Source organism: Nocardia farcinica, from assembly GCF_001182745.1.
Lineage (GTDB): Bacteria > Actinomycetota > Actinomycetes > Mycobacteriales > Mycobacteriaceae > Nocardia > Nocardia farcinica.
In genome coordinates, this window is record NZ_LN868938.1 from 219,485 (window position 1) to 670,102 (window position 450,618).

450 protein-coding genes, 1 tRNA gene and 5 pseudogenes (2 of these 456 only partly in view) are annotated in these 450,618 nt (G+C 70.7%); 262 read left to right on the plus strand and 194 right to left on the minus strand.

Going from position 1 to position 450,618, the window contains the following annotated elements; genetic code table 11:
* The 30 genes from AMO33_RS31260 to AMO33_RS30085 form a co-directional block, all read right to left on the minus strand.
* Window positions 1-106, minus strand: partial view of a hypothetical protein gene (locus AMO33_RS31260; protein ID WP_159005558.1) — the 5' portion only. The gene continues 38 nt to the left of window position 1, outside the view; 106 of the gene's 144 nt are visible here — the first part of the coding sequence; it begins with the start codon at window positions 104-106; its stop codon lies off the left edge, out of view.
* Between the two features lie 81 nt (window positions 107-187).
* A complete protein-coding gene (locus AMO33_RS01185; protein ID WP_060589916.1) occupies window positions 188-481 on the minus strand; it encodes a hypothetical protein in 294 nt (97 codons plus the stop codon).
* A 35-nt stretch (window positions 482-516) separates the two neighbouring features.
* Window positions 517-1,011 (minus strand): hypothetical protein, encoded by a 495-nt coding sequence (locus AMO33_RS01190; protein WP_139337540.1) that lies wholly within the window; start codon window positions 1,009-1,011, stop codon window positions 517-519.
* Window positions 1,012-1,094: 83 nt separating this feature from the next.
* Entirely contained in the window at window positions 1,095-1,295 is a 201-nt protein-coding gene (locus AMO33_RS01195; protein ID WP_060589921.1) for a hypothetical protein, read from the minus strand.
* 81 nt (window positions 1,296-1,376) lie between these two features.
* A complete protein-coding gene (locus AMO33_RS01200; protein WP_060589922.1) occupies window positions 1,377-2,966 on the minus strand; it encodes a hypothetical protein in 1,590 nt (529 codons plus the stop codon).
* A gap of 7 nt (window positions 2,967-2,973) precedes the next feature.
* On the minus strand, window positions 2,974-3,357 hold the full coding sequence (locus tag AMO33_RS01205; protein WP_159005556.1) for a helix-turn-helix domain-containing protein: 384 nt from the start codon (window positions 3,355-3,357) through the stop codon (window positions 2,974-2,976).
* A gap of 83 nt (window positions 3,358-3,440) precedes the next feature.
* Window positions 3,441-3,782: a hypothetical protein gene (locus AMO33_RS01210; RefSeq protein ID WP_060589926.1), complete on the minus strand. Its 342-nt coding sequence runs from the start codon at window positions 3,780-3,782 to the stop codon at window positions 3,441-3,443.
* A gap of 139 nt (window positions 3,783-3,921) precedes the next feature.
* Window positions 3,922-4,143, minus strand: coding sequence for a hypothetical protein (locus AMO33_RS01215; protein WP_060589928.1), 222 nt, complete (start codon window positions 4,141-4,143; stop codon window positions 3,922-3,924).
* Between the two features lie 166 nt (window positions 4,144-4,309).
* Window positions 4,310-4,570 carry a hypothetical protein gene (locus AMO33_RS01220; protein ID WP_060589929.1) on the minus strand — a complete coding sequence of 87 codons (261 nt, stop codon included), beginning with the start codon at window positions 4,568-4,570 and terminating at the stop codon, window positions 4,310-4,312.
* 378 nt (window positions 4,571-4,948) lie between these two features.
* Window positions 4,949-5,497, minus strand: coding sequence for a hypothetical protein (locus AMO33_RS01225; RefSeq protein ID WP_139337539.1), 549 nt, complete (start codon window positions 5,495-5,497; stop codon window positions 4,949-4,951).
* Window positions 5,442-5,831: a hypothetical protein gene (locus AMO33_RS01230; RefSeq protein ID WP_060589933.1), complete on the minus strand. Its 390-nt coding sequence runs from the start codon at window positions 5,829-5,831 to the stop codon at window positions 5,442-5,444. The genes AMO33_RS01225 and AMO33_RS01230 overlap by 56 nt, the downstream gene beginning before the upstream one ends.
* Window positions 5,828-5,992, minus strand: coding sequence for a hypothetical protein (locus AMO33_RS31265; RefSeq protein ID WP_159005554.1), 165 nt, complete (start codon window positions 5,990-5,992; stop codon window positions 5,828-5,830). Before AMO33_RS31265 ends, AMO33_RS01230 begins: the two co-directional genes overlap by 4 nt.
* A gap of 21 nt (window positions 5,993-6,013) precedes the next feature.
* Window positions 6,014-6,256 carry a hypothetical protein gene (locus tag AMO33_RS01235; protein ID WP_139337538.1) on the minus strand — a complete coding sequence of 81 codons (243 nt, stop codon included), beginning with the start codon at window positions 6,254-6,256 and terminating at the stop codon, window positions 6,014-6,016.
* A gap of 104 nt (window positions 6,257-6,360) precedes the next feature.
* Window positions 6,361-6,972: a metallophosphoesterase family protein gene (locus tag AMO33_RS32415; protein ID WP_060589937.1), complete on the minus strand. Its 612-nt coding sequence runs from the start codon at window positions 6,970-6,972 to the stop codon at window positions 6,361-6,363.
* On the minus strand, window positions 6,969-7,262 hold the full coding sequence (locus AMO33_RS32420; RefSeq protein WP_060589938.1) for a WDGH domain-containing protein: 294 nt from the start codon (window positions 7,260-7,262) through the stop codon (window positions 6,969-6,971). Before AMO33_RS32420 ends, AMO33_RS32415 begins: the two co-directional genes overlap by 4 nt.
* Before the next feature lie 24 nt (window positions 7,263-7,286).
* The gene (locus tag AMO33_RS32425; RefSeq protein WP_060589940.1) at window positions 7,287-7,754 is read right to left on the minus strand and encodes a hypothetical protein; all 468 of its coding nucleotides are present in this window, start codon (window positions 7,752-7,754) and stop codon (window positions 7,287-7,289) included.
* Entirely contained in the window at window positions 7,751-8,209 is a 459-nt protein-coding gene (locus AMO33_RS01255) for an RNA methyltransferase (protein ID WP_060589942.1), read from the minus strand. Before AMO33_RS01255 ends, AMO33_RS32425 begins: the two co-directional genes overlap by 4 nt.
* The gene (locus AMO33_RS01260) at window positions 8,206-8,394 is read right to left on the minus strand and encodes a hypothetical protein (protein WP_060589944.1); all 189 of its coding nucleotides are present in this window, start codon (window positions 8,392-8,394) and stop codon (window positions 8,206-8,208) included. The genes AMO33_RS01255 and AMO33_RS01260 overlap by 4 nt, the downstream gene beginning before the upstream one ends.
* Window positions 8,391-8,762: a hypothetical protein gene (locus AMO33_RS01265; RefSeq protein WP_060589946.1), complete on the minus strand. Its 372-nt coding sequence runs from the start codon at window positions 8,760-8,762 to the stop codon at window positions 8,391-8,393. Before AMO33_RS01265 ends, AMO33_RS01260 begins: the two co-directional genes overlap by 4 nt.
* A 110-nt stretch (window positions 8,763-8,872) precedes the next feature.
* Complete coding sequence (locus AMO33_RS31270; protein WP_060589947.1) at window positions 8,873-9,163, minus strand: hypothetical protein; 291 nt, start codon at window positions 9,161-9,163, stop codon at window positions 8,873-8,875.
* Between the two features lie 221 nt (window positions 9,164-9,384).
* The gene (locus tag AMO33_RS01275; RefSeq protein WP_060589949.1) at window positions 9,385-10,143 is read right to left on the minus strand and encodes a helix-turn-helix transcriptional regulator; all 759 of its coding nucleotides are present in this window, start codon (window positions 10,141-10,143) and stop codon (window positions 9,385-9,387) included.
* Complete coding sequence (locus AMO33_RS01280) at window positions 10,140-10,634, minus strand: hypothetical protein (RefSeq protein ID WP_060589951.1); 495 nt, start codon at window positions 10,632-10,634, stop codon at window positions 10,140-10,142. The genes AMO33_RS01275 and AMO33_RS01280 overlap by 4 nt, the downstream gene beginning before the upstream one ends.
* Before the next feature lie 20 nt (window positions 10,635-10,654).
* Window positions 10,655-11,680, minus strand: a complete 1,026-nt coding sequence (locus AMO33_RS01285; RefSeq protein ID WP_060589953.1) for a helix-turn-helix domain-containing protein — start codon at window positions 11,678-11,680, stop codon at window positions 10,655-10,657.
* Between the two features lie 107 nt (window positions 11,681-11,787).
* Window positions 11,788-12,603 carry an HNH endonuclease gene (locus AMO33_RS01290; protein WP_060589955.1) on the minus strand — a complete coding sequence of 272 codons (816 nt, stop codon included), beginning with the start codon at window positions 12,601-12,603 and terminating at the stop codon, window positions 11,788-11,790.
* A complete protein-coding gene (locus tag AMO33_RS01295) occupies window positions 12,597-12,962 on the minus strand; it encodes a hypothetical protein (RefSeq protein ID WP_060589957.1) in 366 nt (121 codons plus the stop codon). The genes AMO33_RS01290 and AMO33_RS01295 overlap by 7 nt, the downstream gene beginning before the upstream one ends.
* A complete protein-coding gene (locus tag AMO33_RS01300; protein WP_060589959.1) occupies window positions 12,955-13,635 on the minus strand; it encodes an ERF family protein in 681 nt (226 codons plus the stop codon). The genes AMO33_RS01295 and AMO33_RS01300 overlap by 8 nt, the downstream gene beginning before the upstream one ends.
* Entirely contained in the window at window positions 13,628-14,170 is a 543-nt protein-coding gene (locus tag AMO33_RS01305; protein WP_060589961.1) for a hypothetical protein, read from the minus strand. Before AMO33_RS01305 ends, AMO33_RS01300 begins: the two co-directional genes overlap by 8 nt.
* A gap of 14 nt (window positions 14,171-14,184) precedes the next feature.
* Entirely contained in the window at window positions 14,185-14,895 is a 711-nt protein-coding gene (locus AMO33_RS32160; RefSeq protein WP_174520480.1) for a BRO family protein, read from the minus strand.
* Window positions 14,892-15,125, minus strand: coding sequence for a helix-turn-helix domain-containing protein (locus AMO33_RS01315; protein WP_060589962.1), 234 nt, complete (start codon window positions 15,123-15,125; stop codon window positions 14,892-14,894). Before AMO33_RS01315 ends, AMO33_RS32160 begins: the two co-directional genes overlap by 4 nt.
* On the minus strand, window positions 15,115-15,366 hold the full coding sequence (locus AMO33_RS30085; RefSeq protein ID WP_076573859.1) for a helix-turn-helix domain-containing protein: 252 nt from the start codon (window positions 15,364-15,366) through the stop codon (window positions 15,115-15,117). Before AMO33_RS30085 ends, AMO33_RS01315 begins: the two co-directional genes overlap by 11 nt.
* A 164-nt stretch (window positions 15,367-15,530) precedes the next feature.
* Between AMO33_RS30085 and AMO33_RS32920 the strand changes: the two genes are divergently transcribed.
* Window positions 15,531-15,809 (plus strand): helix-turn-helix domain-containing protein, encoded by a 279-nt coding sequence (locus AMO33_RS32920; RefSeq protein WP_082668546.1) that lies wholly within the window; start codon window positions 15,531-15,533, stop codon window positions 15,807-15,809.
* Here the strand turns inward: AMO33_RS32920 and AMO33_RS32005 are convergent.
* Window positions 15,720-15,968, minus strand: coding sequence for a hypothetical protein (locus tag AMO33_RS32005; protein ID WP_162492695.1), 249 nt, complete (start codon window positions 15,966-15,968; stop codon window positions 15,720-15,722). The genes AMO33_RS32920 and AMO33_RS32005 overlap by 90 nt on opposite strands.
* Before the next feature lie 294 nt (window positions 15,969-16,262).
* Entirely contained in the window at window positions 16,263-17,642 is a 1,380-nt protein-coding gene (locus tag AMO33_RS01325) for a tyrosine-type recombinase/integrase (protein ID WP_062954205.1), read from the minus strand.
* Between the two features lie 100 nt (window positions 17,643-17,742).
* Between AMO33_RS01325 and AMO33_RS01330 the strand changes: the two genes are divergently transcribed.
* The 4 genes from AMO33_RS01330 to AMO33_RS01345 all read left to right on the plus strand — a co-directional run bounded on the left by AMO33_RS01330 (window position 17,743) and on the right by AMO33_RS01345 (window position 20,928).
* Window positions 17,743-17,818, plus strand: a tRNA-Val gene (locus AMO33_RS01330).
* 535 nt (window positions 17,819-18,353) lie between these two features.
* Complete coding sequence (locus AMO33_RS01335; protein ID WP_060593227.1) at window positions 18,354-19,775, plus strand: UbiD family decarboxylase; 1,422 nt, start codon at window positions 18,354-18,356, stop codon at window positions 19,773-19,775.
* A gap of 8 nt (window positions 19,776-19,783) precedes the next feature.
* Window positions 19,784-20,281: a hypothetical protein gene (locus AMO33_RS01340; protein WP_060589967.1), complete on the plus strand. Its 498-nt coding sequence runs from the start codon at window positions 19,784-19,786 to the stop codon at window positions 20,279-20,281.
* Window positions 20,278-20,928: a non-oxidative hydroxyarylic acid decarboxylases subunit B gene (locus AMO33_RS01345; RefSeq protein ID WP_060589969.1), complete on the plus strand. Its 651-nt coding sequence runs from the start codon at window positions 20,278-20,280 to the stop codon at window positions 20,926-20,928. The genes AMO33_RS01340 and AMO33_RS01345 overlap by 4 nt, the downstream gene beginning before the upstream one ends.
* Here AMO33_RS01345 and AMO33_RS01350 read toward each other — a convergent pair.
* The 6 genes from AMO33_RS01350 to AMO33_RS01375 are packed head-to-tail and all read right to left on the minus strand — an operon-like array spanning window position 20,906 to window position 26,623.
* Window positions 20,906-21,802, minus strand: a complete 897-nt coding sequence (locus tag AMO33_RS01350; protein WP_060589971.1) for a LysR family transcriptional regulator — start codon at window positions 21,800-21,802, stop codon at window positions 20,906-20,908. The two genes, AMO33_RS01345 and AMO33_RS01350, sit on opposite strands and share 23 nt — an antisense overlap.
* A gap of 1 nt (window position 21,803) precedes the next feature.
* Window positions 21,804-23,495: an asparaginase domain-containing protein gene (locus AMO33_RS01355; protein ID WP_060589973.1), complete on the minus strand. Its 1,692-nt coding sequence runs from the start codon at window positions 23,493-23,495 to the stop codon at window positions 21,804-21,806.
* The gene (gene hcaB / locus AMO33_RS01360) at window positions 23,492-24,313 is read right to left on the minus strand and encodes a 3-(cis-5,6-dihydroxycyclohexa-1,3-dien-1-yl)propanoate dehydrogenase (RefSeq protein WP_082668547.1); all 822 of its coding nucleotides are present in this window, start codon (window positions 24,311-24,313) and stop codon (window positions 23,492-23,494) included. The genes AMO33_RS01355 and hcaB overlap by 4 nt, the downstream gene beginning before the upstream one ends.
* 23 nt (window positions 24,314-24,336) lie before the next feature.
* Window positions 24,337-24,540 carry a hypothetical protein gene (locus AMO33_RS01365; protein ID WP_060589977.1) on the minus strand — a complete coding sequence of 68 codons (204 nt, stop codon included), beginning with the start codon at window positions 24,538-24,540 and terminating at the stop codon, window positions 24,337-24,339.
* Window positions 24,537-25,055 (minus strand): aromatic-ring-hydroxylating dioxygenase subunit beta, encoded by a 519-nt coding sequence (locus AMO33_RS01370; protein WP_060589979.1) that lies wholly within the window; start codon window positions 25,053-25,055, stop codon window positions 24,537-24,539. Before AMO33_RS01370 ends, AMO33_RS01365 begins: the two co-directional genes overlap by 4 nt.
* Window positions 25,052-26,623 carry an aromatic ring-hydroxylating oxygenase subunit alpha gene (locus AMO33_RS01375; RefSeq protein ID WP_244558091.1) on the minus strand — a complete coding sequence of 524 codons (1,572 nt, stop codon included), beginning with the start codon at window positions 26,621-26,623 and terminating at the stop codon, window positions 25,052-25,054. Before AMO33_RS01375 ends, AMO33_RS01370 begins: the two co-directional genes overlap by 4 nt.
* Here AMO33_RS01375 and AMO33_RS01380 point away from each other — a divergent pair.
* Window positions 26,545-28,959, plus strand: coding sequence for an ATP-binding protein (locus tag AMO33_RS01380; RefSeq protein WP_240327373.1), 2,415 nt, complete (start codon window positions 26,545-26,547; stop codon window positions 28,957-28,959). The two genes, AMO33_RS01375 and AMO33_RS01380, sit on opposite strands and share 79 nt — an antisense overlap.
* A gap of 99 nt (window positions 28,960-29,058) precedes the next feature.
* Here AMO33_RS01380 and AMO33_RS01385 read toward each other — a convergent pair whose 3' ends face one another.
* From AMO33_RS01385 to AMO33_RS01400, 4 genes are all read right to left on the minus strand, one after another.
* Window positions 29,059-30,138 (minus strand): oxidoreductase, encoded by a 1,080-nt coding sequence (locus AMO33_RS01385; RefSeq protein ID WP_240327375.1) that lies wholly within the window; start codon window positions 30,136-30,138, stop codon window positions 29,059-29,061.
* A gap of 117 nt (window positions 30,139-30,255) precedes the next feature.
* Entirely contained in the window at window positions 30,256-30,948 is a 693-nt protein-coding gene (locus AMO33_RS01390; protein ID WP_060589985.1) for a DUF2848 domain-containing protein, read from the minus strand.
* A gap of 40 nt (window positions 30,949-30,988) precedes the next feature.
* The gene (locus AMO33_RS01395) at window positions 30,989-31,843 is read right to left on the minus strand and encodes an IclR family transcriptional regulator (RefSeq protein WP_240327376.1); all 855 of its coding nucleotides are present in this window, start codon (window positions 31,841-31,843) and stop codon (window positions 30,989-30,991) included.
* Between the two features lie 319 nt (window positions 31,844-32,162).
* Window positions 32,163-32,978 carry a 2-keto-4-pentenoate hydratase gene (locus AMO33_RS01400; protein WP_197657717.1) on the minus strand — a complete coding sequence of 272 codons (816 nt, stop codon included), beginning with the start codon at window positions 32,976-32,978 and terminating at the stop codon, window positions 32,163-32,165.
* Between the two features lie 217 nt (window positions 32,979-33,195).
* Here AMO33_RS01400 and AMO33_RS01405 point away from each other — a divergent pair, with 217 nt between their 5' ends.
* The 12 genes and pseudogenes from AMO33_RS01405 to AMO33_RS01455 all read left to right on the plus strand — a co-directional run bounded on the left by AMO33_RS01405 (window position 33,196) and on the right by AMO33_RS01455 (window position 42,835).
* Window positions 33,196-33,957 (plus strand): alpha/beta fold hydrolase, encoded by a 762-nt coding sequence (locus AMO33_RS01405; protein ID WP_060589989.1) that lies wholly within the window; start codon window positions 33,196-33,198, stop codon window positions 33,955-33,957.
* Complete coding sequence (locus AMO33_RS01410) at window positions 33,954-34,595, plus strand: pyroglutamyl-peptidase I family protein (RefSeq protein WP_060589990.1); 642 nt, start codon at window positions 33,954-33,956, stop codon at window positions 34,593-34,595. The genes AMO33_RS01405 and AMO33_RS01410 overlap by 4 nt, the downstream gene beginning before the upstream one ends.
* Before the next feature lie 16 nt (window positions 34,596-34,611).
* The gene (locus tag AMO33_RS01415) at window positions 34,612-35,505 is read left to right on the plus strand and encodes an alpha/beta fold hydrolase (protein ID WP_082668548.1); all 894 of its coding nucleotides are present in this window, start codon (window positions 34,612-34,614) and stop codon (window positions 35,503-35,505) included.
* A gap of 80 nt (window positions 35,506-35,585) precedes the next feature.
* Window positions 35,586-36,452, plus strand: coding sequence for a VOC family protein (locus AMO33_RS01420; RefSeq protein ID WP_060589992.1), 867 nt, complete (start codon window positions 35,586-35,588; stop codon window positions 36,450-36,452).
* Between the two features lie 51 nt (window positions 36,453-36,503).
* Window positions 36,504-37,745 (plus strand): NAD(P)/FAD-dependent oxidoreductase, encoded by a 1,242-nt coding sequence (locus tag AMO33_RS01425; RefSeq protein ID WP_060589994.1) that lies wholly within the window; start codon window positions 36,504-36,506, stop codon window positions 37,743-37,745.
* 55 nt (window positions 37,746-37,800) lie between these two features.
* The gene (locus AMO33_RS01430) at window positions 37,801-38,097 is read left to right on the plus strand and encodes a non-heme iron oxygenase ferredoxin subunit (protein WP_229434708.1); all 297 of its coding nucleotides are present in this window, start codon (window positions 37,801-37,803) and stop codon (window positions 38,095-38,097) included.
* Window positions 38,098-38,199: 102 nt separating this feature from the next.
* Window positions 38,200-39,528: an aromatic ring-hydroxylating oxygenase subunit alpha gene (locus AMO33_RS01435; RefSeq protein WP_060589997.1), complete on the plus strand. Its 1,329-nt coding sequence runs from the start codon at window positions 38,200-38,202 to the stop codon at window positions 39,526-39,528.
* A gap of 47 nt (window positions 39,529-39,575) precedes the next feature.
* A pseudogene (locus AMO33_RS32430) lies at window positions 39,576-39,851 on the plus strand (aromatic-ring-hydroxylating dioxygenase subunit beta); the annotation flags it as partial.
* On the plus strand, window positions 39,845-40,093 hold the full coding sequence (locus AMO33_RS32435) for an aromatic-ring-hydroxylating dioxygenase subunit beta (protein WP_253260019.1): 249 nt from the start codon (window positions 39,845-39,847) through the stop codon (window positions 40,091-40,093). The pseudogene AMO33_RS32430 and the gene AMO33_RS32435, both read left to right, overlap by 7 nt.
* A gap of 26 nt (window positions 40,094-40,119) precedes the next feature.
* A complete protein-coding gene (locus tag AMO33_RS01445; protein ID WP_060589999.1) occupies window positions 40,120-41,292 on the plus strand; it encodes an acyl-CoA dehydrogenase family protein in 1,173 nt (390 codons plus the stop codon).
* A gap of 50 nt (window positions 41,293-41,342) precedes the next feature.
* Window positions 41,343-42,233, plus strand: coding sequence for a VOC family protein (locus AMO33_RS01450; protein WP_060590002.1), 891 nt, complete (start codon window positions 41,343-41,345; stop codon window positions 42,231-42,233).
* Between the two features lie 5 nt (window positions 42,234-42,238).
* Window positions 42,239-42,835, plus strand: a complete 597-nt coding sequence (locus AMO33_RS01455) for an NADPH-dependent FMN reductase (protein ID WP_060590004.1) — start codon at window positions 42,239-42,241, stop codon at window positions 42,833-42,835.
* A gap of 61 nt (window positions 42,836-42,896) precedes the next feature.
* Here the strand turns inward: AMO33_RS01455 and AMO33_RS01460 are convergent, their stop codons facing one another.
* Window positions 42,897-43,787, minus strand: coding sequence for an SDR family NAD(P)-dependent oxidoreductase (locus AMO33_RS01460; RefSeq protein WP_228821955.1), 891 nt, complete (start codon window positions 43,785-43,787; stop codon window positions 42,897-42,899).
* Between the two features lie 122 nt (window positions 43,788-43,909).
* On the opposite strand from AMO33_RS01460, the gene AMO33_RS01465 reads away from it, so the two are divergent.
* From AMO33_RS01465 to AMO33_RS01535, 15 genes are all read left to right on the plus strand, one after another.
* On the plus strand, window positions 43,910-45,088 hold the full coding sequence (locus AMO33_RS01465) for an aromatic ring-hydroxylating oxygenase subunit alpha (RefSeq protein ID WP_098086976.1): 1,179 nt from the start codon (window positions 43,910-43,912) through the stop codon (window positions 45,086-45,088).
* On the plus strand, window positions 45,078-45,560 hold the full coding sequence (locus tag AMO33_RS01470) for an aromatic-ring-hydroxylating dioxygenase subunit beta (protein WP_060590009.1): 483 nt from the start codon (window positions 45,078-45,080) through the stop codon (window positions 45,558-45,560). The genes AMO33_RS01465 and AMO33_RS01470 overlap by 11 nt, the downstream gene beginning before the upstream one ends.
* 462 nt (window positions 45,561-46,022) lie before the next feature.
* Window positions 46,023-46,754, plus strand: coding sequence for a hypothetical protein (locus AMO33_RS01475; protein ID WP_060593230.1), 732 nt, complete (start codon window positions 46,023-46,025; stop codon window positions 46,752-46,754).
* 47 nt (window positions 46,755-46,801) lie between these two features.
* A complete protein-coding gene (locus AMO33_RS01480; RefSeq protein WP_060590011.1) occupies window positions 46,802-48,298 on the plus strand; it encodes a YHS domain-containing protein in 1,497 nt (498 codons plus the stop codon).
* Window positions 48,299-48,324: 26 nt separating this feature from the next.
* Window positions 48,325-48,585 carry a toluene-4-monooxygenase system B family protein gene (locus tag AMO33_RS01485; protein WP_060590012.1) on the plus strand — a complete coding sequence of 87 codons (261 nt, stop codon included), beginning with the start codon at window positions 48,325-48,327 and terminating at the stop codon, window positions 48,583-48,585.
* Window positions 48,586-48,927, plus strand: a complete 342-nt coding sequence (locus AMO33_RS01490) for an MmoB/DmpM family protein (protein WP_060590014.1) — start codon at window positions 48,586-48,588, stop codon at window positions 48,925-48,927.
* Complete coding sequence (locus AMO33_RS01495) at window positions 48,924-49,910, plus strand: ferritin family protein (RefSeq protein WP_060590016.1); 987 nt, start codon at window positions 48,924-48,926, stop codon at window positions 49,908-49,910. Before AMO33_RS01490 ends, AMO33_RS01495 begins: the two co-directional genes overlap by 4 nt.
* Before the next feature lies 1 nt (window position 49,911).
* Entirely contained in the window at window positions 49,912-50,985 is a 1,074-nt protein-coding gene (locus AMO33_RS01500) for a 2Fe-2S iron-sulfur cluster-binding protein (protein ID WP_082668549.1), read from the plus strand.
* Window positions 50,986-51,011: 26 nt separating this feature from the next.
* Window positions 51,012-51,347 carry a Rieske 2Fe-2S domain-containing protein gene (locus tag AMO33_RS01505; protein WP_060590018.1) on the plus strand — a complete coding sequence of 112 codons (336 nt, stop codon included), beginning with the start codon at window positions 51,012-51,014 and terminating at the stop codon, window positions 51,345-51,347.
* A gap of 28 nt (window positions 51,348-51,375) precedes the next feature.
* Window positions 51,376-51,585 (plus strand): tautomerase family protein, encoded by a 210-nt coding sequence (locus AMO33_RS01510; protein ID WP_060590020.1) that lies wholly within the window; start codon window positions 51,376-51,378, stop codon window positions 51,583-51,585.
* 46 nt (window positions 51,586-51,631) lie between these two features.
* Entirely contained in the window at window positions 51,632-52,348 is a 717-nt protein-coding gene (locus tag AMO33_RS01515; protein ID WP_060590022.1) for a 5-oxoprolinase subunit PxpA, read from the plus strand.
* Window positions 52,349-52,387: 39 nt separating this feature from the next.
* Window positions 52,388-52,633 (plus strand): acetyl-CoA carboxylase, encoded by a 246-nt coding sequence (locus tag AMO33_RS01520; protein WP_060590024.1) that lies wholly within the window; start codon window positions 52,388-52,390, stop codon window positions 52,631-52,633.
* Between the two features lie 6 nt (window positions 52,634-52,639).
* Complete coding sequence (locus AMO33_RS01525) at window positions 52,640-54,013, plus strand: acetyl-CoA carboxylase biotin carboxylase subunit (protein ID WP_060590026.1); 1,374 nt, start codon at window positions 52,640-52,642, stop codon at window positions 54,011-54,013.
* Window positions 54,006-54,884, plus strand: coding sequence for a 5-oxoprolinase subunit B family protein (locus AMO33_RS01530; RefSeq protein WP_060590027.1), 879 nt, complete (start codon window positions 54,006-54,008; stop codon window positions 54,882-54,884). The genes AMO33_RS01525 and AMO33_RS01530 overlap by 8 nt, the downstream gene beginning before the upstream one ends.
* A complete protein-coding gene (locus AMO33_RS01535; RefSeq protein WP_060590029.1) occupies window positions 54,874-55,842 on the plus strand; it encodes a 5-oxoprolinase subunit C family protein in 969 nt (322 codons plus the stop codon). The genes AMO33_RS01530 and AMO33_RS01535 overlap by 11 nt, the downstream gene beginning before the upstream one ends.
* A gap of 42 nt (window positions 55,843-55,884) precedes the next feature.
* Here the strand turns inward: AMO33_RS01535 and AMO33_RS01540 are convergent, their stop codons facing one another.
* Window positions 55,885-56,877 (minus strand): acetyl-CoA carboxylase biotin carboxylase subunit family protein, encoded by a 993-nt coding sequence (locus AMO33_RS01540; RefSeq protein ID WP_060590032.1) that lies wholly within the window; start codon window positions 56,875-56,877, stop codon window positions 55,885-55,887.
* The gene (locus tag AMO33_RS01545) at window positions 56,874-57,875 is read right to left on the minus strand and encodes a 5-oxoprolinase subunit B family protein (protein ID WP_060590033.1); all 1,002 of its coding nucleotides are present in this window, start codon (window positions 57,873-57,875) and stop codon (window positions 56,874-56,876) included. Before AMO33_RS01545 ends, AMO33_RS01540 begins: the two co-directional genes overlap by 4 nt.
* Window positions 57,876-58,345: 470 nt before the next feature.
* Here AMO33_RS01545 and AMO33_RS01550 point away from each other — a divergent pair, with 470 nt between their 5' ends.
* Window positions 58,346-59,197, plus strand: coding sequence for a PucR family transcriptional regulator (locus AMO33_RS01550; protein ID WP_060590036.1), 852 nt, complete (start codon window positions 58,346-58,348; stop codon window positions 59,195-59,197).
* Window positions 59,198-59,210: 13 nt separating this feature from the next.
* Here the strand turns inward: AMO33_RS01550 and AMO33_RS01555 are convergent, their stop codons facing one another.
* Window positions 59,211-59,600, minus strand: coding sequence for an SRPBCC family protein (locus AMO33_RS01555; RefSeq protein ID WP_060590037.1), 390 nt, complete (start codon window positions 59,598-59,600; stop codon window positions 59,211-59,213).
* A 230-nt stretch (window positions 59,601-59,830) separates the two neighbouring features.
* On the opposite strand from AMO33_RS01555, the gene AMO33_RS01560 reads away from it, so the two are divergent.
* The gene (locus AMO33_RS01560; protein ID WP_060593232.1) at window positions 59,831-61,282 is read left to right on the plus strand and encodes an NAD-dependent succinate-semialdehyde dehydrogenase; all 1,452 of its coding nucleotides are present in this window, start codon (window positions 59,831-59,833) and stop codon (window positions 61,280-61,282) included.
* Entirely contained in the window at window positions 61,279-62,136 is an 858-nt protein-coding gene (locus tag AMO33_RS01565; RefSeq protein ID WP_060590039.1) for an HpcH/HpaI aldolase/citrate lyase family protein, read from the plus strand. The genes AMO33_RS01560 and AMO33_RS01565 overlap by 4 nt, the downstream gene beginning before the upstream one ends.
* Here AMO33_RS01565 and sigJ read toward each other — a convergent pair.
* Entirely contained in the window at window positions 62,120-63,040 is a 921-nt protein-coding gene (gene sigJ, locus AMO33_RS01570; RefSeq protein ID WP_240327378.1) for an RNA polymerase sigma factor SigJ, read from the minus strand. The genes AMO33_RS01565 and sigJ overlap by 17 nt on opposite strands.
* 143 nt (window positions 63,041-63,183) lie before the next feature.
* On the opposite strand from sigJ, the gene AMO33_RS01575 reads away from it, so the two are divergent.
* The 3 genes from AMO33_RS01575 to AMO33_RS01585 are packed head-to-tail and all read left to right on the plus strand — an operon-like array spanning window position 63,184 to window position 65,346.
* Window positions 63,184-63,495, plus strand: coding sequence for a putative quinol monooxygenase (locus AMO33_RS01575; protein ID WP_060590041.1), 312 nt, complete (start codon window positions 63,184-63,186; stop codon window positions 63,493-63,495).
* Window positions 63,492-65,138: a cytochrome bc1 complex cytochrome b subunit gene (gene qcrB, locus AMO33_RS01580; protein ID WP_060590043.1), complete on the plus strand. Its 1,647-nt coding sequence runs from the start codon at window positions 63,492-63,494 to the stop codon at window positions 65,136-65,138. The genes AMO33_RS01575 and qcrB overlap by 4 nt, the downstream gene beginning before the upstream one ends.
* 13 nt (window positions 65,139-65,151) lie before the next feature.
* Window positions 65,152-65,346, plus strand: coding sequence for a hypothetical protein (locus tag AMO33_RS01585; RefSeq protein WP_060590044.1), 195 nt, complete (start codon window positions 65,152-65,154; stop codon window positions 65,344-65,346).
* A gap of 15 nt (window positions 65,347-65,361) precedes the next feature.
* On the opposite strand, the gene AMO33_RS32440 is transcribed toward AMO33_RS01585, so the two are convergent.
* Entirely contained in the window at window positions 65,362-65,493 is a 132-nt protein-coding gene (locus tag AMO33_RS32440; protein ID WP_255266237.1) for a hypothetical protein, read from the minus strand.
* Window positions 65,490-66,854 carry a 4-aminobutyrate--2-oxoglutarate transaminase gene (gene gabT / locus AMO33_RS01590; RefSeq protein WP_060590046.1) on the minus strand — a complete coding sequence of 455 codons (1,365 nt, stop codon included), beginning with the start codon at window positions 66,852-66,854 and terminating at the stop codon, window positions 65,490-65,492. The genes AMO33_RS32440 and gabT overlap by 4 nt, the downstream gene beginning before the upstream one ends.
* Before the next feature lie 132 nt (window positions 66,855-66,986).
* Here gabT and AMO33_RS01595 point away from each other — a divergent pair, with 132 nt between their 5' ends.
* From AMO33_RS01595 to AMO33_RS01665, 14 genes are all read left to right on the plus strand, one after another.
* Window positions 66,987-68,510, plus strand: coding sequence for a PucR family transcriptional regulator (locus tag AMO33_RS01595; protein ID WP_060593234.1), 1,524 nt, complete (start codon window positions 66,987-66,989; stop codon window positions 68,508-68,510).
* Between the two features lie 853 nt (window positions 68,511-69,363).
* Window positions 69,364-71,610 (plus strand): SulP family inorganic anion transporter, encoded by a 2,247-nt coding sequence (locus AMO33_RS01605; RefSeq protein ID WP_060590050.1) that lies wholly within the window; start codon window positions 69,364-69,366, stop codon window positions 71,608-71,610.
* Window positions 71,611-71,666: 56 nt separating this feature from the next.
* Window positions 71,667-72,062 (plus strand): TIGR02611 family protein, encoded by a 396-nt coding sequence (locus AMO33_RS01610; RefSeq protein WP_082668703.1) that lies wholly within the window; start codon window positions 71,667-71,669, stop codon window positions 72,060-72,062.
* Window positions 72,059-72,781 carry a (2Fe-2S)-binding protein gene (locus AMO33_RS01615; RefSeq protein ID WP_060590053.1) on the plus strand — a complete coding sequence of 241 codons (723 nt, stop codon included), beginning with the start codon at window positions 72,059-72,061 and terminating at the stop codon, window positions 72,779-72,781. The genes AMO33_RS01610 and AMO33_RS01615 overlap by 4 nt, the downstream gene beginning before the upstream one ends.
* Before the next feature lie 175 nt (window positions 72,782-72,956).
* Complete coding sequence (thrS, locus tag AMO33_RS01620) at window positions 72,957-75,017, plus strand: threonine--tRNA ligase (RefSeq protein WP_060593235.1); 2,061 nt, start codon at window positions 72,957-72,959, stop codon at window positions 75,015-75,017.
* Window positions 75,018-75,590, plus strand: coding sequence for an HIT family protein (locus AMO33_RS01625; protein ID WP_011210244.1), 573 nt, complete (start codon window positions 75,018-75,020; stop codon window positions 75,588-75,590).
* Window positions 75,591-76,256, plus strand: a complete 666-nt coding sequence (gene pgsA / locus AMO33_RS01630) for a phosphatidylinositol phosphate synthase (protein ID WP_060590056.1) — start codon at window positions 75,591-75,593, stop codon at window positions 76,254-76,256.
* 25 nt (window positions 76,257-76,281) lie between these two features.
* Window positions 76,282-77,241 (plus strand): phosphatidylinositol mannoside acyltransferase, encoded by a 960-nt coding sequence (locus tag AMO33_RS01635; protein WP_041560248.1) that lies wholly within the window; start codon window positions 76,282-76,284, stop codon window positions 77,239-77,241.
* Window positions 77,238-78,362: a glycosyltransferase family 4 protein gene (locus AMO33_RS01640; protein WP_011210241.1), complete on the plus strand. Its 1,125-nt coding sequence runs from the start codon at window positions 77,238-77,240 to the stop codon at window positions 78,360-78,362. Before AMO33_RS01635 ends, AMO33_RS01640 begins: the two co-directional genes overlap by 4 nt.
* Window positions 78,362-79,405: an NUDIX hydrolase gene (locus AMO33_RS01645; RefSeq protein ID WP_060593236.1), complete on the plus strand. Its 1,044-nt coding sequence runs from the start codon at window positions 78,362-78,364 to the stop codon at window positions 79,403-79,405. Before AMO33_RS01640 ends, AMO33_RS01645 begins: the two co-directional genes overlap by 1 nt.
* A gap of 397 nt (window positions 79,406-79,802) precedes the next feature.
* Complete coding sequence (gene pdxS / locus AMO33_RS01650; RefSeq protein ID WP_011210238.1) at window positions 79,803-80,723, plus strand: pyridoxal 5'-phosphate synthase lyase subunit PdxS; 921 nt, start codon at window positions 79,803-79,805, stop codon at window positions 80,721-80,723.
* 50 nt (window positions 80,724-80,773) lie between these two features.
* Window positions 80,774-81,592, plus strand: coding sequence for an acyl-CoA thioesterase (locus AMO33_RS01655; RefSeq protein ID WP_011210237.1), 819 nt, complete (start codon window positions 80,774-80,776; stop codon window positions 81,590-81,592).
* Window positions 81,593-81,639: 47 nt separating this feature from the next.
* Window positions 81,640-82,335 carry a pyridoxal 5'-phosphate synthase glutaminase subunit PdxT gene (gene pdxT, locus AMO33_RS01660; protein WP_081433216.1) on the plus strand — a complete coding sequence of 232 codons (696 nt, stop codon included), beginning with the start codon at window positions 81,640-81,642 and terminating at the stop codon, window positions 82,333-82,335.
* Window positions 82,336-82,348: 13 nt separating this feature from the next.
* Entirely contained in the window at window positions 82,349-83,101 is a 753-nt protein-coding gene (locus AMO33_RS01665; protein ID WP_060590058.1) for a YebC/PmpR family DNA-binding transcriptional regulator, read from the plus strand.
* Window positions 83,102-83,259: 158 nt separating this feature from the next.
* On the opposite strand, the gene AMO33_RS01670 is transcribed toward AMO33_RS01665, so the two are convergent.
* On the minus strand, window positions 83,260-83,766 hold the full coding sequence (locus AMO33_RS01670; RefSeq protein ID WP_060590059.1) for an SRPBCC family protein: 507 nt from the start codon (window positions 83,764-83,766) through the stop codon (window positions 83,260-83,262).
* A complete protein-coding gene (locus AMO33_RS01675; RefSeq protein ID WP_060590061.1) occupies window positions 83,763-84,125 on the minus strand; it encodes a metalloregulator ArsR/SmtB family transcription factor in 363 nt (120 codons plus the stop codon). The genes AMO33_RS01670 and AMO33_RS01675 overlap by 4 nt, the downstream gene beginning before the upstream one ends.
* A 69-nt stretch (window positions 84,126-84,194) precedes the next feature.
* On the opposite strand from AMO33_RS01675, the gene AMO33_RS01680 reads away from it, so the two are divergent.
* Window positions 84,195-84,698 (plus strand): O-acetyl-ADP-ribose deacetylase, encoded by a 504-nt coding sequence (locus AMO33_RS01680; RefSeq protein WP_060593237.1) that lies wholly within the window; start codon window positions 84,195-84,197, stop codon window positions 84,696-84,698.
* On the opposite strand, the gene AMO33_RS01685 is transcribed toward AMO33_RS01680, so the two are convergent.
* Window positions 84,695-85,144, minus strand: a complete 450-nt coding sequence (locus tag AMO33_RS01685) for a VOC family protein (RefSeq protein ID WP_060590064.1) — start codon at window positions 85,142-85,144, stop codon at window positions 84,695-84,697. The two genes, AMO33_RS01680 and AMO33_RS01685, sit on opposite strands and share 4 nt — an antisense overlap.
* A gap of 94 nt (window positions 85,145-85,238) precedes the next feature.
* Between AMO33_RS01685 and AMO33_RS01690 the strand changes: the two genes are divergently transcribed.
* The 5 genes from AMO33_RS01690 (at window position 85,239) to AMO33_RS01710 (ending at window position 89,099) form a co-directional block, all read left to right on the plus strand.
* Window positions 85,239-86,207, plus strand: coding sequence for a helix-turn-helix transcriptional regulator (locus tag AMO33_RS01690; RefSeq protein ID WP_060590066.1), 969 nt, complete (start codon window positions 85,239-85,241; stop codon window positions 86,205-86,207).
* Between the two features lie 77 nt (window positions 86,208-86,284).
* Window positions 86,285-86,854, plus strand: a complete 570-nt coding sequence (gene ruvC, locus AMO33_RS01695; RefSeq protein WP_011210230.1) for a crossover junction endodeoxyribonuclease RuvC — start codon at window positions 86,285-86,287, stop codon at window positions 86,852-86,854.
* A complete protein-coding gene (ruvA, locus tag AMO33_RS01700) occupies window positions 86,851-87,456 on the plus strand; it encodes a Holliday junction branch migration protein RuvA (RefSeq protein ID WP_011210229.1) in 606 nt (201 codons plus the stop codon). Before ruvC ends, ruvA begins: the two co-directional genes overlap by 4 nt.
* Before the next feature lie 6 nt (window positions 87,457-87,462).
* A complete protein-coding gene (gene ruvB / locus AMO33_RS01705) occupies window positions 87,463-88,536 on the plus strand; it encodes a Holliday junction branch migration DNA helicase RuvB (RefSeq protein WP_060590067.1) in 1,074 nt (357 codons plus the stop codon).
* A gap of 47 nt (window positions 88,537-88,583) precedes the next feature.
* On the plus strand, window positions 88,584-89,099 hold the full coding sequence (locus tag AMO33_RS01710; protein WP_011210227.1) for a GtrA family protein: 516 nt from the start codon (window positions 88,584-88,586) through the stop codon (window positions 89,097-89,099).
* A gap of 5 nt (window positions 89,100-89,104) precedes the next feature.
* On the opposite strand, the gene AMO33_RS32805 is transcribed toward AMO33_RS01710, so the two are convergent.
* Window positions 89,105-89,668: a DivIVA domain-containing protein gene (locus AMO33_RS32805; protein WP_060593238.1), complete on the minus strand. Its 564-nt coding sequence runs from the start codon at window positions 89,666-89,668 to the stop codon at window positions 89,105-89,107.
* Window positions 89,669-89,989: 321 nt separating this feature from the next.
* Between AMO33_RS32805 and yajC the strand changes: the two genes are divergently transcribed.
* The 8 genes and pseudogenes from yajC to AMO33_RS01755 all read left to right on the plus strand — a co-directional run bounded on the left by yajC (window position 89,990) and on the right by AMO33_RS01755 (window position 99,509).
* Complete coding sequence (gene yajC, locus AMO33_RS01720; protein ID WP_011210225.1) at window positions 89,990-90,343, plus strand: preprotein translocase subunit YajC; 354 nt, start codon at window positions 89,990-89,992, stop codon at window positions 90,341-90,343.
* Window positions 90,344-90,441: 98 nt separating this feature from the next.
* A pseudogene (gene secD, locus AMO33_RS01725) lies at window positions 90,442-92,126 on the plus strand (protein translocase subunit SecD).
* Entirely contained in the window at window positions 92,123-93,367 is a 1,245-nt protein-coding gene (secF, locus tag AMO33_RS01730) for a protein translocase subunit SecF (RefSeq protein WP_011210223.1), read from the plus strand. Before secD ends, secF begins: the two are co-directional and overlap by 4 nt.
* Window positions 93,368-93,404: 37 nt before the next feature.
* Window positions 93,405-95,120, plus strand: coding sequence for an ABC transporter substrate-binding protein (locus AMO33_RS01735; protein ID WP_060590070.1), 1,716 nt, complete (start codon window positions 93,405-93,407; stop codon window positions 95,118-95,120).
* A 47-nt stretch (window positions 95,121-95,167) separates the two neighbouring features.
* Window positions 95,168-95,743, plus strand: coding sequence for an adenine phosphoribosyltransferase (locus AMO33_RS01740; protein WP_011210221.1), 576 nt, complete (start codon window positions 95,168-95,170; stop codon window positions 95,741-95,743).
* A gap of 160 nt (window positions 95,744-95,903) precedes the next feature.
* Window positions 95,904-97,502: an ABC-F family ATP-binding cassette domain-containing protein gene (locus AMO33_RS01745; protein ID WP_060590072.1), complete on the plus strand. Its 1,599-nt coding sequence runs from the start codon at window positions 95,904-95,906 to the stop codon at window positions 97,500-97,502.
* Between the two features lie 38 nt (window positions 97,503-97,540).
* Window positions 97,541-97,999 (plus strand): RrF2 family transcriptional regulator, encoded by a 459-nt coding sequence (locus AMO33_RS01750; RefSeq protein ID WP_011210219.1) that lies wholly within the window; start codon window positions 97,541-97,543, stop codon window positions 97,997-97,999.
* A 274-nt stretch (window positions 98,000-98,273) separates the two neighbouring features.
* The gene (locus AMO33_RS01755; protein WP_060590074.1) at window positions 98,274-99,509 is read left to right on the plus strand and encodes a globin domain-containing protein; all 1,236 of its coding nucleotides are present in this window, start codon (window positions 98,274-98,276) and stop codon (window positions 99,507-99,509) included.
* Window positions 99,510-99,605: 96 nt separating this feature from the next.
* On the opposite strand, the gene AMO33_RS01760 is transcribed toward AMO33_RS01755, so the two are convergent.
* Complete coding sequence (locus AMO33_RS01760) at window positions 99,606-102,002, minus strand: RelA/SpoT family protein (protein WP_060590076.1); 2,397 nt, start codon at window positions 102,000-102,002, stop codon at window positions 99,606-99,608.
* 216 nt (window positions 102,003-102,218) lie between these two features.
* Between AMO33_RS01760 and AMO33_RS01765 the strand changes: the two genes are divergently transcribed.
* The 17 genes from AMO33_RS01765 to AMO33_RS01845 all read left to right on the plus strand — a co-directional run bounded on the left by AMO33_RS01765 (window position 102,219) and on the right by AMO33_RS01845 (window position 119,183).
* Window positions 102,219-102,554 (plus strand): YnfA family protein, encoded by a 336-nt coding sequence (locus AMO33_RS01765; RefSeq protein ID WP_060590082.1) that lies wholly within the window; start codon window positions 102,219-102,221, stop codon window positions 102,552-102,554.
* Window positions 102,555-102,844: 290 nt separating this feature from the next.
* Window positions 102,845-104,461, plus strand: coding sequence for a cutinase family protein (locus tag AMO33_RS01770; RefSeq protein WP_060590084.1), 1,617 nt, complete (start codon window positions 102,845-102,847; stop codon window positions 104,459-104,461).
* A gap of 56 nt (window positions 104,462-104,517) precedes the next feature.
* Window positions 104,518-105,453 carry a hypothetical protein gene (locus AMO33_RS01775; protein WP_060590086.1) on the plus strand — a complete coding sequence of 312 codons (936 nt, stop codon included), beginning with the start codon at window positions 104,518-104,520 and terminating at the stop codon, window positions 105,451-105,453.
* A 15-nt stretch (window positions 105,454-105,468) separates the two neighbouring features.
* Window positions 105,469-106,344: a MinD/ParA family ATP-binding protein gene (locus tag AMO33_RS01780; protein ID WP_011210213.1), complete on the plus strand. Its 876-nt coding sequence runs from the start codon at window positions 105,469-105,471 to the stop codon at window positions 106,342-106,344.
* On the plus strand, window positions 106,341-107,012 hold the full coding sequence (locus AMO33_RS01785; protein WP_011210212.1) for a hypothetical protein: 672 nt from the start codon (window positions 106,341-106,343) through the stop codon (window positions 107,010-107,012). The genes AMO33_RS01780 and AMO33_RS01785 overlap by 4 nt, the downstream gene beginning before the upstream one ends.
* Window positions 107,009-107,305, plus strand: a complete 297-nt coding sequence (locus AMO33_RS01790) for a hypothetical protein (protein ID WP_011210211.1) — start codon at window positions 107,009-107,011, stop codon at window positions 107,303-107,305. The genes AMO33_RS01785 and AMO33_RS01790 overlap by 4 nt, the downstream gene beginning before the upstream one ends.
* A gap of 10 nt (window positions 107,306-107,315) precedes the next feature.
* Window positions 107,316-107,588 carry a hypothetical protein gene (locus tag AMO33_RS01795; protein ID WP_011210210.1) on the plus strand — a complete coding sequence of 91 codons (273 nt, stop codon included), beginning with the start codon at window positions 107,316-107,318 and terminating at the stop codon, window positions 107,586-107,588.
* A gap of 14 nt (window positions 107,589-107,602) precedes the next feature.
* Window positions 107,603-108,202 carry a hypothetical protein gene (locus AMO33_RS01800; protein WP_076573849.1) on the plus strand — a complete coding sequence of 200 codons (600 nt, stop codon included), beginning with the start codon at window positions 107,603-107,605 and terminating at the stop codon, window positions 108,200-108,202.
* The gene (locus AMO33_RS01805) at window positions 108,199-109,011 is read left to right on the plus strand and encodes a hypothetical protein (RefSeq protein WP_060590091.1); all 813 of its coding nucleotides are present in this window, start codon (window positions 108,199-108,201) and stop codon (window positions 109,009-109,011) included. The genes AMO33_RS01800 and AMO33_RS01805 overlap by 4 nt, the downstream gene beginning before the upstream one ends.
* 35 nt (window positions 109,012-109,046) lie before the next feature.
* Window positions 109,047-110,516, plus strand: a complete 1,470-nt coding sequence (locus AMO33_RS01810; RefSeq protein ID WP_041561160.1) for a hypothetical protein — start codon at window positions 109,047-109,049, stop codon at window positions 110,514-110,516.
* Complete coding sequence (locus tag AMO33_RS01815; protein ID WP_011210206.1) at window positions 110,513-112,003, plus strand: SCO6880 family protein; 1,491 nt, start codon at window positions 110,513-110,515, stop codon at window positions 112,001-112,003. Before AMO33_RS01810 ends, AMO33_RS01815 begins: the two co-directional genes overlap by 4 nt.
* Window positions 112,004-112,010: 7 nt before the next feature.
* Entirely contained in the window at window positions 112,011-114,164 is a 2,154-nt protein-coding gene (locus tag AMO33_RS01820) for a hypothetical protein (RefSeq protein WP_082668550.1), read from the plus strand.
* A 22-nt stretch (window positions 114,165-114,186) separates the two neighbouring features.
* A complete protein-coding gene (locus AMO33_RS01825; RefSeq protein WP_011210204.1) occupies window positions 114,187-114,495 on the plus strand; it encodes a transposase in 309 nt (102 codons plus the stop codon).
* A gap of 49 nt (window positions 114,496-114,544) precedes the next feature.
* A complete protein-coding gene (locus tag AMO33_RS01830) occupies window positions 114,545-116,203 on the plus strand; it encodes a peptidoglycan DD-metalloendopeptidase family protein (RefSeq protein WP_060593239.1) in 1,659 nt (552 codons plus the stop codon).
* Between the two features lie 95 nt (window positions 116,204-116,298).
* Complete coding sequence (locus tag AMO33_RS01835; protein WP_231857879.1) at window positions 116,299-116,817, plus strand: hypothetical protein; 519 nt, start codon at window positions 116,299-116,301, stop codon at window positions 116,815-116,817.
* A 40-nt stretch (window positions 116,818-116,857) separates the two neighbouring features.
* Entirely contained in the window at window positions 116,858-118,711 is a 1,854-nt protein-coding gene (locus tag AMO33_RS01840) for a type IV secretory system conjugative DNA transfer family protein (protein WP_011210201.1), read from the plus strand.
* Window positions 118,712-118,769: 58 nt separating this feature from the next.
* The gene (locus AMO33_RS01845; RefSeq protein WP_011210200.1) at window positions 118,770-119,183 is read left to right on the plus strand and encodes a DUF4913 domain-containing protein; all 414 of its coding nucleotides are present in this window, start codon (window positions 118,770-118,772) and stop codon (window positions 119,181-119,183) included.
* 63 nt (window positions 119,184-119,246) lie between these two features.
* On the opposite strand, the gene AMO33_RS01850 is transcribed toward AMO33_RS01845, so the two are convergent.
* Both AMO33_RS01850 and AMO33_RS01855 read right to left on the minus strand, forming a co-directional pair.
* Window positions 119,247-119,822: a hypothetical protein gene (locus AMO33_RS01850; protein WP_011210199.1), complete on the minus strand. Its 576-nt coding sequence runs from the start codon at window positions 119,820-119,822 to the stop codon at window positions 119,247-119,249.
* A 138-nt stretch (window positions 119,823-119,960) separates the two neighbouring features.
* Window positions 119,961-120,833 carry a peptidylprolyl isomerase gene (locus AMO33_RS01855; RefSeq protein WP_041560247.1) on the minus strand — a complete coding sequence of 291 codons (873 nt, stop codon included), beginning with the start codon at window positions 120,831-120,833 and terminating at the stop codon, window positions 119,961-119,963.
* A 131-nt stretch (window positions 120,834-120,964) separates the two neighbouring features.
* Between AMO33_RS01855 and hisS the strand changes: the two genes are divergently transcribed.
* From hisS to AMO33_RS01870, 3 genes are all read left to right on the plus strand, one after another.
* Entirely contained in the window at window positions 120,965-122,233 is a 1,269-nt protein-coding gene (gene hisS, locus AMO33_RS01860) for a histidine--tRNA ligase (RefSeq protein WP_060593240.1), read from the plus strand.
* Window positions 122,234-122,383: 150 nt separating this feature from the next.
* A complete protein-coding gene (locus AMO33_RS01865; RefSeq protein ID WP_229434705.1) occupies window positions 122,384-123,031 on the plus strand; it encodes a hypothetical protein in 648 nt (215 codons plus the stop codon).
* A gap of 109 nt (window positions 123,032-123,140) precedes the next feature.
* Window positions 123,141-124,145, plus strand: coding sequence for a malate dehydrogenase (locus tag AMO33_RS01870; RefSeq protein ID WP_060590093.1), 1,005 nt, complete (start codon window positions 123,141-123,143; stop codon window positions 124,143-124,145).
* A 6-nt stretch (window positions 124,146-124,151) separates the two neighbouring features.
* On the opposite strand, the gene AMO33_RS01875 is transcribed toward AMO33_RS01870, so the two are convergent.
* The 4 genes from AMO33_RS01875 to AMO33_RS01890 all read right to left on the minus strand — a co-directional run bounded on the left by AMO33_RS01875 (window position 124,152) and on the right by AMO33_RS01890 (window position 129,407).
* A complete protein-coding gene (locus AMO33_RS01875; protein ID WP_060590094.1) occupies window positions 124,152-125,231 on the minus strand; it encodes a 2-oxoacid:ferredoxin oxidoreductase subunit beta in 1,080 nt (359 codons plus the stop codon).
* Window positions 125,228-127,216, minus strand: coding sequence for a 2-oxoacid:acceptor oxidoreductase subunit alpha (locus tag AMO33_RS01880; RefSeq protein ID WP_228802884.1), 1,989 nt, complete (start codon window positions 127,214-127,216; stop codon window positions 125,228-125,230). Before AMO33_RS01880 ends, AMO33_RS01875 begins: the two co-directional genes overlap by 4 nt.
* A gap of 114 nt (window positions 127,217-127,330) precedes the next feature.
* Complete coding sequence (locus AMO33_RS01885; RefSeq protein WP_060590098.1) at window positions 127,331-128,371, minus strand: Rv2578c family radical SAM protein; 1,041 nt, start codon at window positions 128,369-128,371, stop codon at window positions 127,331-127,333.
* A gap of 31 nt (window positions 128,372-128,402) precedes the next feature.
* A complete protein-coding gene (locus AMO33_RS01890) occupies window positions 128,403-129,407 on the minus strand; it encodes an NAD-dependent epimerase/dehydratase family protein (RefSeq protein ID WP_060590100.1) in 1,005 nt (334 codons plus the stop codon).
* A 296-nt stretch (window positions 129,408-129,703) separates the two neighbouring features.
* On the opposite strand from AMO33_RS01890, the gene AMO33_RS01895 reads away from it, so the two are divergent.
* The 6 genes from AMO33_RS01895 to AMO33_RS01910 all read left to right on the plus strand — a co-directional run bounded on the left by AMO33_RS01895 (window position 129,704) and on the right by AMO33_RS01910 (window position 135,104).
* Window positions 129,704-130,006, plus strand: a complete 303-nt coding sequence (locus AMO33_RS01895; protein ID WP_314825904.1) for an ESX-1 secretion-associated protein — start codon at window positions 129,704-129,706, stop codon at window positions 130,004-130,006.
* Between the two features lie 7 nt (window positions 130,007-130,013).
* Window positions 130,014-131,711, plus strand: a complete 1,698-nt coding sequence (locus tag AMO33_RS01900; RefSeq protein ID WP_060590102.1) for a hypothetical protein — start codon at window positions 130,014-130,016, stop codon at window positions 131,709-131,711.
* A 183-nt stretch (window positions 131,712-131,894) separates the two neighbouring features.
* Window positions 131,895-132,437 (plus strand): DUF3558 domain-containing protein, encoded by a 543-nt coding sequence (locus AMO33_RS30095; protein ID WP_240327382.1) that lies wholly within the window; start codon window positions 131,895-131,897, stop codon window positions 132,435-132,437.
* A gap of 38 nt (window positions 132,438-132,475) precedes the next feature.
* On the plus strand, window positions 132,476-133,024 hold the full coding sequence (locus tag AMO33_RS30100; protein ID WP_076573847.1) for a hypothetical protein: 549 nt from the start codon (window positions 132,476-132,478) through the stop codon (window positions 133,022-133,024).
* Between the two features lie 5 nt (window positions 133,025-133,029).
* Complete coding sequence (locus AMO33_RS01905) at window positions 133,030-134,229, plus strand: WXG100 family type VII secretion target (RefSeq protein ID WP_060593243.1); 1,200 nt, start codon at window positions 133,030-133,032, stop codon at window positions 134,227-134,229.
* Window positions 134,230-134,333: 104 nt separating this feature from the next.
* Complete coding sequence (locus tag AMO33_RS01910) at window positions 134,334-135,104, plus strand: ESX secretion-associated protein EspG (RefSeq protein ID WP_060590104.1); 771 nt, start codon at window positions 134,334-134,336, stop codon at window positions 135,102-135,104.
* Window positions 135,105-135,187: 83 nt separating this feature from the next.
* On the opposite strand, the gene AMO33_RS01915 is transcribed toward AMO33_RS01910, so the two are convergent.
* Together AMO33_RS01915 and ypfJ are read right to left on the minus strand one after the other, a co-directional pair.
* Window positions 135,188-135,700 carry a hypothetical protein gene (locus AMO33_RS01915; protein ID WP_060590106.1) on the minus strand — a complete coding sequence of 171 codons (513 nt, stop codon included), beginning with the start codon at window positions 135,698-135,700 and terminating at the stop codon, window positions 135,188-135,190.
* 111 nt (window positions 135,701-135,811) lie between these two features.
* A complete protein-coding gene (gene ypfJ, locus AMO33_RS01920) occupies window positions 135,812-136,738 on the minus strand; it encodes a KPN_02809 family neutral zinc metallopeptidase (protein WP_011210183.1) in 927 nt (308 codons plus the stop codon).
* Window positions 136,739-136,925: 187 nt separating this feature from the next.
* On the opposite strand from ypfJ, the gene aspS reads away from it, so the two are divergent.
* Window positions 136,926-138,719: an aspartate--tRNA ligase gene (aspS, locus tag AMO33_RS01925; protein WP_060590108.1), complete on the plus strand. Its 1,794-nt coding sequence runs from the start codon at window positions 136,926-136,928 to the stop codon at window positions 138,717-138,719.
* A gap of 72 nt (window positions 138,720-138,791) precedes the next feature.
* Here the strand turns inward: aspS and AMO33_RS01930 are convergent, their stop codons facing one another.
* Entirely contained in the window at window positions 138,792-139,610 is an 819-nt protein-coding gene (locus AMO33_RS01930; RefSeq protein WP_060590110.1) for a DUF2189 domain-containing protein, read from the minus strand.
* Window positions 139,611-139,816: 206 nt separating this feature from the next.
* Between AMO33_RS01930 and AMO33_RS01935 the strand changes: the two genes are divergently transcribed.
* Window positions 139,817-140,986, plus strand: coding sequence for a phosphotransferase family protein (locus AMO33_RS01935; protein WP_041560243.1), 1,170 nt, complete (start codon window positions 139,817-139,819; stop codon window positions 140,984-140,986).
* A 3-nt stretch (window positions 140,987-140,989) separates the two neighbouring features.
* On the opposite strand, the gene AMO33_RS01940 is transcribed toward AMO33_RS01935, so the two are convergent.
* Window positions 140,990-142,621: an alkaline phosphatase D family protein gene (locus AMO33_RS01940; protein WP_076573845.1), complete on the minus strand. Its 1,632-nt coding sequence runs from the start codon at window positions 142,619-142,621 to the stop codon at window positions 140,990-140,992.
* A 99-nt stretch (window positions 142,622-142,720) separates the two neighbouring features.
* Here AMO33_RS01940 and AMO33_RS01945 point away from each other — a divergent pair, with 99 nt between their 5' ends.
* The 6 genes from AMO33_RS01945 to AMO33_RS01970 all read left to right on the plus strand — a co-directional run bounded on the left by AMO33_RS01945 (window position 142,721) and on the right by AMO33_RS01970 (window position 150,387).
* The gene (locus tag AMO33_RS01945) at window positions 142,721-144,076 is read left to right on the plus strand and encodes a replication-associated recombination protein A (RefSeq protein WP_011210178.1); all 1,356 of its coding nucleotides are present in this window, start codon (window positions 142,721-142,723) and stop codon (window positions 144,074-144,076) included.
* Between the two features lie 76 nt (window positions 144,077-144,152).
* Window positions 144,153-146,819 (plus strand): alanine--tRNA ligase, encoded by a 2,667-nt coding sequence (alaS, locus tag AMO33_RS01950; protein WP_060590112.1) that lies wholly within the window; start codon window positions 144,153-144,155, stop codon window positions 146,817-146,819.
* The gene (gene ruvX / locus AMO33_RS01955; protein WP_060590114.1) at window positions 146,819-147,361 is read left to right on the plus strand and encodes a Holliday junction resolvase RuvX; all 543 of its coding nucleotides are present in this window, start codon (window positions 146,819-146,821) and stop codon (window positions 147,359-147,361) included. The genes alaS and ruvX overlap by 1 nt, the downstream gene beginning before the upstream one ends.
* The gene (mltG, locus tag AMO33_RS01960; protein WP_060590116.1) at window positions 147,358-149,040 is read left to right on the plus strand and encodes an endolytic transglycosylase MltG; all 1,683 of its coding nucleotides are present in this window, start codon (window positions 147,358-147,360) and stop codon (window positions 149,038-149,040) included. Before ruvX ends, mltG begins: the two co-directional genes overlap by 4 nt.
* The gene (locus AMO33_RS01965) at window positions 149,030-149,851 is read left to right on the plus strand and encodes a shikimate dehydrogenase (protein ID WP_060590118.1); all 822 of its coding nucleotides are present in this window, start codon (window positions 149,030-149,032) and stop codon (window positions 149,849-149,851) included. Before mltG ends, AMO33_RS01965 begins: the two co-directional genes overlap by 11 nt.
* A 65-nt stretch (window positions 149,852-149,916) precedes the next feature.
* Entirely contained in the window at window positions 149,917-150,387 is a 471-nt protein-coding gene (locus AMO33_RS01970; protein WP_228799820.1) for a B-4DMT family transporter, read from the plus strand.
* A gap of 18 nt (window positions 150,388-150,405) precedes the next feature.
* Here AMO33_RS01970 and AMO33_RS01975 read toward each other — a convergent pair whose 3' ends face one another.
* Window positions 150,406-150,978, minus strand: coding sequence for a TetR/AcrR family transcriptional regulator (locus AMO33_RS01975; protein WP_060590121.1), 573 nt, complete (start codon window positions 150,976-150,978; stop codon window positions 150,406-150,408).
* Window positions 150,979-151,080: 102 nt separating this feature from the next.
* Here AMO33_RS01975 and AMO33_RS01980 point away from each other — a divergent pair, with 102 nt between their 5' ends.
* On the plus strand, window positions 151,081-152,364 hold the full coding sequence (locus AMO33_RS01980) for an FAD-dependent monooxygenase (RefSeq protein ID WP_240327383.1): 1,284 nt from the start codon (window positions 151,081-151,083) through the stop codon (window positions 152,362-152,364).
* On the opposite strand, the gene aroB is transcribed toward AMO33_RS01980, so the two are convergent.
* From aroB to AMO33_RS02000, 4 genes and pseudogenes are all read right to left on the minus strand, one after another.
* On the minus strand, window positions 152,310-153,431 hold the full coding sequence (gene aroB / locus AMO33_RS01985; protein ID WP_011210170.1) for a 3-dehydroquinate synthase: 1,122 nt from the start codon (window positions 153,429-153,431) through the stop codon (window positions 152,310-152,312). The genes AMO33_RS01980 and aroB overlap by 55 nt on opposite strands.
* Window positions 153,432-154,381: 950 nt before the next feature.
* Window positions 154,382-154,900 (minus strand): annotated as a pseudogene (locus tag AMO33_RS01990) (shikimate kinase); the annotation flags it as partial.
* Window positions 154,897-156,114 carry a chorismate synthase gene (gene aroC / locus AMO33_RS01995; protein ID WP_011210168.1) on the minus strand — a complete coding sequence of 406 codons (1,218 nt, stop codon included), beginning with the start codon at window positions 156,112-156,114 and terminating at the stop codon, window positions 154,897-154,899. The pseudogene AMO33_RS01990 and the gene aroC, both read right to left, overlap by 4 nt.
* Before the next feature lie 120 nt (window positions 156,115-156,234).
* Window positions 156,235-156,651: a prepilin peptidase gene (locus AMO33_RS02000; protein ID WP_261307336.1), complete on the minus strand. Its 417-nt coding sequence runs from the start codon at window positions 156,649-156,651 to the stop codon at window positions 156,235-156,237.
* A gap of 269 nt (window positions 156,652-156,920) precedes the next feature.
* Here AMO33_RS02000 and AMO33_RS02005 point away from each other — a divergent pair, with 269 nt between their 5' ends.
* The 4 genes from AMO33_RS02005 (at window position 156,921) to AMO33_RS02020 (ending at window position 159,500) form a co-directional block, all read left to right on the plus strand.
* Window positions 156,921-158,048: a M24 family metallopeptidase gene (locus AMO33_RS02005; protein WP_060590123.1), complete on the plus strand. Its 1,128-nt coding sequence runs from the start codon at window positions 156,921-156,923 to the stop codon at window positions 158,046-158,048.
* Window positions 158,049-158,081: 33 nt separating this feature from the next.
* Entirely contained in the window at window positions 158,082-158,645 is a 564-nt protein-coding gene (efp, locus tag AMO33_RS02010) for an elongation factor P (RefSeq protein ID WP_011210165.1), read from the plus strand.
* An 85-nt stretch (window positions 158,646-158,730) separates the two neighbouring features.
* Complete coding sequence (gene nusB, locus AMO33_RS02015; protein ID WP_011210164.1) at window positions 158,731-159,240, plus strand: transcription antitermination factor NusB; 510 nt, start codon at window positions 158,731-158,733, stop codon at window positions 159,238-159,240.
* Window positions 159,237-159,500, plus strand: coding sequence for a YciI family protein (locus tag AMO33_RS02020; RefSeq protein WP_011210163.1), 264 nt, complete (start codon window positions 159,237-159,239; stop codon window positions 159,498-159,500). Before nusB ends, AMO33_RS02020 begins: the two co-directional genes overlap by 4 nt.
* A gap of 310 nt (window positions 159,501-159,810) precedes the next feature.
* On the opposite strand, the gene AMO33_RS32465 is transcribed toward AMO33_RS02020, so the two are convergent.
* Both AMO33_RS32465 and AMO33_RS32810 read right to left on the minus strand, forming a co-directional pair.
* On the minus strand, window positions 159,811-160,293 hold the full coding sequence (locus AMO33_RS32465; protein WP_314826567.1) for a zinc-binding dehydrogenase: 483 nt from the start codon (window positions 160,291-160,293) through the stop codon (window positions 159,811-159,813).
* A gap of 229 nt (window positions 160,294-160,522) precedes the next feature.
* A pseudogene (locus AMO33_RS32810) lies at window positions 160,523-160,807 on the minus strand (alcohol dehydrogenase catalytic domain-containing protein); the annotation flags it as partial.
* 75 nt (window positions 160,808-160,882) lie between these two features.
* On the opposite strand from AMO33_RS32810, the gene AMO33_RS02030 reads away from it, so the two are divergent.
* The gene (locus AMO33_RS02030; RefSeq protein ID WP_060590125.1) at window positions 160,883-161,458 is read left to right on the plus strand and encodes a TetR/AcrR family transcriptional regulator; all 576 of its coding nucleotides are present in this window, start codon (window positions 160,883-160,885) and stop codon (window positions 161,456-161,458) included.
* A 92-nt stretch (window positions 161,459-161,550) separates the two neighbouring features.
* Here AMO33_RS02030 and AMO33_RS02035 read toward each other — a convergent pair whose 3' ends face one another.
* Together AMO33_RS02035 and AMO33_RS02040 are read right to left on the minus strand one after the other, a co-directional pair.
* The gene (locus tag AMO33_RS02035) at window positions 161,551-162,000 is read right to left on the minus strand and encodes an SgcJ/EcaC family oxidoreductase (RefSeq protein ID WP_060590127.1); all 450 of its coding nucleotides are present in this window, start codon (window positions 161,998-162,000) and stop codon (window positions 161,551-161,553) included.
* A 43-nt stretch (window positions 162,001-162,043) separates the two neighbouring features.
* Complete coding sequence (locus tag AMO33_RS02040) at window positions 162,044-162,670, minus strand: alpha-ketoglutarate-dependent dioxygenase AlkB (RefSeq protein WP_060593245.1); 627 nt, start codon at window positions 162,668-162,670, stop codon at window positions 162,044-162,046.
* A 134-nt stretch (window positions 162,671-162,804) separates the two neighbouring features.
* Between AMO33_RS02040 and AMO33_RS02045 the strand changes: the two genes are divergently transcribed.
* The 20 genes from AMO33_RS02045 (at window position 162,805) to AMO33_RS02140 (ending at window position 185,197) form a co-directional block, all read left to right on the plus strand.
* Entirely contained in the window at window positions 162,805-163,650 is an 846-nt protein-coding gene (locus AMO33_RS02045) for a class I SAM-dependent methyltransferase (protein WP_060590129.1), read from the plus strand.
* Between the two features lie 140 nt (window positions 163,651-163,790).
* Entirely contained in the window at window positions 163,791-164,417 is a 627-nt protein-coding gene (pyrR, locus tag AMO33_RS02050; protein ID WP_060590131.1) for a bifunctional pyr operon transcriptional regulator/uracil phosphoribosyltransferase PyrR, read from the plus strand.
* Window positions 164,418-164,420: 3 nt separating this feature from the next.
* Window positions 164,421-165,380, plus strand: coding sequence for an aspartate carbamoyltransferase catalytic subunit (locus AMO33_RS02055; RefSeq protein WP_011210156.1), 960 nt, complete (start codon window positions 164,421-164,423; stop codon window positions 165,378-165,380).
* Between the two features lie 31 nt (window positions 165,381-165,411).
* Entirely contained in the window at window positions 165,412-166,725 is a 1,314-nt protein-coding gene (locus AMO33_RS02060; protein ID WP_011210155.1) for a dihydroorotase, read from the plus strand.
* Window positions 166,725-167,222 (plus strand): PH-like domain-containing protein, encoded by a 498-nt coding sequence (locus AMO33_RS02065; RefSeq protein ID WP_041560241.1) that lies wholly within the window; start codon window positions 166,725-166,727, stop codon window positions 167,220-167,222. Before AMO33_RS02060 ends, AMO33_RS02065 begins: the two co-directional genes overlap by 1 nt.
* Window positions 167,219-168,337, plus strand: coding sequence for a glutamine-hydrolyzing carbamoyl-phosphate synthase small subunit (gene carA, locus AMO33_RS02070; protein WP_011210153.1), 1,119 nt, complete (start codon window positions 167,219-167,221; stop codon window positions 168,335-168,337). The genes AMO33_RS02065 and carA overlap by 4 nt, the downstream gene beginning before the upstream one ends.
* Window positions 168,337-171,669, plus strand: a complete 3,333-nt coding sequence (gene carB, locus AMO33_RS02075) for a carbamoyl-phosphate synthase large subunit (protein ID WP_060590133.1) — start codon at window positions 168,337-168,339, stop codon at window positions 171,667-171,669. The genes carA and carB overlap by 1 nt, the downstream gene beginning before the upstream one ends.
* Before the next feature lie 17 nt (window positions 171,670-171,686).
* A complete protein-coding gene (gene pyrF / locus AMO33_RS02080) occupies window positions 171,687-172,511 on the plus strand; it encodes an orotidine-5'-phosphate decarboxylase (protein ID WP_060590135.1) in 825 nt (274 codons plus the stop codon).
* Window positions 172,512-173,103: 592 nt separating this feature from the next.
* On the plus strand, window positions 173,104-173,424 hold the full coding sequence (gene mihF / locus AMO33_RS02085) for an integration host factor, actinobacterial type (RefSeq protein WP_011210150.1): 321 nt from the start codon (window positions 173,104-173,106) through the stop codon (window positions 173,422-173,424).
* 8 nt (window positions 173,425-173,432) lie between these two features.
* Window positions 173,433-174,014: a guanylate kinase gene (gene gmk / locus AMO33_RS02090; protein ID WP_011210149.1), complete on the plus strand. Its 582-nt coding sequence runs from the start codon at window positions 173,433-173,435 to the stop codon at window positions 174,012-174,014.
* A gap of 120 nt (window positions 174,015-174,134) precedes the next feature.
* Window positions 174,135-174,410, plus strand: a complete 276-nt coding sequence (gene rpoZ, locus AMO33_RS02095; protein WP_011210148.1) for a DNA-directed RNA polymerase subunit omega — start codon at window positions 174,135-174,137, stop codon at window positions 174,408-174,410.
* A 46-nt stretch (window positions 174,411-174,456) separates the two neighbouring features.
* Window positions 174,457-175,683 carry a bifunctional phosphopantothenoylcysteine decarboxylase/phosphopantothenate--cysteine ligase CoaBC gene (gene coaBC / locus AMO33_RS02100; RefSeq protein ID WP_011210147.1) on the plus strand — a complete coding sequence of 409 codons (1,227 nt, stop codon included), beginning with the start codon at window positions 174,457-174,459 and terminating at the stop codon, window positions 175,681-175,683.
* A 216-nt stretch (window positions 175,684-175,899) separates the two neighbouring features.
* Window positions 175,900-177,114 (plus strand): methionine adenosyltransferase, encoded by a 1,215-nt coding sequence (gene metK, locus AMO33_RS02105; protein WP_011210146.1) that lies wholly within the window; start codon window positions 175,900-175,902, stop codon window positions 177,112-177,114.
* Window positions 177,115-177,243: 129 nt separating this feature from the next.
* Complete coding sequence (locus AMO33_RS02110) at window positions 177,244-179,340, plus strand: primosomal protein N' (protein WP_076573877.1); 2,097 nt, start codon at window positions 177,244-177,246, stop codon at window positions 179,338-179,340.
* Between the two features lie 259 nt (window positions 179,341-179,599).
* Window positions 179,600-180,238, plus strand: a complete 639-nt coding sequence (locus AMO33_RS02115; protein ID WP_011210144.1) for a PadR family transcriptional regulator — start codon at window positions 179,600-179,602, stop codon at window positions 180,236-180,238.
* A 68-nt stretch (window positions 180,239-180,306) separates the two neighbouring features.
* Window positions 180,307-181,311: an esterase/lipase family protein gene (locus tag AMO33_RS02120; RefSeq protein ID WP_060590138.1), complete on the plus strand. Its 1,005-nt coding sequence runs from the start codon at window positions 180,307-180,309 to the stop codon at window positions 181,309-181,311.
* Between the two features lie 103 nt (window positions 181,312-181,414).
* A complete protein-coding gene (gene def / locus AMO33_RS02125) occupies window positions 181,415-181,972 on the plus strand; it encodes a peptide deformylase (protein ID WP_011210142.1) in 558 nt (185 codons plus the stop codon).
* The gene (gene fmt / locus AMO33_RS02130; RefSeq protein ID WP_060590141.1) at window positions 181,972-182,895 is read left to right on the plus strand and encodes a methionyl-tRNA formyltransferase; all 924 of its coding nucleotides are present in this window, start codon (window positions 181,972-181,974) and stop codon (window positions 182,893-182,895) included. The genes def and fmt overlap by 1 nt, the downstream gene beginning before the upstream one ends.
* 323 nt (window positions 182,896-183,218) lie before the next feature.
* Window positions 183,219-184,784, plus strand: a complete 1,566-nt coding sequence (locus AMO33_RS02135) for an RsmB/NOP family class I SAM-dependent RNA methyltransferase (protein ID WP_076573874.1) — start codon at window positions 183,219-183,221, stop codon at window positions 184,782-184,784.
* A 56-nt stretch (window positions 184,785-184,840) separates the two neighbouring features.
* Window positions 184,841-185,197 carry an MmcQ/YjbR family DNA-binding protein gene (locus AMO33_RS02140; protein ID WP_060590143.1) on the plus strand — a complete coding sequence of 119 codons (357 nt, stop codon included), beginning with the start codon at window positions 184,841-184,843 and terminating at the stop codon, window positions 185,195-185,197.
* A gap of 22 nt (window positions 185,198-185,219) precedes the next feature.
* Here AMO33_RS02140 and AMO33_RS02145 read toward each other — a convergent pair whose 3' ends face one another.
* Both AMO33_RS02145 and AMO33_RS02150 read right to left on the minus strand, forming a co-directional pair.
* The gene (locus AMO33_RS02145) at window positions 185,220-186,008 is read right to left on the minus strand and encodes an RNA polymerase sigma factor SigF (protein WP_060593247.1); all 789 of its coding nucleotides are present in this window, start codon (window positions 186,006-186,008) and stop codon (window positions 185,220-185,222) included.
* A gap of 158 nt (window positions 186,009-186,166) precedes the next feature.
* Window positions 186,167-186,589 (minus strand): ATP-binding protein, encoded by a 423-nt coding sequence (locus AMO33_RS02150; RefSeq protein WP_011210137.1) that lies wholly within the window; start codon window positions 186,587-186,589, stop codon window positions 186,167-186,169.
* Window positions 186,590-186,686: 97 nt separating this feature from the next.
* On the opposite strand from AMO33_RS02150, the gene rpe reads away from it, so the two are divergent.
* Window positions 186,687-187,340 (plus strand): ribulose-phosphate 3-epimerase, encoded by a 654-nt coding sequence (gene rpe / locus AMO33_RS02155; protein WP_041560239.1) that lies wholly within the window; start codon window positions 186,687-186,689, stop codon window positions 187,338-187,340.
* Window positions 187,341-187,352: 12 nt separating this feature from the next.
* Here rpe and AMO33_RS02160 read toward each other — a convergent pair whose 3' ends face one another.
* Window positions 187,353-187,877: a hypothetical protein gene (locus AMO33_RS02160; RefSeq protein ID WP_228802879.1), complete on the minus strand. Its 525-nt coding sequence runs from the start codon at window positions 187,875-187,877 to the stop codon at window positions 187,353-187,355.
* 345 nt (window positions 187,878-188,222) lie between these two features.
* Here AMO33_RS02160 and AMO33_RS02165 point away from each other — a divergent pair, with 345 nt between their 5' ends.
* From AMO33_RS02165 to AMO33_RS02180, 4 genes are all read left to right on the plus strand, one after another.
* Window positions 188,223-188,846, plus strand: a complete 624-nt coding sequence (locus tag AMO33_RS02165) for a riboflavin synthase (protein WP_060590145.1) — start codon at window positions 188,223-188,225, stop codon at window positions 188,844-188,846.
* 167 nt (window positions 188,847-189,013) lie between these two features.
* Window positions 189,014-190,258 (plus strand): bifunctional 3,4-dihydroxy-2-butanone-4-phosphate synthase/GTP cyclohydrolase II, encoded by a 1,245-nt coding sequence (locus AMO33_RS02170; protein WP_011210133.1) that lies wholly within the window; start codon window positions 189,014-189,016, stop codon window positions 190,256-190,258.
* A 28-nt stretch (window positions 190,259-190,286) separates the two neighbouring features.
* Window positions 190,287-190,766, plus strand: coding sequence for a 6,7-dimethyl-8-ribityllumazine synthase (ribH, locus tag AMO33_RS02175; protein WP_011210132.1), 480 nt, complete (start codon window positions 190,287-190,289; stop codon window positions 190,764-190,766).
* Between the two features lie 3 nt (window positions 190,767-190,769).
* Window positions 190,770-191,282, plus strand: a complete 513-nt coding sequence (locus AMO33_RS02180; protein WP_011210131.1) for a PH domain-containing protein — start codon at window positions 190,770-190,772, stop codon at window positions 191,280-191,282.
* Here the strand turns inward: AMO33_RS02180 and ggt are convergent, their stop codons facing one another.
* Both ggt and AMO33_RS02190 read right to left on the minus strand, forming a co-directional pair.
* Complete coding sequence (ggt, locus tag AMO33_RS02185; RefSeq protein ID WP_060590147.1) at window positions 191,283-193,226, minus strand: gamma-glutamyltransferase; 1,944 nt, start codon at window positions 193,224-193,226, stop codon at window positions 191,283-191,285.
* Between the two features lie 119 nt (window positions 193,227-193,345).
* Window positions 193,346-194,650 (minus strand): bifunctional o-acetylhomoserine/o-acetylserine sulfhydrylase, encoded by a 1,305-nt coding sequence (locus AMO33_RS02190; RefSeq protein ID WP_011210129.1) that lies wholly within the window; start codon window positions 194,648-194,650, stop codon window positions 193,346-193,348.
* A gap of 129 nt (window positions 194,651-194,779) precedes the next feature.
* On the opposite strand from AMO33_RS02190, the gene AMO33_RS02195 reads away from it, so the two are divergent.
* The 5 genes from AMO33_RS02195 to whiA all read left to right on the plus strand — a co-directional run bounded on the left by AMO33_RS02195 (window position 194,780) and on the right by whiA (window position 200,666).
* A complete protein-coding gene (locus AMO33_RS02195; RefSeq protein WP_060590149.1) occupies window positions 194,780-195,475 on the plus strand; it encodes an HAD family hydrolase in 696 nt (231 codons plus the stop codon).
* Window positions 195,476-195,519: 44 nt separating this feature from the next.
* The gene (gene uvrC / locus AMO33_RS02200) at window positions 195,520-197,541 is read left to right on the plus strand and encodes an excinuclease ABC subunit UvrC (protein WP_060590152.1); all 2,022 of its coding nucleotides are present in this window, start codon (window positions 195,520-195,522) and stop codon (window positions 197,539-197,541) included.
* A 157-nt stretch (window positions 197,542-197,698) separates the two neighbouring features.
* Window positions 197,699-198,649 carry an RNase adapter RapZ gene (rapZ, locus tag AMO33_RS02205; RefSeq protein ID WP_011210126.1) on the plus strand — a complete coding sequence of 317 codons (951 nt, stop codon included), beginning with the start codon at window positions 197,699-197,701 and terminating at the stop codon, window positions 198,647-198,649.
* A complete protein-coding gene (locus AMO33_RS02210; protein WP_060590153.1) occupies window positions 198,646-199,692 on the plus strand; it encodes a gluconeogenesis factor YvcK family protein in 1,047 nt (348 codons plus the stop codon). Before rapZ ends, AMO33_RS02210 begins: the two co-directional genes overlap by 4 nt.
* Complete coding sequence (gene whiA, locus AMO33_RS02215) at window positions 199,689-200,666, plus strand: DNA-binding protein WhiA (RefSeq protein WP_011210124.1); 978 nt, start codon at window positions 199,689-199,691, stop codon at window positions 200,664-200,666. Before AMO33_RS02210 ends, whiA begins: the two co-directional genes overlap by 4 nt.
* A 255-nt stretch (window positions 200,667-200,921) precedes the next feature.
* On the opposite strand, the gene AMO33_RS02220 is transcribed toward whiA, so the two are convergent.
* Window positions 200,922-201,548 (minus strand): GNAT family N-acetyltransferase, encoded by a 627-nt coding sequence (locus tag AMO33_RS02220; RefSeq protein ID WP_011210123.1) that lies wholly within the window; start codon window positions 201,546-201,548, stop codon window positions 200,922-200,924.
* A 162-nt stretch (window positions 201,549-201,710) separates the two neighbouring features.
* On the opposite strand from AMO33_RS02220, the gene gap reads away from it, so the two are divergent.
* From gap to tpiA, 3 genes are read left to right on the plus strand one after another with little or no spacing between them, the layout of a single operon-like run.
* Window positions 201,711-202,730: a type I glyceraldehyde-3-phosphate dehydrogenase gene (gene gap / locus AMO33_RS02225; RefSeq protein ID WP_011210122.1), complete on the plus strand. Its 1,020-nt coding sequence runs from the start codon at window positions 201,711-201,713 to the stop codon at window positions 202,728-202,730.
* A gap of 4 nt (window positions 202,731-202,734) precedes the next feature.
* Window positions 202,735-203,967 (plus strand): phosphoglycerate kinase, encoded by a 1,233-nt coding sequence (locus tag AMO33_RS02230; RefSeq protein WP_011210121.1) that lies wholly within the window; start codon window positions 202,735-202,737, stop codon window positions 203,965-203,967.
* Window positions 203,968-204,753: a triose-phosphate isomerase gene (tpiA, locus tag AMO33_RS02235; RefSeq protein WP_060590155.1), complete on the plus strand. Its 786-nt coding sequence runs from the start codon at window positions 203,968-203,970 to the stop codon at window positions 204,751-204,753.
* A 117-nt stretch (window positions 204,754-204,870) separates the two neighbouring features.
* Here the strand turns inward: tpiA and AMO33_RS02240 are convergent, their stop codons facing one another.
* On the minus strand, window positions 204,871-205,341 hold the full coding sequence (locus AMO33_RS02240; RefSeq protein WP_011210119.1) for an META domain-containing protein: 471 nt from the start codon (window positions 205,339-205,341) through the stop codon (window positions 204,871-204,873).
* Window positions 205,342-205,362: 21 nt separating this feature from the next.
* On the opposite strand from AMO33_RS02240, the gene AMO33_RS02245 reads away from it, so the two are divergent.
* Window positions 205,363-206,979, plus strand: a complete 1,617-nt coding sequence (locus AMO33_RS02245; RefSeq protein WP_086841820.1) for an MFS transporter — start codon at window positions 205,363-205,365, stop codon at window positions 206,977-206,979.
* Window positions 206,980-207,033: 54 nt separating this feature from the next.
* A complete protein-coding gene (secG, locus tag AMO33_RS02250; protein WP_011210117.1) occupies window positions 207,034-207,267 on the plus strand; it encodes a preprotein translocase subunit SecG in 234 nt (77 codons plus the stop codon).
* Here secG and AMO33_RS02255 read toward each other — a convergent pair.
* The gene (locus tag AMO33_RS02255; protein WP_076573843.1) at window positions 207,254-207,802 is read right to left on the minus strand and encodes a GNAT family N-acetyltransferase; all 549 of its coding nucleotides are present in this window, start codon (window positions 207,800-207,802) and stop codon (window positions 207,254-207,256) included. The two genes, secG and AMO33_RS02255, sit on opposite strands and share 14 nt — an antisense overlap.
* A gap of 74 nt (window positions 207,803-207,876) precedes the next feature.
* Window positions 207,877-208,722, minus strand: coding sequence for an SDR family NAD(P)-dependent oxidoreductase (locus tag AMO33_RS02260; protein ID WP_060590157.1), 846 nt, complete (start codon window positions 208,720-208,722; stop codon window positions 207,877-207,879).
* A gap of 53 nt (window positions 208,723-208,775) precedes the next feature.
* Between AMO33_RS02260 and AMO33_RS02265 the strand changes: the two genes are divergently transcribed.
* Window positions 208,776-209,753, plus strand: coding sequence for an alpha/beta fold hydrolase (locus AMO33_RS02265; protein WP_060590159.1), 978 nt, complete (start codon window positions 208,776-208,778; stop codon window positions 209,751-209,753).
* Entirely contained in the window at window positions 209,750-211,312 is a 1,563-nt protein-coding gene (locus tag AMO33_RS02270; RefSeq protein WP_060590160.1) for an MFS transporter, read from the plus strand. Before AMO33_RS02265 ends, AMO33_RS02270 begins: the two co-directional genes overlap by 4 nt.
* Before the next feature lie 302 nt (window positions 211,313-211,614).
* On the opposite strand, the gene AMO33_RS02275 is transcribed toward AMO33_RS02270, so the two are convergent.
* The 7 genes from AMO33_RS02275 to tkt all read right to left on the minus strand — a co-directional run bounded on the left by AMO33_RS02275 (window position 211,615) and on the right by tkt (window position 221,080).
* On the minus strand, window positions 211,615-212,094 hold the full coding sequence (locus AMO33_RS02275) for an SRPBCC family protein (protein WP_060590162.1): 480 nt from the start codon (window positions 212,092-212,094) through the stop codon (window positions 211,615-211,617).
* Window positions 212,095-212,186: 92 nt separating this feature from the next.
* Window positions 212,187-214,388, minus strand: coding sequence for a thiamine pyrophosphate-dependent enzyme (locus AMO33_RS02280; protein WP_082668554.1), 2,202 nt, complete (start codon window positions 214,386-214,388; stop codon window positions 212,187-212,189).
* 143 nt (window positions 214,389-214,531) lie between these two features.
* The gene (gene pgl, locus AMO33_RS02285; protein ID WP_082668555.1) at window positions 214,532-215,320 is read right to left on the minus strand and encodes a 6-phosphogluconolactonase; all 789 of its coding nucleotides are present in this window, start codon (window positions 215,318-215,320) and stop codon (window positions 214,532-214,534) included.
* On the minus strand, window positions 215,313-216,221 hold the full coding sequence (opcA, locus tag AMO33_RS02290; protein ID WP_174520481.1) for a glucose-6-phosphate dehydrogenase assembly protein OpcA: 909 nt from the start codon (window positions 216,219-216,221) through the stop codon (window positions 215,313-215,315). Before opcA ends, pgl begins: the two co-directional genes overlap by 8 nt.
* Window positions 216,218-217,786, minus strand: coding sequence for a glucose-6-phosphate dehydrogenase (gene zwf, locus AMO33_RS02295; protein ID WP_060590167.1), 1,569 nt, complete (start codon window positions 217,784-217,786; stop codon window positions 216,218-216,220). Before zwf ends, opcA begins: the two co-directional genes overlap by 4 nt.
* 3 nt (window positions 217,787-217,789) lie before the next feature.
* Window positions 217,790-218,932 carry a transaldolase gene (gene tal, locus AMO33_RS02300; RefSeq protein ID WP_060590169.1) on the minus strand — a complete coding sequence of 381 codons (1,143 nt, stop codon included), beginning with the start codon at window positions 218,930-218,932 and terminating at the stop codon, window positions 217,790-217,792.
* A gap of 6 nt (window positions 218,933-218,938) precedes the next feature.
* Window positions 218,939-221,080 carry a transketolase gene (gene tkt, locus AMO33_RS02305; RefSeq protein ID WP_060590171.1) on the minus strand — a complete coding sequence of 714 codons (2,142 nt, stop codon included), beginning with the start codon at window positions 221,078-221,080 and terminating at the stop codon, window positions 218,939-218,941.
* Window positions 221,081-221,425: 345 nt separating this feature from the next.
* Here tkt and AMO33_RS02310 point away from each other — a divergent pair, with 345 nt between their 5' ends.
* Window positions 221,426-222,415 carry a heme o synthase gene (locus AMO33_RS02310; RefSeq protein ID WP_041560235.1) on the plus strand — a complete coding sequence of 330 codons (990 nt, stop codon included), beginning with the start codon at window positions 221,426-221,428 and terminating at the stop codon, window positions 222,413-222,415.
* A gap of 58 nt (window positions 222,416-222,473) precedes the next feature.
* On the opposite strand, the gene AMO33_RS02315 is transcribed toward AMO33_RS02310, so the two are convergent.
* Window positions 222,474-223,439, minus strand: coding sequence for a quinone oxidoreductase family protein (locus AMO33_RS02315; RefSeq protein ID WP_060590173.1), 966 nt, complete (start codon window positions 223,437-223,439; stop codon window positions 222,474-222,476).
* An 84-nt stretch (window positions 223,440-223,523) separates the two neighbouring features.
* Here AMO33_RS02315 and AMO33_RS02320 point away from each other — a divergent pair, with 84 nt between their 5' ends.
* Window positions 223,524-223,874 carry a hypothetical protein gene (locus AMO33_RS02320; RefSeq protein ID WP_011210103.1) on the plus strand — a complete coding sequence of 117 codons (351 nt, stop codon included), beginning with the start codon at window positions 223,524-223,526 and terminating at the stop codon, window positions 223,872-223,874.
* A 6-nt stretch (window positions 223,875-223,880) separates the two neighbouring features.
* On the opposite strand, the gene AMO33_RS02325 is transcribed toward AMO33_RS02320, so the two are convergent.
* Window positions 223,881-224,771, minus strand: coding sequence for a universal stress protein (locus AMO33_RS02325; RefSeq protein WP_060590174.1), 891 nt, complete (start codon window positions 224,769-224,771; stop codon window positions 223,881-223,883).
* 196 nt (window positions 224,772-224,967) lie between these two features.
* Between AMO33_RS02325 and AMO33_RS02330 the strand changes: the two genes are divergently transcribed.
* Window positions 224,968-225,402, plus strand: a complete 435-nt coding sequence (locus AMO33_RS02330; RefSeq protein WP_050768093.1) for a hypothetical protein — start codon at window positions 224,968-224,970, stop codon at window positions 225,400-225,402.
* Here the strand turns inward: AMO33_RS02330 and AMO33_RS02335 are convergent.
* The 4 genes from AMO33_RS02335 to mptB form a co-directional block, all read right to left on the minus strand.
* The gene (locus tag AMO33_RS02335; RefSeq protein WP_060590177.1) at window positions 225,381-226,355 is read right to left on the minus strand and encodes a COX15/CtaA family protein; all 975 of its coding nucleotides are present in this window, start codon (window positions 226,353-226,355) and stop codon (window positions 225,381-225,383) included. The genes AMO33_RS02330 and AMO33_RS02335 overlap by 22 nt on opposite strands.
* Window positions 226,356-226,416: 61 nt before the next feature.
* Window positions 226,417-227,208 (minus strand): ABC transporter permease, encoded by a 792-nt coding sequence (locus tag AMO33_RS02340; protein WP_011210099.1) that lies wholly within the window; start codon window positions 227,206-227,208, stop codon window positions 226,417-226,419.
* A complete protein-coding gene (locus AMO33_RS02345; protein WP_011210098.1) occupies window positions 227,205-228,137 on the minus strand; it encodes an ABC transporter ATP-binding protein in 933 nt (310 codons plus the stop codon). Before AMO33_RS02345 ends, AMO33_RS02340 begins: the two co-directional genes overlap by 4 nt.
* Window positions 228,134-229,858 (minus strand): polyprenol phosphomannose-dependent alpha 1,6 mannosyltransferase MptB, encoded by a 1,725-nt coding sequence (gene mptB / locus AMO33_RS02350; RefSeq protein ID WP_373862080.1) that lies wholly within the window; start codon window positions 229,856-229,858, stop codon window positions 228,134-228,136. The genes AMO33_RS02345 and mptB overlap by 4 nt, the downstream gene beginning before the upstream one ends.
* On the opposite strand from mptB, the gene AMO33_RS02355 reads away from it, so the two are divergent.
* The 11 genes from AMO33_RS02355 to AMO33_RS02405 all read left to right on the plus strand — a co-directional run bounded on the left by AMO33_RS02355 (window position 229,857) and on the right by AMO33_RS02405 (window position 239,169).
* Window positions 229,857-230,486, plus strand: coding sequence for a TetR/AcrR family transcriptional regulator (locus tag AMO33_RS02355; RefSeq protein WP_060590181.1), 630 nt, complete (start codon window positions 229,857-229,859; stop codon window positions 230,484-230,486). The two genes, mptB and AMO33_RS02355, sit on opposite strands and share 2 nt — an antisense overlap.
* 81 nt (window positions 230,487-230,567) lie before the next feature.
* Entirely contained in the window at window positions 230,568-231,587 is a 1,020-nt protein-coding gene (locus AMO33_RS02360) for an alcohol dehydrogenase catalytic domain-containing protein (RefSeq protein ID WP_060590183.1), read from the plus strand.
* Window positions 231,588-231,711: 124 nt separating this feature from the next.
* Entirely contained in the window at window positions 231,712-232,548 is an 837-nt protein-coding gene (locus tag AMO33_RS02365; RefSeq protein ID WP_011210094.1) for a helix-turn-helix transcriptional regulator, read from the plus strand.
* Complete coding sequence (gene sufB, locus AMO33_RS02370; protein ID WP_011210093.1) at window positions 232,545-234,002, plus strand: Fe-S cluster assembly protein SufB; 1,458 nt, start codon at window positions 232,545-232,547, stop codon at window positions 234,000-234,002. The genes AMO33_RS02365 and sufB overlap by 4 nt, the downstream gene beginning before the upstream one ends.
* Complete coding sequence (sufD, locus tag AMO33_RS02375; protein ID WP_060590185.1) at window positions 234,002-235,201, plus strand: Fe-S cluster assembly protein SufD; 1,200 nt, start codon at window positions 234,002-234,004, stop codon at window positions 235,199-235,201. Before sufB ends, sufD begins: the two co-directional genes overlap by 1 nt.
* A 34-nt stretch (window positions 235,202-235,235) precedes the next feature.
* A complete protein-coding gene (gene sufC, locus AMO33_RS02380; RefSeq protein WP_011210091.1) occupies window positions 235,236-236,012 on the plus strand; it encodes a Fe-S cluster assembly ATPase SufC in 777 nt (258 codons plus the stop codon).
* 1 nt (window position 236,013) lies between these two features.
* Window positions 236,014-237,276, plus strand: a complete 1,263-nt coding sequence (locus AMO33_RS02385; RefSeq protein WP_011210090.1) for a cysteine desulfurase — start codon at window positions 236,014-236,016, stop codon at window positions 237,274-237,276.
* Between the two features lie 3 nt (window positions 237,277-237,279).
* Complete coding sequence (gene sufU, locus AMO33_RS02390) at window positions 237,280-237,762, plus strand: Fe-S cluster assembly sulfur transfer protein SufU (RefSeq protein WP_060590187.1); 483 nt, start codon at window positions 237,280-237,282, stop codon at window positions 237,760-237,762.
* The gene (locus AMO33_RS02395; protein ID WP_011210088.1) at window positions 237,755-238,129 is read left to right on the plus strand and encodes a metal-sulfur cluster assembly factor; all 375 of its coding nucleotides are present in this window, start codon (window positions 237,755-237,757) and stop codon (window positions 238,127-238,129) included. Before sufU ends, AMO33_RS02395 begins: the two co-directional genes overlap by 8 nt.
* Before the next feature lie 98 nt (window positions 238,130-238,227).
* Window positions 238,228-238,650, plus strand: a complete 423-nt coding sequence (locus tag AMO33_RS02400; protein WP_240327579.1) for a DUF4189 domain-containing protein — start codon at window positions 238,228-238,230, stop codon at window positions 238,648-238,650.
* Window positions 238,651-238,701: 51 nt separating this feature from the next.
* Window positions 238,702-239,169 (plus strand): GNAT family N-acetyltransferase, encoded by a 468-nt coding sequence (locus tag AMO33_RS02405; protein ID WP_011210086.1) that lies wholly within the window; start codon window positions 238,702-238,704, stop codon window positions 239,167-239,169.
* A gap of 1 nt (window position 239,170) precedes the next feature.
* On the opposite strand, the gene AMO33_RS02410 is transcribed toward AMO33_RS02405, so the two are convergent.
* From AMO33_RS02410 to AMO33_RS02425, 4 genes are all read right to left on the minus strand, one after another.
* Window positions 239,171-239,704 carry an SRPBCC family protein gene (locus AMO33_RS02410; protein WP_060590191.1) on the minus strand — a complete coding sequence of 178 codons (534 nt, stop codon included), beginning with the start codon at window positions 239,702-239,704 and terminating at the stop codon, window positions 239,171-239,173.
* The gene (locus AMO33_RS02415; RefSeq protein WP_011210083.1) at window positions 239,701-240,039 is read right to left on the minus strand and encodes an ArsR/SmtB family transcription factor; all 339 of its coding nucleotides are present in this window, start codon (window positions 240,037-240,039) and stop codon (window positions 239,701-239,703) included. The genes AMO33_RS02410 and AMO33_RS02415 overlap by 4 nt, the downstream gene beginning before the upstream one ends.
* A 57-nt stretch (window positions 240,040-240,096) precedes the next feature.
* Window positions 240,097-240,684: an Rv1733c family protein gene (locus tag AMO33_RS02420; protein WP_060590193.1), complete on the minus strand. Its 588-nt coding sequence runs from the start codon at window positions 240,682-240,684 to the stop codon at window positions 240,097-240,099.
* A 263-nt stretch (window positions 240,685-240,947) separates the two neighbouring features.
* Window positions 240,948-242,090 carry an acyl-CoA dehydrogenase family protein gene (locus tag AMO33_RS02425; RefSeq protein ID WP_060590195.1) on the minus strand — a complete coding sequence of 381 codons (1,143 nt, stop codon included), beginning with the start codon at window positions 242,088-242,090 and terminating at the stop codon, window positions 240,948-240,950.
* A 100-nt stretch (window positions 242,091-242,190) separates the two neighbouring features.
* Here AMO33_RS02425 and AMO33_RS02430 point away from each other — a divergent pair, with 100 nt between their 5' ends.
* The gene (locus tag AMO33_RS02430) at window positions 242,191-242,775 is read left to right on the plus strand and encodes a TetR/AcrR family transcriptional regulator (RefSeq protein WP_060590197.1); all 585 of its coding nucleotides are present in this window, start codon (window positions 242,191-242,193) and stop codon (window positions 242,773-242,775) included.
* A gap of 12 nt (window positions 242,776-242,787) precedes the next feature.
* On the opposite strand, the gene AMO33_RS02435 is transcribed toward AMO33_RS02430, so the two are convergent.
* A complete protein-coding gene (locus tag AMO33_RS02435) occupies window positions 242,788-244,203 on the minus strand; it encodes a glutamate decarboxylase (protein WP_060590199.1) in 1,416 nt (471 codons plus the stop codon).
* A gap of 329 nt (window positions 244,204-244,532) precedes the next feature.
* Here AMO33_RS02435 and AMO33_RS02440 point away from each other — a divergent pair.
* Window positions 244,533-246,130 (plus strand): annotated as a pseudogene (locus AMO33_RS02440) (ABC-F family ATP-binding cassette domain-containing protein).
* 12 nt (window positions 246,131-246,142) lie between these two features.
* Here the strand turns inward: AMO33_RS02440 and AMO33_RS02445 are convergent.
* From AMO33_RS02445 to AMO33_RS02475, 7 genes are all read right to left on the minus strand, one after another.
* Window positions 246,143-247,564 (minus strand): rifampin monooxygenase Rox, encoded by a 1,422-nt coding sequence (locus tag AMO33_RS02445; RefSeq protein WP_011210071.1) that lies wholly within the window; start codon window positions 247,562-247,564, stop codon window positions 246,143-246,145.
* A gap of 206 nt (window positions 247,565-247,770) precedes the next feature.
* Window positions 247,771-248,103 (minus strand): hypothetical protein, encoded by a 333-nt coding sequence (locus tag AMO33_RS02450; RefSeq protein ID WP_240327385.1) that lies wholly within the window; start codon window positions 248,101-248,103, stop codon window positions 247,771-247,773.
* Between the two features lie 75 nt (window positions 248,104-248,178).
* Window positions 248,179-248,520, minus strand: a complete 342-nt coding sequence (locus AMO33_RS02455; RefSeq protein WP_011210069.1) for a DUF3140 domain-containing protein — start codon at window positions 248,518-248,520, stop codon at window positions 248,179-248,181.
* Window positions 248,521-248,596: 76 nt separating this feature from the next.
* A complete protein-coding gene (locus AMO33_RS02460) occupies window positions 248,597-248,884 on the minus strand; it encodes a hypothetical protein (protein ID WP_011210068.1) in 288 nt (95 codons plus the stop codon).
* A gap of 110 nt (window positions 248,885-248,994) precedes the next feature.
* Complete coding sequence (locus tag AMO33_RS02465) at window positions 248,995-249,549, minus strand: hypothetical protein (RefSeq protein ID WP_060593252.1); 555 nt, start codon at window positions 249,547-249,549, stop codon at window positions 248,995-248,997.
* 5 nt (window positions 249,550-249,554) lie between these two features.
* Window positions 249,555-249,830 (minus strand): helix-turn-helix transcriptional regulator, encoded by a 276-nt coding sequence (locus AMO33_RS02470; protein WP_011210066.1) that lies wholly within the window; start codon window positions 249,828-249,830, stop codon window positions 249,555-249,557.
* A 68-nt stretch (window positions 249,831-249,898) separates the two neighbouring features.
* On the minus strand, window positions 249,899-250,630 hold the full coding sequence (locus AMO33_RS02475) for a GntR family transcriptional regulator (protein WP_011210065.1): 732 nt from the start codon (window positions 250,628-250,630) through the stop codon (window positions 249,899-249,901).
* A gap of 153 nt (window positions 250,631-250,783) precedes the next feature.
* On the opposite strand from AMO33_RS02475, the gene AMO33_RS02480 reads away from it, so the two are divergent.
* The 7 genes from AMO33_RS02480 (at window position 250,784) to AMO33_RS02510 (ending at window position 257,983) form a co-directional block, all read left to right on the plus strand.
* Window positions 250,784-251,461 (plus strand): phosphonatase-like hydrolase, encoded by a 678-nt coding sequence (locus tag AMO33_RS02480; protein WP_011210064.1) that lies wholly within the window; start codon window positions 250,784-250,786, stop codon window positions 251,459-251,461.
* Window positions 251,462-251,488: 27 nt separating this feature from the next.
* Window positions 251,489-252,454 carry a phosphate/phosphite/phosphonate ABC transporter substrate-binding protein gene (locus AMO33_RS02485; protein WP_060590203.1) on the plus strand — a complete coding sequence of 322 codons (966 nt, stop codon included), beginning with the start codon at window positions 251,489-251,491 and terminating at the stop codon, window positions 252,452-252,454.
* Between the two features lie 5 nt (window positions 252,455-252,459).
* Entirely contained in the window at window positions 252,460-253,266 is an 807-nt protein-coding gene (gene phnC / locus AMO33_RS02490; protein WP_373368874.1) for a phosphonate ABC transporter ATP-binding protein, read from the plus strand.
* A complete protein-coding gene (gene phnE / locus AMO33_RS02495) occupies window positions 253,263-254,861 on the plus strand; it encodes a phosphonate ABC transporter, permease protein PhnE (protein ID WP_107103078.1) in 1,599 nt (532 codons plus the stop codon). Before phnC ends, phnE begins: the two co-directional genes overlap by 4 nt.
* Complete coding sequence (locus AMO33_RS02500) at window positions 254,837-255,853, plus strand: zinc-binding dehydrogenase (RefSeq protein WP_060590205.1); 1,017 nt, start codon at window positions 254,837-254,839, stop codon at window positions 255,851-255,853. Before phnE ends, AMO33_RS02500 begins: the two co-directional genes overlap by 25 nt.
* Window positions 255,854-255,978: 125 nt before the next feature.
* Window positions 255,979-257,100, plus strand: a complete 1,122-nt coding sequence (locus tag AMO33_RS02505; protein WP_060590207.1) for a TIGR03364 family FAD-dependent oxidoreductase — start codon at window positions 255,979-255,981, stop codon at window positions 257,098-257,100.
* 70 nt (window positions 257,101-257,170) lie between these two features.
* Window positions 257,171-257,983: an IclR family transcriptional regulator domain-containing protein gene (locus tag AMO33_RS02510; protein ID WP_060590209.1), complete on the plus strand. Its 813-nt coding sequence runs from the start codon at window positions 257,171-257,173 to the stop codon at window positions 257,981-257,983.
* A gap of 60 nt (window positions 257,984-258,043) precedes the next feature.
* Here AMO33_RS02510 and AMO33_RS02515 read toward each other — a convergent pair whose 3' ends face one another.
* The 5 genes from AMO33_RS02515 to AMO33_RS02535 form a co-directional block, all read right to left on the minus strand.
* Window positions 258,044-258,850: an alpha/beta fold hydrolase gene (locus tag AMO33_RS02515; protein WP_060590211.1), complete on the minus strand. Its 807-nt coding sequence runs from the start codon at window positions 258,848-258,850 to the stop codon at window positions 258,044-258,046.
* 2 nt (window positions 258,851-258,852) lie between these two features.
* Window positions 258,853-259,137 (minus strand): muconolactone Delta-isomerase, encoded by a 285-nt coding sequence (gene catC, locus AMO33_RS02520; protein WP_011210056.1) that lies wholly within the window; start codon window positions 259,135-259,137, stop codon window positions 258,853-258,855.
* Window positions 259,138-259,200: 63 nt separating this feature from the next.
* Window positions 259,201-260,058, minus strand: a complete 858-nt coding sequence (gene catA, locus AMO33_RS02525; RefSeq protein WP_060590213.1) for a catechol 1,2-dioxygenase — start codon at window positions 260,056-260,058, stop codon at window positions 259,201-259,203.
* Between the two features lie 47 nt (window positions 260,059-260,105).
* Complete coding sequence (locus AMO33_RS02530) at window positions 260,106-261,209, minus strand: mandelate racemase/muconate lactonizing enzyme family protein (protein WP_060590214.1); 1,104 nt, start codon at window positions 261,207-261,209, stop codon at window positions 260,106-260,108.
* Complete coding sequence (locus AMO33_RS02535) at window positions 261,206-262,114, minus strand: LysR substrate-binding domain-containing protein (RefSeq protein ID WP_011210053.1); 909 nt, start codon at window positions 262,112-262,114, stop codon at window positions 261,206-261,208. The genes AMO33_RS02530 and AMO33_RS02535 overlap by 4 nt, the downstream gene beginning before the upstream one ends.
* Before the next feature lie 191 nt (window positions 262,115-262,305).
* On the opposite strand from AMO33_RS02535, the gene AMO33_RS02540 reads away from it, so the two are divergent.
* From AMO33_RS02540 to AMO33_RS02550, 3 genes are read left to right on the plus strand one after another with little or no spacing between them, the layout of a single operon-like run.
* Window positions 262,306-263,133, plus strand: a complete 828-nt coding sequence (locus AMO33_RS02540; RefSeq protein ID WP_060590219.1) for a CoA transferase subunit A — start codon at window positions 262,306-262,308, stop codon at window positions 263,131-263,133.
* Window positions 263,130-263,909: a CoA-transferase subunit beta gene (locus AMO33_RS02545; RefSeq protein ID WP_060590220.1), complete on the plus strand. Its 780-nt coding sequence runs from the start codon at window positions 263,130-263,132 to the stop codon at window positions 263,907-263,909. The genes AMO33_RS02540 and AMO33_RS02545 overlap by 4 nt, the downstream gene beginning before the upstream one ends.
* Window positions 263,906-265,084 carry a thiolase family protein gene (locus AMO33_RS02550; protein WP_060590222.1) on the plus strand — a complete coding sequence of 393 codons (1,179 nt, stop codon included), beginning with the start codon at window positions 263,906-263,908 and terminating at the stop codon, window positions 265,082-265,084. The genes AMO33_RS02545 and AMO33_RS02550 overlap by 4 nt, the downstream gene beginning before the upstream one ends.
* Window positions 265,085-265,102: 18 nt before the next feature.
* On the opposite strand, the gene AMO33_RS02555 is transcribed toward AMO33_RS02550, so the two are convergent.
* Entirely contained in the window at window positions 265,103-266,650 is a 1,548-nt protein-coding gene (locus AMO33_RS02555; RefSeq protein ID WP_060590224.1) for an AMP-binding protein, read from the minus strand.
* 142 nt (window positions 266,651-266,792) lie between these two features.
* On the opposite strand from AMO33_RS02555, the gene AMO33_RS02560 reads away from it, so the two are divergent.
* Window positions 266,793-267,437: a TetR/AcrR family transcriptional regulator gene (locus tag AMO33_RS02560; protein ID WP_060590226.1), complete on the plus strand. Its 645-nt coding sequence runs from the start codon at window positions 266,793-266,795 to the stop codon at window positions 267,435-267,437.
* Between the two features lie 43 nt (window positions 267,438-267,480).
* On the plus strand, window positions 267,481-268,530 hold the full coding sequence (locus tag AMO33_RS02565; protein WP_060590227.1) for a glucose 1-dehydrogenase: 1,050 nt from the start codon (window positions 267,481-267,483) through the stop codon (window positions 268,528-268,530).
* 72 nt (window positions 268,531-268,602) lie between these two features.
* Here the strand turns inward: AMO33_RS02565 and AMO33_RS02570 are convergent, their stop codons facing one another.
* Window positions 268,603-269,049, minus strand: coding sequence for a hypothetical protein (locus AMO33_RS02570; RefSeq protein WP_060590229.1), 447 nt, complete (start codon window positions 269,047-269,049; stop codon window positions 268,603-268,605).
* A 157-nt stretch (window positions 269,050-269,206) separates the two neighbouring features.
* A complete protein-coding gene (locus tag AMO33_RS02575) occupies window positions 269,207-269,800 on the minus strand; it encodes a TIGR03086 family metal-binding protein (protein ID WP_060590231.1) in 594 nt (197 codons plus the stop codon).
* Window positions 269,801-269,905: 105 nt separating this feature from the next.
* Here AMO33_RS02575 and AMO33_RS02580 point away from each other — a divergent pair, with 105 nt between their 5' ends.
* Window positions 269,906-270,913: an RNA polymerase subunit sigma-70 gene (locus AMO33_RS02580; RefSeq protein ID WP_060590233.1), complete on the plus strand. Its 1,008-nt coding sequence runs from the start codon at window positions 269,906-269,908 to the stop codon at window positions 270,911-270,913.
* 67 nt (window positions 270,914-270,980) lie between these two features.
* Here the strand turns inward: AMO33_RS02580 and AMO33_RS02585 are convergent, their stop codons facing one another.
* The 7 genes from AMO33_RS02585 to AMO33_RS02615 all read right to left on the minus strand — a co-directional run bounded on the left by AMO33_RS02585 (window position 270,981) and on the right by AMO33_RS02615 (window position 279,248).
* A complete protein-coding gene (locus tag AMO33_RS02585; protein WP_060590234.1) occupies window positions 270,981-272,228 on the minus strand; it encodes an RNA polymerase sigma factor in 1,248 nt (415 codons plus the stop codon).
* Window positions 272,225-272,617, minus strand: a complete 393-nt coding sequence (locus AMO33_RS02590; protein WP_041561131.1) for a YciI family protein — start codon at window positions 272,615-272,617, stop codon at window positions 272,225-272,227. Before AMO33_RS02590 ends, AMO33_RS02585 begins: the two co-directional genes overlap by 4 nt.
* Window positions 272,618-272,701: 84 nt before the next feature.
* Entirely contained in the window at window positions 272,702-273,742 is a 1,041-nt protein-coding gene (locus AMO33_RS02595; protein WP_060590236.1) for an NAD(P)-dependent alcohol dehydrogenase, read from the minus strand.
* Window positions 273,743-273,987: 245 nt separating this feature from the next.
* Complete coding sequence (locus AMO33_RS02600; RefSeq protein WP_082668559.1) at window positions 273,988-275,451, minus strand: ATP-binding cassette domain-containing protein; 1,464 nt, start codon at window positions 275,449-275,451, stop codon at window positions 273,988-273,990.
* Between the two features lie 4 nt (window positions 275,452-275,455).
* The gene (gene gudD / locus AMO33_RS02605) at window positions 275,456-276,766 is read right to left on the minus strand and encodes a glucarate dehydratase (RefSeq protein ID WP_060590238.1); all 1,311 of its coding nucleotides are present in this window, start codon (window positions 276,764-276,766) and stop codon (window positions 275,456-275,458) included.
* Between the two features lie 31 nt (window positions 276,767-276,797).
* Complete coding sequence (locus AMO33_RS02610; RefSeq protein WP_060590239.1) at window positions 276,798-278,195, minus strand: MFS transporter; 1,398 nt, start codon at window positions 278,193-278,195, stop codon at window positions 276,798-276,800.
* A gap of 126 nt (window positions 278,196-278,321) precedes the next feature.
* Window positions 278,322-279,248 (minus strand): LysR substrate-binding domain-containing protein, encoded by a 927-nt coding sequence (locus AMO33_RS02615; protein WP_060590241.1) that lies wholly within the window; start codon window positions 279,246-279,248, stop codon window positions 278,322-278,324.
* Between the two features lie 104 nt (window positions 279,249-279,352).
* Here AMO33_RS02615 and kdgD point away from each other — a divergent pair, with 104 nt between their 5' ends.
* A complete protein-coding gene (gene kdgD / locus AMO33_RS02620) occupies window positions 279,353-280,267 on the plus strand; it encodes a 5-dehydro-4-deoxyglucarate dehydratase (protein WP_011210037.1) in 915 nt (304 codons plus the stop codon).
* Window positions 280,267-281,862: an aldehyde dehydrogenase (NADP(+)) gene (locus tag AMO33_RS02625; RefSeq protein WP_060590243.1), complete on the plus strand. Its 1,596-nt coding sequence runs from the start codon at window positions 280,267-280,269 to the stop codon at window positions 281,860-281,862. The genes kdgD and AMO33_RS02625 overlap by 1 nt, the downstream gene beginning before the upstream one ends.
* 171 nt (window positions 281,863-282,033) lie before the next feature.
* Here AMO33_RS02625 and AMO33_RS02630 read toward each other — a convergent pair whose 3' ends face one another.
* Window positions 282,034-282,909, minus strand: coding sequence for a MarR family transcriptional regulator (locus AMO33_RS02630; protein WP_060590245.1), 876 nt, complete (start codon window positions 282,907-282,909; stop codon window positions 282,034-282,036).
* Between the two features lie 70 nt (window positions 282,910-282,979).
* Here AMO33_RS02630 and AMO33_RS02635 point away from each other — a divergent pair, with 70 nt between their 5' ends.
* Entirely contained in the window at window positions 282,980-284,173 is a 1,194-nt protein-coding gene (locus tag AMO33_RS02635; RefSeq protein ID WP_060590247.1) for a cytochrome P450, read from the plus strand.
* Window positions 284,174-284,177: 4 nt separating this feature from the next.
* On the opposite strand, the gene AMO33_RS02640 is transcribed toward AMO33_RS02635, so the two are convergent.
* Window positions 284,178-284,534: a nitroreductase/quinone reductase family protein gene (locus AMO33_RS02640; protein ID WP_060590249.1), complete on the minus strand. Its 357-nt coding sequence runs from the start codon at window positions 284,532-284,534 to the stop codon at window positions 284,178-284,180.
* Window positions 284,535-284,729: 195 nt separating this feature from the next.
* Between AMO33_RS02640 and AMO33_RS02645 the strand changes: the two genes are divergently transcribed.
* The 3 genes from AMO33_RS02645 to AMO33_RS02655 all read left to right on the plus strand — a co-directional run bounded on the left by AMO33_RS02645 (window position 284,730) and on the right by AMO33_RS02655 (window position 289,219).
* Window positions 284,730-285,695 (plus strand): NAD(P)H-dependent flavin oxidoreductase, encoded by a 966-nt coding sequence (locus tag AMO33_RS02645; RefSeq protein WP_060590251.1) that lies wholly within the window; start codon window positions 284,730-284,732, stop codon window positions 285,693-285,695.
* Window positions 285,696-285,886: 191 nt separating this feature from the next.
* Window positions 285,887-287,173, plus strand: a complete 1,287-nt coding sequence (locus AMO33_RS02650) for an ATP-grasp domain-containing protein (protein ID WP_041560231.1) — start codon at window positions 285,887-285,889, stop codon at window positions 287,171-287,173.
* Window positions 287,174-289,219, plus strand: a complete 2,046-nt coding sequence (locus AMO33_RS02655; protein WP_060590253.1) for a CocE/NonD family hydrolase — start codon at window positions 287,174-287,176, stop codon at window positions 289,217-289,219.
* A 25-nt stretch (window positions 289,220-289,244) separates the two neighbouring features.
* Here AMO33_RS02655 and AMO33_RS02660 read toward each other — a convergent pair whose 3' ends face one another.
* From AMO33_RS02660 to AMO33_RS02685, 6 genes are all read right to left on the minus strand, one after another.
* Window positions 289,245-290,816 (minus strand): polyamine aminopropyltransferase, encoded by a 1,572-nt coding sequence (locus tag AMO33_RS02660; protein WP_060590255.1) that lies wholly within the window; start codon window positions 290,814-290,816, stop codon window positions 289,245-289,247.
* Window positions 290,816-291,241, minus strand: coding sequence for a DUF350 domain-containing protein (locus tag AMO33_RS02665; RefSeq protein WP_011210026.1), 426 nt, complete (start codon window positions 291,239-291,241; stop codon window positions 290,816-290,818). Before AMO33_RS02665 ends, AMO33_RS02660 begins: the two co-directional genes overlap by 1 nt.
* Before the next feature lie 21 nt (window positions 291,242-291,262).
* Window positions 291,263-291,652: a DUF4247 domain-containing protein gene (locus tag AMO33_RS02670; protein ID WP_159005386.1), complete on the minus strand. Its 390-nt coding sequence runs from the start codon at window positions 291,650-291,652 to the stop codon at window positions 291,263-291,265.
* A 116-nt stretch (window positions 291,653-291,768) separates the two neighbouring features.
* A complete protein-coding gene (gene ku / locus AMO33_RS02675; protein WP_060590260.1) occupies window positions 291,769-292,695 on the minus strand; it encodes a non-homologous end joining protein Ku in 927 nt (308 codons plus the stop codon).
* Entirely contained in the window at window positions 292,695-293,804 is a 1,110-nt protein-coding gene (locus AMO33_RS02680) for a lycopene cyclase family protein (protein WP_060590262.1), read from the minus strand. The genes ku and AMO33_RS02680 overlap by 1 nt, the downstream gene beginning before the upstream one ends.
* An 88-nt stretch (window positions 293,805-293,892) precedes the next feature.
* The gene (locus tag AMO33_RS02685; RefSeq protein WP_011210022.1) at window positions 293,893-294,657 is read right to left on the minus strand and encodes an SDR family oxidoreductase; all 765 of its coding nucleotides are present in this window, start codon (window positions 294,655-294,657) and stop codon (window positions 293,893-293,895) included.
* A 244-nt stretch (window positions 294,658-294,901) separates the two neighbouring features.
* On the opposite strand from AMO33_RS02685, the gene AMO33_RS02690 reads away from it, so the two are divergent.
* Window positions 294,902-296,533, plus strand: a complete 1,632-nt coding sequence (locus AMO33_RS02690; protein WP_011210021.1) for an ABC-F family ATP-binding cassette domain-containing protein — start codon at window positions 294,902-294,904, stop codon at window positions 296,531-296,533.
* 83 nt (window positions 296,534-296,616) lie between these two features.
* Window positions 296,617-296,856 (plus strand): helix-turn-helix domain-containing protein, encoded by a 240-nt coding sequence (locus AMO33_RS02695; protein ID WP_011210020.1) that lies wholly within the window; start codon window positions 296,617-296,619, stop codon window positions 296,854-296,856.
* Window positions 296,857-296,907: 51 nt separating this feature from the next.
* Here AMO33_RS02695 and AMO33_RS02700 read toward each other — a convergent pair whose 3' ends face one another.
* From AMO33_RS02700 to acnA, 4 genes are all read right to left on the minus strand, one after another.
* A complete protein-coding gene (locus AMO33_RS02700; protein WP_060590263.1) occupies window positions 296,908-297,843 on the minus strand; it encodes a hypothetical protein in 936 nt (311 codons plus the stop codon).
* A gap of 263 nt (window positions 297,844-298,106) precedes the next feature.
* Entirely contained in the window at window positions 298,107-298,388 is a 282-nt protein-coding gene (locus tag AMO33_RS02705; protein ID WP_062954111.1) for a thioesterase family protein, read from the minus strand.
* A gap of 19 nt (window positions 298,389-298,407) precedes the next feature.
* Window positions 298,408-298,974: a TetR/AcrR family transcriptional regulator gene (locus AMO33_RS02710; protein WP_011210017.1), complete on the minus strand. Its 567-nt coding sequence runs from the start codon at window positions 298,972-298,974 to the stop codon at window positions 298,408-298,410.
* 118 nt (window positions 298,975-299,092) lie between these two features.
* Window positions 299,093-301,894 (minus strand): aconitate hydratase AcnA, encoded by a 2,802-nt coding sequence (acnA, locus tag AMO33_RS02715; protein WP_060590267.1) that lies wholly within the window; start codon window positions 301,892-301,894, stop codon window positions 299,093-299,095.
* A gap of 260 nt (window positions 301,895-302,154) precedes the next feature.
* Here acnA and AMO33_RS02720 point away from each other — a divergent pair, with 260 nt between their 5' ends.
* The 8 genes from AMO33_RS02720 to AMO33_RS02755 all read left to right on the plus strand — a co-directional run bounded on the left by AMO33_RS02720 (window position 302,155) and on the right by AMO33_RS02755 (window position 310,541).
* Complete coding sequence (locus tag AMO33_RS02720) at window positions 302,155-302,721, plus strand: Rv1476 family membrane protein (RefSeq protein ID WP_050768295.1); 567 nt, start codon at window positions 302,155-302,157, stop codon at window positions 302,719-302,721.
* Window positions 302,722-302,997: 276 nt separating this feature from the next.
* Window positions 302,998-304,425 carry an Nfa34810 family invasin gene (locus AMO33_RS02725; RefSeq protein WP_060590268.1) on the plus strand — a complete coding sequence of 476 codons (1,428 nt, stop codon included), beginning with the start codon at window positions 302,998-303,000 and terminating at the stop codon, window positions 304,423-304,425.
* A 101-nt stretch (window positions 304,426-304,526) separates the two neighbouring features.
* Window positions 304,527-305,759, plus strand: coding sequence for an AAA family ATPase (locus AMO33_RS02730; RefSeq protein WP_060590270.1), 1,233 nt, complete (start codon window positions 304,527-304,529; stop codon window positions 305,757-305,759).
* Between the two features lie 62 nt (window positions 305,760-305,821).
* The gene (locus AMO33_RS02735; RefSeq protein WP_060593255.1) at window positions 305,822-306,772 is read left to right on the plus strand and encodes a DUF58 domain-containing protein; all 951 of its coding nucleotides are present in this window, start codon (window positions 305,822-305,824) and stop codon (window positions 306,770-306,772) included.
* Window positions 306,769-307,776, plus strand: coding sequence for a VWA domain-containing protein (locus AMO33_RS02740; protein ID WP_011210011.1), 1,008 nt, complete (start codon window positions 306,769-306,771; stop codon window positions 307,774-307,776). Before AMO33_RS02735 ends, AMO33_RS02740 begins: the two co-directional genes overlap by 4 nt.
* 78 nt (window positions 307,777-307,854) lie before the next feature.
* Window positions 307,855-308,577, plus strand: coding sequence for a 3-oxoacyl-ACP reductase FabG1 (gene fabG1 / locus AMO33_RS02745; RefSeq protein WP_011210010.1), 723 nt, complete (start codon window positions 307,855-307,857; stop codon window positions 308,575-308,577).
* 54 nt (window positions 308,578-308,631) lie between these two features.
* Window positions 308,632-309,468 carry an NADH-dependent enoyl-ACP reductase InhA gene (gene inhA, locus AMO33_RS02750; RefSeq protein ID WP_011210009.1) on the plus strand — a complete coding sequence of 279 codons (837 nt, stop codon included), beginning with the start codon at window positions 308,632-308,634 and terminating at the stop codon, window positions 309,466-309,468.
* A 74-nt stretch (window positions 309,469-309,542) separates the two neighbouring features.
* Window positions 309,543-310,541, plus strand: coding sequence for a ferrochelatase (locus AMO33_RS02755; protein ID WP_228790190.1), 999 nt, complete (start codon window positions 309,543-309,545; stop codon window positions 310,539-310,541).
* Window positions 310,542-310,560: 19 nt separating this feature from the next.
* On the opposite strand, the gene AMO33_RS02760 is transcribed toward AMO33_RS02755, so the two are convergent.
* Together AMO33_RS02760 and AMO33_RS02765 are read right to left on the minus strand one after the other, a co-directional pair.
* Window positions 310,561-311,370 carry a hypothetical protein gene (locus AMO33_RS02760; protein ID WP_060590274.1) on the minus strand — a complete coding sequence of 270 codons (810 nt, stop codon included), beginning with the start codon at window positions 311,368-311,370 and terminating at the stop codon, window positions 310,561-310,563.
* A 47-nt stretch (window positions 311,371-311,417) separates the two neighbouring features.
* Window positions 311,418-312,230, minus strand: a complete 813-nt coding sequence (locus AMO33_RS02765; protein ID WP_060593256.1) for a DUF3097 domain-containing protein — start codon at window positions 312,228-312,230, stop codon at window positions 311,418-311,420.
* A gap of 156 nt (window positions 312,231-312,386) precedes the next feature.
* Between AMO33_RS02765 and AMO33_RS02770 the strand changes: the two genes are divergently transcribed.
* The 4 genes from AMO33_RS02770 to AMO33_RS02785 all read left to right on the plus strand — a co-directional run bounded on the left by AMO33_RS02770 (window position 312,387) and on the right by AMO33_RS02785 (window position 315,929).
* Window positions 312,387-312,818 carry an NfeD family protein gene (locus AMO33_RS02770; RefSeq protein ID WP_011210005.1) on the plus strand — a complete coding sequence of 144 codons (432 nt, stop codon included), beginning with the start codon at window positions 312,387-312,389 and terminating at the stop codon, window positions 312,816-312,818.
* Window positions 312,818-314,047: an SPFH domain-containing protein gene (locus AMO33_RS02775; RefSeq protein WP_011210004.1), complete on the plus strand. Its 1,230-nt coding sequence runs from the start codon at window positions 312,818-312,820 to the stop codon at window positions 314,045-314,047. The genes AMO33_RS02770 and AMO33_RS02775 overlap by 1 nt, the downstream gene beginning before the upstream one ends.
* A gap of 138 nt (window positions 314,048-314,185) precedes the next feature.
* Window positions 314,186-314,548 (plus strand): hypothetical protein, encoded by a 363-nt coding sequence (locus tag AMO33_RS02780; protein WP_228790109.1) that lies wholly within the window; start codon window positions 314,186-314,188, stop codon window positions 314,546-314,548.
* A gap of 448 nt (window positions 314,549-314,996) precedes the next feature.
* The gene (locus tag AMO33_RS02785; protein ID WP_060590277.1) at window positions 314,997-315,929 is read left to right on the plus strand and encodes a CorA family divalent cation transporter; all 933 of its coding nucleotides are present in this window, start codon (window positions 314,997-314,999) and stop codon (window positions 315,927-315,929) included.
* On the opposite strand, the gene AMO33_RS02790 is transcribed toward AMO33_RS02785, so the two are convergent.
* A complete protein-coding gene (locus AMO33_RS02790) occupies window positions 315,926-316,612 on the minus strand; it encodes a TVP38/TMEM64 family protein (protein ID WP_011210001.1) in 687 nt (228 codons plus the stop codon). The genes AMO33_RS02785 and AMO33_RS02790 overlap by 4 nt on opposite strands.
* 184 nt (window positions 316,613-316,796) lie before the next feature.
* Here AMO33_RS02790 and AMO33_RS02795 point away from each other — a divergent pair, with 184 nt between their 5' ends.
* The 3 genes from AMO33_RS02795 to meaB are packed head-to-tail and all read left to right on the plus strand — an operon-like array spanning window position 316,797 to window position 321,990.
* On the plus strand, window positions 316,797-318,662 hold the full coding sequence (locus AMO33_RS02795; protein ID WP_060590279.1) for a methylmalonyl-CoA mutase family protein: 1,866 nt from the start codon (window positions 316,797-316,799) through the stop codon (window positions 318,660-318,662).
* The gene (gene scpA / locus AMO33_RS02800; RefSeq protein ID WP_060590281.1) at window positions 318,662-320,944 is read left to right on the plus strand and encodes a methylmalonyl-CoA mutase; all 2,283 of its coding nucleotides are present in this window, start codon (window positions 318,662-318,664) and stop codon (window positions 320,942-320,944) included. Before AMO33_RS02795 ends, scpA begins: the two co-directional genes overlap by 1 nt.
* Window positions 320,941-321,990 carry a methylmalonyl Co-A mutase-associated GTPase MeaB gene (gene meaB, locus AMO33_RS02805; RefSeq protein ID WP_060590283.1) on the plus strand — a complete coding sequence of 350 codons (1,050 nt, stop codon included), beginning with the start codon at window positions 320,941-320,943 and terminating at the stop codon, window positions 321,988-321,990. The genes scpA and meaB overlap by 4 nt, the downstream gene beginning before the upstream one ends.
* 264 nt (window positions 321,991-322,254) lie before the next feature.
* Here the strand turns inward: meaB and AMO33_RS02810 are convergent, their stop codons facing one another.
* Window positions 322,255-322,728, minus strand: a complete 474-nt coding sequence (locus AMO33_RS02810) for an NUDIX domain-containing protein (RefSeq protein WP_060590285.1) — start codon at window positions 322,726-322,728, stop codon at window positions 322,255-322,257.
* The gene (locus AMO33_RS02815; protein ID WP_060590286.1) at window positions 322,712-323,476 is read right to left on the minus strand and encodes a helix-turn-helix domain-containing protein; all 765 of its coding nucleotides are present in this window, start codon (window positions 323,474-323,476) and stop codon (window positions 322,712-322,714) included. Before AMO33_RS02815 ends, AMO33_RS02810 begins: the two co-directional genes overlap by 17 nt.
* A gap of 338 nt (window positions 323,477-323,814) precedes the next feature.
* Here AMO33_RS02815 and AMO33_RS31275 point away from each other — a divergent pair, with 338 nt between their 5' ends.
* Window positions 323,815-324,105: a hypothetical protein gene (locus AMO33_RS31275; RefSeq protein WP_139337537.1), complete on the plus strand. Its 291-nt coding sequence runs from the start codon at window positions 323,815-323,817 to the stop codon at window positions 324,103-324,105.
* Window positions 324,081-324,731: a hypothetical protein gene (locus AMO33_RS02820; protein ID WP_060590288.1), complete on the plus strand. Its 651-nt coding sequence runs from the start codon at window positions 324,081-324,083 to the stop codon at window positions 324,729-324,731. Before AMO33_RS31275 ends, AMO33_RS02820 begins: the two co-directional genes overlap by 25 nt.
* Window positions 324,732-324,978: 247 nt before the next feature.
* Here AMO33_RS02820 and AMO33_RS02825 read toward each other — a convergent pair whose 3' ends face one another.
* The 9 genes from AMO33_RS02825 to AMO33_RS02865 all read right to left on the minus strand — a co-directional run bounded on the left by AMO33_RS02825 (window position 324,979) and on the right by AMO33_RS02865 (window position 333,679).
* Window positions 324,979-325,341, minus strand: coding sequence for a hypothetical protein (locus tag AMO33_RS02825; RefSeq protein ID WP_137353129.1), 363 nt, complete (start codon window positions 325,339-325,341; stop codon window positions 324,979-324,981).
* An 83-nt stretch (window positions 325,342-325,424) separates the two neighbouring features.
* The gene (locus tag AMO33_RS02830) at window positions 325,425-326,195 is read right to left on the minus strand and encodes an MHYT domain-containing protein (protein ID WP_011209993.1); all 771 of its coding nucleotides are present in this window, start codon (window positions 326,193-326,195) and stop codon (window positions 325,425-325,427) included.
* A gap of 271 nt (window positions 326,196-326,466) precedes the next feature.
* Window positions 326,467-327,648, minus strand: a complete 1,182-nt coding sequence (locus AMO33_RS02835) for a peptide synthetase (RefSeq protein WP_060590292.1) — start codon at window positions 327,646-327,648, stop codon at window positions 326,467-326,469.
* Between the two features lie 16 nt (window positions 327,649-327,664).
* Entirely contained in the window at window positions 327,665-328,708 is a 1,044-nt protein-coding gene (locus AMO33_RS02840) for an NAD-dependent epimerase/dehydratase family protein (RefSeq protein ID WP_060593258.1), read from the minus strand.
* Complete coding sequence (locus AMO33_RS32025; RefSeq protein WP_060590294.1) at window positions 328,705-328,989, minus strand: hypothetical protein; 285 nt, start codon at window positions 328,987-328,989, stop codon at window positions 328,705-328,707. The genes AMO33_RS02840 and AMO33_RS32025 overlap by 4 nt, the downstream gene beginning before the upstream one ends.
* On the minus strand, window positions 328,986-330,686 hold the full coding sequence (locus AMO33_RS02850) for a fatty acid CoA ligase family protein (RefSeq protein WP_060590296.1): 1,701 nt from the start codon (window positions 330,684-330,686) through the stop codon (window positions 328,986-328,988). Before AMO33_RS02850 ends, AMO33_RS32025 begins: the two co-directional genes overlap by 4 nt.
* A complete protein-coding gene (locus tag AMO33_RS02855; RefSeq protein ID WP_060590297.1) occupies window positions 330,683-331,591 on the minus strand; it encodes a beta-ketoacyl-[acyl-carrier-protein] synthase family protein in 909 nt (302 codons plus the stop codon). Before AMO33_RS02855 ends, AMO33_RS02850 begins: the two co-directional genes overlap by 4 nt.
* A 9-nt stretch (window positions 331,592-331,600) precedes the next feature.
* Entirely contained in the window at window positions 331,601-332,650 is a 1,050-nt protein-coding gene (locus AMO33_RS02860) for a 3-oxoacyl-ACP synthase III family protein (RefSeq protein WP_167547504.1), read from the minus strand.
* Window positions 332,651-332,986: 336 nt separating this feature from the next.
* A complete protein-coding gene (locus AMO33_RS02865; protein WP_011209987.1) occupies window positions 332,987-333,679 on the minus strand; it encodes a TetR/AcrR family transcriptional regulator in 693 nt (230 codons plus the stop codon).
* Window positions 333,680-333,791: 112 nt separating this feature from the next.
* Between AMO33_RS02865 and AMO33_RS02870 the strand changes: the two genes are divergently transcribed.
* Genes AMO33_RS02870 through AMO33_RS02885 form a run of 4 tightly spaced genes read left to right on the plus strand, consistent with a single transcriptional unit; the run spans window position 333,792 to window position 338,171 of the window.
* Window positions 333,792-334,667, plus strand: a complete 876-nt coding sequence (locus tag AMO33_RS02870; protein WP_011209986.1) for a metal-dependent hydrolase — start codon at window positions 333,792-333,794, stop codon at window positions 334,665-334,667.
* Window positions 334,664-335,722 carry a PDR/VanB family oxidoreductase gene (locus AMO33_RS02875; RefSeq protein WP_060590301.1) on the plus strand — a complete coding sequence of 353 codons (1,059 nt, stop codon included), beginning with the start codon at window positions 334,664-334,666 and terminating at the stop codon, window positions 335,720-335,722. Before AMO33_RS02870 ends, AMO33_RS02875 begins: the two co-directional genes overlap by 4 nt.
* 32 nt (window positions 335,723-335,754) lie before the next feature.
* A complete protein-coding gene (locus tag AMO33_RS02880) occupies window positions 335,755-337,227 on the plus strand; it encodes a flavin-containing monooxygenase (RefSeq protein WP_060593259.1) in 1,473 nt (490 codons plus the stop codon).
* Entirely contained in the window at window positions 337,224-338,171 is a 948-nt protein-coding gene (locus tag AMO33_RS02885) for a short-chain dehydrogenase/reductase (protein ID WP_060590303.1), read from the plus strand. Before AMO33_RS02880 ends, AMO33_RS02885 begins: the two co-directional genes overlap by 4 nt.
* Window positions 338,172-338,509: 338 nt before the next feature.
* Here AMO33_RS02885 and AMO33_RS02890 read toward each other — a convergent pair whose 3' ends face one another.
* Complete coding sequence (locus tag AMO33_RS02890) at window positions 338,510-340,708, minus strand: acyl-CoA dehydrogenase (protein WP_076573865.1); 2,199 nt, start codon at window positions 340,706-340,708, stop codon at window positions 338,510-338,512.
* 141 nt (window positions 340,709-340,849) lie between these two features.
* On the opposite strand from AMO33_RS02890, the gene AMO33_RS02895 reads away from it, so the two are divergent.
* On the plus strand, window positions 340,850-341,794 hold the full coding sequence (locus AMO33_RS02895; protein WP_060590307.1) for an ATP-binding cassette domain-containing protein: 945 nt from the start codon (window positions 340,850-340,852) through the stop codon (window positions 341,792-341,794).
* Complete coding sequence (locus tag AMO33_RS02900; RefSeq protein WP_060590309.1) at window positions 341,791-342,552, plus strand: ABC transporter permease; 762 nt, start codon at window positions 341,791-341,793, stop codon at window positions 342,550-342,552. Before AMO33_RS02895 ends, AMO33_RS02900 begins: the two co-directional genes overlap by 4 nt.
* On the opposite strand, the gene AMO33_RS02905 is transcribed toward AMO33_RS02900, so the two are convergent.
* On the minus strand, window positions 342,536-345,685 hold the full coding sequence (locus AMO33_RS02905) for a BTAD domain-containing putative transcriptional regulator (RefSeq protein WP_060590312.1): 3,150 nt from the start codon (window positions 345,683-345,685) through the stop codon (window positions 342,536-342,538). The genes AMO33_RS02900 and AMO33_RS02905 overlap by 17 nt on opposite strands.
* 167 nt (window positions 345,686-345,852) lie before the next feature.
* Between AMO33_RS02905 and AMO33_RS02910 the strand changes: the two genes are divergently transcribed.
* Window positions 345,853-346,494, plus strand: a complete 642-nt coding sequence (locus AMO33_RS02910) for a DUF4097 family beta strand repeat-containing protein (RefSeq protein ID WP_060590314.1) — start codon at window positions 345,853-345,855, stop codon at window positions 346,492-346,494.
* Window positions 346,495-346,568: 74 nt separating this feature from the next.
* Here AMO33_RS02910 and AMO33_RS02915 read toward each other — a convergent pair whose 3' ends face one another.
* From AMO33_RS02915 to mftA, 4 genes are all read right to left on the minus strand, one after another.
* Window positions 346,569-347,447: an SCO6745 family protein gene (locus tag AMO33_RS02915; RefSeq protein ID WP_060590316.1), complete on the minus strand. Its 879-nt coding sequence runs from the start codon at window positions 347,445-347,447 to the stop codon at window positions 346,569-346,571.
* Window positions 347,448-347,526: 79 nt separating this feature from the next.
* Window positions 347,527-348,720 carry a mycofactocin radical SAM maturase gene (gene mftC / locus AMO33_RS02920; protein ID WP_060590317.1) on the minus strand — a complete coding sequence of 398 codons (1,194 nt, stop codon included), beginning with the start codon at window positions 348,718-348,720 and terminating at the stop codon, window positions 347,527-347,529.
* A gap of 2 nt (window positions 348,721-348,722) precedes the next feature.
* Entirely contained in the window at window positions 348,723-349,022 is a 300-nt protein-coding gene (gene mftB / locus AMO33_RS02925) for a mycofactocin biosynthesis chaperone MftB (protein WP_011209975.1), read from the minus strand.
* Window positions 349,012-349,095: a mycofactocin precursor MftA gene (gene mftA, locus AMO33_RS30905; protein ID WP_371392058.1), complete on the minus strand. Its 84-nt coding sequence runs from the start codon at window positions 349,093-349,095 to the stop codon at window positions 349,012-349,014. The genes mftB and mftA overlap by 11 nt, the downstream gene beginning before the upstream one ends.
* Window positions 349,096-349,442: 347 nt before the next feature.
* Here mftA and AMO33_RS02930 point away from each other — a divergent pair, with 347 nt between their 5' ends.
* Complete coding sequence (locus AMO33_RS02930) at window positions 349,443-349,646, plus strand: cold-shock protein (protein ID WP_060590319.1); 204 nt, start codon at window positions 349,443-349,445, stop codon at window positions 349,644-349,646.
* Window positions 349,647-349,745: 99 nt separating this feature from the next.
* Here AMO33_RS02930 and AMO33_RS02935 read toward each other — a convergent pair whose 3' ends face one another.
* Entirely contained in the window at window positions 349,746-350,423 is a 678-nt protein-coding gene (locus AMO33_RS02935; RefSeq protein WP_060590321.1) for a TetR/AcrR family transcriptional regulator, read from the minus strand.
* Window positions 350,424-350,569: 146 nt separating this feature from the next.
* Here AMO33_RS02935 and AMO33_RS02940 point away from each other — a divergent pair, with 146 nt between their 5' ends.
* Both AMO33_RS02940 and AMO33_RS02945 read left to right on the plus strand, forming a co-directional pair.
* Entirely contained in the window at window positions 350,570-352,141 is a 1,572-nt protein-coding gene (locus tag AMO33_RS02940) for a succinic semialdehyde dehydrogenase (protein WP_060590323.1), read from the plus strand.
* Between the two features lie 11 nt (window positions 352,142-352,152).
* Window positions 352,153-352,983 carry an SDR family oxidoreductase gene (locus tag AMO33_RS02945; protein ID WP_060590325.1) on the plus strand — a complete coding sequence of 277 codons (831 nt, stop codon included), beginning with the start codon at window positions 352,153-352,155 and terminating at the stop codon, window positions 352,981-352,983.
* A 3-nt stretch (window positions 352,984-352,986) separates the two neighbouring features.
* On the opposite strand, the gene AMO33_RS02950 is transcribed toward AMO33_RS02945, so the two are convergent.
* The gene (locus AMO33_RS02950) at window positions 352,987-353,778 is read right to left on the minus strand and encodes a putative protein N(5)-glutamine methyltransferase (protein ID WP_060590327.1); all 792 of its coding nucleotides are present in this window, start codon (window positions 353,776-353,778) and stop codon (window positions 352,987-352,989) included.
* Between the two features lie 204 nt (window positions 353,779-353,982).
* On the opposite strand from AMO33_RS02950, the gene AMO33_RS02955 reads away from it, so the two are divergent.
* Window positions 353,983-354,624 carry a hypothetical protein gene (locus AMO33_RS02955; RefSeq protein WP_060590329.1) on the plus strand — a complete coding sequence of 214 codons (642 nt, stop codon included), beginning with the start codon at window positions 353,983-353,985 and terminating at the stop codon, window positions 354,622-354,624.
* Between the two features lie 51 nt (window positions 354,625-354,675).
* Here the strand turns inward: AMO33_RS02955 and AMO33_RS02960 are convergent, their stop codons facing one another.
* Window positions 354,676-355,548 carry an ElyC/SanA/YdcF family protein gene (locus AMO33_RS02960; RefSeq protein ID WP_082668564.1) on the minus strand — a complete coding sequence of 291 codons (873 nt, stop codon included), beginning with the start codon at window positions 355,546-355,548 and terminating at the stop codon, window positions 354,676-354,678.
* Window positions 355,549-355,732: 184 nt separating this feature from the next.
* Here AMO33_RS02960 and AMO33_RS02965 point away from each other — a divergent pair, with 184 nt between their 5' ends.
* The gene (locus tag AMO33_RS02965; RefSeq protein ID WP_060590331.1) at window positions 355,733-356,584 is read left to right on the plus strand and encodes a bifunctional 5,10-methylenetetrahydrofolate dehydrogenase/5,10-methenyltetrahydrofolate cyclohydrolase; all 852 of its coding nucleotides are present in this window, start codon (window positions 355,733-355,735) and stop codon (window positions 356,582-356,584) included.
* A 4-nt stretch (window positions 356,585-356,588) separates the two neighbouring features.
* On the opposite strand, the gene AMO33_RS02970 is transcribed toward AMO33_RS02965, so the two are convergent.
* The gene (locus tag AMO33_RS02970; protein ID WP_139337575.1) at window positions 356,589-357,272 is read right to left on the minus strand and encodes a hypothetical protein; all 684 of its coding nucleotides are present in this window, start codon (window positions 357,270-357,272) and stop codon (window positions 356,589-356,591) included.
* Window positions 357,273-357,379: 107 nt separating this feature from the next.
* Window positions 357,380-358,132, minus strand: coding sequence for a L,D-transpeptidase (locus AMO33_RS02975; RefSeq protein WP_041561114.1), 753 nt, complete (start codon window positions 358,130-358,132; stop codon window positions 357,380-357,382).
* Between the two features lie 153 nt (window positions 358,133-358,285).
* Between AMO33_RS02975 and AMO33_RS02980 the strand changes: the two genes are divergently transcribed.
* Window positions 358,286-359,365 carry a DNA topoisomerase IB gene (locus tag AMO33_RS02980; protein ID WP_060590336.1) on the plus strand — a complete coding sequence of 360 codons (1,080 nt, stop codon included), beginning with the start codon at window positions 358,286-358,288 and terminating at the stop codon, window positions 359,363-359,365.
* A gap of 3 nt (window positions 359,366-359,368) precedes the next feature.
* Here the strand turns inward: AMO33_RS02980 and AMO33_RS02985 are convergent, their stop codons facing one another.
* Window positions 359,369-360,253 (minus strand): hypothetical protein, encoded by an 885-nt coding sequence (locus AMO33_RS02985; protein WP_011209959.1) that lies wholly within the window; start codon window positions 360,251-360,253, stop codon window positions 359,369-359,371.
* Between the two features lie 158 nt (window positions 360,254-360,411).
* Entirely contained in the window at window positions 360,412-361,101 is a 690-nt protein-coding gene (locus AMO33_RS02990) for a cyclodeaminase/cyclohydrolase family protein (protein WP_011209958.1), read from the minus strand.
* Between the two features lie 127 nt (window positions 361,102-361,228).
* Between AMO33_RS02990 and AMO33_RS02995 the strand changes: the two genes are divergently transcribed.
* Window positions 361,229-362,266: an LLM class F420-dependent oxidoreductase gene (locus tag AMO33_RS02995; protein ID WP_060590338.1), complete on the plus strand. Its 1,038-nt coding sequence runs from the start codon at window positions 361,229-361,231 to the stop codon at window positions 362,264-362,266.
* Between the two features lie 68 nt (window positions 362,267-362,334).
* On the opposite strand, the gene AMO33_RS03000 is transcribed toward AMO33_RS02995, so the two are convergent.
* Entirely contained in the window at window positions 362,335-362,673 is a 339-nt protein-coding gene (locus tag AMO33_RS03000) for an STAS domain-containing protein (protein ID WP_011209956.1), read from the minus strand.
* Between the two features lie 684 nt (window positions 362,674-363,357).
* Window positions 363,358-363,762, minus strand: coding sequence for a MarR family winged helix-turn-helix transcriptional regulator (locus AMO33_RS03005; RefSeq protein WP_197657723.1), 405 nt, complete (start codon window positions 363,760-363,762; stop codon window positions 363,358-363,360).
* Window positions 363,763-363,851: 89 nt separating this feature from the next.
* Between AMO33_RS03005 and AMO33_RS03010 the strand changes: the two genes are divergently transcribed.
* Window positions 363,852-364,577 (plus strand): glucose 1-dehydrogenase, encoded by a 726-nt coding sequence (locus tag AMO33_RS03010; RefSeq protein ID WP_060590340.1) that lies wholly within the window; start codon window positions 363,852-363,854, stop codon window positions 364,575-364,577.
* Between the two features lie 472 nt (window positions 364,578-365,049).
* Here AMO33_RS03010 and AMO33_RS03015 read toward each other — a convergent pair whose 3' ends face one another.
* The 7 genes from AMO33_RS03015 to AMO33_RS03045 all read right to left on the minus strand — a co-directional run bounded on the left by AMO33_RS03015 (window position 365,050) and on the right by AMO33_RS03045 (window position 371,904).
* Window positions 365,050-365,466: a type II toxin-antitoxin system VapC family toxin gene (locus tag AMO33_RS03015; RefSeq protein ID WP_060590342.1), complete on the minus strand. Its 417-nt coding sequence runs from the start codon at window positions 365,464-365,466 to the stop codon at window positions 365,050-365,052.
* Window positions 365,463-365,720: a FitA-like ribbon-helix-helix domain-containing protein gene (locus AMO33_RS03020; protein WP_060590344.1), complete on the minus strand. Its 258-nt coding sequence runs from the start codon at window positions 365,718-365,720 to the stop codon at window positions 365,463-365,465. The genes AMO33_RS03015 and AMO33_RS03020 overlap by 4 nt, the downstream gene beginning before the upstream one ends.
* Before the next feature lie 530 nt (window positions 365,721-366,250).
* A complete protein-coding gene (locus AMO33_RS03025) occupies window positions 366,251-366,892 on the minus strand; it encodes a LysE family translocator (RefSeq protein ID WP_060590346.1) in 642 nt (213 codons plus the stop codon).
* Between the two features lie 276 nt (window positions 366,893-367,168).
* The gene (locus AMO33_RS03030; protein ID WP_011209949.1) at window positions 367,169-367,705 is read right to left on the minus strand and encodes a hypothetical protein; all 537 of its coding nucleotides are present in this window, start codon (window positions 367,703-367,705) and stop codon (window positions 367,169-367,171) included.
* Window positions 367,706-367,748: 43 nt separating this feature from the next.
* Complete coding sequence (locus tag AMO33_RS03035; RefSeq protein WP_011209948.1) at window positions 367,749-369,137, minus strand: MFS transporter; 1,389 nt, start codon at window positions 369,135-369,137, stop codon at window positions 367,749-367,751.
* A 2-nt stretch (window positions 369,138-369,139) separates the two neighbouring features.
* Window positions 369,140-370,981 (minus strand): glycoside hydrolase family 15 protein, encoded by a 1,842-nt coding sequence (locus AMO33_RS03040; protein WP_060590348.1) that lies wholly within the window; start codon window positions 370,979-370,981, stop codon window positions 369,140-369,142.
* A gap of 329 nt (window positions 370,982-371,310) precedes the next feature.
* Window positions 371,311-371,904, minus strand: coding sequence for a TetR/AcrR family transcriptional regulator (locus AMO33_RS03045; protein WP_060590351.1), 594 nt, complete (start codon window positions 371,902-371,904; stop codon window positions 371,311-371,313).
* A gap of 152 nt (window positions 371,905-372,056) precedes the next feature.
* Between AMO33_RS03045 and AMO33_RS03050 the strand changes: the two genes are divergently transcribed.
* The 6 genes from AMO33_RS03050 to AMO33_RS03075 are packed head-to-tail and all read left to right on the plus strand — an operon-like array spanning window position 372,057 to window position 377,516.
* Window positions 372,057-373,277, plus strand: coding sequence for an acetyl-CoA C-acetyltransferase (locus AMO33_RS03050; protein WP_060590353.1), 1,221 nt, complete (start codon window positions 372,057-372,059; stop codon window positions 373,275-373,277).
* Window positions 373,274-374,029 (plus strand): SDR family oxidoreductase, encoded by a 756-nt coding sequence (locus AMO33_RS03055; protein WP_011209944.1) that lies wholly within the window; start codon window positions 373,274-373,276, stop codon window positions 374,027-374,029. Before AMO33_RS03050 ends, AMO33_RS03055 begins: the two co-directional genes overlap by 4 nt.
* Before the next feature lie 28 nt (window positions 374,030-374,057).
* The gene (gene fabG, locus AMO33_RS03060; RefSeq protein WP_060590355.1) at window positions 374,058-374,816 is read left to right on the plus strand and encodes a 3-oxoacyl-ACP reductase FabG; all 759 of its coding nucleotides are present in this window, start codon (window positions 374,058-374,060) and stop codon (window positions 374,814-374,816) included.
* Window positions 374,813-375,268: a MaoC family dehydratase gene (locus AMO33_RS03065; RefSeq protein ID WP_060590357.1), complete on the plus strand. Its 456-nt coding sequence runs from the start codon at window positions 374,813-374,815 to the stop codon at window positions 375,266-375,268. The genes fabG and AMO33_RS03065 overlap by 4 nt, the downstream gene beginning before the upstream one ends.
* Window positions 375,265-376,293 (plus strand): phosphotransferase family protein, encoded by a 1,029-nt coding sequence (locus AMO33_RS03070; RefSeq protein WP_060590359.1) that lies wholly within the window; start codon window positions 375,265-375,267, stop codon window positions 376,291-376,293. The genes AMO33_RS03065 and AMO33_RS03070 overlap by 4 nt, the downstream gene beginning before the upstream one ends.
* A complete protein-coding gene (locus tag AMO33_RS03075) occupies window positions 376,293-377,516 on the plus strand; it encodes an acyl-CoA dehydrogenase family protein (RefSeq protein ID WP_060590360.1) in 1,224 nt (407 codons plus the stop codon). The genes AMO33_RS03070 and AMO33_RS03075 overlap by 1 nt, the downstream gene beginning before the upstream one ends.
* Before the next feature lie 40 nt (window positions 377,517-377,556).
* Here AMO33_RS03075 and AMO33_RS03080 read toward each other — a convergent pair whose 3' ends face one another.
* Entirely contained in the window at window positions 377,557-379,212 is a 1,656-nt protein-coding gene (locus tag AMO33_RS03080) for a flavin-containing monooxygenase (RefSeq protein WP_060590362.1), read from the minus strand.
* Between the two features lie 130 nt (window positions 379,213-379,342).
* A complete protein-coding gene (locus AMO33_RS03085) occupies window positions 379,343-380,341 on the minus strand; it encodes an alpha/beta hydrolase (protein ID WP_060590364.1) in 999 nt (332 codons plus the stop codon).
* A gap of 156 nt (window positions 380,342-380,497) precedes the next feature.
* Here AMO33_RS03085 and AMO33_RS03090 point away from each other — a divergent pair, with 156 nt between their 5' ends.
* From AMO33_RS03090 to AMO33_RS03100, 3 genes are read left to right on the plus strand one after another with little or no spacing between them, the layout of a single operon-like run.
* Entirely contained in the window at window positions 380,498-381,160 is a 663-nt protein-coding gene (locus AMO33_RS03090) for a hypothetical protein (protein WP_060590366.1), read from the plus strand.
* A complete protein-coding gene (locus tag AMO33_RS03095) occupies window positions 381,153-382,508 on the plus strand; it encodes a glutamine synthetase family protein (protein ID WP_060590368.1) in 1,356 nt (451 codons plus the stop codon). The genes AMO33_RS03090 and AMO33_RS03095 overlap by 8 nt, the downstream gene beginning before the upstream one ends.
* A gap of 56 nt (window positions 382,509-382,564) precedes the next feature.
* Window positions 382,565-383,269: a gamma-glutamyl-gamma-aminobutyrate hydrolase family protein gene (locus tag AMO33_RS03100; RefSeq protein WP_228791224.1), complete on the plus strand. Its 705-nt coding sequence runs from the start codon at window positions 382,565-382,567 to the stop codon at window positions 383,267-383,269.
* A 75-nt stretch (window positions 383,270-383,344) separates the two neighbouring features.
* On the opposite strand, the gene AMO33_RS03105 is transcribed toward AMO33_RS03100, so the two are convergent.
* Complete coding sequence (locus tag AMO33_RS03105; protein WP_060590372.1) at window positions 383,345-384,028, minus strand: TetR/AcrR family transcriptional regulator; 684 nt, start codon at window positions 384,026-384,028, stop codon at window positions 383,345-383,347.
* A 297-nt stretch (window positions 384,029-384,325) separates the two neighbouring features.
* Between AMO33_RS03105 and AMO33_RS03110 the strand changes: the two genes are divergently transcribed.
* The 10 genes from AMO33_RS03110 (at window position 384,326) to AMO33_RS03155 (ending at window position 396,226) form a co-directional block, all read left to right on the plus strand.
* Window positions 384,326-385,933 carry a class I adenylate-forming enzyme family protein gene (locus tag AMO33_RS03110; protein ID WP_060590375.1) on the plus strand — a complete coding sequence of 536 codons (1,608 nt, stop codon included), beginning with the start codon at window positions 384,326-384,328 and terminating at the stop codon, window positions 385,931-385,933.
* Between the two features lie 10 nt (window positions 385,934-385,943).
* Window positions 385,944-386,741, plus strand: coding sequence for an enoyl-CoA hydratase/isomerase family protein (locus tag AMO33_RS03115; protein ID WP_060590377.1), 798 nt, complete (start codon window positions 385,944-385,946; stop codon window positions 386,739-386,741).
* Window positions 386,738-387,832 carry a Zn-dependent alcohol dehydrogenase gene (locus tag AMO33_RS03120; protein WP_060590379.1) on the plus strand — a complete coding sequence of 365 codons (1,095 nt, stop codon included), beginning with the start codon at window positions 386,738-386,740 and terminating at the stop codon, window positions 387,830-387,832. Before AMO33_RS03115 ends, AMO33_RS03120 begins: the two co-directional genes overlap by 4 nt.
* A gap of 32 nt (window positions 387,833-387,864) precedes the next feature.
* Complete coding sequence (locus AMO33_RS03125; protein ID WP_060590381.1) at window positions 387,865-389,322, plus strand: aldehyde dehydrogenase family protein; 1,458 nt, start codon at window positions 387,865-387,867, stop codon at window positions 389,320-389,322.
* Window positions 389,323-389,432: 110 nt separating this feature from the next.
* Complete coding sequence (locus AMO33_RS03130) at window positions 389,433-391,091, plus strand: flavin-containing monooxygenase (RefSeq protein WP_060590383.1); 1,659 nt, start codon at window positions 389,433-389,435, stop codon at window positions 391,089-391,091.
* Window positions 391,088-391,462 (plus strand): 3-aminobutyryl-CoA ammonia lyase, encoded by a 375-nt coding sequence (gene kal, locus AMO33_RS03135; RefSeq protein WP_060590385.1) that lies wholly within the window; start codon window positions 391,088-391,090, stop codon window positions 391,460-391,462. The genes AMO33_RS03130 and kal overlap by 4 nt, the downstream gene beginning before the upstream one ends.
* 5 nt (window positions 391,463-391,467) lie before the next feature.
* Window positions 391,468-392,763 (plus strand): NAD(P)/FAD-dependent oxidoreductase, encoded by a 1,296-nt coding sequence (locus AMO33_RS03140; protein WP_060590387.1) that lies wholly within the window; start codon window positions 391,468-391,470, stop codon window positions 392,761-392,763.
* 50 nt (window positions 392,764-392,813) lie between these two features.
* Window positions 392,814-393,794 carry an NAD(P)H-dependent flavin oxidoreductase gene (locus AMO33_RS03145; protein WP_060590389.1) on the plus strand — a complete coding sequence of 327 codons (981 nt, stop codon included), beginning with the start codon at window positions 392,814-392,816 and terminating at the stop codon, window positions 393,792-393,794.
* A 340-nt stretch (window positions 393,795-394,134) separates the two neighbouring features.
* On the plus strand, window positions 394,135-394,830 hold the full coding sequence (locus AMO33_RS03150) for a hypothetical protein (RefSeq protein ID WP_060590391.1): 696 nt from the start codon (window positions 394,135-394,137) through the stop codon (window positions 394,828-394,830).
* Window positions 394,831-394,873: 43 nt separating this feature from the next.
* Complete coding sequence (locus AMO33_RS03155) at window positions 394,874-396,226, plus strand: flavin monoamine oxidase family protein (protein ID WP_060590392.1); 1,353 nt, start codon at window positions 394,874-394,876, stop codon at window positions 396,224-396,226.
* A gap of 162 nt (window positions 396,227-396,388) precedes the next feature.
* Here AMO33_RS03155 and AMO33_RS03160 read toward each other — a convergent pair whose 3' ends face one another.
* Window positions 396,389-397,366 carry a LacI family DNA-binding transcriptional regulator gene (locus AMO33_RS03160; protein WP_240327388.1) on the minus strand — a complete coding sequence of 326 codons (978 nt, stop codon included), beginning with the start codon at window positions 397,364-397,366 and terminating at the stop codon, window positions 396,389-396,391.
* Between the two features lie 269 nt (window positions 397,367-397,635).
* On the opposite strand from AMO33_RS03160, the gene AMO33_RS03165 reads away from it, so the two are divergent.
* A complete protein-coding gene (locus AMO33_RS03165; protein ID WP_060590396.1) occupies window positions 397,636-398,352 on the plus strand; it encodes a hypothetical protein in 717 nt (238 codons plus the stop codon).
* Window positions 398,353-398,384: 32 nt separating this feature from the next.
* Complete coding sequence (locus tag AMO33_RS03170) at window positions 398,385-399,131, plus strand: hypothetical protein (protein ID WP_060590398.1); 747 nt, start codon at window positions 398,385-398,387, stop codon at window positions 399,129-399,131.
* A gap of 57 nt (window positions 399,132-399,188) precedes the next feature.
* Here AMO33_RS03170 and AMO33_RS03175 read toward each other — a convergent pair whose 3' ends face one another.
* Genes AMO33_RS03175 through AMO33_RS03185 form a run of 3 tightly spaced genes read right to left on the minus strand, consistent with a single transcriptional unit; the run spans window position 399,189 to window position 405,579 of the window.
* Window positions 399,189-401,669 carry a glycoside hydrolase family 78 protein gene (locus AMO33_RS03175; RefSeq protein WP_240327395.1) on the minus strand — a complete coding sequence of 827 codons (2,481 nt, stop codon included), beginning with the start codon at window positions 401,667-401,669 and terminating at the stop codon, window positions 399,189-399,191.
* A gap of 5 nt (window positions 401,670-401,674) precedes the next feature.
* A complete protein-coding gene (locus AMO33_RS03180) occupies window positions 401,675-403,189 on the minus strand; it encodes an MFS transporter (protein WP_060593263.1) in 1,515 nt (504 codons plus the stop codon).
* Complete coding sequence (locus AMO33_RS03185; RefSeq protein ID WP_060590400.1) at window positions 403,186-405,579, minus strand: glycoside hydrolase family 3 C-terminal domain-containing protein; 2,394 nt, start codon at window positions 405,577-405,579, stop codon at window positions 403,186-403,188. Before AMO33_RS03185 ends, AMO33_RS03180 begins: the two co-directional genes overlap by 4 nt.
* Window positions 405,580-405,890: 311 nt before the next feature.
* Here AMO33_RS03185 and AMO33_RS03190 point away from each other — a divergent pair, with 311 nt between their 5' ends.
* Genes AMO33_RS03190 through AMO33_RS03210 form a run of 5 tightly spaced genes read left to right on the plus strand, consistent with a single transcriptional unit; the run spans window position 405,891 to window position 410,663 of the window.
* Window positions 405,891-406,838: an SMP-30/gluconolactonase/LRE family protein gene (locus tag AMO33_RS03190; protein WP_060590402.1), complete on the plus strand. Its 948-nt coding sequence runs from the start codon at window positions 405,891-405,893 to the stop codon at window positions 406,836-406,838.
* A gap of 37 nt (window positions 406,839-406,875) precedes the next feature.
* On the plus strand, window positions 406,876-407,781 hold the full coding sequence (locus AMO33_RS03195; RefSeq protein WP_011209921.1) for an SDR family NAD(P)-dependent oxidoreductase: 906 nt from the start codon (window positions 406,876-406,878) through the stop codon (window positions 407,779-407,781).
* A gap of 35 nt (window positions 407,782-407,816) precedes the next feature.
* Window positions 407,817-409,046 carry a cytochrome P450 gene (locus AMO33_RS03200; protein WP_060590405.1) on the plus strand — a complete coding sequence of 410 codons (1,230 nt, stop codon included), beginning with the start codon at window positions 407,817-407,819 and terminating at the stop codon, window positions 409,044-409,046.
* Between the two features lie 9 nt (window positions 409,047-409,055).
* Entirely contained in the window at window positions 409,056-409,379 is a 324-nt protein-coding gene (locus AMO33_RS03205) for a 2Fe-2S iron-sulfur cluster-binding protein (protein WP_011209919.1), read from the plus strand.
* Between the two features lie 3 nt (window positions 409,380-409,382).
* Window positions 409,383-410,663, plus strand: a complete 1,281-nt coding sequence (locus AMO33_RS03210) for an NAD(P)/FAD-dependent oxidoreductase (protein WP_060590408.1) — start codon at window positions 409,383-409,385, stop codon at window positions 410,661-410,663.
* Window positions 410,664-410,678: 15 nt separating this feature from the next.
* On the opposite strand, the gene AMO33_RS03215 is transcribed toward AMO33_RS03210, so the two are convergent.
* Genes AMO33_RS03215 through AMO33_RS03240 form a run of 6 tightly spaced genes read right to left on the minus strand, consistent with a single transcriptional unit; the run spans window position 410,679 to window position 416,648 of the window.
* The gene (locus AMO33_RS03215; RefSeq protein WP_060590410.1) at window positions 410,679-411,650 is read right to left on the minus strand and encodes an alpha/beta hydrolase; all 972 of its coding nucleotides are present in this window, start codon (window positions 411,648-411,650) and stop codon (window positions 410,679-410,681) included.
* A 4-nt stretch (window positions 411,651-411,654) separates the two neighbouring features.
* A complete protein-coding gene (locus tag AMO33_RS03220) occupies window positions 411,655-412,383 on the minus strand; it encodes a GntR family transcriptional regulator (RefSeq protein ID WP_011209916.1) in 729 nt (242 codons plus the stop codon).
* Window positions 412,380-413,636, minus strand: coding sequence for a CaiB/BaiF CoA transferase family protein (locus AMO33_RS03225; RefSeq protein WP_060590412.1), 1,257 nt, complete (start codon window positions 413,634-413,636; stop codon window positions 412,380-412,382). The genes AMO33_RS03220 and AMO33_RS03225 overlap by 4 nt, the downstream gene beginning before the upstream one ends.
* Window positions 413,633-414,703 (minus strand): acyl-CoA dehydrogenase family protein, encoded by a 1,071-nt coding sequence (locus tag AMO33_RS03230; RefSeq protein ID WP_060590414.1) that lies wholly within the window; start codon window positions 414,701-414,703, stop codon window positions 413,633-413,635. Before AMO33_RS03230 ends, AMO33_RS03225 begins: the two co-directional genes overlap by 4 nt.
* Window positions 414,700-415,851, minus strand: coding sequence for an acyl-CoA dehydrogenase family protein (locus AMO33_RS03235; RefSeq protein WP_060590417.1), 1,152 nt, complete (start codon window positions 415,849-415,851; stop codon window positions 414,700-414,702). Before AMO33_RS03235 ends, AMO33_RS03230 begins: the two co-directional genes overlap by 4 nt.
* A complete protein-coding gene (locus AMO33_RS03240; RefSeq protein ID WP_060590419.1) occupies window positions 415,848-416,648 on the minus strand; it encodes an enoyl-CoA hydratase-related protein in 801 nt (266 codons plus the stop codon). Before AMO33_RS03240 ends, AMO33_RS03235 begins: the two co-directional genes overlap by 4 nt.
* A gap of 134 nt (window positions 416,649-416,782) precedes the next feature.
* Here AMO33_RS03240 and AMO33_RS03245 point away from each other — a divergent pair, with 134 nt between their 5' ends.
* The 4 genes from AMO33_RS03245 (at window position 416,783) to AMO33_RS03260 (ending at window position 419,867) form a co-directional block, all read left to right on the plus strand.
* Window positions 416,783-417,541 (plus strand): SDR family NAD(P)-dependent oxidoreductase, encoded by a 759-nt coding sequence (locus AMO33_RS03245; RefSeq protein WP_060590421.1) that lies wholly within the window; start codon window positions 416,783-416,785, stop codon window positions 417,539-417,541.
* Entirely contained in the window at window positions 417,538-417,921 is a 384-nt protein-coding gene (locus AMO33_RS03250; protein WP_060590422.1) for a VOC family protein, read from the plus strand. The genes AMO33_RS03245 and AMO33_RS03250 overlap by 4 nt, the downstream gene beginning before the upstream one ends.
* A 130-nt stretch (window positions 417,922-418,051) precedes the next feature.
* Window positions 418,052-418,879, plus strand: a complete 828-nt coding sequence (locus AMO33_RS03255; RefSeq protein ID WP_060590424.1) for an SDR family NAD(P)-dependent oxidoreductase — start codon at window positions 418,052-418,054, stop codon at window positions 418,877-418,879.
* Window positions 418,880-418,901: 22 nt separating this feature from the next.
* Window positions 418,902-419,867, plus strand: coding sequence for an alpha/beta hydrolase (locus tag AMO33_RS03260; protein WP_060590426.1), 966 nt, complete (start codon window positions 418,902-418,904; stop codon window positions 419,865-419,867).
* Window positions 419,868-419,904: 37 nt separating this feature from the next.
* On the opposite strand, the gene AMO33_RS03265 is transcribed toward AMO33_RS03260, so the two are convergent.
* Window positions 419,905-420,705, minus strand: coding sequence for an IclR family transcriptional regulator (locus tag AMO33_RS03265; RefSeq protein WP_060590427.1), 801 nt, complete (start codon window positions 420,703-420,705; stop codon window positions 419,905-419,907).
* A gap of 395 nt (window positions 420,706-421,100) precedes the next feature.
* Between AMO33_RS03265 and AMO33_RS03270 the strand changes: the two genes are divergently transcribed.
* The 7 genes from AMO33_RS03270 (at window position 421,101) to AMO33_RS03300 (ending at window position 428,820) form a co-directional block, all read left to right on the plus strand.
* The gene (locus AMO33_RS03270) at window positions 421,101-422,279 is read left to right on the plus strand and encodes a Rieske 2Fe-2S domain-containing protein (protein ID WP_373862104.1); all 1,179 of its coding nucleotides are present in this window, start codon (window positions 421,101-421,103) and stop codon (window positions 422,277-422,279) included.
* A gap of 52 nt (window positions 422,280-422,331) precedes the next feature.
* On the plus strand, window positions 422,332-423,516 hold the full coding sequence (locus AMO33_RS03275; RefSeq protein WP_060590429.1) for an acyl-CoA dehydrogenase family protein: 1,185 nt from the start codon (window positions 422,332-422,334) through the stop codon (window positions 423,514-423,516).
* Between the two features lie 67 nt (window positions 423,517-423,583).
* Entirely contained in the window at window positions 423,584-424,471 is an 888-nt protein-coding gene (locus AMO33_RS03280) for an SDR family NAD(P)-dependent oxidoreductase (RefSeq protein ID WP_011209904.1), read from the plus strand.
* Window positions 424,471-425,355: an SDR family NAD(P)-dependent oxidoreductase gene (locus tag AMO33_RS03285; protein ID WP_060590431.1), complete on the plus strand. Its 885-nt coding sequence runs from the start codon at window positions 424,471-424,473 to the stop codon at window positions 425,353-425,355. Before AMO33_RS03280 ends, AMO33_RS03285 begins: the two co-directional genes overlap by 1 nt.
* On the plus strand, window positions 425,352-427,304 hold the full coding sequence (locus tag AMO33_RS03290; RefSeq protein WP_060590432.1) for a flavin-containing monooxygenase: 1,953 nt from the start codon (window positions 425,352-425,354) through the stop codon (window positions 427,302-427,304). The genes AMO33_RS03285 and AMO33_RS03290 overlap by 4 nt, the downstream gene beginning before the upstream one ends.
* A gap of 11 nt (window positions 427,305-427,315) precedes the next feature.
* Complete coding sequence (locus AMO33_RS03295) at window positions 427,316-428,563, plus strand: NADH:flavin oxidoreductase (RefSeq protein ID WP_060590434.1); 1,248 nt, start codon at window positions 427,316-427,318, stop codon at window positions 428,561-428,563.
* Window positions 428,560-428,820, plus strand: coding sequence for a hypothetical protein (locus AMO33_RS03300; RefSeq protein ID WP_011209900.1), 261 nt, complete (start codon window positions 428,560-428,562; stop codon window positions 428,818-428,820). Before AMO33_RS03295 ends, AMO33_RS03300 begins: the two co-directional genes overlap by 4 nt.
* Window positions 428,821-428,842: 22 nt before the next feature.
* Here AMO33_RS03300 and AMO33_RS03305 read toward each other — a convergent pair whose 3' ends face one another.
* Entirely contained in the window at window positions 428,843-429,532 is a 690-nt protein-coding gene (locus tag AMO33_RS03305; protein WP_060590436.1) for a Dabb family protein, read from the minus strand.
* 216 nt (window positions 429,533-429,748) lie between these two features.
* On the opposite strand from AMO33_RS03305, the gene AMO33_RS03310 reads away from it, so the two are divergent.
* Window positions 429,749-430,342 carry a PadR family transcriptional regulator gene (locus tag AMO33_RS03310; protein WP_081433315.1) on the plus strand — a complete coding sequence of 198 codons (594 nt, stop codon included), beginning with the start codon at window positions 429,749-429,751 and terminating at the stop codon, window positions 430,340-430,342.
* A 29-nt stretch (window positions 430,343-430,371) separates the two neighbouring features.
* On the opposite strand, the gene AMO33_RS03315 is transcribed toward AMO33_RS03310, so the two are convergent.
* Entirely contained in the window at window positions 430,372-431,142 is a 771-nt protein-coding gene (locus AMO33_RS03315) for an IclR family transcriptional regulator (RefSeq protein ID WP_060590438.1), read from the minus strand.
* Window positions 431,143-431,376: 234 nt separating this feature from the next.
* Between AMO33_RS03315 and AMO33_RS03320 the strand changes: the two genes are divergently transcribed.
* From AMO33_RS03320 to AMO33_RS03335, 4 genes are all read left to right on the plus strand, one after another.
* On the plus strand, window positions 431,377-431,982 hold the full coding sequence (locus tag AMO33_RS03320; RefSeq protein WP_060590440.1) for a PaaI family thioesterase: 606 nt from the start codon (window positions 431,377-431,379) through the stop codon (window positions 431,980-431,982).
* 160 nt (window positions 431,983-432,142) lie between these two features.
* Entirely contained in the window at window positions 432,143-433,384 is a 1,242-nt protein-coding gene (locus AMO33_RS03325; RefSeq protein ID WP_011209895.1) for an ABC transporter substrate-binding protein, read from the plus strand.
* Window positions 433,385-433,421: 37 nt separating this feature from the next.
* Window positions 433,422-436,202, plus strand: a complete 2,781-nt coding sequence (locus AMO33_RS03330) for a branched-chain amino acid ABC transporter permease/ATP-binding protein (protein WP_060590442.1) — start codon at window positions 433,422-433,424, stop codon at window positions 436,200-436,202.
* Window positions 436,199-436,930: an ABC transporter ATP-binding protein gene (locus AMO33_RS03335; protein ID WP_060590444.1), complete on the plus strand. Its 732-nt coding sequence runs from the start codon at window positions 436,199-436,201 to the stop codon at window positions 436,928-436,930. Before AMO33_RS03330 ends, AMO33_RS03335 begins: the two co-directional genes overlap by 4 nt.
* A gap of 63 nt (window positions 436,931-436,993) precedes the next feature.
* Here AMO33_RS03335 and AMO33_RS03340 read toward each other — a convergent pair whose 3' ends face one another.
* A complete protein-coding gene (locus tag AMO33_RS03340) occupies window positions 436,994-437,500 on the minus strand; it encodes a nuclear transport factor 2 family protein (RefSeq protein WP_011209892.1) in 507 nt (168 codons plus the stop codon).
* A gap of 167 nt (window positions 437,501-437,667) precedes the next feature.
* Between AMO33_RS03340 and hsaA the strand changes: the two genes are divergently transcribed.
* Both hsaA and AMO33_RS03350 read left to right on the plus strand, forming a co-directional pair.
* The gene (gene hsaA, locus AMO33_RS03345; protein ID WP_060590446.1) at window positions 437,668-438,831 is read left to right on the plus strand and encodes a 3-hydroxy-9,10-secoandrosta-1,3,5(10)-triene-9,17-dione monooxygenase oxygenase subunit; all 1,164 of its coding nucleotides are present in this window, start codon (window positions 437,668-437,670) and stop codon (window positions 438,829-438,831) included.
* Window positions 438,832-438,834: 3 nt separating this feature from the next.
* The gene (locus AMO33_RS03350; protein WP_060590448.1) at window positions 438,835-439,326 is read left to right on the plus strand and encodes a VOC family protein; all 492 of its coding nucleotides are present in this window, start codon (window positions 438,835-438,837) and stop codon (window positions 439,324-439,326) included.
* Between the two features lie 63 nt (window positions 439,327-439,389).
* Here AMO33_RS03350 and AMO33_RS03355 read toward each other — a convergent pair whose 3' ends face one another.
* The gene (locus AMO33_RS03355; RefSeq protein ID WP_011209889.1) at window positions 439,390-439,671 is read right to left on the minus strand and encodes a hypothetical protein; all 282 of its coding nucleotides are present in this window, start codon (window positions 439,669-439,671) and stop codon (window positions 439,390-439,392) included.
* On the minus strand, window positions 439,671-440,819 hold the full coding sequence (locus tag AMO33_RS03360; protein ID WP_011209888.1) for a Rieske 2Fe-2S domain-containing protein: 1,149 nt from the start codon (window positions 440,817-440,819) through the stop codon (window positions 439,671-439,673). The genes AMO33_RS03355 and AMO33_RS03360 overlap by 1 nt, the downstream gene beginning before the upstream one ends.
* Before the next feature lie 268 nt (window positions 440,820-441,087).
* Here AMO33_RS03360 and AMO33_RS03365 point away from each other — a divergent pair, with 268 nt between their 5' ends.
* The gene (locus AMO33_RS03365; RefSeq protein ID WP_240327397.1) at window positions 441,088-441,786 is read left to right on the plus strand and encodes an SDR family NAD(P)-dependent oxidoreductase; all 699 of its coding nucleotides are present in this window, start codon (window positions 441,088-441,090) and stop codon (window positions 441,784-441,786) included.
* A gap of 40 nt (window positions 441,787-441,826) precedes the next feature.
* Here AMO33_RS03365 and AMO33_RS03370 read toward each other — a convergent pair whose 3' ends face one another.
* The 5 genes from AMO33_RS03370 to AMO33_RS03390 form a co-directional block, all read right to left on the minus strand.
* Window positions 441,827-442,438 carry a TetR/AcrR family transcriptional regulator gene (locus AMO33_RS03370; protein ID WP_011209886.1) on the minus strand — a complete coding sequence of 204 codons (612 nt, stop codon included), beginning with the start codon at window positions 442,436-442,438 and terminating at the stop codon, window positions 441,827-441,829.
* A gap of 192 nt (window positions 442,439-442,630) precedes the next feature.
* Window positions 442,631-443,986: an MFS transporter gene (locus AMO33_RS03375; protein ID WP_082668567.1), complete on the minus strand. Its 1,356-nt coding sequence runs from the start codon at window positions 443,984-443,986 to the stop codon at window positions 442,631-442,633.
* Between the two features lie 79 nt (window positions 443,987-444,065).
* Window positions 444,066-445,064 carry a TIGR03621 family F420-dependent LLM class oxidoreductase gene (locus AMO33_RS03380; protein ID WP_060590453.1) on the minus strand — a complete coding sequence of 333 codons (999 nt, stop codon included), beginning with the start codon at window positions 445,062-445,064 and terminating at the stop codon, window positions 444,066-444,068.
* Complete coding sequence (locus AMO33_RS03385) at window positions 445,061-446,278, minus strand: cytochrome P450 (RefSeq protein ID WP_011209883.1); 1,218 nt, start codon at window positions 446,276-446,278, stop codon at window positions 445,061-445,063. Before AMO33_RS03385 ends, AMO33_RS03380 begins: the two co-directional genes overlap by 4 nt.
* A gap of 19 nt (window positions 446,279-446,297) precedes the next feature.
* Window positions 446,298-447,518, minus strand: a complete 1,221-nt coding sequence (locus AMO33_RS03390) for a DegT/DnrJ/EryC1/StrS family aminotransferase (protein ID WP_060590454.1) — start codon at window positions 447,516-447,518, stop codon at window positions 446,298-446,300.
* 282 nt (window positions 447,519-447,800) lie between these two features.
* Here AMO33_RS03390 and AMO33_RS03395 point away from each other — a divergent pair, with 282 nt between their 5' ends.
* From AMO33_RS03395 to AMO33_RS03410, 4 genes are all read left to right on the plus strand, one after another.
* Window positions 447,801-448,610 carry an IclR family transcriptional regulator gene (locus AMO33_RS03395; RefSeq protein ID WP_011209881.1) on the plus strand — a complete coding sequence of 270 codons (810 nt, stop codon included), beginning with the start codon at window positions 447,801-447,803 and terminating at the stop codon, window positions 448,608-448,610.
* 115 nt (window positions 448,611-448,725) lie between these two features.
* Window positions 448,726-449,505, plus strand: coding sequence for a hypothetical protein (locus AMO33_RS03400; RefSeq protein ID WP_060590456.1), 780 nt, complete (start codon window positions 448,726-448,728; stop codon window positions 449,503-449,505).
* Between the two features lie 20 nt (window positions 449,506-449,525).
* Entirely contained in the window at window positions 449,526-450,038 is a 513-nt protein-coding gene (locus AMO33_RS03405; protein ID WP_041561102.1) for a nuclear transport factor 2 family protein, read from the plus strand.
* Between the two features lie 10 nt (window positions 450,039-450,048).
* Window positions 450,049-450,618, plus strand: the 5' portion of a protein-coding gene (locus AMO33_RS03410; RefSeq protein ID WP_011209878.1) for an SDR family NAD(P)-dependent oxidoreductase. Its footprint extends 243 nt past the window's final position; the window shows 570 of its 813 coding nt (coding positions 1-570); it begins with the start codon at window positions 450,049-450,051; the stop codon falls past the right edge of the window.

Genomic DNA, 450,618 nt, shown 5'->3' on the forward strand with positions numbered 1-450,618 from the left:
CGGTGACCCGCTCGCCGGTGCGGGTGTCGCGCCAGGTGGTGCACTCCTCGTGCCCGCAGGTGGGGCGGGGGTCGGTGGTGAGGGTGGGGGTCCACTGGTCGGTCATGTCCGGCTCCTTCCGGGTGGGTGAGGGCTTGTCCCTCTGACATCACTAACTATACACACACACGCGCAGTCGTGCAAGGGGTTATTCCAGATCCCCCCGAGCCAGCAGTCCGGTCACCTGCGACGCCGCCAACGCCAGCCCCGGCGCCCACCACCACGGCACGCCGGCCGCCCACGCTGCGGGCAGCGCCAGCGCGGCGGCGACCCACACCGACATGCACCACGGGCAGAACATCAGGAACGTCACCGCCGACTCACCGCCGCGCCGGGCGAGCACGGCATCCCGCAGCGGGGCGGTGAGCTTGTCGGTGGTGATCAGGCGGGTGAGGCGGGCGACGGTGAGGGTGTAGACGACGAGAGCGACGACAGTGAGCATGGCGCGGACGGTAGAGACCGCCCGCGCAGCCCGAGTCAGCGTCGGCCCCAGCGGGCCATCTCCAGCAGCTCGACGTAGCGGGCCGCCGACACGGTGACCTCCACCGGCGTCGCGCCCCGGTAGGTGATCCGCTCGTCGCCGTCGCCGAGCGCGGCGATGGTCGCGGCCGCGTCGACGGCATCGGGCGAGGGCCGGTGTTCGAGGCAGTCGCAGGCGCTCACTGCGCAGGCGGCCGGGGCGGCACGGTGCCACGTCTCGGTGGTGATGTGGCCGCAGTCGCTGCACAGCTCGACGCGCTCGCCGGTGGGGGTGACCTCGCTGCGGTAGGCGGTGATCTCGATTTCCTGGCAGTCGCGGCGGATGAGCCGGAGCTTGGCGAGGTCGAGGCTCGGGGTCACGACGTACTCGTAACCGCGCCGCAGCGGGTCGCTGCCGGAGTAGGTGACGATGTCGCCGACGTGCAGCAGCTTGCCGGTGCGGCGCGGGCGCAGACGCTGGTTCATCAGCTCGGACAAGGGGATGGAAAGCATGTCCGGTCCTTCCGGTGGGTGGTGACGGCGTAGTCCGTCGTGCAAGGGAGGGGCCGCCCGGCGGGGGCGGCCCCTGGGTGGAATCAGGCGGCGGGGGCGATGAGGACCAGGCCGATCCCCTTGCTTCCGTAGTACGCGGCCAGCTCCTCGGCCTCGACGGCGTCGAAAGTCATGATGTCGTCGCGGCCGTCGAAGAAACGGAGGGTCCAGGCGGCGGTGGTCTCGATCGCGAGCGCGGCCAGCACGGCGTCGTCGCTGGCGGGGGTGATGGTGGTGTCGTTCATGTCCGGCTCCTCCGGTTCGGTGAGGGCTTCTCCCTCTGACACCTCTAACGATACACACACACGTGCAGGCGCGCAAGTGGTTCAGGAACCCAATCCGGACGGCATCTCACCCCAGCTACCGGTCCCGTCCGCCAACGTGACACCTCCACCGCCGGACAGCACGTCATAGGCGATCGTCGCGGCAGCCACCCGGTCGGGCTGGTGCTGACCCTCCTGCCAGCGGATCGCGTGCGCCTCCATCGTCGCCAGCCGGTGCCCGACCACCCGGCACCCGCCGGTGCCCACCGCGTGCCGCAGCCCTGCCGACCGCACCAGCGCGTTCCCGCTGGCGGTCCACGGCGTCACCAGGAACGGCGGCGCCGCGGGCACCCGCACCCCCTCGACGTGCCCCCCGCTGGCGGCGGCCTCCACCACCAGATCCTCGTACGCGCGGGCGATCATGGCCGCGTACGTCGTCGGCGCGCTGTATGCCTCGAACACCACCTCCGTCGCGCCGTAGGCCAGCGCCAGCAGGCACGCGCGCCGCGGCCACTGCACAGACGACATCTGCCCCGACGCGTCCTCGGACAGGACCACCGTGCCGTCCCCCGCGAGCCCGGCCGCGATGAGGCCGGCCTCATCGCCCTTGCCGGTCTCGGCCGGGTCGATCGCGACCAGGCGCCGGTACAAGGCCGGCTCAGCGGCGAGCCGGTAGGTGTCGAACCAGGCTTGGGAGAACAACGCGCCGCCGAGCGGGTACGGGCTGCCGAGATACAGGGCACTCCACACGCGCGGACCCACGGCGCGTTCGATGCGCCGCCAGTCCTCGACGGTGCGCCCGCGCGCGGACACCAGCGGCTCGCCCTCGGGCCGGCCGAGCGCGTCGGGCACACCGCGGGTCGCGACGGCGGGGATGTTGATGTGCGTCCATTCCCGCTCGGCGGGGGGGAGCTTGGCGTCCTCGGCGAGCAGGAACCCCGCCAGGTCGTTTTCGTGCCAGCGGGTTTGGATCAGGATGATCGGCGCGCCCGGCGCGAGGCGGGTGGTGAGGTCACCTTGGAATCCGGCGATCACCTTGGCGCGCTCGGTGGGGGAGTCGGCGGCGGCCATGCCCTTGAGCGGGTCGTCGATGACGAGCATGTCGCAGGGGCGGCCGGTGATCGTGCCGCCCATGCCGACCGCGACGACACCGCCCCGGTGGCCCCTGATCTGCCAGTTGCCCGCGGCGAACCGGTCGCTGGCCAGCGCCAGGCCGAGGCGGTCGGGAAGCGGTACCCCGGTCAGGGGGTCGCGGGCGCCGGTGCCGTAGGCGGTGATGATGTTGCGGGCGGTCTGGGCCGCTTGCCGTGCCAGGTCTTCGGAGTAGGAGGCGAGCAGGATACGGGTGTCGGGGTTGCGCTGGAGCTGGCGCAGCACCGTCCACACCGAAACGAGTGTGCTCTTGCCCTCCTGCGGCGGGCACGTGATCAGCAGCCGCGCACCGCGGGTTGTGGTGGCCTGCTCGAGGTGTTCGGCGATCAGCTCGATCGCGGGGGTGATGTTGTATCCGGGGTCTATCTGCCGCGCGAGTTCGGCCGGGTTCGCGCACGCGGTCAGCGCGGCGCGCCGGGTCATGGCCTGTCGGGCCCAGGCGGTGAACGCCGCCCGCTGCTGCTCAGGTAGGCGGGCGGCGCGCTCCCAGATATCGGTCACCGGGCACCTACTCGATGTCTTCCGGGTAACGCGGCACGATGTTGCCGGCGGCGCGGCGGGCGGCGGCGACGATGCTCAGCCACAGGCCGGGCAGCGGTTCGGTGTCGGATGGTCCGCGCCAGACGCGCACGATGTGGGGGCCGGCGACGGTGGCTGCTTCCTCGGCGAGCTTCTGCACGCGGTCATCGAACTCGCTGCGTAGGCGGTCTACGTCGTTCCATACGCCATCGGGGATCGCGTCGCGGCCATTCTCCCACCGCTGGTAGGAGGTGACTTTGACCCTGAGCACGGCGGCCATTTCCTCGCGGCTGAGCCCGAGCTCGGTTCGGGCGAGCAGCATTTCCGCGCCGCGGCCGTACTCGTACGCCATATCGTCCCTTTCGGCCAGCACCCCCGCCAGGGTTGGGGGGTGGTGGCCCCAATGGTGGCACGCGGGAGCGCGCCGCCACTGGGGCAGGGACGCCGCTGGGGCGGTCATGCCGCCACGTGGTGGACGTAGAGCAGCCAGTACGGGGACACGCGGACGGTCATGTCCTCGGTGAGGTCGGCGGCGGTGGACTGGCGCACCACCTCGACGGCGTCGGCGGCGCAGTCGCCGCACACCATCTGCTCGGTCTGGCCGTCCTCGGTGTCGACCCAGGTGACCGACGCGGCAGCGGGGTGGGTGCAGCCGTCGTGCTCGCACCACGAGCCGGTGAAGTAGTCGCCGGTCTCGACGGTGATGGTGACGTCGGCGGCGGCCAGCTCGGAGAGGTTGAGGGCGGCGACGATGGTGGCGCGGGCGGGGGCGGTGCTGCGGGCGGTGTAGGTGGTCATGTCCGGCTCCTTCCGGGTGGGTGAGGGCTTCTCCCTCTGACACCCACAACTATACACACACACGTGCAGGCGCGCAAGGGGGTGCCCGCGCCAATGTGTAGCGGGCCGGGGTGCAACACCCCGGCCCGCCCGCGACCAGCTAGAACGGCCCCCAGTGCACGCCGCGATCCCACGCCGCCGACACCTGGTCCTCGGTGGCACCGGCCGCGCGAGCGGCCTGCTCGGCGGCGGCCTGCTCGGCGCTCGGCTCGCCGGTGTGGTCGCCGTCCTCGTAGGCGGCGCGCCACCGCGCGGCCACCCGCTGCACCTGCGACAGCGCCACCGCCAGCGCGACGGGATCGACATGGGTCAGGGTCTGCATGTCCGGCTCCTTCCGGGTGCGGCGAGGGCTCAATCCCTCGCCGGGGTGATCGGTTACAGCAGGGCCAGCGCCACCGCGCCAGCCGCGACGAGCAGCACCCACGCCACCCACACCACCAGCCCGGACCGGGGCGACAGCGGGGGAGGGGTTGCGCGGTGGCGGCCCGTCATGCGATCGAGGGATCGAGGCGGCGCGTCAGCTCGGCGATGTCGTCGGCCAGCCGCGCCCTGATCTCCGGGGTCAACGGGAAGTGCAGGTAGTAGTGCGCGGGAATGCGCGGCTGCCTGCGCTCCAGGTCTCGCGCCGTGTCGTGGGCTTCGACCTCCAGGGCGAAGGGGATAAAGACCAGCGGCTGGCGGGGCGGGATCACGATCCACCGCCAGTCCTTCCCGGTGCGGATGGGGGCGACGATCGACTTCGGTTTCACACCCCCACCCCCGTGGTGAGCACCCAGCCAAGCGGCCAGATCGCGAGCATCGTGAGGGAGGGCAGCAGCAAGGCGGCAGCAAAGCTGTCGGTGGCCCGACGTAGGGTTTTCAATTCCGGCTCCTTCCGGGTGGGTGAGGGCGCAATCCCTCGAACACCCCCTACTGTACACACACATGCATGGCTGGTCAACGGTATCGCTCCATCCCCGGCAGAACCGGCGTCGCCTCGTCTCGCTGCTGACGGCAGCTCACGCACAGCCGGTCACGCGGCACCGGAAAACCGGGGTCGAACGGGGCGCGGCAGACGCGGCAGTCCATCAGCACCCGCGGCCCATACCGGCCGACCCGGTACCGCGACGGGATCGGACGCCGGCCGGTCACGGCGGGCTGTCCTCGGTCGCCACCACCTCACCGTCAACCACATCACCCGGCGCGACGGCGGGCGGGTCTTGCATCAGCGCGGTGAACTCGGCCTTGAGCTGGTCGAGGGTGGCGGCGTCACCGGTGTTGAACTGCTGGTTCACGGTGATGCCCGGTCCGGCCAAGCCGTGGATGGTCAGCATGCGGCCGTAGGCGCGGTCAGCGACGCGGGCGCCCTTCTCGAATTGGTCGAGGTCGCCGACGCTGCGGCCCTCCAGCATCATCGCGATCCCGTGCCGCCACATCAGCTCGGCGCGGGCGGCCAGGCGGGGGCGCAGGTGCTCGGCCGACTCGGTGGCCGCGCGTTTGAACGCCGCGTTGACCGCGTATCGGGCCGCCGACCCGGACCCGTAGCCCAGCCGCTCGGCGATCTCGGCGTAGCTGAAGCCCTGCACCGACAGGTCCATCGCGGCCTGGTGGCGTGCCATCGTCGCCGGTGAGGTCACCGAGTTACCCGCGGACTTGCCCCGGCGCTTCTTCGCGCCCGGCTTCTTCGGTGTCGGCATCAGACGGCCCCGCCCCGGTAGCTGGTGTGGTTGCCCATGCGGGCAGGGTGCCAACCTGGGGTGAAGCCAGCACGTAGGCGATGAGCGCCGCGAACGCGGGAGCCTGCTCGGCGCGGCGCCGGTGCTCGGCCGTGGCCAGGTGCGCGGGGTCGGTCCGCGCGCAACGCCATTCCCGCGAGGGCATCAACACGCATTCGTCCTCGGCCAGCAGCTTCCAGTGCTCGCGGACGCGCAGTCCGCCCGCGAGGTACCGCCGCGCCGCCGACCGCTTCCAGGCGCGGAACTTCATGCGGGGGAAGTAGTACGGGGTGCGGGGCGTCTGTCCCCGGCTCACGATGCCCTCACTTCCTCGAGCAGGAGCCTGGACCGCGCGCCGGTCCAGGCCAGCCGGTCGGAGAAATCGGCCGAGCAGTACTTGCAGTTGCAACCGACCTCGTGCGTGCGCGGGTACGCGCCGCGGTCGGTGCACTCCTGGTACTTGTCCCACCACGCCACCGGGCTACACCTCCCGGGTGTTCACCGCGACCACCGCCACAGCAGCGCGCCGAGACCAGCGCCCCCGGCCACGATGCACGCGAACGCGGTTGCGACGGAGCCGATCAGCGGCGGCAGCACCGCCCACACCACCATCCACAGCACGGCCCCGGCGGTGATGCCGGCGAGCACGCACACGGGCAGCAGGGCGGCGAGCAGGAACGTGGTGGGCAGGGCGCGGCGGCGTGCCTGCGGGGGGTGGATGCGGGTGGGGGCGGCGGTCACCACGTCCACACCTCGAGCGGGGTGGTGTATCGGGGCGTGGGCTGTTCGAGGGTGCGGATGGGGTAGTGCATCAGCAGCTCGAGGAGGGCGAGCAGAGACATGGGTCAGTCCTTCTGGGGGTGGTTGGGATCAGCGGAAGTCGCGGGCCGGACGTGGTTTTCGATCCACGCCAGTGGGACGGGGCGCAGGCCGTGGGCGTCGACGCCGACGTGGATCTGACGGCCGCGGATCGGCAGGGGTGAGTGGGTGTGCCCGTGCAGAAGCCATTGCCCGGTGTCGGGCATCCGCCATTCGGGGTAGCGGATTTCGGGGGTGTGGTCGCCGTCCGGGTCGTCGCGGAATGGGAAGTGCGACAGCAGTACCCGGTGGCCGTTGATGCGGCGCACCGCGGTCTGCTGCACGCTGGCGAACGCCTCGAGGTACACGCGCTGTTCGCGGTGTGCTTCTCGGTGCATGGGGTGGCAGCCGTCGTGGTTGCCGGTGACCAGGTGCTTGATGCCGGGTCGGCCGAGGATCCATTGCAGGGCGGCGGCTTCGGCGCGGTGGCCGCCGAGGGAGATGTCGCCGAGCACCCACACCTGATCGCGGGGGCCGATGAGGCGGTCCCAGGACTCGGCCAACGCTTGGTCGTGGTCGGCGACGTCACGGAACGCGCGCGACCGCGCGACGTTGGTGTGGCCGATGTGCAGGTCGCTGGTGAACCACACCGCGCTCACGGCCGGGCTCCGCTGGGGTGCGGGTGCTCTGCGAGCAGGCGGGTCGCTTCGTCCAGGCGCTGGTATTTCTCGGCCGTGGTGTGCCCGTCCCACGTGTTGGTGGCGTGGGGGACGTGCGCGAACAGGTCCATGTCGTGTTCGGCGATGTGCCAGCAGGCTTGGCCGGTGGCGAGTTCGATGGTGACGACGGGCCAGTCCGGGGCCAGCGGGTCGGTGGAGATGGTGGCCGGGTAGATGGCGGCCAGGTGCGCGATGAGGTGAGCGCGTTCGCGGTACAGCTCGATGCTCATGCGGTGCGCTCCGCTTCGATCGTGTCAGACAACGGCATTCCCTTCTGGTGTGGTGATCGGGACGGTCGGCACGCGCAGGTAGCGGGCGCCGGTGGTGCGGGCGATGTGCTGGACGAGGTCGACCAGCGGGCCGGTGGGGTCGGTGTCGTCGCGGGCGTCGTTCCAGGCGCAGCGCACGGCCCCGGAGGCGTCGGCGGTGATCGCGACCGTCCGCGGTGTGGGGGAGGCGATTTCGGCGCGCAGGGTGTAGGCGACGATCGGGCCGCTGCGGCGGGGCGCGTGGTGGTGGTCGAGCGCGGCGGCGACGGCGTGCTCGAGGACGGTCGGCCATTCGTCGGCGGGGCAGTCGAGGCCGATGGAGAACGCCGTCGCGAGGGTGTGTCCGTCGAACTCCCAGCCGACGAGCCGACCACGGTGGTCGGGGCCGGCGTCGAGGACCGCGCGGTTGAGCTGGTCGAGGCTGTCGGCGCGGGTTGCGGTCGGGGTGGTCACGCTGCCTCGCTCGCGGTCTTGATGTAGCGGTCGTGCAGGACGAGCGACCCGGCGACGGCGACGTTGAGCGACCACGGGACCGGCGCGGGGATCTGCACCAGGTGGTGGCACTGGTCGAGGATGTCGGCGGGGATGCCGCGGTCCTCGGCGCCGAGGAGGTACAGGGCTCGGTCGGGGTGCCGGAATCGGGTGAGTGGTGTGGCTCGCTCGTCCAGCTCGACGCCGACCAGCTCGCACCCGTAGGGCAGGTGGTCGAGCAAGTCGGGCATGTCGTGGAACTTGATCAGCGGCATGCTGTTGTGTGTCTTGCTGGTGTCGCTGGACTGGTACTCGTAGCGGCGTGGGCCGACCGTGGCGATGAGGGTCGCGCGGTAGGCGGTGGCGCTGCGCCAGAGGGTGCCGACGTTGGCGCTGGTCTTGGGGTGGTAGACGGCGACGCCGAAGAACCCTGTCATTTGTCGCCCTCGCGGGGCGTGCGGGCGGCGAGGACGCTGCCGATGACGGCGAGGGCCTGGCGCTCGGTGAAACCGGCCTGGGTCAGCGCGGTGAAGACGTCGAACGTGGTGGTGGCGAACTGGCGGGCGTTCGCGCTGGGTTCGATGTTGCGGGCGTCGCCGGGTCGGAAGTGGTCGGGGTTCATAAGGTTTCCCTTCGGGTCGGGGATGGAGTACTCGGGTGCGGTGCAGTGCTCGGCGGGTTCTTGGTCAGGTGCCAGTGCCCGCACGGGCACAGGTAGGCGCGGGAGGGGAGGCGGGAGCCGGGGCGGCCGCGCTGCCAGATGGTCGAGAGGCTGGTTTCGGCCGCTTCGCGGGTGCGGAACTTGCGTTTGCCCTTGGACGGGCAGGCGGGGCGGGGTGGGGCGGTCGCGTGGGCGATGTGCCGCTCCACGCCCCTGACGGCGTGCTTGCGTTTCCGCACGGACATGGTCTCGAACCCGCACGCGCACTTGCCGATGAACACCCCGCCGAACGGGCGGCGGACCTCGGCGAGTTCGTGTGTGTCGGGCATTGGTCAGTAGTCGTCTTCGGTGGGGAATTCGCCGCGCTCGTCGCACCAGCGGCAGCCGTTGCCGTTGCAGAACTGGCACAGCGCCCAACGCAGGCGATGGAGGCGGCGGGTCACTGAGTGGCCTCGTGGTGGCACTCGCAGCGGTGGCCGCCGGGGCAGGCGGACAGCACCGGCGTCGCGGCGATGGCGTCGAGAGCGGCGGCCACGGCGGCGGCGTGGACGACGGTCACCACGTCGGCGACGACCCAATCGGCCGAGAGCATTTCGCCGATGGCCGCGGCCACCTGGTCGGCGGCCGCGTACCGGTGCGGGTCGTGGGGGATGACGAGCGTGCGCGTGGTGTCGTCGGCGCATCGGCGCACGGTGACGATGAACTGTGCGGGGGTGAGGGGTTGCGACAAATTCCGGCTCCTTCCGGGTTGCGGTGAGGGCTCAATCCCTCGTGCTCAAGTCATACGATACACACCTAACTGACGTAGCGCAACGCGCTACAGGCATCGCCGCAAGGAGTCCGCGATCCCCCGAAGGACCGTTCCTAATCAGCGATTACGCGGGAAAACGGGTTCGTGCTCCGGGCAGCTCATCGGCAGCAGAGATACCGGACGGTACACACACATACGTCCTACTCGGCGGCCTGTCGTAGCTCTGCCTTGATCCGCTCCACGGTCCGCGTCGTCACCCCCAGCTGGTCGGCGATCTCCTGGGTGGACAGTCCGCGGGCGTCGAGCTCGGCGCATCGGAAACGCCTTTCGGCGGCGACCTGGGCGCGGGTCGGCGGCGCGGGCGGGCCCGACGCTGCGACCGTCACGCGCGGGTCGTCGATGTCGTAGCCCTCCCAATCCAGAGGCGCGGGTGTGCCGCTCTCGACGGCACGATTGCGTCGGCGAACGTCGGGGCCTGGCGTTGCCGACAGCTGTTCGTAAACGTCCCGGACCGCCGCCCACACTGTGTAGGAGATCGACAGGGTGTTTCTGTACGCGATGCTCCACAGCGATTTCGCCGGTACGCCGGTCTGTATCGCCAGCTGCGCCAGCGGCCAGCCCAGGGCCTGCAACGCGCACAGCCTGCGGGTCGCGCCGATCGCGAGGACGCGGCCCTGTCGCGGGTTCGGCGTGTGGCTGACCTCGAGCAGTGCCACAGCGAAGCGGGTCCGCATCGTCGTGCTTTCCCCGGCGAGGATCTGGCGTACCGATTCCTCGTGCATGCCGGCGTCGGCGGCGATGGAGCGCAGGGAGAGTCCCCAACCGTTGAGCTGCCGGAGGTGGGCGACGACGGGGGTGGTGTCGGTGTAGCCGGGTTGGCCCGGGTAGAGCATGGCGAGGGTGTAACGAGCCTTCTTCTGGCCGAGCGGCTTCCACTGGCTGCGGACCTTGTCGCTCATTTGCCACCATCCAGGGGGAACAGGGGGAGGGTGGAATCGGTGGGCCGGGCGCGGCGGGGGCGGCTGGTGGGGTGCATGACGATGACGGTGGGCGGGCACTCGACCCGGCGCGCCGCCGCGAGTTCCTCGATCAGCTGGCCGCGGGATTCCTTGAGCCGGTCGATTTCGGCGAGCAGGCGGGCGTGTTCGTGAGGGGTGATGTGCCCGGCGCGGGCGCGGCTCGTTGCCCGGGCGGCGTCGGCCTCCGTGGCGAGCAGGCGGGTGGTGAGCACAGCGACCGGTTCGGCGCGCACCATCTGCACGGTGCGGCGCGAGCAGCCCAGCCACGCGGCGATGGTGTCGGTGGTGACGCCGCGGTGGGTCAGGTGCGCGACCAGCCACGCTCGATCATGGGGCGTGAGGTGGCTGTGGTGGACCCGCCCGGCTATGGCGGCCTCCACCAGGTTCTCGTCAGGCTCCCAGTGGGGGGTGTGCAGCGGGACGACGGACACTCGGTCACCTCCTGGATCGGTCACGACGTGACTCCCGGTATCGGCGCAGGCACGGGGGTCGGGACAGCGGGACGGCGGCGGCGCCACCGGGACGTGCGGTTGTGGCGGCTGGACTTGGCGGCGAGTTCGGCGCGGATCGCGGACATGGCGGCGAGCCGGGCGGTTTCGCTGCGGTGGTCGCACTCGCGGCCATCGGGGCGGCGGCCCAGGTCGTCGCACTCGCGGCAGGCGGTGATGGCGTCGAGGTGGCGTTGCTGCTCCTGCGCGGCGCGCTCGGCCGCGAGCTGGCGCGCGGCTTCCTCCTGGCGGGCCTGCTCGGCGGCGGCCTGCTCGGCGTCGAACGCCTCCCGCTGGCGGCGGTACCAGCCGCACGGCCCGCACGGCTCCGGTGTGCCGTGCGGGTGGGCGGGGCAAACACTGGGGGGTGCCGAGCCGTCACCGCCCGCGACGGGCGCGCTCGTGGTGACCGGCTCTCTGGTTCCCTCCTTCTCTCGATAGCTCTCGATCAACACCCGGACCCCCTCGTCACCGGTGACGAGGGGGGTGGCCGTGTCGGTGCTGGTGGCCGCCGCTGTCGTGGCCACGGGCGGCGCGGTCTCCACGGTCTGCGCGGTGGTGGTCCCCGTCGTCTCCTGTGACGAGGGCCCCTCGTCGTTGATGACGAGGGGGGTGGGGGTGTCGATGCTGGTCAGCAGCTCCGGCAGCGGCTGCCACAGCAACAGGTACTCGTTGGAGGATTGGCCGCCGTCCGCGCGGCGCCGGGGCCGCGACACCAGCGCGCCCAGCCGCCGCAACTCCCGCAACGCGCGGTCCACGGCGGACAACGACATGCCGATCAGCGCCGCGATGGTCCGGCGTTTCGGGAACCCCCGCCGGGTTCTGCTGTTGATGTGGCGGGCGATGGCCGCCCACACCTTCATCGCGGTCGCGGATATGCCGGCGTCGAGTAGCCAGGTCGGCACCTGCGCGAAGCGGGTGCCCTTGGGCCGCGCGCTGGCGGCTTCCCACAGGTGATCCGGCAGGTGGCCGGGCACAGGATCGGTCATGGGGTGCTCCGTTCCGGGACGGTCCCGGTGTAGTGACGGCTGGTCCGTCGTGCGGGTGGGGATGAGGGTGGCGCGCGACGAGGGGGCCGCGCGGTGCGGCCCCCTCGTCATGCGGCCTCTACTTCGTGGATGTGGCCGTTGTCGTCCAGCTGGACCCAGCGGCCCCATAGCCAGACAGGTGTAGCGGCAGACTGCTCACCGTGGCGTAGCCAGAACCCGAGCATGTGCGCCGCCCCGGGGTTGGCCTCGACCCAACCATGACAGGAACCGCACAGGTGCAACAGGTTGCTCAGGCTGTTGTCCACGCCCTGCGAGCGGTGGCGCCGATGATGAATCTCGCCGTGGTCCCACACCAGCGAGGAACCGCAGCGCTCGCAACGCATGTGGGACCGGGCGTGCACGGCCTGGCGGGTGGACTGCGAAGGATCACTCCTGCTGCTGTTGTTGCGCGGCCGCATTCGGGTGCCGACCTGTCGGAGTCGGCGGCTGACCCCGGATGCGTCGATGCCGTACCGCTTGCCGATCTCCACCGTCGACATGCCAGCTTCGTACAGCTCGCGCATCTCCCTGCTGACCGCCGCACGCGCGGCCCTGCGGGCCGCTGCGCGTTCCGCCTTCTCCATCGCCTCGCGTGAGCGGTACGGCCCGTACGAGCGCGTGGCGTGCTCGCCGTGGTGCTTGGCGTGCTCGTGCTTGGTCATCGGTTGAAGGTTCTCGGGCCGGTTGTCGTCCTTGACGCCGTTGACGTGGTGCACTTCCTCGGCGTCTGTGACCACGCCATCCACCACGCGATGCTCGTACACCTCGACGTACTGGTTCGTGCCGATCCTCCAGCGCAGGCGGATGTAGCCCCGCTGGTGCGGGTACCGCGCCGGTTCCCCGTCCGGCACCCGCTCACCAGATTTCAGCTGCCGAATCACCATTCCCCCCTGCCCGCGACCGCGTACTGAGATCGCACGGACGCGCCGACCGATTGCAGCGCGCGTAGTTCGGCCTCCCGCGCCTTGGCGCGCCGGTCGGCGTACTTGTAGGCGGCATCGGCCACGTCGCGCTGCTCGCGCTCGGTGTAGGTCGCCAGCTCTGCGGCGTACTTCTTTTCGTGCGATGGCCCCTTGTGCTCCATGTACGCGCGGGCAAACGCTCGGTCGTAATCCCGGTCCGCGCGTAGGAACGTCGCGTAGGCGTCGGCGCACTCGGTCACCGACTTGGCGATGTCGTTCGCCGCGTCACGGATGGCGCGTTCGACCTGCACCGGGTTGAACGCTTCGGTGCTCCTACTCACCGGCGGGCCCCTCGCTGCCGTCGTGGGCGCTGCTCGTGGTGCGGTACTGCTCGGCCAGCGCGCGGATCGGGCCCGGGTCGGTGGCGTCGCGGATGTGAATCCTGTGCTGGGCGAAGAAGTCGGCACCGGCCTTGTGGCGGTCGATGCCGAGCTGGTCACACAGCTCGGCCAGTTCCTCGCGGGCGGCGTCGGCCTCCGGGTTGCGCGCGACGCGCTCGTGGCTGGCCGCGTCGGGGTCGGGCTGGCGGGTGGGGATCGTCAATCCCTGGAGCAGGAACGTGCGGTAGGCGACGGACTGGGCTTTCGGGGTGGCCTTGTCGCCGGAGTCGGCGGCCTCCCCGTACGCGCCGCCCACGAGCGTGTCCCCGGCCGGGCCGATCACCGTGTACTCCATGTGCACGATCACGTTGCGCATGGCGGTGCCCCGCGTGGTGACGTAGCGCTCGGTCTGGATCGACAGCGGGCGCGGGATGATCACAACCCCGTGGCGGCGCAGCACCGGCCCGACCCTGTTCAGTACGGCGTCGATGCCCCGGAAGTCGAATCCCTGATCGGCGTTGCGGTCTCGCTTCTCGATGACCTGCACCTCACCCATCACCCGCGAAAATGCCTCGTACACGCCGACCTTCGGCGGGTCGGGCAGCGGTTCGGTGGTTTCGATGGCCTCACTCACCGGCAGCCTCCAGCTCTGCGAGGGCGGGGATGGCGGCCAGCAGCTCCGCGACCACCGCGCGGGCGTGCCCGGTGGGCCGCACCTGCAAGGTGGGGCGCGGCATGTACCGCTCGGTGCCGGGCACGTCCTCGACGGCGGCCCGGTCCAGCGCCCTTTCCTGAATCTCGACCGGCACGGACCGGTGCACGGTCAGCAGGTGCGGGGCGTGCTCGGCGAGCACGGCCGCGACCTCGGCCGGGTCGCCGAACTCCGGCCAGGTCTCCACCTGGTCGGGGTAGTTCAGGCGGCACCACCGCTCGAACGCCTCCCGGTCCACCACCTGCGCCTGCGGTCTCGGGTTCGTCATCGACACCGTGCCCAGCGTGCGGGTGGTGTCGCGCGGGTCGAACGCGGTCAGCTTGGAGCCGCGCGACAGCCGCCGGTTCAGCTCGGCCCGGTAGGTCTTGGCCTGCTCACCGACCGACTTCTCCGCAGCGGCGAGCACAGCGGCCCGCATCACCAGTGAGTCGGTGTCGATGTCATCGAGTGCGGACATGGTTTCTCCTCGGGTCATAGGGGTTGGGGGCCGGTGTCGCGGCCGTCGAATGCCAGCTCCCACACCCACGCCGGATACGAATTGACCTCGCCGAAAAGGGCGTGCTGCACCTTGACGGGCTTGATCCCGCGTGTCTTGGCGATGGCGGATGCTTGGCGGCCGACGCTGTTGAGGAACCTGGTCGAGGTGTTCTCGATGCGGTGCAGGCGTGCGTAGCCGAGCGCGGTGAACCAGTCGTGGCGTCCCTCGATCGAGTCCAGGCGCGCATCGGTCTTGGCCGCGATCGCCTTGGCTTCCTCGGCGGTACGCTGCGCGGCCTCGAGCTGGTCGATCTGCGCGCGCATCAGGTCGAACATCGACGCGTCGCGTGCGACCTCGGCGGCGCGGGTCTGGGTCGCGAAATAGGCCTGCGCGGCGGCGACCTCGGGCTTGTTCGGGTCGCCGTTCATCGCCACCAGGTAGGCGGCGAAACGGGACAGCTCGACGTCGAACTGTGCCGGGCCGCGCCCCCGCGAAACTTTGCGGGATCCCGCAAAGTGGCTGGTCACGTCGTGGCCTTGGTTCACCGCGGATTGCTTGGCCCGCTCCAATGGCACGAGGAAGTTCCGCCACGACGAGTAGCCCATGAGCGGCATCAGGTCACGCGCCGACCAGAACTCGACGCCACCGGCGCGGGTCCGGCGGATGGCGTCGAACGGCGACCCGGCCAGGGCGGGGGAGCTCACGCGGTCCTCCGATTGGCGGCGCACTCCCGCTCGACCTGCCGCTCGGACGGCAGCGACCGGAAGAACTGCGCCAGCGACTCGGGATCGATGAGGATCTGCGAGCCGAGATACCGCGCGGCGATCTGGTTCTCGCGAACGAGTTTGCGGATGGTCCACTCGCTCATGCCCGTGGCCGCCGCCGCCTGGCGCACGTTGTAGCTGATCTGATGGGGGAGTCCGTCAGCCTGCACGGCGGTCCCCCTTCCCCTCCACCGGGAGAGATTCGAGGAAGATGTGCGGCTCCACGCCGAGCGCTGAGGCGAGCGCGAGGATTTGCCCCACCTTCGCGTCGCGCTCGCCGCGTTCCAGCCGCGCCACGGAATTGACGTGAAGTCCAGCACGTTCGGCAAGCTCTGCCTGAGTCAGCTTGCGCCGTGCCCGCGCCGCCCGAAGCTCAGCCGCGATGTGCTGAGCCGATGCTGAATTGCCCATGTCAGGGAGCCTAGCGCCCCATCTGGGGTTATCGCAACCCTGTCCAGGGGAGTAAAAACCCTAGGTGACCTGGCGATAACTCCGCTGATGCTCGGCCGATGCAGGTTCCCCGCGAGTAACGTCACGCTTGCCTACCAGCGCGCGCGGGTGCCAGACTCCCCCGTATGGGTGTCGGAAAACCCCGATCGGGGAGTGATGCTGTAGAGGCTGCCAACGCCGCCGTGGCGGCTCATCTCCGCGCGGAACGCGCACGGGCAGACATGAAGCAAACGGAGCTCGCCGAAGCGGCCCACCTCGCAGTCAATACAATCCGGCGCCTCGAAAGCGGCGAGCGGAAAATGACGCTCGAGCAATTAGTGCTGATCGCCGAAGCGCTCGGCGTGACCCCTGGCGAATTCCTCGACGCCGCTCAATCGGCGTTCCGAAAGCGCCAGGGCCAGTAGGCAGCTCGCCGGCATATCCCAGTCGGTCGCCGCGGTGATGAGTTCGGCGGCCGTGATGTCGGCCGGGCCGCGGCCGCTCAATTGCCGGGCCGCCTTGTGGAATCGGGCATGATGCGTTGAGGCGTGCGGGTGTGCTGGATGGTCGCCGCTATCGGTCATTCGCTCGAACCTCCCCCTGTCCGCGCCTGTCGTCTCGCGCCCCTGCTAGCCGATGCCACCCCATCGCTACCACCCTCTCCGCAACCAACCTGCTATCGAACATACATTCGAACGGATTCGAACGGAAGGGGAGCCCAATGGAAGTATCCGCGCAGACAGGCGGCATGGAACGCCCCAGAACCGGTCCCCCGACGACCGGCCCGTACCGAATCCCCTTGTTAACCAAGGGTTGTCACTGCCGCCGATCATAGAACCAGCTGTCCGGTTTAGAACAGGTTTTCCGGGGTATTCATCCTATTTTTCGGGCTGTGACATCTCACCAAGGTCGAGCAGCCCGTGGAGATTGCCCAGCGCTTTCCGCGCCAGCGCCAAGTCCACCCGCTGATACCCCCGCGTCGTCACCACCGACGCATGCCCCAGGATCGCCTGAATCACCCGCGCATCCACACCAGCCTCCAGCAGCAGCGTCGCCGTCGTCCCCCGCATCGCATGCACATCCACCGGCTCGCTGATCCCCGCCCGCTGCTGCGCCTTCTTCCACCCCTTCCGGTCCAGCACATCCGAAATCGGCTTCACCCCCTGCCCGCGAGCGCCCTGCGCCACCCACACCAGACCCCACGGATTCGGCTGCCACGTCTCCCGATACACCTCGAGGATCGCAGCCAGCGGCTCCGGCAACGGAATCACCCGCTGCGACGCCGAGGTCTTCGGCCGCGTCAGCGCCGCACCCCGCCACAACGGCACGTGCTCGAAACCCGCCGGGACGTCGAACCGCTTCGGGTCGTCCGGCTCGGCGCCCTTCTTCAACGGCAACCACTCCAGCTGCCACGCCAGATCCAGCGAACCATCCTCGAGAAACACCCGATCCCACTGCAACCCCAACAGCTCACCCTGCCGGCCGCCGAGCATCAGCCCCGCCGCCCACCGGGTCACCAGCGGGTCCGGCTCACGCAGCGCCGACAGCAGCACCGCGCGGGCCTGCTCGGAAGTCAACGCGCCGTGCGACTCCGACAACACCTGCGGCCGCGTCACCAACTCGGCCACGTTGCGGTGCGCCTTCCCCTCCGACACCGCATCACCCAACGCCGCCGAAAGCACGTTGTGCGCCTCCTCGACACTCCGCGTCGAGTACGGATGTTGCTGCCCATTCCTCGTATACGTCGAGGACAGGATGTGCTTGTGCATGTGCCGCACATGCTGCGGCTCCAGCTGGGACAGCTTGCGCGTCCCGATCGCCGGCACGATCCGGGTTCTGATCGCGGACCGATAGGACTTGAGCACGTGGGGGCGCACCTTCCCCGGCGCGATCTCCGTACTCCAGTGCTCCAGCCACTCGGCCACAGTCAGCTGCTGATCGAGCTGCCTCATCCCCTTGGCCAGGTCGGCTTTCAGCTGCGCGAGCTTCTTCACCACGGTGGCGCGGTCCTTGGAATACACCGGCTTGGACCGCGCCCGGCCGCCCCCTGGGGGAGGCTCGAGTTCGAGCTGTCCCACCCACATGCCATCACCGCGCTGGAAAATCGACCCCTCGCCCGGCATGCGCCGCGGCTTGGGCCGCTCCCGCTCGAGCTGTTTGAGGGTGCGTTTCACCGCGGCGACCCGCTTGGTCAGCTCGGCCTTGGTGTCGGCCTCGACCACGATCGTCTCGAACCACCGGCCCTCGCGCAGCTCCATCCCGCACCCCTCCACTGTTGCCGAGCACTGTAGCCAAGCGGCCACTGTTGCCCACTGTTGTACGCGTTGCGGGTATTTCTACCAGCGGCATCCGACCAGCGTGGCGATATGGGAGGGCGCAGGAATTCCGCCTCACACGCGGAAGGTCGCTGGTTCGATCCCAGCTGGGACCACCATCAAGAGAAGGCCCTGACCAGGAGAATCCTCGTCAGGGCCTCTTTCGTGTCCGGACCGGGTTCGAGCTGGATCCGATTGCCCCGTCAGCCGCCGTGACGCCGGAGGGCGGTTGTCGGCGCGCGGGGCCGAGTCTCTGCTCAGGTCGCCGTGACGTTGCCCACGACGGTCGCGTGGCATCGGGTGGACCTTGTCGTCCGTGGGCCGACCGGGCGGCGACATATCGGTAGTTCAAGCGCTGCCCAGGACCATCACGCCGACGGCACCGGTGATTTCCCAGGCGGACGCCGTCGCCTCCGGATGTCACCACCGAGGTGACGTACGCGCTCTGGAAGGGTCGAGCGATCCGGAAATCGGATGGGGTGCAGCAGAATTCGATATTGGACATTCGTGGGAGCGCGGCGCAGGCTCGAGAAGGCGGCGAAGAAACGGTTCGCCGCGAACTCGAATTTCCGATCGCACAAATCTGGCACCGAAAGGGGACAGGGTCGGACCTGCTGGTCGTGGCCCGATATCGTCATGACGCTTTTTCATGATCTGCGGCACTACATCGACAACCTGACCGAGAAGCTGGGACCGGACGAGGTACGGCAGATCGACGGCGCGCACTGGGATCTCGAGATCGGCGGAATAACGGAGTTGTCGGCCGAGAAGGAGGGCCCGGCGCTGCTGTTCGACAATATTCCGGGCTATCCGGCGGGGTATCGTGTGTTCACGAATTTCATGGGTACTGCGGAACGTTGTGCGGTGGCACTCGGGCTGCCCGCGGACACACCGAAGATGGACATCATCCGGGCCTGGAAAGACATCGGTAAGCGCATCGAACCGATCCAGCCCGTCGAAGTCGCCACGGGTGCGGTGCTCGAAAACGTGGTGGAGGGCGATGAGGTCGATCTGACCGCCTTTCCGGCCCCGCGTTGGCACGACGGGGACGGCGGCCGGTATATCGGGACCGCCTGCATGGTGATCACCCGCGATCCCGACACGGGCTGGGTGAATATCGGAACTTACCGCGGCTGCATCCAGGGCAGGGACCGGCTGTCGCTGTGGATGCTGGGGAACCGGCACGCGCGGGCCATCGCGGAGAAGTACTGGCAGCGCGGCCTCTCGTGCCCGATCGCTGTCGTGGTCGGATCGGATCCGATTCTGTCGACCGTGGCGGCGATCGCGGCACCGGCAGGCGTCTCCGAATACGACGTCGCGGGCGGGCTGCGGGGCAAGGGGGTCGACGTGCTCATCGCGCCCGGCAGCGATCTGCCGATTCCGGCGCACGCCGAGATCGTCATCCAGGGGGAGATGCCACCGATGGAGGAGGAGTCCGTTCTCGAGGGGCCGTTCGGGGAATGGACGGGCTATTTCACCCACGCGGGTCACGAAACCGTCGTGCGAGTGACGCGGGTGATGCACCGCGACGATCCGATCATCCTGGGCGCTCCGCCGATGATTCCGACCGTCCCCGCCGGCGACCAGGCGGTACCGCTGTACTCCGCATCGGTGACCTGGGATCACCTCGAAGCGTCGGGAGTGCAGAACATCCGCGGCGTCTGGGCTTACGCGCGTCAGTTGATGATGGTGATCTCGATCGAGCAGACCGGCGCGGGTGATGCGATGCATGCGCTGCTGGCGGCGGCGGGCCGCAAACGGACCGGCGGCATGGAACGGTACTTCGTCGTGGTGGACGAGGACATCGACATCACCGATATCAACCATGTGCTGTGGGCGATGTTCACCCGCGTCGATCCCGCCGAGTCCATTCATGTGCTCCGGACGCCGACCACGGCGATCGACCCGCGGTTGGCGCCGGCCAAGCGGGAGGCCGGCGACATGTCCATGGGAATCGTTCTGGTGGACGCGTGCAAGCCCTTCGCGTGGAAGGACTCCTACCCGCGCGCCAACCGCTTCGACGAGGCATTCCGCGCCGAGATCCGGGAACGATGGAAGTCGACGCTACCGCTGTAGGCCGCGCGATGGCACTGTCGAGCCGGATCGAACGCAGCGGTCGTGTCGTGTCGAGTGTTCCCGAGGAGGTTGCCGTGCTGGTGCGCGGCCGGCCCGAGATCGGGGCGAGGGAGCAGGCTTTTCCGTTCCTGTCGGTGGATGCCGACGGCTTCCCGCACAGCGCATTGCTGTCCCGGGCAGAACTCGAGCCGACCCCGGACGGTGCCGCGTTGCTCGCGGTGATCGCGAGTACCCGCACCCGGGCGAACGTGGTCCGGACCGGGACGGCGGCGCTGCTGGCGACGGCGGGCTCGGTCTGTCATCACCTGAAGCTCGAACTGGTCGCCGCGGTCACCGAAAAGGACCTGCTCGGTGGCGTCTTCATCACCACCGGGCACAAACGTGACGACATCGGTGTTCCGATGCTGCCCCTGTCCTTTCGCCCGACGAGCGAGCTCGCCGAGGTGGAGGACTGGCGACGCGGTGCCGCGATGTTCGCCAGGCTACGGAAGGAGGCGTTGCGATGACGGCGCCCATGCAGCGCATCATCGTCGGCATCAGTGGTGCCAGCGGCGCACCGTTCGCTGTTCGGCTGCTACAGACCTTGCACGAGATGCCAGGTGTGCAAACACATCTCGTGATGAGCAGTTGGGCGAGATCGAACATCGAGACCGAGACGCCCTATAGCGTGCGCGAGGTGGCGGAGTTGGCGGACGTCACCTACAAGCTGGGTGATCAAGGTGCCGTCATATCCTCGGGGTCCTTTCGGACAGCCGGAATGATCGTTGTCCCGTGCAGCATGCGCACGCTCGCGGCGATCCGGCACGGAATCGCGGACAATCTCCTCTGCCGGGCCGCCGACGTCGTTCTGAAGGAGCGGCGCCGGCTGGTGCTCGTGCCACGGGAGACACCACTGAGTGATCTCCATCTGGAGAACATGCTCGGGTTGAGCCGGATGGGCGCGCGCATAGTCCCGCCGATGCCCGCGTTCTACAACCGCCCCGAGACGATCGATGACCTGATCGATCACGTCGTGGCACGTGTGCTGGACCAGTTCGACCTCGATGCTCCGCAGGCGCGGCGGTGGCCGGGCCTGGCCGCGACGCGGCGGGACCGATCGGATGGCCGGACCCGGTCGGGCGTCCCGACGGCTACCCCGCGCCGGCCGGTGTGACGAGCTGGGCGATGTGCTCGACGAACGCCCGCGCGGCAGGGGCGCCGCCCCTGCCGTCGCGCCAGAGCATGCCGAGGTGCCCTCGGGGCAACCCGTCGACCTCGACGCCCACCACCCGGCCGTCGCCGACCAGCGCGGACTCCGGGACCAAGGCCAAGCCAAGCCCCTTCCCGGCCAGTGCCACCAGTACGTCCGGGTCGCTGGCTTCGAAGGCGACCTGAGCTCGCACTCCCTCGCGGGCCAGCGTCTGGTCGAGCCGACGACGAAGCCCCGATCCCTCCGGCAGGGCGATCAGCGAACGACCGCTCAACGCGGAGAGTGGTAGCCGCCGCCGACGCGCGAGCGGATCGCCGGGCGGCAACGCCGCGACCATGCGTTCGCTGCGCAGCGGACGGCTGCGCATGCCGGCCACCGGCTCGTCGGTCAGGCTGGTGAACGCGATGTCGAGGTCGTTGTCGTAGACGCGGTGGGCCAGGATGGCCGCGGTGTCTTCGACCAAGGAGATCCCCACGCCCGGATGGCGTCGATGGAAAGACGCGAGGAGTTCGGGCAGATCGATGCTGCGGGGCGAGATCGAGGTGATGGTGCCGATCGCGACGTGGCCGGTCAGCAGGCCCGACAGCGCCTCCACGGACGCGCGCCCCGCCGCGACGGCGTCGAGCACCTGCACCGCGTGGGGCAGCAGCGCCGCACCCGCGGCCGTCAATGTCACGCCGCGCGGCTTGCGCACGAAGAGTTGCTGCCCCAGTTCGCGTTCCAGCGATTTGATGTGTGTGCTGATCCCCGATTGCGCGACGTGGACCCGTTCGGCCGCGCGGGTGAAGTTCCCCTCCTCGGCGACCGCGAGGAAATAGTGCAGGTGACGCAGCTCCATCTCAATGCGTGTCGAATATCTGCTGGTAGGCCGCTACCGCGCGCTCGGTGGCAGCCCGCTCGTCCGCCGTCGGGTGTTCGGGGTCCGCGGCCACCGGCAGCGCGCCCAGTTTCAGCAACGCCGCCATGAGCAGCATGCGTGCCTTGGTGGCCGTGAGGTTGCTGCCCGCGATCACGGTCGGATCGGTGCGGTAGGCGAGACCGGCGGTGTTGCCCCGGCCCACCCGCACCACCGGCATCCCCGAGTAGATCGCGAGCGAGAGGGCGGAATTCGTCGCCGGGTCGGCGGAACCGAAGGGCGACATACCCTCGCAGACGAAACCGGCCAGCGGCGCGTTCGCCAGGTTCGCGCGCCGGCGAGCCGATACCTCGACCGCGGTGGTGTGGTCCGGTTGCGCGTCCGGACCGACCGCGACCGGCACGTAGCGGGTGAACTTGACGATAGTCACCAACGGCATCGCGCTCGGAACCAACTCGCCCGCTGCGTCTTTCACCGTGACATCGACGGTGCGGATGCGGCCGTCGGCGGCCTCGGCCACACCGGTCACCTGCTCGGGCAGGCACCCGAGACGGACGTCGGAGCGGTGGGTGTGGCGGTAGGCGGGCGTGTAGGTCACCCGCGGCGGTCCGTATCCACCCATGGTGGCGACGATGCCGCCGTGTCCACCGGTCGTCGCGTACCCGCCCGGCCTCGCGTCGACCTTGGTGACCTCGCGCGCGGAGTACACGAGCTCGTCGACGATCAGCGTGGCGCCGAGCTGGTTTCGGCCCTGCTCGTCCAGCGCGGCTGACGACAGCAGGAACTTGACCCCGTCGACGATGTTGCGCGCTCCGTCGCCGCTGACCGACTGGTGCCTGCGCTGCGCGGTGTGGCCGACGATCGGCACCGGCGTATCGATGAGCAATCCGAGCCAGTACAGCGTCTCCTCGGCGGTGGGGCTGCCCTCGAGCCACTGAGCACCGATGTAGTCGCCGGAGCCGAGCACCCGCTGGACGAGGTTGGTGGCCCGCGCCAGCGTGCGGAGATCCGGTTCGCGGTGCAGGTGGTAGGGGTAGTAGGCGAAGTAGTCCTCGCCCAGCGACTCCGCCGCCCCGTCGGCTTGGCCGCCGGTGTAGCCGGCGCTGGGCGCGGGCCGAAAGAAGTCGAAGACCGCGTGCGCGCTCAGCCCGATCGGGTGGCCGTGGTCTTCGAGCCCGAACCGCTCGATCTCCTCGTAGAGCCGCTCGGCGTCGGGGTAGAAGGTCTGTCTGCTGCGCGTGGCGGGCGCCAGCGGCGACGCGGTCGCCGCTTCCCAGGCCGAGCCGTCGGCTTGGCGAGCCATGTACGGAAGTGGGTAGAGCCCGTCTTCGGGCCGCAGCTCGACCTCGTACACCGGTGTGGCGCCGGCTGTTTCGGTGGCGTGGAGGACGCCCTCGGCGTCGAGCCAGCCGTCCGGCGGTGCGTAGAGTGCTCGTGCGTCGTACTCCAGCGGATGCGCGGAGTATGCCTCGACGAGAACGGTCACCGGTGCGGCGAGACGTTGCGGCCGGAGCAGATCGAAGCGCGGTGCGGTGCCGTCGAGGGTGGTCAGCGGCGGCAGCCCGTGGCGAACGCGCGCCTTGCCTGAGGTCACGAGGTCCGGGCTGTTACCGATGGTGGCGGTGGGCCCGGAGAAGACCGCGATCCGGGCGGGTTCGGGGGTGGGCGTGGTCATGAGATCAGCTCACCGCCCAGCGGAACGAGGCCGCGGCTGTGCAGGCCGCCGTCGGAGTGGATGACGCAGCCGGTCACCGACTTGGTGCGCTCCTTCGACGCCAGGAAGAGATAGGCCCAGGCGTGATCAGCCGGTTCGGAGGCGACATGCAGCGGATTGGTGCGGCGGATCAGCTCGGGCAGATCCGGCAGGTCGATCAGGCGTTGCCGGCCGGAGTCCATCGCTTCCACACCGCGCAGCTGCGTCACGGTGCCACCTGGCGCGACAGCATTCACCCGGATGTGCGGAGCGAGTTCGAACGACAATTGAGAGAGCAACCCGCGGACCGCGAATTTCGAGCCGGTGTAGAGCGGACCGCCACCGCCGGGAAGGTAACCCGCGTTCGAAATGGTCAGCACGACGTTGCCCTCCGCGGCGGCCAGCTCCGGTAGCGCGGCCTTGACCGCCAGCAGCGAGCCTTTGACGTTGATGTCGAACATCTCGGTGAAGGCGGCATCGATCCGGTCCTCCGGCAGGGTGTCCAGCGAGGCGAAGTAGTCGAAGATCCCCGCGACGGTCACCAGCGTGTCCAGCCGGCCGAACCGCTGGACGGCCTCGGCCACCGCTCGCTTGTGGTCCGCGAGTCGGCGGACGTCACCCTGGATCGCGGCCACGTCCGCGCCGTATGTCCGCGTCAGCTCCGCGACGGCGTCGGCGGCGCGATCGAGCACGGCGACTCGCGCGCCTTCGGCGACGAACCGCTCGACCACCGCACGGCCGATTCCGCTGCCACCTCCGGTGATGAGCGCGACCTTTCCGGCCAGCCAACCTTCTGCCACTGTTGTTCCTTTCACGTCTCTTGTCATGCCGTCGGTCCGATCGAGCCCTCGAGCATTCGGGTGAACACGTCCGGCGGCTGCCACGTCAGGGCCTCGAGCTCGACGGGATCCAGGCGCACGCACGTGCCGCGCCGCGGTGATCTGATCTCGAGTCGCTCGCCGTTGCCCTCCGTCACCACCCGCACGACGACGTCGGCGAACTCGTTGCTCAGTCGTTGGGTCGTCACAGGAACACCCCGAGGTTGGGAGTGATCAGCGTGGTGTGAGCGAGGCGCACCGTCCGTGCCGCCAGCCGGAAGCCGGCGGCGGTGTCGTGCAGGATGTCGAACCGCTCGCCGACGATCAGGTCGGACTCGACGCCGTCACCCTGAGCCCGGAAGCACAGGAAGTTGCTGCGGACGTCGTATTTGTCCGCGGCGTCGAGTGCATCGACGCGCACGTTGGTGATCAGGCGCTGGGTGCGCGACGGTGGATCCTCGGCGTACGCATGCTCGGTGGCGAGCCGCGAGACCCGCATCTTCATCGAGGCGTAGGTGTCCTTCATGTGGAAGCCGGTGGGCGAGAATTCCAGGCTGCGTGCCTCGGGCCCGCGCGTGACGCGGATGGGCATGCGGTAGACGAGATCCTCCGACAGACAATCCAGCCAGCGTTCGAACTCTCGATGGTCGAGGTACTCCGCTTCGCGGTAGAGGAAGTCGGCGCACGCCGCGGTGATATCTCGGGAAACCGTGGCGGCGGTCATCGTCGGACCTCCTGGCCGTCGACCTCGTCCGCGGTGGACACCTCGTGCAGCCAGCGCCGGTAGAAGGCGCGCTGTGGCGCTTCCCCCAGTGCGGTCGTCGTCGCGCGTCCGGGGAATGCCCACTCGGGGTCCTCGGCGTAGTCGCTCATACCGTTCAAACCGAGCTGGAAGTTGAATCGCATACCGTTCTTGCGGGCGAAGACGGATCTGCCCGCGACTGGAGCGCCGCCCCAGACCACCGTGTCGTCCTGTTCCAGGATCCCGGCCGGTCCGTGCATGCTCAGCGCCGCGACGTAGGCCTCCTCGTTGAAATCGGCGGGTGCGCTGTTCCAGCCCAACGTCCAGTTCCAGTTGACGATCGTGTCCGGGCCGGTCGGCTGCCACTGGCGCAGATAGGTGAACACCGCGGGCGGCGCGTCCGGATGCGGTGCTGCGGGTACCCGCACCAGCCCGAGGTTGGGGAAGATGAGAAATGTGGTCGCCGAGTGGTTTTCGACGAATTGTCGCTGGTCGGCCGGGAGCCGGTCCAACTGGAAGGTCTCGGCGACCTCCGGCGGGAACCCCGAGCGGTGCCAGGGCGGGGGCAGGAACCCGTCGTTGACGATCATCCCGTGGCCCTCGTCGAAGAACACGTGCCGCGAGACGCCCTGCGGCCCTGCGCCACCCGTCTCGATGCCGGGGAACATCCCGACTTCCTCGGCAGAGCGATGCAGGGAGGGGACGTGGTAGGCGTCCGCCATGAAGTTCTCTGCGCCTGACTTCCAATTCGCTGGTACCCGCCAGCGGTGTGGCTCGCCGATAGCGGACATGCCCTGCTCGTTGAGTCCGAGCAACGCGTCCAAGTACCAGCGCATCCCACCGAGGTATTCGTCGAGGGTGGGGGCACCGGGATCGAGCGAGGCGAAGATCAGGCCGTGGACCGAATCGACATGCGGCGCCGCGGCGAGGCCCCACTGCTCGGCATCGAGTTTTCGGTATGCCTTCTTCCGGTGCGGCGCTCCGCTCCAGTCGCCGTTGTTCTTGAAGACCCACGAGTGGTACGGACAACGGAAGTGGGAGCTGTTTCCTTTTTCCACCCGGCACACCGGACTGCCGCGGTGTGTGCATTTGTTGAAAAGGACGTTGATGCGTCCGTCCTCGTCGCGAACGACGATGAACTGGTCCTGCCCGATGTACCGGAGCACATAGTCACCCGGTGTCGGAATTTCCGTCTCGTGGGCGACGAAGCACCAACAGCGTGCGAATATCCGGTCCAGCTCGTACCGGTAGATGTCGGGGTCGCTGAATATCCGTGGAGAGACTATTCCCTGTTCCAGCTCGCGGTCCATCCGGCGGAAGAATTCTTCCGTCGAGCTCGGTGATTCGGTGGGCCCACCGGACGTGGGCAGGGTTTTCCGGTCGAACACGTGGCTTTCTCCTCGCGCTGCAATCACGGTATTTTCGGGTAACCTACGAGCGGCTCGAGCACCCGGCAACGGAATCGGTCCGAATGCTGGAACGGCCTTGGAACAGTCGATTTCCGGTCGGCTGCCGCGCCGACGGACTATGGTCGATAGCCGCGGATTCACTGAACGATCGAGGTGCTGTAATGGCCGATACCGCGCCCCTGCCGGGCCTGCCGGTGGAACTGACCAGCCTGGTGGGCCGCACGGTGGAGTCGGCGGAGATCCGGCGGCTGCTGGGGAACGCGCGGCTGGTCACCCTCACCGGTATGGGCGGGGTCGGCAAGACGCGATTGGCGCTGCAGGTGGCGCGGAAGGCCAGGCGCGGTTTCGCCGACGGCGCGCTCGTGGTGGAACTGGCCGAGGTCTCCGACCCGGCACTGGTTCCGCTGACGGTCGCCCAGGGACTCGGTGTGTCGACCCACCTGCCGGATGTGGTGGCGACGCTGATCGATTACCTGCGCGGCCGCGAACTGCTGCTGGTGCTGGACAACTGCGAACACCTGCTCGACGAGAGCGCGGTGCTGGTCCGGAATCTCCTGTCGGCCTGCGCCGCGCTGCGGATTCTGGTCACCAGCCGCGAACCGTTGCGGGTCGCTGGTGAACACGTCTTCGAAGTCGGGCCGCTCGGTGTCGGGCTGCCGGCCGACTGTCCCGGTGGGCCCGGCGACATCAGGCCCGACGCGGTGACGTTGTTCGTCGAGAGAGCCGCCGCGGCGGCGCCGGGCTTCCGCATCACCCCGGAGAACGCCGCCACGATCGAGGAACTGTGCCGCAGGCTGGACGGCCTACCGCTGGCGATCGAGTTGGCTGCCGGACGGATGCGGGCGCTCTCGCCCCGGGAACTGCTCGACCGGCTCGCCGACCATCACCGGCTGCTCAGTGCCGGCGACCGTTCGGCATCCCCGCGTCACCAGTCGCTACGGGCCACGCTGGACTGGAGCTACGGGTTGTGCTCACCTCAGGAACGTCGGCTCTGGGAGCGGCTGTCGGTCTTCAACGGTCCCGTGTGCCTGCAGGTCGCCGAATCGGTGTGCAGCGACCCCGGGCTGCCGTGCGAAGCCGTCGTGGACGGGATGGCGGCCCTGGTCGACAAGTCGATCGTCGTGCGACATGTGACGGGCGGGCGCGCGACCTACCGGATGTTGGAGACAGTGCGCGAATACGGGCTGCGCAAGCTGCGCGCACGCGCCGACGACGCCGCGGTGGTGGGGCGATATCGCGCCTACTATCAGCGGCTGGCGCGGGAGTTCGACGCGAGCTGGTTCGGGCCGGGCCAGGAGCGGCTGGTGGAGCGGATGCGCGGCGAGCACGCGAACCTGCGGGCGGTGCTCGATTCGCTGCTGTCCGACCCGGCGGGCGGGCCTGCCGGTCTCGGCATGGCGGCCGCACTCTTCTGGTACTGGCTGGGATGCGGACAGCAGCGCGAGGGCAGGCACTGGCTCGATCGTGCGCTGTCCTCGAACACGGCGCCCAGTTCCGAACGCGCGGCAGCGCTTTGGTCCAACGGATACCTGGCGGTGGCCGAGGGGAAGGCCGTCGTCGCGCTCGACCTGCTGCGAGCGAGCCAGGAGTTGGCGATCGAATTGGGCGACACCGTGAACCTCGCGCACGCGACGCATTTCCGTGGCGTCGCCGAACACAACCTCGGGAACACCGCCTTGGGCATGAAGCTGATCGAGGAGGGTTCGGCAATGGAGGAGGCGGGCGGTCCCGGCCTGCTGCACATTCTGGCGTTGGAGCAATTGGGCTGGGCGTACTGCCTACGTCACGAACCCGAGCGTGCGCTGGAAGTGCTCGAGCAGTGTCGCCGGGCCTTGACCGCGCGTGGTGAACGCTGGCTGCTGTCGTGGATCAACGCGTTCCTCGGGCTGGCGCACTGGATGCGCGGGGAGTATGGGCTCGCCGACAGCCACCTGCGGGAGGCGTTGACCGACAAGCGCGCCTTCCACGACGCGTTGGGAATCGCGGTGGTGATGGAGGTGCTGGCGTGGGTGGCCGCGGCCGAAGGACGGGCAGAGCATGCGGCCGGGCTGATGGGTGCGGTCCGACAGGTGTGGGAGCCGCTCGGTGAGTACCCCGGAGGTTTCGAGTTGCGCAACTGGAGTGATCGCACCGCGCGGGAATGCCGGGCGGTGCTGGGGGACAGGGTATTCGAGGCGGCTTTCGCCGACGGCCGTCGGCTCGGAACCGAGCGAGCGGTCGATTTCGCCCTGGGTGTGCCGCCGCGGGGCGACGAGCCCGGGGCGCCGCGCGCCGCGGATCCGGTGACGGCCCTGCTGACTCCGCGCGAGTTGGAAGTCGGCAGGCTGCTCGCCGAGGGAATGACCAACAAGCAGATCGCGCAGGCGTTGGTGGTCGCGCTGCGGACCGTGGACAGCCACGTCGAACACATCTTCGCGAAGCTGGGGGTGAACTCGCGCACGCAGGCGGCGTTGTTGCTGTCAGAGCGTGGACGGTGACGACGACGGCGCAGGCCGTGCTGCGGCGGGCAGGGTGAGGCACCCTGGTGACCCGGGAGCATTCCCGCCCGGACGCCGGTGCGACGTCCGGGCGGGCGCTCACGACCGGACGTCCTGGCCCGCGCGTGGGATCCAGCCCGGCCGGCTGAGCAGGTAGCGGACCATGCGGGGTGGAATCGTCAAGGCAGCCGCGATCTCGTCGTGATCGGCCGGCAACTGCGTCCGGATGCTGTGGTGTGCACCGGATTTCACCTTGTCGACCCATTCGGGGTCGATGAGCGCGGCGCGTCCGACGGCGACCAGATCCGCACCCGCCGCCATCGCGTCCTCGGCGTCGTCGAGAGTCCGTATCCCCCCGCTGGCGACCACGGCGCTCCGTCCGCCGACGGCCGCCGCGATGGCGGGAATCGGGTTGCGGGATTCCACCGCCGCTCGGGGCTTCGTCCAGTCCCGGTCCTCCGGCTGTGGGGAGTTCCTGCGAAAGTCGTCCATGGAGATGTGCACGTAGTCCACATCCTCGGCCAGGCGGTGGGCCAGGTGCGCGGCGTCGTCCAGCGTGTACCCGCCGGGTTCGGACTCGAACGGCGTGACCCGAAAACCCAGGGTGATTTCGCGCCCGATCGCCGCGCGCACCGTTCGAGCCACCGCGAGCGGAAAGCGCATGCGCTCGTCGAGCCCGCCGCCCCACTGATCGGTGCGCCGGTTGGCGCGCGGGGAGAAGAACTGGTGGATCAGATAGTGATTCGCGCCGTGGATCTCGATGCCGTCGAATCCTGCTGCCACACCGAGCGCTGCGGCGCGGCCGAATGCCTCGAGCAGTTCGGGGATCTCGTCGCCGGCCAGTTCTCTCGGCACCGTGGCATCGGGGCGCAGGGAGGGAACCGCCGACGGGCCGCGGATTCCCGCGGGGCCGACGAGATCCGGGATCGCGATGCGGCCGCCGTCGTAGATCTGCAGGATGCCGAGCCCGCCGGTGCCCCGCATCGCGCGGGCGACGGCGGTGAGACTGGTGAGATGTTCCGCGCCGGTGGCGCCGATGCCCTGCCACGCCCGGCCGTCCTCGTGTATGTACGCGCACGAGGTGATGGCGGCACCGAACTCGGTGGCGCCCCGCCGGGCCAGATAGCTCAATTCGTCGTCGGTGACCGAGCCGTCGGGATTGGAGGCGTTGGTGGTCATCGGTGCGAGGACGAATCTGTTTCGCAGTATCGCGCCGGATCGGAGGCGGAGGGGCGCCCAGGGGTCTGGGTGATCGCGCACGGTGACAACTCCTGTGGGTAGGGGACGAGACGATGGTCAGGCCAGCGGCGGTGGCGTCGGGCGGACCGCGTAGGACAGGGCGATCGATCGACCTGTCCGCGGATCGCCCAGTTCCACGCTCCAGCCGGCGCTGAACTGGTCGACCTCGGGCCGCATCGGGATGGTGCCGGACATCAGCACGGTCCCGGGTTCGAACAAGCCACGCGAACGCAGGTCCTCGATCCAGTACTGGGGCGTCAGCAACTCGGCGAGGGTCCCCTGTTGAATGACGGTCGGCTCCCCGTCGACCAGCACCGACCCCGTGAGCGTGAGCTCATCGATGTGGTCGGCGACGTCGTCGAGATGCCAGGCCGTGCGGGCGAGTACATCGGGCGCCGCCTGCTTGCTCCAGCCCACGCCATGCTGTTCCAGGAGCCGGTCGGTGTGATCGCAGGCCGCGGTGATCAGCAGGTCACCGGGTTCGTCGCCTGCCACCACCAGCGCCCATTCGGCCTCGCCGGACGTGCGCTCGTGCTGCACGGGCACCTCATCGATCTGCATCGCCAGATACGGGGCCAGGGGGAAGAAGCAGGGGGTACGGCTGGGGCCCGGCACACCGAGTTCGGCGAGCTCGGCGATGTGCGCGGCGACGTCGGCCTGGCTGCGTCCGGCATAGCCGGCGTTGAGCAGGGTCCGAACCGGGACGGTGCGCTGTCGCCCGTCGGGCAGCTCGAAGATCAAAGAAGACATGGGGTTCGAGGTTCCTTACTCTGGTGGACGATGCCGGCGGTCAGCGGGGCAGATGCCGTTGCCACCGGGCTTCCTGGGTCAGCTTGGCCACGCTCGCGGCGACCGCGCGGATGGCGGGAGCGGCATCGGCAGGCCGGAAACGGTGGACAGGACCGGAGATCGACAGGGCCGCGACCACGCCTCCCGACCAACTCCGGATCGGGGCCGCGACGCAGGTGAGCCCGGGCTTGGTCTCCTGCCGGTCGTAGGCGATGCCGGTGTGGCGGATCGCGGCGAGTTCCCGGGCCAACTGGGTCGGCGAGGCGACGCTGGAGGAGGTGGCGGGGCGCAACCGGTCAGAGGCCCTGGCCACCACCTCGTCCCCGCTGAACGCCAGCAGCGCCTTGCCGACCGCGGTGTTGGCCGCGGGCAGCCGGGCGCCCACACAGGCCGGCGAGCTGACGGCCTGGTGACCGTGGATCTGGTCGACATACCGCACGTCGTTGCCGACGAGCACGCACAGGTTCACGGTTTCGTGGGTCATCTCGTACAGATCCAGCAGATGGGGCAGCGCGATGCGGCGCAGATCTTGACTGTCGGGCTGGGCGGTGAGCGCGGCGAGTTCCGTCAACCGGGCACCCGGTGAGTACTCGGTGCCGCGTTTGGTGACCATTTCCCAGTCGACCAGCACCGCCAGCAAGCGGTGAGCGGTGGATTTGGGCAGCTGGGCGCGCCGTGCGATCTCCGAGACGCCCATGGCGGGGTGGTGTGGGGAGAAGCAGCTCAACAGCGCCAATGCTTTGGCTGCCGAGCTGGACGAGTCCGGCTCGGGCTGGTGACGGACTGCGGTCGAGGGCACGCGGGTTCCGGTGTGGGCGGCGCCTCCGGTGCGGGCCGATACGCCCGTGGTGCTCATGGTCATGGTTACCTCTCGATGACCGACGCGGGCCACGACGCGGCCCGCGGTGGGCGGAAGGGGGACCGGGGTCGTCGCCGCACGGGAGACCGCCGTGCCCGCCGGGGGCGCCGCCCGGCGGAACACGACCCACTCCGGAGTCCCGCGGGGCTGAACTGGGCTGACAGTTCACGGGAGACCGGTGCTCCGGGTGTGCGGGGTGCGGATCGCGACCCGTGCACGACGCTATCGGCCGTATGTGCCGGGTCACCACGGGAGAACTACCGAGTGACTACCTATTCACGAACAGATGAACACCGCGCGGCACGTCGGCCCGGCGTCAGCACGTCAGGCCGACCGAGCCGAGATGGGTGAAGTGGGCGCCGAGGGTGGATCCCCGTGGCGCCGCGAAGGCGTCGGTCATCCCGCCGGTCATCACGATCCAGCCCGCCTCGATGGCGTGACCCCGCTCGGCCAGGACGTTCGCGGCCATGGCCAGCGCCTCGGCCGGGTGCCCCTGGACAGCCGCACCGACTCCGGTCGCCACCACACCGCCGTCGACCTCGAGCAGGCACGCCTCCAGCGGCAGATTCAGCGCCGTCGGGTCCGCGCCGACCGCCCCCGTGACGAAGTACGCGGCCGACGCGTTGTCGGCGATCACCTCCGGCAGTGTGAATCGGAAATCGCGGTACCTGCTGTCGATGATCTCGACACTGGCGAACACACGGTCGACGGCCGCCAGCGCCGTGGCCGCCGTGACCCCCGGCCCGGCGAGCCTGCGGCCCATGACGAAGGTGATCTCGGGTTCTACGCGGGGGTGGATCAAGAGGTCCTGGGGGAGCGGCGTGCCGGTCGGTAACACCATGGCGTCGGTGAGCCAGGCGGTCAGCGGCGCGGAGACCCCCATCTGACGTTGTTTGGCCGCGGAGGTGAGTCCGAGTTTGATGCCGACGATGGATTCGCCGCGCTCGATCCGTCGACTGAGCGCCTCGTCCTGGACGCGGTAGGCCATCGCGGTGTCCAGCGCCGGGTACTCGTCGACGAGTGGACTGAGCGCGGTGCGTTCGGCCTGTGCGCGCAGCAGTCGGCTCGCCAGTGTGTCCACCGTCGACGCGGTGTCGTCGCTGCGGTCGGCGACCGCGGGTTGTCCGGTCATTGTCGGCTCCTCACGCCTGTGTTCTCGGTCGTGTTCACCCTGACCGCGCCCATGGCGCGGGAGGAACGTTCGCGGTCCGGCCTGCGGAACGGCCCGGCCGTTCGCTCGTGTGCCGGGCGGCGGTTTGCCGACCAGTGGAACGACGAGATTGCCGTGTTCGCGTCGCAGCGCCGAATGTGCTCTCCCGAGAACAGCTCGAGGGAAAGGGAATCCGTTCATGGCCACACTCACGATCGATGGTGTCGAGGTCTACTACGAGCAGCACGGGACGGGGGAGGAGGTGTTGCTGGTCCACGGCGCCGCGGCGTCCGGGCGCTGGTTCGGCGATCTGATCCCGCGACTGGCCGCGGAATACCGTGTGATCGTGCCCGATCTCCGGGGACTGGGGCGTAGTCAGCGGGTCGCGCCACTGGAACGCCCGCAGGTGTGGGTGGAGGACATGTGGCGGCTGCTCGACGAGCTGGGGCTCGACCGCGTCCACGTCTGCGGTGTCTCACTCGGGTCGCGTATCGCCGGTCGCCTGGCACTCGATCATCCGGCCCGGGTCCGAACCCTGACCGTGGATGCCCCCATCGTCGGGTTGAGCAGTAGCGGGAACGCTTCTCTCAACACGGTTTTCACCGCGGTCGACCCCGAGAGCGCGCAAGCGAGGGAATGGCGGGAACTGCACGGCGAGGATTGGCGGGCGGCCGTGGACTTCTATGCCGAGACCCGCCGCACCCCGGCCTTCCAGGATTTCTACACGTTGCGCCCCCGGTTGTCCGAGATCACCGTGCCCACCTTGGTGTGCCGTGGTGATCTCGACGACGAGATCCATCCCGTGGATGACGCCTTCGTCTGGCACAAGCAGGCGCCGCACACCCAGCTGTTCATCGCGCCCGGGCTGACACAGTCGTCGGTCATGCTCGAGCGTGCCGAACAGTTTGTCACCGAGTTCGTGGCGTTCCAACAGCGGTGCGCCGTGGATGCCGCGGCATGAGCCGGGTACTGCTCACCGGCTTCGGCGCGTACGGCGAGGAGCGCGACAACCCGAGCGGCTGGATCGCACGGCGGCTCGATGGCATCCGGGTGGACGGCGCGCGGGTCGCCGGACGTGTGCTTCCGGTCGACACCGAAGGTGTTCGGTCCGCGCTGGTCGCGGCGATCGACGAGGTGGGGCCGGAGATCGTGCTCGTGACCGGCGTCGCGCCGGGGCGCCCGAGCCCCGCGGTCGAGCGGGTGGCGATCAACGTGCGCGACTTCCCGGTGCCGGACATCAACGGACACACCCCGATCGACCTGCCTGTCGAACCCGGCGGGCCGGAGGCGTACCTGAGCACCCTGCCGATCAAGGCGATTGTGGACGGCTGGCGCGCGGCGGGCATCCCCTCCTACGTCTCGAACACGGCGGGCACCTACCTGTGCAACCAGACCTTCTACCTCGCCAGGCATCTGTGTGCCGCCCGCGCGGGCATGGTGCACATCCCCGCGACCCCGGCGCGGGCGGCCGTCGCCGGCACGCCTCCGCCGCCGTCGATGTCACCGGCCGATCTCGAGGAGGCGGTGCGGCTGGCGATCGCGATCACGGTCGGCCATCGCGGGCCGGATCTCCCGGTCGCCGGTGGTGCCATCAGTTGATCCCGAGGACACCGATATGACCATCCCGACAGAGCAATCCACCAGCCGGACAGTGGAGGTAGACGGGGCCACTGTCCACTACCACGACCTCGGGTCCGGCCCGCCGCTGGTCCTTCAGCCGGCGTTCGGGCCACTGCCCGGTACGACGGCGTGGCTCACCTACCACCGGGTGCTCCCGGCACTTGCCGCCCGGCACCGCTGCATCCTGGTGGACTATCCGAATTTCGGCCGGAGCGCGCCGCGGGAGTTCCACGAGCCGGTGCACGACCTCTACGTCCGCAACACCCTTGCGTTGCTGGACGAGCTGGCGCTGGATGCGGTGACGGTGGTCGGTGTGTCCACCGGAGGCACGGTGGCACTGGATCTGGCGATCACCGCGCCCGACCGCGTCGAGCGGCTCGTGGTCGGTGGATGCAGCGCGTCGACGGGCGGCGATCCGTTCCTGCTCACCCCGGCGCCGACAGAGGTCGGTCGACTGTTCGACGAATGTCAGACGGGACCGGCCGACCCGGACCGCATCGCGCGGCTGTTGCGCGCCATCGTCCACGACCCCGGACACATCGACGCGGCACTCGTCGAGCGGATGTACCGGTGGCGGCTGCGCGAACCCGTGCACGCGGACACGTGGGCGCGGTCGACAATCGTGCCGCGCAGCAACCTCGCCGCGCTGGCCGCGATCACCGTTCCGACGTTGATCGTGCATGGACGTTCCGACCGGATGGTTCCGCTCGAAGGGGCGCTGATGTTGTTGGGCCGGCTGTCCGACGCCGACCTCGTCGTGCTGAACAACTGCGGACATTGGCCGCCGTTCGAGCGCCCGGGAGCGTTCGTCGCCGCGGTGCGCGCGTTCCTGGGCGACGAGGCCGGCAACGTTCCGGCAGATGGATCGGCGTCGTTGTCCGGGCCGTGAACGACCGCCAAGCTGCTCACACCATTGCCGGAATCGGCATCTCGATCTCCGGTCGATTCACCAGGAAGGCAACACCGAACATGACTGAAGTTGTCGGGCTCGGCTACGTGGGCCTACGCGCGACGGACCTGGACGCGTGGCGCACCTACGGCACCGAGATCCTCGGCCTGCAGGACGTCTCCGGCGTCGAGGGAGCCGATGAGGAGACAGTGCTGCTGCGGGCCGACGAGCGCGGTTGGCGGTTCGCCATCCACCGCGGGGAGTCGGGCGGGGCGGCCTACATCGGGTGGGAGGTTCCCGATCGAAGGGCGCTGGATGCCTTGGCGGCGCGATTGGCCGCGGCGGGCGTCGCCGTCGAGGAGGACAGCCGGTGCGCCGCCGCGCGTGGGGTCGAGGGGCTGCTGCGCGGTACGGACCCCGACGGCCACCGGCTAGAGTTCTTCTACGGCGCGCGCGTGCCGAAGCGCCCGTTCCTCTCGCCGCGCGGAGTCCGCTTCGTCACCGGTGATCTCGGCCTGGGGCATGTGTTCTTCTTCGTCACCGATCTGGCCGCGGCCAAACGGTTCTATCTCGACGTGCTGGGGTTCCGTCTCAGCGACACCATCGAATTCCACGGCAGGAAGGTCCATTTCCTGCACGTCAACCCCCGTCACCACAGCCTCGCCTTCGTGGAGAACCCGGACTTCGCCCCAGCCCTGGGGCATTTCATGCTCGAGGTGGACGACATCGACGACGTCGGTCGGGCGCTGGACGAGGTGCACGCCCACGAGGTCACGCTGACCGAGACGCTCGGTCGGCACACCAACGACCTGGCGATCTCGTTCTTCATGAAGAACCCGTCCGGTTCCGAGGTCGAGTACGGATACGACGGCAGGCTCGTCGACGACGCCACCTGGCGTGTGTCCAATTACGACGCGACCAGTCTGTGGGGCCACCATCGTGATTGATCGCCACCCGCCCCGCCGCATCCCGCTCGCCACGACCTCGGAGGCGGTCCGATGACCGAAACCTATGTGGTGGTCGGCGCGAGCCTGGCCGGCGCCCGCGCCGCCGAGACGCTGCGGTCCGAGGGCTTCGACGGACGGATCGTCCTCGTCGGCGGTGAGCATCACCTGCCCTACGACCGCCCGCCGCTGTCGAAGGAGGTGCTGTTGGGCCGGAAGGAAGCGGACGACACGCGCATTCACCCCGCGGGGTTCTACTCCGAGAACGACATCGAGCTGCTGCTCGGTGTCAGGATGACACGACTCGACCCGGGGGAGCGCCGCGTCGAGTTGGACGGCGGAGCCGCGATCCGTGCCGACAAGGTGCTGCTGTGCACCGGCACGACACCGCGCCGGCCGGACATCCCTGGGCTCGAACTCGACGGCGTCCATTTCCTGCGCACCGTCGGAGATGCGCTCGCCATCCGCGAGGGGCTGCGCGTGGGTGGATCGGTCGTCGTCATCGGGGGTGGCCTGATCGGCATGGAGCTCGCCGCGTCCGCCGTGGCGATGGGCAACGAGGTGACGGTGCTGGAACGGGAGTCCGGCCTGCTGCGCCGAGTGCTCGGTGTGCGGATCGGAGATCGCCTGGCACGCTGGCACTCCGAACGGGGGGTGCACATCCGCGCCGGCGCCGAGGTGGTCGAGTTGTCCGGCCGGGACCGGGTGCGCCGGGTTCATACGTCCGACGGTGACAGCATCGCCGCCGATCTCGTCGTCATCGGCATCGGGGTGGTGCCCGCCGTCGCCGCGGTCGCCGACTCCGGCCTCCGGATCGACAACGGAATCGTCGTCGACGGGTACTGCCGGACATCGATCCCCGAGGTCTACGCCGCGGGCGATGTCGCCTGTCGGGTCGGCGAGCGTGCCGGTCGTCCGGTCCGGGTCGAGCATTGGCAGAACGCCCAGAACCAGGGCATGGCCGCCGCCCGCGCGATGCTCGGCAACCGGGAGCCCTATCACGAGGTGCCGTGGTTCTGGTCCGACCAGGGCGAGACGAACATCCAAGTCGCCGGGCACACCGACCCGGGCGACGAGGTGGTGTGGCGCGGTGACCCGGAATCGATGGAGTTCACGGCGTTCCACCTACGCGACGGCGTGCTCACCGGCGTGATCGGCGTGAATCGCCGTCGCGAGGTGCGCATGGCCATGACCCTGATCGACCAACAGGTACGCGCCGATCCGGCGTTGCTCGCCGACACGTCGGTGGACCTGCGCGGCGTCGGCGCGGCCGCGGCGCGTGCGCACGGCACGTAGCGATCGAGAGGAAAGACGAATGACAACGACAGAGCAGTCGGAGAATCTGGTCCGCGTGTGTGCGGTCGACGAGCTGGCCCCGGGGAATGTCACCCGGGTCGACACCAATCCGCCGATCGCGGTCTACAACATCGACGGCGAGTTCTACGCGACAGCGGACTGGTGCTCGCACGACAAATCATCGTTGGCGGACGAAGGTTTCATCGAGAACGGCCAGATCGAATGCGGCTGGCATTTCGCGAAATTCTGTATCAAGACCGGTGCGGTGACGGCGCCGCCGGCAACCGAGCCGCTTGCCAAATACGCTGTGCGGGTGGTCGACGGCGCGGTGTTCGTCGCCGTCACCGGCTGATCCACGTTCCGACGCACAGAACATCCGCGTCGACAGTGCGCGGACCCGCTGCTTAGCTGGATACACAAAAACTTTCGAGAATTCGAGCAAAAACGGAGGGAGATGATCGTGTCCGTCGACGCTGATTATCTGCGATCATTGGTGAATTGGGAGGAAGGCAGAATCGGTCCCGAGATCTTCGTCAGCGACGAGATCTACAAGGTGGAGCAGGAGCGAATCTTCGGTCGCAGCTGGCTGTTCCTCGCCCACGACAGCATGATTCCCGACCCACACGACTTCTTTGCGACCTACATGGGCGGCGACCCGGTCCTGGTGGTCCGGCAGCCCGACGGCAGCGTGCGCGCCTTCCTGAATGTCTGCAGGCATCGGGGCATGCGTGTGTGCCGGGCCGAGGAGGGCAACACCCGCTCGTTCATGTGTACCTACCACGGCTGGACCTACGACAGCGCGGGCAGGCTGGTGGGCGTCCCGAACCTGGAGGACGCCTACTACGACAAGCTGTCGCTGGCCGACAACGGGCTGATCCAGGTCGCGCAGGTCGACTCCTACAAGGGCCTGATCTTCGGGAACTTCGATCCGACCGCACCGCCGCTGCACGAATATCTCGGAGCCCTGAAGTTCTACATCGACGGGTGGGTCGATCACGCCGAAGGTGGAATCGAAGTGCTGCCCGGCGCCATCAAGTGGACGATCAACGCGAACTGGAAGCTGGCCGCCGAGCAGTTCGCGGGCGACACCTACCACGCCACCACGAGCCACCTGTCGTCGCTGTTGTCGTTCGGTCCCGGCTTCGACGCCAAGGACGGCGCGCACGTGTCCCTGCGTGAGGGCCACGGTGAGAGCTTCCTGTTCGAGCGGCACACCCGTTTCGCCGACGATCCCCTCGGCCAGTACAACGAGCGAAATCGCCGGATCGCACGCGAGCGGGTGGGTGACCGAGCCGACATGGTCGCCAATTTCAACGCCTTCCCGAACTTCGCCGGGCTGCCCGGCTCGGCCAACCTGCGGGTGTGGCATCCGAAGGGGCCGACCAAATTCGAGATCTGGTCGTTCACGGTGGTCGAGAAGGACGCGCCGGAGGAAGCGAAACGCGCGCAACAGATCTCGGCATCGTTCACCGAAGGCGCCGCCGGAGTCGTCGAGACCGACGACGGGGAGAACTGGGGCATGATCGGTGGCGTCCTCGAGCAGGGTTACCAGGCACGCAAGATGGCGTGGAACTACGAGATGGGACTGGGTACCGGGCGCGAGCACCCGGATTTCCCCGGCGAGTACTACGACTCGTTCTTCGGTGAAGCGGGCCAGCGTGGCTTCTATCGGCGGTGGTTGGAATTCATGACCACCGAGGCGTGGCCCGAGATTCCACCGGAGGAGCGAAGTGGCGAGACGCCCGCCACCGCCGCGGTGAACGAGGCGGGGGTGGCACGGTGACCGTCGATCAGATCCTCGCGCCGGACGCCGCCGTGGAACTCGAGAAGGTGCTGTTGCAACACCGCGTCGAGCAGTTCCTCTACCACGAGGCGCTGCTGCTGGACCGGTGGCGATGGAGCAGCTGGCTGGAACTGTTCACCGAAGACGTCCTGTACTGGATGCCGGTGCGCAAGAACCGGTTGCGCCGCCAGCGCGATCAGGACGAGGTGCCCGAAGGCATTGAAATGGCGCATTTCTACGATGATTTCGAGTCGCTGCGGATGCGGGTGAACCAGATGCACTCGGGAACCCACTGGGCCGAGGATCCGCCCTCGCGATGCCGGCACCTGGTGACCAACGTGATCGTCACCCCCGCACCGACGACGGGGCGCGGTCGGCCGCGGAGCTCGACGTCTCGTGCAACTTCGTGCTCTACCGCAACCGGCTCGAGACCGAGACCGACATCTGGGCGGGCGAGCGGCGTGACGTCCTACGCGTCGACGGAACGAGTTTCAAGATTGCCAAGCGCACGATCCTGCTGGATCAGAACGTCGTGCAGTCGAAGAACCTGAGCGTGCTGTTCTAGCGCGTCGGAGAGGGAGATGGATTGCCATGGTAGCAACCGATACGGATCGCTCCGCCGACCTGGCGCTGCATGACGTACTGATCGACCGCGCTCGCGAATTGGCACCGAGGATCCGTGAGCGGGCCGCTCGCACCGAAGCCGAACGTGCGGTCCCCCGCGAATCGATCGAGGAGATCATCACGGCCGGGCTGGGTGGTCGCATCCTGGCACCACGCCGCTACGGCGGGGACGAACTGTCGCTCGACACCATGTACGCGGTGGCCGTCGAGATCGGGCGGGCGTGCGCCTCGACCGCCTGGTGTGCGGCGTTGCTACCGCACGACGCGCATATGGTCGGTTTCTTCCCCAGGGTCGCCCAGGAAGCGGTGTGGGCGGACGGGCCCGATACCTGTATCGCCGCCTCGCTCGCGCCCGCGGCTCAGGTCCAGAAGGTGGACGGCGGGTACCGGCTCACGGGCAGGCACGGCTTCGCCAGCGGTGTCGATCACGCCTCGTGGGTGATCGTCAGCGGGCTCATCAAGGACGGCGGGCGCGCGTCGAACCATCATTTCCTGGTGCGCCCGGGCGACTACCTCGTGGAGGACGACTGGTACGCGGCAGGTATGCGGGGAACGGGCAGCAAGACGATCGTCGTCGAGGACATCTTCGTGCCCGACGGATTTGTAGTGCCCGCCGCGGCCCTGGTCGCCGGGGAAGGGCCGGGCAGCGAGATCAATCAGGGTCCGCTCTACAGTCAGCCGCTGGCGCTGCACGCCGGGCTCACCTTCCTCGGCCCGATGATGGGCACCGCCTGCGACGCCTACGAGCATTTCGTGGCCTGGGCCCGCGGCCGGGCGCAGACCGCCGGTTCGGAGGTCGTCCAAGAGGCCGTCGCGCGGTCCTCCGCGGACCTGGAACTGGCTGAGCTTGCCATCCAGCAGGTCTTGGACGCCGCTCGGGCACCCGGACGGTTGGAACTGGCCGACCGAGCCCAGATCCTGCGCGACTACAACCGCGCCGCGGAACTGCTGACGGCCTCGGTCGACCGGCTCTTCGCGCTGAGCGGGACGTCCGGGTTCAAGGACAGCAGCCCGATGCAGCAGAAGTGGCGCGACATCCACATGATGGCCAGCCACGTTTCCTTCACCCGCGCGAACTTCCAGCACTACGGCAGGATCGCGCTCGGTCTGGAGCGCGACCCGAAGCTGGTCGTCTACTGAGGACGGGCACGTCCTCGAATCACCCTTGTCTCCCGGAAAGTAGTGGATCCATGGCGGCTGTCAGCCAACTCAGTTATGTCGTCGGGACGTCCAGCGATGTCTCGGCATGGAAACAATATGCGACGGAGGTGCTCGGACTGGAGGTTTCGCGCGACAGTTCTGACAGCCTGCTCTACATCCGAGCCGATGACCGGCACCACCGACTCGGTGTTCGGGCCGGCCATGACGACGATGTCGCCTACGTGGGCTGGGACGTGGCTTCCAAGAGCGCTCTCGACGCTGCGGCGGCACGACTGGATGCCGCGGGCGTCGCGGTCACCGCGGGCTCGGCCGCTGAGGCGGCCGACCGTCGGGTGATGGAGTTCGTCTACTTCATCTGCCCCTATTCCGGGGTGCGGATGGAGCTGGTGCTCGGGCACGAGAAACTGTTCCTGCCGAAATTCCGGCCCACGCGCGACATCGCCGGGTTCAACACCGGTGACATGGGAATGGGGCACGTCGTCCTCTATGCCTCCGACATCGCTGGTGCAGCCGAATTCTATTCGCACGTACTGGGTTTCGGTGTCAGCGACTTCGCGCACATTCCCGAGGTCGGGCCGTTCGCGGTGTTCCTGCACTGCAACGCGCGGCACCACTCGCTGGCGTTCATGAACATCCCCACGGCTACCCGCCGCATCCAGCACGTGATGTTCGAGACGGTCAGCATCGACGACGTCGGGGTCAGCTACGACCTGTGCGCCGAGCGTGGCATCACCTCGACCTCGACCGGGCGTCATCAGAACGACCACGTCTTCTCGTTCTACTTCGGCAACCCCTCGGGGTGGCATTTCGAGTACGGCTGGGGACCGCGGATGGTCGACCCCGAGACGTGGACGACCGAGAACTACGTTCTCGGATCGGGTTTCGCCTGGGGTCATCACGGCCTGATGAAGATGGTGTGAGGACGATGCCGACCACCTCACCGTTCGTCGTCGGACTCGGCGGAACGTTGCGGCCGGCGTCGTCGACCGAAACCGCGCTACGCCTGGCTCTCGACGCGGCGCAGGCCAACGGCGCCCGCACCGCCGTGTTCGGCGGCGGAGCGCTCGCGCGCCTGCCGATGTACGACCCGGACCGGCCGCCGGGTGACGAGGCGCGACAGTTGATCGAGGCGTTGCGCAGGGCGGACGGAGTGATCATCGCCTCGCCCGGATACCACGGCTCGGTCTCCGGTCTCGTGAAGAACGCACTGGACTACGTCGAGGAACTGCGGGACGACGGTAAACCGTATCTGTCGGGTCGCGCGGTCGGCTGTGTCAGCACGGCGTACGGCTGGCAGGCGGCGGTGACCACACTCCAGACGTTGCGCAGCATCGTGCATGCCCTGCGCGGCTGGCCCACACCACTGGGTGCCGCGATCAATTCCGCGGCGACCCGGATCACCTACGGGCAGCCGCCGGCGGAGCCTGTCGCCTTCCAACTGCGCACGGTCGGCCGAGAGGTATGCGCCATGAGCGCCGCGTATTCGACCGCCGAAGCCGGCACGATCGGGAATCCGGAATAGCGGTCCGGCCCGGAAGATCGCCTCGGCCCCGAGAAATCGGATGCCGAGGCGAATTCTGCTGTCAGGCATCCTCGAATATCGCGAAGTGTTTTCCCGCGGTGAGCCCGCCGTCGACTGCGAGAACCGCGCCGGTGATATAACTCGCGTCGTCGGAGGCCAGGAAAACCGCCGGTCGTGCGATTTCCTCGGGTTCGGCGAAACGTCGCATGGGGCAGAGTTCGTCGATCATCGCCTCGTGGCCGGGGACCCGTTCGAGGTAGTCGCGTATGCGGGGCGTCATCGTGCTCCCGGGGCATACGGCGTTGACGCGGATACGGTCCGCCGCGTAGTCCATCGCCATGTTCTTCGTGAGCAGCAGCACCCCTCCTTTCGCCGCGCTGTAGGCCGCGCAGCGGTTCTCGGCGAGCAGGCCCGCGGTGGAGGAGATGTTGACGATGCTGCCGCCGCCGGCCCGGCGGAGCTCGGGAACGACCAGCTTGGAACAGCGATACACCGAGGTCATGTTGAGGTCGATCATCCGGTACCAATCGCTGTCGGTCATCTCGTCCACGCGCCGGGGCAGACTGCCGCCCGCCACGTTGAACAGCGCATCCACCCGCCCGAACGCGTCGAGGGCGGTGCTGAGCATCGCGGGAATCGCATCCGGATCGGTGACGTCGACGCCGACCGCGGCTGCTCGGCCACCGAGCAGGCCGACTCGCCGAGCCGTCGCCTCGGCGGCCGCCGGGTCGAGGTCCACCGCCACCACCGTGCCGCCCCGGCCCGCCCATTCGAGGGCGATCGCGCTGCCGATTCCCGCGCCCGCGGCCGTGATCAATGCGGTGCGCCCCGCCAAGGGCGAACCAGTAGTCGTGGATTTCATGTCAATCGAACCTTTCCGGCATGCGGCACAATATATTTCGGACCATTCGGGGTTGACCCGGACGGAATAGAACCATAGAATTTCCGGCATCGGCACCGAAATGTTCCGTGTGCCGGAATCATCAGGGCGGCTTCGTTCGTGGTCTCCGCACCCGACCTGCGGCGCCCGTCAGCACATCGATGTGGAGGCCACGCATGGCGCACGTCACCGAAATGGCAGAAGCAGTCGAGTACGAAAGGGTGCGTGCGGCGATCGCCGCGAAATTCACCAATCCGCTCGATCTGCCGAAAGAGATATTCTCCGACGAACTCGTCTATCGGCAGGAGTTGGAGCGGATCTTCTACGGTCCCTACTGGCACCCGGTCGCCCACCGCGCCGAACTGCCCGAGGCCAACAGCTTCAAGACGACCTGGCTCGGTGAGATACCCGTGATCGTCAGCCGCGGGGCTCAGGACCGGATCAGGGCGTTCGTGAACACGTGCACCCACCGTGGCACGCTGCTCGAGCAGCGTGCGACCGGCGTGGCGACCGAGTTCCAGTGCCCGTACCACCGGTGGCTGTTCAACAGCGACGGCGAGTTCTGCGGCGCGCCCGGCGAGCGGGAGTTCCGGTCGGATTTCGACCGGAAGGACTACGGGCTGCCGGAACTGCGGGTCGCCGAACTGGCGGGGCTGATCTTCGTGACCCGGCACCCGGACACCCCGCTGCTGGAGGCATTCCTCGGTGAGTGCGCCGAGCCGGTCCGCGACTGCCTGCTCGACGACGGCAACCTCACCCTGCTGGGGTACCAGAAGGTCGTCTACCAGGCGAACTGGAAGACCTACTTCGACAATGACTTCTACCACGCGCCGTTGTTGCACACCGGGTTCCGCATCCTCGGATGGCAGGGCGGTAAAGGCGATGTGCGGATCACCCAGCCGGTCGGACACTTCTCGGTGGGGTATCAGAGCACGCCGTACGTCGACAACGGCTACCTCGCGGATCCCAGCGTCGTGCAGTTCCGCGGCGACGACGACCGCGCCAGAGTCGTCGCGCTACGACCGGTCACGGTGATGACCAAGCACGTCGACACCATCAATGTGCGTTTCGCGCGGCCACGCGGCGTCGATCGGACCGAGGTCGACTACGCGTTCTTCGGCCATGTCGACGACACCGAGGAGTATCGCGAGCACCGGGTTCGCCAGGCTTCGAACCTCCTGGGGCCCAGCGGATTCATCACCATCGAGGATGCCGCGGTCTTCAACCGACAGCAGCGGACGGCACGTGACGGCACGCTGGCGCGTTTCGTCAAAGGCGTGGACGGCCGCCCCGAGGACGCCACCCAGAACGACGAGATCGGCAACACCGTCGGCTGGGCCTACTACCGGAAGGTGATGGGTTTTGATCACTGAGACCGACCAGGAGATCCGGGCCGTCGACGAGTTGCTCGGCCGGTACAACGACGTGCTGGACGAACAGGACTGGGAGCAGTGGCCGGACCTGTTCGCCACCGAATGCTCCTACACCGTGCACACTCTCGACAATCTGCGTCGCGGACTACCACTGGCGTATATGTACGACGACAACCGCGCTCGCGTGCTCGACCGGGTGAAGTTCATCACCGAGGTCTGGGCCGGGACGATCGAGCCGTACCGTACCCGCCACGTCACCCAGCGGACCCGGGCGATCCGCCTCGACGCCGACAGGTGGAGCGTCCGGGCGAACTTCCAGGTGAGCTATACCGAAAACGACGCTCTCGCGGGGCTGCTCGCCGCCGGCTATTACGAGGACGTCATCGATCTGTCGGCCGGCCGGGCGCTCTTCGCCGAGCGGTCGGTTCGCCTGGACAGTATGCCGGCGCGATACCTGGTCTATCCGCTGTAGGTTCCCCCCGCGATCGCGGGGTCCTCCTTCCCCGGCGGCTGCGGGGCGTTCGTCCAGCGCCCCGCAGCCGACCCCCGGAACTCCCCGTCGGCGCCGATCCGAACGCCGCTCCTTCTGCACTGATCCGACGGACGGGGGCGTCGATCCGCGCCCCGGTACGGACGGGCTCCCGTGCGACCCACCGGTACGGGTCGCAGCGGAACTCGCGACCCCGCGGCGATGTGCGCCGCGGCTTCCGTGGCCCCGCCGAGCAGGCGGTATCCGGCGTACGCCACCGCGGTCAAGCCGAGCACCGACGCGGCCGGAACCGCCGTCGCACCATCCCTCGCGGGCCTCTTGACCTGCCCTTTCGCCGACTTGTCCAAGTCGTGCAGTGAAGTTGTCCACGATGCGCACATACGGCGCAGTGGCTCGTGACACATTCTTTGCCCACCGTGATCCACCGCACAGGCAGGAATGTTCATGAACAGCGCTTCACCTGCTGGTTCGACCAGTGCTCTGCACGCTCCCCAGCTCATCGCGAACAGCCGGATGCTCTACCTGGTGTGGCTGCCGGCCGACCCGGAGGCCGTGGCGAAGCTGGTGCCCGCCGGGCTGACGCCGCGCGAGGACCGGGCCTGCTATCTCAACCAGTACGTCGTCGACGACCCGATGCAGACCTCCAACGGCGCGGCCGCGGTCGACTCCTTCGGGGCCTATTCGCTCACCTATCTCGGGGTCGACCTGGCCGATCTCGACACCGAGGCGGGTGTGCCCGCGCGCTGGTGGACGCACTACTTCAACAGTTCCGAGGCGATGAACCGCTATGCCGCCGAACGCGGCGTGCCGGCCTCGGGTGGGCACACCGAGCTGACGGTGACCGAGACGGGGGTCGTGGCCACCACCTTCCTGGACGGCACGCCGACCATTCGCACGACCGCGCGGTTCGACGCGGGTCCGACGGTCCGGTCGACGGGGCAGTTGCGCTACGTCACCCGCGATGCGGAGGGCTTCGTCAGCGGGCGGTATCCGTTCGTCGCGCAGATGATGCCCGGTTTCACCGTCGAATCGCTCGAGTTCCTCGACCCCACCCACGACGTCTACGCGTTGCGTCCGGCCGATCCGCTGACCGTGACATTCGGCTTCTACTCGCCCGACATCACCTTCTGCTACCCGGGCGGGGAAGGTCCGCTGGGTAGCAGGCACGGCCGCTGAGACCGCGAATCCGTTTCCACCCCCGAGTATTTCGAGAGGACAACCCGATGGCACTACTCGATCGCAGCGCCTGGTACGACCTGGCCAGGACCACGGAATGGACCCCGACCTACATCTCGGCCGAGGAGCTGTTCCCGCCGGAGATGAGCGGCGGTGCGGGGATTCCGGACGAGGCCTGGGCCACCTACGACGAGCCCTACAAGGTCTCCTACCGCGAGTACGTCGACGTCCAGCGGCAGAAGGACGCCGGGGCGTACTCGGTGAAGGCGGCGCTCGAGCGCAACGACCTGTACAACAAGGCCGACGCGGGCTGGATCTCCATCCTCAAAGAGCATTACGCGGCGGTCGCGCTCGTGGAATACGGTGCGGCACTCCAGGAATCGCGGTTCGTGCGCTGGTCGAAGGCGCCCGGCATGCGCAACATGGCCACCTTCGGGATGTTGGACGAGATGCGGCACGGCCAGATCCAGCTGTACTTCCCGCACGAGTACATCAACAAGGATCGCCAGTTCGACTGGTCGCACCAGACGATGTGGACCAACAACTGGGTGGCCCTGGGCGCCCGGCACTACTTCGACGACATCATGATGACCCGCGACGCGGTGGAGACCTCGATCTACGCCAACTTCGCGTTCGAGACCGGTTTCACCAACCTGCAGTTCATCGGCCTGTCCGGTGACGCGGCCAACGCGGGCGACTACACCTTCTCGAAGCTGATCCAGAGCATCCAGTCCGACGAGGCCAGGCATGCCCAGCTGGGCACGCCGCTGTTGCAGATGCTGATCGAGCACGGCCAGGTGGAGAAGGCGCAGAACCACATCGACGTCTCGTTCTGGCGGTCCTACCGACTGTTCACCATCCTGTCGGGCATCCCGATGGACTACTACGTGCCGCTGGACGTGCGCGAGAGCTCCTTCAAGGAGTTCATGCAGGAGTGGATCGTCACCCAGTTCATCAAGTCGATCGAGGATCTCGGCCTGCGTAAGCCGTGGTACTGGGACATCTTCCTGCGCGATCTCGACGAGCACCATCACGGCCAGCACCTGGGCACCTACTCGTGGCGGCCCACGCTGTGGTGGCATCCGGCCGCCGGGGTGAGCCCGGAGGAGCGAGACTGGCTGGAGGAGAAGTACCCCGGCTGGAACGACACGTTCGGCAAGGTGTGGGACGTCATGATCGACAACTTCGTCAGCGGCCGCACGGACAAGACGATTCCCGGCACGTTGCCGATCACCTGCAACGTCTCCCAGCTGCCGATCGTGGGCACCCCGGGCAAGAGCCTGCGCGACCACAGCATCGTGTACGAGGGCCGCAAGTACCACTTCGCCTCCGAGGTGGACAAGTGGATCTTCGAGCAGGACCCGAATCGCTACAAGCACCACAAGAGCCTCATCGACCGGTTCCTCGGCGGCGAGATCCAGCCCGCCACGCTCGAGGGCGTCCTGGAGTACATGGGCCTCGGGGTGGTGAGCGAGGGCGGCGAGGACGCCCACGGCTACGCCTGGCTCGACCACTACCGCACCAGCCTGCCCGCGGCCGGCTGAGCAGACCGATCGCCCAAGGAGAACCCATGGCCCTGTTTCCCATTTCCTCGAAGTTCGACGGCGATTTCGTGCTGAAGCTCGTCGCCGTGGACAGCGAGAACACCATCGACGAAGTCGCCGCGGCCGCCGCCGAGCATTCGGTGGGCATCCACGTCGCCGACCAGCCGGGCAAGGTCATCCGCGCCCGCGCCGAAGGCGCCACCGAGCCGTTTCCCCGGGACATGAAGCTGTCCGAGACCGGGCTCGAACCGACCGACACCGTCGAGTTCTACTTCAGCGAGGTTTAGATGACCACCGAATCCACCGCCGCGGGCCCCATCGCCGACCCGGTCGGCCCGGTCGTGCAGGCGGGCGAGATCGCCGAGGCCGTCGCCGAGGCCGCCCGCATCGACAACGAGGGCAAACGCGTCGACATCCGCAACCGCGGCTCGTATGTGCGGGTCGAGGTCGACGGCGGCGAGTGCGTGCTGCACCGGGCCACGATCGAGGAACAGCTCGGGCGGCCGTTCCAGATGCGTGAGCTCGAAGTGAGCATGCCGTCCTTCGTCGGACGTATCGAAACCGGCACCGAGCGGGTCCGGTTCTATCTCGCCACCCACGCCACCGCCCGCAAGGAGGAATCCGCATGACCACCTCGATGCGCCCGCTGAAGACCTGGAGCCATCTGGCCGCGCGCAGGCGGCGCCCCAGCGAATACGAGATCGTCTCCACCAAGCTGCACTGGCACCTGCGCGACAAGGAACAGCCCTGGGACGTCGCGCACGAAGGGCACATGGCCGAGTGGTACCGGCGCTACCGCAACGGCAGCCCCATCCAGCACTCGGACTGGGACGCCTTCCGCGATCCCGACGAGCTCGTCTACCGCTCCTACAACATCCTGCAGGACGGCCAGGAGAACTACGTCGAGGGTCTGCTGGACCAGCACAACAAGGAGGAACACGACAAGAGCCTCGACACCGAGTGGGTGATGTGCCTGGCCAAGCTGTACGCGCCGGGCCGGTATCTGCTGCACACGGTCCAGATGGCCAGCGCGTACCTGGTGCACATGGCCCCGGCCAGCACGATCAGCAACTGCGCGGCGTTCCAGGCCGCCGACCAGCTGCGCTGGCTCTCGCACACCGCCTACCGCACCGCCGAACTGGCCCAATCGCATCCCTCGCTCGGGCTCGGCGCCGCCGAACGGGCGCACTGGGAGGAGCTGCCCGCCTGGCAGCGGTTCCGGGAGCTGACCGAGTGCGTGCTCGCCACCCGGGACTGGGCGGAGTCGTTCGTCGCGCTCAACCTGGTCACCAAGCCCGCCATCGACGAGGCGTTCTACCGGCAGCAGGCGATCAGCGCCCGCCGCCACGGCGACACCCTGTTCGCGCTGCTGGCCGAGGCGGCGCTGCGCGACAGCGAGCGGTCCCGGCGCTGGTCGATCGAACTGGTCCGGCACATGGCCGAGAACCCGGACAACGTTCCGGTGCTGCACAAGTGGCTGGACCGGTGGGTGCCGCTCGGCGATGCCGCCATCGACGCCTTCTGCAGCGAGCTGCCGGACAACCCGGAGGCCACCGCGACCGCGATCGCCGCCTGCCGCGCCTTCCGCAACCAGCTGCCGCTCGGGGGCTGAGATGCGCTGTTCGGAGCAGACCGCGGGCGTGGCGGCCGTGCCCGGTGACGGCCTGCCCGTCACCGTGCGTACCGCCGCGGGTGCGGAGTTCCCGTGCCCGGAGGGCGACACCGTGCTGCGTGCCGCGCTCCGGGCGGGCGTCGCGGCCGGCTACGAGTGCAACAGCGGTGGCTGCGGCACCTGCAAGTTCGTGCTCCGCGACGGAGAGGTCGAGCAGCTGGACCCGAACCCGCCCGGATTGAGCGAACGCGATCGCCGCAAGGGCAAGTTGCTCGCCTGCCGGTCCGTGCCGCGCACCGACTGCGTGGTCGACCTGCCCGCTCGCGGCGACTGGCCCGCCGGGCACGCGCGGCCGCGCCGGCGCACCGTCGTGGTGACCGCGGTGCGGGAGCTGACCCACGACCTGCGCGAGATCACCTTCCTGGCCGACGATCCCGCCGATTTCCTGCCGGGGCAGTTCGCCATGCTGGCCCCGGAGACCGGTGCCGGCGCGGGAGCACCCCGGGAACGGGCCTACTCGATGTCGAATCTGCCGAATCCGCACGGGCTCTGGCAGTTCCAGATCAAGCGGGTGCCGGGCGGGCGGGTCTCGCCGCAGCTGGTGGACCGGCTCGGCGTGGGCGACCGCATCAGCCTGGACGGGCCGTACGGGCACGCGCACCTGCGGCCGACCGAGCGCGACGTGGTCTGCATCGCCGGCGGATCGGGGCTGGCGCCGATGGTGTCGATCGCGCGGGGGCTGGCCGCCCGCCCGGACGCCGCCGATCGCCGCCTGCACTTCTTCTACGGCGGGCGTCGGGAAATCGACCTGTGCGCCGGGGAATTCGTCGACGAGGTGGCCGCGCGACTGCGGCATGCCGCGCTGGCGGAGGCGATCTCCGAGGAGCCCACCGCGGGCTGGTCGGGGTCGCGGGGATTCGTCCACGAACTCGTCGCGGCCTACGACCTGCCGACCCTGGCCGAGCACGAGATCTACGTGGCGGGACCGCCGGTGATGACCGACGCGGTCGTCCGCCACCTCGTCCTGGAACGGCGGGTTCCCGCCGAACGCGTTCATTTCGATCGATTCTTCTGAGGATCGGATTCAACCGAGGATCACCGATGGCATTCGAACACGTGACGACATTCGACGATCTGTGGGAGGGCGAGATGGAGTCCTTCACGGTCGGCGACAAGGAAATCCTGCTCGCTCATCTGGCGGGCGGCGAAGTGATCGCCACCCAGGCGATCTGTCCGCATCAGCAGGTGGAGCTGGTCGAGGGCGAACTCGACGGCAACACCCTGACCTGCAAGGCGCATCTGTGGCAGTTCGATCTGCCGACCTGCAAGGGGGTGAATCCGGGCCATGCCGAGCTGGCGAAGTTCCCGGTGAAGATCGACGGCGACGACATCTACGTCGACCCGGCGGGTGACACGCCGAAAGTCGCCCACTCCTGACCCCGTCCCCGCAGCGAGGAGAAGCCCCATGCCCTTCGTCCGCATCGACTGGTTCCCCGGGCGCACCCTGGAGCAGAAACGCGAGATGGTCGCGACGCTGACGCCGGAGATCGCGCGCATCGCCAAGTGCAAGCCGGAGACCATCCAGTTCATCTTCACCGACGTGACCCGCGAGGACTGGGGCCGAAACGGCCGATTGTTCTGCGATCACTACGAATACGAAAACGACCCAGAATAACGCCGCGCCACCGTCGCGCGGGCGTCACACAGCGAAAGAGAACACCATGGTCACACTCAATTCGGATATGGGCGAGTCGTTCGGTATCCACACCTTCGGCAACGACGACCGGCTCGTCGGCCTCGTCGACACCGTCAACGTCGCCTGTGGATTCCACGCCGGTGATCCGGTCGGCATCCACGAGACCGTCGCCAAGGCGCTGGCGGGCGGCGTCACCGTCGGCGCCCATCCCGGCCTGCCCGATCTGGTCGGCTTCGGCCGCCGCGAGATGAAGCTGTTCCCCGACGAGGCCGCCGACATCGTGCGATACCAGGTCGGCGCGCTGGTCGCCTTCCTCAAGGCCGAGGGCGGCACGCTCGACCACATCAAAGCGCACGGCTCGCTGTACGGGATGTCTTCGCGTGATCCCGAACTGGCCGAGGCGATCGCCACCGTCGCCGCCGAATACGAGGTCCCGATCTTCGGCATCGCCGACAGCGAGCACGAGAAGGCCGCGCAGAAACTGGGTGTCCCGTTCGTGGCCGAGTTCTACGTCGATCTGGGCTACCGGGCCGACGGCAGCCTCATCGTCGCGCGCCGGCCGCACGCGACCCCCGTGGCCGAAGCCACCGAACGAGCTCGCAAGGCACTGGTCGACGGCATCGCGACCGCCGTGACCGGCGAAGAGTTCGCGATGCGCGTCGATTCCATCTGCGTCCACTCCGACACCCCGAACGCCGTCGAGATCGCCCAGGCCGTTCGCGATGTGCTGTCCGCTGTGTGACATTCCGGAGCCCACCGTCCCGACTCGAAAGGCACTCCCGTGAGCGAGCATCACGTCCTCTCGCCGTTGCCCGGCATCTTCTACCGTTCGCCCGCACCCGGCCAGCCCCGGTTCGTCGAGCCGGGCGCACCGGTCGAGGCCGACCAGACCGTCGGACTGGTCGAGATCATGAAGCAGTTCACCGAGATCAAGGCGGGCGCCGCGGGGGTGCTCACGTCGTTCACGGTGGAAGACAACGGAACTCTCTCGCCCGGCGATGTCATCGCCGTCATCGAAACGAAGTGACCAGCCATGCGTAAGCTACTCATCGCCAACCGCGGCGAGATCGCGGTCCGGATCGCCCGGGCGGCCCGGGAACAGGGCATCGCCACCGTGGCCGTCTACAGCGCGGCCGACAAGGACGCCGAACACGTCCGTGCCGCCGACGAGTGTGTGCTCGTCGGACCGGCGCCGGCCACGGCGAGCTACCTCAACGTGGCCGCGATCATGGACGCCGTGCGGGAAAGCGGCGCCGACGCGGTCCATCCCGGCTACGGATTTCTTTCCGAGAACGCCGATTTCGCGCAGGCCGTGCTCGACGCGGGCGCGCTGTGGGTGGGCCCGAGCCCCACCGCGATCCGGGAGATGGGCGACAAGGTCGCCGCCCGCAAGTCCGCCGAGGCGGCGGGCGTGCCCACCGTCCCCGGCTCGCCGGGCGAGGTACACGACGCGGCCGAAGCCGAGCAGATCGCCCAGCGCACCGGCTTCCCGCTGGCCATCAAGGCGGCCGCGGGCGGCGGCGGCCGCGGCATCCGCATCGTCGAACGGCAGGAGGATCTGGCCGCGGCGATCAGCACCGCCCAGGCCGAGGCACGCGCGGCCTTCGGCAGCGACGCGGTGTACGTGGAACGGTTCATCCCGCGTGCCAGGCACATCGAGGTGCAGATCTTCGGCGACGGCACGAACTTCGTCCATCTGGGCCTGCGGGACTGCTCCATGCAGCGGCGGCGGCAGAAGGTCATCGAGGAGGCCGGCGAGCTGGGGTTGCCTGCGGCGGCGAGCACGGGCATGGCCGAGTCGGCCGTGCAGCTGGCCGCCAGCGTCGGCTACACCGGTGCGGGCACCGTCGAGTTCCTCTACGACGAGATGCGCGGCGAGTTCTACTTCATCGAGATGAACACCCGCATCCAGGTCGAGCACCCGGTCACCGAGATGATCTACCAGCGCGACCTGGTCGGGGAACAGCTGCGGGTGGCCGCCGGGGCGCCGCTGTCGTTCCGGCAGGAGGAGCTGGTGCCCGCCGGGCACGCGATCGAGGTGCGGATCAACGCCGAGAACCCGGCGCAGAGCTTCCTGCCCAGTCCGGGCGCGATCACCCGCTTCGATCTGCCCGCCGGGCCGTTCGTCCGGGTGGACAGCGGTTTCAAGGCCGGGTCGGTGGTGGCGCCGTTCTACGACTCGATGCTGGCCAAGGTGATCGTCTGGGGCGAGGACCGGCCGCGCGCCCTGGCCCGCCTGGGCCGCGCACTCGACGAGCTGGTGATCGAAGGGGTCACCACCACAGCCGATTTCGTGGCCGCCGTGCTCGCCACCGACGAGTTCCGGACCGGCCGTTACCACACCACGTGGCTGGAGGGGCGGCTGACCGCGCGGGAACAGGCACGGACGGAGACCGCCGATGCCTAGCCGCTACTCCTGGGGCGCCGACGAGCACCTGGTCGTGCAGATCGCCGAGGAGATGACGCCGGCCGCGAACTTCACGGCGATGGCGATCAGCAACCGGCTGGCCGAACGTGACCTCGACGGCATCCTCGACATCTGTCCGGCGAACGCCTCGCTGCTGATCCGGTTCGACCCGGACCGGCTCGAGCCCGCGACGCTGGAAGCCGTGGTGCGCGCGATCGAGGAGGAGGTCGCGCGCCAGACCCATCCGGCCATCCGTACCCGGCTGCTCGAGATCCCGGTCTGGTACGACGATCCGATGACCCGCGAGGTCGGCGCGAAGTTCCGCGACCGACACCAGCGCCCCGAGGGCACCGATGTCGAGTACGCGATGGCCGAACTGGGCCTGGGATCGGTGGCGGAGTTCGTCGACCGTCATTCCTCGGCGCCGTGGCTGGTGTCGATGGTCGGGTTCGTGGCCGGTCTGCCGTTCATGTTCCAGATGGTCGAGCGGGAGCAGCAGATCGAGCTGCCGAAGTATCTGCGGCCGCGCACCGAGACACCGAAACTCACGGTGGGGCATGGCGGTTGCTTCGCCTGCATCTATTCGGTGAAGGGCGCGGGCGGGTACCAGATGTTCGGGGTGACCCCGCTGCCGATCTTCGACCCCGAGCAGCGCCATGCCGTCTTCCGCGAGTCGATGGTGCTGTTCCGGCCGGGTGACATCGTGAAGTTCCGGCCCGTCGACGAGGCCGAGTACCGGCGCCTGGCGGAGGCGGTGGACCGCGGCGAGAACGTCTATCGGACGGTCCCCGTCGATTTCGAGCTCAACGAATTCCTCGCCGACCCCGTCGCCTACAACAAACACCTCCTGGGAGCTCTCGATGCACGTTGAGATCATGGAGCCCGGCCTGGCCACCACCGTGCAGGACCTGGGCCGAAGCGGGGGGTACAACGTGGGGATCCCGCCGTCGGGCGCGCTCGACCAGACCTCGGCCAAGCTCGCCAACCTGCTGGTGGGCAATCCGGTGGACGCGGCCGTGCTGGAGGCGCCCTATCTCGGCCCGAAGCTGGCCTTCGACGGGCCCGGCGTCGTCGCCGTCACGGGCGGACAGGCACCGGTGTTGCTGAACGGCGTCGAGGTCGACGCCTGGGAGGCGTTCCCGGTCGTCGAGGGCGATGTGCTGTCGTTCGGCTACATCCAGCAGGGCGCGCGGCTCTACATCGCGGTCGCGGGCGGTTTCGACGTGCCCGAAGTACTCGGGTCGCGGTCGACCTACGGTCTCGGCGCACTGGGCGGGTATCAGGGCAGGCCGTTGCGCGCCGGGGACCGGCTGCCGGTCGGCGCGGCGGCGGGGCCGTTCGTACCCCGCCGCGTCCCCGAGCGGTCCCGTCCGGCCTGGTCGCGGGAGGTGGAGTTGCGGGTGGTCCTGGGGCTCTACGACTACCGGTTGACCGAGGAGGCCACGGAGGCGTTGCTCGGCACCGTCTGGACGCTGACGCCGGTCGCGGATCGCACCGGCTTCCGGTACTCGGGCGCGAAACTGACGTTCACCGACCGTACGCAACCTTTCGGTGCCGGATCGGATCCCTCGAACATCGTCGACGCGGGCTACCCCATCGGTTCGATCCAGGTGCCCAGCGGATCCGAGCCCATCATCCTGCACCGCGACGCGGTCTCCGGCGGTGGCTACGCGATGGTCGGCACCGTCATCAGCGTCGACATGGACATCGTCGGGCAGTCGGCGCCGGGCACGAACACCCGGCTGCGGGCGGTCTCGCTCGACGAGGCACTACGGGCCCGGCGGCACGCGCAGGGCCGCTTCGCCGACCTGGCCCAGGCGCTGGCCTGACCGGCTGCCCGCGCCGCGAGTCGCGGCGCGGGCAGCGCACCGTCACTGCACGCGGACCGTGCGGCGCGGGTCGACCGTGAAGTCGACCCGCTGGTTCAGCGCGAGCGCTTCCTCGTAGTCCACCTCCCGGAAGCGGATCGTGTCGCGGCCCGGCCGCATCTGTCCGACCTTCCACAGCGCGCAGTGCGGCACGGTCGCCACCACCGCGAAGCCACCGGAGGTGTTGCCGTCCATGCCGAGGATGGTGAGCACGTCGCCGTTGGCGAGCACGCCGCCCACCGGGTAGGCGTCGTCGAGCACGTTCGACGGATGCCCGCCCGCGCTGCCGCCGTCCGGGCGCGCCCAGGTGAACCGGTACGGGTTGAGCCGGGTGGCGATCCGGTCGGAGTTCAGGTCCACCCGCCACTGCCTGCCGAGCAGCTCGGCCCAGTCGTCGGGGGTGAGGTAGTCCGGGCAGGCGTGCGGACCCTGGATGATCTCGATCTCCCACTCGGTGCCGAACCGCGGCCGCATCGCCTCGGGCAGCCTGCGCCGGGGGATCGGCGCCGCGCCGTTGATCGCGAGCAGATCGCTGCGGACCAGGGCCCGGCCCTCGACCCCGCCGATGCCCGCCACCAGCGAGGTCGCCGCCGAACCGTAGACCTCGGGCACCGCGATCCCGCCGCGCACGGCCAGGTAGAGCCGGAAACCGGGGCCACCCGCGCCGATGGTGCGCAGCACGTCGCCTGCCCGCACGTCCACCGTCTCCCACGCGGCGGCGGGAACGTCGTTGAGCAGGACGGCGGCACCGTCCGGGGCGGCGACCGCGATCTGTGTGTCGATCAGGAACGCCACCGAGATCCCGATCTTGGGCACCTCCAGCGCAGGCGCCCCCGCCGGATTGCCGACGAGGACGTTGGCCGCGCGCAGCGACAGGTGATCCATGGGGCCCGCGGGGAAGTAGCCGAGCGAGGTGAGTCCCTGGCGTCCCGGCCACGCCTGCACGGTGGTCTGCAGGCCGGGGTCGATGATCTCGAGCGCGGTGCGGGCGCTCACGGCACCGTCACCCGGCTCGCGGCCGCCCTGCGCTCGGCGGCGACGGCGGCGGCCGCTCCGGCCAGCCGCCCGACCTGGTCGAGATAGTCCGCGACCACGAATTCGTCCTCCTCGATCCGGTATTCGTAAGTGCCTTCGAACACCCGCAGGCGCTCGGTGAGCAGTTCCTTCTCGGTGACCCGCGTGAACGTCACCCGGTCGCCCACCTGGAACAGATTCGACCGGGCCGCGACCGTGGCCGGTGCGGAATCGGCGGTGCGGCAATCACTTCCGGTGAAATCGTGGTTCCACAGCGGCAGCGTCCGGCCGAACAGCTGGTACGAGCCGGGCGACTCGACCGGATACAGCACCACACAGGGCCCGCCGATCCCCACGGCGCCCTCGGCGGTCCACATCCGGGCCGGGTTGTACTTGGGCACCGAGATCTGGGTGAGCGGGTCGAGGGCGAACAGCGACGGCAGGCCGGGAAAGTAGCCGATGAAGGCGTTCCACCAGGTGGTGGCCAGGAAGCGCGCGAAGAACTCCTCCCGGTTGGTGAAGCCGTTGTAGCGCACGATGTAGTCGATGTTGTCGCCGTCGGCGACGTTGGGCGCATCGTTGCGGGTGGTGATCCGGTAGCGCTTGACCGCCTCGCGCGTCATCTCGTCGTCGAAGGCGATCGGCATGGTCAGCCGCCGGCTCGGCAGTACCAGCGAATCCAGGTCGGGCGCGGCCCGCTCGCGCGCGATCACCTCCTCGAGCAGGCGGGTCCGCGGGATCCGGGCCGGGTCGAAGGTCACCATCATCGAGCGGAAGCCTGGGGCGGTCTCGAGCACCCCGTCGACGGGGTCGTTCGCCAGCGCCTGCCGCAGCGCGTGCACGCGGAAGTTCAGGCGCAGGTCCACCTCCATCTCCCCGTACTCGACGAGGATCTGATGGTCTCCGGCTTGGCGTACCTGCACCGCGGGCCGCTCGGGTCCGGCGGGGAGCGTGTGCAGGATCGTGGGAGACGAGGGCATGGGCTGTCCGATCTGTCCGGTCGGGGGCGGGTCGCTGCCTCGAATGATGGCCGCTACCCGCCGTCGTGCAATGCTCCCCGGTGTACAACACCGGACGAGCAGCCTGCCACACCGGCCAGCACGAACCGGTGCGCCGGTGCCCCATGCTGGGAGACCCCCGAATTCGGAAAGGAGTTGCCGCCGCAGATGTCGGACTCCGCTGACGCGGTCGCCCGCGCCCACCGCGAACTGGTGCGCGCCTCGGTCGCGGCCCAGGGCACCCGAGGCATCGCCGAGCGCATCGCCGGTCTGGTCGGCGGGTGGTTGCTGGTCCTGGACGGGTCGGGCGCCCCGCTGGCTTCGATTCCGGAGGGGGCGCGCGCGCATCTGGCATTGGTGCAGACCGAACTGTCCCGGTTCACCGCGGGCGCGCGCCCGACCACGATGTCGCTGGTCATTCCCGGTGAGTCCGTCTCGATCCGGCCGGTCGGGTGGCCGGGCGCATCCGCGGGTTCATCGCCATCGGCCGCGCGAACCCGCTCGACGCGATCGAACGCTCGCTGGTCGATACCGCCACCTACCTGCTGGCCGAGGACCTGCATCGCAGCGACGAACTGCGCCGAGCCGCCCGCAACAACCGCTCGGCGGTGCTGCATCTGCTGCTCGGCGGGCACGCCGAGGTGGCCCGCAGCACCAGTGAGATCCTGCGGGTGCCGATCCCGGACGGGCCGGTGCGCGCCGCCCTGCTCGGCGTGCCCCGCCGATACGCGCTGGAACTGCTCGAAGCGGCCGAGGAGGACCAGGCGCTGCGCCGGATCGAGACGGTCATCGCGGAGCTGCGACCGGGCCGGATCGGCATCGTCCTGCCGACCGCCGAGGGTGACGTGCGCACGCTGGAGGCCATCCTGCGCCGGGTGCCGCACGGACGGGGCGCCGTCACCGATCCGGTGGAGGTGACCGACCTTCCCGCGGCCTGGCGGCGCGTGCGCGGGGTGTTCGAGGCGGCCTCGGACCAGCCCGGCAAGCTGTACATGGCCCGCGACGTCTCCGAGGCGGGCCTGCTGCGCCATCTCACCGGTCCCGACGCACGGGCCTGGGCGCAGGCGGCGCTGGCGCCGCTCACCGCACTCGACAAGGGATCCAAGGTCGATTTCGCGCAGACGTTGCGGGCGTTTCTCGCCCACAACGGGCAGGCCGACGCCTCCGCGGGATCGCTGGGCATCCACCGGCACACCTTGCGCTACCGGATGACCCGGATCGCCGATGCGCTCGGGCGCGACCTCGACGACCCGACCGTGCGCGCGGAACTCTGGTTCGCGCTGCAGCTGTACCCGGACGAGTGACCCGCCCGCGAACTCAGGACACCGCCGCCCGCAGCCCCGCAAGGCCCTCCGCACAGGCCGGGCCGAACGCGGCCGCCAGCTCCGCCGGCTCGATCTCGGTGCTGTAGACCACCAGCGAGCGATCCGCGTCCAGCGCGAGCACGTCGACCGTGCCCAGATGGGCGGTCACCGGGAGGTCGCCGCCGATCACCCGGTATTGCAGCCTGCGCAGGTCGTCGTCGAGGGTGACCACCTGCTCGTCCAGCGTGCTGCCGTCGGCCAGCGTCACCGAGCGCCGCTGCTGGTCCCCGCTGGACGCGGTGATCGCGGGGAACCAGCGGCTGATGCCGGGGACGTCGCGCACCACCTGCCACACCGTGTCGGCGCTGCGGTCGATCAGCACGTGCGAGCGAAGCGTTGCCATGGAGATTCCTTTGCTGTCGAAGGGGCGAATGCTCTCGAAGGGGCGATCCGGGGTGTCAGCCTGCCGCAGTTCCGAGGCGGCGCGAGTGCGCGAGTTGGACACCTCGGACGCGATCTTTGCGACAGAAGGGGGATGTTCCGGGCGACGCACGGCCGGGCACGCTGCTGCGAACGCGCGGCGGCGGCCTGCTGTCCGCCGCCGCGGAGCAGCGGAAGGAAGGCGGAGCGGAAGTGCGCGACAGGGATGTGCTCGACAGGGTGCCCACCGGCCTGTTCATCGGCGGCGGCTGGCGGGAGGCCGACGACGGGGCCCGGTTCCCCGTCGAGGATCCGGCCACCGGTGCGCGGTTGGCCGACGTGGCCGACGGCGGCCCGGCGGAAATGGCGGCCGCGCTGGACGCGGCCGCCGAAGCGCAGCGGTCGTGGGCGACGACCCCGCCCCGGCAGCGCTCGGACCTGCTGCGTGCCGCCTACGAGGAGGTGCTGCGGCGCCTGGACGAGTTCGCACTGCTGATCACCCTGGAGATGGGCAAGCCGCTCGCCGAGTCGCGCGGCGAGGTGCGCTACGGCGCGGAATTCCTGCGGTGGTTCGCCGAGGAAGCGGTGCGTGTCGGCGGCCGGTGGGGACGCTCGCCCGAGGGCGCCACCCGCATGCTCACCATGAAGGAGCCGGTGGGGCCGACGCTGATGATCACGCCGTGGAACTTCCCGCTGGCGATGGCCACCCGCAAGATCGCCCCCGCCGTGGCCGCCGGATGCACGATGGTGCTCAAACCGGCCGAGCAGACCCCGCTCACCGCGCTGGCCTTCGCCGAGCTGCTGCGGACCGCGGGCCTGCCCGACGGGGTGCTCAACGTCGTCACCACCACCCGTGCGCCGGAGACGATCGCGCCGCTGCTGCGCGACCAGCGACTGCGCAAACTCACCTTCACCGGGTCCACGGCGGTGGGCAAACGGCTGCTGGCACAGGCCGCCGACCAGGTGTTGCGGGTGTCGATGGAACTGGGTGGCAACGCGCCGTTCCTGGTGTTCGAGGACGCCGACCTGGACCGCGCGATCGAGGGCGCGATGGTGGCGAAGATGCGCAATGTCGGGCAGGCCTGTACCGCGGCCAACCGGCTGCTGGTGCACGAGGCGGTGGCCGAGAAGTTCGCGGCCGGTTTCGCCGCGGCGATGGCCGCGCAGAAGATCGGCCGTGGCACCGAGCCCGGCGTGCAGGTCGGGCCGCTGATCGACGCCCGGGCACGCGACAAGGTGGCGCGCCTGGTGGCCGACGCCGCCGGGGACGGTGCGCGGGTGCTCACCGGCGGTTCGGCCGTCGACGGACCGGGCTACTTCTACGCACCCACCGTGCTGACCGATATCGGTGACCACCCGGTCGCGCGGGAGGAACTGTTCGGTCCGGTGGCGCCGATCGCGACGTTCGGCTCCGTCGAGGAGGCCGTCGCGATGGCCAACGCGACCGAGTACGGCCTGGCTTCCTACGTCTTCTCGGAGAACCTCTCGCGCGTGCTGGAGGTGGTGGAGAACCTCCAGTTCGGAATGGTCGGGGTCAACCAGGGCGTGGTATCGAACGCGGCGGCGCCGTTCGGCGGGATCAAGCACTCGGGCTTCGGGCGCGAAGGCGGGATCGAGGGCATCGAGGAGTATCTGGCCACCAAGTACGTGGGGATCGCGTCGTGACGGCCGCCGGACCCGCCGCATCCGCGCGGCGGGTGCCCGCCACCCACGCACGCTCGTGGCTGCTGGTGCCCGCCGACGACGCCGACCGGTATGCCACCGCCGCCGCCTCCGCGGCCGATGCGGTGGTACTCGACCTCGAGGACGGTGTGGCCGCCGACCGGAAGGCCGATGCCAGGGCCGAGGTCGCCCGGCTGCTGCGGTCCGGACACCGGGCGTGGGTGCGGATCAACGACGCCGACTCCGTCCACTGGTCCGACGACCTCGCCGCGCTCGCCGAGCTGCCGGGTCTGGCCGGCGTGGTACTCGCCAAGACCGAGCACGGCGAGCAGGTGGACGCCACCGCCGCGAGGCTGCCGGGCGGGCTGCCGATCGTCGCGCTCGTCGAGTCCGCCGCGGGACTCGAGGCGAGCGGCGAGATCGCCGGGCGCCCGGCCACGACCCGATTGGCTTTCGGCAGTGGCGATTTCCGGCGGGACACCGGTATCGCGCGGGATCCGGCGGTGCTGGCGTATCCGCGATGCCGGTTGACCGTGGCCAGCCGGGCGGCCGGTCTGCCAGGACCCGTCGACGGTCCGACGGTGGGGGCGGACCCGGCCCTGCTCCGGTCGGAGACGGCCGACGCCGCGGCGGCGGGCATGACCGGGCGGTTGTGCCTGCGCGCCGAGCACACCGCCGTGGTGAACGACCTGCTGTCCCCGTCGCCCGACGAAATCGCCTCGGCCACCGCACTTCTCCGGCGATACCGGGCGGGCGGTCCGCGCGACGGCTCCGATGCGCCCCGGCTGGCCCGCGCCGAACAGGTCGTGGCATTGGCTCGCGTCTTCGACCGCGACGCCGTCACGGCCAGGCGGTGAGCTTGTCCGGATTGCGGACGACCCACAGGTGATCGATGCGGTCGTCGGTGATGCCGAGGGCGATGACGGCCAGGGTGGTGCCGTCGGTGTGCGCGCGCAGGCCGGGCTCGCCGTTGACCGTGGCGGGTTCGACGACGAGGCCGGGGGCGCGCCCGAACACGTCGAGGAGGAACCGGGCGACCGGCTCCGCGCCGTGCACGGGTTCCAGTGCCGCGGTGACGAGCCCGCCGCCGTCGGTGACCACGGTGGCGTCCGGGTCGAGCACCCGGAGCAGGGCGGGGAGGTCGCCGTTGGTCCAGGCGGTGCGCAGGCGCTCGGCGAGGGCGGTGCGGTGGTGGGCCGGGGTCGTGGACTGCCGGGCGGCGACGCGCCGACGCGCGGAATGGGCGAGTTGGCGGCAGGCGCCGGGGGAGCGGCCGACGATCTCGGCGATCTCGGCGAACGGGTACCGGAACACCTCGTGCAGGACGAAGGTCACGCGTTCGGCCGGCGTCATGGCCTCCAGCACGAGCAGCAGCGCCATCGTGACCGACTCGTCCACGGTGATGCGGTCCGCGGGATCGGCACCCTGTTCGTGGCCGGGGCCGGGTAGCGGTTCGGGCAACCACTGGCCGACGTAGCGTTCGCGGCGGGCGCGGGCGGAGCCCAGCATGTCCAGGCAGATTCGCCCGAGCGTCTTCAACAGCCAGGCGCGCGGCTGGTCGATCGCCGCCTGCCGGGCCGCGTCGAGCCGGTACCAGCGCACATAGGCCTCCTGCACGGCGTCCTCGGCATCGCCCGCGGTGCCGAGCATCCGGTAGGCCAGGTTCAGCAACGCGCGCCGCTCGGCGGCGACCGCGTGCAGGTCTGCCGGGAGATCCGCGTCGTCCCGCATGGTGGTGTCGCTCCCGATGTCGGTGCCCATACCCAGTAGACGACACGGCGCCGCGAAATGTCAGGACCGGCCGCTGTCACGCGGATCACCTGACATTCCGGCGTCGCCGGTCGTCCTGATCGATGAGGGCCCCGGTGCAGGACCGTGGGCCACCGACAGGAAGGAGGCCGGCCGTGACCGCCACGTTCGTCAACATCATCTCGGTCGATCCCGCCAGGCAGCAGGAGCTGATCGAGGTCCTGACCGAAGGCACCGAGCAGGTGATCCGGCACCGGCCCGGGTTCGTGTCGGTGACCCTGCTGGCCGCGGTGGACGGTTCGCGGGTGATCACCATCGCCCAGTGGGACGGTCCCGACGATGCCGAGGCCACCCTCGCCGACCCCCGCGCGCAGGAATTCGCGGCGCGGATCGCCGAACTGGGTGTGCCCGAAGCCGGTGTCTATCGGCCCGCCGGACAGTTCACGCCGCCGGCACGCACCCGATGAGTGCCGCATCGGCGGGCGGGGCCTCCCGGGTGGCGCACGCCGCGCGGGAGGCCGACGCGCGCTACCGGATGGCGGGCTTCGCCAGGAGTGCGGTCAACAAGGTCTTCCCGACGCACTGGTCGTTCCTGCTGGGCGAGATAGCCCTGTACAGCTTCGTCATCCTGTTGGTGAGCGGGGTGTATCTGACCCTGTACTTCGATCCGTCGATGAGCGAGGTCGTCTACGACGGCGCCTACCAGCCGTTGCGCGGGGTCACCATGTCGCGCGCCTACGAGTCCTCGCTGAACATCTCCTTCGAGGTCAGGGGCGGGCTGTTCGTCCGGCAGGTGCATCACTGGGCGGCACTGCTGTTCGCGGCCTCGATGATCCTGCACATGCTGCGGATCTTCTTCACCGGTGCGTTCCGCAAGCCGCGCGACGGGAACTGGATCATCGGCTCGATCCTGCTGATCCTGGCCATGTTCGAAGGATTCTTCGGCTACAGTCTGCCCGACGACCTGCTCTCCGGCACCGGCCTGCGGTCACCGTTGGGCGGCATCACGATGAGCATCCCGGTGATCGGTACCTGGCTGCACTGGCTGCTGTTCGGCGGGGAATTCCCCGGCGACATCATCATTCCGCGCCTCTACATCGCCCATGTGCTACTGCTGCCCGGGGTGATGCTGGCGCTCATCGCCGCCCACATCGCGCTGGTGTGGTACCAGAAACACACCCAGTTCCCCGGCCACGGCCGCACCGAGCAGAACGTGGTCGGCGCACGGATCGTGCCGGTCTTCGCCGTCGATCAGGGCGCGTTCTTCGCGTTCACGCTGGGCACGATCGCCGTGCTGGCCGGGCTGCTGCAGATCAACCCGGTCTGGAATCTCGGTCCCTACAACCCCGCCCAGGTGTCGGCCGGTTCCCAGCCGGACTTCTACATGATGTGGACCGATGGGCTGGCGCGATTGCTGCCCGCCTGGGAGATCTATCTGGGCGACTACACGATCCCGGCCGCGTTCTGGGTCGCGGTCGTGATGGCCCTGGTGTTGATCGTGATGGTGCTGTACCCCTCGATCGAGCGGCGTCTGACCGGCGACACCGCTGCGCACAATCTGCTGCAACGCCCGCGCGACGCGCCCGTGCGCACCGGTATCGGGGCGATGGCCATCGCCTTCTACGTGGTGCTCACCCTGTCGTGCGTCAACGACATTCTCGCCGTGCGATTCGATCTGTCGCTCAACGCGCTCACCTGGGCGGGGCGGATCGGATTGCTGATCGTTCCGCCGTCGGCCTACTTCCTGACCTACCGGTTCTGCCTCGGGCTGCAACGCAGCGACCGCGACGTGCTCGCGCACGGCATCGAGACCGGGCTGATCGTCCGGCTGCCGCACGGGGAGTACATCGAGGTGCACCAGTCGCTGGCGCCGGTGGACGACCACGGCCGTCCCGCCATCCTGGACTACGCGGGCGCGCCGGTGCCGAAGACGTTGAACGCGGTGGGCGCGGCGGGATCTCCGGGTCCGGGCTCGTTCCTGCGCCCGGACCCGCCCGAGGAGGCCGAGGCGCTGGTCCGGCACGCCCACGCGGGCGAACGCGGGCAGCGGGCGGCCCTGCAGGCCGTTCAGGACCGCCGGCTCGGGGGCCGTTCCGGTGACGTGTCGTGAAACGGAGTACGGGTTGTTGGTGCCCGCCGCGACCGTCACCGACCACGAGACGGCACAGCTGGTCCGTACGGTGCTGCGCGACAACGGCATCCGCGCCACCGCCGGACCCGCGGCGAGAGCGCGTCGCTGGGGTGGCCGGGTCGTGGTCCTGGTGTTCCCCGAAGACGCCCGCCGCGCCTACGAGGTGTTGTGCAGGCACACCCGGTGAGCCCGGCACCGCAGCTCAGGCGACGCCGAGGTACATCGTGTCCAGGAGCACCTCGCCGGTGGCGGGGCCGGGTATCGGGACGGTGGCGCCGCGGAACGCCTCGGTGGACCGGCCGCCGCGCCGCCGACCGGCGGGGACATCGATCATCGGGTCCGCTCCGCTCGGTTCCGGGCGGCGGCGCGCACGACGTCGTCGAGCACGTCGAGCGCGTCGGTGAGCAGCTCGTCGCCGATGACCAGCGGCGGCAGCAGCCGCACCACGTTGCCGTCCGTGCCGCAGGTCAACAGGATCACGCCCTGCTCGAGCGCGCCGGCGGCGACCGCGCGCGTGAGTGCGGCATCCGGCTCCGTGGTGCCGGGCACCACGAACTCCATCGCCAGCATCGCGCCGCGCCCGCGCACGTCGCCGATCGCCGGAATCTCCGCGGCCAGCGCCCGCAGGCGGCCGGTCACGATCCGCTCGATGTGCCGGGCGCGCGCGGGCAGATCCAGCTCGCGCATGGTCGCGATGGTGGCGAGCGCCGCCGCGCACGCGATCGGGTTGCCGCCGTAGGTGCCGCCCAGGCCGCCGGGATGGACGCGGTCGAGCAGCTCGGCGCGCCCGGTGATCGCCGCCAGCGGCAGCCCGCCCGCGATGCCCTTGGCCAGGGCGATGATGTCGGGCACGACCTGTTCGTGGTCGCAGGCGAACCACGCGCCGGTGCGGGCGAAGCCGGTCTGCACCTCGTCGGCGATGAACACGACGCCGTTCGCGCGCGCCCAGGCGGCCAGGGCGGGCAGGAAACCCGGTGCGGGAACGATGAATCCGCCCTCGCCCTGAATCGGTTCGAGCACGATCGCGGCGACCGCGTCGGCACCGATCTGTTTCTCGATCCGGTCGATCACCCGCTGGGCGGCCGCCGGACCGTCCAGGGCCGCGCCGTCGCGGAACGGATACGACATCGGCATCCGGTAGATCTCCGGGGCGAACGGTCCGAAGTGCGCCTTGTACGGCATGGACTTGGCGGTCAGCGCCATCGTCAGGTTGGTGCGCCCGTGGTAGGCGTGGTCGAAGACGACCACGGCGGTGCGCCCGGTGGCCAGCCGCGCCACCTTGATCGCGTTCTCCACCGCCTCGGCGCCGGAGTTGAACAGCACGGTGCGCTTGTCGTGCGTGCCGGGCGTGAGCGCCGCGAGTTCCTCGGCGACCCGCACGTACCCCTCGTACGGGGTGACCATGAAGCACGTGTGGGTGAAGTGCCCGGCCTGGGCGCGTACCGCCTCGACGACGGCGGGATGGGCCGCGCCCACCGAGGTGACCGCGATGCCCGAGCCCAGATCGACGAGCGAGTTGCCGTCGACGTCGACCACCACACCGCCGTCGGCGTCGGCGGCGTAGACCGGAAGGCTGGACCCGACACCGGCCGCGACGCTGGCGCGGCGGCGTTCGGCGATGGCCCGCGATGCCGGGCCGGGCAGGTCGGTGATCAGCTTGCGCTGCTGCGGAAGCCGGTAGTCGAGGACTGTCATCTGGTGGGACCCCTGTCGGTACTGGTCGGAGGACCCCAGTGTGGGCCGCCCGAGCCCACCGCGGACCTGCCATAGTGGAGTGGCAGGGCGGCGCCGACGCGCCGTTTCGTCGCGTGCCGGCAGGAGATGACGATGAGCGTGACCGTCGGCTGGGTGCTGGCGCAGCCGAATCTGTTCCTGCGGCTGCGCGGGGGCGCGGCCGGGCTCGACCGCGCCATCGAATTCGCCATCACCACCGAGCTGCCGGATCCCTCGCCGTGGCTCTCCGGCGGCGAACTGCTGCTCACGACCGGGCTGGGGGTTCCTGCCGGGGCGGACGGCTGCCGGGAGTACGTGCGTCGGCTGCGCGACGCGGGTGTCGCGGCCGTCGGCTTCGGTGTCGGGCTGACGCACGCGGAGGTCCCCGCGGAGCTGATCGCGGCCGCCGACGAGATCGGTCTCCCGCTGCTCGAGGTCCCGTTGCCGACCCCGTTCGCCGCGGTCACCAAACGGGTCATGGACAGCCTCGCCGAACAGCGCTACGACGCGCTGGTCCGGGCCTCGCGCGCGCAGCCGCGGATGACTCGCGCCGTGGTGCGGGGCGGCGCCCGCGCGATCGTGCGCGAGCTGGCGGTGGCGACCGGGGCGACCGCGCTGTTGTTCGACCGCCGCGGCCGGCTCCTCGAACACCATCCGGCGCGGGTCGCCGCGGCGACCCGCGTGGAGATGTCCGCGCTGATCGGGTCGGTGACCCGGGCCGCGGCGAGCATCGCCGCGCAGGCGGAGTCGGGGCAGGCGGTGACGGTGCATCGCGTCGGCCTCGGCGGCGTCGTGCACGGGTGCCTCGCCGTGGTCTCGGCCGCGCCGCTCGGCTCGGTCGATCAGGTGCTGCTCGGTCACGCCACGTCGCTGCTCGCCCTGGACTTCGCGAAACCGGCGCGCCTTCGGTCGGCGCAGAACCGGCTCAACTCGCAGGTCCTCGGACTGCTGCTCGCCGAGACCGGGGAACTCCCGTCCGCCGCCGAGCACCTGGCCCCGGCGGCCGACGACGACGGCGAGATCCGCGCGCTCGTCGCCGACTGCGGATCATCCGAGCACGCGGCGGCGGTGGCGCGGGCCGTCGAAGCTGCGGCCGATGCCGCCGCCCGCCCGCTCTACCTGCGCCGCACCGATCACCGGGTGACGGTGCTGCTGCGCGGAACCGACGACGCCGCGTTCGCGCGCGCCCTGCTCGCCGGTGCCGACGCGGCCGCACGCCGGGCGGCGCGCCTCGGCCTGAGCGAACCGCTGCCGGTCGAGCGCTTCGCGGCGGCGATCGACCGGGCGCGCCTGGCCGCCGCCGCGGCCGAGGCGGGAACGGTGCAGGAGTTCGCGGCGCTGGCCGGCCGCACCCTGCTGACCGTCGACGCCGCCCGGCAGGTGCTGCGCTCGGTGGCCGACGCCACCATCGCCCCGCTCGCCGCACACGACCGCGACCACGGCACCGACCTGGTCGCCTCGCTGCGCGCCTTCCTCGAGGCCAACGGCCACTGGGAGTCCGCGGCCCACGCCCTCGGCGTACACCGGCACACGCTGCGCAGCCGGATCGCCCGGATCGAAGCCCTGCTCGGCTGCCGCCTCGACGTCGCCCGCGTACGGGCGGAACTGCTGTTGGCCCTCATCGCCGCCGACACCTGAGCGCTCGCCTGCCGACTCGGGCGACCGTGCTCCCGATCCGGTGCTGCTGCTGTGATGGCGGGCCGCGCGCGAGGAGCGCATCCGCGAGCAGGCCGAGCACCGGCGTGAGGCGGGTGGCGGGCCGCGCGCGAGGAGCGCATCGACCACGCGGTGCTGGCGGCGGCTCGGGACCTGCTGGATCGGCACGGGTACGCGGACGTGTCGATCGGGCAGGCCGCCTCGCGCCGGTGTACCCCGGCCGGCCATTACCGGCGCCGGCCCTCGAAGCGGAATCTGGTGGTCGACGTGGTCGCCCACCTGCTCGGTACGGAACCGGCCACATATGTGACGCCCATCACATTTCCGTAGCGATTCCCGCTTCGCGTCCCGGAGGTCTTTCACTCCCCTTGGGGGAGTCTTTACTATTGAGGCGGCCCGTGGGCGAACGGGTCGCGGCTCGCCGAAGTGCCCTGGTCAATGCCTTGCGCGCACGCCACATCTCCACCGACATCCCACGCCCGTGCATGTTCCACCGATGGACCGTCCGGACCGCGCGGCTCCGGCGGCGAAGGAGAAATATGTTCACCGAGCAGAGTGAAACGCCAACGCTGCGAACATGTTCCGTGTTCGAAGTGGGCTGGGTCACCCGGTGTCGATCGTTATGACTGATCACACTTGACGTCCACTTCTCAGGTTTTACTAAGCCTTTGCCAATAGCGTTGCCTGCGTTTACTTCCCGGCCCATCGCCGTGTCGGGAACTGCTTCACCGCGAGATGCCGGTTCGCGGTCAATTGCCCTGCTGGACAAGTCGATCGTCAACCGACCTCGGCCGGCGCGTCACCTGGCGCCGGGCGAGTCGGCGAAGGAGAAATCATGGCTGTACTGAGCGATCACGCGCCCCCCTCGTCCCCGGCCCCCGCGGAAGGAGGTCCGGCGGCAGGCCGCGGAAGACTGGCTTCGATTGTGCGCCACGATCTTTCGGCCTCCATCGTGGTCTTCCTCGTCGCATTGCCGCTCTCGCTCGGCATCGCGCTGGCCTCCGGCGCCCCGGTCGCGGCCGGACTCATCGCCGCCGTCGTCGGCGGCATCGTGGTGGGCTGCCTGGGCGGCTCCGTCCTGCAGGTGAGCGGCCCCGCGGCCGGGCTCACCGTCGTCGTCGCCGAGTCGATCGCCCAATTCGGCTGGCGCGTCACCTGTTTCATCGTCGTCGCGGCCGGTGCGCTGCAGATCCTGTTCGGGCTGAGTCGGATCGCGCGCGCCGCGCTCGCCGTGGCGCCGGTGGTGGTGCACGCGATGCTGGCGGGCATCGGCGTCACGATCGCCCTGCAGCAGGTGCACGTGTTGCTCGGCGGGTCGTCACACAGTTCGGCGTGGCACAACATCACCGCGCTGCCCGGCCGGCTCACGTCGATGAACACCGGCGCCGCACTGGTGGGCGTGCTGGTCGTGGCGGTGATGCTGGGCTGGAAGTACCTGCCGGAGAAGGTCCGGGTGGTGCCCGGCCCGCTGGTGGCCGTGGTCGCGGCCACCGTGCTGTCGCTGGTGCTGCCGCTGGACGTGGAGCGGATCGTGCTGAGCAGCTCGCTGTTCGAGGCGATCGAACTGCCGCAGATCCCCGACGGCGGCTGGGCCCCGGTGGCGCTGATGGTGCTGACCATCGCGCTGATCGCCAGCGTGGAGAGCCTGCTCTCGGCGGTGGCCGTGGACAAGATGCACTCCGGGCCGCGTACGAACTTCGACCGGGAGCTGGTCGGCCAAGGCTCGGCCAACATGCTCTCGGGCATGCTCGGCGGCCTGCCGGTGACCGGTGTGATCGTGCGGAGCGCGACCAACGTGCAGGCCGGGGCGCGCAGCCGGGCCTCAGCGGTGCTGCACGGGGTGTGGTTGCTGTTGTTCTCGGTGGCGCTGGTCGGGGTGGTCGAGCAGATCCCCAAGGCCGCACTGGCCGGTCTGCTCATCGTCATCGGCATCCAGCTGGTCAAGATCGCCCACATCAAGCTCGCCAGCCGCACCGGCGATCTGCTCGTCTACGCCGTCACGATCCTCGGCGTGGTCTTCCTCAACCTGCTCGAGGGCGTGATCATCGGCCTGGTGCTGGCCTTCGCGCTGCTGCTGTGGCGGGTGGTGCGGGTGACGATCGTGGCCGAGCAGATACCGCAGTCGCAGCGCTGGCTGGTGCGCATCGACGGCTCGTGCACCTTCCTCGCCCTGCCGCGACTGTCCGGCGAACTGGCGAAGGTGCCTGCCGGCGCCGACGTGACCGTGGAGATGACCGTCGACTTCCTCGATCACGCCGCGCTCGAGGCGTTGCAGGACTGGGTGCGCCAGCAGGAAAGCGGCGGCGGCAGCGTCGAATTCGTCGAGATCGGCAGCGTGCGCATGGCCGACGCGCTGGCCGGACCGCCCGCACGCGGATTCGGCAGGGCGATGTGGGAGGAGATCCTCGGGCCCTGGCGGCGCGACGAGAAGCACCTGGACCCGGTGACCGCGGGGGTGGCGGCCTACCACCGCAGCCACGCGCACGTCGTCCGCCGCCACCTGGACGAGCTCGTCCACCGGCAGGACCCGGACTCGTTCTTCCTCACCTGCTCGGACTCGCGCATCGTCCCGAACGTCATCACCAACAGCGGACCCGGCGACCTGTTCACCGTGCGCAACGTCGGCAATCTGGTCCCCGCCACCGGCGACGCCTCGGTGGAGGCGGCGCTGGTCTTCGCCCTGGAGGAGCTGAACGTGCGCTGCGTGGTGGTGTGCGGGCACTCCAGCTGCGGAGCCATGGGCGCGCTGTACGGCGGCGGCGACGCCGCACCGGGCATCGAGTCGTGGCTGGCGCACGCGCGACCGAGCCTGGAACGCTTCCGGGCCGGGCATCCGGTGGCCGAGGCGGCGCGTGCGGCCGGATTCGGTGAGGTCGACCAGTTGAGCATGGTGAACGTCGCGGTGCAGTTGGAGACGTTGCAGCGCCATCCCGCCGTGCGGCGCGCGGTCGCCGAACGCGGGGTCACCGTCGCCGGGCTGTTCTTCGACATCGCCAGCGCGCGGGTCGTGGAGATCACCGCCGACGGGATCGTCCACATCGACGAGGCTCGCGGGCGTCGTCAGGTGCCGGAGCCGGTCTGAATCTCTAGGCTGGCGCTGTGAGCAGCGAGCTGGACCAGCAGACCGGGTCGGCGCCGATGGGCCGCCTGCGCGCCTTCCGCGCGCGGGTGGCCGCCCGGCCGACGCTGAATCTCGCCTATCGGATCGGTGTCGGTGTGGTCGGCGCGGTCGTGCTGGCCATCGGCATCATCGCCATCCCGTATCCCGGCCCGGGCTGGGCGATGGTCTTCGCCGGCCTGGGCATCCTGGCCAGCGAGTTCGCCTGGGCCCAGCGCGCGTTGCGCTGGCTGCGCGATCGCTATCGCCAGGTCATGGCGTGGTACTCGGCGCGCGGCCTCGGCATCCGGATCCTTGGGGCGGTGGGTACCGCGGCGGTCGTGGTCGCGACGCTGTGGGTGCTCGGCACCTTCGGGCTGGTCGGCGGCTGGTTCGGCCTCGAGTGGGAGTGGTTGCGCGGGCCACTGCAGCGATGAACACGGCGCCCGGCACCGCGCTCACCGACCCGGCCTGGGTGCGTGCGCACATCACCGCGCTCGGCCGCTCCTGGGGCGCCTCGACACCCCGCGCCGCGGGCACCCTCTGGTGGTCGATGGTCGCCTCCGCGCTGGTCGAGCCGCTCGTCACGGCGACGGCCGCGGGCCGGACACCGCCCGCGCTCGGCCTCGGTCGCCTCGTCTGCGTGGTGCGGCCCGACGGCGGTGTCGACCGCGTCCTCGACCAGGCCGCGACCCCCGAAACCGCGCCGCCGCCGGTCGGGGCCCGGACCGGTGTCGTATCCGGTGGTGGCGCATCGGCGGGCGACGCTGCCACCGATACCGCGTCCCCCGGGGGCGCGCCCACCGCACCCGATGACGCGACGACCGCTCTCCACGACGCCCTCGCCGCCGTCGTCCCCGTCGTGGCGGACAGCTGCGGCGCGGGCATCCCGGCCCTCTGGGCGATCGTCGCCGACGCGCTCGGCAACCGCGCCGTCGACGCGGGAGCGCCCGCGGTCGCGGTCGAGCTGGCCGCGCGCCTCGGCCCGCCCCTGCCCACCCCACGCTTCGTCGAGGTCGGTGGCCGGACCTTCGTGCACCGCGTCTCCTGCTGTCTGGTCTACGAACTGCCCGGTAGCGGGCTGTGCACCAGCTGCCCGAAACGGCCCGCCGCCGAACGGGCCGCGCTGCTCGCCGAGCACGCCGCACGCCGGTGAGCGGATTCGCCCGCGACCCGGCGGAGCAGCGGTGGCGGGGCGAGCACCGATCACCCGGTCCATCGGCGCGCCGGGGTGCCGGTGCCGATAGCATGGTCGCGCCGGAGCGGATACGCCGCCGGTGATGCCGCGCGGGAACCTGCCCGCCCACGAGAACGCCAAGGAGAGCGCCGCCGTGACGACCTCAGCCCCGATCAGTCCGTCCACCCTCGTCCGGGTGCCGGCCGGGACTACGGCGGGCGCCGCGGTACGGGAGGCGGGCCTGCCGACCAAGGGCCCCGACACCATCGTCGTCGTCCGCGACGCCGAAGGCGCCCTGCGCGACCTGTCCTGGATCCCCGACACCGACGTCGAGGTGGAGGCCGTGCCCGCCTCGACCGAAGCCGGGCGCAGCGTGATCCGCCATTCGGCCGCGCACGTGCTGGCCCAGGCCGTGCAGCAGGAGTTCCCCGAGGCCAAACTCGGCATCGGCCCGCCCATCAAGGACGGCTTCTACTACGACTTCCAGGTCGAGCGCCCCTTCACCCCGGAGGATCTGGCCCGGCTGGAATCGCGGATGAAGAAGATCATCAAAGGTGCGCAGCGCTTCTCGCGCCGGGTGGTCGAGATCGAGGAGGCCAGGGCCGAGCTGGCGAACGAGCCGTTCAAGCTCGAGCTGATCAGCGACAAGTCCGGCATCGACGACCCCGAGGTCATGGAGGTGGGCGGCAAGGAGCTGACCATCTACGACAATCTCGACCCGCGCACGGGCGAGAAGGTGTGGGGCGACCTGTGCCGCGGCCCGCACATCCCCACCACCAAGTTCATCCCCGCCTTCAAGCTCACCCGCAGCTCGGCCGCGTACTGGCGCGGTGACCAGAACCGCGAGGACCTGCAGCGCATCTACGGCACCGCCTGGGAATCGCCGGAGGCGCTGGAGGCACACCTGCACGTGCTCGCCGAGGCCGAGCGCCGTGACCACCGCAAGCTGGGCCTGGAGCTGGACCTGTTCAGCTTCCCCGACGAACTCGGTTCGGGCCTGCCGGTGTTCCATCCCAAGGGCGGCATCATCCGCAAGGAGCTCGAGGAGTACTCGCGGCGCAGGCACGTGGACGCGGGCTACGAGTTCGTCAACACCCCGCACATCACCAAGGGCCACCTGTTCGAGGTGTCCGGCCACCTGGACTGGTACCGCGACGGCATGTTCCCGGCCATGCATCTGGACGCGGAGTACAACGACGACGGCACCGTGCGCAAGCCCGGCCAGGACTACTACGTCAAGCCGATGAACTGCCCGATGCACAACCTGATCTTCCGGGCGCGCGGGCGGTCCTACCGCGAGCTGCCGCTGCGGCTGTTCGAATTCGGCTCGGTGTACCGCTACGAGAAGTCCGGCGTGGTGCACGGCCTGACCCGGGTGCGCGGCATGACCCAGGACGACGCGCACATCTACTGCACCAAGGAGCAGATGCACGCCGAGCTCACGAACACCCTGCAGTTCGTGCTCGGCCTGCTCGCCGACTACGGCCTCGACGACTTCTACCTCGAGCTGTCCACCAAGGACCCGAAGAAGTTCGTCGGCTCCGACGAGATCTGGGAGGAGGCCACCGAGACGCTGTCGAAGGTGGCCCAGGCCTCGGGTCTCGAGCTCGTGCCCGATCCGGGCGGCGCCGCGTTCTACGGCCCGAAGATCTCCGTGCAGGCCAAGGACGCGCTCGGCCGCACCTGGCAGATGTCGACCATCCAGCTCGACTTCAACCTGCCCGAGCGCTTCGGCCTGGAGTACACCGCCCCCGACGGCAGCAAGCAGCGGCCGGTGATGATCCACCGCGCGCTGTTCGGCTCCATCGAGCGGTTCTTCGGCGTGCTCACCGAGCACTACGCCGGCGCCTTCCCGGCCTGGCTGTCGCCGGTGCAGGTGGTGGGCATCCCGGTCGCGGAGGCCTTCGCCCCGCACCTGGACCGGGTCGTCGAGCTGCTGCGCGACCACGGCGTGCGCGCGCAGGTCGACCGCAGCGACGACCGGATGCAGAAGAAGATCTTCAACAACACCGCGCAGAAGGTGCCGTTCATGCTGCTGGCCGGCGAGCGCGATGTGAACGCGGGCGCGGTGAGTTTCCGGTTCCGGGACGGCACCCAGGTCAACGGGGTGCCGGTCGCGGACGCGGTGGCGACCATCGTGGCGTGGATCACCAACCGGGAGAACGCTTCTCCGACGGCGGAGGGGTTCGAGATCGTCACGGCGGGGGAGGGATAGATGAGCGCTGCGGAGGAGACGACGGACCGCGGCGGTGACATCGTGGACATCGGTGCGGGCGAACCCGATCGGCTGCAACGGCTCTGGACGCCGTACCGGATGTCCTACATCACCGAGGCGGCGGGCTCGCGGCCGACCGATGCCACCGGCCACCCGTTCACCGACATCCCCAAGATGTCCGACGAGGACGGGCTGATCATCGCCCGCGGCGAGCTGGTGTACGCCGTGCTGAATCTGTACCCGTACAACCCGGGACACATGATGGTGGTGCCCTACCGCCGCGTCGCCGATCTCGAGGACCTCACCGAGGCCGAGAGCGCCGAGCTGATGGCGTTCACCCAGCGGGCGATCCGGGTGATGAAGAGCGTGTCGCGGCCGCACGGTTTCAACGTCGGCCTGAATCTGGGCGGGGTGGCGGGCGGTTCGCTGGCCGACCACCTGCATCAGCACATCGTGCCGCGCTGGGGCGGGGACGCGAACTTCATCACCGTCGTGGGCGGGGTGAAGGTGATGCCGCAGCTGCTGCGCGAGACCAGGGCACTGCTCGCGCAGGCGTGGAAGGAATCGGAGTAGGTGCTCAGCTTCTTCGGCCGCGAGACCTTCGCCAAGGCCACCGCGCCACTGGGCAGGGCGCTCGTCGGCACCGGGCTCACCCCCGACGCCGTCACCCTGATCGGCACGGCGGCCTCGATCGCGGCCGCCGTGACCTTGTTCCCGACCGGGCATCTGTTCTGGGGCACGATGGTCATCTGGCTGTTCGTGATGTTCGACATGCTCGACGGGGCGATGGCCAGGGCACGCGGGGGCGGCACCCGTTACGGCGCGGTGCTCGACGCCACCTGCGACCGGGTGGCCGACGGCGCCATCTTCGGCGGTCTGGCCTGGTGGGCCGTCTACCACGAGAACAACAAGTGGTTGCTGGCCGCGACGCTGGTGGTGCTGGTGACCTCGCAGGTCATCTCCTATGCCAAGGCCCGCGCGGAGGCGAGCGGCCTGTCCGCCGACGGCGGCCTGATCGAGCGGCCCGACCGGCTGATCATCGTGCTCGTCGGCGCGGGCTTCACCGGGATCGGCGGCTACTGGGGGATCGAGTGGCTGACCTGGGCCGTGCACGTCGCCATGTGGATCCTGGCGGTGCTGAGCATCATCACGGTGTTCCAGCGGGTGCTCGCCGTGCGCAATTCGCCCGGCGCGCGCGAGGTGATCCCGCCCGCCCCGGCCGCCGGGGAGGCCCGATGACCGCTCGGAGCCGGGAGTGTCGCGGATGAGCGTCGGCGAACGGCTCGGCGCGCTCGGCTACGTGGCGGGGTGGCGGTTGGTGCGCGCCCTGCCCGAGCGCACCGCGCGCCGCGCCTTCGACTGGGGCGGCGCGCGCGCCGCCCGCAACGGCGGCCCGATCCAATTGCGGCGCAATCTCGCTCGTGTCCTCGGCGTGCCCCCCGACCAGGTGCCCGACGAGCTGATCCTGGCCGCCATGCGTTCCTACGCCCGCTACTGGCGCGAGGCGTTCCGCCTGCCGACCATGGATCACGCGGCGCTCGGCCGCTCGCCGCGGCTGCCCGTGCAGGGGATCCCGTACCTGGACGCCGCGCTGGAGCGGGGCCGCGGTGTGGTGTTCGTGCTGCCGCATTCGGGCAACTGGGACATGGCCGGGGTGTGGCTGGTGCAGAACTACGGCACCTTCGCCACCGTGGCCGAGCGGCTGAAACCGGAGTCGCTGTTCGAGCGGTTCGTCGCCTACCGGGAGAGCCTGGGGTTCGAGGTGTTCCCGCTCACCGGCGGTGAGCAGCCGCCCTTCGCCCAGCTGGCGCAGCGGCTGCGCGAGAACAAGATCGTGTGCCTGATGGGGGAGCGCGACCTGACCGGGCGCGGGGTGCCGGTGGAGTTCTTCGGTGAACGCACCTGGATGCCCGCGGGGGCGGCGAAGCTGGCGATCGAGACCGGCGCGGCGCTCATGCCGGTGCACGCCTGGTTCACCGTCGACGACGACGGCGTCGAAGGCTGGGGCCTGAAAACCGAAGCGCCGCTGGATGTCTCCGGCGGCGTCGCGGCGGCCACCCAGGCCCTCGCCGATCGGTTCGCGGCCAACATCGCCGAGCATCCGGCCGACTGGCACATGCTGCAGCCGCTGTGGGAGAGCGACCTGTCGCCGCAGCGGCTCGCCAGGATCGCCGAGGCGCAGGCGCGCCTGGCCGGACCGGTGGGGAGGGACGAGTCCGCGTGAAGATCGGCATGGTCTGCCCCTACTCGTTCGACGTCCCCGGCGGCGTGCAGGCCCACGTGGTCGAGCTCGCGCGGGTGTTCCTCGAGCGCGGCCACAAGGTGAGCGTGCTCGCCCCCGCCTCGGAGGGCACCCCGCTGCCGGACTTCGTGGTCTCGGCCGGGCGCGCCGTCGCCATCCCGTACAACGGCTCGGTGGCCCGGCTGTCGTTCGGGCCGATGGCCTACACCCGGATCCGGCGCTGGATCGACGGCAACGACTTCGACGTGCTGCACATCCACGAGCCGAACGCACCGAGCCTGTCGATGCTCGCGCTCAAGATCGCCGAAGGTCCCATCGTGGCGACCTTCCACACCTCCACCACCCGGTCGCTGGTGCTGAGCACCTTCCAGGGCGTGCTGCGGCCGTACCACGAGAAGATCAGCGGCCGCATCGCCGTGTCCGAGCTGGCGCGGCGCTGGCAGGTGGAGGCGCTGGGCTCGGACGCGGTGGAGATCCCCAACGGCGTGGACGTGCCCGCCTTCGCCCGGGCACCGATGCTGCCCGGCTATCCGCGGCCCGGCGGCACCGTGCTGTTCCTCGGCCGCTACGACGAGCCCCGCAAGGGCATGCAGGTGTTGCTGGCGGCGCTGCCCGAGCTGGTCGCCCGGCACCCGGACGTGGAGATCCTGGTGGTCGGCCGCGGTGACGAGCAGCGACTGCGCCGGGAGGCGGGCAGGCACGCCCGGCATCTGCGGTTCCTCGGCCAGGTCTCCGACGCGGAGAAGGCCTCGGCCATGCGCAGCGCCGACGTGTACGTCGCGCCGAATCTCGGCGGGGAGAGCTTCGGCATCATCCTCATCGAGGCGATGGCCGCGGGCACGGCGGTGGTCGCCAGCGAACTCGACGCGTTCCGCCGGGTGTTGCGCGACGGCACCGCGGGCATGCTGGTGCCGGTGGGCGACGATGTCGCGCTGGCCGGTGCGCTCGACACCCTGCTCACCGACACCGAACGGCGGGAAGCCTTGGTGCGCAGGGCGAACCAGGTGGTGGGCGAATACGACTGGCCGGTGGTGGCCGAGCAGATCCTGCGCGTCTACGAAACCGTGACGGTCGGCGACACCCGGGTACGGGCGGCCGGATGATCACCTTCTCCGCGACCACGGTTCTCGTCCTGGCGCTGATCGCGGCCGTCGTGCTGGCCGTCGGCGTGTGGGCCTACTCCACGGCCAATCGGCTCGACCGGCTGCACGTGCGCTCGGACCTGTCCTGGCAGGCGCTGGAAGCCGCGCTGGCACGGCGGGCGGTGGTGGCGCGCTCGGTGGCCATGGCGATCGCGGGACCGGTCTCCGATCCCGCCCTCGCCGATCAGGCCCGCCGACTGGCGGCCCTGGCGGACCGCGCCGAGCGTGCCGGCCGGGCCGAGCGGGAGACCGTGGAGAACCAGCTCGCCGCGGCCCTGTCGACCGTGGACATCGGATTGCTCCGCCCGCAGCTGGTCGCCGAACTCGCCGACGCGGAGGCGCGGGTGCTGATCGCGCGGCGCTTCCACAACGACGCCGTGCGCGACACGCTCGCGCTGCGCACCCGCCGCCCGGTGCGGTGGCTGCACCTGGGCGGCACCGCACCGTTGCCCACCTACTTCGAGATCGCCGAGCGCGCCACCCCCGCCGCGTCGACCGGGCTGGCCGTCGACACCATCCGCACCTCGTCGCGGGTGGTGCTGCTCGACGAACGCGACCGCGTGCTGCTCATGCGCGGCAACGACCCCAAGACCCCGGACGTCTCGTTCTGGTTCACCATCGGCGGCGGCGTGGAGCCGGGGGAGAGCCTGCGCGAGGCCGCGGTGCGGGAGCTGTGGGAGGAGACCGGCTACACCGCCGACCCGGCCGCGCTGCGCGGGCCGATCTGGCGGCGGGTGGCGGTGTTCCCCTTCGACGGCGAGCTGATCCGCGCCGAGGAACTGTTCTTCACCCTGCGGGTGCCCGCGTACGAACCGAAACCGGGCAACCTCACCGCGGTCGAGCGCCGCAGCATCACCGGACACAAGTGGTGCACGTCCGCCGACATCCTCGCCCTGGACGCCGCGGGGGAGACGGTCTACCCCTACCACCTCGACGAGCTGCTGCCCGAGGCGGCCGAAGTCGCTTCCGGCACTACGGATCCCGAGGTTCGCTCGATCCGCTGACCGCGCCCTCGCCGGTGTGATCCGGCTCACGATCTTGCTGGGTTCGGACTGGAATGCGGCACGGACGGGTAGCCCTCCCGAACGTGCCCGCGCAATCCGCGCGGGGTGCCCGCGAGGAGGCCGGGTGCTCGCGCCCGGCGAGTGTGGAGGTGGCCGTTACCCATGTCGTACCTGCTCTACGACTTCCTGTTGCCCATCGTCGGCCCGTCGATCGCCGAGTACTGGGCGCACCTGCTCGTCGTCGCACCGCTGTGAGCCGGGGCCGGGCGGCAGCGACGCCCGGCTTTCGGTAGTGGCCTGCGACACCAGGCCAGTGGTGCTCGACTGGCTATCAAGTGGCATTCCGGCCGCGCCTAGAATTGTGTCGTTTCCCGACCGAGCGACCCGATTGGCGCACATGACTCAGGAGTTTGCCGTGACCACGCCCGAGACCACCCAGACCGTCGGCACCGCCCGCGTGAAGCGCGGCATGGCCGAGATGCTCAAGGGTGGGGTGATCATGGATGTCGTCACCCCGGAGCAGGCCAAGATCGCCGAGGACGCAGGCGCGGTCGCGGTGATGGCGCTCGAGCGCGTGCCCGCCGACATCCGCGCGCAGGGCGGCGTGTCGCGGATGAGCGATCCGGACATGATCGACGGCATCATCAACGCCGTCTCGATTCCGGTCATGGCCAAGGCCCGCATCGGTCACTTCGTGGAGGCGCAGATCCTGCAGAGCCTCGGCGTCGACTACATCGACGAGTCCGAGGTGCTCACCCCCGCCGACTACACCAACCACATCGACAAGTGGCAGTTCACCGTGCCGTTCGTGTGCGGCGCCACCAACCTGGGCGAGGCGCTGCGCCGCATCACCGAGGGTGCGGCGATGATCCGCTCCAAGGGCGAGGCGGGCACCGGTGACGTCTCCAACGCCACCACCCACATGCGCAAGATCCGCCAGGAGATCCGCAAGCTGGCCGCGCTGCCCGAGGACGAGCTGTACGTGGCCGCCAAGGAGCTCCAGGCGCCCTACGAACTGGTCCGCGAGGTCGCCGAGACCGGCAAACTGCCGGTCGTGCTGTTCACCGCCGGCGGTATCGCCACCCCCGCCGACGCGGCGATGATGATGCAGCTCGGCGCCGAGGGCGTGTTCGTCGGCTCCGGCATCTTCAAGTCCGGCAACCCGGCCCAGCGCGCCGAGGCCATCGTCAAGGCCACCACCTTCTACGACGACCCGGACGTGCTCGCCAAGGTGTCGCGTGGCCTGGGCGAGGCGATGGTCGGCATCAACGTGGAGGAGATCCCGCAGCCGCACCGGCTCGCCGAGCGCGGCTGGTGATCGGGACCGGGATGAACGGGCCCGGGCATCGCACGGGCTAATCTCAGCGCATGGCGACCATCGAAGAGGCACTGGAGATCGAACGCCTCGAGCGGGACATCTTCCGTGGCGCGTCCACGAAGACGCAGCTGGAGCGAACGTTCGGCGGCCAGGTGGCGGGTCAGGCACTGGTGTCCGCGGTGCGCACCGTGGAACCCCGGTTCCAGGTGCACTCGCTGCACGGCTATTTCCTGCGCCCGGGCAATCCGCAGCAGCCCACCGTGTACCTGGTGGAACGCATCCGCGACGGGCGTTCGTTCTGCACCCGCCGGGTCACCGGTGTGCAGGACGGCGCCGCCATCTTCACCATGTCGGCCTCGTTCCACATCGGTGACACCGGCCCCGCCCACCAGGACGAGATGCCCGAGGTCGCCGCCCCCGACGACCTGCCCGACGCGCAGACCTCCATGAGTCCCGAGCGGTTGTGGGCGATGCGCGAGTGGGAGCACTGGGACATCAGGATGGTCCCGCAGGAGTCGGTGGTGCGCAGGCCGGGGGTGGTCGCCCAGCAGCAGGTGTGGTTCCGCTACCGGCAGCCGCTGCCCGACGATCCGCTGTTCCACGTCTGCACGCTGGCCTACATGAGCGACATGACGCTGCTCGGCTCGTCCAAGGTGATCCACCCCGACGAGCCGACCCAGAACGCCTCGCTCGACCACGCCATGTGGTTCCTGCGTCCGTTCCGCGCGGACGACTGGCTGCTCTACGACCAGGCCTCGCCCTCGGCGGGTTTCGGCCGCGGTTTGACCTCCGGCAAGATCTACAACCGGGCCGGTGAACTGGTCGCCGCGGTGATGCAGGAGGGCCTGATCCGCACGTTGCGCTCGTGACCGGGCGTGAGCCGGGCCACAGCGCGGCCGCTCGTAAGCTGGGCCGGGTGAACCAGACCTCGGTGTCCGCACCCGCCGCCGAGCCGCAGGCGGCCCCGTCCCGGCCCACCATCGGCGTGCTCGCCCTGCAGGGCGATGTCCGCGAACACCTCGCCGCGCTGCGCGCGTGCGGTGCCGAACCCGTGCTGGTGCGCCGGGTCGGCGAACTCGAGGCCGTGGACGGGCTGGTGCTGCCGGGCGGGGAGTCCACCGCGATCAGCAAACTGCTGCAGGTCTTCGACCTGCTCGATCCGCTGCGCGCGCGGCTGCGGGACGGTATGCCCGCCTTCGGCTCCTGTGCCGGGATGATCCTGTTGGCCTCGGAGGTGCTCGACACCCGGCCCGACGCCCAGCACCTGTCGGGCATCGATATGACGGTGCGCCGCAACGCGTTCGGACGTCAGGTCGACTCCTTCGAGACCGACCTGGATTTCGCGGGCCTCGACGACGGCCCGGTGCGCGCGGTCTTCATCCGAGCGCCGTGGGTCGAGCGCGCGGGCGACGGTGTGCAGGTGCTGGCCACCGTGCCCGACGGCCCGTCGCGGGGCCGGATCGTGGCCGTGCGCCAGGGCAACGTGCTGGCCACGTCGTTCCATCCGGAGGTCACCGGTGACCTGCGGGTACACCGGATGTTCGTCGACATCGTGCGGGCCGCCGGAGACCGAGCGGGTAACGTACACACTCCAGACGTGCAACCGACCTGAAGGAAGTAGGGGAATGAGCGGCCACTCCAAATGGGCCACCACCAAGCACAAGAAGGCCGCGATCGACGCGAAGCGGGGGAAGCTCTTCGCGAAGTTGATCAAGAACATCGAGGTGGCGGCACGTACGGGTGGCGGTGATCCCGAAGGCAACCCCACGCTGTACGACGCCATCCAGAAGGCGAAGAAGTCCTCGGTCCCCAACGACAACATCGAGCGCGCGCGCAAGCGCGGCGCCGGTGAGGAGGCGGGCGGCGCCGACTGGCAGACGATCATGTACGAGGGCTACGGCCCCAACGGCGTCGCGGTCCTCATCGAGTGCCTCACCGACAACCGCAACCGGGCGGCGGGCGAGGTGCGGGTGGCCATGACCCGCAACGGCGGCAACATGGCCGACCCGGGCTCGGTCGCCTACCTGTTCCACCGCAAGGGCATCGTCACCCTGGAGAAGAACGGCCTGTCCGAGGACGACGTGCTGATGGCCGTGCTCGACGCCGGCGCCGAGGAGGTCAACGATCTCGGCGAGTCCTTCGAGATCATCAGCGAGCCGGGCGATCTGGTCGCGGTGCGGTCGGCACTGCAGTCGGCGGGCATCGACTACGAGTCGGCCGAGTCGGGCTTCCAGCCCTCGGTCAGCGTCGCGGTGGACGCCGAGGGCGCGCGCAAGGTGTTCAAGCTGATCGATGCCCTCGAGGACAGCGACGACGTGCAGAACGTCTACACCAACGTCGACGTCTCCGACGAGGTCCTCGCCCAGCTCGACGACTGAGCGGCAGGCCGTCCCGCTCAGGCGCAGGTAGGCACCGACTGAGCGGGTCAGCGGCCGGAGTCGGCAGCGGAGCGTGACCACGGAGGCCGTCCCGCTCAGGCGCAGTAGACACCGACTGAGCTGGTGGACGGGCGCGGCGGTGGCCGCGCCCGCCGCCGTCACCGCGCCAGCTGGTCGCGGTAGTGGTCGCGCAGCGCCGGGTAGTAGTCGGCGAAGTCGGGCAGCGGCCTGCCCTCGTGCGCGGCGGTGAGCATGTCCAGGTAGTACTCCCACCCCGGCCCGGATTCCGGCGCCTGGTCGATCTCGCGCCGGGTGCGCAGGTGCTGGGTGAACCGCAGCTCGGTGCCGCCGTCGGTCTCGGTGAGCACCGCCTCGAGATACCAGGCGCCCGCCTCGTCGACGGCCGAGAGCGCCAGGTGGTGCGGCGGCTCGCAGGCGTCGATGGTCATCTCCATCCAGGGCCGGTCCTGTTCGTGCACCATCTGGACCTTGATGGTGCGGCCCGGCCCGGCCTGCCCCTCCCACGGGCCGAACCAGCGCGCGGTGCGGTCGGATTCGGTGATACTCGCCCAGACGTCCGCGGCGGGCGCCCGGAAGCGGCGGGTCAGTACGAGGTCGCGGCCTTCGTCGGCGGGCAGGATGCGCCCGGTCGGTGTGCTGCTCACGCGGTGCCTTCTCTCGGTGTCGGCCGGGATCGCGCGGTGCGGCGGTGCTCCCGGCGGGTGCGGTAGACCTCGGTCTCCAGCGCGTCGAACCGCTGTTCCCAGCCCGACGCGGTGAAGCGGGCCAGCCAGCCCGACAACTCGGTGAGCGGGCCGGTGTCGAGGACGTAGTAGCGGTGGCGCCCCTCGGTCTCGTCGCGTACCAGGCCGCTCTCCCGCAGCACCCGCAGGTGCCTGCTGATCGCGGGCCTGCTGATCGGGAACGCCGCCGCGATCTCACCGGCGGTCAGCCGCGCCCCGTGCAGCATCTGCAGGATCTCGCGCCGTACCGGATCGGCGATCGCGCCGGCCACCTCGTCCACGCCAAAAGCGTAACCACTTGGTTACGCGCTGTCGAGACCCGCGCGTGCGGGATGCGGCAGAATCCGGGCATGGTCTCGATCGAACTCGTCCGCGGGGACATCACCGAACAGCGGGTGGACGCGGTGGTCAACGCCGCCAACTCGTCGCTGTCGGGCGGCGGCGGGGTGGACGGCGCGATCCACCGTCGCGGCGGCCCGGCCATCCTCGCCGAGTGCCGGGAGCTGCGCGCCACCCGCTATCCGGACGGGCTGCCGACCGGGCAGGCCGTCGCGACCACCGCGGGTGAGCTGCCCGCGCGCTGGGTGATCCACACGGTCGGACCGGTGTGGTCGGCCCGGCAGGACCGCTCGGACCTGCTGGCCTCCTGCTATCGCGAATCCCTGCGCGTGGCAGACGAACTCGGCGCGACCACGGTGGCCTTCCCGGCGATCTCCACCGGCATCTACGGCTGGCCGATGGACGACGGCGCCCGCATCGCCGTCGAGACGGTGCGAGCGACCGCCACCGCGGTCGAGACGGTCCGGTTCGTGCTCTTCGACCGCGCCGCCTACGAGGCCTTCGCCGCCCGCTAGCCCGCGCGGTGCCCGCCCGCGGGGTCGGCCGGCGCGGGCCGGGCCGGGCCGGTCATGCCGAGGATCTCGAGATAGTGCGGGTTGGACATCAGTCCCAGGACGTTGCCGAAGGGGTCGACCACCGAGGCGGTGACGAAGCCCGAGTCGCCGCGCGGGGTGATCGGGTCGTAGGTGGTCGCGCCGAGTTCGAGCAACCGGTCCACCGTCGCCCGCAGATCGTCCACATGCCAGTGCACGATCGCGCCACCGGGCGCGTTGCGCGCGCCTGCCGGGGCGTAGGCGCGGTTCACGAGGCCGAACTCGTGCTGGTAGTCGCCGATGCGGAACTCGTAGTAGCCGCCGGGGACGTGGTAGTAGGGCTCGATGCCGAAGAACTCGGCGTACCAGTCCTTGGCCGCTTCCAGATCGTCGGCGTAGAAGATGCTCGTCGCCATTCCGCGCAACATGATGGTCTCCTTCTCTGTCGGAAATGTCGTTGTCACACCATCGTCCGAGGTGAAGTGCTCATCCACTGATCACTTTCTCCGGCAGAATCGAGGAGTGCGCGCGGACCGGTTGGTGGCGATCCTGCTGATGATGCAGAGCCGAGGGCGGGTGACGGCCGCCGAGGTGGCGGCGGAGCTGGAGACCTCGGTGGTGACGGCACGCCGGGATCTCGCGGCGCTGTCCGCCGCGGGCGTGCCGGTGTACCCGCAGCCGGGCCGAGGCGGTGGCTGGCAGCTGGTGGGTGGTGCCCGCACCGACCTGAGCGGGTTGACGGCCGGGGAGGCGCGGGCGCTGTTCCTGCTGGCCGGGCCGGCGGCGCGGGCGGCGCCGGAGGTCAAGTCCGCGCTGCGCAAGCTGGTTCGCGCCCTGCCGCAGACCTTCCGGGACGAGGCCCATGCCGCGGCCGAGGCCGTGGTGATCGACCCGGCGCGGTGGGGCGCGGCCGACCGGGAGGCGCCCCCGGTCGTATCGCTGCTGCAACGGGCGGTGGTGCAGCGCAACAGGGTTCGGCTGCGCTACACCGCCCGCACCGGCGACCGCTCCGAGCGGCTGGTCGATCCCCTGGGATTGGTGGCCAAGGACGGCATCTGGTATCTGATCGCGGGCACCGAGCGCGGGCGGCGGACCTTCCGGGTGGACCGGATCGCCGAGGCCACCTGCACCGATGAAATGGCCGACCGCCCCGACGATTTCGAGCTGCCGGCCGAGTGGACGCGGGTGGTGGAGGAGATGGAGCGGCGGCGCGCCGGCACGGCCGCGACGGTGCTCGTCTCGGAGCGGCTGCTGCCGGTCCTACAGGACCGGCAGGGGCGGCACTGCGTCGTCGACGGGCCGGTCGCCGACGGGCGGGTCCGCGTCCGGGTCACGGCTCCGACCGCCTGGATGCTCGCCGAGCAGCTGGCGGGATGGGGTGCGGCCATCGAGGTCCTCGGGCCGCCCGAGGTCCGGCGGGAGCTGGCGCGCCTGGGCGCCGAACTGGTGGACCGGTATGGGCCCATCCCCGGAGCCGGCGCCGGAGACTGACCGTGTCGCTGGTAGGGCGGGCCTGCCCCGTCCACTAGACTCTCGAACAGTTGTTCGTGTCCGGGAGAGGGGTTTTCGTGCGGGTGATGGGCGTCGACCCCGGGCTCACCAGGTGCGGACTCAGCATGGTCGAGGGCGGGCACGGGCGCACCGTCACCGCACTGGACGTCGACGTGGTGCGCACCCCGGCGGACATGGACCTGGCGCATCGGCTGATGCTGGTCGCCGACGCCGCCGAGTACTGGATGGACACCCACCGCCCGGGCGCGGTCGCCATCGAGCGCGTCTTCGCCCAGCACAACGTCCGCACGGCGATGGGCACCGCGCAGGCGGGCGGGGTGATCGCGCTGGCCGCGGCCCGTCGCGACATCCCGGTGGTGTTCCACACCCCCAGCGAGGTCAAGGCCGCCGTCACCGGCAACGGCAACGCGGACAAGGCGCAGGTGACCGCGATGGTCACCCGCATCCTCGGGTTGCAGACCGCGCCGAAACCCGCCGACGCGGCGGATGCGCTGGCCCTGGCGATCTGTCATTGTTGGCGGGCGCCGCTGCTGGCCAGGATGGCCGCGGCCGAGGCCAAGGCGGCCGAGGCCAAGCGGCGCTACACCGAACGACTGGCCGAACAACGGAAGGCGGTGCGCGGGTGATCGCGTCGGTACGCGGCGAGGTGCTCGAGATCGCGCTGGACCACGTGGTGGTGGAGGCGGCGGGCGTCGGCTACCGGCTCAACGCCACCCCGTCGACGCTGGCCACCCTCACCCGCGGCGCGGAAGCGCGGCTCTACACGGCGATGATCGTCCGCGAGGACTCGATGACCCTGTACGGCTTCGCCGACACCGAGGCGCGCGACCTGTTCGGCCTGTTGCAGACCGTCTCCGGCGTCGGGCCGCGCCTGGCGATGGCGGTGCTGGCCGTGCTCGAGCCCGAGGCGCTGCGCAAGGCCCTGGCCGAGAGCAACGTCGCGGCGCTCACCCGGGTGCCCGGCATCGGCAAACGCGGCGCCGAACGCATGGTGGTCGAGCTGCGGGACAAGGTGAACCTGGTGCCGGTGCAGGCGGGCCCGCCCGGCAGCACTCCCGCCGTCGCCGCCACCCCGGTGCGCGAGCAGGTGGTCGAAGCGCTCACCGGGCTCGGGTTCCCGCTCAAACAGGCCGAACAGGCGCTCGACACGGTGTTGGCCGAGCAGCCCGCCGCCGACACCTCCACCGCGCTGCGCGCCGCGCTGTCGCTGCTGGGCAAGAACCGGTAGGCCGCGATGGACGACCACGACGATTCCCCGGTCAGCCCGAAATTCCTGAAGTCCGACGGCGAGATCGAGGCCAGCCTGCGCCCGAAATCCCTGGACGACTTCATCGGGCAGCCGCGCGTGCGCGAACAGCTGGCGCTGGTGCTGCGCGGGGCCAAACAGCGCGGCAGCACGCCCGATCACGTGCTGCTGTCCGGGCCGCCCGGCCTCGGCAAGACCAGCATGGCGATGATCATCGCCGCCGAACTCGGCACCGCCCTGCGCATCACCTCCGGCCCGGCCCTGGAGCGGGCGGGCGACCTCGCCGCCATGCTCAGCAACCTGGTCGAGGGCGATGTGCTGTTCATCGACGAGATCCACCGCATCGCCCGGCCCGCCGAGGAGATGCTGTACCTGGCGATGGAGGACTTCCGCGTCGACGTCGTGGTCGGCAAGGGCCCCGGTGCCACCTCGATCCCGCTCGACATCGCCCCGTTCACGCTGGTCGGGGCGACCACCCGCTCCGGCGCGCTCACCGGGCCGCTGCGTGATCGCTTCGGCTTCACCGGGCACATGGACTTCTACGAGCCCGGTGAACTGCTGCGCATTCTGGAACGCTCGGCCCAGATCCTCGGCGTGCGCATCGAGACCGACGCCGCCGCCGAGATCGCCGGCCGCTCCCGGGGCACGCCGCGCATCGCCAACCGGCTGCTGCGCCGGGTCCGCGACTACGCCGAGGTGCGCGCCGACGGCATCGTCACACTGCCGGTCGCCCGGGCCGCGCTCGAGGTCTACGACGTGGACACCCTCGGCCTGGACCGCCTCGACCGCGCGGTGCTCGACGCGCTGGTGCGCGGCTTCCACGGTGGCCCGGTCGGGGTGTCCACGCTGGCGGTGGCGGTGGGGGAGGAGGCCACCACCGTCGAGGAGGTGTGCGAGCCCTTCCTGGTGCGCGCCGGGCTGGTGGCACGCACGCCTCGCGGCCGGGTGGCGACCGCGGCGGCCTGGGAACACCTCGGCCTGGTCCCACCACCGGACCTGGTGTTCGGCTCGATCGAGGTGCGCGGGAGGACATCCCAGCCCACCCTCGACCTGTTCGACTGACCCCCGCCGCGACGGCACCGGCCCGCGCGCCCGGATAGAGTCGGGACATGACGGTGGTCCAATCCGTGCTCGACCGAATGCCCGAGCCGCTGCGCAGCAAAGCGATCGAGCACCGCGAACTGCTCAAGTTCGCCACGGTCGGCGCCATCACCTGGTTCATCGATACCGGCGTGGTCTACGCGGTGAAACTGACGGTGCTGGGCGAGAAGCCGCTGACCGCGCGACTGCTCGGCGTGCTGATCGCGACCATCGCCTCCTACATCCTCAACCGCGAGTGGTCCTTCCGCACCCGCGGCGGACGGCAGCGCCACCACGAGGCCGCACTGTTCTTCGCGGTCAGCGCGCTGGCCATCGGCGTCACCATGATTCCGCAGGCGATCTCGCTCTACGTGCTGGACCTGCGGGTGCCGCACGTCGGCCCGGTCACCCAGGCGGTCGCCAACTTCGTCACCGGCCAGATCCTCGGTGTGCTGCTGGCGATGGGGTTCCGGTTCTGGGCGCTGCGCCGCTTCGTCTTCCCCGACGACCTGCACCAGGCCGAACTGCACAGCATCCAGGGCTGAGCGCGTCAGCGCCCCGCGCGCTCGAGCGCGGTGACCACGAGGTCGACGAAGGCGTCCACCTCGTCGCGCTGATAGCCGCGGGTGCCCAGCCTGGCGTCGGTGAAGCGCACCGAGCGCGCGTCGGCGACGGTGAGCGAGCCGGGGCCCTCCGGCGTGAGCGAGACGGCCACCAGGTCGAGGAAGGCGTCGACCTCCTCCTCGTGGTAGCCGCGACCGCTCACCGGCGCCTGGCTGAACCGGACCCGTTGCACGTCGTCGGGGGTCAGCGGGGCCGCGTGCGCCCCGGCGCGGCTGCCCGCCGGGGCCGGTGCGGTGCCGCGCTGGCGCAGCTCGAGCTCGGCACGCGCCCGGTCGAGGAACTCGTCGACCTGGTCGGCCTGATAGCCCCGGCCGCCGAACCGGGGTGCGGCGAAGCCGACCTGCCGGATGTCGTCGGCGGTCAGTGCGCCGTGCCCGGCCAACGTGGCCGCGACCAGATCCAGGAAGGCGTCGACCTCGTCGGCGTGATACCCGCGATGCCCGGCCGACGGCATGGCGAAATGGATCCGGCGCACGTCCTCGGGGGTCATCGTCACCCGCGACATTGTGTCAGGCCGACCGGCGCGTTCCGCTGGAATGGCGGTGATTGCCGGTGCCACCGCTGCCGGAGTCCGGTCTTTCCAGAACACGTGCGCCCCCATGCGAACGAGTGTCGGGCTGTGCGGGGGTCACTGTAGCGGCATCGGCGCCGTGACGCCGCCTGCTCGGCCCGATCCACCGCCCCGCGGACCGCCCCCAGATCGGCCGGACGTGCTTGCCGAGGGTGTGCGGGTGTGGCGCCCCGGCCCGCAGCTGGCAGACTGTGTGGGTACTTGTCCTTCCCACCCACTAGACAGGGACTGACTTCGACGATGGATTTTCTGTTTCCGCTGCTGCTGGTAGCCCTGCTCGTGCCGATGTTCCTCGGTATCCGCCGCCAGAAGCGCGAGGCCGAGAAGGTGGCCGCCATGCAGAGCGGCCTGAAGGTCGGCGACCCGGTGGTCACGACCTCGGGGCTGTGGGGAACCGTCGTCGACCTCGATGACGACACCGTGGACCTGGAGATCGCCGAGGACGTGGTCACCACCTGGCTGCGCAAGGCGATCCTCGAGGTGCGCACCGTGGACGAGTCCGCGACCGAGGCCGCCGCCGAGCCCGGCGAGGCCCCGGCCGCCGCGGTGGAGGAATCCGCCGAGCAGCCCGAGACCCGGCTGACCAAGGACTGACCTCCCTACCGCCGCCGCGGCGGGCCGGACGCGTGCGCGCCCGGCGGCCGCGGTGTGCGTCCGTTCCACCCGCGACTTCCGCCTAGGAGAGACGAACTGTGCCACCTTCCCAGGGATCGGCGCATCCGCTGCGGCTGCTCGGTGTCTACGCCGCGCTGCTGGCCGTGATCTATGCGCTGGTGTTCTTCACCGGTGACCAATCCCCGACACCCAAGCTCGGCATCGACCTGCAGGGCGGCACCCGCGTCACGCTGACCGCGCGCACCCCGGACGGCAGCAGGCCGAGCCAGGACAGTCTGCGCAAGGCACAGGAGATCATCGAGAACCGCGTCAACGGTCTCGGCGTCGGTGGCTCCGAGGTGGCGATCGAGGGTGACAACATCGTCATCACGGTGCCGGGCGACGACGGCCAGCAGGCCCGCGCCCTGGCCACCACCGCCAAGCTCTACATCCGCCCGGTGCTCGCGGCCCAGCAGGCCGGCGCGGCCGCGCAGCCCACCCCGGCGCCGGCCACCCCGCGCCCGCCGAGCCCGCGCCCGCCACCGCACCGGCACCCGCGCCCGCGGCCCCGGAGGCCGAGGCGCCGGTGGACACCGTGCCCCAGCAGCGCGTCTTCCCCGCGCAGGCGCCGCCGACCACCGACGACGACAACCTCACCCCGCAGGAACGCGCGCAGCGCGAGATCACCGCGGCCAAGCAGACCCGGCAGAGCACCGACCCGGCCGTGCAGCAGGCCGCCATGGCGGCGCTGGACTGCTCGAAGCAGGACCCGCTCGCGGGCAACGACGACCCGAATCTGCCGCTGGTCACCTGCTCGCAGGACGGCACCGAGGTGTTCCTGCTCGACAAGAGCCGCATCGACGGCCAGGAGATCAAGGACGCGGTGGCGAACCTCGACCAGCAGCAGTCGCGCTGGGTGGTCGACCTGGAGTTCAAGTCCAGCGGCAGCGACGCCTGGGCGTCGCTGACCGGTGAGTACCTGTACAAGCGGGTGGCTTTCACCCTCGACTCCGAGGTGGTGAGCGCGCCGCAGGTGCAGGCGGGCCCGCAGCTGGGCGGCCGCACCCAGATCTCCGGGCAGTTCACCGCCGCCTCGGCCAAGGAACTGGCCAACACCCTCAAGTACGGGTCGCTGCCGCTGTCGTTCCAGACCTCCGAGGCGGAGACCGTCTCGGCGACGCTCGGCCTGTCCTCGATGCGGGCCGGTCTGATCGCGGGCGCGGTCGGCCTGGCCGTGGTGTTGCTGTACTGCCTGGTCTACTACCGGATGCTCGGCCTGCTGACCGGCCTGTCGCTGGTCGCCTCCGGCCTGGCCGTCTACGGACTGATGGTCCTGCTCGGCCGCTGGATCGGCTTCACCCTCGACCTGGCGGGCATCGCCGGTCTGATCATCGGCATCGGCATGACCGCCGACTCCTTCGTGGTGTTCTTCGAACGCATCAAGGACGAGATGCGCGAGGGCCGCAGCTTCCGGTCGGCGGTGCCGCGCGGCTGGCAGCGGGCGCGACGCACGATCCTGTCCGGCAACGGCGTGAGCTTCATCGCCGCCGCGGTGCTGTACGTGCTGGCGGTGGGACAGGTCAAGGGCTTCGCCTTCACCCTCGGACTGACCACCATCCTCGACGTGGTGGTGGTGTTCCTGGTGACCGCGCCGCTGGTGCTGCTGGCCTCGCGCTCGGCGTTCTGGTCGAAACCCTCGGTGAACGGTCTGGGTGCGATCCAGGAGGTCGCCCGTGAGCGCAGGGCCGCCGAGTCGGCCGCGGAAGGCGTGAGGACGCGATGACGAACGGCAACAGCACTCCGTCGCTGCGCAAGGACGGCGGCCGCGACGAGGACCGCGCGCAGAGCGCGGTCGACGACTTCGCCTACGGCTCGGGCGCGCCCCGGCACGGTTTCTTCAACCGCCTCTACACCGGCACCGGCGCGATCGACGTGATCGGCAAGCGGCGCATGTGGTACGCGATCACCGCGCTGATCGTGCTGATCTCGCTGGCCTCGATGTTGGTGCGCGGCTTCAACTTCGGCATCGACTTCGAAGGCGGCTCGCGCATCCAGTTCCCGGCGGGGGACGCCACCACCAGCGAGGTGGAGACCGTCTATCACAACACCCTCGGCACCGATCCGGTCTCGGTGCAGACCGTCGGCAGCGGCTCCACCGCCACCATGCTGATCCGCTCCGAGGCGCTCAGCACCGAGCAGGCCGATCAGCTGGCCAGTGCGCTGTTCACGGAATTCCAGCCGCTGGGCAACGACGGACAGCCGAGCCGGGCCGCCATCAGCACCTCCGACGTCAGCGAGACCTGGGGTGACCAGATCACCCGCAAGGCGCTGATCGCGCTGCTGGTGTTCCTGGTGATCGTGTCCGTCTACATCGCCGTCCGCTTCGAACGCGACATGGCGATCGCGGCGATGGCCGCGCTGGTGTTCGACGTGGGCGTGACCGCGGGCATCTACTCGCTGGTCGGGCTGGAGGTGACCCCGGCGACGGTGATCGGCATCCTCACCATTCTCGGCTTCTCGCTCTACGACTCGGTGGTCGTGTTCGACAAGGTCGAGGAGAACACGCGCGGCATCCTGCACCTGAACCGGCGCACCTACGCCGAGCAGGCGAATCTGGCGGTCAACCAGACCCTGATGCGCTCGATCAACACCGCCCTCATCGGTATCCTGCCGATCGTCGGCTTGATCGTGATCGCGGTGTGGATGCTCGGCGTGGGCACCCTCAAGGATCTCGCGCTGGTGCAGCTGGTCGGTCTGCTGGTCGGCACCTACTCGTCGATCTTCTTCGCCACCCCGCTGCTGGTCTCGCTCAAGGAGCGGTGGGGCCCGGTCGCCGCGCACACCAGGAAGGTGCTGGCGAAGCGCTCGAACGTGGCCTCGGCGCGCGCCGCGGCCGAGGCCGACCGGCGGGTGTCGGTCGCCACGGGCCGGCCTGCCGCGCCGGGCGGCCCGGCACGACCGCGGCCGAACGCCGCGCCGCGGCCGGGCGCGCGGCCCTCGGGCAAGCGGCATCGCAGGAACTGACGGGCGGTACACACGACCAGCTAGGGGGTTTCGTTCGATGCGACAGCCACGCAGCGTCGCGGTGCGGCTGGCGGGGGCGTGCACCGCGCTCGCGCTGGCCGCGGGGCCGGCGACCGGGTGCTCCGGACAGAGCCAGGTGCCGTCGGTCGGCTACGGAGTCGACGCGGTGATCACCACCTACAACGGTGGCAGCACCCTCGGCGTGAGCAGCGGCTCGGCGGCGGTGTTCCAGCGGGTGCTGACCGGGTTCTTCTACACCGGACCGGAAGGGCAGCAGGTCGCCGACACCGATGCGGGTACCGCCAAGGAGGTGCCGGGCGAGTCGCAGACGATCCAGTACCGGCTGAACCCGGACGGGGTGTATTCCGACGGCGTGCCGACCTCCTGCGACGATCTGGTGCTCACCTGGGCCGCGCGCAGCGGCCGGTTCACCAAAGCCGGTCCGGGCGGTCAGGTGCCGATGTTCGACGCGGCGAGCACCGCGGGCTACGCCGACATCGAACGGGTCGACTGCGAGCCGGGTTCCAAGGACGCCACCGTGGTGTTCCGCCCCGGCGCACGCTACCTGCCGTGGCGCACCCTGTTCGCCGCCGGTGAGCTGATGCCCGCACACGTGGCGGCACGGGTGGCGGGCGTGCCGAACGTGGTGTCGGTGGTGCAGTCCGGCGATCCCGCCGCCATGCAGCGGCTGGCCGACTTCTGGAACACCGGCTGGAATCTCGGCACCGGTGATCTCGACCTGTCCCGGTTCCCGTCCTCGGGGCCCTACCGCATCGAATCCTTCAGTCCCCGTGACGGTTTGGTGCTGGTGGCCAACGAGCGCTGGTGGGGCAACGCGGCCGAGACCGGACGCGTGGTGGTCTACGACAAGACCGTGGACCTGAAGGCCAAGATCGCCGACAACGCCGTGAGCGTGCTCGACATCGGCGCGGGGTCGATTCCCGATCTGGACCTGGCCGGGTTCACCGCGAGTACGGTGCCCGGCCGCGGCGCCGAGCAACTCGTGCTGGCCACCGGCGGCGTGCTGGGCTCGGTGGAGGCCCGCCGGGCGTTCGCCCGGTGCGTGCCGCGTCAGGCGCTCTACAACGACCTGGGCAAGGCCGCCGAGATCCCGAGCACAGGGCTGGGCACCGGGCCGCTGAATTCGCTGATCACCCAGCAGGATTCGTTGTTCTACGGCGCGACCACCGGTGCCGCCGAGCCGTACGAGGTGACCGATGTGGCCGGGGCGCGGGCGGGCTTCGCGGGGACGCCGAACCCCACCATCCGCATCGGCTACCTGAGCCCGGACGACCGGCGCGCGCAGACCGTGGCCAGGATCGCCGAGTCGTGCAAGGCGGCGGGTATCACCGTCGTCGACGCGGGTGCCCCCGACTTCCGGCCGAACCAGCTCAGCGAGGGTGCGGTGGACGCGATCCTGGCGAGCACGGGCGCCACGCCCGGCCCGGCGGGCTCGTTGACCGGCACGGTCGCGGCGGCGGCGCTGCGCACCGGCAACGGTCTCGATTTCGGCCGCTTCGGCAACGGCCGCTACGATGCGATCACCGATCAGCTTGCCGCCGACGACGATTCGGCCACGCAGCTGAACCTGCTGACCGAGGCCGAGAACCTGCTGTGGTCGGAGATGCCGAGCATCCCGCTGTTCGCCACCCCCCGCACCATCGCCTTCGGCAACGGTCTGCACAACGGGGTGGCCGGTCCCACACAGGGTGGCACCGGCTGGAACATGGATCGCTGGGTGTTGCGGCGCTGACATGTGTGGCGGGTCGGGAGCGGGTGAGTGATCATGGAGAGGTGTCGATGAGCAAGCACGCGGCGGTGGAGTCCGACGAGCACGTGGCCGAGCGGACCGCCGAGGCGGCGCGGCAGGTCGAACGCCTCACCCGCTGGCACGACGATTTCCCGACCCCCGGTGTCCGCTTCGCCGACCTCACCCCCGTCTTCGCCGACGCCGAGGGCTTCCGCTCGGTGATCGAATCGCTGGCCGCCTGCGCCCCCGACGCCGATCTGGTCGCCGGCGTGGATGCGCGGGGGTTCCTGCTCGGCGCCGGGGTGGCGGCCACGCTGGGCACCGGTGTGCTCGCCGTCCGGAAGGGCGGCAAACTGCCGCCGCCGGTGATCAGCCGCGAGTACAGCCTGGAGTACGGCTCGGCGGCGCTGGAGATCCCCGGCAACGGGGTGGAACTGCGCGGGCGCCGGGTGTTGCTGCTCGACGACGTGCTGGCCACCGGCGGCACGCTGGCCGCCGCCGCGCACCTGTTCGTCGAGGCGGGCGCCCAGGTCGTGGCCGCCGCGGTGGTGCTGGAGCTGGAGTTCCTCGGCGGCCGCGCCCGCCAGGGCGACTACCCGCTGACCTCGATCCTCCGCCTGCCCTGACGACCGTGCGCGAATAATCGCTGGCGACTCCACCGGTCGCTGGTTACTCTGGATCCCGTCCTCGTCCCCGACGATCGGAGCCCATGGTGCTTTCCTGAGGTCTGCCTCTCGTGCGGCCCGCATTCGCGCGCCGCGTCACGACGCGACTTCGAGGACGCCCATGACCTCTCTGTCCTTTTCCGATCTCACCTTCGCCTGGCCCGACGGCACCCCCGTCTTCGACGGCCTGGACGGCGACCTCGGTCCCGGCCACGTCGGCCTGGTCGGCGCCAACGGCGCGGGAAAGTCCACCCTGCTGCGGCTGATCGCCGGTGAGCTGCGTCCGCTGCGCGGGTCGGTCACCGTGCGCGGCCGGCTCGGGTATCTGCGCCAGGACCTCGGTCTCGCCGACGCCCAGCGCATCGACCACCTCCTCGGCATCGCCGAGATCCGCGCGGCACTGCACCGCATCGAAGCGGGAGCCGCCGCCGAGGACGACTTCGACGTCGTCGGTGCCGCCTGGGACGTCGAGGAGCGGGCGGTGGCGCTGCTGGCCCGGCTCGGCCTGGCGCATCTCGCCGACTCCGTGGCCGCACTCGATCGCCGCCTCGACACCCTGTCCGGTGGCGAGACGGTGCTGCTCGGGCTGGCTGCCGAACTGCTCGCCGACCCCGAGGTGTTGCTGCTCGACGAGCCGACCAACAACCTGGATCGTGCTGCGCGCGAACGCCTCTACGACGTCGTCGAGCAGTTCTCCGGCACCGTGCTCGCGGTGAGCCACGACCGGGAGCTGCTCGAGCGCGCCGACGCCATCGCCGAGCTGCGCGACGGGGAGCTACGGCTGTTCGGCGGCAACTACACCGACTACGAACAGCAGGTCGCGGCCGAACAGCGGGCAGCCGCGGCGGCGCTGCGCGCCGCACGCAATGATGTGCGCAGGCAGTCGCGGGAACTGGTCGAGACGAGGACCAAGCTCGATCGGCGGCGGCGCTACGGCGACAAGTCCGCCGAGAACATGCCGAAAATCCTTGCGGGCGCGCGGAAACGCGCCGCGCAGGTGTCGGCGGGAAAGCTGCGCAACACCCAGATCGAGCGGCTCGATGCGGCCAACGAACAGCTGCGCCGAGCCGAGGAGTCGGTGCGCGACGACCACGAGATCCGGCTCGATCTGCCCGGCACCCGGCTGCATCCCGGCCAGGACGTCCTCGACCTCGTCGATGTCGCCCTGCCCTGGGGCGCGGCCGCCGAGCGCCGGGTGACGTTGCGCATCAGCGGCCCCGAGCGGATCGCGCTGACCGGGCGCAACGGTGCGGGCAAGACGACCCTGCTGCGGCGGATCGCCGCCGCGCCGCCGAAGGTGCCCTGGGGCCTGCTGCCGCAGCGGCTGGACGTCTTCGATCCGGACCGGACCGTGTTCGAGAACGTCGCCGCCACCGCGCCGCAGGCGCCGCCGGTCCGGATCCGTGCGCAACTGGCCCGGCTGCTGTTCCGCGGCACCGACGCCGACGTCCCGGCCGCCGTGCTGTCGGGCGGGGAGCGGCTGCGCGCGGCCCTGGCCATGCTGCTGCTGGCCGAGCCCGCGCCGAAACTGCTGCTGCTCGACGAACCGACCAACAACCTCGATCTGCCGAGCCTGCGGCACCTGACGCAGGCGCTGGCCGGGTTCGAGGGCGCGCTGGTGGTGGTCAGCCACGATCCGCGGTTCCTGGACGAGATCGGAGTCACGCGCCGACTGGAGCTGACCGACGAGGGCCTGGTGCCGGCGAACCCGGCCGGATAATTCGCTTTACGAAAGCGGAATTGAGTACGCTCGGGGCTGTGCAGCTGTCCCGGTTCACCGATCTCGGCCTGCGCGCGATGATGCGCCTGGCCGTCGGCGGCGCGGCCGAGGAACGGGTCACCGTGCGGCTGGTCGCCCGGCAGGTGAACGCCTCGGAACACTACGTCGCCAAGGCGGTCACCAAACTGGCCGAACTCGGCCTCGTGGACTCCCATCGCGGGCGCACCGGCGGGATCTTCCTGACCGACCGCGGGCGCGCCGCCACCGTCGGGCAGATCGTGCGCGGTCTCGAGGGTGCGGCCGAGGTCGTGGATTGCGCGGGCGAGCATCCCTGTCCGCTGGCGGCCGCCTGCCGTTTACGGCGCATGCTGGCCGACGCGCAGGAGATGTTCTACCGCGAACTCGACAAGTACACCCTGCGGGATCTGGTCGACGAACGGACGGTGCGGATGCTGTATCTGCCGGAAATGCCCGCGGCGAATACCGCTGTTTCCTGAGTGGTTTCGAGCGGCGCGCTTCGCGCAATTGTTTCGCTGTACTTTTTCACACCGGTGCGTGTGAATTCTAATTGTCCGCCGCCTCGCGCGCCCGTTCCGTTTGGCGATGCAGATCGCGCATAGTGGCTGGTCGATGGTGTTCTCGCCGACATATTCGGCACCGTCATGGGTAATTTACTTCACCGCCGCTCGCCTCGCTTTTTCCGAGCGGAATTGGTTACCGTCATTTCCGTGGCGTTCGTTGCCACGATGGAATCTCGACGAGGAGAACCCCATGACGATCGTTTCGCCGTCGACGCTCGGCGCCCCCGCGGAATTGGAAGCCCACCATGCCGAGGTGGTTCGCGCCACACTCCCGGTCATCGCCGCGCACATCGACGACATCACCGCGCTGTTCTACCGGAAGCTGTTCACCGCGCACCCCGAGCTGCTCGCGAATCTGTTCAACCGTGGCAACCAGGCGCAGGGCGCACAGCAGCGGGCACTGGCCGCCTCGATCGCCACCTTCGCCGCCCACCTGGTGGACCCGGCGCTGCCGCATCCGGCCGACCTGCTCGCCCGGATCGGCCACAAGCACGCCTCCCTCGGCGTCGTCGCCGAGCAGTACCCGATCGTGCACGAGCACCTGTTCGCCGCCATCGTGGCGGTGCTCGGCGCCGACACGGTGACACCCGAGGTCGCCGCCGCCTGGGATCGGGTCTACTGGCTGATGGCCGACGCGCTGATCGGTTTCGAGGGCGAGCTCTACCGGGCCGCGGGCGTGGCACCCGGCGACGTGTTCCGCGAGACCGTCGTGGTCGACCGTGTCGAGGATCCCTCGGGCGTCGTCACCTTCGTCGTCGAGTCCGCCGAGCCGGCCGCCCCGCTGCCGGATTTCCTTCCCGGTCAGTATGTCTCGGTCGGCGCGCGGCTACCCGACGGTGCCCGCCAGCTGCGCCAGTACAGCCTGGTCACCGCACCCGGCGGCGGCCGCCTCGCCTTCGCCGTCCGCCGTGTCGAGCCGACCCCGGAACAGCCCGCCGGCGAGGTCTCCACCTGGCTGCACACCCAGGTCCGTCCCGGCGACACCCTCGAGATCACCCTCCCGTTCGGCGACCTGGTCGTCGACACCGACGCCGCCACCCCGCTGGTGCTGATCTCGGCGGGCATCGGCATCACCCCCATGATCGGCATCCTGGAACACCTCGCCGCCGCGACCCCGAACCGCCGCGTCCTCGCGGTCCACGCCGACCGCACCCCCGACACCCACCCGCTGCGCGCCGTCCAGGCCGACCTGATCGCCGCCCTCCCCGCGGCCACCCTCGAACTCTGGTACGAACACCCGACGCCGGGCGCGCACGCGGGCATGCCGACCCTCGCCGACCTCACTCTGCCCCCCGACGCCGACATCTACCTCTGCGGCGGACCCGCCTTCCTCCAGTCCGCTCGGGCCCAACTCGCCGCCATCGGAATCCCCACCGCCCGTATCCATTTCGAGCTGTTCACCCCGAACGACTGGCTCCTGGACTGATCCCGGAAAGCGCCGCGCGCCCGGCCGCTGCCGCGCGCGCCGTCGGGGCGGGTGATGTCCGAACCGGACATGCCGTCAGGGTGGCGGCCGGCGCGGTCAGGCGGCGGAGGTGACGCGGTAGACGTCGTAGACGCCTTCCACGTTGCGGACCACGTTGAGCAGGTGGCCCAGGTGCTTCGGGTCGCCCATCTCGAAGGTGAACTTGCTGATGGCCACGCGGTCGCCGTGGGTGGCGACCGAGGCGGACAGGATGTTGACCTTCTCGTCGGCGAGCACCTTGGTGACGTCGGAGAGCAGGCGGGTGCGGTCGAGCGCCTCGATCTGGATGGCGACCAGGAACACCGAGGAGGGCGAGGGCGCCCATTCGACGTCGATGATGCGCTCGGACTGCCCGCGCAGCGAGGCCGCGTTGGTGCAGTCGGTGCGGTGCACGCTCACCGCGCCGCCGCGGGTGACGAAGCCCATGATCTCGTCACCCGGCACCGGCGTGCAGCATTTCGCCAGCTTGGCGACCGTGCCCGGGGCGCCAGGAATGAGGACGCCCGCGTCGCCGGTGACGCGCTGCCTGCTCGGGGTGGTCGAGGGCGTGGAGCGCTCGGCGAGCTCGTTCTCCACGTCACCGATGCCGCCGAGCTGGGCCATGAGCCGCTGCACCACGTGGTGGGCGGAGACCTGGTGCTCGCCGACGGCGGTGTAGAGGCTGGAGATGTCGGTGTAGTGCAGCTCGTGCGCGACGGCGGTCATCGCGTCCACGCTCATCAGCCGCTGCAACGGCAGCCCGACCCGGCGCACCTCCTTGGAGATCTGCTCCTTGCCGCTCTCCAGCGCTTCCTCACGGCGCTCCTTGGCGAACCACTGGCGGATCTTGGCCTTGGCGCGCGGGGACACCACGAAGTTCTGCCAGTCCCGGCTCGGCCCGGCGTTCTGCGCCTTGGAGGTGAAAACCTCGACCACTTCACCGTTTTCGAGCTGCCGCTCCAGGGCGACCAGCCGTCCGTTGACGCGCGCACCGATGCAGCGGTGTCCCACCTCGGTGTGCACCGCGTAGGCGAAGTCGACCGGGGTCGACTTCTGCGGCAGTGTGATGACGTCGCCCTTGGGCGTGAAGACGAAGATCTCCGGCGACTTCAGGTCGAAGCGCAGCGACTCCAGGAACTCGGCCGGGTCGGCGGCCTCGCGCTGCCAGTCGAGCAGCTGGCGCATCCACGCCATGTCGTCGACCTCGGCCAGATCGCCGGAGTGCTTGCCCTTGGTCTCCTTGTACCGCCAGTGCGCGGCGATGCCGAACTCCGCGGTGCGGTGCATGTCGTGGGTGCGGATCTGCACCTCGAGTGGCTTGCCGTCCGGGCCGACCACGGTGGTGTGCAGCGACTGGTAGACGCCGTAGCGGGGCTGGGCGATGTAGTCCTTGAACCGGCCCGCCATCGGCTGCCACAGCGAGTGCACCACGCCGACCGCGGCGTAGCAGTCGCGCACCTCGTCGCAGAGGATGCGGATGCCGACCAGGTCGTGGATGTCGTCGAAGTCCTTCCCCTTGACGATCATCTTCTGGTAGATCGACCAGTAGTGCTTGGGCCTGCCCTCGACCACCGCGTTGATCCGCGAGGCCGCCAGCGTGTTGACGATCTCGGCGCGGACCTTGGCCAGGTAGGTGTCGCGGGACGGCGCCCGGTCGGCGACCAGCCGCACGATCTCGTCGTACTTCTTCGGGTGCAGGATCGCGAAGGCCAGGTCCTCGAGTTCCCACTTGACCGTGGCCATACCGAGGCGGTGGGCGAGCGGGGCGATGACCTCGAGGGTCTCCTTGGCCTTCTTCGCCTGCTTCTCCGGCGGCAGGAACCGCATGGTGCGCATGTTGTGCAGCCGGTCGGCGACCTTGATGACCAGCACCCGCGGGTCGCGCGCCATCGCGATGATCATCTTGCGGATGGTCTCCGCCTCGGCCGCGGCGCCCAGGTTGACCTTGTCCAGCTTGGTGACGCCGTCGACCAGGTGGGCGACCTCGTCGCCGAATTCGGCGCGCAGCTGGTCGAGGGTGTAGCCGGTGTCCTCCACGGTGTCGTGCAGCAGGGCCGCGACCAGCGTGGTGGTGTCCATGCCCAGCTCGGCCAGGATGTTGGCGACCGCGAGCGGGTGGGTGATGTAGGGGTCGCCGGACTTGCGGAACTGGTGGGCGTGCCGCTCGTCGGCGACGTCGAAGGCCTTCTGCAGCTGCGCCAGGTTCGCCTTCGGATACAGCTCACGGTGCACGGTCGCCAGTGGCTCGAGCACCGGCTTGACCGCGGCGATGCCGCGCTGGCCGGTCATCCGGCGGGCGAGCCGGGCCCGTACCCGGCGCGAGGCCGAGGTCGGCACGGCCGCGGACGCGCCGGGCTGGCGCTGGGGGACGTTGTTCGGGGTGGGCCGCGGCGGGGTCGCGGGCGCGGCGGGCTGCGTCTTCGGGGCAGCAGCCGCCGATTGCTCGACATTCGCCTCGCCCAGATGCTGAGTCATGCCACCGCCTCTCCGTACCGCGATCGCACCACATTACCGCTCGAGACCATTCTGCCGCTGCGTCGTGGTGGACCGCTCCTCACCATTGTCTCCCGTTCCGCCGCGGTGGCGGCGGCCGGATGGCCGCTTCGGCGCTCGGGCCTGCGCTCGGGCGGTCGTTGCCGGACGGCCGCGGGCGGGGGCGGAGCCGGCGGACGGGGCGGTAGCGTGCGACCCATGACGGTCCTGCGGTCGCTGGTGTTGTTCGGGCTGGCGGCGCTCGCCGAGATCGGCGGTGCCTGGCTGGTGTGGCAGGGCTGGCGCGAGCACCGGGGGCTGTGGTGGATCGCGGCCGGGGTGATCGCGCTCGGGGCCTACGGCTTCGTGGCCACCTTCCAGCCGGACCCGGACTTCGGCCGGGTGCTGGCGGCCTACGGCGGTGTCTTCGTGGTGGGGTCGCTGGCATGGGGCGTGCTGGTCGACGGATTCCGGCCGGACCGATGGGATCTGCTCGGCGCGGGCATCTGCCTGGTGGGCGTCGCGGTGATCATGTACGCCCCGCGCGGCGGCTGAGGAGCCCGAGCCCCGCGGTGGCCGGGCAGTTGGGATGCCGAGAATTTGCTGGAGCCGCGCCGACGGTGCGGCGGGCGGTGACCGAAACCGCAACGCTCGGTTGCGTTCTCATGCATGGGTTCGGAAACTTGCCGGGCGGGATTCCCGGGCACGCCGCCGTGGATGGGGTAGTATTCGGCGTTTTGCGTAAAGTTTTCGCTGCTGTGCCAGTCATAGCCGGAATCTGTTACGGTCTATTGCGTTTCAGGGTCGAGGGTTGTTGCGGCAACGGGGACTGATTGCGAAGCGCTATGACTGGACAGGTGGCTGGGCTCGCGGGACTGGTGGTCGCAACCGCCGTCACCGTGGCTGCCGCGTATTCGGTTCCGGCGCACGCGCATGCGAATCCCGCTGCGCCGTCGACGAATCTGGCGATCGACGACTGCCCGGCCCTGTACGCGCTGGGAGTCCAGGGCACCGGCGAGTCCTCGCCCGACGCCGCCCCCACCACCGACACCGGCATGCTGTCGACGGTGTTCCGCCCGCTGCTGGCCCGCGCCGCCGAGCCCGGCCTGGTCGACCGTGCCTACGTCCCCTACGAGGCGAGCTTCGGCGGGTTCACCGACGGTGGCGCGGCGCCCTACGCGGAATCGGTCCAGGGTGGGTTGCAACGGCTGCGGACGATGGCGCGGCAGGTCGCCGACCGGTGCCCGGACACCCGCCTCGGGATCGTCGGCTACTCGCAGGGCGCCCACGTCGCCTCGATGTTCGCCCAGGAGGTCGGGCTGGGGGCGGGCGTGGTCCCGGCCGACCGGGTCGCCGCGGTGGCGCTGTTCGGCGATCCGACGCGGAACCCGAACGCCCCCCTGTTCCCCGGCTCGCCCGGCAAGCGCACTCCGGACCCGGCACCGGGCACCCACGGGCAGCGGCTGGCCGCGCTCCCCGCGCTGCCGCCTGCACCCGCGCCGGGCGGCGGCATCGGGCCCGAGCGCGACCGCGCCGCGAACTTCGCCGCCCTCACCGGACGGGTCGCGAGCTTCTGTGCCGCAGGCGATCTCGCGTGTGACGCCCCCGCCGACGCGCCGATCCTGCGCGCGGTGGCGAACATCGCGGGCCAGGCGCGGATCAGCGGCGGTGACCCGGTCACCGCGCTCGGCTCCATCGCCGAAGCGCTGGCCTTCACCTCGATCAAGACCGCCGCGGCGGTGGCCGAGCAGGACATCCAGGGCAACACCCCGGCCCAGTTGTCGCTCGCACCGGGCAAGTCGATCGCCGAGCGGATCGCCGACGCCTCCGACCCTCGCATCCCACTCGACGTCGACGGCGCGCTGCGCGGGGTGCTGCGCGTGGGCCTCATCGGCTTCAACGCCGTCGTCGCGGTGCTCCGCACGGTGCTGAACCCCGCGGCCCTGACCGAACTCGCCACCGCGGGCCTGAGCAACCCGGCCGCGGGACTCGCGCTGCTCGGCACGAAACTGGCCGGAGCGGTACCGCACCTGGTGCCGCCGACCACGGTGTCCCGGCTCGTCACACAGGCCTACGACGCGGTCGTCGCCAGCGTCACCGACCACCGCGAACTGCTGGATCTGACCACCTGGGTGCGGTATTGGGACACCGCCCGCCGCCACGGTGCCTACAGCACCGCGACGGTCGCCGCCGACGGCGCGACGCCCACCCGTTACGTCGCCGACTGGTTCGCCGCCGTGGCCCGTGACCTGGCCGAACAGGGTGCGGGCGGTGCGCGGAGCGGTGGCGCCGGAATAGCCGGGGCGCCCGACGGCGCGTCGGCTACGCCGAATGCCGGGAGTGCGGGACAATTTCCGTTCGGGACAGGAGCCGATGGCGCCTCATCCGGGGGCGTGGCCTCGATTCCGCCCACCGTGCGACCCGGTACCACCGACCACAACTACCCGTTCTCCACGAACTGATCGCCGAGAGGTCCGACGATGCGACACCACGCGCCCGGCCCCGCGGGAATGGGGGAATGTTGAAGTCGTACAAAGATCTGTCCCGGTGGTACGACCCGCTCGAACCCGACACCGCCGCGCCGAGCGGGTCGCCCGCCGATCAGGACCGCCTCGAACCGCTCGACGACGAGGGACCGGCACGGTATCCGCACTACATTCGCGACGAGGATCCCGTCGAGGCGCGGGCGATCACCGAGGTGCCCGCCGACCTGCCGACCCGGCGCGCCGAATTCACCGGCGGCTGGTCGGACTGGGTGGACGCGCCCGCCGCGGTGCGCGCGCCCGGCCCCGACGACGAGTTCCCCGAGCGCGGTGCCGACCTGGTGCGCTTCCCGTGGTCCGACGACGAGGACGACTACGACGACGATCCGTTCCCCGAGCCCGCCCCGGCTCGGTCGTTGCGCGAGCATCCGGCCTACCGCCGCGGGCGCACGGTGGTCGTGCTCGTGATCGCGGTGCTGTTGCTGATCGCGGCCGCGGTGGGCGCGATCGTGTTGCTGCGGCTGTCGGCCGACCGGCCCGCCGCCGCACCCGCCACCGCGCCGATGCGGTTCACCGCGGGCAGCGCGCAGGCGGGCATCACCACCGGCTGTCCCACCGAACGCACCGACCGCATCGTGCGCAGCGCCGCGCCGGGCGGCACCACCTCCGGGCCCGACGCCGTGCTCGGCTTCCAATACGCCTACTACGTCGAACGTTCCGGCGCGCGCGCCAGGCAGTTCGTCGCGCCCGCCGCCGCGGTGCCCGCGGCAGCGGTGATCCAGCGGGGGATCGACTCGATCCCCGCGGGCACCACGCACTGCGTGCGGATCGCCGCGCTCGGCGACACCATGTACGCGGTGGAGGTCACCGAGTACCGGCCGGGCGGCGCGCCCGCCACGTACAACAAGCAGATGGTCACCACCGAGGTGATCGACGGCCGGGTGCTCATCGCGGGCATCGCGGCCGGATAAGGAGAGCTGAGAGCGATGGGAGAGGACTGGAGCCGCTGGCTCGACGAGGCGCCCGACCGGGGCGACCCGCCGAGCCGACAAGCGCGTTCGAAGGCTCCGGTGGTGCGGCTGCGGCGGCGCGGCGGTGACGGCGAGGCCGAGGGGTTCGGGCAGCGGCCGATCCTGGTGGTCGGCGGCTGCGGCGGTGCGGGCACGACGACGACGGCGCTGGGCATCGCGGGGGAGCTGGGCTCGGCGGGTACCCCGACGGTCGCGGTCGACGCGACCGCGGCGGGCAGCGATCTGGCGCTGCGGGGCGCCGACGAGCATCTGCACCCGATCAGCCTGCAGTCGTGGCTGTACGGCCGCGGCGACGACGAACCGGCGCCGCTGAAGGAATGCCTGTCGCGGGCGACCTCCGGCATCGGCCTGCTCTGGCGCGATGCCGCCCCGCTGCGCCGCCGCGCGACCTACTCCACCGTGGCGCGCGCGGTGGCCGACGCCGGGTACACGGCGGTCTACGACGGCGGCCACCCGATCGCGAGCAGACAGCTGCGTCCGCTGCTCTACGACGCCGATATCGCGCTGGTGCTTGCCATTCCGGCCCGCCCCGATGCCGCGAACCGGCTGCGGATGACGCTCGAATGGCTCGACGACGAGTTCGGCGAGGCCGCCGAGGGGCAGGGTGGCGGCATCGTGGGAGACACCACCCTGGTGATCTCGCACCAGGCGCCCGGCGACGACTCCCGGGTCGCCGATCATCTGCGCGCGCACCTGTCGGGCTGGGTCCGCGACATCCGCGAGATCCCCTACGATCCGCACCTGGCCCGGGGCGAGCTGGTCCGCCACGCCGACCTGGCGGCCGAGACGCGCCGGGCGTACGAGCGACTCGTGGCGGGGGTGGCATCATGACCGCCGCCATGAGACTTCGCCGCAAACTCGATCCGCGACCGGCCGGGGTGGTCGCCCCGCCGGAGTCGCGCCGCGCGCCGGTGTGGGACCGCCCGGTGCCCGGGGTGGGCCGGGCACCGCTGGTGTGGCTGCTCGGCGTGCACGGCGGCGCGGGCGCGACCACCCTGGCGCACGTGCTCGCGCCCGCCGCGGACACCTCCCGGCGCTGGCCCGGGGTGTTCGACCGGGAGTCGCCGTTCGTGGTGCTGGTCGCGCGCGAGACCATCGCCGGACTCACCCGGGCCCACGACCTGTTGCGGCAGCACCACTTCGGCTTCGGCGGTCCGTCCGAGGTGCTCGGCCTGATCACCGTCGCCGCGCGGCCCGGCCGCATGCCCGCCGAGATCCGCCGCTACCGCGAGGTGGTCGGTTCGCTGGCCGGGCCGTTGTGGCAGGTGCCGTGGTACGAGGAGTGGACCCTGGTCGAGCCGGAGCAGCTGCCGATCTGGACGCCGGGCGACCCGATGCCCGAGCGCAAGCGCAAGATCGATCCGCTGGCCGAGGTGCCGGTCGAGGTTCGCGAGCTGGGCGCTGACATCGTCGACGCGGTACGTGAGAAACTCGACAGCGGAACGGAATTCGCCGACGACGACATCACCTCTCCACCTTTCGAGAAAGGGTCCCGATGAGCATGTTTCTCCTGGCCGTACAGGACACCTACGGCACCGTGCTCGCCCAGGTCGGCAACCCGACCCCGGAAGCGCCTCCCGGATCGGAGAAGATCCTCCAGCTGGTGCGGTACCTGACCTGGTTCGTGCTGCTGTCGGGTATCTGCGGAATCATCTACGCCGGTGGCAAATTCGCGTGGGAGCGGTGGACGGGCGGCGGGCTCGAGTCGCCGAAGATGGTGGCGGGCGCGATGATCGGTGGCGTGGTGGCCACCAGCGCGGGCACCATCATGAACGCTGTCATCGGTACGTAGAGGTCGGGGAATGTCCACGCTGCGAAACCACGCCGAACTGCTGGCCTACAAGCGGATGCCGGCCGAGGTGCTCGAACCGCTGATGCAGCTGCTGAACTGGCTGCTGTGGTTCGTGCTGCTGGTGTGCCTCGCCTGGATGATCCTGTCCGCGGGCAGGTTGTGGATCGCCTTCCGCAGCGACCTGGCGGCCAACGATGCCTCCCACGGGGTGATGATGAGCCTCATCGGCGCGATCGTCGCGAGCACGGCCTCGGGCATCGCGCTGGCCTTCCTGCCGGCGTGAGCGTGGGGCGGCGGATGGGAACGGTGGGAATGGTGGGTGCGGTGCTGCTCGCCACGGCGACCGGCTGCGCGGACGAGGCCGCGGACGCGGCGCCCGACCTCGGATCGGCGCCGACCGAGGTGCGCTGGCAGTCGTACCGTGGCGTGGCGCTGCCGCACACCGCGCAGGGCCCGGACAGCGAAGCGGACGGTGCGGCAACGGGTTTCGCGCAGTCACCGCCCGGCGCGGCGGTCGCGGCGATCACCCACACGGTGCGCTTGTCGCTGGCCCCGGACGGTGTCTGGCCCGCGGTGCTGGCCCGGGAAGTGGTGCCCGGGCCCGCCCGCGACGCGTGGGCGGTGGACCGGGTGCGCCTGTCGATCACCGGCCCGGCCGACCCGGCGTCGGCGCCACGGCTACTCGGGTACCGGATCACCGAGTACACGGCGCAGCGCAGCGCCGTCGACGTCTACACCACCTATGCGGACGGCTCCACCGCGGTGCACCACACCGTGGTGGAGTGGTTCGCCGGCGATTGGAGATTACGGCTGCCAGATCTGGAGACGACCGCACGCCCGACCGAGGCGGTCGCGGCACCACCCGGCGACATCGTGACATTGGAGGCACCGCAGTGAGTCAGAAGGAGCCGTACGCGCGTGACCGCGTCTCCTTCGGCGCGGTCGCGTCCGCGGCGCTGCTGGCGCTGATCGTCATCGCCGGTGTCGTCGTGTACATCACCCGCGACGACGATGCGGCCGAGGGCGCGCAGGCCGAGCTGGCCGCCACCGTCGGCGAGGGCTTCGCCACCCCCGAGGTGGACATCTTCGGCCGCCGCGTGGACATTCCGAACAACCCTGCCGGACAGCCACTCCCGCAGGATCCCACGCTGCAGCGCACCCCCGACGACGCCGACTGGCTCACGGCGCGCCCGGACGGCCTCGACCGCCCGCACGGTTGGCAGCGGGTCTACGGCGCCTCGGTGCCGTTCTCCACCTCCGACGGGCCCGCCCGGCTGGAGGAGGGGCAGGCCGTCGGTTACGCGCACACGCCACAGGGTGCGGTGCTCGCGGCCGCGCAGATCACCTACCGGCTCAACGCCCGCCCGGCCGACCGGGAGCTGTACGTGCGCCAGGTGCGGGTGTCCGCCCAGCAGCTCGCCGCCTACGACCGCGCGCTCGAGGAGGATCGGCTGCCCGAGCAGCAGCCGGAACGGATCACCAGGTACTTCGTCGCGCCGGACGCCTTCCAGGTCGAGAGCTATGCCGACGACCTGGCCGTGGTCCGGTTCGCCTCGCGCGCCCCGGCCGTCGACGGCAGACAGCTGTGGGTGGCGCTGCGGCTGGTGATGGTGTGGGAAGCGGGGGACTGGCGGCTCAAGCCCGCCACCGCCGAGGGCAGCCGGACCGAATACATCGAATCGCTTGCGGGGTGGACGACATGGTGACCACAGAGACGGCCGAGCCACGAGGGGTGCACACGATGGTGCGAAAACTCCTGACCATCCTCGCGGTGATCTTCACCGTGATGATCGCGACCCCGACGGTGGCCTACGGGCAGACCTACGGATTCGACGAGACCTGCAACGAGATCCACGACACCCTCGACGGTGTCGGCCTGCCCGGCATCTCGCTGGGCGATGCCGCCTCCGCGGTGTGCAAGGCGGGCAACGCCGCCTCCCATCCCGGCGACGCCGCCGACGCGGTGAAGGACAAGGCGTGGGATTCCACCTTCGGCAAGGTGGTCGACTCGCTGATGAACGGCCTCGGCGAGGCCATCATCCTGGCGTTGACGTTCTGGATGAAGGTGCCCAACGAGGCGGCCAGCGATTCGGGTTCGTTGTTCACCAAGATCAACGACTACACCTATCAGGTGCAGATCCTGCTGCTCATCGCCTCGGTGATCCTCACCGGCGCCCGACTGGCCGAGGCCAGACGCGGAGCCGCCGTGAGCGAGGCGGCCGAATCGTTCCGCATGTTCGCCCGGGTGGTGTTCAGCTCCTGGATGCTGGGCGCGGTGATCGTGGCGGGCACGCAGGCCTCCGACCGGTTCGCCGAGTGGATCATCAGCGACGCCACCAACGGCAACGCCAAGGACATGGCCGAGCTGATGGTGAAAACCAGCAAGCTGCAAGCGTTCTCGCCCGGCCTGGTGCTCATCATCGCGATCGTCGGACTGCTCGGCGCGCTCGCGCAGATCGTGCTGGCCATCGTCCGGCAGGGCCTGCTGATCATCGCCGCGGGTGTGTTGCCGCTGGCGGCGGCGGCCTCGGGCATGAACGTCGGCAAGCAGTCGTATCAGAAGCTGGTCGGCTGGATCATCGCGTTCATGCTCTGGAAACCGGTGGCCGCGATCGTCTACATGATCGCGTTCACCACCGCCGGGCACGTCGACGGGCTCACCTCGGCCACCTCGCTGCCCGAAGGCGAAGAGGCCCAGCGCATGCTGGTCGCGATCGTGCTGCTGTGCAGCGTGGCGTTCGTGCTGCCCGCCCTGATGCGCCTGGTCACCCCGGCGGTGGCGATCGTCGGCTCCGGCGGCTCCGGCCTCACCGCCGCGGGTGGCACCCTGGTGGCCGCGGCCGCCCTCGGTGCGATGGGCACCAAGGCGGTCGGCGTCAAGGGTGCGGCCGCCCCGGGTTCGGCCGGTTATGTATCCGGCAGCGGTGCCGGGCCGCGGCCGCCGGGTGGCGCGGGCGGCCGTGGCGGCGCGCCCCGGCCCACCCCGCCGCGCGGTGGCGGTGGTGGCGGCGCGAGCGGACAACCGCGCGCCTCCGGCACGCAGGGCTCGGCCGGAGTACCGTCCGGAGCTGCCGCCGCCGCGGGCCGGATCGGCGCCGCACGTGCCGCCACCAGCGGGATGCGCCGAGCCGACGAATCGATGGGTGACGTGGCAGGGGACCGTTGGGCGAACCGCTCGCCCGACCTCGGGAGGAGCACCATTCCGCGATGACGATCAGCGACACCTACGAGCGCCGCTCCTACGGGCTGTGGCAGAAGCCGCGCAGCGCGGGCCTGTTCGGCCTGCGCTGGGAAGAGACGGTGATCGGCTTCGTCGTCGTGATCACCGCGCTGATCTGCGCGATGGTCGGCGGATTCAAACTGGGCCTGATCGTCGGCGGTGTCGGCGTGGCGGTGATGGTTCCACTGGTGTGGCGGACGGGGGGCCGCTCGGGCTACGAGACGGGATTGATGATGTTCAACTGGATGCGTTCGCGCAGTCGCGGCGAGCACGTGTACCGGGGTGGGCGGTTCTCCCGCATCCCGGGCGGGGTCACCCGGCTGCCCGGCCTGCTCGCGCCGTCGAAGCTCTACGAGGGCATCGACGCGGGCGGCTACAGCTTCGGCATGATCCACCTGCCGCAGTTCGCGCAGTACACCGTGGTCCTGCGGGCGTGGCCGCAGGGCCACGAGGCCGTCGACCAGCCGGTGATCGACCGCTGGGTCTCGGCCTGGGGCACCTTCCTCGCCTCGGTCGGGCAGACCAGCGACATCGTCGCGGTGGTGCCGGTCATCGACACCGTGCCCGAGACCGGCAACCGGCTGCTCACCGAGGTCTCCACGATCACCCGTCCCGAGGCACCGGATCTGGCCCAGCAGGTGATGTACGAGCTGGCCACCGAACTGCCGCAGGAGCGGGTGCAGCTGCTGCCGCGGGTGGCGATCACCTTCAAGGCCACCACCGCCGAACGCCGCAAGAACCCGGCCGAGGAAGCGGTCGAGATCGGCAGGCGGTTGCCCGGCATCTGCGCCGCGCTGGCCGAAGCCGGGGTGCGGGCGCAGCCGATGTCGGCCGACGAGGTGATCGCCTTCATCCGGCGCAGCTACGATCCGGCCTCGCAGGCCGACCTCGAGGTGGCCGCCTCCGAACCCGAAGGGCACGGGCTGGATTGGGCCGACGCGGGCCCGGTCTCGCACGACGAGAAGTGGGATCACTTCATCCACGACGGCGGCCGCTCGGTGACCTGGGAGATGGACGCCGCGCCCGAGGGGGCGGTCGACGAACGGGTGCTGCAACGCCTGCTCGCGCCCAATCCGGAGGTGCCGCGCAAGCGGATCGCGATCGTCTACCGGCCGCATTCGGCCGCCGACGCCGCCGAGATCGTCGACGAGGACTTCAAGAACGCGCTGGTGGCCCAGCAGAGCGAGCGCGGCGTGGTCTCGGCCGCCGCGACGCTGCGGGTCGGCGCCACCCAGCAGGCGCGCGAGGAACAGGCCAGGGGCCACGGTGTCACCCGCTTCGGCGCGCTGGTGACCATCACCGAGCCGCTGCGCGGCGACCTGCCCCGCATCGAGGCCATCACCCGCGACCTGTCCACGCAGGCGCGGTTGAAGATCCGGCGGTGCTATCGCTACCAGGCGGCGGCCTTCGCGGCCTCGCTCGGCTGCGGTGTCATCCTGCCGGAGCACGCGACCATTCCGAAGGCATTGGCGGGGTGAGCTGGTCATGGCACGCGAACACGAACCACCGGTGCGCGAGCGGGGCAGGCGCGCGGACCCGGACGAGCGCGCACAGTGGGCGCGGCCCTACGACGAGGACGAGATGGGACCGCCGCGCCGCCGCGACGACGGTTCCCGCCCCCGCAGGCCCGCCGGTGACGCCGCACGGGTGAGCGATCGCGCGCGGGAGGCGCCGCGCCGTCCCCGCCCCGACCATGCGCCGGGCGAGCGGCCGGCGCCCGAGCGCGGCCGGGCCACCGGCGAGCGCCGCACCGAGGCGCCGCGGACCAGGAGCGCGGGCCGTCCCGCCGCCGAGCGCACCGGCCGCACCCCGCGCCCCGACGGCGCGCGCGGCGGGCGACCGGCCCGACCCAAGGCCGACCACACCGCCGACCGGGCGATGGGTGCCCCGCGCACCGACAAGGCCGCCCGCCGCGCGAAGGCCCGCGCCGACAAGCGCAAACAGTCCGGCCCGCCGCTGCTCGACGACGCGACCAGGGCGAGGCTGGAGGCCGTCAGCCGGGAGGGCGCCGGCCTGCGGGCGGCGTGGGCGAGTTTCCGCATCCGCACCGACGACATCCGCCGCCGCAACTACGCCGCACGCGCCGAGCAGACCATCGAGGACGGCTTCGACCGCAGCACCGCCCAGCTCACCGACCGCGGCTACGCGGGCCCCGGCGGTGGCCGGATGAACGTGGTCGGCCGCCCCGTCGAATACCGCGCCACCACAGCCCAGGTCGCCGGACTGTGGCCGTGGTCGGTCGGGGCGGGCGCGCCGCTGATCGGCACGCCGCTGGGCTCGCACCTGCACACCGGCGCGCCGGTCTGCTTCGACCCGATGAACTGGTTCCTGCGCGGCAGCTTCATCACCGCGCCGAGCCTGTTCGTGCTCGGCCTCAACGGTTTCGGCAAGTCCTCGCTGGTGCGCCGGATCGTGCTCGGCGGCATCGCGCAGGGCATCACCCCGCTCGTGCTGGCCGACGTCAAGCCCGACTACCGCAAGCTCGTCGAGCTGGTGGGCGGCCAGGTGATCGACCTCGGTTACGGTCACGGCAAACTCAATCCGCTGGCGGCGGGCGTGCTGGGCGCGGTGGTGCCGCGGCTGGAGGAGTTCCCGGCGTTGCAACTCCAGGTGCTGCAGGACATCCGGGCCCGCCAGGTCACCCTCATCGCGGGTCTGGTCGAGCTGGTGCGCGGCGCCCGCGTGCGCGACTACGAGGAGACGCTGATCTCCACCGCGCTGCGCATTCTGTACCAGCCGGGCAGCGGCTACACCCCGGACAAGCCGCCGATCATGGAGAACCTGCTCGAGGTGATCGTCGCGGGCGGCGAGGAACTCATGCTCGACGCCGGCGCCGACGACCCGGCGGAGTACCAGGTCGCCATCAAGGGGCTGCGCCGCTCGCTCCGCGCGCTGACCCAGGGCCCGTTCGGCGCGGTCTTCAACGGCCAGACCTCGGTGCCGATCGACACCGACTCGGTCGCGGTCTGCATCGACGTCTCGCACATCCCGACCGGCGACAAGAAACTCAAGGCCGCGGTCATGCTGGCCTGCTGGGCCGACGGTTTCGCCTCGGTGGAGGCGGCGCACGTGCTCGCCGACGCCGGACTCGGCCCGCAGCGCTATTTCCAGGTCGTGATGGACGAACTGTGGCAGGTGCTCGGCCTCGGCGACTTCATGGTCGACCGGGTCGACGAGCTGACCCGCCTGCAACGCAGCATCGCCACCGCGTTGATCATGATCAGCCACACCATCAAGGATCTGCAGGCGCTCGGCACGGAGGCCGCCATCGCCAAGGCGCTGGGCTTCCTGGAACGCGCGCGCGCGAAGATCTTCGGCGCGCTGCCCGCCGAGGAGGTCAAGCGTCTCGACAGCACGGTGCCGTTCACCGCCGCCGAGGAGGAGATGGTGACCAGCTGGTCGGCGCCGCAGGCCCTCACCGGTGAGGCGCTCAAGCCGGGCCAGGTGCGGCCCTCGCCGCCGGGTACCGGCAAGTTCCTGTTGAAGATCGGCGAGGATCGCCGCCCGGGCATACCGTTTCAGATGGAATTCACCCAGTCGGAGAAAGAGAGCGGAATTCACGAGACCAACCAGCGTTTCAGTGAATTCACCGAATCCACCACGCGCGGTGGCGAGTCCCCGAACGGAAGCGCGGCGTGAGATTCGGCGGGAGGAGTGCCGCATGATGCCGCATCGTTCGTATCGCAAGGTCTCGCCCGAGGTGCGCAAGGCGGCGGTCGAGCAGGTCGTCGCCCTGACCGGCACGCTGCGCAGCGAGACCGAGGCCTGCAAGGTGGTGGCCGAGCAGATCGGCGTGCACGCCAACTCGGTGCGCAATTGGGTGCGTGCCGCCGAGGGACCGAGTCTCGAGCGGATGGACGTCATCGCGTTGCGGCGGAAAGTGGCCCTGCTGCAACAGCAGCTGGCGGCGGCCGCGGAGATGAACCGCACCCTGGCCGACACCCTCAACGAAGCCCGTCGGCGCACGTGACCGGAGTCCTCGCGTCGGTGTCCGACGCCTGCCGCCGGAAGTGGTCGCGGTGAGCGCCCGCGGCGTGCTGTGGTTCGCGCTCGGGACCGTCGTCGGTCTCATCGCGTTGGTCCTGGTGGTGGTGTTGCCCTCGGTCGAGGACCCGTGCGAGGGTTCCTCGCTGCTGGGCGGTGGGCCGAGCGCGCTGCCGCCGCTGGGCGGCTACCCGGCGGGCGACCCGCGCGCCGCCGATCCGTCGCCCGCGCAGGCGAACCCGACCCTGACCGCCACGCCGTCACTGGCCGCAGGCGCGGGCCCGATCCGGCGCACGCTGCCGATGGCGGTCGGCACCTTCACCGTCTCCGACGTCTTCGGCTCCCGCGGCGGCGGGCACAAGGGCGTGGACATGGCCGCCGCCGACGGCACCCCGATCTTCTCGGTGTCCGACGGCCGGGTGGTCGCCGCCGGGCCCGCCTCCGGTTTCGGCAACTGGATCGTGGTGGACTCGGTCGATGTCAACGGCCGCTCGTATTCGGCGGTGTACGGGCACATGTGGGATCACGGTGTGCTGGTGCGGGCCGGTGACACGGTGCGCGCGGGACAGCAGATCGGAGCCGTCGGCTCGGCCGGGGAATCCAGCGGTCCGCATCTGCATTTCGAGATCGTGCCGGGCGGCCGCTTCACCGGCGGGCGCCAGATCGACCCGATGCCCTGGCTCGACGGCGCGCCGACACCGGATCTGGGCGGCGCGCAGTGGTACTCGGCCGACCCGCGGTGCAGCCTCGGCTTCGGCAGCCCGGGCGGCGCGCTCGCGCCCGGCAAGGTGCCGCCGGAACTCGAGGTCTGGTACCGCCGCGCCGGATCGCTGTGCCCGGAGATCACCCCGTCGCTGCTGGCGGCGCAGGGCAGGCAGGAATCCGGCTTCCGGCGCGACGCCACCTCGCCCGCGGGCGCGCAGGGCCTGGCGCAGTTCCTGCCCGGCACCGCCGCCTCCGCGAGCCCGATCGACGGCAGGCCCTACGTTCTCGACGCCGACGGCAACGGTGCGGCCAGCGTGTGGGACGACGGCGACGCCATCATGGGCCAGGGCCGGTACATGTGCTCCCTCGCCGCCAAGATCAGGCAGTGGCAGGCCGAGGGCCGGGTGCAGGGCGATGTCACCGCGCTCGCGCTCGCGGCCTACAACGCCGGTGAAGGGGCGGTGCTGGCCAGCGGCGGTATGCCGAACCAGTATGCGGCGCACTACTCCGAGACCCGGCCGTACGTGGCGAACATCCTCGCGATGGAACCGCAGTACCGCGCACCGGGCTCGCTGGGCCGGTTCACCCCGGAGGAGGGCGAGCGCGGCCCGCAGATCCTCGAGGCCGCCCACGAGTGGCTCGGCACGCCGTACGTGTGGGGCGGCGGTGGTCCGCAGGGGCCGAGCAACGGCGGGATGGACGGGCCTGGCCTGACCGCCGCGGCGGTGTTCGCGGCGTCCGGCGGCGAGGTGATGTTGCCGCGCACGGCCGAACAGCAGTGGGAGTTCGGCGAGGAGGTGTCGATGGGCAAGGCACAGCCCGGTGATCTGGTGTTCAGCGACTTCGGGCCGCGCGGGCCCGCGCGGGTCGGGGTGTACGCGGGGGAGGGGCGGATGATCCAGTCCGCGCCTGCCGGACAGGACAGCCGCGCCGGTGGGGTGAGCGAGCTCCCGGTGCCCGGCGACGCGCGGGTGCGGAGGGTGCTGTGAGCGGACACGGCAGCGCAGTGGCGGCGTCCGGGCGGCCGCGGGGCCCGTCACGGCAGTTAGCCTGGAAGCACAGGACACGCGCGAAACTGGTGGTGGTGCTGGTGCTCAGCGTGGCGGTGACGCTCGCGGCGTGCGGGCGCGGCGACGAGGACGCCGATTCCGGCGTCCCGCAGCGTGTCACGTCCACCACCCGGCTGCTCGAACAGGCGCCCGCGCCCGACCCGGTCACCCCGGAGGGCGTCGCGGTGGTCGCGTTGCGCGAGATCTACACCTGGACACCCGCCTCGGAAGCGCCCGGCGAGTCGTTGCTGCGGGCGCGTAAGTGGCTGGGCCCCAGCCTGATCCGCACGCTCGACAGCTCGCCCACGGAGACGGCAAAACCCTCACTGCAATGGGCGGACTGGGCGCGGGCGGGCGCACGGGTCGATGCGTTCACCTTCGCCTCCGGCGAGCGGGCGCCCGGCGCTACGGGCGGCGACGTCCAGCAGTTCAAGATCGGTATCGAGCAGACGGTGGCCTATCCCGACGGCCGCACCGAGGCGTTGCCGCCCGCCACCGTCATCGCCACGGTGGTGCGCACCGCCGAGGGCTGGCGGCTCGACGCGTTCGGCTGAGCACAGACATTCCCCCGCAGGGCGATTCGAGGAGGCAGACATGGCGAAGAAGAAAAAGGTCACGGATCCGGCGGTACCCGGACCCGATCTCAGCCTGTACGCCGTCTACGCCGGCTTCGCGTTGTTCGGCCTGCTGCTGATCGCCCTGCACTTGGGCAACCAGATGATGAATCCGCCGCAGCAGTTGCCGGTCAACCCGATCGAGGTGGTCGCGGGCATGGCCCGCGGCAAGTACACCTGGCCCACCGGCTCGACGGTCATCGTGCTGCTGGTGTTCGCGTGCGTGGCCGGTGTGCTGGTGCTGCGCAGGCAGATGGCCAAACGCAAGTCGGTGGGTGCGCTGCCGGTGGACGAGAAGGCGCACTACATGGGCACCGGCGGGGCGATCCGCGCGCTCACCGAGGCGGGGGTGCGGGAGAAGGCCGAGCAGCTGGGTATGAAGCTCGGTTACAACGACGCACCGGGCGTGCCGATCGGGATCAGCGTGGCCGACGGCGTGATGCTCTACGGCTCCTACGAGGATCTGCACCTCGACATCTGGGGCCCCCGCCAGGGCAAGTCCACGTCCCGGGTGATCCCGGCGATCCTGGCGGCGATCGGCCCGGTGCTGTCCACCTCGAACAAGCGCGACGTGGTCGACGCCACCCGCGACGTGCGCGAGGCCAAGGGCAGCCCCACCTTCGTGTTCGATCCGCAGGGGGTGGCCGACGAGAGCCCGAGCTGGTACTGGAATCCGCTCGACTGGGTGGACGCCCACCACGAGGGCTGCGAGATGCGGGCGCAACGCCTGGCCGGGCACTTCGCCGACGCCGACAACGGCGGGGACTCCAAGAAGGACGAGTTCTTCGACCCCGAGGCCGAAGACCTGCTCGCCGCGCTGTTCCTGGCCGCGGCGCTCGGCCGCGAACCGATCGTGAAGGTGTGGGAATGGGTCACCAACCCCGTCGACACCGAACCGATCGAGTTGCTGCGCAACGCCGGTCACGACCTGATGGCCTCCGGCCTGGCCATGCAGTACAACGCCGATCCGCGCACCCGCAGCGGCATCTTCGGCACCGCCAAGAAGATGGTGCGCTGCCTGCAACTCACCAACGTGCACAGCTGGATCCTGCCCGGCACGGACCCGCAGACCGGTCTGCCGCGCAGGCAGTTCGACGAGCTGGAGTTCATCGAGCGCAACGGCACCCTGTACTGCCTGTCGCTGGAGGGCCGCGGCTCGGCCGCGCCGCTGGTGAGCGCCCTGACCGAGGCCGTGATCGACGTGGCCATGCGCAAGGCATCCCGCTCCCGCGGCGGTCGTCTGCCGATCCCGCTGCTCGCCGTGCTCGACGAGGCCGCCAACGTGGTGCGCTGGAAGGACCTGCCCAAGCAGTACAGCCACTTCGGCTCCCGCGGCATCGTGGTGATGACGGTCCTGCAGTCCTGGGCGCAGGGCGCGCGCTGCTGGGGAGACGCGGGCATGCTCGCGCTGTGGTCGGCGGCCAACATCAAGGTGCTCGGCAGCGGCGTGGACGACATGAACTTCCTGCGCGACCGCTCGGAGGCCATCGGTGAATACGATTCGATCTCGGCGTCGGTCTCCGAATCCAAAGGCGGCAAGAGCTATTCGCGGTCGCTGTCGTCGTCGAAGACCTTCAGTGTCAACGCGCTGACCACCCTGCCGCGCGGTCGCGCCATCGTGTTCACCTCCGGCCAGCCCGCGGTGCTGGTGCGCACCGTGCCGTGGTGGGAGGGCGAGTACGCCGCCGAGGTGAAGAAGTCCATCGCGCAACACGATCCGCAGCGCAAGACCGAGATCGGCGACGTGATCGGCTCGCCCGCGCTGGTGAAGAAGGACGTCCCGCCGCCGCCCGACCTGCGCAAGGGCGATGTCGAGGAGGTCCGGCCCCTGTGAACCGACCAACGAAAGGCATGGTCTCCGTGGACGTGACGGTACTCAGTGAGGAGCGTCGATGAACCAGCACCTGCCCGGGCCGCCGCGGCCGGAGAAGACGGTCTACGACGGCGTCGTGGAGTTCGTCGAGAACTATCTGAGTCTCGTCTACCGCCGTCAGGTCACCGACATCAGCGAGACCGTCTGGTGCCCCGAATGGTGGAAGCACGCCGAAGCGGCGGTGCGGCTCGAGGCGCTCTGGCGTGCGTGGGAGCACCTGCGGATGGATCCGGCGACGGGCCTGAGCGTGTGGTTCCTCGACCACGCCGACCCGCACATGACCAAGCTGTTCGATCCGCGCGGGCCGTTCAAGTACTGCAGCGTCCGCAACGGGCACAAGGACATGCTGAACCCGCTGCCGCTGAAATCGCCGGTGCAGGGCCAGTTCGATCAGCCCGCCCCGGACGACTACGAATACCGCAACCAGGCCTGAGCGCCCACCGCGGACCGCGAAACGCCCGCTCACGATCGTGAGCGGGCGTTTCGCGGTCGGGCGCTAGTTGCGGGTGCGTTCCAGGCCGCGGCCCTCGATCTCCCGGCTGCGGCTGGTCGACCTGGCCTCGGCCGTGCGCGCCCGCACCGCCTCCTCGGCGGGCAGTCCCTGCCCCACCTCCATGAGCATGCGCACCGCGGCCAGCTCCGGTGCCACGCCCATCTTGGCCAGATGCGCCGCGATCGCCATCCGCCGCTCGGGCGAGTCGTATTTGACCATCGGCGAGCCGGCCGCGCCGGTGGCGGCCGCGGCCAGGCCACCGGAGGCCATGGCCGAACCCGCGGTCGACATCGCACCGCCGGAACGGTCCTTCTCCAGCGAAATGCCTTTGACCGACGTGCTTTTCTCGACCATCCTGGCCAGCTCCAGATTGCGCGGGTCCTTGGCCTTGGACTCGCGCGCCTCCCGGATCTGTAGCTCCTTCGCCTCTTTCATCCGCGCCTCGGTGAGCTTGGCGCGGGCCTCGGCTTCCTTCTGGCCGCGCTCCCGGGTGCGCAGCGCGACCAGGGTCGCCAACTGCAACATTGTCTTCATCACGGCGGCGGTTTCCCGGCCGATATCGTCCAGTTCCTCGGACATGGGCTGCTCCCCGATGCTGCAGTGTTCGCTGTGGACGAATGGTGGTGCGGCGGTTGGTGGTGCGGCGGGTGGTGGCGCAGAACCACCTGTGGTCGAGATTACCCGAGAAACCACCCGGGCAACCCGACGTGCGGCGGGTCAGTCCAGGCGCACCGACTGGATCGTGACCGGGCTGGTCGGCTTGCCGTCACCGGGACCGTTGCTGTCGTCCTGGCCGAGTGCGGCGATCTTGTCCAGGGTCGCCATGCTGTTCTCGTCGACCGTGCCGAAGATGGTGTACTGCGGCGGCAGCTGCGAGTCGCCGTAGACGAGGAAGAACTGGCTGCCGTTGGTACCGGGGCCGGCGTTGGCCATGGCCAGGGTGCCGCGCTTGTAGGCGATCGCCTCCATCGCCATCGGGTCGCCCTCGGCGTACTGATCGGTGGGGTACTCGTTGCCGAAGACGTAGCCGGGCCCGCCCTTGCCGGTGCCGGTGGGATCACCGCACTGCAGCACCTTCAGCGTGGCGTCGGCGGTCATCCGGTGGCAGTCGGTGCCGTCGAAGAAGCCCTGCGTGGCCAGGCTGACGAAGCTGTTCACCGTGCACGGCGACTCGGCGTTGTTCAGCGTCAGGCCCAGCGGTCCCTGGTTGGTCTCCACGCTCACGCTCACCGTCGCGTCGCCGCCGGTGGTCGGAATGCCCTCGGTCTTGGTCGGCTTCTGCACCGGCTTCGCCGCGGGCTCGGGGCTGTCGGTGTAGGTGCAGTTCACCAGCTCCGGCTTGGGCGTGGCGGCGGGCGGCGCGGCGGCCGACAGCGAGGCCTCGGGGGTCTCCGAGGCGGCGGCGGTGTCGGGCTCCTCGCCCTTGGTGAGGAGGTAGACGCCGGTGGCCGCCGCGGCGACGACCACGACGCCGAGCACGGAGCCGGCGATCGTCAGACGCTTGCGCTTGCGTGCCCGCTCGGCCCGGTTGGCCAGCTGCCGCTCCAGCTTCCGCTTGGCCGCCGCCCGTCGCTGTTCATTGCTCGGCACTACCACAATCCTCCCGTGTCGGCGTACATCGAGGTAAGAGTGTGCCATCCCTTCCTGAGAGGAGGGTCGGGTCGGCGCGATGGGGTAACCGGTTGGACTTGGCGGGCCGCGGTGGGGAAAACTGGAACATCGTGACCAAGACCAGCAGCTTCTCCGCCCCGAAGGGGGTACCGGACTACGTGCCACCCGGCTCGGCCGAGTTCGTCGCGGTGCGCGACGCGCTCCTGCGGGCCGCCCGACTGGCCGGGTACGGGCATATCGAGCTGCCGATCTTCGAGGACACCGGCCTGTTCGCGCGCGGCGTCGGCGAGTCCACCGACGTGGTGACCAAGGAGATGTACACCTTCGCCGATCGCGGCGAGCGCAGCGTCACGCTGCGGCCGGAGGGCACCGCGGGCGTGATGCGCGCGGTCATCGAGCACGGTCTCGACCGTGGCCAGCTGCCCGTCAAGCTGGTCTACTCCGGTCCCTTCTTCCGCTACGAACGCCCGCAGGCGGGCCGCTACCGGCAGTTGCAGCAGGTGGGCGTGGAGGCGATCGGCGTCGACGATCCGGCGCTGGACGCCGAGGTCATCGCCATCGCCGACGCGGGCTTCCGTTCGCTGGGCCTGGACGGGTTCCGGCTGGAGCTGACCTCGTTGGGCGACGACACCTGCCGCCCGCGCTACCGCGAGCTGCTACAGGAGTTCCTGTTCGGGCTGCCACTCGACGAGGAGACCCGCCGTCGCGCCGAGCTCAACCCGCTGCGCGTGCTCGACGACAAGCGCCCGGAGGTGCGGGAGCTGCTCGCCGACGCGCCGCTGATGATCGACCACCTCTCCGAATCGGCCAAGGCCCACTTCGAGCAGGTGCTCGGCCACCTCGACGCGCTGGGCGTGCCGTATGTGGTGAACCCGCGGATGGTGCGCGGCCTGGACTACTACACCAAGACCACCTTCGAGTTCGTGCACGACGGCCTCGGCGCGCAGTCCGGCATCGGCGGCGGCGGCCGCTACGACGGGCTGATGGCCCAGCTCGGTGGCCAGCCGCTGTCGGGCATCGGCTTCGGGCTCGGCGTCGACCGCACCATGCTGGCCTTGCAGGCCGAGGGCAAATCGGCGGGCGACCCGGCGCGCTGCGACGTCTTCGGGGTGCCGCTCGGTGAGGCCGCCAAGCAGCGAATGGTGGTGCTGGCCGCCCAGCTGCGCGCCGCCGGCGTGCGGGTCGACCTCGCCTACGGCGGTCGGGGTGTCAAGGGTGCGATGAAGGCGGCCGACCGCTCCGGCGCCCGCTACACCCTGGTGCTGGGCGACCGGGATCTGGCCGAGGACACCATCGGCGTCAAGGACATGAGCACCGGGGACCAGCGGCAGGTGCCGCTGGGCGAGGTCGTCGGCGTGCTGCGCGCCGAACTCGGATAGGTCCCGAGCGGGCGCACCCGCGGGGTACGGTTGCTGCGCACCACGCGTGCGGTGGTTGCTGCGCACCACGGGTGCGGTGGTTGCTGCGCACCACGGGTGCGGCGGCTGATGCGCACCACGGGTGCGGTGGCGTGTGCGAAGAGGTGGAACGTGGACCCCAACGCGGACCGGGCCGAGCCGGACCGGCCGGTCGGACTCGATCTCGTCGCGCCGGAGACCTACGTCCCGATGCTGCGCAAGCTCGCGCTGGCGGCGGTGGGCGTCGGCCTCGGCGCAGGCCTGCTGGCCGCCGTGCTGGTGGCGTGGCCGATCGCGCTGGCGATCGGGCTGGTCGTGGCCGTGCCGACCGTCTGCTACGCCCTCGCGCTCGGTCGTCGCCGGATCTGGCTCAGCGGCAAGACCGTGCACGCGCGGCTGCTCGTCGGGGAACGGCGCCTCGAGGTGGCCGCGGCCTCCGGCGTCGAACTGCTCGTCTTCCCCGGCCGGCTGAGCCGGGTCGCCCTGCGGCTCACCGAAGGCGGGCAGACCCAGCTCATTCCGCTGGCGATGTACACCGACGGCGGCAGCGGCCGCGAACTGCACCTGCTCGGCCTGCGCAGGCTCGCCGACGCACTCGCCGCGGGCGAGTCCGCGGCCGCCGTGGCGGTGTCGGATCTGCTGATCCGCCAGTTGCGCGCCGAGGCCCGCGACGCCGGGCTCGAGGAACGGCCGCTCTACCGGGCGGTGCGGCTGGCGCGAGCCAAGGACTACGTCTCCCCGGTCGTGCTCACCGACCGCGAGGTCGCCGAACTGACCTGAGGGCGGTAGCCGAACGACCCTGGTGTTCCGTAGCTCACCACCGCGGTTCGGCCTCGGTGAACCTCGCTAGGGTGGGCAGCGAGACGCAGTCGACCCCGAGGGAGTTCTCGTGAGCACCGCCGACCGCACCGCCCCCGTGACCGTCACCGTGACCGGTGCCGCCGGGCAGATCGCCTACGGCCTGCTGTTCCGCATCGCCTCCGGGGCCATGCTCGGCCCGCACACGCCGATCCGGCTGCGGCTGTTGGAGATTCCCGCCGCCGTCGCCTCGCTGGAGGGGGTGGCGATGGAGCTGGAGGACGGCGCGTTCCCGCTGCTGGAGGCCATCGACATCAGCGACGACCCGTGGACCGGCTTCGCCGGGGCGAACGTGGCGCTGCTGGTCGGCGCCCGGCCGCGCACCGCGGGCATGGAGCGTGCCGACCTGCTGGCCGCCAACGGCCCGATCTTCACCGACCAGGGCCAGGCGATCAACGCCGTCGCCGCCGACGACGTGAAGGTGCTCGTCGTCGGCAATCCCGCCAACACCAACGCGTTCATCGCGATGAGCAACGCACCCGACGTACCCGCCGAACGGTTCACCGCGATGACCCGCCTCGACCACAACCGCGCCATCGCGCAGCTGGCGAAGAAGACCGGCGCACCGGCGACCGAGATCCATCGGATCGCGGTGTGGGGCAACCACTCCGCCACCCAGTACCCCGACCTCACGCACGCCACGGTCGCGGGCCGCCCGGCGCGCGAGCTGGTCGACGAGCAGTGGCTGCGCGAGGACTTCATCCCCACCGTGCAGCAGCGCGGCACCGCGATCATCCAGGCGCGCGGTGCCTCCTCGGCCGCCAGCGCGGCCAGCGCCGCCATCGACCACATCCACGACTGGGTGCTCGGCACCCCGGCGGGGGAGTGGACCTCGATGGCGGTGCCCTCGGACGGGTCCTACGGTGTGCCGGACGGGCTGATCAGCTCGTTCCCGGTGACCTGCGCCGACGGTGCCTACCGGATCGTCGAGGGACTCGAGGTCGACGCGTTCTCGCGCGAGCGCATCGATGCCTCGGTCGCCGAGCTGGCCGCCGAACGCGAGGCGGTGGTGGAGCTCGGCTTCGCCAAGGGCTGAGCCCGGCTACCGCACCGTCCAGGTCTCCGGGCCGTTGAGCAGGCGTTGCAGCGAATCCGCTTGCACCGGAGCCTGTTCGGCGGCGGCGGCGTTCTGGGCACGTACCGTGTCGTCGTAGGTCGGACGCGCGACGCTGCGGAACACTCCCGTCACCACATGGGTCAGCTCCTGATCACCCAATCGGGACAGCGCGTAGGCGTACTCCGGGTCGTCGGTGTGGGCGTCGTGCACCACGATGTCGGCCTCGGCGACCTCGGCCGTGCGCGCCACCGCGAGCCCGAAACCGCTACGGACGACCGCGAATTCGCCGTCGGCGCCGAAGGTGATCGGCATGCCGTGGCGCACCGGGATCAGGTGTTGCGCGGCGTTCTCCTTGCGCAGCACGTCGAACGAGCCGTCGTTGAAGATCGGGCAGTCCTGCAGGATCTCCACGAACGAGGTGCCCCGATGGGTGGCGGCCGCCCGCAGGACCTCGGTGAGCCCCGGGCGGTCGGAGTCGAGCGCCCGCGCGGCGAAGGTGGCCTCGGCGCCCAGCGCCACCGACAGGGTGTTGAACGGGTGATCCACTGAGCCCATCGGCGTGGACTTGGTGACCTTGCCCTGCTCGGAGGTGGGCGAGTACTGGCCCTTGGTGAGCCCGTAGATCCGGTTGTTGAACAACAGGATCGTCATGTTGACGTTGCGGCGCAGGGCGTGGATGAGGTGGTTGCCGCCGATCGAGAGCGCGTCCCCGTCGCCGGTGACGACCCACACCGACAGATCCGGCCTGGTCACCGCGAGCCCGGTGGCGATGGCGGGTGCGCGGCCGTGGATGGAGTGGATGCCGTAGGCGTCCAGGTAGTACGGGAACCGGCTCGAGCAGCCGATCCCGGAGACGAACATCAGGTTCTCCCGGCGCAGGCCCAGCTCGGCCAGGAACCCGCGCACGGTCGCGAGGATGACGTAGTCGCCGCAGCCGGGACACCAGCGCACCTCCTGGTCGGAGGTGAAGTCCTTGACCTTCTGCGGGGCGTCGGCGGCGGGCACGCCGGAGACGCCGGTGAGGCCGAGGTCGGCACCGATCAGCGAGCTGTCCACGATGGTCATCGAGTGCTCCCCAGATACGTGGCCCGTGCGCGGGCGGTGAAGGCTTTGTCCTGCTCGAGTTCCTCGATCGAGCCGTCCAGCGCGGCGTCGATGACGCCGACCAGCTCGGCCGCGGAGAACGCGGTCCCGGCGATCTTGGTCCACGGTTTCACGTCCACCAGGTACTTCGCGCGCAGCAGCATCGCCAGCTGGCCGCCGTTCATCTCCGGGGCGACCACCGTGCGATACCGGCGCAGCACCTCGCCGAGATTGCCGGGCAGCGGATTGAGGTGGCGCAGGTGGGCCTGGGCCACCGGCACACCCCGCCTGCGGGCGCGGCGACAGGCCTCGCCGATCGGACCGTAGGAGCTGCCCCAGCCGATGAGCAGCAATTCCGCCCGTCCATCGGGGTCGTCCACCGCCACGTCGGGCACCGCGATGCCGTCGATCTTGGCCTGTCGCAGCCGCACCATCAGCTCGTGGTTGGCCGGATCGTAGGAGATGTCGCCGCTGCCGTCGGCCTTCTCCAGCCCACCGATGCGGTGCGCGCGGCCCGCGGTGCCCGGCACGGCCAGCGGGCGGGCCAGCGTCTCCGGGTCGCGGGCGTAGGGCTGGAAGGCGGGTGCGTCGTCGCCGGCCTCCGGCTCGAAGGCGGGGTCGATGCGGTCGAGGGACGCGACATCGGGGATGGACCACGGCTCGGAGCCGTTGGCGATGGCGCCGTCGGAGAGCAGCAGTACCGGGGTGCGGTAGGTGAGGGCGATCCGGGCCGCCTCGACCGCGGTGGCGAAGCAGTCGGCGGGCGAGCGCGGGGCCAGCACCGCGACCGGGGACTCGCCGTTGCGCCCGTGCAGTGCCTGCAACAGATCGGCCTGTTCGGTCTTGGTGGGCAGGCCGGTGGACGGACCGCCGCGCTGCACGTCGACGATCACCAGCGGCAGCTCGGTCATCACCGCCAGACCGATGGTCTCGCTCTTCAGCGCGAGCCCGGGCCCGGACGTGCTGGTCACGCCGAGCGCGCCACCCAGTGACGCGCCGAGCGCGGCGCCGATCCCGGCGATCTCGTCCTCGGCCTGGAAGGTGGTCACGCCGAAGTTCTTGTGCTTGCTCAGCTCGTGCAGGATGTCCGAGGCCGGGGTGATCGGGTAGGTGCCGAGGAAGACCGGCAGACCCGCCAGCTGCCCGGCCGTGACCAGTCCGTAGGCCAGCGCGGTGTTACCGGTGATCTGGCGGTAGGTGCCCGGCGGCAGGGCGGCCGGGGCGATCTCGTAGGTGATCGCGAACGACTCGGTGGTCTCGCCGTAGTTCCATCCCGCCCGGAAGGCCAGCACGTTGGCCTCGGCGATCTCGGGCTTGGCGGCGAACTTCTCCCGCAGGAACCGTTCGGTGCCCCCGATCGGCCTGCCGTACATCCACGAGAGCAGCCCGAGCGCGAACATGTTCTTGGCCCGCTGGCCGTCCTTCTTGCCCACGCCGGTCGGTTCGGTCGCGGCCAGCGTCAGCGAGGTCATCGGCACCTGGTGGACCACGAAGTCGGCCAGCGAGCCGTCGGTGAGCGGGTCGCCGGGATAGCCGACCTTGGCCAGCGTGCGCTTGGTGAACTCGTCGGTGTTGACGATGACGGTGCCGCCGCGTGGCAGGTCCGCGAGATTGGCCTTCAGCGCGGCCGGGTTCATCGCCACCAGCACGTCGGGCTGATCGCCCGCGGTGAGCACGTCGTAGTCGGCGATCTGGATCTGGAAGGAGGAGACGCCAGGTAGCGTGCCCTGCGGCGCGCGGATCTCGGCGGGGAAGTTGGGCTGGGTCGCCAGATCGTTGCCGAAGGCGGCGGCCTCGTGGGTGAAGCGGTCGCCGGTCAGCTGCATGCCGTCACCGGAGTCACCGGCGAAGCGGATCACGACCTTGTCCAAGGGGGTGGCGTCCGGTTTCGCCCGAGCGGCGGCGGATGTCGCTGCCGCTGCGCCACTCTCGATGCCCTGAGGCCTGCCGTTGTCCTGCGGATCCATGGGCGTTGCTTCACTTCCTCGTCGCGTGAGAAGGTGCCAGTCGCCAACCTACCCCCACGGGGCCGCCCTGGGCGGCGAAGTGGATTCTCCACACCGCCGGCGTGTACGAGCTGGTCAGGCGAACAGGGCGAGCTGGGTGTCGGCGGGCCGTGTGAGCCGGCTGCCCGCGGGCGGCGATGCCTCGTCCGCGGGTCGCGGAGCCGCCGCGGACCGCCTGGTCAGGCCGTGCCGTTCCAGCAGTGGGACGGTGCGCTCGCGCAGCCAGCTCGCGTACTCCGGCGTCACGTAGGCCCCGCGCCCGTAGAGCTGCCGGTAGCGGCGCAGCAGCGCCGGATGCGCCTCGGCCAGCCAGCCGAGGAACCAGCCGCGCGTGCTGCCGCGTAGATGCATGGGAATGGTGACCGCCGACGCCGCGCCCGACGCTGCGATCGCGCCGAACAGCTCGTCGAGATGGGCGCGGCCGTCGGTGAGATACGGAATGATCGGCGCGACCATGACATTCACCGCGAACCCGGCATCGGCCAGCGCGCGCACCAGATCCAGTCGCGCACGCGGCGCGGGGGTGCCCGGCTCGAGCTGCCGGTGCAAATCGGGATCGAGGATCGCGATCGAGACCGCCAGCCGGACGTCGACCTCGCGCGCCGCCAGACTCAGCAGCGGCAGATCCCGGCGCAACAGGGTGCCCTTGGTGAGGATGGAGAACGGCGTGCCCGCGTCGGTGAGTGCCCGGATGATGCCCGGCATCAACCGGTATCGGCCTTCCGCCCGCTGATACGGATCGGTGTTGGTGCCCAGCGCGACCGGCTCGCGGTGCCAGGAACGCCTGCCCAGCTCGCGTCGCAACACCGCGGCGACGTTGGTCTTCACCACGATCTGGGCATCGAAGTCGCGCCCGGCGTCCAGATCGAGATACTCGTGGGTGGGCCGGGCGAAGCAGTAGCGGCACGCGTGTGAGCAGCCGCGCATCGGATTCACCGTCCACCGGAACGGCACCGCCGAGTCCTCGGGCACCCGGTTCAGGGCGCTCTTGCAGAGCACCTCGTGAAAGGTGATGCCCTCGAACTCGGGGGTGCGGACGGTGCGCACGAACCCCGCCCGGCTCAGGCCGGGCAGCGCGCCGTCGTCGGCGTCCAGGGTTTGGTTCTGCCACCGCACGCACCCAGTCGAACATGCGTTCTAAGGTGTGTCAAGCGATGCGCTGCGCGCCGCCGCGTTCGAAACCGGCGGGATCGGCGAAGAAGGCGACCAGGTCGCGCACGGTGTCCTCGATCGGGCGGGGGCGATAGCCCAGCTCGCGGGTGGCCTTGCCGTGATCGACGGTGGGTGCCGAGATCAGGGCGCCGAGCGCGGCCTTGGACACGATGTCGGTGCCGAGCATCTTGCCGATCGGCTCGAGCACCGGAATGAGCCCACCGACGACCTTGGGGGAGATGGTGAACTTCGGGCCCTTCTTGCCACCGTAGGCGGCGGCCAGCCGGCACAGGTCGGTCATCGAGATCATCGATCCGCCGAGCAGGTAGTTCTCGCCGGTGCGGCCCTGTTCGCCCGCCAGGATCAGGCCCTCGGCCACGTCGCGGACGTCGACGAGGTCGAAACCGCCCCCGATCATGGCGGGCACCCGGCCCTGGGCGGCGTCGCGCAGGGTGCGGTTGATCCGGGAGAGCGGCGTGCCGTGGTCCAGCGGCCCGAAGACCCCGGTCGGGTTGCACAGCACCGCGTCCAGCCCCGCGTCGATGACCTTGCGCAACGCCACCTCGCCCGCCCACTTCGACCGGTCGTAGACCGGCAGGCCGGGATCGGTCGAGCGCACCGCGGTCTCATCGATGTGGCCGCCGCAGGTGTACTGATCGAAGGCGTGGATCGAGCTGGCGTGCACCATGCGGCGGGCGCCCACCGCGAGCGCCGCTTCGGCCACCACCCGCACCCCCTCGGTGTTGACCCGCCACGCCAGATCGTTCTTGTCCGCCAAGGTGATGACGGCCACCAGGTGGTACACCACCTCCGCGCCGTCCAGTGCGGCGCGCATCGACGCCGGATCGAGCACGTTGCCCTCGACCCAGGTCACGCCGGGGGTGTCCGATTGCGCGGGCGTCACCCGGTCGATGGCGACGACGTCGTGCCCCCGCTCGCGGAGCAGGGGGAGCAGGTTCGAACCGAGGTAGCCGGCTGCGCCGGTCACTGCGACCTTCATGCAGGAGAGAATATAGAACTTGTTCTAATTTGCAACACGTTCCAGTTTGTCGCCCGAGGTGCCGTCGACCCGGTCCGCGCGCTGTGCCGCACTCGAAACCTGTCCCGACTGTCGGCTATATTGAGCCGAACCGTAGCGGTGCAGGGCCGCGGACGGCCGAGCTGTCCGCTGGCACAGCCGCTTCGGGGAGGAACGTCCAGGCGTTCGAGGGAGCCGGGTGCGGCGGATGATCGGGCGGCCGGTGCGGAACAGGCAGTTGACGACGAATGGGGGGCAACTCGATGGAAAATCTCTCGGTGGACACCGGCGCGGTCCGGACGTTCGCCACGGAGCACGCGGGCATCGCCGGGCAGATCTCGGCGGCGGCGAACATGGACCTCGTCGGTCAGGTCTCGGCGCTCACGCCCGTCTTCGGCCTGATCGGCGCGGATTACCTGTTGAGTTTCGCGGCCGCGCAGGTGTTGCAGGCCAAGGACATCAACGATCTCGCGGCGAAATACAACGACCTGTCCTGGAAGGCGTTCTCGGCCGCCGCGCTGTTCGAGAACACCGACGGCGAGAACGCCGGCCAGCTGAACGTCCAGGCGAACGAGATCTGAGGCCGTCATGAAGCCACTCGATGTCACCGACACCGGCGTCATCGGCGCCGCCCAGCCCACCGCCGCGCCCGAGCCCGGCCTCGACCACGCGGTCGTCGGTGCGAACCAGGCGGCCGCCCCTGTCGCGTCCGCCCCCGCGAACGCCGAGATCCCCACCGATCAGGCCGTCATCGACGTGCCGCTACCGCAGCTGCCCGCCGATCTGCCGCCCATCGAGCCGCCCGAGTTCGTCCTGGCGCGCAAGATCTCCGACGACACCCCGGCCACCGGCACGGTTCCGGCCGGGCTGCCCGGCCTCGGCGGCGGTCAGCCGTCCGACCCGCAGGACATCCTCGGCGGCCTCGGCACCGAAGCCGCGGGCATCCTCGACGGGGCGAACGTCGCTCTGGGGCAGGCCGCCCAGCAGGCCCAGGAGTCCGTGCAGCACGCGCTCGGCCAAGCCGGTGCCGCCGCACAGAGCGCCGCCGCCGCGGCCACCCAGGCCGCCCAAGCCGCCGCCACCCAGCTGCCGACGCTGCCCAGCCTGCCCGCCGACCCCGTCGGCGCGCTGATGCAGGGCCTCCAGGTGCCCGCGCTGCCCGGCGTCGACGTGCTGTTCAAACCCATCCTCGACCTGTTGAGCAGCTTCGGCACCGGCGTGCTCGGCGCACTCGACCCCACCGCGATCCTGAGCCAGTCCTCGCAGATCATCGAGACCGCCATGCAGGTCGCCAAGGGCAGCATGGCCACCGTCGAACAGGTATGGGAAGGGCAGGCCGCCCGACAGGCGCAGGTCGCCGGCCAAGAGGCGAGCGCCCAGGGGCAGGAGACCAGCCAGCGCGGCTTCGACATCTCCGAGCTCACCCAGCGCGCCGCCGCCGTCGTGCAGCAGGGCAACGCCCAATTGCTCGGCATCGCAAGCTCGTTCGCCACCCAGGCCACCGCCCTGGCGCCGGTCATCCTCACCCCGCCCGGCCAGGCCACGCTGATCGCCAGCGCCACCGAACATCTCGGCAGCGCGCTCACCGTCGTCAACGCCACCCGTGGCGACCTGGCGGGCAAGACCGCCGAACTCAACGGTGTCGTCGCCCAGCTGCTCGGCCAGAGCGGGCTGCCCGCGCCCCAGGAGGTCGCCCAGGCGGCGGTGCAGAACATCGGCGAACCCCTCCTGTCCCAGGCGCAGGACGCCGCCACCCAGGCGGCGAGCGCGAGCCCCACCGCGGGCACGCCGGGCAGCTCGCTGACCCCCACCCAGCCGTCCGCACTGAACACGCAGAGTGCCAGCACCCCCAGCAGCGGCCTGCTCGGCGCCCTCGGCCGCCCCGGCGGTTCGGGCGGCTCCGGCGGTTCCGGCGGCGGCGGTGGGCGCTCGGGATCCCCCGGTATCACCGGTCTCCCGAGCACCCAGAGCCCCGGCTCCGGTTCCCCGGGCGCCGGCATCCCCGGCGTCCGCCCCGTCACCGCCACCCCCACCGGATTCCCCACCGGCACCGGCACTTCCACCACCCCCGCGGGCACCGGCAGCTCCTTCATGGGCAGCCCCGCCGCGGCCGGCGCCGGCCGCCAAGGCGAGGACGACGAGCACTCCCGCACCGTGCAGCCCTACCAGAGCCTCACCGGCAACGACGACCTCACCGGCCCGCTCGGCGAGTCCACCCCGGAAGTCATCGGCGCGACCCACACCGACGAACTCCTGGGTACCGACTACGAGCAAGACCAGTTCTGACCATCGGATGACACGCCCCACGATCATCGGCGTGGGGCATGCGGGCCGCCGTGAGCGAGCGGTCCACGGCAGCATGTGATGTCGGTAGGATCACCGGCAGTTGGCAGGGGGAGGAGAAGCCGGTCCGCCCCGCGATGCCCGAGAATCCCGGCGAGTGAGGGGTGCTGGATGGGGAGCAGGTCGGTGGTCGGGGGAGTTCTGGCGCTGGGGGTCGTGGTGGTGTTGGGGGGCTGCGATTCCGCGGTGGATGGAGATGCCGGGCCGGCCGGGAGCACTACGGCGACCGTCGCGGCGGACGTTCCGGCGGGTTTCGACCCGTGCGAGGACATCCCGCAGAGCGTGCTGGATTCGGAGAGGTTGCGGCAAAAGATCCCGGACAACTCGGCTGCATCGGGTGGAATCAAGTGGCGCGGCTGCCTCTGGGGGCAGCCAGATGGGTATGCGGTCAGCATTCAGACGACCAACATCACCGTCGAGATGGTGCGAGCGAAGGGATTCGTAGGTGCATACGAGTTTGTCGTCTCTGGTCGAGAGGCTATCGCCAGTCGTCAATCCGAAGTGGAAAAGGAAGCGTCGTGCACCGTCAACGTGGCGATGCGTGGGGGCAGTCTGTCGGTAGGGTTGACCAATCCAACCTCGGCGAAGAACACAGGACATCTCGATTCCTGTGACCTTGCTCGCCAGGTGGCGGAGAAGGTGGTTCCGGCGCTACCTGCCGGGGCGTGAATGCGGTGGAGCCGGTAGTCCTGGGGAGGGCATGAACGATGAGTGAGGACCAGTCGCCGCGGCCGATGGCGAACATGCTTACCGCCGCCCGCGAAGGCGCGCTATCCGTCGCGATGACACCAGAAGATTTCGTTTACATCGACCGGGATTGTGAGTTCTTCAAGAACACGATCCGGCAGATCCAGCGCCATGTCGCCAATATTTCAGAGCAGAGTCACTGGGGCCTAGGCGAAGACAACGCCGAACTCGTCTCTGCGCGGACAGTGGTTGAACGTTTCAGAAAGAAGGCCCGTGACGGAGACCGGGGCAACAGCGTCTGGGCGATCATGGAACAGCACTACCAGATTGTGGAAGATATCCAGGCCGTTTATCGGCTTGTGCGTGAGCGGATGATGCAGGCAGACAGCGAATTCGCGAGCGCTCTCACAACGCTGAATGAGACGCTACCGGAACGACCTCCTGAAGCCCGTACTCCTCAACAAGCGCTGGATGCTCTCGCCCACATGCCGGGCCTTGGGCCCCTGTTCGCATCGGCTCCGTCTCCCGCCGTGTCCAGTCCGTGGCCCACTACACCAACGAACGGATAAGGATCGTGAACTCACACGAGAGCCCTGCCATTCCGGGTGGCGGCGAACATCCGCCGAGTTGGAGACATCCGAAGATCATCGATGCCTTTTCACCGTTGGACACGACCGACGCAAACAACCAGGCACAGAAGTACTTCGAGATCAGCCAACTCTGGGACCAGGGCGTGCGCACCTTCGCGCGTTCGATTCAGAACTCGATCGCGCAGGCATGGTCGGGGGCGGCGGCGGAGGCGTCCAAGCAGAGCATCCAGGAGTACACCAAGAAGGCCGAGGAGCTGACGCCGGCGCTCACCGAGTTGTCGGCCAGGGTGAACGAGGCTGCCGCGGCGATCACTCGGACGAAGAACGAACTTCCGGACCCGGTCGTGATCACGTGGACGTCTTGGCTGTGGCCGCCCAACAGGTTCGAATTGCAGCGGGAGCAGTCGCAGGAGGAGCAGGCCGCCCAAGCGGCGATGGATACGCACTATGTGAAGCCGTTCCAAGGGATCGACAGTAGTATTCCCGTCCTGCCGACACCGGTGAGCCCCACCTCTTCCCCCGACATCACCGTTCCGCCCGGCCGGTTCGGCGGCGGTTCCGGTTCCGGTGACGGTTCGGGTTCGGGCAACCCGTCGTCGAACGGTCCGGGCGGGGGCGATCAGCCGGGAAGCCCGTCCGGTCAAGAGGAGCAACCGCAGCCGGGGGAGGAGACGGAACCGGCGGATCAGCAGGATGATTCGTCGACGAATCAGTCGTCGCAGGGCGATGATTCGACCGACCCGTCGAGCCAGGATCCCGCGTCGACCGATCCTGCCTCGACGAATCCGGCGGGGACGAACCCGAGTGATCCGGGGCGGACGGTGCCGAGTGGCTCGAATCCGTCGAGTCCGGGATCGGGGTCGCCGGGCAGCCCCGGGTCCGGCTCGCCGGGCAGTCCGGGTTCTGCGGCCACGCCGCAGCCGGGGCGCAGTATTCCGGGTGTGCCGGGCTCGGCGGTCGTACCGGGGCAGTCCGCCCCGGCGGCGGCCGCGGCGGCGGGCGGGGCGATGCGCGGGATGGGTGGCATGGGGATGGCCGGTGCGCCGGGGGCACGGGGCGGCGGCCAGGACGACGACACGCACCAGATTCCGGATTATCTCGTGACGCAGGAGAACACCGACGAACTGCTCGGGGAGTTGCCGCCGACGGTTCCCGGCGGTGTGATCGGCGGGGACGCCGGGTGACGGTGCGGTGGCAGTGGCGGTGACGTCGGAGATCGGGCATCGGCGCGGTGCCGGTGCGGGTGTGCACGACGGCGCGGGACGGCGCCGCCGAGAGGGGATGGGGTATGTCCGAGTGGACTTGGGACACCGATGATTTCGCGGCGCTGTGGCTCGGGGACGCCCATGACCGCATCCCGGGTCCGCTGCGGCATCTGAGCCGGTTCGCGTTCCACGACGAGGCCGCCGCGCACCGGGTCGCGGTGCGCAACCGATACGGCGCCGACGAACTTGACGAGATCGCGGCCGCCCTGCGCACCCTGGCCGCCTCCGACATCCGGATCGAGATCCTGGGTGGGAGTTGCCGGCACCGCAACAGCACGGGACGCGACGATCTGCGCGAGTATCGGGTGCTCGGTGCCCGGGCGGGTCACCGCGCGGTGGTTCTCACGCAGCACGGCACCGAGACCGAGCACGGCCCGATCCGTCTGCGCGCCTTCGATGCCGACCAGCTCCCGGCCCGCCTCACCCAGGCCGTGCCCGCGTGCCGTCCGGGAAACGAGCGGCCGGAGACGTTCCACCCGGCCGATCTCCAGCCTAGGCGGGACGGCTACCTCCAGGACAACGCGCGCAACACTCCTCGCGAACGCTACCGCCGCCTGCTCGGCAGGCAAGCCGACGGTGGTGGCACCGCCGCCCTGCTGTCCGGCCCGCTGCACTCGGCGGTGCGACCGCTCGACGTGCTGCAGTGGTACGACATCACCGACGACGGCCGCTACACCGAGCACCGCGGCGCCCACATCACCGTCCGCCCGACGACCCCGGCCGAGCTGACCCGGCACTTCACCGACTGGATCACCACCACGCTGAACCGCCTGCACGCCGACGCCGACTACTGACCGTCGCGTAGCGGCCCGAGGACGGGTGCGCACGCCGGACAGCCGATCGGTCGATGCCGCCCCCACGCGGGAGCGACTGTCCCTCAGCTGGTGCCGCGGAAGGCGTCGAGGAGTCCTCGATACAGAGCGGTGAACCGGGTGCGGGCGTCGCGCTGTTCGGCGGAGAGACCGTCGGTGGCGTCGGGAGCGTAGAGGATCAGGTGCACGTCCTCGGTGGGGTTCTCGGGCATCAGGTCGATGATCTGGCTGCCCTGGTCGGTGCCGGCGGGGACGCCGAAATCGGTGTCGGCGAGGGCGCGGATCTCGGTGAGCGCCTTGTCCAGTGCTTCGCGGGGCACCGTGCCGACGACCTCGCGGGGTTCGGTGCCGGGGTCGCGGTCGGGGGCGGTTGCGTCGGGACGGTGCACGGCGCGGCCGTCGGCGTAGACCTGCAGGTGTGGGCGCAGGTCGGTGCGCTGGCTCCAGCCCGCGGGCATGGTGGTCAGTGTGACCAGGGCGAAACCGGTTGCGGCCGGTTCGCTTTCGGCCGTGGCGACCGCGCCCGCGCTCGTCAGTGCCAGCGCCGCGACCAGCAGCGCCGACGCGATCCTTCGCATGTCATGTCCCCTTCTCGATGAGGCCCGCCCCAGGTCGGGGCGGGTGCGCGCTCGGCGCGGCATAGATCATGACAGGACCGGGGCCGCCGCGCCCGCCGCGCGGCGGGCGTGTCAGCGCAGCGCGGGCGGGTTGTTCAGGTCGCTCGCGGAGTAGGTGTCGCAGGCGTCGACCCGGCCGGTGCGGTAGCCGGTGAGGAACCACTTCTGGCGCTGGTCGGAGGAGCCGTGCGTCCAGGCCTCGGGGTTCACCCGGCCCTGGGCGGCGCGCTGGATGCGGTCGTCGCCGACGGCGGAGGCGGCGGAGAGGGCGTCGCGGATGTCGGTGTCGGTGAGCGGCCGCAAGAAGGGCTCGCTGCTGCCGGGGGCGGGTGTCTTGTCGGCGTAGTGGGCCCACAGGCCCGCGTAGCAGTCGGCCTGGAGTTCGGTGCGGACGGCGCCGGAGTCGGCCCCGCGCGGATCCTGCTGGGCGCGGCCGAGGTCGCCGAGCTGGTTCTGGATGTGGTGGCCGACCTCGTGGGCGACGACGTACTCCTGGGCCAGCGGGCCGCCGCTGGAGCCGAAGCGGTCGACGAGCTCCTGGAAGAAGCTGACGTCGAAGTAGGCGGTCTGGTCGGCGGGGCAGTAGAACGGACCCACCTCGCTGGTGGCGTTGCCGCAGCCGGTGGCGACGGCGCCGGAGAACAGGCGCAGCTTCGGCTCGGAGTAGCGCACGCCGGTCTGTTCGGGCAGCTCGCCCGCCCACACGGCGTCGAGGCTCTGCGCGGTGAGCACGACGCGGCAGTCGACGTAGCGGTTGGCGTCGGCGCCGGTGCGGCAGTGTTCGGGGGTGCCCGCGGTGCCGGGCTGGACCTGCCCGTTGTCCTGCGCGCCGGTGAACTGGCCCAGGACCGAGCCGGGGTCGCCGCCGAGCAGCAGCGTGATCACCAGCAGGATGAGGCCGCCCGCACCGCCGCCGAGCGCGAGCTTGCCGCCCATGCCGGGACCGCCGCCGGAGGACGCCCGGTCCGGGTCGATCTGCAGGCCTTCGTTGAAGGTCATCGCTGTCGCTTTCTGTTCTGCCACGCCGCTGCCCCGCGGGATACCCCGCCGGTGGGAGCCCATTCGGCTACAGCTTGACACGGGCCCGGCCGATATCGGTTTCCACTCGCCGATCGTGTCTCACTACGATGGCAAGCGCACCTGGTCGACGCCCGTACCGGTGTGAGAAATCGTCGAAAGGAATCCCGTGCTGCGCACCCACTTGGCTGGTTCGCTGCGAAGCGAGCATGCCGGTCAGACCGTCACCCTCACCGGATGGGTGGCCCGGCGGCGCGACCACGGTGGGGTGATCTTCATCGATCTGCGCGACGCCTCGGGGGTGTCGCAGGCGGTGTTCCGCGAGGGCGAGGCCGCCGAACAGGCGCATCGGCTGCGCGCGGAGTACTGCGTGCGGGTCACCGGCGTGGTCGAGCAGCGGCCCGACGGCAACGAGAACCCGGAACTGCCGACCGGGCAGATCGAGGTGAACGTCCGCGAGCTCGAGGTGCTCAACGAGAGCGCGCCGCTGCCGTTCCAGCTCGACGAGCAGCCCGGCGAGGAGGCCCGCCTCAAGCACCGCTACCTGGACCTGCGCCGCGAGGGCCCTGCCCATGCCATCCGGCTGCGCTCCAAGGTCAACGCCGCTGCCCGCGAGGTGCTGGCCCGGCACGAGTTCGTCGAGGTGGAGACCCCGACGCTGACCAAGTCCACGCCCGAGGGCGCGCGTGACTTCCTGGTGCCCGCGCGCCTGCAGCCGGGCAACTTCTACGCGCTGCCGCAGAGCCCGCAGCTGTTCAAGCAGCTGCTCATGGTGGGCGGCATCGAACGGTACTTCCAGATCGCCCGCTGCTACCGCGACGAGGACTTCCGCGCCGACCGGCAGCCGGAGTTCACCCAGCTCGACATCGAGATGAGCTTCGTGGAGCAGGCCGACGTGATCCTGCTCGCCGAGGAGATCCTGGTCGCGCTGTGGAAGCTGATCGGCTACGAGATCCCGACCCCGATCCCGCACATGACCTACGCCGAGGCGATGCGCCGCTTCGGTTCCGACAAGCCCGACCTGCGGTTCGGCGTCGAGATCACCGAGTGCACCGAGTACTTCAAGGACACCCCGTTCCGGGTGTTCCAGGCGCCCTACGTCGGCGCCGTGGTGATGCCCGGTGGGGCGAGCCAGCCGCGGCGCCAGCTCGACGCCTGGCAGGAGTGGGCCAAGCAGCGCGGGGCGAAGGGCCTGGCGTATGTGCTGGTCAACGAGGACGGCAGCCTCGGAGGTCCGGTCGCCAAGAACCTCAGCGACGCCGAACGCGAGGGGCTGGCCAAGCACGTGGGCGCGGAGCCGGGCGACTGCGTCTTCTTCGCCGCGGGCCCGGCCAAGGCGCAGCGCGCGCTGCTCGGCGCGGCGCGCGGGGAGATCGCGCGCAAGGTCGGCCTGATCGACGAGAACGCCTGGTCGTTCGTGTGGATCGTGGACGCGCCGTTGTTCGAGCCCGCCGACGACGCGACCGCCAGCGGTGACGTCGCGCTCGGGCACTCGGCGTGGACGGCCGTGCATCACGCGTTCACTTCGCCCAAGCCGGAGTCGCTGGACACCTTCGACACCGACCCGGGGTCGGCGTTGGCCTACGCCTACGACATCGTCTGCAACGGCAACGAGATCGGTGGCGGCTCGATCCGTATCCACCGCCGTGACGTGCAGGAGCGGGTGTTCAAGGTGATGGGTATCGGCGAGCAGGAGGCGCAGGAGAAGTTCGGCTTCCTGCTGGACGCCTTCGCCTACGGCGCGCCCCCGCACGGCGGCATCGCCTTCGGCTGGGACCGCATCGTCGCGCTGCTGGCGGGACTGGACTCGATCCGCGAGGTGATCGCCTTCCCGAAGACCGGCGGCGGCGTCGACCCGCTCACCGACGCGCCCGCCCCGATCACCGCGCAGCAGCGCAAGGAGGCGGGGCTGGACGCCAAGCCGGAACAGGCCGAGGCGAAGAAGGCCGAACAGGCGGGCTGAGGCCCCCACGACGGAATCGGCCGCGGCCCCGGACGGGTCGCGGCCGATTCGCGGTAGCGCGACGGAAGCGCCTCAGGCGGGAACCAGTGTGCCGCCGGTGAGACCCCGGTAGGCGTAGGTGACCGCGAGCACGCACACCGGTCCGGCGAACAGCACACCGATGCCGCAGGCCAGCAGGCCGAGCAGGGTGATCACCACGACCGACAGCGCGAGCAGCAGCACCTGCACCGGGTTGCGGGCCACGAGCATCGCGCTGGCGCGGAGGGCATCGATCGGGCCCAGATCCTGGTCGACGACGAAGTGCAGCGAGAACATGCACAGCACGCCCACAGCCAGGCCGGGCAACACGCACAGGGCGAGGCCCAGCCACGTCCCCAGGAACGCCAGCAGCGCGGTGAGCAGCACGTTGCCCGCGTTGAGGACCTGGAAGAAGGAGCCGAAAACGGGTTTGACGCCGTCTGTTTCGTGCAGCGCGCCGCGCACCATCGCCGCCTGCAACAGCCACAGCCCGACCATCACCGCCAGGAACAGCAACACCAGCGACAGCAGCGAATTCGGCTCGAAGGTCTGCACCACCAACAGGAAGGTCAGGTAGATGACCACGCCGACGGCCGTAACAGCAAGCCACGGAGCCATATTCGACCGGAACTTCTCCAGTCCGTAGCTGATCGCGTTGCCGACGTCCAACGTGGCGGGTGCGGCGAGTTGCTGATAGCCGTACACCGGCTGGTCGGCGGGCGCGGAGCCGGGCGGGCCGTACTGCGGACCCGGCGTCGGCGCCCCCTGCGGCGGCGGAAGGTTCGGCGGCGAACCGGGGTGAGGGTCGCCACCTCGCACCGAGGCGTCGCCTCCGGCCGGATCCTTCGGTGCGGAGGACGGTGTGTCGGTCACAGTCGTAGACCTTTCCGGACAACTGGTTTGCGAAGTGGCGCAGAGCAGTTCACGATGAGAAAACCGGACGCGTGCGATGGTGTCAAGGTGGACCCGACCCACTCGATCGTGTCCGCGCAGCAACACCAGGTGGACACGCCGAGCGACGCGGAAAGGTTGTGTAACCGCTCGCTAGAAGTGACCCGAAGCGAGTAGCTTGAGAGGCGATGACTGCACTATTGGCCGAACGCGCCGCCGACGTCGTGTCCGCAGCACAGCAGTTGCTCACCAAGCGAATGGGTGCTCCGGTGAAGCTGAGCGATCCGATCGAACTCAGCGGAAGTGGTAGGACGACGGTCCTACGTGTGCGTGTCGCGGAGAACGCTTTCTCGCTACCGCGGACGCTGATCGTCAAGCAGGTGCGCGGCGGTGCCCAGGACCGCACCACGGGCGGGCTGGCGCCGGGCGTGGCCAGCGTCGACTCGGCGTTCCTGCGCGAAGCGGTCTCCTACCAGTTCACCACCTCGCTCGGCCGGGACCAGCGTCCGGGCGCCTACCTGATCGCCTACAGCCTGCCCGACCGGCTGTTGATCCTGTCCGATCTCGGCGAGAACGCGGGCCTCACGGCGGTGCTGCGCTCCGGCGCCGAACCCGCCACCCGCAACGCGCTGATGGCGTTCGCGCAGGCGCTGGGCCGCATGCACGCGGCGACCGTGGGTCGCGAGGCCGACTTCGTGGCGCTGCTGCGCCGGGTGGACGTGGTGCACCGGGTCGACGGCATCGCCCAGCAGGCCGAGGCCGCCGTGGCGGAAGTGCCGCGCCTGTTGCAGCGGGAGCTGGGCTTGACGGTGCCGGTCGAGATCGCCGAGCGGATCGTCCGCGGTAACCGGCTGTTCTCGGCCGGGCGGTTCCGGGCGTTCAGCCCGTCGGACCTGTGCCCGGACAACGTGATGCTCAACAACGACGGCGCCCGGTTCCTCGACTACGAGTGGGGCGGTTTCCGCGACGCGACCCTCGACATCGCGTACGCGCTGGTGTCGTTCCCCGGGTGCCTGTGCGACGTGGAGCTGTCGCGGGAACGGGCCAGGCAGATGGTGGAGGCGTGGCGCGCCGAGGTGGTCGGGGTGTTCCCCGCGCTGGCCGACGACGCCGTGCTGGCCGAGCGGATCCTGGAGGCGCGCCTGATCTGGGTGTGGCTGACGACCTACTGGTTCCTGCCCGCCGACCACACCCGCATCGCCGCCGCGCGGGAGCACGGGTTGTCGGTGCCGCGGTCGGCGGCGCTGATCAACCGCTGGGCGGCTCTGGCCGAGGACGCGCGCTGCACCGGCGACGACGTCATAGGGGATTTCGCCGACGAGGTCTCGGCGATGCTGGAGGAACGCTGGGCCGAGTGAGGCTCAGGCGACCGGTCCCGGCTGGGGCTGGACGCGCCCTCCCGCGGGTACCGCGAACGAGGCACCGTGCCGGACCGGGGACGCCGGGTCGTCGACGTTCAGGAGGTAGAACCAGTCCATCTGGGTGCGGTCCGCGGTCACGTCGAGCACGCCGTAGCCGTGCGATTCGAGTTCGACGTAGCGCAGGTGGTGGTTGGCGGCCTTGATCGCCTCCTCCACCGGTACCGCGGCCGTGCGGGGCGGTGCCTTCAGCAGTTCGCCGATGCTCGCCGAGGTGACCGACGGCACGACGAACTCCGCGCCGGCGGTCGGGCCGCCCGGATAGTTCGCGGCATCCACGGGGAGGTCGGCGGCCCAGGAGGAGTGGATGTCGCCGGTCAGGAACACCACGTCGCCGACCCTGTTCTCGGTGATGGCCCGGAACAGCCGCTGCCGGTCGGCGGTGTAGCCGTCCCACTGGTCGGCGTTGACCGGTGCGCCCGCGCGCGGCACGCCGAGCACAGCGGTGAGTGCCTCGGTGGTGGCCGGTTCCAGCGGCGGGAACAGCAGGGGCGCGATCATCACCGAGTTGCCCACCAGCTTCCACCGCACCGGCGCGGTGGTGAGCCCCGCGGTGAGCCATTCGAGTTGCTCGCGGCCGGTGATGGTGCGTTCGGGGTCGTCCACCGAGCGCCACTGCGCGCCGGGGACGACCTCCTCGTCGCGGTAGCTGCGCAGGTCGAGCATGGACAGTTCGGCCAAATCGCCGAACCGGAGCCGGCGGTAGATCCGCACCTCGTCGCCGGTCCCGCCCGCTCGCACCGGCATCCATTCCAGATAGGCGCGGGCGGAGGCGGCGCGGCGGTCGGCCCAGTCACCCTCGGTGGCCGGGTCGTGGTTGCCGGCGCCGCCCGACCAGGAGTTGTCGGCGGATTCGTGGTCGTCCCAGGTGCAGATGAACGGCAACCGGGCGTGCAGGGCGGCCAGGTCGGGGTCGGTCTTGTACTGGCCGTGCCGGACGCGGTAGTCGGCCAGGGTGCGGATCTCGTGCGCGGGTTCGTGGGCGCGCAGCCCGGTCCCGTATTCGCCGCGGGCGTACTCGTAGAGGTAGTCGCCGAGGTGGACGATCGCGTCGAGGTCGTCGCGCGTGGCCAGGTGCCGGTAGGCGCCGAACCAGCCCGCTTCCCAGTTCGCGCACGACACGACGCCGAAACGCAGCCGCTCGGGGGAGGCGTCGGCGGCGGGGGCGGTGCGGGTGCGGCCGGTGGGGGAGTGCTGGCCGAAGGCGGTGAACCGGTAGAAGTAGTCGCGCGCGGGCGCCAGGCCGGTGACGTCGATCTTCACGGTGTGGTCGGTGTCGGCGGTCGTCACGACGGTGCCGGACGCCGCCACCTGGGTGAACCGCTCGTCGCGGGCGAGTTCCCAGTGCACGGCCGCGGGTTCCCCGGCCCCGGAACCGGGCAGCGCCTCGTCGGAGACGGTGACGCGGGTCCAGATCACGACGCCGGTGGGCAGCGGGTCGCCCGAGGCGACCCCGTGCCGGAACACCGGGCCCGCGGCCCGCGCGCCCGGGGCGATCGATACCGCGGTGACGGCGGCTGCGACCGCGCCGCCCTTGAACAGCGTGCGACGGGCGAACGATTCCTTCTCGGCCACGGCACAGATCCCAGCCGATGCCGTCCGCGCTCGCAAATCGGGCGGTGTGCGGGGAGGTTGCGCACGGTGCTGTCGGCGCGCGCCGGTACGGTCGAAAACATGAGCGACGGGCTTTTCGACGTGCCGAGCGAAGCCGCGCCGGATCCGGGAATCGACGGCGCGGGCGTCGACTTCCGCGGCCCGGGCGACCAGGCTCCGCTGGCGGTGCGGATGCGGCCGCGGTCGTTGGAGGAGGTGGTCGGTCAGCAGCATCTGCTGGGCCCGGGGTCCCCGCTGCGTCGGCTCATCGAGGGCTCGGGCGCGGCTTCGGTGCTGCTGTTCGGGCCGCCGGGCACCGGCAAGACGACGCTGGCCTCGTTGATCTCGCAGGCGACCGGGCGCCGGTTCGAGGCGCTCTCGGCGTTGTCGGCGGGGGTGAAGGAGGTGCGCGCGGTCATCGACCTGGCGCGCAGGCGGCTGACCGCGGGTGAGCGCACCGTGCTGTTCATCGACGAGGTGCACCGCTTCTCCAAGACGCAACAGGACGCGTTGCTGGCGGCGGTGGAGAACCGCATCGTGCTGCTGGTCGGTGCCACCACCGAGAACCCGTCGTTCTCGGTGGTCTCGCCGTTGCTGTCGCGGTCGCTGGTGTTGCAGCTGCGCTCGCTCACCGACGCCGACATCCGGACCGTGCTCGATCGTGCGCTGGCCGACCCGCGCGGCTTCGGCGGCGCCTATCAGGTCACCGATGCCGCGCTCGATCACATCGTGCGCATCGCGGGCGGGGACGCGCGCCGGGCGCTGACCGCGCTGGAGGCCTCGGCGGAGTCCTCGCTCGACGGCGTCGTCGACCTCGATCTGGTCGAGGCCAGCGTGGACCGGGCCGCCGTGCGCTACGACCGCGCGGGCGACCAGCACTACGACGTGGTGAGCGCGTTCATCAAGTCCATCCGCGGCTCCGACGTCGACGCCGCCCTGCACTATCTGGCCAGGATGCTCAGCGCGGGGGAGGATCCGCGCTTCATCGCCCGCCGCCTGGTGATCTCGGCCAGCGAGGACATCGGCATGGCCGATCCGAGCGCATTGCAGACGGCGGTGGCCGCCGCCCACGTGGTGCAGTTGATCGGCATGCCCGAGGCCCAGCTGACGCTGACGCACGCCACCATCCACCTGGCCACCGCGCCGAAGTCGGGCGCGGTCCCGGCCGCGCTGGGCGCCGCCATGGCCGACATCTCCGCGGGCAAGGCGGGCGCGGTGCCGCCGCACCTGCGCGACGGCCACTACGCGGGGGCGGCGAAGCTGGGCAACGCGCAGGGCTACAAGTACCCGCACGACGATCCGGACGGGGTGCTGGCCCAGCAGTACCCGCCCGACGAACTCGTCGGCGCCGACTACTACCGGCCGACCGACCACGGCTACGAGCGCGAGATCGGTACGCGGGTGGAGAAATTGCGGCGGATCGTGCGCGGCCGGTAGCGGCGCCGCGGCGGCCGTCCGCGCCCGGGCCGGGCGATGAAAAAGCAGGTGCGCGGCCCCGGTAGGCTGGATACCTGTGCAGACCCACGAGATTCGACGGCGTTTCCTGGACCATTTCGTCCGTGCCGGACACACCGAGGTACCCAGTGCCTCGCTGATCCTGGCCGACCCCAACCTGCTGTTCGTCAACGCGGGCATGGTCCAGTTCAAGCCGTACTTCCTGGGCCAGGAGGCGCCGCCGTATCCGCGCGCGACCAGCGTGCAGAAGTGCGTGCGCACCGGAGACATCGAGGAGGTCGGTGTCACCACCCGCCACAACACCTTCTTCCAGATGGCGGGCAATTTCTCCTTCGGCGACTACTTCAAGGAAGGCGCCATCACCCTCGCCTGGGAGCTGATCAGCAAGCCCCAGTCCGAAGGCGGTTTCGGCTTCGATCCCGAACGCATCTGGGTCACCGCCTACCAGGACGATCCCGAGGCCGCCGAGATCTGGCACCGCGTGGCCGGCATCCCGAAGGATCGGATCCAGTTCCGCGACGGCAAGGACAACTACTGGGACATGGGCGTGCCCGGCCCGGGTGGCCCGTGTTCGGAGATCTACTTCGACCGCGGCCCGGCCTACGGCAAGGACGGCGGCCCGGTCGCCGACGAGGACCGCTACCTGGAGATCTGGAACCTCGTCTTCATGCAGGACGTGCGCGGTGAGCTGAGCCCCAAGCAGGGCCATCCGCCGATCGGGTCGCTGCCGAAGAAGAACATCGACACCGGCATGGGCATCGAGCGTGTCGCCATGCTGCTGCAGGGCGTGGACAACGTCTACGAGACCGACCTGCTGCGCCCGATCATCGGCAAGGCCGAGGAGCTCACCGGTCGCCGGTACGGCGCCGAGCACGCCTCCGACGTGCGCTTCCGGGTGATCGCCGACCACGCCCGCACCGCGGCGATGCTGATCTCCGACGGCGTCAACCCGGGTAACGACGGGCGCGGCTACGTGTTGCGCCGCCTGCTGCGCCGTATCGTGCGCTCGGCGCGGCTGCTGGGCGCCGAGAAGCCGGTGATGGCGGAGTTCATGCAGGTCGTCAGCGACCTCATGTCGCCGTCCTACCCGGAGCTGGCCACCGATTTCGACCGGATCCGGACCGTGGCCGTCGGCGAGGAGACGGCGTTCCTCAAGACGCTGACCACCGGCTCGACGTTGTTCGACAACACCGCCGCGGCGGTGAAGGCCAAGGGCGGCACCAAGATCGCCGGCGCCGACGCGTTCACCCTGCACGACACCTACGGCTTCCCCATCGACCTCACCCTGGAGATGGCGGCCGAGGCCGGTCTCTCGGTCGACGAGGAGGGCTTCCGCTCGCTCATGGCCGAGCAGCGCCGGCGCGCCAAGGAGGACGCCGCCGCCCGCAAGCACGCCCATGCCGACCTGAGCATCTACAAGGAGCTCGTCGACCGCGGCGCCACCGAGTTCACCGGTTTCGACGAGCTCACCTCCGAAGCGCACGTGCTGGCCCTGATCGCCGACGGCGTGCGGGTGCCCACCGCCACGCAGGGCCAGGACGTCGAGGTCATCCTCGACCGGAGCCCGCTCTACGCCGAGTCCGGTGGGCAGATCGCCGACCGCGGCTCGATCACCGCGTCCGGGCTGAAGCTGCGCGTCAACGACGTGCAGAAGATCGCCAAGAAGCTGTGGGTGCACAAGACCACCGTCGAGCAGGGGCAGATCACCGAGGGCGATGTGGTGCTCGCCCAAGCCGACCCGGCCTGGCGGCGCGGCGCCACCCAGGGCCACTCCGGCACCCACATGGTGCACGCCGCGCTGCGGCAGGTGCTCGGCCCGAACGCGGTGCAGGCGGGTTCGCTCAACAAGCCCGGCTACCTGCGCTTCGACTTCAACTGGCAGGGCCAGCTCAGCGAGCAGCAGAAGGCCGACATCGAGGCGGTCTCCAACGACGCCGTCGGCGCGGACTTCCCGGTGAACACCTTCGTCACCGACCTGCCCAAGGCCAAGCAGATGGGCGCGCTGGCGCTGTTCGGCGAGAACTACGGCGACGAGGTGCGCGTCGTGGAGATCGGCGGCCCGTTCTCGATGGAGCTGTGCGGCGGCACGCACGTGCAGCACTCCTCGCAGATCGGCCCCATCACGCTGCTGGGCGAGTCGTCGGTCGGGTCCGGTGTGCGCCGCGTGGAGGCCTTCGTCGGGCTGGACTCCTACAAGTACCTGGCCAAGGAGCGCGCGCTGCTCGCCGGTGTCGCCTCGTCGCTGAAGGTGCCCTCGGAGGAGGTGCCCGCCCGCGTCGAGCAGTTGGTGGAGCGGCTCAAGGTGGCCGAGAAGGAGCTCGAACGCACCAAGATCGCCGCGGTGCTGTCGTCGGCGGGCAAGTTCGTCGAGGAGGCCGAGCGGGTCGGCCGGGTGCTGCTGGTCGCCGCCGCCGCGCCCGAAGGTGTCGCCGCGGGTGATCTGCGCACGCTGGCCACCGACATCCGCGGCCGGTTCGGCAGTGAACCCGCCGTGGTGGTGCTGCTGGGCAACGCCGACGGCAAGGTGCCGTTCGTGGTGGCGGTGAACAAGGCCGCTCAGGAGATCGGTGTCAAGGCCGGCGAGCTGGTCGGCAGCTTCGGCCCCAGCATCGCGGGCCGCGGTGGCGGCAAACCCGAGATGGCGCAGGGCGCCGGATCGGATCCGTCCGGTATTCCGGCGGGGCTGGCCGCCGTGCGCGCCCGGGTGGCCGAAATCGCCGGCTGATGGACGCGCAGGAGCGTTCCGAGCGCCCCGACCCCGCCACCGACCCGGGGCGGGGGCGACGCCTCGGCATCGATGTCGGAAGTGTCCGCATCGGGGTCGCCTCGAGCGACCCGGACGGCATCCTCGCCACCCCGGTGGAGACCGTGCCGCGCGCGAAGAAGGTTCCGCGCGGCACCGTCTCCCCCGACATCGCCAGAATTGCCGAAATTGTGCGGGAGTACGAGGCCGTCGAGGTCATTGTCGGCCTGCCCAGGACGTTACGCGGGGAGAAGGGCAGCGCCGCGACGGCGGCGATCGCGTTCGCCGAAAGATTGCGGCGCGAAATCCCCGACGTGGCGATACGCCTTTCCGACGAACGTTTGACTACGGTGTCTGCTGCACGTGCTTTGCGGGACAGTGGAGTTCGCGCGCGTGGCCAGCGGCAGGTGATCGATCAGGCGGCGGCCGTATCGATCCTGCAGGGATGGTTGGACGAACGGAGTGCGGTGATGAGGTCGGTCGGGGAAGCGGAGTCGGCGGCGTCGTCCGGAGATGATGCATGACGGACCGGTGGACACGAGCGGAGGAGCGGTACCGGCAACGGGAAGCCGACCGCAGGTACCGGCGTGACGACGCGGCGTGGGAGCGCAGCGCCCGCTCGGCGCCCGCGCACGACGAGTGGGACGACTACGACGACGACACCGCCGTCATCCCCCGCTACACCGACGACGAGCCCGCCTACGACGAGTTCCGCTCGGCCGCAGGCGAATCCGGCGCGGTCGAGCCGGCCTACGCGGACTACCCCGAGGACCCGGACCACGAGCAGCCCACCGCCCGGGGGCGCCGGTCCGCCGCGGCCGCCGGCCGGCCGGCCCGCACCGAGTCCGCCGCTCGCCCTCGGGGTTCCGGTAAGCCCCGGCCGTCCGGCCGCACAGCAGACGGGGGACGCACCCGGTCGGCGGCCGGGCGTGCTCGGGCCGAGGGCGCGGCGGGCCGCAGCCGCGGCAAGGGCGCGGCGGGCCGTCCGGAGCGATCGGGGCGCCCGCAGCCGAAGGGGAGGAAAGCCTCGCGCGCGGCCTCCCGCAAGGCCGCCGAGCGGGAACGCCGCAGGCACACCACCTGGGTGCTGGCCGCCGTCTTCGTCCTGTTGCTCGGCGGTGCGGGCACCTTCGCGGTGATGAAGCTGACCGACGACTTCGCCCCCGCCGAGGACTTCGCCGGTCCGCCCGGACCGCTGGTGGTGGTGCGGGTGCATCCCGGCGACACCGCGAGCCAGATCGCGAAATCCATGTACGACAAGGGCGTGGTGGCCAGCGCCGACGCGTTCTTCGAGGCGGCGGTGCGCAATTCCGGCATGAACGCGGTGCAGCCGGGCTACTACCAGATTCCCAGCCGCAGCCCGGCCGCCGATGCGGTCGCCGCGCTGCTCGGCAAGAATTCCCGCGTCGGCAACCTGGTGATCTCGGAGGGACGTCAACTGCACGACCAGCACGACGTGAACACCGGCGCCCGCAAGGAGGGTATCTACACCAAGATCGCCGACGCCAGCTGTGTGGGCACCGGCGCCGAACGCAAGTGCGTGACCTACGAGGAACTCGACGCCGCGGGGGCCAGTGCCGATCTGGCCGGGCTGGGCGTGCCGTCCTGGGCCGAGGCGGCCGTGCGTGCGGCACCCGACCGCCGCAGGCAGATCGAGGGCCTGATCGCGGCGGGCACCTGGGACTTCGATCCCAGCGGCAGCCCGCAGCAGATCCTGCGCGAACTGATCACCGCCAGCGCGGCCGGCTACGAATCCACCGGGCTGTTGCAGTCGGGGGCGAACACCCAGCTCAGCCCGTACGAGACGTTGATCGCGGCGTCCCTGGTGGAGCGCGAGGCCCTGCCGCAGGACATGCCCAAGGTCGCCCGGGTGATCATCAACCGGTTGAAGATCGATCAGCCGTTGCAGTTCGACTCCACGGTGAACTATTCGCTGGACCGCACCGAGGTCGCCACCACCGACAGCGACCGCGCCACGGTCACCCCCTGGAACACCTACGCGATGGCGGGGCTGCCCGCGAACCCGATCGCGGCGCCGTCGCTGAACGCCTTGCGCGCGGTCGAGAATCCCGAACCGGGCAACTGGCTGTACTTCGTCACGATCGACCAGAAGGGCACGACCCTGTTCACCGAGAGCTACGCCGAGCACCTGCGCAATATCGACAAGGCGATGGAAAGCGGGATCCTCGACAGTGGGCGCTGACGCGACGACTCCCCGGCGGGCGGCGGTGCTCGGCAAGCCCATCGGGCATTCCCGCTCACCGCAGCTGCACCTGGCCGCCTACCGCGCGCTGGGCCTGGACTGGACCTACGACCGCATCGAATGCGATGCCGCGCAGCTGCCCGGCCTGGTCGACGGGCTCGGCCCGGAATGGGTCGGCCTCTCGGTCACCATGCCCGGCAAGGAAGCCGCGCTCGGCTACGCCGACGTGCGCACCGAACGGGCGGTGCTGGTCGGCTCCGCCAACACGCTGGTGCGTACCGAGACCGGCTGGCGGGCGGACTGCACCGACGTGGACGGCGTACTCGGCGCGCTGCGCGGCGGGGGAGTGACCGGCGTCGGCTCCGGCGTGGTGCTGGGCGCGGGCGGCACCGCGCGGCCCGCCCTGCTGGCGCTGCGGGAGCTGGGTGCGCGGTCGGTGACGATCGTGGCCAGGGACGAGGGCAGGGCGCGCCCGGCCCGTGAGCTCGCCGAGAAGCTCGGTCTGACCGTGACGGTCGCCGGTTTCGACCCGGACGGTGTGCGGGCCGCGTGCGCGCAGGCCCAGGCGGTGGTCAGCACGATCCCGGCGGAAGCGGCGGCCACGATCGCGGCGGCCGTCGCCACCGCGCCGGTGGTGCTCGACGCCATTTACAACCCGTGGCCGACGCCGTTGGCCACCGCGGTGGAGGCGGCCGGGCACACCGTCGTGAGCGGTCTGCAGATGCTGCTCGAACAAGCCTATGGGCAGGTCGAGCAGTTCACCGGGCGTCCGGCGCCGCGCGCGGCGATGGCCGCGGCGCTGACCTCGTGACGCCGCGGAATTTCTGACACGGGTTCTAGTTCTGTTCGGAACGTGCTGCGGTTAAGGTGGTCCCCATGAATGCTTGGGTCGTGCGCGGGGTGCTGCTCGGTGCGCTGGTCGTGGCGCTGCGGGTGCTGCTGGGGATCGCGATGGTGAACGCGCCGACACAGGGGGTCTGGTGGCGGATGCTGTGCCTGGTCGTGCTGCTGGCCGCGATCGTCGGCTGGGGTGTGCTCGACGGGCGTCGCGACCGGGTGGCCCATCCCGATCCCGAGCGCGGCTCGGACCTGACCATCCGCTGGTTGCAGGCCGCCGTGCTGGGCGGGCTCGGCAGCAGCCTGGCCTGCTGGCTGCTGGACTTCCTGCCGGGCTTCGACCTCGGCGACAACGGCCTGCTGTTCGAACTGACCGCCTCCTCGGCGTTCATCGTGCTGCTGATCTTCGTCCCCGCCCTGGCCGGTGTCGCTATCGGCCGGTTCCTGGCCGGGCGCAAGGCCGACAAGGCCACCGCGCGCCGCGGGCAGCACGCGGCCGTCGGCGCCTGAATCCCGGCGGGGAGTGGGTCAGTTCCCGCGCAGGGCCGCGACCGCGCGGCTGAGGTCCTCGCCGTCGAGTCGGCTCGCGGTGGGCGCCGTGAGCCGGAGTACCGCGGCGCCCTGGAACAGCGTGAACAGGAGTTTGGCGAGCGCGCGGGCCTGGTCGGGGGAGAGCGCGGTGTGGGTGTCGGTGAGCGCACGGGCGAGGTCGTCGTAGGCGTGTTCGGTCGCCGCGGCCAGATACTGCCCGTCGTCGTCGGAGCGGGCGATCCGCACCAGGTTCTCCATGCTCAGCAGCATGCTTTCGTGGTGGTCGTCGAGGATGGCGCATAGGCCGTCCCAGGTGGGGCCGATGGTCTCCGCGAACGGCCGGTCGTTGTCCGCGGCGCGGATGACCTCCTCCATACGGTCGCCGACATCCTCGCCCATGCCTTCGGTCAGCGCCTCGGTGATGAGGCGGTCCTTGGATCCGAAGTGATAGCCGATGGCGGCCAGGCTCACCCCGGCGGCCGCGGCGATATCGCGGGCCGTCACCTTCGCCAGACCGCGTTCGAGGATCGCTTTCCGCGCTCCGTCCAGCAGGTCTTCACGGTTTCCCATGACCGCAGGTTAGCAGCGTCTCAGACATTTGTACTAGACGAATGTGTCACCCTCTGTTAGACATTTGTCTTACACAAACGTTCAAGCAGGGAAGTGATCGTGATGAGCAAGTTGCACGTGCTGGTCAGCGGCGGTGGCATCGCCGGGAACGCGGTGGCGCTGGCATTGATTCGCTCCGGAATCCGGACCACCGTCGTGGAGCGGGCCGCCGCGCCGCGGCCGGGCGGGCAGGCGGTGGACCTGCGCGGACCCAGCCGCGAGGTGGCCGAGCGGATGGGATTGATGCCGGGCATCACCCGCCACCGCATCGATGAGCGGGGGATGTCCTACGTGGATGGACGCGGGCGCGCCTGGGTGCGGATGCCCGTGGCGATGTTCGAGGGCAAGGGGCCGATCGCCGACATCGAGATCACCCGCGGCGATCTCAGCCGGGTACTGCTCGACGCGCTGGCCGCGGCTCCCGGCCGACTCGACTACCGCTACGGCGAGTCGATCGACACACTGCGTCCCGACGACGCCGGGGTGACGGTCGGCTTCACCTCCGGCGCCACCGGGCGCTTCGACCTGGTCATCGGCGCCGACGGCGTGCACTCGGCCACCAGGCGCCTGGCGTTCGGCCCGGAGGAGAACTACAAGACCTACCTCGGTGGCTACACCTCGTACTTCACCCTGCCCACACCCGCCGGCGTCGAACCCGGCTGGCTGGCGATGCACACGGTGCCGGGGGCGGCGCTGGGCATTCGCCCCGATGCCGAGCCGGGCACCGCGAAAGCCGTGATCATGCTGCGCACGGCGGCCGATCCGGCATTGCGCGGCGACGTGACCGCCCAGCAGCAGCTCATCCGCCGCATGTTGCACGGCGCGGGCTGGCTGACACCGACCGTGCTCGACGCGATGGACACGGCGTCCGACTTCTACTTCGACGAGCTGGCCCGCATCGATATGCCGAGCCTGTCCACCGGACGGGTCGTGCTGCTCGGCGACGCGCTACTGCGGCTCACCGCTGTCGGGCATGGGAACCGCGATGGCACTGGTCGGTGCCTACCTGCTCGCCGGGGAACTCGCGGCCGATCCGGACGATCCGATGGGCGGGCTCGCGCGCTACGAGGCGCGGGTCACGCCGTTCCTGGACAAGGCCAAGGAACTGCCGGGTGGTGGGCTGGCGATGATGGTGCCCACCACCCGTGCCGGCGTGGCGCTCACCCGCCTGGCGACCCGGGCGATGGTCGCGCGGCCCTTCCGCCCGCTGCTGCTCGCCATGATGAGCGGCACCGACGACTACGAACTGCCCTCGTACGCCACCGATTCCGCGGACCGGCGGTGAGCGCCGCTCAGAGCAGGATCGCGCCGCCGCTGGGGCTCTCCTCGCGGGCGATGGCCGAGTAGGCGGCCGCCAGCAGGGACGGATCGGGGCCCTCCAGCCGCCCCGGCTTGGCGAGCCCGTCGAGCACGACGAACCGCAGCACGCCCGAGCGGGTCTTCTTGTCGGTCTGCATCGCATCGAGCAGCTGCGGCAGCGCGTCGGCGTCATAGGTGGTGGGCAGGCCCACGGCCTCGAGGATGGTGCGGTGCCGGTCGGCGGTCGCGTCGTCGAGACGCCCGGCCAGGCGACCCAGTTCGGCGGCGAAGACCAGACCCACGGCCACCGCCGCGCCGTGGCGCCACCGGTACCGCTCGCGACGTTCGATGGCGTGGCCGAGAGTGTGGCCGTAGTTGAGGATCTCGCGCAGGCTCGATTCCTTCAGATCGGCGGCCACCACATCGGCCTTGACCTGGATCGCCCGCCGGATCAGCTCCGGCAGCACCGGACCGGCCGGGTCGAGGGCGGCCTGCGGGTCGCGTTCCACCAGCTCGAGGATCACCGGATCGGCGATGAAGCCCGCCTTGATGATCTCGGCCATGCCCGCGACGATCTCGTTGCGCGGCACCGTCTCCAGGGTCGCCAGGTCCACCAGCACGGCCGTCGGTTCGTGGAAGCAGCCGACCAGGTTCTTGCCCGCCTCGGTGTTGATGCCGGTCTTGCCGCCGACGGCGGCGTCGACCATCGCCAGCAGCGTGGTCGGCACGTGCACGATCCGCACCCCGCGCATCCAGGTGGCGGCCACGAAACCGGCCAGATCGGTGGCGGCGCCGCCACCGAGGCTGACCACCACATCGTTGCGGGTCAGCCCGATCCGGCCCAGCACCTCCCAGCAGAAACCGGCGACGGCCAGATCCTTGCCCGCTTCGGCGTCCGGGATCTCCACCCGGTGCGCGTCGATACCCGTGTCCGCCAGGGCCTTTCGCACCACTTCGGCGGTTTCGGCCAGCGGCGGTTGGTAGAAGATCGCGACGGTGCGCACGCCGGAGGTGGCGCCGGTGACCGACTCGACGAGTTCGCCGAGCAGCCCGCGGCCGATGATCACCGGGTACGGGTCGGCGGTGCGGACCTGGATACGACTCGGCTCTGTCACGACTGCTGCTCCGATTCTGTTCGTGCCTGCTTGGGTGCGCGCCCGCGAGCGCGCCGGGCGCGAGCGCGCCGGCTGCGCCCGCCGGTGGAGGTCGATCCGCCCGCACCGGAACGGGGAGCGGAAGAGGTTGCGGTACTGGGCTTCTCGTCGGTGCTCGACGGGGACCGTGGCGCGGAGAGCTCGCGCGGATCCGCCCCGTCGTGCTGCGGGATATGGGCGTCCGGACCGTCGGGACCGGGGCCGGTCGCCGCGTCGTTCGCGGGCCGGTCCGCAGGCGCGCGTGTGCTGCGGGGAGCGGCATGACGGGTGCGGTCACCGGACCGGCGTGCGCGCGGCCGGTCGGGGGAGCGGTCGGGCCGGCCGGGTGTGGACGCGGCGGTGTCGGTCGTCTCGTCGACGGGCGGGGCGTCGGAGGTCGTCGCGCGGTCTCTGCGGTCGGTCGACGTCGGATCGGTGCTGCGGCCGCGGCGCCGTCGTGGTCGTCGGCGGACGGGGGCGCGTCCCGGCGTGCTCGCGTGGTGCCGGGCATCGCGGGTCGAATCCTGGTCGGCGCCGGGAGCTTCCGTGGGCATCGCCGTTGCGGAAGCCGTGGGGTCCGGTGAGCTGCCCGGCGTCGGGGCGGCCGGTCGACCCGCGGTGGGGGACTCGGCTGCCGGTGCTGCCGCGTCCCGCGCGGCCGAGCGGGTCGTCGGCGGGGCCGGGTCCGGCGCGGTCGTGGCCGCGGGGGTGAGGCTGCCCGAACCGTCGACGACCTGCCCGGCCGCCGCCGATGACGGCGCGTCGGGGTCCGGCGTGCCGCCCTCGGCGGCGGCGCGTCGGCGGGCTGCCGCCCGGGCACGGGCGCGTCGGCGGGCGCGAGAACGACTGCCCGCTCGCGAGTTCGGCGTGGCCGGCGAGGCGGTGTTCTCGGCCGGTTCGGGCTCCGTCGCCGGGACCACCGGGTCGATGCCGAGCTTCGTCAGGATCATCCGGACCACCCGGCTGGGGCTGCGGCCGTCGGTGCGCACGCGCACCGTGGCGACCTCCCGGTAGAGCGGGCGGCGGGTGCGCATCAGCTCGCGGTACTTCGCGCCGGGGTCGTCGCCGTTGAGCAGCGGGCGCTGATTGCTCGCACCGGTGCGGCGCAGCCCCTCGGCCACGCTGATCTCCAGATACACCACGGTGCGGTTGCGCAAGAGCGCCCTGGTGTTCGCCGACAACACCGCGCCCCCGCCGAGGGAGACCACGCCGCGTTCGGCGAGGATCGCCCGGCGCACCACGCGCTCCTCGATCCGGCGGAACTCGGGCTCGCCGTCGGCGGCGAAGATCTCCGGGATGGTGCGACCGGTCTCGCGTTCGATCCCGGCGTCGGTGTCGTAGAGGTCGACGCCCAGTTCTTTCGCGAGCTTGCGGCCGATCGTGGATTTGCCCGCCCCCGGCGGTCCGACCAGCACCACACGCGGCGCGCGCGGGTCGGTCTGGACGATCATTGCGGCCGACTGTCCGCCGGGACGTGCGGGCGGGTGCTGATCCGCTTGACGTAGCTGGTGATGTTGTCGACGGTCTCGGTGAGCGAGTCGCCGCCGAACTTCTCCAGCGCGGCCTGGGCGACGACCAGCGCCACCATCGCCTCGGCCACCACACCGGCGGCGGGCACCGCGCACACGTCCGAGCGCTGGTGGATGGCCACCGCCTCCTCGCCGGTGGTCATGTCGACGGTCGCCAGCGCGCGCGGCACCGTGGAGATCGGCTTCATCGCCGCGCGCACCCGCAGCGGCTCGCCGTTGGTCATGCCGCCCTCGAGGCCGCCCGCCCGGTTGGTGGACCGCAGTACACCGTCCGGGCCGGGACGCATCTCGTCGTGCGCCTGGCTGCCGCGGCGGCGCGCGGTCTCGAAACCGTCGCCGACCTCGACGCCCTTGATCGCCTGGATGCCCATCAGCGCGGCCGCCAGGCGCGAGTCGAGACGGTTTTCCCCGCTGGTGAAGGAGCCGAGCCCGACCGGAAGGCCCTCCACGATCACCTCGACGACACCGCCGAGGGTGTCGCCGTCCTTTTTCGCGGCCTCGATCTCGGCGATCATCGCGGCCTCGGCCGCGGCGTCGAACGCGCGCACCGGACTCTCGTCGACGGTGGCGAGATCCGCCGCGGTGGGGACGACACCGGTGGTGTTGGCGGCCGTGCCGATGGCGACGACGTGCGAGACGACCTCGACACCGAGTGCCTGGCGCAGGAAGTTGCGCGCGACCGTGCCCGCCGCCACGCGGGCCGCGGTCTCGCGGGCACTGGCCCGTTCGAGCACGTTGCGCGCATCGTCGAAGTTGTACTTGAGCATGCCCGAGTAGTCGGCGTGCCCGGGGCGCGGCCGGGTGAGCGGCGCGTTGCGGGCCAGGTCGGCGAGTTCGGCCGGGTCGACCGGATCGGCGGACATGACGGTGGTCCACTTCGGCCATTCGGAGTTGGCCACCTCGATGGCGACCGGACCGCCCATGGTGCGGCCGTGCCGCACGCCGCCGACCATGGTGACCTTGTCGGCCTCGAACTTCATACGGGCGCCGCGCCCGTAACCGAGCCTGCGGCGCGCGAGCTGTGCGGAGATGTCCTCGGAGGTCACCTCGACGCCCGCGACCATCCCCTCCAGGATGGCGACGAGAGCAGGACCATGGGATTCTCCGGCAGTTATCCAGCGCAGCACGGCTTCCATCCTTTCATGTCGGCGCCGGTGTTCCGGCATCCGGTCCGCCGTGACGACGGGCACGTCGTGGGGGTGAACGAGGGGGACGTCTTGTCCATCGCGGTGCGCACCCGGGCCGTTGCCGCGCGATCACCCGGCGACGGGCAGGAGCGCGAGGAGCGTCGCCGCGCACATGGCGGGCCCGTGCGGCAACCGCCGGTCGGCGGGGGAGCCCCGGGCCGCGGGCCCGCGCGCGCCGAGCACCACCAGCCCGACCGCCGCGGTGAGCAGCGGCCCACCCAACGCCGCGGCCACCCACGCCGTCGACCCGCCCAATCCCGCCGCCGCGCCCAGCCCCACCGCGAGCTTCGCATCACCCGCGCCGCAGGCGGTCGGCGCGAGCAGGTGGACGAGCAGGTAGGGCAGTGCCAGCAGGAGCGCACCGCCGAGCGCGACACCGAGCCGCCCGGAGCCGGCGGCGTAGCCGAGTACCGCCGCGGCCCGATCCCGGTCAGCACGTTGGGCAATCGGCGGGTGCGCAGATCGATGACGGTGAGTGCCGCGCACCAGGCGGCCAGCAGGACGAACGCGAACGAGGTCATGACGACCAGCGTCGATGACCGACGGGCGTTGCGGGGCCGCGCATTCCGGAACTGTGGATGACCGAACGGATTGTGAACAGACGCCGAGCATGATTGCCGTCGGCGGGGCGCACGGGCCAGGCCAGGATCGCACCTCCCGCCGAGGTCGGCAGCCGGTCGCGGCGTCGTCCGTACCGGCGCACCGCCGCCCGTGTTGCCGTTCGCGCGTCGTGGGCCGGGCGGTAGCTTGGAGCCATGTCTGCTGATCCCGCGGGCCTGGTGCCCGACTACGCCGCGCGCCGAGGCGCGTTGCGCAGTCTGCTGGTGGAGAACGAGGTCGACGCCCTGCTGGTCACCGATCTGGTGAACATCAGGTACCTCACCGGCTTCACCGGCTCCAACGCCGCCCTGCTCGTGCACTCGTGGGACATGCGCAACGCCGAGGACCGCACGGTGCTCGGCACCGACGGCCGCTATCGCGACCAGGTCGCCGCCCAGGTGCCGGACCTGCGCGCCGAGATCGCGCGGGCCACCGCTCGGCGCATCGTCGAGCTGGCCGGGGAATGGCAGCTGGGCCGGATCGGCTTCGAGAGCCACGTCCTCACCGTCGATCAGCACCGCGGCTTCGTCGAGCAGCGCACCGGACTGGAGTTCGTCGCCACCCCCGGGCTGGTCGAACAGCTGCGCATGGTCAAGGACGCCTACGAGGTCGAACAGCTGCGCCGCGCCTGCGCGGCGGGCGACGCCGGGCTGGCTACCCTGCTCGCCCGCGGTGGCCTGCGCCCGGGCCGCACCGAACGCCAGGTCGCCCGCGACCTCGAATGGGCCATGTTCGAGCACGGCGCCGAGGCGGTCTCGTTCGAGACCATCGTCGCCACCGGCGTCAACTCCGCGATCCCGCATCACCGGCCCACCGACGCGGTGCTCGCCCCCGGCGATTTCGTGAAGATCGATTTCGGAGCCGTCGTGGACGGCTACCACTCCGACATGACCCGCACCTTCGTGCTCGGCCACGCCGCCGACTGGCAGCGCGAGGTGTACGAGCTGGTCGCCGAGGCGCAGCGGGCCGGGAGCAAGGCGCTGCGGCCCGGCGTCGCCGCGGGCGAGGTGGACGCCGCGTCCCGCTCGGTGATCGAGGCGGCGGGCCACGGCAAGCTGTTCGTGCACGGCCTCGGACACGGGGTCGGACTGCGCATCCACGAAGCGCCCGGAATCGCCAAGAACGCGCCCGGTACACTTCTCTCCGGCGTGGCGGTGACCGTCGAACCAGGTGTGTACTTTCCCGGCCGCGGCGGGGTCCGGATCGAGGACACGCTCGTGGTGCGTGAAGGGGGCCCGGAGCTGCTCACCCACACCAGCAAAGACCTGACCGTCGTCGATTGACGCCGGTAGCCGAGAACAGGAGATCCGAAGACAGTGGCGGACACCAGCGACTTCAAGAACGGCCTCGTGCTGAAGATCGACGGTCAGCTCCAGCAGATCGTCGAATTCCAGCACGTCAAGCCGGGTAAGGGCCCTGCCTTCGTGCGGACCAAGCTGAAGAACGTCGTGTCCGGCAAGATCGTCGACAAGACGTTCAACGCGGGCGTGAAGGTCGAGACCGCGACCGTGGACCGGCGCGACATGACCTACCTTTACCACGACGGCTCGGACTACGTCTTCATGGACGGCGAGACCTTCGACCAGATCTCGATCTCCGAGGCCACCATCGGCTCGAGCGCGCGTTTCCTGCTGGAGAACATGGCGGTGCAGGTCGCGATGCACGAGGGCGCGCCGCTCTACGTCGAGCTGCCGGTCTCGGTCGAGCTCGAGGTGACCCACACCGACATCGGCCTGCAGGGCGACCGGTCGACCGGCGGCACCAAGCCCGCCACCCTGGAGACCGGCGCCGAGGTGCAGGTGCCGCTGTTCATCAACACCGGCGACAAGCTGCGCATCGACTCGCGCGACGGCAGCTACCTCGGCCGGGTCAACGCCTGATCCACGACCTCCGCGGCGGTAGCCGGATTCCCCCGTGGGCGGGACCGGCTACCGCTTCCATGTGTACAGACGGGATGATGTGACTGTGGCCGAACAGCCCGCGGACAAGAAGTCCACGTTCAAGAAGCTCGGCGCCCGGCACAAGGCCCGGCGGCGCGCGGTGGATCTGTTGTTCGAGGCGGAGGCCCGCGACGTCGACGCCGCGGACCTGCTGACCGAGCGCGCCGATCTGGCCACCCGGGACCAGTCGGTCGCCCCGCTGCACGCCTACACCCGCACCCTGGTGGAGGGCGTGGCCGACGAGCTCGAGCGCGTCGACGGCACCATCGAGTCCTATCTGCAGGACTGGACGCTGTCGCGGTTGCCCGCCGTCGACCGGGCGATCCTGCGGGTGGCGGTGTGGGAGCTGTTCCACGCCACCGATGTGCCGCCGGTGGTGGCCGTCGACGAGGCGGTGGAGCTGGCCAAGGAGCTGTCCACCGACGACTCGCCGTCGTTCGTCAACGGGGTGCTCGGCCAGGTCGTGCTGGTGGCGCCGCAGGTGCGCGCCGCGGCGGCGGCGACCAGGGCGCCGCGACAGGAGCCCGAGGCGTGACCAAATATCTCGTGCTGGCGATGCGCACGCCGCGCTACACCGACGCGGTGATCGAACCGCACCGACAGTTCCTGCGCGAGCTGCTCGATGGCGGCCGGCTCGTGGAGAGCGGCAAGTTCTGCGACGGTAGCGGCGGCGCGTATGTGGTGCTCGCCGAGAGCCTGGACGACGCGCGGGCGCTGGCGTTCGCCGATCCGCTGCATGTCACGGGCGCCTCGGAGCTGACCGTGTACGAGTGGGAGATCACCGTCTCCGCCTGAGCGGCAACCGGTTCCGTCCCGTCGGCTCCCGCCGGGGGTGTACGGGACCGGCGGGAGCCCACCGTCCGCCGCTGTGGCGGACGGCGTCGGGAACCACGCCCGGCCCGGAGGGCGCCGAGCGCGACACCGATCCTGCAACCTCGACCGCACTCGAGGTCAAGCCGACGGTCGAGATCGGTCGCGATCGCTGCCGTGAGCCGGGCTCACGACCGGCCTCCCTCACCGAGGGGGTGCGGCCGGTATGTCGGCACGCGGAGTACTCGTACCGCCGATGGCTCCGCCGAACCGGACCCGGTGCGGGAGCCGCCGATCATCGGTCCGCGGTGAGGGTTTCGGGCCGCAGCAGCACACTGCCCAGCGGGCTTCGCGATTCGACCAGCCGGTGTGCGGCCGCGGCCTCGCCGAGGGGCAGGACCGTGTGGACGTGGTCGCGCGGACCGGCCACGGCCTCGGCGAGGACGCGCGGTCCCGCCGCGCCGACCCGCGCCGACCAGTGCGGGCCCGAGCAGCCGACCAGCGTCAGTCCGCGCGCGAGGACATCCGCGGCGCTGATCTGGGCCGGCGCGCCGGAGAGCAGGCCGTAGACCAGCATGCGACCGCGCAGCGGGGTCATCAGGTCGAGCAGGGTGCGGGCGGACTCGCCACCGATGGCGTCGAAGACGACGTCGAGGGTCGTCCCGTCGAGTGCGGAGCGCAGGCGTTCGGGCCAGTCCGGCTCGTTGTGATCGATCACGGTGTCCGCGCCGAGGTCGGCGGCTCGCGCCAGTTTGGCCGCGCCTCCGGCCGTGGCGATGACGCGCGGAACCTCCTGCCTTGGCGTGACGCACCAAGTGGGCGCCGATGCCCGTCGCGCCCGCCTGTACCAGCACCGTTTCGGAACCGGTGAGTGCGGCGGTGTCCAGCAGCACCGTGGCCACGCTGCCCGGCATGAGCAACGCGGCGGCGGTGTCGGTGTCCAGGCCGTCCGGGATCGGCGTGGCGGCCTCGGCCCGCGCCGCCACGTACTCCGCGTAACTGCCGGTGCCGTCGGTATGGGCGACCACCCGGGCGCCCAGCAGCGCGGGATCGGCGCCCGCGCCCACCTCGACGACGGTGCCCGCGGCCTGGAAGCCGAAGACCAGCGGCGGCGCGACCGCGGTCGGGAACTGCCCCGACCGCAGCATCAATTCCGGCCACAGCACTGGGATCGCCTCCGTCCGGACGAGGATCTGCCCCGCGCCGGCGCGCGGCGCCGGTACTTCGGTGGCGACCAGGACCTCCGGTCCGCCGGTTGCCGTCATTACGATTGCCCGCATCGAGAACTCCATAAGTTGACTGTTGGTCCAGTTGATTGTCGAACATATGGACCTGCGGTCAACTTGTCAACGGCCGAGGAGGATGTCATGGCGGAGGGCCGGGCGCGCGAACGCGCCGACGCCGCGCGCAACCGGCGGGCGATCCTGGCCGCCACCAGGGCACTGCTCGCCGAACACGGCGCCGAGGGCGTCACGATGGAACGGGTGGCCGCGGTCGCGGGGGTGGGCAAGGGCACGATCTTCCACCGGTTCGGCAGCCGGGCGGGCCTGCTCCAGGAGCTGATCGCCGAACCCGCGCTGGCGCTGCGGGAAGCGGTCGCCTCCGGACCTCCGCCGCTGGGGCCGGGCGCTCCGCCCGCGGACCGGTTGGTGGCGTTCTTCGCCGCCATGACCGAGCTGGTGGCCGACAACGTCGAACTGGTCGCCGCCTACAACGCGGTCCCGCCGCATCCACGACGCGACGAATTCCACGCGTTCTGGGCCGAGCACGTCACCGACCTGCTGCGCCAAGCGCGCCCCGACATCGACGCCGAGGCGGTCGGCACCCTGCTGTTCGCGGCGCTCGGCGCCGAGCCGGTGGCGGCGATGGTGCGGGCCGGGCAGGCCGAGCGGGTGTCGGCCGCGATGCGCGAGGTGGTGCTGTCGCTGGTCCGCGGCACCTGACCCGACGGGCCCCGCGCCGCCGCCGGATCGGGCCGCGGAACCCGACGCCCGATCGTCCGCGGCCGGGCGCCGCGACCGTGCCGCCCGGACGCTCAATCCTTGTGCGGGACAAGCGTGTTCTGACGCGCGGCGGTCCACCACCGGCCGTTCTCGCGGATCAGCACGTACAGTGCGATCATCGCGGGTTCGCGATCGATGAGCTCGCCGTCGGCGGTCGTCGCGCGGGCGACCTTGTGGGCGAGCGCGACATCGGGCCGCAGGAAGACGATGTCGGTGACGTCGTAGCGCACGTACTGGTCTTTCAGGAAGCCCGCGAGCCCGGCCCGGTTGGCCGCCAGCAGCGCCGCCCGGCCCGAGATCCGGGTGCCGACCGCGTTCACCACGGTCGCGTCCGGGGTGAAGTCGGCGGTCATCAGCTCGGCGTCGTTGGTGTTGTAGGCCGTCTCGACGCGCTCGATGATGCGGCGGATCTCGGTGATGTCGGCGGTGTGGTCGTGATCGTCGTGCTGGACGACGCGCGGCGCGGTGCTCTCGATGGTCATGCCCTCAGGCTGGTACCTGAACCGCGCTCGAGGTCAAGCGCCGTCACAGCACGCCGCGTGGACGGAACTGGACGCTGATGCGCGGGCCGACCGGTTTACGGGTCTTGGGCACCGCGTGCTCCCAGGTGCGCTGGCACGACCCGCCCATCACGAGCAGGTCGCCGTGCCCGACCTCGAAGCGCAGGCTCGTGCCCCCGCCCCGCGGTCGCAGCGCCAAGGCGCGGGGTGCGCCCAACGAGACGATCGCGACCATCGTGTCGTGGGTACCGCCGCGGCCGATGGTGTCACCGTGCCAGGCGACGCTGTCGCGACCGTCGCGGTAGAAGCACAGGCCCGCGGTGCGGAAGGGCTCGCCGAGTTCGGCCGCGTAGTGCTCGCTGAGTGCGGCACGGGCCTCGGCGAGCACCGGATCGGGCAGCTCGGCCTGTTCGGGGTAGTGGCACAGCAGGCGGGGGACATCGACGACGCGGTCGTACATCGGGCGCCGCTCGGCCTGCCACGGCACGTCCCGCACCAGTCGGTCGAAGAGGATGTCCGCGCCGGTGAGCCAGCCGGGCAGCAGGTCGATCCACGCGCCCCGGCCGAGGATCGTGCGGCGTGCGGCGGCGAGCGGGCCGAGTTCGACCTCGCCGAATCCGTCGAGCAGGGAACCCTGCAACCATGCCGTCACCTGCACGATCCTACCGCCATTCGAACATATGTGCACACGGCGCTGGTAGCGGAAATCGGTCTGTGCCGTTCCGCCGCCGCGGGCGGGATGGTTCGCCTACCGTCGAAGGGACGGCCGAACGGGGAGGGATCGCGATGACGGGTACGGCGCCGCGGGCGGGTGTGGCGATGACGGCGATCGGCGTCGCGGTCATCCGGGCGCGCGAGTCCGCCCGACCCGACCGGCTCTACGACGATCCGCTGGCCACGGTGTTCGTGGCGGCGGCCCGCGCCCAGTTCGTCGGCACTCCCGACGGTGACGACCGCTGGGCGAGCATGCTCGATCTCGCCGATGCCTTCTACGAGGGCCGCACGGTCAGCGTGCGGCTCGTCGACGACGGTGTGCGCGCCGCGAGCGCGGCGGGCTGCGCGCAGTTCGTCCTGCTCGGCGCGGGTTTGGACACCCGCGCATTCCGGATGCCGTTGCCCGCGCACGCGCGGTTCTTCGAGATCGACCTGCCGGAACTGTTCGCGTTCAAGGAATCCGTGCTGGCCCAGGCCGGTGCGCGTCCGGTGTGCGAGCGGATCGTGCTCCCCGCCGATCTGCGCGGAGACTGGGGTGACGCCTTGCGGGACAGCGGATTCCGGCCCGAGGTGCCCACGCACTGGATCGATGAGGGAGTGCTCGCCTATCTCGGTACCGATGCGGCCTGGGCGGTCGCCGACACCCTCACCGAATTGTCCGCGCCGGGCAGCACCTTCGAGGTCGGGCGTTTCGTGGTGCCCTCGGCGGAACCGAAGTACGCGGCGTTGCGGGAGCTGGTGCGCGGCGGGCGGCGGTCGTCGGGGACGCCGGGGCTCGGCCCCGACGCGGAGGCCGGCTTGGCCGAGCGCGGCTGGCGCACCAGCTTCCGGTCCTGGGACGAGCTCATCGCGCCGCTCGGCCGCGGGGAGGCCACCGGCGATCTGGCCGCGGGCCTGCTGTTGGCGGTCAAGCGCTGACGTGCACCCGCTCACACTCGCCGCGTGGGGCAGCTCACAGCGCGTGTACCTGGTGAAAGCGCTGTCCGGAGCGCTGTTAGGCTGCTTGCCGTAAGACATCCTTTAACGGACCGTCCGGTGAGGCGGGGAAGGAGGTCGGCATGGCTGTGCCCGGAGATCGGGCCGCCAAGTCCGCCGAGCAGTCGCAGCGGCACACACCCGAATGGGTGGCCGCCGGGCGGGAGCTGTTGTCGGCTTCCGATGTCGGCAGGACCGTCGCGCGGATGGCGCATCAGATCATCGAGAAGACCGCGCTGGACGCGGGCGACGCCGGCGCTCCGCGGGTGGTGCTGATCGGCATCCCGACCCGCGGCACCACGTTGGCCGCGCGGCTCACCGACAAGATCGAGGAATTCTCCGGCGTGCGCCCCGCCCTCGGCTCGCTGGACATCACCCTGTACCGCGACGATCTGCGCACCCGGCCGCACCGGCCGCTGGAACGGACCTCCGTGCCCGAGGGCGGCATCGAGGACGCGCTGGTGGTGCTGGTCGACGACGTGCTCTTCTCCGGACGCACGGTGCGCTCGGCACTGGACGGCCTGCGCGATCTGGGCAGGCCGCGCGCGGTGCAGCTGGCCGTGCTGGTCGACCGCGGCCACCGCGAGCTGCCGATCCGCGCCGACTACGTGGGCAAGAACGTGCCCACCTCCCGCAGCGAGGACATCTCGGTGCTGCTCACCGAGCACGACGGTCGCGACGGCGTCTACCTCCACCACGAGGAGGGCTAGCCGGTGCGACATCTGCTGAGCGTGACCGATCTGGATCGCACCGCCGCCACCGAACTGCTCGACGAAGCCGAACGCTTCGAACAGGCGCTGCTCGGACGCGAGGTGCACAAGCTGCCGACGCTGCGCGGACGCACCGTGATGACGGTCTTCTACGAGAACTCCACGCGCACCCGGGTGTCCTTCGAGGTGGCGGGCAAGTGGATGAGCGCCGACGTCATCAACGTCAGCGCGAGTTCGTCCTCGGTGTCCAAGGGTGAGTCGCTGCGCGACACCGCGCTCACCCTGCACGCCGCGGGCGCGGACGCGCTGATCGTGCGCCATCCCGCCTCCGGCGCCGCCCATCAGATCGCGCGGTGGATGGACGGGTGGGCGCGCGAGTCGGGCCGCTCCCACGGTCCGGCGATCGTCAACGCGGGCGACGGCATGCACGAGCACCCCACCCAGGCCCTGCTGGACGCGCTGACCCTGCGGCAGCGCCTCGGCGACATCGAGGGCAAACGGGTGGTCATCGTCGGCGACATCCTGCACAGCCGGGTCGCCCGCTCGAACGTCTTCCTGCTGCACACCCTCGGCGCGGAGGTGGTGCTGGTCGCGCCGCGCACGCTGCTGCCGGTGGGCGTACAGAGCTGGCCGGCCCGCGTCTCCCACCACCTCGACGCCGAACTGCCCGGCGCCGACGCGGTGCTGATGCTGCGGGTCCAGGCCGAACGCATGAACGGCGGGTTCTTCCCGTCGGCGCGGGAGTACTCGGTCAACTACGGCCTCTCCGAGCGCAGGCTCGCGCTGCTGGCCGAGCACGCGGTGGTGATGCACCCCGGGCCGATGCTGCGCGGCATGGAGATCGCCTCCGCGGTCGCGGATTCGCCGCAGGCCGCCGTCCTGCAGCAGGTGACCAACGGTGTGCACCTGCGGATGGCGGTGCTGTTCCGGCTGCTGGTCGGGGCGCAGGAGGCGATCGCGTGAACGGCGGGGCACACGACCGGGAGGAGCGGGCATGAGTGGACTGTTGATCAAGGGCGCCGTCCTCTACGGCGAGGGTGAGCCGGTCGACGTCTTCGTCGACGAGGGCGAGATCCGCCAGATCGGCACGGACCTGGGCGTGGTGGACGCCGAGATCGTCGAGGCGCGCGGCCAGGTGCTGCTGCCCGGCTTCGTCGATCTGCACACCCACCTGCGCGAGCCCGGCCGCGAGGACACCGAGACCATCGAGACGGGCTCGGCCGCGGCCGCGCTGGGCGGCTACACCGCGGTGTTCGCGATGGCGAACACCAACCCGGTGGCCGACTCGGTGGTCGTCACCGACCATGTGTGGCGGCGCGGTCAGGAGGTCGGCCTGGTCGACGTGCACCCGGTGGGCGCGGTGACGGTCGGACTGGCGGGCAAGCAACTGGCCGAGATGGGCACGATGGCCGCCGGGGTCGGCGGGGTGCGGATGTTCTCCGACGACGGGCACTGCGTCTACGACCCGCTGATCATGCGCCGCGCGCTGGAGTACTCGAACTCCCTCGGCGTGCTGATCGCCCAGCACGCCGAGGAGCCGCGACTGACCAAGGGCGCGGTCGCCCACGAAGGCCCGACGGCGGCGCGCCTGGGGCTCGCGGGCTGGCCGCGCGCGGCCGAGGAGTCCATCGTGGCCCGCGACGCGCTGCTGGCCCGGGACGCGGGCGCGCGTGTGCACATCTGCCACGCCTCCACCGCGGGCACCGTCGAGCTGGTGAAATGGGCCAAGGCGCAAGGTATTTCGATCACCGCCGAGGTCACCCCGCACCACCTGCTGCTGGACGACTCGCGACTGGAGACCTACGACGCGGTCAACAAGGTGAACCCGCCGCTGCGGGAGGCCTCCGACACGGCGGCACTGCGCGCGGCGCTGGCCGAGGGCATCATCGATTGCGTCGCCACCGACCACGCCCCGCATGCCGAGCAGGACAAGTGCTGCGAGTTCGCCGCCGCCCGCCCCGGCATGCTCGGTCTGGAGACCGCCCTGTCGATCGTCGTCGAGACGATGGTGCGGCCCGGGCTGCTGGACTGGCGGGGAGTGGCGCGGGTGATGAGCGAGCGGCCCGCCGAGATCGTCGGCCTCGACGACCAGGGCCGTCCGATCGCGGTCGGCGAGCCCGCCAACCTGGTGCTGGTGGATCCGGACGCGACATGGACGGTGCGCGCGAGCGAGCTGGCCAGCATCTCGAACAACACCCCGTTCGAGGAGATGACCTTCCCGGCCAGGGTGACCATGACACTGCTGCGCGGACGGATCACCGCCCGTGCCGGTCGCGCGGCGCAGCCGCAGGGCGCGGGAGGTGCGTGATGGAACGAACACTGTGGGTGCTGGGTTGCCTGGTGCTGTTCCTGCTCGGCCTGTGGCTGATGTACCGGGGGTGGCAGAACCGGGCCGCGCGCCAGGCCGAGCGCATCGGCGAACTGCCGCCGGTGCCCGCCGAGCTGGGCGCGCAGTTGCTGGAGCCGACCACCGGCCTGTACCTGGGCAGCACCATCGCACCCAGCTGGCAGGACCGGATCGCGGTCGGTGATCTCGGGTTCCGCGCCACCGCGGAACTGACGAAGTTCGAACGCGGAATTCTGCTCGAACGCAGCGGCGCCGCGGCCATCTGGATTCCGAGCGAATCCGTGACGGCCGTGCGCACCGAACGCGGACACGCGGGCAAAGTGATGACGGAAGATGGAGTGCTGGTAATTCGCTGGAAGCTGCCGACCGGAACCGAGATCGATACCGGGTTCCGCGGCGACGACAAGACGGTGTACCCGGCGTGGGCCGCGTCGATGACGGGAGAAGAGGAGAGATGAGCGCAGACACTGCAGCCGCCCTGGTGCTCGAGGACGGCCGGGTGTTCCGCGGCACGGCCTACGGAGCGGTCGGGCAGACCCTCGGTGAGGCGGTGTTCTGCACCGCGATGACCGGGTACCAGGAGACCCTGACCGACCCGAGCTACCACCGCCAGATCGTGGTGGCCACCGCGCCGCAGATCGGCAACACCGGCTGGAACGACGAGGACGACGAATCGCAGCGGATCTGGGTCGCCGGATACGCGGTGCGCGATCCCGCGCGCCGGGTCTCCAACTGGCGCGCCACCCGGTCGCTGCCCGACGAGCTGGACCGCCAGGGCATCGTCGGCATCGCCGGCATCGACACCCGTGCCCTGGTGCGCCACCTGCGCACCCGCGGCTCGATGAAGGCGGGCATCTTCTCCGGCGCCGCCCTCGCCGACGCCGAGGAACTGCTGGCCCGGGTGACCGGGCAGCCCTCGATGCTGGGCGCCGACCTGGCCGAGGAGGTCAGCACCGACGGGGTCTACACGATCGAGCCGACCGGCGATCACCGGTTCACCGTCGTCGCCGTCGACCTCGGCATCAAGACCAACACCCCGCGCATGTTCGCCCAACGCGGTATCCGGGTACACGTCGTGCCCTCGACCACCTCGCTCGACCAGGTGCTGGAGCTGAAGCCGGACGGGGTCTTCCTGTCCAACGGGCCCGGCGACCCGGCCACCCAGAACGACGCGGTCGCGATCACCCAGGGCGTGCTCGAACGCGGCGTGCCGCTGTTCGGCATCTGCTTCGGCAACCAGATCCTGGGCCGCGCGCTGGGCCGGGAGACCTACAAGATGAAGTTCGGCCACCGCGGCATCAACATCCCGGTCGTCGAGCACGAGACCGGCCGCATCTCGATCACCGCGCAGAACCACGGGTTCGCGCTGGAAGGGGAGCGGGGCGAGCAGTTCGACACCCCGTTCGGCCGCGCCGAGATCAGCCACGTGTGCGCCAACGACGGCACCGTCGAGGGGGTGCGCCTGCTCGACGGTCGCGCCTTCTCGGTGCAGTACCACCCCGAGGCCGCCGCGGGTCCGCACGATGCCGCATATCTGTTCGACCGCTTCGCCGGTCTCATGGAAGGAGCCTGATGCCACGCCGCGAGGATCTGAAGCACATCCTGGTGATCGGCTCGGGCCCGATCGTCATCGGCCAGGCCTGCGAGTTCGACTACTCCGGCACCCAGGCGTGCCGGGTGCTCAAGTCCGAGGGCCTGCGCGTGTCGCTGGTGAACTCGAACCCGGCCACGATCATGACCGATCCCGAGTTCGCCGACGCCACCTACGTCGAGCCGATCACCCCCGAATTCGTCGAGAAGGTCATCGCCAAGGAGCGCCCCGACGCGATCCTGGCGACCCTCGGCGGGCAGACCGCGCTCAACACCGCGGTCGCGCTGCACGAGCGCGGCGTGCTGGAGAAGTACGGCGTCGAACTGATCGGCGCCGACTTCGACGCCATCCAGCGCGGTGAGGACCGGCAGAAGTTCAAGGACATCGTCGCCAAGGTCGGCGGTGAGAGCGCCCGCTCGCGGGTCTGCTTCACCATGGACGAGGTCCGCGAGACCGTCGCCGAACTGGGCTTCCCGGTCGTCGTGCGGCCCTCGTTCACCATGGGCGGGCTCGGCTCGGGCATGGCCTACAACGACGAGGACCTGGACCGGATCGCCGGTGGCGGCCTGGCCGCCTCGCCGACCGCCAACGTCCTGATCGAGGAGTCCATCCTCGGCTGGAAGGAATACGAGCTCGAGCTCATGCGCGACGGCCGCGACAACGTCGTGGTGGTCTGCTCCATCGAGAACGTCGACCCGATGGGCGTGCACACCGGTGATTCGATGACCGTCGCGCCGGCGATGACCCTCACCGACCGCGAGTACCAGAAGTTGCGCGACCTGGGCATCGCCATCCTGCGCGAGGTCGGTGTCGACACCGGCGGCTGCAACATCCAGTTCGCGGTGAACCCGCGCGACGGCCGCCTGATCGTCATCGAGATGAACCCGCGCGTGTCGCGGTCCTCGGCGCTGGCCTCCAAGGCCACCGGCTTCCCGATCGCGAAGATCGCGGCCAAGCTGGCCATCGGCTACACCCTCGACGAGATCGTCAACGACATCACCAAGGAGACGCCGGCCTGCTTCGAGCCGACGCTGGACTACGTGGTGGTCAAGGCGCCGCGGTTCGCGTTCGAGAAGTTCCCGGGCGCCGATCCCACGCTGACCACCACCATGAAGTCGGTGGGCGAGGCGATGTCGCTTGGTCGCAACTTCGCCGAGGCGCTGGGCAAGGTGCTGCGGTCGCTCGAGACCAAGGCCGCCGGTTTCTGGACCCAGGACGACGGCCCGTGGGCGCCGGCCGACGGTGACGTGGCCGGGGCGATCGAGAAGATCCTCGCCGACCTGCGTGTCCCGACCGAGGGCCGGATCTACCAGGTGGAGCGGGCGCTGCGGCTCGGGGCGAGCATCGACGACGTCGCCGCCGCCTCGGGCATCGACCCGTGGTTCGTGGCCGAGGTCGCCGGGCTGGTGGAGCTGCGCCGCGAGATCCTCGACGCGCCGGTGCTGGACGAGCCGCTGCTGCGGCGGGCCAAGTACCACGGCCTGTCCGACCGGCAGCTGGCCGCGCTGCGCCCGGAGCTGGCCGGGGAGAGCGGTGTCCGCGCGCTGCGGCACCGGCTCGGGGTGCGCCCGGTGTACAAGACCGTCGACACCTGCGCCGCCGAGTTCGAGGCCAAGACGCCCTACCACTACTCGGCCTACGAGCTGGATCCGGCCGCGGAGTCGGAGGTGGCGCCGCAGCGCGAGCGCGAGAAGGTCATCATCCTGGGGTCGGGCCCGAACCGCATCGGCCAGGGCATCGAGTTCGACTACTCCTGCGTGCACGCCGCGCAGACGCTGTCGGCCGCCGGCTACGAGACGGTGATGGTCAACTGCAACCCCGAGACCGTCTCCACCGACTACGACACCGCCGACCGGCTCTACTTCGAGCCGCTCACCTTCGAGGACGTGCTCGAGGTCTACCACGCCGAATGCGAGTCGGGCACCGTCGCCGGTGTGATCGTGCAGCTCGGCGGGCAGACCCCGCTCGGCCTGGCGCAGCGGCTCACCGAAGCCGGGGTGCCGGTGGTCGGTACCAGTGCCGCCGCCATCGACCTGGCCGAGGACCGCGGCGAGTTCGGTGACGTGCTGGTCGCCGCCGGGCTGCCCGCGCCGAAGTACGGCACCGCCACCACCGTCGAGCAGGCCAAGAAGATCGCGGCCGGGATCGGGTATCCGGTGCTGGTGCGCCCGTCCTACGTGCTCGGTGGCCGCGGCATGGAGATCGTCTACGACGAGAAGTCCCTGGAGGGCTACATCTCCCGTGCCACCGAACTCAATCCCGAGCACCCGGTGCTGGTCGACCGGTTCCTCGAGGACGCGATCGAGATCGACGTGGACGCGCTGTGCGACGGGGACGAGGTCTACCTCGGCGGTGTGATGGAGCACATCGAGGAGGCCGGCATCCACTCCGGCGACTCGGCGTGCGCGCTGCCCCCGATCACCTTGGGCCGCAGCGACATCGAGGCGGTGCGCCGCTCCACCGTCGCGCTGGCCAAGGGCATCGGGGTGCGCGGCCTGCTGAACGTGCAGTACGCGCTCAAGGACGACGTGCTCTACGTGCTCGAGGCCAATCCGCGCGCCAGCCGCACGGTGCCGTTCGTCTCCAAGGCCACCGCGGTGCCGCTGGCCAAGGCCGCGGCCCGGATCATGCTCGGCGCCACCATCGCCGAGCTGCGCAAGGAGGGCATGCTGCCGGAGACCGGCGACGGCGGGCACGTGCCGCTGGAGGCGCCGGTGGCGGTGAAGGAGGCGGTGCTGCCGTTCCACCGCTTCCGTCGCGCCGACGGCAGCGGCGTGGACTCGCTGCTCTCGCCGGAGATGAAGTCGACCGGTGAGGTGATGGGCATCGACGCCGATTTCGGCACCGCCTTCGCCAAGAGCCAGACGGCCTCCTACGGCTCGCTGCCGACCGAGGGCACCGTGTTCGTCTCGATCGCCAACCGCGACAAGCGGGCGATGGTGTTCCCGGTCAAGCGGCTGCACGACCTCGGGTTCCGCATCCTGGCCACCGAGGGCACCGCGGAGATGTTGCGGCGCAACGGGATCCCGTGCGAGCGGGTGCGCAAGCACTCCGAGCCGGGCCCGGCCGACGAGCCGACGATCGTGGAGCAGATCCGCGACGGCGAGGTCGACATGGTGTTCAACACCCCGTACGGCAACTCCGGTCCGCGCGTGGACGGCTACGAGATCCGCACCGCCGCGGTGGGTGTGAACATTCCCTGCATCACCACGGTGCAGGGCGCGGCGGCCGCGGTGCAGGGCATCGAGGCCAGCATCACCGGCGGCATCGGCGTGCGGTCCCTGCAGGAACTGCACTCGGCACTGCGCGGGTGAGCGGGCACGGTGGCGGCGTGACCGGGTTCGGTACCCGGTTGCGCGCCGCGATGGACCGCTTCGGTCCGCTCTGCGTCGGCATCGACCCACATCCGCCGCTGCTGGCGGACTGGGGGCTGACCGACGACGCCGAGGGTCTGGAGCGCTTCGCCGAGATCTGCGTGGAGGCCTTCGACGGCACCGTCGCGCTGGTGAAGCCGCAGGTCGCGTTCTTCGAGGCCTACGGCTCGGCGGGCATCGCCGTGCTCGAACGCACCATCGAGGTGTTGCGTGCCTCGGGCACCCTGGTGCTCGCCGACGCCAAGCGCGGTGACATCGGCTCCACCATGGCCGCCTACGCCCGCACCTGGCTCGGCGACGGACCGCTGGGTTCGGACGCGGTGACGGTGTCGCCGTATCTCGGATTCGGGTCGCTCGACCCGGCGCTGGAGCTGGCCGCGGCGGGCGGTCGGGGGGTGTTCGTGCTGGCCGCGACCTCCAATCCGGAGGGCGCGCAGGTGCAGACCGCCGTAGGCGCCGGCGGTCGCAGCGTCGCTCAGACGATGGTCGACGAGGTCGCGGCCCGCAACGCGGGTGCGGAGTTCGGGTCGGTCGGCGTCGTGGTCGGCGCGACCCTCACCGCCGCGCCGGAGCTGGCCGGACTCAACGGCCCGATCCTGATGCCCGGCGTGGGGGCCCAGGGCGGTGGTCCCGCATCCGTGCGGGAGCTGGTGCCCGCGGACCTGCTTCCGGCGGTCGTGCCCAACGTCTCCCGCGAGGTGCTGCGGCACGGCCCGTCGGTGTCGGCCCTGCGCGAGCGGCTGGCCGCGCTTCAGGAGGACTTCGCGTTCCTGCGGAGGTGAGCAGTCCGCCCCGGGTCGGACCGGGGTTTGAAACGGCGCCGGAGTGGGTACAGGCCGTCGTGCTGCCCGCTGAACGGCGTTCTCCAGCGTCAACGCGGCTGGATCGATTCCGGGGTGCCCGGCGGCGCGTGCGCGCCGCACAGCGGCCGGCGGCCGCCGCGTCCTCCGACAGCCCCCGGGTGCCCGGCGCCCGGGGGCTGTTCGTCGTGCCCGGGCACCGTCCCGCCCCTCGAGACATGTGTTCGATGCGACACGCGGACGAAGTGTGCGACACGCGGGCGATTCGCAGAAAGTTCCTGGTCGGAGGCTGATTGGTTGCCGGGCGCGCCCGGCCTGCTGTCGCTATCTGTGGGCAAACCGGGCGGCGTCTGAGAAAAACGCTGGTAGCGGCGTTTTCGGTGAAATCGGGAGTACGATCGCGGCTGTGACCGGAGCGCGCCGCGCATCCGGCCCCGCTCGCCCTTACGGCATGCGGAATCATGCGCTGACCTGGGGGGTGGGTTCGCAATCGGCGGACGTCGTGGGTACGGTCGCTGAGACCGTCGGCTCACCGGCGGTCAGTTGAAGCAATGAACGATGAGACGGAGGAACCGTGGCCCTTCCCCAGCTGACTGACGAGCAGCGCGCCGCTGCTCTGGAGAAGGCGGCTGCCGCTCGCCGCGCTCGGGCGGAGCTCAAGGAGCGCTTGAAGCGTGGCGGCACCGACCTGAAGAGCGTCCTCGCCGATGCCGAGACCGACGAGATCCTCGGCAAGATGAAGGTGTCGGCGCTGCTGGAGGCACTGCCCAAGGTCGGCAAGGTCAAGGCGGCCGAGATCATGAGCGAGCTGGAGATCGCCCCCACCCGCCGGCTGCGCGGACTCGGTGATCGGCAGCGCAAGGCGCTGCTGGCCCGGTTCGACTTCGACGCCTGATTCCGAGGGTGGTCGAACACACGCGGAAGGGTCGGCTGGTCGTGCTGGTCGGCCCCTCGGCCGTGGGGAAATCGACGGTCGTGCGGTGCGTGCGGGAACGCCTGCCCGAACTGGTCTTCAGTGTGTCGGCGACAACCCGGGCCCCCCGGCCCGGGGAGGTCGACGGCCGGGACTACCGGTTCGTCACCCGGGCCGAGTTCGACGCCATGATCGAGGCCGGTGAACTGCTCGAATGGGCGGAGATCCACGGCGGGTTGCAGCGCTCGGGTACCCCTGCCGCCCCGGTGCGCGAGGCACTGGCGGCGGGCAAGAACGTGCTGCTCGAGGTGGATCTCGAAGGGGCGCGCTCGGTGCGCAAGGTCATGCCGGAGGCGCGGCTGGTCTTTCTGGCCCCGCCGAGCTGGGACGAACTCGTCGCCCGGCTCACCGCGCGCGGCACCGAAACACCCGAGGTGATCGCGCGCAGGCTGGAGACCGCCAGGATCGAACTCGCCGCCTGTGACGAGTTCGACAACGTCATCGTGAACGACGAGGTGACCAGCGCCTGCGAGCAGTTGGTATCGTTGTTCGTTAGCACAAATTCGAGATAGTGCCCGGTCCGGCGGCCGCCGCGTGCCGGCCGCCGACTCGGATCGCGATACCCATCCGCGATACCGACCGAGACACCCACCGAAACAAGCACCCACCGACAAGCCGCAGGAGCCTCACGAGTGAGCGACACCAAGACCGCGCCCGCGTACGACACCCCGATCGGTCTGACCAACCCCCCGATCGACGAGCTGCTCGAGCGCACGTCGTCGAAGTACGCGCTGGTCATCTACGCGGCCAAGCGGGCACGGCAGATCAACGACTACTACAACCAGCTCGGCGACGGCATCCTCGAATACGTCGGCCCGCTGGTCGAGCCCGGCCTGCAGGAGAAGCCGCTGTCGGTCGCGCTGCGCGAGATCCACGCCGACCTGCTCGAGCACTCCGAAGGCGAGTGACTCCTCCTCGGCGCCCCGCCGAGGACCGCATGAACACGGAGGCGTAGTGAGCACACGCATCGTCGTCGGCGTCGGCGGCGGGATCGCCGCCTACAAGGCCTGCGCGTTGATCCGGCGGTTCACCGAGACCGGTCATCAGGTCCGGGTGATCCCCACCGAGTCGGCGCTGCAGTTCGTCGGCAAGGCCACCTTCGAGGCGCTGTCCGGGAATCCGGTGCACACCGACGTGTTCACCGATGTACCCGAAGTGCCGCACGTCCGGCTCGGGCAGGAGGCCGACCTCGTCGTCATCGCCCCCGCCACGGCGGACCTGATGGCCCGCGCGGCACACGGCCGCGCCGACGACCTGCTCACCGCCACCCTGCTCACCGCCCGATGTCCGGTGCTGTTCGCGCCCGCGATGCACACCGAGATGTGGGAGCACCCCGCCACCCAGGCCAACGTCGAGACCCTGCGCAGGCACGGCGCCGTCGTGATGGAGCCCGCCTCCGGCAGGCTCACCGGCACCGACACCGGCCCGGGCAGGCTGCCGGAGCCGGAGGAGATCTTCGGCCTCGCGTCGCTGCTGCAGGAACGGCAGGACGCCGTGCCGCGCGACCTGGTCGGCCGCCGCCTGGTGATCACCGCGGGCGGCACCCGCGAACCGCTGGACCCGGTCCGGTTCCTGGGCAACCGCAGCTCCGGCAAACAGGGCTATGCCCTGGCCAGGGTGGCGGCCCAGCGCGGTGCGCAGGTGACCCTCATCGCGGGCAACACCATCGAGATGGCGGCGCCCGCCGCGGTCGAGCTGGTGCACATCACCACCGCCGAACAGCTCAAGACCGCGGTCGACAAGCACGCCGTCGGCGCCGACGCGGTGATCATGGCCGCGGCGGTGGCCGATTTCCGGCCGACCAACGTCGCGGCCGCCAAGATCAAGAAGGGTGCCGGCGAGCCGGACGTCATCCCGCTGACCAAGACCGACGACATTCTCGCCGGGCTGGTCCAGTCCCGCCGGGACGGCCAGCTGCCCGGCACCGCGATCGTCGGGTTCGCCGCCGAGACCGGCGACGAACACGGCGATGTGCTCACCCACGCGCGGGCCAAGCTGGCCCGCAAGGGGTGCGATCTGCTGGTGGTCAACGCCGTGGGCGAGGGCAAGGCCTTCGAGGTGGACACCAACGACGGCTGGCTGCTCGGCGCCGACGGCACCGAACAGGCGCTCGACCACGGTTCCAAGGCGCTGCTGGCCAGCCGGGTACTCGACGCGCTGGCGCCCCTGCTGCGCTCCTGAGCGGTGAAAGACGGCGGCCCCCTGGTTGTTTCGGTGAACAGCGGGTCCGCCCGGAGGTAGTGGACACGAACGTGCGGTGAATGCCGACACCGACGGCCGCACCGCGTCCATGATTTGGAATAGTCTGCAGAGGAAGGGTTGCGCGGCGGCGACTTGGCACTACTGTCGCTGTCGCGATCCGATACGACGAACCCGTTGAGGGAGAGGGAACAACTGATGCGCACGTCTGGCAGCCGCCTATTCACCAGTGAGTCCGTGACCGAGGGTCACCCGGACAAGATCTGTGACGCGATCAGCGATTCCATCCTCGACGCGTTGCTCGCCGAGGACCCGCGCAGCCGGGTCGCGGTGGAGACCCTCGTGACCACCGGTCAGGTGCACGTCGCGGGCGAGGTCACCACCTCCGCCTACGCCGACATTCCGCGGATCGTGCGGGAGAAGGTCCTCGAGATCGGATACGACTCCTCGGCAAAGGGTTTCGACGGCAACTCCTGCGGCGTGAACATCGCCATCGGCGCGCAGTCGCCCGATATCGCGCAGGGTGTGGACACCTCGCACGAGGCCCGGGTGGGCGGCACCGACGACGAGATCGCCAAGCAGGGCGCCGGTGACCAGGGCCTGATGTTCGGCTACGCCACCACCGACACCCCCGAGCTGATGCCGCTGCCGATCGCGCTGGCGCACCGCCTCTCGCGCAAGCTCACCGAGGTCCGCAAGACCGGCGTGCTGCCCTACCTGCGCCCGGACGGCAAGACCCAGGTCACCATCGAATACGACGGCGATCGCCCGGTCCGGCTGGACACCGTGGTCATCTCCACCCAGCACGCCGCCGACATCGACTTGGACAACCTGCTCGCTCCCGACATCAGGGAGAAGGTCGTCGACGCGGTGCTCGCCGACCTGGACCTGCCCAGCCCCTTGGACACCTCCGACATCCGGCTGCTGGTCAACCCCACCGGCAAGTTCGTGCTCGGCGGCCCGATGGGCGACGCCGGCCTGACCGGCCGCAAGATCATCGTCGACACCTACGGCGGCATGGCCCGCCACGGCGGCGGCGCCTTCTCGGGCAAGGACCCGTCGAAGGTCGACCGGTCGGCCGCCTACGCCATGCGCTGGGTCGCCAAGAACGTCGTGGCCGCCGGCCTGTCCGAGCGGGTCGAGGTGCAGGTCGCCTACGCGATCGGCAAGGCCGCCCCGGTCGGTCTGTTCGTCGAGACCTTCGGCACCGAGAAGGTGGATCCGGCGCGTATCGCGGCCGCGATCACCGAGGTGTTCGACCTGCGTCCCGGCGCGATCATCCGCGACCTGGACCTGCTGCGCCCGATCTACGCGCCGACCGCGGCCTACGGGCACTTCGGCCGCACCGACATCGATCTGCCCTGGGAGCACACCGATCGCGCGGACAAGCTGCGCGCGGCCGCCGGACTCTAGGTCGACCGGGTCCGCGTGAGCCGACCCACCACGGACGGCGCATCGGCAGCCCCCGCGGACACCGCGTCCGCGGGGGCGTCGGCGTCTTCGGCGCGCCGTCGCAAGCCGCGTGCCGCCCCGGCGGCCACCCTGCCGATCGCGCGGGTGCTGCCGCTGCTCACGCCCGCCCACCTCGACCGCGACTTCGACTACCTCGTCCCCGCCGAGATGGACGAGCTCGCCCGGCCCGGCGTGCGCGTGCGGGTGCGGTTCGCGGGGCGTCTGGTCGACGGGTACCTGCTGGACCGCCTCGCGCACAGCGACCACGACGGCACCCTCATCCCGCTCGAGCGCGTGGTCTCCGGCGAGCGGGTGCTCACCCCGGAAATCCTGCGATTGGTCACCGCCGTGGCGAGCCGGTACGCGGGTACCCGCGCCGACGTGCTGCGGCTGGCGATCCCGCCGCGACATGCGCGCGCCGAGAACGGGGGAGCGAAGAAGGCTGCGGGCCAAGGCGATTCGGCCGCGGGCGGGCCGGAAGCCGCCGCTGCGGACGTGCCACCCATCGATGCCGACGGGGCGGAGGCCGAGGTCTCGGGCTCGTCCGTCGCGACATCCGTTGGCCCGGAAGCTGATTCGGCCGAACGTCCCCCGGTCGACACGGCCGGGTGGGCGCGCTACCTGCACGGCGACTCCTTCGTCGCCGCACTCGCGGCGGGTCGCGGCGTGCGGGCGGCCTGGCAGGCGCTGCCGGGGGAGGACTGGGCGCGCAGGCTGGCCGAGTTGGCGGCGGTGGTGGTGCGGTCGGGACGCGGCGTGATCCTCATGGTGCCCGACCAGCGCGACCTCGATCGGGTGCTGGCGGAATGCGTTGCGCTGGTGGGGGATACGGCGGTGGGATTGTCGGCGGGGCTCGGGCCCGCGGCCAGGTACCGGCGCTGGCTGGCGGTGCTGCGCGGTCAGGCCAGGGTGGTGGTGGGGACGCGGGCGGCGGTGTTCGCTCCGGTCGCCGACCTCGGTCTCGTCGCGATCTGGGACGACGGTGACGACACCTACGCCGAGCCGCGCGCACCCTATCCGCACGCGCGGGAGGTCTCGATGCTGCGGGCGCACGAGACCGGCGCGGCGTTCGTGGCGGCCGGATTCGCGCGCACCGCCGAGGTGCAGGCGGTGGTCGATTCGGGGTGGGCCCACGATCTGGTCGCCGAACGGCCGGTGGTCCGCACGGCGGCGCCGCGGATCAGCGCGCCGGGGGACAGCGACATCGCCCTCCAGCGCGATCCGGTGGCGCGCGCGGTGCGGATTCCGGCGGTGGCGTTCGCGGCCGCCCGGGCGGCGCTGAAGGAAGGCGCCGCGGTGCTGGTGCAGGTGCCGCGGCGCGGTTACGTGCCCGCGCTGGCCTGCTCGAAATGCCGGACCCCCGCCCGCTGCCGGCGCTGCAACGGGCCACTGGCGCTGCCCGACGCGCCCGACGGCGCGGCCCACAGTCCGGCCTGCCGCTGGTGCGGCGTCGCCGAGACCGCGTTCCGCTGCCCGGTGTGCGCCTCGCGGGCGCTGCGCGCGGTGGTCATCGGCGCCACCCGCACCGCCGAAGAACTGGGCCGGGCCTTTCCCGGCGTGCCGATCCGCGGGTCGAGCGCCGGGGCGATGCTCGACAGCGTGGAACCGGGGCCGCAGGTCGTGGTGGCGACGGTCGGCGCCGAACCGGTGGTGCGCGGCGGGTACGGCGTCGCGCTGCTGCTGGACGGGTGGGCACTGCTCGGCCGCGCCGATCTGCGGGCCGGCGAGGATGCGCTGCGCCGATGGCTGAACGCCGCCGCGCTGGTGCGCTCGCACGGCCAGGTGGTCGTGATGGCCGAGCCCGCCCTGCCGACGGTGCAGGCGCTGGTGCGCTGGGATCCGGTCGGGCATGCGCGTGCGGAGGTGGCCGAGCGGTCCGAGGTCGGTTTCCCGCCCGCCGTGCGACTCGCGGCGGTCGACGGCGCGGCCGAGGCCATCCGGGATCTGCTGGCCGCCGCCACGCTGCCCGACGGGGTGGAGGTGCTCGGCCCCGTGCCGTTGCCCGAGGGCGCCCGCAAGCCGTTCGCCGGTGATTCGCCCGCCGAGGTCGAGCGGGTGTTGCTGCGCGTCGACCGGCGAGCCGGGGCGGCGCTGGCACGCGCGCTCACCGCCGCGCAGGCGGTGCGCAGCACCCACCGGTCCGACGCGCCGCTGCGGGTGCAGATCGATCCCGTCGACATCGGCTGACCCGCGCGGCGAGCCCGGGGGTTTCGGTCCGGTCAGACGGGCAACCCGAACACTGGCCGATCGCACACCCGGTGTGCTCGGCGCGCCCAGGACGGACCGCCGTCGCGTCCGCGGTCGCCATCGAGCCCGGGGGCCTGGGCACCCTCCACACCAGAACACGAACAGAACCGAGGAATGCTGTCGGCACTCCATGCGTTAGATGCATTGACGATATATCGTCGATAACATGAAGTACACACGAGAGCCTCAGGAGGCCGACATGGAACACGAACATCACCACCGCCGTCGCGGCTTCGGCCGCGGACCGCACGGCTTCGACCCGGAACGCCACCCGCATCGCCGGGGTCCGCGACACGGTTTCGGTCCGGAATTCGGACCCGGCCACGGTTTCGGACCGGGCTTCGGTCCGCACATCGGCCGGGGTCGCGGACGCGGCGGCCGTGGCCGCCGCGGCGACGTCCGCGCGGCCGTGCTGCTGCTGCTCACCGAGCGGCCGATGCACGGCTACGAACTCATCCAGCAGATCCGCGAGCGCAGCGACGACATCTGGCGGCCGAGCCCCGGATCGATCTACCCCGCTCTGGCGCAACTGGAGGACGAGGGCCTGGTCCTCATCGACAAGGTCGCCGGCCGCAAGACCGCCAAGCTGACCGAGGCGGGCACCGCCTATGTGACCGAACACCGCGACGAACTCGGCGACCCGTGGGCCGATGTCAAGAACGACGTGGGCGCCCAGGCCATCGACCTGCGGGCGTTGGTCGGTCAGCTGATGGGTGCGGTCGCCCAGGTCGCCGCCGTCGGTACCCCCGAGCAGGCGGGCAAGGCGGCCGAGGTGCTCACCGAGGCCCGCAGGTCGCTGTATCGCATCCTCGCCGAGGACGACGCACCCGAATCGTGACCGATCGGTAGTGCTCGTTCGAGATGCGCGACGGGCGCGGCCGGGGAGATCATTGTGAGGTGCGACAAATGGTCGAGCGGCGGAGTCGGGGCGGGTCACAATGGCTGCGCCGCGCCACCGCCGGTGTCTTCGCGGTGGCGGCGATCCTCGCCGCGGCCACCGTCACGGCGGCGGACCCCGGCGGCATCGGCCCGCCCGAAGTTCCCACCCAGCCCGGCCCGCCGCAGCCGGACCACCTCGCCGCCGCGCTGTACCAGAGGCAGCACCGCGACGTCACCCCGTCGGGCACCAACGATTTCGGCTGCGTTCCGGATCCGGAGCGGCCGCGGCCGGTGATCCTCGCGCACGGCACCGACTCGAGCGCCTACTCGGACTGGTCGGCGATCGGGCCTCGGCTCGCCGCGGCCGGGTTCTGCGTCTTCGCGCTCAATTACGGTGGCGCGCCGGGCGCCCAGACGTACGGCACCGAGGACCTGCTCGCCAGCGCCGCCCAGATCGGCGTCTTCGTGGACCGGGTGCGCGCGGCCACCGGCGCCGACAAGGTCGATCTGGTGGGATTCTCCCAGGGCGCCACCGTGACTCGCTACTACGTCAACAAGCTCGGCGGCGCACCGAACGTCGGCCACTGGGTCGGCTTGGCCTCGCCGACCTACGGCGGGGTCATGTACGGGCTGGTGCCGGTGGCGCAGGCGATACCCGGCCTGCTCGACGCCGTCGCCCGGGTCACCTCCCTCGCCGCGGTGCAGCAGGCGCAGGGCTCGGAGGTGATGCTCGCGGTCAACGCGGGCGGCGACACCGTCCCCGGCGTCGAGTACACCACCGTGGGCAGCCGGGTGGACGAGATGATCCAGCCCTTCGAGAACATCGCCTTGCGCGGGCCGGGCGCCCGCAATCTGGCGTTGCAGGATCTGTGCCCGCAGAACCTCACCGGCCACTTCCACATGGTGTACGACCCGTTCGTCGCCGATCTGCTGCTGACCGTGCTCGACCCCGGCCACGCACCCGAGCCGGTCTGCGAGCCGGTTCCGCTGGGTACGGGGATACCGCAGGTGATCATCGCGGGCAATTCCTGAGCGGAACCGGCTCGGACGGGGCGGGCCCCATCCGGAGCGCCGGAGGGGCGTGCCGGCTCACTAGAATGAACGGACCGTATTCGTCGTTCTGCCGGGAGCCACCGTGACCATCCAGCCCGTTCGCCTGTTCGGCGATCCCATCCTGCGCGCGCGTGCGTCGGAGGTCACCGAGTTCGATCGGGAATTGCGCCAGCTCGTCACCGACCTCACCGACACCATGCACGACGACGGCGGCGTCGGTATGGCCGCGCCGCAGATCGGTGTCGGGCTGCGGGTCTTCGTCTACGACACCGGCGACGCCGCCGGGCACCTGGTGAATCCCACCTACACCGTCGTCGGCGACGAGGAACAGGTCGGTCCCGAGGGCTGCCTGTCCATCCCCGGCCTGCGCTACGACACCCGGCGCGCGCTACGGGTGCACGTACGCGGTGTCGACATGCACGGGGCCCCCGTCGAATTCGACGCCGACGAGCTGCTGGCCCGCTGCGTGCAGCACGAGACCGACCACCTCGACGGTGTGCTGTTCATCGACCGGCTCGACCCGGCCGCCCGCAAGGAGGCGATGCGCGCCATCCGCGAGTCCGATTGGTTCGAGGCGGGCATCACCGTGCGCGAGAGTCAGGGCGTCGGCCAGTCCGGTCCGTTCGGACGGACCCGCTGATGCGCCTGGTCTTCGCGGGCACGCCCGAACCCGCCGTCCCGTCGCTGCGCCGCCTCATCGCCTCGCCGCGGCACGAGGTGGTCGCCGTGGTCACCCGGCCCGACGCGGTCGCCGGTCGCGGCCGCAAGATCACCCGATCGCCGATCGCGGCACTGGCCGACGAGCACGGCATTCCGGTGCTCTCGCCGCGCACACCCGCCGAACCCGAATTCCTGGACCGGTTGACCGAGCTGGCGCCGGACTGCTGCCCGGTCGTCGCCTACGGTGCCTTGCTGCCCCAGGCCGCCCTGGACATTCCGCGGCACGGCTGGATCAACCTACACTTCTCCCTGCTGCCCGCCTGGCGCGGCGCGGCACCCGTGCAGGCCGCCATCAACGCCGGTGAGGAGATCACCGGCGCCACCACCTTCCAGATCGAGGCCGGCCTCGACAGCGGCCCGGTCTACGGCGTCGTCACCGAGAAGATCGATGTCACCGACACCGCGGGGACGTTGCTCGAACGACTGGCCGAAACCGGCGCCCGGCTGTTGGAGGCCACGCTCGACGGCGTCGCGGACGGCACGCTGCAGGCGGTGCCGCAGCCGACCGAAGGCGTGTCCTACGCGCCGAAGGTCACCCCCGAGGACGGACGGATCCGCTGGGATCAGCCCGCGCTCGCGGTGAACCGGCGCATCCGCGCCGTCACTCCCGCGCCCGGAGCCTGGACGCTCGTCGGCGGTAACCGGCTCAAGCTCGGCCCGGTGGAGCTGGTCGAGGAGCAGCTGCCCGAGCGGGTGATCGAGGTGCGCAAGTCCGGCGTGTTCGTCGGTACCGCCACCACCGCCGTCCGCCTGGACAAGGTGCAGCCCCAGGGCAAGAAGATGATGCCCGCCCTCGACTGGGCCCGCGGCGCCCGCCTACAGCCCGGCGCGGTGGTCGAGTGAGCGCCGCCGAGCGTCCGAGAAAGGTCGACGACCGCGACATCGACGGCGGGTGGGCCCGTCGCGCCGCCCGCGAGCAGGAAGCCCGCCGGTCCGGGCGCAAGCCCGGTGACGGGGAGCCGCCGGAGTCCGGGCACCGAGCCGGTGGGGACCGTGGACGCGGTGCACCCGGCCGGTCGGAGGGACGCGGCGGGCGTGCGGGCGAGCCACGGGCGCCGCGCGCTGCCCGCGCGGACCGCGCCGGTGGTCGCGGCGCCGAGCGTGGTCGTACCGGCGGGGCGGGCGGCTCGCGGGACGAGCGGTCGCCGCGCGGAGAACGGGGCGGAATCCCGCGCCGGGAGCGGGAGTCACGCGGTGACGCGAGGCCGGACGCCGCGCGGGGGTCGTCGACCGCGAGATCCGGGCGCGCGACGCCGGGCCCGGGCTCCGGCACCCAGCACGGTGGGCGCCGTGGCCCGGACGGCGGCTCCGGAGCGGGCGGTCGCTCCCGCGCGGCCGACGCCGATCGGCGCAGCGCCGGACGACCGGGGCGCACCGGACCGAAGAACGCCGCGGGCCGGAGCATCGATCCACCGCGCGAGGTGGCGCTCGAGGTGTTGCGGGCGGTGCGCGAACGTGACGCCTACGCCAACCTCGTCCTCCCGAAGCTGTTGCGCGACAGGCGCATCGACGGGCGGGACGCCGCGCTGGCGACCGAGCTCGCCTACGGTGCCTGCCGCGCGCAGGGGCTGCTCGACGCCGTCATCGCGGCGTGCGCGGGACGGCCGGTCACGCAGATCGACGGGCCGCTGCTCGATGTGCTGCGGTTGGGGGTCTACCAGCTGCTGCGCACCCGGATCGGCGCGCACGCGGCGGTCGACACCTCGGTGGGCTTGGCGCGCGCCGAATTCGGCACGGGCAAGTCCGGATTCGTGAACGCGGTCCTGCGGCAGGCGGCGCGGCGCACGGCGCAGGAATGGGTCGAGGAACTCGCCCCGGCCGACCCGATCGGCAAGCTGGCCTTCGAGTACGCGCATCCGGTGTGGATCGCGCAAGCGTTCGCCGATGCGCTGGGCGCGCGCGCCACCGAACTGCCGGAGCTGCTCGCCGCCGACGACGCACGGCCCACCGTGCATCTGGTGGCCCGCCCCGGCGAGATCACCGCCGAGGAACTGGCGTTGGTGACCGGCGGGGAGGAAGGCCGCTGGTCCCCGTACGCGGTGTACCTGGAAGGCGGCGACCCGGGCGGGCTGGAGCCGGTGCGCGAGGGAATGGCGGCGGTACAGGACGAAGGCAGCCAGCTGGTCGCGCTCAGCCTCACCCGCGCGCCGCTGGACGGTCCCGACACCGGCCGGTGGCTCGACCTCTGCGCCGGGCCCGGCGGCAAGGCCGCGCTGCTGGGTGCGCTGGCCGCGATCGACGGCTTCGAGGTCGACGCCGTCGAACCCGCCGAACACCGCGCCGAGCTGGTGCGCACGGCGACCAGGGAGCTGCCGGTGCGGGTCCACGTGGCCGACGGCAGGGACAGCGGGCTGTCCCCCGGCTACGACCGGATTCTCGTCGACGCGCCCTGCACCGGTCTCGGCGCGTTGCGGCGCAGGCCGGAAGCCCGCTGGCGGCGCGGGCCGGAGGATCTGCGCGCCCTGGTCCGCCTGCAACGCGAATTGCTCACCGCCGCATGGGATCTGCTGCGGCCCGGCGGGGTCGTGGTGTACTCGACCTGTTCACCGCACCTGGCGGAGACGGTATCGGTGGTGGCCGATCTGGTCCGCCGGACCGACGCCGAGCAACTCGACACCAGGGACCTGCTGCCCGGCGTGTCCGACGTCGGTGACGGGCCCGCGGCGCAGCTGTGGCCGCACCGGCACGGCACCGACGCCATGTTCATGGCGGCCCTGCGCAAGCCGCGCTAGACCGGCCGTTCCATTCGTCCAAGCCGGTCCTCGCGCGGGCCGGGCACACTGGCAGCATGACGCTGACCTGGCAGGACGTGGTGACGATGGCGACCGAGCTGCCCGAGGTCGCCGAGTCGACGTGGTGGCGCTCGCCCGGGTTGAAGGTGGCGGGCAAGGGCTTCGCGCGGCTGCGGGTGGAGGCCGAGGGCGGGCTGGCGCTGCGCTGCGACCTGGCGGAAAAGCACGCGCTACTCGCCTCCGGCGACCCGGCGTTCTACGCCACCCCGCACTACGACGGCAGCCCCTATATCCTCGTCGACCTGGACCGGGTCGACGAGGGCCGGCTGCGCGAGCTGCTCGACGCCGCCTGGTGGCTCGCCGCTCCCGCCGCCGCCCGCCGCAGGCGCGAACGCGCGGCCGACACCGCCTAGCCGGGCTCGTCGGTCGGCGGCCTCACTCGCGGGCGGAGAGTTCGCGCAGCCGGGCGAGGGTCTTGGCCAGGATGCGGGAGACGTGCATCTGCGAGATGCCCATCTGCTTGGCGATCTGGGTCTGGGTCATGGATTCGAAGAAGCGCATGGTGAGGATGCGCCGTTCGCGTTCGGGCAGCCCGGCCAGCAGCGGGCGGATGGCCACGTACTCCTCGACGCGCTCGAACTGCGCCTCCTCCTCGCCGAGGGTGTCGAGCAGGGAGGCGTCGGACTCGCGGCCCAGCGCGGCGGCGTCGATGGAGCTGGGCTGGTAGGCGTTGCCGGCGATGACCGCCTGGGTCACTTCGTCGGGGTCGACACCCAGCTCGGCCGCGATCTCCTTGGCGGTGGGGGAGCGGCCCAGCGACTGGGAGAGGGTGTCGATGGCCGCGCCGATGCGCAGGTGGGTCTCCTTCACCCGTCGCGGCACCCGCATCGCCCAGGTGTGATCGCGGAAGTACCGGCGCACCTCGCCCATGATCGTGGGCACCGCGAAGGACAGGAAGTTGGAGCCGCGAGCCGGGTCGAACCGGTCCACGGCGTGCACGAGTCCCACCCGGGCCACCTGGGTGAGGTCGTCGAACGGCTCGCCGCGTCCGCTGAACTTGCGGGCGATGTGGTCGGCCAGCGGCACGCAGCGGCTGATGAGCTCGTCGCGCAGGGCGGCGTGCTCGGCGGTGCCCGGTTCGACCGCCGCCAGCCGATCGAACAGGTCGGGCAGATCGTCGTAGCCGGTCACCGACCCGGCTTCGGCGACCGCCTCGGCCGCCACCTCCGCGTCCTGCTCGGCCTCGACGTCCTCGTCGCGCTCGACGTCGACCTCGGCGGGAGTCTGCCCCGGCTCGCTCGCCCCCGACGCGGTTCCGGTGGGCGGCGTGGTCTCGATCGTCTCGTCCCGGTCCGATCCGGACCTCTTCTGCGCGCCCGTCACTACGCTTTCCCCCGGACCCGACGGAACTCCACCGTCGTCGGATATCCGGAGAGTGCCGAGTCGTAGGAATCCTGGGTGGCCTTCACCGAGTCGGTGAGGGTCCGCAGCACATGCCAGCCGAAGCTGTGCTGGTCGGGAAGGCCTTCGGTGCCGGCGAGACCGGTGACGCGCACCAGCAGCTCCCGCTCGCCGATGCTGAACCAGCAGTCGAGGCTACTGCCCGGCGCGGCGACCGCGATCAGGGTCGAGCACACCTCGTCGACGGCGAGGCGGATGTCGGCCACCTCGTCCAGGGTGAAATCGCTGAGTAGGACGAGAGTTTCGGCGAGCCCGCGCACGATGGGCAGTTGTGTGACCGATGCGGCCACCCGAATCTCCACCGGGGTGCTGTAGAGCCCCTGTTCCGCCGAAATGTTGATCACTCTGCACAGGCTACCCATTCCCGCCCCCTGACAATCGCGAAAGGGCGCTGGCCTACACTCGCGCCCTGTGTCCACGTTTTCCCGGCCCGCCGAGCCGATGATCGCCCCGTCCATCCTGTCCGCCGATTTCGCGCACCTCGCGGACGAGGCGCGCCGGGTGGAGGGGTCGGACTGGCTGCACGTCGACGTGATGGACGCGCACTTCGTGCCGAACCTGACTCTGGGGCTGCCGGTGGTGCAGAGCCTGCTGAAGGCCACCGACATCCCGCTGGACTGCCACCTGATGATCGAGGATCCGGGCCGCTGGGCGCCGCCGTACGCGGAGGCGGGTGCGCACAATGTCACCTTCCACGCCGAGGCGACCGACGATCCGGTGGCCGTCGCGCGCGACATCCGCGCCGCGGGCGCGAAGGCCGGTCTCTCGGTGAAGCCGAACACCCCGATCGAGCCCTACCTCGAGATCCTGAAGCACTTCGACACCCTGCTCGTGATGAGCGTGGAGCCGGGCTTCGGCGGTCAGTCGTTCATTCCGCACGTGCTCGACAAGGCGCGCACCGTGCGCCGGCTGGTCGACTCGGGCGAACTGCGCCTGCTGGTGGAGATCGACGGCGGCATCAACGCCGACACCATCGAACAGGCCGCCGAGGCGGGCATCGACTGCTTCGTCGCCGGGTCGGCGGTCTACAACACCGACGACCCCGGCGCGACGGTGGCGAAGCTGCGCAGGCAGGCCGCCGCGGCGCGCGGCTGATCCCGGAATCGTTTACCGGGCGGGTCTTTTCGGCGCCGTCGCCAAGGTCGCGGCCACCACGTCGTGCAGCCGGGGCAGGGCTGCGCCCGGCCGCTGGACCCAGGTGCGGTAGCCGGTGCGTTCGTCGTCGGGGGAGGGCAGCACGATCTCGCTGCCGACCGGCGCCACCGTCGCGAACAGCCGGAACAACTGCGCGGCGGCCGCGGTGTCGAGCGCCGCGGCCGGACCGGTGAGAAAGGTCCAGCGGCGCGCCCGCCGGTGCTCGACCACCGGAGCGCTGATCCCGGACTTCGACAACTGCGCGCGCACGTGCTCGCCGAGGTCGGCGGGCATGGTCACCGCGCGGTACTCGGAGCCCGCTCGCACCGTGATGTGCCGCGCGCGCTCGTCGAGCCGCGCCCGCAGGTGCTCCTCGCGGCGGTAGCGGCCGCAGCGTTCGGCCAGCGCCGCGCGACGAGGGTCCACGGCCTCGGCGGGATCGGGCCGAGCGGAATCCGTCGCGGTGCCTGGTGCGTGCTCGGACAGCAGAGCGGTCATGTCGTTCCCCCCGTGGTGTGGAGCGTGTGAGTGCTCACCGTGTCATCGACTTCCTCGGCGCGCGGCCGGTTCGTGTCTCGATGGGAATGGTGTTTCGATGGGCATGCTGGCGAAAAGAAATCGACTGCGTAACGATTCTGCATCTACTCTGGACCGGGCGCAAGGGTTGCGGTAATGAGACCCGCCGCCCCGTTTTCGGCGGTCCGGAGTCCGGGAGTCCGCGCAGCGGAAGCGCCGTGCCGCTCCGGCCGCACCCGTCGTTAGGCTGACGAGCGAACCGATACGGGGAATAGCGGCCACGGCGGCGCTGTTCCGCCAGGTAATCAGACGCGACAGGAGTCAGGGATGTTCACAGGCATCGTCGAGGAACTGGGCGAGATCGTCGCCGTGGAACGGCTGGCGGACGCCGCCCGGCTGACGATCCGGGGCAAGCTCGTGACTTCCGATGCCGGGCACGGCGATTCGATCGCGGTCAACGGCGTGTGCCTGACCGTCGTGGACGTGCTCGACGGCGACTCCTTCACCGTCGACGTGATGCAGGAGACCCTCGACCGCTCCAGCATCGGCGGCCTCGAAGCAGGCGCCCGGGTGAACCTGGAGCGGGCCGCCGCGCTGAACAGCCGCCTCGGCGGCCACCTGGTGCAGGGGCACGTCGACGGCACCGGCACGGTGCTGGCGCGCACCCCCTCGGAGAACTGGGAGGTCGTGCGGATCTCGCTGCCCGACGCGATCGCCCGCTACGTGGTGGAGAAGGGTTCGATCACCGTCGACGGCATCTCCCTCACCGTCTCCGGGCTCGGCCGCAGTGAGCAGCCCGCCAGCGACGGTAACCGTGACTGGTTCGAGGTCTCGCTGATCCCCACCACCCTCTCGCTGACCAACCTCGGCAGCGCGGCCGTCGGCACCCGGGTGAACCTGGAGGTCGACGTGATCGCCAAGTACGTCGAGCGCCTGCAACAGCGAGGCTGACCGGCGGCACCCACCGCTGGGACGGCCCGGCCGTCCCAGACCTTCCGAACGGTAGGAAGCCGGAAGCCCGTGCGTCCACCGGGCGACTCGCAGGGGGCGCGAGCCGTGCCGGCCGGGCCAACGGCAATACTGTTCAAGCACCTATTCCTAGAGGGAGCGCAGCAGACGTGACCAGGTTCGACACCATCGAGCGCGCAGTCGCCGACATCGCCGCCGGTAAGGCGGTCGTCGTCGTCGACGACGAGGACCGCGAGAACGAGGGCGACCTCATCTTCGCGGCGGAGAAGGCCACCCCCGAACTGGTCGCCTTCATGATCCGCTACACCTCCGGCTACATCTGTGTGCCGCTCACCGGTGAGGACTGCGATCGGCTCGGCCTGCCGCCGATGTATGCGACCAACCAGGACAAGCACGGCACCGCCTACACGGTCTCGGTCGACGCGCGCGAGGGCATCACCACCGGCATCTCGGCGGCCGACCGGGCCACCACCATGCGGCTGCTCGCCGACGCCGACGCGAAGGCCGACGACCTGACCCGCCCCGGCCACGTCGTGCCGTTGCGCGCCAAGGACGGCGGCGTGCTGCGCCGCCCCGGCCACACCGAGGCGGCCGTCGACCTGGCGCGGATGGCCGGGTTGCGACCGGCCGGCGTGATCTGCGAGATCGTCAGCCAGAAGGACGAGGGCCACATGGCCCGCACCGAGGAACTGCGCGTGTTCGCCGACGACCACGATCTGGCGCTGATCTCGATCGCGGACATGATCGCCTGGCGGCGCAAGCACGAGAAGCAGGTGGTGCGGGTCGCCGAGGCGCGCATCCCCACCGCGCACGGCGCGTTCACCGCGGTCGGCTACCAGAGCATCTACGACGATGTCGAACACGTCGCCCTGGTGCGCGGCGACATCGGCGACGGCGAGGACGTGCTGGTGCGCGTGCACTCCGAATGCCTCACCGGTGACGTGTTCGGTTCGCTGCGCTGCGACTGCGGGCCGCAACTGGACGCGGCCCTGGAGATGGTGGACCAGGAAGGCCGGGGCGTCGTGCTGTACATGCGCGGGCACGAGGGCCGCGGCATCGGCCTGATGCACAAGCTGCAGGCCTACCAGTTGCAGGACTCCGGCCGCGACACCGTCGACGCCAACCTGGATCTCGGTCTGCCCGCCGATGCCCGCGACTACGGCACCGGCGCCCAGATCCTGGTGGACCTGGGCATCCGGTCGATGCGCCTGCTGACCAACAACCCCGCCAAGCGGGTCGGCCTGGACGGCTACGGCCTCACCATCACCGAACGGGTGCCGATGCCCCTGCGCGCCAACGCCGAGAATCTGCGCTACCTGCGCACCAAGCGCGACCGCATGGGCCATGACCTGGTCGGGCTCGACGATCTGGATCTGGGAGAGACCGCACAGTGAGCGGCATTCGCGGGAAAGGCATTTCGGAATGAGCGGCACCGGTGTTCCCACCTTCGAGCTGGCCGACGCCAAGGACCTGCGCCTGGGCATCGTCGCGTCGCGCTGGCACACCACCATCTGCGACACCCTGGTCGCCAACGCCGAGCGCGTGGCGAAGCAGGCCGGCGTCGAGCACGTGACGGTGGTGCGCTGCGCGGGCGCGATGGAACTGCCGGTGGTGGCCCAGGAACTGGCCCGCACGCACGACGCGGTGGTCGCGCTCGGCGTGGTGATCCGCGGCGGCACCCCGCACTTCGAGTACGTGTGCGACGCGGTGACCGCCGGCCTGACCCGGGTGTCGCTGGACGCGGCCACCCCGGTCGCCAACGGTGTGCTCACCACCAACACCGAGGAGCAGGCGCTGGACCGGGCGGGGCTGCCCGGTTCGGCCGAGGACAAGGGTGAGCAGGCGTGCGCGGCGGCGCTGGACGCCGCGCTGACCCTGCGGGCGCTGCGCGGCCAGGGCTGACCCATGCCGGTGGTTCGACTGTGGCGCCGCACCGATCCGGCCGCGTCCGCCGCCGCGGGGCAGCGGTGGGAGTTCGAGGTGCGGCCGCGACGCGCGGTGCGCACCGCGTGGATCGTGGCGGTGCTGATCCTGGCCGTCTTCACCGTCGGCGGCGTGTTCCTGCGCAACGGCTCGACGGGTGTGCACTTCCGGCTCGCCGATCAGATCGCCATGATCGTGGTGGGCGCGCTGGTCGCCGGTGGTGTGCTGCTGCTGACCCGCCCGCGGGTGCGGGCGGGTGCCGAGGGCGTCGCGGTGCGCAACGTGCTGGGGGAGAACCTGTTCGGCTGGGAGCACATTCGCGGCGTGAGCTTCCCGGACCGCAAGTCGTGGGCGCGGCTGGAACTCGTCGACGACGACTACGTGCCCCTGCTGGCGATCCGCAGCAACGACAAGGAGCACGCCGCGCGGGCGATGGAGCGGCTGCGGGAGCTGGGCGGCAGGTACGCCCCCGAGACGCCGCACCCGCCGCGCTGATCAGCGGGTGTCGCCGAGTACCGCGCCCTCGCGGCGCGGGTCGGCGCCGCCGATCCAGCCGGGCTCGGCACGGCGCAGCGCGCTGAGACCACTGGTCTGCGGGGCGACCGAGACGTCGTGGCCGAGTTCGCGCAGGCGGCGCACCAGCGGGTCGTGATCGCCGTTGTCGGTGGCGTCGATCGCCGGGTGTTCACCGCCGACGCCGGTCGTGGGACTGTTGCCCGCACCGAAGGACACCGCGGACACCGCCTGCTGCGGGTCGAGGCCCCAATCCAGCATCCCGATCAGGGTTTTCACCACGAACTGGATGATCACCGCGCCGCCGGGTGACCCGGTGACGTGGGTGAGTTGCCCGCGCCCGCCGTCCGGGGCGCGGTCGAACACCAGGGTGGGCGCCATCGAGCTGCGCGGCCGCTTGCCCGGCTCCAGGCGGTTGGCCACCGGTGCGCCGTCCGGGGCCACCGGGTCGGCGGCGAAGTCGGTGAGCTGGTTGTTCAGCACGAAACCGTCCACCATGTGGAAGGATCCGAAGGCCGATTCCACGGTGGTGGTCATGGCGGCGGCGTTGCCGTAGCGGTCGACCACGCTGATGTGGCTGGTGCCGTGCTCGGGTGGCTGCGGGCCGACGCCGACCGGGACCGGGCCGAGGTCGCCGGGCTGGGCGGTGCCCATGCTGCGCTGCGGATCGATGAGTCCGGCGCGCTGCTTCAGATAGTTCCGGTCGATCAGCGATTGCGCGGAATTGCCCGGCAGCGGTACGAAGTCCGGGTCGGCGACGTACTTGTTGCGGTCGGCGTAGGCCAGACGTTCGGCCTCGGCGATCAGGTGCACCGCCTCGGCCCGCGGTGTGCCGCCGTCGCGGTCGACCTCCTGCGGGCCCAGCGCGGCCAGGTCGAAGTTCTCCAGGATGCCCAGCGTCGCCGCGACCGTGCTGCCGCCGGAGGACGGTGCCGGCATGCCGCAGACCTCGTGCGCCCGGTAGGCGGAGCACAGCGCGGTGCGCTTCTTCACCTGATACCCGGCCAGATCGGCGGTGCTCAGCAGCCCGGGCGTGCGTCCACCGGCATCGGAGGCCACCGCCGCGACGATGTTCTCGGCGAGCACACCGGTGTAGAAGGCGTCCGCGCCGTCGGTGGCGATGGTCGAGAGCGTCTTGGCCAGGGCGGGATTGGTGAGGGTGGTGCCCGCCGGCTTCCCGGTGCCGTCCGGTTGCAGGAAGTAGGCGCGGGCGGCCTCGTCGCGGGCCAGCTCCGGTGCCGATTCGGCGATCTGGGCGGCCAGCCGCGGACTGATCGCGAAACCCTGGTCCGCCAGCGCGATCGCCGGGTCGAACAGTTCCCGCCAGCCGGTCTTGCCGTGTTCGCGGTGAGCCAGCTCGAGCATCCGCAGCACGCCCGGCACACCGATGGAGCGTCCGCTGGCGCGGGTGTCGGGGCGCGGCTCGGTGCGGTCGGTGTCGCTGATCCAGCGCAGATAGTTCTCGGTGGCCGCGGCGGGCGCGGTCTCCCGCCCGTCGTAGGCCTCGATCCCGCCGGAGGCGGCGTCGTAGTAGAGCAGGAAGGCCCCGCCGCCGATGCCCGAGGCCTGCGGCTCGACCAGGCCGAGGACCAACTGGGCGGTGACCAGCGCGTCGGCCGCGGTGCCGCCGTCGCGCAACACGGCGCACGCCGCCTCGGTGGCGATCGGATTCGCGGTGGACACCGCGTAGGAGCCGGTTTCGACCGGGGTCATCCCGGTGCGGTAGCCGGAGGCGATCTCGGGATTGAGCGCGAGATTCTGCGTGGTCGCCGTCGCGGCGGCCGAGGGCTCGGCGGTGATCGCGGAGCCGTTCTCGGTGCTGGTGCAGGGTTGCGCGACCGGTTCGTCGCCGGCGGAACAGCCGGTGAGCATCCCGAGCGTGAGCAGCGCGGCAGCACCGCACCGGATTCGTCGCGTACGCACCATTCCAGGACTGTAGCGCCGAACACGGTGCCCGGCGCGGCTTTTGGCGCACCTCGGCGGGTCAGGGAACGACATCGGGGCCGTCGCTGCGCGCGACGGCCCCGATGCCGGGTGGCGGTTGGTCAGCCGTTGGCGGCGGCGAAACCGGCCTCGAGGTCGGCGAGGATGTCGTCGATGTGCTCGATGCCCACGGCCAGGCGCACCAGGCCCGGCGTGACACCCGCGTTCAGCTGCTCCTCCGGGGTGAGCTGGGAGTGCGTGGTCGAGGCCGGGTGGATCACCAGCGAGCGCACGTCACCGATGTTGGCGACGTGGCTGTGCAGGGTCAGCGCCTCCACGAACCGCTTGCCCGCGTCGACGCCGCCGGCCAGCTCGAACCCGATCACCGCGCCGGTGCCCTTCGGCGCGAGGCTGCGGCCGCGCTCGTACCACGGCGAGGACGGCAGGCCCGCGTAGAACACCTGGGTGACCTCCGAGCGGCCGGCCAGGAACTCGGCCACGGCCTGCGCGTTCTGCACGTGCCGCTCGATCCGCAGGCTCAGCGTCTCGAGGCCCTGGCTGATGAGGAAGGCGTTGAACGGCGAGACCGCCGAACCCAGGTCGCGCAGCAGCTGCACGCGCGCCTTGAGGGCGTAGGCGGGTGCGCCCAGGTCGGCGTACTTCACGCCGTGGTAGCTGGGGTCCGGCTCGGTGAAGCCGGGGAAGCGGCCCCGGGTCCAGTCGAAGGTGCCGCCGTCGACGATCGCGCCCGCGATGGCCGCGCCGTGCCCGCCGAGGTACTTGGTGGCCGAGTGCACCACGATGTCGGCGCCGTGCTCGAGCGGGCGGATCAGGTACGGGGTGGCGACGGTGTTGTCGACGATCAGCGGGATGCCCTCGCCGTGCGCGACCTCGGCGATGCCGGGGATGTCGAAGATGTGGTTCTGCGGGTTGGAGATGGTCTCGCCGTAGAACGCCTTGGTGTTCGGCCGGATCGCGGCACGCCACTGCTCGAGGTCGTCGGGATCCTCCACGAAGGAGACTTCGATGCCCAGCTTCGGCAGCGTGTAGTGGAAGAGGTTGTAGGTGCCGCCGTAGAGCCGCGGGCTCGAGACGATGTGGTCACCCGCGCCGGCGATGTTGAGGATCGCGAAGGTCTCCGCGGCCTGGCCCGAGGCCAGCAACAGCGCGGCGACGCCGCCCTCCAGTGCCGCGATGCGCTGCTCGACGGCGTCCTGGGTCGGGTTCATGATGCGGGTGTAGATGTTGCCCGGCTCGGCCAGCCCGAACAGCGCCGCCGCGTGCGCGGTGTCGCGGAAGGTGTAGGAGGTGGTCTGGTAGATGGGCAGTGCGCGGGCGTTGGTCGTGGTGTCGGGCACCTGACCCACGTGGATCTGCTTGGTCTCGAAGCTCCACTCGCGCGCCTGCTCGGCCGGATCGTTTGTCATGCCCTGAGACGTTAGGGAACCCTCAGCAACAAGACAAAGTCTTTCGCTCGCGGTGAACGGAAATGTTGCCGGATCGTGTCGCGACACGCGGGCCGCGATGCGGGCACGCCGTATCGGTAGGCTGGCCGCGTGGCGATCGAGGCGGTGTTGTTCGACTTCTCCGGCACGCTCTTCCGATTGGAGGAGGATCCCTCCTGGACCGACGAACTCGTCGACGCGGACGGCCGCGCGTTCGACGTGCACGAGAAGGCCGAGATCCTGCGCCGGATGACAGCGCCCGTGCAGCAACTCGTCGAGTTCGACGAGGCCGGTCAGTACGCCTGGGACAACCGGGATCTCGATCCGGCCCTGCACCGGCGCGCGTATCTGGAGGTGCTGCGGAAATCCGGGGTGCCCACCGAGGAGCAGGCGGCGCGGTTGTACGGGCGGCTGATCGACCCGCTGGCCTGGACCCCCTATCCCGACACCGGGACCGTGCTGGAATTCCTTGCCGGGCACGGCGTCCGGACGGCCGTGGTCAGCAACATCGCCTTCGATGTGCGCCCGGCCTTCGCGACCCGCGGCTGGGATGCCCTCCTGGACGCGGTGACGCTGTCGTTCGAGGTCGGCGCGATCAAGCCGGACCCGCGCATCTTCCGCGCCGCGCTGGACAAGCTCGGGGTGGCGCCGGAGGCGGCGCTCATGGTGGGCGACAGCGCGGTGGCCGACGGCGGCGCGAGCGCACTGGGCTGCCGGTTCGCGCTGGTGGACCCGCTGCCCACCGCCGAGCGTCCCGACGCCCTGGTCGACGCGTTGCGTGCGCACGGGCTGGCCGTCCCGCGCTGACCAGCGCGCGCCGGGCTGTCGGAGGCGGTCGATAGGCTGGTCACGTGGCAGATCCAGCGACGTACCGGCCCGCGCCGGGCACCATCCCCGTCGAGCCGGGTGTGTACAAGTTCCGGGATTCCTACGGCCGGGTCATCTACGTCGGAAAGGCCAAGAGCCTGCGCAGCAGGCTGAACTCCTACTTCGCCGACGTCGCCTCGCTGCACCCGCGCACCAAGCAGATGGTCACCACCGCGGCGAGCGTGGAGTGGACCGTCGTCTCCACCGAGGTGGAGGCGCTGCAGCTGGAATACAACTGGATCAAGGAATTCGATCCGCGGTTCAACGTGCGCTACCGCGACGACAAGTCCTATCCCGTGCTCGCGGTCACGTTGAACGAGGAGTATCCGCGGCTGTTCGTGTACCGGGGAGCGCGCAAGAAGGGCGTGCGCTACTTCGGTCCCTACGCGCACGCCTGGGCCATCCGCGAGACGCTGGACCTGCTGCTGCGGGTGTTCCCCGCGCGGACCTGCTCCACCGGAGTCTTCAAGCGGCACAACCAGATCGGCCGCCCCTGCCTGCTCGGCTACATCGACAAGTGCTCGGCGCCGTGCGTCGGGCGGGTCAGCGCCGAGGAGCACCGGGCCATCGTGGAGGACTTCTGCGACTTCCTGGCCGGGCGCACCGACAAGATGGTGCGTGAGCTGGAACGGCGTATGCACGCCGCCGCCGAGGACCTCGACTTCGAGACCGCGGCCCGGTTGCGCGACGACGTGCAGGCACTGCGCCGGGCGCTGGAGAAGCAGGCGGTGGTGCTCGGCACCGGCACCGACGCCGACGTGATCGCCTTCGCCACCGACGAACTGGAGGTGGCGGTGCAGATCTTCCACGTGCGCGACGGCCGCGTCCGCGGGCAGCGTGGCTGGGTGGTGGACAAGTCCGGCGACGCGGTGGACTCCGGCACCGGCGACGACGAGACCGGCGCGCTGGTCGAGCAGTTCCTCACCCAGTTCTACGGCGAGCAGGCCGCCTACGCCGACCAGACCCCCGACGAGCAGCCCGCCACGGTGGTGCCGCGCGAGGTGCTGGTGCCACAGCTGCCCGCGGGACACGAGCAGCTCCAGGAGTGGCTGAGCCGGTTGCGCGGCTCGGCGGTGCGCCTGCGGGTGCCCCAGCGCGGCGACAAGAAGGCGCTGGCCGAGACCGTCGAGCGCAACGCGAAGGAGGCGCTGGCCCAGCACAAGCTCAAGCGCGCCGGCGACCTCACCTCCCGCTCGGCGGCGCTGCAGGACATCCAGGACGCGCTCGACCTGGACAGCGCGCCGCTGCGCATCGAGTGCGTGGACATCAGCCACGTGCAGGGCACCGATGTGGTCGCCTCGCTGGTGGTGTTCGAGGACGGGTTGCCGCGCAAGTCCGACTACCGGCACTACGCCATCAAGGAGGCGGCGGGGGAGGGTCGCTCCGACGACGTGGGCAGCATCGCCGAGGTCACCCGTCGCCGGTTCTACCGGCTGCGCAAGGAGCGCGACGAGGCCGAGCGCGAAGAACTCGACGGCACCGCCGCGGGCGCGCCGCTGGTCGACGACGACGAAACGCCGACGTCCCGGCCCGGCATCGACCCGACCACCGGCCGCCCGCGCAAGTTCGCCTACCCACCGAATCTGTACGTCGTCGACGGCGGTGCGCCGCAGGTGGCGGCCGCCGCCGAGGTGCTCGACGAACTCGGCATCACCGACGTCGCCGTGATCGGCCTGGCCAAGCGGCTCGAGGAGGTGTGGGTGCCCGGTGAACCGGACCCGGTGATCCTGCCCCGCAACAGCGAGGCGCTGTTCCTGTTGCAGCGGGTGCGTGACGAAGCCCACCGCTTCGCCATCACCTTCCATCGCAGCAAGCGCTCGCGCCGGATGACGGCCTCGGCGCTGGACTCGGTGCGCGGTCTGGGCGCGGCCCGGCGCACCGCGCTGGTGACCCACTTCGGCTCGGTGGCCAAGCTCAAGGAGGCCACGGTCGAGGAGATCACCGAGGTGCCCGGGATCGGGGTGGCCACGGCGAAGGCGGTGCTGGCGGCCCTACACCAGGAATGACCGGCACCGGGAGTGCGCGGCGCACCGGGAACGAGCCGCTCCGACGGCACGTGACGCGCCCGCGGATCGGCCGTCGCGTAGCTTGAGTGTCGGCGCCCGATGACCGATCCGGTGCGCGATGATCGAAAGAGGCCCCCACACACGAAGCCGGTAGGACATGACACGCGTCGAATCGAACAACACCGCGAGCCAGGCCCCGCCGAGCGGCGCGGGCACGCTCGAGCAGCAGGTCGAGGTCGTCATCGTCACCGGGCTGTCCGGGGCGGGGCGCGGCACCGCGGCCAAGGTGCTCGAGGATCTGGGCTGGTACGTCGCCGACAACCTGCCGCCGGAACTGATCGGGCGGATGGTGGAGCTCGGCGCCGCCGCCGACCCGCCGATCCGGCGGCTGGCCCTGGTCATGGACGTGCGCAGCCGCTTCTTCACCGGCGATCTGTCGGTGGTGGCCGATCAGCTGCGCGCGCTCGGCCTGCGCACCCGGGTGCTGTTCCTCGAGGCCTCCGACGATGTGCTGATCCGCCGCTTCGGCTTCGCCCGGCGCAGGCATCCGTTGCAGAGCGAGAGCGCCGACGGCACCCTGTCCGCGGGCATCGCCGTCGAGCGCGTGCGGCTGGCGGGGGTCAAGGCCGCCGCCGACCTGGTGATCGACACCACCGAACTGTCGATCCATCAGCTGCACCGCAAGCTGGAGGAGGCCTACGGCGGCGGCGCCCCCGCGGCGCTGCAACTGACCGTGCAGTCCTTCGGGTTCAAGTACGGGGTTCCACTCGACGCCGACATGGTGTTGGATGTGCGTTTTCTACCCAATCCACATTGGATACCGGAACTGCGGGAACACTCGGGACAGGAGACCGTGGTCAGCGAGTACGTGCTGTCGCGCCCCGGCGCTCAGGACTATCTGCACACCTGCCACCACCTGGTCGACCTGACGACGAGCGGCTACCGCCAAGAGGGGAAGCGATACATGACCGTGGCAGTGGGCTGCACGGGGGGCAAACACCGGAGCGTGGCGATCGCCGAGGCGCTGGGGGAGCTGATCGGCGCCGACACCTCGGCGGAGTCGGCGGACGTGGTGCGGGTCGTGCACCGGGATCTGGGGCGCGAATGACGGAGTGGGAATCCGGCCCCGCGGTCGTCGCCCTCGGTGGCGGACACGGCCTCTACGCGACACTCAGCGCGGTGCGGCGGCTGACCCGGCGCATCAGCGCGGTGGTGACGGTCGCCGACGACGGCGGCTCCTCCGGCAGGCTGCGCGCGGAACTGGGTGTGTTGCCGCCCGGTGACCTGCGGATGGCGCTGGCGGCGCTGGCCGCCGACCCGGACGGCGTGTGGGCGCGCACCCTCCAGCACCGGTTCGGCGGCAGCGGTGCGCTGGCCGGGCACTCGGTGGGGAACCTGATCCTGGCCGGGCTCACCGAGGTGCTCGGCGACCCGGTCGCGGCGCTGGACGAGGTGGCCGGGCTGCTGCAGTCGACCGGGCGGGTGCTGCCCATGTCACCGATCGCGCTCGACATCGAGGCCGACGTCTCCGGCCTGGAGGCCGACCCGCGGGTCAGCCGCTGCATCCGCGGCCAGGTCGCGGTGGCCACCACGCCGGGCAAGGTGCGGCGGGTGCGGCTGATCCCTTCCGATCCGCCCGCCAGCCCCGAGGCGACCTCGGCGATCGAGCACGCCGACGTGGTGGTGCTCGGGCCGGGCTCGTGGTTCACCAGCGTCATCCCGCATGTGCTGGTCCCCGAGCTGCGCGAAGCGCTGGTCTACACCCGCGCGCGCAAGATCCTGGTGTTGAATCTGGCCGCCCAGCCCGGCGAGACCGCGGGCTTCTCCGCGGAGCGGCACCTGCACGTATTGTCGCAGCACGCACCGGAATTCACCGTCGACGAGGTGCTGGTGGACGCCGGGTCGGTACCACCGGGGCGGGAACGCGAACATGTGGCAAGGGCTGCCGAACAGTTGCGGGCGCGAGTAACCTTCTCCGAGGTCGCCGAAGCGGGCACAGATCGGCATCATCCCGGAAAGCTGGCCGCCGCCCTGGATCAGCTGATCCGGCAGCCCCGGCCGCAGCTGGCGGGGCTTCGGGTGGAGGGACGGCACATGGGCGCGGATGTGCGGTCCGGGTTGGGTGGAAAGGAGCGCGTCTCGTGGCGATGACAGCCGAGGTGAAGGACGAGCTGAGCAGGCTCACGGTGTCGCAGGTCAGCTCGCGCAAGGCGGAGTTGTCCGCCCTGCTCCGGTTCGCGGGCGGCCTGCACATCGTCGGCGGGCGGGTGATCGTCGAGGCCGAGGTGGACATGGGCTCGATCGCTCGCCGGCTACGCCGGGAGATCTTCGAGCTGTACGGCTACGGCTCCGACGTGCACGTGCTCGGGGCGGGCGGCCTGCGCAAGACCTCCCGCTATGTGGTGCGGGTGTCGAAGGAGGGCGAGGCGCTGGCCCGCCAGACCGGCCTGCTCGACGTGCGCGGCCGTCCGGTGCGCGGCCTGCCCGCCCAGGTGGTCGGCGGCAGCATCGCCGATGCCGAAGCCGCTTGGCGCGGCGCGTTTCTCGCGCACGGTTCGCTCACCGAACCGGGCCGCTCCTCGGCGCTCGAGGTGAGCTGCCCCGGCCCCGAGGCGGCGCTGGCGCTGGTCGGTGCGGCGCGCAGGCTGGGCATCACGGCCAAGGCCCGCGAGGTGCGCGGCACCGACCGGGTGGTGGTGCGCGACGGCGAGGCCATCGGCGCGCTGCTGACCAGGATGGGCGCCCAGGACACCCGGCTCACCTGGGAGGAGCGCCGGATGCGCCGCGAGGTGCGTGCGACGGCGAACCGGCTGGCCAACTTCGACGACGCCAACCTGCGGCGGTCGGCGCGCGCCGCCGTCGCCGCGGCCGCGCGGGTGGAGCGGGCGCTCGAGATCCTGGGCGAGGACGTGCCCGACCATCTGGCTGCCGCGGGCAAGCTGCGCGTGCAGCACCGGCAGGCCTCGCTCGAGGAACTCGGCCAGCTCGCCGACCCGCCGATGACCAAGGACGCGGTCGCCGGCCGGATCCGCCGCCTGCTCTCGATGGCCGACCGCCGGGCCAGGGAACTCGGCATCCCCGACACCGAGTCCGCGGTCACCGCCGAACTGCTCGACGAAGCCTGAGCGGGTCAGCGGCCGGAGGCGGTAGCGCAGCGTCACCACGCAGGCCGCCCCGCTCGGGCCGGATCGGCACTGCCTGAGCGGGTCAGCGGCCGGAGGCGGTAGCGGAGCGTCCCCACGGAGGCCGTCCCGCTCGGGCCGGATCGGCACTGCCTGAGCGGGTCAGCGGCCGGAGGCGGTAGCGGAGCGTCACCACGGAGGCCGTCCCGCTCGGGCGGAATCGGGCACTGCCTGAGCGGGTCAGCGGCCGGAGGTCGGTCAGGCGGCCGGTTCGCGCAGCATCGCCAGGGTGGTCGGGCCGTCGTCGGGGATCTCGACGGTCGCGGTGACCCGGAAGCCGAGCCGTTCGTAGAAGCGCCGGTTTCCTTCCCCGGTGGTCTCCAGGAACGCGGGTACCCCGGCGGCGTCGGCGGCGGCGATGCCCGGTGCCAGGACTGCGCGGCCCAGGCCGCGGCCCTGGTGGTCCGGGTCGACGCCGACGGTGCCGAGGAACCACACCGGTTCGGTCGGCCGGTGTGGGGCGAGCGCGGCCTCGGCGGCCTCCTGGACGGCGGCGCGGTCGCCGGCGAGTTCGGCCAGGCGCGGGCCGAGTTCGGCGAAGACGGGTCCCGCGTCGGTCTCCGGGGTGGTCCACACGGCGACGGCGGAGCAGTCGTCGGTCACCCACACCCGCCCGTGCGGCAGGCCGAGGTGGGTGAGGAAGAGTTCCTGCATGGTGAGCACCCGCCGCTCGTGGTCGCGGGCGTCGATCACGTGACGGGTCCAGGGGTAGTCGGCGAAGGCACGCCCGAGGGTGCGGGCGGCAGCGGGGACATCGGCTTCGGTGGCCGCGCGCACCAGCGGCGCGGGCGAGAACGACTGGTCGGTACTCACCGGGTCGATCATGCCCGGCCTTCGGCGAGCGGCGCCAGCCGATATCGCATCGGCCGAGCCGGCACCGGTCGCGGGCGCTCACGAATCCCAGGTGGTTGTCGGAGAGATCCGCGGCTGGGATTAGTGTGGGTACGGCATCGGAATGAATCCGCTTGAAAGCTGAGGAGCGATAACGTGACTGTCCGGGTAGGCATCAACGGCTTCGGTCGTATCGGACGTAACTTCTTCCGGGCGGTGGAGGCGCAGAAGGCGCTGGGCACCACCGACATCGAGATCGTCGCGGTCAACGACCTCACCGACAACGCGACCCTGGCCACGCTGCTGAAGTACGACTCGATCCTCGGCCGCCTGCCGAAGGACGTCTCGCTCGACGGCGACGACACCATCGTGGTCGGCGACCAGCGGATCAAGGCGCTGGCCATCAAGGAGGGCCCCGCCGCCCTGCCGTGGGGCGACCTCGGCGTCGACGTGGTCGTCGAGTCCACCGGCATCTTCACCGATGCCACCAAGGCCAAGGGCCACCTGGCCGCGGGCGCCAAGAAGGTCATCATCTCGGCCCCGGCCAAGGGCGAGGACATCACCATCGTGATGGGCGTCAACGACGACAAGTACGACGGCAGCCAGAACATCATCTCCAACGCGTCCTGCACCACCAACTGCCTGGGCCCGCTGGCGAAGGTGCTCAACGACGAGTTCGGCATCGTCAAGGGCCTGATGACCACCATCCACGCCTACACCCAGGACCAGAACCTGCAGGACGGCCCGCACAAGGACCTGCGTCGCGCCCGCGCCGCCGCGGTGAACATCGTGCCGACCAGCACCGGCGCGGCCAAGGCCATCGGCCTGGTGCTGCCCGAGCTCAACGGCAAGCTCGACGGCTACTCGCTGCGCGTGCCGATCCCCACCGGCTCGATCACCGACCTGACCGCCGACCTGGCCAAGAAGGCGACGGTCGAGGAGATCAACGCGGCGTTCAAGGCGGCCGCGGAGGGCCCGCTGAAGGGCATCCTGAAGTACAGCGTCGACCCGATCGTCTCCAGCGACATCGTCACCGACCCGCACTCCTCGATCTTCGACGCGCCGCTGACCAAGGTCATCGACGATCAGGTGAAGGTCTACTCCTGGTACGACAACGAGTGGGGCTACTCCAACCGCCTCGCCGACCTCATCGGCCTCGTCGGCAAGTCCCTCTGATCACATGGCTGTCAAGACACTCCAGGATCTCCTGAACGAGGGTGTCGAAGGTCGGGGCGTGCTGGTGCGCTCCGACCTGAACGTCCCCCTCGACGACAACGGGCAGATCACCGATCCCGGCCGCATCATCGCCTCGATCCCGACGCTGAAGGCCCTGGTCGAGGCGGGCGCCAAGGTGGTCGTCACCGCGCACCTCGGCCGTCCCAAGGGCGAGCCGGACCCGAAGTTCTCGCTCGCGCCGGTGGCGGCGAAGCTGGCCGAACTGCTCGGCCGCAACGTGCAGCTGGCCGGTGACGTGGTGGGCTACGACGCGCTCTCGCGCTCGGAGGGCCTCACCGACGGTGACGTGCTGCTGCTGGAGAACGTGCGTTTCGATCCGCGCGAGACCAGCAAGGACGAGGCCGAGCGCGGCAAGCTCGCGGCGGCCCTGGTCGAGCTGGTCGGCGAGGACGGCGCGTTCGTCTCCGACGGTTTCGGCGTGGTGCACCGCAAGCAGGCCTCGGTCTACGACGTGGCCAAGCTGCTGCCGCACTACGCGGGCACGCTGGTCGCCGCCGAGGTGGACGTGCTGGCCAAGCTCACCGACAACACCGAGCGGCCCTACGCCGTGGTGCTGGGCGGCTCGAAGGTCTCCGACAAGCTCGCCGTCATCGAGGCGCTGGCGCCCAAGGTCGACACGCTGGTGATCGGCGGCGGCATGTGCTTCACCTTCCTTGCCGCACAGGGCCTTTCGGTCGGCTCCTCGCTGCTGCAGGAGGAGATGATCGACACCTGCAAGGGGCTGCTCGAGCGGTACGCCGACGTCATCCACCTGCCGCGCGACGTGGTGGTCGCCGACTCGTTCTCCGCCGACGCGGAGTCGAAGTGCGTTCCCGCCAACGAGATTCCGGACGGCTGGATGGGTCTGGACATCGGCGCGGAGTCGGTGGACCGGTTCGCGGCGCTGCTGACCGAGGCCAAGACGGTGTTCTGGAACGGCCCGATGGGCGTGTTCGAGTTCGAGAAGTTCGCCGCGGGCACCCGCGGGGTCGCCGAGGCGATCGTGGCGGCCACCGGCAAGGGGGCGTTCACCGTCGTCGGCGGCGGCGACTCGGCCGCGGCGGTCCGCGCGCTCGGCCTGCCCGAGGACGGTTTCTCGCACATCTCCACCGGCGGCGGCGCGTCGCTGGAATACCTGGAGGGCAAGGAACTTCCCGGCATCAGTGTCCTCGAGGACACCGCTCCGGAGGGCAGCTGAATGGCACGTAAACCGCTCATCGCCGGCAACTGGAAGATGAACCTCAACCATCTCGAGGCCATCGCCCTGGTGCAGAAGATCGCCTTCGCGCTGCCGGAGAAGTACTTCGAGAAGGTCGACGTCGCGGTGATCCCGCCGTTCGTGGACATCCGCAGCGTGCAGACGCTGGTGGAGGGCGACAAGCTGCTGCTCACCTACGGCGCGCAGGACGTCTCGGTGCACGAGTCCGGCGCCTACACCGGCGAGATCAGCGCGAGCATGCTCGCCAAGCTGGGCTGCACCTTCGTGGTGGTCGGGCACTCCGAGCGGCGCCAGTACCACCACGAGGACGACGCCACCGTGCTCGGCAAGGCCAAGAAGGCTCTCGAGCACGGCCTCACCCCGATCGTGTGCATCGGTGAGGGGCTCAACGTCCGCGAGGCGGGCACGCACGTGGAATACAACCTCGAGCAGCTGCGCGGGTCGCTGAAGGGCCTGTCCGCCGAGCAGATCTCGAAGGTCGTCATCGCCTACGAGCCGGTCTGGGCCATCGGCACCGGCAAGGTGGCGAGCGCGGCCGACGCGCAGGAGGTGTGCGGCGCCATCCGCGCCGAGCTGGCCGAGCTGGCCGGACCCGAGGTGGCCGCGCAGGTGCGGGTGCTCTACGGCGGCTCGGTGAACGCCAAGAACGTCGGGGAACTGGTCGCCCAGCCCGATGTCGACGGTGCGCTGGTCGGCGGGGCCTCGCTCAAGGGTGACGAGTTCGCCACCCTGTCCGCGATCGCCGCGGGCGGCCCGCTGCCCTGATCGCGGTCCCGGCATCGAACTCCGGCCCGGTATCGCCTCCGCGATGCCGGGCCGGTTCGTTTCCGGGCCGGTTCGTTCGGGAGCCGGGCGCTCGTCGTCTGCCCGGGTGCCGAGCGCTCAGCGGGCGGCGAGGGTGAGGCCGCGGCCGTCGTCGTCGCGCAGGGTCAGCGTGTCACCCTCGATGGTGGCGCCGACATTGCCGTCCAGGACCTCGAGCACGCCGCGCTCGACCTCCATCACCGCCGGTTCGCACATCATCTTGGTGGTGGCGACCTGGAAGGTGATGCTGGATCCGCCGTGCGGCTTGTCCTGCACGGCCGCGGTGCCGACCAGCTGATTGCACCCGGCGGAGCCGGAGACGCCGCCGTCCTCGGCGATGAGTAGCGTCGGATTGGCCGCGTCGAGCACCTCCGCGGGCACGTCGACATCCTGGTCGAGCAGGGCCGTCACCACCCAGGTGGTGCCGCGCAGCGACCGGTCCGGCGGGGTGGACTCCTTCGCCGGGACCGAGTCCGCGTCGCTCGTGCATGCGGAGAGCGCGGCCGCGGCGAGCACCGCGATCGCGAGCCGAGCCAGTGGTGCCGCCATGTCCCCGATGTTACCGGCGATATGCTCGGCGGAGTGACCACCGCCGACGCCACGCAGCCGCTGTCCACCTGGGCGCCGCTGCGGTCCCCCGTCTACCGGGCACTGTGGATCGCCCAGCTGGTCTCCAACCTGGGCACCTGGATGCAGACGGTCGGCGCGCAGTGGTTGCTGGTGGACGAGCCGAACGCCGCCACCCTGGTGTCGCTGGTGCAGACCGCCATCACGTTGCCGGTGATGCTGCTGTCCATTCCCTCGGGCGTCCTGGCCGATCTGATGGACCGGCGCAGGCTGCTGCTGGGCGCGCAATCGACGATGGCGGTGCTCGCCGCGGTGCTGGCGGTCTCCACCGCCACCGGGCACACCACCCCGGGGGTGCTGCTGACGCTGCTGTTCCTGCTCGGCTGCGGACAGGCCATCACCGCACCGTCCTGGCAGGCGATCCAGCCGGAACTGGTACCGCGCCAGCAGATTCCGTCCGCGGCGGCATTGGGCAGCATGAACATCAACATCGGGCGGGCGGTGGGCCCGGCGGTCGCCGGTGTGCTGGTGGCACTGTCGGGGCCGTCGCTGGTGTTCGCCCTGAACGCGCTGTCGTTCGGCGGCATCGTCGCGGTGCTGCTGTTCTGGCGCCGCCCGGCCGCCGACCGCCGGCTGCCCAGCGAGCGGCCGCTGGCCGCGCTCCAGGCCGGGACCAGATTCATCCGCGCGGCGCCCGCGATCCGGCGGGTGCTGCTGCGTTCGATCCTCTTCGTGGGGCCGGCGAGCGCGCTGTGGGCGCTGTTGCCGGTGATCGCGCGCGCCGAACTCGGCTTGGGCTCCTCCGGCTACGGTGTGCTGCTCGGCGCGCTGGGCGTGGGCGCGGTGGCCGGTGCGGTGGGACTGTCGCGCATCCGCGCCTGGCTGACCCCCACCCAGCGGCTCACCGCGGCCTCGGTGGTGTTCGGGCTGGCCTGTGTCGGTGCGGCACTGCTGCACAGCGTGGCGGCGGTGCTGGTGCTGTTGGTGGGCGCGGGCCTGGCCTGGCTGCTGGCGTTGTCGACGATGAACGCGACGATGCAGCTGCTGCTGCCCGCCTGGGTGCGTGCCCGCGGACTGTCGGTGTACATGCTGGTGTTCATGGGCGGGCAGGCGATGGGCTCGCTGGTCTGGGGCCTGGTGGCGGGGGCGACCTCGGCGGTGACCGCGCTGCTGATCGCGGCGGCCCTGCTGGCGGGCAGCGCGGTGAGCAGTGTGTGGCTGCCGATCCGGCACAACGCCGAGGATCTCGATCTCACCCCGACCGCGTTCTGGCCGGAGCCGCAGCTGGTGGTGGAGCCCGATCCCGACGACGGCCCGGTCATGGTGTTGCGCTCCTACGACGTCCCGGCCGAGCGGGTGCCGGACTTCCTGGCCGCGATGGTCTTCGTCGGGCGGTCCCGGCAGCGCACCGGCGCGATGGAGTGGCGGCTCTACCGCGACGTGGGCGTGGTCGATCGGTATGTGGAGGCGTTCGTGGTGCGCTCGTGGGCCGAGCACATGCACCAGCACCAGGTCCGGCTCACCGCCCAGGACCGGTTGCGCGAACAGGCCGTGGCCGAGTTCGGCACCGGCGAACCCAGCATCAGTCACCTGGTGGCGGTCGACCCGCACCGGCGATGAGCGCGCCGCACGCCCGATTGGGGCGCGCGGCGGCGGACCCCATAGACTGACGGCATGCGGATGTTCCTGGATATCCTCCTGATCATCACCAGCGTGCTGCTGGTGCTGCTGGTGCTGCTGCACCGCGCCAAGGGTGGGGGTCTGTCCAGCCTGTTCGGTGGCGGCGTGCAGTCCAGCCTGTCCGGCTCCACCGTCGTCGAGAAGAACCTCGACCGCGTCACGATCTTCACCGGCATCATCTGGCTCATCGCCATCCTCGGCATCGGCCTGGAGATCAAGTTCTCCTGATCGCGGCCTCGTCCCGGCCGGTCCACGGCGCGGTGGCCTCGAAGCGCACCAGCCCGGTCGCGTCCGCTTCGGCTCGGGTGCGCACCATGTCCAGCCGTTCGGCCAGCCGCACCGATTCGCGGTTGCCCGCATCGATCTCCGCGATCACCCGGTCCAGCCCCAGGGTTCCGAAGGCGTACTTCAACACCGCGCGGCAGGCCTCGACCGCCAGGCCCTCGCCGCGGTGCCGGTCGGCCACGCTGCACACCAGCTCGATGCCGTGGTCGATCCGGCGCAATCCGCTGACGCCGAGCAGTTCGCCGGTCGCCGTCCCACGGGCGGTCAGCGTCCACAGCCCGTAGCCGTGTACCGCGAAATCGCGGTCGCTGCGTTCGATGATCGCCAGCACCAGCGGCGTCGGCACCGGCTCGTCGTCGAAGAGATAGCGCCGCACGCCCGGATCGTTCCAGTGCACGTGCAACCGCTCGGCGTCGGCGCTGCGCAGAGGACGCATCCGCAGCCGCGGGGTGACAAGGGTGAGGCCTGCGGGGGTCATCTGACGTCCTCGGAAAATCGATGTGCGCTCGTGCATCATCCACGGTCCGGGGAAGCCGTGTCCAGCTCGGTTGCTCAGTCGTTGCGGGGAACGCGTCCGTCGAGGTCGGTGAAGCCGTAGCGCTCGGCCAGATCGGCCACCCGCAGGGCGGCGCCGGTGTGGCCGCGGCGATCCGGATCGGCGGCCAGTGCCACCACCGCGCGCCCGGCGAAGTGCGGCGATTCGGCCGCGTCCAGATCGAAGGTGCCTTCCCCGGGCAGGGTGACCAGTCGCCTGCCCGCGGCGTCCGCCGGAACCAGTTGCAGCAGTTCGGTGTTCACGATGCCGGGCCACAGCGACACCACGGTGACCGCGGTGTCGGCGAGGTCGTGGGCGAGGTCGGCGGTGAGCCGGTCCAGTGCCGCCTTGGCCACGCCGTAGACGGCGTTGTGCATGTAGCGCCGGGCGCCGGGCGAGGAGATGTTGACCAGCAGGCCGCCGGATTCGATGAGCAGCGGTGCGGCGAACACCGCCGCCGCGTAATGCGAGCGCACCCCGACGTCGAAGGTCTCGTCCCAGGCGTGCGGGGGCACCTGCCAGAAGGGTTTGCCGAGCCACCGGGCGGCGGCGGGGGAGTTGTAGACGTTGTTCACCAGCACGTCGAGCCGGGCGTGTTCGGCGCGCACCCGGTCGAACAGACGGGCGACGGCGTCGTCGTCGCGGTGATCGCACACCACCGGGACGCCGGTGCCCCCGAGGTCATCGATGCGCGCGGCGGTCTCGTGGACGGTGCCGGGCAGTTTTCCCGGGGTGGTGGATCGCCCGGTCAGGTAGACCGTCGCGCCCGCCGCGCCCAGCTCCAGGGCGATGCCCTTGCCGATGCCGCGGCTGGCGCCGGTGACGACCGCGACCCGGTCGCGTAGGTCTGGTATTCCGCTCACGACTGTCGGACATTACCGTGAAACGTAGAACGTGTTCTAACTTTGGAGGCGCAGTGACGGTGACCGAGCGGCCCACGTCCCGGATCGTGACCAACGACGGCATTCGCATGCACGTCACCGAGCGCGGCGCGGGGCAGCCGGTGATCTTCTGCCACGGCTTCCCGCACACCGGGTTCATCTGGCACCGCCAGCTCGACGCCCTGGCCGCAGCCGGCTACCACGCCCTGGCACCGGATCTGCGCGGCTACGGCCGCACGGACGCACCGGCCGACCCCGAGGCGTACACCAATCGCGCGGTGATCGGTGACTTGCTGGCCCTGCTCGACGATCTCGCCGCGGAACGGGCGGTGTTCGTCGGCCTCGACTTCGGTGCCGTGCTGGTGTGGGAGCTGGCCCAGCGGGCACCCGAGCGGGTGCGCGGGGTGATCGTGCTGAACAATCCCTACGCGCCACGGCCGTCCCGCGCGCCCTCGCAGCTGTGGGCCAAGGCGGCGCAGCGCCACTTCCTGCACCTGGACTACTTCCAGCGCCCCGGTGTCGCGGATCGCGAACTCGCGGCCGCGCCACGCGATTTCCTCGCCCGCGTGTACTACGCGCTCAGCGGCGACTACCACTACCTCGACACCTGGCGCTTCCCGCCCGGCTCCGGCTACCTCGAGGTACTCCCGGACGCGCCCGCCCTGCCGTGGCCGTGGCTGTCGGCGGCGGAATTCGACGTGCTCGCCGCCGAATTCGAACGCACCGGCTTCTCCGGTGGGCTGGCCTGGTATCGCAGCCTGGACCGCAACTGGGAGCTGGGTGCCGATCTCGACCCGACGGTCCGGGTGCCCGCGTATTTCGTCTACGGCGAAAAGGACCCGGACATGGCCGGATTCAGCGGTCGCGATCCGCTGGGGGTGATGCGCGCGCACGTGCCCGACCTGCGCGGCGTCACCGAGATCCCGGGCGCCGGGCATCTGCTGCCCCTCGAACGCGGTGCCGAGGTCGATCGCCTGGTGCTGGCCCACCTCACCGACCTCGGGTCGGCGTGAGCGCGACCGCGCCGGTGCGGCTGACCGGACGCCAGTGGTGGCTGCTGGTCGTCTCCTGCCTGGGGGTGGCACTCGTCATCGCGGCGATGGCCGGGCTCTACACGGCGCTGCCGGAGATCGCGGCCGCCACCGGCGCCACCCAGCAGCAGCTGACCTGGATCGTGGACGGCTACACGCTGACCCTGGCGTGCCTGGTGCTGCCGTGCGGCGCGCTGGGCGACCGCTACGGCCGCAGGCTGGTGCTCGTGCTCGGGCTGGTGATCTTCGCGGCGTCCTCGGCGCTGCCGTTGATCGTCGACAGCCCGCACTGGCTGATCGGGGCGCGCGCGCTCACCGGTGTGGGCGCGGCACTGGTGATGCCCGCCACGCTGTCGCTGCTCACCGCGAGCTTCCCCGAGTCGCGTCGGTCGGTGGCGGTGGCCGTGTGGGCCGGTGTCGCGGGCGTGAGCGCGGTGATCGGCTTCCTCGGGTCGGGCTTGCTGCTCGCGCACTTCTCCTGGGTGTCGATCTTCCTCGGCATGGCGATCGCGGCCGCGGTGCTCGCGGTCGCGGGATGCACGGTCGGGGAGACCGTCGACGAGGATCGGCCCGGCCTCGATCCTGCCGGTGCGCTGAGTTCGGCCGCCGCGATCGGGCTGCTGGTGGTGGGCGCGATCGAGGCGCCGGTACGAGGATGGACCGATCCGGTCGTCCTCGGGTTGCTGGCCGGGGCCGTGGTCGCGGGCGTGCTGTTCGCGGTCGTCGAGCTCCGGGTGGCGGCCCGCGGGGCGCGGCCGCTGCTGGATGTGCGGCTGTTCGCCGCGCGCGGATTCGGCAGCGGGACGGTGGCGGTGGGTGTGCAGTTCCTGGCCGCGTTCGGCACCTTCCTGCTGATCGTGCAGTTCATGCAACTTTTCCTCGGCTACAGCCCACTGATGTCGGCGGTGGCGTTGGCGCCGATGGTGGGACCGATGATCGCCCTCGCCGCCGTCGCGCCGTGGCTGGCCGAGCGCTTCGGGCTGCGGCTGCCGACGGTGATCGGGGTGGGGCTGGTCGGCGTCGGTTTGATCGGTCTCTCGCGGCTCACCGCCGACAGCGGCTACGTCGATCTGCTGTGGCCGCTGCTGGTGATGAGCAGCGGGCTCGGGCTGAGTTCCCCGCCCGCGACCGCGGCGATCATCGCGAACACGCCCGTCGCCGACCACGGCGTCGCCTCCGCGGTGAACGATGCCGCCCGCGAGGTGGGGGCGGCGTTGGGCATCGCCGTCGCGGGCAGTGTGCTGGCCGCGGGGTACAGCGCCCGCATCAGTCCGGTGCTGCCGCAGTTGCCCGAGCAGGCGCGCGAGCCGGTAGGTAGTTCGCTGGCCGCGGCGCTCGAGGTGGCCGACCGCGCCGGGCCACAGGCGGCGCCGCTGGTCGATCTGGCACAGGCTGCATTCGTGCACGGCATGCAGAACGCGGCGCTGGCCCTGGGCGTGTCGAGCGTGGTGGCGGCCGTGGTCCTCGGGGCGTGGGCGCCGGGACGGGGTGCGCGGGCATCGGCCGAGGCCGGCGACGTGGCGGAGCAGGCGGTGCGCTGAGCGGGCGCGAAACGGCTCGGAAACCGGCGGGGCGGCCCCGGGAAGCTCCCCGGGGCCGCCGCCGGCCCAACCAGTCGGTGCCCGACCTGGCTCCAGACCCCGACCTCGCCAAGGATGCTGCCACACCGCGCGCCCGCCGTCACATGGAAGGCATTACCGCTGCACAGGCGGGCGAGCGTGCAGGTGTACGAACCGGGAGCACGCCTCTCACCTCGGTGGATAGGCATCGGCTCTGGGTTTCTCGATCACGGGATCAGCACGACTGTCGGCGCGTGTTACCGAAATGTTGTCCGAGAAGTCGATCACCGGTACTCGTCGGCGGGCTTCGGATAGGCCGACCAGCTGGGCAGTGGCGTGCCCTCGAGATAGGCGGTGAGCCGGTCCAGCAGGTACTGCCAGCGCGGTCCGACGGCGGGAGCGTCGGCCGGGCACAGGTGCCTGCGCACGAGCTCGAGATTGGTCAGCACGCCGACCTGCTCCAGCCGCACCTCGATCAGCTCGCCGTCCACGTGCGCGACCAGTTCGTGTGGTGCCACGCAGTGCTCCACGCGCACCGCGACCGGGCCGGGCACCGGCCCGTCGAGCGGTTCGATACCGAGGTTGCCGTTCCCGCCGGACACCGCGCCGAACCAGCGGGCGAGCTGGTCACGCGCGGTGCAGGCCGACCACACGTCGAGCACCGGCTGCTTGTAGGACCGTAGATAGTGCAGCAGTACCCGCTCGCCGCCCGCGTCGTGATCGTGCTCGGGGCGGACCTCGCCGAGGATGGACATCGTTGACATTCGCCGTGTCCTTTCGCTGCCGGGTGTTCGCCCCAGAGTATTGCCCGTCACGGCGGGTCGAATCGTGAACACGCCCACCCGCGGGCGGCCGGTCAGTCGCGGACCAGGGCCAGCGCGGCGGACTCGATCGCGGCTTCGGACAGCAGCACGGCCGCGGCCGCAGGCCCGAGGGGCACGAAGCTGTCGGCACTGGTGACCCGAGTGAGGCGGCCGCGGAATCCGGCGTCGACGAGTGCGGTGCACACCGCTTCGGACACTCCGCCGCTGCGCCGGGTCTCGTCGGCGACGAGCACCCGGCCGGTGGCTCGGGCGTGGTGCACCAGATCGTCCACCGGCAGCGGAGCCAGCCAGCGCAGGTCGAGGACACGGGTCGCCACGCCCTGCCGGGCGAGCCGGGCGGCCACCCGCAGGCTCATCGGGACGCCGTTGCCGAAGGTGACGATCGTCAGGTCGGTGCCGTCGCCGTAGGCGCGGGCGCGGCCGATCGGGACGTGCTCCGGTGCGGCGGCCGGGACGGCCCACGCACCGTCGTCCGGGTGCAGGTCGCGCGTGTGGTAGAGCGCGATCGGCTCGAGGAAGACACACACCCGGCCGTCGACGCGGGCGGCCGAGACGCAGGTGCGCAGCAGGGCGGCGGCGTCGTCGGCGCGGGCGGGCACGGCCAGCACCACGCCCGGGATGTCGCGCAGCGCGGCGACCGAGTTGTCGTTGTGGAAGTGGCCGCCGAAACCCCGCTGATAAGCCAGCCCGGCGATGCGTACCACCATCGGATTGCGGTAGCGGCCCGCGGAGAAGAAGCGCAGGGTGGCGGCCTCCCCCCGCACCTGGTCGGCGGCGTTGTGCAGGTAGGCCAGGTACTGGATCTCCGGAATCGGCACGAACCCGGCGAGCGCGGCGCCCAGCGCGGTGCCGAGGACGCTCTGCTCGTCCAACAGGGTGTCGAACACCCGACGCGGGCCGAAGCGGGCGCGCAATCCCTTGGTGACGCCATAGACGCCGCCCTTGCGGCCGACGTCCTCCCCGAAGACGAGGACGTCGGGGTCGCGCGCCAACAGCGCGGCCAGGGTGGTGTTGACCGCCTGCGCCAGCGTCACGGGCACATCCGCGCCGGGATCGCGTCCGGCCCGCACGCCCGGGTGGGCGCGGGTGGGCGAGGTCGGGGTGTCGCGCAGCACGTCGGCGCGGACCGCGGCAGGCCGACTCCGCGCGAGCGGGGCGAGAACCGCCTCGGCGGTGTCCAGTTTCGGTTCGGCGCAGACGGACTCGGCGGTGGCCGCGACGCGGTCGGCGATCGAGTCGTAGCGTGCGAGCACCGCGCCGGGGTCGGCGCCGGTGGCGACGAGCAGCCCGGCCGTGCCGAGCAGCGGGTCCCGGCGCATATCCGCGGCCAGCTCGGCGGGCCGCCGGTAGGCGCTCTCGGCGTCGGAGCCCGCGTGCCCGAGGAGCCGGACCGTGGACAGGTGCAGGAACGCGGGTCCGCGGTGGGTGCGGACCCAGTCGACGGCACGCGCGCACGTGGTGAGCGCGTCCGCCGGATCGCAGCCGTCGGCGTGCAGGTAGTGCAGTCCGGGCCGCGCGCCGTAGGCGTGCGCGATCCAGCCCGGGGGCGTGGGGACGCTGATGCCGAGGCCGTTGTCCTCGCAGACGAACAGGATCGGCATCGGCACGCCCTGGAAGGCGGTGTGCAGGGCGGCGTTGATCGCACCGGTGGCGGTGGAGTGATTGGCCGAGGCGTCCCCGAAGCTGCACAGCACGATCGCGTCGGCGGGCCACTCGGTCGGCAGGCCCAGCCGTGCGGCCCGCTCCAACGCGAAGGCCAGGCCGACCGCGCGGGGGAGTTGTGAGGCGATGGTCGAGGTCTGCGGAACGATGTGGGCGGCCTTGCTGCCGAACACCTTGTGCCTGCCGCCGGAGATCGGGTCGGCCGCCGCCGCGACCACCCCCAGCAGGACGTCCCGCACCGGATCGGAACCGCCCACCCGGCGCAGCCGGTGTACGAAGAACGCGCCCGACCGATAGTGCAGCAGCGCGGGATCGGTCGTGCGGGCCGCCGCGGCCAGCGCCGCGTTCCCCTCGTGCCCGGAGGAACCGATGCTGTAGTAGCCGCGCCGTTGCGTACCGAGCCGCCGCGCCGCGAGATCGAGCTGTCTGCTCGTGGCCTGGGCGTCGAACAACTCCCACAGCCCGGCGGCGGTGACGCCATGCGGGAGATCGCCGCGGCCGCGCTCGAGTCCCGCCAGTGCCGACCGGAACCGGCCGTCCAGCGCCACCCCCGCGGCATCGGCGGCGCTCACCGCTCGTCCCGTTGCCGGTGACCGTCGCGCCGTCGCCGGCAGTCAGCGCGTGGGAGCCGGTCGGACGCGGCAGCCACCGTGGCGGCGCTCCCGGCGACACCACAGCGTGGGCACGACACCGCGACCTCCACGTCCACCGCCGCTCACCGCAATCCGGATGCGGCCCCTTCGTCGAGCAACCAGGTGGTCGATTCCGAGCCGCGCGCCCCGGCGGCCGGAATGTCCACCGGGTCGGCCCCGTTCAGCGCGGCGGCGACCGCCTCGGCCTTGCCCGCACCGGCCACCACCAGCGCGACGTGCCGGGCGCGGCGCACCGCGGGCAGGGTCAGGGTGATGCGCACCGACGGCGGTTTCGGCGAATCCGTCACCGCGACGACGAGTTCGTGTTCCTCCCGCACCGCGTCGGTGTGCGGGAACAGCGAGTTGACGTGGCCCTCACCGCCCATGCCGAGCAGGTGCAGGTCGAAGGCGCCGTATTCGGCGAGGTGGGCGTGCACGGCCGCGGAGTACGCCGCGGCGGCCTCCACCGGGTCCGGGTACTCGCCGATGCTGCCGGCCATCGGGTGCACGCGGTGCGGGTCGAGCGGCACATGGTCCAGCAGCGCCTGCCGCGCCTGCAGCTCGTTGCGGTCGGCGTCGCCCGCGGGGACGAAACGCTCGTCACCCCAGAACACGTCGAGCCGCGACCAGTCCACGTCGCCGGGCGCCTTGCGCACCGCGGCGAGCAGATCGATGCCGGTGCCGCCGCCGGTGAGCACGACCGAGGCCGACCCGCGTGCGGCCTGCGCGGCCACGAGGACCTCGACGACGCGCCGGGCCCCGGCGGTCACCAGGGCGTCGGGGTCCGGAAACACCTGCACGGTGTTCGCGGGGAAACCGGCCGCGATGCGGCGATCCTGGTCGGCGTAGCGATCCGCGGGCGTCTCACTCATAGATCACCTTCTCGATTCCGGCGAGCGCCTCGGCGTAGATCTCGTCGGCATCGAGCCGGCGCAGTTCTTCGGCGAGGCAGTCGCGAGTTTCCCTGCGGGCCAGGGCGATCCGCTGATCCGGATCGCCGGTGCGGGTGAGGGTGGCGGTGCGCCCGGTCTGCGGGCGGGTGATGGCGATGGACACCGCGGGCCGGTGCAGCTGCACCTCCAGGGCGCCGGTGCGCCGGTACACCGGGCAGCCCAGCCGCGCGGCCAGCCAGCCGGCCAGCATGTCGAGGGCGGGTTCCTCGCGCAGGCCGGACACGGTCACCGACTCCACCGGCTCGTACGGCGGCTCGTCCAGCGAGGCGGCCAGCAGGGCGCGCCAGTAGGTGATGCGGCTCCACGCCAGATCGGTGTCGCCCGGCGCGTAGGAGTCCCGGCGCTTCTTGATGGTGGCCTGCGGATCGGGGGCGTAGGTGGCGTCGGTGATGCGCCGGGTCGCCAGCCTGCCCACCGAATCCTTCGACGGGAACTCCGGCGCGCCGCGCGGCCACCACGCCACCACCGGCGTGTCCGGCAGCAGGAACGGCACCACCACGCTGCTCTCGTGGCTGACCAGCTCGCCCTGCAACCGCAGCACGATCACCTCGGCCGCACCGGCGTCGCCGCCGACCCGGATCTGCGCGTCCAGCTTCGTCTCGGCCTCGCGGTCGCCGCGGGCCAGCACCACCACGCGGCACGGATGCTCGCGGCTGGCGTCGTTGGCCGCGTCGATCGCGTCCTCGGCCTCGGAGCTGTCGAGCGTGCACACCACCAGGGTGAGCACCCGGCCCATCGTGATGACGCCGTTGCTCTCGCGCAGCTGCACCAGGCGCTTGGTGACCGCGCCGGTGGTGGTGTCGGGCATGTCGATGATCACGGCCGCCGCCATTCCCGGCCGGTGCGGGCCAGCATCTCGTCGGCCGAGGCCGGACCCCAGGTCCCCGCCTCGTACGGTTCGGGCTTGCCGCCGGCCGCCCAGTGCTCGAGCACCGGATCGAGGATGCGCCAGGACAATTCGACCTCCGCGTTCACCGGGAACAGCGACGGCACCCCGAGCAGCACGTCGAGGATCAGGCGCTCGTAGGCCTCGGGAGAGGACTCGGTGAACGCCTCGCCGTAGCTGAAGTCCATGTTGACATCGCGCACCTCCATGCCCGAGCCGGGCACCTTGGAGCCGAAGCGCATGGTGATGCCCTCGTCCGGCTGCACCCGGATGACCAGCGCGTTCTGCCCGAGTTCCTCGGTCATGGTCTGGTCGAAGGGCAGGTGCGGCGCGCGCTTGAACACCACCGCGATCTCGGTGACCCGCCGGCCGAGGCGTTTTCCGGTGCGCAGGTAGAACGGCACCCCGGCCCAGCGCCTGGTGTCGACCTCGAGGGTGATCGCGGCGTAGGTCTCGGTGGTCGACTGCGGGTCGAAACCCTCCTCGTCGAGCAGTCCGACGACCCGTTCGCCGCCCTGCCAGCCCGCGCTGTACTGGCCGCGGGCGGTGGTCTCGTCCAGCGGCTCCACCAGCTTGGTCGCCGAGAGCACCTTGATCTTCTCGGCCTGCAACTGCTTGGGCTCGAAGCTGATCGGCTCCTCCATCGCGGTGAGCGCCAGCAGTTGCAGCAGATGGTTCTGGATGACGTCGCGGGCGGCGCCGATGCCGTCGTAGTAGCCCGCGCGCCCGCCGAGGCCGATGTCCTCGGCCATGGTGATCTGCACGTGGTCGACGTAGTTGGCGTTCCAGATCGGGTCGAACAGCTGGTTGGCGAAGCGCAGCGCCAGGATGTTCTGCACCGTCTCCTTGCCCAGGTAGTGATCGATGCGGAACACCGTCTCCTCCGGGAACACCCGGTTGACGAGCGTGTTCAGTTCCACCGCGCTGTCCAGGTCGTGCCCGAACGGCTTCTCGATCACCACCCGCCGCCACGGTGTGCGGCCGGAGGCGTCGGGGTCGACCGGCCCGGCCAGCTTGTGCTGGGAGAGCTGGTCGAGCACCACCGGGAACATGTCCGGTGGAATCGACAGGTAGAAGGCGTGATTGCCGCCGGTGCCGCGCTCCTTGTCCAGCTGGCCCAGGGTCTGGGCCAGGGTGGCGAAGGCGGCGTCGTCTTCGAAGGTGCCCTGCACGAACCGGATCCCCTCCGCCAGGTGGTCCCAGACCTCCTGGCGGAAGGGCGTGCGGGCGTGCGCCTTGACGGCCTCGAGCACGACCTGCGCGAAATCCTCGTTCGCGTAGTCGCGCCGCGCGAAGCCGACCAGGGCGAAACCGGGCGGCAGCAGCCCCCGGTTCGCCAGGTCGTAGATGGCGGGCATCAGTTTCCGGCGGGACAGGTCGCCGGTGACACCGAAGATCACCAGACTGCACGGGCCCGCGATCCGCGGTACCCGCTTGTCCCGTTCGTCACGAAGAGGGTTGCGCCAGCCTGCCGACGGTACGGAAGCCGTGCCTGCCATCGCTCAGTTGCCCTCGGACCCGGACGCGGCCGCGCGCAACTCCTCCGCGGTCGCGGACAGCAGCTCCGCCCACGACGCCTCGAACTTCTCCACGCCCTCGCGCTCGAGCACCGCGAACACGTCGTCGAGATCGATGCCGACCGCGCGCAGCCGCTCGAACACCTCGGCCGCCTCGGCCGCGGTGCCGCTCACCGTGTCGCCGCGGATCTCGCCGTGATCGGCCACCGCCTCGAGCGTCTTCTCCGGCAGCGTGTTGACCGTGTTGGGCGCGACCAGCTCGGTGACGTACATGGTGTCGGGGTAGTCCGGGTTCTTCACACCGGTCGAGGCCCACAGCGGCCGCTGCCGACGCGCGCCCGCGGCGGCCAGGTGCTGGTAGGTCGAGGTGTGCGCACCGCCGTCGAACACGTCCTGGTACTCGGCGTAGGCGAGCCGGGCGTTGGCGATGCCCGCCTTGCCGCGCAGCTCGAGCGCCTCCGGCGTGCCGACGGCCGCGAGCCGCTTGTCGATCTCGGTGTCCACGCGGGAGACGAAGAACGAGGCGACCGAGTGGATCTTGGCCAGGTCGTGCCCGGCCACCCGGGCCTTGCGCAGGCCGTCGAGGTAGGCGCCCATCACCGCGCGGTAGCGCTGCACCGAGAAGATCAGCGTGACGTTGACGCTGATGCCCTCGGCGATCACCGCGGTGATTGCGGGTAGGCCCTCCTCGGTGGCCGGGATCTTGATGAACAGGTTGGGCCGGTCCACCGTCTTCCACAGGTCCACGGCCTGGGCCACGGTCTTGTCCGCGTCGAAGGCGAAGCGCGGATCGACCTCGATGGAGACCCGCCCGTCCAGGCCGCCGGTGGCCTCGAAGACCGGGGCGAGCACGTCGCAGGCCTCGCGCACGTCGTCGGTGGTGATGGTGCGGATCGCCGCGTCGGCGTCGGCGCCCTGCGCGGCCAGTTCCTTCAGCTGCGCGTCGTAGGCGTGGCCCTTGCTCAGCGCGCCCTGGAAGATCGTCGGGTTCGTGGTGACCCCCACGACGCCGCGGGTCCGGACCAGTTCGGCGAGGTTGCCCGACCGGATGCGGTCGCGCGACAGATCGTCGAGCCAGACCGACACGCCGGCCGCGGCCAACGCCGCGATGTTCTCGTTCTGTGCCATGAGCTGCTATCCCTTCACGTTTTCCAGCGTGCGCTGCGCGGCGGCAACGACAGCTTCCTCGGTGAAGCCGAACTCGCGGAACAGGGTCTGGTAATCGGCCGAGGCGCCGAAGTGCTCGATCGACACGATCTCGCCCGCGTCGCCGACGAACCGGTGCCACGGCATCGCGATACCGGCTTCGACCACGACGCGCGCGCGGACCGCGGGCGGCAGCACCTCGTCACGGTAGGCCTTGTCCTGCGCGTCGAACCACTCCACACACGGCATCGACACCACGCGGGTTCCGATGCCCTGCGCCTCCAGCGTAGTGCGCGCGGCGACCGCCATCTGGAGCTCCGACCCGGTGGCGATCAGGATCACCTGCGGGGTCTCGGTGGAGGAGTCGGCCAGCACGTACCCGCCCTTGGCCACGCCTTCGTAGCTGGTGCCCTCCAGGATCGGCAGGTCCTGGCGGGTGAGCGCCAGCGCCGACGGGCCGTCCTGGTGCGGCGGCTCGGAGACGCGGAAATGCGAGGTGTGCTCGGCGGAGTCGCGTTCGAGGATGGTGCGCCAGGCGTAGGTGGTCTCGTTGGCGTCGCCGGGGCGCACCACGTTCAGGCCGGGGATGGCGCGCAGCGCGGCCAGGTGCTCGATCGGCTGGTGCGTCGGGCCGTCCTCGCCCAGGCCGATGGAGTCGTGGGTCCAGACGTAGACCGCGGGCACCCGCATCAGCGCGGCCAGCCGGACCGCCGGGCGCATGTAATCGCTGAACACCAGGAAGGTGCCGCCGTAGGGGCGGGTGGGCCCGTGCAGGGCGATGCCGTTGAGGATCGCGCCCATCGCGTGCTCGCGGACACCGAAGTGCAGGGTGCGGCCGTACGGCTCGGCCTTCCACATGCCGGTGGAAATGGACTCCGGGCCGAAGCTGGGCTGGCCGGGCATGGTGGTGTTGTTGGATTCGGCCAGGTCGGCCGAGCCGCCCCACAGTTCGGGCAGCACCGGCGCCAGCGCGGCCAGCACCTTGCCGGACGCCTTGCGGGTGGCCATGCCCTTCGGATCGGGCTCGTGCACCGGCAGATTCGCGGTCCAGCCCTCCGGCAGCCTGCGCTCGGCGAGCCGGTCGAACAGGGCCTTGTGCTCGGGGTTGGCCGCGGCCCAGGCGTCGAACTGCTCCTGCCAGGCGCGGTGCGCGGCCCGACCGCGCTCGACGGCCTTGCGGGTGTGCGCGATGACCTCGTCGGCCACCTGGAAGGTCTGCTCCGGGTCGAAGCCGAGCACCTTCTTGGTGGCGGCCACCTCGTCGGCGCCCAGCGCGGCGCCGTGCGCGGAGCCGGTGTTCATCTTGTTGGGGGCCGGGTAGCCGATGATGGTGCGCAGCACGATGATCGAGGGCTTGTCGAGCACCGCCTTGGCCGCCTCGATCGCCGCCTCGATGGCGACCACGTCCTCACCGCCCTGCACGGTCTGCACGTGCCAGCCGTAGGCCTCGTAGCGCGCGGCCACGTCCTCGGTGAAGGCGATGGTGGTGTCGTCCTCGATGGAGATCTTGTTGTCGTCGTAGAAGACGATCAGGTTGCCCAGCTGCTGGGTGCCCGCGATGGAGGACGCCTCGGCGGTGACGCCCTCCTGCAGGTCGCCGTCGGAGGCGATCACGTAGATGTGGTGATCGAATGGGCTCGTGCCCGGCGCGGCGTGCGGGTCGAACAGGCCGCGCTCGCGGCGGGCGGCCATCGCCATGCCGACCGCGGAGGCCAGGCCCTGGCCGAGCGGGCCGGTGGTGATCTCCACGCCGTCGGTGTGCCGGAACTCCGGGTGACCCGGGGTCAGCGAACCCCACTTGCGCAGGTTCTGCAGATCGTCGAGTTCGAGCCCGAAGCCGGCCAGGTACAGCTGGATGTACTGGGTGAGGCTGGAGTGACCGCAGGAGAGCACGAACCGGTCCCGGCCGACCCAGCTCGGGTCGCTCGGGTCGTGCCGCAGCACCCGCTGGTAGAGGGTGTAGGCCAGCGGGGCCAGGCTCATGGCCGTGCCGGGGTGGCCGTTGCCCGCCCGCTGCACGGCGTCGGCGGCCAGCACGCGGACGGTGTCGACGGCCTTGGTGTCGAGATCCGTCCAGTCGTCCGGGTAGTTCGGCTGAGTGAGGGCGCGGATGTCGTCTGTCACTGACACGACCGGGATTCTCCTGACATGTGGTCTCGTCGACGGCGGGGTGTGCTCCGGCCGCGGCTCGCCCGAGGCGGGGACGCGCGCCGGTTGCTCGAAGGTTCCGGGTGTTACGAGACCACCCTAGTTGTGCCCGCTCGGGCACATGGAAGTAACCCGGGTTACATCGCCGCGCAGGTTTCGGCGGGGGAGCGGGCGGCCGGACGGGGCTCGGGGCGGGGCGGGGTGCCCGAGGGTCTACCATCCTTTGTAGTAGTCGCGCCGCAACAGTTGTGCGTGTCCGGACCGGAAGACACGAGGGCGCTGCTTTTGTTCGGTGTCGATGCGATGCACAGCGTGCGAGGAGAGACAGTGCGGATTGGGGAACAGCCGAGTGGCAATGGTGCGCACGGCTCCTCCGCGACGGTGCTTGCCGACCGGTTCACCGGTTCGGGCCTGCCGTCCCGGCTGATGCGACGGGTGCTGGCCTACATCGCGTTGACCAAGCCGCGGGTGATCGAGCTGCTGCTGGTGGCGACCATCCCGACCATGCTGCTGGCCGATCGCGGGCACATCGACATCCGGCTGATCCTGGCCACGCTGTTCGGCGGGTGGATGGGCGCGGCGAGCGCCAACACGCTCAACTGCGTCGCCGACGCCGATATCGACAAGGTCATGAAGCGCACCGCCAAGCGGCCGCTGGCCAGGGACGCGGTGCCCACCCGCAACGCGTTCGTCTTCGGCGTGGTGCTGGGCCTGGCCTCCTTCGCCTGGCTGTGGTGGCAGGCGAACCTGCTCAGCGGCGCGCTGGTGGTCGCGACCATCCTGTTCTACGTCTTCGTCTACACCCTCGGCCTCAAGCGCCGCACCTCGCAGAACGTGGTGTGGGGCGGCGCGGCGGGCTGCATGCCCGCGCTGGTCGGTTGGTCGGCGGTGACGGGCACCATCGGCTGGCCCGCGCTGGCGCTGTTCGGCGTGATCTTCTTCTGGACGCCGCCGCACACCTGGGCGCTGGCGATGCGCTACAAGGAGGACTACCGCGCGGCCGGGGTGCCGATGCTGCCGGTGGTCGCCACCGAGCGCACCGTCACCAAGCAGATCGTGATCTACACCTGGCTGACCGTGCTCACCACGCTCGCGCTGGTGCCGGCCACCGGCGTGATCTACGCGGCGGTCGCGCTGGTCGCCGGCGCCTGGTTCCTGCTGATGGCGCACCAGCTGTACGCGGGTGTGCGCCGTGGCGAGTCGGTCAAGCCGCTGCGGTTGTTCCTGCAGTCCAACAACTACCTGGCCGTGGTGTTCTGCGGTCTGGCCGTGGACTCGGTGCTCGGCTGGGACACCATCGGCAGCTTCTTCGGCTGACCGTCTCGTCTTCCGGCCGTTGCCGGGCGGCCGCCGGAACGGCGACCGCCCGCGTGTTCTAGGGGATCAGCACGATCGAGCCGGTGGTCTTGCGGCCCTCCAGATCGCGGTGCGCGCGTTCGGCCTCGGCCAGCGGATACTGGGCGCCGACCCGGATGCGCAGCGTCCCGTCGGCCACCGCGCGGAACACGTCACCGGCCCGCCAGAGCAGTTCGGCGCGGTCGCGGGTGTAATGCGCCAGCGTCGGGCGGGTGAGGAACAGCGATCCGCCGGAGTTCAGCCGCTGCGGGTCGACCGGCGGCACCGGCCCGCTGGCCGCGCCGAACAATGCCAGCGTGCCGCGGATGCGCAGGGCGGCCAGGCTCGCGTCGAAGGTGTCCTTACCGACCCCGTCGTAGACCGCGGCCACCCCGACGCCGTCGGTGAGCGCCCGCACCCGCTCGGCCAGGTCGTCGCCGTAGCGCAGCACCTCCGCGGCGCCCGCCTCGCGCGAGAGCGCCTCCTTCTCGTCGGAGGACACCGTGGTGATCACCCGGACACCGCGCGCGACGGCCAGCTGGGTGAGGATCAGGCCGACCCCGCCGGCGCCCGCGTGCACGAGCACCGTGTCGCCGGGTTCGGGCCGGTACACCGATTCGATCAGGTAGTGCGCGGTCATGCCCTGCAGCAGCACCGAGGCGGCGATCGGGGCGCTCACCCCGTCCGGCACCGGGATCGCGACGTCGGCGGGCACGGCCACCTGCTCGGCGTAGCTGCCCGGCGCTGCCGCCCAGGCCACCCGGTCGCCGACGGCGAACTCGGTGACGCCGTCGCCGACGGCGGTCACCACACCGGTGCCCTCCGCGCCGGGGACGTAGGGCACGTCCTGCGGGTACGTGCCGGTGCGGATGTAGGTGTCGATGAAATTGATCCCGATCGCCTCGGTCTCGACCAGCAATCCGCCCGCTCCGATCGAGGGCTCGGGCAACTCGGTGTAGGTGAGGACCTCGGGTCCGCCGTGCTCGGAAACCTGAATCGCGCGCATGGGTCCAGTTCTACACCCGGGGTGACCGCCGCCACGGCACAGGCAGGGTCCCGCGGCTGCCTACCGGCCGGTAAACTCGCGCCCATGAGCGTTGAGACTGCCCCGGCCCCCGCAGAAGTGCCCGCCGCCGTGGTGAATTCGGTCAAGGGCTTCGTCGCCGAGCACGGTGGTTCCGGCACCGCCGTGCTGCAGCCGCTGGGACGCATGGGCGTGCGGGTCACCCTGGTCGGGGCCGACGGCGTGCTCGGCGACCGCGTCGTGGCCGACCTGCCGACCGCCGAGAAGCTGGTCGAGCTGGTGCCCGGTCTCACCGCGACCGAGGAGTGGGACCGCGAACTCACCTCCGTGGTCACTCCGCGCAAAGGTCACTGGGCCCGGATGGCGGGCTGGGTCGCCAAGCAGACCCGGTTCCCGGCGGCGCGCAACGAGAAGTAGCGCGTCTCACTCGAAGTCGGTGCGGCACACCACCGTCGGGCACGGCGCGTGGTGCAGCAGGTTCTGGCTCGTCGAGCCGAGCAACGTGCCGGTCACCCGGTTGCGGCCCCGGCTCCCGGTGACGATCACCTGCGCATCGGCGGCCCGCTCCAGCAGCGCCGGCGCCGTCGGGCTCTTGCGCACCTCACGGGTCACCCGCAGGTCGGGGTACTTGGTGGTCCATCCGGCCAGGCGCTCACCGAGCAGCGACTCCTCCTGCTGGGCCAGTGCCTCGTTGCTCGGCGGCACCGGCACCCAGCGCAGCAGATCGGGATCGTTCCAGGCGTGCAGGGCGACGAGTTCGACCCCGAGTCCGGCGGCCAGCGCGAACGCGTGCCCGACCGCGGCATCGCCCTCGGGGCTGCCGTCCACACCCACCAGCACCGGGCGGTCGTCGGGCAGGACGCGCGCGGGATCGCCGCGCCAGACCGCCACCGGACACCGCGACTTGTTGGCCACCTGCAACGCGGTGGAGCCGAGCAGGAAGGTGCTGATCCGGTCGTCGGCGGTGGCCGCGACGACGAGCATGCGGGCGTGTTCGCTCGCGCTCACCAGTTCGCGCGCGGGCAGTCCTTCCACCACCTGTTCGGTGATCGCCACATCCGGCCGGTCGGCGCGCACCGCGTCGGCGGCCTGTTCCACCGTGCGCCGCGCCGCCTGGCGCAGCGTCGGCATGATGTCGGCCTCGGCGAGCGCGGCCGCGGTGATCCGGAAGTCGACGGTCGCGACCACGGCGATCAACGCCAGTGGCGCCCCGAGCCGCGCGGCGAGCCCGCCCGCCCAGCGGGCCGCGGCCACCGCACCGCGGCTGCCGTCGATGCCGACGACGATGGTCTGACGATCGACCCGATCCTGCATGCTGCGCTCCCGTCTGTGCGAAGGCCAGAGTGCCTCCAGCCTGACACCGGAGCGCGTGTTCGCGGGTGATCCGCGCCGGGCGCGTGTTGCCCCGGTGAGTGAGCCTTGCACGGCGAATGACGCATTCTTTGTCGGGCGGCCACCGGCCGGGTTAGCGTCTCGTCTCGGATGGCGGGGTTCGACGATGACGCGGCATGTGAGCAGTGAATCGGTGGTGACCGGGACGACCTGTGACCGGTGCGGCGCCGTGATGCGTTGTGCGGTGCGCGAAGCCATCGTCGAGGACCGGTTGCGGTCGGAGATCGAGAGCCGCTGCCCGGCCTGCGGCAACGCCTGGGCCGCCTGCTCCGACGGCCCCGACGACTACGTCCGTGCCGCGCTGCTCGCCACCCACGGCCCGAGCCGCTTGTGGGTGGCCGACGGTCCCGCCGACGACGCCTGCCTGCTCGGGCTGCTGCGCCGCCACGAGAGCGCGGCCTTGTTCGAGGCCAAGTCGACGGTGGCCGAGATCCGCACCACCGGGCGCATCGGCACCTCGGTGGAGCTGGAACTGCTGGCCCGCACCCTGCGGGCGGCGGGGTACGCCGTGGTGCTCGAGACCCCCGGCGATCAGGCCGACGACACCGCCTGATCGGCGACCGGCGCGCCCACCTTCTCCCTGGTGTGCAGCGCGGCCCACAGCGCCGCGGTCGCCGCCGTGCACGCCGCCGCGCCGCCGACGTGGACCACGACCAGCACGGCGGGCACATCGGTGAAGTACTGCACGATCCCGACCAGCGCCTGCGCGCACACCACCGCGAGCAGTACGAACAGCCGGGTGCGCACCGCGCGGGTGATGCCGACGGCGTAGAGGCCGAAACCGAGGCCGATCAGCAGGGCGAGGTAGCCGACGAGCAACTGCGAATGCAGGTGCACCAGCGTGACGATCTCGACCTCGAGGCGCTGCACCGGGCGGTCGATGCTCTTGTCACCGGCGTGCGGCCCCGCGCCGGTGACCAGCGTGCCCGCGACCAGCACCCCGGCCAGCGCGACGCCGCTGAGCACGGTCAGCCAGCGCAGCGGCGCCGGTGCCTGCACCGTGGCGATGCCGTCGTCGGGCTGGCCGATCTTGGCGTAGAGCACCGCGGCCAGCCACACCATCACCATCGAGGCCAGCAGGTGCACCGCGACCGTCCACCACAGCAGGCCGCTGAGCACGGTGATGCCGCCGATGACCGCCTGCACGACGGTGCCGCCGGGCATCAGCCAGGCGTAGACCAGCACCTCGCGCCGGCGCCGGGCCCTGGTCACCGCGAGCACGACCAGCGCCGCGCACAGCGTGACGAGGAAGGTGAGCAGCCGGTTGCCGAACTCGACCGCCTGGTGCACCACCGCGACCTCGGACACCCCGACCGGGGTGAAGGAGCCGGGGAAGCACTGCGGCCAGGTGGGGCAGCCGAGCCCGGAGGCGGTGACGCGCACGACCGCGCCGGTGACCGAGATGCCGGCCTGCGTGAGCAGAACCGCGAGGGCGATCAGCCGCTGCACCCGCAGCGAGGGCAGCGGGAGCTTGTCGACGAGTCGCAGAAAGGCGCGATACAGCACCCAACGATGGTAGCCAGCCGCCGGAACGCGCCCGCACCCGGTCTACTACAAGCCGTCGTTACTACTCGAAACGGAACCAGCGCGCGGCCAGCGCGCCCGTGACAGCGCCCCAGGCCAGCAGCACCAGCACACCGAACACATCCACCGAGCCTGCCAGTGCGCGCTCGAGGGTCTCGGCCAGCGCACCGGAGGGCACCAGCCGCGCGATCACCGTCACCGCGGTGGGCAGATCCTCGCCGACGAACACCACGCTGGCGATGCCGAGCATCACGAACCAGAGGATGTTGGCCAGGGCCAGCACCACCTCGGCCTTGAGCGTGCCGCCCAGCAGCAGGCCCATCGCCGCGAAGGTCGCGGTGCCCAGCGCGATGATCACCGCGCCAAGCGCCAGCCCGCCGACACCGGGACGCCAGCCCAGTGCCACGCCGATGAGCCCGAGGATCAGCGCCTGCAACACCACCACGATCAGGACCGCGGCACTCTTGCCCGCGATGATGCCCCAGCGCGGTAACGCCGTGGCGCCCAGCCGTTTCAGCGCGCCGTAGCGGCGGTCGAAGCCGACGGCGATGGCCTGGCCGGTGAACGCGGTCGACATCACCGCCACCATCATCACCGCGGGCACGATGGTGTCCACCCGGGTGTCGCCCAGTTCGCCGAAGGGCAGCAGGGTGAGCCCGACCAGCAGGGTGATCGGGATGAACATCGTCAGCAGCAGCTGTTCACCGTTGCGCAGCAACAGGATCAGCTCGATCCTGGTCTGCGCGGTGAGCATGGCGGCCCGGCTGCTCGGGCGCGGGTCGGGCGCGAAGGTGCCCGGCGCGAAGCGGTTCGGCGTGAGTTCGTGCTGGGTCATCCGCGCAGATCCCGTCCGGTCAGTTCCAGGAAGACGTCCTCGAGGCGGCGCTGGTCGATCCTGATGTCGGTGGCCAGCACGTTCATCCGCGCGCACCACGCGGTGACGGTGGCCAGCACCTGCGGATCGATCTCGCCCTCCACCAGGTAGCAGCCGGGCGAGGTCTCGCGTGGCGCGAACCCCTCGGGCAGCGCGCTCTGCAACAGGGCCAGGTCCAGCCGCGGCGGCGCGGTGAATCGCAGCTGGCCCGCGGCGCCGTGCGCGGTGACCTCGGCGGGGGTGCCGGAGGCGACGACCCGGCCGTGGTCGATGATCACCAGCTGGTCGGCCAGTTGCTCGGCCTCGTCCATCATGTGCGTGGTCAGCACGACGCTCACGCCGTCGCGGCGCAGCGCGTCGACCAGCTCCCAGACGATCAGCCGGGCCTGGGCGTCCAGTCCCGCGGTCGGCTCGTCGAGGAAGACGATCTCGGGGCGGCCCACCAGCGCGCAGGCCAGCGCCAGGCGCTGTTGCTGCCCGCCGGACAGGCGCCGATAGGGCGTGCGCCGGTTGTCCTGCAGGCCGAGCGTGCGCAGCAGCCAGTCCGGATCCAACGGGTCGGCCGAGTAGGAGGCGACCAGGTCCAGCATCTCCCCGGCACGGGCGCCCGGATAGGCGCCGCCGCCCTGCAACATCACGCCGATCCGGGGCCGCAGCCGCTCGGAGTCGGCGATCGGGTCCAGGCCGAGCACCCGCACCCGGCCCGCGTCGGGCCGGACGAAGCCCTCGCACATCTGCACCGTGGTGGTCTTGCCCGCGCCGTTGGGGCCGAGCAGCGCGAGCACCTGGGCCGGCTCGACCTCGAAGCTCAGCCCGTCCACCGCGGCCGTCTCGCCGAAGTGTTTGGCGACGTCCTCGACGCGTACGGCGGGTCCGGTGGCTGCGGTCACGATGACACACCGTAGGACGTGGTGCGCTGTGACGGAGCCGACACCCCCGTCTGGGCCCGCCACGGCAGGGCGTTGCGCGTGACGACGATGAACAGCACGCACACGATCGTCGTCGCGATGGCCGCGCCGACGATCTGGAACACCTCGAGATCGGCGCCGCGCGGCATCTGCAGCACGCTGACCACCGCGGAGAAGGCCACCGCGGGCACCCGGAACACCGGCCGTGTCGCCCACGCGGCCAGCGGCACGATGGCCCACAGCAGGTACCAGGGCTGCACCACCGGGAACAGCAACACGATCGCCCCCAGCGAGACGCCGAGCGCGCCCACCGGATGCAGCCGCCCGGTGCCGGTCGCCACCAGCATGCGTACCACCACGAAGCCGGCCACCGCGCCCGCGATCGGGCGGGTGATGCTCAGCAGGGCGGTGGTGTGGTCGCCGAGGCCGAGCAGCACGCCGCCGAATCCGGTGATGATGCCCACGGCGGTGGGCAGCGACATCCAGCTGCGCACGGCGCTGGCGGTGTTGAGGGTGTGGATCCAGCCGAAGCCCAGCCCGCTGACCGAACTGATGAACAGGGTGGCGCCCAGCGCGATCGCGCCGAGCAACGCCGCCGCGACGAGGACCGCGCGCAGCGTGCCGCCCCAGCGTCTGGCCAGCGCCATCCCGACGAAACCCATCGCGATCAACGAGGTGATCTTGATCGACGAGGACAGGGCGATGAGCAGCGAGCCGCCGATCAGCAAGGTGTAGGCCCGCGCGTCGAACACCGGCGAGTCCTCGATGGCGCGCAGCGCGAACTCCACGCCCGCCAGCATCAGGCCGATCATCAGCGCGTCGTTGTGCACGCCGCCGACCAGGTGGAACAGCACCAGCGGATTGGCCGCGCCCAGCCACAGGGCGCTCACCGGGGCGACACCGCAGCGCACCGACAGTCGGGGCAGCGCCCACACGATCAGCGCCACGCCCGCCAGCGCCAGCACACGATGCACCCAGACGCCGAGAATGATGTTGTCCCCGGTCAATTCGGCGATGCCGCGGCCGACCCACAGGAACAGCGGGCCGTAGGGGGCAGGGGTGTCGCGCCAGATGGTTGGCACGTTGTTGGTCAGCACGTTGTCGATGCCGAGGCCCGCGACCGGGCCCTCCTGGTACGGGTCGATCCCGCGCGCGGCGATCTCGCTCTGCGCGAGATAGGAGTAGACGTCGTTGCTGAACAGCGGCGGGGCCACGCTGAGCGGGATGATCCACAGCAGCAGCGTGCGATCGAGCTGGGAGCGGGTGAGGCGGTGCCGCGGCGCGTCACCGAAACCGCCGATCGCGAAGCGCCCCAGCAGCAACCAGGCCAGCACCACCACGACCGCGCCGATCATGCACATCGCCAGCGAGCCGGTGTGCGCGCGGGCGAAGATGCCGAGCACCCGCATCCCCGAGGTCGGGTTCTGCTGCACCGGCTGGGCGCCGATGCCCAGCGCGCTGATCGCCATGAGCACCGTGCCGGTCGCGCCGAGCAGCCGGATCCGGTCGAGCTGGACCAGTTCCCTGCGGTCGAGTTCGGGGACCTCGATCTCGTCGCGATGCAGTACCGCAACGGTGTGGTCGGCGGCAGGCACGTCGAGTCCGAGCGCCCGGCGCCCCAGAGCTGATGTCCTGCGCCGCGCGCGCTCGAGTACCGCCACCAGAGGGAGCCTAGTGGGCGGCGCGGAGCACAATCGAACCATGGTTTCCGAGTCGAGACGCCGGATCGAGACGGCCGCGTGCGCGCTGCTGGCCAGGCACGGCTATCACGGTTTCGGTCTCAAGGCGCTCAGCGCCGCGGCCGGGCTGCCCTACGGGTCGATCTACCACCACTTCCCGGGCGGCAAGGAGGAGATCGCGGTCGCCGCGATCACCGGCACCGGGCTGATGTCGGGCCGGATCATCGCCGAGGCGCCCGGGGACGTCTTCGCGACCACGGCCACCATGTTCGACTTCATGCGGACGAAGCTGGCGGGCTCGGACTGGACCGAGGGCTGCCCGGTCGGCACCCCCGCCCTCGACGGCGGCAGCGACGTGGACGCGGTGCGGAACGCGTGCGTGGCGGCGTTCGACACGATGGAGCGCGCCTACGCCGGGTTGCTGACCGAACTCGGCCTCGACGAACGCGCGGCGGGGGAGCTGGCGACGACGGTGGTCGCGGCCTACGAGGGGGCGACCATCCTGGCGCGCGTGCGCCGCAGCGACGAACCGCTCCGGGTCGTCTCCGCGGCGATGGAACGCATGCTGCGCGGGGTGCTGGCGGCGCCGGGCGCCGAGCCGGCACCGGCGCTGCGGGGAGACGACGCGAGGCGAGGCGCCGTACCGACCTGAGCGCCGCGCGGATCCGCCCGCGTGCGGTGCCGGGGCGGATCGGGGCTTGACTGGAAAGAACGTTCTAGCGACACTCGGTCGATGAAACGTCTGATGCTCTCCGGCCCCGGCGCGCTGCACTGGGAGTCCGCCCCCGAACCCGAACTCACCGGCCCCGGCCAGGCGCTGGTCCGACCCGTCGCCCTGGCCACCTGCGACATCGATCCGGCCGTGCTGCGCGGCGCCTTTCCACTGCCCGGTCCCTATCCCTTCGGGCACGAGGGGGTGGCCGAGGTGGTCGCGGTCGGCGCCGAGGTGCGCTCGGTCGCGGTGGGGGACCGCGTGGTGGTGCCGTTCCAGATCTCGTGCGGCGCCTGCCCGGCGTGCCTGCGCGGGACGACCGGCAACTGCGCGAGTCATCCGCGGTTGTCCACCTACGGTCTTGGCTCCCTGGGCGGCCTCGGCTGGGGCGGGCTGTGGGCGGATCTGGCGCTGGTGCCGCACGCCGACGCGATGCTGGTGCCGTTGCCACCCGGCGTCGACCCGGTGGCCGTGGCCAGTGCCAGCGACAACATCCCCGACGCCTACCGTGCGGTGGCGCCGCAGCTCGCCGCCCGGCCGGATGCTCCGGTGCTGGTGCTCGGCGGGCCCGGGGCGGCCTCGATCGGCTTGTACGCGGCGGGGCTGGCCGTCGCCCTCGGCGCCGAGCGCGTCGTCTACCTCGACACCTCGGCCGAGCGCCTGGCGATCGCCGCGCGGCTCGGCGCCGAAGCCGTCGAGGGCGCGCCGGACACGCGCGTCGGGCGATTCCCGATCGTCGTCGAGGCGGCGGGCTCGGCCGCGGCACTGCGCGCGGCCGTCGCCGCCGCCGACTACGACGGCTGGTGCACCAGCGTCAGCGTGCAACTCGGCGAGGTCGCGTTGCCGTTCTTCGACATGTACACCCGCTGCTGCACCGTGCACACCGGGCGCGCCCACGTGCGGCCTGCGATCCCGCGGGTGCTGGAATTGGTGGCCGCGGGCCGCTTCGATCCGACCCCGGTCACCACCTCGACCGCGCGCTGGGACGACGCGATCGACGCGCTGCTCGAGACGCCGCTGAAACTGGTCGCGGTGCGCTGACCTGCGCGCACCGCGCACCCCGGTGACCGACTGTGGCGAATGTCGCAGCCGGTCACCCCCTTTTCTCAGGGCACCCTTATTAGATTTCGGGAACGAATTCCGCCACACTGATGTTGTGAAAACCGTGGGTTTGCGGAAGAACGACGACGGGACCGGTCGCAGGACCGGCGCCGCGTTGTCCGCTGCGCCCGCCGCGGCGGTGGCCGAAGGGCACACCCGCGCCGCGATCGTCCAGCTGTTGCTGGAGGAGGGTCCGATCACCGCGACCGCCATCGGCAACAAGCTCGGGCTCGCGCCCGCGGGCGTGCGCAGGCACCTGGACGCGCTCATCGAATCGGGCCAGGCCAGGGCCGGTCGCTCGGCGCCCTGGCAGCAGAAGGGCCGCGGCCGCCCGGCCAAGCAGTACCAGCTGACGGCCGCCGGACGCGGACAGCTCGGCCACGCCTACGATGACCTCGCCGGTGCCGCGATCCGTCAGCTCGGCGAGATCGGCGGCCCGCAGGCCATCACCGAGTTCGCCCGCAAACGAGCACGCACGATCGTGGCGGGCATCGAGCCGGTGCGCGAGCACACGCCCGAGCGGACCGAGGCCAAGGCCGAGGAACTCGCGGCGGCGTTCACCGACTCGGGGTTCGCCGCGACCACCCGCAAGGTGGGCGCCGGCGTGCAGATCTGCCAGCACCACTGCCCGGTCGCGCACGTGGCCGAGGAGTTCCCGCAGCTGTGCGAGGCCGAACTCGAAGCGGTCCGCGACCTGCTCGGCACGCACGTGCAGCGGCTGGCGACCATCGCCAACGGCGACTGCGCGTGCACCACCCACGTGCCGCTGCTCCCGCTCGCGGCGGCCGAACACAACCGCGCCACGAAAACCCCCACCGCCCCCACGAAGACAGCCTCTCCCCGAACCGTCGCACAGCCCGCGGCGGCAGGAACGAACGACTCCGGAAGGAGTGCCGAATGACGACGACCGCAGCGGCAGGCCGCGAAGCCGCCACCCAGGTACCGCCTTTGACCCAGGAAGAGACGATCGCCTCGCTGGGCAAGTACGGCTACGGCTGGGCCGATCCGGACGCGGCGGGTGCCGCCGCGCAGCGCGGCCTGTCCGAGGACGTCGTGCGCGACATCTCGGCGAAGAAGAACGAGCCCGAGTGGATGCTCGAGCAGCGGCTCAAGGCGCTGCGCATCTTCGACCGCAAGCCGATGCCGAACTGGGGTTCCAATCTCGAGGGCATCGACTTCGACAACATCAAGTACTTCGTGCGCTCGACCGAGAAGCAGGCCGCGTCCTGGGACGAGCTGCCCGAGGACATCAAGAACACCTACGACAAGCTGGGCATCCCGGAGGCGGAGAAGCAGCGGCTGGTCGCCGGTGTCGCCGCGCAGTACGAGTCCGAGGTCGTCTACCACCAGATCCGCGAGGATCTCGAGGCCCAGGGCGTGATCTTCCTCGACACCGACACCGGTCTCAAGGAGCACCCGGAGATCTTCCAGGAGTACTTCGGCTCGGTGATTCCGGCCGGTGACAACAAGTTCTCCGCGCTCAACACCGCCGTGTGGTCGGGTGGCTCGTTCATCTACGTGCCGCCGGGCGTGCACGTCGACATCCCGCTGCAGGCCTACTTCCGGATCAACACCGAGAACATGGGCCAGTTCGAGCGGACCCTGATCATCGTCGACGAGGGCGCCTACGTGCACTACGTCGAGGGCTGCACCGCGCCGATCTACAAGTCCGACTCGCTGCACTCGGCGGTCGTGGAGATCATTGTGAAGAAGGGCGGCCGCTGCCGCTACACGACCATCCAGAACTGGTCGAACAACGTCTACAACCTGGTCACCAAGCGGGCCAAGGCGGAGGCGGGCGCGACCATGGAGTGGATCGACGGCAACATCGGCTCCAAGGTCACCATGAAGTACCCGGCGGTCTGGATGACCGGTGAGCACGCCAAGGGCGAGGTGCTCTCGGTGGCCTTCGCCGGCGAGGGCCAGCACCAGGACACCGGCGCGAAGATGCTGCACCTGGCGCCGCACACCTCCTCGACCATCGTGTCGAAGTCGGTGGCGCGCGGCGGCGGCCGGGCCTCCTACCGCGGCCTGGTCCAGGTGAACAAGGGCGCCTACGGCTCCAAGTCGACGGTCAAGTGCGATGCGCTGCTGGTCGACACCATCAGCCGCTCCGACACCTACCCCTACGTCGACATCCGCGAGGACGACGTGACGATGGGGCATGAGGCCACCGTCTCCAAGGTCTCCGAGGACCAGCTGTTCTACCTGATGAGCCGCGGCCTCACCGAGGACGAGGCGATGGCGATGGTGGTGCGCGGCTTCGTCGAGCCGATCGCCAAGGAACTCCCGATGGAGTACGCGCTGGAACTCAACCGCCTGATCGAACTGCAGATGGAAGGGGCCGTCGGCTGATGACCGAGCTCGAATCGACCACCGGGGCGGCCTCCGTGGCCGAGGCGGCCGAGGCACGGACGCCTGCCATCAACAAGGGCGAGGTGTTCACCTCCTTCGACGTCGACGCCTTCGAGGTGCCCTCCGGTCGCGACGAGGCCTGGCGGTTCACGCCGCTGCGCCGCCTGCGCGGTCTGCACGACGGCACCGCCGTGCGCGACGGGCAGGCCACCGTCGAGGTGACCCCCGTCGACGGTGTGATCACCGAGACCGTGGACCGCACCGACGAGCGCCTCGGCGCCGCGGGCGTGCCCGCCGACCGGGTCGCCGCGCAGGCCTACTCCGGCTTCGAGACCGCGACCATCGTCTCGGTCGGCAAGGAGGTCGAGCTCGGCCAGCCGGTCGTCGTCACGATCACCGGTCCCGGCGCGGGCCGCACCGCCTACGGCCACCTGCAGATCCGGGTCGGCGCCTTCGCCGTCGCCACCGTGGTCATCGACCAGCGCGGCGGCGGAACCTACGCCGAGAACGTGGAATTCGTGGTCGGCGACAGCGCCAAACTCACCGTCGTCGCCGTCCAGGACTGGGACGACGACGCCGTGCACGCCACCGCGCACCACGCGCGGCTGGGCCGCGACGCCACCCTGCGCCATACCGCGGTCACCCTGGGCGGCGATCTGGTGCGGCTCACCGGCACCGTCAAGTACGACGGCCCCGGCGGCGACGCCGAACTGCTCGGCCTCTACTTCGCCGACGCGGGCCAGCACTTCGAGCAGCGGCTGCTTGTCGATCACGCGGTGCCGAACTGCAAGTCGAACGTGCTGTACAAGGGCGCGCTGCAGGGCGACCCGGCCTCGCCGAAGGGCGACGCTCGCACGGTGTGGGTCGGCGACGTGCTCATCCGCGCCGCCGCCGAGGGCACCGACACCTTCGAGCTGAACCGCAACCTGGTGCTCACCGACGGCGCCCGCGCCGACTCGGTGCCCAACCTCGAGATCGAGACCGGCGAGATCGTCGGCGCCGGGCACGCCTCGGCCACCGGCCGGTTCGACGACGAGCAGCTGTTCTACCTGCGCGCCCGCGGTATCCCCGAGGACGCGGCCCGCCGCCTGGTGGTGCGCGGCTTCTTCCACGAGATCATCCAGAAGATCACGGTGCCCCAGGTCCGGGAGCGGCTGGAGGCGGCCATCGAGGCCGAGCTCGCCGCCGTCGGCGTCTGACACATCGAAACTTCCCTCCCCGCAAAGGAACTCCATGACCACCCTGGAAATCAAGGACCTGCACGTCGAGGTCGCCAACCCCGACGAGACGGGCGAGCCGATCAAGATCCTCAAGGGCGTGAACCTGACCGTGCGCTCGGGCGAGACGCACGCCATCATGGGCCCCAACGGATCCGGCAAGTCCACCCTCTCCTACGCCATCGCCGGCCATCCCAAGTACACCGTGACCTCGGGGTCGATCACCCTCGATGGCGAGGACGTGCTGGAGATGTCGGTCGACGAGCGCGCGCGTGCGGGCCTGTTCCTGGCCATGCAGTACCCGGTCGAGGTGCCCGGCGTCTCGATGTCGAACTTCCTGCGCACCGCCGCCACCGCCGTGCGCGGGGAGGCCCCGAAGCTGCGGCACTGGGTCAAGGAGGTGAAGGAGTCGATGAGCGAGCTCGAGATCGACCCCGCCTTCGCCGAGCGCAGCGTGAACGAGGGCTTCTCCGGCGGTGAGAAGAAGCGCCACGAGATCCTGCAGCTGGGCCTGCTCAAGCCGAAGATCGCCATCCTCGACGAGACCGACTCCGGCCTGGACGTCGACGCGCTGCGCATCGTCTCCGAGGGCGTCAACCGCTACCGCGAGCGAGAGAACGGCGGCGTGCTGCTGATCACGCACTACACCCGCATCCTGCGCTACATCCAGCCCCAGTTCGTGCACGTCTTCGTCGGCGGCCGCATCGTCGCCGAGGGCGGCCCCGAGCTCGCCGAGGAACTCGACGCCAACGGCTACGTCCGCTTCACCCAGACCGCGACCGCGGGAGCCTGACATGACCGCTGCGCCTGTCACGGGCCGGACACTCGACGTCGCCCGGATCCGGGCCGACTTCCCGATCCTGAGCCGCACGGTCCGGGACGGTAAGCCGTTGGTGTACCTGGACTCCGGCGCCACCTCGCAGCGACCGCTGGCCGTGCTCGACGCCGAACGCGAATTCCTCACCGAGCGCAACTCCGCGGTGCACCGCGGCGCGCATCAGCTGGCCGAGGAGGCGACCGACGCCTACGAGGGCGCCCGCGCCGACATCGCCCGCTTCGTCGGTGTCGATGCCGGGGAGATCGTGTTCACCAAGAACGCGACCGAGTCGCTGAACCTGGTGACCTACTCCTTCGCCGACAACCGGTTCCCCTACCACGTGGGACCGGGCGACGAGATCGTGGTCACCGAACTCGAGCACCACGCGAACCTGGTGCCGTGGCAGGAGCTCGCGCGGCGTACCGGCGCCACCCTGAAGTGGTACGGCATCACCGACGACGGCCGCATCGACCTGGACTCGCTGGAGCTCTCGCCCGCCACCAAGGTCGTCGCGTTCACCCACCAGTCCAACGTGACCGGCGCGGTGTCGCCGGTCGAGGAACTGGTGCGGCGCGCGACGGCGGTGGGCGCGCTCACCGTGCTCGACGCCTGCCAGTCGGTGCCGCACATGCCGGTGGACTTCCGGGCGCTCGGCGTGGACTTCGCCGCCTTCTCCGGACACAAGATGCTCGGCCCCTCCGGTGTCGGCGTGCTCTACGGCCGCCGCGCGCTGCTCGAGGAGACCCCGCCGTTCATCACCGGCGGCTCGATGATCGAGACCGTGACGATGGAGGGCAGCACCTTCGCCCCGCCGCCGCAGCGGTTCGAGGCCGGCGTGCCGATGACCTCGCAGGTCGTCGGGCTCGGCGCGGCCGTGCGGTATCTCGAGGGCATCGGCATGGCCGCGGTCGCCGAGCACGAGCACGCGCTCACCGGTGCCGCGCTCGCGGGTCTGGGCGCCATCGACGGCGTGCGGATCGTCGGCCCCACCGAGAACGTGGACCGTGGCGGCGCGGTGTCGTTCGTGGTGGACGGCATCCACGCCCACGACGTCGGCCAGATCCTCGACGACGAGGGCGTGGCCATCCGGGTCGGGCACCACTGCGCCTGGCCGCTGATGCGCCGCCTCGGCGTGCCCGCCACCGCCCGTGCCTCCTTCGCGGTCTACAACACCCTCGACGAGGTCGAGCAGTTGGTGGCCGCGGTGCGGAAGGCTCAGCGCTTCTTCGGGGTTGCATAGACCATGCGCATGGAGCAGATGTACCAGGAAGTGATCCTGGACCACTACAAGCACCCGCATCACCGCGGTCTGCGTGAGCCCTTCGGCGCCGAGGTGCATCACGTCAACCCGACCTGCGGTGACGAGGTGACCCTGCGCGTGCAGCTGGCCGAGAACGGCGACGTCGCCGACGTCTCCTACGACGGCCAGGGCTGTTCGATCAGCCAGGCCGCCACCTCGATCCTCACCGATCAGGTGATCGGCCTGCCGGTGCAGCAGGCGCTGAAGGTCGTCGACGCCTACAACGAGATGATCTCCAGCCGCGGCACCGTGGAGGGCGACGAGGACCTGCTCGGCGACGGCATCGCCCTCGCCGGTGTGTCCAAATACCCGGCCCGGGTCAAGTGCGCGTTGCTGGGCTGGCTCGCGTTCAAGGACGCGGTGATCCGGATATCCTCCGACCGAGAGACCGACCTTGCCAGCGGAAGCGGGGAACGCCATGAGTGAGACACCGACCGATGTGACCGAGCCTGCCCAGCAGGCCGAACCCTCGGCCGAGGACGCCAAGCTCCTCGAGGACATCGAGGAGGCGATGCGCGACGTCGTCGATCCCGAACTCGGCATCAACGTGGTGGATCTGGGCCTGGTGTACGGCATGCGGGTCGAGAACGACATCGCCAAGCTGGACATGACGCTCACCTCCGCGGCCTGCCCGCTGACCGATGTCATCGAAGACCAGTCCCGCAACGCGCTGGTGCGCAGCGGCCTGGTCGAGGACATGGAGATCAACTGGGTCTGGATGCCGCCGTGGGGCCCGGACAAGATCACCGAGGACGGCCGCGAGCAGCTGCGCGCGCTGGGCTTCACCGTCTGATCCGGCCGCCCCGGAAAGCGCCTCGGCGCTGGACAATTCGATCGTGCTCGACGAAGATCTCCCCGTTGTTCCATCTCGACGGGGAGATCTCGTTGTCTGTGTTGCGTAAGTCCGCCCTCGTGGTGGCCGTGTCCGCCACCGCCGTCACGGGCGTCGTGGGCGCGGGCGCCGCGGCCGGTGCCGCGAAGTCCTACGGCACGCTGGCGTATTCGCCGAGCACCGGCCGGGCGGTGGCCGCGGTCGGTCATCCCAGCCCGGTCGCCGCCGATGCCGCCGCCATCCGTGAGTGCGGGGTCTACGACTGCGATCTGGTGCTGCGTCTGGTCGATGCCTGCGGTGCCATCGCCCGCGGTGCGGACGGCCGATTCGGTTGGGCCGCAGCGCCTTCGCGCGCCGAGGCGGAGCAGGCCGCGGTGGCTTCGCTGGGGGAGAGCGCGCCCCCGTTCCCGGATCTCGGCAGCGCCCAGCCGCGTGCGGCGCTGGTCGTGGTGGCCGACTGCACCGCCAACGCGATCGGCTGAATCGGCGTGTCGCCGGTTTGATCCCATGACCGTGTTGCCGATCATGGTGGGGTGCAGTTATCCGACGGCGTCATCAGTTTACGGCCGGCCACCGGGGCCGAGCGGTCTCCGATCGGCATCTCGCCGCCCGCGGCCGAGGCCGCCGAGGCCACCGGCGTCACCCCCGATCGGATCGCCGCGGAGGCGCCGATCGAGACCTTCGCGATCGTGCGGTCGGCCGACGAGGAGGTCGTCGGCACGCTCGGCGTCCGCGCCGAGGCGCCCTATCTGCACCGGGATCAGGCCGAATTGACCTACGCGGTGGACCCGCAGTGGCGCGGGCGCGGGCTGGCCACGCGCGCGGTGGTGCTCGGCTGCCGATATGTGGCCGCGGCGGGACTGGCCGAGGAGGTGGTCCTGCGGATCGACCCGGCGAACGCCGCCTCGGTGGCGGTCGCCCGCCGGGCCCGCTTCAAGTATCTGCGCAGCACCGACGTCGAGGGCGAGGGCCCGCTGGACTGGTACGCGCAGGCGGTGTGAGTTACTCCGCGAACCGGCGCTCGTACTCCTCCCGGAGCCGGGCGTGCTTGGGCCAGAACGCTTCCGGTTCCCGTCCCGCCAGCCGTGCGGTCAGCAGGTCGAGGTGGCTGTGCCAGCCGCCGGAGACGCTGAGCAGCGCCGAGCGGTCGGGCAACTTGGTGTGGGTGACCTCGAGCCGCACCTGATCGCCGGCAGGCTCGAGCGCGAAGGTCACCTCCGAACTCTCGTCGCCCCAGGTGTAGCGCAGCAGTCGCGGCGGCTCGCAGGCCAGGATCACGCCGCGGATCCGGTGTTCGGCCGCGTACTCGTCGGGCGCGGGATCGTCGGCGGTGGAAAGCTCGGAGTTACGGAAGATCAGCTCCACCGGGCCGCCGTCGGTCAGCTCCATCGCACCGTCGGCCAGCCACGATCGCCGCAGCTCGGCCTCGGTCAGGTAGCGCCAGACGCGCTCGATCGGGCCGGGCAGCAGGCGTTCGAGCCGCACCGTGCGCGGTTCGACCAGGGTGCCGTACTCGGAGATCTGGGGTGTGGTCATGCGTCGTCCTCGTTTCGCAGCAGGGTTTCCAGGCGGTCGAGCCGCTCGGTCCAGAAGCGCTCGTAATAGCGCATCCACTCGGCGCCGTCCCGGAGCGGCCGGGCGTCGAGGCGGCAGACATGAACCCGGCCGTGCACGGTGCGCCGCACCAGTCCCGCGCGCTCGAGCACCTGGATGTGCTTGGAAGCGCCCGCCAGCGTGATCGCATACGGCTCGGCCAGCTCGCCGACGCTGCGTTCGCCGTCGTCGGCCAGCCGTCGCAGCATCGCGCGCCGGGTCGGGTGGGACAGGGCGTGGAACAGGGCGTCCAGCGTCTCGGTGTCATGTTCAACCACATGGTTGAGTATGCACGCGCGCGGCGCAATGTTCAACCGATCGGCTGAATGTTCTGGTCAGGGATGCCGGCCCGCCGCCACCCGGGCCCACTCGGTGGCCCAGCGGTCCAGCTGGCCGGCCCGGATGCGGTGGGTCACCGCGTAGACGAGCACACCGGACACGCTGGTGACGCTCGCCCAGACCAACAGGCCGAGCAGGATCGAATCCAGCAGGATCGCCGAGCTCCCCAGCGGTGGCTGCGCCGGTCGGGCGTCGCCGTCCACCCAGATCTCGATCGTTTCGCCGCGTTGGTAACCGGCCGGGACGAAGACCTCGGCCCGGTGCGTCGCGCCGTGTTCGGACCAGCGCACCGGGGTGAGCGGCCTGCCGTCGAAGCCGTTGGGGATCGCGGCGGGTTGCTCGAGCGTCGCCTGCACCGGATGCAGGCGGGCGGCCGCTTCGGTGGCCGAGACGGTGGCGGCCTGGTGCGCATGGGCGGCCACGGTGGCCGCGACGGGAATCATCAGCGCGGCCAGCAGCAGCCCACAGCACACCAGCCACGCGATCGCCCGATCGCTGCGACGCAGCAGCGGGTGGGCGCGCCAGGGCCGCAGGTTCCAGCATCGGGCCAGCGGTCCGGGCGAGGTGCGCGAGTGGGTGTCCATGGGTCCGTTCTCGGCCGGGGGTGGAAATTCTCCTCTCCACCGATGATTCCCAGGCCGGGACGGGGACGCAAACTTCCCCCGCGTGATGGTGGTCGCTCGATCGTCACGAGGCGTGGACCAGCAGCACATCACCCTGTCCGCCCCGCCGCACGGGTGCGGCCGCGCTCGAGCGCGAGGTGCGGCACGACGCGCCCATCATGCCGATCGGGTGCCCGAGGGCGATGGCGCCGCCGGCGATGCTCCCGCGCTCGTCGAACTTCCGGTCAGCGGGTGGCGAGTGAGCGGGCGATCACCAGACGCTGGATCTGGTTGGTGCCTTCGAAGATCTGGGTGATCTTGGCCTCGCGCATGAACCGTTCGACGCGGAAGTCGCGGGTGTAGCCGTAGCCGCCGAACACCTGCACGGCGTCGGTGGTGACCTTCATGGCGGCATCGGTGGCCACCAGTTTGGCCACGGAGGCCTGGCGGGAGTAGGGGAGTCCGGCGTCGCGCCGGCGGGCGGCGTCGAGGTAGGTGGCGCGGGCCGAATCGACGGCGGCGGCCATGTCGGCGAGCAGGAAGCCCAGGCCCTGATGGTCGATGATCTTGCGGCCGAAGGCGGTCCGTTCCTGCGCGTAGGCGACCGCTTCGTCCAGGGCGGCCTGTGCCAGGCCGACGGCCACGGCCGCGATACCGAGGCGACCGGAATCCAAGGCGCTGAAGGCGATCTGCAGGCCCTGGCCCTCCGCGCCGATGCGGCGCTCGGCGGGCAGGAAGGCGTTGTCGTAGTGCGCGGAGGTGGTGGGCACCGCGGTGAGTCCCATCTTCTCCTCCGGCTTGCCGAAGGACAGCCCCTCGGTGTCCTTGTCGACCAGGAAGCAGGAGACGCCGCGCGCCCCCTCGCCGGTGCGCGCGAACAGGGTGTAGAAGTCGGCGACCCCGCCGTGGGTGATCCACGCCTTGGTGCCGTCGATCCGGTACCCGCCCTCGGCCGCCGTGGCCTTGCACGCCAGCGCCGCGGCATCCGAACCGGCCTGCGGCTCGGACAGGCTGTAGGCGCCGATGGTGCTGCCGCTCAACATCTCCGGCAGCCAGCGCTGCCGCTGCTCGTCGGTGCCGAACGCCAGCAGCGGGTGACAGGACAGGCTGTGCACGCTGACCGCCACCGCGACCGCCGCCCACCGCGCGGCGAGTTCCTCGAGCACCTGCAGGTACACCTCGTACGGCTGGCCCCCGCCGCCCCACTCGACCGGGTAGGGCAGGCTCAACAGCCCCGCCTCGCCCAGCGTCGCGAACACCCCGGCCGGATAGGTCTCGGTCTTCTCGCACTCGTCGACCTGCGGAGCGAGGACCTTGTCGGCGATGTCGCGGGTGAGCTGGATCAGCTCGCGCGCCTCCTCGGTGGGCAGCAGACGGTCGACGGCCACGATCTCTCCTCGGTGGGCAACGGGAAACAGTACTGGATTACCAATCACAGTACTATTCGCGCGACAGTACTGCAAGGCGCTCTCCAGTACCATCGACCCCATGTCAGGGCTCACCACCGCGGGTTTCGCGACCAGACGTCGCACCCAGCTGTTCGACGCGCTGGTCGACCTGTTCCTCGCCGAGGGCTTCGCCCACCTCACCCTCGACGAGATCGCCCGGCGGCTGCGCTGCTCCAAGTCGACCCTCTACACCCTCGCCGACAGCAAGGAACAGCTGGTCAAGGCCGCGACCGTGCACTTCTTCCGGCGCGCAACCGACGACGTCGAGTCCCGCATCCGGGACATCGACAGCGCCCGTGAGCAGATCACCGCCTACCTGTCCGCGGTCGGCACCACCCTGGCCGGCGCATCGGAACGGTTCATGGCCGACCTGGACACCTTTGCCCCCGCTCGTGAGGTCTACGAGCGCAACACCAGGATCGCGGCCCGCCGCGTCCGCGAACTCGTCGACGACGGCGTCGCGCGCGGCGAGTTCCGCGACGTGCACGCCGCCTTCGCCGCCGACCTCGTGGCCACCATGATGGTCCGCATCCAGCAGGGTGGGGTCCGGGCGAGCACCGGCCTCGACGACGCCCACGCCTACCGCGAACTCGCCGCCATCCTCACCGCGGGCATCAGCGCCTGAATCCCGGCCGGGTCAGTGGCCCCTCGGGGCCTGGGCGCCGTGGGCGAAGGTGGCGGTGTCCGGGCCGTGCTGGGGCCGGTCCTGGGCGCGCAGGCGGGGGAGGACGGCGGCCAGGGCGTCGAGCAGCATGTCGGCCAGGTCGTGGCTGAATCCGTTGCGGACCACGATGCGCAGGACGGCCAGGTCCTCGCGGTCGGCGGGAAAGGTGTAGGCGGGCACCAGCCAACCCTGTTCGCGCAACGCGGCGGAGACGTCGAACACCGAGTAGCCGGTTTCGCCCTCGGCGAGGGTGAACGCGAAGACCGGCAGCTGGCGGCCGTCGGTGAGCAACCGGAACGCGCCCAGGGCGGCGATCCGGTCGGCGAGGCGGGTCGCCACGTCGCGGCAGTACTGCTGGACCCGCGTGTAGCCGCTGCGACCCAGCCGCAGGAAGGTGTAGTACTGGGCGACGACCTGCGCGCCGGGGCGGGAGAAGTTCAGCGCGAAGGTGGGCATCTGGCCGCCGAGGTAGTTGACCCGGAAGATGAGATCCTCCGGCAACGCCGCGGCGTCGCGCCACACCACCCAGCCCACCCCGGGGTACACCAGCCCGTACTTGTGCCCGGAGGTGTTGACGGAGGCGACCCGCGGCAACCGGAAGTCCCACACCAGATCCGGGTCGCAGAACGGTGCGACCATCGCGCCGGAGGCGCCGTCGACGTGCACCGGGATGTCCCAGCCGCGCTGCCGTTCCAGCTCGTCGAGCGCGGCGCAGATCTCGGCGACCGGTTCGTAACTGCCGTCGAAGGTCGAGCCGAGCACCGCGACCACGCCGATGGTGTTCTCGTCGCAGTGCGGCAGCGCCGCCTCCGCGGTCAGGTGGAAGCGGTCGCCTGCCATCGGCACCAGCCTGGCTTCCACATCCCAGTAGTCGGCGAACTTCTCCCAGCAGACCTGAACATTGGCTCCCATCACCAGATTCGGGCGCTCGGTGGACAACCCGGCCGCCCGGCGCCGGTGCTGCCAGCGCCGTTTCAACGCCAGCCCGGCCAGCATGCACGCCTCGCTGGAACCGGTGGTCGAACAGCCGGTGGCGTGGGCGGGATCGGCGGCGTGCCAGAGGTCGGCGAGCATGCGCACACAGCGCTGCTCGAGGTCGGCGGTGCGCGGGTATTCGTCCTTGTCGATCATGTTCTTGTCGAAGCACTCCGCCATGAGCACCCGCGCGCTCGGCTCCATCCACGTGGTGACGAAGGTGGCCAGGTTCAGCCGGGCGTTGCCGTCGAGCATCAACTCGTCGTGCACCACCTGGTAGGCGATATCGGCGTCGAGTTCGCCCGCGGGTAGCCGATCCCGCGGCACCGACACCGGTTCGCGAGTGAAGACGGGATTGACGGCCACCTCGCTCGGCCCGGGATCCTGCGGAAAGGAGGGGTGCGACAAAGGCATGGCGACTCCTGATCGGCTCCGGCATTCCACACCGCTGACGTGTCGCTCGACCGTACCCCGGTGCCGCGCGGAACCACGGCAGGTCGGGCGGGTCGGCGCCGGATACCGGAAAATCCCGTTGCCGCGCCTCGGCCGAGCGATACAGTCGGGCGCGTGTTCACAGGCACCGCGATGACGAGGCCCTGGTCGCTCCGCTGACGGCGGCGACCCGATACCTCGATTCCCCTCAGCCGCCGTCCGGGTAGTCCCGCCGGGCGGTCTTCCGCTGTCCCGGCTCCTTCTCGAGCTGCGGAGTTCCAGTGTCTGCTTCCTCCACGGGCCGTTGCGGCCTGTCCACCTCCGATGCCCCTACCGCCACCGGCGACCCGCTACCGGCCGGCGCGGGCGCGCACCTGCGAGCCACCTCGATCCACGTCACCCTCGGGGCGCGGACCGTGCTGGCCGACGTGTCGGTCACCGTGTCCGCGCGCTCCCGGCTGGCCGTGGTCGGTGAGAACGGGCGCGGCAAGAGCACGCTGCTGCACGTGCTCGCCGGGCTGCGCGCGCCCGACAGCGGAACCGTCACCCGGGCCGGCACCGTCGGTGTCGCCCGGCAGGCGATCCCGTTCCGCGCGGGCCAGACCGTGGGCGATCTCGTCGCCGAGACCATCGCCCCGGCGCAGCGGGTGCCGACGATGCCTACGGCGCGGCGCTGGATGCCGCGACCCGGCTGGACGCCTGGGACGCGGAGCGACGCGTCGACATCGCCCTGGCCGCGCTGCGCGCCTGCACCGACCGGGCGCGGCCACTGGCGACACTGTCGGTGGGACAACGCCATCGGGTCCGGCTCGGCTGCCTGCTCGGCGCCGCCCACGACATCCTGCTGCTGGACGAGCCGACCAACCACCTGGACCGCGACGGCCTGGATTTCCTCACCGAACGCCTGCGCGCCCATCCCGGCGGGTTCGCCGTCGTCAGCCACGATCGGGCACTGCTGCGCGCGGTCGCCGAGGAATTCCTCGACCTCGACCCGAGCCGGGACGGGCGGCCGCAATTGTTCGCCGGCGGCTACGCCGGGTGGCAGGAGGGTCGCCGCCGCGCCCGCGAGCGCTGGGAACACGACCACGAGGAACAACTCGCCGAGCGGGCGCGGCTGCGCGAGGCCGTCGCCGGTGCGCGCGAGCGGCTGAGCACCGGGTGGCGGCCCGACAAAGGCCACGGCAAGCATCAGCGGCAGTCCCGCGCGCCCGGCGTGGTGCAGGCGCTGCGGCGCCGCGAGGCCGAACTGGACGCCCATGTCGTCACCGTGCCCGAACCGCCGCTGCGCCTGCGGTTCCCGGAACTGCCCGCCCGCGCGGGCACTCCGCTGCTGCGGGCCGACGAGGTCGCGGTCGCGGGGCGGACGGCCCGGCCGGTCACGCTCGCGCTCGCGGCGGGGGAGCGGTTGCTGGTGACCGGACGTAACGGCGCAGGCAAATCGACCCTGCTGGCCGTGCTCGCCGGCGAGCTGGCGCCGACCACCGGCGACGTCCGGCATCACGCGACGGCGCGGGTGGCGCTGGTCGGTCAGGAAGTGCCGGACTGGGATCCCGAGCCGACCGCGCAGGAGTTCTACGAGCGCCACGTGCGCGGTCTCGAGCTGAACGACGGCATCGCGCCCTTGCCGCTGGCCGCGACCGGTCTGCTCGAGAAAGGCGCACGGCACACCCCGGTCGGGCGGTTGTCGCAGGGGCAACAGCGTCGGCTCCACCTGGCCGTGCGGCTCGCCGCCCGGCCCAACGTGCTGCTGTTCGACGAGCCGACCAACCACCTGTCGGCGGCGCTGGTGGACGAGCTGACCGCCGCGCTGCGCGAGACCGCGGCGGCGGTGGTGGTGGCGACCCACGATCGGCAGCTGCTCGCCGATCTGGCGCGGTGGCCGCACCTTCGGCTCCCCGCGGACGGGTAGGCGCTTCCGCGGTCAGGTGGCGGCGCCGAACCAGCGGGGCAGGTGGGCGAGCAGATCGTCCTGGTCCTCGCCCACCCACGCGACGTGCCCGTCCGGGCGCAGCAGCGCCGCCGGGACGTCGAGCGCCGCGCCCGGGTCGGCGAGGTGGTCGACGCGGTCGGACCAGCCCGATACCGACAGCCGTCCGGTCCGGTCGAGCAGCAGCCCGCGGCCGCCGCGCATCCGCTCGTAGAGGCGGCCTTCGGTGAGCGGGATGTCGCGCAGCCGTCGACCGACCAGGTCGTGGCCGTCGCCGAGGTCGTAGCGGACGGCGATCGCGGTGATCTTCTCGATCAGGTGCCGGTTCACGTCGGGGAACTCGACCAGCTCCGCCATCAGTCTGCGCACCGCGCGCGGGCCGGGGTCGAGGGAGAGCAGCGTCATCTGGGCGCGGGTGTTGTCCAGCACCTCGGCGGCGACCGGATGGCGTTCGTCGTGGTAGCTGTCCAGCAGGTCCGGCGGCGCCCAGCCGCCGATCGCGGCGGCGAGCTTCCAGCCGAGGTTGAAGGCGTCCTGGATGCCCAGATTGAGGCCCTGGCCGCCGGTCGGCGGATGGATGTGGGCGGCGTCGCCCGCCAGCAGCACCCGCCCGGTGCGGTAGCGCTCGGCGAGCCGGGTGGCGTCGCCGAAGCGGGACAGCCAGCGCGGGGAGTGCACGCCGAAATCGGTGCCCGCCGTCGCGTGCAGGCATCGCTTCAGCTCGTCGAGGGTGGGTGCGGCGCGGTCCGCGGACAGGCCCTGCGCGGGCACGATCAGCCGGAAGAACCCGTCGCCGGCCGGGACGGCCCCGAATCGCAGTTGGGTCTTGCGCACCTCGGCGACCACCGCGGTCAGTGTCTCGACCGGCACGTCGATCCGCACGTCGGCCAGCAACGTCTCGACCCGGGTGGGTTCGCCGGGGAAGTCGACCCCGAGCAGACGGCGCACGGTCGAGCGTCCGCCGTCGCAGCCGACCAGGTACCGGGCGCGCAACCGCGTGCCGTCGGCCAGCTCGGCGGTCACCCCGTCCGCGTCCTGATCCAACCCGGCCACTTCGCAGCCGCGGCGGATCTCGGCGCCGAGTTCGGTGGCGTGCTCGGTGAGCAGGCGCTCGGTGACGACCTGGGGAATCGCGAGCACGTAGGAGTGCGCGGTGTCCAGGTCGGCGGGCCATTCGGCGGCCAGCCCGGCGAAGAACCCGCCGACCCGGAACTGCTCGCCGTGCGCGAGGAACCGCTCCAGCAGCCCGCGCTGGTCCATCACCTCGATGCTGCGCGCGTGCAGGCCCCGACTGCGGGAGTGCTGGTTCGGGGTGGGCTCCTTCTCCAGTACCACCGTGCGCACACCGTGCAGGCGCAGTTCGCCGGCCAGCATCAAGCCGGTCGGTCCGCCACCCGCGATGATCACATCGATCACGTCAGTCGTCCCATTTCACTCGAGGGTTTTCCGGCCGGCGACCGGTGCGCGGGTACGCGACCGGCCGGTCCTTCTGTGCCGGCGTCGGCCGCACAGTGTGCAGCACGACGGGGGCCTTGCCGCAAGGCCCCCCGTGCGCGTTATGGTGAAAGGGGAACGAACGGACGGGGTTCCGGATGTCGGGGTTCCGGATGTCGCTGCTCGGGTCAGCGCGTCTCCGGCTCGATGATCGTGTACCGGTCGGGCATCACCAGGCAGTACAGGCCACCGGTCTCGTTGGTGAGGCAGTAGACCGGCCGCGTCGCGTCGGAATTACCCGACTCGCGCTGCTCACCGACCTTCTGCACGGTGATTCGATGGGGGTCCTTCGCCGGCTGCTGCACGGTGTTCTCGTCCCACGGGTGCCAGGCGAGCAGGCCGCCGCCGAGACCGGCGACGACGATCGCGGCCGCCAGCATGCCGTGGCCGCGGGGTCGGGCCGGACCGGTGTCCGGCGACGGGGAAGAGACCTGCGGTGCAACGAAATCCGGGTCAGCCATGCGCCCCATCCAACCCGATCCGGCCCGTGCCGGGAAGGTCGATCCGGGACCCGCTCGGCGCTGTTCAGCGCGTGTTCACCCGCGTTGCAGCGGATCGTGGCCCAGTGACATCAAGCGTCGCCGCCACTCGTCGGAGCCGGCGCGGGGCTCGCCGTCGTCCTCGGCGCCGCGCGCGGCGGTGATCTCGTCGACGGCGCGGCGCATCACCTCGATGTCGTCGGCGCTCAGATCGGTGCGGCGTTTGCCGAGCACCGCCAGGATGCGCCGACCCAGCTCGGGCCCGGCGTGGTCCGGTTCGGTCTCGCTGCGCGGGCCCGCGCCCTCGGTGCGCAGCCAGTCGCCCAGTTGCCGGGAGGACATGTTGACCAGCCGGTGGAACTCGTCCCACAGTGCCTGATCCACCTCGGTCTCGGCCACGATGTGCACCCTTTCGTCTCGATCGTGCTCCGGCTCGTGTCGGCTACCCGAGCGGGAGCCGGGCAAACGAGACCGGTCACGGCCGTGGATCGATCCGCTGCCAGCCGCGCCGCTCGGAGCGGGTCGCCGCGGTGCACCGGCGGCACAGCACGACCCGCCGGTCCCCGGTGTCGGCCAGCCACAGCGCCTCACCCCAGGGCACGTGGGGGAAGCGCGCGAGCCGCGCTCGCGACAGCGGCACGCCACAGACCGTCTGGTTGGTGCCGGGGAGCCAGGCGTGGGTGTCGCCGCTCGGGTAGCGGATGCCGTCGTCGCCGGTCCACCGGCTGGACGCGGCGACCGCGGGCTGCGGGGAGCGGGGCATGTCGACGGCATGCCCGCGTCCGCGGGGGCTGAAACGCGGCAGCGGAAGTCTCGCGGACCGCGTCGATCCGTGCCGAGGCAGTCGTTCCGATGCCATGCCGCGCGGTGCGCTCAGCGCACGGCGCCGGCGATTCCGGAGTCCTCGGGGTCCGGGTCGGGGCGGTTCCACGCCAGGATCATCGCGGGCGAGCACCCGCCGATCAGCAGGGCGGTGACGATCCACAGCCCGCAGGCGTAGCCGAAGCCGGGATTCGTCTCGTTCAACGAGCTCGCCACGATGAGGACGAACGCGGGCAGCATCGCCAATGTCTGGGTGATGGTGAGCCCGATCGAGCGGGCGCTGTCGCGCTCGGCGATCTCCCGCTCGTCCAGCGCGTCGCGGGGAGCGTCGCTCTGCCTGCTCGAGACCACCTGCAGGATCGTCCAGGTCGGCAGGAAGAGCACACAGGCCACCAGCCACAGCAGCGGTCCGATCGTCATGGACGCCAGGCAGATGGCGCCGATCGCGATCAGTGCCGCGAACTCGACGGCCAGCGCGATCACGAGCGCGCGCCTGCGCGTCCTGGTGCGCCAGCCCGGCAACCAGCGGCCGGTGATCGCCTCGTTCTGCAGGAATCTCCTGGTGCGGTAGGCCTGATAGTTCTCGAGCAGGTTGGTCGCGGACATGCCGATCACCTTCCTCGGTTCTCACGGCCGTAGATCTCGGCCGACAGCGGCGTGAACTCGGTGCGGGAGAAGACCGCTTCCACCGGCAGGCCGAACACCTCGCAGATGCGCAGCGCCAGATCCAGGCTCGGATAGTGGTCGCCGCGCTCGAGCGCGCCCACCGTCTGCGGGTTCACCTCGATGAGTTCGGCCAGCGCGGCGCGGCTGAGCGACCGTTCGGCGCGCAGTACCGCGATGCGGTTGTAGATCGGGCGGGTTTCCCCCCGTCGCACTGGGCTCATATATCGAAGTGTTGTAAAAACACAACGATGTGTCAAGCCGACCGATCAGGTGCGGCGTGGTTACCGGATCAGTGGTCGCGCGTCTGGACGGCGGTGAAGGTCATCCGGTCACCGCGGTAGAGGGAGCGGCGGTGCTCGATCGGAACGCCGTCGGGATCGTAGGAGACGCGGTTGAGCAGGAACATCGGAGTGCGAGCGTCGGCGGTGAGCAGCGCGGCCTCGCGGGCGTCGGGCAGCGTCGTCTCGATGGTGTCCACCGCCCGGTCGAAAACGATGCCGCGGCGGCGGATCTCGGCGTACAGCGAGGCGGTGTGGTCGAAGGTCTCGACCAGTTCCGGGTACCGGTAGGCGGGCAGCCGGGTGGTCTCGAGGCCGACGCGCAGGTCGTCGGTGGTCAGCACGCGCTCGAGCTGGATCACCGGATCGCCCTCGGCGATGTGCAGGTCGCCGGCCAGCGCCGGGTCGGCGGTCAGCCGGGTCCAGCCGACGAGGATGCGCCCGGCCCGATGTCCTTGCGCCAGTGCGGCTTCGGTGTAGGAGCCCAACGCCAGTGGCTGGACGAACTTCGGCCCGGCGACGACGGTGGCGCGGCCGCGCCGCTGGATGCGCCCGGCCAGCAGGAGTTCGCGCAGGGCCTGGCGGACGGTCTCGCGCGCCACGTCGAAGCGCAGGGCGAGCTCGCGTTCGGAGGGTACCGGGTCACCCTCGTCGAGTTCGTCGAGGAGTTTGTCCACCTGTGCACGCACGATCTGGTGCTTGAGGACGCGTGGTTCGGCGCGGGCGGTCACTCGACCCAGCATAGCCGGATTTTGGTCTATACCAAGAGTTCACCTGCGGTTCGCTCGACCGTCGACGGATGGTCTATACCAATCGCCATCGTGGGGTGCGGCGCCGGCGGACCCGTGGCCGACCGGCGCCGAACTTCCGTTCACCCCTTACGGACTGGGACTCAGATGACCGATATCGCTCTGGCCGTGCTGGACATGGCCGGCACCACCGTCACCGACGACGGCCTCGTCACGCGCGCCTTCGAGGAAGCCGCCACGGCCGCGGGCCTGCCGCCGGAGGGCGCGGAACGCGAGAACGCGCGCCGCTACGTGCTCGACACCATGGGCCAGTCGAAGATCGCGGTGTTCCGCGCGCTGTTCGCCGACGAGGAGCGCGCCCGGCGCGCCAATGCCGCGTTCGAGGCCGCCTACGCCCGATTCGTCGAGGACGGCGGCGTGCAGGCCCTACCCGGCGCGGCGGAGACGATCGCCGCGCTGCGCGACGGGGGGCTCACCGTCGCCTTGACCACCGGTTTCAGCTCCGCCACCCAGGACCGGATCCTCGACGTCCTGGGCTGGCGCGCCCTCGCCGACTTCGCCCTCGCCCCACCGGATGCCGGTCGCGGCAGGCCCATGCCCGACCTGGTGCTGGCGGCGGTCCTGCGCGCCGGGGTCGACGACGTGCGCCGGGTCGCCGTGGCCGGTGACACCGCCGGTGACATCGAATCCGGCCGCCGCGCCGGCGCCACCATCCTGGCCGGCACGTTGACCGGCGCCCACGACGCGGACACGCTGCGCCGCGCCGGGGCCACCCACGTGCTCGACTCCGTCGCCGAACTGCCCGCCCTGTTGCTGCCCGCCTGAAACCTCTTCCACCGCAAGGAACTTCGCATGAACATCCGCCGCTCCCGCCCGCTCGTCTCGCTGCTGGCCGGATTCGCCCTCGCGCTGTCGGCCTGTTCCGGCTCCGGCGCGGACTCCCGCGCGATCAACGACAGGGGCTTCCCCGAGACCCTGACCCTGGCCGCCATCCCGGCCGAGAACTCGACCGACCTGAAGGCCAGCTACGATCCCGTCATCGCGCTGCTCGAACGCGAGACCGGCGCGAAGATCGACTTCGTGCAGGCGTCCGACTACGCGGGCGTGGTCGAGGGCATCATCGCGGGCAACGTCGACATGGCGTTCTTCGGCCCGTTCGCCTACGTCGTCGCCGGTGTCAACGGCGCGAAGATGACCCCGCTGGGTGCGGTCGTGCAGGAACCCGGGGGCAAGCCCGGCTATCAGTCCTACGGCCTGGCCCGTTCCGACAACGCCGCGATCGAGTCGTTGGCCGACTTCGCGGGCAAGAAGGTGTGTTTCGTCGATCCCAGCTCGACCTCCGGATTCCTCTATCCCACCGCGGGTCTGATCGAGCAGAAGGTCATCGCCTCCGGCGCGGAGGCCGACCTGTCCAAGGGGCTGACGCCGATCTACGCGGGCGGGCACGACGCCTCGGCGCTCTCGATCGCCGCCGGTGACTGCGACGCGGGCTTCGCCTTCGACACCATGGTCGACAAGACCCTCGTCGAGAAGGGCGACCTGGCGCCGGGCCAGTTGAAGACGGTGTGGAAGTCCGAGACCATCGCGGGCTCGGTGTTCGCCGCCGCCGACGCGCTGGGCGCGGAGACCGTCGCGAAACTGCGGACGCTGTTCACCGAGAAGGTGAACGCCGACCACCTGCGCGGCGCCGGCCTGTGCACGGGCGAGTGCCGGATCACCGACGAACGCGCCTGGGGCGTGGTGCCCGCCGCCGACAGCGACTACGACGGTGTGCGGCACGTCTGCGAGGTCACCCGCTCCGACAAGTGCGCGGGCTGAGCGACGTGTCCGCCGATTCCCGCGCCGAGGTGGTGCTGCACGCCGAGGCGGTGACCAAGCGCTTCGGTGCCATCCTGGCGCTCGATGCGGTATCGATTTCCGTGCACCGCAGTGAACTCGTCGTCCTGCTGGGTCTGTCGGGCTCGGGCAAGTCGACGCTGCTGCGTTGCTTCAACGGCCTGCACCCGGTGACCTCCGGTGCGGTGACCGTGGCGGGCACGCGGGTGGACACCGCGCCGCGGGCCACCGTGCGCGCGCTGCGGCGCGACATCGGGTTCGTCTTCCAGCAGTTCAACCTCGTCGGGCGGTTGTCGTGCCTGGACAACGTGCTGCTGGGCGGGCTGGCCCGGCTGCGTCTGCCGCGCTACGGCGCGCTGACCTACCCGAAGCGGATGCGCGCGGAGGCCGTCGCGCACCTCGACCGGGTCGGGCTGGCCGATCTGGCGCACCGGCGCACCGACACGCTCTCGGGTGGGCAGCAGCAGCGGGTGGCGATCGCGCGCACCCTCATGCAACGCCCGAAGCTGGTGCTGGCCGACGAGCCGGTCGCCTCGCTGGATCCGGAGAACGCCGGGGTGGTGATGGATCTGCTGTTCCGGATCTGCTTGGAGGACAACCTGACCGTGGTGTGCACGCTGCACCAGGTGGACCTGGCGCTGGGCTGGGCGCACCGGGTGATCGGATTGCGGGACGGCCGCAAGGTGTTCGACCGGCCCGCCGCCGGGCTGTCCCGCGACGAGGTCATGGCGATCTACCAGCGGGCCGAGGTCACCCGGTCGGCGCCCGCCGGACTGGCCGCGGGGGCGCTGTGACCGCGACGCTCACCACACCGGGGCCCGTCCTGCCCGGCTCGCCGCCGCGGGCCGAGCGGGTGCGGGCGGTGCTGCTGCGGCTGCTCGGGGTGGGCGGTCTCGTGCTGACCCTGATCTCGGCCTGGTCGATCGATTTCGCCCCGGCCACCCTGCTGGACGGTCTCGACGACATGGCCGCGCTGCTCGAGCGGATGCTGCCGCCGCGACTGGACGATCCGCCGCGGATCTGGGCGCTCGCGGTGGAGACGCTGCTGATGGCGGTGCTTGGCACCGTGCTGGCGGCACTGGCCTCGATGCCGTTGGCGTTCCTGGCGGCACGCAACACCACCCCGCACCCGGCGGTGGCGGCGATCGCGCGCGGGATCATCACCTTCTGCCGGGCCATGCCGGACCTGTTGTTCGCGGCGTTGCTGGTGCGCGCGCTCGGCATCGGTGTGCTGCCCGGCATTCTCGCGCTGGCGCTGCACTCCATCGGCATGCTCGGCAAGCTGTTCGCCGACGCGATCGAGCAGACCGATCCCGGCCCGCGCGAGGCCGCCCGGGCGGCGGGCGCCGGGTACCTGCGCGAGATGATCCACGCCGTGGTGCCGCAGACGGTCCCGTCCTGGATCGGCACGTTCGTCTATCGCGTCGACATCAACCTGCGGATCTCGGTGGTGCTCGGCTTCGTCGGCGCGGGCGGCATCGGTTTCGCGCTGCAGGATTCGTTGCGCGGGCTGGCCTATCCCCGCGCGCTGGGCATCGTGGCGGTGATCCTGGCGATCATCGCGGCGATGGAGGTGTTCGCGATCCTCGCGCGGCGGGTGCTGCTGAGTCCGGAGTCTCTCGGACCCCGGGCCGCCAGGGCGGCCCGCACGGCCTTCGGCGCGATCGCCGTGGCGGCCACGGTGGCCGCGCTGGTGGTGCTCGACGTCGATCCGGTGGAACTGCTGACCTGGCCTACCGCCGCCGTCGAGGTGTTCGGGCGGCTGCTGCCGCCGGATTTCGCCGCGCTGGGCCCGCAGTTGCTCGAGGCGGCCTGGCAGACGGTCGCGATCGCCGTGGTGGCGACCGCGATCGGGGCGGTGCTGTCGGTGCCCGTCGGAATCCTCGCCGCCCGCACGGTGACTCCGCATCCGGCGGTGTACTGGGCGGCGCGGGCCTGGATCCTGGTCGTGCGCGCGATCCCGGAGCTGATCCTGGCCGTGATCTTCGTCGCCGCACTGGGCCTCGGGCCGATCGCGGGTACCTGCGCGCTGGCCATCGGCTCGGTCGGGCTGCTCGGCAAACTCGTCGCCGACGCCGTCGAGGAGATCGACACGGGCCCGCTCGAGGCGGTCCGCGCGCTCGGCGGCGGCTGGTGGAAGACGTTGGTGGCGGCGGTGATTCCGCAGGCGGTGCCCGCGCTGGTTGGTTCGACGCTCTACCTGCTCGACGTGAACATCCGCACCTCCACGATCCTGGGGATCGTGGGCGCGGGCGGGATCGGTTACCTGTTGTTCGAGTCGATCCGCACGCTCGAGTTCGGCGTCGCCGGCGCGATCGTGCTCGTCGTCTTCGCGCTCGTCTACTTCATCGAAAGGCTCTCCGGATGGATTCGCTCCCAGGTGGTGTGACGCGCGCGGCGGTGTGGACCGGTGCCGGGGTCGCGGTCCGCGACGTGCCGGTGCCGCGCCTGGCGCCGGGCCAATCGCTGGTACGGGTCCGCCTCGCCACGGTGTGCGGCAGCGACCTGCACACCGTCGCGGGCCGGCGTGCGGCACCGTGCCCGTCGGTGCTCGGGCACGAGGCGGTCGGCGAGATCGTGGCCACCACGCCGCGGGCCGGGCACGGCGCGCCGGGACAGCGCGTCGTGTGGTCGGTGACGGCGGCGTGCGGGCGGTGCGCGCGGTGCCGCGCGGGCCGCACCGCCAAATGCCTGTCCGTGCGCAAGGTCGGGCACGAGGCCTTCGACGGCGACTGGCCGCTGTCGGGCTCCTACGCCCGCCATCTCGTCCTGCCCGCGGGCGTGCGCACGGTGGCGGTGCCCGACGCGGTGCCCGACGCGGTGGCGGCCCCGGCCGCCTGCGCGACCGCCACGGTGATGGCCGCGCTGGAGGCGGCCGGTGACCTGGCCGGGCGGCGGGTGCTCGTCTACGGGGCGGGCATGCTCGGGTTGACCGCCGCCGCGGCCTGCGCGTACCGGGGCGCGCACGTCGCGGTACGCGACGTCGTCGCCGCGCGGGCGGCGTTGGCGGCGGGCTTCGGCGGCGGGGCCGACGACGGCCTGCCGGTGGACGCCGCGTTCGACTTCTCCGGCTCGTCCGCCGCCATCGCCGATGCGCTCACCCGGTTGGACATCGGCGGGGCGCTGGTGCTGGCCGGTTCGGTGGCGCCCGGTCCGCCGGTCCCGCTGGACGCGGAGCGGGTGGTGCGCCGCTGGTTGCGCATCGCGGGCGTGCACAACTACGAGCCGCGGCACCTGACCGACGCCGTCGACTTCCTCGCGGCGACGGTGGGCACCTACCCCTGGCATGAACTGGTCGCCGAGCCGCTGCCGCTCGACGACATCGCCGCCGCCCTGACCGGTCCGCCCGCCGGACGGACCCGCTGCGCCGTCGCACCCTGACCCAAGCCGAGCAGGTTGCCGCTCAACGCCGCCACCGATGCCGCGGTACTGGTCTATACCAATTGTTCACGTGCCGTTCGCGGCGGGGACGCGCATAGGTCTAGACCATTCGGCATCCTGGCGTCATGCGAGTAACGATCATCGGTGGCGGCATTCTCGGCACCGCGCACGCGCTGGCCGCGGTGCGCCGCGGACACGAGGTGGTGCAGCTGGAACGGGAACCGGAAGCGCGCGGCGCGACCGTGCGGAACTTCGGTCTGGTGTGGGTGTCGGGTCGTGCCGAGCACGAACTCGCGTCGACCCTGCGTTCCCGGGAGCTGTGGGAGGAACTGGGCGGCAAGGTGCCCGGCATCGGATTCCGTGCCAACGGCTCGATCACGCTGGTGCGCACCCCCGAGGAACTGGCCGTCGCCGAAGCCGCCGCGGCGGGGGCCTCCGCGGACGCGCGCGGGTTCCGCCTGCTCGAGCCGGAACAGGTCCGCGCGCTCAACCCCGCGTTGCGCGGCACGTATCTGGCCGGCCTGCACTGCGCGACCGACGCCGCGGTGGAATCCCGCCAGGCGCTGCCCGCGTTGCGCGCCTACCTCACCGGCACCGGGCGCTACACCTTCCACCCCGCCACCGAGGCCAGGTCCGTGGCCGGCTCATCGGCCACGGTTCTCGACGACCACGGCCGCGTCCACGCGGGTGATCTGGTGCTGGTCTGCCCCGGCGCCACGCATTCCGGGCTGGTCCGCGAACTGGTCGGCGAGATCCCCGTGCGCCGCGTGCGCCTGCAGATGATGCAGACCGCGCCGCTGGGGGAGCCGCTGACCACCTCGATCGCCGACGGCGACAGCTTCCGCTACTACCCGGGTTTCGCCGGGCCCGCGGTCGAAGCGCTCGAGCGGGAGCAGTCCCAGGCCGCCACCGCCGCCGAGCACAAGATGCAGCTGCTGTGCGTGCAGCGCCTGCACGGCGGGCTCACCATCGGCGACACCCACGAATACACCGAGCCGTTCGCCTTCGACGTCGACGAGGCGCCCTACGAACACCTCACCGCGGTCACCGAGGAACTGCTCGGCCGCACCCTGCCGCCGGTGGTACGGCGCTGGGCCGGGGTGTACAGCCAGAGTGTCGACCCGGCGGCGATCGTCACGCGGGCGCGCGCCGATGAGCACGTGTGGGTGATCACCGGGCCGGGCGGTCGCGGCATGACCCTCGGACCCGCGCTCGGCGAGGAGACCGCCGAACTGCTCGGGCTCTGACCACCGATATCGCGCACACCTGGGCGTATCGTGAACGCCGGTCGGGGAATCGGCGGCGAGAGGATGCGGGATGGTGGCAGCACAGGACGGCGAACGGGGCGCGCACCACGTGCAGTCGCTGGATCGCGGTCTGGCCGTCATCCGCGCCTTCGACGCCGAGCATCCCGAGCTGACGCTGTCGGAGGTGGCCCGGCGGACCGGTCTGGCCAGGGCGGCGGCGCGCCGATTCCTGCTCACCCTGGCCGATCTCGGTTACGTGCGCACCGACGGCAAGAACTTCGCGCTGACGGCGCGGGTGCTCGAGCTCGGCTACGCCTACCTGTCGAGCATGGGTCTGCCGGACGTGGCGCAGCCGCACCTCGAGCAGCTCTCGCGCACGGTGGCGGAGTCGTCGTCGGTCTCGGTGCTCGACGGCGCCGACATCGTCTACGTGGCACGGGTGGCCGTCTCGCGGATCATGACGGTCCGCATCGACATCGGCACCCGCTTCCCCGCCTACGCCACGTCGATGGGTCACGTGTTGCTGGCCGGGCTGACCCCCGACGAACTCGACGCCTATCTGGCCGCGACCACGTTGGCGCCGCGCACCCCGCACACCACGGTGTCGGAGGCGGCGTTGCGTGCGGAACTGGACGCCGTTCGCGCGCAAGGGTATTCGCTGGTCGACCAGGAACTCGAGGAGGGGCTGCGCTCGGTCGCCGCCCCGATCCGCGACCGCGCGGGCACGGTGATCGCCGCGGTGAACATCTCCACCCAGGCGACCCGGCACAGCGTCGCCTCGATCCGGGCGGATCTGGTTCCGCCGCTGCTGGCGGCGGCCGCGCGGATCGAGCAGGATCTGCGCAACACGAACGGCCCCGCCCGAGGTCGGGGCGGGGCCTGAGCCCGGGCGGGCGGTAGCCGGGCCGGGTCGGGATGTGGCGGCGCGGCGCCGGTGATGGGGCTATCCGACGCGGGTGAGCGAGTCCAGGAACGCGGCGAGGGCGTCGTCGAACGCCTCGGGCCGCTCCATGTTCGGCGTGTGTCCGGCCTCGTCGATCACGGTCAGGTGGGCGTCCGGGATGGTCGCGGCGAGATCGGCGCCGAGCACGCCCCGGTCGAACTGGTCCTCGGCACCGACGATCACGAGGGCCGGCACGTCGAGTGTGCGCGCGACGCCGGTGTAGTCGCGCCGCTCGGCGCGCCCGCGCAGCGCGGCGGCGGCCCCCGCCGGATCGGCCGCGCGCATCATCGTGCGGGCCCGCTCGGCCACCGCGGGCCGCTGCGCGACGGTGCGCGGACTCAGTACCAGCGGCAGGAATTCCTCGGCGTAGTCCGCCACGCCGTCGGCCGCCAGCCGATCCGCCAACGCGAACCGGGATGCCTTGACCTCGGCGCTGTCGAGACCGGCGAACGTGTCCGACAGCACCAGCGCGCGCACCCGTCCGGGGTGGGCGGCGACGAAATCCAGCGCCACCTGCCCGCCCATCGAATACCCGGTCAGCACAACGGTGTCCACGTCGCACGCGGCCAGCACGGCGGCCAGCGCGGCGCTGTGCGCGCCCATCGGCACCGTCGCCGAGGTCGCGGTGCTCGCCCCGAACCCCACCATGTCGACCGTGATCACCCGGTATCCGCGTGCGGTGAACCGGGCGACCTGCGGCGCCCACATCCGCTTGTCGAAGAGGAAACCGTGCACGAACACCAGGGCCGGGCCGGTCCCGTCGTCGGTGTAGCCCACCGGACCGGCGGGCGTGCGCAGCACCGCCACCCTCAGACCCCCGCGACCTTGGACGGATGGGTGGCCAGCGGGGTGACGTGGATGTCCATGTAGGGGAACAGCGGCAGCCCCGAGAGCAGTTCGTGCAGTTCGTCGTTGGACTCGACGTCGAAGATCGAGAAGTTGGAGTACTCACCCACGATGCGCCACAGCTGCGGCCATTTCCCGGCCCGTTGCAACTCCTGGCTGTAGGCCTTCTCCCGCGCCACGATCTCGGCGCGGGTGTCGGCGGGCAGGTCGTGGGGGATGCGGACATCCATCCGCACATGGAACAGCATGGGTGAGTACTCCTCTGGGCAGGGCGCGGCCCGGCATCCGCGCCGCTGACGGTCGGTGAACGGTTACGGCTGCGCGGGGTCGAGCACGAACCCGTAGTCGATGGTCTGCTCGCCATCGGCGGCCGGCCGCGGGTCCAGGATCAGCTCCGGCTTCACCGCCGAGGCGATGTCGTCGTCGTTGTGCTCGTCGTCGGGGAAATACAGCTGCGCCGTGAGGGTTTCGTGTCCGGGCGCGCTCACCTTGACGTGCAGGTGGGCCGGGCGCCAGGCGTGCCAGTTGGCGGCGGCGATGAGCTTGCCGCAGGCGCCGTCGGTGGGGATCTGGTACGGCGCCGGGCGGATCGTGCGGATCTCGAAGCCGCCCTCGTCGTCGGCGACGAAGGTGCCGCGCAGGTTCCACTCCGGGATGCCGGGCGCGAACTGTGAGTAGAGGCCGTCGCTGTCGGCGTGCCAGAGCTCGATCCGGGCGCCGGGCAGCGGGCTGCCGTCCACCGAGGTGACCCGGCCCGTCCACACCAGCGGGGTGCCGTCCTCGTTCTCGCGCATCGGAATGGTCGCCTTCGCGCCCAGTTCCGGCGCGCCCGGGACGTAGTACGGGCCCTCGATGGTGCCCTTGTTGCCGCGACGGTGCGAGGTCGCGACGTCCTCGACCACGTGCTCGACCCACACGTCGAGGAACAGCGGCCATTCGCCGGTCTCGCCGACATCGATCAGCCACGCCTTGAGCGCGTTGTACTCGGCGTAGGTGACACGGTGCTTGCGGATGGTCTCGTGCACCGCCGAGAGCACCTCGCGGGCCAGCAGATCCACCCGCTCGGGCGGGGTGTCGGCGACCACGGCCTTGTCGTTCTTGAAGCGGTCGGTGGCGCTGGCGCCGGAATCGGCGGCGGTGGGCGCCGGTGCGGGATGCACGGTGGTCATCGGTGACTCCTCGTATCTCTCGGGCTGTGGGTATGTCCGGGCTGTGGTCAGCGGTCTTGGCGGTAGCGGGCGAGCTTGTCGGGGTCGATCTCGGCGCCGTGGCCCGCGCCGGGTCGCACGGTGAGCTCGCCGCCGCGGATGTCGAGCGGTTCGGTGAGCAGGTCGTCGCTCACGTCGAGGAAGTTGGACAGTTCCGCGGCACGACGGGAGGTCAGCGGGAAGGCGGCGCCGAAGGCGACCGTGCACAGCGAGCCGATCTGGCCGTCGATCTGGTTGCCCATCACCACTTCCAGGCCGAGGCCCTCGGCCAGGTGGTGTACGCGCTGGGAGCCGGTGAAGCCGGTGCGGGCGATCTTGATGCTGATCGCCGTGGCGGATCCGGCCAGGACCTCGCGGGTGACGTCGGCGGGGGTGGGCACCGACTCGTCGGCGATGAACGGCACGTCCAGCTGCGAGACCAGCCAGCGGCGGCCGAGTACGTCGTCGGCGGGGCACAACTCTTCGGCGAACAGCAGTCCCAGATCGGCCATCTCGCGCATGGCTCGCGCCGATTCGGAGGCCGTCCAGCCGCGGTTGCCGTCGACGTAGAGCTCGACCTCCTCACCGAGGCCCTCGCGCAGCGCGCGCACCACCGCGAGGTCGAGGCCGATCGGCCTGCGCCCCACCTTCACCTTGAAGGTGGTGATGCCGTGCCGTTCGCGCATGCGCTGCGCCTCGGCCACCATCGCGGCGGGGTCGTCGAAACCGAGCATGTGCGAGACGCGCAGCCGGTCGGTGTAGCCGCCGAGCAGCTCGGTCACCTGCACGTCGAGGGTGCGGCCGAGCGCGTCCCAGATGGCCATGTCCAGCGCGGCCTTGGCGGCCGGGTTGCCGACGGTGCGGGCCAGGCGGGCGGCCACCGTCTCCCGTTGCAGCAGCGTCAGTCCGACGACCTGCGGCGCGAAGAGCTTGCGGATCACCGCGACGATGCTGTCCTGGGTCTCGCCGTAGGTGAACGGACGCGGCGGCGCCTCGGCGACACCGACGACGCCGTCGTCGGTGTGCACCCGGACCAGCACGTGCTCGGCGGTGTGCACCTCCCCGGAGGCGAACCGGAGCGGCTTGCGGTAGGGGATGGCGAACGGGATCGCCTCGACCCTGGTGATTTTCATCGATCGACCTCGACGGGTGGTAGGGGGTCGGGGAGCTCGGCGGCGAGCACTCCGAGCACGGAACGGACGAGTTCGGAATCGCTGTCGCGGCGCCAGGCCAACGCCAGTTCGACCGACTCGGCATCGGGCAGGTCGCGGAACACCACCCCGGTGAGCGCGAGCGCGCGCGCCGAGGCAGGCACCACGGCGATGCCGAGCCCACCGGCCACCAGCGCGAGCAGGACGCCGGTGCTGACGCCCTCGAGCGCGGTGCGCGGGGTGTACCCGGCGGCTCGGGCGCTGCGCAGCACCGCGGCGTTGACGATGGATTCGCGGTTGGCGTAGAGCAGGAAGTCCTCGTCGCGCAGGTCCGCCATCGCTACCGCGGGTTCGTGGGCGAGCCGGTGGTCGGCGGGCACGGCCAGCACCAGCGGTTCGATCTCGAGGGTGCGCAGGCCGAGGCCGTCGCCGATCACCGGCGGGCGCAGGATGCCCAGATCCAGATCGCCGGTGCGCAGGCGCTCGCACTGGTCGGCGGTGAGCAGGTCGGAGTGGACCTCGAGCACCACGCCCGGCAGTTCGCGCCGCAGGGCCCGCGCGATGCCGGGCAGGTGCGAGAGGGTCGCGGTGCTGGTGAAGCCCAGCCGGACCTGGCCGAGCCTGCCCGCGGCGATCCGGCGCACCCCGCGCACGCTGTCGTCCAGCGTGTCGAGCACCCGCCGGGCCTCGCCCAGCAGGAACTCGCCCGCGGGGGTGAGTGCGACCTGTCGGGTGGTGCGGGTGAGCAGCGCCGCGCCGAGTTCGGCCTCGAGCTGGCGGATGGCTTGCGACAGCGCGGGCTGGGCCATGTGCAGGCGTTCGGCCGCGCGGCCGAAGTGCCGCGTCTCGGCGACGGCCGCGAAGTAGCGCAGATGGCGAAGCTCCATCGGGGCCTCCTTCCGTCCTACCGAGACTGCGGCTGTGTCCTGAGTCACGGTAGAGAGAGATATTGAGTCAGGACAAATACTATTTCCGGCCCGATTGATACGTGCGAATGATCAATTCGGGACGGTTGACGGTGCCTTGCCCAGTGTTCATAATGAGAACAAATGTTCACGATGCGAACAGGAGAGGGCTCGTGGCCTATATAGCGCCGCTGGCGGACGCGATCGCCGACCTCGTGCACGACGGCGACACCGTCGCGCTCGAGGGCTTCACCCACTTGATTCCGATGGCGGCCGGGCGGGAGATCATCCGGCAGCGCCGCCGCGACCTGACGCTGGTGCGGATGACCCCCGATCTGGTCTACGACCAGCTCATCGGCGCGGGCTGCGCGCGCAAGCTGGTGTTCTCCTGGGGCGGCAACCCCGGCGTCGGCTCGCTGCACCGGTTCCGCGACGCGGTGCAGAACGGCTGGCCGGTGCCGCTCGAGATCGAGGAGCACAGCCACGCGGGCATGGCCAACCGCTACGTCGCCGGCGCCTCCGGCCTGCCGTTCGCGGTGTTGCGCGGCTACGTCGGCACCGACCTGCCCGAGGTGACCGACACGATCAAACCGATCACCTGCCCCTTCACCGGGGAACGGCTCACCGCCGTGCCCGCGCTGAACCCGGACGTGACGATCGTGCACGCCCAGCGGGCGGATCGGCACGGCAACGTGCAGCTGTGGGGCCTGCTCGGCGTGCAGAAGGAAGCCGTGCTGGCCGCGCGCCGCAGCCTGGTCACGGTCGAGGAGATCGTGGACGAGCTGACGCCGGTGCCCGGCGCGATCGTGCTGCCCGCCTGGGCGGTCACCGCGGTCGCCGAGGTGCCCGACGGCGCGCATCCGTCCTACGCGCAGGGCTATTCCGAGCGCGACAACGCCCATTACGCCGCCTGGGACGCCATCGCCCGCGACCGGGACGGCTTCACCCGCTGGCTGGACGAGCACGTCCACGCCGCGGCCGCACAGGGGAGCCGAGCATGACCACCACCGAGACCGCCACCGCGCCCGCGGCCGAGTACACCGCCGACGAGATGATGACGATCGCCGCGGCCCGCGCCCTGCAGGGGGATCGGCGCTGCTTCGTCGGCATCGGATTGCCGTCCACCGCGGCCAATCTCGCGCGCACCACGCACGCGCCCGGCCTGGTGCTCATCTACGAATCCGGCACCCTCGGGTCGAAACCGGACCGGCTGCCCGCCTCCATCGGCGACGGCGTCCTCGCCGAGACCGCCGACGCGGTGATCAGTGTGCCGGAGGTGTTCAACTATTGGCTACAGCCGGGCCGCATCGATGTCGGCTTCCTCGGCGCCGCCCAGCTCGACCGCTTCGGGAACATCAACACCACCGTCATCGGCGGCGACTACCACCACCCGAAGGTGCGGCTGCCGGGCGCGGGTGGCGCGCCCGAGATCGCCGCCTCCTGCGGTGAGGTGTTCGTGGTCGTGCGGCAGTCGCGGCGCACCTTCGTCGACCGGGTCGACTTCGTCACCTCCTTCGGGCACGGCCGCGGCGGCGGCGAGCGTGCCCGCCTCGGCCTGCGTGGCGCCGGACCCACCCTGGTGATCACCGACCTGGGCGTGCTGCGGCCCGACGAGACCGGCGAACTGGTGCTCACCGCCGTGCACCCCGGCGTCACCGTCGAGCAGGTGCGCGCGGCGACCGGCTGGGACCTGCGCGTGGCCGACCACCCGACGGTCTCGCCCGCCCCGACCGCCGAGGAACTGGCGACCCTGCGCGCGCTGCGGGCGGCGTCGTGAGCGGCGCGTTCGTCTACGACGGTGTCCGCACGCCGTTCGGGCGATACGGGGGCGGCCTGGCCGGCACCCGTCCCGACGATCTGGCCGCCCACGTGCTGCGCGCGCTGGCCGCACGGACCGGCCTCGACCCCGCCACCGTCGACGAGGTGGTACTCGGCGCGGCCAACCAGGCCGGTGAGGACAACCGCAACGTCGCCAGGATGGCGGCGCTGCTGGCCGACTGGCCGACCGGCGTGCCCGCGACCACCGTCAACCGGCTGTGCGGGTCCGGCATGGACGCGATCATCCAGGCCTCCCGCACCATCGAGACCGGCGACGCGGAGCTGGTGGTGGCGGGCGGCGTGGAGTCGATGAGCCGGGCGCCGTGGGTACTGCCCAAGCCGGACAAGGCGTTTCCGGCCGCGAACGCGACCGCCCACTCCACCACGCTGGGCTGGCGCCTGGTGAACCCGGCCATGCCCGCCCGGTGGACGGTGTCGCTGGGGGAGAGCACCGAGATCCTCGCCGAGCGCTACGGTATCGGCCGCGCCGAACAGGACGAGTTCGCCGCCCGCAGCCATCAGCTGGCCGCGCGCGCCTGGGACAGCGGCTTCTACGACGACCACGTGGTCGCGGTGCCCGGCAGCGAACTCGTGCGCGACGAATCCCTGCGCCCCGCCACCACCGTCGAGACCCTCGCCCGGCTGAAGCCCGCCTTCCGCCCCGACGGCACGGTCACCGCGGGCAACGCCTCACCGCTCAACGACGGCGCCGCGGCGCTGCTGCTCGGCGACGAATCCGCCGCCGCCCGACTCGGCCGCGAACCGCTGGCGCGGGTGGCCGGACGTGGGGCGGCCGGGGTCGACCCCGACGTGTTCGGCATCGGCCCGGTGCGCGCGGCCGAGATCGCGTTGCGCCGCGCCGGCATCGGCTGGGGAGATCTGGCCGCGGTGGAACTCAACGAGGCCTTCGCGGCGCAGTCGCTGGCCTGCCTGGCCGACTGGCCCGAACTCGATCCCGCGATCGTCAACGTCAACGGCGGCGCCATCGCGCTCGGCCACCCGCTCGGCGCCTCCGGTGGCCGCGTCGTCACCCAGCTGATCCACCAACTGCGCCGCGCCGGCGGCCGGTGGGGACTGGCGGCCCTGTGCATCGGCGTCGGCCAGGGCCTCGCGGTGGTCGTCGAAGCGGTGTGACGCACGGCGGTCGACGGGTCAGATGGCTCGGGCGCGCCCGGACCAATGCGGTTCGCGCAGGGTACGTTTCAGGATCTTGCCGCTGGCGTTCCTGGGCAGCTCGGCGACGAATTCGACGGTCTTCGGGCATTTGTAGCCCGCCAGGTGTGAGCGGCAGTGCGCGATGACGTCCGCCGCCTCGACCGGCTCGCCCGCCACCACCACCGCGTGGACCGACTCGCCCCAGTGGTCGTCGGGCACGCCGACGACCGCGGCGTCGGCGACGGCGGGATGGGCGAGCAGCACGCGCTCGACCTCGGGTCCGTAGACGTTCTCGCCGCCGGTGATGATCATGTCCTTGAGCCGGTCCTCGACGAACACGAAGCCGCGATCGTCCACCCGGCCGATGTCACCGGTGCGCACCCAGCCGTCGGCCGTCACGGTCGCGGCGGTGGCGTCCGGACGGTTCAGGTAGCCGGTCATCCGCTGGTCGGTACGGAACCAGAGTTCCCCCTGCCCGCCGACGCCGATCTCGGTGAGGTCCACCGGATCGACCACGCGCACCTCCGCGCCGGGGACGGGTCGTCCGGCCGACAGCAACAGCGACTCGTCGCCGCGGTGGTCCTCGGGGGACAGCATGGTGACCACCCCGGACACTTCCGTCTGGCCGTAGACCTGGACGAAGGCGAGATCCGGCCAGGTGTCCAGCGCCCGGCGCAGGAGCGGGAGGGGCATCGGCGCGGCACCGTAGCCGAGGTACTTCAGGCGACCGAGCGCGGCGGTGGCCTGCTCGCCCGCATCGAGCAGGGCCGCGATCACCGGCGGGACGAAGAACGTGTGCGTGGCGCCGGCGGCGAGCGCGCCGAGCAGCGCGGCCGGGGTGGGCTCGCGGGTCATGATCGAGGGAACGCCCGCGCGAATGCCGAACAGCGCGTAGCAGATCCCGCCGACGTGGAACAGCGGCATCGCGACCAGATTGACATCTCCCGCGTCGAAGGGGAAGCCGGTGCCCGCGTTGACCGTGTGTGCCACCAGCGCCCGCTGGCTGAGCACGACGCCCTTGGGGTGGCCGGTGGTGCCGGAGCTGTAGATCACGAGCGCGTCGGCCTCGGGGCGGACCGCCGGATCGGGCTCGGCCGCTTCGGCGGTGTCCAGGAATCGCTCGTACTCGTCGTGCTCGCCGCCGACGACCACGATGCGTTCGATCCCGGTGCCTGCCGCGGCCGCCGTGGCGGCGAACTCGGCGCCGGCGAACAACAGGCGGGCGCCGCTGTCGGCGAGCACATAGCCGAGCTCGGGACCGGCCAGCCGCCAGTTGGCGATGGTGACGGCGGCACCGAGGGAGGCGGCCGCCAGGGCGATCTCGAGGCAGGCGGGATGGTTCTTGTCCAGGAACGCCACCCGGTCGCCGGGGCCGATGCCGGCCGCCCGCATGCCGCCGGCCGCCCGGGCGATCCGCGCCCGCCATTGCGACCACGTCCAGGTGCGATCGCCGTAGCGGATGGCGATCCGGTCCGGCGTGGTAGCGGCCCAGCGGTCGACGGCATCGATGAGCAGTTCGGGGGAGCGGGTGACGAGTTCGGGCAACGCTCTGCACTCCTGATCGGGAACGGCAAAAATAGTCCAAGCGGACTAGTTCATCCTGGATGTGATCCAGAGCACTGTCAAGCCCCTGGATACAGTGAAGCGGTCGCCGGTCCGGCGGCGAAGGAGTCGGTGGGAGGTGGCCATGGCGCGGCAGGCACGCGGGGAGCGGGCGCGGGCCGCGATCATCGACGCGGCCATCGCGATCCTCACCGATGCCGGCTATTCCGCGCTCACCACTCGTGCCGTGCAGGCCGCCTGCGGGCTGTCCAGGGGATCGCTGTTGTTCCAGTTCCCGACCCGGGAGGACCTGCTCGCGGCGGTCATCGACGAACTCGTCGGCCGCCGCGCGACCCGCGCGCAACGCATCATCGACGAATTCGCCGCCCGCCCACCCGCCGACCGGCTCGTCGCCGCCATCGCCGCGGTGCGCGAATTGTTCTCCGGCCCGGACTTTCTCGCCGAAATGGAGCTGTGGTCCGCCGCACGGACGAACCCGGCCCTGCACACCAGCCTGGTGCCGCTGGTCGAGAAGATCGGTGCGCGACTGCGCGAGCAGCTCACCGAGCTGTTCGGTCCCGAGATCGCTGCCCACCCGCACTATCCGCAGGTGGCGATGTTGACCGTCGAACTGGCCCGCGGGCTCGCCTTCAGCGCGCCGATCCGGCGCGGACACGGCGATCGGTCGGTGCTGGAATTCTGGCAGGCCGCGGCCGCCACCATGCTCGGGCGGTCGGCGCCCGCCGAATCCGCCGCGAGCGGGCCGCCGCAGCACCAGTTGCTGATCTGAGACCCGCGGGGTAGAGCGACGGCGGCGCGGGTAGCCGGAGGGCATGCGGGCCATCACTGTGCAGCCGGGGCGGGCGGGGTCGGTACAGGTCGAGGAACTGCCCGATCCCGTCGCGGGAACGGACGAACTGCTGGTGCGCGGGGTCGCGCTCGGCGTCTGCGGCACCGACAAGGAGATCGGTGCCGCGGAGTACGGGTGGGCGCCGCCGGGGCGGGACCGGCTGGTGCTCGGGCACGAGTCGCTGGGCCGGGTCGTGCAGGCGCCGCCGGGCTCGGGATTCGCCGAGGGCGAGCTGGTGGCCGGTGTGGTGCGCAGGCCCGATCCGGTGCCGTGCGGGGCGTGCGCGCACGGTGAGTTCGACATGTGCCGCAACGGCCGCTACCGCGAACGCGGCATCAAGGAACTCGACGGGTTCGGCAGCGAACTGTGGACGGTCGAGACCGACTACGCGGTGCGCGTCGACCCGGAGCTCGGCCACCTCGGCGTGCTGCTGGAACCGGCCAGCGTGCTGGCCAAGGCGTGGGAGCAGATCGAACGCATCGGCGGACGCAGCTGGTTCGAGCCGCGCACCGTGCTGGTGACCGGCGCGGGGCCGATCGGGCTGCTCGCCGCGCTGATGGGCGTCCAGCGCGCACTCGAGGTGCACGTGCTGGACCGGGTGACCGACGGCCCGAAACCCGCTCTGGTGCGGGGCCTGGGCGCCACCTATCACCACGGCGACGTGGCGGGGGTGATCGCCGAGACGCATCCGGACGTCGTGATCGAGGCGACCGGGGTGAGCGCCCTCGTCGTCGCCGCGATGGCGGGCACCGCGCACTACGGGATCACCTGCCTCACCGGCGTGTCCACCGGTGGGCGGCCGTTCGAGGTGGACACCGGCGGCCTCAACCGGTCCATCGTGCTGGAGAACGACGTGGTGGTCGGATCGGTGAACGCCAACCAGCGCCACTATCGCGCCGCGGCGGACGCGCTGGCGGCCGCCGACCCGGCGTGGCTGGCGGCCATGATCACCCGACGGGTGCCCCTCGAACGCGCGGTCGAGGCGTTCGGCGACACCGGCGACGAGGTGAAGGTCGTCATCGATCTGGAATGAACCGGCTCTGGAATGAGCCGCCCTGGAATGCGCCGGCCCGGAAGCGATCCGGCTCCGGGTGCTTCCGAGTGGTCAGCGGGGTCCGGCGGAGTGCCCCGCGCGGCCGTGGGTGCGCCGCGCCTCCTTGAGTTCGGCTTCGAACACGTGGGTGCGCCCGTCCAGCAACTGCTCGCGGACGGCGCGGTCGAGTTCGCGGAACAGCGCGTAGTAGCCCTCGTCGTACTCCTCGACGATCTGGAACGTCCAGCGATCGGGTAACACGTTGCGCCCGACGAGCTCGGTGGCGATGCGGTCGGCGAGTTCGGGGTGTCCGGCGTCGCGCAGCAACGCCACCGCCTCGTCGAGCAGGAAGTCGGCGCCGCCGGTCAGCTGGTGGAACGAGTACAGGTGGCCGCGGGCTCGCTCGATGGTCTCCAGCGCCTCGGAGAGCTTGCCCGCGGCTGCGACGGTCTGGTCGTCGACGCCCTCGGGACGGCGGTGCCGCAGGGCAGGGCGATCCTCGGAACGGTGCGCTGTCATGGTGTTTCGCTCTCTGTCGGGGGCGGGAGGCCCGGATCGAGCGAGCGGCCACCGAGGCGGACCGCCCGACGCGGGATGTTTGCCGCGTACCCCGCTGCCCGTCGGTAAAACGATGCGGAAACGATGCGCGATGTCAGCGCGGGCGGCCCGGTCTCGATCAGCGCACCGGGCGGCCGAGGAGGGCGGCGAGTTGCTCCACCGGTATGGCCGTGGCCGGCGCGGGCCGCGGCGGCGCGAACGGGCTGCGGTCGGCGGGGACCTCGGAGAGCGTGGCGCGAGTGAACGCGAGCGCCCGCTCTGCCGCGGCATCGGTGAACGGTGGCCGGGTGCCGAGCGCGGTCGCCAGGTCCCAGCCGTGCACCAGTTCCTCGGTCAGCCGCAGGTGCGCCGCGACGGTCCCGGGCACGGCGCCGAACGGCATGTGCACGATCCGGTCCGCCGCGCCGGGCCGCCCGAAGGCGGCGAGCAGGGCCTCGCCCGCGCTCCGGTACGCGCTCGCCGGATCCGCGCCGAGTGCGTCGACCAGCGCCGGGTCCAGTGTGCCCGCCGCCGATTCCGATGTTCCGGTCAGCGCCGCGGTGCAGAGCCGAGTGCCGAGGACGAGATGGTTCACCAGGTCGCGGGCGGTCCACGCCGGACAGGGTGTCGCCGCTTGCCAGTGGTCGGGGCCGATCGTGGCGACGAGATCGGCGACGGTGGCGATCGTGCTCGCCAGATCGTCGAGGACGGTGCGGGTGGGTGTCTCGGTCACGGGATTTCCTCCATCCGGTTCGGGGTCGGTCGTTGTGGTGACACCGCCCGTCGCCGGAACGGAACGGTCCCGGAGCGCGTCACCGCCCCGTGCGACGATGCCCCGGTGGATCCGGACATTCTCGAGCGCGCGCGAGCCGGCGACCACGACGCCTTCCGCGCCCTCACCGACCCCTACCGGCACGAGCTGCAGGTGCACTGCTACCGGATGCTCGGTTCGCTCACCGACGCCGAGGACGTGCTGCAGGAAACGCTGCTGGCGGCCTGGCGCGGGCTCGGCGGCTTCGCCGGGCGCTCCTCGCTGCGTACCTGGCTCTACCGGATCGCCACCAACCGCTGCCTGAACGCCATGCGCGACAACGCCCGTCGCCGCCCGCCCGAGCCCGACCCGCCGTTCGACCCGCCCGAACCCAGCCGCCGCAGCACGGTCACCTGGTTGGAGCCCTACCCGGACCGCCTGCTCGACCGGGTCGCCGCCCCGGCCGCAGGCCCGGAGGCCCGCTACCACGCACGCGAGTCCGTCGAGCTGGCGTTCGTCGCGGGGCTGCAACACCTACCGCCCCGCCAGTCGGCGGTGCTGCTGCTGCGTGATGTCCTCGGCTTTCCCGCCGACGAGGTCGCGGCCATGCTCGGCACCAGCGCCACCGCGGTGAAGGGCGCGCTGCAACGCGCCCGCGAGCAGCTGCGCCGCCACCGGATCGACCGCGAATCGGTCGAGCTGCCCGACAGCCCGCGGGAACGCGAGCTGACCGCCCGTTTCGCCGAAGCGTTCACCGCGGGCGACGTCGCGGCCGTCATCGCCCTGCTCACCGACGACGCCTGGCTGACCATGCCGCCCGCCCCACACGAATACCACGGCCTGCCCGCCATCGGCGCCTTCCTCACCATCTTCACCACCTGGCGCGGAGCCCGTCGCCTGCACCTGATCGAGACCCGCGCCAACACCCGGCCCGCCCTCGCCTGCTACCTGACCGATACCGACCCGCACACCGCGCACCCCGCGGGCGTGCTCGTGCTCACCGTCGGACCCACCGCCATCCACCACGTGGCCTGGTTCCTCGCCGCCGACCTCCGCACCCACTTCGCCCTGCCCGCCACCGTTCCAGTCGGTTAGCGCACGCGCCGGGAGCGCTCGCGAGGCGGACCAGCCCGGCGACCGCGGTCGAGCGGCGCTGTGCGGCCTATCCGGTGGTGGCGGCGAGCTTGCGCAGCCGGGCGTTGAGGTAGCGCTGTTCCGGAGTGCTGGTGGTGAGCTGGGCGGCGCGAGTGTAGGCGGCACGGGCGGCCTCGAGGTCGCCGTTCATCTCGAGCAGGTGGGCGTGCACGGCGTGGGTGCGGTGGTGGCGGCGCATGGCGGGGTCGGTGAGCAGGGGAGTGACGAGTTCGAGCCCGTGGCGTGGGCCGAACGCCATCGCGACGGCGACCGCGCGGTTGAGGGTGACGGCCGGTCCTGGCGCGAGCCGGTCGAGCATTCCGTAGAGCACGGCGATCTGCGCCCAGTCGGTGCTGTCCCCGCCGGGGGCCTCGGCGTGCACGGCGGCGATGGCCGCCTGGATCTGATACGGCCCGACATGGCCGCGCGGTAGCACCCGCTCGAGCAGGGCGACGCCCTCGGCGATGGCAGTCCGGTCCCAGCGGGTGCGGTCCTGGTCGGCGAGGGGGACGAGTTCGCCCGCGGCGTCGGTGCGGGCGGCGGCGCGTGCGTGGGTGAGCAGCATCAGCGCGAGCGCGCCGGCGACCTCGTCGTGGTCGGGGACGGCGCGGTGCAGGCGCCGGGTGAGGCGCAGCGCCGCGGCGGCCAGGCCGGGGTCGTGGACCGACGCGCCCGTGCTGCGGGTGTGCCCGGCGGTGAACATCAGGTGGCACACGTCGAGCACCGCGGCCACCCGCTCGGGCAACTCCTCGGCGGCGGGCAGTTCGAAGCGCGCCCCGGCCGCGCGCAGGGTGCGACGGGCTCGCGAAAGCCGTTGCGCCATCGTGCGTTCCGGGACGAGGTAGGCGGCCGCGATCTCGGCGGTCGGCAGTCCGGCCACCGCGTGCAGGGTCAGCGCCACCTGGGACGGGCGGCTCAGGCTCGGGTGGCAGCACAGCAGGAACAACCGGAGGGTGTCCTCGCCGGAGTGGTCGGTTTCGTCGGCGGGCGGGGCCAGGTCGGCGTCTGCGGGCCGGGCGACGCCGACGGTCGCCTCCCGCTCGGCCCGGGCTCGGTCGGCCCGCACCCGGTCGATCAGTTTCCGCGCGGCCACCCGCACCAACCATCCGCGCGGATTGCCGGGGATGCCGTCGCGGGGCCACTGCTCGGCCGCCGCGGCGGCGGCCTCCTGCACCGCGTCCTCGCAGTCGCCGAGATCGCCGTGCCTGCGCAGCAGGGCGAGCAGGACGTGTGGCGCCTCCCGGCGCCACACCTCCGCCACCGTCGCGCCGGTCACTGATCGTCGCCGCCCGGCCACATGACCGGGCGCAGCTCCACGGTCTCGCCGGGCCCGGCGAACACCGCGGCGATCTCCTCGGCCCGCGCGCGATCGGCCACATCGATCAGGAAGAACCCGGCCAGGTGTTCCTTGGCCTCCGAGTAGGGACCGTCGGCCGCCACCGGCCGCCCCGACTCCCACCGGTACAGCCGCGCCGCCTCGGGCGCGCCCAGCGCCTCCCCGGTGACCAGTTCGCCCTTCTCCTGCATCTCGCCGAGCAGCCGCTCGAAATCACCGGTGATGCGTTCGCGTTCCGCGGCGGGCAACGCCTGGAACTCAGGCAGGTAGTCGCCGGTCGGGTGCCCCCACGGCTGCGGGTTGGAGTGGATCAGAATGACGTACTTCATGGGTCGCTCCTCGGTCGTGGACGGGGCCGCTGCCCATCCTCACCGGGAACGTCGGAGCTGCGCGCCCGTCGTCGACATCGGGCCCTATCCGTTCGGCAGAATCACCGCGCGGCCGTTGATCTGCCCCTTGTGCAGGCGTTCGTAGGCCTCGGGGGCGTCGTCGAGCGAGTAGGTCTCCACGTGCACCTCGACCGCGCCGGCGCGGGCCAGGTCCAGCACCTCGCGCAATTCGCCCCGGCTGCCCCAGTACGGGGCGGTGACCGACACCTCGAAGGGGGTGGTGCCGAACCCGACCGGCACCGACCCGCCGCCGATGCCGACGATCGTCAGGTCGCCTTCCATCGCCACGCAGCCCGCGGCGGTCGCGGTCGTGGGCGGCACGCCGACGAAATCGAACACGGCCGTCGCGCCGCGGCCGCCGGTCAGTTCCTTGACCCGGTCGGCGGCGTGCTCGTCGGAGGTCACGGTCTTGTGTGCGCCGACCCGGCGCGCCAGTTCCAGCTTCTCCTCGCCGATGTCGAGCGCGATCACCCGCGCCGGGCTGAGCGCGCGCAGCAACTGGATGGCGACATGGCCGAGCCCGCCCGCGCCGATCACCACGGCCGTCGAGCCGGGCACCAGTTTGGGCAGCGACCGCTTGATGGCGTGGTAGGGCGTGAGCCCGGCGTCGGTGAGCGGCACGGTGCGCACCGGGTCGAGTCCGTCCAGCGATTCGAGGTGGCGGACGTCGTCGACGATCATGTATTCGGCGATGGCGCCCGGTGCGCCGAGTCCGGGCGGGAAGATGCCGAGTTCGCCCGCGCGCACGCAGTAGTTCTCCCGGCCGCCTTCGCACGGGTGGCAGGTGCCGCAGCCCCACGGACCGTAGACCGCCACCGAATCGCCCACCGCGAATCCCCGCACGCCGTCGCCGAGCGCGGCGATGGTGCCCGCGCCCTCGTGGCCGAGGGTGAGCGGCAACTCGTACGGGAACTCGCTCTCCGGCCACGACATCACCGCGATGTCGGAGTGACACACCCCCGCCGCCGACACCTTCAGCAACACCTGTCCCGGGCCGGGTTCGGGATCGGGCACCGTCACCACTTCCGGCGGGGCGCCGATCGTCCGATACTGCAGAGCCTTCATCGCGACACCTCCGAAATCGAATTGCTCGGTCGGGTCTATCGGGTCGGCGCGCTGCTCAGGGCATTCATCGACTCCGGCGCGCCGGGCTGGGCCGGTCGGCCCCGTGGCCGCGAGCGCGCTGCCGTACCGCACGATCTCGGCGGACCCGGGACGGATCGTCTCCGATCATACGGAGCGCGGGGACCGCCGAGGCGGTATCGGCGAACGGCCGGCAACCGAAGGCCGGGCCGTTCGCCGATACCGGGTCAGCGGTTCGCCGGTGGGGCGGCGTCCGGCGCGATGCGCCCGCCGGCGTCGAGTGCGATCACCGTGTCGACGCCGAGGTCGGCGAGGAATTGCTCGTCGTGACTGACCACCAGGACCGCGCCCCGGTACCCCGACAGTGCCGCCACCAGCTGTTCGACGCTGGCGATGTCGAGGTTGTTCGTCGGTTCGTCCAGGACGAGCAGCTGGGCGGGTGGGTCGGCGAACAGCAGCCGCGCCAGCGACACACGGAAGCGCTCACCGCCGGACAATGTCGACACCGGCCGGTCCACGGCGGCGCCGCGCAGCAGGAGCCGGGCCAGCTGGTTGCGCAGGGCGGCCGGTGGCAGCGAGTCGGCTACGGTCCGCAGGTTCTCCAGCGCCGACGCCCGCTCGTCCAGGTTGTCCAGGCGTTGGGGGAGGTATCCGACGCGATCGGTGAACAGGGTGCCGCCGACCCGCCCCGCCGTCGCGGCGCGCCGCCCGAGCAGGGTCTCCAGCGCCGTCGATTTCCCGGCGCCGTTGGGTCCGACCAGCGCCACCCGTTCGGGCCCCTGGATCACGACGGTGGTCGCGCCGTCACCGCTCTCCGCGATCCGCCGCCCCGCCGGCACATCCGGGTCGGGCAACTCCAGGTGGATTCGTTCCTCCCGGCGCACCCGGGCGGCGGCGGCCGCGCGGGCACGTTCGGCCGCGCGGACCTTCGCCTCCTGCGTGCCGCGCAGCGCGGCCGCGGTGTTCTGGGCCCGGCCGGCACGATTGCCCGCCACGATCCGGGGGATGCCGCCGTGCTGCTGGGTCGCCCGGGCCGTGCGTTCGCGGCGGGCGAGTTCGGTCTCGGCCTCGATGCGCTGGCGCTGCTCGGCTTTCAGCACCTGCGCGGCGGTGCGCGCGGCTTGCTCGGCGGCGGCCTGTCGCTGGTCGAGGTGCTGCCGCCACGCCGAATAGGGCCCGCCGAACAACTCCAGCCGCTCGGCGTGCAGCTCCGCGGTGTGGTCCATGCGCTCGAGCAGCGCGCGATCGTGGCTGACCACCACCAGGGTGCCGGGCCAGGTGTCGATCAGCGCGGCCAGGTCGCTGCGCGCGGCCCGGTCGAGGTTGTTGGTGGGCTCGTCGAGGACGGTGACGGGTGTCCGGCGCAGGCGCAACCCGGTGACGGCGACCAGCACCGCCTCGCCGCCGGACAGTTGGCCGACCCGGCGATCGAGATCGGCTGCGGCGAAGCCGATCTCGTGCAGCGCCTGGGCCGCGCGCGCTTCGAGATCCCAGTCCTCGCCGATCGTGTCGAAGTGTCGTTCGTCCGCGTCGCCGGACTCGATCGCGCGCAGTGCCGCGAGCGTGTCGGCGATGCCGAGCAGGTCCGTGATCGTGGCGTCGGTGTCGAGGGTCAGCGTCTGCTGCAGGTAGCCGACCGGCCCGGCGACGTCGATGCGGCCGGTGGTGGGGCGAGGTGGCCTCGCCCCCACCTGCTCAGCGCACCAGGGCGGGGCGCTTGCTGTCGAACTGCCACCCGGGGATGAGGTACTGCATCGTGGTGGCGTCGTTCCGGTCGCCGAGCCCCGCCCGCAGGTACAGCTCGTGGGCGGCGGCGACCCGTTCCTCGTCCAGTTCCACACCGAGGCCCGGGCGCCGGGGCACGGCGATCCGGCCCTCGACGATGCGGAACGGGTCGCGGGTGATGCGCTGGCCGTCCTGCCAGATCCAGTGCGTGTCGATGGCGGTGATCTCACCCGGCGCGGCCGCGGCCACGTGGGTGAACATGGCCAGCGAGACGTCGAAGTGGTTGTTGGAGTGCGAACCCCACGTCAGGCCCCACGCGTCGCACAGCTGCGCCACCCGCACCGAGCCCGCCATGGTCCAGAAGTGCGGGTCGGCCAACGGGATGTCGACCGCGCCGGTGCGGACGGTGTGGCCGAGTTCGCGCCAATCGGTGGCGATCATGTTGGTGGCGGTGGGCAGTCCGGTGGCGCGCTTGAACTCGGCCATCACCTCGCGCCCGGAGAACGAGCCCTCCGGGCCGACCGGGTCTTCGGCGTAGGCGAGCACGTCGCGCAGGTCGCGGCACAACGGCACGGCCTCGCGCAGCAGCCACCCGCCGTTGGGGTCCAGTGTGATCCTGGCGTCGGGGAACTCCTCGGCCAGCGCCCGCACCGCGGCGGCCTCCTCGGCGCCTGCGAGCACACCGCCCTTGAGCTTGAAGTCGCGGAATCCGTAGCGGGCGCGTGCGGCGCGGGCCAGCTCGACCACGCCCTCGGGGGTCATGGCCGCCTCGTGGCGCCTGCGCAGCCAGTCGTCGGCGTCGGCCGGTTCGTCCGCGGGGGAGCGGTAGGGCAGGTCGGTGCGATTGCGGTCGCCGACGAAGAACAGGTAGCCGAGGGCGGGCACGTCGGTGCGCTGCACCCCGTCGCCGAGCAGCGCGGCCATCGGCACCTCCAGGTGCTGGCCGAGCAGATCCAACAGCGCCGATTCGACGGCGGTGACGGCGTGCACGGTGACCCGCAGGTCGAAGGTCTGGTTGCCGCGGCCCGCCGCGTCCCGGGCGGCGAAGGTGCGCCGGATGTCGCCGAGCACGGCGTGGTGTTCGCCGAGGCCGCGGCCGATCACCAGGCCGCGGGCCTCCTCGAGGGTGCCGCGGATCCGTTCCCCGCCGGGCACCTCGCCGACGCCGGTGCGGCCCGCGGAATCGGTGAGGATCACCAGGTTGCGGGTGAAGTAGGGCGCGTGCGCGCCGCTGAGGTTGAGCAGCATGCTGTCGTGGCCTGCGATCGGCACGACGCGCATCTCGGTGACGCGGGGGTGCGGGCGGTGCTGGTCATGAACGGTTCTCCACGGTGGCGACGGTGGCGCCGAGGGGCGCCGGGCGGGCGGGCGTCGGGTCGGGATCGGCGGACCCGGGTTCCTCGGCGGGCGGGTGCGATGCGCCGGTCCGGCGGATCAGCGCGACCGAGGCGGCGGCGAGCACGGAGGCGGCGGCCAGGGCGTACAGGCCCCAGGTGACCTCGCCGGTCGCCGATTTGACCAGGCCGAACCCGTACGGGGCGACGAATCCGCCGAGATTGCCGATCGAATTGATGATGGCGATGGCCGGTGCGAGCACCAGCGGATGCAGCCCGCCCTGCGGGATGGACCAGAACAGCGGGCTGGCGCTCTTGAAGCCCATCGCGGCGATGCACAGGAACACCAGCGCGAGCCAGGGCGAGGTGACCGCGGCCAGGTAGGTGCCGACGGCGGCGGTGAGCAGGGCGATCACCAGCAGCGGCTTGCGGTTGCCGGTGCGGTCGCCGATCCGCGCCGAGACATACATCGCGACCACCGCGCAGATCCACGGCAGCGACGACAGCAGGCCGACGGTGATGTCGTTGGTGCCGTCGATGCGGCGCACGATGGAGGGCAGCCAGAAGGTGTTGGCGTAGATCGACAGCTGGATCGCGAAGTAGATCCAGCAGAACAGCAGCAGTTTCGGATCGGCGAGCATCCGCCAGCGCGAGCCACGGTGGGCGACACCGGAATTCGCGGCCTTGTCCTGCTCCTCGGCCTCGATGGTGTCGATCAGCGCCTTCTTCTCACCCGCGGACAGCCACCTGGCGTCCTTGATGTGGGAATCGAGGAACAAGTAGGCGACGATGCCGACGACGACCGAGAGCATGCCCTCCAGCCCGAACAGCCACTGCCAGCCGTGCAGGCCGAGCCCGCCGTCGAGTGCGAGCAGCGGCCCGGAGAGCGGGCCGGAGATCGCCGCGGCCACCGACGAGCCCGCCACGAACAGCGCGGTCGCCCGGCCACGGTGACTGTTGGGCAGCCACTTGGCCAGGTAGAAGATCACCGCCGGGAAGAACCCGGCTTCGGCGGCGCCGAGCAGGAAGCGCAGGACGTAGAACATGGTCGCGTTCTGCACGAACATCATCGCGGCCGAGATCAGCCCCCAGCTGACCATGATCCTGGTGAGCCAGATCCGCGCGCCGTAGCGCTCCATCATCACGTTGCTGGGCAATTCGAAGATCGCGTAGGCGATGAAGAACACGCCGGCGCCGAATCCGTAGGCGGCCGCGCCGATGCCGACGTCGGCTTCCAGGTATTCCCTCGCGTAGCCGATATTCGAGCGGTTGATCTGGTTGCAGATCAACATGATGATGAACAGCGGGACGACGCGTCGAAAGAACTTCGACACCGCGGATTCCAATTCCGCCGTCGGCTGTCGAGTGAACGACATCGTCCACTCCTTTCGGTCGAACCACCTGCTGGTGCGGTGCGGTGGGGAAGAGGTCTGTTCGGGGCGAGTGACTCGCCTCACAAGCAACGAATGTAAAGACCTCAGGTGATTCACGTCCAACACCGATTACGGATGGACCGATACAGGAAAGGTATCGTGCCCGGCCGCCCGGTTCACCGGTTCCGCCAGTTCGTCCAGCAATTTCGCCAGCGCGGGGTTCTCGTTCCCCTGTCGCCAGACCAGCGCCAGCTCCGCGTGCGCCGCGATGCCGGTCAGTGGCCGGAACGCCACATGCTCGAATCGCATCGCCGCCGCCGACTCCGGCACCAGTGCCGCGCCCCAGCCCAGATCCACCAGCGCCAGGATGCTGTGCACGGTGGTCATGTACTGGGTGACCACGGGCACGACTCCCGCCCGGTGCAGGACGGCGGTCACGAGTTCGTGGAAGTACCTGGCTTCGACGGGGGCGTGCATCACCAGCGGTTCGCCGTGCAGCGCGCGCACGTCCACGGTGTCGGCGCCGGCCAGCCGGTGCTCGGCGGGCAGGGCCACGACCAGGCCCTCCCGCAGGAATGGGCGCGTGGTCAGGTCCGGGCGGGTGATGGGCGGGCGGACCATGCCCAGATCCAGCGATCCCTCCGACAGTGCCTCCACCTGATCCATCGTGACCAGCTCGCGCAGCTCCAGGTCGACCTCGGGCAGGGCTGCGCGCGCGGTCGCCAGTACGCGCGGCAAGCCCGAGTGCACGCTCGCGCCGGTGAAACCGAGCCGCACCACGCCGCCGGTGCCCGCCGAGACCCGGCGGACCGCCAGCGAGGCGCGCTCGGCCTGCTGGAGCAGGCGCCGGGCGTCGACGAGGAAGGCCCGCCCGGCGCGGGTGAGCTTGACGCTGCGGTTGGAGCGGTCGAACAACTCGGCGCCCAGATCCTTCTCCAGGAGCTGGATCTGGCGGCTCAACGGCGGCTGGGTCATCCGCAGGCGTTCGGCGGCGCGCCCGAAGTGCAGTTCCTCGGCCACCGCGACGAACGCGGTGAGCTGGGCGAAGGTGAACATCGATACAGACCTTGTATTGATAGATAGGAAATCAGTGTTGGACGTGAATCATAAGCCGTTCCTAGGGTGAGGTCAGCAGGCCACCCCGAACAGGAGCGCACACCATGACCACAGCCTCTCCGCAGGACATCGCCGCACGTCTCGGCTCCGGACTCCTCTCCTTCCCGGTCACCCACCTGCGGGCTGACGGCTCCTTCGACGAGGCCGCCTACCGCGAGCACATCGCCTGGCTGGGCGGCCACGACGCGGCCGGGCTGTTCGCCGCGGGCGGCACCGGCGAGTTCTTCTCGCTGACCCCGGCCGAGGTCGAGCAGGTGGTCACCGCCGCGGTGCGGGAGGCGCCGGAGGGGCTGCCCGTCATCGCCCCGGCCGGGTACGGCACCGCCACCGCGATCGAGATGGCGCGCGCCGCCGAACGCGCCGGTGCGCACGGCATCCTGCTGTTGCCGCCCTACCTCACCGAGGCCGGGCAGCGCGGGCTCGTCGAGCACGTGCGCCAGGTCTGCGCGGCGACCGATCTCGGTGTCATCGTCTACTCGCGGGCCAACGCCGCCTACTCCGCGCCGGCGGTCGCCGAACTGGCCGACCGCTGCCCGAACCTGATCGGGTTCAAGGACGGCATCGGCAACATCGAACAGATGACCCGGATCTACGCCGAGGTCGGCGACCGGCTGTTCTATGTCGGCGGATTGCCCACCGCGGAGATGTTCGCGCTGCCCTACCTGGCGTTGGGCGTGACCACCTACTCCTCGGCGATCTTCAACTTCGTGCCGCAGTTCGCGCTCGACTTCTATCGCGCGGTGCGGCGCAACGACGCCCCGTTCGTGCTCAACGCGCTCGCGGAGTTCGTGATCCCCTACTGCGAGCTGCGCAACCGCGAGCCCGGCTACGCGGTGAGCATCATCAAGGCGGGTATGACGGTGATCGGACGTCCCGCGGGTCCGGTCCGCAGCCCGCTGACCGACCTGGACGACGCCGAACTCGCCGAACTGGCCGATCTCGTGAAGAAGGTGAGCTGATGACCGCCGCGACCACCGAACAGCTGACGGGGGCGAACCTCGTCGGTGCCGCCGACGTGCCCGGCGCCGCCGCGCCGTTCCGCGCCGTCGATCCGGCGAGCGGGCAGCGGCTCGACCCGGAATACCGGGAGGCCGACGACGCCCAGGTCGACCGCGCCGCCGAGCTGGCCTGGGCCGCCTTCGACACCTACCGGCACACCGGCCCCGACCGCCGCGCGGCGTTCCTGGAAACCGTCGCCGCCCAGCTCGACGGCCTCGGTGACGTGCTCGTGCAGCGGGTGATCGCGGAAAGCGGTCTGCCCGAGGCCAGGGTGCGCGGCGAGATCGCCCGCACCACCGGCCAATTGCGGTTGTTCGCCGAGGTCGTGCGCGAGGGCGGCTGGACCGGTGCGCGGCTGGACCGGCCCGACCCGCGGCGCACCCCGCTGCCGAAACCCGATCTGCGCCAACGCCGTATTCCGCTCGGCCCGGTCGCGGTGTTCGCCGCGAGCAACTTCCCGCTGGCGTTCTCCGTCGCGGGCGGCGACACCGCCTCCGCGTTGGCCGCCGGCGCGCCGGTGGTGGTGAAGGCGCACCCCTCCCATCCCGGCACCTCCGAGCTGGTCGGTCGCGCGGTGCGCGCCGCGGTGCGGGCGCACGACCTGCCCGAGGGCACGTTCTCGCTGGTCCACGGTGGCCGTGACACCGGTCTGGCGCTGGTGCGGCATCCGCGCATCCGCGCGGTCGGCTTCACCGGTTCCCGGCAGGCCGGGCTCGCGTTGACCGCGGCCGCCGCCGCGCGACCGGTGCCGATCCCGGTGTTCGCCGAGATGTCCAGCGTCAATCCGGTCTTCGTGTTGCCCGGTGCGCTGGCCGAGCGCGGCGCGCAGCTGGGTGCGGAGTTCGTGGCATCGCTGACCACCGGGGTCGGGCAGCTGTGCACCAGCCCGGGCTTGGTGTTCCTCGCCGACGGGCCGGGTGCCGACGAGTTCGTCGCGGCCGCCGCGGCGGCGGTGGAGGCCGCCGCGGGCGCGCCGATGCTCAACAGCGGTATCGCCTCGGCCTATGCCGAGGGGGTGCGCAGGCTCGGCGCGGGACCGCAGGTGCGTTCGGTGGCGGTCGGTGCCGCGGCGACCGCGGCCTGCGGCGGGGTGCCGCAGCTGTTCGTCACCACGGCCGAGCATTTCCGGGCCGATCCCGCGTTGCGCGAGGAGGTCTTCGGCCCGGCCTCGATCGTTGTGCGGGTGGGCGCCCCCGACCGGTTCGCCGAGCTGATCGAGGTGCTCGACGGGCAACTCACCGCCACCGTGCACGCGACCGCCGAGGACCACGAGCTGGCCCGCCGCCTGCTGCCGGAGCTGGAACTGCTCGCCGGCCGGGTGCTGTTCAACGGCTGGCCCACCGGCGTGGAGGTCGGTCACGCCGTCGTGCACGGCGGCCCGTTCCCGGCCACCAGCGCGCCCGCCACCACCTCGGTCGGCAGCTTGGCCATCGAGCGCTTCCTGCGCCCGGTCTCCTACCAGAACATCCCCGACGACCTCCTGCCCGCCGAGATCCGCGCGGCCAACCCGCTCGGCATCTGGCGCCGCATCGACGGCACCCTCACCAGGGACTGACCGATGCCGCCGCGGGACTCCACCGGGTCCCGCGGCGCGGCAGGTCCGCCCTCCGCATCGGGCGTCGAGGACGCACACGGTGTGGTGGGCGGCGATGCGCCGACGTCACTCCGGGCGAGCGTGCCGCCCCGCCGGGCGTGCCGGTGCGGTGTGGTCGCGGGCCGCTCGGTCCTACCGCGGCGGGCTGGTCCGCCCGATCGTCCGGGCGGACTCGGTCAGCGCGGCGAGGTAGTGGTCCCGGTCGGGCTTGGGGACCGACGCGCGCAAGGGCCCGATCAGCAGTTCGGCGCGGGGAGTGCCGTCCGGAGCGAGTACCGGCGCGGCGAGGTAGCTGACCGGCAGGGGGTTGTCGGCGGCGAGTGCCCGCGGGTCGTGTGCCGTGCCGCTGATGTCGAACAGCAGGGACAGGACCCGGTGCCGCAGGGCTCGGCTGCCCGGCTCGTGGGCGAGGTGTGCGACCACGTCGGCGAGCACGTCGAGGGCGCGCAGGCCCGCGGAGTCCACGCCCCAGACGGCGGCGCCGACGGCGGGGATGTCGGTGAGCAGGCGTTCGTACTCGGCGCGGCGGGCTGGCTCGGCGGCTGCCAGCCAGTGGCGGCGCAGCTCGGGCCCGGCGTGGGCGACGAGGGTGGCCGCGGCGGGCGGTATCAGAGGTAGCCGGGTGCCGACGGCGATGCCGGGCGGGATCGGGCCGTGCTCGTCGATCACCGCGTCGAAGCGGAGCTCGCCGCCGTCGAGGTGCAGCAGCGCCACGCCGCAGTCCACCGTGCGGGCCAGCGCGCGCAGTTCGGCCTCCACCGGATCCGGCATCGCGGCCCCGGCGATCCGGCGCAGGGCGGGGCCGAGTTCGTAGCTGAGGTCCGCGCGGCGTCGGACCCACGCCCGCTGGTGCAAGCCCTGCAGCACCGCGCCGACCGTCGACCGGCTCAATCCCAGTGCGTCGGCGACCTGCGCGGACGTGCGCGGTCCGTCGGCGGCGAGCATTTCCACCACCGACACGACCCGTTGCGTGGGCGGCGACACCGATTCGGTCTTGTCAGCGGCCATCCGTCCTCTTACAGTCGGCAGTACAGTTATTCGCATCCACCAGTGCGAATATTCGCATCAGGAGTTGCCGATGTCAACACCGACCAGCCTCGACGGTCTCGATTTCGCCTTCCACGACCTACCGGACCTGCATGCCACCCTCGCCGACCTGCGCCGCCGCGCACCCTGGGCGACGGTGCCGTTCGCGGGCTCGCGCGGGATCCTGCTGCTGACGCACGACCTGGTCGCGGCCGCCTTCAAGGACGAGGTCACCTTCCCCGCCGCCGTCACCTACCGGCTCACCACCGGACCCGTGCTCGGGCACACCCTGCAATGCATGCAGGGCAGGGAGCACCGCATCGCCCGCGGCATCGCCACCCCGCCGTTGCGCCGCGCCAAGGTAGCCGCACTGGTCGAGCCGCTGCTGGAGCCGCTCGCGCACGAGCTGATCGACGACTTCGCCGACCGGGGCACCGCCGATCTGGTCGCCGAATTCACCACCCGCTACCCGGTACTGGTGATCAGCAGACTGCTCGGCCTGCCGAACGCCGACGAGGCGACCGTGCACCGCTGGGCGCGCGATCTGTTCCACTTTCCGCTCGACCCCGACGCCGCACGACGCGCCTCCCGCGAATTCACCGCCTACGTCACGCCGGTCCTGGCCGAGCGCAGACGTGCCCCGGGCGACGACCTGATCTCGCTGCTGGTCACCACCTCGGCGGAGGGGGAGCACCTCACCGACGAACAGGTGCTCTCGTTCCTGCGCCTGCTGTTCCCGGCCGGTGCCGACACCACGATGCTCGGGCTCGGCAACATCCTCTCGGCGCTGCTCACCCACCCCGAGCAGCTGGCCAGGGTCGCCGCCGACCCGGACGAATGGGTGCGGTGGGCGGTCTGGGAGGGGCTGCGATGGGAGCCCCCGGTCGGCCTGCTGCCGCGCGCCTGCCCGGAAGCGGTTGAGTGGCACGGCATCTCGATCCCGGCGGGCACGCCGATGATCTTCGCGATCACCGCCGCACACCGCGATCCCGGCCACTACCCCGACCCGGATCGGTTCGACATCACCCGGCAGGCGACGGCGATGCTCTCGTTCGGGCAGGGCCCGCACAGCTGCCCCGGCAACTGGCTCGCCCTCGCGGAACTCACCACCGCGCTCGGTGCGTTGCTGGCGCGCCTGCCCGGACTCCGCCTGCGGCCCGGCGCCGCCGACCGGGCCCGGGTGACCAGTCAGGTCGGCACGGCGTTGCGCGGACCGAACGCGCTGGCCGTCGAATGGGACCGCTGAGTATTCAGCCCTGCGGCTGGAACCGCACCCGCACCGAGACGCCGCCGCGCTCGTCCTTGGTGGCGACGGCGTGCCCGCGCCGGTCGATGCCGTTGATGTGCACCGTGATCGGCGCGCCGTCCCCGAGGAAGTTGCGCCACCAGGTCTTCTTCTGCGGCATGGCGACACCGATGACGATGTCGTCGCCCACCCGCCGGTAGCCGACCGGCGTGCTGATGGTGCGCCCGGATCGGCGGCCCACGTAGGTGATCCGCGCCAGCCCCTTGCTCAGCAGCGGGGCGAGCACCGGCACGTCGAGCAGCGCGCTGAGTCCGGCGTTGAACCCGCGCAACGCGGTTCCCGCCACCTTGTTCGCATCCACGAGAGTCCTCCTGTCGTCCGCGGCCCGGATACCGCAACCCTAGGCCGTTTGCGCGCCGCGGGAGCGATGCGGTGCGTCGTCACCGCCGGGCCGCCGGCCGCGCGGGCGCCGTCGCTTGCGCGGGCCATCGGCGCAGACCGGTACAAGCGTGCGCTTATGCTCGGGCGGACTGTCCCACACCCGCGAGGAAATGTGATGAGCCTGCCACCTGTTCTGCGCGACCGACTCCGCCTGCCGGTGATCGCGTCGCCGATGTTCATCGTCTCCAACCCCGATCTGGTGATCGCGCAGTTCACGGCCGGGGTGATCGGCTCGTTTCCGTCCCTCAACGCCCGCCCGCAGTCTGAGCTGCGGGTGTGGCTGACCCGGATCACCGAGGCGCTGGCCGCCCACGACGCCGCCAACCCCGAGGCGCCGAGCGCGCCGTACGCGGTGAACCTCATCGTGCACAAGACCAACGAGCGCCTCGAAGAGGATCTGCGTGTGGTCGAGGAGTTCCGGGTGCCGGTGGTGATCACCTCGCTCGGTGCGCGCCCGGACGTCAACGAGCGCATCCACGCATACGGCGGTGTGGTGCTGCACGACGTGATCCACAACGGTTTCGCCCGCAAGGCGATCGAGAAGGGCGCCGACGGTCTCATCGCGGTGGCCGCGGGCGCGGGCGGGCACGCGGGCACCCAGTCGCCGTTCGCGCTGATCCAGGAGATCCGCACCTGGTTCGACGGTCCGCTGGCGCTGTCCGGCTCGATCGCGCACGGGCGCTCGGTGCTGGCCGCGCAGGCCGCGGGCGCGGACTTCGCCTACATCGGCTCGGCGTTCATCGCCACCGAGGAGGCCAACGCGGCGCCCGAATACAAGCAGATGATCGTGGACTCCGGCGCCGCCGACATCGTCTACACCGATCGTTTCACCGGCGTGCACGGCAACTATCTGCGGCCGAGCATCGTCGCCGCCGGGCTGGACCCCGACCGGCTCGCCGAGACGACGGCCGCCGCCATGGACTTCGGCGACGGCGAGGCGGTCGGCGCGAAGGCCTGGCGCGACATCTGGGGCGCGGGCCACGGCGTCGGCGCCGTCAGCGAGATCCGCCCGGCCGCGAAGGTCGTCGACCAGCTGGCCTCCGAGTACGCCGCGGCCCGCGAACGCCTGCTGGCGCTCTGATCCGCCTCCCTCACCCCGGCGCGGCCCGCACCTGTGCGGCCGCGTCGCGGTGCCCGGCGACCGCACCCGAATGTGTCGCGATGCACGGGTGCGGGTCGTTCCGCACGTCTGCCTGCGCCGGAGCCGACGGACAGGCGTGCGGTGGCCGCTCCGCGGGGTTTGAGGGTGGGGTAGCCGGATAGCCCTCACGGGTGACGAAGAATGTGTTCGTACCCGCCCTGACCGATCTGCAACGTGCCGAGATCGGCACCGTCGAGCTGCCCGAAGGACTCGCGCTGCACGGGCTGCTCGACTACGACACGCTGATCGCGGCACCGACCTTCGACTTCGACGACCTGCTCGACCGGTGCCGCGCCGAGCTGCGGGCCTTCGACGGCCCCGTGGACGCGATCATCGCGCACTGGGATTTCCCCACCAGTGTGCTGGTGCCCATCCTGGCCGCCGAGTACGACCTGCCCGCACCCAGCCTGGAGAGCGTGCTGCGCACCGAGCACAAGCTGTGGAGCCGGGTGCTGCAGCGCGAGGTCGTGCCCGACCACGTGCCCGCCTTCTGCGCCTTCGACCCGTTCGATCCCGAGGCGCTGGACCACATCGACCTGTCGTTCCCGTTCTGGGTGAAACCGATCAAGTCGCATTCCTCGCAGCTGGGCTTCGAAGTGTCGAACGCCGAGGAGTTCGCCGCGGCGGTGGCGCAGATCCGGGCGGAGATCGGCCGCATCGCCGACCCCTTCGACCAGGCCCTCGCCCGCGTCGAGGTGCCCGAGCAGGTGCGGGTCGCCGGCGGCCGCACGTGCCTGGCCGAGCAGATCGTCACCGGTACCCAGGCCGCGCCGGAGGGCTCGATGTTCCGTGGCGACTACCGCGTGCACGGCGTGTTCGACATGCGCAAGGACGCGGCGGGCCACAGCTTCGACCACCTCGACTACCCGGCGCGCACCGTGCCCGAGGACATCCAGCGGCAGATGATCGACGTCACCGAGCGTTACCTGCGCCACGTCGGCTACGACAACGGCTGCTTCAACTCCGAGTTCATGTGGGACGCCGACACCGGCAAGCTGTGGCTGATCGAGGTGAACACCCGCATCTCCCAGTCGCACAGCGAACTGTTCGTCAAGGTCGACGGCACCACCAACCACACCGTCGCGATCGACATCGCGCTGGGCCGCGAGCCGCGCATGCCGCACCGCAAGGGCGAGTTCGCCGTGGCAGCACAGTGTTTCGTGCCCCGGTACGAGGACGGGATCGTCACCCGGGTACCGGGCCCGGCCGAGATCGAGGCGCTGCGCGAGCGCTTCCCCGGGACCATCGTGCGGCTGGACGTGCAGGTCGGCGACCGGCTCTCCGATCTGCCCAACCAGGACGCCTACCGGTACAAGCTCGCCACCCTCTACCTCGGCGCCGGCGACGCCGACGACCTCGAGCGCCGCTACCGGGACTGCCTGGCCGCCTTGCCGTTCGAGTTCGAGGAGGTCGATTGAGTGCGTATCGTCGAGAAGTTCCCCTACGAGGTTCTCGACACCGAGAACGTCTTCATACCCATGCGCGACGGCGCGCGGCTGGCCGCCCGGATCTGGCGGCCGGTGACCGACGAGCCGGTACCCGCCGTCTTCGAATACATCCCGTACCGCAAACGCGATCTCACCCGCGCCCGTGACGCGCTCAACCATCCGTACCTGGCCGGGCACGGTTACATCAGCGTCCGGGTGGATCTGCGCGGCAGCGGCGACTCCGACGGCGTGCTCACCGACGAGTACCTGCTCACCGAACACGACGACGCCTGTGACGTGATCGCGTGGCTGGCCGACCAGCCCTGGTGCGACGGCAACGTCGGGATGATGGGCATCTCCTGGGGCGGATTCAACAGCCTGCAGGTCGCCGCCCGGCGCCCGCCCGCACTGAAGGCGATCGTCAGCGCCTCGGCCACCGAGGACCTCTACGTCGACAACATGCACTACATGGGCGGCTGCCTGCTCTCGGACAACCTGTCCGAGGCCACGGTCATGTTCGCCTTCAACAGCCTGCCCCCGGACCCGGCCATCGTGGGGGACCGGTGGCGGGACATGTGGCGCGAACGGCTCGCGGGCAGCGGGCTGTGGATCGAGCAGTGGCTCGAGCACCAGCACCGTGACGAGTACTGGAAACGCGCCTCGGTGAACGAGGACTACCGCGCCGTCGACTGCCCGGTGCTCGCGGTCGGCGGCTGGGCCGACGGCTACACCAACGCCATCTTCCGCCTGCTCGAGCACCTGGACGTGCCGCGCCGCGGGCTGATCGGGCCGTGGGGACACAAGTACCCGCACCTGGGCGTGCCCGGCCCGGCGATCGGGTTCCTGCAGGAACTGGTGCGGTGGTGGGACCACTGGCTCAAGGGCCGCGACACCGGCGTCATGGACGAGCCGATGCTGCGGGCCTGGATGCAGGACAGCATCTCCCCGCAACCGTCCTACGCCGACCGCCCCGGCCGCTGGGTGGGCGAGCCGTCCTGGCCCTCTCCGAACATCGTGCCGCGCGAATTCACACTCACCCGTTACGGATTGGCCGAGGACGCCGGTGACGTGCCCGCCCGCACCATGCGGGTGCAGTCGCCGCTGAGCGTCGGCATGTTCGCGGGCAAGTGGGCCTCCTACGCCGCGACCCCCGACCTGCCGTCGGACCAGCGCGAGGAGGACGGCGGTTCGCTGGTCTACGAGACCGAGGAACTCACCGAGACCTTCGAGGTGCTCGGCCAGCCGGAGCTGGCCCTCACCGTCGCCGCCGACCGGCCCAACGCGATGGTGGCCGCGCGGCTGTCCGACGTCGCCCCCAACGGTGAGGCGACCCGCGTCACCTACGGCCTGCTCAACCTCACCCACCGCGACGGCAGCGGCGAGCCGCGCCCCCTCGAGCCCGGCCGCACCTATCGGGTCCGCTTGGCGCTCAACGGCATGGCGCACTCGTTCCCACCGGGCCACCGCATCCGGCTGTCGATCTCCTCCTCGTACTGGCCGCTGGCCTGGCCCTCGCCGGAACCGGTGATGCTCACCGTCACCACCGGCGAATCCCTGCTCACGCTGCCGCAGCGGCCCCGGCGCGCCGAGGACGAGCGCCTGCGCCCGTTCGACGACCCCGAAGCCGCCCCGCCCGCCCCGGCCACGAACATCGAACGGGGCACACACCATTGGAAGGTCGAGCGCGACCTCGCCACCGGCGTCTCCACCCTCGAGATCGAGAACGACCAGGGCCTCATCCGGCTCGACGACACCGGCACCCTGGTGCGCCGCGCCACCACCGAGTGGTTCAGTTTCCGCGGCAACGACCCCACCTCGGTGCGCGGCGAAACCCGCACGGTCCGCGCTTTCGCCCGCGACAACTGGCGCACCGAGATCACCACGCACACCGTGTTGCGCTGCACGCCGCAGGATTTCGTGCTGGACGCCCGGCTGGACGCCTACGAACTCGGCGATCCGTCCGACGATCCACGGCCGGTGGCCACCCGGGTGTACTCGCAGAACTGGCATCGGCGGATTCCGCGCGATCTGGTGTGACCCCGGCGGTCGGCGCGACCTCGGCTCACCGCCACTCGCGCAGCTCCAGGTCCACGATCACCGGGTGCATCAGCGTCGAGACCGGTGCGCCGGGATCGCGCCGGTCCGGGGCGAACACCGCTGCCGCGCGCAGGCTTTCGGCATCGATCGAGCGCGGGGGAGCGGGCGGGTCGAGGCGCAGCACCGGCTCGACGTCCCGGGTGGCCAGCACGAACCCCCAGTCGCCGAAGCTGGGGACATCCACGTGGTAGGGCAGTACCCGCAAGCCACCGGCGCGGATCGTCGCGGCGATGCACCAGAAGGAGCGGGGCGCGAAGAACGGCGACCCCGACTGCACCGCGACGGTGCCGCCGGGGGCGAGCACCTGCGCCACCATCGCGTAGAACTCCTTGGTGTAGAGCTTGGCGATGGAGGTCTGGTCCGGATCGGGCAGGTCAACGATGATCGCGTCGAACCGGCCGGATTGCCCGCGCAGCCAGGCGAAGGCGTCCTCGTTGATCACCCGCACCCGCGGATCGTCGAAGGCGTGCCGGTTCAGCGCCAGCAGCCGCGGCTCGGTGCGGGCCAGGTGGATCATCCCCGGATCGAGTTCCACCAGTGTCACCTCCGCCACGTCGGGGTAGCGCAGGATCTCCCGCAACGCCAGCCCGTCGCCGCCGCCGAGCACCAGCACTCGCGCGCGCGGACCCGCCAGCACCGGATGCACCAGGGCCTCGTGGTAGCGGTATTCGTCCACCGAGGAGAACTGCAGGTCCCCGTTGAGGTAGAGCCGCACGTCGGGGGTGGCGAACGGGGACAGCGATTCGGTGAGCACGATGCTCTGATACCGGGTCTGCTCGTGGCGCACGATCGGATGCGCGAACAGGGCCTGCTGCGCGGTGGCCTCGAACCGGTCCGCGTAGACGTAGCTGCCGCCGAGCACGAGCGCGACCAGCGCGGTGAGGGCGGTGAACAGCAGCCGGGCCGGGCGGGTCAACCGATCGCGGTACAGGACGAACACCAGGGCCAGTCCGGCGGCGGCGTTCAGCACCCCGACCAGCAGGCTCCCGCGGATCTGACCGAACACCGGCAGCAGCAGGAAGGGGAACGCCAGCCCGCCCAGCAGGGCACCGACATAATCCGCGGCGAACAGGTCGGCCACCGCGGCGCCCGGTGCCTGGCGGCGGATCCGCTGCAACAGCTCCATCAGCAGCGGGATCTCGGCGCCCACCAGCATCCCGATGACGCTCGCCGCCGCGATCAGCGCGGTGGTGTAGAGGTTGAGCCAGGCGTAGGCGGCGTACAACAGCAGGACCGACAGCCCGCCCAGCAGCGCCAGCGCCAACTCCACCGCCACGAACGCCGCCGCGGCGTGCCCGCGCAGCGGTTTGGCGATCAGCGCGCCGATCCCCATCGCGAAGACCATGACGCTCAACGTGATCGAGGCCTGTGCGGCGGTGTCGCCGAGCAGATAGCTGCCCAGCGTCACCAACGACAGCTCGTACACCAGCCCGCAGGCCGCGCACACGAACGCGGTGAGCAGCAACGCGATCCGCGCCGTCCTGGCCCGGACCGGCGACGGCGCGACCGGGTTCCGGGTACGGGTGCCCGCGCGCACTAGGACAGGCCGGCGGCCACCACGAGGGAGACCGCCACGTGCAGTGAGGCCGTCACCCAGACGGCCGGGTGGAGAGCCTGCTCGGCGACCACCTCGCGGAACTTGCCGGGTGTCAGCAGATCCAGCAGCACGAAGGACACCGCCATCGCGGCCAGTCCGATCACCCCGTACACGGCGCAGGCCAGCAGCCCTTCCCCCAGCGCGCCGTGCGAGGTCCAGATGGCCATCGCCACGATCACGCCGACGCCGAACAGATTCGAGGCGACCAGCACCGCGGCGTTGCGATTGCGCTCCACCCAGATCTGGGCGCGTAGATTGCCCGGCGTGAGCGCGTCCACCAGCACGAAGCCGAGCACCATGAGTACCAGGCCGACACCGGTGTAGGCCAGCGCGGCGCCCGCCTCGGCCGCGAGATCTGCGAGCATGTCTGTTTCCGTCCTTCTCCGCTATTTGCCGCTGCTGCTGCGGTATTCGCTGCCCGGCGGCTGACTGGGCCACCCGAAACCCGAGACCGTCGAGTGGTGGCGCTGATACCCGTTGCGGTACTGATCGACCAGGATCAGCGCCCCGGCGCCGTGCGGAGCGACGGTGATGATGTCGTCGCGGTACTGCAGGTAGGTGCGCTCGCCCAGCGTGCGGTTGTCCAGCGGCCGGGCCGCGGCCGTGATCGCGCCGACCGCGGCGGCCGGCGCGAGGGCCGCGGTGTAGGCGCGCCCGTCGTTGGCCTGGTCGAGCGAACTCGCGCGCGTGTACTTCGCGGCGATGTAGTCGCGGGCGCTCTCGATGTCGTCACCGCAGGCGGTGAGCGAGAACAGCAGCGCGATCACGGCGATCACGCCCGCGGCTGTCCTGCCGAGGCGGTGCATGCGTCCCCCCGTCGAGCGCCGGGCCCGTGGCCCGGTAGGTGAAGCCGAGTTCCCTCCTGAACTCGATCACGCACTGTAGCAGGGGATCAGGCGCCCTTGCGGGCGGCGGTCTTCTTCGCCGCCTTCTTCGCCGCGGGCTTCTCGGCGGTCTTCTTCGCCGCCGCCTTGGTGGTCTTCTTCGCGGGCGCCTTGGCCGTCTTCTTCGCGGTGCCACCGGAACCGGCGGCGCGCCTGCCGCTGGCCTCCAGGCTGCGCTGCAACGCGGCGACCAGATCGACCACCTCGGCATCCATCTCGGCGGGCGCGGGCTCGGCGCGTTCGGGCACCTTGCCGCCGCGCTCGATCGCCTCGTCGAGCATCTTCTTCAGCTCCACCTGGTACTCGTCGGTGAACTGCGAGGGATCGAAGTCGTCGGACATGCTCTCCACGAGCGTCTCGGCCATCTTGATCTCCTGCGGCCGCGGCTCGGCGGCATCGCGCACCGAGTCGAACTCGATCGCGCGCACCTCGTCCGGCCACAGCAGCGTCTGCAACACCAGCATTCCGTCGCGTACCCGCAGCGCGGCCAGCCGCGTCTTCTGCCGCAGCGTGAAATGCACCAGCGCGGTGCGGTCGATGCGCTCGAGCGTCTTGGCCAGCAGCACGTAGGCCTTGGGGGTGTTGGAGTCGGGCTCGAGGTAGTAGCTCTTGTCGAACAGGATCGGGTCGATCTGCTCCGACGGCACGAACTGCAGGACCGGGATCTCGTGCTTCTCCGCGGCGGGCAGGCGGGCGAAGTCCTCGTCGGAGAGGATGACGGTCTCGCCCTCGGGTGACTCGTAGGCCTTGGCGATGTCCACGTAGTCGACCGGTTTGCCGTCGATCTGGCACACGCGCTGGTATTTGATCCGGCCGCCGTCCTTGGCGTGCACCTGGTGGAACTTGATGTCGTGGTCCTCGGTGGCGGTGTAGACCTTCACCGGAACGTTGACCAGCCCGAACGCAATCGAGCCCTTCCAGATAGCTCGTGCCATCACTCCATCATGGCCGAACCGGTCGGCATCTGCGACCGAAACGGGAAGCCGCAGGTCGCAGCGGCGATTCGAGTGCGGAGGCGGGGTGGCAACGCGGTGAACAGCGTCCGCATCGCGGCCGCGGTGCCCACCGGATCGGTACGGCCGGACAGATAGGCGCGCTGATGCGGGGCGGGCAGCTCGAAGAAGGTGTCGAAGAAGACCGGCAGTTCCGCGGGCGGCAGGGCGAGCAGCGCGCGCAGTCCGGCGGCGCGCAACAGGTGGGTGGCCCTGGCCCGCGCGAGTCCGGTGGGGGCACCGGCGGCCCAGTCGTCGGCGGCGCCCAGCGCGGCCGCGACGCTGTAGCCGGTGGCCGGATGCGTGAAACCACCGGCGGCGCCGAACCGCCGTCGCCCCGGCCGGGCGCCCTGCACCGGGAACCGCACCCGTTCGACCGGCTCGCCGCCGTCGAGGTCGATGCCGCGCGCCGCCAGCCGGTGGTGCAGTCGCCGCCGCAGCTCGGCAGGCTCGAGGGCGGGGCGACCGGCCAGGCAGGTCTCCTCCAGCAGTATCGCGTCGGCGCCGAGCGGCACCGCGTAGAGGAACGAGCGGGGCGCCCCGGGCTCGGCGCCGTTGTCGTCGCGCCAGTCCATGAACATCGGCTCCACGCGATCGGCGCGGTCCCCGGCCACGACGACGCCGTAGGCGGTCTGCTCGGCCCGGCGTGGGGAGCGGGACAGCCCGCGCGCATCCACCACCCGGTCCGCGCGCAGCACCCGCCCGTCGGCCAGCGTCACCGAGCGCCGGGTCAGCCCCGCGGCGCGGCCGGTCACCACCTCCGCGCCGTCGGCGGTCAGCGCGTCCTGCAACAGCCCCGTGTCGAGCACCGCGTAGTCCCGGTCCAGGACGTGCCGCCGCGACCCCCAGGCCACCGGCTGCGTCATCCGTGCCCGCACCACGGCGCGATCCAGCCAGTCCGGCAGCTCATCGGCCCACACCCCGTAGGTGGCCGACCACCGCCGCCGCGGCGCCGGGTCCACCACCGCCACCCGCAGTCCCCGGCGCAGGCAGCGGTGCGCGAGCGCCCGGCCCGCCGGGCCCAGTCCGCAGACGACGATGTCGAACGTCATCGGGCACCACCCGCGTGCACGGCCGACCCGCACCGGGTCGACTGCCTGCGTGGTGGGGGATCGTGGGGTGCGGGCACGGGACGCCGAGTCAGATTCCGCCCGTGGCGAGCAGGCCGCCGTCGACCCGCACCGTCTCGCCGGTGATCCAGGCGGCCTCGTCGGAGGCCAGGAAGCCGATCAGGCGGGCGACGTCCTCGGGGCTGCCGAGCCGCTTCATCGGGTACACGCTCGCCGCCCGTTCCTCGTCGGCCGAGTACAGCGCGTCGGCGAACTTGGTCTTGACCACGCCCGGCGCCACCGCGTTGACCCGGATCTTCGGGCCCAGCTGCCAGGCCAGCTCCTCGGTGAGCCGGATCAGGGCGGCCTTGGACGCACCGTAGGCGGCGATGACGCCGGTCGAGCGCAGACCCGCCACGCTGGCGACGTTGACGATGGCGCCGCCGTGCTCGCCCATCCACGCCTTGTACGCCTCCTGGGCGTAACCGAGCGCGGCCACGACGTTGACGTCGAAGATCTTGCGCACCGCGTCCAGGTCGGCGTCCATCAGCGCGCCGAACACCGGGTTGATGCCGGTGTTGTTGATCAGGATGTCCAGCGAACCGAACTCCGTGACCGCTCGCCCGACCGCCTCCGCGCGGGCCTGCGCGTCACCGGAGTTGCCCGCGATGGTCGCCACCTCGCCCTGATGGCCGAGGGCGCGCAGTTCGGCGGCGGCCTCGGCCAGCGGTTCGGGTTTGCGTGCCGTGATCAGCACGTTCGCCCCGCGGCGCAGCAACTCCGCCGCCACCGCCTTGCCGATACCCCGGCTGGCGCCGCTGACCAGCGCGCTCTTGCCCAACAGATCGCTACTCATGGCACCGCACGCTACCGAAGCGGCGAACGCCGCGGTCAGGTCGGTCACACCGGCGTCCTCGATGCCGGGACGGAGGGCTCGCGCGGGTAAAATGGGTGGTTCTTGTGCCTGCCCAGTTCTTACACTGCCGGTTCGGAACCACTGCCGTTCGGAACGATGCCGGTTCGTGAGGCTGCCGGTTCGTGAGACTGGGCGCGCAGAGTCCGCCCAGCATTGTCGACGCACCGCCCGGAGGAGCCAGCCTGTGATCACCGCGACCGACCTCGAGGTCCGGGCCGGAGTCCGTACCCTGCTCTCGGCGCCCGGTCCGGCGCTGCGCGTGCAGGCGGGCGACCGGATCGGCCTGGTCGGCCGCAACGGTGCGGGCAAGACCACCACCCTGCGCATCCTCGCCGGTGAAGGGGAGCCCTACGCCGGAAAGATCCTGCGTTCCACCGAGATCGGCTACCTGCCGCAGGACCCGCGCGAGGGCGACCTCGACGTGCTGGCCCGCGACCGCGTGCTGTCCGCGCGCGGGCTGGACACCCTGATCCGGGACATGGAGAAGCAGCAGGCACTCATGGCCGAAGTCGCCGACGAGGCCGAGCGCGAGAAGGCCGTGCGCAAGTACGGCAGGCTCGAGGAGCGCTTCTCGGCCCTGGGCGGCTACGTCGCCGAGAGCGAGGCCGCGCGGATCTGCCACAGCCTCGGCCTGCCCGACCGGGTGCTCGGGCAGCCGCTGCGCACGCTGTCGGGCGGCCAGCGCCGCCGGATCGAGCTGGCCCGCATCCTGTTCTCGGCCTCCGACGGCAGCGGCGGCCGCTCCGACCGCATCCTGCTGCTCGACGAGCCGACCAACCACCTCGACGCCGACTCCATCACCTGGCTGCGCGGCTTCCTGCAGAACCACGACGGCGGCCTGATCGTGATCAGCCACGACGTCGAGCTGCTCGAGGCCGTGGTGAACAAGGTGTGGTTCCTCGACGCGGTGCGCGGTGAGGTCGACGTCTACAACATGGGCTGGAAGAAGTACCTCGACGCCCGCGCCACCGACGAGCAGCGCCGCCGCCGCGAACGCGCCAACGCCGAGAAGAAGGCGTCCGCGCTCAAGGCACAGGCCGCCAAGCTCGGTGCCAAGGCGACGAAAGCCGTTGCGGCGCAGAACATGGTCAAGCGCGCCGAGCGGCTGCTCGACGAACTCGACGAGGTGCGCGTCGCCGACAAGGTGGCCCGGATCAAGTTCCCGGAGCCGGCGCCCTGCGGTAAGACGCCGCTGATGGCGGAGAACCTCACCAAGGTCTACGGCTCGCTGGAGATCTTCACCGGTGTGGACCTGGCCATCGACCGCGGTAGCCGGGTCGTGGTGCTCGGTCTCAACGGCGCGGGCAAGACCACGCTGCTGCGGCTGCTGGCCGGTGTCGAGCAGCCGACGGCGGGACAGCTGGTGCCCGGGCACGGCCTCAAGGTCGGCTACTTCGCCCAGGAGCACGACACCCTCGACGACCAGGCCACCGTCTGGGAGAACATCCGCCACGCCGCCCCGGACGCGGGTGAGCAGGACCTGCGCGGCCTGCTCGGCGCCTTCATGTTCTCCGGCCCGCAGCTCGACCAGCCCGCGGGCACGCTGTCCGGCGGTGAGAAGACCCGCCTGGCGCTGGCCGGACTGGTCTCCTCGGCGGCCAACGTGCTGTTGCTGGACGAGCCGACCAACAACCTGGACCCGATCTCGCGTGAGCAGGTGCTCGACGCGCTGCGCACCTACGCGGGCGCGGTCGTGCTGGTCACCCACGATCCGGGCGCGGCAGAGGCGCTCTCGCCGGAGCGGGTGATCCTGCTGCCGGACGGCACCGAGGACCACTGGTCGGCCGAGTACCTGGAACTGATTCAGCTCGCGTGAGTTTCATCACAACATTTCGTTGATCGTGGACTGTGGAGTGCTTAGCCTGGAATAACGCGCTGCTCGGCGACTCGGAGGAAGCCATGAGCGACAGGCCCACACAGAACAAGGCCACATTGAGCAAGGGCACACGCGTCACGGGGAAATCGCGTGACCGCCTGCAATCGCAGTTGAAGAAGCAATACGAGCAGGGGGCGAGCATCCGCTCCCTGGCCCGCGCGACCGGTCGGTCCTACGGGTTCATCCACAACGTGCTGGTGGAGTCGCATGTGCAGCTGCGCAGCCGCGGCGGTGCCAACCGGCGCAAGAATCCGGACAAGTAGGGGGCGCGGGTGCTGGGCCACCGGCGGTGACTGCCGGTGGCACAGGGCTTTTCAGTGTCCGGTGACCGGTCCGTAGTCCTCGGCGAGCAGATCGGCGACACTGCGGAACATCGGCAGCCCGGTGGCGGCCACCAGGTGCTCGAAGCGGCCGCGTGGATCGACCTCGAGGAACCAGTACTCCCCGTCGAGGCCGAGCCGCAGGTCGAGCACGCCGAAGCCGAGGCCGAGCGCGCCCATCAACGTGGCCAGTGACTTGCTCACCGACGCCGGTAGCTGGGCGACACCGAAGCCGAGGCTCGCCGCGGGCCGGTCGGCCAGCCGGTCGACCCCCGGCGGCACATCGATGCGCACCGCCCACTCCACGCCGTCCACCCACACCACCCGCAGGTCGCAGTCGGCGGGCACGTAGTCCTGGAAGGTGGCCGGGGTGCGGCGCAGGCCTGCGGCGGCGAGATCCGCGCGGTCGACCAGGCGCGGTCCTGCGCCGCCGCCGCGTTTGAAAACCACTGGGCCGGGCCGGGATTCGGCGAAACTACGGGCCTCGTCGGGATCGTTGGTGACCAACGTCTCGGGCACGCACAGCCCCGCGCGCAGGGCGGTCTCCCACTGCACGATGTGGCGGCAGGCGGTGCGGTCCGAGGCGGGATCGTTGACCCAGTGCGCCGGGATGGACCACAGCATGCCCTCGAGGAAGTTGTCGCATTCGGCCCGCCGGTGCGCCTCCGCGGCGGTGCCGCCGGCCGCGGTCGCGGGGTGGGGCGGGCGCCACCACACCGCCCGGGCGTCGTCGAGCCCCACTGACTGCGCCAGCGAGCGGGCGGTGCCGAGCCTGCCGAGCCGGAAGCTGCCGAAGTTGCGTGGATAGTCGGCCGGGTCGATCTGGATGGCGTTGAGGCCGTGAACTTCTCGCACGATCTCGGCCACCGCCGCGGCGTGCGGGTCACCGGCCGCGGCGACGATGAGGACCGACCCTCGGCGCGCGGGCATGGCCTGGACTCCGGTCAGCCCAGACCGGCGCGGACGACGCCGCCGGATGCGGGGTGCGGGATCGCGGGGGCCATGCGGTACTGCTCTCCGATCTGCTCGCGATTTGCCGGGGACGGTGCGAGCGCGTCTCGAATACTACCGGCGCGACCGCGGCCCGCGGCCGGGTTCGGCGGAATCCACGCCGTTCGACACGTCGATCACGGTGTCCGAACCCGCTTGTACCGAAAGATTTTCGGTATGCCGCGGACCGGGTCGCAGCGACCTCACAGCAACCGGTCAGGGGCGGCCACCGTGCCGTCCATCCTGCGGCTCTCCTGGCGCGGGCGAATGGTCTTGCCATCGGACCATTCGCCCGCGCAGGTCACGCGCAGCTCGTCGCCGCCGCGCAGCTCCCGGAGGTACCGGATGGTGTTCTCCGGCGTCACCGGGCCCACGCCTGAGGCGATGAGCTTGTCCTGGGCCACTCCGGCGGCGCGCAGCAGCAGCTCCCACCGCCGGGCGTGCGCGGCGTATCGCGGGTAGCGCCACACCGTCCGTGCCGGCACAGCGTCGTGGAGCGCCCGGTCAGTCCTTCCGGCGCACCGAGGCTTCGACGAGATCGAGCACCGCCGAGAGGTTCTCGTTCGTGTGACCGGAGGCGATCCGGGCGATCAGCCCGTCGAGCACCAGATCCAGATACCCGAGCAGCACATCGGTGGGCACGTCGTCACGCAGCGCGCCCGCGGCCTTGCGCCGCTCCAGGCGGGCCAACGTGGCGGCGGTCAGCTCCGCCGAGCGCTGGGTCCAGCCCGCGCGGAACTCCGGGTCGGTGCGCAACCGGCGCGCGATCTCCAAACGTGTTCCGAGCCAATTGAACTGCTCGGGATGGGCGAGCATGTCGCGCATGACCTGCACGATGCCCTGGTTGGCCGCGACGTCGGCCATCCGCTCGGCGTCCTCCTGGGCCAGCGCCAGGAACAGCGCGTCCTTGTCGCGGAAATGGTGGAAGATGGCGCCGCGCGAGAGCCCGATCGCCTCCTCGAGCCTGCGCACGGTCGCGCCGTCGTAGCCGTATTCGGCAAAGCAGCGCCGCGCCCCGTCGAGAATCTGGCTGCGCCGCGCGGCGAGGTGGTCATCGCTGACCTTGGGCATGGGCGAGCTCCTCCTCGGCGGACTGCGGTCGATGTGGCGAGGTCCGCGCACCGCCTTCCGGAGAAGCGGTGCGCGGACCTGCCGACTGGGTCGACGACATCGTCGTCGACGAGCGCACTCAGGCGCGAATCATGTTGCGCAGCACGTACTGCAGGATGCCGCCGTTGCGGTAGTAGTCGGCCTCACCGGGGGTGTCGATGCGGACCACGGCGTCGAAGGTGATCTTCTCGCCGTCGGCCTTGGTGGCGGTCACCTTCACCGTCTTCGGGGTGACCCCCTCGTTCAGCTTGGTGATGCCCTCGATGTCGAACACCTCGGTGCCGTCCAGGCCCAGCGACTTGGCCGACTCGCCCGCCGGGAACTGCAGCGGGATGACGCCCATGCCGATCAGGTTCGAGCGGTGGATGCGCTCGAAGGACTCGGTGATGACGGCCTTCACACCCAGCAGGCGGGTGCCCTTGGCGGCCCAGTCACGCGAGGAACCCGAGCCGTACTCCTTACCGCCGAGCACCACCAGCGGGATGCCCGCGGCCTGGTAGTTCTGCGCGGCGTCGTAGATGAACGCCTGCGGGGCGCCCTCCTGGGTGAAGTCGCGGGTGTAACCACCCGAGACGTCGTCGAGCAGCTGGTTGCGCAGCCGGATGTTGGCGAAGGTGCCGCGGATCATCACCTCGTGGTTGCCACGCCGCGAGCCGTAGGAGTTGTAGTCCTTGCGCTCGACACCGTTGGCCTCGAGGTACTGCGCGGCCGGGGTGCCGGGCTTGATGTTGCCCGCCGGGGAGATGTGGTCGGTGGTGACCGAGTCGCCCAGCAGCGCCAGCACCCGGGCGCCGGTGATGTCGGTGACCGGGGTCGGCTCCTGCGGCATGCCGTCGAAGTACGGCGCCTTGCGGACGTAGGTCGAGTTCTCGTCCCAGGCGAAGGTCTTGCCCTCCGGGGTGGGCAGCGAACGCCAGCGCTCGTCGCCCTTGAACACGTCCTTGTAGTCCTCGAGGAACATGTCGCGGCTGATCACCGCGTCGATGGTGTCCTGGATCTCCTTCGGCGACGGCCAGATGTCGCGCAGGAACACGTCGTTGCCCTCGGTGTCCTTGCCCAGCGGGTCGGTCTCGAAGTCGAAGTCCATGGTGCCCGCGAGCGCGTAGGCGATGACCAGCGGCGGCGAGGCCAGGTAGTTCATCTTCACGTCGGGGGAGATGCGGCCCTCGAAGTTGCGGTTGCCCGAGAGCACCGCGGTGACCGTGAGGTCGTTGTCGTTGATGGCCTGCGAGATCTCCTCCGGCAGCGGGCCGGTGTTGCCGATGCAGGTGGCGCAGCCGAACGCGACCAGGTTGAAGCCCAGCTTGTTCAGGTACGGCCACAGGCCGGCCTTCTCGTAGTAGCCGTTGACGACCTGCGAACCCGGCGCCATCGAGGTCTTGACCCAGGGCTTGCGCGCCAGGCCCTTCTCCACGGCGTTGCGGGCCAGCAGGGCGGCGCCCAGCATGACCGAGGGGTTGGAGGTGTTGGTGCAGGAGGTGATCGAGGCGACCACCACGGCGCCGTGGTCGAGCACGAAGTCGCCGTACTCCTCGCTGTGCACCTTGACCGGCTTGGTCGGGCGGCCCTCGGAGTTGTTGGCGGCGGTCGGCAGCACGGCGTCGTCGTCGGCGAAGGACAGCACGGCCGGGTCGCTGGCCGGGAAGGACTCCTCGACGGCCTCGTCCAGCTTCGAGTGCGGGGCGCCCTCGGCGTCGGAGGTGTAGTTGTGGATGTCCTTGCGGAAGGCGATCTTGCTCTCCGACAACAGGATCCGGTCCTGCGGGCGCTTCGGGCCTGCGATCGAGGGCACCACGGTGCTCAGGTCCAGCTCGAGGTACTCGGAGTACTCCGGCTCGAAGTCCGGGTTGTGCCACAGGCCCTGCTCCTTGGCGTAGGCCTCGACGAGCGCGAGCTGCTCGTCGCTGCGGCCGGTCAGGCGCAGGTAGTCGACGGTCACCTGGTCGATCGGGAAGATCGCGGCGGTGGAGCCGAACTCGGGGCTCATGTTGCCCAGGGTGGCGCGGTTGGCCAGCGGCACCTCGGCCACGCCCTTGCCGTAGAACTCGACGAACTTGCCGACCACGCCGTGCTTGCGCAGCATGTCGGTGACGGTGAGCACCACGTCGGTGGCGGTGACGCCCGGCTGGATCTCACCGGTGAGCTTGAAGCCGACCACGCGCGGGATCAGCATCGACACCGGCTGGCCGAGCATCGCGGCCTCGGCCTCGATGCCGCCGACGCCCCAGCCCAGCACGCCCAGGCCGTTGACCATGGTGGTGTGCGAGTCGGTGCCGACGCAGGTGTCGGGGTAGGCCTGGCCGTTGCGGACCATGACGACGCGGGCCAGGTGCTCGATGTTGACCTGGTGCACGATGCCGGTGCTCGGCGGGACGACCTTGAAGTCGTCGAAGGCGGTCTGGCCCCAGCGCAGGAACTGGTAGCGCTCACCGTTGCGCTGGTACTCGATGTCGACGTTGCGCTGGAAGGCGTCCTCGCGGCCGAACACGTCGATGATGACGGAGTGGTCGATGACCATCTCGGCGGGCGCCAGCGGGTTCACCTTGTCCGGGTCGCCGCCCAGGGTGGCGACGGCCTCGCGCATGGTGGCCAGGTCGACGATGCAGGGCACGCCGGTGAAGTCCTGCATGATGACGCGGGCGGGGGTGAACTGGATCTCGGTGTTCGGCTCGGCCGAGGCGTCCCAGTTCGCGATGGCACGGATGTGGTCGGCGGTGATGTTCGCGCCGTCCTCGGTGCGGAGCAGGTTCTCCGCGAGGACCTTCAGTGCGTAGGGGAGTTTCTCGGTGCCGGGCACGGCGGAGAGGCGGAAGATCTCGTAGGAGTTGCTTCCGACCTCGAGGGTGCCCTTGGCGCCGAAAGTATCGATACTTGTCGTCACGTCAGCTCCACTCGTCGGTGAGGGTGGGTCACCGGCGGGGCTGTGCCGGTGACTCGAGTCTTTGGAGGGGCTCCGGCCACTGGGAGTGCCGGTTCCTCGCGCCACGACCCTAACAGTACGCTTGTCCTGTGAAACGTGCGGGGTGCGGTCGGCGTGGCGTGGGCGAACACCCGGTGACCGCGTGACGTACTGTGCTCTGGCAGTGTTGGATGCCCGCCGCCGCGCACATCGGTGACGTGGCTGGACAGACCGGATGGAAGATGGCCCCCTCGCACACCTCGGTTTTCTCCCCGCTCGCCGCGGAACTGCCGCCCACCGTCGACGCGAACACCCTGGAGTCGATCAAGGAGGACGTCGCCGACAACCATGTGGCGGCGCCGAAGGGCAAGGACCAGTCCGGACTCGAGGCGATCGTGGCCGAAGCGCGAGCCGAGGGCATCCCGCTGAGCATCGTGGTGATTCCCGGCAATCCCGGTCACGACTCCAATCTACGGGACCTGGCCACCGAGGTCGGCAAGACCGAGCAGGGCACCGTGGTGGTCCTCAGTGACGACTGGGTGGGCACCTACAGCGATTCGATCAGCCGGGTCAAGCTCGAGTGGGCCGAGGACGCGGCCAAGAGCAAACAGGGCAACTCGGTGGAGGCCGCGCGCATCTTCGTCGACCGGCTCGAACAGCCGGAGACCTTCTCCTGGACCGCCATCACCGGTGTGCTCATCGCGGGCACCGCGCTGGCGGTGGCAGGTCTCCATCTGATCAAGGCGCGCCGCGCCGCCGCGCAGGAGCGGCCCGCCGTCGCCGAGCGGGACACCGCGACCATCGCCTGATTCTCGACCGGCGCCACGTCCGCCGGGGAGTTTTCCAGACGGTCGGTATGTTTTCCGGCAGCAAACCCGAACTCGTATCCGGCTAATGCCCGGCAACGCACGAATTACCCGGCTGTGATTCTGTTACCAGAGTTCTCACGGAGCATAAAGTGTCGTACGGTTCGAGTGATCGCCGATGGGGAACAAGTGGTAGCAGAGCTATCCGCCGACGGATGAGCTGGGAGGTCCCCGGTGGGGCTCGTGAGGCGAGGCCGGATTCGAGTCCTTGGAGGTGCGATGCGCGAGAGCCGCCGTGCGGGTCAGCGATCGAAGCTGTGGGTCGCCGTGGGGTTGCTGATCTGCACCGCATTGGTCGTGTCGGCCGGACCGGGTACCGCCGTACCGCCCCCGCCGCCGAATCCGAGTGACGGACAGATCGCCGACGCGGGCGCCCGCGTCGAGGCCGGGATCGGCGAGGTGGGTGCCCTGATCAACCAGGTCGCCGACGTCGAACACCAGCTGCGCGAACTCGACGATGCGGTCGCGGTGCGCCGCGAGGAGGTCAACAAGGCGCTGGTGGACCTGCAGAACGCGCGCGCGGCCGCCGACGCGGCCGCCGCCCGCGTCGAGACCACCCAGCGCGATCTGGCCACGGCGGGCGAGGAGGTCGCCAGGGCCCGGCACAATTTCGACGACTTCGCCACCCGCGCCTACACCCGGCCCGCGTCCGGCTCGATGGTGACCTACCTGGCCGCCGCCACCCCCACCGGCGCCATCGACCGCTCCGAGGTGCTCGGACTGGTGTCGAAGAACCAGCAGCAGGTGCTCGACGCGCTGCGCCGCGCCCAGATCGAACAGGGCAACCGCAATTCCGATGCGCGCGAAGCCAAATCGCTGGCTGATGCCGCGGCGGCGGCCGCCGAGCAGAAGAAGGCCGAGGCGGAGAGCGCGGTGGCCGCCGCCAAGGCCGCCCTCGACAGCGAGACCGTGCGCCGCGACGGCCTGCTCCGCGAACGCGACGCGGCCCAGTCCCGTCTGGACGCCGCGCGCGCGAACGTGCAAGGGCTACAGAACCAGCGCGAGGCCTATCAGGCCTGGGACGCGCAACGCCGCGCCGAGGAGGCCGAGGCGATCCGGGTCGCCGCCGCGGCCGCCGCCGCCCGCGCCGCCGCCGACCAGGCCGCCCGCGAACGCGCCGCACAGCTGGGCGAGGGCAAACGCCCGCACACCGAACTCGAGGACGCCCCCGCCCCGAAGAAGAGCACCACCCCCAAGCCCAGCTCACCGTCGGTGAGCGGCTCGGCGGCGGTGGAAGTCGTGGTGGACCGGGCACTTTCGCAGCTGGGCGTCACCTACGCCTGGGGTGGCGGCGACGAGGACGGCCCCACCCTCGGCATCCGCGACGGCGGCGTGGCCGACAGCTACGGCGACTACAACAAGGTCGGCTTCGACTGCTCGGGCCTGATGGTCTACGCCTTCGCCGGGATCGGCGTCTCGCTGCCGCACTACAGCGGCTATCAGTACAACGCGGGCACCCGGGTCCCGCTGGCCCAGAAGGCCCGCGGCGACATGCTGTTCTGGGGGCCGGGCGGCAGCCAGCACGTGGCCCTCTACCTCGGTGACGGGAAGATGGTCGAAGCGCCCCGGTCCGGCGACGTGGTGAAGGTGTCGCCGGTGCGTGAGGACGGCATCATGCCGTACGCGGTCCGCATCGTCACCTCCTGACGAGCGCCGAATTCCACCGATCGCGGAGCCGGTTGCGGCATCGCGGGCGATTACCTGGAATAGTTGGTGCCGCACGCACTAAGACCGAGGCGAAAGCGGGGATGTTGGTGACTTCGACGGACAGTGTGAGCGGGGCGAATCTGGCAAAGGACAAGCCGGAACCCGCGTCGGGCACCCTGGAGCGTGACGTCCAGACCCTCGAGAAGGCGATCTACGAGGTCAAGCGGGTCATCGTGGGCCAGGATCGGCTCGTGGAACGGCTGCTCGTCGGTGTGCTCGCCCGTGGTCACGTGCTCCTCGAAGGTGTGCCCGGCATCGCCAAGACGCTGGCGGTCGAGACCTTCGCCAGGGTTGTCGGCGGGTCCTTCTCCCGTGTGCAGTTCACCCCCGACCTGGTGCCCACCGACCTCATCGGTACCCGCATCTACCGCCAGGGCCGCGAGGAATTCGACACCGAGCTCGGTCCGGTGGTGGCGAACTTCGTGCTCGCCGACGAGATCAACCGCGCACCGGCCAAGGTGCAGTCCGCGCTGCTCGAGGTCATGGCCGAGCGGCACGTCTCGATCGGCGGCAAGACCTACCCGATGCCCGATCCGTTCCTGGTCATGGCGACCCAGAACCCGATCGAGAGCGAGGGCGTGTACCCGCTGCCGGAGGCGCAGCGCGACCGCTTCCTGTTCAAGGTCGTCGTCGACTACCCCTCGGTGGAGGAGGAGCGCGAGATCATCTACCGGATGGGCGTCACCCCGCCGGAGGCCAAGCAGATCCTCGGCCCCGAGGACCTGATCCGGCTGCAGAAGGTCGCCGCGAACACCTTCGTGCACCACGCGCTGGTCGACTACGTCGTCCGGGTCATCGCCGCGACCCGCAAGCCGCTCGACTACGGCATGGCCGACGTCGCGAACTGGATCGCCTACGGCGCCTCCCCGCGCGCGAGCCTCGGCATCATCGCCGCCGCCCGCGCGGTCGCGCTGATCCGCGGGCGCGACTACGTGGTGCCGCAGGACGTGGTCGAGGTGATCCCGGACGTGCTGCGCCACCGGTTGGTGCTGTCCTACGACGCGCTCGCCGACGAGGTGAGCCCGGAAGACGTCATCCGGCGGGTCCTGCAGACCGTCGGCCTGCCGCAGGTCGCGCCGCAGGCGGTGCCCGCAGGCGCGCAGGCCGCGCCCGCGGGTCCGCCGCAGCAGCACCAGCAGCAGATCCCGCAGCCGCCCGCCCAGCAGGGTCAGGGCCAGCAGGGTCAGGGTCAGCCGGGTCAGCAGGGTCAGGGCGCGCCGAACCAGGGCGCCCAGGCCCCGATGGCCCCGGCCGGCACCAACCAGCCCAAGTGACGTCGGCGTCGGGTGTGCCCGAGAACCCGCGCGACGCTCGACCCGAGGTTTCCCGAGTGACGATGTCATCGCATGCCCCGCCCTCGTTCCGGGCGGGCGAGCTGTCGGACGCGCGGCTGTCGGCCGCGCTGAAGACCCTGGAGCTGACCGTGCGCCGCCGCCTCGACGGCGTGCTGCACGGCGACCATCTCGGCCTGATTCCCGGCCCGGGGTCCGAGCCGGGGGAGTCGCGGCTCTACCAGCCCGGCGACGACGTGCGCCAGATGGACTGGTCGGTCACCGCCCGCACCACGCATCCGCACGTGCGGCAGATGATCGCCGACCGCGAGCTGGAGACCTGGATGGTCCTCGACCTGTCGGCCAGTCTCGACTTCGGCACCGCCGCCTGCCAGAAGCGGGATCTGGCGATCGCCGCCGCGGCCGCGATCACCTACCTCACCAGTGGTGGGGGCAACCGGATCGGCGCGGTGGTCGCCACCGGCGAACAACTGGTGCGAATTCCCGCGCGCAGCGGGCGGATCCACGCCCAGACGCTGCTGCGCTCGATCGCGACCACCCCGCACGCGCGCGACGGCGTGCGCGGTGATCTGCGCGGCGCCATCGAATCGCTGCGCCGCCCGCAGCGCAAACGCGGCCTCGCGGTGATCATCAGCGACTTCCTCGGCGAGATCGATTGGCAGCGTTCGCTGCGCGCCATCTCCGCGCGGCACGATCTGCTGGCCGTCGAGGTACTCGATCCCCGCGACCTGGAACTGCCCGACGTGGGCGATGTGGTGCTGCACGATCCCGAGACCGGCCGCACCCGCGAATTCAGCGTCACGCCCACGCTGCGCGCCGATTTCGCCGCCGCCGCGCAACGCCACCGCGACCAGGTGGCCCAGGCGCTGCGCAGCTGCGGTGCACCGGTGCTGACCTTGCAGACCGATCGCGACTGGATCGCCGACGTGGTCCGGTTCGTGTCCACCCGGCGCCACAGCTTCGGCGCCCCGACCGGGCGGGTGCCTCGCCAGTGAGTATTTCGCATTTCACCGCACTGATCTGGCTCGGCTTCCTGGCGGTGGTCGCGCTCATCGCGCTCGGCTACGTGCTGGTGCAGCGGTCCCGGCACCGGCAGATGCTGCGGTTCAGCAACATGGAGGTGCTGGAGAAGGTCGCGCCGTCGCGGCCCTCGCCGCTGCGGCACGCGCCGATCGCGCTGATGCTGGTCGGCCTGGTGTTCCTCACCATCGCCGCGGCGGGACCGACCTCGGTGCAGAAGGTGCCGCGCAATCGGGCGACGGTCGTGCTCGTCATGGACGTGTCGCTGTCGATGGAGGCCACCGACGTGCCGCCGAGCCGGCTCGAGGTGGCCCAGCAGGCGGGCAAGGAGTTCGTCGACGGCCTCACCCAGGGCATCAACCTCGGCTTCGTCACCTTCGCGGGCACGGCCTCGGTCATGCAGTCGCCGACCACCAACCGGGAGGCGGTCAAGGCCGCCATCGACAACATCAAGCTGGCCGAGCGCACCGCCACCGGCGAGGGCATCCTCACCGCGTTGCAGTCCATCGAGACGCTGGCGACCGTGCTCGGCGGTGCCGAGACCCCGCCGCCGGCGCGTATCGTGCTCATGTCCGACGGCAAACAGACCGTGCCCGACGACAAGGATGTCGACAACCCCCGGCATGCCTTCACCGCCGCCCGCCTCGCCAAGAGCAAGGGCATCCCGGTCTCGACGATCTCCTTCGGTACCGAATGGGGCTCGGTGGAGATCCCCGACCAGGACGGCCAGGGCGGCTCGCAGCGGGTCAAGGTGCCGGTGGACAACGAGTCGCTGCGCGAGATCGCCAAGCTCTCCGGCGGCGAGTTCTACACCGCCTCCAGCCTGGAGGAACTGACCGCCGTCTACGACACGCTCGAGGAGCAGATCGGCTACGAGACCACCCGCGGCGATGCCAGCCGCCCGTGGTTGCTGCTCGGCATGCTGGTCGTCGCCGCGGGCATCGTGACGGGCCTGCTCTATCGTCAACGCCTGCCGTAGCCGCACGCCGTTGTGGCATCGCACAAGGTGCGCTGCCCGCACGCGGACGCAGGAATTCGAACAGATAGGTTAACTCCCATGACCAACATCACATCGCGATCGGTCCTGGTGACCGGCGGAAACCGCGGCATCGGCCTCGCGGTCGCGCGACGCCTGCTCGCCGACGGTCACAAGGTCGCCGTCACCCATCGTGGCTCGGGCGTGCCGGACGGCCTGTTCGGTGTCAAGTGCGACGTCACCGACACCGAGTCGGTCGACCGCGCCTTCGCCGAGGTCGAGGCGCACCAGGGGCCGGTGGAGGTGCTGGTGGCCAACGCGGGCATCGTCGCCAACACCTTGCTCATGCGGATGAGCGACGAGCAGTTCACCAGCGTGATCGACGCCAACCTCACCGGCGCGTGGCGCTGCGCCAAGCGCGCCAACCGCGCGATGCTGCGGGCCAAGTTCGGCCGGATCATCTTCCTCGGCTCGGTCGTCGGCCTCGGTGGCGGTCCCGGCCAGGTCAACTACGCGGCGTCCAAGTCGGGCCTGATCGGGATGGCGCGATCGATCACCCGCGAGATCGGGTCGCGCAACATCACCGCCAACGTGGTCGCCCCCGGCTTCATCGAGACCGACATGACTCGTGACGAGGTCACCGAGGAGATGCGCGAGGTCGTGCTGAAGTACGGTGTGCCCGCGGGCCGTCCGGGTCAGCCCGAGGAGGTGGCCGCCGCGATCAGCTTCCTCGCCTCCGACGACGCCTCCTACATCAACGGCGCGGTGATCCCGGTCGACGGCGGCATGGGCATGGGCCACTAGTATCCCGCTGGCCCGCAGCAACGGACTTTCGACATCAGGAGAACCGAGAAACTCATGGGCGGACTGCTCGAAGGCAAGACCATCCTGGTCACCGGCATCATCACCGACGCCTCCATCGCGTTCCACGCGGCGGCGATGGCCCAGGAACAGGGCGCGAAGGTGATCATCACCGGTATCCCGGAGCGGCTGCGGCTCATCGACCGCATCGCCAAGCGGCTGCCGAAGGAGGTTCCGCCCGCCATCGGTCTCGACGTCACCAACGAGGAGGACCTGGCCGGACTCGCGGACAAGATCCGCGAGCTCGCGCCCGAGGGACTCGACGGTGTGCTGCACTCGATCGCCTTCGCACCGCGCACCCTGATGGGCCCGGAGGCGCTGCCGTTCCTGGAGGGCCCCGGCCCGGACGCGGCCAAGGCGTTCGAGATCTCCGCGTGGAGCTACGCCTCGCTGGCCCGCGCGGTGCTGCCGGTGATGAACGAGGGCGGCTCGCTGGTCGGCATGGACTTCGACCCGCGCACCGCCATGCCGTACTACAACTGGATGGGCGTGGCCAAGGCCGCGCTGGAGTCGGTGAACCGCTACGTCGCCCGCGAGGTCGGCACCGCCAAGAAGGTCCGCTCCAACCTGATCGCCGCGGGCCCGATCAAGACGCTGGCCGCCAAGGCCATCGCGGGCACCGCCACCGACGACGCGGCCAAGCTCAACCAGCTCAACATCTACTGGGACGGCGCCTCGCCGATCGGCTGGGATGTCGACGACCCGACCGCGGTGGCCAAGTCCATCGTGGCGCTGCTGTCGGACTGGCTGCCCGCCACCACCGGTTCGATCATCTACGTCGACGGCGGTGCCAGCCACAACACCTGGTTCCCGGAGAACTGGTCGGCCAACTGAGCGAAGGAGGACCCGTGGCCGTCGAGGCGCTGCTGCTGCTGTCCTTCGGCGGCCCGGAACGCCCCGAGGACGTGATGCCGTTCCTGGAGAACGTCACCCGGGGCCGTGGGGTGCCGCGTGCCCGCCTCGAGGAGGTCGCCCAGCACTACCTGCACTTCGGCGGCGTCTCGCCGATCAACGCGCTCAACCGCGACATCATCGCCGGTGTCGAGCGCGAACTCGACGAGGCGGGCATCGACCTGCCGGTGTATTTCGGCAACCGCAACTGGCATCCGATGGTCGAGGACACCGTCGCGGAGATGGCCCGCGACGGGGTGACCGGCGCCCTGGTCTTCCCCACCTCGGCCTGGGGCGGCTACTCCGGGTGCCGCCAGTACCACGAGGACATCGAGCGGGCCAGGGCGGCCGTCGGCCCCGCCGCCCCGCACCTGACCAAGCTGCGCCAGTACTTCGACCACCCGCTGTTGATCGAGGCGTTCGCCGACGCGATCCGCGCCGCCCTGGAACGGCTGCCCGCGGATCGGCGTGACCGTGCCCGGCTGGTGTTCACCGCGCACTCGGTGCCGGTCGCCGCCGACGCCGCCGCCGGTCCGCCCGCCGACGGCGGCGAGCTGTACAGCCGTCAGGTCGCCGATGCCGCCCGATTGTGCGCGGCGGCAACGGGTTTCGCCGATCACGACCTGGTGTGGCAGTCCCGCTCCGGGCCGCCGCAGGTGCCGTGGCTCGAGCCCGACATCGTCGATCATCTGGAGGACCTGGCGGGCCGGGGGGTGGACGCGGTCGTGGTGTGCCCGGTCGGCTTCGTCTCCGACCACCTCGAGGTCATCTGGGATCTGGACAACGAGGCGAAGGACAAGGCTGCCGAGCTCGGCATGGCGTTCGCGCGGGCGTCGACGCCGGGCACCGACCCGCGGTTCCCGCGGTTGGTGGTGGAGCTGATGCGTGAGCATCTGGACGGCCTGGCTCCGCGCAGGCTGGGTGCCGAACCGGGCTACGGGTGCACCATCGACGGGGTGCCGTGCGCGAGCGGATGCTGTGCGCCGCAACGCCGCCCGGCGGCCGCGGGCCGCTGACCGGCGCTCACCGATCGTCTCACCCGCGCGCGGCCGCGTGTACCGCGACCAGCCGGGCGGCGCGGATGGCGTCCCACAGCGGGCGCAGCAGATTCTCCTGTGCGCCGATCGCGCTGGCGGAGGTCGGCGCCGACGCCGGTTCCCGTTGCGCCACCGTGAGGATGGCCGCGACGTGGTCGGCGGTGTCGAGAATCCGCTTGGCGCGCAACGGGATCGACTCGGGGTAGTCGTGGCGGGCGTAACCGGCCAGCTCGGCTTCGATCAGTTCACGCGGGTCGGAGTCCGCGGCGCCGATGCTCGTGGTGTGCAGCTTCATCAGGGCGTCGGCGGCGTCGCGGACGGCTTCCCGCATCGTGTACTCGGCCTCGCCGAGGGAGAGGTCCGGTCCGGCCGCCGGGGGGACGGTGACGGTGTAGATCGTCCACTGCAGGGTGTCGTCGTCGGCCCACAGCGGGATCAGCCCGGTGCCCTCGGCGCCGGGCGCGCCGATCAACAGGCCCTCCTCGGCCTCGATCGCGTCGGCGGCGAACTCGGTGCCGACCGGCAGTCCGCGCACGTCGCCGGGCACCGGCAGCACCAGTCGCAGCTGCGCCTGCGGCGCGCTCATCGCCTCGCGAATGACCTTGAGCAGCGGCATGACCCCGCTACCCGCTGCCGCGCCGCGCGAGGACCACGGCAGGTCGGAGCGGCCGCCGGTGACCGGGTCACCGGCGGCGATGGTGTGCCTGGACGCCCAGGCGTGCAGCGCCTCGAGCACATCGTCGGGCGCACTGTTGCCGGCCAGCCAGGAGCCGGCCCACACCGTCAGCGTGGCACTGGGAGAGCACATAATCTTCGAGCATAAAGGGGTTCGCGCTCGCGCACCCGCGGGTGTGGCTACTCCGGTTCGGTGACGAAGTCGATGAGCCGTTCCACCGCGCCGATGAGGGGGGACTCCAGGTCGCGGAAGCTCGTCACCGCCTGGTACACCCGCCGCCAGCCGTCCTGCGGCGTTCCCCAGCCGAGCCGGTGGCAGACGCCGGTCTTCCAGTCCTCCCCGCGCGGCACCGCGGGCCACTCCCGGATGCCGAGCGCGGCCGGGCGCACCGCCTGCCACACGTCGACGTAGGGGTGGCCGGTCACCAGCACGTACGGGCCGAGACCGGTGGTGAGCTGGGTTTCCTTGGAGCCGGTGACCAGGTGGTCGACCAGCACGCCGACCCGCCTGCCCGGGCCCGGCCCGAACGCGGTGAGCCGCTCGGCGAGGTTGTCCAGCCCCTCCAGGTGCTCGACGACCACGCCCTCGACCCGCAGGTCGTGGCCCCACACCCGCTCGACCAGTGCGGCGTCGTGCACACCCTCCACCCAGATGCGACTGGCCTTGGCGACCTTCGCGCGCAGCCCCTCCACCCGGGTCGACCCCGACGCCGAGCGCGTCGGCTTCCGCGGCGCGGCGACCGCCGGGCGCACCAACGTGACCGGCTTGCCGTCGATCAGGAACGCCGCCTCGCGCATCGCGAACAGCCGGACCACCCCGCGCCCGTCCTCGAGTTTCACGAACTCGCCGTCGTAGCTGCGGTCGAATCCGACGACGGCGCCGCAGAATCCGGTCGCGGCGTCCTCCACCACGAGATCGCGTTCGGCGGGCACCGTCGGCACCGCCCGTTTCTTCGTCCTGGCATGTCCGGAGAAGATGTCGCCGGAGTAGATGTCGCCGGAGCGACTGTCACCGCCGAACCTGTCACGCGTACCCACCCGTCCGAAACTACCCGGCCACGCCGCGATTTCGGTTCTGCGACGCGGGGGTGTCGCCCGACGTTCACCGAGCACCCGCGCGATCCGGCGTCCCCGGACTACAGTGGGGGCGTGGCCGCAATCGCTTGGCTGGTCGCGGGAATCCTGCTCGCGGCCGCGGAGATGCTCGTCGGGGATCTGACCCTGCTGATGATCGGGGTGGCCGCCCTCGGCACGGCCGGGGTCAGCGCCGCCGCCGATACCTCGGTGATCGTCGACGCGGTGGTCTTCGGCGTGATCACCCTCGTGCTGCTGCTCGGGGTTCGTCCGGTGTTGCGCCGCCGGTTCGGTACGCCGCCGCCGGTGCCGACCAACGTGCACGCGCTCCCGGGCAAGACCGCGCTGGTGCTCGAGGAGGTGACCGACACCGCCGGGCTGGTGAAGCTGGCCGGCGAGGTGTGGACGGCGCGGCCGATGAATCAGGGGGACGTCTTCGAACCGGGGACGACCGTGTCCGTGATGGAGATCGACGGCGCGACGGCCGTCGTGTGGAAGGGTCCGTGATGGCTGTATTGATCGTCGCCGCGGTGCTGGTGCTGCTCATCGTGGTGGTGGCCTTCAAATCGATCGCGCTGGTGCCGCAGGCCGAGGCCGCCGTCATCGAGCGGCTCGGGCGGTATTCGCGGACGGTGTCGGGCCAGCTGACCTTCCTGGTGCCCTTCGCCGACCGCATCCGGGCCAAGGTCGACCTGCGTGAGCGGGTGGTCTCCTTTCCGCCGCAGCCGGTGATCACCCAGGACAACCTCACCCTGCAGATCGACTCGGTGGTGTATTTCCAGGTCACCAGCCCGCAGGCGGCGGTCTACGAGATCAGCAACTACATCGCCGCGGTCGAACAACTCACCGTCACCACCCTGCGCAACGTCGTGGGCGGGATGACGCTGGAGGAGACGCTGACCTCGCGCGACCAGATCAACAGCCAGCTGCGCGGCGTCCTCGACGAGGCGACCGGGCGCTGGGGCCTGCGGGTGGCCCGCGTCGAGCTCAAGGCCATCGATCCGCCGCCCTCCATCCAGGAATCGATGGAGAAGCAGATGAAGGCCGACCGCGAGAAGCGGGCGATGATCCTCACCGCGGAGGGCACCCGCGAATCGCAGATCAAGACGGCCGAGGGCGCCAAGCAGGCGCAGATCCTCGCCGCGGAAGGTGCCAAGCAGTCGGCGATCCTGGCGGCCGAGGGTGAACGCCAGAGCCGCATCCTGCGCGCGCAGGGTGAGCGGGCGGCGGCGTACCTGCAGGCGCAGGGCCAGGCCAAGGCGATCGAGAAGGTCTTCGCCGCGATCAAGGCGGGCAAGCCGACCCCGGAGTTGCTGGCCTACCAGTACATGCAGACGTTGCCGATGGTCGCCCGCGGCGATGCCAACAAGGTCTGGCTGGTGCCCAGCGATTTCGGCAAGGCGCTGGAAGGCTTCGCCAAGAGCTTCGCGAGCAAGGACGCCGACGGCGTGTTCCGCTACGAGCCGCCCGCCGACGACAGCGAACCGGTGAAGGTGGAGGACGACTCCGACGTGGCCGACTGGTTCGACATGGCGTCGGACCCGACCATCGAACGTGCCGTGCGCGCCGCCGAGGCGACCGCACGGCAGCCGGTCGAGGGGATGGCGCCGCCGGTGGGCCAGCCGGTGCGGCCGCCCGCGCCCCAGCAACCGCCCGCGCAGCAGCAGGCATGGCCGCCCGCGCCGCAGACGGATCCGCAGGACGGTGCGTGGCAGCCCCGCCCGGGCACACCGTGACCGACTGACTGAACGGAGCTGTGCGACTCCCGCCGTGCCGTTTGCTGAAAAGTTGCGGACGGTCCGGTCTCGGGTTACGGTGTGTGCCGTTCGAGAGCCGTGGGCAGGCGCCGTCATCCGACGTTCAGGGAGAATCCGATGTACGACCAGCCGTTCGCCGGTGCTTTGCCAGAATCGACGAGCGGGACCGTGCGGGCGGGACGCCGAACGATCGGCGATCCGCTGGCCACCGGCGAGTTCCGCCGCAACGGCGTGCCGGTCTGGGCGGGTATCGGTCGGCCGGTGCCGGTGGGGGAGCGCACCGGCTGGCGGTGCCGGGTGCGGGTGGAGCGCGGCTCCCGATTGGAACAGTCGCAGGTGGTGGCGCCCACCGAGCGCGAGGTGCTGCGGATGGCGCTGGAACTGGTGAGCACCCGGCTCGGGATGACCGAGGCGCAGTTCCTCGACGGCGCCCTGATCCGCTCGAACGCCTCCGGCTACCTGCTGGCCGCTGCCCGCTGACCCGCACCGCGAGCCGCCCGGGCTCGCGTTGGCGCACACCGGGATTCGGACCAAGCGGTACGACCGGTGAACGGGCGTCGAATACATTCCGCCTCGATTGACTGTGCCGCGCGCCGCCGTTCTAATGAACGATGGCGCGATTCGCGCGCCGGATTCCGACGAACGAAGCGGGGTGAGCGGCAGATGCCGGATGACAGTATCGATGCCTACTGCCGGTCATTTCCCGTGCGACGAAGCTGTCCGGTTCGTCGCTGATCCGTGCGCCGCGCCCGAATCGTCAAGGGCCACAGCGTGAACGCCGCACGGACGCCCGATCCGACGTGTCCCGACCAGCCCCTGCCTGGAGTCCCGCCGTGAGCACTGCCCGCCTCGAACCCGTGCCCGCCGCCCGCGCGGCGACCCCGTCGCGTCCGCGCATCGCCGTTCCATCGGTGCGTGGGAGGTCACGATGACGAAATCCCTACGCGCGCCCGCCGATCGGTTCGACACCGAGGTGCTCGGCATGCACTGGATCCCGCTGCCGTCCTCGGACGAGGACACCGCGGCGGTGCTGCGCGAGCGGCTCGGCGTCGATTTCACGACGCCGCGCGACGGGGTCACCGCGCAGGGTGATTTCACGTATCTGCCGGTGACGGTGAACTACTGCCGCGGCGAGCGGGTCGAGCGGGAGACCATCGTCTTCGCGCTCGGCACCGAGTTCGTCGTCACGCTGCAACCGGCCGAGCCCTTCCTGCCGTTCGAGACCGCCATCGCGGCCATGCGCCGTGACGCCACTCTCACCGGTTCCTCCTACGGTGTGACCTTCGCCCTGCTGTGGGCGCTCAACGACGCCTCCGACCGGGTGCTGCGCTGGGTGGGCCATACCGTCGAGGCGCAGCGCGACATCCTCGACGCCGCCACCGCCGAGCACGGCAACGGGCTGGGCGCCGGGCCTGCCCGCGAGGTGATCCACCGGCTCGGCGCCGCCGAACGGGTCGTCGCCCGGGTGCGCGAGACCCAGGCGCAGCTGGCCGCGGCCGCCCGCCATCTCGACGTCGACTACGCCGCACAGACCAGCGGGCTCGGCGAGCGGATCGGCTCGCTCGTGGCCGACATCGAGGGCGTGGCCCGGCGGGCCGAGCGCGAGCACGACGGCTTGCGTTTCCTGGCCCAGACCGCCACCGCCTGCCTCGGGGTGCGCCAGAGCGGCATCCTGCGGCTGCACACCGGCGTGGTCGCGGTGTTCCTGCCGCCCACCGTGCTGGCCGCCTCCTACGCGGCCGAGTTCACCTGGCTGCCGCGGCTGGACCCGATCCCGGCCCTGTTCGTCTTCGTGGTCGTGACCGCGCTGGCCGCCGCCGTTCCGCTGCACTACCTCGGCCGCGGCGAGCGGCGCACCTAGGAGCGCGGCCCCGCGGCGACGGCGACCGGTTCCGGCGCGGGGTCGACCGGCTGCCACCGGGCATCGACCACCAGGCCCACCAGGCCGATGCCGAGACACACCGCGGAGACGACGAGCATGGCCGGATGGGTGCCGCCGGTGAGCGCGTCGGCCAGGATCACCGTGGCGACGGTGCCGGGCGCCGAACCGACCACGGTCGCCAGCAGATAGGGGCGCACCCGGATCGAGGTCAGCGCACAGCAGTAGTTGACGACCGAGAACGGCGCGAAGGAGATCAGCCGCAGCGACCCCACGGCCAGCCAGCCGCGTCGGCGCAACCGGTCGTCGACCGCCCGCACGGCAGGATGGGTGAGTCGCGCGGCCACCCGGTCGCGGTCCAGCGCGCGCACCAGAAGCAGGGCGAGCACGGCGGCGACGGCGGTGGCGGACAACGCGATCGCGCTGCCCAGCAGCGAACCGAACAGCACCCCGCAGCTGATCGTCAGCACGGTGCGCGGGACCGGCGCGACCGCGACCAGCGCGTAGAACAGGAAGAACAGTGGCGGGAACCAGACACCGAGCGAGCCCGCCCAGTCCTGGATCTGCTGGGGGGTGGGCAACGGCACCAGCAGCGCGACCGCGAACAGCGCGCCGAGCCCGGCGAGGGCGACGACGATACGCGGATTCCGCAACAGCCTGGTCACTCGCGACAGGTTACCGGTTGGTAGTGGCGGCCAGGGTCAACCGCCGCATCCGCTGCCGCTAGCATCAAGGGAAACGGGACGAATGCTCGTTAACCAATGTGCTCGCTGAGCTGGGCGAATGCGAGGTATCGGGCGCACACACGAGGTGCGCGCCCCGTGGTCGAGTGGAAGAGGGACAGCAGCTATGCCGATTGCTTCAGATCCGTCTCCCGGCGCGGAGACGGTTCCGCAGTACGCCGCGTGGCGCAAGGGAGTGGCGGGCGTGCTCGCCAAGGCGCGCAAGGTGGACGTGGCCGATCTGCCCGACGAGCCGGAACAGCTGCTCACGCAGACGACCTACGACGGACTGGCCGTCGCCCCGCTCTACACGCGGCGCGACGAGCGCCCGGAGCCGCCGTTGCCCGGCGTCTTCCCGTTCGTGCGCGGCCGGGACGCCACCCTTGACGTGCACCGGGGCTGGGACGTGTGCGCGGACATCACCGAAACCGATGCCGCCGCGGCGAATCGGGAGATCCTCGCGGGGCTGGAGAACGGGCTGAGCGCCGTGCGGGTGGGCGTCGGCGAGCACGGCGTGCCCGTCGCCGAACTGCCGACCGCCCTGCGCGGTCTGTTGTTCGAGCTCGCGCCGCTCAGCCTGGCCGCGGGCGCGGCCCTGCCCGAGGCCGCCGCGCAGCTGTACGCGGTGCTCGACGACTACCGCGTCGACGACCGCGCGGCCATCCGGATCGGCCTCGGCGCCGCGCCGCTGACCAGCCGCTTCGCCGGTGCGGCCGACGTCGACTCGGACCGGGCCGTCGAGCTGGCGAAGCAGGCCGTCGCGCGCACCGAGACAGTGCGCGCGATCACCGTGGACGGCACCGTCTTCCACAACGCCGGCGCTTCCGACGCCCAGGAACTCGGCGCCGTGGTGGCCGCCGGCCTCGAGTACCTGCGCGCGCTCACCGGCGCCGGTGTCGACATCGCCGACGCGCTGGGTCAGCTGGAGTTCCGCCTCGCCGCCACCGACGACCAGTTCGCGACCATCGCGAAATTCCGCGCGGCGCGCACGGTCTGGGCGCGGGTCGCGCACGTCTGCGGCGCGCCCGACTTCGGCGGCGCCCCCCAGCACGCGGTCACCTCGGCCGCGATGATGAGCAAGCGTGATCCGTGGGTGAACATGCTGCGCACCACGCTGGCCGCGTTCGGCGCGGGCGTCGGCGGGGCCGACTCGCTGACCGTGTTGCCGTTCGACTGCGCGCTGCCGCCCGGCGAGCTCGGTGTGTCGAAGTCGTTCTCCGACCGCATGGCGCGCAACACCCAGCTGCTGCTGCTCGAGGAATCCCACCTCGGTCACGTGCAGGATCCCGGTGCGGGTTCCTGGTACATCGAGGACTACACCGCGAAGCTCGCGGCCAAGGCCTGGGAGTTCATGCAGGAGCTGGAGAAGGCGGGCGGCTACCGCGCCGCGCTGGACGCCGGCCTGCTCGGGCAGCGGATCGCCGAGACCAAGGCGACCCGCGACGCCGATGTGGCGCACCGCAGGACCGCCGTCACCGGCGTCAACGAATTCCCGAACCTGGCCGAGAAGCCGCTGTCGGAGCAGGCGCGGACGCCCGGCGAGATCGCCCGCTACGGCGCCGCCTTCGAAGCGCTGCGCGACCGCTCCGACGCCTACCTCGAGGCCAACGGCGCGCGGCCGAAGGCGCTGCTGGTGCCGCTGGGCACGGTGGCCGAGCACAACGTGCGGGTCACCTTCATCGCGAACCTGCTCGCCTCGGGCGGTATCGAGTCGGTGAATCCGGGCCCGCTCGAGGTGTCGGCCGTCGAGGCCGCCGCGAAGGAAGCGGGCGCCCCGATCGCGGTGCTGTGCGGTTCGGACGCGCGTTACGGCGCGGAGGCCGGTGCGGCGGTGGCGGCGCTGCGCGCGGCCGGAGTGGAAACGGTGCTGCTGGCCGGCGCGGAGAAGGCCGTCGCCGACCTCGACGCGGCGCAGCGCCCGGACGGCTTCCTCACCGCGAAGATCGACGCGGTGGCGCAACTGTCCGGCCTGCTGGAGAAGGTGGGAGCCTGATGACCCTCAGTCACATCGAAGAACCGGGCGACGTGGCCCACCTGGTGGGCAACTTCGCCGAGGTGCCGCTGACCGAGCACGATCCCGAGCCCGCCGCGGTGGACGCCGCGCAGGTCGAGGAGTTCGTGCGCACGGCCGCCGCGGCCAACAACTACACCCCCGACCAGCTGACCTGGTCGACCCCGGAGGGCATCGACGTGCCGCCGGTGTTCACCAAGGCCGACCGGGACGCCGTCGCCGCGGCGGGCTACCCGCTCGACAGCGTGCCGGGTGTGGCGCCGTTCGTGCGCGGCCCGTACCCGACCATGTACGTCAACCAGCCGTGGACCATCCGCCAGTACGCGGGCTTCTCCACGGCCGCCGACTCCAACGCCTTCTACCGTCGCAACCTGCAGGCGGGCCAGAAGGGTCTGTCGGTCGCCTTCGACCTGGCCACCCACCGTGGCTACGACTCCGATCACCCGCGCGTGCAGGGCGATGTCGGCATGGCCGGCGTGGCGATCGATTCGATCCTGGACATGCGCCAGCTCTTCGATCACATCCCGCTGGACCAGGTCTCGGTGTCGATGACCATGAACGGCGCGGTGCTGCCGATCCTGGCGCTGTACGTGGTGGCCGCCGAGGAGCAGGGCGTCAAGCCCGAGCAGCTGGCCGGAACGATTCAGAACGACATTCTGAAGGAGTTCATGGTCCGCAACACCTACATCTACCCGCCCAAGCCCTCGATGCGGATCATCTCCGACATCTTCGCCTACACCAGCGCGAAGATGCCGAAGTTCAACTCGATCTCCATCTCCGGCTACCACATCCAGGAGGCGGGCGCGACCGCCGACCTGGAACTCGCCTACACCCTCGCCGACGGCGTGGAGTACATCCGGGCCGGTATCGACGCGGGCATGGAGGTCGACAAGTTCGCCCCCCGGCTGTCGTTCTTCTGGGCGATCGGCATGAACTTCTTCATGGAGGTCGCGAAGCTGCGCGCGGGCCGGCTGCTGTGGAGCGAGCTGGTGTCGAAGTTCGAGCCGAAGAACTCGAAATCGCTGTCGCTGCGCACCCATTCGCAGACCTCCGGCTGGTCGCTGACCGCCCAGGACGTCTACAACAACGTGGCGCGCACCTGCATCGAGGCGATGGCCGCCACCCAGGGCCACACCCAGTCCCTGCACACCAACGCCCTGGACGAGGCGCTGGCGCTGCCGACCGACTTCTCGGCCCGCATCGCCCGCAACACCCAGCTGCTGATCCAGCAGGAGTCCAACACCACCCGGCCGATCGACCCGTGGGGCGGCTCCTACTACGTCGAATGGCTGACCCATCAGCTGGCCGAGCGTGCCCGCGCGCACATTGCCGAGATCGAGGCGCACGGCGGTATGGCGCAGGCGATCTCGGAGGGCATCCCGAAGCTGCGCATCGAGGAGGCCGCCGCCCGCACCCAGGCGCGCATCGACACCGGCCAGCAGCCGGTGATCGGCGTCAACAAGTACCAGGTCGAGGAGGACCAGGCGGTCGAGGTCCTCAAGGTCGAGAACTCCCGCGTGCGCGCCGAGCAGATCGAGAAGCTGCGCCGCCTGCGCGCCGAGCGCGACCAGGACGCGGTCGACCGTGCCCTGGCCGAGCTCACCCGCGCCGCCGCCGCCACCCAGGGCGGTATGGAGAACAACCTGCTGGCCCTGGCCATCGACGCCGCCCGCGCCAAGGCCACCGTCGGGGAGATCTCCGACGCGCTGGAGAAGGTCTACGGCCGCCACCAGGCCGAGATCCGTACCCTGTCGGGTGTGTACCGGGACGAGGCCGGAAAGGTCACCAACATCACCATCGCCGGCAAGCTGGTCGAGGAGTTCGCCGAGGCCGAGGGCAGGCGTCCGCGCATCCTCGTCGCCAAGATGGGTCAGGACGGGCACGACCGAGGCCAGAAGGTGATCGCCACCGCCTTCGCCGACCTCGGCTTCGACGTCGATGTGGGCCCGCTGTTCCAGACCCCCGAGGAGGTGGCGCAGCAGGCGGCCGACAACGACGTCCACATCGTCGGTGTCTCGTCGCTGGCCGCGGGCCATCTCACGCTGGTGCCCGCCCTGCGGCAGGCACTGGCCGATGTCGGACGCCCCGACATCATGGTCGTGGTCGGCGGCGTCATCCCGCCCGGTGACTTCGACGAGCTGTACCAGGCGGGCGCCGCGGCGATCTTCCCGCCCGGCACCGTCATCGCCGACGCCGCCATCGACCTGCTGCGCAAGCTCGCCGGCGAGCTGGGTCACGAACTGGAGGGTTCCGCGGCGGAATGAGCGACCCGGGTTCCGCCGCGCCCACCCGGGCGCGGCGGAAGATCGACGTAGACGAACTCGCCGCCGCCGTCCGGCGCAACGACCGAGCGGCCCTGGCACGGGCGATCACCCTGGTCGAATCGACCAGATCCGATCACCGGGCCCTCGCGCAACAGTTGCTGCTGCGCCTCACCCCCGAAGACGGTGATTCGGCGACCGCCGTGGTCTCCAACCGAGTCGGCATCACCGGTGTGCCCGGCGTCGGCAAGTCGACCTTCATCGACGCGCTCGGCATGTACCTGATCGGGAAGGGACACAAGGTCGCCGTGCTCGCGGTCGACCCGTCGTCCACCCGGACCGGTGGTTCGATCCTCGGCGACAAGACGCGCATGGCCCGATTGTCGGTGGAGCCCAACGCCTTCATCCGGCCGTCGCCGACCGCGGGCACCCTCGGCGGCGTCGCCAAGGCCACCCGGGAGACCATCGTCCTGCTCGAAGCCGCCGGCTACGACGTGATCCTGGTCGAGACCGTCGGTGTTGGACAGTCCGAGGTGACGGTCGCGAACATGGTCGACGTGTTCTGCTTCCTCACATTGGCGCGCACCGGCGACCAGTTGCAGGGCATCAAGAAGGGTGTGCTGGAACTGGCCGAGATCGTGGCCGTCAACAAGGCCGACGGCAAGCACGCGATCGAGGCCAAGTCGGCCGCCCGCGAACTGGCCGGCGCACTGCGCCTGATCCACCCGCGCGACGCACTCTGGCGCCCCCCGGTCCTCACCATGAGCGGCCTGGAAGGCACCGGCCTGGACGAGTTCTGGGAAACCGTGCTCAAACACCGCCGGGTACTCACCGACGCGGGCGCTTTCGACGAGAAACGCCGCAGGCAGTTGATCGACTGGACCTGGACGATGGTGCACGACCAATTGCTGCGGCGGCTGGCGGAAGCACCGGAGGTCAAGGCGATTCGCGCGGATGTGGAGCGGGAAGTGCGCGAGGGGACGCTCACCCCTGCTCTGGCGGCCGAGCGCCTACTCGACGCCTTCGATTCCTCAGCGGCGCGAGGTTAGACCCTGGCGGCCGCCGCCCACAGACGTGGACGGCGGCCGCTTCGCGTCCCGGTACCGCGCAAGCCGTGCTCGCCGCCCTGGACGCCGCAGAAGTCGATGTGAACGATTCGCGTGGTGCCGTCCCCCAAGGTCGACCCTGACGCCGCGGATCATCACCCTTCCTGTCGCCGCGCGCCGGCGTCACCGCCCAGGGCGAGCGTCCTCGATTGTCGACGAGGAGTTCCTGTTTCTACACAACAGGATTGGCAGCATACAATGTGCAATTCAACCCAGGTATGGGCTCGACCGTTGTTCGGTGTGATGTCTCAGCCGAAGTCGGACCGTCTCGTGTATGGGCAGTGCCGACAACTCCTCGAGATGCAGGAACCGCACATCCGTCGACTCCGAACTGACCGCGAGACTTCCGCCGACCACCTTGCCGTAGAAGGTGATGTTGAACTCTTGGCGAACCTCGCCGTCTGCGTAGGCAATGACGTGTTCCGGATCGGTGTAGATACCGAGGATCCCGGTGATCTCGATATCGAGACCTGTCTCCTCCTTGGTCTCCCGGACAACGCACTGCTCTAGTGTTTCGCCGATCTCCATCACCCCTCCGGGCAGAGACCAGTTTCCGGAATCGCTTCTGCGCTGCATGAGAACTGCTCCCCGGTCGTCCACGACCAGGGCGCTCCCGCCGGGGACGAGGCTGTTCGCCGCGGGTGCGTCGGGATCGCGGTAATAGTCACGCCGTGCACTCATCGGAGACTTCTCTCGTCGGGTACGGTGTGATAGCTCCCCAGATCTGTTCGAACTGATCGGCAAACGACTCGAATATGCCGTGCTGCGACAGCCGTCGTAGATGCAGAGCTGCGTGCTGATAACCCCTGGCCCGAAACAGATATGGGGTGACGATCATCTCCGAGTCGAACCGGAACACCGAGTTGTAAATGTGTGCGGAGTGAAGTCCGACCGTGCACCCAGGGGTGTCGGCCAGTGGTCCGAGCATGGACAGGGCATTTCGGATTCGACCGGGGAGCGTCCCGCCCATCTGCTCCAATGAGTCGCGCTCCATGACGTGAGCGCAGTCGGGATCGGCGAAGCCGAGGCGTACTTCGCATCCTGAATGACACTTGGCTGCGATGACAGCAGCAGCATCAGGAAGCAGTTCGAGCACGAAAGGGTACGCATATCCGATGATGTCGATCCGCTCGGTTGCACTGTGCAGCAGCGAGACCCACAGTTCAGTTGGTATGTCTGCCCGATGTGCGTAAGCGCCGACGACCTCGGCGGTCGCCGGTGCGCCGGACAGCAAGTCCGGCCGAGCGGCGGGCCACAGCGTCTCCTCTGTCTCCTGGAGTACCTCAGCGATGCGAATCCTGGTTCGACGATGCGGCACTCGCCCGCCGAGCCACCGGCTGACGGTCTTGACATCCACTCCGACGATGGCAGACAGGGCCGCCGAGTCGATCCGGGCCCTCAACATCGCGGATTCGAGCCGAGAAGTCATGACGTGATCGTCCCACGTCCCTGAGGGACGTTGGGAACGTTTCAAGTGTCCGCGAAAGTGTCCCTCGAGGAGTTCTACTGTCCGCTCCCTGTTCGTACCTTGGCAAACCACGCGGTGCTGCTGACCGCTGACGAGACCAGCCATCAGGGCAGCAGGGGAGAGGGGTGAGTGAACGCTTGAACATCGAAAACGCAGGGGCCGTGCAATTCTCATGTGAAGCGCCAACTGTTCGTGTGGGGTCGACGGCAGCGTCGAACCCGAGGACGTCAGCCGGTGCGGGCGCTGACACTCGACTGGCTCAGGGTGTCGTGGTCGCAGGGCAAAGGGAGGCGACCGCCGTGGCCGCTGACATCTCAGTATCGAAGGTGCCGCAGCGGGAGACGGCGGTGATCCCACTCCTCCGGGCCACCAGTGCTCGCGGACTCGCTGCGACGGACCGTGGGCGTCATGACAATCCGCACTGGCCCGTTCGTTCACCCGACGATGCCGCCGACGCGCTGCATCTCCACGGCGACTGCGCCTGGCACTGCGCGACCAAGGTGGCCGCGATCCGGGTCAGCGCGGACGACTTCCGCTACTTCCGCGACCGCACGGGAGGGGAGCCGTGGAAGTCGCGCTCGGGATCGTGAACAGCAGTGTCAGTGTTTCTGCCGCCGATGATCGGCAGGCGCTGATCGGGCTCGCTCGAACACGCGACTATGACCTCGCCGAAGTGTTGCTCATCGATGACGATACCTTCATGCCGACCGCGTGCATCGCGGAGTGCGCCGGCCGCGTCCGGGCCGTCGCGATTCTGGCGCCGAGCCTCGAGCATCTCGGCGTGGCGGCTCGGGCGCTGCCCCATATCTTCACGCTGGTGGTGCCCGACCGAGCCGAGACGGGGGCCGATGTTGTCGGTGCCCGGCGTCATACTGACCGCATGGGGTATGAAGCGGTGCGGGCGCATTCCCGCAGGGGGCGGATCGGCGGGAGCTACGTGAAGGGGTCCCTTCGGTTCCGGGACCGGCCCGCGCCTCGGCGCGGGCGCAACCGATCCCCGCATTTCCACGGTCATCGGAGCGCGTCGCCCATGCCGATCCTGTGGGTGCTCGGGGTGCTCGTGGGCGGGGTGCTGCTGTTGCTGGTCGTGCTGACCCTCACGCACATGGGGCCTGCGGACCGGCCGGACGAGACCGAGGTGGTGCCGGGGCCGGTCGCGCCCGCGCAGCAGGTCGCGCCGCCGCAGCCGTGCTTTCCGTTCGAAGCGAACTGCTGACCTGACTCGCCAGAGGATGTGACGGCCGCCGCCAGGTCCGTGCGCGCTGGTCTGCTGGAACGATGGAGATTGCGCCCTACGACGCGACGGTTCGCTCAGCGGAATATACTGCGAGCGAAGTCTGGAAGGTTCGATGCGCAGCGTGTGCCGCTTGGGTCCGTCGGCCGGAGGACTGTCAGGCGGGGCCGGTCGGGCTCGTGGAGTAGCGCATCCCGACCGGGCCGTCGTTCAGGTCGTGACACACGCGCTAGGAGAGCGGTCCGTCGAGTCTCCGAGCCGATCCTGTGTCGATGTTCGGGAGCGCGGCGCAGACGGCGGCGATCAGGTCGCGGAATTCGGTGACCTCCGCCGTGTGCGCCGCGAGTGCCCCGCCGACTCCGCCGGGTGTATCGGACGCCTTCTCGCGGAACAGTTCCGCCAGGGCGGCCGCGGAGTGGAGGGCGGGGTCGGCCTCGCCGAGACCCCAGTGTGGGCGCTCGGCCAGCGCGCGTGCCTGATCGTGCGCCGCGGTCAATGCCTCGAGCAATCCGGTGCAGGCGCGGTCGAGGTCGGCCAGTGCGGCGTGCTCCCATCGCAGGCGGTTCGACGACGGGGCGAGTGGATCGGGCACGGGGAACCTCCTCGGTCGGTGGGTGTCCTGGTTCTGACGCACCGACCGGAAGATCGGTTCCACGGAATCGGTTTCTCCCGAAATCACTCCCGCGTGGGCCAATACGCCTGATCCGTGGCGCGACGCGCGAAACGGCGGTCGGGGCCGTTGATGTCGGTGAGGCCGAGGTGGAAGAGCATGCCGATGGTGAGCAGGCTGACGCTGACGATCAGCGGGGTCAGCAGCTGGCTCGCGCCCGCGCCCGCGGGCGGGGTGTGGTGCTGGTGGCCGAGGTGCATGGCGAACATGCCGGTGTAGTGCATGCCCGCGACGGCCAGGCCCATCACGAGCGCGGCGCCGATGGTGGACAGGGTGCCGCGGACGTTGAGGGTGAACCACAGCGCCGCGGTGGCCGCGACGACGGCGATCACCAGCGAGAGGACCACTTTCGACCACTCGTAGCCGATTTCGACGTCGGTCTTCATCGCGTACATGCCGGAGTAGTGCATGGCCGCCACGCCGAGTCCGGTCACCACGCCGCCGACGACGAGGGCCTGCTGGCCGAGGCGCGGCTGCTGGGCCAGGCACAACCCGATCCACACCACGAGCATGGCGATGATCGCGCTCGCCAACGTGACCGGCACGTCGTACTTGATGGACGCGCCGTGGATGCGGAAGCCGAGCATGGCCACGAAGTGCATGACCCAGATGCCGGTGCCGCCGATGGCCACGGACGCGGCGATGAGCCAGCCGTCGAACGGGGACGCGGTGCGCACGCGAGTCATGCAGCGCAAGCCGAGCAACGAACCGGTGAACGACAACAGGTAGGCCACCACGGGGGTGAGCAAGCCGTGACTGAAATGGTCGATCTCCACGTGAATGGACCTCCTCGCTGGGCGGATGCCGGCCCGCTGTGCGACGGACCATCGGCATCCCGAACGACGAACATGCAGGGTGCGAATTTAGAGCATAGTGGTCGTTCAAAACTGCACTTTCGCCGGAGGTGACCCAGGACACGGCCATATCACATCGCTGGAAGTTCGCGCCAATCCGGCCGTCGGGGCCGCGTCTCGGCAGGTCCGCGCCTCGCGCAGGCAGGTCCAGCAACCGGTCGGTTCATGTCAACCGGAGCAGACGGCGGGTGCGTCAGTGCCCGGTGCCGGCCCCGGTGTGGTCGCCTTCGAGGGCGGCGGCGATCCGGTCGAGCAGCGCCTCCAGGCGCGCTTCGACTCCGGCGCCGTTGCGGCAGGAGACGGTGATCTCCAGCCCGGCCGGGGTCTCCAGGATGCCGAACAGCAGCGGCATGATCCCGCTGTGCTGGGGGAGAATCCGCATCGTGGTCGGCGTGAAGCCGGGTGCGGTGAGCGCGGCGAGGTCGACGGTGCCCATGTGGGAGACCGTGGCCGACACCAGGTTCCGTCCGGTGCGGGCACCGAGCAGGTTGCCCGCCCGCAGGGCGCCACGCACCACCGCCGGTGGGAAGGCGGTGAGCCCGCCGTTGTCCATCTCGGCCAGCTCGCGGCGGGCGGCCAGCCCGGCCCGCATGGCCGCGCTCACCCGCTGCCCGCCGTCACCCGGCGCGACGTCGACGAACAGTGGCAGGGCGAGGTTGGCGGTGGAGCGCAGCCGCGGATCGTGTCTGCGCAGATCGACCGGGATCATGATCCGCGACGGCCTGCCCGCGGCGTCGGCGAGCGCGGCGGCGATCCGCGCGACCACGCCCTTGCCGCCCGCGGCGACGGTCCGGTGCCGCAGCAGCGCGCGGCGCGCCGGGTCCTGGCGTCCGTGACCCGCGGCGCTGCGATGCACGGGCAGCAGCCGGGTGGGCGTGCCCTGCGCGCCGAGCCGGGCGACGAGGTCGGCGTCCGCGACCGGGTCGGGCGCGCCGAGCGGGTCCTCGCCGCGCAACGCCCGGAAGACGTCGTCGACCCACAGTCGCGCGCCCATCCCGTCCATCACCCCGTGGAACACGCGGAACACCACGGTCACCGGATCGGCGGTGAGCAGCAGAACCTCGCAGGTGCGGTCGGCGGTGGGTTCGATCGGGCTGCCGAGGACCGGATCGGCCTCGAGTTCCGGGTAGGTGAGCGTGTGCTCGGCGACCACGCGCACCCGCGCCGCCACGCCGCTGTCGATCCAGTGCGCGCCGTCGCGTACCAGGCGCGCACCGGGATTCGCGGCCGAGGCGAGGTCGACGGCCCGCTGCAGCCGCGCCGGGTCGATCGCGCCGCTGCCGTGCACAACCAGGTGCATCAGGAACGGCGGCGCCACCTCCCTGGCCGCGAGGTAGAGACGTTCGGTGGGCGTGATGCGACGGCGGTAGGTCAAGCTCGGCTCCGGATGCTCAGCGGACGTGGCGGGTGACGGCCTCGACGCCGCCTTCGGCGGCCAGCCAGTCGAGGAACGCGGTCAAGCCGGTGTCCCGGTCGACGATCGGCCGGTAGCCGAGGTCGCGGGCGGCGGCCGAGGTGTCGTAGGTGGCCGAACGGGTCATCAGCGCGACGACATAGCGCGACAGCGGCGGCGACCAGCGTGCGGCGATCGGCGGGATCCGCCACAGCGCCTCGATCACCGTCACCGCCGCGCGCAGCACCCGCGGGTCCGGGCGGCGGGTGGGTGGCCGGTAGCCCAGCCGTTCGGCCACCTCGGCGAGGAACCGCCACACGTTCGTCCGCTCCGCATCGGCCACGAAATAGGCTCTGCCGCCGACGGTGTCGGCGGTCATCGCCTTGACGCAGGCGTCGACGATGTTGTCCACGTGGCACAGCGAGGCGTAGACGTCGCGGCCGCCGGAGAGGTCGGGCAGGCGTCCCTGGGCGGTACGAGTCAGCAGGCGCACGATCGGCCCGGACCGGTCACCCGCACCCCAGATCGCCCGTGGCCGCAGCGCGCAGGTGGTGAAGCCGGGCGCGTTCGCGGCCAGCACCAGGCGTTCGGCGGCGGCCTTGGTCGCGCAATAGTGGTTGAGGTAGCGGCGGGGGTAGGGCACCGATTCGTCGATGTCGAGCTGGTCGCCGCCGTCGCGATCCATCAGGGCGCTCGGGCTGGAGACGAAGACGAACCGTGTCACGCCCGCCGCGCGGGCCGCGGCGAGCAGGGCCTCGGTGCCGTGCACGTTCTCCCGCTCGAATTGCGCGCGGGTGCCGCGTTCGTCCACCCGCGCCGCGCTGTGCACGACGACCTCGGCGCCCACCACCGCCGCCGCGAGTGAGGCCGGGTCGGTGAGATCGCCACGGGCCACCCGCACCCGGGCCAGCGCGTCACCGAGGCCGCCGAGATCGCTGGCGGGGCGGGCCAGCACCGTCACCTCGTGGGCCCCGGACCGCACCAGCCTGCGCACCAGCGCACCGCCGAGGAAGCCCGACGCACCGGTCACGAGCACCTTCATCGTGGCACCTCCCGCGCGCCGGGCGCGGTGCGCCACCAGGTGAGACCGAAGATCTGGGTGAGCACCGCCGTCCGCCACGCGGGACGACCGGACTCCGCGGCCGCCCGCAGTGCCGCCGGAATCTGGGCGGCGTGCACGACCACACTGAGGAACGCATCGATCCACCACAGCGTCCGCAGGATGGGGTCGCGTGGTGCGTGGCCCGAGCGGGCCAGGACCAACCCGGCGACCAGGTAGAGCCACCCGATCAGCGGAATCGACCGCAGGACGGCAACTCTCATCGCCGGATCACCTCCCGCAGGCCAGCGGGTCCGGCGGTGGACCGCCCGGCGGCCCAACGGGCGAGCTGCTCGCGACCGATCTTGGCGTTGTGCCGGATGTCGACCGGGAACCCCGGGTGGAACAGGAAGTCGTCGATCGATTCGGTGAGCGCGAACTCGGCCCCTCGGGTGCGCAGCCGTAGTTCGACGGCGAGCCGGTCGGCGCCCGGCTCGGTCTCCACACACAGCACCGGGCGTTGTGCGCCGGGCGCTCCGACGCCGACCAGAGCGGTCCGGGCAACGCCCGGCACCGCGTTGAACACCTGCTCGACCTGTACCGTGCACAGCGTCCCGGCGGCGGTCCGCACCCGCTGACTCTTGCGCCCGCAGAACCAGATCCGGCCCTGCTCGTCGAGGCGGCCGAGGTCACCGGTGCGGTGCCACACCCGCCCGTCGTCGGTGATCTTGCCGACGCGGTCGGCCTCGGCGGGCCAGTGATACCCGGTGCTGACATGTGCTCCGCTTACCACGATCTCGCCGATTCCGTCGGTGTCGGCCAGCCGGGGAGCCAGCGCCTCGGCCTCGGCCCACGTGGGGATCGGCTCGTCGGTGACGGCGACGATCCGCACCTGCACGCCGGGGGAGGGCCGCCCCAGACAGGTGCCCTCGCCGCGGTGCGCCCGGATCACCAAGCCGCCCAGCAATTCCCGCGATTCGACGGTGGAGATCGGCAGCGCTTCGGTGGCGCCGTACCCGGCGTAGACGAGCACGTCCTCGGCCAGCACGTCGCGCAGCCCGGCGATGCACCAGGCGGGCACCGGGGCGCCGCCGGAGTAGACGCTGCGCAGGGTCGGCAACGCGGCCGGGTGCGCGCGCAGATGCCGCAGCAGCGGGACGAGGACGGCGGGGGAGGCGAACATGGTGCGGACGCCGAAGCGGGTGATTGCGTCGACCACGTGCGCGGGGTCGGTCGAGCCGACCCGGCTCGGGATCAGCGGCGGCAGCACGCAGCGCGCGCCGAGCAGCAGATCGAGGACGCCGACCAGTGGCAGTGTGACCAGGGAGGTGTCCGGCGGGACGTGGTCGCGCTCGGCATCGACCGCGGCGAGCATGGCGGTCAGGTTGCCGTGCGTCAACCGCACCGCCTTCGCCGGGCCGGTGCTGCCGGTGGTGAACGCGATCAACAGCGGCTCGTCCGGGTCGGCGGCCGCACCTTCGAGCACGCCCGCGCCCGTCGGTGCCCGGCCGAACTCGGCCAGCCGGAATCCGCCCCAGCACCAGCGCCTGCCCACGGTCACCACGGTCCGCACCCCAGCGAAGTTGCGGCGGAACAGCACTCGCAGTACCTGTGCCCGGGGTATACCGATGAAAGCCGCCGCGTCCACCGCGCGCAGGCACCGCAGCATCCTGCGGATGCCCATGCCCGGGTCGATCACCACCGGTACGGCGCCGATCTTGAACAGTCCCAGCAGGATCGCGTAGAGCTCGGGGCCGGGCAACACCAGGACGATGGTTCTCGTGCCGGTATCGACGCCCGCGTCGAGCAGGCGACGCGCGATCGCCTCCGACCAGTCGTCCAGTTCCCGCCGGGTCAGCGTGCGGTACCGGGGCAGTCCGTCCCCGCCGATACCGTCCGGGTGGATCACCGCCGCCCGGTCCGGGTCCGCGCGGGCGAACTCGCGGAACCGCTCGACCGGCGCCCACCACCGCACCGTCACGGCCGCGCCCCCACGAGGGCGGGCAGCCGGTAGCGCACGGCACTCGCCGCGGGGCCCGCGCCGGCGGCCACGAACAGCACCGAGGTGTAGTCCGCCAGTGTCTGTTCCCGCACCGCGCGGTCGTAGGCCAGCGGCAGCGCGGCGGTGTGCGGGTCGCCGTCGGTGAGGTCGGGCAGCCGCACCGCGTCGGCGGGCAGGCCGAGCGCCTCGGCCAGGCGCAGCGGGAACCGCGGGCCGGGGGTGGATGCGATGAGCGCGGTGGTGGCCGGATCGTCCGAATCGTCGAGCGCCGCGCGGGCCGCGGCGAGCGCCACCGGCAGCAGCCGGTCCTCGAAGTCGGCGTCCCGCTCGACGGTCATCACCCCGCGTCCGGCTGTCCCCATCGTGGCCGTGTCCACGTAGGCCCGGGTGCCGGGATCGCCGGGCGCGGCGGCGGTGTGCACGCGGCCGAACCCGTCGGGCTCGTCGGTCCGCTCGAGCAATATCGCCACACTCGCCGTCGCATAGGGGAATGCGTCGTCGGCGACCGCGCGGGTCAGCGACGGGTGGGTGTCGCCCGCGACGATCAGCACATGCTCGACGCCGCCGGCGCCCAGGACGGCACTCGCGACGCCGATCGCGTCGACCACCCCGGCCGCGCCGTTCATCAGGTCGAAGGAGAACGTCGTCGGATCGCCCTTGTCGTACTCGAGGCCGAGGCCCGCCGCCTGCTGGATCAGCGCGGCCACCGCGGGCTCCACGGTGTTGGAGTCACGGAAGACGCCGGTGTTGATCAGCACGCCGATCTGTTCGGGCCGCACCCCGCCCCGCTGCATCGCCTGTCGCGCCGCCCGGCCGCCGTGGGTGACCACGCTGTGGGTCTCTCCCGAGCGGCTCACGCCGGTGGATGTGATTCGCACGCCCATGTCGATACCTCAGACCTTCAGGGAGGAGACGGTGGTGGACAGGAAACCGGTCACGATGCCCGAGGCGGCGGGCACCATCAGCAGCTTCGACCCCGCGGGGATGCGCTGCGCGCCGAGCTGGTCGTGCAGCACGAGGAAGTGCGAGGTGGTGGAGGTGTTGCCGTACTTGTCGATGACGTTGAGGTCGGGCGGCATCGGTGCGCCGAACTCGCGCGCCGCGAGCGCGTTCATGTGCGGCACAGCCGCGGCGCCGAACTGGTGGTGGATGACGAAATCGAAGCCCTCGTCGGCGAAGTCGCGACCGTGCCGTTCGAGGTAGCCGGCCTGGCTGTGCGGCCACAGCAGGAACCTGGCCTCGTTGTGCATCCGCCGGTTGTCGGTGTAGAGCGCCACGCCCTGGGTGCGGCCGCTGGGCATGCCCAGGCACAGGTGCGCGTGGTCGGCGGCGGTCAGCAGCTCGATGTAGTGGATGCGGTCGGCGTCGTCGACCGATTCGTCCAGCACCACCGCGCACCCGGAGTCGCCCACCGACAGCGAGGCGAACTGCAGATCGTAGGTGTCGGAGATCTCCTCGACGGCGGTCTCGGCGATCGGGGTGATCGCCTCCCCGCTGACCACCATGCCGGTGCGGGCGGCACCGGTGCGGATCATCCGGTCGAGAATGTAGGTGCCGGTGAGCATTCCGGCGCACGCGTTGGACACGTCGAAGGTCATCGCCGTGTGGGCGCCGATCTCCTTCGCGATCATGGACGCGAAGGAGGGTTCCATGTACATCCGCGTGCCGTGCCTGCTGCGTGTGATGGAGCTGGAGACGATCACATCGAGTTCGCCAGGGGCATAACGGGATCGGGACAGACAGTCCTCGGCGGCGCGCAGTGCGAGGGTGAACGAGTCCTCGGGCGCGGCCGGGTTCGTGTCGCGCATCCGGCGCTCCCGCACGCCGGTGATCCGTTCGAGATCGAACGCGGGCGGTTGCCGCAACCGCGAGATCAGCTCCTGTGTCGAGACGACCGTCGAGGGAAGGTACGCGCCGAGGGATTCGAAGCGGGAATGCGACACGGGCATCTCCTGGAAATCGCCGAGGACTGTCGGTGGCGGATCGACGCTGATCGCGCAGCGGACATTACCGGAGAGTAACTAGTCTGGGCGCCAGTGTGATTCGCGTGCGTGGCCGCGCTGGGGCGGGGGAGACCGGACGGTGTCGGCTCGGTTCACAGGTCGGTGACCGATCGGCTATGACCGCTCACAGTCGGCTACCGCACGGGAACAACCCTGCGCCCGACGGTGATTCGCCTCGCCTCTCGCGACCGACCGGCCGCCTGCCCGCCCGGCGGTGGCGATCGGCGGGCTACTCGCACCGGGACGACTGCCGGGGGCCGTGGATTGTGACTGACTTCACTGCCGGGGAGAGCGGGAATCCGCTTGTGCGGCAGCCTCGTCGGCGGAACGGACGAGCGAGAGGTTCGTCAAGGCGCGCACGGCGTGCCGGTCGAAGCGCTCGCGCGGTACTTCGAACGTGCCGTCCAGCCACGGCCGGTAGAGGTAGGCCAGCGCGCCGAAGATGGCATTGGCGTTGAGCATGCTGTCGAGATGGTCCGGCGGGGGCATGCGCTGGTCGCCGCCACCGATGGTGATCGCGATGGGTGTGGTGAACAGGGCGATGAGCTCGTCGCCGCGTTTGCTCAGTACCGGGGTCGCCTGCGATTCGACGAACATGATCCGCCCGCGCCTGCGGTCCTCGAGCAGGAAGTCGGTGAACGTCGCCACCACGTGCTCGAACATGGCGTCGCGTTCGAGCGGCGCTTCGGTCAGTGCCTCGAGGAGGCGGTCCCGCGCGGCGACCACCACGGTCTCGAGCACCGTGGTGAGCAGCGCGTCGAGGTTCGGGAAGTTCTCGTAGAAGTACCGCTCGGTGAGCCCGGCCTGCCGGCACACCCCGCGCATCGACACCTCCGAGGCGCCGACGGTGGCCATCAGTTCGGTGGCCGCCTCGATCAGCTGTGCCCGGCGCGCGGCGATCCGGTCGGCCGGGGCCAGGCCCCGCCACGTGCGCATGCCCGCGAAAGCTCCCTCGGAATCGGCGACCATGCCTCGATCCTCTCACACCGAAAAGTTGACATCACCTGATGTTGACATTGACTGATGTCAGCAAATATCGTCTAGTTCTCCGGTTTCAACGACGAGACGTGAGGACAGTCCGATGGGTACTGCCGCGTATACCGAGCAGGCGCATGCGATCCACCCCCGCGATGTCGCCTTCGACTTCTCCACCGTGCCGATGCACTACATCCCCGGCGAGGTGATGGCCACCCACATCATCAACGTGATGCATCTGGTGCTGCCCGAAGGGGAACGGGCGATGGCCGCCGCCCTGGCCGAGGCCTTGCCGCTGATCTCCGACGAACGGCTGGCCGAGGAGGTGCGTGGCTTCATCGGCCAGGAGGCCATGCACGCCAGCTCCCATGAAGAGGCACGCCGGCAGCTCGAGCGGCTCGGCCTCGAGGTCGGGCCGATGGTCGAGCTGGTCGCCTGGCTGGTCGACCGCGTGCTCGGCGACCACGGACTCACCGGCAAGGCGGCGCACGCCTGGCTGTGCGAACGGCTGGCGCTGTTCGCGGGCATGGAGCACTACACGGCCGTGATCGGGGAATGGCTGCTCACCAACGACGTGCTCGAGGACAAGGGCATGCACCCGGCCATGCTGGATCTGATCCGCTGGCACGGCGCCGAGGAAGTGGAGCATCGCAGCGTGGTCTACGACGCCTACATGCACGTCGACGGCAGCTACGCCCGCAAGGCGCGGCAGGCGCTGATCGCGAGCATGGGCCTGCTGGTGCTGTTCATCGCCTCCGGCGGCTACCTGTTCGCCAAGGATCCCTCGCCGCGCAAGGGCCGCTGGTGGCCGCTGCAGCTGGCGAGCGCGTCCCTGCGCGGCGTGGTGCCCAGCTTCACCACCTTCTTCACCGAGATTCCGCGCTACCTGCGCCCGGGCTTCCATCCCTCCCAGCTCGGCCCGATGGACAACGCGCTGCGCTACCTGGCCACCTCGCCCGCCGCCCGCGGCGGACAGTCATGACCACCGGTTACCGGCCCGGTGCCGGCATCCGGTTGATCGTCTCGGCCACCGACGCCTACAAACGGTTGTTCGTGCAGAGTCCGGCCGCGCCGTTGCTCTCCCGCCCCCAGCCGGTCCGGCGCACCGGCTACGACCTGCCGGTGGTGGTCGAGCGGATCGAGACCGTGGCCGAGGACGTCGTGGCCGTGACGCTGCGCCACCCGGCGGGCACGCAGCTGCCCGCCTGGACGCCGGGCGCGCACCTCGACGTCTTCCTGCCCTCCGGCGCGCAGCGGCAGTACTCGATCAACGGCGATCCGGCCGACCGGCGCCGCTACCGGATCGCGGTGCGCCGCATCGCCGACGGCGGCGGCGGGTCGCGCGAGATCCACGACACCGTGCGCATCGGCGACCGGTTGCGGATCCGCGGCCCGCGCAACGCCTTCGACTTCGTCGCCGCGCCCCGCTACCTGTTCCTCGCGGGCGGGATCGGCATCACCCCGATCCTGCCGATGGTGCGCGCCGCGCGGGCCGCCGGCCGCGACGCCCGCCTGGTCTACACCGGCCGCTCCCTGGCGAGCATGCCGTTCCGTGCCGAACTCGCCGCCGTGCCCGGCGCCGACATCGATATCCGGCCCGACGACGAATACGGGCAGCCCGATGTCGCCGCGATCGTGCGGACCGCGCTGCCCGGCACGGCCGTCTACGTGTGCGGTCCGCCCCCGATGCTGGCCGCCGCGGTGCGCGCGGTCGGCGACGATCCGTCCATCTCGCTGCACACCGAACGCTTCTCCCCGCCACCGGTGGCGGGCGGTGCGGAGTTCGCGATCACCTTGGCGCGCAGTGGAACCCAGGTGCGGGTCGGTGCGGAGGAGACGGCGCTGGCCGCGATCCGCCGCGTGCTGCCCGGGGTGGCCTACTCCTGCCGGCAGGGCTACTGCGGCACCTGCAAGGTGCGCGTGCTGGCCGGGCAGGTGGATCACCGCGACCGCGCGTTGTCGGCCGCCGAGCGAGCCGAGTCGATGCTCACCTGCGTCTCGCGCGCCGCCGACGGCGACCTGGTGCTGGATCTGTGAAGGGGCACCCGCCCCGGGAAGGAGTCGCCGCCGTGGCGACCGACAACACTGCCGCGCACGTCCCCGTGGTGATCATCGGGGCGGGCATCGCGGGCATCGCCCTCGGCGTCGAACTGCGCGCCGCGGGCCTCACCGACTTCGTCGTCCTGGAACGCGCCGAGGGCCTCGGCGGCACCTGGCGGGCCAACACCTATCCCGGCTGCGCCTGCGACGTGCCCTCGCAGCTGTACTCGTATTCCTTTGCGCCCAACCCGGACTGGTCACGCACCTACGGCACGCAGCCGGAGATCCTCGGCTACCTCGAGCGTGTCGCCACCGAACACGGCGTCGTGGCGCACATGCGGTTCGGCACCGAGTTGCGCGACGCGCGCTGGGACGAGGACGCCGAGGCCTGGCGCGTGTCGACCAGCCGCGGCGACTACACCGCGGGCGTGCTGATCTCCGCGGTCGGGCCGTTCAGCGAGGCCAGCATCCCCGACCTGCCGGGCCGGGCGAGCTTCGCCGGCACCCAGTTCCATTCGCTGCACTGGGATCACGAGCACGACCTGCGCGGTGAGCGGGTCGCGGTGATCGGCACCGGGGCCTCGGCGGTGCAGTTCATCCCGGAGATCCAGCCACTGGTCGGGCAGCTGACGGTGTTCCAGCGGTCGGCGCCGTGGATCGTGTCGCGGCTGGATCGCAGCACCACCGGCGTGGAGCGGGCACTGCTGCGACGCCTGCCCGCGCTCGGCAAGGCGATCCGCGGCGCCTACTACACCGGCATCGAGAGCTTCGGCCTGGTCGGTTTCGTGGACAAGCGCTTCCGTCACCCGTTCGAGACCCTGGCCAAACTGCAACTGCTGCGGCAGGTCCGCGATCCGCGGCTGCGGCGCATCCTCACCCCCGACTATGTGATCGGCTGCAAGCGGGCGATCTTCTCCGACGCCTACTATCCCGCCCTGACCCAGCCGAACGTCGAGGTCGTCACCGCGGGCATCGCCGAGATCCGGCCGCACTCCATCGTCACCGTGGACGGTGCCGATTACCCGATCGACACGTTGATCTGGGGCACCGGCTTCGGGGTGCCGCCCGCGATCTTCCAGCGGGTGCACGGCGTCGACGGACGCTCCATCGCCGACATCTACCGGGAACGGCCCAGCAGCTACCTCGGCGCGGCCATTGCCGGATTCCCGAACTTCTTCTGCACCCTCGGCCCGTTCGGCGCGGCGGGCAACCAGTCGGCCATCTTCATGATCGAGGCGCAGGCCCGCTACATCGTCGACGCGCTGAAAACCATGCGCGCCCAGCGTGTCACGCGGGTGGCGGTGCGCCCGGAGGTGCAGCGAGCCTTCCTCGACGACGTCAACGCCCGCAGTCGCGACACCGCCTGGCTGACCGGCGGGTGCCGCAGCTACTACCAGACCGCCGACGGCGCCAACTCCGGTCTGTACCCGAACTGGAGCTTCGAATACGCTCGCCGCACACGGCATTTCGACGCCGACTCGTACGAGATGAGGACCCGATGAAACTGCCAGGGCTGCGCGGGCTGCTCGCCGCCGTCCCGTTCGCCGCGGTCTCCGGCCCGCCGATCTTCGACCTTGAGGGACGGGTCGCGCTGGTCACCGGCGCGGGCACCGGCATCGGCCGGGAACTGGCCCGGCTGCTCGCCGCGCGCGGCGCCCACGTGGCCGTCGTCGACATCGACGCCGCCGCGGCCGAATCCGCGGCCCGTGATCTGCGCATCCGCGGGTACGCCCTCGCCGCCGATGTGCGCGACCGGGCGGCCATGCGCGCGGCCGTCGCCCGGGTGCGCGAACACTTCGGCCGCATCGATGTGGTGGTCGCCAACGCCGGGGTGGTGCCCGAGCCCGCCACGATCCGCACGATGGACCCCGCCGACTTCGACCGTGTCGTCGCGGTGAATCTCACCGGCGTGTTCAACACCGTGCACCCCGCGCTGGACGACATCGTCGCCACCGGCGGCCACGTGGTGGTGGTCTCCTCGGCCGCGGCGTTCGCCCCCGGCATGGCCGGCTCGCCGTACATGACCACCAAGGCCGCGGTCGAACAGTTCGGCCGGGCTCTGCGGGTGGAGCTGGCCGGGCTCGGCGCCAGCGCGGGCGTGGCCTACCTCGGCATCGTGGAGACCGCGATGACCCGGCACACCCTCGACGAGGACGAGCTCGGCCGCGAGGTGGGCGGCCTGTTGCCCTGGCCGCTGGACCAGCGCATCACCGCCCGCGAGGCCGCCGTCTCCATCGCCGACGGCATCCTGCGCCGCGCCCCCCGCACCATCGCGCCCCGCCAGTGGGAGGCGTACGCCCTGCTGCGCGGCGTCGTCAACGTGGTCCTCGACGACCGGCTGGCCCGCGACGAGCGCGTCCGGTCCCTCATCCGCCGGGTCGAGGAACGCCTCGCCGGGCGAGACGGACAGCCCGTGGACGCGCCGGTCACAAGCGCGCCGAGATAGCCGCACCGAACCCGAGCACGCCGTCGCGGCAGGCACCCTGGTCGGCACCGGGCCGGTGTGCCCACGCCCGAGCACAGCATGCTCAGATTCAGGAAGGACGCGTGTGGCATCCGCGGCGCCCAGTACCGCCAGATGCTCACCGACACCGTCGAGGCGTCCGCCTGCCACGTGCAGTTCCGGACGACACTGTCGAACGAACCGGGGCCGTCCTCCTGCGTGCCCGCGGCGAGCGGGCCGATCGAAGCGAGCGCGGCCGGCTCGTCGCAGGAGGGCATCCCGGCGTGGTCGACGTGCCGGTCCTCGACGGGGGCACCGGCCGCCGGCGCGATCACCGGCGCCTACTTGCGCGGCAGCCCCATCACCAGGGTGGCGATCGTGTTGAGCTGGATTTCCAGGGTGCCGCCGCCGATGACCCAGGTGGGGATGTCGAGTTCGTGGTGCACGACCTCCGAGCGGGCTTCGCTGAGCGCGGCGGCGGGCCCGATGAGCTCCAGTGCGGCCGCGGCGGCGTCGGTGTGCAGCATGGCGGCGGCCGCCTTGGCGATGCTGGTGCCCGGTCCGACGCCTTGGCCGTCGAGGCGGCGGATCGTCTCGCGCAGGTTCATCGCCGAGATGGCGGCGCCGCGGGCGCTGATCCGGCCGAGCGTCCGCAGCGCCTCGTCCCGGCTGCCCGCGTACTCCTCGCGCTCGATGATCTCCCTGATGCGCTGGTTGTGGCCGGGGTCGCGTACGCCGCCGATGAACAACCGCTCCTGGGCGAGGGTTTCGAGGGTCAGCGCCCAGCCCTGGCCGGGTTCGCCGAGCACCATGTCGTCGGGAACGAACGCGCCGTCGAAGAAGACCTCGTTGAATTCGGCGTCACCGCTGGACTGGGTGATCGGCCGGACGTCGACACCGGGGGCGTGCATGTCGACCAGGAACATGGTCAGCCCGCGATGCCGTTCGGCCTCCGGGTCGGTGCGAGCGAGCAGCAGGCCCCAGTCGGAGCGGTGCGCCAGCGTGGTCCAGATCTTCTGGCCGTTCAGCTGCCAGCCGCCGTCGACCTTGGTGGCGCGCAGGCTCAGTGAGGCCACGTCCGACCCGGCCTCCGGCTCGCTGAACAGCTGGCACCAGATCTCCTCGCCGCGCAGCGCCGGACCGGCCAGGCGTTCCAGCTGCGCGGGCGTGCCGCGCTGCAACACGATCGGCACCACCCACTGACCGATGCCCATCGAGGGCTGGGCGATGCCGTGCCGGTCGTACTCGTCCTGCAGGATCAGCTGTTCGAGCGGACCGGCTTCGATGCCGTACGGCCTGGGCATGGGCGGGCTGACCAGGCCGTGGTCGGCCAGCAGCGTGCGGCGCGGACCCGTGTTGACCGAGTCGTGGTCGCCGATCGTGCTCGGGTGCGGGTTGGTCAGTTCGGCCGCGGTGTCGAGGATCCCCGAAACCCATTGCCGGAAGGTGGTATCGGTCTCCGGCAGTGGAACGGTGAAGGTGCGTGGCCCGCGCAGGGCGACCTCGCCCAGCCGCCGCTCCCACCGTTCGCCCGGCCCGGCCAGACCGGCCAGCGTGATCGCGCGCCGCCAGTACAGGTGCAGGTCGTGCTCCCAGGTGAAGCCGATCGCGCCGTGCAGGGCGAGGCATTCGACGGCGGCGTGCACGGCGTTGCCGAGCGTGATCAGTGCCGCGCCCGCGACGGCGTGCGCGCGCTGATCGGGTTCGTCGTCGAGCCCGCGCACGGCGTCCCAGGCCGCCGCGGTGGCGAGTTCGCTGGTGATCAGCAGCTGGGCGGTGCGGTGCTGGACCGCCTGGAACGCGCCGATCGGTCGGCCGAACTGCTTGCGCGCCTGCACGTACTCGGTTGCCGTGTCGGAACACCAGCGGATGACACCGGCCGCCTCCACCGCCAGGAAGGCCACCGCGATGTCGGCGGCGCGGTCGCCGTCGATGCCGTCGAGTTCGGCGGCGGGCGTCACGTCCTGGAAGGCGACCCGGCCGAGATCGCGGCCGAGATCGGCGCCGTCTTCGATCTCCACGCCCACCCCCGGTGCCGACCGCTCGACCAGGAACCACCGCGAGCCTGCCGCCACCACGAACAGCTCGGCCCCGGGCGCGCCGAGCACCAGGCCGCTGCGCCCGGACAGCCGCGCCTCCCCGCCGGACACCGTGACGCCGTGCTCGGGCAGGAGCACCGCCCCGGTGCCGCCTTCGGCGAAGTGCCGCAACGCCTTCTCCGCGCCCGCCCCGGTCGCGGCGGTGGCGACGATCGCGCTGGCCACCACGCTCGGCAGCAGCGGTCCCGGCAGCAACGCGCGGCCCGCCTCGGCGACCACCACGGCGATGTCGGCGACCGCACCGCCCTGCCCGCCGACCTCCTCGGGCAGATGCACCCCGGTCAGCCCGGTGGCCACCAGCTCCGGCCAGAACGCGGGCCGCTCGCCCCGCTTCAGCTGCTCGGTGTTCCTGCGGGTGTACTCGCGGGTGGCGTGGCGCGCGGCGAATCCGCCGACGCTCTCCGCCAACGCCGCCTGATCCGCGGTCAGGGCTACAGGCACGATCACTCACTCCCGTCGAGGGACCCACCGGTCCCGGTTCGCGCAGTCCCTCTCAGATTAGAACAGGTTCTAGATCTCGTGTCAGTGGGTGTGTCAGGGCCGTATCAGGGCCGTATCAGTCCGGCCGGTGACCCTTGCTGCATGGACACCACAGCGATCGCGGCCTCCGGGCTGCGGAAAGCCTACGGGGACAAGATCGTCCTCGACGGCATCGATTTGAACATCGAGACGGGCACCGTCTTCGCGCTGCTCGGCCCGAACGGGGCGGGCAAGACGACGGCGGTGAACGTGCTCACCACCCTGCTGACCCCCGACGCGGGCACCGCGCGGGTAGCAGGGCACGACATCGCCACCGACGCCGACGCGGTGCGCTCCGCGATCGGGGTCACCGGCCAGTTCGCGGCGGTGGACGACCTGTTGACCGGCCGGGAGAACCTGCGGCTGATGGCAGACCTGCATCGGCTGCGGGGCGCGGACCGCACCCGCGTGATCGACGAGTTGCTGGAGCGGTTCGAGCTCGCCGAATCGGCCGACAAGCGAGTGGCGACCTACTCCGGCGGCATGCGCCGCAAACTGGATCTGGCGATGACGTTGGTGACCCGCCCGCAGATCGTCTTTCTCGACGAGCCGACCACGGGCCTGGACCCGCGCAGCCGCCGCATGCTGTGGGACATCGTGCGGGACCTGACGGCCGACGGGGTGACGATCTTCCTCACCACCCAGTACCTCGAGGAGGCCGATCATCTGGCCGACCGGATCGCAGTGCTCGACCAGGGCCACCTGGTCGCCGAGGGCACCGCCGACGAACTCAAACGCCGCGTGCCCGGCAGCCACATCCGGCTCCGTTTCGCCGACGCCGCCACCCTCGACGCCGCCGCGCGGGCGCTGCCCGAGGCGACCCGCGACGACGAAGCCCTCGTCCTGCGAGTCCCGGGCGACGGCGGCACGAAATCTCTGCGTGCCCTGCTGGACCGGCTCGCCGAACACTCCCTCGACGCCGAGGATCTCACCGTCCACACCCCCGACCTCGACGACGTCTTCCTCGCCCTGACCGGTCGCGCGACCACGGAGGCCACCGCATCATGAGCACCGTCACCGCATCGTTGACCGACTCTTCGATCATGCTGCGCCGCAACTTCACCCACATCACCCGCTCACCGGTCACTGTCTTCAACGCCGCGTTCATGCCGGTGCTGATGCTGGTGATCTTCGTCTACGTCTTCGGCAACGCCTTCGACGTTGGCGGCGATTACATCGACTACGCGACACCGGGCCTGATCCTGCTGGCGATCAGCTACGGGCTCTCGGGCACCGCGGTCGCGGTCAGCTCCGACATGACCAAGGGGATCATCAACCGCTTCAAAGTGATGCACGTGTCCCGGGGCGCGGTGCTCACCGGCCATGTCGTGGCCACCATGCTCACCAACGCGGTGGCCGTGGCAGCCGTGGTCGTGGTGGCGTTCCTGCTCGGCTTCCGGCCCGGGGCGTCGGCGCTCGACTGGCTCGGCGCGCTCGGCATCGTGGTGGCGACCTCGTTCGCGGCGTCCTGGCTGACGGTGGCGCTGGGCATGGCGGCCACGACGCCGGAGGCCGCGGGCATGACCGTGGTTCCGCTGATCATGCTGCCGTTCCTGAGCAGTGCGATCGTGCCCGCCGACAAGATGGGCCAGGGTGTGCGGCAGTTCGCCGAGTACCAGCCCTTCACGCCGATCATCGAGTCGATCCGCGGTTTTCTGGCCGGCACGCCATCCAGCGGTGACACGGCGACCGCGCTGGCCTGGTGCGCGGCATTCGCCCTGGTCGGCTACCTGTGGTCGCGCGCCACGTTCACGAAGCGAGCGTAGCGGCAGCCAGCTCCGGCCAGTCGGCCCGCGCACCCTCCTGCGTCGCCTCGGTGAAGCGCTGCTCACCGAGGCGGCGTCGCGCCGTCTGCTCGATGCGGACCCAGTCCGGTATCGAGCGGTCGGGCAGGCCGGCCAGTGCGGCGGCCGCCGCGAGCAACCGCACCGCCTGCTCGTCGTCCTGTTCGCGCAGTGCCTGGTCGGCGATCCCGACGAGCACGGCGGTGGTGAGCGGCGCGTAGGTCGCGACGGTGACGATCCGCAACGCCGCAGCGCGGTGGGCGCGGGCCTCGTCCGGCTCGGTCGCCAGGTAGCCGCGCAGATCGTGAATCTGCGCGGCGGCGAATTCCTGATCCGCCGCCTCGTTCAGCAGCGACTCCGCGGCCTTGATCTGCCGCTCCGCCTCCTCGGTGTCGCCGCGCCAGCGGGCGAGTTCGGCCCGGGTGAGGGCGAAGACACCGAGGGCGTTCGGCCACGCGGACCGGTCGGCGAACCGCTGCGCGTCGGCCAGCGCGGTGGCGCTCGCCTCCGCATCGCCGGTCAACCAGTACAGCTGGGCTTGCCTGGCGCGGATCAAGAAGATGTCCTCGAGCGCGCCGATCTCGGTGACGACCCGGACCGCATGATCGAGATGTTCACTGGCCTTGCCGAATTCGCCGCGGGTGGCGATGCGGTTGGCCAGCTCGGTGAGTGCGAACGACATGCCCCACCGCTCGCCGATCGTGCGGAATTCGGCGAGCGCCGTTTCGAGGTAGGCGTCCGCCTCCTGGCCCGCTCTGCCCAGCGCGATCCGCATCTTGCCCAGTTGCAGCCGGGCCAGCGCTCGTACCCACGGGTCGTCCTCGGCCAGCAGCGGTTCGAAGGCCGACAGCATCTCGTCGGGGCCCTGCCGCAGGCGTTCCAGGGCGCCGGTGAACGCCAGTAACGGGTAACGGACGCTGCTTTCCGTGGTCAACCGGTGGGCTCGCTGAATCCACGCCATCGCCTGGCCACCGTCGTTCGGGCCGGACAGCAGGAAGTGCGCCACGAGCCCGCACACGATCGCGCGGGTCTCGTCGTCCACCTCGCCGGGCAGTTCGGCCGCGGCGGTGAGCAGCTCCAGGCCCTCGGCCTTGTGCCCGCTCAGCCACCAGTACCAGCCCGCCGCCGCGGCGAGCCGGGTGGCGCCTGCCGCGTCGCCCGCCGCGAGCGCGCCCCGCATCGCGCCGACGATGTTGTCGTACTCGGCCTCCAGCCGCACGAGCCAGGTCAGCTGGTCGGCGCGGCGCAGATGGGGTTCCGCGGTGTCGGCGAGCCCGGTGAAATAGGCCAGATGCGCGCGGCGCGCGGATTCCACCTCGTCCGACTCGGCGAGCCGGTCGCGCGCGTATTGCTTGATCGTGTCGAGCATCCGATAGCGGGGTCCGGTGTCGCCGGCCACGACCAGCAGCGACTTCTCGGCGAGCGAGGTGAGCAGGTCGAGCACCTCCCAGCGCTCGACGGCGTCGGCGAATCCGGCACCGGCGCAGACGTGTTCGGCCGCGTCCAGGCTGACGTCGCCGGTGAACACCGCCAGTCGGCGCAGCACGTTCCGTTCGGTGTCGCTGAGCAGTTCCCAACTCCAGTCGACCACCGCCCGCAGCGTGCGGTGGTGCCGGAGGGCGGTGCGGCTGCCGCCGGTGAGCAGGCGGAAACGGTCGTCGAGGCGATCGGCGAGCTGGTCGAGGGTCATGGTGCGTAGCCGGGCGGCGGCCAGTTCGATCGCCAGCGGAATCCCGTCGAGCGCGCGGCACACCCGCGCCATCGTGGCCAGGGCGGCGGCATCGGAGTCGAGATCGGGTCGCACCGCACTCGCCCGATCGCGCAGCAACTGCACCGCGGGCGCGGCCTCGATGGTTGCCGGATCGGCGTCGTCTTCGGGTAGGGCCAGCGGCGCCACCTGCCACAGCGCCTCGCCGGTGATGCCGAGCGGTTCCCGGCTCGTCGCCACGATCCGCAACCGGCGACATTCCCCGAGCAACCGATGTGCGAAGGCGGCCGCGGCCTCGATGACGTGCTCGCAGTTGTCCAGGATCAGTAGCGTTTCCCGGTCGCGCAGGGCGGCGACGAGCCGGTCCATCGGTTCGACGGCCGGCGCGCCACCGAGCAGCGCGTCGCGGAGGCCGAGCGCGGCCAGCACCGTCTGCGCCGGGTCGCTGTTCTGCCCGAGCGGGGCCAGTTCCACCAGCCACGGCCCGTCCGGCAGATCGTCGAGCAGCGTGCGCGCGGTCTCCACGGCCAGCCGGGTCTTGCCGGAACCGCCGGGACCGGTGATCGTGGTGAGCCGGTGCTCGGCCACCAGGTCGCGCACGGCCGCGATGTCGGCGTGTTTACCGACGTAGCGAGTCAATTCGGCGCGCAGATTGGTGCTGCGGCCGGTGGGCTGTGCGCCGCCCTCGCCACGCAACAGCGCGACGTGCAGGGCCGACAGTTCCGGCGAGGGGTCCACGCCCAGCAGGTCGGCGAGCGATTCCCTGGCCCGCTGATACACCTGTAACGCCTCCGCGCCGCGGCCCGCGGCGCCGAGTGCCCGCATCAACGCGGCGACCAGCCGCTCACGCATCGGGTTCCGGGCGACCAGGTCGGCCAGCTCATCGGCCATCTCGGCGCCGCGGCCGAGCCGGATCTCGGCGTCGTAGTGTTCCTCCAGGGTCGCCATCCGCAGCCCCTCCAGCCGCGTGACCACCGCCTCCACGGCCTGACTGTCGCGCACCTCGACGTCCTGCATCGGCGCGCCGCGCCACAGTTCGAGCGCCGCCCGCAGCAGCTCGGCCCGCTCGCCGTCGTCGGCGCCGCGGGCCTGGTCGACCAACCGCTCGAAACGCACCGCGTCGACCGACTCGGCATCGACCGCGAGCCGGTAGCCGCCGGCCTGTCCGTCGATCAGCCCGGTGGGCAGCAGTCGCCGCAACCGGGAAACCAGCGCTTGCAGGGCGTTGACCGCGTCGGCAGGCGGCTGCTCGCCCCAGATCCAGTCCACCAGGGTGGTTTTGGGAACAGGACGCCCCGCCGCCAACGCGAGCGCGATCACCAGGGCACGCAACCGGGCGCCCGGGATCTCGATCGAACCGCCGTCCGCTGTCCGGATCTCCAGCGGCCCAAGTAACCCGATCTGCACCGATCCATTCTGCCGTGCCGGGTCCGGCATCGTTCGCCCGACGGTGACGGACCCGCTGACCTGGGCCGACACGGTGTCGGGTGTGGTGTCAGACCGGTGTCAGGCCCGTATCAGCCGAGCAGGTGACAGTTCTCCCTGATCCCCGATCCACCAGAGGAGTACCGATCATGTTCACTTTCGCGACCCCCGAGCCGATCTCCGTCGTCGTCGACGTGCTGTCCGCGCATGTCACGGTGAGGGCTACCGAACGCGCCGATACCGTGGTCCACGTCCGCCCGTCCGATGCGGCCGAGACCGCCGACATCCGAGCGGTCGAACGCACCGTCGTCGATTTCACCGCGGGCACACTCACCGTGCGGACGCCGAAGACCTGGCGCACCTATACGCCCTTCGGCGGCAACCCCTCGATCGAGCTGACGGTCGAGGTGCCCACCGGCTCCCAGGTGAAAGCGACCGCCGCGGTGGGCGATCTGACGGTCGCGGGCGAATCCGGCCGCTGCGAGCTGGAGATCTCCTCCGGCGACATCACCGTGGAGCGGCCACGCGACGCGGTCACCGCCAAGACCTCGATGGGGGCGATCCGCGTCGGCGAGGCCGTTCGCGGTGTCCTGCGGCTCGAGACCGGCATGGGCGACCTGACCGTGGGCGTCGACCCGCGCAGCGCTGTGGTCATGGACACCACCGCGCACACCGGCGACGTGCGGAACCGGCTGAACCCGGTCGAGCCGGCGGGCAAGGATGCCGTGCAGGTGATCGCGCGCACCGGCATGGGCAACGTCAGCGTGCACCATGTCGCTCGCACCCGATGACCGCCAGAGGCGACGCACGTTCGGGCAGTGGGCGGTCGAGCACGCCGACGTCTTCCGCCGACCGTGTCGTGGTCTCAGCCCTGGTTCGCGGTCTCCCGCAGGTCGACGCCGATCGGGGTGATCGACGGGATCTCCCCGGAGTCGACCACGGCCCGGGTCACCGGCCGGAGCGCGGTGAGCAACTCGTCGCGTTCGGACTCCGAGAGGACCGCGAAGGCTTCGGCGGCGAGATCGTCGGTGCGGTCCTCGATCTCGGCCTTCACCCGCTCGCCCTCGGCCGTGAGCGCGTTGTCGGCGACCAAGCCCTTGGCGGTCAACGATGCCAGACAGGCTGCCCACTCCGCGTCGTCGAACTCGCGCAGCATCGTGTACACCTCGCGCGGTGTCCCGTTGGCCACCGTTTGCAGCACATGCGATTCGCGGCCACCGATGCCCGCGGCGATGAGCAGCGCGATGTGGCCGTCACCCCGGTGCTCGCGCAACAGGGTGGCGGCGTGCCAGAGCTTGGCGAGCGGGTCGGTGGGCTCGGGTAGCGCCCGGTTGGCCGCGAACAGCGTGCGGCCCTCCAGCGGCGCCGACGCGGCCGCCCGCGCGGCCAATTCGGCCGCGCGCTCGACCTGTTCGCTGGTGGCCGCCTCGCCGAGATGACGGCGCAGTGCCGCGACCGAGCCCTGCTCACGCGCCGCCAGCGCCACCTCGGGTCCGGCGATCTGCCAGGCGCCGGGCACCTCCTTGGCGACCCGCTCGAAGGAGAAGTTGTAGAACAACGCGTGCACCACTTCGGCGCTCACCGCACCCAGCGGGGCCGACCGTCCCGCGAAGTACCCCATCCACGGCCTGCGGTATCCGGCCTCCTTCAAGGCCGTCACCGCTTCGGGGGAGAAGTAGGTCACCGCGTGGACGGGCTCGAGCAGACTCCAGGCTTTCCGTGCGAACGCACGCGTTTCACTCATCAGCCAGTTCTATCGCATGCCGGGCCGCTTCCGCGAGAGCGCCCGGTGCGGCGGCCGCTCGCCGCCGCACCGGCGCGGCCTAGCGCCGCAGCCCCGCCAGCGGGTCGGTGTCGCAGGCGCGGTCGGGGACGCTGGTGCGGACCGGGCCCAGGGAGGGGAGCCCGAGGGTGACCGACTTGCGGGCCCGTCCGGTGCGCGAGTGGTCCTTGTCCGGGGTGGGCCGCGACGCACCGACGCCGGCCAGCGCGGGTTCGGCGTTGCCGTAGACGCATTCGGGGTCGGGGCCGTCCAGCGGCAGGCCGGTGAAGAACTTCGCCGCCATGCAGCCGCCCTGGCAGGAGTCGTAGGCGGGGCAGGCGGTGCACGCGCCGCCGGTCTGCGGTTGCCGCAACCGCTCGAACAGCTCGGAGGTGTTCCACACCGACTCGAAGCCGCCGGGGTCGCGGACGTTGCCTGCCAGGAATTCGTCGTGGATGGCGAAGGGGCAGGCGTAGACGTCGCCGACCGGGTCGATCAGGCACACCACCCGGCCGGCCCCGCACAGGTTCAATCCGGGCAGGGGAGTGGAGCCCAGGGCGTTGAGGTGGAAGAACGAGTCACCGGTCAGCACCCCCTCGCCGTGGGCGACGAGCCAGTGGTAGAGCTCGAGCTGCTGCTCGGTGGTCGGATGCAGCTCGTCCCAGACGTCGGCGCCGCGGCCGGAGGGCCGCAGCCGGGTGATGCGCAGCTGGGCGCCGAAGCGGTCGGCGATGGCCTTGAACTCGTCGAGCTGGCCGACGTTGTGGCGGGTCATCACCACCGAGATCTTGAAATTCTCGAACCCGGCGTTCGCCAGGTTCTCCATCGCCCGCATCGCGGTGTCGAACGAGCCCGGCCCGCGGACCGCGTCGTTGACCTCGGCGGTGGCGCCGTCGATGGAGATCTGCACGTCCACGTAGTCGGTGGCGGCCAGCTGTTCGGCGCGGGCCGGGGTCAGCCGCACGCCGTTGGTGGAGAACTTGACGCCGACCTGATGGTCCACGGCGTAGTCGAGCAGCTCCCAGAAGTCCGACCGGACCGTCGGCTCACCGCCGCCGATGTTGACGTAGAAGACCTGCATCCGCTGCAGCTCGTCGATGACCGCCTTGGCTTCCTCGGTCGTGAGTTCGCGGGGGTCGCGTCGTCCCGAGGACGACAGGCAATGCGAGCACGCGAGATTGCACGCGTAGGTCAGCTCCCACGTCAGGCAGATCGGGGCGTCCAGACCGTACTTGAAGTGCTCCACCAATTTCATTGCTACTCCTGTCCGTCGCCGTCGGTCTCCCGGGGGCGGATCGTGCCCGCCTGGCAGAGGCTCGCGAGGGCGCGCAGATAGCCGGGGTGCTGCTCGGCCGGAACCCCGGCCGCCGCCAGCGCCGCGACAGCGGTCGGTTGGCCGGCCAGTTCTCGGACGACGGTGACCAGCTCGGGGGTCTTCAGGAACGACAGTCGCCGCGTGACGAAGTCGTACACCAGCGCGCCGAACGGTTCCGGCCGGATCGAGACCGTCGGCGCGAGGGCGTAGGCACGAGCTGGGTCGAAGGTGTCAGTAGACACCGCACATGCCGTCGATAGAGACCTCCTCGATGAGGGTTTCGTCCACCGCCGCCGAGTTGTCCACCTGATCCATCGAGCGCTCGGTCATGATCACCACTCCTTCGTCGTGTTCGGGTTGTGTGATGGAGACTATAATGTCACTCGATGACATATTGGAAGCCCCGGTTTGCCCGTGCCGGAAATGGGGCTTCGCAGGTCGAGCAGTGGGGAGGATGTGTCGGGCACCACGCCGCTGCCGGTCCGGCGTGGCTCGACGTGAGACCGCGAGCGAAGGATGCGGGAGCGGTGCGCCTATCGCTCCGTCCGGGAGCGATAGGTCACACTCTCGCCCGTCCATCGCTCCCATGTGGAAGAGTGGTCGGGGAGACCGGGTTTTCGCAGTGTTTTCCCGGCTCGCCTACAGAAAAGATCGAAATCAGCATGGCTCAAGGCAGCGTGAAGTGGTTCAACGGCGAGAAGGGCTTCGGCTTCATCGCCCAAGACGGAGGCGGTCCTGACGTCTTCGTGCATTACTCGGCCATCGGTGGCACGGGTTTCAAGACCCTCGATGAGGGGCAGCGCGTGGAGTTCGAGATCGGGCAGGGCCAGAAGGGCCCGCAGGCTCAGGATGTCCGCGCCATCTGATCGAGCGTGACGTGTTGGCTCCGCACCGGAACGGTGCGGAGCCTTTTCGTTTGTCCGGCACGATCGGTCCGGGCCTGATCGTGCGCGTCGCCGCGGTGCTCACTCGCGGGGGAAGATCCACGGCAGTTCCAGCGCGTATTCCAGGTCCGCGCGAGTTCCCAAGGTGGTCAACAGGACTCGGATCATGGTCAGTCGCGCGGGGGCGAGGACGTCCGGGTCCGGTTCCTCGCCCGGCGCGGTGGCCGCCGACAAGCGGTAGACCACGTATTCGCACAGGTGCAGGGCGGCGTCGAGGTCCAGAGGGGTGGGGACCGGCCGTCCCAGTTCGACGAACTTCTCCCGCACCGTCGTGCGGATGTCCTCCAGCGCCCGCTCCCGGTATGCCGACACCGGGGAGGCCGGGTCGTGGAGTTCGGCGAACAGCGGCCGCAGCATCGGGCCGTGGCCACGGGCCCAGCCGACGAAGGCGTCGATGAGGCGGATGCCCAGCTGCACGGGTTCGTCGGAGCCGGTGAGCGCGTCCCGGATGCCGCCGACCAGGCCCTCGTTGGAGCGGGTGAGCAGCACGTGCAGCGGTTCCTCGGCGTTGCCGAAGTAGCGGTAGAAGGTGGGCCGGGCCAGGCCGGCCTGCTCGATGATCTGGGCGACGCTCAGGCCGCGCGACCCGTTGCGGGTGAAGACGGCCGCGGTCGCGGCGACGATCCTGGCGCGTACTTCCTCGGCCTGCTCCCTGGTCTGGCGCGGGCGGCCGCGCCTCGCGGAGGTGACCTCGGACATGGTGATTCCTCACGAGACGACGGCGGTGGCAGCGGTGCGCCGCCACGGAGAGCTTGACAGGCAGCGCCTTCCAGCTATTAATCTAACACCACTGTTCAGTTAAACCTGACGCCTCCGTCTCCCGAGAACCCACGAGAGGGCCGCCGATGCCGACCGCCCCCCTGCCTGCCCTCGACTCCGCGCTGCCCGCCGACCTGGTGAAGCCGTTGCTGGACCGCGCCGTCGCGGGCGGCGCGGGCACGGTCGAGATGTTCGCGCCCGCCACCGGGCGCAAGATCGCCGATCTGCCCCAGTCCGCCACCGCCGACATCGAGCGGGCCTTCGCCACCGCGCGGGCGGCCCAGCGCGAGTGGGCCCGGCGACCGGTGCGCGAGCGGGTCGCGGTGCTGCGCCGCCTGCACGACATCGTGCTCGCCGAGCAGGACACCATCCTCGACATCGTGCAGACCGAGACCGGCAAGTCGCGGGCACACGCGTTCGACGAGGTCGCCGACGTGGCGGTGAACGCGCGGTACTACGCCTCGGTCGCCGAGCGGCTGCTGGCGCCCCGCAAGCCGCGCGGTGTCATGCCGGTGCTCACCCAGGTCGACGTGCTGCACCGGCCGAAGGGTGTGGTCGCGGTGATCTCGCCGTGGAACTACCCGCTGGCACTGGCCGCCTCCGACGCGCTGCCCGCCCTGGTCGCTGGCAACGCCGTGATCGCCCGCCCGGACAATCAGACCGCGCTCACCGCGCTGTGGGCGATCGACGCCGCCGAGCGGGCCGGACTGCCGAAGGGGCTGTGGCAGGCGGTGCTCGGCCGGGGGTCGGTGATCGGCGGCGAGGTGATCGCGCGCGCCGACTACGTCGACTACACCGGTTCCAGTGCGACCGGACGCACCATCGCCCAGCAGGCGGGGGAGCGGCTGATCGGCTACTCGCTCGAACTCGGCGGCAAGAATCCGCTGCTGGTGCTCGACGACGCCGACGTGACGCGCGCGGCCAAGATCGCGGTGCGGGCGTGCTTCGCCTCGGCGGGGCAGCTGTGCGAGTCGATCGAGCGGATCTACGTGCACGAGGCGGTGCACGACCGGTTCGTCGAGGAGTTCGTCGGCCACGTCCGGTCGATCCGGCTCGGCGGTGCCCTCGACTACAGTGCCGACATGGGGTCGTTGACCTTCCAGCGCCAGCTCGACACCGTGCGGGCCCACGTCGACGACGCGGTCGCCAAGGGCGCGACCGTGCTGGCCGGTGGGCGCGCCCGCCCGGATCTGGGCCCCTACTTCTACGAACCGACGGTGCTCACCGACGTGACCGAGGAGATGACGGTCTACCGGGAGGAGACCTTCGGACCGGTCGTCTCGATCTACCGGGTCGCCGACGAGCACGCCGCGGTCGAGGCCGCCAACGACACCCCCTACGGACTCAATGCCAGCGTGTGGACCAGGGATGCCGAGCGCGGCCGCCGCGTCGCCGCCCGCATCCGCGCCGGGTCGGTGAACGTCAACGAGGGCTTCATCGCCGCCTGGGGCAGCGCCGACGCGCCGTCGGGCGGGCTCGGTATCTCCGGCAACGGCCGCAGGCACGGCCCGGAGGGGCTGCTGAAGTACGTCGACACCCAGACCATCGCGGTGCAGCGGGTGCTGCCGATCGCGCCGCTGCCCGGCATGTCCGAGCAGTTGTGGGCCAAGACGATGACGCTCTACCTGGGCGTCATGAAGAAGCTGCGCCAGAAGTGAGAGGACGCCGTATGAAACTGGAGACGGTTGCGGGCAAGAAGGTGCTCGTCACCGGCGCCGCCATGGGCCTGGGCAAGTTGTTCGCCGAGCGCGCGGTCCGCGAGGGCGCGGCCGCGGTGGTGCTGTGGGACATCAACGAGCCGGCCCTGAAGGAGACCGCCGAGGGCATGACCGGGCGCGGCACGCAGATCCACACCCAGGTGGTCGACGTGTCCGACCGGGAGGCGATCGTGGCGGCGGCGGCCACCACCCGCGAAACCGTCGGCGACATCGACGTGCTGGTGAACAACGCGGGCATCGTGCGCGGCAACACCTACTTCTGGGAGACCGAGAACGTCGCCGACATCGAGAAGACGATGGCGATCAACTCGCTCGCCCCGATGTACGTCACGCTCGAGTTCCTGCCCGCGATGGTGCGCGGCACCGGGCAGGCCCGGGTGCTCACCATCGCGTCCTCGGCGGGTCTGGTGTCGAATCCGCGCATGAGCGTCTACGCGGCCTCGAAGTGGGCGGCGCTGGGCTGGTCGGACTCGGTGCGCCTGGAACTCGAGCAGGCGGGCCACGACCACGTGAAGGTCACCACGGTCTGCCCGACCTACATCGACACCGGGATGTTCGACGGCGCCAAGGGATTCTGGTTCACCCCGATCCTCAAGCAGGACGCGGTGGTCGACACCTCCTGGCAGGAGATGAAGAAGGGCACGCCGCTGGTGGTGCTGCCGTGGACCTCGCGCCTGAACAAGGCGCTGTCCGGCCTGCTGCCGGTGAAGCTGCGCGACCTGTTCCTGGACACGGTCGGCGTCTATCACTCGATGGATCAGTTCACCGGGCGCAAGAAGTAACGCTCAGCGCGTCCCGGTGACGACGGTGGCGTAGCGCTCGTCGGACTCGGCGCGCGCTGCGCGCAACCCGCGGGCACGCAGGAACTCGCCTGCCGCGGTTGCCTGTTCGCGGCTGCTCTCGAAGAACACGGTGCCCCCCGGAGCCAGCCAGTCGGGCGCGGCCGCGGCGACGCGGCGGAAGACGTCGAGCCCGTCGGCGCCCCCGTCGAGGGCGGCGCGCGGCTCGTGGTCGCGCGCCTCCGGCGGCATGCCGGCGATGCCCGCGGTCGGGACGTAGGGGACGTTGGCGAGCAGGATGTCGATGCGGCCGCGCAGGTCGGTGGGCAGCGCGTCGAACAGGTCGCCTTCGTGCACCGTGCCGTGACCGGCGAGGTTGCCGCGCGCACAGTGCACCGCGGTCGGATCGACGTCGGCGGCCGTGAGTTCCACGGTGCGGCCGTGGGCGCGCATCTCCGTCGCGAACGCCAGTCCGAGCGCGCCGCAGCCGCAGCAGAGGTCCACCACGCACAGCGTCCCCGGCCGCTCCCGCGCGACCGCGAGGGCGGTGTCGACGAGGAACGCGGTCCGGCGGCGCGGCACGAAGACGCCCGGTCGCACGGCCACCCGCAAGCCACGGAACTCCGCCCACCCCACCACGTACTCCAGCGGCGTGCCCGACACCCGCTGCCGCACCAGCTCCGCCAGCGGTGTGCCGGTCTCGGCGGCGGCGTCGGTGAGCAGGGCCGCCTCCTCCTCGGCGAAGACACAGCCCGCCGCCCGCAGGCGCGCCACCACCTCGGCGTCCACATGTCGCATCCGTTCATCCTGGGGTCGACCGCACCGTGCGCGCCACCGGATATGCGCGACCGCCGAACGCGGCGAGCTGTGCGGGCCGGGCGTGCCGGGGTCGATCCGGGTCGCGGGTGGGGGAGATCGCGATGGTGCTCGTCGCGCAGGCGTAGTGCGGTGCATACGGGGTAGGCGGCCTGATGAGCACCCACTTCGACGAATGGAGGCGTCATGAGAGACGTCGACGACACAGTTCCTGCCGACCGTGGCCGTCCGCTGCGCATTCCCCGGAGCCGGGGAGCTCTCGGCGGCCTCGCGGTACTGCTGCTGGGCGTCTGGGGCGCGCTGATCCCGTTCATCGGGCCGTCCTTCGATTTCGCGTTCACCCCCGACGAGCCGTGGACGTGGACGGCGGCGCGCGGCTGGCTCGAGGTACTGCCCGGTGTCGCCGCGATCATCGGCGGATTGCTCATGTTGGCCAGCCGCAACCGGCTGGTGGCGAGCTTCGGCGCGTGGCTGGCGGTCGCGGCGGGCGTGTGGTTCGTGATCGGGCCGGTCCTGGCGGAGCCGCTGGGGATCGGCTCGGCCGGTGACCCGGTGGCCGCGTCCGACGGGAAACGGGCGCTGCTGCACCTCACCTACTTCTCCGGCCTCGGCGCGCTGATCCTGTTCTTCGCCGCGACGTCGCTGGGCCGGTTGTCGGTGCGCAGCGTCCGCGACATCGCCTTCGCCCGGCGCGAGGTGGATGCCGGGGCGGTCGCCGACCGGCAGCGCCGCGTGGTCGACGCGCCGAGAACCGAGGGAACGGCCCCGTGGACCGGGCCCGCGGCGGGCCCGCGCCCGAACTACCCCGGGCTGCATCCCGGCGGGTGATCGGCGCCTTCGGCAGTCGGCCGGACGGAGCCCCGGGTCCGGCCGGCCGACTCAGCGCGAGGTGGCGAGCTGGAAGGTGCGGGTGGCGTCGAGGTAGATGCCGCGCTGGGCGTGCCGGGGCGGCGGCGGGAGCTGCGAGACCAGCTGTTCCAGCGAGGTCATCGCACCCACCACGGGAATGCCCGCCACGATGAAATCGGCGACCGCACGGCGGATGTGGTTCGGCGAGGTGACCACGACGGCGCTGCTCGCGCCGATGTCACGCAGCAGCCGGGTGCTGAACAGCGCGTTCTGCACGGTCGACCCGGCGCGGTTCTCGACGTGGATGCGGGCGGCGGGCAGGCCGCGTCCGACCAGCCAGTTGCGCATCGCCTCGGCCTCGGTGATGCCGTTCTGCGGATTCCCGCCCGTCACGACGACGGGGGAGAAGGGGGAGGCGATCGCCTGGATCCAGGCGGCGGTGAGCCGGTTGACCAGCTCGGGCCGGAGCGAGCCGTCCGGCAGCAGGCCGTAGCCGAGCACCACGATGCCGGTCTGCGGACCCACCAGGGCGGGCAGCGGATTCGGCAGGGTGCCCGCGGCGGCGCCGATCGCGTGCAGCACGTGATGTGTGCCGCCGGCCAGGCCGGGGTCGACGACCTGGAGCCGGGCCAGCGCGTCGGCCGTGGCGGGGACGTCGCCGGCGTAGTGCGACCAGATGGCCTGCAGCGAGAGTGCTTCCGCGTCGGCCGGGTCGATCGCGAGCAGCGCGCGCAGGTCGGCGCGTCCCGCCCCGTCGTTGCCGTCGGTGAAGTGGCGCTGCGCGGAGTTGTAGAGGGCGTCGGTTTCGGGGGCGGCCTGGGCGGGCGCACCCGCCAGGCCGGACAGGGTCAGGGCCGCGAAGCCGGCGGCGACCAGGGACTTCCACTGCCTCGAGATCTTCACTACGGTCGACACCTTTCCACGAGTGAACGGGTCCACGGCTGGATCGACCGGCCGGGGCCGGCGGGCGAAGCACACCCACCATACGACCGGCCGCCCCGATTGCGGCGCAATTGCGGCTGCTCGCCGCGGTCGTGTGCACCCGCAGCACCGGCGCGCCGGGACGCGAGGATTAGGCTGTCCCGACGTGGATACCGTTTCGCTGACCGGCAAGGAACTCGCCGCCGCCCTCAACGCCGACACCAAGCAGCGCGCCGAAGCGCTCACCGCGGGGGGCGTCGCCGCGCGGCTGGCGCTGATCGTGGCCAACGACGATCCGGCCAGCGCCTGGTATGTCAACTCGCTGCGCAAGGCCGCCGAACGGCTCGGAATCGCCTGTGAGCGTATCGATCTCGGCGCCGACGCGACCGCCGACGGCATCCGCGCCGAACTGCGCGAACGCAGCGCCGACCCCGACTTCGACGCCATCATGTTGCAGACCCCGCTGCCCGCGGGCGTCGCGCTCGACGACGTGAGCTCGGCGATCGCGGCCGACAAGGACGTCGACGGTGTGAGCCCGCTCTCGCTCGGCCTGCTCGCCGCCGGGCTGGCGGGCTTCGTGCCCGCCACCGCGCAGGCGGTGGTGGAGTTGCTGAAGCATCACGAGATCGCGCTGTCGGGCCGCCATGTCGCCGTCGTCGGCCGCTCGAACGTGGTCGGCAAGCCGCTGGCGCAGCTGCTGCTGGCCGAGAACGCGACGGTCACCGTCTGCCATTCCCGCACCACCGACCTGGCCGCGATCACCTCCACGGCCGATGTGGTGGTCGCCGCCGTCGGCCGCGCCGGACTGGTGACCGGCGATCACGTGCGTGCGGGCGCGGTGGTCGTCGATGTCGGCACCAACGAGGCCGAGGACGGCGGCATCGTCGGTGACGTGGACGCGGAGTCGGTGCGCGGCAAGGCCGCCGGGCTGAGCCCGGTACCTGGCGGGGTCGGGCCGGTCACGACAGCGCTGCTCATGCGGCACGTCGTCGAGGCCGCCGAGCGGCACCGCGGCTGACGGCTCAACCGTCGGCGGCGATCGCGGTGATGAGGGTGCGGTCCGCGCTGGTGGCCACGCTCACCACCTGCGGGTTGTAGCTGACCGGGGCCTGGCCCGGCCGGTATTCGGTGATCACCACGCGGTACTGGTCGACGCCTGCGCCGGGGCTGATCGTCACGCAGTGGATGGTGTCGGCCGGCACCGAATCGATGCCGCGCTGGATCTCGGCCACGGTCGGCACCGCGGCGTCGGGGGCGACCACCGCCCTGGCCAGCTCGGCCGAGCGTTGCACGTAGTAGGCGTATTGGAAGGCGAAGATCGCCGCGGGCCCGGAATCGGTGCCGCCGACGCCGTTGCCCTGGATCCGCTCACCCACCCGCTCGGCCGGGCAGCGGTCCGCGGGCGCGGGCTGCGCGGGCGCCGGCTGGTCGGTCGCGGTGTGCTGCGGATCGGGGGCGCCGCGGAAGAAGACGACCGCGGCGGCGACCAGCGCCACCGCGGCCAGCGAGCCGAGCAGCACCGGCGCCCAGCGCGCGATCGGCTTGCGCTTGGGGGTGCGGTCGATCATCCGCGCGAAGACGTCGTCCTCCGGAAAGAACGCCGGGGGCCGCACCGGTCGCGGGGTGTCGGACAACGGATCGAACGGCGGCCGTTCGCCGGAGGACGCCGGTGTGTGCGGCCGCATCCCCGAGTCCGGTCGATTCACTGTCCCCACCCTTCATCCGATCGGCGCGCGCCTGCCTCGAAACAACTCCCCGGGGCACGATACCGCCGGGGAGTGGGGAAGGGCGAAAAGCGACGCGCGGACCGCGCTCACCAGTGGATGTAGACCGGATCGCCGATGCCGACCGTGTTGTAGTACCAGGCGGCGTCGTCGGGGGAGAGGTTGATGCAGCCGTGACTGACGTTGGCGTAGCCCTGCGAGTCGACCGACCACGGCGCCGAGTGCACGAACACCCCGCCCCAGGTGAGCCGGACCGCGTACTCGCCGTCGATCAGGTAGCCCTCCGGCGAGCTCAACGGGATGCCGATGGTGCGCGAGTCGAAGACGATCGAGCGGAACTTTTCCAGCACGGGGAAGGTCCCGGTCGGGGTCTCGAAGCCCGGCTTGCCCATCGACGCGGGCATGGTGCGCACCACTTGGCCGCCGATGCTGACGGTGAAGGTGTGCGCGGACAGGTCGGCCTCGGCGTAAACGCCTGCGTTGGTGCGGAATTCGGTGCGGACATCGCCCGCCCGCACGGTGATCGTGCTGTCGGCGGGCAACGGGGCCGACGGAGTCCAGGTGAGGGTGCGGTCACCGGTCCAGGCGACGGTGCCCGGCAGCGGTGCGGCGGCCTCGACCCGGACGGCGCGCTCGACCCGCGCGCGGTCGGTGACGGGCTGGGTGAATTCGACGGTCACGGGATGGGCGATGCCCACCATCCGGCCGTCCGACGGCGTGATCGCGGCGATCGTGCCGGTGGTCGTGGTGCCGACGAGCGTCGCGGCCGCCGCGCCGGAGCCGAACACTGCCAGCGCGATGACCACGATCGCGAGGAACAGGTGGCGACGAACGCTCCTCATGGCGGCCACCCCTTTCGAGCTGGTGTGGGCCTGGGTAGACCAGTCTACGCGCGCATGATCAACAGTGCCCGGCCGTTGTGAAACACCCCTCCTCCATACCCATAGTCGGCGTGTTCGTGGGTACCCCGCCCGCACGATGTGGAAGGAGTCCCCATGCGATTGCGGCGCAGCAGACCCGACGGCCCCGGCTTCCTGCGGGTGCGGCGCGGGCGCGGCTTCTCCTACGTCACCAGCGACGGCGAAACCGTCACCGACGAGGAGACCCTCGCGCGGATCAAGGCACTGGTCATCCCGCCCGCCTGGCGGGACGTGTGGATCTGCCCCTACCCGAACGGGCACCTGCAGGCCGTCGGTGTCGACGCCGCCGGGCGCAAGCAGTACCTCTACCACGAGCAGTGGCGCCGCGAACGCGACGAAGTGAAGTTCGACCGGGTGCTGGAGATGGCGGCCCGGCTACCGGAGTTCCGCGCGCGGATCGCCGCCGATCTGGAGCTGCCCGGCCTGGAGCGGCGCCGGGTCGAGGCGGTCGCGCTCGGGCTGATCGATCGCGGCGTGTTCCGGGTGGGCGGCGAGGAGTACGCGCAGGAGAACGGCACCAGGGGCATGGCCACCCTGCTCCGCGCGCAGGTCACGGTGTCGGGCGCGGAGATGACCTTCGACTACATCGCCAAGAGCGGGATCCGCCGCCGGGTCCGCATCGAGGATCCCGCCCTGGCCAGGGCGGTGCGCGCGCTGAAACGCAGCCGCGCCGAGTCCGAGCGTCTGCTCACCTACCGCTGTCCCGACGGGGCCTACCGCGAACTGCACGCCGAGGAGATCAACGCGCGCTTCAAGGAGCTGGTCGGCGAGGAGTGCAGCGCCAAGGACCTGCGCACCTGGCAGGGCACGGTGCTGGCCGCCGTCGGGTTCGGCGCCATCGCGCTGCCGACCTCGCAGCGCGCACGCAACAAGGCGATCCGGGCGGTGATGGTGGACGTGTCCAACGCGTTGGGCAACACCCCCGCCATCGCGAAGTCCTCCTATGTGGACCCGCGGGTGGTGGCCGCGTTCGAGGAGGGCGCGACGATCGCGGCGGCGATGCGGCGGGCCGACCGCGTCACCGATCTCACCGAGCAACAGCAGATCATCGACCGGGCCGTCATCCGGCTGATCACCGCGCAGCAGAAGCGGGCGCGCCGGGCGGCGCGAGCCGTCCGGGCCGGGGTGGCCAGGCAGGCGCGCGCGGCGGCGTGAGGGTCAGAAGCGTCCCGTCACACCGGCTTTCGGTGTCTCCGGCGCCCGGGTGATCCGACCGCCGACCCGCTCCTGCACCGTGAACCCGTAGCGGCGGCACCAGGCGGCCAGCGCCGGAATCGCGGTCTCGTCGTGGAAGATCGGCACCAGCCTGCCGACGATGGTCATCCGGTGCTCGTCGGCGGCCCGGCACAGATGCAGCAGGTTCGCGCTGCCCAGACCCATCCCGCGCAGCGCCGGGGCCACCGTGATCGTGTCGAGTTCGATGGTGCTGGTGCGGATCTCGAACGACACCTCGACCGGGCCCGGCCCCGACCGGCGCAGCCCGGCCGGGTCGGCGGGGATCGGTCGCAGCGAACCGGGCAGGTGGTCGATCAGCGGGCGGCGTGCGAGGTCGTCGGGCGCCAGGCGGATCAGCGTCAACAGGTGCTGGGTCAGCTGGTGCACGCCCGAACGGTCGCCCTCGGCGGCCTGCTCGCGCACCGCCGGGCAGGCGCGCGCGACCGCCGCGAGCCCCTCGGTCCAGCGCGGCGCGACGAGCCGGTAGCGCGGGACCAGCCGGGCGATGGTCGCCTCCAGCCCGACCACGCCCTGGGTGCCGGGGGTCTCGCCGCCCGACAGCACTCCCCAGCGCCTGTCCTCCGCGCCGACACCGTGGCGCGACAGCTCCCGGCGCAGCCGGTCGAGCTTGCGTTCGGCGCGTTCGAGCTTGCCGCCGGGCAGTCGGTGCACCCAGGTCGGCCAGCCGTCGATATTGGTGCGGATGCGCAGATCGTTGAGGGCGATCCTGGCCGCGCGGAAATTGCTCCACGCTTGCTCGCGGCGTTCGAGCAGTTGCCGCGCCGGATCATGATCGCCCCCTGGCGAGGACGGCACCTCGTCACTCATGACACCCAACGGTAGATGGCCGCGGGCAACCGCGCCGCGACTACCTGTGACCTGGGGTTCGAGGTCGCTCCGACGCCGCTGGTCACCTCACATGCCAGCGGTTAGCCGGGCGATCACGCGGACGGGCGTGTCGGCGAGTCCGCGAGGACGCCGGAGCGCTAGGACGAGCGGACCGCGTGCAGCACGTCGGCGTGCAGGCCGTCGGCACGCGCGGTGATCTCCTCGATCCTGGCCAGCGTCGGCGCGAACCGATCGCCCTCGGCGGCGGGCAGCGAGGCCACGTTGATCTCGATGTTGAGCTGCGAGCTGGTCGCGGCGGCCCGGGCGGCGTCGGCGGCGGCGCCGATGTCGGTGACCACGTTCGGATTGCCGATCGGCAGCAGCTCGGCGGCCAGCGAAAGCACCTCGTCGGCCTCGTCCACCACGGCCGCCGGAACGCGTGCGGCCTCGATGAGCGCCGCGGTGATGGCCTCCTGGCGGTGCTGGGCCTCGGCGTCGGTGCCCTTGGGCAGCTTGTAGGCGTCGCCGACGGCGGTGAAGGCGGCGGCGTCGGCCTCGGCCAGCGCCAGCGAGCGCGCGCGGGCCGCGTCGGCGGCCTCGATGATCCGGTCGATCACCGGCCGGTGCTCGGCGTCCTTGGCCCGGGTGGTGTAGCGGGCCACCATCGCGACCAGCGCCGCGCCCTGGGCGGCGTGCAGCGCGGCGACGGCGCCGCCACCGGGGGCGGGCACCTTCGCCGCCAGCTCCGACAGGTACCCGGCGAGGGTGGCCGCACCGAAGGACGCGGCTTCCTGGGACGACCCGCTCGGGGACGACGTGGCCTGGGACGACGTGGTCGGCTGCGACACGGAGGGTGGCCTTTCCTGCTTCGGCGAGTGACTACGGCCTCACGCTACTCGGCGCCCGCTCGCCGTCCGCGCCCGACACCGCGAGCCGGTGCGCGCCCGCGCGATAGCCGGGGTTATGTTGAGCACTATGCGGATCGGATTGGGCATCAACTACTCGGGCGGCTTCAAAGAGGTCGCGGCCGAAGTGGCCGACCTGGAGAGAGCCGGACTCGACATCGTCTTCGTGCCCGAGGCGTACTCCTTCGACGCGGTCAGCGCGCTGGGCTACCTGGCCGCCCGAACCGAACGGGTGCAGCTGGCGTCGGGCATCCTGCAGCTCTACACCCGCACCCCCAGCCTCACCGCCATGACCGCCGCGGGCCTGGACTTCGTCTCCGACGGCCGCTTCCTGCTCGGCCTCGGCGCCTCCGGCCCGCAGGTCATCGAGGGCTTCCACGGCGTGCCCTACGACGCGCCCATCGGCCGCACCCGCGAACTGGTGGAGATCTGCCGCAAGGTGTGGCGGCGCGAACGCCTGGAATACCAGGGCAAGTACTACCAGATCCCGCTGCCCGCCGAGCGCGGCACCGGCCTGGGCAAGCCGCTCAAGCTCATCAATCACCCCGTGCGCGACCGCATCCCGGTCCTGCTGGCCGCCCTCGGCCCCAAGAACGTCGAACTGGCCGCCGAGATCGCCGAGGGCTGGCAGCCGATCTTCTTCCTGCCCGAGAAGGCCACCGAGGTCTGGGGCGAATCGCTGGCCGCGGGCCGCGCCAAGCGCGATCCCGCCCTGGGCGAGCTGGAGGTGTTCGCCGGCCCGGCGCTGGCCATCGGCGAGAACGTCACCCCGCTGCTCGAGTTCGTCAAGCCGCACCTGGCCCTCTACATCGGCGGCATGGGCGCCAAGGGCAAGAACTTCTACCACACCCTGGCCACCAAGTACGGCTACGGCGCCGAAGCCGACCGCATCCAGGAGCTCTACCTGGCCGGCAAGAAGGAGGAGGCCGCCAAGGTGGTCCCCGACGCGCTCGTCCGCGACATCTCCCTGGTCGGCCCCGCCGGTTTCGTCAAGGAACGCATCGCCGCCTTCCGCGAGGCGGGCGCCACCGTGCTGAACGTGGTGCCGATGGCAGGCACCGCCGCCGAACGGGTGAAACTGATCGAGCAGCTGCGCGAACTGCTCTGACCCCGGCAAGCGCAGAACGAACGGCGTCCCGGCTCTCCGCCGGGACGCCGTTCGTGGTTCGGGAGCGGTCAGCCCTTGCCGACCGCGGCCAGCGCCGCGTCCAGGGTCGAATACAGCGCGAACACCTGGTCCAAGCTGGTCATCTTCAACTGTCTGCTGGTGGCGGGCCCGTCCGCGACCACCGCGATCGTGGTCGCCGCACCGGCCCGCTGATGCGCGGCAACCAGCGCCGCCATCCCGGCCGAAGCCAGGAAACTGACCCGCGTGAGGTCGATGATCAGGGCCGCCGGCTTCTCGCCGAGCACCCCTTCGATCGCATTCTCCAGCGCGGGAGCGGTCGCCAGGTCCACCTCGCCGGCCACCGTCAACACGGTGGCCCCGTCGTGCACCGCGACGGAGGTGGTCATCGTGTCCGCCAGGGGATACGCGTCTCCGGAAGTGTTGGTCACGACTCCACGACACACAACTTCCGGCCAAAGCGCAAGTCAAGTGTGCACATGGACCGCTGGCTATGTGGCGACTCGATTGACCCGGACAGTTGGGCGCGGTGGGTGGCTCGACGCGTTGTGAAGCGGATTTGCCCGACGGTGCGTGAAAAGAGAGCGGTGAAGGCAAACTAGCGGCAACACGATGTCTGGTGTCGTCAGAAGGACGGTCGCCGGCGCGGTCACTCCCTGGCGGTCGCGGGTGCAGCCAACAGCATGTGCAAGCCGGCGTCGAGGCCGGCGGCGAAGGTGTCGGGGTCGGAGACCACGGTGGTGTCCAGATCGATGCCTAAGTGGCAGGTATCGACGTGCGAGACCAGGGCGGCGTTGAACGCTGTGCCAAGGGTGGGGGGAAGGCGTAGAGGCGCCGGATTTCGGCGCCGGCGAGGTGGAGCGGTACGGGCGAGCCCGGCACGTTGGCTGGACTGGGTGCAGATCGGCGGCATGGGTGGCCCAGAGATCACGGCACATCGAGCAGCACCACTCGCTGGACTCCGCTGCGCGCACTCGGCGACCAATCGGCCGTCCACACGGTTGCGAGATGGCCGACAAACTCATGAAGCTGGTCGAGGGGTGCGGATCCGGATACGGGGGCGGCTGGAGCGGTTACGGGTTGATAAGGGCGGCCAGCGGGGCGAAGCGGGTGGGGTCCGTGGCTATGAGGGTGGAGAGGCGGGTGGCGATGGCGGTGGCGAGGGTGTCGCGGATTTCCCGGCGGAGGGCGTCGCCCTCGCGGGTGAGGACGACGCGGCTGACGCGGCGGTCGGTCGGGTCGGGTTCGCGGGCGAGCAGGCCGCGGCGGGAGAGGCGGTCGACCATGCCCGTGACATTGGTCTTGTCGCAGCCGAGGCGGGCGGCGATGGTGCCGAATGAGGGCGGGTCGTTGCCGAGCAGGCACAGCAATTGCGTTTGTTGACTGGTCAATTCGTATTGGCGGGCGACCTCGGCGTAGAGCACGGCGATTTCGCGATGCAGGGACATCACCGCGGTGGTCAGGTCGTCGGGAGTCACGAAGACAGTCTAGCTCCTCGACCATTGACATCCTCCACCTAATAGTCGAGCATCTCGACTATTAGCCATCGCTACTTCAGGGAGTGCTCATGACCGTCGCCCTCGTCACCGGCGGCTCGCGGGGTATCGGCCGCGCCATCGCCACTCGTCTCGCCGCTGACGGCGCGGCCGTGGTGGTCAACTATCGCCGAAACGCCGCGGCGGCATCGCAAGTCGTCACCCAGATCGAGCGAGCGGGCGGCCGGGCGCTGGCCGTTGCCGCCGACGTGGCCGATCCCCCGCACCTGCGGGGACTATTCGAGGCCACCGAGCGAACCTTCGGCGGCCTCGACGTCCTCGTCGTCAACGCGGGCGTGGCCCACTTCGCACCCATCGCCGAAACCACCGACGCCGACTTCGACGAACTCTTCGCGGTCAACACCCGAGCCACCTTCCACGCCCTGCGCGAGGCCGCAAACCGCCTGCGCGACGGCGGCCGCATAGTAGTGATCTCCAGCGGCGCGGTCGCCACCGCCCGCCCCGGCTCGGGCGCGTACGCCGCCAGCAAGGCCGCCGTCGACCAGCTCGTCCGGACGGCCGCATCCGAACTCGGCCCGCGCGGCATCACCGTCAACAGCGTCCTCCCCGGCGCGATCCGCACCGACGCCCTCGTCACGACCCGAGACCCCGCCGCCCTCGACCAGGTAGCCGCCCAAACCCCCCTCCGCAGAATCGGCGAACCCGACGACATCGCCGCCATCGTCGCCTTCCTCACCTCCCCCGACGCCCGCTGGATCACCGGCCAACGCATCCACGCGGGCGGCGGCCTCTTCTAATACTGCAACCACACGCAGGAGGGTGGGTGGCCTCGTCGGTGATGGGACAAGCGGGCTTGCCGTGGCTTGCCTTCGCCGGCATGGGGGACGGTCCCGACCGGCTGCGACTACGAGACTTCCGGGTCCGGGCCAGGGTGCTGGGGGTGCGAGCGGAATCAACCAGCTGACGAAGCCTGCCCGGTGTGCGTCCAGGGCCGTAGTTCCCGGTTTCATCTCCCGGAAGGGCCGTAGGAGGGGCGGGCGGGTCGGTACCGTCACCGGCATGAGCGGGAGTTGCGCTCCGTCCTCACTCATGGCGATCCCATGAAAGCGGGAATCCCAGTGAGCGAGACTTTCACGATTCTCGAAGATGACGCGCTGACGATCGGTGCAACCGGGAGCCGGCCGTGGTGTGCCCGCTCTGATCAGGGGTGGGCCAGGCGTTGCGCGCCGAAACAGCGGCGATCGAGATGGCCTGCTGCCGGACCGTGGACTAGTGCCAGGGGTCGATAGTGGGCACATCGGCTGCCTCGAACGGTGACCGGTCGCGGGTGGCGACGGCGAAGCCTGCGGCGGCCGCGGTGGCGGCGATCATGCCGTCGGCGACGGCGATTGCGAGCCCCTGAGCGCGGGCCTGCGACATCAGGCGGGCGTATTCCGTGGTGGCATTCAGGTCGTAGGCCAGGATGCGGCCGGTGAACGCGGGCAGGGTGTGGTTCTCCAGCCAGTCGGTGAACTCGTCGCGGCGGCGCCCGCTAGGCATGGTCGCGATGCCGTAGCGGAGTTCGCCGACGGTGACGGCCGACAGGTACAGGGTTTCGCTGACTTGGGCGTCGAGCCATGCCATGACCCGTTCGTCGGGGGCCTTGGTGGTGGGTTCGCTGATGACGTTGGTGTCGAGGATGATCACTGGCCGAACACCATCGGCTCGTGCGGGGTCTGGTCGCGGCCGAAGTAGATGTCGCGTTCATCGTCGGTGAGCCGGCTCTCTTCGCTGATGACGCCTGCGAGGAGTGTGCCGATCTTGGTCCGCTCGGTCGGTTTGACCGCTTCGGTGAGGATGGCGCGCATCTCGGCTTCGATGCTGCGTTCGTTGGCGGCCGCGCGTTGGCGGATGGCGCGGTGTACTTCGTCGCTCAGATTCCGGATCGTCACGTTCTTCATGCGCTTATCCACTCCTCACAGCCACTCTTGTTGATAGCAGCGCGACGCTCGATGCCATCAATGCTGCATCACCAGCATATCCGCTATCACGTCACCGTGCGCCCCTGTGGCTGGGCCACGGCCACCTGGGGGCCGCCGTTCGCCGAAGCGGCGCCGGTCGCGATCGTTGTGGTACATCCCCATCGTCGGCCCCTCGACGCCGATGGCACCTGCACCTCCGCCACCCTCGAGCGTCGCGCCGACATCCGGGTTCTGGTGTCGATGAGTCGGACGGACACGCCGGCGACGTGCAGGAGCGGTGCCGCGGACGACGGAAACGACTCGCAAGTCAACCGTGTACATGAGCAGGTGCGCGACACACCGTGCCGGTCATCACGCCGCCGTGCCGAATGCACGTCACGCGCGGACACCGGCTCGTAGGCGCCGTCCCCGCTGCGTTGCCATCGAGGGATCGCGCTGACGCTGCGCGCCTTCTCCGACGCCGCGGCGCGGTGCAGCGATCGTCTTCTCGCTGCTCGGCGGCGCGGGGGTCAGGCCTTGCTCTCGGCGAGCAGGAGTGTCCCGCCCAGGCCGATCATCATGCCGCCTCCGCTCGCCCGCACCGCCGCGAGCCGTCGTGGCGAGCGGGCGAACCACGTCCGTGCCGAGCCGGCGATCAACGCCCAGGTGGCATCGCACAGGAAGGCGATCACCGTGAAGACGACGCCGAGCACGAGCATCTGCACCGGGACGGCCCCGGCATGGAAGTCGACGAACTGGGGCAGTGCCGCGACGAAGAACACGATCGTCTTCGGATTGGTCGCTCCCACGATGAACCCTTGGCGGAGCACCGTGGGCGAGGAGACGCCTCGGGGCGTGACGGCGGCGCTCTTGCCCAGCCCGTCTTTCCGATGCCGGATGGCCTGCACGCCGAGGTAGGCGAGATACGACGCGCCGAGGATCTTGACGATGGTGAACAGGGCGACGGACTGCGCGACGATCGAGCCGACGCCGAAGGCCACGGCGGTGATGGGGATCAGCCCGCCCAACTCGTTGCCGACGACGCTCCACAGCCCGCCGCGCCGCCCGAGGGACAGGGAACGACCGATCACGAAGAGCACGCTGGGCCCGGGGATGGCGATGAGGATCAGCGAGGCGAGGGCGAAGGTGATGAGGGCTTCGACGGACGGCACGACCTCACCCTATCGCCGCGATGCGCCGTCTCGTCCCCGGCGGCAGCTCGACCATGGACCACCGGCGCCTGCCTGCGGCTGCGGCCAGGCCGCATCCACGTGCCACCGAACCGGCTCGACAACGACCCCGCCGATGAAATTGGAACCGGCTGCGCACATGCCGTGGGCGCCGCAGTCAGGTGGTGATGTGAGCCGAGACCTGCCGAGCTGAATGTGGCGGCCAGCCGTGCCCCAGCAGCACCGCTCACGGGAGCGGATCGCGGTGCGACTCGACGATCAGTGCGTGAGGGCGATCTTGACGATGACGACGAGGGTGGCGGCGAGTGTGAGCAGGAGTGCGGTGAGCAGGGTGGTGCGAGTGGGTCGCCGGCCGCGGAGCCTGCCGATGACGAAGGCGATGCCACCGATGCGGGTGAGAATGACGACCTCGGCGAGGATTTGGGCGTTGCGCGGTTCGAGCCAGGCCAACCATCCCGCGGCGAGAACAAGACAGGGGAGGATGGCGGAGGTGAGGATGGGCACCGAGTTGCGGAGTTCGCGAAGGCGGTCGGTGAGGGTGGGCGTTTCCTGGTCGCGCACTGTGCGAGCGACCGATTCGGCGAAACTGTGGGCGACGAACGTCGAGGCGGACGTACCGAGGACGACGAGTATCCCGAGGTGCTTTTCGGCGGTGACGATGGGGACGAGTGCGGTCAGCGCGAGGATGTTGCCGTAGATGTAAGCGCTGATACGGCTGGCGGCGTTGCTTCGGTCCAGTGGGGTTCGCCGGAAGAACAACGGCCGGTGCAGCAGGCTGTCCGGACTGGAATCCACTGTCGTCCTCCCTGCTCCAGGGTGTTCACGTGCGTGCCGGCGTTCACCCGCTGCGGCTACCGGCTCGCGTGGTGCTTCGGCTGCGGGGCAGGAACATGGCCGCGATGAGGCCGGCGGCGGCGGCCACGGCCAGAGCGATCATGGCGGCGGCATATGCGTGGGTGGTCAGGCCGGCGACCAGGATGGTCCCGGCGATGGCGGTGCCCAGGCAGGAGCCGAGGTTGGAGATGCTGCGGGACAGTCCCGAGATCTCGCCTTGCAGGCTGTCGCTGAACGCGGATTGGACGATGTCGACCGAGGGCGTGAGCATGGTGCCGAGCCCGACTCCGATCAGCAGGAGGCCGGGGGCGAATCCCCATGGGTTGACCGAGCGGCCCGCCAGGGCGAGGAGGACCGCGATGCCGGCGATGGTGGTGGCGAAGCCGATGATGATCAGGGCGCGACGGGTCCGCCGCCGGGCCAGCCACGCGGCCGACAGCGAGGTGGCGAGGAGCCCGGCGGTGGCGGCGGTGAAGATGACGCCGGTTTGGATGGCGTTGTAGCCGCGGACGACCTGGAGGTATGCCGAGACCACGAACGAGGTGCCCATGAGTACCAACCACTGGATGTTCTGGGTGATCAACCCGAGATTGGCTGTGCGATTGCCGAACAGGCGTGTGGAGAGCAGGGGTTCGCGACCGGCACGTTCGGTTGCCCGCGCGGTGACGAAGAAGACCGTGAGTGCCAGCGCGCCGCCGATGCTGAGCGCGAGTGCCAGGAAGAGACTGTCGTCGGCGGCGAGGATGCCCGCGACGAGCAGGATCAGGCCGGCTGCCGACAGGACTGCCCCGCGGGCGTCGAATGGCCGGGCCGGGTCCGGCGGTAGCGGGTCGAGGATCCGCCGGCTGGACACGATGATGACGAGGACGACCGCGGCTTGGAACACGAAGGCGGCGCGCCAGCTCAGGGTGTCTGTGATGAAACCGCCGATCAGCGGGCCGGCGGCTGCCCCGACCCCGCCGAGCGCCATGATTGTGCCGAAAGCCCGTGCCCGTGCGTCGGAATCGGTGAACAGCAGGGTGGCGAGGATGTAGACCGGTGGGATCAGCATCGCGGTGCCGATCCCTTCGAGAATCGAGTTGCCCAGTATCAGCACACCGAGCGATGGCGCGAGCGCACAGACGAGCGCGCCGACGCCGTACACCGCGAGACCGGTGACGAAGCAGCGTTTTCGGCCGTAGCGGTCGGTCAGCTTGCCGCCGGGGATCATCAGCGCGGCCATCACCAACAGGAAAAGGGTGATGGTGAGCTGTACACCGTGGACGGTGGTGTTCAGGTCGTCGCTGATGTCGGTGATCATCACGTTCATGTTGGAGCCGGCGAAGCTGCAGATGAACTGTGCCAGCGCCAAGGGCAGCAGGACCCCGCGCGGACGATCGCCGGACACCGCCATGGTCAGGTCGCGGTCATCGGTGTGGACTCGGCGTCGTCGAGCCGCGCGTCCAACGCCATGGCGGCGCCGACCAGCGCCAAATGGGTGAAGGCCTGCGGGAAGTTGCCCAGCTGCTCACCGGAAGGCCCGATCTCTTCGGCGAACAAGCCCACGTGGTTGGCGTAGGTGAGCATCTTGTCGAAGGCGTAGCGGGCTTGGCCGACCCGGCCGGCGGCAGCGAGCGCCTCGACATACAGGAAGCTGCACAGGTTGAACGTGCCCTCGGCCCCGCGGAGCCCGTCGGGTGAGGCGGCCGGATCGTAGCGGTACACGAGACTGTCGCTGACCAGCTCGCTGTCCATCGCGTCGAGGGTGCTTCGCCAGTCCGGGTCGTGCGGCGCCAGAAAACCCATCTTCGGCATGAGCAGCAGGGCGGCGTCGAGGACTTCGGAGTCGAAGTGCTGAACGAATGCCTGCCGTCCCGGACTCCAGCCACGGTCCATGATCTGGGTGAACACCGCGTCGCGTTCGCGGGTCCACCGAGTCAGGTCGGCCGGTCGCGCGTGTTCGGTGGCCAGCCGTATTCCGCGGTCGAACGCCACCCAGGTCATCAACCGGCTGTAGGTGAAGTTCTTTCGGCCGCCGCGGGTTTCCCAGATCCCTTCGTCGGGGCGGTCCCAGTTGTCCGCGAGCCAGTCCAGGAGCCCGGCGAACGCTCGCCAGCCGCTGACGCTGCCGATATCGGTGGTCTGCGCCAGCGCGTCGGCGGCCTCGCCGTAGATATCGAGCTGGATCTGATCGGCGGCGGCGTTGCCCACTCGCACCGGCGCCGAACCCTGGTAGCCCTCGAAATGGGTGAGGACCTCTTCGTCGAGGTGGGGTGCACCATCGATGCGGTACATGATCTGCAACGGTTCCCCGGAGGCGGTCGCACCGGCATCAACACGATCGCGTAACCAGCGCCGGAAACCGGCGGCCTCCTCGGTGAATCCCAGGTCGATCAGGGCGCGCACCGACAGCGAAGCATCCCGCACCCAGGTATATCGATAGTCCCAGTTCCGTTCACCACCGACCTGTTCCGGCAACCCCATCGTCAAGGCCGCGACCGGCGCTCCGGTGGGCGCGTAGGTCAGCAGTTTCAAGGTGATCGCGGAGCGTTTCACCATGTCCTGCCACCGTCCCCGGTAGGTACACGACCGCAGCCAGGTCTGCCAGAATTCCCGGCACGCCTCGAACCCGGCCAGCACCTCGTCCCGTGCCGGCAGGTCGCTCACGGCACCACCGGAGGCGGTGGTGGTCAGCACCAGCACCGCCGTCTGTCCCGCCTCGAGGGTGAACGTCGCGGAGAGGTCGTTGCCGTCGCGACGCAGTGATATCGGGTCGCTGGCTTGCACGTGCAGATCGAGATCAGCGCTGTGGAATACGGCGCGATCCGGTGTGGGCGTGGTGAGCGTGTGTGCGGCGCGGGCGTAGTCGAAGCGCGGCCGGCAGGTGAACCCGAACGGCAGCGACCCCCGTACCACTCGTACGATCCGCACGAGCCGATGCCGATCGGTTGCCACCGGCTCTTGGAGAGGGTCCATGAAATCGATGACCTCGCCCACGCCGTCCGGCGCCATGAAGCGGGTGATCAGCACCGCGGTATCCGATAGATACAGTTGCCGCGCCCGAGTGTCGTCTTTGCCGGTGTCGGCGGCGATTCGACAGTATCCGCCGCGCTCGGCATCCAGCAGCGAAGCGAACAGGCTCGGTGAATCGAAACGTGGACTGCACCACCAGTCGATCGTGCCCGTCGACGAGACCAATGCCGCGGTTTGCAGATCGCCGATGATCCCGTGCTCGGCGATCGGTGGGTAAGCGTTCATGACTTCCCCTCGGCTATCGAGTCGAACACTGCTGGTCAGTCGGCGAAGACCTCGCGCAGCTCGGCTTCCTGCTCGTGTCGGAGCCCCGACAGTGCGCCGATGCCGGCGAGGCTGTGCAATTCATCGCCAGTCCGTGCGAAATCTGGGGTTACACCACCGAAGCACCCCGCCTCTCCCCGCACCTCACCCACACCAGGTGAATCGCGCCGGTCGGCTGGCCACGCCGATCGGTTCGTGGCCGATGGCGGGACCGTGATGTACACGTTCGAGCCGCCGCGGTTCACCTCGGTGCGCCGCTGTCGAATTGATCGCCCCCGGTGCGGGCCGGGTCAGGCCGCGCCGACGATGCGTAATGCCATCTCGGCATAGGCCGTGGCGATGTCCTCCGGGGTCCAGTGGCCCGCGTCGCGGTACCAGCGGGCGATGTCGATGCCGAGGGAGAGCAGGGCGGTGGATGCGATGCGCGCGTCGGGGATGTCGAAGACGCCCTGCTCGATCCCGCGCTGCACCAGGTCGCGCATGGTCTGGTCGATCTGCTGGCGGATGGCCCGGATCTCGTTCAGGTGCTCGGGGCTCAGTGAGTTCAGCTCGTAGTTGACGATCCGGGCGCTGGTGTGCGCGCGGGCGTGATGGACCGCGAAATCGTAGATCACGGTGCGCAACGCGGTCGCCGGATCGCTGGACGAGGCGGCCGCTTTCCTGATCAGCTCGAGTGTCTCGTCGTGGCCCGCTCGCGAGATCAGGTAGAGCAGCTCTTCCTTGGATTTGTGATGCACATACACCGCGGCCGGGCTCATGCCGGCGGCTCCGGCGATATCGCGCGTCGTCGTCCCGTTGAAGCCCTTCTCGGCGAATGCCTCGACGGCGGCTTCCAGCAGGCGTGCGCGGGTCGAATCGCCGCGGGGTTCGGTGATGTCGGTCATGGGATCGCCATTATCTCGCCTCGGTCCGGCCGCTCCGGTCACGGCGGGTGTGATGTGGTCAACAGGGGGCGAGTCCTGATCACTGTTGACGGTGACCCGGACCACCCTGCACTATGCTACTAAGCAAGCGCTTAGTCATCAAAGGAGATTCGATGCCGGAAGCTGTGATCGTCGCCGCTGCCCGTTCCCCGATCGGGCGGGCGGGCAAGGGCTCGCTGAAGGAGATGCGTCCCGACGACCTGACCGTGCAGATGGTGCGGGCCGCGCTGGCCCAGGTGCCCGCCCTGGACCCGGCCCAGGTCGAGGACCTTCTGCTCGGCTGCGGGCAGCCCGCGGGCGAATCGGGCTTCAACATGGCCCGCACGGTGGCGGTGCTGGCCGGGCTGGACACGGTTCCCGGCACCACCGTGAATCGCTACTGTTCCTCCAGCTTGCAGACCACCCGGATGGCGCTGCACGCCATCAAGGCGGGCGAGGGTGAGGTGTTCATCTCCGCGGGCGTGGAGACGGTGAGCCGGTTCGGCAAGGGCAGCGCCGACGGGTGGCCCGACACCCAGAATCCGGTCTTCGCCGACGCCGTCGCCCGCACGGCCGAACGAGCGAGCGGGGGCGCCGCCGACTGGGCCGACCCGCGCGCGCAGGGTCTCCTGCCCGACGTCTACATCGCGATGGGCCAGACCGCGGAGAATGTCGCGCAGTTCACCGGCATCACTCGCGCCGAACAGGACGCGTTCGGTGTCCGTTCGCAGAACCTCGCCGAGAAGGCCATCGCCGACGGCTTCTGGGCCACCGACATCACCCCCGTCACGCTGCCGGACGGCACCGTGGTCAGTGCCGACGACGGCCCGCGCGCGGGCGTCACCATGGAGGCGGTGAGCCAGTTGAAGCCGGTGTTCCGGCCCGACGGCACCGTCACCGCGGGCAACTGCTGCGCGCTCAACGACGGCGCGGCGGCGCTGGTCATCATGTCCGACACCAAGGCCAGGGATCTGGGCATCACCCCGCTCGCGCGCATCGTCAGCACCGGCGTCTCCGCGCTGTCCCCGGAGATCATGGGCCTGGGCCCGATCGAGGCGTCCAAGCAGGCGCTGGGCCGGGCCGGTCTCACGATCGACGACATCGACCTGGTCGAGATCAACGAGGCGTTCGCCGTGCAGGTGCTCGGCTCGGCCCGCGAACTCGGTATCCCGGAAGACAAGCTGAACGTCAACGGCGGCGCGATCGCGGTGGGCCACCCGTTCGGCATGACCGGCGCCCGCATCACCAGCACCCTGATCAACTCGCTGCGCTTCCACGACAAGCAATTCGGGTTGGAGACCATGTGTGTCGGCGGCGGCCAGGGCATGGCCATGGTGCTGGAGCGGCTGTCGTGACCGGCCGTTTCGCCGGCAGGACCGCGATCGTCACCGGCGCCAGCCGCGGCATCGGCCTGGCCATCGCGCAGCGCCTGGTGGACGACGGCGCGAAGGTGGTGATCACCGCGCGCAAGCAGGACGCCCTCGACGAGGCGGTCCGGCAGCTGGGCGGGGCCGAGCACGCGCTCGGCGTCGCCGGACGTGCCGACGACCTCGAGCACCAGGAGGAGACCGTCGCGCGGGCGATCGAGACCTTCGGCGGCGCCGACCTGCTGGTCAACAACACCGGGATCAACCCGGTCTACGGTGCGCTGATCGACATGGACCTGGCCGCGGCGCGCAAGATCATCGAGGTCAACTGCCTGGCCGCGCTGTCGTGGACCCAGCGCGCGCACAAGGCGTGGATGGCCGAACACGGCGGCGCGGTGGTCAACGTGTCCTCGGTGGCCGGGATCAAACCGGCGCCCGGGATCGGCTTCTACGGCGCCAGCAAGGCCATGCTGACCTACCTCACCCAGGAACTGGCCGTGGAACTCGGGCCGGACCTGCGCGTCAACGCGGTCGCCCCGGCCGTGGTGAAGACGAAGTTCGCCACCGCGCTCTACGAGGGCCGCGAACAGGAACTCGCCGGAACCTATCCGCTGAAGCGGCTCGGCGTGCCCGAGGACATCGCGGGTGCGGTGGCGTTCCTGCTCTCCGACGACGCCGCCTGGATCACCGGCCAGCTCCTCGTCCTCGACGGCGGCATCACCCTGACCGGCGGCGTCTGACAACCACATTCGACTCCAGGAGATATTCATGAGCACCCAGACCACGACCGCTGTCGTCACCGGCGCCGCCCGCGGCATCGGCGCGGGCGTCGCCCGGCGCCTGGCCGCCGACGGCATGGCCGTCGCCGTGATCGACCTCGACCAGGTCGCCTGCAAGCCGGTCGTCGAGCAGATCCAGGCCGCGGGCGGCACCGCGATCGCCGTCGGCGCCGACGTGGCCGACGAAGCCGCCGTCGCCGCGGCCGTCGAGCGGGTGGCCGCCGAACTCGGCGCGCCCACCGTGTTGGTCAACAACGCGGGCGTCATCCGTGACAACCTGTTGTTCCGGATGACCACCGACGACTGGGACACCGTGATGAACGTGCACCTGCGCGGGTCGTTCCTGATGACGCGCGCGGTCCAGAAGTACATGACCGAGGCGAAGTTCGGTCGCATCGTGAACCTGTCGAGCACCTCGGCGCTCGGCAATCGCGGCCAGGCCAACTACGCCGCGGCCAAGGCGGGCCTGCAGGGCTTCACCAAGACCCTCGCCCTCGAGCTCGGCAAGTTCGGCATCACCGCCAACGCCATCGCGCCCGGCTTCATCGAGACCGAGATGACCGCGGCCACCGCCGAGCGTATCGGTGTTCCGTTCGAGGATTTCAAAGCTGCTGCGGCCAAGGAGATTCCGGTCGCGCGCACCGGTGTGCCCGAGGACATCGCGCACGCCGTGTCGTTCTTCGTCAGCGAGGGCGCCGGTTTCGTGTCCGGCCAGGTGCTGTATGTCGCGGGAGGGCCGAAGGCATGAGGACGTTCCACGGCGTGGCCGAGCTCGAGGCGGCGGTCGGGTCCCATCTCGGCTACTCGGAGTGGCACACGATCACGCAGTCGCAGATCAACGCGTTCGCCGACGCGACCGGTGACCACCAGTGGATCCACGTCGACGCCGAGAAGGCGGCGAACGGCCCGTTCGGCACCACCATCGCGCACGGCTACCTCACCCTGTCGCTGGTGCCGCTGCTGGTCGCGCAGATCTACCGGGTGGAGGGCGTGCGGATGGCGGTCAACTACGGCTCCAACAAGCTGCGGTTCCCGGCCCCGGTACCGGTGGATTCGACGGTGCGTGCCGGGGTCGAGCTGGTCTCGGTGGCACCGGGCGCGGCCGGGCACCTGGTCACCTCGACCGTCACCGTCGAGCGGGCGGGCGGCGACAAACCGGTCTGTGTGGTCGAGTCGCTGACCCTGGTGGTGGCCGGATGACCACCCGGTCCGACCTGCCCGGCCTCGACCTCGACCGGCTGTCCGATTGGCTGCGCGAGCACCTGCCGATGACGGGCACCGCGCTCACCGGCACCCTCATCGCCGGTGGCAAGTCGAACCTGACCTACGAGATCGGCGACGGTACCACCCGCTGGATCGTGCGGCGGCCTCCGCTGGGGCACGTGCTGGCCACCGCCCACGACATGGCCCGCGAGTACCGGGTGATGGCCGCGCTGCGGCAGACCGAGGTACCGGTACCGGCGATGTACGCGCTGTGCCAGGACGACAGCGTGATCGGTGCCCCGTTCTACGTGATGGAGCGCATCGAGGGCAGGCCCTACCGGACCGCCGCGGAACTGGCCGACCTGGGCCCGGAACGGACAAGGGCGATTTCGGCCGGCCTGATCGACACCCTGGCCACGCTGCACGCGGTCGACCCGGCGGCGATCGGGCTGGCGGACTTCGGTCGGCCGGAGGGCTTTCTCGAACGCCAGGTGCGCCGCTGGAAGAAGCAGCTCGACGCCTCACGCACCCGCGAGCTGCCGCTGGCCGACGAACTCCACGCGCTGCTGGCCGCGGATGTGCCCGCCGAGTCCGCGGTGGGCATCGTGCACGGCGACTACCGGCTCGACAACGTGCTCACCGACAGCCGGGACCGGCTGGTGGCGGTGATCGACTGGGAGATGGCCACTCTCGGTGATCCGCTCACCGACCTCGCGCTGATGGTCGTCTACGGCCGGCTCGCGGCCAGGGCGGGCGGCGCCGTGGTGGCCGACGCGACGGCGGCACCGGGCTTCCTGTCCGAGGACGAGATCATCGCCCGCTACACCGCGCGCAGTGAGCGCGACATGTCCCGGTTCGGCTTCTACCTCGGGTTGGCCGCGTTCAAGTTGGCCGCGATCCTCGAGGGCATCCACTACCGCTATCTGCACGGCCAGACGGTCGGCGAGGGTTTCGATGTCATCGGTTCGGCGATCGAGCCGCTCCTCGAGACCGGACTCACCGCAGTGAAGGAGTACCGCTGATGGATTTCGCCTACGACGCCCGCACCGAGGAATTGCGTGCCTCGCTCCTGGAATTCATGGAGACCCACATCTACCCGGCCGAGCCGGTGTTCCGCGAGCAACTCGCCCAGCTGGAGGACCGCTGGGCGTGGGATTCGGTGCCGGTACTGGCCGAACTGCGCGCCGAGGCCCGCCGCCGAGGCCTGTGGAATCTGTTCCTGCCCGGCGACGAGGGCGCCGGGCTGACCAACCTGCAGTACGCGCCGCTGGCCGAGATCACCGGCCGCAGTGGGCATCTGGCCCCGGCCGTGCTCAACTGCGCGGCGCCGGACACCGGCAACATGGAGGTGCTGGCGCAGTTCGGGACCGAGGAACAGCGCACACAGTGGCTCGAGCCGCTGCTCGACGGCCGGATCCGGTCGGCGTTCGCGATGACCGAGCCCGACGTGGCCTCCTCCGACGCCACCAACATCGCCACCCGCATCGAACGCGACGGCGACGACTACGTGATCAACGGCCGCAAATGGTGGATCACCGGCGCGATGAACCCGAACGCTCGCATCTTCATCGTGATGGGTAAGACCGATCCGCAGGCGAGCAGGCACCGTCAGCAGTCGATGATCCTGGTCCCGCGCGACACCCCCGGCGTGGTGATCGAACGCGGTATGGAGGTCTTCGGCTACGACGACCACGAGCACGGCGGCCACGCCGAGATGACGTTCACCGATGTCCGCGTCCCCGCCGCGAACCTGATCGGCGGGGAGGGTTACGGTTTCGCCATCGCGCAGGCCCGGCTCGGCCCGGGCCGCATCCACCACTGCATGCGCGCCATCGGCGTGGCCGAACGGGCCATCGAGGCGATGTGTGCGCGCGCCGAGGAGCGGGTGGCCTTCGGCCGACCGCTCAGCGACCAGGGGGTGATCCGGGACTGGATCGCCGAGTCGCGGGTCAAGATCGAGCAGCTGCGGCTGCTGGTGCTCAAGACCGCGTGGCTGATGGACACCGTGGGCAACAAGGGCGCCCACACCGAGATCCAGGCGATCAAGATCGCCACCCCGGCCACCGTGCAGTGGATTCTCGACAAGGCCATCCAGGTGCACGGCGCCGCCGGTCTTTCCCAGGACTTCTCGCTGGCCGCCGCCTACGCGGGCAACCGCACTCTGCGCTTCGCCGATGGTCCCGACGAGGTCCACAAGAACGCGCTGGCCAAGAACGAGCTGCGCAAGCAGCGAGAGGCCCGATGACCCGCTCCGGACCAACGATCTCCCGCGCCGCACGATCGGGCTAATCGATGTCCTCGTCGATTCGGCCGATCTTGCGGTCGACGGTCTCGCCGTCGAGCAGCACACCCGGGTAGCCGCGACGGGCCAATTCGGCGCACATGCGACGGTATTTGCCCACCCCGCCGACATAGCCGAGGAAGGTGGACGGCTTACCGACGACATTGGAACCGCGATACCAGGAATCGGTGGTGGCGTAGAGGGTCTTCCCGACGATGTCCTCGCAGATGGTGACCCATTCGTCCTGGGCCTCCGGCGTCGCCTCGATGACCTCGGCGCCCCGAGCCCGCGCGTGTTCGATCAGGTCGGTGACCCAGTCGACCGCCTGCTCGATGGTGACGATCACATTGCTGACGATGGCCGGGCTCTGCGGACCGCCGATCATGAAGAAATTCGGGAAGCCCGCGGTCATGATGCCGAGGAAGGTGCGCACCCCATCGCTCCATGCGCGCTGCAGGCTGCCCGCATCCTGGGAGGAGAGATTGAGGCCGAACAGCGGTCCGGTGAAGGCGTCGAAGCCGATGCCGAGCACGATCGCATCCACCTCGTAGCTGCCCGCACTCGTGACGATGCTGTCGGCGGTCATCGTCTCGATCGGTTCCTCGCGCAGCGAGACCAGTGAAACGTTCGGGCGGTTGAACGTCTCGTAGTAGTCGGTGCCGAATACGCTGCGCTTGGCGCCGAGGGGGTGGAAGCGCGGTTCGAGCAGCGCAGCGGTCCGCGGATCGTGCACGATCTCGCGGATCTTGCCGCAGACGAAGTCGGCGGCGGTCTTGTTCGCCTCGGCATCGGTGAGCAGGTCGGCGAATTCGGCGCCGACACCCAGGAAGCCGCTGCGCTCATACGCTTGTTCGTAGCGGCGCCGGCGCTCGGCGTCGCTGACGTCGAAGGCCTTGTCGGTGACGGGGCGGTCGGGGATGCCACCGGGGGAGTGGCGGCACTCCTCGCGGATCGCGGGGTAGTCGCGCTTGACCCGGGCGACGTCTTCCGGTGCCAACGGCGCGTTGCGCGCGGGAAACACATAGTTCGGCGTGCGCTGGAAGACGGTGAGCTGTTCGGCGACGGCGGCGATATGCGGAATCGCTTGCACCGCAGACGATCCCGTGCCGATCACGGCGACGCGTTTGCCTGCCAGATCCGCCAGCGGGATCGTCCAGCGGCTGGTGGAGACCTTGATCCCGGTGAAGTTGTCGATTCCGGGAACGTCGAATTCCTTCGGCGTGGACAGCCCGCCCGTGCCCGAGATCAGGTAGCGACAGCGGCGCACCTCGCCGGAACCGAGGGTCACCTCCCAGAGGTGTTCTGCGGGCAGCCAACGGCCCGAGCACACCTTGGTGTTGAAGGTGAAGTACTTGCGCAGGTCGAACCGGTCGGCCACATGGTTGATGTAGCGCAGGATCTCCGGCTGCGCGGCGAAGCGTTCGCTCCAGGTCCACTCCTGCTGCAGTTCCTCGCTGAACGAGTAGGAGTAGTAGATGCTCTCGACATCGCAGCGAGCGCCGGGATAGGTGTTCCAGTACCAGGTGCCGCCGACATCGGGCGCGGTCTCGAACCCGGCGAACGACCAGTTGTGCTGCCTGGCCTGATAGGCGACGTAGAGGCCGGAGAACCCCGCTCCGACGCAGATGACGTCGAGCGGTTCGGGGGTGGAGTGTGTCATGGGAGTGCCTTCGAGTGTCCGGGTGCGTGCAGAACGTGCGGGGGACAGCGGTGGGTCCGGTGGACGATCATGAATATGATCATCTGACTATGACAAGTGACTCATAAAGTATCGCCGGGCTTGCCGGTCGTCAACAGGGCTCGCCTCGCCCGCGCGCGAGCCGCCGGTCGCGGGGCAGTTCGCGCAGGAACCGGCACACTTCGTCGATCGCCGCCGTGGTCTGCGCGAACACCCCGACCTCGGTGAAGAAGCCGTGGAAGACGCCGCGGTACCTGGTCGAGGACACCGCGACGCCCTCGGCGCGCAGCCGCTGCGCGTAGGCCTCGGCGTCGTCGCGGATCGGGTCGACCTCCGCGGTCAGGACCAGTGCGGGCGGCAGCCCCCGCAACGATTCCGCGCGCATCGGCGCGGCCAGCGGATCGCCGCCGGGGTGTCCGACACCGGTGTACTGCTCCCAGAACCAGCGGCCCTGTGCGGCGCCGAGCAGCGGCGCGTCGGCGGATTCCGTCCACGACGCGCGGCTGAACGTGTCGTCGACGGCGGGATAGGCGAGCACCTGCGCGACCGGTAGCGCACCGCCCTGCTCGCGCAGGGACAGGAGCAGGGCGACGGCGAGATTGCCGCCCGCCGAATCGCCGCCGACCGCGATCCGGCCGGCGTCGATGCCCAGATCGGTGGCCGATCGGGTCAGCCAGGCGTAGGCATCGACGCAGTCGTGCAGCGCCGCCGGGTAGGGGTTCTCCGGCGCCAGCCGGTAGTCGAGGGAGACGACCGTCCAGCCGGACCCGGCGGCGATCGCGCGGCACAGCTCGTCGCAACCGTCCAGGGTGCCCAGGACGAAACCGCCACCGTGCAGGTAGACCAGAGTGGGAGCGGCGCCGCCCGCCGGTGTGTCATCCGTGCGGTAGAGGCGGGCGGCGATGGTGCCCGACCTGGTCGGCACGGTCAGTTGTTCGACATGATCGAGGCGGGTGATCGGGTCGGCGGACGGGGCGGAGTTCAGCAACGCGCGGGCCTGCTGCGGGCCGAGAACGTGCAGGGGTTCGGGCAGGAGCCGGCCGATCATCGCGGCCACGGCGGCGGCCTGGTCGTCGAGCAGGGCCCAGCAGGCCGGAGCGGCGTCGTTCATGAGAAATCCTCGGTTGTCGTTTGACAAAAAGTGATCTGTGCCTCACCATCATAGTCACGTGATCCAGACATCTGACTAGAAATCACGTTCCATGTGGGATCCGCTGTCGACGAGTGTTACCGCGCACAGATCTCGTCGCATCGAAAGGACAACCTGATGACCGAAACGACGATCGGTCCCGCGACGCGCGGGACCGACGCGGTCGGCGAAGTCGACATCCGGATGGAGGACGACGCGAGTCCGATCGTCCGGCTGATCGCCCGGACCATCACCGATTCCCTCCGCGCCGACAGTTCACTGCTGCCTGCCGGGCTGACCGGCACGATCGCGATCCGTTCCCACGACACCCCGCAGGCGGCCACGATCACCCTTGCCGACCGTGCGATCGAGGTGACCGGCGGTGTGCACATCGAGCCCGACTTCGACGTGACCGTCGACCTGAACCAGTTCTTCGCCCCCGTCGGCGAGCCCACCGGGTCGGCGGAACTCGCGGCCGTGGCCACCGCGCTGCTCTCGCCGCCGCTGCCGGACTGGAAGACCGCCGCGGTGAGCTTCTGGGAAAAGGGACGCACGGTTCCCGGCATCCCCGACACGCTGGTCGCCGTCACCGAGGGCCCCGACGGCGTGGACCAGGTCGTCGCGGGCGAGGGGGAGACCCACTACGTCATCGCGGGCCCGCCCGAGCTGCTGGCCGCCGTCTTCACCGGAGCGGTCGATCTGCTCGCTGCCCTGTCCACCGGCCTCGTCGGCGTGCGCGGCACCCTCTCGCAGCTGTCCGTGCTGGTCGCCGCCTCCTGGAAGGTTCGTTACGATGTCTGAAAATGCCACCGCCGCAACGGTTCTCCAGCCCGGCGTCCACACGGTGCGGATCGAGTCCACCAACCACGACGGCTCCTTCCACGGCAAGAACATCGCGCCCGCGAAGTTCACCGCGTGCGCGGATTCGGGCTTCGCCATGGCCGACCTGCTGTTCGGCCTCGACCTCGGCAACGCGCCGACCCTCGGATTCGCCTACCCCGACTGGCGCGGCCATCTCGCCGACCTGCAGTTCCGTCCGGACCTGTCGACGCTGGTGCAGTGGGCGCCGGGTGTGCAGTCGGTGATCGGCGACTACTGGCAGCCCGACGGCACCCCGGTCGGCACCTGCCCGCGGAATCTCGCGCGGCGGATGGTCGACCGGCTCGCGACACGTGGTTTCACCGCCACGATCGCCGTCGAGATCGAAGCCACCCTGTTCCAGGAGTCGGTGTACGAGGCGCGGGCGAAGGGGTATCGCGATCTCACCCCGCTCGGCGGCTCCGCAGGCACCGCCTACAACCTGGCGAAGTCCAAGGACTGGGTCGACTACATGTCGGCGGTCGCGCGGCGGCTCGAGGAGATCGGCATCGAGTGGGAGGCGTGGAGCGACGAGGACGCGGCCGGCCAGGTCGAGCTCAATCTCGTGCCCGGTGACCCGATCTCGGTGTGCGACAACTGGGCTCGCGCCCGGCAGGTGATGCGCGAGGTGGCCTTCGAACTCGGTCACACCGTCACCTTCATGGCCAAGCCGACCGCGGGCTACGGCCAGGCCTCGCACGTCAACCTGTCGCTGCACCGCGACGGCGCGAATGCCTTCTACGCCCCCGACGGGCCGTCGGACACCATGCGGCACGCGGTCGCCGGACTGCTCGCGACGATGCGCGGGGCGACCTCGGTGATGCTCCCACAGATCACCTCCTACCGTCGCCTGGTCGACCTGAGCGGCCCGCCGACCACGGTGACCTGGGGCATCGCCAACAAGACGACCGCGGTACGCGCGGTCTGCGGGCATCCGAAGTACTCCCGCCTCGAGTACCGCGTACCGGGCGCCGACGCCAACTTGTACCTCGCGGTCGCGACCATCCTGGCCGGTGTGATCGCCGGTATCGACGGCGCGCTCGAACCGGCCGAACCGGTCAGCGACATGGCCTGGTGCGCACCCGACCTGGAACGGCTGCCCGACACCATCACCAAGGCGGCCGACGCGCTCGAGTCCGACCTGATTTTGCGCGAGCAGCTCGGAGACGAGTTCGTCGACTATTGGATCGGCACGCGGCGCTGGGAATGGATGCAGTTCCACACCACCGGCGGCGATCCGTTCGCCGAGCTGTCGGAGTGGGAGTCCGCGCGCTACTTCGAGTTCCCGTGACCGCGCGCTCGAACCCGGTGAAGCCGCTGATCGGACTGACCGGCCGCCGGTTCAGGATGGGGCTGATCAGCGGCAGTCACCCGGGCTACGGTCAGCGTCTCACCGACGCCTTCTTCGCCGATTTCGCGGAGCGCATCACGCGCGCGGGCGGGGTGCCGGTGATGCTGCCCTACGACGCCGATCCCGAAGCGCTCGGGGACTGGCTGTCCGGGGTGGTGATCACCGGCGGTCAGGATGTGCACCCGCGGTGCTGGGGTGGCGACGAATCGGTGGTCGGTGAGATCGCCGCGGTGGACCATCCGTCGGTGCATGATCCCGACCGCGACCGCTTCGAGATCGCGCTCACCAGGATGGCGCTGGCGCGCCGGATCCCGTTGCTCGGGGTGTGCCGTGGCATGCAGGTGCTCAACGTGGCCCTCGGTGGCACGCTGATTCCCGACCTGCCCGCCGGGCCGATCCAGCACCTCGCGGCGACCGGTCCACTCTCGGACGGCGACCCCGAGCACGCCGTCAGCTTCGAGCCGGGGACGATGGCGCAGAAGGTGTTCGGCGATCGGCTGGTCACCAATTCGTGGCACCACCAGGCGATCGACGGGTGCGGCGCGGGGCTGGTCGTCACCGGTCGCACCGACGACGGCGTCGCGGAGGCTGTCGAGCTGCCCGGCGCCCCGGTGCTCGGCGTGCAGTGGCATCCGGAGTGGATGATCACCGACGACGGCGCCCTGCGCTGGCTCGTCGACGCGGCCGCGGCACCACGCTGAGCGAAAATGACTGTGGCCACTGCCGTTTCGTGGTGGCCACAGTCATTTCGGTGGCACGGCCGGTCCGGTGTGCGGTCAGTCCACGCCCACCCAGGACACCAGGGAGCGCATCCTCGGTTCGGGAGTGCGCGCGGGGGCCTGGGCAGCGGGCGTCGCGGCGGGGCCGTCGCCGAGATGGGCGGCCATCCACGCGTCGAGCGCGCCGAGGGTGAGCTCCATCTGCCCCTGCGCCGCGGCCTCGTCGGTGAACACCAGCCAGTTGAGTGCGAAGCCGTCGGACAACGCGGCCACCAGGTAGATCAACTGGTCGATGGTTTCCGGCGCGACCCGGCGGCCCGCCGCCGTCCGCGGCGCGCCGAGGATCGTGCGCATGGTGTCGAAGGCGGCTTTGTACACCACCTGGGCTTGCGTGCCCTCCCGTTGCCCCCAGCTGATCAGCTCGATGATCGTCGCGCCGAAGGCCGGGTTCTCGCGATACCACTCCATCACGCCGCGCAGCAGTGCCCGTGCGGTGGTCTGCACGTCGCCGTGGACGTCGTTGCGGATCAGCACGTCGCGATACTCGCCGGCGAGGTACTCGAACACCGCCGCGAACAGGGCTTCCTTGGTGGCGAAGCAATAGTGCAGCGTGGCAAGGGGAGCGTTGGCTGCCTCGGCGATGCGGCGCGTGGTCGCTCCGTCCACCCCGTGGGCGGCGATCACGCGGACGGCCGCGGCCACCAGGTCGGCGCGACGTTCAGCGGCGGGGATGCGAGCCATGCGGTACTCCTGTCCAGGCAATCTGAACGATTGATCAAGTCATGCCGACATCAGCAGGGCGGCCAGTGCTTCCTCCGACGACGGGAGCGCGGAGCGCCGGATAAGTTAGTCATTCGCCTTGATCATATGACTAACTACGGCTACTGTTATGGCAGGCCTCACATTTCCGCCGCCGAACGGTCGCACTCACCCGGCGATCCAGGCCCCCATCGAGAACACCCGTCACGGCGCGCAGCCCCCGTCGACCGCAGGTCGATCGACGACGACCCGCCGCCTGGCAACCGCGAAGAGGACGACATGACCCAAGTCGAACCGGTCCACCCCGAACGCGCGCTCGCGCTCGAACGGCTGGCCGTTGACCCGCCGATCGGCACCCTCGTCGAGCTCCTTGCCGACCAGGCCGTCCGCTCGCCCGACCGCGAATTCCTCCGCTTCGCCGACGGGTCGTGGACCTTCGCCGAGATCGACGACTGGACCTCCCGCCTGGCTCGACGCCTGATCGTCGAGGACGGCGTGCGCCCCGGTGATCGAGTCGCGATCATGCTCCCCAACATCGTGCAGTGGCCGGTCGCCTGGCTGGCGGTCCTCAAGGCGGGCGCGGTGACGGTTCCGGTGAACTCGTCGTATCAGCGGGCCGATCTCGAATTCGTGCTCCAGGATTCCGGCGCCCGGGTGGTGTTCACCGACGCGGCGCACACCGCGCTGGTCGAACAGGTGCGGGCCACGAACGGCGAGCTGGCCGATGTGCGCATCGTCGATGCCGCGTCGCCGGCCGAACTCGCCGCCCACCCCGCGCAGCGGCCCGCGGTGGAGATCACCCCCGACACGCTCGCGAACCTCCAATACACCTCGGGCACGACCGGATTCCCCAAGGCGTGCATGCTCACCCATGACTACTGGGTCCGCATCGGCTGGTTCTGCGCGAACGCCAACAGCCTCGGCGCCGACGACGTCGTGCTTACCTCCCAGCCGTTCTCCTACATGGACCCGCAGTGGAACACCGCGCTGTGCCTGACGATCGGTGCGCCGCTGGTGGTGCTGCCCAGGTTCTCCGCCTCCGGTTTCATGGCCGATGTGCGCAAGCACCGGGCCACGTTCATCTATGTGCTCGGTTCCATGCCGACGCTGTTGTTCAAGCAACCGCCCACCCCGCAGGACCGCGACAACGACCTGCGCATCGTGCTCTGTTCGGCGATCCCCGTCGCCCTGCACGCCGAGCTCGAACAGCGGTGGGGCGCACCGTGGCGCGAGATCTTCGGGATGACCGAGAGCGGCGTCGACCTGTTCAGCCACGTCGAGAACACCGAGGACGTGGGCAGTGGCCGACTGGGGCAACCGGTGCCGACCAAGCAGGTCCGCGTCGTCGACCCGCAGGGCCGCGACGTCGGTGACGGCGAGTCCGGTGAGCTGATCACCTCGGGCACGCCGATGATGCTCGGCTACTGGAACCGCCCCGAGGAAACCGCGCAGACCCTGCGCGACGGCTGGCTGCACACCGGTGACGTCGCCGTCCGGGAGGCGGGCAGCTACCGGCTGATCGGCCGGATCAAGGACATGGTCCGCCGCGGCGGGGAGAACATCGCCAGCGCCGAGGTCGAGCGCGTGCTCGAACGCGACGACAGCGTGGTCGCCACCGCCGTGGTCGGCGTGCCGGACGAGTTGTTCGGCGAGGAGGTCAAGGCCTTCGTGCAACTGGCGCCCGGCGTGGCGGCGAGCCGTGAGACCGCCCAGCGGATCCTCGACGGCGCGCGGAATCAGTTGGCGCGTTTCAAACTCCCGCGTTACGTGGAATTCGTCGCCGACTTCCCGCGCACCCCGTCCGAGCGGGTGTCCAAACCCGCGCTGAAGGCGCGCGCCGCCGAGCACCCCGGCGTCACCTACGACCTGCAACCACCGCGCGACTGAGGAGCCGGACGTGACCGACACCCACCTTGATGTACGCATCGACGACGACGTCGCGGTGCTCACCCTGAACCGCCCGGCGAAGCTGAACGCGCTCGATGTGGCCACGCGGGTGCTGCTCGCGCAGACCATCCGGCAGTTCGGCACCGGTGACCTGGTGCGCGGGATCGTGCTCACGGGCACCGGCCGGGCCTTCTCGGCAGGTGAGGACCTGCAGGCGGTTCCGTCGACCTACGCGGAGGTCCGCGAGGCTGTCGCGACCTTCCACGACATCACCCGCGCGATCCTGGAGACGCGGATCCCGGTGATCGCGGCGGTGAACGGGATCGCCGTCGGCGGCGCCTCGGAGATCACGCTGTCGTGCGACGGACGCATCGGGAGCCCGGCCGCCGAGTACTTCCAGCCGGAGAACCACCGCGGCATCATCATCTCCAACGCCTCGAGCTTCCTGATGGGCAGGCTGGTCGGCAGCCACGCGATGCGCATCGTCCTCGGCTCGCACCGGGTCGGCGCCGAGGAGGCGCTGCGCATCGGGCTGCTCGACGAGATCGTCGCCCCGGAGACACTGGTCGATCGCGCCGTCGAGGTGATCCGGCAGTGGAACTCCGATCCCCGCATCACCGCACTGCACCTCGGCTTGCTGCGTCCGCTGCCCGCCGAGATCGAGGCCGCGTTCGCCCGCGAGGACGACGCCGCCCGCCAAGCCTGGGAGTCCGGCGCGTTCAGCGAGGGCATCGCGGGTTTCTGGACATCGAAGAACGCGGCGTCCCCGGCGTCCGCGCCGAGCAACCGAGATCGGAGCCGATCATGATCACCACCGAAGCAGCTGTCCTCACCGCGGTCGGCGAACCGCTGGAGTTCACCGAGATCCTGGTCGACGACCCGGAACCCGACGAGATCCGCCTCGCGGTCTCGAATGTCGGTCTGTGCCACAGCGACCTGCACTACATGACCGGAACCGTCGCCGCCGACCTGCCCGTGGTCGTCGGCCACGAGGTGGCCGGCGTGGTCGAGGCGGTCGGCTCCGCGGTGACGACTCTGCGTCCCGGCGACCGAGTCGTCGGCGCCCTCACTCCCTCGTGCGGGATGTGCCGCAACTGCCAGGTCGGGCGTTCGACCCAGTGCCAGCGCGTCACCGAGATCCGGCGACGGCCGCGGCCCGCCTTCCAGCTGCCGAGTGGTCAGGTCGTGCACCGCCTCGGTGATGTCGGCGCGTTCGCACGCCACACCCTGATGCGGGAGAACTCCCTGGTCGCCGTGGCCGACGAGGTGAGTCTGCACGTGGGCTGCCTGCTCTCGTGCTGCATCATCACCGGTGTCGGAGCGGTGTTCCGGGCCGCCGAGGTGCGTCCCGGCGCCACCGTCGCCGTGATCGGTTGCGGCGGTGTCGGTTCGGCCATCGTCCAGGGCGCGCGCCTGGCCGGCGCTTCCGTCATCGTCGCCGTCGACCTCGACGACGCTCGCCTCGCCGCCGCCAAGACCTTCGGTGCCACTCACGTCGTGAACGGCGCCGCCGATGTCGCCGCCGAGATCAGGAACCTGCTCGGCGACGGCGTGGACTACTCGTTCGAAGCGGTCGGCAGCGCGCGGACCGCGGCGACCGCCCTCGAGGTGCTGCGCCCGACCGGCACCGCGTGCATGGTCGGCATCGCCCCCGACGGCACCGACCTGACGTTGCCCGCCTGGAACTTCTTCTTCAGCGAGAAGCGCCTCATCGGTTCCTACATGGGTTCGGGCCAGGCACAGCAGGACATCGCCCAGTTCGCCCGCCTGTACCAGCAGGGGCGGCTGCTGCTCGACGAGATGGTCAGCGACGTCATCCCGTTCCACGACCTCGACAAGGGCTTCGAGGCGATGAAGTCCGGCGCGGTCACCCGCATCGTCGCCGACCTCACCGTCTGAGCCCCGACCACTCGCGCACCGAAGGATCCCCGATGACGAATCCGCAACTGCCCCAACCGATCAACTACATCGCCGACGAGTGGTCCGAGTGTGCGACGATCCCCGACGCCTGGAACCTCGACCCCAACACCGGTCAGCCGGTGCACCGTGCGGTCACCACCACCCCGGAGGACGTGGAACGCGCACTGCGCCACGCCGAGCGGTCCTACGGTTTCGAACGCTGGGACGACGCGGCGAGCGAGGAACGCGCCGAGGTCATCGAACGCGCGGCCGACAACGTGGCGTCCCGGATCGAGGACATCGCTCGCACCGACGCACTGACCAGCGGAGTTCCGATCGCCAAGGCCCGGATGGTGGCGCAGTTCCTGCCGCACCGCATCCGTTCCGCGGCCGCGGATCTGCGGACTGTTCCGCGGCGCGTCGCGCTCGAGGCCGGCGGGCGGGACGTGCGGCTGTACAAGGTCCCGTGGGGCCCGGCCGCCATCCTCACCCCGTGGAACGGACCGAGTTTCATTCCCGCCGCGAAGATGGTGAGCGCGCTGGCCGCGGGCTGTCCGGTCATCCTCAAGCCGTCCGAACACGCGCCGAGCAGTGCCCAGATCATCGTCGAGTGCTTCGTCGCGGCCGGGCTACCCGCCGGCGCGCTGCAACTGCTGCACGGCGCGGGCGACGTGGGCGCGGCCGTCACCGGTGACCCGCGCGTGAAGATCGTCTCCTTCACCGGCGGCCCGAACGCCGGCCGGGCCATCGCGCGCGCGGCCGCGGAGGACTTCAAGGTGCTCCAGCTCGAGCTCGGCGGCAACAACCCGGCCCTCGTACTCGACGACGCCGACATCGACGTCGCGGCCGACGGCATCCTCGACGGGATGACCAAGCTCAACGGTCAGTGGTGCGAGGGCCCCGGGAAGGTGCTCGCGCACAAGAGCCTGGTCGAACCGCTGCTCGAGGCGCTGCTCGACCGGATCGCCCACCTCGAGATCGGCAACTCGCTCGACGAGAGCACCGAACTCGGACCCATCTCCAATGCCCCGCACTTCGCGACCTTGCAGAGCCGAATCGACGGGCTGCGGGCCAACGGCGCGACCATTCACCAGCCCGCCGAGCTTCCCGGTCTGGACGGCTTCTTCCTGTCGCCGACCGTCGCGACAGGTGTCGACCCGTCGCTGGCGACCGCCGAACTGTTCGGCCCGCTCATCACCCTGCACGCCGTGGACTCCGACGAGGACGCGCTGCGGGTGGCCAACGCCAACCCCTCGGGCCTGGACGCCTACGTGTTCGGCGGCGACGTGGACCGCGCCATCGAGGTCGGCTCACGAATTCTCTCGGGCGAGGTGCGCGTGAACGGCGCCAAGGTCGCCGACCTCGCCGACGGCTCGGCGCAAAGCTTCTGGGGCACTGCGGGAATCGGCGGTCACGCCCCCGGTGAGTCCGTCCGGGTGTTCTGCGGCGATCGCGTGGTCGGCGTCGATTCTCCCGACCTGCCGATGTAGCGATCGCCGATTGCTCCCGCCCACCCTCGACCGTGGCCGGGTCACCGGCCGACTTCGACTGGTTCGTGTGATCCGGTCGACCGAAAACACACAGGAAAGCGGCTCCCGCCATGAACTCCACCCCAAGCCCAGAGATCGTCGACGTCATCGGCGTGGGCGCCGGCTTCACCGGCATGTACCTCTCACACCGGCTGACGACAGCAGGCTGGACCTTCGCCGGTTTCGAGGCAGGACCGAGCGTCGGCGGCACCTGGTTCTGGAACACCTATCCGGGCGCCCGATGTGATGTCGAGAGCATCTACTACTCGTACTCGTTCGACGAGGAGCTCCAGCAGGAGTGGACGTGGAGTCAGCGCTTCGCCCCGCAGGCCGAGATCCTCAGCTACATCGAGCACGTCGCAGACCGGTTCGACCTGCGCAAACACTTCACCTTCAACACCCGCGTGGTGGCCTCGACCTGGAACGCGGCCGACCGGGTGTGGGAGGTGCGGCTCGACAACGGCGAAATCCGGCGCAGCCGCTATCTGATCTCGGGTGCGGGCGGCCTGTCCACGCCGAAGGACTTCGACGTGCCCGGCCTGTCGAACTTCGCCGGCCTGAAGGTCTCGACGAGCCGGTGGAACATCTCGCTGGACGACTTGCGGGGCAAGCGGGTCGCGGTGATCGGCACCGGCTCCTCCGGCGTGCAGGCCATCCCGCTGATCGCCGAGGTCGCCGAACATCTCACCGTCTTCCAGCGCACCCCGAACTACGTGATGCCCGCCCGCAACGCCGTGCTCACCCCCGACCAGGTCGCCGCGGTCAAGGAGAACTACCCGGCCATCCGGGAGGAGTGCAGGCACTCACCCGGCGGCATCCCCGATCGCCCCGTCACCGACCGGGCGTTCGATGTGTCGGACGAGGAGCGCAAGCGGCGCTATGAGGCGGCCTACGAGCGCAGCGGATTCCAGGGCGTCGGCGGCGAGTTCGCCGACCTGCTGTTCGACATGGAGGCGAACCGGACCGCGTCGGAGTTCATCCACGACAAGATCCGCGAGATCGTGAAAGACCCGGTCACCGCCGAACGGCTGGTCCCCAAGTACCACCCGCTCGGCGCCAAGCGCAGCGTCTTCGGCACCGATTACTACGAGACCTACAACCGGTCGAACGTGTCGCTGGTGTCGCTGCGTGAAGAGGCGATCGAGACCATGACCGAGAATGCGATCATCACCTCGAACGGCGCCTACGAGGTGGACGCCATCGTGCTCGCGATCGGCTTCGACGCCTTCACCGGCCCGCTCTACGGGCTCGGGCTCACCGGTGCGTCCGGTCGGAGACTGCAGGACGCGTGGAGTGACGGTATCCGCTCCTACCTCGGATTCATGGCCGCCGACTTCCCCAACTTCTTCATGGTCGGCGGACCGCTGAGTCCCGCGCTGGCCAGCAATGTGGTGGTGACCATCGAACAGGCCGTCGACTGGATCGCCGACCTCATCGAACACGCCCGCGATACCGGCGCGACGCAGATCGAGGCCACCCCCGAAGCCCAGCAGGAGTGGGTCGACATCACCGAGTGGACCGTGTCCCAGACGTTGTACGCCACCACCGACTCCTGGTATCGGGGCTCCAACGTCGAAGGCAAGCCCAACACCTTCATGGGGTACCTGGGCGGTGTCGGCAAGTACCGCCGGATGTGCACCGAGATCGCCAAGCGGGGGTATCCCGGCGTCGCGATCGACGGTCGAGCGCAGTCGCGCACACTCGGCCCGATTCACGAGGAGATTTCATGAGCAAGGCTGTCCACCGGCGGTATGTCGCCTTTTCCGATGCGCATTACGCGGGCAACCTCGTCGACGGTGCCTATGCCTTGAAGCTCTTCGGCGATGTCGGCACCAATCTGGCGATCGAAATGGACGGCCACGAGGGCTTGTTCGCCGGCTATTCGTCGGTGGAATTCCTCGCCCCGGTGCGGGGTGGCGATGTCGTCGAGGCCGAAGCGACCCTGGTGAAGAAGGGGAATCGCAGCCGCACCGTCGATTTCGAGCTCCGGGTGATCTGCCGTGGCTCCGACGACACCGGCCGGGCACAGGTCCTGGATCCGCCCTTGGTCGCGGTACGCGCGCGCGGCACCGCGGTCATCCCCACGGATGGAACGGAGTAGCGGCCGTGAAATTGATCGACGACACCGGCTGGGCCGGACAACCCACCACGGTCGAACCGTCGCTCACCGGTGACATCGACTGCGACGTCGTGGTGATCGGCGGTGGCGGCGGTGGCATGTCAGCGGCGCTTCGCCTGGCCGACAAGGGCGAGGACGTGGTCCTGCTCGAGGCCGAGACGCTGGGCTGGGGCGCCACTTCCCGCAACGCCGGCTACATCACGAACTCCGTCGCCGCCGATCCGGAGCTGCTGGGGTTCCTGCTGAAGCGGGAGCGGTTGCGCGAGCTGTACCGTTACGCCGAGCACGCCGTGCATTTCGCCGAGGACGCGATCGCGCAGCACGGGATCGACTGCGACTACAAGCAGGAAGGCATCGTGATGGCCGCGGTGTCCAAGGGCCAGCTGCGGCACGCGCGCCGCAACGCGAAGGTCCTGGCCGAGGCCGGTTCGTCGGGCGAGTGGGTCGAAGGCCCCGAGGCAGGACTGCCGGAGGGCTTCCTCGGCGGTATCCGCGAAGGTGTCGGCGGCACCGTCGATCCGGGCAAGTTCGCGCTCGGCCTGCGCGCCGCGACGATCGCCGCCGGGGTGCGCGTCCACGAGTCCACGCCTGCGGTCGACGTCGTCGACACCGGCGACCGGGTCACGGTCACCACCCCGAACGGAACGGTCAGGGCACGCAAGGCGCTGCTGACCACCAACGCCGCGAGCAACAGCCTGTCCATCGCGCCGAAACACCTCGCGACACCGGTGTGGACCTCGCTGGTCGAAACCGAACCGATCCCGCCCGACCGGCTCGACGAGATCGGCTGGACCAGCCGCGCGCCCCTGGTCACCCTGCACATGATCCTGGAGAGCTACCGCGTCACCCCGCGCGGCACGATCGTGTTCGGCACCCGCCGCATCCAGGCGGGCCGCAACCCGCTGCCGACCCGCACCCCGGCGCCGCAGGTCGTCGACGATCTCGTCCGCGGCTTCCACGACCGCTTCCCCGGCCTGCGCGACATCGAGCCGGTGACGGCCTGGGGCGGCTGGATCGGCATGAGCTCCACCTGGCTGCCCGCCGCGGGCGCGGCCTCCGCCAACGTGCTCTATTCGGCCGCCTGCAACGGCCACGGCTTCGCCCAGGCCCAGTACGTGGGACACATGCTGGCCGACCACGTGACCGGCGAGCCGCGGCACGCCGATCTCGAGGCGATCTGGCACCGCGGCACGTTCTGGCCCAGCTTCGTCAGCAATCCCGCGCTGTACCTCGGGTGGCTCGCCGACCGGGCCGCCGACCGATGGGCGGCATTCCGGAAGTGATTCCGTCAGGTTGTGACTGAGACATTTGACCAAATCGAGTCAGGATACCCATGTTCTCCAACACCTTCACCGAGATGTTCGGCGTCGCGCACCCTCTCGTCTGTGGCGGCATGACCGCCGTCGGCACGGCGGATCTGATCGGCGCGGTAGCCAATGCCGGTGCCCTCGGTTTCCTCACCGCGCTCACCCAGCCCACTCCCGAGGCGCTGGTCAAGGAGATCAGCCGCTGCCGCGACCTCACCGACAAACCGTTCGGTGTGAACCTGACGATCCTGCCGACCATCAAGCCGGTGCCCTACGACGAATACCGTGACGCCATCGTCGAGAGCGGCATCACCGTCGTCGAAACGGCGGGCGGCAACCCGCAGCCGCACCTGCCCACCTTCAAGGCCGCGGGTGTGAAGGTCATCCACAAGGCGGTCACCGTCCGGCATGCCCTCAAGGCGCAACAGCTCGGCGTCGACGCGGTCAGCATCGACGGTTTCGAATGCGCCGGACATCCCGGTGAGGACGACGTCCCCGGTCTCGTGCTGATCCCCGCCGCGGCGCGGGCGCTGTCCATTCCGATCATCGCCAGCGGCGGTATCGCGACCGGTGCCGGCCTGGTCGCCGCGCTGGCGCTCGGCGCATGTGCGGTGAACATGGGCACCCGCTTCATGGCGACCACCGAGGCGCCCATTCATCAGAACGTCAAGCAGCAGATCGTGGACAACTCCGAACGCGACACCCTCATCGTGTTCCGGGAGTTCCACAACTCCGCCCGCGTCGCCCGCAATGCGGTGTCGGAGGAGATCGCGGCCATCTCGCGGAAAGCCGGTGCGACCTTCGACGACGTCGCTCATCTGGCCAGTGGCGCTCGCGCCCGCGAGCGGGTGTACGGCGACGGTGAGATCGACGGCGGTCTGTGGTGGGCCGGCCAGGCGCAGGGGTTGATCCACGAGATCGGCAGCTGCCAGGAAGTGGTCGACCGGATTCTCGCCGACGCGCACCGGATCGTCACCGAGACCCTGCCGCGCCACCTCGCGAGCTGATCCGCCCGCGGTGCCCGGAACGGAACCGTCGAACCTGCGCGTGGGTTCGACGGTTCCGTGCTTTCGGCAGGTGCGTGTGCCCGCCGCGGGGTACGGATCGACGAATCCCCGCCTAGTTAGTCAAATGCCTTGATCATATGACTGACTCACGGTACCGTTATGACAGGCATCACACCCGACCTCAATTCGGGGCTACGCGCACACCCTGCTCGGTGGCCGGATGCCGAACCCACGGATTGCCGAAGCGAGACGACCCTCCCTGCCGCGATCGCTCGGCAGCGCTCACGCAACGCCCCCGTGCCGCCGGCCGGCGGGCGCCCCCTGTCAAGGAGAAGAGACCATGTCCATCAAGGAACTGCTTTTCGCGGTCGCGGACATCTGGATGATCGCTGTCGGTTTCACCTACGGCATCAAGTTCATCCGGAACTACAAGAACTATCTGCTCGGTCTCGAGTGGATCATCGTCGCGACCTCGGGCACGAACTTCCTGATCTACGGCCTGCTCGCGGCGGGCCACGACAGCCCGATGTACAAGGCAGCCGCCTTTTTGGACGCCTTCTCCAGGTCGGTGGGCATCACGCTGATCCTGGTGCTCGGACTGATGGCGGTGACCCATCGGTACAAGCCGTCGGTGGCGACGGACATCGGCGCGTTCGCGCTGGCGGCCGTCGCGGGTCTGCTGCTGCTCGGGTACCAGGACACGATCGGCCTGCCTGCCAAGATCTTCTTCGTCGTGGTCAACGTCCTCACCACGATCTACCTCGTCTACTTCTCCGCCCGGCTGTGGCAGATCGGTGAGCGCGGCCACGCGGTCTCGGCGGCAGTCGCGACGGCCTGCGGCTTCCTGATCGCGGCCACCTACGACTTCGTGACGATTCCCGGTGACGATTCCGAGCACACGATCTTCTACATCCTGGCCCTGTCGGCGTGGGGCTTGCAGATGTTCGCCTACTACCGCGCCTACCGGGCATTCGACGCCCACAACAAGCGCGTCGACGCGCCGTCGATGACGGGCGACGCCCCGGTCACGGCATAACCAGCGGTTCCCTTCTTCGAATCAGCCACAGCCAGGAGCCGAAATGGCAACGCAGAACAAGCAGCAAGAATCCACCGAGGTTGTCGTCATCGGCGCGGGAATGGCGGGCTTGACGGCCGCGACCACCGTGGCTCCGGCCGCCGAGGTGGTGGTGCTCGAGTCCACCGATCGCACGGGCGGCCGCGTCGACACCGTGCGGCAAGGCGACTACTGGATCAATGTCGGCACCCAGTTCACCGAGGGCACCGGCACGTTGATCGATGCACTAGACCGGCACAACATCGAGATGGGCTCGCTCGCGGGAAAGAGCATCGCGCTGCACCTCAACGGGACCACCGTGGACACCTCGAACCCGTTCGCGCTCGTCTTCCGCACGCCGATGACGATGATGGACCGGATCGGCCTCGCCATGGTCGGGGCCCGCATCATCGCCGCCGCGCCGTTTCTCGAGTCGAAGGGGAAGATCGGTCAGCGGGTGCGCGCGCGGCTCGAGAGCAAACTCGCGTCGTATGTGCTCGACGGTGTCCGTTCGGAATTGGCCACCACCATCGTCCGGTCGTGGTCGGCGCAATGGATGGGCTGCGAACCGGACGAGACGGCCGCCGCGCAGTTCGTCTACTCGGTGGGGATCGCGCTGACCGACCCCGAGAAGGTGCCCAACTTCTCGCTACCCGCCGGGGGCAACCAGACGCTGACCGACGTGCTCACCGACGATCTCGGTGCGCGCATCCGCCTGAACTCGCCGGTGGAGTCGGTGCGCCGCGACGGCGACGGCGTGGTCGTCGACTACCGCGACGGCGACCAGCCCAAGCAGTTGCGGGCGAAACGCGCGATCGTCACCGTACCCGCCGACATCGCCGAGCGGATCCTCCCGGAGCTGCCCCAGCCGTACCGCAACGCGCTCAACGACATCACCTACGGCCGTTACGTGGTGGTCGGCTTCTTCACCGATGAGGTCGGGCCGCAGCGGTGGGACGAGTACTTCGCCATCTCCGCGCCGCAGCTGTCGTTCCAGGCGGTGTTCAACCACGCCGCGGCGCTGCGCACGGGCGGAGAACGCAAGCCAGGCGGCGCACTGGCCTGTTTCGCCGGTGGTGGCAAGGCCGACGAGCTGCTCGACCTGCCCGACGAGGAAATCGTCTCCCGCTTCACCGCCGACCTGCTCAGCGTGCTGCCCGAGCTGGAAGGCAAGCTGGGGGAGCCGGTCCTGCGCAGGCACCGCCGCGTCGTCCCGTTCTGGGCGCCCGGCCGCCGCAACACCTTGCCGACCCTGCGCGACCCGCTCGACACGATCTACCTCGCCGGCGACTACGCGCTCGATGTCCCCTCCCTGGCCGACGCCGCCGCCTCGGGCGAAAAGGCCGCCGAGGAGGTCCTGAAAAGCCTCGGCCGCTGACCTGTCGGCGTGTTGTGAAGCGAGCAGAACCCTTCCGGTCGAGGCCGGAAGGGTTCTTCTGGTCGGGGCGACCCCCTGCTGGTTCTCGACGGACACGCGCAGGCAGGCGGCCGAGGCAAGCGGCCGGCCACGCGCCTGGCGGGCCGGGCTCGCTGGGTGTGTTCAGGTGGATTCCCTGATGGTCACAGTGAATTCGGGGGCCACCGGTTGGGGTTCGGTGGTGAGTTGGCCGGCGCCGTGCAGGGCCAGTTCCGCGACGTAGCGGGCAAGGCCGCCGATCTGCATGCGGACGCTGGTGAGCGCGGGCACGAACACCGGGGCGAAGGGGGAGTCGTCGTGCCCGATCACGGCCAGCGGGGCGGGCACGCCGATGCCGGCCCGCAGCGCGGCTCGCACGACCAGCGCCGCGGTGTAGTCGTTGTAGGCGACGACTCCGGTGATCCCGTCGTCGCGCCATCGCCGGACGACGTGCTCGGCGGCGTCGGTACCCTCACGTGCGACTGTCCGCACGGCCGGCGGGTCCAGCCCCAGGTCCTGAGCTGCCTGCTGCGCGCACGCGCTTCGGGCGGCGGCGAGTTCGGCCAGACGCGGATCTTCGGGGAGGGCGTAGGCCACTCGGCGATGTCCGCGGGCGTGGAGATGCCCGACCTGCTCGACCGCGCCCGCGGCGGCCGCGACCGACGCCGCCAACGGCGCGGTGACGATCGAACGGACGCCGCTCTCGCGCACCGAGCGCAGGTCGTCCTCGTCCAGCTCGCCGAGGCCGAGGATCACGTCGGGGTGCAGCACCTCCCAAAGCGGGCGGGCGCGGTCGCCACGGCGGCGCGGGTAGGGCACGAGTGTGTAGCCGGCGCGATCGAGGTGGTAGGAGACCTCCTCGAAGAACTCGCCCATGCTGGTCTCGACGGGCCAGTCGGGTAGCAACAGCATTACCAGGCGCGAGCTGCCGCGGCGCAACGCCTGCGCGGCCGGGTTCGGGCGGTATCCCAGCCGCTTCGCCTCCGCGAGTACCCGCTTGCGGGTGGTTTCCGGAATGGACTGGCCGGGGGTGTTGTTGAGCACGAAGCCGACGGTCGCGCGCGAAAGACCAAGCGAACGAGCGACATCCGCGGCGGTCACCCGCTTCGTGCTGGTCGCCATCTGGCCTGCCTCCTGAAGAGTCCGCGGCATCTGTCGACACGACGCTAGCACGTGCACCGGCGCGTACCCGAGCCTGCGACCTGGCGTTATCCCTGCCGTGGTCGGGGGAACCGGCGACGCGTACACCGCGCCGTCGGGAATGCGGACGAGGCGATGGAACTAGCACGTGACAGCGGGCAATTCGATCGGCTACGCTACTTTCTCGTGCTAGTGATGCACCTCTCACTGTCGATCGGTAGTGACGAGAAGCACGTCGATGAGGATGTTCGATGAAACTCCGCCGATCCGCGCTCACGGCCGCGCTGGCCGTGACCGGCGTCCTGGTGGGCGCGGCGCCCGCCCACACCGAACCCGGCCAGTCACCGCCGGTGTCCTATCAGGCGGCCCTGGTCGAGAAGTCCGTGGTCACCACACTCGACCACGGCACCTTCGCGCTGCAGAACGAGGGCGGCGCGGTGGTTGTGCGCAATGCCGCGGGGGAGGTGCTCGACACCGTGCCACTGACGTACTCGCTCGATGGGCAGCGGCTGGCATTGCGCCACGAGATCTCCCACGACGGCCGGACGTTGACGATCACGCCCGACGCCACCGGGTTGGACCGGGCGGCCCTGCGGCCGGTGGCCTCTCCCCTGGAGAACCAGCTGGCGATGAACGACCTCATCAACGCGGTCAGCATCAGCACCTCGCTGGGCACCCTTGTCGGCACCGCCGTCGGCGCGGTCGCCGGTATCGGGGTCGGAATCGTGCTCTCGGGTGCCGCGTGCGCGGTGCTCAGTCTGGGGTGCGTCGTGGCTGTGCTGCCCATCATGAGCCTCACCGCCGGTGTGGGCGGGATCGCCGGACTGATCCTTGCGGGCGGACCGGTCGGCATCGCCGCCGCGTTCGAGTACGTGACCACGCTCAACGCTCCTCCCGGCGGCAGCAAGTATGCCGAGCAGACGCAAGGCAAGCCCGGTGGGCCGCCTGCCGGCGAGGCTCCCCGATGAGCGCGCGGCCGCGCCGAGTGCGCTCGGTATCCGTGACCACCGCCGCGGTCGCCGCGGCGGCAGCCCTCACGGTCGCCGGGCAGCCCGCGCACGCCGAGCCGCCACCGGCGCCCAGCTTTCGCACCACGGTGACCGACGGCGTGGTGATGATCGAGCTGGACGGAGCAGGCTTCGGCTTGGCCACCGATGAGCGCACGGTGGAGATCCGCGATCCGCACAACCGGGTGTTGGCGGTACTGCCCTTGACGTTTCAGGTCAACGACCGGGTTTTCGCCATCTCGCAGCACATCTCCCACGACAGACGCACCTTGCTACTGGATCCCGACGTCGAATCGGTGCGGCGGGCAGGGCTCGAGCCGGTGGCGTCACCGGTCGAGGACCAGTTGGCGCTCAACCAGCTCGCCGGTGATCTCGCGCGCAACATGGGTATCGGAACGTTCGCCGGCGCCGTGGTCGGCGCGGCGGTCGGTGCCGTGCTGGGACTCGGCTCGTGCCTGATCGTCGGCCCGGCATGCCTGGCCACGGTTCCTGCCGCGATCGCGGCTTTCGCCGGGGCGGGTGGCGTCGCGGGCACCCTGATCGCCGGTGGTGCCGCGGTGGTCGATGCGGGATGGAAGTATCTGCTCACCCTCCAGTCGCCACCGGGGCAGAGCCCCTACGCAGGACAGGACGGGCTCCTCGCGGAGAACGGCACCGGGGTGCCCGACGCCAACCTCCGCCTGCCGTCGGGTTCGGGTAGCGGGTTGAGCAGCGGTTCGTCCGGCGGTTCGAGCGGTTGACCCGGCGCGGGCGCCGACGGCCGCACGACCGTCGGCGCCTGTCCGGCCGGCCGCCACTCAGTCCGCAGCCAGCGCGGCCTCCAGATCGGCGCGCAGGTCGGCGGTGGCGCCGGGAACGTACTCCAGCATCGTGTTCAGCGAGATGGCCGCGGCTTCGGGCGCCTTGCCCTCGATCGGGATGCCTGGGAAGTGCTTGTCGAACACGCGTGTCAGGGCGGCCCACACCGCGGTGTCGTCGGCAAGGGTACGCAGCGGGGTGTCCATCGTGTACGCGGCGGCTTCGGCGCGCGCGAGCGCGTACTCCCACCGGTGCTCGCCGCCGCCCACCACCGGTACCCGTGCCTCGGGATCCAACGGAAGCACCACCGTCGCTTCGACTCCCTCCGGCACCGTCACCTCGACGGTGGCGTGGTCGTCGGCGACCCGCCAAGCGATCCGGAAACGTCCCCGGACGGTGTCGTGAACGAGGGTGGCGTGGGTCAATCCTCCGCCGGGCACCGGTGCGATCCGCACGGTTCGATAGCCGGGGGCGATGGCCTCCAGCCCACCGACGACGCGGTGCAGCCAGTCGGCGACCGCGCCGTAGGCATAGTGGTTGAGCGAGGTCATGCCCGAGGGGTGCAGCGTGCCGTCGGGGCGGATCGCATCCCAGCGCTCCCAGATGGTCGTCGCGCCCATCGTCACCGGATACAGGAACGACGGAGCCTCGGTCTGCATCAAGGTCAGATACGCCTCCTCGGTGTGGCCGGTCTTCGTCAGGGCGGGCAGCAGATGCGGAGTTCCGGCGAAACCGGTGGAGATGCGATGGCCGGTGCGCGCGACAGCGGCCGAGAGCCGGGCGCCGGCCGCCGCGAGCTGGTCCGGGTCGAGCAGATCGAACGCGATCGCCAGCGCGTACGCCGTCGCGGTCTCCCCGACCACCCGTCCGGAGCCGGTCACGTATTCGCGCCGGAAGGCGGCCCGTACCCGGCACGCGAGCTCGTCGAACTCCACGGCGTCGGCCTCGTGTCCGAGGATCCGCGCGGTGCGGGCGAGTTCGCCGGTTGCCTTCGCGAAGTAGGCCTGGGCGACCAGATGCCGGTCGGTCTTGGCCTCGGAGGGGCGGTCCTCGGGCGCGTCCGGATCGAGCCAATCGCCGTACTGGAAGCCGGCACTCCACAGATCGTGGTCGTCGAGCCGGCTCGCCACCTCCCGGACGAAGGCGGTCATCGACTGGTAGGCACGCCGCAGGATCTCCTCGTCGCCGTACTCCCGGTACAGCACCCAGGGAACACTGACCGCGGCGTCGCCCCACAGGGCGGTCGGCGGTGACGGTGCGCTGAGCACATCGGGCACGACGAAGGGGACCTCGCCCTTCTCGGCATGCTCGACGGCCAAGTCGGCCAGCCAGGATCCCAGCACACCGCGCACGTCGTAGAGGAACGCCGCGACCGGCGCGAAGGCGTTGATGTCGCCCGTCCACCCGAGCCGCTCGTCCCGTTGCGGGCAGTCGGTCGGCACGCCCACGAAGTTGCCGCGCATCGACCAGACCACATTGGCGTAGAGCCGATTCAGGAGTTCGTCGGAGGTCTCCAACCAGCCGGTGCGCGCCATGTCGCTGTGCACGACCACCGCGGTGAGCGACCCGGTGGTGAACTCGCCTGGCCAGCCCTCGACCTCGACGTACCGGAACCCGTGGAAGGTGAAGCGCGGCTCCCAGGTTTCGGTGCCCTCACCGCGCAGGATGTAGGTGTCGGTGGCGCGGGCGGTCCGCAGGGTGGTGGTGTCGAGGTCCCCGTCGCGCAGGAGCTCGGCGTGACGGAGTGTCACCGCCGTACCCGTCGGGCCGGTGACGGTGAGCCGAGTCCATCCGGTGAGGACCTGCCCGAAGTCCACCAGGTGTCGGCCATCCGGCCGCGTGGTCACCGACACCGGCGACAGCTCCTCGATCCGGCGAATCGGCGGGCCCATCGGCTCCACGAGAGCCGCGAGATCCCAATCGAACTCGCGCACCGGAAGCCACCGGCTGTCATCGAATCCCGGTTCGCACCAGCCCCGCGGTTCGAGTCGCGCGTCGTAGGTCTCCCCGTCGTAGAGGCTGTGTGCGGTCACCGCTCCGGTGGCCGCGGTGAATTCGGGCCCGGAGGAGATGGTTTCGGTGCGATCGTCGTAGTCGAGCACGAGTTCGAGGAACAGTGCGGGCCGGTCCGCGTAATGACGGCTCCTGCCCTCGTAGCCGACGCGGCCGACGGCCCAGCCCTCGCCGACGATCGCGCCGACCACGTTGGCGCCCGTCACCAGCGAAGCGGTCACGTCGATCGTGCTCACCTGTAGGCGATGCCGGTAGGAGGTCCAGCCGGGCGCGAGGACCTCGTCGCCCACGCGGGCGCCGTTGAGATACGCCTCGACCAGGCCGATCGCGGTCACGCGCAGCGTGGCCCGCCGTGGCCGCGCGGCGAGGTCGAACTCGCGGCGAAAATAGGGGGCCTGCCCGGCGGGGGTCAGTTCGACCTCCGGGGTGACGAAAACGGCGCGCGGTTGCCGGATAGCAGCGGTCACGTGATTCACCTCGTGGATTGTTCGTCGGCGGACGGAGTGGGTTCGGTGCGGCGAGCCGCGATCTGGGCCTGCTTCTCGGGCAGCCCCTTCTCCACGTTCAGCAGCATGAGCAAGGCGACCATGACCAGCCCGGTGATGATGCCGAGGCCGAGGAAGCCGAAGGTGATCATCTGCTGAACGTGCGGTGATTGGGTGCTGATCAGCTCACCGGCCTGGTCGAGCGCCGGGGCGGTGTATCCGGTGCTCGACAACAGCCCGTTGAACACCCCGGTGCTCACCCCGACGACGCCGATGGCGATGGTGCTGTAGATCGACATCGCCACCCCGTCGGGCCGGAAGCCGTTGCGCCATTCCACATCGTCGAGGGTGTCGGCGAACAGTGCCATGAACACGTACGCCATCGGCAGCGCACCCATGTTCTTGACGAACTGCCCGATCAGTACCGTGGTCATGTCGTACGGATCGATCAGGCAGATCCCGCCGCCGACGATGGTGAGCAGGATGCCCAGCATGGTGATGTTGCGTTTGCCGAGGTGTTTCGCCAGCGGCCACACGAGGAAGATCCCGATACCCATCGGCAGCCCGCCGATCATCGCCAGCAGCGCCTGGGTGGAGCCGTCGTTGTAACTGCCGAGGACGAAGTTGCTGTAGTAGACCAGGGCGATGTTCTGCACACCCAGGGTGAAGGCGTTGACCAGCGCGACGGCGAACAGCACGAGCAGGTAGCGGCTGCGCAGGATCGCCCGCCATTGCCGCAGGTATCCGATCTGCGGCCGGTCCTGGGTGTCCTCTTCGGTGATGCGTTCCTTGGTGTAGTAGTACTGCAGCAGAGTCAGCGGCAGGGCGAGGATCGCGAACAGGCTCATCACCAGGATCCAGCGACTCCGGTCGATGCCGATCGCCGGCAGAATCAGCGACGGGAAGATCAGCGCCACGAAGACGCCGGTGACCGCGGTCGTCGAGATCTGGACGAACACCGAGAGCTTGCCGCGCTGCTCCATGTTCCGGGTCGACAGTGGCACCATCAGTCCGTTGCTCATGCTGAACAAGGTGTACGCCAACGCGTAGAACAAGTTGTAGGACAGGAAGATCCAGACCACCTGCACGGTCTGGCTCGCCTGCGGCACGGTGAACAGCAGGATTCCGGTGATCGTCAGCAGGGGCGCGCTCAGCAGGAGGTACGGGCGCGCCTTGCCCTGGCGAGTGCGGGTGCGATCGATGAGGTAGCCCATCGTGAGGTTGGTCAGCACGTCGACCAGTCGCGCCAAGATCGGGAAGACGACGAGGAAGGTGCCACCCCACACCGCGGTCAAGCCGAGCACGTCGGTGTAATAGACGTTGAGGTAGGTGGCCAGCACCGCGTTGAGCAGCAGGGCGCCGGACGGGCCGAGCAGGTAGCCCAACCACGCCTCGGCCTGCCCGACCTGCGCGGACCGGATCCGTGAATCCCATATCGGGCGGTTCAGCATGCCGCTCGCGCGCGGTGTGGCGTCGGTGCCGTCGGCCAGTCGCAGACTCATGCCGGCCCGCCGCGCAGTAGCGACCACAGTCCCCGGACCGTGCGCCCGTTGGCGCTGTCGACGAAGAACCGCGCCAGGCGCGGCGACATCATTCCCGCGCTCATCCGCGCCATCGTGCGGATGGGCAGGTCGGCCGAGGAGTAGATGAGCATCTTGAAGCGGACATTGCCGTAATCGATCGGCAGGCCCGCACGCTGGGCGACCGCCCGCTCCACGAATCGGTACAGGATGCGGCACGCCAGGCTCGAGTCCTTCATGTCCAGGATGGTGCTGTCGAGATCGAAGGTGCCGCGGCGGGGCGCGAGGAGACGGGGGAACGGTGCGTGCACGGTGGCGAAGTCCGCGGGCGTGGGCGCGCCCGACGGTCGGTGATACCAGTCCGATACCGGAACGCGGCGTGGTTCGGCACCGGTGACATCGAGGCGGGTGGTGAGCCGGACGTCGCGCGAGCTCGCCGCGACGCGCACCTCGTAGGTGCCCGCCTCCACCACCCAGTCCTGGACGGCCGGATCGAAATGGGCGAAGCTGCGCTGGTCCAGACGCAGCGTCGCCTCTTGCGATTCGCCGGCGGCCAGGCGAATCTTGGTGAAGGCGCGCAATTCCTGCGCCGGACGGTGCACGCCGCCGGTGCGGGGCGCCAGATAGAGCTGCACCACCTCGGCGCCGTCGCGATCTCCGGTGTTGGTGACGGTGACCCTGACGTCGAACGTGTGCTCACCGTGGGCCGTGACTCGCAGGTCGGAATAGTCGAAACTGGTGTAGGACAGGCCGAAGCCGAACGGGTACCGCACCGGGTGCTCGGCGGAGTCGAAGTAGCGGTAGCCGCAGTACATGCTCTCCAGGTACACCGCCTGCGCCGGATCGGTACCGAAGGTGCCGCTGTTGACCACGTCGCGGTAGTGGAACGGGTAGCTCTCGGTCAACTTGCCCGAGGGATTGGCGGCGCCGAAGAGCAGCGCGGCCGCCGCCGAGCCGCCGGCCTGCCCGGCGAGCTGCATGTGCAGGATGGCCGAAGCGCTCGATTCCCACGGCATCTCCATCGCGCTGCCGCCGACCACCACCAGCACGATCCGGTCGGCAAGGTGGGCGAGGGCCTCGAGCAGCGCGATCTGATTGGTCGGTATGCGCATGTGCTCGCGGTCGAAACCTTCGCTCTCGTAGATCTCGGTCAGGCCCACGCACACGATCACCGTCGGTGCGGTCTCGGCGAGCGCCACCGCCTCGGCCAGCAGCCCGTTGTCGGGCTCGTCGGCGATCCGGTAGCCGGCGGCGTAGGTGACCTCGGTGTAGTCGGCCACGCCGGCGCGCAGTCCGACCAGCCGGGTCGGTTGGACGTGGGACGAGCCGGTGCCCTGGTAGCGCGGCTGCTCGGCCAGCGCGCCGATGAGCGCGACCGGAGTACCGGGACGCAGCGGAAGCAGGGCGTTGTCGTTTTTCAGGAGCACACCGGATTCGGTGGCGGCTCGATGGGCCAGCGCGTGATTTCGGTCGTAGAGGTCGGGGCTCGGGTGCCGGACGCGGTCCGCGGTGCGGGTCGCGAGGACGCGGAGGCGCTCGACCGACGCGTCGAGGATGCTCTCGGGCAGGCGTCCCGCCGCCACTGCCGCGCGCACGGGTGCATCGGAGGCGCCGCCGTTACCAGGCATCTCCAGGTCCACCCCCGCGGCGTAGGCTGCGACCCGGTCGTTCATCGCGCCCCAGTCCGTGACCACCACTCCCTCGAATCCCCATCGCTCACGGAGGATCTCGGTGACGAGGCGGCGATTCTCACTGCAGTACACGCCTTCGACCCGGTTGTAGGCGGTCATCACGGTGGTCGGGTCGCCCTCGCGAACCGCGATCTCGAAGGCGGGCAGGTAGTACTCGTGCAACGCCCGGTCGTCCACGCGGACGTCGATGGTCATCCGTTTGGTTTCCTGGTTGTTGAGGGCGAAGTGTTTGAGCGAGGTCCCGGTGCCGGTCGACTGCACTCCTCGGATCCAGGCCGCCGCGAGCTTGCCCGACAACAGCGGGTCCTCGCTGTAGTACTCGAAGTTGCGTCCACACAGCGGATTGCGCTTCATGTTCACGCCCGGGCCGAGGACGACGTCCACGTTCTGATCGATCGCCTCGGTGCCGATGGCGGCGCCCACCTCGGCGACGAGATCGACATCCCACGACGCGGCCAGAGTTCCCGCGGCCGGGAAACACGTCGCCGGGCGACTGCGCGCGATCCCGAGGTGATCGCCCAGTTCTCCGGGGTCCCGCAGTCCGCTCGGGCCGTCGGTCAACGTCAATGCCCGGATACCGGGTGCCGCGTGGGTCGTCCAGAAGGTGGCGCCGGCGCCCAGGGCGATCTTTTCGTCGAGGGTCAGCGCAGGGGCATGCGCGGTCTCATCGCGGACATCCATCGAGGTCGCCTCTCTACTAGCTCGTGCTAGTCGGCGAGAGTAGCAGGTTTGCCGCGGGACCGGAGCGGTTCGACTGCGCGGGCACCACCGGCCACCACCCGACCGCTCCCGCTGAATGGGAGGGCACCGACCAGCCACCACCTCGGTCCCTATCGTCCTGTGCAGCCAGTGCTTGTGACCCAGTTCACCGCTTCCGAAGGACGGCGGGACGGTCCGAGCAACCACCGCTGGTGACCGACCCACCGGTGCCTGCTGCGGGACGACACGTTCCGGAGCAGGCGGACCGGTCCACGTTCCCGGAAGGCCCTCACATGACCAACCCCGTCGACACCGTCGCCGCCGCTGTCGCGGCGGCGGGTGCCACCACCTTCGCGGCCCGCAAGATCTCCAGCGGCTACTCCTGGCCGGAGTGCCCGCGGTGGCACGAGGGCACGTTCTGGTTCTCCGACATGTACACCGGAACCCTCAAGACGCTCGACGCCGACGGCAACGCCACCGTGGTGATCGACGCGACCGGCCGCGGCGCGAACACCGACGTCCCGATCGTGCTGGGCGGGTTCGGCTGGCTGCCGGACGGTCGCCTGATCGTGGTGTCCATGCACGAGAAGTTGGTGCTGGTGCACGGCGGCGGCGCGCCCGACGACCTGTCGGTCTACGCCGACATCTCGCCGTACTGCTCGGCGGCCGCCAACGACATGGTCGTCGACGCGGACGGGCGCGCCTACATCACCCAACTCGGCTTCGACATCTTCAAGGGCGACGAGCCGACCACCTCGCCGCTGATCGTGGTGGAGCCCGACGGCACCGTGGGCACCCCGGAGAAGGTCGGCCCGCTCAACTGTGCCAACGGCATCGCCATCAGCGCCGACGGCACCAAGCTCTACACCGCCGAGGTGATGGCGTTCAAGATCACGGTCATCGACCGGGCGGCCGACGGTTCGCTGTCCAATCCGCGCGACTTCGCCACCTGCCCGTTCATGCCCGACGGCATCGGCCTGGACGACGAGGGCGGCGTGTGGGCGGCCATGCCCGGCGGCGGTTACGTCGCGCGGTTCACCGAGCAGGGCATCACCGACGCGGTCCCGATGCCGCTCGAGAACGGCATCGCCTCGGCCTGCCTGCTGGGCGGCCCCGACCGCAACCGGCTCTACATGACCGTCGGTTTCGAGGTCTACGACTTCGAGAAGTCGGCGCGGGAGGCCCTCGGCAGCGTCTGGGTGGCCGACGTCGCCCACGGCGGCGGCGCCACCCGGCCCTGACCCCACCGAACCCAGCCACGAATACGAGGAAAAGGTAATGGCAACACTGGATTTCAGCGACCGCGTCGTGATCGTCACCGGCGCAGGCCGTGGTATCGGCCGGGCGAACGCGCTGCTGCTGGCCGAACGCGGCGCCGCCGTGGTGGTGGGCGACCTGGGCGCGCGCATCGATGGCTCGGGGGTGGAGGGCGACGATCCGGCCGCGGCCGTGGTCGCCGAGATCACCGCCGCCGGTGGCACAGCGGTGGCCTGTCACGCCGACGTGGCCACCGAGGAGGGCGCGCGCAGCCTGGTCGATGCCGCGGTCTCGTCGTTCGGCAGGATCGACGCGCTCGTCAACAACGCGGGCATCGTCCGCGCCGCCCCGTTCCGGGAGGTGCCCGACGAGGAGTACCAACGCCACCTGGACGTGCATTACCTGGGCCCGATGCGGCTGTGCCGCGCGGCCTGGCCGCACCTGCTCGAGGCCGAGGCCCCGCGCGTGGTCAACACCATCTCCCAGGCCATGCTCGGCAATCCCGGCATGTCCCACTACGGCGGCTCCAAGGGCGCGCTGTTCGGCCTGACCCGCAACCTCGCGCTCGAGGGTCTGGAGGCCGGTATCAAGGTCAACGCCATCGCGCCCGGCGCCAGCACCCGCATGCTGGAAGCCGCCGCCGATACGCTCACACCCGAGATCATGGCCTACATGCGCTCGTCGATGTTGCCCGAGCACATCGCCCCGGTGGTGGCCTACCTGGTCCACCCCGACTGCCAGGTCACCGGCGAGGTGTTCAACGTGGCCGGCGGCATCGTGAACCGGCTCGCCCTGGTCAACACCGTCGGCATCCACGACCCCGCGCTCACCGTCGAGGCAGTGGCCGAGCAGTTCGACCAGATCATGGCGATCACCCCGCAGGCGGTGCCCCAGGTCGTCGCCCCGGCCCAGCTGCCGGTCTCCTGAACCTTTCCCGCCCAGCTCACGACAACGGAGTTCCCATGAGCACAACCGAGACCGCCGTCCCGACGGAGTATCCGTTCCCGCCGGTGCCCGCCTCCGACGCGGTGGCCCGCTACCGGGCGATCGCCGCCGATCGTCCGATGACCAAGATGACGATGCCCTACGGCGGCGACGTGTGGGTCATCCATCGCAACGCGACCGCGCGGCAGATGCTGGGCGACCCCCGATTCGTGCGGGAGCCGTTCCGCACCGGCGAGCGGGTGGTGCCCTACTTCGTGGAGTTCCCGGACTTTCTCAAGACCACGTTGCAGTTCGAGGACCCGCCGCATCACACCAAGCTCCGCAAGCTCGTGCAGCGCTCGATCTCGCCCAAACGGGTCAAGGCGATGCGTGATTCGGCGGTCGAGTTCGCCAACCATCTCATCGACGAGATGATCGCCAAGGGCGCCCCGGCGAACCTGGTGGACGACTACTCGGTGGCGCTGCCGATCCAGATGCTGGCCAACCTGCTCGGCGTACCGCCCGAGGACCGCCCGAAGTTCCAGAAGTGGAGTTCGGCGACCCTCGCCGTGGCGAACATGCCGCAGGAGGAGGTCGTGGCGAACATGACCGAACTGGTCGTGTACATGATGGGGTTGATCGAGGAACGCCGGAAGAACCCGCAGGAGGATCTGCTCAGCGACCTGGCCAACGCCCAGGACAAGGACGACAGCCTCACCGACGCCGAGATCCTGCCGATCGCCCTGGTGCTCATCATCGGCGGCTTCGACAACACGGCCAACTTCATCGGCTCCGGTGTGCTCGGCCTGCTGCGCCACCCCGATCAGCTGGCGGTCTTCCTCGAGGATCCCGACGCGGTGGCACCGACCGCGGTCGAGGAGATCCTGCGGCAAGGGCGGATGCCGTTGGGCGACAAGGTGGCTGGCGGTGGCGGGCTGGTGCCGTTCGTGGCCACCGAGGATGTGGAGCTGGACGGGCAGGTGGTCGCCGCGGGCGAGGCCGTCCTGGTGGATCCGGCCTCGGTCAATCACGACGGGATCGCGCTGCCGGATCCGGCGAACTTCGACATCCGCCGCACCACCAACCCGCACCTGACCTTGAGCTACGGCCTGCACCACTGCCTCGGCGCCCCCCTGGCCCGGATGGAGATGCAGGTCGGACTGGCCGAGCTGTTCAAACGCCTGCCCACGCTGAAACTCGCGGGCGAGATCGTCATCGACAACGACAATCTCACGCAGCCGGTCACCGAGCTACCGGTCACCTGGTAGGAGATCCCGATGCCCAAAGTGTTCTACACCCAGCCCGACGGCGAGGTGAAGGTGGTCGACGGCGCCGCAGGCGACTCGGTGATGGCCACCGCGGTCAAGAACGGCGTGACCGGGATCGTCGGTCAGTGCGGGGGCACCCTGTCCTGTGCGACCTGCCACGTGTACGTGGATCCGGCCGAGATCGACCGCTTCGCCGAACCGAGCGAGGACGAGGACGACATGCTCGAGTGCACCTCCTCGGACCGTGCGGACACCTCGCGGCTGTCCTGCCAGTTGATTCTCGCCGAGGGCGCCGACGACCTGCACGTGACCGTCCCGGAGACACAGGCCTGACCGATGTCTCTGTCCGAGAACACTTCCGGGTCATCGGTGCCGCGCAGCGTCGTGGTGGTCGGCGCCTCGCACGCGGGCGTGCACCTGGCCGACCGGCTGCGCGCGCTGGGATACCGTGGCGAGATCACGCTGATCTCGCACGAGCCGCACCTGCCGTATCAGCGACCGCCGTTGTCGAAGGCATGGTTGAAGGGCACCGCCACCGCGGAATCGGTGCTGCTGCGCGATCCCGCTCATTACCCCGATCAGCGGATCGAGCTGCTCACCGGAACGCGGGTGGTCCGGGTCGAGCGGACCACCGACGGGGTGGCGGTCACCCTGCGCGCCGACGGCCGGGAGTGGTCGCGACGATTCGACCGACTGGTATTGGCCACCGGCGCGCGGGCGCGCCGGCCCGCGCTGCCCGGCGCCGACCACCCCGACGCGCTCGTCCTGCGCGACCTGGACCATGCCCGGGCTCTCGCCGAGCGCGTACCGGCGGGGCCGATCGCGGTGATCGGTGGCGGTTTCATCGGTCTCGAGGTGGCCGCGACCGCGCGGGCGCTCGGTGTCGAGGTGACCGTCGTCGAGGCGGGGGAGCGGTTGCTCGGCCGCGCGGTCGGCGCGGGCACCGCCGAGACCCTGTTGGCCGCGCATCGAGCGATGGCCACCGAGGTGGTGCTCGCCGCCATGCCCACCGCGATCGTGCACGACGACACCGGAATCCGCGCCGTCCGGCTCGCCGACGGGCGGGAGATCGCGGCCGGCACGGTCCTGATCGGGATCGGGGCGCAGCCGCGCGTCGAGCTGGCGGAGCAGCTCGGCCTGGACTGCGCGGGCGGCGTCGTCGTCGACGAGCGGTGCCTGGCCTCCGACGGCTGGACACTCGCCATCGGCGACTGCACCACCCAGGTCTCGCCCGCGGGCAGGCACTATCGGCTGGAGTCGGTGGACAACGCTGTCGAGCAGGCCAATACGGCGGCCGCGGTGCTGCTGGGCGAACCGCTGCCGCCACGACCCACCCCGTGGTTCTGGTCGGACCAGGGCGATCACAAACTGCAGATCGTCGGCCTGACCGGCGGACACGACGCGGTGTTGGTGCGAGTGGATCCGGACAGGCCGCGTAAACGGGTGGCGCTGTACTTCGCCGAGGAGGTCCTCATCGCGGCCGAATGCCTCAACGCGCCCGCCGATTTCGTCGCGCTGCGGACGGCGTTGAGCCGGGGCCGCCGCCCGGGGCCGGACGAACTGTCCGACCCGGCGATTCCCTTGAAGAAGCTGCTGCTGTCGCCGGTCGCGCACTGAGTCCGCCCGAGCCGGTCAGGGCTCCTGCCGGAACCGCGCGGCCACCAGCGCGCCGACCTCGGCCATCGCCGCGCGGGCACGCGCCACGTTCGCCGTCTGCATGGCGAAACCGTGGCCCATTCCCGGATAGCGCAGTTGCGCGGTGGGCACGCCCGCCGCGCGGAGGCGGTCGCCGTAGGCTTCGACGGCGTCCCGCAACGGGTCGGCATAGCCGACGGCGATGATCGCCGGGGGCAGGCCGGCGAGCGAATCGGCCAGTGCGGGAACACCGTACGCGTCGTCGGTCGCCGGGTCCTCGCCGAGGTAGAGGCTCTTCATCCAATCGATGTCGGCGGCGGTCAGGAAGGGTGAATCACCGAACTCCCGCATCGAGGGCCGGTCGGTGCGGCGTTCGATCCCGGGATAGAACAGCACCTGCTGGGCGATGCCGGGCCCGGCCTCATCGCGGCTGCGCAGGGCGGTGGCCGCGGCCATGCTGCCGCCCGCGCTGTCGCCGCCGACCCCGATCCGGGACCTCGCCACACCCCAGGCCGCGGCGTTCTCGTGCAGCCAGCACAGTGCCGCGTAGGCCTCGTCGTTGGCGACGGGGTAGCGGTGCTCGGGCGCGAGCCGGTACTCGACGTTGACCACCACGGCACCGGTGGCGTCGGCGATATCGCGGGCGAGCCGGTCGAAGGAGTGCAGCGAGCCCATGATCATGCCGCCGCCGTGGAACCACACCAGGGCGGATGCGTCCGACTCCGGGGCGGTGTGCGGGCGGTAGACGCGCACCGGGATGTCGCCGTGCGGGCCCTCGATCGAGGCGTCGCGCACCGACGCCATCGCCGGGCCGGGCGGGCGCACGATCGATTCGAGCGAGCGGCGCGCCGCGGCCACGCCGCCATCGCGCAGCGTGCCCGCCCGGTGGCTCTCGATGGCCGCGACGAGGACGGCGACATCGGGGTCCCAGGCGAAGCGGTAGGGCGGGTGCCCGGTCGGAACGGTCACTGATCTACTCCTCGGGAATGTCGGGATCCCGCGCGCGATCCGCGGCCGTGCGGGTGGCGCGAAGCATGATCCCGGTGCTGGTCTCCCCGCCGTGGCGGTGCTCGTCCATCAGGGTGACGAGCCGTTCGTTGTCGTGGCGGGCCAGCGCGTCGATCATCTGGTCGTGTTCGGCCACCACCCGCGCGCGGGCGGCGGGGTCGTAGAGGTAGGCGGCGTGATACGGCATCGCCAGCGTCCACAGCCTGCGCACTTCGGCGACCACCAGGTTCAGCGGGGAGCGGTCGAAGATGGCGAAGTGGAAGGCGTGGTTGTGCAGGCGCATGGCGAGGATGTCGCCGTCTTCGGCGGCCGTGGTCACCAGGGCGCCCAGGCGGGTGACCTCGGCGACGGCGTCGTCGGGGAAGGGCGGCAGCGAGCGAAGCACCTCGGGTTCGAGCGCGGCGCGCATCAGGTAGATCTGATCGAAATCGCTCTGCCGCAGGCGGGCGACGGTGTAGCCGACGTTGGGCTGATGTTCGACCAGGCCCGCGGCGGTGAGGTGGCGCAGCGCCTCGCGGATGGGCAGTCGGCTGACGCCGAGTTGCTCGGCCATCAGTACCTGCCGGATGGGCTGACCGGGCAGCAGTTCCCCGCTCACGATCAGCCGTTCGATCTCCTCGACCACCCGTCCGGTGGCGCGGCCGACGTCGCGACCGCCTTCCGCTGCCGCTGCACTGCCGCTCTGCCTGCTCACGGGTCTCCGAAGATACCAGCAGCGCGCATGGCCTCGATCTGCTCGGCGCGGTAACCCATGGCCCGCAGCACCGCGGCGGTGTCGGCGCCGCGCGGCACCGCCGGGCGCGGCATGCGATGCGGCGAGCGGCTCAGTTTCACCGGTACCCCGACGCCGCGGTAGTCCGCCGTCTCCAGGAACAGCCCGCGATGGCGGGTCTGCTCGGCCTGTAGCGCCTCGTCCACCGTGTTGACCGGCGCGGCGGCCACCCCGGCCTCTTCCAGCCGGCGCGCGAGGTCCGTGCGCTGCCACCCGGCGATGCGTTCGGCCAGGATCGCGACGAGTTCCGCGCGGTGGATGTAGCGCTGCCCGTTGTCGGCGAAGCGCGGATCCTCGGCCAGCTCGGGCATGCCGAGCGTGGTCACCAGGGAGCGGAACTGGCGGTTGTTGGCGGCGCTGACGAAGAAGTCGCCGTCGGCGGCGCGGAACACCTGGTACGGCACCACCGTCGGGTGGAAGTCGCCGGTGCGCTGGGGCACCCGGCCGCTGGCGATCCAGTTGGCCGCGTGCGGGTGCAGGATCGAGATGGCCGAGTCCAGCAGCGCCATGTCGACCAGTTGGCCGCGCCCGCTGCGTTCCCGCTCGAGCAGCGCCAGCAGGATTCCGTTGACCGCCAGGTTCGCGGTGACGATGTCGACGATCGGCACGCCGACCCGGAGCGGATTGCCGTCCGGGTAGCCGTTGATGCTCATCAGGCCGCCGAAGGACTGCAATACCGCGTCGTACCCGGGCAGGCCGCCCATCGGCCCGTCCACGCCGAAACCGGTGATGCGGCAGTAGATCAAGCGGGGATGCCGCTCGGCCAGCACCGTCTCGTAGTCGAATCCCCACCGGGCCATGGTGCCCGCCTTGAAGTTCTCGATCACGATGTCCGCGCCGGCGAGCAGGTGCGCCAGGATCTCGCGGCCCTGGTCGGTGCTCAGGTCGAGGCCGATGTTGTCCTTGCTGTGGTTCAGGCTGGCGTAGTAGGCGCTGCTGGTGCCCTCGTCCACGAACGGCGGGCCCCAGCCACGGGTCTCGTCCCCGCCCGGGCCCTCCACTTTGATCACCTCGGCGCCCTGGTCGGCGAGCATCTGCGCGGTGTACGGGCCGGCGAGCACGCGGCTCAGGTCGAGCACCCGGACTCCGCCGAGCACGCCGGTGCCGGTCGCGGTGTCGGCGGCGCGCCAGGCGGCGCGGCCGTCGACGGTCTCGTCGGTGGTGGTGATACTCATCGCGCACTCTCCTCTGCGGCAGCGGGTTCGGTGGCGCCGGTGACGAGATCCCAGGGATCGGCGCCGTCGTCGAGGATCTGCCCGGCCAGCACGTGCGACCAGTACCGTTCGCCGCCGTAGCGGTCGCGCCAGCTCCACAGCGCGGTGGTGAAGCGGCCGAGGCTGTGCTCGGAGGTGAAGCCGAGGGCGCCGTGGATCTGGTGTCCGATCGCGGCTACCTCCCGAGCGGATGCCGAGGCCACCACCTTGGCGGCCGCGATCGCGGTGCGTCGGGTCGCGGTATCGGCGGTGGCGGCGGCCGCCGTGGCGGTGTCCAGCAACGCGGCGAGCGCGGTGAGCCCGGCCAAGCGCTGCTGGACGGCCTGGAACTTGGCCAGTGGCCGGCCGAATTGGGTGCGCTCGGCGGCGTAGCGGACCGACCGGTCCCGGACGGCCGCGGCCGCGGCGGCGAGCGCCACGGTGTATGCCAGCGCTCCCCGCTCCTCCAAATCAGCTGCGGTATAGGGTGATTCGTGCAGATCGACGGGCGTCCCGGCGAAGGTGTAGTCATCCATGGCCGCGCCGAGAAGATCGCTGCCGCGGGTCACGGTGATACCGGGCGCGCCGGCGGCGACGAGCGCGACCGACGGATGTGCCTGCGGCTCGGGCAGCACGATCACCAGGACCGCGGCCTCGGCGCCGTGGACGACGCCGGTGACGGTGCCGTCGAGCACCACGCCCTCGGCGGTCCGGCGCACCGTGCACCGGCCGTCGGCGAAGGCCGGCGTGGCGGGGCCGGTGGCCGGGCCCCCGGTGCACTCGGCGACGATGCGGCTCGCCAGGGTGTGCTCGAGCAGCATGGTGAGCGCGCCCCGGGTGGTGGCGGCGTGCAGTACCGACAGTGCGTCGAGGGCCGTGCCGCCGCTGCCGCCCTGGTCCTCCGGGATCCCGATTCCGGTGAAGCCGGACTCGCTGAGCGCGTTCCAGAACGCCCGATCGGGCGCGGCGGCCGGCGTGGTCGTGTCGACTCCGGCGCGGTCGGCCATCGCGGCGACGGCCCCGAGTAGTTCGTTGTTCCAGTTCGTCATCGCAAACCCATTCCGCGCGCGACGATTCCGCGCAAGATCTCGTTCGTGCCGCCGCGCAGGGTGAAGGCGGGGGTGTGCAGGATGCCGGTCGCGAGGAGCCGGGCGAAGGGCTCGCCGCCGGTGCGGCGCGGTGCGACCTCGGTGCACGCGCGGATGGCCTCGACGACGTCGCCCTCGAAGGTGGAGCCGAGGTCTTTCACCATGGCCGCGAGCACGTCGGGCTTGCGGCCGGCGGCGAGCTCGGTCGTGACCGCCAGTGACATCCGGCGCAGCGCCCACGCGCGGGCGGTGAGCGTTCCGAGGGTGACTCGCTGCTGCTCGGTGGCGCCGGCGCGGCGTAGCTCGGCGGCCCAGGCGCGCAGCAGCGGCATGGTGGACAGGTAGCGTTCGGGGCCGGAACGCTCGAAGGCCAGCTCGCTCATCACCTGGTCCCAGCCGGCGCCGCGGCGGCCGAGCAGGGCCTCGGCGCCGACGTGGGCGTCGTGGAAGACGACCTCGTTGAAGTGTGCGCCGCCGTCGATGCTGCGCAGTGGGCGCACCTCGATGTCGGGGTGGTCCAGGTCGACCAGGAATTGGGAGAGCCCGGTCTGCCGGTCGGCCGGGGTGCCGTCGGTGCGGGCCAGCAGGACCATCGCGTGGGCCACGTGGGCGCCGGTGGTCCAGACCTTGGTGCCGCTGAGCGTCCACGAGCCGTCGGGGTGTTCGGTCGCCTTGGTGCGCACGGCGGCGAGGTCGGAACCGGCGTCCGGCTCGCTCATGCCGATGGCGAAAAACAGTGTGCCCGCGGCGATTCCGGGCAGGTAGCGCTGCTTCTGCGCCTCGCTGCCGTTGGCGAGGATGCCCGGCGCCATCTGCCGGTCGGCGATCCAGTGCGCGGCGACCGGCGCGCCGTGGGCGAGCAGTTCCTCGGTGACCACGAACCGTTCGGCCGGCGACCGCTCGTGGCCGCCGTATCGTCGGGGCAGTGTCATGCCCAGCCAGCCGCGGGCGCCGAGTTCGGCGCTGAAGGCGGGGTCGAAGCCGCTCATCCAGTTGTCCGGCGCGGGGGCGAAGGCGCCGGCCGCGAGGCGGTCGCGCAGGAATCCGCGCACCTCCGCACGGACATCACGCAACGTCTCGTCGGTGACCGCTGCGGCGACGGCGGTCATCGTCCCGGCCCTCGCGACGACCAGGAGCCCTCGCCCTTGCGCGACATCGACCACATCTGCACGCCGCGTTCGATCTCCAACGCCGAAGACCAGCTCACCGCGGGCGGGCCGAGCTCGAGTCGGGCGCTGTTCATGATCCGCCGGGTGAGTTCGGGGTCGGTGGCGGCCGGGGCGGTCAACTCATCGATGCGGGCGTCCATTTCGGACTCTTCGACCGCGAGATGGGCCAGTCCGCGCGCGACCGCCTCGGTGCCGGTCAGCGACAGGCCGCAGGCGGCAAGGGCGATCGTGCTCGACCAGCCGACGGCACGGCCGAGCAGGGCCAGATGTCCGCCGCCCGGGTGGATGCGGCGGGCCAGGAATCCGCTCTCCAGCCGGGCCTCGGGTGTGGTCACCATCAGGTCGGTGGCCATGGCGAGATTGAGGCCTGCGCCGACCGCGCCGCCTACGACGCGGGAGATGGTGGGTACCGGCAACATGCCCACGCGGACGAACGCGCCGTAGACGGCGGAGGTGCGGCTCACCGCCTCGGGCGAGGCGGGGTCGGCCGAGGAGGCGGCCAAGTCGCGGGTGTCGGCACCACTGCAGAAGTAGGCGCCGGCCGCGCGGACCACGACCGCGCCGATGCCGGGGTCGCTCTCCACGCGCGTGCAGAAATCATCGATGAGCGCGGCCATGTCGAGGCTGATCGCGTTCTTGCGGCGGGGGTTGTTCAGGGTCAGCTGCGCGACACCGTCGGTGTAGTCGGTCAGGACCGGCGGTTCGGACGGGGCGTCGACCGGTGTGTCTGGCATCATGCGCCCACGCTAGCAAGATTGGATCCAAAATAAAATCCAATACTGATTGACAATTGCGTCGCGTCCTCCGAGAGTGAGCACAGGCGGGACGCCACCCCCGCGAGCCGGTGGCGCAGCGATCGAAAGGTGAGAGCGTGTTCGAGTTGGACGGACGAATTGCCCTGGTCACGGGCGCGGGTCAAAGCGTGGGGGAGGGGATCGCCACGGTGTTGGCGCGGCAGGGCGCGACCGTCGTGGTGAACGACCTGTTCGCCGATCGTGCGCAGCGGGTGGCCGAGGCCATCGTCGCCGAGGGCAACAAGGCGATCGCGCGCGCCTTCGACGTCACCGACTACCAGGCGACGGTGGCGGCGGTCCGCTCCGCCGAGGCCGAACTCGGCCACCACGTGGACATCCTGGTCAACAACGCGGGCGTCGCCGAGGACCGGGTGAGCAAGCCGTTCCGGGAACTCACCCCCGAGCAGTGGCCGCCCTCGATCGACCTCAACATCTACGGCGCGCTGAACTGCATCAAGGCGGTCATCGACGGAATGTGTGACAACGGCTGGGGTCGCGTGGTGCAGATCTCCTCGGGCTCGGCCCGTACCGGGCAGAACATCAACGTGTCGATGTACGCCACCGGCAAGAGCGGCATCGAGGGCTTCATCCGCCACCTCGCCGCCGAGACCGGCCAGTACGGGGTGACGGCCAACATCGTCGCGCTCGGCCTGCAGGCCAACCTGGTGCACAAGATGCCGCCCGAACAGATCGAGCGGCTCATCGCGGGCATCCCGATCGGGCGGCTCGGCGACCCCATCGAGGTCGGTGCGTTCTGCGCGTACCTGGCCTCGAACGAAGCCGGCGGCATGACCGGCCAGACCCTGGACTTCAACGGCGGGTCGCAGACGCGATGACGGTAACCCTCTCGCTCACCGCGATCCGGGTGGCAGACCTGGCCCGCGCCACCGAGTTCTACACCGCGGGCTGTGGATTCGTCGAGGAGAACGCCTTCGCCACCGACGCCTTCGACGCGGTGATCCTGCGGGCGGGGGCGGCCGGGATCGAGCTCATCGCCCCGCGCGGCGAATCCGCCCCGCCCGAGCACGGCACGATGTTCACCAAGCTGGTGTGCCACGCCGACGATGTCGCCGCGGTGATGGCGGCGGCCTGCGCGCACGGTGGCGCCGAGGAGATGCCCGCCACCGCGCTGGAGCGTTTCGGCGGTCGCACCATCGGCATGGTGCGCGATCCCGACGGCTATCTGCTCGAGTTCGTCGGTCCGCCCGCGCAGTAGCCAGCCCGCTGAGCGGGAAGATCCGGAGTGACGGCGTCGCACGGCGATAGCGTGACGCCGTTCGTACCCGATGCCGGTCACCACGCACTCGGGGCGGCATCGATGAGACGTCCACCTCGAGGAGTGTGCGGTGCGGGATTTGAGAGGGCGGGTGGCGGTCGTCACCGGCGGAGCCAACGGAATCGGCAAGGGGCTCGCGACCCGGTTCCTGACCGAGGGCATGGCGGTCGTGATCGCCGACAACGATCGTGGTGATCTCGACCGCGCCACCGCGGAACTGTCCGCGCTGGGGGAGGTGCTGGCCGTGCCCACCGACGTCGCCGACGCCACCTCGGTGCAGGCGCTCGCCGATGCCGCGGTGGCCCGGTTCGGCGCGGTGCACGTGCTGTGTAACAACGCGGGCGTCGGTGGGGCGCAACGGTTCTCGACGATCGGGCAGGCGACCTGGGAGTGGACCTTGGGGGTCGACCTGTTCGGCGTCATCCACGGCTGTCGGATCTTCCTGCCGATCCTGGCCGCGCAGGACGAGGCCTACATCGTCAACACCGCCTCCATGTCCGGCTTCCTGACCGGCGGTTATCTCACCCCGTACAACGTTTCCAAGGCCGGTGTGGTCTCGTTGACCGAAGGGTTGGCCTTCGAATGGGCCGAGGAGTTCCCGCACATCGGTGTCGCCGCGCTCTGCCCGGCCTACACCGCCACGGCCATCCGCCACGACGAGCGCAACGCCCCGCCCGGGCACGTGCCCCGCGCCGCGGCCGACCCCGCGCTGGCCGAACACCGCGAACAGGTCAGCCGCACGATCGAACAGGAAGGGCTGCCGGTCTCGGCCGTTGCGGACCTGGTCGTGCGTGGCATGGCCGAGCGCAGGACCCACATCTTCCCGCACCCCGAATGGCTGCGGCTGTGGGCGGAACGGGTCGAGCGGGTCACCGCGCAAGCCGCCCCACTTCCGTAGCCGCCGATTCTCAGGAGGACCGATGTCCGTCCCCCCGCTCGATCCCGACGTCGCGGCCCGTGTCGCCGCACTGGGAACCGTCCCGTCGATGCGCTCGCGCGGTATCGAGGCGGTGCGCTCCGGCGTCGAAGCGATGGCGCCACCGACATCGATGCCCGCGGTGGCGCAGATCGAGAACCACACCGTGCCCGGCCCGTACGGCCCACTCGAGCTACGGATCTACCGGTCGACCACCGGGCCTGGTGCGCCGGTTGTGATACACCTGCACGGCGGCGGGCTGGCCATGGGATCGAACGCCTCGTTCGAACCGCTCGCCCGGCATCTGGCGAGGGCCAGCGGCGCGACGGTGGTCGGCGTCGACTACCGGCTGGCGCCGGAGTGGCCCGCGCCGGTGCAGGTGGAGGAGTCCTATGCGGCGACGGTCTGGGTGGCCGAGCACGCCCGCGAGCTGCGGGTCGACCCCGAGCGGCTGGTGGTGCTCGGCGACAGTGCCGGTGGCGGCCTCGCTGCGGGAGTGGCCCTGATGGCCCGCGACCGCGGCGGACCCGCGCTGTTCGCGCAGGTGCTGCTGTACCCGGGGCTGGACCGCGACCTGGGCGCCGCCTCGGTGGTGGCGATGCCCGACGCGCCGATGCTGTCGCGTGAGGACATCCTCTACCTCCACGAACTCGCCGATGCCGGGTCGAGTCGACCCGCGGATTGCTACCGCGTTCCCGCCTACGCCACCGATCTCTCCGGGCTGCCCCAGGCCATCGTGGTGACCGCTGCGGGCGACCCGATTCGGGATTGGGGCGAACGCTATGCCGCCCGGCTGCGCGACGCCCACGTCCAGACCACGCTCACCCGGTATCCGGGGGTCCTGCACGGTTTCCTGATGCGACCGGAGAACTCGGCCCGTGCCCTGCTCGCCATCGCGGAGACCGGCGCGCTGCTGCGCGCCAAGTTCGACAACGCCCTGCCCTGGCCCACGCGGGCCGCCGGTTCGTGAGCCCGGCGCCATCCGTAGAGTCCGGGCCGTGGCACGCCTAGTGGGTGGCCAGGTCGGCGGCGACGCAGCGGTCCCAGATCTCGCGGGCCAGCACGCGGACCGGGCCGACCAGCTTGCGGTAGTCGAGCGAGGTGATCGGGGCGCACACCGAGATGCCGGCCAGGTTGCCGTAGATGTGGTCGGCCGGGCCGAGCGAGACACCGAGGCAGCCGAGGCCGGGGAACGCCTCACCCCGGTCGAAGGCGGCCCCCCGGTCGCGCACGGCGGCGAGTTCCTCGGCCAGCTGGGTGTCGGTGGTGATGCTGTGGACGGTACGCCGGACCAGCTCGCCGTTGTCGGTGTGCGCCAGCCCCTGGATCACCTGGGGGTTGCGGCCGGCCTCGGTGACGGCGAGTTGCGCTTTGCCGACGGCGGTCAGGTGGGCGGGCACCCGCTGCCCGACCGCGGTCGGCGTCGGGCCCGACGACCGGCCGTTGACCTTGGCCAGGTAGACGGTGTCGCCGTGGTCGACGACGGCGAGCTGGACGGTCAGCCCGGTGCGGTGCGCGAAGGCCTGCATGACCGGGCGGGCGCCCTGGAGCAGTCGGTTCTGGTTGAGCGCGGCCTGTCCCATCTCGTACGCCTTGACGCCGAGCTCGTAGGTCTGCTCGGGCGAGCGGGCCAACCACCCGGCACCGGCCAGCTGTTCCAGCAGGCGGTGCACCGACGAGCGGGGGAGGCCGGTCCGCGAGGTCACCTGGGCCAGCGTCAGCGGGCCCGCACCGTTGAACGTGTCCAATACCAGCGAAATCCGCTCGACGACCGAGACCGGCACGCCCGCGGGGCTTGATGTTCTCACACGACCTCCCAGCACCCGTCACATCACTGTGACAGGGATCACGGTACTACCACGTACTGGCGGCCCTCAAACGGCCGTCCGACGGGTGGGCACGAGGATCGCACGCGCCCGTGCCCACGACCGAGCCGCTGTTCCGATCAGTGAGACGTTGCCGACCGTACCCGCCGATGCGCGCCTAACCTCCCGCCGGTGCGCGCCGTGCTCCATCACGGCCCATCCTCGGCCGCCGGGCCGGGCCCGGCGGTGCTCGGTCGTGATCGACCACCCCGCCCGTCCGGGGTGCCTCGGATCCCCGTCCCACTCAGCAGGAGACCCGCGTCACACCCGGGGTTCCGCTGCCAAGCTGATCCGCAATACACCGAGATTCGCGGTGGCAGCCCATCAGACCAGGAGGAATCGTGACTTCCACCCCCGCAACCGGAGATCAGGTCCGCGTCATCGACTCCGGCCTGCCACCCGAGCGGTACGCCCGCGGTTGGCACTGCCTGGGCCTGGTTCGCGACTTCGCCGACGGTCGGCCGCACCAGGTCTCCGCGTTCGGCACCGAACTGGTGGTCTTCGCGGGGGAGGACGGAAAAGTCAACGTGCTCAACGCGTTCTGCCCGCACATGGGCGGCAACCTGGCGCACGGTGAGGTGAAGGGCAACACCATCGCCTGCCCGTTCCACGATTGGCGCTGGCGCGGCGACGGCAAGTGCGCCGACATTCCCTACGCCCGGCGGGTGCCGCCGCTGGCGCGCACCAAGGCCTGGCCGACGATGGAGATCAGCGGACAGCTGTTCATCTGGCACGACCCCCAGGGCCGCAAGCCGCCCGCGGAGCTGACCATCCCGGAGATTCCGACCTACGGTGACCCCGGCTGGACCGACTGGGTGTGGCATTCGATCCTGGTCGAGGATTCGCACTGCCGCGAAATCGTCGACAACGTCGTGGACATGGCGCACTTCTTCTACGTGCACTACGGCATGCCGACCTATTTCCGCAACGTGTTCGAAGGGCATACCGCCACCCAGCTCATGCGTTCGCGCCCGCGCGCCGACGCGGTCGGGGTCAGCACCAACACCGTCGATCCGAGCATCGAAAGTCGTTCCGACGCCACCTATTACGGCCCGTCCTACATGATCGACAAATTGTGGAGCGCGCAGTACGCCGAGCGCGAGGAACCCAACATCTACCTGATCAACTGCCACTATCCGATCACCCCGACCTCCTTCCGGCTCCAGTACGGCGTGATCGTGGAGAAGCCGGTCGGCATGGACGACGAGGCCGCCAACGCGATGGCGGCCGCCGTCGGCCGGGGCATCGCGATCGGTTTCGAGCAGGACGTGCAGATCTGGAAGAACAAGGCGCGCATCGACAATCCGCTGCTGTGTGAGGAGGACGGCCCGGTGTACCAGCTGCGCCGCTGGTACGAGCAGTTCTACGTCGACGTCGAGGACATCACGCCCGAAATGACCAACCGGTTCGAGTTCGAGATCGACACCGAGCGCGCGCTGCAGAACTGGCAGGCCGAGGTCGACGCGAATCTGGCGGCCGGACGCAGCGCCATCGCCCCCAATTTGGTGAACCGGTAGTTCCCGGTTCCGAAGACCGACATTTCCCAGCCTCCCGGAACCAGGAGTCCCGATGTCCTACACCGTCCTCGACAACATCGTCGCCATCGCCGACGACATCCGCGCCGCCGCGGAGGAATCCGATTCGCTCGGCCGGCTCACCGATGGCATGGCCAAGCAGCTGCGGGAGGCCGGTCTCATCCGGCTGTTGCAGCGCAAGAAGTACGACGGCTTCGAGGCGCACCCGCGTGAGTTCGCCGAGACCGTGATGAAGACCGCGAGCATCTACGGCTCGGCCGGCTGGGTGGGTGGCATCGTGGGCGTGCATCCGTGGCAGTTGGCCTTCGCCGACCCGAAGGTCCAGGACGAGGTGCTCGGCACCGACAGCAACACCTGGCAGGCCTCGCCCTACATGCCCGGCGGCGTGGCGGTGCCCACCGACGGCGGCTATGTGCTCAACGGGCGCTGGCAGTTCTCCTCCGGCACCGATCACTGCGACTGGATCTTCCTGGGCGCCATGGTCGGCGGCGCCGACGGCAAGCCGCTGATGCCGCCGCGGGGCCTGCACGTGATCCTGCCCCGCACCGATTACGAGATCGTCGCGGACTCCTGGGACGTCGTCGGCCTGCGCGGCACCGGCAGCAAGGACATCGTGGTCGAGAACGCGTTCGTCCCGGGCTACCGGGTGATGGATTCGGGCAAGGTGATGGACGGCACCGCGGCCGAAGAGTACGGCGTCACCGAGACGCTGTACCGGATGCCGTGGTCGACGATGTTCCCGCTGGGCATCACCTCCGCCACCATCGGCATCTGTGAGGGCGTGCTCGCCGCGGGCGTCGCCTACCAGCGCAATCGCGTCGGGGCGACCGGGACCGTGGTCAAGGACGACCCGTACGTGCTGCACGCCCTCGGCGAATCCGCCTCCGAGATCGACGCGGCTCGCCAGCAGCTGTTGGCCAACGTCGATCGCATCTACGACATGGTCGACCGTGGCGAGAAGATCGACTTCGAACTGCGCGCCAAGGTGCGCCGCGACCAGGCGCGCGCCGCGTGGCGGGCCGTGCGCGCCGCGGACGAGATCTTCGACCGCGCCGGTGGCAACGCACTGCGCATGGACAACCCGCTGCAACGGTTCTGGCGCGACGCCCACGCGGGCCTGCACCACGCCATCCACGTCACCAGCACCACGTACCACGCGGCCGCGCTGGCCGCACTGGGCGTGGAGGTCCCGCCGGGACCGCTGCGCGTGATGATCTGACCGGAGAGGCCGCCGGGCGCCGGTGAGCTGCCGGCGAGCCGGGCGGCTTCGACATTCTGGAGGTTTCATGACACAGCGACTCCGAGGTCGCAAGGCCCTGGTCACCGGCAGCAGCCGGGGGATAGGTCGCGCCATCGCGCAGCGGCTCGCGGCCGAAGGCGCCGTCGTGGCGGTCACCGCGCGCTCGCTCCATCCGAGCCCATCGATCCGCGACGGCGAGACCCACGTCCTGTCCGGCAGTCTGGCCGAGACGGTCCAACTGATCGAGGCGGCCGGCGGCCGTGCGGTCGCGATCCCCGCCGACCTGGAGGATGCCGAGCAGCGCGCCACCCTGGTGGATCGCGTCGCCGAGGAACTCGACGGGCTCGACATCCTGGTCAACAACGCGGGCTTCGCCGACTACAGCGTGATCGAGAAGATGAGCGACGAGACCTTCCACCGCACGCTGCGGCACTATCTCGAGGTCCCGTTCGTGCTCAGTCGCGCCGCCATCCCGCACCTGCGCAAGCAGGGCGCAGGCTGGATCGTCAACATCGGCTCGTCCACCGGACTGAGCCCGATCCGTCCGTTCCGCGAGTACAACAAGACCTCCGGCGATGTCGTCTACGCCTCGGCCAAAGCGGCACTGCACCGTTTCACCCAGGGGCTGGCGGCCGAACTGCTCGACGAGGGCATCGCCGTCAACGCGGTGGGCCCGTCGACGGCGATCCTGACCCCGGGCGCGGCCACCCTGCTGCCCGAGGGCTACGAGACCGAGCCGGTCGAGTACCTCGCCCAAACGGTCCTGGAGATGTGCACCGCTCCGGCGGCCGACCGGACCGGGCTCGTCGCGTTCAGCCTGCACTACCCGTACGCGACCGGCACCCCGGTGCTCTCCCTGGACGGGCGCACCGAACTGCCGCGGCGGGAGCCGCCCGCCTGGGCGAATCCGAACATCCTGCCGGAGGGCGTGTGATGGGCGCCGCCGCACGCGAGCGCTTCGCCCGGGGAACGGCCGTCGTCACCGGTGCGGCGGCCGGCATCGGCCGCGGCCTGGCCGAGTATCTCGGCTCGCTCGGGATGACCGTCGTCGTCGCCGACATCGATGACACCCGCGCCGCCGCGGTGGCCGCCGAGATCGTCGCTCGCGGGGGAAACGCGGAGGGGTTCGCGGTCGATGTCGCCGACGCCGATTCCGTCGAGGCCATGGCCGCGGCGGTCTTCGACCGGCACGGCTGCGTGGAGCTGTTGATCAACAACGCGGGCGTCGAGTCGGCCGGACTGGTGTGGGAGATCGATGCCGACCGCTGGCAGCGGGTCATGCAGATCAACGTCGACGGGGTCTTTCACTGCTTGAAGGCGTTCGTGCCGCGCATGATCGCGGCAGGCACTCCGTCCTGTGTGGCGAACCTGTCCTCGGTGGGCGGGCTCAACACCGTGGCCGTCCAATCGCCCTACATCGTCAGCAAATTCGCCGTGCAGGCGCTGACCGAGTGCCTGCACCAGGACCTGTCGATCGTCGGCGCGCCGATCCAGGTCAGCGCCGTCGTCCCGCACTCCATCCGCAGCGAGATCTTCCTCGCGGCCCAACGCGAGGCACCCACCGCGAATCCCATCGCCAACGCCGTCTTCGAGGCCATGCAGCGCGACAACGTGGCGAAGGGGCTCGACCCGTTGGAGGCCGCCGAGCACATGATCGAGCAGATCGCCCGCGGCCGGTTCTGGGTCTTCTCCGACGACGCGGTGTGCTCGGCCGCCGTCACCCGGCGCAGCGAACAGCTGCGCACCCTCGACCCGCCCGCGGATCCCCGCGACATGCTCGCCCGCATGGGCGTCCCACTTCCGGAAGGTAGCTCATGACCGACACCGTCGTCGCCGACGTCTCCGCCGTATCCGAGGCCGCACTGCACCGGGCGATCGCCGAAGGTGAGCCCGCCGCGCTGCTGATGACGCTGGTGCACGTGACGGGTGACACCGGGCTGCTCGACGAGTTCGGCGCCCGCCTGACCATCGAGGAACCCGGCAACCACTACCGCACCGGCATCCGCCCGACCGTGCCGCCGGGCACCTACCCCGAGGACGTCGCCGCCGACATCCGCGCCAGGGCGCGCGAGCTGCTGAGCCCGGATTCCGTTGCCGCGCTGGGCGTTCCCGACAACGAGCTGTTCCGGCGGATGGCCACGATCTGCACCGCGCAGCGGGTGGACGCCGAATTCGTGCCGATCCTGCTCGAGCAGGCCGGATTCACCAAGGACCGCCGCCACGTCCCGGTGACCAAGACGCCGCCCGCCGACTTCGAGGTCGTGGTGATCGGCGCCGGGATCGTGGGCATCAACGCCGCGATCAAGCTGGGTGAAGCGGGCTTCTCCTACACCGTCTTCGAGGAACGCGACGACATCGGCGGCACCTGGCACCGCAACACCTACCCGGGCGCGGCCGTGGACACCCCCAGCCACTACTACTCGTACTCGTTCGAACTCAAACCGGACTGGACGCGCTACTACCCGACCGGGCCGGAGTACCAGCGCTATCTGCTCGGTGTGGTCGAGAAGTACCGCCTGCGCGAGCACATCCGATTCGGCACCCGGGTGCGCTCGGCGACCTGGCTGGAGCACGAGAAGCGCTGGGACGTGGTGACCGAGGACCGCGCCGGTGTCGTCACCCGGCACCGCGCCCGCGCCGTGGTGACCGCGCTGGGCATGCTCAACGCGCCCAACTACCCGGACGTGGCGGGCATGGACACCTTCGCGGGCACGGTCGTGCACACCGCCGACTGGGACACCGGCCTCGACCTGCGCGGCAAACGGGTCGTGGTGCTCGGCACCGGCTGCACCGCGGTGCAGGTGGTCGCCAGCATCGTCGACGAGGTGGCGTCGCTCGACGTGGTCGTGCGCAGTCCCCACTGGCTGGTGCCGGAGAAGACCGTCGGCGGCGACGTGCCGGAGGGGGAGAAGTGGGCGATGGCCAACCTCCCCTTCTACGCCCAGTGGTTCCGCTTGCGCACCTACTGGTTCGCCTCGGACAACCTCTACCCGCTGCCGCGCATCGACAAGGAATGGGCCGCCACGCACCTGTCGGCCTCCCGGGCCAACGACATGGTGTTGCAGACCGCGCTGGAGTATCTGCGGGCCAGCTTCCCGGACCGACCCGATCTGGTCGAGAAGCTGACCCCCGACTTCCGTCCGTACGCCAAGCGCATCGTCAAGGACCCGGGGTTCTTCCAGGCACTGAACCGGGATCACGTGACGCTGCACCGCGCCTCGTTCCGGGAGATCACCCCGGACGGCGTGCACACCACCGACGGCGAGTTCGTCCCGGCCGACGTGATCATCCTGGCGACCGGATTCAAGCTCCAGTTCACCACCACCATCGACATCGTCGGCCGCGACGGCCGCACGCTCGCGGAGGTGTGGAAGGGCGGGGAGGACCCGCGCGCCTACCTGGGTGTGCAGGTGGCCGGGTTCCCGAACCTGTTCGTCACCGCCGGGCCCAACTCGGCGCCGAATCACGGGGCAGGCCACAACATCACCGGCGAGGAGCAGGTCCACTACCTGATCGAGTGCCTGCAGTACCTGCTGGAGAACGACCAGGCCGCCATGGACGTCAAGCCGGAGGCGCTCGAGGACTACAACCGCCGCGTCGACGAAGCGCTCGACGAGACGGTGTGGGTACATCCCGGTGCGGAGACCAACGGCTACTACCGCAACAGCGCGGGCCGTGCGGTGGTGCCGTGCCCGTGGCGGCTGGTCGACTACTGGACCATGCTGCGCGAGCCGCATGTCGAGGACCTCACCTTCATTCCGAACTGAAAGGCACCGTCGTGACCACAGCCCAGGTCCCCGACGTGCTGGCCCCGGCCGATCTCGGCCCGGTCCGCCTGCGCAACCGCATCATCAAGTCCGCCACCTTCGAGCACATGGCCCCCGGCGCGCTGGTCAGCGACCAGCTCGTGGAGTTTCATCGGGAGGTCGCCGCGGGCGGGGTCGGCATGACGACCGTCGCCTACTGCGCGGTCGCCCCCGAGGGCCGCACCGAGGCCGATCAGATCTGGATGCGCGAGGCAGCGGTCCCCGGCTTGCGCCGCCTCACCGACGCGGTGCACGCCGAAGGCGCGGCGGCGTCGGCGCAGATCGGCCACGCCGGACCGGTCGCCAACGCCAAGTCCAACGGCCTGCCCGCACTGGCGGCGTCCCGGCGGATCAGCCCGATGGGACCGCAGCTGACCCACGCCGCCACCGTGGCCGACATCGCCCGCATCCGCGCCGCCCACGGCGAGGCCACCCGGCTCGCCATCGAATCCGGATTCGACGCGGTGGAGATCCATTTCGGGCACAACTACTTCGCGAGCTCGTTCCTGAGCCCGGTGCTCAACAAGCGCACCGACGCCTACGGCGGGCCGCTGCGCAACCGCGCCCGCCTGATCCGCGAGGTGGCCGCGGAGGTCCGCGAGGCCTCCGGTGGCCGGATCGCGGTGCTGGCCAAACTGAACATGGACGACGGCGTGCCCGGCGGCTTCTGGCTGGACGAGGCGGCTCAGGTCGCCCAGTGGCTCGAGGCCGACGGCAGCCTCGACGCCATCGAACTCACCATCGGCAGCTCGCTGCTCAACCCGATGTACCTGTTCAAGGGGGAAGCACCGCTACGGGAGTTCGCCGAGGTCATGTCGCCGGTGATGAAGGTCGGCGTCAAGGTGGCGGGCAAGCTGTTCCTGCACACCTACCCCTACCGCGACCTGTTCATGCTGGAGGCGGCCAGGCAGATCCGCGCCGCGGTCTCGATGCCGCTGGTCCTGCTCGGCGGGATCACCGACAAGGCCGCGATGGACACCGCCATGGCCGAGGGTTTCGAGTTCGTGGCGATGGCGCGGGCGCTGCTGCGCGAGCCCGACCTGATCAACAAGATCCAGGCCGATCACGAGGCGAAGTCGCTGTGCATCCACTGCAACAAGTGCATGCCGACGATCTTCTACGACACCCGCTGCGTGCTGCGGACCCGCCCGACGCCGGTGCCGCTCGCGGATCCGGTGCGTGCCGGTACGCCGGTGGCGGGCAACGGAGTATCGCGATGACCATGCAGCCGCTGACCTGCGAACGCTGTGGCCAGTGCGTCCTGATCGAGAAGTTCAGCCCCGCGCACACCTCGGTGCAGTGGACCGGCGACGCGGGCCGCTGCCCGGTGATCGCCGAACAGGGCCGTGGCGTCGGGCACCAGGAACGCGGGTGCCCGGACCTGCATCGCACCATCGATCGAGCGGTGCGCGCGCAGCGACTGCCCGTGTCCCGCATCGAACTACCCTCCGGGGATGCCATCCCGCGGCTGCACTGAGCCGCGGGAGGCGCCCTGCGCCTCAGCTCTCGCGCGCGGTCGGCGCGATCTCCGGCGCCGTATCGATGATCGGCGCGGAGATCGCGCAGAAGCTGTGGCAGATGCGGTCTTTGACGATCCACTCCGGGCATTCGGGGTCGAAGAACCGGTCCACGTGCGCCCAATGGATCGGATGGCGCATATAGGCGCCCAGGAGCCCGTCCACGTCGGTGAACTCCTGTTCCCAGACATGCGTCCACTGTGCGGTGCCGACTGCGTGCCGGACCGGGCTCAACTGCCAGGCCGAAATGGCGGGGATGTGCACCGGCATCTGCAGGGTGCCGTGTTCGAACCGGCTCACCTGTCCGGGGCCGGCGGCGGGGTCCACCCGCAGCAGCAACGTCCGGTACACCCCCGGTGGTGCGGCCTCCCGCCGGCGTCCGCCACGATTACCGGCCGCGGTCTCGTATTCCACTCCGTCGATGTGCCCGATGGCGGGTTCGGCGCAGGCCTCGTCGACCACCTCGCGCTGCCGCGCCCACTCCGCCGCGTCCCGGAACTGCAGATGCACCAGCACGTCCCCGCCGTTGCGGACGCCGGGCAGGGTGCGCGCGGCAAGCGCCCGCCGGGCGCCGGTGCTTTCCGCGGCCGCGGTGAGGCGCTTGACGATCATCGCGGTGGTCATCTCGTCGCTGGGATCGGCCGAGTGCAGCAGGCGGGTCACCTTGTACATCGCGGAGTCCTTCCACGTCTTCGGAGCGGGTTGCCGGACCATCTGCGGCGTGGTCCATCCGTCGAACCTAGGGGTGCGCCCGGCGATCTCGCGGTGGCATCCCAGTGGCCGGGAGTCGGTGCGCCGGAGCGGCACGACCGGCCTTGTAGGCTGCCGAGTGTGACCGTCGACGATTCCTACCCCAGTCTGCCCGCGACGAGCTGGGCGGTGCTGGGCATGCTGTCGTTCGGCGAGGAGCTGACCGGGAACGACCTGAAGAAGTGGGCGGACTGGAGCATCGGCTTCTTCTACTGGAGCCCGTCGGTCAGCCAGGTCTACGCCGAGTTGAAGAAGCTCGAGGAATTGGCGCTGGTGCGGTCGCACCAGGTCGCCGACGAAGGGGTGCGCGGCCGTCGGCTCTATGCCATCACCGACGCCGGGCTGCGGGCGCTGCGGAACTGGTCCCGCGACGCCGAGGTGGACATGCCGGTGCTCAAGCACGGGGTGATGTTGCGGCTGTGGATGGGGCATCTGCACGATCCGGACCATCTGAAGCGGATCGTCCACTCCCACATCGAGAATCTGCGCGAGCAGGCACGCCGGGCCGCGCGGCACGCCGACCGCTCCGAGCCGGAGCCCGGCTGGGCGTTCACCCAGATGAGCCTGCGGTGGTCGCAGCGCTACTTCGAGGCCGAGATCACTCTCGCCGAGGAACTGCTGGCCGACATCGACGCGGCCGCGGCCCGCTACCGTGAGTTGGCGGTGCACGACGAGAACGATCTGCCGGTGCCGCGGCATCCGGGGATCTGGCGGACGGTGGGGGAGGACTGAGCCGGACCGGCCGGCCCGCTGCCGGAGGCTCAGCCCTCGGCGCGGACGCTGGGCGCGGTGGGCAGTGAACGCAGCAGGTTGCGGCGCTGCAGGGTGGGGGTGACGCCGGCGATCATGCTGCGCCAGATGGCGTGCGCGGCGAGTTGCACCGGTGTGGTCATGCGACTGTCGAAGGTCATCCGGGTCAGCGGACCGCAGATCGAGACCGCGGTGGTGGCCTCGCCCGCCGGGCCGATGGGGGAGGCGATGCAGCCGAAGCCGGGCAACGCGCCGTTCCGTTCGATCGCGTAGCCGAGGTCGCGGATCAGCGCGTCGCCCGGTTGGTTGCGACCGCTCGCGGCCAGCAGTGCCTTTCCGAGCGCGGATTTCGCGGCAGGAAGCCTGCCGCCGACCCTGGTCGGCACGTGCGCGGCCAGGCGTCCGCCGATCTTGTCCAGGTACACCACATCCGAGCCGTCGAGGACCGCCAGGTGCACCACCATGCCGGTGGTGCGGTAGAGGTGCTGCAGGTGCTCGACCGAGGCGGCGCGCACCCGATTCTGGTGCACGGCGAGCGAGCCGAGTTCGACGAGTCGGATGCCGAGACTGTAGTTGCGGCCCTCTCGCCGCAGCCACCGCAGCTGGACCAACCGGTCCAGCATCCGATGGGCCGAGGAGCGCGGCAACCCCGTCCGGGCGACGACATCGGCCAGCCCGAGGCTCTCGCATCCGTCGAAGGCGTCGAGGACGAGGGACAAGCGGTCGAGGATGGCGCTCGGGGTGTTCGCCGCTGCGGGTCGCATGTCCTGCACGATCGTCATGCGCTGACTCCTTTGTCACACGGGCCACGGCTGTGACATGGCAATTTCTAATAGGAATAGTGCCACACCGCGGTCTTGCTTGTGAAGCAGATCACGGAGAAAACGCGTGCTGTTCCGTCGAGTGCCACGGCAGGCGCGCCGGCGGCGGTACTGCTCGTGCGCCCGCTCAACGGAATCTCGTGGCGCGATCGCGCACGGGGAAGGCACGGTGGTCGGCATCGAGAAGGGAGTCCGGTGGACGAGCGTGACGTGGACGAATTCGACTGTGCCTGGCGAAAGTACGAGCCGCTGACATCCTCGGTGCGGCGGCTGGTCGACCTCACCATTCGCAGCGAGGCCGACGAGAGGGCGGTGGCCGCGGCCGAGAAACTGATCGATGCGGCCACGCGGCTGCTCTCCCGGCGCACGCTTCCGGGCTCCTACGGCATTCCGCGGACCGCCGACGGCCGCGCGATGCCGTGGGGCAACGCGGCCATCGGTCTGCGCAACCCGATCGCGCCGCCGCTGGTGCTCCACCGCGCGCCGGACGATTCGATGTGGTGTGTGGCCGATCTGGGCGCCGCATACGAGGGCCCGCCCGGATGCGTGCACGGCGGGGTGTCGGCACTGGTCCTCGACCAGTTGCTCGGCGCGGTGGCGCAGCGGCCGGGAGAGCCCGCGGTCACCGGCACACTGACGGTGCGGTACCTGCGGCCGGTGCCGCTCGGCCGGATCCGCGGCGAGGCCTCGGTGCGGTCGCACGAGGGCGTCAAGACGTTCGCCTCCGGACGGATCGTCGTCGCCGGACAGCCCGCCGTGCTCGCCGACGGCGTCTTCATCCGGCCCGGTTCGCGCTCGTGAAGCCCTTTTTCCCGGTCACCGGGACAAGCCTTGCGGGAGGGGTGCCGGGCTGTACGCATAATCCGTGCGCCGCATCGCTCGTGATGTGGATCACGCGAGAACCGTCGTTGTGTCGGGCACCACCCGATTGCGGTCTCGCCGTCGGAAGGAGAACCCGATCATGACACTTGGTGGTCTGAGTCGTCGACGCACCGCGGCTGCGGTCGGTGCCGTCGCGCTGTGCACCGCACTGGCAGCCACGGGATGTGCGGACAGCGAGGAGTCGAACAACAGCGCCGTGGCCGGCGCACCGACCACCTCGTTGCCGGACGCACCCGCCGGCGGTACTCCCGTCCGCGTCGGGTTCGTCTCGACCGAGGGCGGAGCCGTGGTGTCGCTGCCGCAGATGCGGGCGGGCGCCGAAGCCGCCGCGGAGTACATCAACAAGAACGCCGGCGGGATCGCCGGGCGCCCGATCGAGCTCGTGGTGTGCAAGCAGCAGGAGGAACCCACCTCGGCGACCAAGTGCGCCAACGACTTCGTGGAGCAGAAGGTGGCCGCTGTGCTGTCGCCCGGCACCTCTCAGGGCGGCACGATCCTGCCGATCGTGGCCGGTGCCGGCATCCCGTACATCACCCTCAACGGCGTCTCCCCCCAGGAGCTGACCTCCCCCGACTCCGCTGCCCTGTCCGCGGGCCTGCCCGGCACCATCACCGCGATGGCGGCCGCGGCCAAAAGCAAGGGAATGAAGACGCTGACCCTCTTCGCCAGCGACGGCGGCGGTACCGCGGCAATGATCGAGGCGATGGGCGTGCCGATCTTCCAGGCCGCCGAGGTCGGGCTGAAGGTGGTGCCGATTCCGCTGGGTGTCCCCGACCCCACCCCGTTGGTGACCTCCGGACTGTCGGGTGACCCGGACGGCGTCAGCGTCATCGCCGACGCAGGCACCTGCGCGTCGGTGTACAAGGCCGTCCAGACCACGGATGCGAGCGTGCAGAAGATCTTCATTCCGGTCTGCCTCGACCCGAACGTCACGTCGATCATCGGCATGGACGCGGTCGAGGGCAGCGTCGGGATCACCGCCACCGACTACCTGTCGGATCGCCCCGACTCCGTGCTCTACCGCTCGGTTCTGCAGGCTTACGCGCCGGAGGAAACGGTGACGGGAGCGGCCTCGTCCGGTTACCAGGTCGTCATGGCGTTCCAGCAGGCCGTGGACGGTATCCAGGGCGAGGTGAACGCGGCCAGCATCAAGCAGGCGCTGCGGTCGGCCACCGGTGTGGAGATGCCCGCGGGTGGCGGCGTCACCTTCAGCTGCGACGGCACCGCGGTCCCGCAGATGCCCTCCATCTGCTCGCGCCAGATGCTGATCGGCGAACTGAACGATCAGGGCGTTCCGGTCAACCTGCAGGTGACCGGCTGACCCGCGGGGCACCGGTGTTCGACCAGAGAGATCGGCGATGACAGACCATCTTTCGTTCCTCGTGCTCGGTCTCGGCAACGGCGCGGTGTACGCGGCGCTCGGGCTGGCGCTCGTGATGACCTTCAAGAGTTCGGGCGTCGTGAACTTCGCGACCGGCGCGGTCGCGCTGTATGCCGCCTACACCTACGCCTTGCTGCGCAAGGGCGAGCTGATGGTTCCGATACCCGGGCTCCCCGAGACGATCGAGCTCGGTGGGCCGCTCGGGGTCGCCCCGGCCATGGCGATCTCCCTGGTCGCCGCCGCTGTGCTCGGCGTGCTCTGCTACGCGCTCGTGTTCCGGCCGATGCGCACGGCTTCGGTGATCGCCAAGGCCGTCGCCTCGATCGGCCTGATGATCGTGATCCAGGCCGTGATCGCCCAGCGCGCGGGCACCGGGCTGATCTCGGTGCCGCCGATCTTCGCGCTGGACACGTTCGCGATCGGCGACCGCACGGTGCCCGCCGACCGGGTCTGGCTGGCGGCGTCGGTCGTCGCCCTGTCCGCGGTCGCGGCGCTCGGCTTCCGATTCACCCGATTCGGTGTCGCCACCGAGGCCGCGGCCGAATCGGAGAAGGGCGCCTATCTGACCGGTCTGTCACCGGACCGGATCGCCTTCGCCAACTGGACGCTTTCCTCGATGGTCGCCGGTCTCGGCGGCATCCTCATCGCCCCGCTGGTGGCGCTGAACCCGGTGGCGTACTCGCTGTTCATCGTGCCGGCGTTGGCCGCGACATTGGTCGGCAATTTCGGCTCGATCTGGCTCACCGTGGCCGCCGGTGTCGTCATCGGCGCGTTGCAGGCCGAGGCGACCAACCTGCAGGGGCTCTACGACTGGTGGCCCAGGGCCGGAACGGCGGAGGCGATCTCGCTCCTGCTGATCTTGGGTTTCCTGGTCGTCAAGGGTCGCCCGTTGCCCGACCGCGGGTCGGTGCTGCGCCGAACCTTGGGCCGGGCGCCGCGGCCGGACCGCGTGCTGGCTCCCGCTGCGGTGGCGCTCGCCGTCGCGGTCGTCGCGCTGCTGGCGACCTCGGGCAGTTATCGGGCCGCCCTCGTCAGCAGCATCATCTTCGCGGTGCTCGCGCTGTCCCAAGTGGTCGTCACCGGATACGCGGGCCAGGTGTCACTGGCCCAGCTGACGCTGGCCGGGGTCGCCGCCTATGCGCTGAGCGTGTCGAATCAGCACCTCGGCATCCCGTTCCCGTTCGCGCCGGTGGTCGCCGCACTCTTCGCGACGGTCGTCGGCGTCGTGGTCGGCCTGCCGGCGCTGCGGGTGCGCGGGTTGCCGCTGACGGTGGTGACGCTTGCACTCGCGGTGTTCGTCGAGGCTTTCTGGTTCCGTAACCCCTCGCTCAACGGCGGGGTGCAGGGCGCACCCATCGACGCCCCGCGGCTGTTCGGGATCGATCTCGGCATCGGCACGGGCGAGGCCTACCCGCGACTGGCATTCGGTCTGCTGTGCCTGGTCGTCCTCACCGCCGTCGGGCTCGCGGTGGCGTGGCTGCGCCGCAGCAGCCTCGGCACCGACATGCTCGCGGTGCGGGCCAACGAGCGGTCGGCGGCCGCCGCGGGCATCGATGTCTCGCGCACCAAGCTGGTCACGTTCGCCATCGGAGCCTTCCTCGCCGGACTCGCCGGTGGCCTGCTCGGTTACCAGCAGACCCTCGCGACGCCGGAACCGTTCACGGTGTTCCTCGGGATCTCGCTGTTCGCGGTCGTCTACGTCGCGGGCATCACCTCGATCACCGGTGGCATCCTGGCCGGCGTGATGGCGCCCGGCGGCATCGTGTATCTGCTGGTCGATCGGTTCCTGCACGTCGGCGACTACTACTCGGTGATCAGCGGCATCCTGCTCGTGGTCACCGTCATGGCGAACCCGGACGGGATCGCCAGCAAACTGCCGAGGATCGCATGGCCCGCGCTGAGGCGCAGTGCCGCGACCGACGACATCGCAGCGGAGCTTCCGCCCGCGACAGGAGCGGTAGGCGACGGTGGCGAGCCCGTTCTCGCGGTGCGCGGCATCACCGTCGGCTACGGTGCGGTGCGGGCGGCCACCGACGTCGGATTCGACGTGCGTCCCGGCGAGATCGTCGGGCTCATCGGCCCCAACGGTGCAGGCAAGACCACGGTCATCGACGCGATCACGGGGTTCGCCGCGGCGACCGGATCTGTCACCCTGGCCGGCGACGAGCTGAGCGGGCGGCCACCGCACGCGCGCAGCCGGGCCGGGCTCGGCCGCAGTTTCCAGGATGTGGAGCTGTACGACGATCTCACCGTCGCCGAGAACGTCCGGGTCGGGGCGGCGCGGTCGCGCTCTGCTGAGCCGGTGGCGGCGCGCGTCGCGCGCACGCTCGCGGTCCTCGGGATCGCCGATCTCGCCGATCGGGAGGCCGGGCTGCTGTCGCAGGGGCAGCGTCAGCTGGTGTCGATGGCCCGCGTGCTGGCCGCCGACCCCGCGGTCGCCCTGCTCGACGAACCGGCGGCGGGTCTCGACAGCGCCGAAAGTCGTTGGCTGGGTGAGAAACTGCGCGCCGTGGCAGCGCACGGCACCGGCATTCTGCTGGTCGATCACGATATGGAGCTGGTGCTCTCGGTGTGCGATCGGGTCATCGTGCTCGACCTCGGCGCCGTCATCGCGACCGGGACGCCCGCGCAGATCCGCGCCCATCCCGAGGTGCTGCGCGCTTACCTCGGCGTGCCCGCCGACACCGTCGACCTCGATCACGAAGCGGTTCCGGAGCTGCACGCCCGACCGCATGCCACGCAGGAGGCCCCGCTGTGACCACGCTGGAATGCCGGGCCGTGACCGCCGGCTACCGGAAAGAACGTCCGTGCGTGCGCGAGGTCGATCTGACTCTCGAACGGGGTGAGATCACCTGCCTGCTCGGGCCGAACGGCGCGGGCAAGACCACCCTGCTCGAGACGCTGGCGGGGTTGCTTCCCCGCACCGGCGGCGAGGTGCGGGTCGCGGGCAAGGCGGTGCGTGGTGGCCGCCCCCGGGACGCGGTGCGCGCCGGGCTGGTGCTGGTGCCTGACGACCGCGCGTTGTTCCGCCGGCTCAGCACCCGGCAGAATCTTCAGCTCGCGATCGGCGAGCGGTCGCGGCGTCGTTCGGGAATCGACCAGGTGCTGGCCTACTTCCCGGCGCTGGAGAAACGGCTGTCGGTCGAGGCCGGCCGGCTCTCCGGCGGTGAGCAGCAGATGCTCGCGATCGGCCGCGCGATCCTGCAGCGGCCCGCGGTGCTGCTCATCGATGAGCTCAGCATGGGCCTGGCGCCGGTGATCGTCACCGAAATCCTCGCTGTGCTGCGGCAACTCGCCGCTGCCGAGGGCACCGGTGTGCTGCTGGTGGAACAGCACGTGCACCTGGCGCTCGGTGTCGCCGACCGCGCCGCCGTCCTCGTGCACGGGCGCATCGTCGATCAGGGCGCCGCCGGCGAGCTGCGCGACGATCCCGGCCGGGTCGAGCGCGCCTATCTCGGGTCGGGGACCGCGGTTCCCGCCTCCTGAACGATCGACGAGAGCGAGCCACCGCGCACTGCGGTGGCTCGCTCTCGTTCTCGAATGGCTGGGTCAGCGGGCGATGGACTGCTCTGTGCACCAGGCGAGTTCGGCCTCGCTCAAGGTGCCCAGCTCCATCGCGCGCTGGATCCACTCCGGCACCAGCTTCACGAATTCGGCGGGGTCGTAGATGTCCTCCTCCTTGGCGAACATTCCGTTCCCGGCGTAGGTGAGGATGCTGATGTTGTCCGCGCCCATCCGCGAGCCGTCGCCCGGGTCGCGCATCAGATTGTTCAGCTTCACCACGATCACACCGTTGACATCGTCGATCAGGTGCCAGTAGGCGGGAAACGAGGTCATCGCCGCGCCGGGGAAGGTCGCCAGCGTGGGCTCGACCCAGGCCCAGATGGCGTCGCGGCCTTTCAGCACACCGACCATTTGCTCGTGGTACTCCGCGTCCGGGGTGAACAGCTCCACGAACTCCCGCCAACTGCCCTCGCCCGACGCGGCGCGCGCGACCGTGGAATGCCACTTCTGGTAGGCGTTTTCGAGTTCTTCTCTACTCCAGGTAGTGCTCATGGCTGGACGCTAGGTAACGGTGAGGCGCGCGCCGGACAGTGATTCCGCTGAGCGGGATCGCGGGGTGGTCAGGGCCGTCCCGGTAGCTGGAATTCCGGGATCGCGGGGGTCGGACCTGCCTCTACCGTCGTCGCATTCCGCGCGCGGAGACAGATCAGGAGAACGACATGAGCAACGAAGTACTGGAACGGGTGCGCCCGCTGCTGCCGGCGATCCGGGAGCGCGCCGTCGAGGCCGACCGGCAGCGCCGGGTGCCCGCCGACACCATCGCCGAGCTGCGGGAGGCCGGGTTCTTCCGACTCCTGCAGCCCAAACGCTACGGCGGCTACGAAGCGAGCCCCGCCGCACTGTACGAGACGGTGCGTGCCCTCGCGTCCGCGTGCCCCTCCACCGGCTGGGTGGCCGCGGTGGTGGGCGTGCATCCGTGGCAGATCTCGCTGTTCGACGAACGCGCACAGGACGAGGTGTGGAAGGACACTCCGGACGCGCTGGTGTCGTCGTCGTATGCTCCCACCGGCACGCTCGTCGAGGTGGACGGTGGGTACCGGCTTTCGGGCCGCTGGAGTTTCTCCTCCGGCAGCGACCACTGCCAGTGGGTACTGCTTGGCACGCTCTGCTTCCGCGAGGGCCAGGCCCCGGAGTATCTGACCGCGCTGGTGCCGCGCAGCGACTATGTCGTCGAGGACGTCTGGAACGTCGTCGGCCTGTCCGGGACCGGTAGTAACGACATCGTCATCGAGGACGCTTTCGTCCCCGCCCACCGCACCTACAGCGCGCTCGAGCAGGACCAGCTGCGCGGGCCTGGCCACGCGGTGAACACCGCGCCGATGTACAGGTTGCCCTTCGGCATGGTCTTCTCCTACACCATCACCAACGCGATCGTCGGTGCCGCCCAAGGCGCTTACACCGCCCACGTGGCGCGGATGAAAGAGCGGGTGCGCCTGTCCTACGGCGGCCAGAAGGTCGCCGAGGATGCCTTCGCGCACGTGCGGGTCGCGCGGGCGGCCGGCGAGATCGACGCCGCCGTGGCGACGTTGGATCAGAATGTCGCCGAACAACTCCGCTACGTCGAGGCGGGGGAGGAGATTCCCGAGCGGCTGCGCTTGCGCGCCCGGCGCGATCAGGTGCTGGGCACCGAGCGGGCGGTGCACGCGGTGGAGATCCTGTTCGAGAATTCCGGCGGGCACTCCATCGCTCGCGGCAACCCCATCGAACGGCACTGGCGCGATGTGCATGCGGGCACCGTGCACGTCATCAACGACGTCGAGCGGGCGCTGGCGATGTTCGGTCGCGGCGAGTTCGGGGTGCCGATCGACGAAGGCATGTACTGACCGATGCCCGCGCTCTACGATCTGGCCGAACTGCACCACGTCGGGATCGTGGCCGACGACGTCGAGGCCGCGGCGGCGGCGCTGAACCGGCTCTATGACCTCGATGTCACCGTGTTCGCCGAGTCGGAGTTCACCTGCCGAATCGACGGTGTGCTCCAGCGCACCGTGCAGCGCATGGGCCTGTCGGCCGGTCCGCCGCACGTGGAGCTGTTGCGGACGGTGCCGGGCTCGCCGATCTGGCAGCCCAGCCCCACCGGCATCCACCACCTGGGGTTCGTGGCCGACGATGTCGCGGTGGTGTCGGCCGAGCTGGCGCGCCGTGGCGCGCGGCTGTGGATGGCCGGTGGCGACGGCGGAGTGGCGCCCGGGGCCTGCTATCACCGTGACCCGCTGGGGCAGATCGTCGAGGTGCTCAGCCGGGCCACCGCCGATCGCCTCGCTGCCCGCTACGACGAGCACCGGCGGCACTGCCCCGGCCGTCCCGGCGTCGCGTGAACACCCTCGTGGGCCGCAGCGGACGATCCGCTGCGGTCCACCTGCGGCGGGATGGCGGCCCCGTCAGCTGTTGGCTGTCTCGGCCGGTACCTCCGCGGGGACGGGAATCCGTCCGGCGAGAGCGGCCTCCCGGATGAATTCGCTCATCCGGCTGCACCCGGGCAGGAACGGCCCCCGCAGCACGGGCGAGCCCAGCTCCGGGCATCGGGCGACCGCCTCGGCATTCCACTGCACACTGGTCTGCTGCCAGCTGCTCTTGCGTGCCAGCACGCGCGCGCCGCACTGTCCGCATTCCACCGGCACCATCGGGGTGTCGGCCAACCGGTTGTCGACCCGGGGCGCCATCAGGCCGGCGCCTCGGCCGTGCCGCTCTGCGCGGCCATGTTGGCCCGGATCTGGGCCTGCCACGCCTCCAGCGGCTTGGTCGTGTCGAGCTCGAATTCGAAGCGATCCACCATTTCCGGGGTGACGTCGGCGACGTCGACGTAGAACTGCTCGTACCAGCGGCGCAGCTGGTAGACCGGGCCGTCCTCCTCGCACAGCAGCGGATTGTCGATGCGCGCCTTGTTCTTCCAGATCTCGACGTCCTGCTCGAACCCGATCTTGACCCAGTCGCCCAGCGCCACCGCCGTCTGCATCGCGGCCTCCTCGGGCAGGCCGGGCGCCTTCTCGACGATGATGCCGTACTGCAACACGAACGAGTTCGCGTCGATCGGATAGTGGCAGTTGAGCAGCACGGTGCGCTGATCGCCGTACTCGAAGTGATAGGTCAGGTCGTCGATCATGAACGAGGGCCCGTAGTAGGAGGCCACCGAGGAGGTGCCGAGCATGGTCGGCTGGCCTTCCGGGGCCGGGAAGTCGTCGCGGGCGCCGCTCTTGAAGTACTGGGTGGCGATGTGGCCTTCGAAGACGTTCTTGAAGTAGGTCGGCAACGAGCCGTGGATGTAGAAGAAGTGCGCCATGTCCACGACGTTGTCGATGATCTCGCGGCAATTGGTGTTGACCACGGTGGTGTACCAGTGCCAGTCGGTCCAGCGGTCGTCGCCGGCGCCCTCGATGCGCGGGATGGCGACCTCGGGGGTGGGCTTGCTGCCCTCGGGGTCGTGCCAGACGAACAGCATGCCGTCCTGTTCGAGCGCGTGCCAGGTGCGCGTCCGCGCCAGCGGCGGCACCCGGCGGGCGTAGGGGATCTCCGTGCACCGGCCGTTGCCGCTCCAGCGCCAGTCGTGGAACGGGCAGGCGACGGCGTCACCCTTGACGGTGCCCTGGCTGAGGTCGCCGCCCATGTGCCTGCAGTAGGCGTCGAGCACGTTGAGTGTGCCGTTCTCGCCGCGGAAGACCACCAGTTTGGTGCCGAATGCCTCGATGGCGTGCGGCTTTCCGTCGGAGAAGTCGCGGGCCAGGCCGAGGCAGTGCCAGCCGCGCGCGAAGCGCGTGGGGGCCGCGGCCGCTTCGATGGTGCGGATTTCGGTGTCCTGCGGTACGGGGTTCATCTCCACCCTCCTCGGATGTGGCGCGCAGGGGGCTGACGGGGCCGCCTGCTGCGGCCCTCCTGCGCTGCGCACCCGTTCTAACAGCGATCCTGGCGGCGGATGGGGAGTGATTTCACTCACTGGAATGGCGACCTGCCCACTGACCGGAAGAGTGGCGTCCCGGCGCCCACGCCGGGTCGCAGACTCACCGGACACCGTCGTCGTGGGAGAGGCAGGAATGAGCGCGTCGAGGCGAATCTCGTGGGAATTGAACGGGAAGGTCGTGTTGGTGACCGGAGCGGCGCGAGGCCAGGGCGCGGAACACACCCGCAGGCTCGCCGAACTGGGCGCCCGGGTGGTGGCCGCCGACCTGGATGTCGCGCGGGTCGAGGCGATCGTGGCCGAGCTGCCCACGGCCGCGGTGGCGACCGCGCTCGATGTGCGGCGCGCCGGAGACTGGTCGGCGGCGGTCGATCTGGTGCGCGAGCGGTTCGGTCGGCTCGACGTGTTGGTCAACAACGCGGGCGTGGCGCCGCGCGCCCCGCTGAGCGAATTGAGCGAGGAGGAATTGCGATTCGTCCTCGACGTCGACCTGATCGGCGCGATCCTCGGGATGCGGGCGGTGCTGCCGCTGATGCGCGAGCACGGCGGCTCGATCGTCAACATCGCCTCCACCGCCGGGATGACCGGCTACGCGGGCGGCCTGGCCTACGCCGCCGCCAAGTGGGGTCTGCGCGGCGCCACGCGTTCGGCGGCAAAGGAACTCGGCCCGCTCGGCATCCGGGTCAACGCCATCTGTCCGGGCGCGATCGATACCGCGATGGTGTCGGAGGCGACGCGGGCGGGCGGGGGAGCGGTGGCGAATCTGCCCATCGCTCGGGTCGGGCGTCCCGACGAGGTCTCGGCGCTGGTGGCCTTCCTCGCCTCGGACGCGAGCAGTTACTGCACCGGGCAGGACTTCGTGGTCGACGGTGGTGCGCTGGCGTGAGCGCGCCCGGCTCTCGCCCTCGCCGGAACCGTGTGCGCGCTCAGCGGGCCGGGCGCAGTCCGGCCAGCAGCATGCGCAGCCCGCGCAGCAGGAGTTGCTCGACCTCGGCGAACTCACCGGAGTGGGTGGTGTCGACCCAGTGGATGTAGGCCTGGCGCATGGTCTGCATGGCCAGCTGGGCGGGCAGTTCGCGCAGGAACGGGTCGTCGCCGAGGTGGTAGTGCCCGGCCAGGTATTCGGTGATCGCCCCGCACAGGCCCTCGCCCCATTCCAGCCAGCGCAGCCGGTAGGGCGGGGTATTGATCATCAGGTCCATGAACTTGCGGTCGAACTCCGGTACGTCGCGCCGGTGGACCTCGATGGTGAACGCGCGGGCGAGCACCTCGGCCGGGTCGTCCGCGGCGGGCGCGGTGCGCAGGATCTCGACGATCAGCTCCTCGCTCTGCCGGAACAGGGGCGCGAGCACGTCCTCCTTGACCGGGAAGTGCCGGTGGAAGGTGCGCGGGGAGATGCCGACCAGATCGCAGATGCGTTCCACGGTGGCCGTGGTGTTGCCCTCGGCGATGAACAGGTCGCGCGCGGTGAGGGCGATGGTGTGGCGCAGTTCCTCCGCGCGGCGCTCGGTGAGGGTGGGGCGAGCCGTCTTGTCCATCGGGCCTCCCTGTCGTCGCGCGGCGGCCGAGGCCGACGCCGCTGCTGTCCGGACGGTACCGGTGCGCTCACCCACGGTTGTCAGAATATGACATCCGTGGGTGAGCGCCCGGTTCCGGTGCGACGGCGGGCGCTGCGGCCGCACCGCTGTCGACTGTTCTATCAGCCCTGAGACGATGCGGCACATATTATTTCAGTGACCGGAACCCTCGGCCGACGGAACCGGCCGGGCGGTGTCGACCGCCGCACCGGTGACAGCGCGGTGCAGATCCGCACCGCGGGTCTCGCGCACGCGCGAGATGCACAACACCGTCACCAGACCACAACCGACGGCCAGCAGGATCAGCGGGGTGCTGTCCGGTCCGCCGACCAGCAGCGCGCTGGCCACCAGGGGTGTGAAGCCGCCGCCGAGCAGCGCCGCGAACTGGTAGCCCATCGAGGCACCGGTGTAGCGGACCGCGGTGCCGAACATCTCCGACAGCAGTGCGCCCAGCGGCGCGAACATGGCCGACTGGGCGCACTGGCCGAGCACCATGGCGGCGAACAACAGCGGCACCGAACCCGAGTCGACCATGGTGTAGATCGGCCAGGCCAGGATCACGATGCCGATCGCGCCGCCCAGCACGACCGGCCGACGGCCCACCCGATCCGACAGGGCAGAGAACAGCGGGATGGCGATGAACGCCGTGGTGGAGACGAACAACAGGCCGTTCACCGCGCTGGAGCGGTCGTAGCCGATGTTGGTGGCGTAGCTGATCATGTAGGTGCTCAGCAACGCGGTCAACGCGAACGGGCCGATCCCGATGCCGCAGGCCAGCAGTAGGGTGGCGGGACGTTGCAGGATGGCCACGAACGGAATCCGCGGCGCCGGCTCGGCCTCGGCCGCCGCGGCCTGGAACACCGGCGACTCGGTGACCCCGATCCGCAGGTACACCCCGGCGGCGAGGAGCACGATGCTGGCCAGGAACGGGATCCGCCAGCCCCACGACAACAGGTCTTCCTCGGGCAGCAGCGCGACCACGGCCACCACGCCGGTCGACAGCAGCGAGCCGATCGGCGATCCCATCTGCATGATGCCGTTCCAGAAACCGCGACGACCCGGTTCGGCGTGTTCGGTGACCATGAGGGTGGCCCCGCCCCACTCGCCGCCGATCGCCACGCCCTGCACCACGCGCAGCAACACCAGCAGCAGGGGCGCGAGGATGCCGACACCGGCGTAGGTGGGCAGCACACCGATGAGGAAGCTCGACGCGCCCATCAGCAGCATGGTCAGCACGAGCATCGATTTGCGCCCGATGCGGTCGCCGAAGTGGCCGAACAGCACACCGCCGATCGGCCGCGCGACATATCCGGCGGCCAGCGTGCCGAAGGCCGCGATGGTGCCGAGCGCCGGGTTCGAGTCGGGGAAGAAGACCTTGTTGAACACCAGCGCCGTCATGGTGCTGTAGAGCAGGAAGTCGTAGTACTCGATCGCGGTGCCGAGCAAGCTCGACACGGCGACGCGGCGCCGCAGCGCCGGATCGGAATGCGGCGTCACTGCCGGATTCATGGGGGCCTCCGTTCCTCGCCGGGAAGACGACCGGCTCATGGTGACGGCCCGGCGCCGCGCTGTCTGTGCCGCATTCTGGTCAGTGGGAAGTCGGCGAGCGGCCGGGCGTCTCGGTGGACAGGGCCGCGACCAACGGGGCGATCTCGTCGAAGTCGGCGGCACCGAAATCGACGTAGTTCAGGCCGAGTTCGGCCCGGCGCTCGTGCAGTTGCTCGAGGCACTGTTCGACCGTGCCGACCAGCAGGCCGGTGGAGCGCCGCCCGATCGCCGGGTCGACGCCGTAGCGACGGCAGACCTCGCGCAACACCGGGTCGACGTCGGCGGGTCGCTCCACCACCCGGCAGGTCCAGGTGATCGACAGGTAGTCCAGCGCGTCCGGATCGCGTCCGGCGCGCTCGGCAGCGGTGCGCGCCCAGGCGATCTTGCGGGCCATGGTGTCGGGCAGCATGTCCGTGATGACGGCGGCGTCGTAGGCCGTGCCGCGCCGCAGATTCGAATGCACCCCGACGATGTCGGCGTACCGGCCCGCCAGTGTCAGCATGCGCCGTCCACCGCCGCCGACGACCAGCGGTGGATGTGGTCGCTGGACGGGCGCGGGGGTGCCGATCAGCCCGTCGATGGTGTAGTGGACGCCGCGGTGCCGCACCGGCGCCTCGCCGAACAGCGCGACGATGATCGCGAGCGCTTCCTCGAGCCGGTCCACTCGCTGCGGTGCGGGATCGAAAGGTATTCCGGCGCTCCGGTATTCCTCGGCGAGGTAGCCGGCGCCGAGGCCGAGGTCGAAGCGGCCCTGCGCGATCAGGTCGAGGGTGGCGGCCGCCTTGTGTGTGATCACCGGATGGCGGTAGTCGTTGGCCAGCACCAGCGCCATGACCCGGACACGGCCGGTCACCGACGCGATGGCGGCCAGGGTGGGAAGGGGATCCTGGCGGCCGGTGCGGAAGTGGTCGGAGACGGTGATCGCGGTCAGTCCGCTGTCGTCCATCCGGCGCAGCCGCCGGTGCCAGTCCGCGAGATCGGGCTGCACCGGCGGCGCGTAGAGCGCGGTCTTGAACGGCCGCACCGCGAACCCGCTCATTCGGCGAGCTCGTAGCGGATCGGCACCACCTCGGGCCCGGCGATGACACCGCCGGCGGCCAGTTCCACCGGGCCGTCGAGCGCCACCTCGCGCCATCGCCGGGTGAGCACCTTCAGCCCTTCCTCCATCTCCGCCTTGGCGACGGCGTGGCCGAGGCAGTAGTGCCCCCCGTAGCCGAATCCGATGTCGAACAACGGGGCGGGCCGCTGCGGGTCGAAACGGTCCGGGTCGGGGAACGAGCGCGGGTCGCGCCCGGCGCCGCTGATGTTGAGGGTGACGGCCTGGCCGGGCTCGAAGTCGATTCCTTCCAGCGTCAGGGGTCGCTGGACCACCTTGACCTGGCGCGGGGTGGCCGGGTGCAGTCGCAGTGACTCGTTGATCGCGGCGGGGATCAGTGCCGGGTTCGCCGCGAGCGCCTGCCACTGTCCGGCCTCGACGATCGCTCGTACCGCCGACGCCAGCTGGTAGCGCGTGGTGTCGTGCCCGGCCAGCAGGACGCCCGCGATGTGCCAGACGATCTCCACGTCGGTGATGTCGGCCTCCTCGGAGTCCTTGGCCTCGATGAGGTCGCTGATGAAGTCCTCGCGCGGCTGTCGTCGCCGTTGCTCGACCAGCACGGCGCTGTAGTCGTGCACGGCTTGCAGCGCATCCTCCAGCGGCGCGACGCCGGGCCAGATCGGCTCCTGGCCGAGCAGCCGGAGTTTGACGGTGGCGTCGGCGAAGGCGTCGACCTCGTCGAACGGGATGCCGATGAAACCGGCCACGACGCCGATCGCGAGGTGGTGGCTGTACTCGGTGACGAAGTTGATCCGGTCCCGACCGGCGAGCCGGTCGACCAAGGTCTCGGCCAGCTCGCTCATCATCGCCCTGGCCTGGACGATCCGGCTCGGCCGGAATCCCCTGAGCAGGATCGGGCGGATCCGGTCGTGGTTGGCCGACCAGGTCAGGTTGAGGTTGCCGTCGACCAGGTAGTCGATGATCGGCCCGCCGGTCAGCCCCTTGTCGAGGAAGAACTGTGGGCTGCGTGGGCCGACCCGGTCGTCCCGGTAGAGCCCGCGCACGGTGTCGTAGGCGAAGAACTCCGCGCCGGTGCGGCCCCGGGCCACCCGGAGCCGGTCGGCGTCGCCGCCGAGGAACCGGTTGGGGTCGTCGAGGAATTCGGGGGTGTGGGTGTCCAGGTAGGGGTGTTCGAGCGGTGGGTGGAGCGTGGTCACGGCGTCTCCTCGTGTCGGGTCACCGGGTGGGGGCGTAGCGGCGGGCGAAGTCGTGGATGTTGGCCACGACGTGGTCGAGTTCCTCGTCGCTCATGCCGTGGCTCATGCCCAGTGACATGCCGCGCTCGAACACCTCGTCGGCGTTCGGCAGCCCGCCCGCGGGGATCCGGTACTCGACGTTGCGCATCATCGGATGCCGGGTGACGTTGCCGCTCCACACGGTGCGCGTGTCGATGCCGGCGCCCTCGAGATGGTCCTGCAGATCCGCCCGGGTGAAGCCGGCGTCCTCGCGGATGGTCACCGGGTAGCACAGCCAGGCGGTGTGGAACTCTGGATGCTGACGCGGGAGCCGGAACAATGTCGGGTAGCTGCCGAACGCGGCGGAGAACGCCGCGAAGATCTCCGCGCGGCGCTTGTAGTTCTGATCGAGCTTGGACAGCTGCACCAGGCCGAAGGCCGCGCCCAGCTCGGAGGGTTCGAAGTTCCAGGGCAGCACGTCGAAGATGAAATCGTTGTCGTAGGCGACGCCGTCGAGGTCCTCGCGGAAGACGCGGCCGGTGCGCGCGGCCTGCGAGCCGAACAGGTGCGGCTCGGATCGGCGGCCCCACCGGCGCAGCATCAAGCCCTTGTCGCGCAGCTTCTCGTCGTCCACACACACCATGCCGCCCTGGCCCGCGCAGGTGATGATGTGCGCCATCGCGAAGCTGGTCACCGTGATGTCGGAGCGGCTGCCGGTCTTGGTCCCGCGCAGGGTGGTACCGATGCAGTCGCAGGAGTCCTCGATGACCTTGAGCCCGTGCCGATCGGCGATCTCGCGGATGACGTCCCAGTCGGGGGCGTTGCCCGCCAGGTTGGGCAGCAGGATCGCCGCGGTCCTGTCGGTGATCAGTTCCTCGATGGCGGCCGGATCGGCGTTGTAGGTATCGGGTTCGACATCGACGAACACCGGAATCCACCCGCCGCGCACGATGGGGGAGACGTCGGTGGAGAAGGTCAGCGGCGAGGTGATGATCTCCGAACCCTTGGGCAGATCCAGCAGTTCGAGTGCCAGATACAGCGCGGACGAGCCGGAGTTGCACATCAGGCCCAGCTTCTTGCCGTACAACTCGGCGGTCCTGCGCTCCATCTCGGCGACGTTCTTGCCGATCTTGAGCGCGTAGGGGCCGCCCCGTAGCACTTCCAGGCAGGCGTTGATCTCGGCCTCGTCGTGGACACTGCGCGCATAGATGACCCTGGTCACGGTGGGATCTCCTCCGGGTGGCAGATATTCGGGCGGATCGGTCCGGTGTCGGCGGGCGCGTACCGCTGCCCGCCCTCGAACGGCGGATCGACCGAGCCAGTCTGGCTCCGCGGCAATGGCTTCCGCGCCGGTTGTTTCACTGACCGGACGCCTTGCGGGTGTGGCTCCCGACCCGGCTGACCGTGTGACGCCCTTTACACGCCGAGCGCGATGTGTCTACACTCACACCTGTCACATTCTGACATTCAGGCAGATGATGACTCTGCCCGCTGGGAGGTGTTCATGGCAACGGCGCACATCGACGAGCCACCGACGGCGATGATCGATCGGGTGGCCTCGCTGCTCGGGGCCTTCGTCGGCCAACGGCCGCTCACGCTCGCCGAACTGGCCCGCCGCTCGAATCTCCCGCGCTCGTCGGCGCATCGCATCCTGCAGCGCCTCGTGGAGCTCGGCTGGGTGGAGCGCAAGGACTTCAAATACGCGCTCGGCCTTCGGATGTTCGAGCTCGGTGCCCAGGCCACCCGGCAGCGCAGTGTCCACCGCGCCGCGCTTCCGGTGTTGACCGACCTGCATCGACGCACCGGCCTGACCGCACATCTGAGCATGCTGACCGGCGCCGAGATCCTGCACCTCGAGCGCGTCGGCCTGTGGCCAACCACCGGTTCCCAGTGGGGCGTCGGCGCGCGCCAGCCGGCGATGCGCACAGCGGCCGGACGGGCGATACTGTCGGCCCTGCCCCGCGCGGAGTGGCCGGTGCTCGACGACATCGAGCCGGCCACGCCCTACAGCCTGCGAACACCGCGGCAGCTCGAACAGGACCTGCGGCGGATCCAGGACCGCGGCGGTGTCGCGGTGGATGCGCAAGGGTGTGTGCTGGGCGTCACGGTGGTGGCCGCGGCGATCGAAACCGGCGACGGCGACGGACAATTCGCGCTCTCGTTGTGCGGGCCGACCCGCACGCTGCGCCTGGAGATGGCGATCGCCGAAGTTCGCGGCGGTGCCGCGAAGATCTGGCGTGGCGCGATCGGCGCGCCGCCGCCGCGCCCGCGATCGGCGGGCGTGGGCTCGGCGAGGATACCCGCGCCGGTGTGATCCGACCACGGCACGGCGCCTCCCACTCATCGGGAGGACGTCACCGGTGGGCGCCGGTGCGACGGCACCATCCACCTGAGCCCGATTGTCCGCACCCCTCGATCGGCAGGTCCGAATGTTCTCCGAACGTGCGTTCTTCTCCTTCGTCCAGCTCACCGACGCCACCACGCATCGGGAGTACAACGAATGGCATCAGCTCGACCACCGCCCGGAGAACCTGCTGCTGCCCGGTGTGGCCTGGGGTGACCGCTGGGCGCGCCCGGCCGAATACGTCCCGCTGCACCGGGCTTCGTCCGCTGATCTCATCGATATCGACTACGTGGCGATGTACTGGTTCCGGCCGCCCTACGACGAGAGCGTGGCGGCATGGACCAAGCTGGGCGAAGACTCCTTCCAGTGGGGGCGCGGTCCGCTGCTGCCGGGGATCCGGCGGCCGCTGCTCGGGTTCTTCACCCCGGTCAAGGGGTATGCGGCACCGCGAATAAACGTCTCGGCCGACGCGTTGCCCTTCCGGCCGAATCGGGGACTGCACCTGTCGGTCACCCATCTGGCCGATCCGCACGGCACGGACGCGCACGAGTGGTTCCGCTGGCAGGACCGGGTCGAGATCCCCGCCCTGCTGTCGTGTCCGGGCGTCGCGGGAGCGTGGACCTTCGCGCTGCACTCCTTGCAGAAGCACCCCACCCTGCCCCGGCTGAGCGATGACCGGCGCGAGTTCGGTCCCGGCACGCTGCGCATCCGGCTCCTCTACCTGGACGCGGACCCCGCCGAGGTGACGGCCGCGCTCGACGACATCGACAACGACTGGGCCGCGGCAGGCCACGGACCCGAAAGCGTCGGCGAACTGTTGTTCCACGGCCCGCTGCGCACGATCATCCCCTGGCAGGACTGGTGACCGCCCTACCGAAGGAACCCATGACCGACCGATCCGCTGACATCGACGCACTCGCCCGACGAGTGGAGGCAATGGAAGACAGGTGGCAGATCCTCGAACTGCTGTCGGCCTACGGGCCGGCGGTGGACAGCGGATCGGCCGACGTCGCGGCCGACCTCTGGCTCGACGACGGCGTCTACGACGTCGATTCGGGCATGCTGCGAGGCCGGGCCGGCCTGCGCGCCATGATCGAGGGCGACATGCACCAGGGCTTCATCCGCAACGGCTCCGCGCACCTGATGGGGATCCCGCACATCGTGCTCGACGGTGACCGGGCGATCGTCACCGGCCACTCGCAGCTGGTGCTGAAGGTATCCGACGGCCCGGAGTTCGCGGTCGCCCGGATCACCGCGAACCGATGGGAGCTGGTCAAGATCGACGGCCGCTGGCGCGTCGAGCGCCGTATCGCGCGGTTGCTGGACGGCCGTGCCGAGGCACGTGCGCTGCTCGCCGCCCTCGGCACCGTCGAATCGGGCACAGTCGACGACCGGTGACGCCGGTCTCATGAAAGGAATCCCGCACGTGAATATTCAGAAGTACGGTCCGTGGGCCGTGATCGCCGGTGGGTCGGAGGGTGTCGGTGCCGAGTTCGCCCGGCAACTCGCCGAAAACGGCATGAACCTGGTGTTGTTGGCCCGCAAGGAAGGACCGCTCGCCGCGACGGCCGAGACCTGCCGAGCGCACGGTGTCGAGGTCCGTACGTTGTCGGTCGACCTGCTGGCACCCGACGCCCTCGAGCGCATCCGGCAGCTCACCGACGATCTCGTCGTCGGGCTGTTCATCTACAACGCGGGCGCCAACACCTACGGTCACGAGTTCGTCACCGGCGACCTCGACCGTTTCCAGGCCGTCATCGATCTCAACATCACCGTGCAGCTGGCGTTGGTGCACCATTTCGGCGCGCTCATGCGCGAGCGCCGCCGCGGCGGCATCCTGCTGGTCGGATCGTTGAGCGGCTACCTGGGTTCCGCGCAGATCAGCATCTATTCGGCGGTGAAATCGTTCTGCCGGACCTTCGCCGAAGGGCTGTGGCTCGAGATGCGGGACCACGACGTCGACGTGCTGGAACTGGTG

Excerpts from the sequence above, each read along its gene's own strand:
- AMO33_RS01185 (WP_060589916.1), bottom strand. The coding sequence starts at position 481 with ATGCTCACTGTCGTCGCTCTCGTCGTCTACACCCTCACCGTCGCCCGC.
- AMO33_RS01190 (WP_139337540.1), bottom strand. The coding sequence starts at position 1,011 with ATGCTTTCCATCCCCTTGTCCGAGCTGATGAACCAGCGTCTGCGCCCG.
- AMO33_RS01195 (WP_060589921.1), bottom strand. The coding sequence starts at position 1,295 with ATGAACGACACCACCATCACCCCCGCCAGCGACGACGCCGTGCTGGCC.
- AMO33_RS01210 (WP_060589926.1), bottom strand. The coding sequence starts at position 3,782 with ATGACCACCTACACCGCCCGCAGCACCGCCCCCGCCCGCGCCACCATC.
- AMO33_RS01215 (WP_060589928.1), bottom strand. The coding sequence starts at position 4,143 with ATGCAGACCCTGACCCATGTCGATCCCGTCGCGCTGGCGGTGGCGCTG.
- AMO33_RS01225 (WP_139337539.1), bottom strand. The coding sequence starts at position 5,497 with ATGCCGACACCGAAGAAGCCGGGCGCGAAGAAGCGCCGGGGCAAGTCC.
- AMO33_RS32420 (WP_060589938.1), bottom strand. The coding sequence starts at position 7,262 with ATGAGCATCGAGCTGTACCGCGAACGCGCTCACCTCATCGCGCACCTG.
- AMO33_RS01255 (WP_060589942.1), bottom strand. The coding sequence starts at position 8,209 with ATGACAGGGTTCTTCGGCGTCGCCGTCTACCACCCCAAGACCAGCGCC.
- AMO33_RS01260 (WP_060589944.1), bottom strand. The coding sequence starts at position 8,394 with ATGAACCCCGACCACTTCCGACCCGGCGACGCCCGCAACATCGAACCC.
- AMO33_RS01265 (WP_060589946.1), bottom strand. The coding sequence starts at position 8,762 with ATGCCCGACACACACGAACTCGCCGAGGTCCGCCGCCCGTTCGGCGGG.
- AMO33_RS01275 (WP_060589949.1), bottom strand. The coding sequence starts at position 10,143 with ATGAGCGACAAGGTCCGCAGCCAGTGGAAGCCGCTCGGCCAGAAGAAG.
- AMO33_RS01285 (WP_060589953.1), bottom strand. The coding sequence starts at position 11,680 with ATGACCGATCCTGTGCCCGGCCACCTGCCGGATCACCTGTGGGAAGCC.
- AMO33_RS01290 (WP_060589955.1), bottom strand. The coding sequence starts at position 12,603 with ATGGTGATTCGGCAGCTGAAATCTGGTGAGCGGGTGCCGGACGGGGAA.
- AMO33_RS01305 (WP_060589961.1), bottom strand. The coding sequence starts at position 14,170 with ATGTCCGCACTCGATGACATCGACACCGACTCACTGGTGATGCGGGCC.
- AMO33_RS30085 (WP_076573859.1), bottom strand. The coding sequence starts at position 15,366 with ATGGGCAATTCAGCATCGGCTCAGCACATCGCGGCTGAGCTTCGGGCG.
- AMO33_RS32920 (WP_082668546.1), top strand. The coding sequence starts at position 15,531 with ATGGGTGTCGGAAAACCCCGATCGGGGAGTGATGCTGTAGAGGCTGCC.
- AMO33_RS32005 (WP_162492695.1), bottom strand. The coding sequence starts at position 15,968 with ATGACCGATAGCGGCGACCATCCAGCACACCCGCACGCCTCAACGCAT.
- AMO33_RS01325 (WP_062954205.1), bottom strand. The coding sequence starts at position 17,642 with ATGGAGCTGCGCGAGGGCCGGTGGTTCGAGACGATCGTGGTCGAGGCC.
- AMO33_RS01340 (WP_060589967.1), top strand. The coding sequence starts at position 19,784 with ATGGCACTGTCGAGCCGGATCGAACGCAGCGGTCGTGTCGTGTCGAGT.
- AMO33_RS01345 (WP_060589969.1), top strand. The coding sequence starts at position 20,278 with ATGACGGCGCCCATGCAGCGCATCATCGTCGGCATCAGTGGTGCCAGC.
- AMO33_RS01350 (WP_060589971.1), bottom strand. The coding sequence starts at position 21,802 with ATGGAGCTGCGTCACCTGCACTATTTCCTCGCGGTCGCCGAGGAGGGG.
- AMO33_RS01355 (WP_060589973.1), bottom strand. The coding sequence starts at position 23,495 with ATGACCACGCCCACCCCCGAACCCGCCCGGATCGCGGTCTTCTCCGGG.
- AMO33_RS01370 (WP_060589979.1), bottom strand. The coding sequence starts at position 25,055 with ATGACCGCCGCCACGGTTTCCCGAGATATCACCGCGGCGTGCGCCGAC.
- AMO33_RS01380 (WP_240327373.1), top strand. The coding sequence starts at position 26,545 with ATGCTGGAACGGCCTTGGAACAGTCGATTTCCGGTCGGCTGCCGCGCC.
- AMO33_RS01385 (WP_240327375.1), bottom strand. The coding sequence starts at position 30,138 with ATGACCACCAACGCCTCCAATCCCGACGGCTCGGTCACCGACGACGAA.
- AMO33_RS01390 (WP_060589985.1), bottom strand. The coding sequence starts at position 30,948 with ATGTCTTCTTTGATCTTCGAGCTGCCCGACGGGCGACAGCGCACCGTC.
- AMO33_RS01395 (WP_240327376.1), bottom strand. The coding sequence starts at position 31,843 with ATGAGCACCACGGGCGTATCGGCCCGCACCGGAGGCGCCGCCCACACC.
- AMO33_RS01400 (WP_197657717.1), bottom strand. The coding sequence starts at position 32,978 with ATGACCGGACAACCCGCGGTCGCCGACCGCAGCGACGACACCGCGTCG.
- AMO33_RS01405 (WP_060589989.1), top strand. The coding sequence starts at position 33,196 with ATGGCCACACTCACGATCGATGGTGTCGAGGTCTACTACGAGCAGCAC.
- AMO33_RS01410 (WP_060589990.1), top strand. The coding sequence starts at position 33,954 with ATGAGCCGGGTACTGCTCACCGGCTTCGGCGCGTACGGCGAGGAGCGC.
- AMO33_RS01415 (WP_082668548.1), top strand. The coding sequence starts at position 34,612 with ATGACCATCCCGACAGAGCAATCCACCAGCCGGACAGTGGAGGTAGAC.
- AMO33_RS01420 (WP_060589992.1), top strand. The coding sequence starts at position 35,586 with ATGACTGAAGTTGTCGGGCTCGGCTACGTGGGCCTACGCGCGACGGAC.
- AMO33_RS01425 (WP_060589994.1), top strand. The coding sequence starts at position 36,504 with ATGACCGAAACCTATGTGGTGGTCGGCGCGAGCCTGGCCGGCGCCCGC.
- AMO33_RS01435 (WP_060589997.1), top strand. The coding sequence starts at position 38,200 with ATGATCGTGTCCGTCGACGCTGATTATCTGCGATCATTGGTGAATTGG.
- AMO33_RS32435 (WP_253260019.1), top strand. The coding sequence starts at position 39,845 with ATGCCGGCACCTGGTGACCAACGTGATCGTCACCCCCGCACCGACGAC.
- AMO33_RS01445 (WP_060589999.1), top strand. The coding sequence starts at position 40,120 with ATGGTAGCAACCGATACGGATCGCTCCGCCGACCTGGCGCTGCATGAC.
- AMO33_RS01450 (WP_060590002.1), top strand. The coding sequence starts at position 41,343 with ATGGCGGCTGTCAGCCAACTCAGTTATGTCGTCGGGACGTCCAGCGAT.
- AMO33_RS01455 (WP_060590004.1), top strand. The coding sequence starts at position 42,239 with ATGCCGACCACCTCACCGTTCGTCGTCGGACTCGGCGGAACGTTGCGG.
- AMO33_RS01460 (WP_228821955.1), bottom strand. The coding sequence starts at position 43,787 with ATGCCGGAAATTCTATGGTTCTATTCCGTCCGGGTCAACCCCGAATGG.
- AMO33_RS01465 (WP_098086976.1), top strand. The coding sequence starts at position 43,910 with ATGGCAGAAGCAGTCGAGTACGAAAGGGTGCGTGCGGCGATCGCCGCG.
- AMO33_RS01475 (WP_060593230.1), top strand. The coding sequence starts at position 46,023 with ATGAACAGCGCTTCACCTGCTGGTTCGACCAGTGCTCTGCACGCTCCC.
- AMO33_RS01480 (WP_060590011.1), top strand. The coding sequence starts at position 46,802 with ATGGCACTACTCGATCGCAGCGCCTGGTACGACCTGGCCAGGACCACG.
- AMO33_RS01485 (WP_060590012.1), top strand. The coding sequence starts at position 48,325 with ATGGCCCTGTTTCCCATTTCCTCGAAGTTCGACGGCGATTTCGTGCTG.
- AMO33_RS01490 (WP_060590014.1), top strand. The coding sequence starts at position 48,586 with ATGACCACCGAATCCACCGCCGCGGGCCCCATCGCCGACCCGGTCGGC.
- AMO33_RS01495 (WP_060590016.1), top strand. The coding sequence starts at position 48,924 with ATGACCACCTCGATGCGCCCGCTGAAGACCTGGAGCCATCTGGCCGCG.
- AMO33_RS01500 (WP_082668549.1), top strand. The coding sequence starts at position 49,912 with ATGCGCTGTTCGGAGCAGACCGCGGGCGTGGCGGCCGTGCCCGGTGAC.
- AMO33_RS01505 (WP_060590018.1), top strand. The coding sequence starts at position 51,012 with ATGGCATTCGAACACGTGACGACATTCGACGATCTGTGGGAGGGCGAG.
- AMO33_RS01510 (WP_060590020.1), top strand. The coding sequence starts at position 51,376 with ATGCCCTTCGTCCGCATCGACTGGTTCCCCGGGCGCACCCTGGAGCAG.
- AMO33_RS01515 (WP_060590022.1), top strand. The coding sequence starts at position 51,632 with ATGGTCACACTCAATTCGGATATGGGCGAGTCGTTCGGTATCCACACC.
- AMO33_RS01525 (WP_060590026.1), top strand. The coding sequence starts at position 52,640 with ATGCGTAAGCTACTCATCGCCAACCGCGGCGAGATCGCGGTCCGGATC.
- AMO33_RS01530 (WP_060590027.1), top strand. The coding sequence starts at position 54,006 with ATGCCTAGCCGCTACTCCTGGGGCGCCGACGAGCACCTGGTCGTGCAG.
- AMO33_RS01535 (WP_060590029.1), top strand. The coding sequence starts at position 54,874 with ATGCACGTTGAGATCATGGAGCCCGGCCTGGCCACCACCGTGCAGGAC.
- AMO33_RS01545 (WP_060590033.1), bottom strand. The coding sequence starts at position 57,875 with ATGCCCTCGTCTCCCACGATCCTGCACACGCTCCCCGCCGGACCCGAG.
- AMO33_RS01555 (WP_060590037.1), bottom strand. The coding sequence starts at position 59,600 with ATGGCAACGCTTCGCTCGCACGTGCTGATCGACCGCAGCGCCGACACG.
- sigJ (WP_240327378.1), bottom strand. The coding sequence starts at position 63,040 with ATGGGCACCGACATCGGGAGCGACACCACCATGCGGGACGACGCGGAT.
- qcrB (WP_060590043.1), top strand. The coding sequence starts at position 63,492 with ATGAGTGCCGCATCGGCGGGCGGGGCCTCCCGGGTGGCGCACGCCGCG.
- AMO33_RS32440 (WP_255266237.1), bottom strand. The coding sequence starts at position 65,493 with ATGATCGATGTCCCCGCCGGTCGGCGGCGCGGCGGCCGGTCCACCGAG.
- gabT (WP_060590046.1), bottom strand. The coding sequence starts at position 66,854 with ATGACAGTCCTCGACTACCGGCTTCCGCAGCAGCGCAAGCTGATCACC.
- AMO33_RS01595 (WP_060593234.1), top strand. The coding sequence starts at position 66,987 with ATGAGCGTGACCGTCGGCTGGGTGCTGGCGCAGCCGAATCTGTTCCTG.
- AMO33_RS01605 (WP_060590050.1), top strand. The coding sequence starts at position 69,364 with ATGGCTGTACTGAGCGATCACGCGCCCCCCTCGTCCCCGGCCCCCGCG.
- AMO33_RS01610 (WP_082668703.1), top strand. The coding sequence starts at position 71,667 with ATGGGCCGCCTGCGCGCCTTCCGCGCGCGGGTGGCCGCCCGGCCGACG.
- AMO33_RS01615 (WP_060590053.1), top strand. The coding sequence starts at position 72,059 with ATGAACACGGCGCCCGGCACCGCGCTCACCGACCCGGCCTGGGTGCGT.
- AMO33_RS01625 (WP_011210244.1), top strand. The coding sequence starts at position 75,018 with ATGAGCGCTGCGGAGGAGACGACGGACCGCGGCGGTGACATCGTGGAC.
- AMO33_RS01635 (WP_041560248.1), top strand. The coding sequence starts at position 76,282 with ATGAGCGTCGGCGAACGGCTCGGCGCGCTCGGCTACGTGGCGGGGTGG.
- pdxS (WP_011210238.1), top strand. The coding sequence starts at position 79,803 with ATGACTCAGGAGTTTGCCGTGACCACGCCCGAGACCACCCAGACCGTC.
- AMO33_RS01655 (WP_011210237.1), top strand. The coding sequence starts at position 80,774 with ATGGCGACCATCGAAGAGGCACTGGAGATCGAACGCCTCGAGCGGGAC.
- AMO33_RS01665 (WP_060590058.1), top strand. The coding sequence starts at position 82,349 with ATGAGCGGCCACTCCAAATGGGCCACCACCAAGCACAAGAAGGCCGCG.
- AMO33_RS01680 (WP_060593237.1), top strand. The coding sequence starts at position 84,195 with ATGGTCTCGATCGAACTCGTCCGCGGGGACATCACCGAACAGCGGGTG.
- AMO33_RS01685 (WP_060590064.1), bottom strand. The coding sequence starts at position 85,144 with ATGTTGCGCGGAATGGCGACGAGCATCTTCTACGCCGACGATCTGGAA.
- ruvB (WP_060590067.1), top strand. The coding sequence starts at position 87,463 with ATGGACGACCACGACGATTCCCCGGTCAGCCCGAAATTCCTGAAGTCC.
- AMO33_RS01710 (WP_011210227.1), top strand. The coding sequence starts at position 88,584 with ATGACGGTGGTCCAATCCGTGCTCGACCGAATGCCCGAGCCGCTGCGC.
- AMO33_RS32805 (WP_060593238.1), bottom strand. The coding sequence starts at position 89,668 with ATGACCCCCGAGGACGTGCGCCGGATCCATTTCGCCATGCCGTCGGCC.
- yajC (WP_011210225.1), top strand. The coding sequence starts at position 89,990 with ATGGATTTTCTGTTTCCGCTGCTGCTGGTAGCCCTGCTCGTGCCGATG.
- secF (WP_011210223.1), top strand. The coding sequence starts at position 92,123 with ATGACGAACGGCAACAGCACTCCGTCGCTGCGCAAGGACGGCGGCCGC.
- AMO33_RS01735 (WP_060590070.1), top strand. The coding sequence starts at position 93,405 with ATGCGACAGCCACGCAGCGTCGCGGTGCGGCTGGCGGGGGCGTGCACC.
- AMO33_RS01740 (WP_011210221.1), top strand. The coding sequence starts at position 95,168 with ATGAGCAAGCACGCGGCGGTGGAGTCCGACGAGCACGTGGCCGAGCGG.
- AMO33_RS01745 (WP_060590072.1), top strand. The coding sequence starts at position 95,904 with ATGACCTCTCTGTCCTTTTCCGATCTCACCTTCGCCTGGCCCGACGGC.
- AMO33_RS01755 (WP_060590074.1), top strand. The coding sequence starts at position 98,274 with ATGACGATCGTTTCGCCGTCGACGCTCGGCGCCCCCGCGGAATTGGAA.
- AMO33_RS01760 (WP_060590076.1), bottom strand. The coding sequence starts at position 102,002 with ATGACTCAGCATCTGGGCGAGGCGAATGTCGAGCAATCGGCGGCTGCT.
- AMO33_RS01765 (WP_060590082.1), top strand. The coding sequence starts at position 102,219 with ATGACGGTCCTGCGGTCGCTGGTGTTGTTCGGGCTGGCGGCGCTCGCC.
- AMO33_RS01770 (WP_060590084.1), top strand. The coding sequence starts at position 102,845 with ATGACTGGACAGGTGGCTGGGCTCGCGGGACTGGTGGTCGCAACCGCC.
- AMO33_RS01775 (WP_060590086.1), top strand. The coding sequence starts at position 104,518 with ATGTTGAAGTCGTACAAAGATCTGTCCCGGTGGTACGACCCGCTCGAA.
- AMO33_RS01780 (WP_011210213.1), top strand. The coding sequence starts at position 105,469 with ATGGGAGAGGACTGGAGCCGCTGGCTCGACGAGGCGCCCGACCGGGGC.
- AMO33_RS01785 (WP_011210212.1), top strand. The coding sequence starts at position 106,341 with ATGACCGCCGCCATGAGACTTCGCCGCAAACTCGATCCGCGACCGGCC.
- AMO33_RS01790 (WP_011210211.1), top strand. The coding sequence starts at position 107,009 with ATGAGCATGTTTCTCCTGGCCGTACAGGACACCTACGGCACCGTGCTC.
- AMO33_RS01795 (WP_011210210.1), top strand. The coding sequence starts at position 107,316 with ATGTCCACGCTGCGAAACCACGCCGAACTGCTGGCCTACAAGCGGATG.
- AMO33_RS01800 (WP_076573849.1), top strand. The coding sequence starts at position 107,603 with ATGGGAACGGTGGGAATGGTGGGTGCGGTGCTGCTCGCCACGGCGACC.
- AMO33_RS01810 (WP_041561160.1), top strand. The coding sequence starts at position 109,047 with ATGGTGCGAAAACTCCTGACCATCCTCGCGGTGATCTTCACCGTGATG.
- AMO33_RS01815 (WP_011210206.1), top strand. The coding sequence starts at position 110,513 with ATGACGATCAGCGACACCTACGAGCGCCGCTCCTACGGGCTGTGGCAG.
- AMO33_RS01820 (WP_082668550.1), top strand. The coding sequence starts at position 112,011 with ATGGCACGCGAACACGAACCACCGGTGCGCGAGCGGGGCAGGCGCGCG.
- AMO33_RS01825 (WP_011210204.1), top strand. The coding sequence starts at position 114,187 with ATGATGCCGCATCGTTCGTATCGCAAGGTCTCGCCCGAGGTGCGCAAG.
- AMO33_RS01840 (WP_011210201.1), top strand. The coding sequence starts at position 116,858 with ATGGCGAAGAAGAAAAAGGTCACGGATCCGGCGGTACCCGGACCCGAT.
- AMO33_RS01845 (WP_011210200.1), top strand. The coding sequence starts at position 118,770 with ATGAACCAGCACCTGCCCGGGCCGCCGCGGCCGGAGAAGACGGTCTAC.
- AMO33_RS01850 (WP_011210199.1), bottom strand. The coding sequence starts at position 119,822 with ATGTCCGAGGAACTGGACGATATCGGCCGGGAAACCGCCGCCGTGATG.
- AMO33_RS01875 (WP_060590094.1), bottom strand. The coding sequence starts at position 125,231 with ATGACCATCGTGGACAGCTCGCTGATCGGTGCCGACCTCGGCCTCACC.
- AMO33_RS01880 (WP_228802884.1), bottom strand. The coding sequence starts at position 127,216 with ATGGATCCGCAGGACAACGGCAGGCCTCAGGGCATCGAGAGTGGCGCA.
- AMO33_RS01890 (WP_060590100.1), bottom strand. The coding sequence starts at position 129,407 with ATGAAGGTCGCAGTGACCGGCGCAGCCGGCTACCTCGGTTCGAACCTG.
- AMO33_RS01900 (WP_060590102.1), top strand. The coding sequence starts at position 130,014 with ATGAAGCCACTCGATGTCACCGACACCGGCGTCATCGGCGCCGCCCAG.
- AMO33_RS30100 (WP_076573847.1), top strand. The coding sequence starts at position 132,476 with ATGAGTGAGGACCAGTCGCCGCGGCCGATGGCGAACATGCTTACCGCC.
- AMO33_RS01910 (WP_060590104.1), top strand. The coding sequence starts at position 134,334 with ATGTCCGAGTGGACTTGGGACACCGATGATTTCGCGGCGCTGTGGCTC.
- AMO33_RS01915 (WP_060590106.1), bottom strand. The coding sequence starts at position 135,700 with ATGCGAAGGATCGCGTCGGCGCTGCTGGTCGCGGCGCTGGCACTGACG.
- ypfJ (WP_011210183.1), bottom strand. The coding sequence starts at position 136,738 with ATGACCTTCAACGAAGGCCTGCAGATCGACCCGGACCGGGCGTCCTCC.
- AMO33_RS01935 (WP_041560243.1), top strand. The coding sequence starts at position 139,817 with ATGACTGCACTATTGGCCGAACGCGCCGCCGACGTCGTGTCCGCAGCA.
- AMO33_RS01945 (WP_011210178.1), top strand. The coding sequence starts at position 142,721 with ATGAGCGACGGGCTTTTCGACGTGCCGAGCGAAGCCGCGCCGGATCCG.
- ruvX (WP_060590114.1), top strand. The coding sequence starts at position 146,819 with ATGGACGCGCAGGAGCGTTCCGAGCGCCCCGACCCCGCCACCGACCCG.
- mltG (WP_060590116.1), top strand. The coding sequence starts at position 147,358 with ATGACGGACCGGTGGACACGAGCGGAGGAGCGGTACCGGCAACGGGAA.
- AMO33_RS01970 (WP_228799820.1), top strand. The coding sequence starts at position 149,917 with ATGAATGCTTGGGTCGTGCGCGGGGTGCTGCTCGGTGCGCTGGTCGTG.
- AMO33_RS01975 (WP_060590121.1), bottom strand. The coding sequence starts at position 150,978 with ATGGGAAACCGTGAAGACCTGCTGGACGGAGCGCGGAAAGCGATCCTC.
- AMO33_RS01980 (WP_240327383.1), top strand. The coding sequence starts at position 151,081 with ATGAGCAAGTTGCACGTGCTGGTCAGCGGCGGTGGCATCGCCGGGAAC.
- aroC (WP_011210168.1), bottom strand. The coding sequence starts at position 156,114 with ATGGAAGCCGTGCTGCGCTGGATAACTGCCGGAGAATCCCATGGTCCT.
- AMO33_RS02005 (WP_060590123.1), top strand. The coding sequence starts at position 156,921 with ATGTCTGCTGATCCCGCGGGCCTGGTGCCCGACTACGCCGCGCGCCGA.
- AMO33_RS02030 (WP_060590125.1), top strand. The coding sequence starts at position 160,883 with ATGGCGGAGGGCCGGGCGCGCGAACGCGCCGACGCCGCGCGCAACCGG.
- AMO33_RS02035 (WP_060590127.1), bottom strand. The coding sequence starts at position 162,000 with ATGACCATCGAGAGCACCGCGCCGCGCGTCGTCCAGCACGACGATCAC.
- AMO33_RS02045 (WP_060590129.1), top strand. The coding sequence starts at position 162,805 with ATGACGGGTACGGCGCCGCGGGCGGGTGTGGCGATGACGGCGATCGGC.
- pyrR (WP_060590131.1), top strand. The coding sequence starts at position 163,791 with ATGGCTGTGCCCGGAGATCGGGCCGCCAAGTCCGCCGAGCAGTCGCAG.
- AMO33_RS02060 (WP_011210155.1), top strand. The coding sequence starts at position 165,412 with ATGAGTGGACTGTTGATCAAGGGCGCCGTCCTCTACGGCGAGGGTGAG.
- AMO33_RS02065 (WP_041560241.1), top strand. The coding sequence starts at position 166,725 with ATGGAACGAACACTGTGGGTGCTGGGTTGCCTGGTGCTGTTCCTGCTC.
- carA (WP_011210153.1), top strand. The coding sequence starts at position 167,219 with ATGAGCGCAGACACTGCAGCCGCCCTGGTGCTCGAGGACGGCCGGGTG.
- carB (WP_060590133.1), top strand. The coding sequence starts at position 168,337 with ATGCCACGCCGCGAGGATCTGAAGCACATCCTGGTGATCGGCTCGGGC.
- metK (WP_011210146.1), top strand. The coding sequence starts at position 175,900 with ATGCGCACGTCTGGCAGCCGCCTATTCACCAGTGAGTCCGTGACCGAG.
- AMO33_RS02115 (WP_011210144.1), top strand. The coding sequence starts at position 179,600 with ATGGAACACGAACATCACCACCGCCGTCGCGGCTTCGGCCGCGGACCG.
- AMO33_RS02120 (WP_060590138.1), top strand. The coding sequence starts at position 180,307 with ATGGTCGAGCGGCGGAGTCGGGGCGGGTCACAATGGCTGCGCCGCGCC.
- fmt (WP_060590141.1), top strand. The coding sequence starts at position 181,972 with ATGCGCCTGGTCTTCGCGGGCACGCCCGAACCCGCCGTCCCGTCGCTG.
- AMO33_RS02140 (WP_060590143.1), top strand. The coding sequence starts at position 184,841 with ATGACGCTGACCTGGCAGGACGTGGTGACGATGGCGACCGAGCTGCCC.
- rpe (WP_041560239.1), top strand. The coding sequence starts at position 186,687 with ATGATCGCCCCGTCCATCCTGTCCGCCGATTTCGCGCACCTCGCGGAC.
- AMO33_RS02160 (WP_228802879.1), bottom strand. The coding sequence starts at position 187,877 with ATGACCGCTCTGCTGTCCGAGCACGCACCAGGCACCGCGACGGATTCC.
- AMO33_RS02165 (WP_060590145.1), top strand. The coding sequence starts at position 188,223 with ATGTTCACAGGCATCGTCGAGGAACTGGGCGAGATCGTCGCCGTGGAA.
- ribH (WP_011210132.1), top strand. The coding sequence starts at position 190,287 with ATGAGCGGCACCGGTGTTCCCACCTTCGAGCTGGCCGACGCCAAGGAC.
- AMO33_RS02180 (WP_011210131.1), top strand. The coding sequence starts at position 190,770 with ATGCCGGTGGTTCGACTGTGGCGCCGCACCGATCCGGCCGCGTCCGCC.
- ggt (WP_060590147.1), bottom strand. The coding sequence starts at position 193,226 with ATGGTGCGTACGCGACGAATCCGGTGCGGTGCTGCCGCGCTGCTCACG.
- AMO33_RS02190 (WP_011210129.1), bottom strand. The coding sequence starts at position 194,650 with ATGACAAACGATCCGGCCGAGCAGGCGCGCGAGTGGAGCTTCGAGACC.
- rapZ (WP_011210126.1), top strand. The coding sequence starts at position 197,699 with ATGACACGCGTCGAATCGAACAACACCGCGAGCCAGGCCCCGCCGAGC.
- AMO33_RS02210 (WP_060590153.1), top strand. The coding sequence starts at position 198,646 with ATGACGGAGTGGGAATCCGGCCCCGCGGTCGTCGCCCTCGGTGGCGGA.
- whiA (WP_011210124.1), top strand. The coding sequence starts at position 199,689 with ATGACAGCCGAGGTGAAGGACGAGCTGAGCAGGCTCACGGTGTCGCAG.
- AMO33_RS02220 (WP_011210123.1), bottom strand. The coding sequence starts at position 201,548 with ATGATCGACCCGGTGAGTACCGACCAGTCGTTCTCGCCCGCGCCGCTG.
- AMO33_RS02230 (WP_011210121.1), top strand. The coding sequence starts at position 202,735 with ATGGCTGTCAAGACACTCCAGGATCTCCTGAACGAGGGTGTCGAAGGT.
- tpiA (WP_060590155.1), top strand. The coding sequence starts at position 203,968 with ATGGCACGTAAACCGCTCATCGCCGGCAACTGGAAGATGAACCTCAAC.
- AMO33_RS02240 (WP_011210119.1), bottom strand. The coding sequence starts at position 205,341 with ATGGCGGCACCACTGGCTCGGCTCGCGATCGCGGTGCTCGCCGCGGCC.
- AMO33_RS02245 (WP_086841820.1), top strand. The coding sequence starts at position 205,363 with ATGCTCGGCGGAGTGACCACCGCCGACGCCACGCAGCCGCTGTCCACC.
- secG (WP_011210117.1), top strand. The coding sequence starts at position 207,034 with ATGCGGATGTTCCTGGATATCCTCCTGATCATCACCAGCGTGCTGCTG.
- AMO33_RS02255 (WP_076573843.1), bottom strand. The coding sequence starts at position 207,802 with ATGACCCCCGCAGGCCTCACCCTTGTCACCCCGCGGCTGCGGATGCGT.
- AMO33_RS02275 (WP_060590162.1), bottom strand. The coding sequence starts at position 212,094 with ATGTCAACGATGTCCATCCTCGGCGAGGTCCGCCCCGAGCACGATCAC.
- pgl (WP_082668555.1), bottom strand. The coding sequence starts at position 215,320 with ATGAGTGAGACGCCCGCGGATCGCTACGCCGACCAGGATCGCCGCATC.
- zwf (WP_060590167.1), bottom strand. The coding sequence starts at position 217,786 with ATGGCAGGCACGGCTTCCGTACCGTCGGCAGGCTGGCGCAACCCTCTT.
- tal (WP_060590169.1), bottom strand. The coding sequence starts at position 218,932 with ATGGCACAGAACGAGAACATCGCGGCGTTGGCCGCGGCCGGCGTGTCG.
- AMO33_RS02315 (WP_060590173.1), bottom strand. The coding sequence starts at position 223,439 with ATGCGCGCGATTCAGGTTTCCGAGCACGGCGGACCCGAGGTCCTCACC.
- AMO33_RS02320 (WP_011210103.1), top strand. The coding sequence starts at position 223,524 with ATGAGCGTTGAGACTGCCCCGGCCCCCGCAGAAGTGCCCGCCGCCGTG.
- AMO33_RS02325 (WP_060590174.1), bottom strand. The coding sequence starts at position 224,771 with ATGCAGGATCGGGTCGATCGTCAGACCATCGTCGTCGGCATCGACGGC.
- AMO33_RS02340 (WP_011210099.1), bottom strand. The coding sequence starts at position 227,208 with ATGACCCAGCACGAACTCACGCCGAACCGCTTCGCGCCGGGCACCTTC.
- AMO33_RS02355 (WP_060590181.1), top strand. The coding sequence starts at position 229,857 with ATGGTTTCCGAGTCGAGACGCCGGATCGAGACGGCCGCGTGCGCGCTG.
- mptB (WP_373862080.1), bottom strand. The coding sequence starts at position 229,858 with ATGGTTCGATTGTGCTCCGCGCCGCCCACTAGGCTCCCTCTGGTGGCG.
- AMO33_RS02360 (WP_060590183.1), top strand. The coding sequence starts at position 230,568 with ATGAAACGTCTGATGCTCTCCGGCCCCGGCGCGCTGCACTGGGAGTCC.
- sufB (WP_011210093.1), top strand. The coding sequence starts at position 232,545 with ATGACGACGACCGCAGCGGCAGGCCGCGAAGCCGCCACCCAGGTACCG.
- sufD (WP_060590185.1), top strand. The coding sequence starts at position 234,002 with ATGACCGAGCTCGAATCGACCACCGGGGCGGCCTCCGTGGCCGAGGCG.
- sufC (WP_011210091.1), top strand. The coding sequence starts at position 235,236 with ATGACCACCCTGGAAATCAAGGACCTGCACGTCGAGGTCGCCAACCCC.
- AMO33_RS02385 (WP_011210090.1), top strand. The coding sequence starts at position 236,014 with ATGACCGCTGCGCCTGTCACGGGCCGGACACTCGACGTCGCCCGGATC.
- sufU (WP_060590187.1), top strand. The coding sequence starts at position 237,280 with ATGCGCATGGAGCAGATGTACCAGGAAGTGATCCTGGACCACTACAAG.
- AMO33_RS02395 (WP_011210088.1), top strand. The coding sequence starts at position 237,755 with ATGAGTGAGACACCGACCGATGTGACCGAGCCTGCCCAGCAGGCCGAA.
- AMO33_RS02410 (WP_060590191.1), bottom strand. The coding sequence starts at position 239,704 with ATGACCACACCCCAGATCTCCGAGTACGGCACCCTGGTCGAACCGCGC.
- AMO33_RS02420 (WP_060590193.1), bottom strand. The coding sequence starts at position 240,684 with ATGGACACCCACTCGCGCACCTCGCCCGGACCGCTGGCCCGATGCTGG.
- AMO33_RS02430 (WP_060590197.1), top strand. The coding sequence starts at position 242,191 with ATGTCAGGGCTCACCACCGCGGGTTTCGCGACCAGACGTCGCACCCAG.
- AMO33_RS02435 (WP_060590199.1), bottom strand. The coding sequence starts at position 244,203 with ATGCCTTTGTCGCACCCCTCCTTTCCGCAGGATCCCGGGCCGAGCGAG.
- AMO33_RS02450 (WP_240327385.1), bottom strand. The coding sequence starts at position 248,103 with ATGGCTGACCCGGATTTCGTTGCACCGCAGGTCTCTTCCCCGTCGCCG.
- AMO33_RS02460 (WP_011210068.1), bottom strand. The coding sequence starts at position 248,884 with ATGCCCCGCTCCCCGCAGCCCGCGGTCGCCGCGTCCAGCCGGTGGACC.
- AMO33_RS02465 (WP_060593252.1), bottom strand. The coding sequence starts at position 249,549 with ATGTCCGCGACCAACCTGCTCGAGAACTATCAGGCCTACCGCACCAGG.
- AMO33_RS02470 (WP_011210066.1), bottom strand. The coding sequence starts at position 249,830 with ATGAGCCCAGTGCGACGGGGGGAAACCCGCCCGATCTACAACCGCATC.
- AMO33_RS02475 (WP_011210065.1), bottom strand. The coding sequence starts at position 250,630 with ATGCTGGGTCGAGTGACCGCCCGCGCCGAACCACGCGTCCTCAAGCAC.
- AMO33_RS02480 (WP_011210064.1), top strand. The coding sequence starts at position 250,784 with ATGACCGATATCGCTCTGGCCGTGCTGGACATGGCCGGCACCACCGTC.
- AMO33_RS02485 (WP_060590203.1), top strand. The coding sequence starts at position 251,489 with ATGAACATCCGCCGCTCCCGCCCGCTCGTCTCGCTGCTGGCCGGATTC.
- AMO33_RS02500 (WP_060590205.1), top strand. The coding sequence starts at position 254,837 with ATGGATTCGCTCCCAGGTGGTGTGACGCGCGCGGCGGTGTGGACCGGT.
- AMO33_RS02505 (WP_060590207.1), top strand. The coding sequence starts at position 255,979 with ATGCGAGTAACGATCATCGGTGGCGGCATTCTCGGCACCGCGCACGCG.
- AMO33_RS02510 (WP_060590209.1), top strand. The coding sequence starts at position 257,171 with ATGGTGGCAGCACAGGACGGCGAACGGGGCGCGCACCACGTGCAGTCG.
- catC (WP_011210056.1), bottom strand. The coding sequence starts at position 259,137 with ATGCTGTTCCATGTGCGGATGGATGTCCGCATCCCCCACGACCTGCCC.
- catA (WP_060590213.1), bottom strand. The coding sequence starts at position 260,058 with ATGACCACCGTGCATCCCGCACCGGCGCCCACCGCCGCCGATTCCGGC.
- AMO33_RS02530 (WP_060590214.1), bottom strand. The coding sequence starts at position 261,209 with ATGAAAATCACCAGGGTCGAGGCGATCCCGTTCGCCATCCCCTACCGC.
- AMO33_RS02535 (WP_011210053.1), bottom strand. The coding sequence starts at position 262,114 with ATGGAGCTTCGCCATCTGCGCTACTTCGCGGCCGTCGCCGAGACGCGG.
- AMO33_RS02545 (WP_060590220.1), top strand. The coding sequence starts at position 263,130 with ATGACCACCACCGAGACCGCCACCGCGCCCGCGGCCGAGTACACCGCC.
- AMO33_RS02560 (WP_060590226.1), top strand. The coding sequence starts at position 266,793 with ATGGCGCGGCAGGCACGCGGGGAGCGGGCGCGGGCCGCGATCATCGAC.
- AMO33_RS02565 (WP_060590227.1), top strand. The coding sequence starts at position 267,481 with ATGCGGGCCATCACTGTGCAGCCGGGGCGGGCGGGGTCGGTACAGGTC.
- AMO33_RS02570 (WP_060590229.1), bottom strand. The coding sequence starts at position 269,049 with ATGACAGCGCACCGTTCCGAGGATCGCCCTGCCCTGCGGCACCGCCGT.
- AMO33_RS02590 (WP_041561131.1), bottom strand. The coding sequence starts at position 272,617 with ATGAAGTACGTCATTCTGATCCACTCCAACCCGCAGCCGTGGGGGCAC.
- AMO33_RS02595 (WP_060590236.1), bottom strand. The coding sequence starts at position 273,742 with ATGAAGGCTCTGCAGTATCGGACGATCGGCGCCCCGCCGGAAGTGGTG.
- gudD (WP_060590238.1), bottom strand. The coding sequence starts at position 276,766 with ATGCGCGTCGTGCCGATCGCAGGCCACGACAGCATGCTGCTCAACCTC.
- AMO33_RS02610 (WP_060590239.1), bottom strand. The coding sequence starts at position 278,195 with ATGTCGTTCACTCGACAGCCGACGGCGGAATTGGAATCCGCGGTGTCG.
- AMO33_RS02615 (WP_060590241.1), bottom strand. The coding sequence starts at position 279,248 with ATGTTCACCTTCGCCCAGCTCACCGCGTTCGTCGCGGTGGCCGAGGAA.
- kdgD (WP_011210037.1), top strand. The coding sequence starts at position 279,353 with ATGACCACAGCCTCTCCGCAGGACATCGCCGCACGTCTCGGCTCCGGA.
- AMO33_RS02625 (WP_060590243.1), top strand. The coding sequence starts at position 280,267 with ATGACCGCCGCGACCACCGAACAGCTGACGGGGGCGAACCTCGTCGGT.
- AMO33_RS02630 (WP_060590245.1), bottom strand. The coding sequence starts at position 282,909 with ATGGCCGCTGACAAGACCGAATCGGTGTCGCCGCCCACGCAACGGGTC.
- AMO33_RS02635 (WP_060590247.1), top strand. The coding sequence starts at position 282,980 with ATGTCAACACCGACCAGCCTCGACGGTCTCGATTTCGCCTTCCACGAC.
- AMO33_RS02645 (WP_060590251.1), top strand. The coding sequence starts at position 284,730 with ATGAGCCTGCCACCTGTTCTGCGCGACCGACTCCGCCTGCCGGTGATC.
- AMO33_RS02665 (WP_011210026.1), bottom strand. The coding sequence starts at position 291,241 with ATGCTCGCAGATCTCGCGGCCGAGGCGGGCGCCGCGCTGGCCTACACC.
- ku (WP_060590260.1), bottom strand. The coding sequence starts at position 292,695 with ATGGCACGAGCTATCTGGAAGGGCTCGATTGCGTTCGGGCTGGTCAAC.
- AMO33_RS02680 (WP_060590262.1), bottom strand. The coding sequence starts at position 293,804 with ATGACGTTCGACATCGTCGTCTGCGGACTGGGCCCGGCGGGCCGGGCG.
- AMO33_RS02685 (WP_011210022.1), bottom strand. The coding sequence starts at position 294,657 with ATGAGTAGCGATCTGTTGGGCAAGAGCGCGCTGGTCAGCGGCGCCAGC.
- AMO33_RS02695 (WP_011210020.1), top strand. The coding sequence starts at position 296,617 with ATGAGCGACAGGCCCACACAGAACAAGGCCACATTGAGCAAGGGCACA.
- AMO33_RS02700 (WP_060590263.1), bottom strand. The coding sequence starts at position 297,843 with ATGCCCGCGCGCCGAGGGTCGGTCCTCATCGTCGCCGCGGCCGGTGAC.
- AMO33_RS02710 (WP_011210017.1), bottom strand. The coding sequence starts at position 298,974 with ATGCCCAAGGTCAGCGATGACCACCTCGCCGCGCGGCGCAGCCAGATT.
- AMO33_RS02720 (WP_050768295.1), top strand. The coding sequence starts at position 302,155 with ATGGCCCCCTCGCACACCTCGGTTTTCTCCCCGCTCGCCGCGGAACTG.
- AMO33_RS02725 (WP_060590268.1), top strand. The coding sequence starts at position 302,998 with ATGCGCGAGAGCCGCCGTGCGGGTCAGCGATCGAAGCTGTGGGTCGCC.
- AMO33_RS02730 (WP_060590270.1), top strand. The coding sequence starts at position 304,527 with ATGTTGGTGACTTCGACGGACAGTGTGAGCGGGGCGAATCTGGCAAAG.
- AMO33_RS02735 (WP_060593255.1), top strand. The coding sequence starts at position 305,822 with ATGTCATCGCATGCCCCGCCCTCGTTCCGGGCGGGCGAGCTGTCGGAC.
- fabG1 (WP_011210010.1), top strand. The coding sequence starts at position 307,855 with ATGACCAACATCACATCGCGATCGGTCCTGGTGACCGGCGGAAACCGC.
- inhA (WP_011210009.1), top strand. The coding sequence starts at position 308,632 with ATGGGCGGACTGCTCGAAGGCAAGACCATCCTGGTCACCGGCATCATC.
- AMO33_RS02755 (WP_228790190.1), top strand. The coding sequence starts at position 309,543 with ATGCCGTTCCTGGAGAACGTCACCCGGGGCCGTGGGGTGCCGCGTGCC.
- AMO33_RS02760 (WP_060590274.1), bottom strand. The coding sequence starts at position 311,370 with ATGTGCTCTCCCAGTGCCACGCTGACGGTGTGGGCCGGCTCCTGGCTG.
- AMO33_RS02775 (WP_011210004.1), top strand. The coding sequence starts at position 312,818 with ATGGCTGTATTGATCGTCGCCGCGGTGCTGGTGCTGCTCATCGTGGTG.
- AMO33_RS02780 (WP_228790109.1), top strand. The coding sequence starts at position 314,186 with ATGTACGACCAGCCGTTCGCCGGTGCTTTGCCAGAATCGACGAGCGGG.
- AMO33_RS02785 (WP_060590277.1), top strand. The coding sequence starts at position 314,997 with ATGACGAAATCCCTACGCGCGCCCGCCGATCGGTTCGACACCGAGGTG.
- AMO33_RS02795 (WP_060590279.1), top strand. The coding sequence starts at position 316,797 with ATGCCGATTGCTTCAGATCCGTCTCCCGGCGCGGAGACGGTTCCGCAG.
- scpA (WP_060590281.1), top strand. The coding sequence starts at position 318,662 with ATGACCCTCAGTCACATCGAAGAACCGGGCGACGTGGCCCACCTGGTG.
- meaB (WP_060590283.1), top strand. The coding sequence starts at position 320,941 with ATGAGCGACCCGGGTTCCGCCGCGCCCACCCGGGCGCGGCGGAAGATC.
- AMO33_RS02810 (WP_060590285.1), bottom strand. The coding sequence starts at position 322,728 with ATGAGTGCACGGCGTGACTATTACCGCGATCCCGACGCACCCGCGGCG.
- AMO33_RS02815 (WP_060590286.1), bottom strand. The coding sequence starts at position 323,476 with ATGACTTCTCGGCTCGAATCCGCGATGTTGAGGGCCCGGATCGACTCG.
- AMO33_RS02840 (WP_060593258.1), bottom strand. The coding sequence starts at position 328,708 with ATGAAGGTGCTCGTGACCGGTGCGTCGGGCTTCCTCGGCGGTGCGCTG.
- AMO33_RS32025 (WP_060590294.1), bottom strand. The coding sequence starts at position 328,989 with ATGAGAGTTGCCGTCCTGCGGTCGATTCCGCTGATCGGGTGGCTCTAC.
- AMO33_RS02855 (WP_060590297.1), bottom strand. The coding sequence starts at position 331,591 with ATGGGCGTGCGAATCACATCCACCGGCGTGAGCCGCTCGGGAGAGACC.
- AMO33_RS02865 (WP_011209987.1), bottom strand. The coding sequence starts at position 333,679 with ATGGTCGCCGATTCCGAGGGAGCTTTCGCGGGCATGCGCACGTGGCGG.
- AMO33_RS02870 (WP_011209986.1), top strand. The coding sequence starts at position 333,792 with ATGGGTACTGCCGCGTATACCGAGCAGGCGCATGCGATCCACCCCCGC.
- AMO33_RS02875 (WP_060590301.1), top strand. The coding sequence starts at position 334,664 with ATGACCACCGGTTACCGGCCCGGTGCCGGCATCCGGTTGATCGTCTCG.
- AMO33_RS02885 (WP_060590303.1), top strand. The coding sequence starts at position 337,224 with ATGAAACTGCCAGGGCTGCGCGGGCTGCTCGCCGCCGTCCCGTTCGCC.
- AMO33_RS02895 (WP_060590307.1), top strand. The coding sequence starts at position 340,850 with ATGGACACCACAGCGATCGCGGCCTCCGGGCTGCGGAAAGCCTACGGG.
- AMO33_RS02900 (WP_060590309.1), top strand. The coding sequence starts at position 341,791 with ATGAGCACCGTCACCGCATCGTTGACCGACTCTTCGATCATGCTGCGC.
- AMO33_RS02910 (WP_060590314.1), top strand. The coding sequence starts at position 345,853 with ATGTTCACTTTCGCGACCCCCGAGCCGATCTCCGTCGTCGTCGACGTG.
- AMO33_RS02915 (WP_060590316.1), bottom strand. The coding sequence starts at position 347,447 with ATGAGTGAAACGCGTGCGTTCGCACGGAAAGCCTGGAGTCTGCTCGAG.
- mftC (WP_060590317.1), bottom strand. The coding sequence starts at position 348,720 with ATGAAATTGGTGGAGCACTTCAAGTACGGTCTGGACGCCCCGATCTGC.
- mftA (WP_371392058.1), bottom strand. The coding sequence starts at position 349,095 with ATGGATCAGGTGGACAACTCGGCGGCGGTGGACGAAACCCTCATCGAG.
- AMO33_RS02930 (WP_060590319.1), top strand. The coding sequence starts at position 349,443 with ATGGCTCAAGGCAGCGTGAAGTGGTTCAACGGCGAGAAGGGCTTCGGC.
- AMO33_RS02935 (WP_060590321.1), bottom strand. The coding sequence starts at position 350,423 with ATGTCCGAGGTCACCTCCGCGAGGCGCGGCCGCCCGCGCCAGACCAGG.
- AMO33_RS02940 (WP_060590323.1), top strand. The coding sequence starts at position 350,570 with ATGCCGACCGCCCCCCTGCCTGCCCTCGACTCCGCGCTGCCCGCCGAC.
- AMO33_RS02945 (WP_060590325.1), top strand. The coding sequence starts at position 352,153 with ATGAAACTGGAGACGGTTGCGGGCAAGAAGGTGCTCGTCACCGGCGCC.
- AMO33_RS02950 (WP_060590327.1), bottom strand. The coding sequence starts at position 353,778 with ATGCGACATGTGGACGCCGAGGTGGTGGCGCGCCTGCGGGCGGCGGGC.
- AMO33_RS02955 (WP_060590329.1), top strand. The coding sequence starts at position 353,983 with ATGAGAGACGTCGACGACACAGTTCCTGCCGACCGTGGCCGTCCGCTG.
- AMO33_RS02975 (WP_041561114.1), bottom strand. The coding sequence starts at position 358,132 with ATGAGGAGCGTTCGTCGCCACCTGTTCCTCGCGATCGTGGTCATCGCG.
- AMO33_RS02980 (WP_060590336.1), top strand. The coding sequence starts at position 358,286 with ATGCGATTGCGGCGCAGCAGACCCGACGGCCCCGGCTTCCTGCGGGTG.
- AMO33_RS02985 (WP_011209959.1), bottom strand. The coding sequence starts at position 360,253 with ATGAGTGACGAGGTGCCGTCCTCGCCAGGGGGCGATCATGATCCGGCG.
- AMO33_RS02995 (WP_060590338.1), top strand. The coding sequence starts at position 361,229 with ATGCGGATCGGATTGGGCATCAACTACTCGGGCGGCTTCAAAGAGGTC.
- AMO33_RS03000 (WP_011209956.1), bottom strand. The coding sequence starts at position 362,673 with ATGACCACCTCCGTCGCGGTGCACGACGGGGCCACCGTGTTGACGGTG.
- AMO33_RS03010 (WP_060590340.1), top strand. The coding sequence starts at position 363,852 with ATGACCGTCGCCCTCGTCACCGGCGGCTCGCGGGGTATCGGCCGCGCC.
- AMO33_RS03020 (WP_060590344.1), bottom strand. The coding sequence starts at position 365,720 with ATGAAGAACGTGACGATCCGGAATCTGAGCGACGAAGTACACCGCGCC.
- AMO33_RS03035 (WP_011209948.1), bottom strand. The coding sequence starts at position 369,137 with ATGGCGGTGTCCGGCGATCGTCCGCGCGGGGTCCTGCTGCCCTTGGCG.
- AMO33_RS03040 (WP_060590348.1), bottom strand. The coding sequence starts at position 370,981 with ATGAACGCTTACCCACCGATCGCCGAGCACGGGATCATCGGCGATCTG.
- AMO33_RS03045 (WP_060590351.1), bottom strand. The coding sequence starts at position 371,904 with ATGACCGACATCACCGAACCCCGCGGCGATTCGACCCGCGCACGCCTG.
- AMO33_RS03050 (WP_060590353.1), top strand. The coding sequence starts at position 372,057 with ATGCCGGAAGCTGTGATCGTCGCCGCTGCCCGTTCCCCGATCGGGCGG.
- fabG (WP_060590355.1), top strand. The coding sequence starts at position 374,058 with ATGAGCACCCAGACCACGACCGCTGTCGTCACCGGCGCCGCCCGCGGC.
- AMO33_RS03065 (WP_060590357.1), top strand. The coding sequence starts at position 374,813 with ATGAGGACGTTCCACGGCGTGGCCGAGCTCGAGGCGGCGGTCGGGTCC.
- AMO33_RS03070 (WP_060590359.1), top strand. The coding sequence starts at position 375,265 with ATGACCACCCGGTCCGACCTGCCCGGCCTCGACCTCGACCGGCTGTCC.
- AMO33_RS03075 (WP_060590360.1), top strand. The coding sequence starts at position 376,293 with ATGGATTTCGCCTACGACGCCCGCACCGAGGAATTGCGTGCCTCGCTC.
- AMO33_RS03080 (WP_060590362.1), bottom strand. The coding sequence starts at position 379,212 with ATGACACACTCCACCCCCGAACCGCTCGACGTCATCTGCGTCGGAGCG.
- AMO33_RS03085 (WP_060590364.1), bottom strand. The coding sequence starts at position 380,341 with ATGAACGACGCCGCTCCGGCCTGCTGGGCCCTGCTCGACGACCAGGCC.
- AMO33_RS03090 (WP_060590366.1), top strand. The coding sequence starts at position 380,498 with ATGACCGAAACGACGATCGGTCCCGCGACGCGCGGGACCGACGCGGTC.
- AMO33_RS03095 (WP_060590368.1), top strand. The coding sequence starts at position 381,153 with ATGTCTGAAAATGCCACCGCCGCAACGGTTCTCCAGCCCGGCGTCCAC.
- AMO33_RS03100 (WP_228791224.1), top strand. The coding sequence starts at position 382,565 with ATGGGGCTGATCAGCGGCAGTCACCCGGGCTACGGTCAGCGTCTCACC.
- AMO33_RS03105 (WP_060590372.1), bottom strand. The coding sequence starts at position 384,028 with ATGGCTCGCATCCCCGCCGCTGAACGTCGCGCCGACCTGGTGGCCGCG.
- AMO33_RS03110 (WP_060590375.1), top strand. The coding sequence starts at position 384,326 with ATGACCCAAGTCGAACCGGTCCACCCCGAACGCGCGCTCGCGCTCGAA.
- AMO33_RS03120 (WP_060590379.1), top strand. The coding sequence starts at position 386,738 with ATGATCACCACCGAAGCAGCTGTCCTCACCGCGGTCGGCGAACCGCTG.
- AMO33_RS03125 (WP_060590381.1), top strand. The coding sequence starts at position 387,865 with ATGACGAATCCGCAACTGCCCCAACCGATCAACTACATCGCCGACGAG.
- AMO33_RS03130 (WP_060590383.1), top strand. The coding sequence starts at position 389,433 with ATGAACTCCACCCCAAGCCCAGAGATCGTCGACGTCATCGGCGTGGGC.
- kal (WP_060590385.1), top strand. The coding sequence starts at position 391,088 with ATGAGCAAGGCTGTCCACCGGCGGTATGTCGCCTTTTCCGATGCGCAT.
- AMO33_RS03145 (WP_060590389.1), top strand. The coding sequence starts at position 392,814 with ATGTTCTCCAACACCTTCACCGAGATGTTCGGCGTCGCGCACCCTCTC.
- AMO33_RS03150 (WP_060590391.1), top strand. The coding sequence starts at position 394,135 with ATGTCCATCAAGGAACTGCTTTTCGCGGTCGCGGACATCTGGATGATC.
- AMO33_RS03155 (WP_060590392.1), top strand. The coding sequence starts at position 394,874 with ATGGCAACGCAGAACAAGCAGCAAGAATCCACCGAGGTTGTCGTCATC.
- AMO33_RS03160 (WP_240327388.1), bottom strand. The coding sequence starts at position 397,366 with ATGGCGACCAGCACGAAGCGGGTGACCGCCGCGGATGTCGCTCGTTCG.
- AMO33_RS03165 (WP_060590396.1), top strand. The coding sequence starts at position 397,636 with ATGAAACTCCGCCGATCCGCGCTCACGGCCGCGCTGGCCGTGACCGGC.
- AMO33_RS03180 (WP_060593263.1), bottom strand. The coding sequence starts at position 403,189 with ATGAGTCTGCGACTGGCCGACGGCACCGACGCCACACCGCGCGCGAGC.
- AMO33_RS03185 (WP_060590400.1), bottom strand. The coding sequence starts at position 405,579 with ATGGATGTCCGCGATGAGACCGCGCATGCCCCTGCGCTGACCCTCGAC.
- AMO33_RS03190 (WP_060590402.1), top strand. The coding sequence starts at position 405,891 with ATGACCAACCCCGTCGACACCGTCGCCGCCGCTGTCGCGGCGGCGGGT.
- AMO33_RS03195 (WP_011209921.1), top strand. The coding sequence starts at position 406,876 with ATGGCAACACTGGATTTCAGCGACCGCGTCGTGATCGTCACCGGCGCA.
- AMO33_RS03200 (WP_060590405.1), top strand. The coding sequence starts at position 407,817 with ATGAGCACAACCGAGACCGCCGTCCCGACGGAGTATCCGTTCCCGCCG.
- AMO33_RS03205 (WP_011209919.1), top strand. The coding sequence starts at position 409,056 with ATGCCCAAAGTGTTCTACACCCAGCCCGACGGCGAGGTGAAGGTGGTC.
- AMO33_RS03210 (WP_060590408.1), top strand. The coding sequence starts at position 409,383 with ATGTCTCTGTCCGAGAACACTTCCGGGTCATCGGTGCCGCGCAGCGTC.
- AMO33_RS03225 (WP_060590412.1), bottom strand. The coding sequence starts at position 413,636 with ATGAGTATCACCACCACCGACGAGACCGTCGACGGCCGCGCCGCCTGG.
- AMO33_RS03230 (WP_060590414.1), bottom strand. The coding sequence starts at position 414,703 with ATGACGAACTGGAACAACGAACTACTCGGGGCCGTCGCCGCGATGGCC.
- AMO33_RS03235 (WP_060590417.1), bottom strand. The coding sequence starts at position 415,851 with ATGACCGCCGTCGCCGCAGCGGTCACCGACGAGACGTTGCGTGATGTC.
- AMO33_RS03240 (WP_060590419.1), bottom strand. The coding sequence starts at position 416,648 with ATGATGCCAGACACACCGGTCGACGCCCCGTCCGAACCGCCGGTCCTG.
- AMO33_RS03250 (WP_060590422.1), top strand. The coding sequence starts at position 417,538 with ATGACGGTAACCCTCTCGCTCACCGCGATCCGGGTGGCAGACCTGGCC.
- AMO33_RS03260 (WP_060590426.1), top strand. The coding sequence starts at position 418,902 with ATGTCCGTCCCCCCGCTCGATCCCGACGTCGCGGCCCGTGTCGCCGCA.
- AMO33_RS03275 (WP_060590429.1), top strand. The coding sequence starts at position 422,332 with ATGTCCTACACCGTCCTCGACAACATCGTCGCCATCGCCGACGACATC.
- AMO33_RS03280 (WP_011209904.1), top strand. The coding sequence starts at position 423,584 with ATGACACAGCGACTCCGAGGTCGCAAGGCCCTGGTCACCGGCAGCAGC.
- AMO33_RS03285 (WP_060590431.1), top strand. The coding sequence starts at position 424,471 with ATGGGCGCCGCCGCACGCGAGCGCTTCGCCCGGGGAACGGCCGTCGTC.
- AMO33_RS03290 (WP_060590432.1), top strand. The coding sequence starts at position 425,352 with ATGACCGACACCGTCGTCGCCGACGTCTCCGCCGTATCCGAGGCCGCA.
- AMO33_RS03300 (WP_011209900.1), top strand. The coding sequence starts at position 428,560 with ATGACCATGCAGCCGCTGACCTGCGAACGCTGTGGCCAGTGCGTCCTG.
- AMO33_RS03305 (WP_060590436.1), bottom strand. The coding sequence starts at position 429,532 with ATGTACAAGGTGACCCGCCTGCTGCACTCGGCCGATCCCAGCGACGAG.
- AMO33_RS03310 (WP_081433315.1), top strand. The coding sequence starts at position 429,749 with ATGCTGTCGTTCGGCGAGGAGCTGACCGGGAACGACCTGAAGAAGTGG.
- AMO33_RS03315 (WP_060590438.1), bottom strand. The coding sequence starts at position 431,142 with ATGACGATCGTGCAGGACATGCGACCCGCAGCGGCGAACACCCCGAGC.
- AMO33_RS03325 (WP_011209895.1), top strand. The coding sequence starts at position 432,143 with ATGACACTTGGTGGTCTGAGTCGTCGACGCACCGCGGCTGCGGTCGGT.
- AMO33_RS03330 (WP_060590442.1), top strand. The coding sequence starts at position 433,422 with ATGACAGACCATCTTTCGTTCCTCGTGCTCGGTCTCGGCAACGGCGCG.
- AMO33_RS03340 (WP_011209892.1), bottom strand. The coding sequence starts at position 437,500 with ATGAGCACTACCTGGAGTAGAGAAGAACTCGAAAACGCCTACCAGAAG.
- hsaA (WP_060590446.1), top strand. The coding sequence starts at position 437,668 with ATGAGCAACGAAGTACTGGAACGGGTGCGCCCGCTGCTGCCGGCGATC.
- AMO33_RS03350 (WP_060590448.1), top strand. The coding sequence starts at position 438,835 with ATGCCCGCGCTCTACGATCTGGCCGAACTGCACCACGTCGGGATCGTG.
- AMO33_RS03355 (WP_011209889.1), bottom strand. The coding sequence starts at position 439,671 with ATGGCGCCCCGGGTCGACAACCGGTTGGCCGACACCCCGATGGTGCCG.
- AMO33_RS03360 (WP_011209888.1), bottom strand. The coding sequence starts at position 440,819 with ATGAACCCCGTACCGCAGGACACCGAAATCCGCACCATCGAAGCGGCC.
- AMO33_RS03370 (WP_011209886.1), bottom strand. The coding sequence starts at position 442,438 with ATGGACAAGACGGCTCGCCCCACCCTCACCGAGCGCCGCGCGGAGGAA.
- AMO33_RS03375 (WP_082668567.1), bottom strand. The coding sequence starts at position 443,986 with ATGAATCCGGCAGTGACGCCGCATTCCGATCCGGCGCTGCGGCGCCGC.
- AMO33_RS03380 (WP_060590453.1), bottom strand. The coding sequence starts at position 445,064 with ATGAGCGGGTTCGCGGTGCGGCCGTTCAAGACCGCGCTCTACGCGCCG.
- AMO33_RS03395 (WP_011209881.1), top strand. The coding sequence starts at position 447,801 with ATGGCAACGGCGCACATCGACGAGCCACCGACGGCGATGATCGATCGG.
- AMO33_RS03400 (WP_060590456.1), top strand. The coding sequence starts at position 448,726 with ATGTTCTCCGAACGTGCGTTCTTCTCCTTCGTCCAGCTCACCGACGCC.
- AMO33_RS03405 (WP_041561102.1), top strand. The coding sequence starts at position 449,526 with ATGACCGACCGATCCGCTGACATCGACGCACTCGCCCGACGAGTGGAG.